Source organism: Oceanospirillum sp. (assembly GCF_048265165.1).
Taxonomy (GTDB): domain Bacteria; phylum Pseudomonadota; class Gammaproteobacteria; order Pseudomonadales; family Halomonadaceae; genus Oceanospirillum.
In genome coordinates, this window is record NZ_JBLXCD010000001.1 from 228,830 (window position 1) to 690,202 (window position 461,373).

General features: G+C 49.1%; 392 protein-coding genes, 11 tRNA genes and 2 pseudogenes (2 of these 405 only partly in view). 174 read left to right on the forward strand and 231 right to left on the reverse strand.

Annotated features, from left to right (window positions below):
* Together ACN0R8_RS00980 and ACN0R8_RS00985 are read right to left on the reverse strand one after the other, a co-directional pair.
* Window positions 1-50: the start of an HDOD domain-containing protein gene (locus tag ACN0R8_RS00980; RefSeq protein ID WP_417594168.1), read on the reverse strand. It extends 1,441 nt beyond the left edge of the window; the window shows 50 of its 1,491 coding nt (coding positions 1-50); its start codon is at window positions 48-50; the stop codon falls past the left edge of the window.
* A 156-nt stretch (window positions 51-206) separates the two neighbouring features.
* Window positions 207-1,136 carry a histone deacetylase family protein gene (locus ACN0R8_RS00985; RefSeq protein WP_078319955.1) on the reverse strand — a complete coding sequence of 310 codons (930 nt, stop codon included), beginning with the start codon at window positions 1,134-1,136 and terminating at the stop codon, window positions 207-209.
* A 107-nt stretch (window positions 1,137-1,243) separates the two neighbouring features.
* Here ACN0R8_RS00985 and ACN0R8_RS00990 point away from each other — a divergent pair, with 107 nt between their 5' ends.
* Complete coding sequence (locus ACN0R8_RS00990) at window positions 1,244-4,006, forward strand: bifunctional acetate--CoA ligase family protein/GNAT family N-acetyltransferase (RefSeq protein WP_417594170.1); 2,763 nt, start codon at window positions 1,244-1,246, stop codon at window positions 4,004-4,006.
* A 103-nt stretch (window positions 4,007-4,109) separates the two neighbouring features.
* Here the strand turns inward: ACN0R8_RS00990 and pdxH are convergent, their stop codons facing one another.
* Together pdxH and ACN0R8_RS01000 are read right to left on the reverse strand one after the other, a co-directional pair.
* Window positions 4,110-4,754: a pyridoxamine 5'-phosphate oxidase gene (gene pdxH, locus ACN0R8_RS00995; protein ID WP_078319957.1), complete on the reverse strand. Its 645-nt coding sequence runs from the start codon at window positions 4,752-4,754 to the stop codon at window positions 4,110-4,112.
* A 108-nt stretch (window positions 4,755-4,862) separates the two neighbouring features.
* Window positions 4,863-5,468 (reverse strand): MarC family protein, encoded by a 606-nt coding sequence (locus tag ACN0R8_RS01000; RefSeq protein ID WP_417594172.1) that lies wholly within the window; start codon window positions 5,466-5,468, stop codon window positions 4,863-4,865.
* Window positions 5,469-5,771: 303 nt separating this feature from the next.
* Here ACN0R8_RS01000 and ACN0R8_RS01005 point away from each other — a divergent pair, with 303 nt between their 5' ends.
* Together ACN0R8_RS01005 and ACN0R8_RS01010 are read left to right on the forward strand one after the other, a co-directional pair.
* On the forward strand, window positions 5,772-6,545 hold the full coding sequence (locus ACN0R8_RS01005) for a motility protein A (protein ID WP_417594174.1): 774 nt from the start codon (window positions 5,772-5,774) through the stop codon (window positions 6,543-6,545).
* A 42-nt stretch (window positions 6,546-6,587) separates the two neighbouring features.
* Window positions 6,588-7,391, forward strand: coding sequence for a flagellar motor protein MotB (locus tag ACN0R8_RS01010; protein WP_417594176.1), 804 nt, complete (start codon window positions 6,588-6,590; stop codon window positions 7,389-7,391).
* A 118-nt stretch (window positions 7,392-7,509) separates the two neighbouring features.
* On the opposite strand, the gene ACN0R8_RS01015 is transcribed toward ACN0R8_RS01010, so the two are convergent.
* The 4 genes from ACN0R8_RS01015 to metH form a co-directional block, all read right to left on the reverse strand.
* Window positions 7,510-7,998, reverse strand: a complete 489-nt coding sequence (locus ACN0R8_RS01015) for a DUF934 domain-containing protein (RefSeq protein WP_417594178.1) — start codon at window positions 7,996-7,998, stop codon at window positions 7,510-7,512.
* Window positions 7,991-9,637, reverse strand: coding sequence for a nitrite/sulfite reductase (locus ACN0R8_RS01020; RefSeq protein WP_417594180.1), 1,647 nt, complete (start codon window positions 9,635-9,637; stop codon window positions 7,991-7,993). Before ACN0R8_RS01020 ends, ACN0R8_RS01015 begins: the two co-directional genes overlap by 8 nt.
* Before the next feature lie 310 nt (window positions 9,638-9,947).
* Window positions 9,948-11,285, reverse strand: coding sequence for an MATE family efflux transporter (locus ACN0R8_RS01025; protein WP_417594182.1), 1,338 nt, complete (start codon window positions 11,283-11,285; stop codon window positions 9,948-9,950).
* A 31-nt stretch (window positions 11,286-11,316) separates the two neighbouring features.
* Window positions 11,317-15,015 carry a methionine synthase gene (metH, locus tag ACN0R8_RS01030; RefSeq protein WP_417594184.1) on the reverse strand — a complete coding sequence of 1,233 codons (3,699 nt, stop codon included), beginning with the start codon at window positions 15,013-15,015 and terminating at the stop codon, window positions 11,317-11,319.
* Window positions 15,016-15,494: 479 nt separating this feature from the next.
* On the opposite strand from metH, the gene nfuA reads away from it, so the two are divergent.
* The 5 genes from nfuA to ACN0R8_RS01055 all read left to right on the forward strand — a co-directional run bounded on the left by nfuA (window position 15,495) and on the right by ACN0R8_RS01055 (window position 20,475).
* On the forward strand, window positions 15,495-16,085 hold the full coding sequence (gene nfuA / locus ACN0R8_RS01035) for a Fe-S biogenesis protein NfuA (RefSeq protein ID WP_417594186.1): 591 nt from the start codon (window positions 15,495-15,497) through the stop codon (window positions 16,083-16,085).
* Window positions 16,086-16,253: 168 nt separating this feature from the next.
* Entirely contained in the window at window positions 16,254-16,985 is a 732-nt protein-coding gene (locus tag ACN0R8_RS01040) for a TAXI family TRAP transporter solute-binding subunit (protein ID WP_417594188.1), read from the forward strand.
* 46 nt (window positions 16,986-17,031) lie between these two features.
* A complete protein-coding gene (locus tag ACN0R8_RS01045) occupies window positions 17,032-17,214 on the forward strand; it encodes a hypothetical protein (protein ID WP_417594190.1) in 183 nt (60 codons plus the stop codon).
* A 450-nt stretch (window positions 17,215-17,664) separates the two neighbouring features.
* Window positions 17,665-18,615, forward strand: coding sequence for a hypothetical protein (locus ACN0R8_RS01050; protein WP_417594192.1), 951 nt, complete (start codon window positions 17,665-17,667; stop codon window positions 18,613-18,615).
* A gap of 513 nt (window positions 18,616-19,128) precedes the next feature.
* Window positions 19,129-20,475, forward strand: coding sequence for an OmpP1/FadL family transporter (locus tag ACN0R8_RS01055; RefSeq protein WP_417594194.1), 1,347 nt, complete (start codon window positions 19,129-19,131; stop codon window positions 20,473-20,475).
* A 72-nt stretch (window positions 20,476-20,547) separates the two neighbouring features.
* Here the strand turns inward: ACN0R8_RS01055 and ACN0R8_RS01060 are convergent, their stop codons facing one another.
* Window positions 20,548-21,588, reverse strand: coding sequence for a DNA-binding protein (locus ACN0R8_RS01060; RefSeq protein WP_417594196.1), 1,041 nt, complete (start codon window positions 21,586-21,588; stop codon window positions 20,548-20,550).
* A 229-nt stretch (window positions 21,589-21,817) separates the two neighbouring features.
* Between ACN0R8_RS01060 and ACN0R8_RS01065 the strand changes: the two genes are divergently transcribed.
* Both ACN0R8_RS01065 and ACN0R8_RS01070 read left to right on the forward strand, forming a co-directional pair.
* A complete protein-coding gene (locus ACN0R8_RS01065) occupies window positions 21,818-23,056 on the forward strand; it encodes a tyrosine-type recombinase/integrase (RefSeq protein WP_417594198.1) in 1,239 nt (412 codons plus the stop codon).
* Between the two features lie 165 nt (window positions 23,057-23,221).
* Window positions 23,222-23,635: a SufE family protein gene (locus ACN0R8_RS01070; protein WP_417594200.1), complete on the forward strand. Its 414-nt coding sequence runs from the start codon at window positions 23,222-23,224 to the stop codon at window positions 23,633-23,635.
* Window positions 23,636-23,699: 64 nt separating this feature from the next.
* On the opposite strand, the gene ACN0R8_RS01075 is transcribed toward ACN0R8_RS01070, so the two are convergent.
* The 7 genes from ACN0R8_RS01075 to ACN0R8_RS01105 all read right to left on the reverse strand — a co-directional run bounded on the left by ACN0R8_RS01075 (window position 23,700) and on the right by ACN0R8_RS01105 (window position 28,340).
* A complete protein-coding gene (locus ACN0R8_RS01075; RefSeq protein WP_417594202.1) occupies window positions 23,700-24,329 on the reverse strand; it encodes a tRNA-(ms[2]io[6]A)-hydroxylase in 630 nt (209 codons plus the stop codon).
* Window positions 24,316-24,783: a DUF1289 domain-containing protein gene (locus ACN0R8_RS01080; protein ID WP_417594204.1), complete on the reverse strand. Its 468-nt coding sequence runs from the start codon at window positions 24,781-24,783 to the stop codon at window positions 24,316-24,318. The genes ACN0R8_RS01075 and ACN0R8_RS01080 overlap by 14 nt, the downstream gene beginning before the upstream one ends.
* A complete protein-coding gene (gene yidD / locus ACN0R8_RS01085) occupies window positions 24,770-25,189 on the reverse strand; it encodes a membrane protein insertion efficiency factor YidD (protein ID WP_417594206.1) in 420 nt (139 codons plus the stop codon). Before yidD ends, ACN0R8_RS01080 begins: the two co-directional genes overlap by 14 nt.
* Window positions 25,190-25,222: 33 nt before the next feature.
* On the reverse strand, window positions 25,223-25,669 hold the full coding sequence (gene hisI / locus ACN0R8_RS01090) for a phosphoribosyl-AMP cyclohydrolase (RefSeq protein ID WP_417594208.1): 447 nt from the start codon (window positions 25,667-25,669) through the stop codon (window positions 25,223-25,225).
* Window positions 25,670-25,752: 83 nt separating this feature from the next.
* Entirely contained in the window at window positions 25,753-26,589 is an 837-nt protein-coding gene (locus tag ACN0R8_RS01095; protein WP_417594210.1) for a metal ABC transporter permease, read from the reverse strand.
* A 36-nt stretch (window positions 26,590-26,625) separates the two neighbouring features.
* Complete coding sequence (locus tag ACN0R8_RS01100) at window positions 26,626-27,372, reverse strand: metal ABC transporter ATP-binding protein (RefSeq protein ID WP_417594212.1); 747 nt, start codon at window positions 27,370-27,372, stop codon at window positions 26,626-26,628.
* Window positions 27,372-28,340, reverse strand: a complete 969-nt coding sequence (locus ACN0R8_RS01105) for a metal ABC transporter solute-binding protein, Zn/Mn family (protein ID WP_417594214.1) — start codon at window positions 28,338-28,340, stop codon at window positions 27,372-27,374. Before ACN0R8_RS01105 ends, ACN0R8_RS01100 begins: the two co-directional genes overlap by 1 nt.
* Before the next feature lie 326 nt (window positions 28,341-28,666).
* Here ACN0R8_RS01105 and ACN0R8_RS01110 point away from each other — a divergent pair, with 326 nt between their 5' ends.
* From ACN0R8_RS01110 to ACN0R8_RS01145, 8 genes are all read left to right on the forward strand, one after another.
* Window positions 28,667-30,274 carry a diguanylate cyclase domain-containing protein gene (locus ACN0R8_RS01110; RefSeq protein WP_417594216.1) on the forward strand — a complete coding sequence of 536 codons (1,608 nt, stop codon included), beginning with the start codon at window positions 28,667-28,669 and terminating at the stop codon, window positions 30,272-30,274.
* A gap of 219 nt (window positions 30,275-30,493) precedes the next feature.
* A complete protein-coding gene (locus ACN0R8_RS01115; RefSeq protein ID WP_417594218.1) occupies window positions 30,494-31,873 on the forward strand; it encodes a V-type ATP synthase subunit B in 1,380 nt (459 codons plus the stop codon).
* A 13-nt stretch (window positions 31,874-31,886) separates the two neighbouring features.
* Complete coding sequence (locus ACN0R8_RS01120; RefSeq protein ID WP_417594220.1) at window positions 31,887-32,492, forward strand: V-type ATP synthase subunit D; 606 nt, start codon at window positions 31,887-31,889, stop codon at window positions 32,490-32,492.
* On the forward strand, window positions 32,489-34,270 hold the full coding sequence (locus tag ACN0R8_RS01125) for a V-type ATP synthase subunit I (protein ID WP_417594222.1): 1,782 nt from the start codon (window positions 32,489-32,491) through the stop codon (window positions 34,268-34,270). The genes ACN0R8_RS01120 and ACN0R8_RS01125 overlap by 4 nt, the downstream gene beginning before the upstream one ends.
* The gene (locus ACN0R8_RS01130; RefSeq protein WP_417594224.1) at window positions 34,258-34,704 is read left to right on the forward strand and encodes an ATP synthase subunit C; all 447 of its coding nucleotides are present in this window, start codon (window positions 34,258-34,260) and stop codon (window positions 34,702-34,704) included. Before ACN0R8_RS01125 ends, ACN0R8_RS01130 begins: the two co-directional genes overlap by 13 nt.
* Window positions 34,705-34,734: 30 nt before the next feature.
* Window positions 34,735-35,418, forward strand: a complete 684-nt coding sequence (locus tag ACN0R8_RS01135) for an ATPase (protein ID WP_417594226.1) — start codon at window positions 34,735-34,737, stop codon at window positions 35,416-35,418.
* The gene (locus tag ACN0R8_RS01140; protein ID WP_417594228.1) at window positions 35,418-36,113 is read left to right on the forward strand and encodes a hypothetical protein; all 696 of its coding nucleotides are present in this window, start codon (window positions 35,418-35,420) and stop codon (window positions 36,111-36,113) included. Before ACN0R8_RS01135 ends, ACN0R8_RS01140 begins: the two co-directional genes overlap by 1 nt.
* On the forward strand, window positions 36,113-37,954 hold the full coding sequence (locus tag ACN0R8_RS01145) for a V-type ATP synthase subunit A (RefSeq protein WP_417594230.1): 1,842 nt from the start codon (window positions 36,113-36,115) through the stop codon (window positions 37,952-37,954). The genes ACN0R8_RS01140 and ACN0R8_RS01145 overlap by 1 nt, the downstream gene beginning before the upstream one ends.
* A 109-nt stretch (window positions 37,955-38,063) precedes the next feature.
* Here ACN0R8_RS01145 and fhuB read toward each other — a convergent pair whose 3' ends face one another.
* The 5 genes from fhuB to ACN0R8_RS01170 all read right to left on the reverse strand — a co-directional run bounded on the left by fhuB (window position 38,064) and on the right by ACN0R8_RS01170 (window position 43,810).
* Window positions 38,064-40,142 carry a Fe(3+)-hydroxamate ABC transporter permease FhuB gene (gene fhuB / locus ACN0R8_RS01150; protein WP_417594232.1) on the reverse strand — a complete coding sequence of 693 codons (2,079 nt, stop codon included), beginning with the start codon at window positions 40,140-40,142 and terminating at the stop codon, window positions 38,064-38,066.
* On the reverse strand, window positions 40,142-41,107 hold the full coding sequence (locus ACN0R8_RS01155) for an iron-siderophore ABC transporter substrate-binding protein (protein ID WP_417594234.1): 966 nt from the start codon (window positions 41,105-41,107) through the stop codon (window positions 40,142-40,144). Before ACN0R8_RS01155 ends, fhuB begins: the two co-directional genes overlap by 1 nt.
* Window positions 41,108-41,140: 33 nt before the next feature.
* On the reverse strand, window positions 41,141-41,905 hold the full coding sequence (locus tag ACN0R8_RS01160; RefSeq protein ID WP_417594236.1) for an ABC transporter ATP-binding protein: 765 nt from the start codon (window positions 41,903-41,905) through the stop codon (window positions 41,141-41,143).
* Between the two features lie 71 nt (window positions 41,906-41,976).
* Window positions 41,977-42,843 (reverse strand): siderophore ferric iron reductase, encoded by an 867-nt coding sequence (locus ACN0R8_RS01165; RefSeq protein ID WP_417594238.1) that lies wholly within the window; start codon window positions 42,841-42,843, stop codon window positions 41,977-41,979.
* 148 nt (window positions 42,844-42,991) lie between these two features.
* The gene (locus ACN0R8_RS01170) at window positions 42,992-43,810 is read right to left on the reverse strand and encodes a helix-turn-helix domain-containing protein (protein WP_417594240.1); all 819 of its coding nucleotides are present in this window, start codon (window positions 43,808-43,810) and stop codon (window positions 42,992-42,994) included.
* A 148-nt stretch (window positions 43,811-43,958) separates the two neighbouring features.
* Between ACN0R8_RS01170 and ACN0R8_RS01175 the strand changes: the two genes are divergently transcribed.
* A complete protein-coding gene (locus tag ACN0R8_RS01175; protein ID WP_417594242.1) occupies window positions 43,959-44,900 on the forward strand; it encodes a DMT family transporter in 942 nt (313 codons plus the stop codon).
* 10 nt (window positions 44,901-44,910) lie between these two features.
* On the opposite strand, the gene ACN0R8_RS01180 is transcribed toward ACN0R8_RS01175, so the two are convergent.
* Window positions 44,911-46,413, reverse strand: a complete 1,503-nt coding sequence (locus ACN0R8_RS01180) for a PLP-dependent aminotransferase family protein (RefSeq protein ID WP_417594243.1) — start codon at window positions 46,411-46,413, stop codon at window positions 44,911-44,913.
* A gap of 128 nt (window positions 46,414-46,541) precedes the next feature.
* Between ACN0R8_RS01180 and ACN0R8_RS01185 the strand changes: the two genes are divergently transcribed.
* Window positions 46,542-47,237, forward strand: a complete 696-nt coding sequence (locus ACN0R8_RS01185; protein WP_417594245.1) for a pyridoxamine 5'-phosphate oxidase family protein — start codon at window positions 46,542-46,544, stop codon at window positions 47,235-47,237.
* A gap of 69 nt (window positions 47,238-47,306) precedes the next feature.
* Here the strand turns inward: ACN0R8_RS01185 and ACN0R8_RS01190 are convergent, their stop codons facing one another.
* The 5 genes from ACN0R8_RS01190 to ACN0R8_RS01210 form a co-directional block, all read right to left on the reverse strand.
* Window positions 47,307-48,002, reverse strand: a complete 696-nt coding sequence (locus ACN0R8_RS01190) for a hypothetical protein (RefSeq protein ID WP_417594247.1) — start codon at window positions 48,000-48,002, stop codon at window positions 47,307-47,309.
* A 287-nt stretch (window positions 48,003-48,289) separates the two neighbouring features.
* Window positions 48,290-49,321 (reverse strand): CLCA_X family protein, encoded by a 1,032-nt coding sequence (locus tag ACN0R8_RS01195; RefSeq protein WP_417594249.1) that lies wholly within the window; start codon window positions 49,319-49,321, stop codon window positions 48,290-48,292.
* 15 nt (window positions 49,322-49,336) lie between these two features.
* Complete coding sequence (locus tag ACN0R8_RS01200) at window positions 49,337-51,067, reverse strand: BCCT family transporter (protein ID WP_417594251.1); 1,731 nt, start codon at window positions 51,065-51,067, stop codon at window positions 49,337-49,339.
* A 277-nt stretch (window positions 51,068-51,344) separates the two neighbouring features.
* Window positions 51,345-52,289, reverse strand: coding sequence for a 5'-nucleotidase (locus tag ACN0R8_RS01205; RefSeq protein ID WP_417594253.1), 945 nt, complete (start codon window positions 52,287-52,289; stop codon window positions 51,345-51,347).
* 24 nt (window positions 52,290-52,313) lie between these two features.
* Window positions 52,314-53,648 carry a cobyrinate a,c-diamide synthase gene (locus ACN0R8_RS01210; protein ID WP_417594255.1) on the reverse strand — a complete coding sequence of 445 codons (1,335 nt, stop codon included), beginning with the start codon at window positions 53,646-53,648 and terminating at the stop codon, window positions 52,314-52,316.
* A 195-nt stretch (window positions 53,649-53,843) separates the two neighbouring features.
* On the opposite strand from ACN0R8_RS01210, the gene ACN0R8_RS01215 reads away from it, so the two are divergent.
* Together ACN0R8_RS01215 and ACN0R8_RS01220 are read left to right on the forward strand one after the other, a co-directional pair.
* Entirely contained in the window at window positions 53,844-55,280 is a 1,437-nt protein-coding gene (locus tag ACN0R8_RS01215; protein WP_417594257.1) for a PLP-dependent aminotransferase family protein, read from the forward strand.
* A gap of 173 nt (window positions 55,281-55,453) precedes the next feature.
* Window positions 55,454-55,759, forward strand: a complete 306-nt coding sequence (locus ACN0R8_RS01220) for a DUF6482 family protein (protein WP_417594259.1) — start codon at window positions 55,454-55,456, stop codon at window positions 55,757-55,759.
* Between the two features lie 303 nt (window positions 55,760-56,062).
* Here ACN0R8_RS01220 and ACN0R8_RS01225 read toward each other — a convergent pair whose 3' ends face one another.
* Both ACN0R8_RS01225 and ACN0R8_RS01230 read right to left on the reverse strand, forming a co-directional pair.
* Complete coding sequence (locus ACN0R8_RS01225; protein WP_417594261.1) at window positions 56,063-57,088, reverse strand: YcjF family protein; 1,026 nt, start codon at window positions 57,086-57,088, stop codon at window positions 56,063-56,065.
* Window positions 57,085-58,533, reverse strand: coding sequence for a YcjX family protein (locus tag ACN0R8_RS01230; RefSeq protein ID WP_417594262.1), 1,449 nt, complete (start codon window positions 58,531-58,533; stop codon window positions 57,085-57,087). The genes ACN0R8_RS01225 and ACN0R8_RS01230 overlap by 4 nt, the downstream gene beginning before the upstream one ends.
* Before the next feature lie 268 nt (window positions 58,534-58,801).
* Here ACN0R8_RS01230 and ACN0R8_RS01235 point away from each other — a divergent pair, with 268 nt between their 5' ends.
* Together ACN0R8_RS01235 and ggt are read left to right on the forward strand one after the other, a co-directional pair.
* Window positions 58,802-59,899 (forward strand): polysaccharide deacetylase family protein, encoded by a 1,098-nt coding sequence (locus ACN0R8_RS01235; protein ID WP_417594264.1) that lies wholly within the window; start codon window positions 58,802-58,804, stop codon window positions 59,897-59,899.
* A gap of 52 nt (window positions 59,900-59,951) precedes the next feature.
* Window positions 59,952-61,748 carry a gamma-glutamyltransferase gene (gene ggt, locus ACN0R8_RS01240; protein WP_417594266.1) on the forward strand — a complete coding sequence of 599 codons (1,797 nt, stop codon included), beginning with the start codon at window positions 59,952-59,954 and terminating at the stop codon, window positions 61,746-61,748.
* A 30-nt stretch (window positions 61,749-61,778) separates the two neighbouring features.
* Here the strand turns inward: ggt and recD are convergent, their stop codons facing one another.
* The 9 genes from recD to ACN0R8_RS01285 form a co-directional block, all read right to left on the reverse strand.
* Window positions 61,779-64,028, reverse strand: a complete 2,250-nt coding sequence (gene recD / locus ACN0R8_RS01245) for an exodeoxyribonuclease V subunit alpha (RefSeq protein WP_417594268.1) — start codon at window positions 64,026-64,028, stop codon at window positions 61,779-61,781.
* The gene (gene recB / locus ACN0R8_RS01250) at window positions 64,025-67,906 is read right to left on the reverse strand and encodes an exodeoxyribonuclease V subunit beta (protein ID WP_417594270.1); all 3,882 of its coding nucleotides are present in this window, start codon (window positions 67,904-67,906) and stop codon (window positions 64,025-64,027) included. The genes recD and recB overlap by 4 nt, the downstream gene beginning before the upstream one ends.
* Window positions 67,903-71,529: an exodeoxyribonuclease V subunit gamma gene (gene recC, locus ACN0R8_RS01255; RefSeq protein ID WP_417594272.1), complete on the reverse strand. Its 3,627-nt coding sequence runs from the start codon at window positions 71,527-71,529 to the stop codon at window positions 67,903-67,905. Before recC ends, recB begins: the two co-directional genes overlap by 4 nt.
* A gap of 261 nt (window positions 71,530-71,790) precedes the next feature.
* Window positions 71,791-72,456 carry an HAD family hydrolase gene (locus tag ACN0R8_RS01260; RefSeq protein WP_417594274.1) on the reverse strand — a complete coding sequence of 222 codons (666 nt, stop codon included), beginning with the start codon at window positions 72,454-72,456 and terminating at the stop codon, window positions 71,791-71,793.
* Window positions 72,453-73,490 carry an ABC transporter ATP-binding protein gene (locus tag ACN0R8_RS01265; protein ID WP_417594276.1) on the reverse strand — a complete coding sequence of 346 codons (1,038 nt, stop codon included), beginning with the start codon at window positions 73,488-73,490 and terminating at the stop codon, window positions 72,453-72,455. The genes ACN0R8_RS01260 and ACN0R8_RS01265 overlap by 4 nt, the downstream gene beginning before the upstream one ends.
* Complete coding sequence (locus tag ACN0R8_RS01270) at window positions 73,487-74,275, reverse strand: ABC transporter permease (RefSeq protein ID WP_417594278.1); 789 nt, start codon at window positions 74,273-74,275, stop codon at window positions 73,487-73,489. The genes ACN0R8_RS01265 and ACN0R8_RS01270 overlap by 4 nt, the downstream gene beginning before the upstream one ends.
* A complete protein-coding gene (locus ACN0R8_RS01275; RefSeq protein ID WP_417594280.1) occupies window positions 74,262-75,176 on the reverse strand; it encodes an ABC transporter permease in 915 nt (304 codons plus the stop codon). Before ACN0R8_RS01275 ends, ACN0R8_RS01270 begins: the two co-directional genes overlap by 14 nt.
* Complete coding sequence (locus tag ACN0R8_RS01280; RefSeq protein WP_417595174.1) at window positions 75,176-75,976, reverse strand: alkaline phosphatase family protein; 801 nt, start codon at window positions 75,974-75,976, stop codon at window positions 75,176-75,178. The genes ACN0R8_RS01275 and ACN0R8_RS01280 overlap by 1 nt, the downstream gene beginning before the upstream one ends.
* A gap of 10 nt (window positions 75,977-75,986) precedes the next feature.
* Entirely contained in the window at window positions 75,987-77,048 is a 1,062-nt protein-coding gene (locus ACN0R8_RS01285) for an ABC transporter substrate-binding protein (RefSeq protein WP_417594282.1), read from the reverse strand.
* A 198-nt stretch (window positions 77,049-77,246) separates the two neighbouring features.
* On the opposite strand from ACN0R8_RS01285, the gene ACN0R8_RS01290 reads away from it, so the two are divergent.
* On the forward strand, window positions 77,247-77,978 hold the full coding sequence (locus ACN0R8_RS01290; RefSeq protein ID WP_417594284.1) for a UTRA domain-containing protein: 732 nt from the start codon (window positions 77,247-77,249) through the stop codon (window positions 77,976-77,978).
* Window positions 77,979-78,234: 256 nt separating this feature from the next.
* Window positions 78,235-78,495 (forward strand): hypothetical protein, encoded by a 261-nt coding sequence (locus ACN0R8_RS01295; protein WP_417594286.1) that lies wholly within the window; start codon window positions 78,235-78,237, stop codon window positions 78,493-78,495.
* A 280-nt stretch (window positions 78,496-78,775) separates the two neighbouring features.
* On the opposite strand, the gene ACN0R8_RS01300 is transcribed toward ACN0R8_RS01295, so the two are convergent.
* The 3 genes from ACN0R8_RS01300 to ACN0R8_RS01310 form a co-directional block, all read right to left on the reverse strand.
* Entirely contained in the window at window positions 78,776-79,057 is a 282-nt protein-coding gene (locus ACN0R8_RS01300) for a HepT-like ribonuclease domain-containing protein (protein WP_417594288.1), read from the reverse strand.
* 210 nt (window positions 79,058-79,267) lie between these two features.
* A tRNA-Val gene (locus ACN0R8_RS01305) sits at window positions 79,268-79,344 on the reverse strand.
* Between the two features lie 67 nt (window positions 79,345-79,411).
* Window positions 79,412-79,888, reverse strand: a complete 477-nt coding sequence (locus ACN0R8_RS01310; RefSeq protein WP_417594290.1) for a peroxiredoxin — start codon at window positions 79,886-79,888, stop codon at window positions 79,412-79,414.
* Window positions 79,889-80,191: 303 nt separating this feature from the next.
* Here ACN0R8_RS01310 and ACN0R8_RS01315 point away from each other — a divergent pair, with 303 nt between their 5' ends.
* Window positions 80,192-82,597: a diguanylate cyclase domain-containing protein gene (locus ACN0R8_RS01315; RefSeq protein WP_417594292.1), complete on the forward strand. Its 2,406-nt coding sequence runs from the start codon at window positions 80,192-80,194 to the stop codon at window positions 82,595-82,597.
* Window positions 82,598-82,642: 45 nt separating this feature from the next.
* The gene (locus ACN0R8_RS01320; protein ID WP_417594294.1) at window positions 82,643-85,186 is read left to right on the forward strand and encodes a sensor histidine kinase; all 2,544 of its coding nucleotides are present in this window, start codon (window positions 82,643-82,645) and stop codon (window positions 85,184-85,186) included.
* Between the two features lie 47 nt (window positions 85,187-85,233).
* Here ACN0R8_RS01320 and ACN0R8_RS01325 read toward each other — a convergent pair whose 3' ends face one another.
* Complete coding sequence (locus ACN0R8_RS01325) at window positions 85,234-86,073, reverse strand: substrate-binding periplasmic protein (protein ID WP_417594296.1); 840 nt, start codon at window positions 86,071-86,073, stop codon at window positions 85,234-85,236.
* A gap of 28 nt (window positions 86,074-86,101) precedes the next feature.
* Entirely contained in the window at window positions 86,102-87,247 is a 1,146-nt protein-coding gene (locus ACN0R8_RS01330; RefSeq protein ID WP_417594298.1) for a glycerate kinase, read from the reverse strand.
* Between the two features lie 191 nt (window positions 87,248-87,438).
* Between ACN0R8_RS01330 and ACN0R8_RS01335 the strand changes: the two genes are divergently transcribed.
* Window positions 87,439-87,780: a hypothetical protein gene (locus tag ACN0R8_RS01335; protein WP_417594300.1), complete on the forward strand. Its 342-nt coding sequence runs from the start codon at window positions 87,439-87,441 to the stop codon at window positions 87,778-87,780.
* A 76-nt stretch (window positions 87,781-87,856) separates the two neighbouring features.
* Here ACN0R8_RS01335 and ACN0R8_RS01340 read toward each other — a convergent pair whose 3' ends face one another.
* The 9 genes from ACN0R8_RS01340 to ACN0R8_RS01380 form a co-directional block, all read right to left on the reverse strand.
* Window positions 87,857-90,928, reverse strand: a complete 3,072-nt coding sequence (locus tag ACN0R8_RS01340; RefSeq protein ID WP_417594302.1) for an efflux RND transporter permease subunit — start codon at window positions 90,926-90,928, stop codon at window positions 87,857-87,859.
* A gap of 3 nt (window positions 90,929-90,931) precedes the next feature.
* Window positions 90,932-92,035, reverse strand: a complete 1,104-nt coding sequence (locus ACN0R8_RS01345; RefSeq protein WP_417594304.1) for an efflux RND transporter periplasmic adaptor subunit — start codon at window positions 92,033-92,035, stop codon at window positions 90,932-90,934.
* A gap of 348 nt (window positions 92,036-92,383) precedes the next feature.
* Window positions 92,384-93,463, reverse strand: coding sequence for a hypothetical protein (locus ACN0R8_RS01350; RefSeq protein ID WP_417594306.1), 1,080 nt, complete (start codon window positions 93,461-93,463; stop codon window positions 92,384-92,386).
* A 152-nt stretch (window positions 93,464-93,615) separates the two neighbouring features.
* The gene (locus ACN0R8_RS01355) at window positions 93,616-97,470 is read right to left on the reverse strand and encodes an SbcC/MukB-like Walker B domain-containing protein (RefSeq protein WP_417594308.1); all 3,855 of its coding nucleotides are present in this window, start codon (window positions 97,468-97,470) and stop codon (window positions 93,616-93,618) included.
* Window positions 97,467-98,711: an exonuclease subunit SbcD gene (sbcD, locus tag ACN0R8_RS01360; RefSeq protein ID WP_417594310.1), complete on the reverse strand. Its 1,245-nt coding sequence runs from the start codon at window positions 98,709-98,711 to the stop codon at window positions 97,467-97,469. Before sbcD ends, ACN0R8_RS01355 begins: the two co-directional genes overlap by 4 nt.
* Window positions 98,712-98,757: 46 nt before the next feature.
* Window positions 98,758-99,231 (reverse strand): DUF2947 domain-containing protein, encoded by a 474-nt coding sequence (locus tag ACN0R8_RS01365; protein WP_417594312.1) that lies wholly within the window; start codon window positions 99,229-99,231, stop codon window positions 98,758-98,760.
* 149 nt (window positions 99,232-99,380) lie between these two features.
* Entirely contained in the window at window positions 99,381-99,746 is a 366-nt protein-coding gene (locus tag ACN0R8_RS01370; protein WP_417594314.1) for a c-type cytochrome, read from the reverse strand.
* Between the two features lie 212 nt (window positions 99,747-99,958).
* Window positions 99,959-101,527 (reverse strand): methyl-accepting chemotaxis protein, encoded by a 1,569-nt coding sequence (locus ACN0R8_RS01375; protein ID WP_417594316.1) that lies wholly within the window; start codon window positions 101,525-101,527, stop codon window positions 99,959-99,961.
* A gap of 12 nt (window positions 101,528-101,539) precedes the next feature.
* Window positions 101,540-103,621, reverse strand: a complete 2,082-nt coding sequence (locus tag ACN0R8_RS01380; RefSeq protein ID WP_417594318.1) for an EAL and GGDEF domain-containing protein — start codon at window positions 103,619-103,621, stop codon at window positions 101,540-101,542.
* Between the two features lie 508 nt (window positions 103,622-104,129).
* Between ACN0R8_RS01380 and ACN0R8_RS01385 the strand changes: the two genes are divergently transcribed.
* A complete protein-coding gene (locus ACN0R8_RS01385) occupies window positions 104,130-104,468 on the forward strand; it encodes a HopJ type III effector protein (RefSeq protein ID WP_417594320.1) in 339 nt (112 codons plus the stop codon).
* 76 nt (window positions 104,469-104,544) lie between these two features.
* Here the strand turns inward: ACN0R8_RS01385 and ACN0R8_RS01390 are convergent, their stop codons facing one another.
* The 3 genes from ACN0R8_RS01390 to ACN0R8_RS01400 all read right to left on the reverse strand — a co-directional run bounded on the left by ACN0R8_RS01390 (window position 104,545) and on the right by ACN0R8_RS01400 (window position 106,656).
* Entirely contained in the window at window positions 104,545-105,543 is a 999-nt protein-coding gene (locus ACN0R8_RS01390) for a c-type cytochrome (protein WP_417594322.1), read from the reverse strand.
* Between the two features lie 12 nt (window positions 105,544-105,555).
* Window positions 105,556-106,203 carry a c-type cytochrome gene (locus tag ACN0R8_RS01395; RefSeq protein WP_417594324.1) on the reverse strand — a complete coding sequence of 216 codons (648 nt, stop codon included), beginning with the start codon at window positions 106,201-106,203 and terminating at the stop codon, window positions 105,556-105,558.
* 174 nt (window positions 106,204-106,377) lie between these two features.
* Complete coding sequence (locus ACN0R8_RS01400) at window positions 106,378-106,656, reverse strand: peptidylprolyl isomerase (protein WP_417594326.1); 279 nt, start codon at window positions 106,654-106,656, stop codon at window positions 106,378-106,380.
* A 206-nt stretch (window positions 106,657-106,862) separates the two neighbouring features.
* On the opposite strand from ACN0R8_RS01400, the gene ACN0R8_RS01405 reads away from it, so the two are divergent.
* Complete coding sequence (locus tag ACN0R8_RS01405; RefSeq protein WP_417594328.1) at window positions 106,863-107,117, forward strand: YkgJ family cysteine cluster protein; 255 nt, start codon at window positions 106,863-106,865, stop codon at window positions 107,115-107,117.
* A 10-nt stretch (window positions 107,118-107,127) separates the two neighbouring features.
* Here ACN0R8_RS01405 and ACN0R8_RS01410 read toward each other — a convergent pair whose 3' ends face one another.
* The 7 genes from ACN0R8_RS01410 to rraA form a co-directional block, all read right to left on the reverse strand.
* Window positions 107,128-109,056 carry a B12-binding domain-containing radical SAM protein gene (locus ACN0R8_RS01410; RefSeq protein ID WP_417594330.1) on the reverse strand — a complete coding sequence of 643 codons (1,929 nt, stop codon included), beginning with the start codon at window positions 109,054-109,056 and terminating at the stop codon, window positions 107,128-107,130.
* Window positions 109,057-109,184: 128 nt separating this feature from the next.
* Window positions 109,185-110,447 (reverse strand): SLC13 family permease, encoded by a 1,263-nt coding sequence (locus ACN0R8_RS01415; protein ID WP_417594332.1) that lies wholly within the window; start codon window positions 110,445-110,447, stop codon window positions 109,185-109,187.
* 235 nt (window positions 110,448-110,682) lie between these two features.
* The gene (locus ACN0R8_RS01420) at window positions 110,683-111,594 is read right to left on the reverse strand and encodes a 2-hydroxyacid dehydrogenase (protein WP_417594334.1); all 912 of its coding nucleotides are present in this window, start codon (window positions 111,592-111,594) and stop codon (window positions 110,683-110,685) included.
* A gap of 162 nt (window positions 111,595-111,756) precedes the next feature.
* On the reverse strand, window positions 111,757-114,870 hold the full coding sequence (locus ACN0R8_RS01425; protein ID WP_417594336.1) for an efflux RND transporter permease subunit: 3,114 nt from the start codon (window positions 114,868-114,870) through the stop codon (window positions 111,757-111,759).
* Window positions 114,867-116,006 (reverse strand): efflux RND transporter periplasmic adaptor subunit, encoded by a 1,140-nt coding sequence (locus ACN0R8_RS01430; protein WP_417594338.1) that lies wholly within the window; start codon window positions 116,004-116,006, stop codon window positions 114,867-114,869. The genes ACN0R8_RS01425 and ACN0R8_RS01430 overlap by 4 nt, the downstream gene beginning before the upstream one ends.
* Window positions 116,007-116,091: 85 nt before the next feature.
* Window positions 116,092-117,600 carry a TolC family protein gene (locus tag ACN0R8_RS01435; RefSeq protein WP_417594340.1) on the reverse strand — a complete coding sequence of 503 codons (1,509 nt, stop codon included), beginning with the start codon at window positions 117,598-117,600 and terminating at the stop codon, window positions 116,092-116,094.
* Window positions 117,601-117,986: 386 nt separating this feature from the next.
* Window positions 117,987-118,472 carry a ribonuclease E activity regulator RraA gene (gene rraA, locus ACN0R8_RS01440; protein WP_417594342.1) on the reverse strand — a complete coding sequence of 162 codons (486 nt, stop codon included), beginning with the start codon at window positions 118,470-118,472 and terminating at the stop codon, window positions 117,987-117,989.
* Window positions 118,473-118,848: 376 nt separating this feature from the next.
* Here rraA and ACN0R8_RS01445 point away from each other — a divergent pair, with 376 nt between their 5' ends.
* Together ACN0R8_RS01445 and ACN0R8_RS01450 are read left to right on the forward strand one after the other, a co-directional pair.
* Window positions 118,849-120,813 (forward strand): exoribonuclease II, encoded by a 1,965-nt coding sequence (locus tag ACN0R8_RS01445; RefSeq protein ID WP_417594344.1) that lies wholly within the window; start codon window positions 118,849-118,851, stop codon window positions 120,811-120,813.
* Between the two features lie 213 nt (window positions 120,814-121,026).
* On the forward strand, window positions 121,027-121,287 hold the full coding sequence (locus ACN0R8_RS01450; protein ID WP_417594346.1) for a DUF2798 domain-containing protein: 261 nt from the start codon (window positions 121,027-121,029) through the stop codon (window positions 121,285-121,287).
* Window positions 121,288-121,339: 52 nt separating this feature from the next.
* On the opposite strand, the gene ACN0R8_RS01455 is transcribed toward ACN0R8_RS01450, so the two are convergent.
* From ACN0R8_RS01455 to nudC, 3 genes are all read right to left on the reverse strand, one after another.
* Window positions 121,340-122,221 (reverse strand): metallophosphoesterase family protein, encoded by an 882-nt coding sequence (locus ACN0R8_RS01455; protein WP_417594348.1) that lies wholly within the window; start codon window positions 122,219-122,221, stop codon window positions 121,340-121,342.
* Window positions 122,221-123,621, reverse strand: coding sequence for a sodium:solute symporter family transporter (locus ACN0R8_RS01460; protein ID WP_417594350.1), 1,401 nt, complete (start codon window positions 123,619-123,621; stop codon window positions 122,221-122,223). The genes ACN0R8_RS01455 and ACN0R8_RS01460 overlap by 1 nt, the downstream gene beginning before the upstream one ends.
* Before the next feature lie 161 nt (window positions 123,622-123,782).
* Window positions 123,783-124,622: an NAD(+) diphosphatase gene (gene nudC, locus ACN0R8_RS01465; protein WP_417594352.1), complete on the reverse strand. Its 840-nt coding sequence runs from the start codon at window positions 124,620-124,622 to the stop codon at window positions 123,783-123,785.
* 103 nt (window positions 124,623-124,725) lie between these two features.
* On the opposite strand from nudC, the gene ACN0R8_RS01470 reads away from it, so the two are divergent.
* Window positions 124,726-125,265: a DUF3010 family protein gene (locus ACN0R8_RS01470; protein WP_417594354.1), complete on the forward strand. Its 540-nt coding sequence runs from the start codon at window positions 124,726-124,728 to the stop codon at window positions 125,263-125,265.
* Window positions 125,266-125,396: 131 nt separating this feature from the next.
* Here the strand turns inward: ACN0R8_RS01470 and ACN0R8_RS01475 are convergent, their stop codons facing one another.
* From ACN0R8_RS01475 to ppsA, 5 genes are all read right to left on the reverse strand, one after another.
* Entirely contained in the window at window positions 125,397-125,753 is a 357-nt protein-coding gene (locus ACN0R8_RS01475; RefSeq protein WP_417594356.1) for a RidA family protein, read from the reverse strand.
* Window positions 125,754-125,866: 113 nt separating this feature from the next.
* Window positions 125,867-126,679 (reverse strand): alpha/beta hydrolase, encoded by an 813-nt coding sequence (locus tag ACN0R8_RS01480; protein WP_417594358.1) that lies wholly within the window; start codon window positions 126,677-126,679, stop codon window positions 125,867-125,869.
* Between the two features lie 138 nt (window positions 126,680-126,817).
* A complete protein-coding gene (locus ACN0R8_RS01485) occupies window positions 126,818-128,707 on the reverse strand; it encodes a DUF4105 domain-containing protein (RefSeq protein ID WP_417594360.1) in 1,890 nt (629 codons plus the stop codon).
* 94 nt (window positions 128,708-128,801) lie between these two features.
* Window positions 128,802-129,281, reverse strand: a complete 480-nt coding sequence (locus tag ACN0R8_RS01490; protein ID WP_417594362.1) for a DUF3015 family protein — start codon at window positions 129,279-129,281, stop codon at window positions 128,802-128,804.
* 252 nt (window positions 129,282-129,533) lie between these two features.
* Window positions 129,534-131,903, reverse strand: coding sequence for a phosphoenolpyruvate synthase (ppsA, locus tag ACN0R8_RS01495; RefSeq protein ID WP_417594364.1), 2,370 nt, complete (start codon window positions 131,901-131,903; stop codon window positions 129,534-129,536).
* Window positions 131,904-131,997: 94 nt separating this feature from the next.
* Here ppsA and ACN0R8_RS01500 point away from each other — a divergent pair, with 94 nt between their 5' ends.
* Window positions 131,998-132,825: a pyruvate, water dikinase regulatory protein gene (locus tag ACN0R8_RS01500; RefSeq protein WP_417594366.1), complete on the forward strand. Its 828-nt coding sequence runs from the start codon at window positions 131,998-132,000 to the stop codon at window positions 132,823-132,825.
* A gap of 37 nt (window positions 132,826-132,862) precedes the next feature.
* Here ACN0R8_RS01500 and ACN0R8_RS01505 read toward each other — a convergent pair whose 3' ends face one another.
* The 17 genes from ACN0R8_RS01505 to ACN0R8_RS01585 all read right to left on the reverse strand — a co-directional run bounded on the left by ACN0R8_RS01505 (window position 132,863) and on the right by ACN0R8_RS01585 (window position 152,983).
* Entirely contained in the window at window positions 132,863-133,966 is a 1,104-nt protein-coding gene (locus tag ACN0R8_RS01505; RefSeq protein WP_417594368.1) for a transglycosylase SLT domain-containing protein, read from the reverse strand.
* 110 nt (window positions 133,967-134,076) lie between these two features.
* Window positions 134,077-134,358, reverse strand: a complete 282-nt coding sequence (locus ACN0R8_RS01510; protein ID WP_417594370.1) for a pyrimidine/purine nucleoside phosphorylase — start codon at window positions 134,356-134,358, stop codon at window positions 134,077-134,079.
* Between the two features lie 115 nt (window positions 134,359-134,473).
* Entirely contained in the window at window positions 134,474-135,277 is an 804-nt protein-coding gene (gene ppk2, locus ACN0R8_RS01515) for a polyphosphate kinase 2 (protein ID WP_417594372.1), read from the reverse strand.
* 132 nt (window positions 135,278-135,409) lie between these two features.
* A complete protein-coding gene (locus ACN0R8_RS01520; protein WP_417594374.1) occupies window positions 135,410-136,750 on the reverse strand; it encodes an MATE family efflux transporter in 1,341 nt (446 codons plus the stop codon).
* Entirely contained in the window at window positions 136,740-138,395 is a 1,656-nt protein-coding gene (locus tag ACN0R8_RS01525) for a diguanylate cyclase domain-containing protein (protein WP_417594376.1), read from the reverse strand. Before ACN0R8_RS01525 ends, ACN0R8_RS01520 begins: the two co-directional genes overlap by 11 nt.
* A 155-nt stretch (window positions 138,396-138,550) precedes the next feature.
* Complete coding sequence (locus ACN0R8_RS01530; RefSeq protein ID WP_417594378.1) at window positions 138,551-139,351, reverse strand: crotonase/enoyl-CoA hydratase family protein; 801 nt, start codon at window positions 139,349-139,351, stop codon at window positions 138,551-138,553.
* A 113-nt stretch (window positions 139,352-139,464) separates the two neighbouring features.
* Window positions 139,465-140,433 carry a branched-chain amino acid ABC transporter permease gene (locus ACN0R8_RS01535; protein ID WP_417594380.1) on the reverse strand — a complete coding sequence of 323 codons (969 nt, stop codon included), beginning with the start codon at window positions 140,431-140,433 and terminating at the stop codon, window positions 139,465-139,467.
* 3 nt (window positions 140,434-140,436) lie between these two features.
* Window positions 140,437-141,324, reverse strand: a complete 888-nt coding sequence (locus ACN0R8_RS01540) for a branched-chain amino acid ABC transporter permease (RefSeq protein ID WP_417594382.1) — start codon at window positions 141,322-141,324, stop codon at window positions 140,437-140,439.
* 174 nt (window positions 141,325-141,498) lie between these two features.
* The gene (locus ACN0R8_RS01545; protein ID WP_417594384.1) at window positions 141,499-142,716 is read right to left on the reverse strand and encodes an ABC transporter substrate-binding protein; all 1,218 of its coding nucleotides are present in this window, start codon (window positions 142,714-142,716) and stop codon (window positions 141,499-141,501) included.
* Between the two features lie 137 nt (window positions 142,717-142,853).
* Window positions 142,854-143,576, reverse strand: coding sequence for an ABC transporter ATP-binding protein (locus ACN0R8_RS01550; protein ID WP_417594386.1), 723 nt, complete (start codon window positions 143,574-143,576; stop codon window positions 142,854-142,856).
* Window positions 143,573-144,328 (reverse strand): ABC transporter ATP-binding protein, encoded by a 756-nt coding sequence (locus ACN0R8_RS01555; RefSeq protein ID WP_417594388.1) that lies wholly within the window; start codon window positions 144,326-144,328, stop codon window positions 143,573-143,575. The genes ACN0R8_RS01550 and ACN0R8_RS01555 overlap by 4 nt, the downstream gene beginning before the upstream one ends.
* A 448-nt stretch (window positions 144,329-144,776) precedes the next feature.
* Window positions 144,777-146,675 carry a propionyl-CoA synthetase gene (locus ACN0R8_RS01560; protein WP_417594390.1) on the reverse strand — a complete coding sequence of 633 codons (1,899 nt, stop codon included), beginning with the start codon at window positions 146,673-146,675 and terminating at the stop codon, window positions 144,777-144,779.
* 353 nt (window positions 146,676-147,028) lie between these two features.
* Complete coding sequence (gene mmsB, locus ACN0R8_RS01565; protein WP_417594392.1) at window positions 147,029-147,919, reverse strand: 3-hydroxyisobutyrate dehydrogenase; 891 nt, start codon at window positions 147,917-147,919, stop codon at window positions 147,029-147,031.
* Between the two features lie 119 nt (window positions 147,920-148,038).
* Entirely contained in the window at window positions 148,039-149,151 is a 1,113-nt protein-coding gene (locus ACN0R8_RS01570) for an enoyl-CoA hydratase/isomerase family protein (RefSeq protein WP_417594394.1), read from the reverse strand.
* A 72-nt stretch (window positions 149,152-149,223) separates the two neighbouring features.
* Window positions 149,224-150,027: an enoyl-CoA hydratase gene (locus ACN0R8_RS01575; protein WP_417594396.1), complete on the reverse strand. Its 804-nt coding sequence runs from the start codon at window positions 150,025-150,027 to the stop codon at window positions 149,224-149,226.
* On the reverse strand, window positions 150,024-151,190 hold the full coding sequence (locus ACN0R8_RS01580) for an acyl-CoA dehydrogenase family protein (RefSeq protein WP_417594398.1): 1,167 nt from the start codon (window positions 151,188-151,190) through the stop codon (window positions 150,024-150,026). Before ACN0R8_RS01580 ends, ACN0R8_RS01575 begins: the two co-directional genes overlap by 4 nt.
* 293 nt (window positions 151,191-151,483) lie before the next feature.
* Window positions 151,484-152,983: a CoA-acylating methylmalonate-semialdehyde dehydrogenase gene (locus ACN0R8_RS01585; protein WP_417594400.1), complete on the reverse strand. Its 1,500-nt coding sequence runs from the start codon at window positions 152,981-152,983 to the stop codon at window positions 151,484-151,486.
* Window positions 152,984-153,258: 275 nt separating this feature from the next.
* On the opposite strand from ACN0R8_RS01585, the gene ACN0R8_RS01590 reads away from it, so the two are divergent.
* From ACN0R8_RS01590 to ACN0R8_RS01610, 5 genes are all read left to right on the forward strand, one after another.
* Complete coding sequence (locus ACN0R8_RS01590) at window positions 153,259-154,140, forward strand: AraC family transcriptional regulator (RefSeq protein WP_417594402.1); 882 nt, start codon at window positions 153,259-153,261, stop codon at window positions 154,138-154,140.
* Between the two features lie 300 nt (window positions 154,141-154,440).
* Window positions 154,441-154,860, forward strand: coding sequence for a MerR family transcriptional regulator (locus ACN0R8_RS01595; protein WP_417594404.1), 420 nt, complete (start codon window positions 154,441-154,443; stop codon window positions 154,858-154,860).
* Window positions 154,861-155,083: 223 nt separating this feature from the next.
* Entirely contained in the window at window positions 155,084-156,769 is a 1,686-nt protein-coding gene (locus ACN0R8_RS01600; protein WP_417594406.1) for an AMP-binding protein, read from the forward strand.
* Window positions 156,770-156,929: 160 nt separating this feature from the next.
* Window positions 156,930-157,775, forward strand: coding sequence for a class I SAM-dependent methyltransferase (locus ACN0R8_RS01605; RefSeq protein WP_417594408.1), 846 nt, complete (start codon window positions 156,930-156,932; stop codon window positions 157,773-157,775).
* A gap of 293 nt (window positions 157,776-158,068) precedes the next feature.
* Window positions 158,069-160,018, forward strand: coding sequence for a methyl-accepting chemotaxis protein (locus tag ACN0R8_RS01610; protein ID WP_417594410.1), 1,950 nt, complete (start codon window positions 158,069-158,071; stop codon window positions 160,016-160,018).
* A gap of 155 nt (window positions 160,019-160,173) precedes the next feature.
* On the opposite strand, the gene ACN0R8_RS01615 is transcribed toward ACN0R8_RS01610, so the two are convergent.
* The 3 genes from ACN0R8_RS01615 to ACN0R8_RS01625 form a co-directional block, all read right to left on the reverse strand.
* A complete protein-coding gene (locus tag ACN0R8_RS01615; protein WP_417594412.1) occupies window positions 160,174-160,920 on the reverse strand; it encodes a carbon-nitrogen hydrolase family protein in 747 nt (248 codons plus the stop codon).
* 62 nt (window positions 160,921-160,982) lie between these two features.
* The gene (locus ACN0R8_RS01620) at window positions 160,983-161,201 is read right to left on the reverse strand and encodes a DUF6500 family protein (RefSeq protein WP_417594414.1); all 219 of its coding nucleotides are present in this window, start codon (window positions 161,199-161,201) and stop codon (window positions 160,983-160,985) included.
* Window positions 161,202-161,311: 110 nt separating this feature from the next.
* Window positions 161,312-162,046, reverse strand: a complete 735-nt coding sequence (locus tag ACN0R8_RS01625; RefSeq protein WP_417594416.1) for an adenosylcobinamide amidohydrolase — start codon at window positions 162,044-162,046, stop codon at window positions 161,312-161,314.
* A 210-nt stretch (window positions 162,047-162,256) separates the two neighbouring features.
* Here ACN0R8_RS01625 and ACN0R8_RS01630 point away from each other — a divergent pair, with 210 nt between their 5' ends.
* Window positions 162,257-162,592, forward strand: coding sequence for a zinc ribbon domain-containing protein YjdM (locus ACN0R8_RS01630; RefSeq protein ID WP_078318861.1), 336 nt, complete (start codon window positions 162,257-162,259; stop codon window positions 162,590-162,592).
* 4 nt (window positions 162,593-162,596) lie between these two features.
* Here the strand turns inward: ACN0R8_RS01630 and ACN0R8_RS01635 are convergent, their stop codons facing one another.
* The 6 genes from ACN0R8_RS01635 to ACN0R8_RS01660 form a co-directional block, all read right to left on the reverse strand.
* Window positions 162,597-163,331, reverse strand: a complete 735-nt coding sequence (locus ACN0R8_RS01635; RefSeq protein ID WP_417594419.1) for a pseudouridine synthase — start codon at window positions 163,329-163,331, stop codon at window positions 162,597-162,599.
* A gap of 376 nt (window positions 163,332-163,707) precedes the next feature.
* Window positions 163,708-164,295: a dTMP kinase gene (locus ACN0R8_RS01640; protein ID WP_417594421.1), complete on the reverse strand. Its 588-nt coding sequence runs from the start codon at window positions 164,293-164,295 to the stop codon at window positions 163,708-163,710.
* A 236-nt stretch (window positions 164,296-164,531) separates the two neighbouring features.
* A complete protein-coding gene (locus ACN0R8_RS01645) occupies window positions 164,532-165,410 on the reverse strand; it encodes a viperin family antiviral radical SAM protein (RefSeq protein WP_417594425.1) in 879 nt (292 codons plus the stop codon).
* Between the two features lie 62 nt (window positions 165,411-165,472).
* A complete protein-coding gene (locus ACN0R8_RS01650) occupies window positions 165,473-166,153 on the reverse strand; it encodes a hypothetical protein (RefSeq protein ID WP_417594427.1) in 681 nt (226 codons plus the stop codon).
* Window positions 166,143-166,496 (reverse strand): hypothetical protein, encoded by a 354-nt coding sequence (locus ACN0R8_RS01655; protein WP_417594429.1) that lies wholly within the window; start codon window positions 166,494-166,496, stop codon window positions 166,143-166,145. Before ACN0R8_RS01655 ends, ACN0R8_RS01650 begins: the two co-directional genes overlap by 11 nt.
* Window positions 166,493-166,990: a hypothetical protein gene (locus tag ACN0R8_RS01660; RefSeq protein ID WP_417594431.1), complete on the reverse strand. Its 498-nt coding sequence runs from the start codon at window positions 166,988-166,990 to the stop codon at window positions 166,493-166,495. The genes ACN0R8_RS01655 and ACN0R8_RS01660 overlap by 4 nt, the downstream gene beginning before the upstream one ends.
* Before the next feature lie 368 nt (window positions 166,991-167,358).
* Between ACN0R8_RS01660 and ACN0R8_RS01665 the strand changes: the two genes are divergently transcribed.
* From ACN0R8_RS01665 to ACN0R8_RS01690, 6 genes are all read left to right on the forward strand, one after another.
* Window positions 167,359-168,528 carry an isovaleryl-CoA dehydrogenase gene (locus tag ACN0R8_RS01665; RefSeq protein ID WP_417594433.1) on the forward strand — a complete coding sequence of 390 codons (1,170 nt, stop codon included), beginning with the start codon at window positions 167,359-167,361 and terminating at the stop codon, window positions 168,526-168,528.
* Between the two features lie 241 nt (window positions 168,529-168,769).
* Window positions 168,770-170,377, forward strand: a complete 1,608-nt coding sequence (locus tag ACN0R8_RS01670) for a carboxyl transferase domain-containing protein (RefSeq protein ID WP_417594435.1) — start codon at window positions 168,770-168,772, stop codon at window positions 170,375-170,377.
* Window positions 170,378-170,391: 14 nt separating this feature from the next.
* Window positions 170,392-171,204, forward strand: coding sequence for an enoyl-CoA hydratase/isomerase family protein (locus tag ACN0R8_RS01675; RefSeq protein WP_417594437.1), 813 nt, complete (start codon window positions 170,392-170,394; stop codon window positions 171,202-171,204).
* A gap of 40 nt (window positions 171,205-171,244) precedes the next feature.
* Complete coding sequence (gene accC, locus ACN0R8_RS01680) at window positions 171,245-173,275, forward strand: acetyl-CoA carboxylase biotin carboxylase subunit (RefSeq protein ID WP_417594439.1); 2,031 nt, start codon at window positions 171,245-171,247, stop codon at window positions 173,273-173,275.
* Window position 173,276: 1 nt separating this feature from the next.
* Window positions 173,277-174,182, forward strand: coding sequence for a hydroxymethylglutaryl-CoA lyase (locus ACN0R8_RS01685; RefSeq protein ID WP_417594441.1), 906 nt, complete (start codon window positions 173,277-173,279; stop codon window positions 174,180-174,182).
* 236 nt (window positions 174,183-174,418) lie between these two features.
* A complete protein-coding gene (locus ACN0R8_RS01690; RefSeq protein WP_417594443.1) occupies window positions 174,419-176,806 on the forward strand; it encodes a putative bifunctional diguanylate cyclase/phosphodiesterase in 2,388 nt (795 codons plus the stop codon).
* Window positions 176,807-176,883: 77 nt separating this feature from the next.
* Here ACN0R8_RS01690 and ACN0R8_RS01695 read toward each other — a convergent pair whose 3' ends face one another.
* Complete coding sequence (locus ACN0R8_RS01695) at window positions 176,884-177,783, reverse strand: DMT family transporter (protein WP_417594445.1); 900 nt, start codon at window positions 177,781-177,783, stop codon at window positions 176,884-176,886.
* Between the two features lie 286 nt (window positions 177,784-178,069).
* Entirely contained in the window at window positions 178,070-178,774 is a 705-nt protein-coding gene (locus tag ACN0R8_RS01700) for a glycerophosphodiester phosphodiesterase (protein ID WP_417594447.1), read from the reverse strand.
* 200 nt (window positions 178,775-178,974) lie between these two features.
* Here ACN0R8_RS01700 and ACN0R8_RS01705 point away from each other — a divergent pair, with 200 nt between their 5' ends.
* On the forward strand, window positions 178,975-180,939 hold the full coding sequence (locus tag ACN0R8_RS01705) for an acetoacetate--CoA ligase (protein WP_417594449.1): 1,965 nt from the start codon (window positions 178,975-178,977) through the stop codon (window positions 180,937-180,939).
* Between the two features lie 130 nt (window positions 180,940-181,069).
* Here the strand turns inward: ACN0R8_RS01705 and ACN0R8_RS01710 are convergent, their stop codons facing one another.
* From ACN0R8_RS01710 to paaN, 6 genes are all read right to left on the reverse strand, one after another.
* Window positions 181,070-182,113 (reverse strand): HD domain-containing phosphohydrolase, encoded by a 1,044-nt coding sequence (locus ACN0R8_RS01710; RefSeq protein WP_417594451.1) that lies wholly within the window; start codon window positions 182,111-182,113, stop codon window positions 181,070-181,072.
* A gap of 113 nt (window positions 182,114-182,226) precedes the next feature.
* Window positions 182,227-185,778: a response regulator gene (locus ACN0R8_RS01715; protein WP_417594453.1), complete on the reverse strand. Its 3,552-nt coding sequence runs from the start codon at window positions 185,776-185,778 to the stop codon at window positions 182,227-182,229.
* Window positions 185,762-186,694: a cytochrome-c peroxidase gene (locus ACN0R8_RS01720; protein ID WP_417594455.1), complete on the reverse strand. Its 933-nt coding sequence runs from the start codon at window positions 186,692-186,694 to the stop codon at window positions 185,762-185,764. The genes ACN0R8_RS01715 and ACN0R8_RS01720 overlap by 17 nt, the downstream gene beginning before the upstream one ends.
* A gap of 306 nt (window positions 186,695-187,000) precedes the next feature.
* Window positions 187,001-187,786, reverse strand: a complete 786-nt coding sequence (locus ACN0R8_RS01725) for an enoyl-CoA hydratase (RefSeq protein ID WP_417594457.1) — start codon at window positions 187,784-187,786, stop codon at window positions 187,001-187,003.
* An 87-nt stretch (window positions 187,787-187,873) separates the two neighbouring features.
* Entirely contained in the window at window positions 187,874-188,503 is a 630-nt protein-coding gene (gene paaY, locus ACN0R8_RS01730) for a phenylacetic acid degradation protein PaaY (protein WP_417594459.1), read from the reverse strand.
* A gap of 169 nt (window positions 188,504-188,672) precedes the next feature.
* A complete protein-coding gene (paaN, locus tag ACN0R8_RS01735; RefSeq protein ID WP_417594461.1) occupies window positions 188,673-190,340 on the reverse strand; it encodes a phenylacetic acid degradation protein PaaN in 1,668 nt (555 codons plus the stop codon).
* Window positions 190,341-191,017: 677 nt separating this feature from the next.
* On the opposite strand from paaN, the gene paaF reads away from it, so the two are divergent.
* The 18 genes and pseudogenes from paaF (at window position 191,018) to ACN0R8_RS01825 (ending at window position 209,666) form a co-directional block, all read left to right on the forward strand.
* Window positions 191,018-191,791: a 2,3-dehydroadipyl-CoA hydratase PaaF gene (paaF, locus tag ACN0R8_RS01740; protein WP_417594463.1), complete on the forward strand. Its 774-nt coding sequence runs from the start codon at window positions 191,018-191,020 to the stop codon at window positions 191,789-191,791.
* 3 nt (window positions 191,792-191,794) lie between these two features.
* Window positions 191,795-192,598: a 2-(1,2-epoxy-1,2-dihydrophenyl)acetyl-CoA isomerase PaaG gene (gene paaG, locus ACN0R8_RS01745; RefSeq protein WP_417594465.1), complete on the forward strand. Its 804-nt coding sequence runs from the start codon at window positions 191,795-191,797 to the stop codon at window positions 192,596-192,598.
* A gap of 9 nt (window positions 192,599-192,607) precedes the next feature.
* Window positions 192,608-194,149: a 3-hydroxyacyl-CoA dehydrogenase PaaH gene (gene paaH / locus ACN0R8_RS01750; protein ID WP_417594467.1), complete on the forward strand. Its 1,542-nt coding sequence runs from the start codon at window positions 192,608-192,610 to the stop codon at window positions 194,147-194,149.
* On the forward strand, window positions 194,142-194,633 hold the full coding sequence (paaI, locus tag ACN0R8_RS01755) for a hydroxyphenylacetyl-CoA thioesterase PaaI (RefSeq protein WP_417594469.1): 492 nt from the start codon (window positions 194,142-194,144) through the stop codon (window positions 194,631-194,633). The genes paaH and paaI overlap by 8 nt, the downstream gene beginning before the upstream one ends.
* 14 nt (window positions 194,634-194,647) lie before the next feature.
* Entirely contained in the window at window positions 194,648-195,856 is a 1,209-nt protein-coding gene (gene pcaF, locus ACN0R8_RS01760) for a 3-oxoadipyl-CoA thiolase (protein ID WP_417594471.1), read from the forward strand.
* A gap of 128 nt (window positions 195,857-195,984) precedes the next feature.
* A complete protein-coding gene (gene paaK / locus ACN0R8_RS01765; protein ID WP_417594473.1) occupies window positions 195,985-197,283 on the forward strand; it encodes a phenylacetate--CoA ligase PaaK in 1,299 nt (432 codons plus the stop codon).
* Between the two features lie 241 nt (window positions 197,284-197,524).
* Complete coding sequence (locus tag ACN0R8_RS01770; RefSeq protein ID WP_417594475.1) at window positions 197,525-199,414, forward strand: methyl-accepting chemotaxis protein; 1,890 nt, start codon at window positions 197,525-197,527, stop codon at window positions 199,412-199,414.
* 164 nt (window positions 199,415-199,578) lie between these two features.
* Window positions 199,579-199,782, forward strand: coding sequence for a hypothetical protein (locus tag ACN0R8_RS01775; RefSeq protein ID WP_417594477.1), 204 nt, complete (start codon window positions 199,579-199,581; stop codon window positions 199,780-199,782).
* A 269-nt stretch (window positions 199,783-200,051) separates the two neighbouring features.
* A pseudogene (locus tag ACN0R8_RS01780) lies at window positions 200,052-200,327 on the forward strand (PAS domain S-box protein); the annotation flags it as partial.
* Window positions 200,328-201,227: 900 nt separating this feature from the next.
* Window positions 201,228-201,554: pseudogene (locus tag ACN0R8_RS01785) on the forward strand (methyl-accepting chemotaxis protein); the annotation flags it as partial.
* Window positions 201,555-201,689: 135 nt separating this feature from the next.
* The gene (locus tag ACN0R8_RS01790) at window positions 201,690-202,046 is read left to right on the forward strand and encodes a CZB domain-containing protein (protein ID WP_417595176.1); all 357 of its coding nucleotides are present in this window, start codon (window positions 201,690-201,692) and stop codon (window positions 202,044-202,046) included.
* A gap of 113 nt (window positions 202,047-202,159) precedes the next feature.
* A complete protein-coding gene (paaX, locus tag ACN0R8_RS01795; protein WP_417594479.1) occupies window positions 202,160-203,086 on the forward strand; it encodes a phenylacetic acid degradation operon negative regulatory protein PaaX in 927 nt (308 codons plus the stop codon).
* A gap of 21 nt (window positions 203,087-203,107) precedes the next feature.
* A complete protein-coding gene (locus ACN0R8_RS01800; RefSeq protein WP_417594481.1) occupies window positions 203,108-204,415 on the forward strand; it encodes an FAD-dependent oxidoreductase in 1,308 nt (435 codons plus the stop codon).
* 208 nt (window positions 204,416-204,623) lie between these two features.
* Window positions 204,624-205,205: a DUF2889 domain-containing protein gene (locus tag ACN0R8_RS01805; protein WP_417594483.1), complete on the forward strand. Its 582-nt coding sequence runs from the start codon at window positions 204,624-204,626 to the stop codon at window positions 205,203-205,205.
* Window positions 205,206-205,305: 100 nt separating this feature from the next.
* Window positions 205,306-206,334 carry a hypothetical protein gene (locus ACN0R8_RS01810; protein WP_417594485.1) on the forward strand — a complete coding sequence of 343 codons (1,029 nt, stop codon included), beginning with the start codon at window positions 205,306-205,308 and terminating at the stop codon, window positions 206,332-206,334.
* 272 nt (window positions 206,335-206,606) lie between these two features.
* Window positions 206,607-207,149, forward strand: a complete 543-nt coding sequence (locus ACN0R8_RS01815; protein ID WP_417594487.1) for a cytochrome c3 family protein — start codon at window positions 206,607-206,609, stop codon at window positions 207,147-207,149.
* A gap of 61 nt (window positions 207,150-207,210) precedes the next feature.
* Window positions 207,211-208,548 (forward strand): multiheme c-type cytochrome, encoded by a 1,338-nt coding sequence (locus tag ACN0R8_RS01820; protein ID WP_417594489.1) that lies wholly within the window; start codon window positions 207,211-207,213, stop codon window positions 208,546-208,548.
* Window positions 208,549-208,742: 194 nt separating this feature from the next.
* Window positions 208,743-209,666: a DMT family transporter gene (locus ACN0R8_RS01825; protein WP_417594490.1), complete on the forward strand. Its 924-nt coding sequence runs from the start codon at window positions 208,743-208,745 to the stop codon at window positions 209,664-209,666.
* Here ACN0R8_RS01825 and ACN0R8_RS01830 read toward each other — a convergent pair.
* A complete protein-coding gene (locus tag ACN0R8_RS01830) occupies window positions 209,629-210,348 on the reverse strand; it encodes an LrgB family protein (RefSeq protein WP_417594492.1) in 720 nt (239 codons plus the stop codon). The genes ACN0R8_RS01825 and ACN0R8_RS01830 overlap by 38 nt on opposite strands.
* Window positions 210,341-210,721, reverse strand: coding sequence for a CidA/LrgA family protein (locus ACN0R8_RS01835; protein WP_417594494.1), 381 nt, complete (start codon window positions 210,719-210,721; stop codon window positions 210,341-210,343). The genes ACN0R8_RS01830 and ACN0R8_RS01835 overlap by 8 nt, the downstream gene beginning before the upstream one ends.
* Window positions 210,722-211,301: 580 nt before the next feature.
* Between ACN0R8_RS01835 and fabV the strand changes: the two genes are divergently transcribed.
* Window positions 211,302-212,504, forward strand: coding sequence for an enoyl-ACP reductase FabV (gene fabV / locus ACN0R8_RS01840; RefSeq protein ID WP_417594496.1), 1,203 nt, complete (start codon window positions 211,302-211,304; stop codon window positions 212,502-212,504).
* A gap of 156 nt (window positions 212,505-212,660) precedes the next feature.
* On the opposite strand, the gene ACN0R8_RS01845 is transcribed toward fabV, so the two are convergent.
* A tRNA-Asn gene (locus ACN0R8_RS01845) sits at window positions 212,661-212,736 on the reverse strand.
* Window positions 212,737-212,884: 148 nt separating this feature from the next.
* On the opposite strand from ACN0R8_RS01845, the gene ACN0R8_RS01850 reads away from it, so the two are divergent.
* Together ACN0R8_RS01850 and ACN0R8_RS01855 are read left to right on the forward strand one after the other, a co-directional pair.
* A complete protein-coding gene (locus tag ACN0R8_RS01850) occupies window positions 212,885-214,099 on the forward strand; it encodes an EAL and HDOD domain-containing protein (RefSeq protein WP_417594497.1) in 1,215 nt (404 codons plus the stop codon).
* A 14-nt stretch (window positions 214,100-214,113) separates the two neighbouring features.
* The gene (locus ACN0R8_RS01855; RefSeq protein WP_417594499.1) at window positions 214,114-215,070 is read left to right on the forward strand and encodes a chemotaxis protein CheV; all 957 of its coding nucleotides are present in this window, start codon (window positions 214,114-214,116) and stop codon (window positions 215,068-215,070) included.
* 77 nt (window positions 215,071-215,147) lie between these two features.
* Here ACN0R8_RS01855 and mtnA read toward each other — a convergent pair whose 3' ends face one another.
* Window positions 215,148-216,224, reverse strand: coding sequence for an S-methyl-5-thioribose-1-phosphate isomerase (mtnA, locus tag ACN0R8_RS01860; RefSeq protein ID WP_417594501.1), 1,077 nt, complete (start codon window positions 216,222-216,224; stop codon window positions 215,148-215,150).
* 172 nt (window positions 216,225-216,396) lie between these two features.
* Between mtnA and ACN0R8_RS01865 the strand changes: the two genes are divergently transcribed.
* The 3 genes from ACN0R8_RS01865 to ACN0R8_RS01875 are packed head-to-tail and all read left to right on the forward strand — an operon-like array spanning window position 216,397 to window position 219,141.
* A complete protein-coding gene (locus ACN0R8_RS01865; RefSeq protein WP_417594503.1) occupies window positions 216,397-217,725 on the forward strand; it encodes a TRZ/ATZ family hydrolase in 1,329 nt (442 codons plus the stop codon).
* Window positions 217,718-218,446 (forward strand): bifunctional 2-polyprenyl-6-hydroxyphenol methylase/3-demethylubiquinol 3-O-methyltransferase UbiG, encoded by a 729-nt coding sequence (ubiG, locus tag ACN0R8_RS01870; RefSeq protein ID WP_417594505.1) that lies wholly within the window; start codon window positions 217,718-217,720, stop codon window positions 218,444-218,446. Before ACN0R8_RS01865 ends, ubiG begins: the two co-directional genes overlap by 8 nt.
* 35 nt (window positions 218,447-218,481) lie before the next feature.
* On the forward strand, window positions 218,482-219,141 hold the full coding sequence (locus ACN0R8_RS01875) for an HAD family hydrolase (protein ID WP_417594507.1): 660 nt from the start codon (window positions 218,482-218,484) through the stop codon (window positions 219,139-219,141).
* A gap of 66 nt (window positions 219,142-219,207) precedes the next feature.
* On the opposite strand, the gene ACN0R8_RS01880 is transcribed toward ACN0R8_RS01875, so the two are convergent.
* The 16 genes from ACN0R8_RS01880 to ACN0R8_RS01955 all read right to left on the reverse strand — a co-directional run bounded on the left by ACN0R8_RS01880 (window position 219,208) and on the right by ACN0R8_RS01955 (window position 233,091).
* A complete protein-coding gene (locus tag ACN0R8_RS01880; protein WP_417594509.1) occupies window positions 219,208-219,981 on the reverse strand; it encodes a YciK family oxidoreductase in 774 nt (257 codons plus the stop codon).
* A gap of 389 nt (window positions 219,982-220,370) precedes the next feature.
* Window positions 220,371-221,120, reverse strand: coding sequence for a tol-pal system protein YbgF (gene ybgF / locus ACN0R8_RS01885; RefSeq protein WP_417594511.1), 750 nt, complete (start codon window positions 221,118-221,120; stop codon window positions 220,371-220,373).
* Between the two features lie 17 nt (window positions 221,121-221,137).
* The gene (pal, locus tag ACN0R8_RS01890) at window positions 221,138-221,701 is read right to left on the reverse strand and encodes a peptidoglycan-associated lipoprotein Pal (RefSeq protein ID WP_417594513.1); all 564 of its coding nucleotides are present in this window, start codon (window positions 221,699-221,701) and stop codon (window positions 221,138-221,140) included.
* A 49-nt stretch (window positions 221,702-221,750) separates the two neighbouring features.
* On the reverse strand, window positions 221,751-223,058 hold the full coding sequence (gene tolB, locus ACN0R8_RS01895) for a Tol-Pal system beta propeller repeat protein TolB (RefSeq protein WP_417594515.1): 1,308 nt from the start codon (window positions 223,056-223,058) through the stop codon (window positions 221,751-221,753).
* Complete coding sequence (tolA, locus tag ACN0R8_RS01900; protein WP_417594517.1) at window positions 223,058-224,017, reverse strand: cell envelope integrity protein TolA; 960 nt, start codon at window positions 224,015-224,017, stop codon at window positions 223,058-223,060. The genes tolB and tolA overlap by 1 nt, the downstream gene beginning before the upstream one ends.
* On the reverse strand, window positions 224,014-224,448 hold the full coding sequence (gene tolR / locus ACN0R8_RS01905; protein WP_417594519.1) for a protein TolR: 435 nt from the start codon (window positions 224,446-224,448) through the stop codon (window positions 224,014-224,016). Before tolR ends, tolA begins: the two co-directional genes overlap by 4 nt.
* Before the next feature lie 2 nt (window positions 224,449-224,450).
* The gene (tolQ, locus tag ACN0R8_RS01910; RefSeq protein ID WP_417594521.1) at window positions 224,451-225,134 is read right to left on the reverse strand and encodes a protein TolQ; all 684 of its coding nucleotides are present in this window, start codon (window positions 225,132-225,134) and stop codon (window positions 224,451-224,453) included.
* Window positions 225,135-225,302: 168 nt separating this feature from the next.
* A complete protein-coding gene (gene ybgC / locus ACN0R8_RS01915; RefSeq protein ID WP_417594523.1) occupies window positions 225,303-225,755 on the reverse strand; it encodes a tol-pal system-associated acyl-CoA thioesterase in 453 nt (150 codons plus the stop codon).
* A gap of 32 nt (window positions 225,756-225,787) precedes the next feature.
* Window positions 225,788-226,795, reverse strand: a complete 1,008-nt coding sequence (gene ruvB, locus ACN0R8_RS01920) for a Holliday junction branch migration DNA helicase RuvB (protein WP_417594525.1) — start codon at window positions 226,793-226,795, stop codon at window positions 225,788-225,790.
* Between the two features lie 45 nt (window positions 226,796-226,840).
* A complete protein-coding gene (gene ruvA, locus ACN0R8_RS01925) occupies window positions 226,841-227,458 on the reverse strand; it encodes a Holliday junction branch migration protein RuvA (protein ID WP_417594527.1) in 618 nt (205 codons plus the stop codon).
* Between the two features lie 23 nt (window positions 227,459-227,481).
* Window positions 227,482-228,177: a trimeric intracellular cation channel family protein gene (locus tag ACN0R8_RS01930; protein WP_417594529.1), complete on the reverse strand. Its 696-nt coding sequence runs from the start codon at window positions 228,175-228,177 to the stop codon at window positions 227,482-227,484.
* 6 nt (window positions 228,178-228,183) lie between these two features.
* Window positions 228,184-228,720, reverse strand: coding sequence for a crossover junction endodeoxyribonuclease RuvC (gene ruvC / locus ACN0R8_RS01935; RefSeq protein ID WP_417594531.1), 537 nt, complete (start codon window positions 228,718-228,720; stop codon window positions 228,184-228,186).
* Window positions 228,721-228,794: 74 nt separating this feature from the next.
* Complete coding sequence (locus ACN0R8_RS01940; protein WP_417594533.1) at window positions 228,795-229,541, reverse strand: YebC/PmpR family DNA-binding transcriptional regulator; 747 nt, start codon at window positions 229,539-229,541, stop codon at window positions 228,795-228,797.
* A gap of 182 nt (window positions 229,542-229,723) precedes the next feature.
* The gene (gene aspS / locus ACN0R8_RS01945; RefSeq protein ID WP_417594535.1) at window positions 229,724-231,499 is read right to left on the reverse strand and encodes an aspartate--tRNA ligase; all 1,776 of its coding nucleotides are present in this window, start codon (window positions 231,497-231,499) and stop codon (window positions 229,724-229,726) included.
* A 339-nt stretch (window positions 231,500-231,838) separates the two neighbouring features.
* A complete protein-coding gene (locus ACN0R8_RS01950) occupies window positions 231,839-232,750 on the reverse strand; it encodes a LysR family transcriptional regulator (RefSeq protein WP_417594537.1) in 912 nt (303 codons plus the stop codon).
* 137 nt (window positions 232,751-232,887) lie between these two features.
* Window positions 232,888-233,091: a hypothetical protein gene (locus ACN0R8_RS01955; RefSeq protein WP_417594539.1), complete on the reverse strand. Its 204-nt coding sequence runs from the start codon at window positions 233,089-233,091 to the stop codon at window positions 232,888-232,890.
* A 98-nt stretch (window positions 233,092-233,189) separates the two neighbouring features.
* Between ACN0R8_RS01955 and ACN0R8_RS01960 the strand changes: the two genes are divergently transcribed.
* Window positions 233,190-233,606: a hemerythrin domain-containing protein gene (locus ACN0R8_RS01960; protein ID WP_417594541.1), complete on the forward strand. Its 417-nt coding sequence runs from the start codon at window positions 233,190-233,192 to the stop codon at window positions 233,604-233,606.
* Between the two features lie 95 nt (window positions 233,607-233,701).
* Entirely contained in the window at window positions 233,702-234,154 is a 453-nt protein-coding gene (locus ACN0R8_RS01965; protein WP_417594543.1) for an Rrf2 family transcriptional regulator, read from the forward strand.
* A 3-nt stretch (window positions 234,155-234,157) separates the two neighbouring features.
* On the opposite strand, the gene gcvT is transcribed toward ACN0R8_RS01965, so the two are convergent.
* Window positions 234,158-235,285 carry a glycine cleavage system aminomethyltransferase GcvT gene (gene gcvT, locus ACN0R8_RS01970; RefSeq protein WP_417594545.1) on the reverse strand — a complete coding sequence of 376 codons (1,128 nt, stop codon included), beginning with the start codon at window positions 235,283-235,285 and terminating at the stop codon, window positions 234,158-234,160.
* Window positions 235,286-235,469: 184 nt separating this feature from the next.
* Entirely contained in the window at window positions 235,470-236,117 is a 648-nt protein-coding gene (locus tag ACN0R8_RS01975; RefSeq protein WP_417594547.1) for a helix-turn-helix domain-containing protein, read from the reverse strand.
* 416 nt (window positions 236,118-236,533) lie between these two features.
* On the opposite strand from ACN0R8_RS01975, the gene ACN0R8_RS01980 reads away from it, so the two are divergent.
* From ACN0R8_RS01980 to gcvP, 3 genes are all read left to right on the forward strand, one after another.
* Complete coding sequence (locus ACN0R8_RS01980) at window positions 236,534-237,988, forward strand: L-serine ammonia-lyase (protein WP_417594549.1); 1,455 nt, start codon at window positions 236,534-236,536, stop codon at window positions 237,986-237,988.
* 177 nt (window positions 237,989-238,165) lie between these two features.
* Window positions 238,166-238,558 (forward strand): glycine cleavage system protein GcvH, encoded by a 393-nt coding sequence (gene gcvH, locus ACN0R8_RS01985; protein WP_417594551.1) that lies wholly within the window; start codon window positions 238,166-238,168, stop codon window positions 238,556-238,558.
* A 134-nt stretch (window positions 238,559-238,692) separates the two neighbouring features.
* The gene (gene gcvP, locus ACN0R8_RS01990) at window positions 238,693-241,575 is read left to right on the forward strand and encodes an aminomethyl-transferring glycine dehydrogenase (protein ID WP_417594553.1); all 2,883 of its coding nucleotides are present in this window, start codon (window positions 238,693-238,695) and stop codon (window positions 241,573-241,575) included.
* A 190-nt stretch (window positions 241,576-241,765) separates the two neighbouring features.
* Here gcvP and ACN0R8_RS01995 read toward each other — a convergent pair whose 3' ends face one another.
* Together ACN0R8_RS01995 and ACN0R8_RS02000 are read right to left on the reverse strand one after the other, a co-directional pair.
* Window positions 241,766-242,524 (reverse strand): RES family NAD+ phosphorylase, encoded by a 759-nt coding sequence (locus ACN0R8_RS01995; RefSeq protein ID WP_417594555.1) that lies wholly within the window; start codon window positions 242,522-242,524, stop codon window positions 241,766-241,768.
* Between the two features lie 176 nt (window positions 242,525-242,700).
* Window positions 242,701-243,231 carry an REP-associated tyrosine transposase gene (locus ACN0R8_RS02000; protein WP_417594557.1) on the reverse strand — a complete coding sequence of 177 codons (531 nt, stop codon included), beginning with the start codon at window positions 243,229-243,231 and terminating at the stop codon, window positions 242,701-242,703.
* Between the two features lie 411 nt (window positions 243,232-243,642).
* Here ACN0R8_RS02000 and metN point away from each other — a divergent pair, with 411 nt between their 5' ends.
* From metN to ACN0R8_RS02020, 4 genes are all read left to right on the forward strand, one after another.
* A complete protein-coding gene (gene metN, locus ACN0R8_RS02005) occupies window positions 243,643-244,677 on the forward strand; it encodes a methionine ABC transporter ATP-binding protein MetN (RefSeq protein WP_417594559.1) in 1,035 nt (344 codons plus the stop codon).
* Window positions 244,667-245,353: a methionine ABC transporter permease gene (locus ACN0R8_RS02010; RefSeq protein ID WP_417594561.1), complete on the forward strand. Its 687-nt coding sequence runs from the start codon at window positions 244,667-244,669 to the stop codon at window positions 245,351-245,353. The genes metN and ACN0R8_RS02010 overlap by 11 nt, the downstream gene beginning before the upstream one ends.
* A gap of 96 nt (window positions 245,354-245,449) precedes the next feature.
* Window positions 245,450-246,265, forward strand: a complete 816-nt coding sequence (gene metQ, locus ACN0R8_RS02015) for a methionine ABC transporter substrate-binding lipoprotein MetQ (RefSeq protein ID WP_417594563.1) — start codon at window positions 245,450-245,452, stop codon at window positions 246,263-246,265.
* Window positions 246,266-246,349: 84 nt separating this feature from the next.
* Window positions 246,350-247,150 (forward strand): MetQ/NlpA family ABC transporter substrate-binding protein, encoded by an 801-nt coding sequence (locus ACN0R8_RS02020; RefSeq protein ID WP_417594565.1) that lies wholly within the window; start codon window positions 246,350-246,352, stop codon window positions 247,148-247,150.
* Between the two features lie 163 nt (window positions 247,151-247,313).
* Here ACN0R8_RS02020 and ACN0R8_RS02025 read toward each other — a convergent pair whose 3' ends face one another.
* From ACN0R8_RS02025 to ACN0R8_RS02045, 5 genes are all read right to left on the reverse strand, one after another.
* Window positions 247,314-248,234 carry an AEC family transporter gene (locus ACN0R8_RS02025; RefSeq protein WP_417594567.1) on the reverse strand — a complete coding sequence of 307 codons (921 nt, stop codon included), beginning with the start codon at window positions 248,232-248,234 and terminating at the stop codon, window positions 247,314-247,316.
* A 27-nt stretch (window positions 248,235-248,261) separates the two neighbouring features.
* Window positions 248,262-248,735, reverse strand: a complete 474-nt coding sequence (locus ACN0R8_RS02030) for a methyltransferase family protein (RefSeq protein ID WP_417594569.1) — start codon at window positions 248,733-248,735, stop codon at window positions 248,262-248,264.
* Between the two features lie 59 nt (window positions 248,736-248,794).
* Window positions 248,795-249,256, reverse strand: a complete 462-nt coding sequence (locus ACN0R8_RS02035) for a methyltransferase family protein (protein WP_417594571.1) — start codon at window positions 249,254-249,256, stop codon at window positions 248,795-248,797.
* A gap of 49 nt (window positions 249,257-249,305) precedes the next feature.
* On the reverse strand, window positions 249,306-250,094 hold the full coding sequence (locus tag ACN0R8_RS02040) for an ABC transporter ATP-binding protein (RefSeq protein WP_417594573.1): 789 nt from the start codon (window positions 250,092-250,094) through the stop codon (window positions 249,306-249,308).
* A 165-nt stretch (window positions 250,095-250,259) separates the two neighbouring features.
* A complete protein-coding gene (locus tag ACN0R8_RS02045) occupies window positions 250,260-250,781 on the reverse strand; it encodes a MarR family winged helix-turn-helix transcriptional regulator (protein WP_417594575.1) in 522 nt (173 codons plus the stop codon).
* A 144-nt stretch (window positions 250,782-250,925) separates the two neighbouring features.
* Here ACN0R8_RS02045 and ACN0R8_RS02050 point away from each other — a divergent pair, with 144 nt between their 5' ends.
* Window positions 250,926-251,945, forward strand: coding sequence for an EamA family transporter (locus tag ACN0R8_RS02050; RefSeq protein WP_417594577.1), 1,020 nt, complete (start codon window positions 250,926-250,928; stop codon window positions 251,943-251,945).
* 32 nt (window positions 251,946-251,977) lie between these two features.
* Window positions 251,978-252,592 carry a nitroreductase family protein gene (locus ACN0R8_RS02055; protein WP_417594579.1) on the forward strand — a complete coding sequence of 205 codons (615 nt, stop codon included), beginning with the start codon at window positions 251,978-251,980 and terminating at the stop codon, window positions 252,590-252,592.
* Between the two features lie 5 nt (window positions 252,593-252,597).
* Here ACN0R8_RS02055 and ACN0R8_RS02060 read toward each other — a convergent pair whose 3' ends face one another.
* Window positions 252,598-253,782 carry a PQQ-dependent sugar dehydrogenase gene (locus ACN0R8_RS02060; protein WP_417594581.1) on the reverse strand — a complete coding sequence of 395 codons (1,185 nt, stop codon included), beginning with the start codon at window positions 253,780-253,782 and terminating at the stop codon, window positions 252,598-252,600.
* Window positions 253,783-254,135: 353 nt separating this feature from the next.
* On the opposite strand from ACN0R8_RS02060, the gene ACN0R8_RS02065 reads away from it, so the two are divergent.
* Window positions 254,136-254,777: a YitT family protein gene (locus ACN0R8_RS02065; RefSeq protein ID WP_417594583.1), complete on the forward strand. Its 642-nt coding sequence runs from the start codon at window positions 254,136-254,138 to the stop codon at window positions 254,775-254,777.
* Between the two features lie 34 nt (window positions 254,778-254,811).
* Here ACN0R8_RS02065 and ACN0R8_RS02070 read toward each other — a convergent pair whose 3' ends face one another.
* The 3 genes from ACN0R8_RS02070 to leuA form a co-directional block, all read right to left on the reverse strand.
* Window positions 254,812-258,282, reverse strand: coding sequence for a response regulator (locus ACN0R8_RS02070; RefSeq protein ID WP_417594585.1), 3,471 nt, complete (start codon window positions 258,280-258,282; stop codon window positions 254,812-254,814).
* On the reverse strand, window positions 258,279-259,223 hold the full coding sequence (locus tag ACN0R8_RS02075) for a PhnD/SsuA/transferrin family substrate-binding protein (RefSeq protein WP_417594587.1): 945 nt from the start codon (window positions 259,221-259,223) through the stop codon (window positions 258,279-258,281). The genes ACN0R8_RS02070 and ACN0R8_RS02075 overlap by 4 nt, the downstream gene beginning before the upstream one ends.
* Window positions 259,224-259,409: 186 nt before the next feature.
* Window positions 259,410-261,080: a 2-isopropylmalate synthase gene (gene leuA, locus ACN0R8_RS02080; RefSeq protein WP_417594589.1), complete on the reverse strand. Its 1,671-nt coding sequence runs from the start codon at window positions 261,078-261,080 to the stop codon at window positions 259,410-259,412.
* Between the two features lie 473 nt (window positions 261,081-261,553).
* Between leuA and ACN0R8_RS02085 the strand changes: the two genes are divergently transcribed.
* The 5 genes from ACN0R8_RS02085 (at window position 261,554) to ACN0R8_RS02105 (ending at window position 265,720) form a co-directional block, all read left to right on the forward strand.
* Window positions 261,554-262,030: an Lrp/AsnC family transcriptional regulator gene (locus ACN0R8_RS02085; RefSeq protein WP_417594591.1), complete on the forward strand. Its 477-nt coding sequence runs from the start codon at window positions 261,554-261,556 to the stop codon at window positions 262,028-262,030.
* Window positions 262,031-262,086: 56 nt separating this feature from the next.
* Window positions 262,087-263,286, forward strand: coding sequence for a 23S rRNA (adenine(1618)-N(6))-methyltransferase RlmF (rlmF, locus tag ACN0R8_RS02090; protein WP_417594593.1), 1,200 nt, complete (start codon window positions 262,087-262,089; stop codon window positions 263,284-263,286).
* Window positions 263,287-263,425: 139 nt separating this feature from the next.
* Window positions 263,426-263,884 carry a DUF3429 domain-containing protein gene (locus ACN0R8_RS02095; RefSeq protein ID WP_417594595.1) on the forward strand — a complete coding sequence of 153 codons (459 nt, stop codon included), beginning with the start codon at window positions 263,426-263,428 and terminating at the stop codon, window positions 263,882-263,884.
* A 62-nt stretch (window positions 263,885-263,946) separates the two neighbouring features.
* Complete coding sequence (locus ACN0R8_RS02100) at window positions 263,947-264,825, forward strand: LysR family transcriptional regulator (protein WP_417594597.1); 879 nt, start codon at window positions 263,947-263,949, stop codon at window positions 264,823-264,825.
* A gap of 136 nt (window positions 264,826-264,961) precedes the next feature.
* On the forward strand, window positions 264,962-265,720 hold the full coding sequence (locus ACN0R8_RS02105) for a sulfite exporter TauE/SafE family protein (protein ID WP_417594599.1): 759 nt from the start codon (window positions 264,962-264,964) through the stop codon (window positions 265,718-265,720).
* Window positions 265,721-265,748: 28 nt separating this feature from the next.
* Here ACN0R8_RS02105 and ACN0R8_RS02110 read toward each other — a convergent pair whose 3' ends face one another.
* A complete protein-coding gene (locus ACN0R8_RS02110; protein ID WP_417594601.1) occupies window positions 265,749-266,981 on the reverse strand; it encodes a nitrate- and nitrite sensing domain-containing protein in 1,233 nt (410 codons plus the stop codon).
* Window positions 266,982-267,508: 527 nt separating this feature from the next.
* Here ACN0R8_RS02110 and ACN0R8_RS02115 point away from each other — a divergent pair.
* From ACN0R8_RS02115 to ACN0R8_RS02135, 5 genes are all read left to right on the forward strand, one after another.
* Entirely contained in the window at window positions 267,509-268,969 is a 1,461-nt protein-coding gene (locus ACN0R8_RS02115) for a CmpA/NrtA family ABC transporter substrate-binding protein (RefSeq protein ID WP_417594603.1), read from the forward strand.
* An 84-nt stretch (window positions 268,970-269,053) separates the two neighbouring features.
* Window positions 269,054-270,058 (forward strand): ABC transporter permease, encoded by a 1,005-nt coding sequence (locus ACN0R8_RS02120; protein ID WP_417594605.1) that lies wholly within the window; start codon window positions 269,054-269,056, stop codon window positions 270,056-270,058.
* Window positions 270,059-270,131: 73 nt separating this feature from the next.
* On the forward strand, window positions 270,132-270,989 hold the full coding sequence (locus ACN0R8_RS02125) for an ABC transporter ATP-binding protein (RefSeq protein WP_417594607.1): 858 nt from the start codon (window positions 270,132-270,134) through the stop codon (window positions 270,987-270,989).
* A gap of 351 nt (window positions 270,990-271,340) precedes the next feature.
* Window positions 271,341-272,594 (forward strand): NAD(P)/FAD-dependent oxidoreductase, encoded by a 1,254-nt coding sequence (locus ACN0R8_RS02130; protein ID WP_417594609.1) that lies wholly within the window; start codon window positions 271,341-271,343, stop codon window positions 272,592-272,594.
* Window positions 272,595-272,723: 129 nt separating this feature from the next.
* Window positions 272,724-275,468, forward strand: a complete 2,745-nt coding sequence (locus tag ACN0R8_RS02135) for a molybdopterin-dependent oxidoreductase (protein ID WP_417594611.1) — start codon at window positions 272,724-272,726, stop codon at window positions 275,466-275,468.
* Window positions 275,469-275,470: 2 nt separating this feature from the next.
* On the opposite strand, the gene modC is transcribed toward ACN0R8_RS02135, so the two are convergent.
* The 8 genes from modC to ACN0R8_RS02175 all read right to left on the reverse strand — a co-directional run bounded on the left by modC (window position 275,471) and on the right by ACN0R8_RS02175 (window position 287,150).
* A complete protein-coding gene (gene modC, locus ACN0R8_RS02140) occupies window positions 275,471-276,730 on the reverse strand; it encodes a molybdenum ABC transporter ATP-binding protein (protein ID WP_417594613.1) in 1,260 nt (419 codons plus the stop codon).
* Window positions 276,731-276,736: 6 nt separating this feature from the next.
* On the reverse strand, window positions 276,737-277,438 hold the full coding sequence (gene modB / locus ACN0R8_RS02145) for a molybdate ABC transporter permease subunit (RefSeq protein ID WP_417594615.1): 702 nt from the start codon (window positions 277,436-277,438) through the stop codon (window positions 276,737-276,739).
* Between the two features lie 46 nt (window positions 277,439-277,484).
* A complete protein-coding gene (gene modA, locus ACN0R8_RS02150; RefSeq protein ID WP_417594617.1) occupies window positions 277,485-278,345 on the reverse strand; it encodes a molybdate ABC transporter substrate-binding protein in 861 nt (286 codons plus the stop codon).
* A gap of 126 nt (window positions 278,346-278,471) precedes the next feature.
* Complete coding sequence (nirD, locus tag ACN0R8_RS02155; protein ID WP_417594619.1) at window positions 278,472-278,834, reverse strand: nitrite reductase small subunit NirD; 363 nt, start codon at window positions 278,832-278,834, stop codon at window positions 278,472-278,474.
* Window positions 278,831-281,452: a nitrite reductase large subunit NirB gene (gene nirB, locus ACN0R8_RS02160; protein WP_417594621.1), complete on the reverse strand. Its 2,622-nt coding sequence runs from the start codon at window positions 281,450-281,452 to the stop codon at window positions 278,831-278,833. Before nirB ends, nirD begins: the two co-directional genes overlap by 4 nt.
* A 327-nt stretch (window positions 281,453-281,779) precedes the next feature.
* Window positions 281,780-282,637, reverse strand: coding sequence for a Rossmann-like fold-containing protein (locus tag ACN0R8_RS02165; RefSeq protein ID WP_417594623.1), 858 nt, complete (start codon window positions 282,635-282,637; stop codon window positions 281,780-281,782).
* A gap of 213 nt (window positions 282,638-282,850) precedes the next feature.
* On the reverse strand, window positions 282,851-286,009 hold the full coding sequence (locus ACN0R8_RS02170) for an efflux RND transporter permease subunit (RefSeq protein ID WP_417594625.1): 3,159 nt from the start codon (window positions 286,007-286,009) through the stop codon (window positions 282,851-282,853).
* A gap of 1 nt (window position 286,010) precedes the next feature.
* Window positions 286,011-287,150, reverse strand: a complete 1,140-nt coding sequence (locus tag ACN0R8_RS02175; RefSeq protein ID WP_417594627.1) for an efflux RND transporter periplasmic adaptor subunit — start codon at window positions 287,148-287,150, stop codon at window positions 286,011-286,013.
* A gap of 351 nt (window positions 287,151-287,501) precedes the next feature.
* Here ACN0R8_RS02175 and ACN0R8_RS02180 point away from each other — a divergent pair, with 351 nt between their 5' ends.
* Window positions 287,502-288,506 (forward strand): YeiH family protein, encoded by a 1,005-nt coding sequence (locus ACN0R8_RS02180; protein ID WP_417594629.1) that lies wholly within the window; start codon window positions 287,502-287,504, stop codon window positions 288,504-288,506.
* A gap of 5 nt (window positions 288,507-288,511) precedes the next feature.
* On the opposite strand, the gene ACN0R8_RS02185 is transcribed toward ACN0R8_RS02180, so the two are convergent.
* A complete protein-coding gene (locus ACN0R8_RS02185) occupies window positions 288,512-289,426 on the reverse strand; it encodes a bestrophin family protein (protein ID WP_417594631.1) in 915 nt (304 codons plus the stop codon).
* A 158-nt stretch (window positions 289,427-289,584) separates the two neighbouring features.
* Here ACN0R8_RS02185 and ACN0R8_RS02190 point away from each other — a divergent pair, with 158 nt between their 5' ends.
* Window positions 289,585-290,070, forward strand: a complete 486-nt coding sequence (locus tag ACN0R8_RS02190) for an NYN domain-containing protein (protein WP_417594633.1) — start codon at window positions 289,585-289,587, stop codon at window positions 290,068-290,070.
* Window positions 290,071-290,166: 96 nt separating this feature from the next.
* Here the strand turns inward: ACN0R8_RS02190 and ACN0R8_RS02195 are convergent, their stop codons facing one another.
* From ACN0R8_RS02195 to ACN0R8_RS02205, 3 genes are all read right to left on the reverse strand, one after another.
* Complete coding sequence (locus ACN0R8_RS02195) at window positions 290,167-291,468, reverse strand: methyl-accepting chemotaxis protein (protein ID WP_417594635.1); 1,302 nt, start codon at window positions 291,466-291,468, stop codon at window positions 290,167-290,169.
* Window positions 291,443-291,964, reverse strand: a complete 522-nt coding sequence (locus tag ACN0R8_RS02200; RefSeq protein ID WP_417594637.1) for a PAS domain-containing protein — start codon at window positions 291,962-291,964, stop codon at window positions 291,443-291,445. The genes ACN0R8_RS02195 and ACN0R8_RS02200 overlap by 26 nt, the downstream gene beginning before the upstream one ends.
* A gap of 369 nt (window positions 291,965-292,333) precedes the next feature.
* Complete coding sequence (locus tag ACN0R8_RS02205) at window positions 292,334-292,906, reverse strand: hypothetical protein (RefSeq protein ID WP_417594639.1); 573 nt, start codon at window positions 292,904-292,906, stop codon at window positions 292,334-292,336.
* Between the two features lie 346 nt (window positions 292,907-293,252).
* Between ACN0R8_RS02205 and ACN0R8_RS02210 the strand changes: the two genes are divergently transcribed.
* Window positions 293,253-293,651: a DUF6172 family protein gene (locus ACN0R8_RS02210; RefSeq protein ID WP_417594641.1), complete on the forward strand. Its 399-nt coding sequence runs from the start codon at window positions 293,253-293,255 to the stop codon at window positions 293,649-293,651.
* Window positions 293,652-293,785: 134 nt separating this feature from the next.
* Here ACN0R8_RS02210 and ACN0R8_RS02215 read toward each other — a convergent pair whose 3' ends face one another.
* The 15 genes from ACN0R8_RS02215 to ACN0R8_RS02285 form a co-directional block, all read right to left on the reverse strand.
* Window positions 293,786-294,535, reverse strand: a complete 750-nt coding sequence (locus tag ACN0R8_RS02215; protein ID WP_417594643.1) for a type II secretion system protein GspL — start codon at window positions 294,533-294,535, stop codon at window positions 293,786-293,788.
* A gap of 46 nt (window positions 294,536-294,581) precedes the next feature.
* Complete coding sequence (gspK, locus tag ACN0R8_RS02220; RefSeq protein WP_417594645.1) at window positions 294,582-295,610, reverse strand: type II secretion system minor pseudopilin GspK; 1,029 nt, start codon at window positions 295,608-295,610, stop codon at window positions 294,582-294,584.
* Entirely contained in the window at window positions 295,610-296,299 is a 690-nt protein-coding gene (gene gspJ, locus ACN0R8_RS02225) for a type II secretion system minor pseudopilin GspJ (RefSeq protein ID WP_417594647.1), read from the reverse strand. The genes gspK and gspJ overlap by 1 nt, the downstream gene beginning before the upstream one ends.
* Window positions 296,300-296,302: 3 nt before the next feature.
* Complete coding sequence (gene gspI, locus ACN0R8_RS02230) at window positions 296,303-296,740, reverse strand: type II secretion system minor pseudopilin GspI (protein WP_417594649.1); 438 nt, start codon at window positions 296,738-296,740, stop codon at window positions 296,303-296,305.
* A gap of 6 nt (window positions 296,741-296,746) precedes the next feature.
* Window positions 296,747-297,316, reverse strand: coding sequence for a type II secretion system protein GspM (gene gspM, locus ACN0R8_RS02235; protein ID WP_417594651.1), 570 nt, complete (start codon window positions 297,314-297,316; stop codon window positions 296,747-296,749).
* 91 nt (window positions 297,317-297,407) lie between these two features.
* Entirely contained in the window at window positions 297,408-297,992 is a 585-nt protein-coding gene (locus ACN0R8_RS02240; RefSeq protein ID WP_417594653.1) for a prepilin-type N-terminal cleavage/methylation domain-containing protein, read from the reverse strand.
* Window positions 297,993-297,998: 6 nt separating this feature from the next.
* Entirely contained in the window at window positions 297,999-298,484 is a 486-nt protein-coding gene (gene gspG / locus ACN0R8_RS02245; RefSeq protein ID WP_417594655.1) for a type II secretion system major pseudopilin GspG, read from the reverse strand.
* Between the two features lie 41 nt (window positions 298,485-298,525).
* Window positions 298,526-299,737 carry a type II secretion system inner membrane protein GspF gene (gene gspF / locus ACN0R8_RS02250; RefSeq protein WP_417594657.1) on the reverse strand — a complete coding sequence of 404 codons (1,212 nt, stop codon included), beginning with the start codon at window positions 299,735-299,737 and terminating at the stop codon, window positions 298,526-298,528.
* Between the two features lie 2 nt (window positions 299,738-299,739).
* Window positions 299,740-301,335, reverse strand: a complete 1,596-nt coding sequence (gspE, locus tag ACN0R8_RS02255) for a type II secretion system ATPase GspE (RefSeq protein ID WP_417594659.1) — start codon at window positions 301,333-301,335, stop codon at window positions 299,740-299,742.
* A gap of 1 nt (window position 301,336) precedes the next feature.
* Window positions 301,337-303,238, reverse strand: a complete 1,902-nt coding sequence (gspD, locus tag ACN0R8_RS02260) for a type II secretion system secretin GspD (RefSeq protein ID WP_417594661.1) — start codon at window positions 303,236-303,238, stop codon at window positions 301,337-301,339.
* Between the two features lie 136 nt (window positions 303,239-303,374).
* Window positions 303,375-304,301, reverse strand: coding sequence for a type II secretion system protein N (locus tag ACN0R8_RS02265; RefSeq protein ID WP_417594663.1), 927 nt, complete (start codon window positions 304,299-304,301; stop codon window positions 303,375-303,377).
* Window positions 304,301-305,053 (reverse strand): hypothetical protein, encoded by a 753-nt coding sequence (locus ACN0R8_RS02270; RefSeq protein WP_417594665.1) that lies wholly within the window; start codon window positions 305,051-305,053, stop codon window positions 304,301-304,303. The genes ACN0R8_RS02265 and ACN0R8_RS02270 overlap by 1 nt, the downstream gene beginning before the upstream one ends.
* 47 nt (window positions 305,054-305,100) lie before the next feature.
* A complete protein-coding gene (gene dnaQ, locus ACN0R8_RS02275; RefSeq protein ID WP_417594667.1) occupies window positions 305,101-305,814 on the reverse strand; it encodes a DNA polymerase III subunit epsilon in 714 nt (237 codons plus the stop codon).
* A 125-nt stretch (window positions 305,815-305,939) separates the two neighbouring features.
* A complete protein-coding gene (gene rnhA, locus ACN0R8_RS02280) occupies window positions 305,940-306,389 on the reverse strand; it encodes a ribonuclease HI (protein ID WP_417594669.1) in 450 nt (149 codons plus the stop codon).
* 179 nt (window positions 306,390-306,568) lie between these two features.
* Window positions 306,569-307,366: a class I SAM-dependent methyltransferase gene (locus ACN0R8_RS02285; RefSeq protein WP_417594671.1), complete on the reverse strand. Its 798-nt coding sequence runs from the start codon at window positions 307,364-307,366 to the stop codon at window positions 306,569-306,571.
* Window positions 307,367-307,696: 330 nt separating this feature from the next.
* On the opposite strand from ACN0R8_RS02285, the gene gloB reads away from it, so the two are divergent.
* The 6 genes from gloB to ACN0R8_RS02315 all read left to right on the forward strand — a co-directional run bounded on the left by gloB (window position 307,697) and on the right by ACN0R8_RS02315 (window position 315,987).
* Complete coding sequence (gloB, locus tag ACN0R8_RS02290; RefSeq protein ID WP_417594673.1) at window positions 307,697-308,458, forward strand: hydroxyacylglutathione hydrolase; 762 nt, start codon at window positions 307,697-307,699, stop codon at window positions 308,456-308,458.
* Window positions 308,459-308,488: 30 nt separating this feature from the next.
* The gene (locus tag ACN0R8_RS02295) at window positions 308,489-310,168 is read left to right on the forward strand and encodes a LysM peptidoglycan-binding domain-containing protein (protein WP_417594675.1); all 1,680 of its coding nucleotides are present in this window, start codon (window positions 308,489-308,491) and stop codon (window positions 310,166-310,168) included.
* Window positions 310,169-310,355: 187 nt separating this feature from the next.
* Window positions 310,356-312,188 (forward strand): extracellular solute-binding protein, encoded by a 1,833-nt coding sequence (locus tag ACN0R8_RS02300; protein WP_417594677.1) that lies wholly within the window; start codon window positions 310,356-310,358, stop codon window positions 312,186-312,188.
* Window positions 312,189-312,282: 94 nt separating this feature from the next.
* A complete protein-coding gene (locus ACN0R8_RS02305) occupies window positions 312,283-313,368 on the forward strand; it encodes a microcin C ABC transporter permease YejB (RefSeq protein ID WP_417594679.1) in 1,086 nt (361 codons plus the stop codon).
* A 1-nt stretch (window position 313,369) separates the two neighbouring features.
* Entirely contained in the window at window positions 313,370-314,437 is a 1,068-nt protein-coding gene (locus ACN0R8_RS02310; protein WP_417594681.1) for an ABC transporter permease, read from the forward strand.
* Window positions 314,437-315,987 carry an ABC transporter ATP-binding protein gene (locus tag ACN0R8_RS02315; protein ID WP_417594683.1) on the forward strand — a complete coding sequence of 517 codons (1,551 nt, stop codon included), beginning with the start codon at window positions 314,437-314,439 and terminating at the stop codon, window positions 315,985-315,987. The genes ACN0R8_RS02310 and ACN0R8_RS02315 overlap by 1 nt, the downstream gene beginning before the upstream one ends.
* 189 nt (window positions 315,988-316,176) lie before the next feature.
* Here ACN0R8_RS02315 and ACN0R8_RS02320 read toward each other — a convergent pair whose 3' ends face one another.
* The 13 genes from ACN0R8_RS02320 to ACN0R8_RS02380 all read right to left on the reverse strand — a co-directional run bounded on the left by ACN0R8_RS02320 (window position 316,177) and on the right by ACN0R8_RS02380 (window position 325,602).
* Window positions 316,177-318,036 carry a SurA N-terminal domain-containing protein gene (locus ACN0R8_RS02320; protein ID WP_417594685.1) on the reverse strand — a complete coding sequence of 620 codons (1,860 nt, stop codon included), beginning with the start codon at window positions 318,034-318,036 and terminating at the stop codon, window positions 316,177-316,179.
* 192 nt (window positions 318,037-318,228) lie between these two features.
* Window positions 318,229-318,305 (reverse strand) — tRNA-Asp (locus ACN0R8_RS02325).
* Window positions 318,306-318,329: 24 nt separating this feature from the next.
* Window positions 318,330-318,602: an HU family DNA-binding protein gene (locus ACN0R8_RS02330; RefSeq protein WP_078318984.1), complete on the reverse strand. Its 273-nt coding sequence runs from the start codon at window positions 318,600-318,602 to the stop codon at window positions 318,330-318,332.
* A gap of 117 nt (window positions 318,603-318,719) precedes the next feature.
* Window positions 318,720-321,143: an endopeptidase La gene (lon, locus tag ACN0R8_RS02335; protein ID WP_417594687.1), complete on the reverse strand. Its 2,424-nt coding sequence runs from the start codon at window positions 321,141-321,143 to the stop codon at window positions 318,720-318,722.
* Between the two features lie 220 nt (window positions 321,144-321,363).
* Window positions 321,364-322,647 carry an ATP-dependent Clp protease ATP-binding subunit ClpX gene (gene clpX, locus ACN0R8_RS02340; protein WP_417594689.1) on the reverse strand — a complete coding sequence of 428 codons (1,284 nt, stop codon included), beginning with the start codon at window positions 322,645-322,647 and terminating at the stop codon, window positions 321,364-321,366.
* A gap of 65 nt (window positions 322,648-322,712) precedes the next feature.
* Window positions 322,713-323,330 carry an ATP-dependent Clp endopeptidase proteolytic subunit ClpP gene (gene clpP / locus ACN0R8_RS02345; RefSeq protein WP_417594691.1) on the reverse strand — a complete coding sequence of 206 codons (618 nt, stop codon included), beginning with the start codon at window positions 323,328-323,330 and terminating at the stop codon, window positions 322,713-322,715.
* Window positions 323,331-323,409: 79 nt separating this feature from the next.
* Window positions 323,410-324,729: a trigger factor gene (gene tig / locus ACN0R8_RS02350; protein ID WP_417594693.1), complete on the reverse strand. Its 1,320-nt coding sequence runs from the start codon at window positions 324,727-324,729 to the stop codon at window positions 323,410-323,412.
* A 239-nt stretch (window positions 324,730-324,968) separates the two neighbouring features.
* Window positions 324,969-325,045: transfer RNA gene (locus tag ACN0R8_RS02355), tRNA-Pro, on the reverse strand.
* A gap of 29 nt (window positions 325,046-325,074) precedes the next feature.
* Window positions 325,075-325,150: transfer RNA gene (locus tag ACN0R8_RS02360), tRNA-His, on the reverse strand.
* Between the two features lie 25 nt (window positions 325,151-325,175).
* Window positions 325,176-325,252 (reverse strand) — tRNA-Pro (locus ACN0R8_RS02365).
* Between the two features lie 57 nt (window positions 325,253-325,309).
* Window positions 325,310-325,385, reverse strand: a tRNA-His gene (locus tag ACN0R8_RS02370).
* A 47-nt stretch (window positions 325,386-325,432) separates the two neighbouring features.
* Window positions 325,433-325,509 (reverse strand) — tRNA-Arg (locus ACN0R8_RS02375).
* A 16-nt stretch (window positions 325,510-325,525) separates the two neighbouring features.
* A tRNA-Pro gene (locus tag ACN0R8_RS02380) sits at window positions 325,526-325,602 on the reverse strand.
* A gap of 222 nt (window positions 325,603-325,824) precedes the next feature.
* Between ACN0R8_RS02380 and folD the strand changes: the two genes are divergently transcribed.
* Window positions 325,825-326,682, forward strand: coding sequence for a bifunctional methylenetetrahydrofolate dehydrogenase/methenyltetrahydrofolate cyclohydrolase FolD (gene folD / locus ACN0R8_RS02385; protein ID WP_417594695.1), 858 nt, complete (start codon window positions 325,825-325,827; stop codon window positions 326,680-326,682).
* A 105-nt stretch (window positions 326,683-326,787) separates the two neighbouring features.
* Here folD and cysS read toward each other — a convergent pair whose 3' ends face one another.
* Complete coding sequence (cysS, locus tag ACN0R8_RS02390; RefSeq protein ID WP_417594697.1) at window positions 326,788-328,173, reverse strand: cysteine--tRNA ligase; 1,386 nt, start codon at window positions 328,171-328,173, stop codon at window positions 326,788-326,790.
* Between the two features lie 5 nt (window positions 328,174-328,178).
* Window positions 328,179-329,861, reverse strand: coding sequence for a glutamine--tRNA ligase/YqeY domain fusion protein (locus ACN0R8_RS02395; RefSeq protein ID WP_417594699.1), 1,683 nt, complete (start codon window positions 329,859-329,861; stop codon window positions 328,179-328,181).
* A 319-nt stretch (window positions 329,862-330,180) separates the two neighbouring features.
* Between ACN0R8_RS02395 and ACN0R8_RS02400 the strand changes: the two genes are divergently transcribed.
* From ACN0R8_RS02400 to ACN0R8_RS02420, 5 genes are all read left to right on the forward strand, one after another.
* Window positions 330,181-330,678 (forward strand): peptidylprolyl isomerase, encoded by a 498-nt coding sequence (locus ACN0R8_RS02400; RefSeq protein WP_417594701.1) that lies wholly within the window; start codon window positions 330,181-330,183, stop codon window positions 330,676-330,678.
* 179 nt (window positions 330,679-330,857) lie between these two features.
* Window positions 330,858-331,574, forward strand: a complete 717-nt coding sequence (locus tag ACN0R8_RS02405; RefSeq protein ID WP_417594703.1) for a UDP-2,3-diacylglucosamine diphosphatase — start codon at window positions 330,858-330,860, stop codon at window positions 331,572-331,574.
* 197 nt (window positions 331,575-331,771) lie between these two features.
* On the forward strand, window positions 331,772-334,375 hold the full coding sequence (gene acnB / locus ACN0R8_RS02410; protein ID WP_417594705.1) for a bifunctional aconitate hydratase 2/2-methylisocitrate dehydratase: 2,604 nt from the start codon (window positions 331,772-331,774) through the stop codon (window positions 334,373-334,375).
* A gap of 203 nt (window positions 334,376-334,578) precedes the next feature.
* Complete coding sequence (locus tag ACN0R8_RS02415) at window positions 334,579-335,523, forward strand: SPFH domain-containing protein (protein WP_417594707.1); 945 nt, start codon at window positions 334,579-334,581, stop codon at window positions 335,521-335,523.
* Window positions 335,524-335,525: 2 nt separating this feature from the next.
* Window positions 335,526-335,984, forward strand: a complete 459-nt coding sequence (locus tag ACN0R8_RS02420) for an NfeD family protein (RefSeq protein ID WP_417594709.1) — start codon at window positions 335,526-335,528, stop codon at window positions 335,982-335,984.
* Between the two features lie 159 nt (window positions 335,985-336,143).
* Here the strand turns inward: ACN0R8_RS02420 and ACN0R8_RS02425 are convergent, their stop codons facing one another.
* Window positions 336,144-336,617, reverse strand: a complete 474-nt coding sequence (locus tag ACN0R8_RS02425; protein WP_417594711.1) for a hypothetical protein — start codon at window positions 336,615-336,617, stop codon at window positions 336,144-336,146.
* A gap of 33 nt (window positions 336,618-336,650) precedes the next feature.
* Window positions 336,651-338,873 (reverse strand): OsmC domain/YcaO domain-containing protein, encoded by a 2,223-nt coding sequence (locus tag ACN0R8_RS02430; RefSeq protein ID WP_417594713.1) that lies wholly within the window; start codon window positions 338,871-338,873, stop codon window positions 336,651-336,653.
* A gap of 260 nt (window positions 338,874-339,133) precedes the next feature.
* Between ACN0R8_RS02430 and ACN0R8_RS02435 the strand changes: the two genes are divergently transcribed.
* Entirely contained in the window at window positions 339,134-340,408 is a 1,275-nt protein-coding gene (locus ACN0R8_RS02435; protein ID WP_417594715.1) for an HD-GYP domain-containing protein, read from the forward strand.
* 2 nt (window positions 340,409-340,410) lie between these two features.
* Here ACN0R8_RS02435 and ACN0R8_RS02440 read toward each other — a convergent pair whose 3' ends face one another.
* The gene (locus ACN0R8_RS02440; RefSeq protein ID WP_417594717.1) at window positions 340,411-340,689 is read right to left on the reverse strand and encodes a cysteine-rich CWC family protein; all 279 of its coding nucleotides are present in this window, start codon (window positions 340,687-340,689) and stop codon (window positions 340,411-340,413) included.
* 168 nt (window positions 340,690-340,857) lie between these two features.
* Here ACN0R8_RS02440 and ACN0R8_RS02445 point away from each other — a divergent pair, with 168 nt between their 5' ends.
* Together ACN0R8_RS02445 and ACN0R8_RS02450 are read left to right on the forward strand one after the other, a co-directional pair.
* Window positions 340,858-341,523 (forward strand): acyltransferase, encoded by a 666-nt coding sequence (locus ACN0R8_RS02445; protein ID WP_417594719.1) that lies wholly within the window; start codon window positions 340,858-340,860, stop codon window positions 341,521-341,523.
* A gap of 59 nt (window positions 341,524-341,582) precedes the next feature.
* Entirely contained in the window at window positions 341,583-342,116 is a 534-nt protein-coding gene (locus tag ACN0R8_RS02450) for a YqiA/YcfP family alpha/beta fold hydrolase (protein WP_417594721.1), read from the forward strand.
* A gap of 120 nt (window positions 342,117-342,236) precedes the next feature.
* On the opposite strand, the gene ACN0R8_RS02455 is transcribed toward ACN0R8_RS02450, so the two are convergent.
* Window positions 342,237-342,821, reverse strand: a complete 585-nt coding sequence (locus ACN0R8_RS02455) for a diguanylate cyclase domain-containing protein (RefSeq protein WP_417594723.1) — start codon at window positions 342,819-342,821, stop codon at window positions 342,237-342,239.
* A gap of 234 nt (window positions 342,822-343,055) precedes the next feature.
* On the opposite strand from ACN0R8_RS02455, the gene ACN0R8_RS02460 reads away from it, so the two are divergent.
* The 4 genes from ACN0R8_RS02460 to ACN0R8_RS02475 all read left to right on the forward strand — a co-directional run bounded on the left by ACN0R8_RS02460 (window position 343,056) and on the right by ACN0R8_RS02475 (window position 348,891).
* A complete protein-coding gene (locus ACN0R8_RS02460; protein ID WP_417594725.1) occupies window positions 343,056-344,939 on the forward strand; it encodes a sensor histidine kinase in 1,884 nt (627 codons plus the stop codon).
* A gap of 58 nt (window positions 344,940-344,997) precedes the next feature.
* Complete coding sequence (locus ACN0R8_RS02465; RefSeq protein WP_417594727.1) at window positions 344,998-345,621, forward strand: response regulator transcription factor; 624 nt, start codon at window positions 344,998-345,000, stop codon at window positions 345,619-345,621.
* 26 nt (window positions 345,622-345,647) lie between these two features.
* Window positions 345,648-346,868, forward strand: a complete 1,221-nt coding sequence (locus ACN0R8_RS02470; protein WP_417594729.1) for an ABC transporter substrate-binding protein — start codon at window positions 345,648-345,650, stop codon at window positions 346,866-346,868.
* Window positions 346,869-346,950: 82 nt separating this feature from the next.
* Window positions 346,951-348,891 carry a hypothetical protein gene (locus tag ACN0R8_RS02475; RefSeq protein WP_417594731.1) on the forward strand — a complete coding sequence of 647 codons (1,941 nt, stop codon included), beginning with the start codon at window positions 346,951-346,953 and terminating at the stop codon, window positions 348,889-348,891.
* 6 nt (window positions 348,892-348,897) lie between these two features.
* On the opposite strand, the gene moaA is transcribed toward ACN0R8_RS02475, so the two are convergent.
* The 9 genes from moaA to ACN0R8_RS02520 form a co-directional block, all read right to left on the reverse strand.
* Window positions 348,898-349,908: a GTP 3',8-cyclase MoaA gene (gene moaA, locus ACN0R8_RS02480; RefSeq protein WP_417594733.1), complete on the reverse strand. Its 1,011-nt coding sequence runs from the start codon at window positions 349,906-349,908 to the stop codon at window positions 348,898-348,900.
* Window positions 349,905-350,378: a molybdopterin synthase catalytic subunit MoaE gene (moaE, locus tag ACN0R8_RS02485; RefSeq protein ID WP_417594735.1), complete on the reverse strand. Its 474-nt coding sequence runs from the start codon at window positions 350,376-350,378 to the stop codon at window positions 349,905-349,907. Before moaE ends, moaA begins: the two co-directional genes overlap by 4 nt.
* Window positions 350,379-350,382: 4 nt before the next feature.
* Window positions 350,383-351,222, reverse strand: coding sequence for a cyclic pyranopterin monophosphate synthase MoaC (gene moaC, locus ACN0R8_RS02490; RefSeq protein ID WP_417594737.1), 840 nt, complete (start codon window positions 351,220-351,222; stop codon window positions 350,383-350,385).
* Window positions 351,223-351,379: 157 nt separating this feature from the next.
* On the reverse strand, window positions 351,380-352,690 hold the full coding sequence (locus tag ACN0R8_RS02495; protein ID WP_417594739.1) for a bifunctional molybdopterin-guanine dinucleotide biosynthesis adaptor protein MobB/molybdopterin molybdotransferase MoeA: 1,311 nt from the start codon (window positions 352,688-352,690) through the stop codon (window positions 351,380-351,382).
* Window positions 352,690-353,313: a molybdopterin-guanine dinucleotide biosynthesis protein B gene (gene mobB / locus ACN0R8_RS02500; RefSeq protein ID WP_417594741.1), complete on the reverse strand. Its 624-nt coding sequence runs from the start codon at window positions 353,311-353,313 to the stop codon at window positions 352,690-352,692. The genes ACN0R8_RS02495 and mobB overlap by 1 nt, the downstream gene beginning before the upstream one ends.
* Before the next feature lie 314 nt (window positions 353,314-353,627).
* Window positions 353,628-354,236: a molybdenum cofactor guanylyltransferase MobA gene (gene mobA, locus ACN0R8_RS02505; protein ID WP_417594743.1), complete on the reverse strand. Its 609-nt coding sequence runs from the start codon at window positions 354,234-354,236 to the stop codon at window positions 353,628-353,630.
* A 197-nt stretch (window positions 354,237-354,433) separates the two neighbouring features.
* Window positions 354,434-355,144, reverse strand: coding sequence for an ATP-binding cassette domain-containing protein (locus ACN0R8_RS02510; RefSeq protein ID WP_417594745.1), 711 nt, complete (start codon window positions 355,142-355,144; stop codon window positions 354,434-354,436).
* Between the two features lie 52 nt (window positions 355,145-355,196).
* A complete protein-coding gene (locus ACN0R8_RS02515; RefSeq protein ID WP_417594747.1) occupies window positions 355,197-355,901 on the reverse strand; it encodes an ABC transporter permease in 705 nt (234 codons plus the stop codon).
* 210 nt (window positions 355,902-356,111) lie between these two features.
* On the reverse strand, window positions 356,112-356,948 hold the full coding sequence (locus tag ACN0R8_RS02520) for a substrate-binding domain-containing protein (RefSeq protein WP_417594749.1): 837 nt from the start codon (window positions 356,946-356,948) through the stop codon (window positions 356,112-356,114).
* A gap of 341 nt (window positions 356,949-357,289) precedes the next feature.
* Between ACN0R8_RS02520 and ACN0R8_RS02525 the strand changes: the two genes are divergently transcribed.
* The 6 genes from ACN0R8_RS02525 to ACN0R8_RS02550 all read left to right on the forward strand — a co-directional run bounded on the left by ACN0R8_RS02525 (window position 357,290) and on the right by ACN0R8_RS02550 (window position 363,098).
* Window positions 357,290-358,726, forward strand: coding sequence for a sigma-54-dependent transcriptional regulator (locus ACN0R8_RS02525; RefSeq protein ID WP_417594751.1), 1,437 nt, complete (start codon window positions 357,290-357,292; stop codon window positions 358,724-358,726).
* A complete protein-coding gene (locus tag ACN0R8_RS02530; protein WP_417594753.1) occupies window positions 358,726-360,867 on the forward strand; it encodes a cache domain-containing protein in 2,142 nt (713 codons plus the stop codon). The genes ACN0R8_RS02525 and ACN0R8_RS02530 overlap by 1 nt, the downstream gene beginning before the upstream one ends.
* A gap of 202 nt (window positions 360,868-361,069) precedes the next feature.
* Window positions 361,070-361,819: an AzlC family ABC transporter permease gene (locus ACN0R8_RS02535; protein ID WP_417594755.1), complete on the forward strand. Its 750-nt coding sequence runs from the start codon at window positions 361,070-361,072 to the stop codon at window positions 361,817-361,819.
* Entirely contained in the window at window positions 361,780-362,106 is a 327-nt protein-coding gene (locus ACN0R8_RS02540; protein WP_417594757.1) for a branched-chain amino acid transporter permease, read from the forward strand. The genes ACN0R8_RS02535 and ACN0R8_RS02540 overlap by 40 nt, the downstream gene beginning before the upstream one ends.
* Before the next feature lie 463 nt (window positions 362,107-362,569).
* The gene (locus ACN0R8_RS02545; RefSeq protein ID WP_005377003.1) at window positions 362,570-362,818 is read left to right on the forward strand and encodes a type II toxin-antitoxin system Phd/YefM family antitoxin; all 249 of its coding nucleotides are present in this window, start codon (window positions 362,570-362,572) and stop codon (window positions 362,816-362,818) included.
* Window positions 362,808-363,098, forward strand: coding sequence for a type II toxin-antitoxin system RelE family toxin (locus ACN0R8_RS02550; RefSeq protein WP_417594760.1), 291 nt, complete (start codon window positions 362,808-362,810; stop codon window positions 363,096-363,098). Before ACN0R8_RS02545 ends, ACN0R8_RS02550 begins: the two co-directional genes overlap by 11 nt.
* 288 nt (window positions 363,099-363,386) lie before the next feature.
* On the opposite strand, the gene ACN0R8_RS02555 is transcribed toward ACN0R8_RS02550, so the two are convergent.
* The 7 genes from ACN0R8_RS02555 to ACN0R8_RS02585 all read right to left on the reverse strand — a co-directional run bounded on the left by ACN0R8_RS02555 (window position 363,387) and on the right by ACN0R8_RS02585 (window position 370,407).
* Entirely contained in the window at window positions 363,387-364,361 is a 975-nt protein-coding gene (locus ACN0R8_RS02555) for a hypothetical protein (RefSeq protein WP_417594762.1), read from the reverse strand.
* 118 nt (window positions 364,362-364,479) lie between these two features.
* Window positions 364,480-365,136, reverse strand: a complete 657-nt coding sequence (locus ACN0R8_RS02560) for an FRG domain-containing protein (RefSeq protein ID WP_417594764.1) — start codon at window positions 365,134-365,136, stop codon at window positions 364,480-364,482.
* A gap of 520 nt (window positions 365,137-365,656) precedes the next feature.
* Window positions 365,657-365,989, reverse strand: coding sequence for a YnfA family protein (locus tag ACN0R8_RS02565; RefSeq protein ID WP_417594766.1), 333 nt, complete (start codon window positions 365,987-365,989; stop codon window positions 365,657-365,659).
* A gap of 166 nt (window positions 365,990-366,155) precedes the next feature.
* Complete coding sequence (locus ACN0R8_RS02570) at window positions 366,156-367,409, reverse strand: YeeE/YedE family protein (protein ID WP_417594768.1); 1,254 nt, start codon at window positions 367,407-367,409, stop codon at window positions 366,156-366,158.
* A gap of 196 nt (window positions 367,410-367,605) precedes the next feature.
* Window positions 367,606-368,514, reverse strand: coding sequence for a substrate-binding domain-containing protein (locus tag ACN0R8_RS02575; protein ID WP_417594770.1), 909 nt, complete (start codon window positions 368,512-368,514; stop codon window positions 367,606-367,608).
* Between the two features lie 62 nt (window positions 368,515-368,576).
* Window positions 368,577-369,590: a formate dehydrogenase accessory sulfurtransferase FdhD gene (locus tag ACN0R8_RS02580; protein ID WP_417594772.1), complete on the reverse strand. Its 1,014-nt coding sequence runs from the start codon at window positions 369,588-369,590 to the stop codon at window positions 368,577-368,579.
* A 280-nt stretch (window positions 369,591-369,870) separates the two neighbouring features.
* Entirely contained in the window at window positions 369,871-370,407 is a 537-nt protein-coding gene (locus ACN0R8_RS02585) for a peroxiredoxin-like family protein (RefSeq protein WP_417594774.1), read from the reverse strand.
* 153 nt (window positions 370,408-370,560) lie between these two features.
* On the opposite strand from ACN0R8_RS02585, the gene ACN0R8_RS02590 reads away from it, so the two are divergent.
* The 10 genes from ACN0R8_RS02590 (at window position 370,561) to ACN0R8_RS02635 (ending at window position 380,986) form a co-directional block, all read left to right on the forward strand.
* Window positions 370,561-371,463, forward strand: a complete 903-nt coding sequence (locus ACN0R8_RS02590) for a cupin domain-containing protein (protein ID WP_417594776.1) — start codon at window positions 370,561-370,563, stop codon at window positions 371,461-371,463.
* A gap of 776 nt (window positions 371,464-372,239) precedes the next feature.
* Window positions 372,240-373,040: a transporter substrate-binding domain-containing protein gene (locus tag ACN0R8_RS02595; RefSeq protein WP_417594778.1), complete on the forward strand. Its 801-nt coding sequence runs from the start codon at window positions 372,240-372,242 to the stop codon at window positions 373,038-373,040.
* Between the two features lie 77 nt (window positions 373,041-373,117).
* Window positions 373,118-373,780 (forward strand): amino acid ABC transporter permease, encoded by a 663-nt coding sequence (locus ACN0R8_RS02600; RefSeq protein ID WP_417594780.1) that lies wholly within the window; start codon window positions 373,118-373,120, stop codon window positions 373,778-373,780.
* Between the two features lie 13 nt (window positions 373,781-373,793).
* A complete protein-coding gene (locus ACN0R8_RS02605; RefSeq protein WP_417594782.1) occupies window positions 373,794-374,456 on the forward strand; it encodes an amino acid ABC transporter permease in 663 nt (220 codons plus the stop codon).
* Window positions 374,453-375,175 carry an amino acid ABC transporter ATP-binding protein gene (locus ACN0R8_RS02610; protein ID WP_417594784.1) on the forward strand — a complete coding sequence of 241 codons (723 nt, stop codon included), beginning with the start codon at window positions 374,453-374,455 and terminating at the stop codon, window positions 375,173-375,175. The genes ACN0R8_RS02605 and ACN0R8_RS02610 overlap by 4 nt, the downstream gene beginning before the upstream one ends.
* A 127-nt stretch (window positions 375,176-375,302) precedes the next feature.
* Entirely contained in the window at window positions 375,303-376,265 is a 963-nt protein-coding gene (locus ACN0R8_RS02615) for a dihydrodipicolinate synthase family protein (protein ID WP_417594786.1), read from the forward strand.
* Window positions 376,253-377,209: a proline racemase family protein gene (locus ACN0R8_RS02620; protein ID WP_417594788.1), complete on the forward strand. Its 957-nt coding sequence runs from the start codon at window positions 376,253-376,255 to the stop codon at window positions 377,207-377,209. Before ACN0R8_RS02615 ends, ACN0R8_RS02620 begins: the two co-directional genes overlap by 13 nt.
* 64 nt (window positions 377,210-377,273) lie before the next feature.
* Window positions 377,274-378,551 (forward strand): NAD(P)/FAD-dependent oxidoreductase, encoded by a 1,278-nt coding sequence (locus ACN0R8_RS02625; protein WP_417594790.1) that lies wholly within the window; start codon window positions 377,274-377,276, stop codon window positions 378,549-378,551.
* Between the two features lie 3 nt (window positions 378,552-378,554).
* Window positions 378,555-379,583, forward strand: a complete 1,029-nt coding sequence (locus ACN0R8_RS02630) for a trans-3-hydroxy-L-proline dehydratase (RefSeq protein WP_417594792.1) — start codon at window positions 378,555-378,557, stop codon at window positions 379,581-379,583.
* Window positions 379,584-379,969: 386 nt separating this feature from the next.
* Window positions 379,970-380,986, forward strand: coding sequence for an Ldh family oxidoreductase (locus tag ACN0R8_RS02635; RefSeq protein ID WP_417594794.1), 1,017 nt, complete (start codon window positions 379,970-379,972; stop codon window positions 380,984-380,986).
* A 150-nt stretch (window positions 380,987-381,136) separates the two neighbouring features.
* Here the strand turns inward: ACN0R8_RS02635 and ACN0R8_RS02640 are convergent, their stop codons facing one another.
* Window positions 381,137-382,654, reverse strand: a complete 1,518-nt coding sequence (locus ACN0R8_RS02640) for an aldehyde dehydrogenase (NADP(+)) (RefSeq protein ID WP_417594796.1) — start codon at window positions 382,652-382,654, stop codon at window positions 381,137-381,139.
* 344 nt (window positions 382,655-382,998) lie between these two features.
* Window positions 382,999-383,685 carry a GntR family transcriptional regulator gene (locus tag ACN0R8_RS02645; RefSeq protein ID WP_417594798.1) on the reverse strand — a complete coding sequence of 229 codons (687 nt, stop codon included), beginning with the start codon at window positions 383,683-383,685 and terminating at the stop codon, window positions 382,999-383,001.
* 520 nt (window positions 383,686-384,205) lie between these two features.
* Here ACN0R8_RS02645 and ACN0R8_RS02650 point away from each other — a divergent pair.
* From ACN0R8_RS02650 to ACN0R8_RS02685, 8 genes are all read left to right on the forward strand, one after another.
* Window positions 384,206-384,733, forward strand: coding sequence for a DUF3305 domain-containing protein (locus tag ACN0R8_RS02650; RefSeq protein WP_417594800.1), 528 nt, complete (start codon window positions 384,206-384,208; stop codon window positions 384,731-384,733).
* Window positions 384,730-385,446 (forward strand): DUF3306 domain-containing protein, encoded by a 717-nt coding sequence (locus tag ACN0R8_RS02655; protein ID WP_417594802.1) that lies wholly within the window; start codon window positions 384,730-384,732, stop codon window positions 385,444-385,446. The genes ACN0R8_RS02650 and ACN0R8_RS02655 overlap by 4 nt, the downstream gene beginning before the upstream one ends.
* A 469-nt stretch (window positions 385,447-385,915) precedes the next feature.
* Complete coding sequence (locus ACN0R8_RS02660; RefSeq protein ID WP_417594804.1) at window positions 385,916-387,742, forward strand: 4Fe-4S binding protein; 1,827 nt, start codon at window positions 385,916-385,918, stop codon at window positions 387,740-387,742.
* 12 nt (window positions 387,743-387,754) lie between these two features.
* Complete coding sequence (locus ACN0R8_RS02665) at window positions 387,755-388,405, forward strand: TorD/DmsD family molecular chaperone (RefSeq protein WP_417594806.1); 651 nt, start codon at window positions 387,755-387,757, stop codon at window positions 388,403-388,405.
* A gap of 213 nt (window positions 388,406-388,618) precedes the next feature.
* On the forward strand, window positions 388,619-388,864 hold the full coding sequence (locus ACN0R8_RS02670; RefSeq protein WP_417594808.1) for a twin-arginine translocation signal domain-containing protein: 246 nt from the start codon (window positions 388,619-388,621) through the stop codon (window positions 388,862-388,864).
* 18 nt (window positions 388,865-388,882) lie between these two features.
* Window positions 388,883-391,747 carry a formate dehydrogenase subunit alpha gene (locus ACN0R8_RS02675; protein ID WP_417594810.1) on the forward strand — a complete coding sequence of 955 codons (2,865 nt, stop codon included), beginning with the start codon at window positions 388,883-388,885 and terminating at the stop codon, window positions 391,745-391,747.
* A gap of 80 nt (window positions 391,748-391,827) precedes the next feature.
* Window positions 391,828-392,511 (forward strand): formate dehydrogenase FDH3 subunit beta, encoded by a 684-nt coding sequence (gene fdh3B / locus ACN0R8_RS02680; RefSeq protein ID WP_417594812.1) that lies wholly within the window; start codon window positions 391,828-391,830, stop codon window positions 392,509-392,511.
* Between the two features lie 74 nt (window positions 392,512-392,585).
* Window positions 392,586-393,638 carry a formate dehydrogenase subunit gamma gene (locus tag ACN0R8_RS02685; protein WP_417594814.1) on the forward strand — a complete coding sequence of 351 codons (1,053 nt, stop codon included), beginning with the start codon at window positions 392,586-392,588 and terminating at the stop codon, window positions 393,636-393,638.
* A gap of 119 nt (window positions 393,639-393,757) precedes the next feature.
* Here ACN0R8_RS02685 and ACN0R8_RS02690 read toward each other — a convergent pair whose 3' ends face one another.
* Window positions 393,758-394,324: a GNAT family N-acetyltransferase gene (locus tag ACN0R8_RS02690; RefSeq protein ID WP_417594816.1), complete on the reverse strand. Its 567-nt coding sequence runs from the start codon at window positions 394,322-394,324 to the stop codon at window positions 393,758-393,760.
* 253 nt (window positions 394,325-394,577) lie between these two features.
* Between ACN0R8_RS02690 and ACN0R8_RS02695 the strand changes: the two genes are divergently transcribed.
* Window positions 394,578-396,461, forward strand: a complete 1,884-nt coding sequence (locus ACN0R8_RS02695) for a methyl-accepting chemotaxis protein (RefSeq protein ID WP_417594818.1) — start codon at window positions 394,578-394,580, stop codon at window positions 396,459-396,461.
* Between the two features lie 139 nt (window positions 396,462-396,600).
* The gene (locus ACN0R8_RS02700; protein WP_417594820.1) at window positions 396,601-397,704 is read left to right on the forward strand and encodes a PLP-dependent aminotransferase family protein; all 1,104 of its coding nucleotides are present in this window, start codon (window positions 396,601-396,603) and stop codon (window positions 397,702-397,704) included.
* Window positions 397,705-397,893: 189 nt separating this feature from the next.
* Here the strand turns inward: ACN0R8_RS02700 and ACN0R8_RS02705 are convergent, their stop codons facing one another.
* Both ACN0R8_RS02705 and ACN0R8_RS02710 read right to left on the reverse strand, forming a co-directional pair.
* Window positions 397,894-398,364: a Dps family protein gene (locus ACN0R8_RS02705; protein WP_417595178.1), complete on the reverse strand. Its 471-nt coding sequence runs from the start codon at window positions 398,362-398,364 to the stop codon at window positions 397,894-397,896.
* Window positions 398,365-398,517: 153 nt separating this feature from the next.
* A complete protein-coding gene (locus tag ACN0R8_RS02710; RefSeq protein ID WP_417594822.1) occupies window positions 398,518-398,979 on the reverse strand; it encodes a hypothetical protein in 462 nt (153 codons plus the stop codon).
* Window positions 398,980-399,346: 367 nt separating this feature from the next.
* Between ACN0R8_RS02710 and ACN0R8_RS02715 the strand changes: the two genes are divergently transcribed.
* Together ACN0R8_RS02715 and ACN0R8_RS02720 are read left to right on the forward strand one after the other, a co-directional pair.
* The gene (locus tag ACN0R8_RS02715) at window positions 399,347-400,735 is read left to right on the forward strand and encodes a c-type cytochrome (protein ID WP_417594824.1); all 1,389 of its coding nucleotides are present in this window, start codon (window positions 399,347-399,349) and stop codon (window positions 400,733-400,735) included.
* The gene (locus tag ACN0R8_RS02720) at window positions 400,728-401,642 is read left to right on the forward strand and encodes a c-type cytochrome (protein ID WP_417594826.1); all 915 of its coding nucleotides are present in this window, start codon (window positions 400,728-400,730) and stop codon (window positions 401,640-401,642) included. Before ACN0R8_RS02715 ends, ACN0R8_RS02720 begins: the two co-directional genes overlap by 8 nt.
* Before the next feature lie 228 nt (window positions 401,643-401,870).
* Here ACN0R8_RS02720 and ACN0R8_RS02725 read toward each other — a convergent pair whose 3' ends face one another.
* The 3 genes from ACN0R8_RS02725 to ACN0R8_RS02735 form a co-directional block, all read right to left on the reverse strand.
* A complete protein-coding gene (locus ACN0R8_RS02725; RefSeq protein ID WP_417594828.1) occupies window positions 401,871-402,656 on the reverse strand; it encodes a 2OG-Fe(II) oxygenase in 786 nt (261 codons plus the stop codon).
* A 556-nt stretch (window positions 402,657-403,212) separates the two neighbouring features.
* Entirely contained in the window at window positions 403,213-403,494 is a 282-nt protein-coding gene (locus tag ACN0R8_RS02730) for a type II toxin-antitoxin system RelE/ParE family toxin (RefSeq protein ID WP_417594829.1), read from the reverse strand.
* On the reverse strand, window positions 403,491-403,763 hold the full coding sequence (locus ACN0R8_RS02735) for a CopG family ribbon-helix-helix protein (protein ID WP_417594831.1): 273 nt from the start codon (window positions 403,761-403,763) through the stop codon (window positions 403,491-403,493). The genes ACN0R8_RS02730 and ACN0R8_RS02735 overlap by 4 nt, the downstream gene beginning before the upstream one ends.
* 129 nt (window positions 403,764-403,892) lie before the next feature.
* Between ACN0R8_RS02735 and ACN0R8_RS02740 the strand changes: the two genes are divergently transcribed.
* Window positions 403,893-404,171, forward strand: coding sequence for a transposase (locus ACN0R8_RS02740; RefSeq protein ID WP_417595180.1), 279 nt, complete (start codon window positions 403,893-403,895; stop codon window positions 404,169-404,171).
* Window positions 404,172-404,245: 74 nt separating this feature from the next.
* On the opposite strand, the gene ACN0R8_RS02745 is transcribed toward ACN0R8_RS02740, so the two are convergent.
* From ACN0R8_RS02745 to ACN0R8_RS02755, 3 genes are all read right to left on the reverse strand, one after another.
* Window positions 404,246-405,340 (reverse strand): hypothetical protein, encoded by a 1,095-nt coding sequence (locus ACN0R8_RS02745; protein WP_417594833.1) that lies wholly within the window; start codon window positions 405,338-405,340, stop codon window positions 404,246-404,248.
* Complete coding sequence (locus tag ACN0R8_RS02750; protein ID WP_417594835.1) at window positions 405,340-405,936, reverse strand: pancortin-3; 597 nt, start codon at window positions 405,934-405,936, stop codon at window positions 405,340-405,342. The genes ACN0R8_RS02745 and ACN0R8_RS02750 overlap by 1 nt, the downstream gene beginning before the upstream one ends.
* Before the next feature lie 97 nt (window positions 405,937-406,033).
* A complete protein-coding gene (locus ACN0R8_RS02755; RefSeq protein WP_417594837.1) occupies window positions 406,034-406,894 on the reverse strand; it encodes a hypothetical protein in 861 nt (286 codons plus the stop codon).
* Window positions 406,895-407,332: 438 nt separating this feature from the next.
* On the opposite strand from ACN0R8_RS02755, the gene ACN0R8_RS02760 reads away from it, so the two are divergent.
* The 5 genes from ACN0R8_RS02760 (at window position 407,333) to glp (ending at window position 415,233) form a co-directional block, all read left to right on the forward strand.
* Complete coding sequence (locus ACN0R8_RS02760; RefSeq protein ID WP_417594839.1) at window positions 407,333-408,679, forward strand: DEAD/DEAH box helicase; 1,347 nt, start codon at window positions 407,333-407,335, stop codon at window positions 408,677-408,679.
* Window positions 408,680-409,046: 367 nt separating this feature from the next.
* On the forward strand, window positions 409,047-410,129 hold the full coding sequence (locus ACN0R8_RS02765) for a hypothetical protein (RefSeq protein ID WP_417594841.1): 1,083 nt from the start codon (window positions 409,047-409,049) through the stop codon (window positions 410,127-410,129).
* A 306-nt stretch (window positions 410,130-410,435) separates the two neighbouring features.
* Window positions 410,436-413,225, forward strand: coding sequence for a DUF2339 domain-containing protein (locus ACN0R8_RS02770; RefSeq protein ID WP_417594843.1), 2,790 nt, complete (start codon window positions 410,436-410,438; stop codon window positions 413,223-413,225).
* A 127-nt stretch (window positions 413,226-413,352) separates the two neighbouring features.
* Window positions 413,353-413,901: a molybdenum cofactor biosynthesis protein B gene (gene moaB, locus ACN0R8_RS02775; RefSeq protein WP_417594845.1), complete on the forward strand. Its 549-nt coding sequence runs from the start codon at window positions 413,353-413,355 to the stop codon at window positions 413,899-413,901.
* Window positions 413,902-413,952: 51 nt separating this feature from the next.
* Window positions 413,953-415,233 (forward strand): gephyrin-like molybdotransferase Glp, encoded by a 1,281-nt coding sequence (glp, locus tag ACN0R8_RS02780; RefSeq protein WP_417594847.1) that lies wholly within the window; start codon window positions 413,953-413,955, stop codon window positions 415,231-415,233.
* Window positions 415,234-415,261: 28 nt separating this feature from the next.
* On the opposite strand, the gene ACN0R8_RS02785 is transcribed toward glp, so the two are convergent.
* Window positions 415,262-416,656: a PLP-dependent aminotransferase family protein gene (locus ACN0R8_RS02785; RefSeq protein ID WP_417594849.1), complete on the reverse strand. Its 1,395-nt coding sequence runs from the start codon at window positions 416,654-416,656 to the stop codon at window positions 415,262-415,264.
* A gap of 165 nt (window positions 416,657-416,821) precedes the next feature.
* Between ACN0R8_RS02785 and ACN0R8_RS02790 the strand changes: the two genes are divergently transcribed.
* Window positions 416,822-417,709 carry an EamA family transporter gene (locus tag ACN0R8_RS02790; RefSeq protein WP_417594851.1) on the forward strand — a complete coding sequence of 296 codons (888 nt, stop codon included), beginning with the start codon at window positions 416,822-416,824 and terminating at the stop codon, window positions 417,707-417,709.
* 11 nt (window positions 417,710-417,720) lie between these two features.
* Here the strand turns inward: ACN0R8_RS02790 and ACN0R8_RS02795 are convergent, their stop codons facing one another.
* The 9 genes from ACN0R8_RS02795 to ACN0R8_RS02835 form a co-directional block, all read right to left on the reverse strand.
* Window positions 417,721-418,539 (reverse strand): DUF2059 domain-containing protein, encoded by an 819-nt coding sequence (locus ACN0R8_RS02795; protein WP_417594853.1) that lies wholly within the window; start codon window positions 418,537-418,539, stop codon window positions 417,721-417,723.
* Window positions 418,540-418,729: 190 nt separating this feature from the next.
* Window positions 418,730-420,040: a Xaa-Pro dipeptidase gene (gene pepQ, locus ACN0R8_RS02800; protein ID WP_417594855.1), complete on the reverse strand. Its 1,311-nt coding sequence runs from the start codon at window positions 420,038-420,040 to the stop codon at window positions 418,730-418,732.
* Between the two features lie 98 nt (window positions 420,041-420,138).
* Window positions 420,139-421,077: a LysR family transcriptional regulator gene (locus tag ACN0R8_RS02805; RefSeq protein WP_417594857.1), complete on the reverse strand. Its 939-nt coding sequence runs from the start codon at window positions 421,075-421,077 to the stop codon at window positions 420,139-420,141.
* 34 nt (window positions 421,078-421,111) lie between these two features.
* Complete coding sequence (locus ACN0R8_RS02810; protein WP_417594859.1) at window positions 421,112-422,278, reverse strand: M14-type cytosolic carboxypeptidase; 1,167 nt, start codon at window positions 422,276-422,278, stop codon at window positions 421,112-421,114.
* A gap of 101 nt (window positions 422,279-422,379) precedes the next feature.
* Entirely contained in the window at window positions 422,380-423,438 is a 1,059-nt protein-coding gene (locus ACN0R8_RS02815; protein WP_417594861.1) for an ABC transporter ATP-binding protein, read from the reverse strand.
* Window positions 423,439-423,440: 2 nt separating this feature from the next.
* Window positions 423,441-424,433, reverse strand: coding sequence for an ABC transporter ATP-binding protein (locus tag ACN0R8_RS02820; RefSeq protein WP_417594863.1), 993 nt, complete (start codon window positions 424,431-424,433; stop codon window positions 423,441-423,443).
* A 4-nt stretch (window positions 424,434-424,437) separates the two neighbouring features.
* Window positions 424,438-425,418, reverse strand: coding sequence for an ABC transporter permease (locus ACN0R8_RS02825; RefSeq protein ID WP_417594865.1), 981 nt, complete (start codon window positions 425,416-425,418; stop codon window positions 424,438-424,440).
* Between the two features lie 6 nt (window positions 425,419-425,424).
* Window positions 425,425-426,402, reverse strand: a complete 978-nt coding sequence (locus ACN0R8_RS02830; protein WP_417594867.1) for an ABC transporter permease — start codon at window positions 426,400-426,402, stop codon at window positions 425,425-425,427.
* Window positions 426,403-426,556: 154 nt separating this feature from the next.
* Window positions 426,557-428,113, reverse strand: a complete 1,557-nt coding sequence (locus tag ACN0R8_RS02835) for an ABC transporter substrate-binding protein (protein WP_417594869.1) — start codon at window positions 428,111-428,113, stop codon at window positions 426,557-426,559.
* Between the two features lie 433 nt (window positions 428,114-428,546).
* Between ACN0R8_RS02835 and ACN0R8_RS02840 the strand changes: the two genes are divergently transcribed.
* The 11 genes from ACN0R8_RS02840 to ACN0R8_RS02890 all read left to right on the forward strand — a co-directional run bounded on the left by ACN0R8_RS02840 (window position 428,547) and on the right by ACN0R8_RS02890 (window position 442,356).
* Entirely contained in the window at window positions 428,547-428,960 is a 414-nt protein-coding gene (locus ACN0R8_RS02840; RefSeq protein ID WP_417594871.1) for a YacL family protein, read from the forward strand.
* Window positions 428,961-429,066: 106 nt separating this feature from the next.
* A complete protein-coding gene (locus ACN0R8_RS02845) occupies window positions 429,067-429,303 on the forward strand; it encodes a hypothetical protein (RefSeq protein ID WP_417594873.1) in 237 nt (78 codons plus the stop codon).
* 107 nt (window positions 429,304-429,410) lie between these two features.
* Window positions 429,411-429,839 (forward strand): HIT domain-containing protein, encoded by a 429-nt coding sequence (locus ACN0R8_RS02850; RefSeq protein WP_417594875.1) that lies wholly within the window; start codon window positions 429,411-429,413, stop codon window positions 429,837-429,839.
* 59 nt (window positions 429,840-429,898) lie between these two features.
* On the forward strand, window positions 429,899-430,414 hold the full coding sequence (locus tag ACN0R8_RS02855; protein WP_417594877.1) for an HAD family hydrolase: 516 nt from the start codon (window positions 429,899-429,901) through the stop codon (window positions 430,412-430,414).
* Window positions 430,415-430,453: 39 nt separating this feature from the next.
* Entirely contained in the window at window positions 430,454-431,593 is a 1,140-nt protein-coding gene (locus ACN0R8_RS02860; protein WP_417594879.1) for a GNAT family N-acetyltransferase, read from the forward strand.
* Window positions 431,594-432,077: 484 nt separating this feature from the next.
* Window positions 432,078-433,094: an HlyD family secretion protein gene (locus ACN0R8_RS02865; RefSeq protein WP_417594881.1), complete on the forward strand. Its 1,017-nt coding sequence runs from the start codon at window positions 432,078-432,080 to the stop codon at window positions 433,092-433,094.
* Between the two features lie 86 nt (window positions 433,095-433,180).
* Window positions 433,181-435,973, forward strand: coding sequence for a ribosome-associated ATPase/putative transporter RbbA (rbbA, locus tag ACN0R8_RS02870; RefSeq protein WP_417594883.1), 2,793 nt, complete (start codon window positions 433,181-433,183; stop codon window positions 435,971-435,973).
* 3 nt (window positions 435,974-435,976) lie between these two features.
* The gene (locus tag ACN0R8_RS02875) at window positions 435,977-437,101 is read left to right on the forward strand and encodes an ABC transporter permease (RefSeq protein WP_417594885.1); all 1,125 of its coding nucleotides are present in this window, start codon (window positions 435,977-435,979) and stop codon (window positions 437,099-437,101) included.
* Window positions 437,102-437,419: 318 nt separating this feature from the next.
* A complete protein-coding gene (locus ACN0R8_RS02880; RefSeq protein ID WP_417594887.1) occupies window positions 437,420-438,139 on the forward strand; it encodes a DUF481 domain-containing protein in 720 nt (239 codons plus the stop codon).
* 119 nt (window positions 438,140-438,258) lie between these two features.
* Entirely contained in the window at window positions 438,259-439,980 is a 1,722-nt protein-coding gene (locus ACN0R8_RS02885; protein ID WP_417594889.1) for a proline--tRNA ligase, read from the forward strand.
* Between the two features lie 303 nt (window positions 439,981-440,283).
* On the forward strand, window positions 440,284-442,356 hold the full coding sequence (locus tag ACN0R8_RS02890) for an ATP-binding protein (RefSeq protein ID WP_417594891.1): 2,073 nt from the start codon (window positions 440,284-440,286) through the stop codon (window positions 442,354-442,356).
* A gap of 137 nt (window positions 442,357-442,493) precedes the next feature.
* On the opposite strand, the gene ACN0R8_RS02895 is transcribed toward ACN0R8_RS02890, so the two are convergent.
* Window positions 442,494-443,345, reverse strand: a complete 852-nt coding sequence (locus ACN0R8_RS02895) for a pirin family protein (protein WP_417594893.1) — start codon at window positions 443,343-443,345, stop codon at window positions 442,494-442,496.
* A gap of 117 nt (window positions 443,346-443,462) precedes the next feature.
* Window positions 443,463-444,368: a DMT family transporter gene (locus ACN0R8_RS02900; RefSeq protein ID WP_417594895.1), complete on the reverse strand. Its 906-nt coding sequence runs from the start codon at window positions 444,366-444,368 to the stop codon at window positions 443,463-443,465.
* Between the two features lie 148 nt (window positions 444,369-444,516).
* Here ACN0R8_RS02900 and ACN0R8_RS02905 point away from each other — a divergent pair, with 148 nt between their 5' ends.
* Entirely contained in the window at window positions 444,517-446,004 is a 1,488-nt protein-coding gene (locus ACN0R8_RS02905) for a PLP-dependent aminotransferase family protein (RefSeq protein WP_417594897.1), read from the forward strand.
* Between the two features lie 5 nt (window positions 446,005-446,009).
* On the opposite strand, the gene ACN0R8_RS02910 is transcribed toward ACN0R8_RS02905, so the two are convergent.
* The 3 genes from ACN0R8_RS02910 to ACN0R8_RS02920 form a co-directional block, all read right to left on the reverse strand.
* On the reverse strand, window positions 446,010-447,206 hold the full coding sequence (locus tag ACN0R8_RS02910) for an NnrS family protein (protein WP_417594899.1): 1,197 nt from the start codon (window positions 447,204-447,206) through the stop codon (window positions 446,010-446,012).
* A 149-nt stretch (window positions 447,207-447,355) separates the two neighbouring features.
* Window positions 447,356-447,664 (reverse strand): acylphosphatase, encoded by a 309-nt coding sequence (locus ACN0R8_RS02915; RefSeq protein WP_417594901.1) that lies wholly within the window; start codon window positions 447,662-447,664, stop codon window positions 447,356-447,358.
* 82 nt (window positions 447,665-447,746) lie between these two features.
* Window positions 447,747-449,027: a YihY family inner membrane protein gene (locus tag ACN0R8_RS02920; protein ID WP_417594903.1), complete on the reverse strand. Its 1,281-nt coding sequence runs from the start codon at window positions 449,025-449,027 to the stop codon at window positions 447,747-447,749.
* Window positions 449,028-449,110: 83 nt separating this feature from the next.
* On the opposite strand from ACN0R8_RS02920, the gene arsC reads away from it, so the two are divergent.
* Genes arsC through ACN0R8_RS02935 form a run of 3 tightly spaced genes read left to right on the forward strand, consistent with a single transcriptional unit; the run spans window position 449,111 to window position 450,530 of the window.
* On the forward strand, window positions 449,111-449,461 hold the full coding sequence (gene arsC / locus ACN0R8_RS02925; protein WP_417594905.1) for an arsenate reductase (glutaredoxin): 351 nt from the start codon (window positions 449,111-449,113) through the stop codon (window positions 449,459-449,461).
* Window positions 449,458-450,060, forward strand: coding sequence for an NAD(P)H:quinone oxidoreductase (gene wrbA, locus ACN0R8_RS02930; RefSeq protein ID WP_417594907.1), 603 nt, complete (start codon window positions 449,458-449,460; stop codon window positions 450,058-450,060). The genes arsC and wrbA overlap by 4 nt, the downstream gene beginning before the upstream one ends.
* Before the next feature lie 35 nt (window positions 450,061-450,095).
* On the forward strand, window positions 450,096-450,530 hold the full coding sequence (locus ACN0R8_RS02935; RefSeq protein WP_417595182.1) for a DUF2069 domain-containing protein: 435 nt from the start codon (window positions 450,096-450,098) through the stop codon (window positions 450,528-450,530).
* A 171-nt stretch (window positions 450,531-450,701) separates the two neighbouring features.
* Here the strand turns inward: ACN0R8_RS02935 and ACN0R8_RS02940 are convergent, their stop codons facing one another.
* Window positions 450,702-452,309 (reverse strand): diguanylate cyclase domain-containing protein, encoded by a 1,608-nt coding sequence (locus tag ACN0R8_RS02940; protein WP_417594909.1) that lies wholly within the window; start codon window positions 452,307-452,309, stop codon window positions 450,702-450,704.
* 527 nt (window positions 452,310-452,836) lie between these two features.
* Between ACN0R8_RS02940 and ACN0R8_RS02945 the strand changes: the two genes are divergently transcribed.
* A complete protein-coding gene (locus tag ACN0R8_RS02945; RefSeq protein WP_417594911.1) occupies window positions 452,837-453,916 on the forward strand; it encodes a Glu/Leu/Phe/Val dehydrogenase dimerization domain-containing protein in 1,080 nt (359 codons plus the stop codon).
* An 85-nt stretch (window positions 453,917-454,001) separates the two neighbouring features.
* Window positions 454,002-455,393 carry a sodium-dependent transporter gene (locus tag ACN0R8_RS02950; RefSeq protein WP_417594913.1) on the forward strand — a complete coding sequence of 464 codons (1,392 nt, stop codon included), beginning with the start codon at window positions 454,002-454,004 and terminating at the stop codon, window positions 455,391-455,393.
* Window positions 455,394-455,515: 122 nt separating this feature from the next.
* On the opposite strand, the gene ACN0R8_RS02955 is transcribed toward ACN0R8_RS02950, so the two are convergent.
* The 4 genes from ACN0R8_RS02955 to ACN0R8_RS02970 all read right to left on the reverse strand — a co-directional run bounded on the left by ACN0R8_RS02955 (window position 455,516) and on the right by ACN0R8_RS02970 (window position 458,114).
* Window positions 455,516-456,430, reverse strand: a complete 915-nt coding sequence (locus ACN0R8_RS02955) for a GGDEF domain-containing protein (protein ID WP_417594915.1) — start codon at window positions 456,428-456,430, stop codon at window positions 455,516-455,518.
* A 149-nt stretch (window positions 456,431-456,579) separates the two neighbouring features.
* Window positions 456,580-457,284 (reverse strand): DnaA regulatory inactivator Hda, encoded by a 705-nt coding sequence (gene hda, locus ACN0R8_RS02960; protein WP_417594917.1) that lies wholly within the window; start codon window positions 457,282-457,284, stop codon window positions 456,580-456,582.
* Window positions 457,285-457,701: 417 nt separating this feature from the next.
* Window positions 457,702-457,792: transfer RNA gene (locus ACN0R8_RS02965), tRNA-Ser, on the reverse strand.
* A gap of 231 nt (window positions 457,793-458,023) precedes the next feature.
* A tRNA-Ser gene (locus ACN0R8_RS02970) sits at window positions 458,024-458,114 on the reverse strand.
* Between the two features lie 144 nt (window positions 458,115-458,258).
* On the opposite strand from ACN0R8_RS02970, the gene ACN0R8_RS02975 reads away from it, so the two are divergent.
* The 6 genes from ACN0R8_RS02975 to ACN0R8_RS03000 form a co-directional block, all read left to right on the forward strand.
* A complete protein-coding gene (locus ACN0R8_RS02975; protein WP_417594919.1) occupies window positions 458,259-458,924 on the forward strand; it encodes a Bax inhibitor-1/YccA family protein in 666 nt (221 codons plus the stop codon).
* A gap of 190 nt (window positions 458,925-459,114) precedes the next feature.
* Window positions 459,115-459,507: a sulfurtransferase complex subunit TusD gene (gene tusD, locus ACN0R8_RS02980; protein ID WP_417594921.1), complete on the forward strand. Its 393-nt coding sequence runs from the start codon at window positions 459,115-459,117 to the stop codon at window positions 459,505-459,507.
* Window positions 459,508-459,509: 2 nt separating this feature from the next.
* Window positions 459,510-459,866 (forward strand): sulfurtransferase complex subunit TusC, encoded by a 357-nt coding sequence (gene tusC / locus ACN0R8_RS02985; RefSeq protein WP_417594923.1) that lies wholly within the window; start codon window positions 459,510-459,512, stop codon window positions 459,864-459,866.
* Between the two features lie 35 nt (window positions 459,867-459,901).
* Window positions 459,902-460,192 (forward strand): sulfurtransferase complex subunit TusB, encoded by a 291-nt coding sequence (tusB, locus tag ACN0R8_RS02990; protein WP_417594925.1) that lies wholly within the window; start codon window positions 459,902-459,904, stop codon window positions 460,190-460,192.
* 4 nt (window positions 460,193-460,196) lie between these two features.
* A complete protein-coding gene (locus tag ACN0R8_RS02995; protein ID WP_417594927.1) occupies window positions 460,197-460,526 on the forward strand; it encodes a TusE/DsrC/DsvC family sulfur relay protein in 330 nt (109 codons plus the stop codon).
* Window positions 460,527-460,706: 180 nt separating this feature from the next.
* Window positions 460,707-461,373, forward strand: partial view of a 3-deoxy-7-phosphoheptulonate synthase gene (locus ACN0R8_RS03000; protein ID WP_417594929.1) — the 5' portion only. 404 nt of this gene lie beyond the right edge of the window; the window shows 667 of its 1,071 coding nt (coding positions 1-667); it begins with the start codon at window positions 460,707-460,709; the stop codon falls past the right edge of the window.

Sequence of the window (461,373 nt, forward strand, 5' to 3'; positions counted from 1 at the left end):
GAGGGAAGTGACTGACAGTTCTCTAATTTTTCTAGTATAACCGGATCCATCAGGCGCCCCCCTCCAAGCTTAAACTAATTCACTCTATAGACTAGTAGGAAAAGTCATGAGGGTAAATCAGAATATAAAACAACAAACTACCCTTTCCCTTTTGAATCATTATGTTAGTTAATCTGTCGGCCTGAATAGGTTTGGCCTGACGCAGATCAGAGACCTTTGAGAGCTTCTATGTGTTTGTGGGTTGCTGAACCCAAAGCGCTAAGGCTATAACCGCCCTCAAGAACTGAAACAATTCTTCCGTCTGAGTATGTTCTTGCGACATCCATAATCATTTTTGTCACCCAGAAAAAATCATCATCCACAAGGTTGATTTCACCGATAGGATCATCCTTATGGGCATCAAAGCCTGCTGAGATAAAAATCATTTCTGGACGGTGTATCTGCAGTGCAGGCAACCAACTTGCTTCAACTAACTTACGGAATTCCGGGCCATTGCAGCCAGCATTAAGGGGCGTGTTAATAATGTTATCCCACTCAGAATCCACAAATCGCCATGGAAAAAACGGGTGCTGGAAGCTTGAACAAACAAGGACATCAGGATCATTTTTGTAGATGTCCACTGTGCCATTCCCATGGTGGACATCAAAATCGATAACAGCAATTCGCTTGATGCCAAAATTCTGGCGGGCGTGTTCCACACCGATGGCGACATTGTTAAGAAAACAAAAACCCATACTTTCAACCCGTTCAGCATGATGACCGGGTGGGCGGACAGCACAAAAAACATTGTCGGCCTGATTTTTAAGTACCTGCTCTGTACCGCGGACAACAGCACCTGCAGCCATGGTGGCAGCATGCATTGTCTGATGATTCATGAGAGTGTCATCATCAATCTGAACCAAAGGTGCATTTTCTTCAGGTTGACTCAACTCAAGGGATAGCACATGAGCTTTAGGATGCACACGTATAATCTGTTCTTCTGTTGCAGGTCGGGCATTATAATGCTGCAATTCTTGGGCAAGTGCGCTACGTTCGAGTTGCTGATTGATCGATGAAATACGATGCGGACTTTCCGGATGCCATGGCCCCATATCGTGAAGCATGCATTCTGAGTGACTGATGTATGATGTGATCATTTAAACTCTCCCTAATTTTGCCAGTTTAATAAAGCTCGCGTATGGGAGATACTGGCATATAGTCGATAGTGCAACGCAGCATCCAGTACAAGAGCGGAGTGATTTTTGTGGGTACTCGTTTTTTAAAATACTTTTTTGAGCCAAAATCCATAGCTGTATTCGGAGCATCTGAAAAAGAGTTCAGTATGGGAGGTCAGGTTATCCGGAATCTTCAGGATGGACAGTTTCCGGGTAAAATTTTTGCTGTTAATACCAAGGGGTATGACCAGGTTTTTGGAGAGACGTGTTACCCCTGTGCTGAAGCACTGGAGGAGATTCCTGAATTAGCTGTTATCTGCTCCCCACCGAATGTTGTCCCCGATCTGGTTGGAAGGTTGGGGCACCTTGGGGTTAAAGCCGCTCTGGTCCTGACCGGAGGGCTTTCCAGAACAAACAGTGCCCAAGGTCTTGTCGATCCCAGTCACCTGTCACTAAAGGATGACATGTTAGCCGCTGCCCGGGAGTCCAGAATCAGAATTATGGGCCCTGAGTGCTTGGGTGTTCTGGTTCCTGGCAGAAAGCTGAACGCGAGCTATTCATCCGGTAATGTTAAACCCGGAAAAGTTGCATATATTGGTCAGTCCGGGATGCTGGGTAATGCCATGATTGACTGGGCTAATGGCAGAGGCATCGGTTTTTCCCATGTGGTAACGCTGGGGGATAGTGCTGATGTGATGATTGCTGATGTTATCGACTATATCAATCGTTATAGCCATGCTCAGGCCATTCTGCTGCATCTGGAATATATCAGTGATTCCCGCCATCTTATGACGGCAATTCGTGAAGCATCCCGTAACAAGCTGGTGCTGGCAATCAAAAGCGGACGTATTGTGTCTTCGTACGGCGGCCCTGTTCTGAATACACCGGGTTTGGTGAATCGTGATCAGATATATACTGCGGCCCTTAACCGAGCCGGTGTGGTTCGCGTCAATGATGTGGAAGAACTTTTTGATGCCCTGGAGTCTCTTTCCCGGATTAAGCCTGTTCTGGGGGATCGGCTGGCAATTGTCAGTAATGGCATTGGCCCAAGTATTTTGGCGGCTGATAAATTGCTGCTATCGGGTGGCAAGCTCGTTAAGCTTACAGAAGAAACCCGCTCTAAATTAGATGAATGTCTCCCGTCAGGTTGGTCTGATGCCAATCCGATTGATATCGGCGGTGATGCGATGCCTGAGCGCTTTGTTAAGGCGCTGGAGGTGTTGTCAAATGCCCCTGAGGTTGATGCAGTATTGGCGATTCATGCCCCAACACGGCTTGCCCCGAGTGCTGAAACTGCAAATGCTGTAATCAATAGTCGTGGGAAATTCCGAAAGAGTGTTTTAACCTGCTGGATGGGCATGGAGGAAGCAAGGCCTGCACGGAAAGAGTTTAATCTGGCTGGTGTGCCGACCTATAGCTCGCCTGAACATGCGGTTCAGGCCTTTATGCATATGGTTAACTACCGTCGCAGTCAGGCTTTGTTGCAGGAGGCTCCTCCGAGTATTCCCCATGAAACACCTTACGAAGTGCGCAGAAGCGCCCGGAAGCTGATTTCCAGAGCTCGCAAAGAAGGGCGGATGGCTCTGACGCATCAGGAAAGTACTCAGGTTTTAGCGGCTTATAATATCCCGGTGACGCAAAGCTGGTATGCCAAGGATGAAAATGCAGCTGCGATCATCGCCAGCCAGCAGAATCAGCCACTGGCAGTGAAAATTATCCACGAAACCAATTGCAAACCTTTCGTCTACCGGAAGCACCCGCATAAGGTATCTGCAGGACTGATGCAGGATATACAAACGCCGGATGCGATGCGCAAGGCTGTTATCGGCCTCAGAGATAAGGTTAATGAAAAATTTCCGGATAGCACGATCTACGAGTACTGCATTCAACCGATGCATCGTGGTAAACATTCGATGTTGTTGAATATGGGTATTACGCGGGACCCTGTCTTTGGCCCCGTCATCCTGTTTGGCATTGGGGGTTACAAAGAAAACGTGCTGGCAGACCGTCATGTGGCTTTACCGCCATTGAATATGACGCTGGCGAATGAACTGATCAAACGTTCCCATGCTTACCGGCTCATTAAAGAACACAGTGATAACCCTGCAGAGGATATTGAGTCTATTTCTGAAGTCCTGGTGAAGCTCAGTCAACTGGCGGCAGATATCCCGGAGCTTCAGGGGCTGGAGATTAACCCCTTGATTATCAATCGTGATGAAATGCTGGTGGTCGATGTAAAAATTGATCTTGGAGAGCCCAGCTACCATGCCATCATGCCTTATCCCGAAGAGCTACGTGAAACGGTGACACTTAAAACCGGAAGGGTTGTTGAGGTCAGACCGATCAGGGGAGAGGATGCAGCCGCATTGTCTCAGTTCCATAGTCAGTTAAGCGAGCAGAGTATCCGGTTCCGTTATTTCCACAATAAAGCAGAACTCAGTAAGCGGGATCTGGCTAATCTGACAATTATTAATTACGACCGGCAGATGGCTTTTATTGCGGAAGAAATCAAAGAGAATGATGAGCGTGAGATTCTTGGTGTTGTTAGGGTCTGGACCGATCCCGACAATATTCGCACTGAATTCTCAGTCCTGATTCGGGATGATCTTCAGGGGGAAGGCCTGGGAGCTTTGCTGATGCATAAAATGATTAAGTACTCCCGAAGTGTCGGTACATTGGAAATGATCGGAAAAATCCTGGTTGAAAATCACCCGATGCGTGGCCTGATGAAATACCTTGGCTTCCAGTGCCAGTATAATGTCGATGAGCAGGTGATTGATGCTGTTATGCCGTTGAATGAGCCTCAGAGTGAGTGGCAGCGCCACCGACTGGAAAACAACAGCGGAATATAACTATCGCGCTTTTGGGCTGCTTTTTGGGCAGCTATTGCGTAACCAAAAAGAGGTAGCGACTGGATTGCTACCTCTTTTTGCGTTTATCTTTCGTTATCTAGATCTAGGGTGATAACCGCTCTATATTCCATTTGCCGCCGCCAATAACATAGCGGAAGCGGTCGTGAAGCCTGCTGGGTTGCCCTTGCCAAAACTCAAAAAGGTCGGGAACGATACGATAGCCTCCCCAATGAGGTGGGCGTGGGATAGGTTCATCACCGGCGAACTGTTCACTGAATTGGTCGCACCGCTGTGATAGCCAGTCCCGGTCTGGAATCACCGCGCTTTGCTTGGATACCCAGGCACCGATCTGGCTTTCCCTTGGACGACTATGAAAATAATCTTCAGATTGCTTTGGAGAAACGCGCTCAACCACGCCGTCAATACGAACCTGCCGTTGCTTTTCACCCCACCAGAAAACAACTGATGCAAACGGGTTGCCAGCAAGATGCATTCCTTTTTCACTTTGGTAGTTGGTGTAAAAGGTCAGGCCGCGGGAGTCCAGGCCTTTAAGTAAGACAATTCTGGAGGCAGGACGGTTTTCCGGAGAAATGGTGGATAATGTCATAGCATTGGGGTCAAAGGGCTCGCTTTCCACGGCCTGATCAAACCACTGCCTGAATTGATCGAAAGGGTTTTCAGCCAAGGCTGTTTCAGTCAGAGCCTCCTGATCGAAAACCCGGCGCAGAGAGGAAATGTCCTGATTCATAAGGTAAATATCTCTTTGTCTCAAGGTGTGCTGTTCATCATAAACGCAGTTCGCAGACCCGCCAACCAGTAGTGGTACAGAAGGCTAAAAAATTCTTAAAATACTGATCTAAAGCTGTAAAAAGTTTTTTATTCCTGAGAATACAATCTGGGCAGCCATGGCACTGAGGATCAGGCCTGTCATCTTACTGAGAATATTCAAACCTGTTTTACCCAAAATGCGCTCAATCTGGCTGGACAGATAGAGTAGTCCGCCAAGGGAGAAAAGTGCCACCATAAGCGCGCTAACGCCAATCAGCGTTTCTGTGGTGGTTTTGAGCTCGGCACCATAGACTAAAATCGCACCGATAGTGGCAGGGCCAACAATGGTTGGTATCGCCAGAGGGACGACAGATATATCATCACTATTTTGCTCTGGTACGCCTGTTGCGTGGTTGCGCACACCATCTTTAACAAGGCTGACAGCTGAAAGAAACAGTAGACAGCCGGCACCAATACGAAACGAGTCCAGCGTTATCCCAAGAACCTGAAATAAAGTTGTGCCAAAAAAGAACAGTGTCAGGCTAATCAGAGCTGCAGACAGAACCGCCCGATTAATGGTGGTTCTTTTTTCCTGTTGACTGTTGCCTCTGGTTAAAGCCAGAAACATAGAGACCACGAAAAAAGGCGCAAAGAGGAAGAAAAATTGAATGAAGGTAGAAATAAATAGAGCCATGCGGTAGGCAGCCTTATTGAAAGTGGTTGCGACTGGGATTGTGCTTTAGGTTATTATAAATCCACTTTCCTGATCTTGTTGGATAGTTTTGATTTTTACTTCGGAAATCAGGTATAAAATTTGTAAATAAAGGGACGTGCAGTGCTTTTTAGCAATAATTGCCACTGGGCGGTAAAGTATTTTTTTACGTTGCCGATATGGCATAAGCTACTGAAAAGTCAGTTGTATGGGCTACTAATCAAACATTCACTGAGTTATGCTTTCGTTTAACTTTGTTGAAATGTCACAAATAGGGTTGGGTCAATGGATTTCGCCACGCTTCTCGGGCTAGTTACAGGTGTTGCATTTGTTGGTTTAGGTATTGCTCAGGGCGACGACCCCAGCATCTTTATCAACATCCCTGGTATTTTTATTGTAGTGGGTGGCACTATCTCGGTCACTTTAGTTAAGTACCGAATTGCCAGTTTCTTTTCAGGCCTCAAAGAAGGCTTCTCAGTTGCTTTTCTGGAAAGTAACGATAATCCGCGAGAGATTATTCAGCTTGCTAATCACTTGGCAAAAATTGCCCGTCGCAACGGACTCTTAGGCTTGGAGGATGAGCCTATTGAGAATCCTTTCTTTGCGAAAGGCATTCAGCTTTGTGTGGATGGACATCCGCCTGAATTTATTCAGAAAGTTCTTATAAATGAGATGAGCATGTCCATCGATCGTAAGCAGTTGGGCGAGAAAATTTTCCGTAACATGGCAAGTTCTGCCCCAGGTTTCGGCATGATAGGTACGCTGGTTGGTTTGGTACAGATGCTAAACAATCTGGATGACCCGTCTAAACTGGGGCCGGGTATGGCTGTTGCACTGTTAACAACCCTGTATGGCTCTCTGATTGCTCAATTGGTTATGTTGCCTCTGGCTGACAAGTTGGCTCTTAAAGGTGCTGAACTTGAGTCCAATATGTCTCTGATTACTGAGTCTGTATTGGGGATTCAGGAAGGGCTTAACCCAACAGTTATGGACGAGCTTCTGGAAACTTATCTGCCTGAATATCTGCGTTCTGGCATGTCAATGTCTGAAGAAATTTAGAACAGGGTATCCGCAGCCTAGACGCGAGGGATATTTGAGGTGATGCATATCAATACTAAAAAGCGCAGGAAGGCAAAGAACGAAGAAGTCCCTGAATGGATGGTGACTTTTGCCGATATGATGACGCTTCTGCTGACCTTTTTTGTTTTAATTCTGTCGTTTTCTACGACAGATGTTGAACGCTATAAGAGCATTGCAGAGGCTATGCAAAGCTCCTTTGGGCTTCAGGAGCTTAATCCGCTCAGTATCATTCCAGCTGATAATCCGCCAAAGAATGAGAATATTATTGAGCCGCTTAAGCCTCAGCCTTCGACCGAGGCTGAAGATGCCGATATAGAGAATCAGTTGGAAAGCATCGGAAACCGGCTAGAAACGAATTTTACTGATGAGATTGAGAAAGGTGTGGTCATTGTCGAGCGCGATGAGGATCATATTATTATTCGTTTCCCGGACGAGTCTGCATTTACATCCGGCAGTGACTATCTGGAGCCTGCCGTTGTCCCTGTCCTTCAGAAAGTTGGACAGTTGATCTCTGAGTATGACATGTTCACTATCGTGGGTGGTCATACTGATGATCAGCCGATCAATACAGACCGTTTCCGTTCAAATTGGGATCTTTCAGCTGCCCGTGCAGTCTCTGTTGCCCATGAGCTGACATGGTTGACGGACCTTGAAGAGAAATTTCTCTATGTGGTAGGTAATGCAGATGCACGCCCTCTGGTTCCTAATACTAGTCAGGAAAATCGCATCAAAAACCGCCGTGTTGAAATTTTGCTTATTGAACGTCCGGATAATACTGAGCGTGATGTTTATCAGGGGATTCAGCAGAGTCCACTTTTAAGATAAGCGGTTTATCTACTGCTGAGTTAAACCAAAAAGGGTGCCCGGAAAGGGCACCTTTTTTATTGTCTGCGAAATGACTAAAAAAAACCTCGCCGAAGCGAGGTTTTTAAAGTTAACTGGCTTAACTCCAGCGTTCTGCAAACAGAGGCTGGGGTTTATCCAGTGCTGCCTGATAGGCACCAGAGAAAGGCTTAAGACTCTGCATTGCCTCTTCAATAGATTTATCTTCCCGGACAGCAAAACTGTTAAAACCACAACGGGTCATATAGAAGAGCTGATCCTGTAGCACATCACCTATAGCACGCAGTTCACCATCATAGTTAAACCGTTCACGTAGTTGTCGAGCTAACGTGTAACCACGGCCATCAGTAAAAGCAGGAAAGTCGATCGCAACGACAGGTAGCTCTGTCAGCTTTTCAGCCTGCTCATCAAGCACAGTATCATTAGGAATCCAGACAGCTACAGCTTCGAATGCTCCGGCATCAAAATCACCTGATAGCCAAAGCGGATAAGGGAGCAAAACCTTGCCTGAAGCGGGTAGTTCTGCTTCAAGATCAACTTTAAACCAGCTATCCTCAACGATGGCCTGATTCAGAATAATCTTAGGCATAAACACGCTCCTTAAATTTCGCTTGGCCAAGACGGTGATAAGCCTCTACAAAGGACTCACCTTCGATACGGTTCTCGACATAAACCCCCATGATAGCCTCAATGGCATCCGGGATTCGGTCCTGCTTCACTGCTGGCCCAAGGATCTTGCCAATGTTGGCATCACTGCCTGATCGACCACCCAGAGAAACCTGGTAGAACTCTTCACCTTTACGATCAACACCCAAGAGACCAATATTGCCAATGTGGTGGTGGCCACAGGCGTTCATGCAGCCAGAAAAATTGAATTCGATATCGCCCAGATCATAGAGGTGATCCAGGTCGTCAAAGCGACGCTGAATCGCTTCAGCAACTGGAATGGACTTTGCGTTTGCTAGACCACAAAAGTCACCACCCGGGCAGCAGATCATATCGGTGAGCTTGCCGATATTAGGTGTTGCAAGGTTGTTTTCTTCCAGAATTTGCCACAATTCAAATAGGTCCGATTGCTTTACATCAGAAAGAATCAGGTTCTGATGATGACTCACGCGCAGCTCTCCGAAGCTATACTTGTCCGCGAGATCAGCCACCAGGTCCATCTGGCTATCGGTTACATCACCGGGGGCGATACCTGTTTTCTTCAGGGATACGGTAACGGCAATATAGCCATCTTTCTTGTGGGCTTGCGTATTATTGGTGACAAAGCGTGAGAAGGCTTTGTTATCGGCCCGTTGCTGCACAAAGCAGCCTTTGTCCGGTGCATTCTCATAAGCCGGGTCGATAAAGAAACTGGCAGCTTTAGCTATGGCATTTTCTGTTAGGGTTGATGGGCCATCAACCAAGTGTGTCCACTCAGATTCAACCTTTTGAGCGAACCCTTCCACACCTAACGCTTTAACCAAAATTTTAATGCGGGCTTTGTACTTGTTATCACGACGTCCAAACTGGTTGTAAACGCGAAGCACGGCTTCTAAATACGTCAGCAAGTGCTTAGCGGGCAGGTTTTTACGCACCAGATTGCCGATCATTGGAGTTCGGCCCAGGCCGCCGCCAACGTAAACATCAAAAGCAAGAGAGCCATCTGCATTTTTTACCAGCTGCAGGCCAACATCATGGACTTTGATGGCGGCACGGTCTTCCTCTGTACCACTGATTGCAATTTTGAATTTGCGGGGCAGAAAAGCAAACTCAGGATGAAAGGTCGACCACTGACGCACAATTTCGCACCACGGACGGGGATCTGTAATCTCATCCTGGGCTATACCAGCAAATTGGTCTGTGGTGGTGTTACGGATACAGTTGCCACTGGTCTGGATCGCATGCATTTCAACTTTAGCCAGCTCCTGCAGAATATCCGGACAGTTTTCCAGTGCCGGCCAGTTGAACTGTACATTTTGACGGGTTGTAAAGTGCGCGTAGCCTTTGTCATAAGTACGAGCTATGTACGCCAATTTACGCAGCTGATTTGAGTTCAGCATGCCATACGGAATTGCCACGCGCAGCATAGGCGCATGACGTTGCACGTAGATGCCGTTTTGCAGGCGCAGAGGCAGATATTCAGCCTCTTCCAGCTTGCCATCAAGATAACGTTGGGTCTGATCCCGGAACTGAATCACCCGCTCATCAACTAATTTCTGATCGTAATCGTCGTACTTATACATTTAATTTCCTACGACAGGGTTTCTGTATCAAATGTGCCAAAAGTCACGGTAAAGCGGAGTGCTTTTCTAATTAAAAACAGACACTACCCGCATGATTTGCTGCACAATAGCAGTCTTCTCTTATTCTTAAAATGAATTTATATCTATATATTTATTTCTTTATGGAATATAAATGGCGAAGTCGTAAGATGACAATATAAGCCTTCAACAGAAGATAAATAGTGACCAATCATCATATTTAGCGCCACAGAACCCAGAAGGGATAGGGGGCAGCAAACAGCTTAACTAAAATTGCGTGCACGGCACTAAATCAACGCAGTGACCAAGCTTTTACTTTCCAGAGCCAGATAAAGCCCGCCGCATTAAGGCACCGGTAAACCAGCTGTACCCACCAGATCGCCATAAGGCCAAAACCCAGGTAGATTCCGAAGATAAAGGCAAGGGGGAGGAAGACGCCCCACTGCAAGGTAACAGAAACCTGCATCACCGTTTTGCTGGCTCCTGCGCCGAGCATCGCCTGGGTTAACACGATGGCAGATGCATCAATAACCATCATGATCGCCGTGAGCTGCAGTAATTCAGCACCTAAAGCAACAGCTTGAGGCTCTATAAGGAACAGCCCGATGATCTGTTGGGCAAAAAGGTTAAGGGGTAACGCGATGATCATTAAAAATAAGACTGCCACTTTTGCGACATCAAAGCCCCAGTGTTGAGCGGCTTGCTCATCGGCTTGCCCTAACGACCGGCCCACAAGGCTGGTGGCGGCCATGCCGAGTCCTACGGCCGGAAGAATCATCAGTAGAGAGAGGTTCACCAGAACATGCCCTACTGCGACAGACAAGGGGTTGATCTGGCCAATGATCCAGAACAAAACCAGATAACCGGAGGCAAAGAGCGTTTGCTGCAGGGAATTTGGTAGGGTGCGGTTAACCAGTTTACGCAGTATTTGCCTGTCTAAAGGATTCTTCTGGAAAATTCCGAGATCCAATTGCTGAAGAGTGTAGATGAACCAGATGATCGTGCCAATCAACAGGGAGATGCAGGTGCCTAAACCTGCGCCTTCCACTCCCATGGCTGGCAGACCAAATTTTCCGTAAATCAGGACATAACTGATGGCAATGTTGCTCAAATGAATGAGCACAATTGTCTGGAAATAGATTTTTGAATGATGGCGACCATTCCAGTAACCCCGGAAAACGAGATTAAGGGCAACAGCGATTAAACCTATTACACGCCAATCAAGGTATGGCTCAGCCAGTTCAACGACAGCACCATCATAGTTTATATAGGAAAGCAGAAGACCGGTGATAGGGTAAAAGAAAGCGATCAGGGGAAAACAAAGCAGAAGGGCGAGAGCAAGGCCTGCTTTCAGAGTTTTGTCCTGAGAGTCTTTGCACTTAGCACCATAGAAGTATGCAGTGGTGGACTGCACAGCAGACGATATGCCAAGAATCAGAGCGGTAATAACAAAGGCTGTGTAACCTGCAATACCGGCTGCAGCCAAAGCAGTACTGCCCAGAGCTCCAACCATGGCGGAATCCACAAGGTTAATCAGGCTTTGGGATAGCATGCCACCAATCAGCGGCAGCGCAAGTTTCAAGATCTCACGCTGTCGCTCAAAGGAGGGAAGGCTTAATAGAGAACGCAAAGGTGTTACTTAAGCTAGTTGCGTCAAGGGATTAAGCTGGATCATAAGACAGAACCGGCATCAGCCATCGCTCCATCTCTTTCGTTGTTTTACCCTTACGTTCTGCGATCTGCTCTACCTGGTCCAGGTCAATCTTTCCGGTACCGAAGTATTTCGCGTCGGGGTGGGCAAAATACCAGCCGCTAACAGCTGCTGCAGGGGTCATGGCGAAGCTTTCTGTCAGTTCCAGGCCGCTGTGCTCTGTTGCGTTCAGCAGGTTAAACAGGGTCTCTTTTTCGGTATGATCCGGACATGCGGGGTAGCCGGGAGCTGGGCGAATCCCCTGATATTGCTCCTTAATCAGTGCATCATTATCAAGGCTTTCATCTTGGGCATAGCCCCAGAACTCTTTACGCACCCGCTCATGCAGGTGCTCTGCAAAGGCCTCTGCAAGGCGGTCTGCCAGTGCTTTCACCATAATAGAGTTGTAGTCATCGCCCGCTGCCTCATACTCCTTTGCCAGCTCTTCTGCACCAATACCGGCATTGACTGCAAAACCACCAATATAGTCCTCAAGGCCCGTTTCTTTCGGTGCAATATAGTCCGCTAGACTCAGATTTGGCTTGCCTTCAGGTTTTGGTGTTTGCTGGCGTATGTGCTGCAGCAAGGCTTTAACATCACTGCGATTTTCATCGGCATAGACTTCAATCTGATCCGCCTGGGTCGTGTTCGCGGGCCAGAAGCCGATCACTCCACGGGCCTTGATCAGTTTCTCATCGATGATTTTCTTTAGCATGACTTTTGCATCATCAAACAGGCTTGTTGCGGCTTCACCAACCACATCATCGGTTAGAATCTGCGGATATTTACCGGCAAGATCCCAGGACATAAAGAAAGGCGTCCAGTCGATGCGCTGAGCTATCGTTGCTAGGTCGTAGTCATCAAAAGCTTTTATGCCGGTAAAGGCTGGCTTCACTGGGCTGAAACTGTTCCAATCCAGTGCCAGCTTGTTATCGCAGGCTTTTTCATAACTGATACGATCGGCCTTGGCCCGACGATTAGCATTCCGGATACGGGTTTCTTCGTACTCTTTACGACGACCAGCGACAAACTCATCCCGCAGTTCATCACTCAGCAGATTACTGGCAACACCAACAGCGCGGGAGGCATCGGTGACATAGATGACCGGGCCTCGTTTATATTGCGGCTCAATTTTAACTGCGGTATGGGCTTTAGAAGTGGTTGCACCACCGATCAGCAGCGGCAAATCAAAACCCTGGCGCTCCATCTCTTTGGCGATATGCACCATTTCATCAAGGGATGGAGTAATGAGGCCTGATAGCCCAATAATATCAGCATTGTGCTCTTTGGCGGCCTGCAGGATTTTCTCCGCAGGAACCATGACCCCCAGATCGACTACTTCGTAGTTGTTACACTGCAGCACAACGCCGACGATGTTTTTGCCAATATCGTGTACGTCACCCTTCACCGTGGCCATAATGATTTTGCCTTTGGCCTCCACTTCACCGGACTTTTCAGCCTCGATAAACGGGATCAGATGGGCAACCGCCTGTTTCATGACACGGGCGGATTTTACCACCTGAGGCAGGAACATTTTGCCGGCACCAAACAGGTCGCCGACCACGTTCATGCCGTCCATCAGTGGGCCTTCAATCACCTGAATCGGGCGGGCAGCTTCGATACGGGCCGTTTCCGTGTCTTCAAGGATAAAGTTGGTAATACCTTTTACCAGTGCATGCTCGATTCGCTTAGTAACTGGCCAGGAACGCCATTCGAGATCCTCTTTCTTTTCCTCTACGCCGTTACCACGGTATTTTTCAGCAACATCAAGAAGGCGATCCGTGCTGTCATCTCTTCGGTTCAGAATGACATCTTCCACTAAATCACGCAGCTCTGTTGGCAGATCGTCGTAAACAGCCAGTTGGCTGGCGTTTACGATGCCCATGGTCATACCTTCTTTAATGGCGTGATAGAGGAAAACGGAATGAATCGCTTCCCGCACAGGATTATTACCCCGGAAAGAGAAGGATACATTGGAAACACCACCGGAGATCATAGCGTGGGGAAGGTTCTGTTTGATCCAACGGGTGGCATCAATAAAGTCTACGGCATAGTTGTTGTGCTCTTCGATACCTGTCGCTACGGCAAAGATATTGGGGTCAAAGATAATGTCTTCTGCCGGAAAGCCGATCTCGTTCACCAGCATATCGTAAGAACGCTTACAGATCTCGCGCTTGCGCTCAAACGTGTCAGCCTGGCCATTCTCATCAAAAGCCATCACGATGATTGCGGCACCGTAGCGCATGCAAAGTTTAGCGTGGTGACGAAATGCCTCTTCACCCTCCTTAAGAGAGATGGAGTTCACTACTGGCTTGCCTTGTACGCATTTCAGACCGGCTTCAATAATCTCCCATTTGGAGGAGTCGATCATGATTGGTACTTTTGCAATTTCTGGCTCAGCTGCTACCAGATTGAGAAATGTGACCATGGCGGTCTGGGATTCCAGCATCCCTTCATCCATGTTGATATCGATCACCTGGGCGCCGTTTTCAACCTGCTCCTGTGCAACCTCCAGGGCGGTGTCGTAGTCTTCTTCCACAATCAGGCGCTTAAAGCGGGCTGAACCTGTTACGTTTGTACGTTCACCAACATTCACAAACAAGCTGTCAGAACCGATATTAAAGGGCTCAAGACCACTCAGGCGGCAAGCCTTTGGGATATCGGGTATTTGGCGGGGAGAGTGCTTGGCAACAGCTTCTGCAATAGCCCTGATGTGCTCTGGCGCGGTACCACAACAGCCACCAATAATGTTAAGAAAACCACTGGCGGCAAACTCTTCTACAATAACCGCCATCTCTTTGCCTGTTTGGTCGTACTCACCAAATTCATTGGGCAGGCCGGCATTAGGGTGGGCTGAAACGTGGGTTTGAGCTTTATTCGATAACTCTTCCAGATAAGGACGTAACTCTGTGGCTCCAAGAGCGCAGTTTAAACCAACAGATATCGGCTTGGCATGGCGGACTGAGTTCCAGAAAGCCTCTGTTGTCTGGCCGGACAGTGTACGGCCCGACGCATCAGTAATGGTACCGGAGATCATAATTGGCAGTTCAAAGCCAACCTCATTAAAGACGTCCTGTACGGCGAAAATAGCAGCTTTGGCATTGAGCGTATCAAAGATGGTTTCGATCAGAATCAGATCGGCTCCCCCTTCAATCAAGGCGCGGGTAGCTTCACGGTAATTAACGGCCAGAGTGTCGAAATCAACATTACGGAAACCGGGGTCGTTTACATCAGGGGATAGTGATGCCGTACGACTTGTGGGGCCCAGAACACCGGCAACAAAGCGCGGCTTTTCGGGTGTTTCTGCCGTTTTCTCATCGGCGGCGGCCCGGGCGATTTTGGCGGCTTCAAGGTTTAGCTCATAGGCCAGATCTTCCATGCCGTAGTCAGACTGGGAAAGGCGGGTTGAGTTAAACGTGTTGGTTTCCAGAATATCGGCACCGGCGCTCAGATAATCCAGGTGCAGGCGTTTAATCAGATCACCCTGGGTCAGAACCAGCAGATCGTTATTGCCCTGAACATCAGATGGCCAGTTCTTGAAACGTTCAGACCGGAAGTCGGCTTCAGTGAGTTTCTCCCCCTGAATCATGGTACCCATACCACCGTCCAGAATGAGGATGCGCTCTTTAAGGGCGGATTTTAAGGTTTGAATACGTGTTGCAAGACTCATTTCTTAGGGTACTCCGAACGGGTGAAAACCGATGTGCCGATATTCAGCAGGCCATTATCCAGCAAGCAATGTAGATTTTATTATAAGGGCAGCTACATATTTTTTTGTACAGATTAACATCGCTGGTCGCTGAACTTTTCTCAATGACGTAAGATTGCGGCATTCTATCAAATAAAAAGCTATTTTAAGAGATTACTGTCAGATCAGGCACTTATAACGCTTATCCACTTAGTTATAAGTGTAATTGCTGATCAGGCCCACTAGAGGTGCTGGTGACAAAAATCGCAGTGAGACATTACCAAAGTCAGTCGCTTCTGACCCTGAAAAAAATTGGCTCTGTCTTGCAGAATACTCATAATGGCCTGAACAGGTCATTGGCAAGGGTTAAAGACCTATAAAAATAGTAGGGTATTTCCAATGCGTTGATTTTACCTTAAAATAGATCTCAATCATTCATTGTTGAATTTAGGTGACGCTTGATGTCTGCCATTATTGAAATTACTGAAAGTGCTCAGAACTATCTGGGCGATCTGTTAAGCAAACAGGATGCGGATGGTATCGGTGTCCGGGTATTTGTGACACAACCTGGGACGCCTTATGCGGAAACGTGTCTGGCATATTGCCGCCCTGGAGAAGAAGAGGAAGAAGACCTACGTCAAGATGGTGCTGTATTTCCTATTTATATTGATAAAACCAGCGCTGCTTATCTGGAAGAGGCCGTGGTTGACTACAACCCAGACCGCATGGGTGGACAGCTGACGATTAAAGCACCCAATGCAAAAATGCCCAAAGTGAGTGCTGATAGCCCTCTTGCTGAGCAAATTACTTACGTGCTGTATTCTGATATTAATCCTGGCCTGGCAGCTCACGGCGGTGAGATTAAGCTGGTGGAACTAACCGATGATGATATCGCTATTCTTCAGTTCGGCGGTGGGTGCCAGGGATGCTCAGCGGTGGATCTGACATTAAAAGATGGTGTTGAAAAAACCTTACTTGAGAAAATTCCTCAGCTGAAGGGTATTCGGGACGTAACGGACCATACGGTTACGGATAACGCTTATTTCAAGTAGTTCGTGCTTCTGATCGTTAGATACACCGTAAAAGCCAGCTAATGCTGGCTTTTGCGTGCATGCCCTCTTTTTCCTGTGCGGAATCAATAGAGTTAACGTTTATTCTCCCAATTTTTGCCATATCCACCTAAGATTGATGCATCTGTAAAGCTCTATAAAGGCATTTTAATGCGGCGATTTCTCTCTAAATGTTTGGCCGGTATCCTGCTGGTTATAACTCCGGTTACTGTCATAGCTGATGAGCCCTCTTTTATCACCGTGGGTACGGGAGATATTACTGGAGTCTATTATCCAGTTGGGGGGGCAATCTGTCGGTTACTGAACAAAGAACTTGATCGTCATGGCATTCGCTGTGTCGTGGAAAGCACCCCAGGCTCTGCTTATAACCTGAAGGCATTGCGTAGAGGAAGCCTGGATCTCGCAATTGTGCAGTCTGATTGGCTGTTTCATGCAACCCGTGGCTCCTCTATTTATACGGCGACAGGTGCTGATACTGACTTAAGGTCATTGTTAACGCTGCACACGGAAGATTTTACCATTGTTGTCCGCTCGGATAGTGGCATTGAGTCTTTAGAGGATTTGAGAGGTAAGCGAGTAAACCTTGGCGATCCGGGGTCGGGTCAGCGAAATACGATGGATTTTGTACTGAGTGAACTGGGTTGGTCGTACAAGGATCTGGAAAACGTTAGTGAACTACAGGCTTCTGAGATGCCCCTTGCACTCTGTTCAGGGCAAATCGATGCTTTTATCTATTATGTCGGTCATCCGAATACGTCTGTAGGGGAAGCGACGACCTTTTGTGATAGTCGCCTGATTCCATTGCCGCAAACACTCATTAAACGATTCTCTGAAAAATACCCCTTTTATAGGGCAGGGAAGATAAAGGGGGGGGCTCTATAGAGGAAGTCCTTCTGATATTGACACCTTTCAATTGTCAGCAGTGCTAGTGGCAAATAAAAATCTACCTAATGACATAGTTATAGAGCTTATCAAGGTAATTGATGAAAACTTTGAGCAGTTTCGTAATATGCATCCGGCACTTAGCGTTCTTAATAAGAGATCAGTGTTTACCAGGGTAGGGCATTTTGCTCCTGTTCACCCTGCAGTAAAACAATACCCAGACGAGTAGATCTGGGCTGGCTGCCGCCAGAAAACCTCGTAAAACCAATACTTTAGTCTATCCATCCTATTGCCATTAGCCCCGTAAAAACGGGGTTTTTTTATATCTGAAAAGTGAGAGATACTATTTTTCATATTAAAATATTATTATTTGTGACCAGCTAGTCGCTATATTCAAACGGCTGTAAGGTAGTTTCATATGCTATGTTTTTATTACAAAAAAATTAATTGGCAGTGCTTTTTTGAACTATTTCTGTGCGTGAAATAACCGCTGGTGAGATGATTTGGTGCATTTGCACCAGTTGACAGTAATGAGGTTTTTTCAGAGTCTGACAACCGACGAGAAGCCAAGCCACACTCTCGATAACAAAAATAAATTCCTATTGAGTGAGGCAAAGTTCAGGACAAATTTCGTCTGTTTGCCTCACTAATAACAACAAACCTAAAGGTAAGGAAAAACATGAAACTTCAGCACAAAATTGCAGGTACTATCCTTCTTCCACTGGCCGCGGCCGCTATGTCCACCGCTGCACACGCAGAGTTTTCTATGGGTGGCTACGTTGCTGCTGAATTCTCTCTTGATACAGTAAGCGATGGTGATTCAACTGACGTGAATGGCTCAGCGGTGAAGAGTCGTTTTAATCTGAAACAAACAAACCTGGGTTCATCAAACGCAACTATCCTTTTTGAAGGTGATTACTACGGAAATGGCAACCAGGGCAACCTGCGTATGCGTCATGCCTTAGTTATGGTTGACGGTTGGAAAATCGGTCAGACCTGGTCTTCTGCTGCTAACCTGAATGGTATTCTGCCAACAGTTGACTTCGTTGCTTTGACCGGTGGTTCCGCATATGCCAATCGCCACCCAATGATCGCTAAAGAAGTTGATATGGGCGGTTCAAAGTTAAGCTTCGGTGTTGAGGATTGGGGGAAAAGTACAGCAGGTGAAGATGGTCCTGTGATTCCGGATCTGGCTGCTGGCTTTACAACCAAAATGGGCGATGTAAGCCTGTTTGCTGGTGGTGCCTTGGTTAATGAAAATGACAGCAAAGGCGAGAATGCAAACTGGGTACATATCTCCGCATCAGCGAAAATGGCAATGTCTGACAGCATGAAGGCTGTTTTATCTGTTACGAAAACAGGTAATGACGATATTGATGCTGACTGGACCGCTGTATCAGGAGGCATGGGCATGGGATTTGGTGGTGGTTTGAGCGCCAATGCTATGGCTGAGGTTAAGTCTTTTGGTGCCTCTGGAGCAGAAGACCAGGCTACCGTATTTGTTAATGCTTTCTACAAAATGCCTAGCGGTCTGGAGTTTGGTGCTGAAATCCAGAACATTACCGACGCTGCCGGTATGGAAGGTGATGACAGAACCAACTTTAATGTTCAGGGTAAATACGCGTTCTAATCGCTATTACTGCTGATAATCAGGTACAGCCTCTGGGCTGTACCCTTTGACACCGCAGGCAGGTAAAGGCTTTCTTTCTCTACTCAATCGCACCCCAAGAGTTGCTCTCTTTCCCTACCAACTCCTGGCTGAGTCCTGCCGCGGTGACCCAGTTCTTCTTTTTATATCCTTTATATTTTCCTCCTATCTTACGTTTTTATAAAACCCCTCTGCCATCAAACCTGTGATGATACGATTAGCTGATGCTATTGCTTACAGGTGCTTATTTTAATTTCTACGCATGTGACTAGATAGTCATAATGCTGCGTTTCAAAAAAATGCTATCCTGATGTTTATTAAGCCTTTTTTCTTAGCGGGATGTTTGAAAAGAATTTCCCAAACAAAGGTTTGGTTTTAAACATGTTTTTCTTGTTCTCTAGGTTTGACAAAGGCGCCTTTGAATGTGAATCTAGTCAAACGTATGTTTTAAAGCACCGCGTGACAATAAAAACAACATCGTTTGGAAGGCATATTATGATGAAGTTAAAAGCAGTACTCCCAACTAAATTATCAATTGCTGTGGCAGCAGCGCTCTTCAGCGGGCAGGCGATGTCTGCGGGTTTTGCGCTGAATGACCATAGTGCAACTGCATCCGGTAATGCATTAGCCGGCGCGGCAGCTGGTCGTTCTGATATCTCATTCAGTTTCTGGAATCCAGCCCTTTTTACTAATGCCAAGGGTATTGAATTATATGGCTCTGGGGCATGGGTTATGCCAGAGATGGATGTGACGGTGAACTCAGCATCGGCGCCTGCTTCATTTGGTGGTTTTCCCGTCTCGGGTTCAAACCCCTCAGGAGTGGTTGATGATTCCCTGGTTCCATCTATCTATTTTGCGTACCCTTTGAGTGAGAAGACCGTTTTGGGTACATCGCTTAACGTACCTTTTGGTTTATCCGGTAAGTATGGTACGGACTGGCCTGGACGTTTTCATTCCGCAAAGACAGGGGTGGAAGACATTTCTCTCTCGGCAACCTTGGCGCATCAGTTAAATCAAAAGTGGGCTATAGGTGCCAGTGTTCAGGTTCATAGTGGCGAGGTTCAGCTGGACTCGGTTATTCCTGATTCCCCTCTACTGTCTACGGACAAAGAAGGCTATGGAGATCTGGATGCCGATGATGTTACTTACGGTTTTGCACTGGGTGCAATGTTTGAGCCGGTTAAAGGTACGCGTTTAGGTTTGGGTTACCGAAGTGAAGTAGACTTCGACTTTGAAGGGGATGCTAAGTTTACAGATGTAAGTCCGGCGCTTGGTTCTATGGGGGCCAATCTTGGCATTGATGATGCTGCAATTTCAGACAGTTTGTCTTTCCCTTCAGTGCTGACATTGAGTGCTGAGCATGAGCTGAATGATAAGCTTATGTTGGGTGTTACCGCGATGCGAACGGGGTGGAGCTCGCTGGATGAGATGCGAATCAAATATGAAGAAGGCGCAGACGGTAAGGCTCAAAACGATACCGTGTTAACCTTCGATTTTGAGGATCAGTGGTTCTATTCGGCAGGTCTGACTTACCAGATGTCTGAGGCGCTGACCTTGCGTTCAGGCTTGGCGGTTGATAACTCACCGGCTAAAGATGAGTACCGCTCACCAAGAACACCTGATGGTGATCGTAAGTGGTTCTCTGTGGGTGCAAGCTATCGCTTGGGTAGTGCCGGAGAAATCACAGCCGCTTATACCCATGTTGCGGTTGATGACGTGAGTGTTGTTCGGGATGGCTCATTTCCAAATGGCTCAACGGAAGATGGTGCAAGAGGCGAGTTAGATGCTGATTACGAGACCAGTGCTGATGTGATTTCTATAGCTTACAACATGTCCTTCTGATCTAGCTTGTTCCAGTAGTAAAAAGAGCCGGTTTCCGGCTCTTTTTTTTGCATGAATTTAGCGATTATTCTTTTATTTTTCGTGTATAGCTTGTGTTGCTATAAGCTGTTGCTTGAGCTTATCCATGCTTTTGAAAAATGCATCTTCCAGGCTTTTTAGCTTTTTATCTGTATTGTCTATGCTAGCACTATTTGTTGTTTTGAGATTGCCTAGCTCAGTACTGAGCTGGTTTATGGCTCTGTTGTTGGTCGCTGCTTCGTTAGTTTGCTCTGAGATATGTTGCTGAATCTGCTTAAGCGTCAACAGGGCTTCTTTATTGTTTTCCAGATTTGATTTGTTGAGTTCCAGCTGTTTCTTTTCCTGTTGCTCTGCTCGTTGATCGCGCTCTTTGAGTTGCTGTCTCAGATCGTCGATTTGTCTGATCCAGTATTGCTCTGAATCGGTGCTGCGTTTTCGTTCTTCATTAAGCTGTACCTCAAACTGTGAAAGAGCACTGCAGAGATCGGAGTACAGCTGCTCATTCTTACTCGTCAGAGTTTGTGTGAGGGTGCTTATTTTTTTCTCATAGCTCTGACTCAGGGCTTGAAGCTTGTCTTGTTGCGTGTTGAGTTCTTCCTGTGTGTTCTCAAGTCTCTGGTTTAGGACCTCTTTCTCATCGAGAGACGCTTCCAGTTTTATCTCGGCTATTCCGGCCTGCTTCTCCAGTAAGCGGATCTCTCTGAGAAGTGCTTCATTTTTATCCTCCAGCCACTTGTTGCGTTTCTCCGTGGCGAGACTTTGTTCTATAGCGTTCTGCTTTTCAGATTCGGCTTTATCCAGTGTTTTCTGGATCTCCTGTTTGTAGCTTTCAAGCTCTTTGGTGGCATCCTCCCTTGCTTGCTGCCATACCGCCTGGACCATGCTGTTCAGATTGTCTGGTGCTGCTGTTCCACCGGCAATCATGGGTTTTTGCTGCCTCTCAACTCTCCAGCGCTTCAGATGCTCCGATATGGTGGTGAAACTACCGGTTCCGAGTCGTTCCCGTAAACCTGCAATAGTCGGGTTCAGTCCCTCTGATTGCATCTCATCGATAGCTTGCTTTACATCGTTATAGCTAATGCCATTTCTCGCCATTTTCCGCTAATTCCTGATCTGGTAACGCACACATAGGTCATTAATAAATGATATTACGTATTATGTATTACGTATAAAATATAATCAAATCTACCTTTAATTCACGGTAACTCTAATAACCGTGAATTTTAATGATTACACTGCTAAAATAAGATGGTGCTGAAGCCATGGCACTCGCTGGGGCTTATAGGGCAAGCAAAGGGTCAAAATAACGGGTAGCTGGCAGAAAATGACTGACTTAATAAAGAGAGAAGGCGCAGCTGATGAGGGGGCGGGAACGGGTCGAGCTAAACCGGTTCAGGCCCACCGGCTTGTACCTTTAGAAAGACTGCTGGTTGATCGGGTGCAGATACCCGAGTCTTTAAATGGGCGATTTGGCGCTAACAGAAATGAGATGGCCCCTCAGATTGCTGCAAACACCGACCTTGAAGCTGTTCAGAGCTGGCTGCTTGAATACCAGGACTCTCCTGAGACCTTCCGTAGTTATCGTCGAGAGGCAGAGCGTCTCATCCTCTGGTGTTGGTATCAGCAAGGAAAAGCGTTATCTGATCTTAACCGGCAGGATATTGCGGACTATCAGGCTTTTATAAAAAAACCTGAGCCTGAAGGTCAGTGGTGCGGAGAGCCTTGCGCCAGAACATCTCCAGACTGGAAGCCTTTTAAGAGAGGGCTGAGTGCTAACAGTCAGAAGCAGACCATCACAATTTTAAAAGGCCTTTTTAGCTATCTGCGTGATGCCGACTATCTCAGGGGTAACCCTTTTGCGCTGATTCGACAGAAACAAGGACAGAGTTTGGCCCTGCAGCAATCGAAAAAGGTTGAACGCTATCTTGAACAGACCGATATTCAGCTTATGTTTAAGCGTTATGAGGCTCACGGAGCTGAGATTGAGGCATCGTCAGGTAAGTCTGAACGTGAGTTTATGCGGGAAAAAACACTGCTTTATTTTCTTTACTATCTTGCCCCAAGGGTAAGTGAAGTTGCCAGCTGTAGAATGGGAGATTTTTTTCTGCGGCGTGGGCGTTGGTGGTGGCGGGTTCTGGGTAAAGGTAAAAAGTATGCTGAAATTCCCGTGCCGGAGCCGTTGATGGCTCAGGTTCGGCGGTATCGAGCATTCCTTGGTTTGTCGCCAGAGCCCGAGGTGGGTGAGGAGGGTGCTTTCATTCGCTCCACCCGCGGAACAAATTCAATTAGCGCGAATATGATTTACCGGTTGAGCAAAAAAATCCTCAAAGATACCGCAGATAGTATTGAGGAGCACTTCCCTGAGTCCGCAGCCCGAATGCGCGCTGCTTCGACACACTGGTTCCGGCATACAGCGATTACTCATCTGGCGGACAGAGGCATTGATTTGCGCCTGGTCAGCAAAACGGCCCGGCACAGTCAGTTGGAAACCACAGCGGTCTACTTTCATACTGAAGAGGAAGCTTGGCACGATGCCATTAACCCTGCGGATAAGGTTGAATAAAGTATTGCCGGGGTTCTCTCTGCCTCGGGACTGACGAAACTTTTAACGGCTGCTATACTCGCGTCTTTCGTTAGACAGCGATCTGTTGGGCCGGTTGGCCTTCTATGCAGAGGCTATCCTTTATCGCTTTTTACCTAAATACAAATATTGGAAGGCAGCGTTATTATGTCCGAAATCAATCAGGCGCAGTTAGATCTTGTTGATGAGTTTGAGTTTTTTGACGATTGGATGGACAAGTATCAGTACATCATTGATATGGGAAAGAAGTTGCCTGAATTTCCGGATGAGTGGAGAACGGATCTTAATAAAATTGATGGTTGCCAGTCTCAGGTCTGGATCCACCATGAATTTGCTGATGGCAAAATTAAACTATATGCGATTAGTGATGCTGCAATTGTTTCAGGCCTGATAGCGATGTTGTTACGCATCTATGATAACCGCAAGCCTGCTGATATTTTGGCGACCACACCTGAATTTTTAGCGAAGCTGGGGCTGGATAAACACCTGAGTCCGACACGTAGCAATGGCCTGCACGCTATGCTGCAGAGAATCGGTGAGCTGGCGACCCATTACGCCTGATTAAGGTTTGGCTGAGCAAAAAGGCTGCGGGATTGCCCGTCAGCCTTTTTTAGTGGCATTGCGCTCACTGAAGAGGCGCTGCCTGGGGTACTACCGGCCCGCTATGAAAACGGAAGGTATCATCGTCAGCTTCAATCAGCTCTTTTTCAATCTGAGCAAAGAAAGCGATGCGCTCATCAATAGAATCTGTTGCATACTGCTGAGCTAATTCAAGATAATCACGGTAGTGCCGTCCTTCTGATCGAACCAAAGAGCGGTAATATTTTGCCAGCGGTGCATCCAAATGAGGAATCAGGGCCATAAAGCGTTCGCAGGATCTGGCCTCGATAAATGCACCAATAATCAGCACATCAATAAGCTCATAAATACCTTTACGCATATGCTGGCGTAGACCTGATGCATAGCGGGCGGCACTGATATGTTCATACTTGATGCCGCGCTCCTCCAGAATGCCAACAACCTGCTCAAAGTGGAGTAATTCTTCGCGGGCCAATTGTGACATTTTTTTCAGAAGATCAGGCCGGTCGACATAGCGATACATCAGGTTCATCGCATTAGACGCTGCTTTTTTCTCGCACTGGGCGTGGTCGATAAGCAGGATATCAAGGTTTTCCAGTGCCTGTTCTACCCATAAATCAGGTGTTGGGCAGGGTAGGAATTGATAGATTTCTTCAAGCAAATCAGGGTTTTTCACAAATTAACCTGTCTGTTTCTTCTAAGATGGTTCGGTTTATCTTCTGGTAGATGATTTCCAGAAGGCGCGATGAGGTATGGTGTCGCCCTGTGTCAGGTGAGAGACCTCTGGCGTAATCGGTCAAAGTAAGGCCATAGGCTTCAATGTCCTGAATTCTGCTGGCACCCACTCTCAGGAGATCAACAATCCAGCACTCAGGGGCAAAGCGCTTAGTATAGCGAATCCGGTGCAGTTCAAGTTGTTGATGCAGTTGATCTTTATCAAGTAACTGGAAATATAGAGACACTGCATCGATCGTCAGTTGCTCAATGCGTTGCATAACCGATTCACGTGCCTGGGCTTCAGACCGACCCCAGTTGAGAATTTCATCTGAATGACGTTTGCAGCCTCGGCAAATCTGATCACCCAACGTTGTGCTGCAGATACCGATGCAAGGGGATTCAATTCGTGCCATGAGACTTAGATGTATCCGTATTTTTTGGATCTGAGCTACAGCTGATGTCATCTGTATCGGTGCATGAATGATCGGCACCAGGGTTGATAGACTTTATCCCGCTGTGTTTTGCGTGACTTTCCATAGGTTTTTTTGATTTCGGGTTGTCATCAGCGCAGCTATTGCAAGGGTGAGTTCCATTATGCCAGTAGCCTTTTTCAGGCACCGGATCGTAACCTCCTTTGGCCAGAGGGTTACAGCTCACAATACGTTTAACAGCCAGAATTGTTCCCTTAATCGCACCATGCGTTTCCAGTGCTTCCAGTGCATAGCTGGAGCAGGTTGGGTAATAGATACAACGATTGGGCAGCAACGGACTGATCATATAGCGATAGATATGAACGAAGAGTTTCAGCAGATATTTCATAAACCCTTCCGATGAATTGGCCTCGCTTTATTGCTACTTGCCATAAAGCGCTTCTGGGCTGATCAGTGGTTCCGAATTAACCCGTAATTCATCCTGATCAGCAACGGCATAAAAACAGCTGCGACGTCCGGTGTGGCAGGCAGGGCCAATCTGATCAACTAGCAGGAGCAGGGTGTCACCATCACAATCTATACGAAGTTCCTTGAGATGCTGAATTTGACCGGATGATTCACCTTTCCGCCAATAAGCCTGACGGGAGCGCGACCAGTAGCAAACACGCTGTGTTTTTAAGGTTTCTTTAATAGCGTCGAGATTCATCCACGCCATCATCACAACTTCATGGGTATCGTACTGTTGAGCAATAGCAGGGATCAAACCATCAGCGTTAAATTTCAGGTGGTTAAGTGCTGTCTCCAGATCAAAGCTTTGATTGAGCTCCGCCTTTTCGAGCAGTTTCCAGTTGAATGGGACGCTTGTCATAATAAAGCCTTAATTCCGGTTAATCGTGATGGTTTTAATCTCGGTCTGGTAAACTAGGTTTTGATTTTATCTAATACCCTGCTTCAGGCCTGCGTTTTGCTGTCCAAAGGTTTTTTTCGGGCAGCCACTATAGCAGAAACAGTAAAAGTTGCAGCCGCCAGCAAAATGATACAGGCACCGGCGGGCAGGTCCGGTTGGTAAGAGATAGCCAAACCTCCAGAGGTAAACAGCAAGCCAAGTAACGATGCCAATCCCATCATGCTGGCGAGTGTTCTGGTGTAGTGTCCTGCAATAGCTGCCGGAAGCGTAAGCAAGGCGATCACAAGAATCAGCCCTACGACCTGAATCATCAGAACGACAGTTAAGGCAACAATGCATAAAAGTAATAAATAAAGCACGTTGACAGGGAGTCCGCGCAACTTGGCAAACTGAGGGTCAAAAGCGACGGCCTGAAAAGGGCGATAGAGCAGGGCAATGGCGACTACAATGACGGCATCCATGCCGGCCATTAACCAGAGGTCATTCTGGGCAACCAGGAGGATATTGCCAAAAAGATAGCTCATCAGATCAACCTGATACCCAGGTGTTTGACTGATAAAAATGATACCAATCGCCATGCCGGCAGCCCACAGGGCACCTATCAGCGTGTCTTCACGCTCTTGCCAGTATAGTTTGACCATGCCGATGATGAGTGCGGAAATAACTGCTGCAATCAGAGCGCCAATAAAAGGCGAGCCACCGAGGTAGTAGGCGACACCCATACCGCCCATGACGGAGTGTGCAATGCCTCCGGCCAGATAACTGATCCGCATGACTACAACATAGCTACCGATCAGCCCGCAGGCAATACTGGTCAGAACACCCGCTAGCAGTGCATTCTGCAGAAAGGTTTGTTCAGTTACTGCGGAAAAAAATTCCATATATGTATACCGTGAATGATCAACAGAGGGCTATCTTCAGATAGAGTGGGTGTGATGGTGAATCATATGAATATGATCGCCATACATCTGCTCAATCACGTCTGGAGTAATGGCATGGGTTTCGTGACATAGCAGTTCTTTATTGAGACAGGCAACCCGGTCAACGTAATTCGTGATAAAACCGATATCATGGGAGATCACAATAATCGACATGCGTTTGTTGAGCTCTTTAAATAGCTCGAAAACGCCTTTTTCCTGATGAGAATCAACACTGGCGGTAGGCTCGTCCAGCAAAAGGAGTTCAGGTTCTGTTGCTAAAGCCCTAGCGATCAGAACGCGCTGCAGCTGACCTCCGGAGAGTTGATCCAGAGTGCGTTGAGCAAATTCCGCTATGCCTGTTTCCTGCATAACTCTCAGGGCGATAGCCTTATCTTCTTTGTTGTAACGTAGCCACAGCTTACCAGGTCGAATCCGGCCCATCAGAACGGTTTCTTCAACGGTAATCGGGAAGTCACTGGGAAATCTGGCAAACTGAGGAACATAACCGAGTTTACGGCAAACCTTTTGCGGGTTGGAACCAAAAATACGTACGTCGCCATGATCCGGTTTTATCAGACCCATAATAAGCTTGAGCAAGGTGCTTTTACCGCCACCATTAGGGCCAACAAGCCCTAAAAACTCACCTTCGCGCATAGCAAATGTGATCTCCTTCAGAACAGGAGAGGTCTGGTAGCGAAAGCTTACATTATCAAACTCGACAATGTTTTTTGCAAAGCGGCCCATTAGTGCCAGGACTCCAGTAATTGCTCGCTCAGTTTTCGAATGGCCTTAGGTAAGTTTTCCGGCAGAGGGTCTGCTTTAACAACCCGTGCTCCAATGTTCTCTGCTATCCGTTCAGCGGGTTTTTGATTGAACTGCTCCTGAACCAGAATTACCCTAATATTTTCAGCTTTGGCTGTTTCTGACAGTCTTACCAGTTGACGGGCAGACGGTGATTTACCCTGATATTCGATTGCAATCTGCTTAAGATGGTAGCGAGCGGCAAAATGTCCCCAAGCCGGATGAAATACCATAAAGGTTCGGCCTTCATAGGGTTCCAGTAATTCATGTACTTCATGGTCAAGTGTTTTAAGTTCGCTAGCTAATGATAAATAACCTTGCTCAAATATTTCTGCAGCCTCAGGGCGCAGTTCTTTCAGGGCATCCGTCATAATCCGGGCTTGAGAGAGAGCCTTCATAGGGTCCATCCAGATATGAGGATCCAAGCCTTCATGATTATGACTTTCATGGTCATGTGAGTGCTCATCATGACTGCTGTGCACTTCATGATCATGGGGTTGGTCTTCATGATGGTCATGACGAGAGATATAAGCTGCTTTTGCAGATGCAGAACCGGCTAAAGTATCAACCAGACGCATTTCTGAATTAAGCCGGCTGATTCTCGGCAGCCAAACCTGTTCAAAGGGGACACCGGTCGTCATAAGCATCTGAGCTTTAGCCAATCGCGCCATTTGTCGCGCAGAGGGATCGTAACTATGCGGATTATGTCCAGGCTGAACTAGTACTTCGATATTGACCTGATCTCCGGCAATTTTCTGAAGCAGATATTTCTGAGGTGACACACTGACAAACACTAAAGGTTTGTCAGCCGCTAAACTGACCGGAGAGACAAGCAGCATCAGAAAAGCGATAAAACACAGGGCTGATGATAAGAGGGCTTGTTGTTGGTATGTTGAAAATCTGACGCTCATTTAGCGTTCATGCTCCTGCATACAGAGGGCCAAAGAGGTGAAAGGCTGGCCAAAATTAGAGAGGTGTTGTTAGATACCCTAATGTTACAACATAACGTGCCGGACGTCAGGGGCGAATCTTACAAGATTAAAAGAAACTGTCCAGTCCAGTCTTTTGTAACCTTACAAGAAACCAGCTCTTATTTAACATAATATGCATTATGCAAATATTTGGTTTGCCCGTAACACATCCTACCTGTCAATATTAACCCGATGTCATTATCCTTACCTTATGCTCAATATATTTGTTCATCTTCATCATCATCCAAAAGAGCTTGTTGAACACTATGAAAAAACTGTTGCTGATTGAGGATAGCAACCTCTTTGCTAAGGCTATCTTCCGTGAACTGGCTATTAATAACTACTATGAAGTCCATCATGCAGCATCGATGACTGAGATGATGGCGCTTTTGGCTAAGCATGATTATTACGTTGCTATTGCCGATCTGGTGCTACCGGATGCCAGCAGCGGCGAAGTTATCTATAAACTGATTGGGCTGAATATTCCGGTTGTATCATTAACGGGGTCGTTTGCTGACGGTTTGCAATCCTCTATTTCATCCCTCCCCATTGTGGATTATGTCATTAAAGAAAGTCGGAATGATATCGCTTACGCGGTTCGTTTAGCTGAGCTAATGCTGTTCACCCGAAGTATGAAAGTCTTGCTTGCCTACGGGGACGATAACGAGATGACAGTTGTTGCAAATCACCTTCTCCCGTATCGCTTTGAGCTGATCTGTGTGTCCAGCATCGTGGAGGCAAAGAATAAGCTGTCGATGCATAAAGATATCGACTTAGTCGTAAGTGATGAGTCTCTTTTGGATGGGACGGGCTTAGAGCTGGTTCGGATGGTGCGCCGAGAATGTGATGAGCTGGGCCTTCCAATTATATTTACTCTGGAAGAGCAAGGCCCTGCATTTGATGCGAAATTACTAAAGTCAGGGGTTAATGACTTTGTTGTGAAGCCTTTCTCACGAGAAGAACTCTGCAGTCGCCTAGTGAATCAGATCAATAACCGCAGCCGTTACAAGCAGGTTCAGAACTATGCTGATGCGGTTGACCGCTACATTATCACATCCAGCACGGATGAACTGGGTACTATCCGGTCGGTAAGTCAGGCTTTTTGCGATATATCCGGTTATAGCCGGGAAGAATTGATTGGTCGTAATCATAATATTGTGCGCCACCCTGACATGAAAGATGAGATTTACAGAGAGCTTTGGCAGACAATTAATTCAGGCCGAAGCTGGCAAGGTGAACTCAAAAATCGCAAAAAAGATGGTTCCTTTTACTGGGTTGATGTTCATATTGATCCAATATTTGATGCTGGCGGGGCTATCATTGGCTTTACTGCAATTCGCCAGGATATTACGGATAAAAAATATATCGAAGAGCTTTCGGTAACGGACCCGATGACGGGCCTGTATAACCGCCGCCACTTTAACAAGGCTTTTTCGGAGGTTGCGAAAGAAGCTGTGGAGCGAAAACATAAACTGGCATTTCTGATTTTCGATGTTGATCACTTTAAAGCTTATAACGATCACTATGGCCATCAGGCGGGTGATGATGTTCTGACAAAAATGGGTCAAACGATTTCAGACTTTGCCAGCCAGCATGATGCCTATGCATATCGTTTAGGTGGTGAGGAGTTTGCCCTGCTCTTTCAGGCAATCTCAGATAATGAGGCTGTCACCCAGGCTGAGTCTCTGCGTACAGCGATTGAGAATCTGGCCATTGAGCATAACTATAACTCAGCAGCTGATGTCGTCACGGCCTCATTTGGGTTGTATCTGCAGTTCGGACCAGCTGATGTGGCCGAAACCTACAAACTTGGGGACAAGGCACTATATGACGCCAAAGAAACAGGGCGTAATAAAGTTGTAACATATATTTAAGCTTCTTTGTTTGAGGTTTAAATGCCCTCTGATCTGATTTTTGTGCAACTGGGAGTGCGATTCTTGGTATAGATCAAAGTTGTAGGCAAATGTTAACGGTAATCTTAAGCCTATGTTCATATTTTAAGGTATGCTTAAACTATGCTGCGGTTGCGTTGTTATAATGTTTTTTTGCCCAGGCAGCTGTTTTAAGCCGTATTACATGACATGGAGGTAGTTGTGTCCCAGCTATTGATTCGCTATTCCCGAATTCTTGAAATCGTTGGCGATATCGTCAAAGTTCACGTACCTACCTCTGACAGTGGTAACTCTCAGATCTCTTTTGGTGACCTGGCTCTGATTGAAAGTCAGGACGACGGCGCCGATATCTTACCTAGGACAGCCCAGGTTATTCTTCTGGATGGTGAAGATGTATCGCTTCAGGTTTTTACCGGAACGAAAGGGCTGTCTACACATTCAGTTGTTCGTTTTCTGGGCCGCCCGATGGAAGTAACCTTCTCCCCCAATATTCTTGGGCGTACCTTCTCCGGTACTGGGGCGCCGATTGACGGTGGCCCTGCCCTAACCGATGAACCTCGTATTGAGATTGACGGGCCTACGGTCAACCCGGCCCGGCGTATTCTCGCTTCTCACATGATCAGAACAGATGTCCCTATGATCGATGTGTTTAACTGTCTGGTCGAGAGTCAAAAAATTCCGATTTTCTCTGTTGCCGGTGAGCCCTATAACCAGTTGCTTGCCCGTATAGGTGCTCAGGCTGATGCGGATATTATCGTCTTTGGTGGTATCGGCCTGATCTTTGATGATTACTATTTCTTTAAACGCACCTTTGAAGAGGCCGGAGCGTCGGCTCGTACCGTTATGTTTGTGCATCAGGGCTCAGACCCTACCGTTGAGGCCCTGCTTGTACCAGATATGGCCCTTGCTGTAGCAGAGCGCTATGCGGTTAACGAAGGTAAAAGAGTTCTTGTCCTGCTGACCGATATGACCGCCTATGCTGACGCTCTGAAAGAAGTTGGTATTTCCATGGAGCATGTGCCGTCTAACCGGGGTTATATCGGTGACCTATACTCTCAGCTGGCCCGCCGCTATGAGAAAGCCTGTGATTATAAAGGTGCTGGCTCCGTTACTATTCTGTCAGTGACGACTATGCCGGGTGACGATGTTACCCACCCAGTGCCGGATAACACCGGCTATATCACTGAAGGGCAGTTCTATCTCCATAACGGTGTGATTGACCCTTTTGGCTCACTCTCCCGCCTTAAACAGCATGTGATCGGTAAAGTGACCCGAGAGGATCACAGCCAGATTATGAATACCCTGATCCGTTTTTATGCAGCATCACAGGATGCTGAACAGAAGCAGGCGATGTCATTTGAGCTGAGTGAATTTGATGAGCGGGTTCTGAAGTTTGGTCGACTGTTTCAGGCAACCTTCATGGACATTGATGTCAGTATGCCACTTGAAGATGCTCTCGATGCGGGCTGGTCCATTCTGGCACAGTGCTTTAAGGAAGAAGAACTGCTGATGAAACAGAATCTGGTGGATAAATATTTCCCTAAGACAAGCGAAAAAGATCCCTCCCCGGAAAACGCCTGACAGGAGTTAAAGCGTGGGTAAGCTGGCACTGAATAAAAGCACCCTTAACAAGGAAGGCCGAAAGGTTAAGGCTTATCGGAAGTTTGTTCCGGCCCTTGATCTTAAGCGCAAACAGCTTCTTGCTGAGCGGGCCAGTTCACGTAAAGCGATGACAGAAGTTGAGCATAAGCTGGAAACTTTACGTTGTCAGGTTCGTGAACAACTTCCAATGCTGCCTACCTATAAAGGCAGCGTTGATCAACTGGTTGAGATTAAAGATTTTTCCCTCCGCCAAGTCAATTTAGTTGGAATTCGCCTGCCGGAATTAGACTCAGTTTCTTTGCAGGTCCGCCCCTACTCGTCACTGGCCACAGAGCACTGGCTTGATCCTCTTGTTTCACTTTTGAAACAAAATGTGGAGTTACAGCTCAGGCAACAGATACTTAATAAGCGTATGGAGTTGCTGGAAGCCGGCCTGAGAAAGACAACTCAGCGCCTTAACCTGTTTGATAAGGTTCTGATTCCACAGGCTGAGAAAAACATCCGGAAAATTCGTATCGCACTGTCTGATAGTGAGCGAGCAGGTGTTGTGACGTCAAAAATTGCTAAAAATAAGCGGCTTAAGGCGGGTATAGCATGAGTATTCTTCAGCTTAAAAAAGCCACTGTCATTGGAATGAGTCAGGACAGAACAAGCATCCTTGATGCTATTCAGGCTTTAGGCGTTATGCACATCATTCCTTTGGCTGGCTCCAGTGTAAAGCAGACTGCCGAACCGGAAGATACAAATCCTGAGTTACTAAAGCGCTCTCTGCAATATTTGCTGAACTGTCCTCAGAAAAGACGACAGGTGACCCGATACCACCAGTTAGACCTGAATAAAATCCTCCATCAGGTCGATCTGAACCGCCAGAAACGGATCAGGCTGAGTGAAAAAAGGGATTTCCTCGAACAGCGTATTAAAGACCTTGAACCCTGGGGAGAGTTTACACTTCCGAATCTGGCCGATCTTAATCATGAGAAGCTTTGGTTCTATCTGGTTCCTAATTACAAAATCAAGGATGTGGAAGAATCGCATCTTCCCTGGGTAGAAGTATATCGCGATAACCGCCATACCTATATTGTCGTTATTGCTCAGGAAGAACCCAATCCTAGTCTTATGCCCGTTGCCAGGACACATACCGGATACATTCCCCTCAGCCAATTAAGGGAGCAACTGGAAGAAGCAGAGATCCAGCTGGAAACAGCAGATGGCGAACGTGAGGCCCTGACCCGCTGGATCTATCTTCTGCAGCATAGTGTAGCCAGTACAGAGAACCAGGCGCGGCTGGAAGACGTTTCCAGTCAGACCCGGGACTATGATGAAGTATTCGCTTTACAGGGGTGGATTGCGGTGCGTGATCTACCCCTTCTGGAAGATTTCGTTGAGGCGCAAGGGCTTGTTCTGACGGCAGAAGATCCGGCGGATGATGAGAACCCTCCCACCTTTCTGGACAACCCCGATGTTTATGGCGGTGGGCAGGAAGTTGTCAGCTTTTTTCAGACACCAAACTACCGCAGTTGGGATCCTTCCCGTGTGGTGTTTTTTTCCTTTGTCAGTTTTTTTGCCATCATCATGTCAGATGTCGGCTATTCCCTATTGTTTGGCGGCATTATTGCCTGGAAATGGAACACGATGGGCGAAAGTGAGACTGGGCGTCGCCTCAGAGCGATGGGGCTTGCCCTCACCGGTGCCGGTGTCCTTTGGGGGGTATTGGTTGGCAGTTATTTCGGTGCGGCAGCCCCGTTTGCCTTGTTAGGCGATCTTAAACTGCTCGACCTGAATGATTTTGACAGCATGATGGCGCTTTCCATCACGATTGGTGCTTTGCACCTGGTTCTGGCAAACCTTCTGATGGCCTGGGTTCGTCGGAGGAGTTACCAGGCCTTGTCATCTGTGGGCTGGGCCGTTTCGGTTTCTATTGCACTTACTGGATGGTTAACAGGTTTTAGCACCCTGCACTGGGTTGTGTTTGGTGCGGGGTTAATGCTGGTGCTTCTTTTTTCCACAGAGGATCAGGGGTTTAGCCTCAGTCGATTGATATCCGGGCTTTTGGCACTGACCAATGTCACTAAGATTTTTGGTGATGTTCTGAGCTATCTGCGCCTTTTTGCGCTGGGGCTGGCCAGCGCATCCCTTGCCATTACGTTTAACCAGTTGGCCGCTGATGTGGGTAATGCGCTGCCGGGCATTGGTTTTTTACTTCATATCCTGATTTTACTGGCCGGCCACTTGCTGAACTTCGTTTTAACCGTCGTCAGCGGTGTTATTCATGGCCTGCGCCTTAATCTGATCGAGTTTTATAACTGGAGTCTGGCTGATGAAGGCTACCCCTTCCAGCCGTTTTCAAAACAGGAGGTAACACCTTGGATAACCTGATCTTAGCCCTGGGATGGGCAGGTTTGTACGGCCCGATGGCAATGGGAGCAATTGGTAGCATGATTGGCTGCTCTCTGGCAGGACAAGCTGCAGCAGGGGCGCTACTGGAAACTGAAACGGGTCATGGGCGCTACATTGGTATCTCGGCGATGCCCTCCTCTCAGTCAATTTACGGCATCGTTGTGATGTTTGCATTAAATCGTGAATTGACCCTTGGTAATGCTCCGGGTTTAGCCGCAATTGGACTGCTTTGTGGTCTGGCCCTAATGTTTAGTGCGATCTATCAGGGTCGTAGCTGTGCATCCGCGATCAATGTATCGAAAATTCGTCCTGAGATTTTTGGTATGTCACTGGCACCGGCCGCAATTGTAGAAGGCTTCGCAGTTTTTGCCTTTATCTTCGCCCTGGTTATCAGTGCTGGTATTCCGGCCTGACCTGCCCAACCTGAAGAGAGACGCGTAATTATGACGGATATTGAAAAAAACCACGCCTCTTCCGGTATTGATGCTCTGGTCGAGAGACTCCGCCAGGAGGGAGTCGATAAAGGGCGTACCGAGGCAAACCAGATATTACGGGATGCTGAGAAAGAAGCGGATCTTCTGCTGAAGCAGGCCCGGGAAGAAGCCGATACTATGCTCGCAAAAGCAAAGCGTGAAGTGGCTCAGAAGCGTCAGGCCGGTGAGGATGCCCTCAAAATGGCAGCCAGAGATCTTTTGCTTGATGTAAAAGAGAGCCTGGCCAGAAGCTTTACTGATCAGGTTGAGCGCCTGATTGAACAACAGATGGATAACCGTGAATTTGTTCAACGAATGGTGCTTGAGCTCGTTGGACGGACCGCTGCAGATGCGGGCCTTGATGAAGCAGACAATATTGAAGTGCTATTGCCGGAAAATGTGATTGGGTTGGATGAACTCCGGCGCAATGCTGATGAGTACAAAACAGGGCGCCTCAGTCAGTTTGTCCAATCTCTATCCGTTGAGTTACTCAGGGATGGTGTGAGTTTCAGTACTCATAGTGGTTCTGGCATTCGTGTCCGGTTGGTGGGTAAGGAAGTTGAAGTGGATCTGACCGACAGCGCAGTGTCGCAGTTACTGCTACGACACTTGCAGCCTCGCTTCCGGGCTTTACTTGAGGGAGTTATTCGCTAGTGAGCTACTACACTCTGGTCGCTGCTCTGCCGGACCTGCCCCCACTGTCAAAGTGTAAACAGATGCCGATCTCCCGGATTGCCCTGAATCGTCGTCTTTCTATGCTAAGCCATGAAGATCAGCAGCAGTTAAAATTGGCTGAGGATCTCTATTATTTTGATTCGGAACAGCTGGAAAAGCGCTCGGATCAGGCATTAGTTTACCAATGGCAGAACCAGTTAAGTCAGATTGAATCAGGTGTGGTACGTCAGTGTATCCAAAACCGTCTCGAGTGGCAGAGTTTACTGGCTGCAATGCGCCAACGGCAGCAGAGTGATCAGGGCCCCGAGGAATTTTATGGGCTGGGTCGCTGGACCAACCGCATTCGCCAGCACTGGTCAGAGCCAGCATTTGGTCTGGAAGGCGCATTGCCTTTAATGACTGAGCTTCAGCCCTTGGTGCAAAAAGGTGCGGCCGGGGAGATAGAGCGCCAGATCAATAACTGGCTCTGGCATGATCTTTTGCGTGCTGAACGCCGCCACCATTTTACATTAGAAACGGTGATTTGCTTTGTATTACGCTGGGAGCTAGCTGAAAAGCAGATACGAAATGACGGAGATCAGGCCATTAATACCTTTGAGTCTATGGCTGAGGTGCTACTTTCTGCGCCCGTCATCAGGGAACACATAGAATCAGCCTTTGAGGAACTTTCCTAATGAAGGATGTAAAGATTACAGCACGGGTGACCGGCGTGCGTGACGACATTGTCACCTTGCGGCTGGAAAAGGATGAAAAGGGTAATTTCTATCCTCTGATCAAAAATGAAGTGGTTTATATTTGCCCATCTCGTGTACCACAGGATAACCGTCAGGAATATCTGCAGGCAGAAGTCTTGCGGGTGCGTCATGGTGAGGCGGATGTCCAGGTGTTTGAAAATACCCGAGGAGTTGCCGTTGGTGACCCTATACGTCAATCGGGCCAGATGCTCTCTGTTACTTTAGGCCCGGGTCTGTTGGGTCAGGTTTATGATGGTCTGCAGAATCCCCTTGAAATTATTGCCGGGCAGCATGGTTTCTTCCTGCCCCGGGGGCTGCAGGTTGATGGTATCGATACACAAAAACAATGGGCTTTCCAGCCGACGGTTAAAGCAGGTACCCGTCTGAAGGCTGGTGATCCGGTGGGGCATGTGCAGGAAGGTCGTTTTAAGCACAAAATTATGGTGCCCTTTAATCAGGTTGGTGAAGTTGAAGTGACCTGGATTCAGGAAGGCACTTTTACGACCACCACGCCGATTGCTCGCTTTAAAGATTCGAAAGGTAAAGAACATGAGCTGACCATGCAGCAGAAATGGCCCGTGCGTATTCCGGTTTGCCAGCCGCTGTTAGCACAACGCTATAGTCAGCGTGAGTACCCGGAGCAGCCACTGTTAACGTCAATCCGCCTGATCGACACTTTTTTTCCTATTGCCAAAGGTGGAACAGCCTGTATTCCTGGCCCATTTGGGGCGGGGAAAACAGTTCTTCAGGGGCTGATATCCCGTTTTTCTGATGTGGATATCGTGATTATTGTTGCCTGCGGTGAGCGTGCCGGTGAAGTGGTTGAAACCATTACCGAATTCCCTGCTCTACCAGATCCTAAAGGTGGCACCTTAATGGATCGTACGATCATTATCTGTAATACCTCATCAATGCCGGTTGCTGCCCGCGAAGCATCTATTTATACCGGTATCACATTGAGTGAATATTATCGTCAGATGGGTTACAACGCTTTGCTGATTGCCGATTCAACCTCCCGTTGGGCACAGGCGATGCGCGAAACTTCCGGGCGTCTGGAAGAGATTCCGGGTGAAGAGGCGTTCCCCGCCTACCTCGACTCCTCTGTTAAAAGTCTCTATGAACGTGCTGGCCTGATCCGGAATAACGAAGGTGAACAAGGTAGTCTGACGCTTATTGGTACGGTTTCTCCTGCGGGGGGTAACTTCGAAGAACCGGTGACACAATCTACTTTGCGTACCGTGAAAACCTTCCTGGGCCTGAGTGCAGACCGAGCCTATAAACGTGCCTACCCCGCTGTTGATCCTCTGATCTCCTGGTCCCGCTATCTTGAGCAGCTCAGTGGTTGGTATAACGAGCACCTGGATGCTCAATGGGTTGATGATGTGAAGCAGATGCAGGGACTGCTGACCCAAGGCGAAGATATTCAGCAGATGATGCAGGTGACAGGGGAAGAAGGTGTCACCTTACAGGATTTTCTGACTTATAACCGGGCGCAATGTCTGGATCAGGTTTATCTGCAGCAGGATGCTTTTGATGATGTTGATGCATCCACAGATATGTCGCGCCAGATGCGGATTTTCCGTCTATTAAAACGCTGCCTTTTTGAACACCCGAACATGGATGACAAGGATACCATCAGGGAGCATTTTACTAAGCTGGCAGGTTTTTTCCGTAATCTTAATTACAGTCATGAAGATGGGCCGGACTTTCGGCGCTACTGGAAGGAGATCCATAATTTGAATCACTTCCAACTGCTCGACGGAACTTTTGCTGAAGAATAATAGGTTGCGCTTGCAGCCGCGCAAAGCGAAACGGGAGCCCTGGTGGCTCCCGTTTTATTGACAGCAGAGTAATGTATGGACAGGCAAAAAATGAATGACAGCTTGTAAACTATAGTCGCTGCCGGGTCAGTAAATAGATGAAGTAACTGCCCCCAATCAGGGATGCCACGATACCGGCTGAAAGTTGAACCGGATAGAGCGCTACCCTGCCAATCCAGTCAGACAGAACCAAAAGCGACCCACCAACAATAGATGCCAGTACAATCTGAGGCAGTATTTTTTTTGCCCCCAGCAGGTAGGCCATATGTGGTGAAAGCAGCCCAACAAAAGAAACAGGCCCGATAATCGCCGTAATCATTGCACAAATACCTGCGATTAAGGTCAACAGCCAGGCTCGGGTCTTACCGATCTGAACCCCCCGCGATTGAGCGACATCATCACTGATTGCAATTAATGTTAATGCCCTATGCCATATAAGGGCTATGGCTGAGAGTATCAGTACGCCTGCTGCTAATATTACAGCCTGCTGAGCGGAAACCTTATAAGTTGATCCTGACATCCACAACAGCAGAGAAAAAACCTCATCAGTTCCGCTGGCGAGGGTGAACTGCAGTATTGCATCCAGTAAGGCGGTAAGCGCTATACCCGTCAACACCATAATACCGGGCGAGAACGACTGTCGTTTCCCCAGAAAAAGTAACAGAGCAAGTACAGCAAGACTACCCGCAAAAGCGATAACCGGGCTGAAAACTAACCACTGTGCGCCGAATATCAGGATGAATAACACAATACTAAGTGTTGCGCCGGCAGATAAACCCAGAATATCCGGGCTGGCCAGAGGGTTACGGATCAGGCGCTGCAGTACCGTGCCGGCAACGGCCAGACCAAAACCGGCAGCAAGTGCTGCCAGAACTCGGGGCCAACGTAATTGCCAGAGATACCCTTCCGGCCAGAACCAGCCCCAGCGTACCTGTGCACCTGAATCAACCAGAACCGTCTTAGGAAAAACAAAAAAAGCCAGGCAAAGGATTAGCAGACCTGTACCGGTGGCTAGTGCCCAGCCATAAGCCGGAGATTGTGTTAATACACTGACCTGAACAGAGTTCGGACTATCATTCCGTGTAGGGGGCTGTGCAGAGGCCTCAGAAGATTTAGCTCGATTAAGGGACAAAAGAATCAGAGCCGGTGCACCGATAAGCGCTGCAGCGGCTCCACTGGGCACTACCTGTCCAAAGAAACCTGTTGCCCGAAGAGCGATAATATCGGTAAGAGTTAACAGCAGGGCGCCCAGAAGAGCGCTGACGATCATTTCCTGACGAGATGAGTGGCCACAGAACTTCCGGGCGATCTGTGGGGTCAGCAAACCTATAAACCCGATAAGTCCAACCGCTGCAATAACGCTGGCGGTTAACCAGAGCGCTAATAACAATAACCCAATAATGACGGGGACGACTGCCAACCCTCTGCTTTGAGCACCCTGATCACCCAAGCGCATCAGCATCAGGGGGCGATGCGCAATGGCTACTAAAATCAAAAATGGGACGAGTCTGGGTAAAAGCCATTGAACTTTACTCCAGTCTCCCTGAGCAAGATCCCCTGCTCCCCAGATAAACAGGTTGCGTACATATTGATCATTCAATAGCACAACCGCTGACGCCAGAGCGCCAAATAGTAAGGATACTGCCATACCAGCAAGAACAATGGGCAATCCGCGAAACCCTGAATTACGGGCAACCAAAAGACTAAGGCCTGTCGCCAGAATTGCACCTGATAAAGCCCACCACTCTCGGTAATCGATAACTAAAGCCGGGAACAGTACAGAGCCGGCAACAATACCAAGCCAGGCACCCGATGATGCCCCCAGCGTCATCGGTGATACCAGAGGGTTCTGCAGGAGTTGTTGCACCAAGCTGCCAACCAGCCCGAGGGTTGCCCCGGCCAAAACAGCCATGATCACCCTTGGCATATGACTGTATACATACTCAAAGGCCGGGAAATCTTTGGGAGGCGTGCTGATCCAAAGTTGCCACTGTTGCAGAAGACCGAGATCTGTTCGGGTCTGGAGGTGCCAGATCACTACGGCTGCCAATGCTAACCCGCTAAAAATCCAGACAGGGTTAACACAGGAGATGACCCATTGCTTTAGTACACCTCCTCTGCGCTCTGATTCAAGATCAACAGTGGACATCAGTGCTGATCTCCTGAAGACGCAGCGTTTAGCTCAGTGGGTAGTTTCGTGAGTGACTCAACAAAATGCTCGGCCAGATAGCCTATCGATAATGCACCGCCATAAGTCCAGGTAGGCTTAACCGGTGCGATTCGACCCTCTGCAACCACGGGCATCATACGAAACAACGGCTGGCTGAAAAGCTGCTCTTCATGAGGAAGTGGCCGGATATACAGCAAAATTCCATCCATATATGCCAGCTCCCGGATTGGCTTCTGCACCTGCCCCCAGGTTGAGCTTGGGATTTCAATCGCAGCATCAATACCTAAAGCTTTAAGAGCGGCCAGCGGCATTGAGTTACTACCGTAGGCTCGCACATGATTAGCATCAGAGAAACGGATGACACTGACGTTAGGTACGGCACCATTAAAATGCTGGTTAACCTCCTCTTTGAGACGTGCCAATTTTTCCTGACGCTCCATAAGCCGTTTTTCTGCTACATCCTGCTTACCTAATGCAATGGCCAGTTGTCTGAATGAGTGCTCAATGGCATCGATATTGCTATGATCAGCACGGTAATTATCAAAAAACAGCACCGGAGCTATTGGGCTTAGGCGTGCGACCATATCCTGCTGCATACTGCCAACAACAATAAGATCCGGTTTTAGCTCAGCCAGACGTTCTATACTGGGTTCAGCTCGGGTGCCTACATCAACAACCTCGGTCGGAATTTCGGGGCGGGCAACCCAGGTTTTATAGCCATTAATATCTGCAACGCCTACAGGGGTTACCCCTAACTCAAGAACTTCTTCGGTTGAGCCCCAGTTCAGGGTGACGACACGGGTCGCCGGTTGCAGAAATTCGTGGGAGCCCAGGCTATCTTTGACCGTTGCGGCTTGGGTGATTTGAGGAAGAAGAGACACGATTACAAGTACAAGGGCGATCAAAAGCCGATAAAAAATAAGGTGTGTGTTACTAAAAGACATATCTGCCAATCTCTGTCATCAGATGGAACGAGGTTAGGCCACAACAGCAATATCATGGCCATGGGGGTGTTGAAGCGTCTGAATGGGCATATCATAAAGGGCTGTCAGGCTTTCGTTATTCATAAGAGCCTGGGGTTTATCATCAAAAATGATGACGCCTTGTTTTAATGCCAGAATCCGATCGGCAAACCTTGCTGCCAGATTAATATCATGCAATATGATCACAACACCGCGCCCTGTTGCTCGGTTAAGACGATGTAAAAGGCTCATCAGGGCATATTGATGTGAAAGATCCAGGGCTGAGGTCGGCTCATCCAGCAGCATATAGGGTGTTTGTTGGGCAAGAAGCATCGCGATCCATGCCCGCTGGCGTTCACCACCGGACATACGGTCTACGCTGCTTTGTGCATACTCATCCAGGTTTGTGTCTGAAATGGCCTGTTCAATAATTCTCTCATCATCCTGTTGCCAGCGGCCCAGAAGCCCTCGCCATGGGAAACGACCTAAGCGAACCAGTTCACGCACATTAAGGCCGTCAGCTGCAGGAAGGTGTTGTGGCAAATATGCAATATTGCGGGCCAGTGTTTTCTGATTCATCGTTGACAATGACTGGCCATCAAAAAGAATATCCCCCTGATCCGGTACGATTTGGCGCGCTAATAGCTTCATTAACGTCGATTTACCTGAGCCGTTATGGCCCAGAATAACGGTTATCTCTTTTTCATTAAGAGCGAGGTCATCAATAGCAAGAATCGTTCGTCCCTGCCGCTCGACCTGAATACTACTGAGGTGCAACATCTGAATGCCTGCGTGAAGTTTATGAATAAATAAATCTGAGGGTGCCGGAGATTAATGAATAGCCAAACCAGCTAAGCCTGGCTCCAACTTTCCTGAATAAGCCTGATTCGTTCTGGTATCTTATTTTTAGGGCAACTAGCGCATACCTCACCATCTGCTTTTCGGAAATGCTGGCAGCAGCCCTTGCGGTTAAGTGCCAGTCTTTCTCCTTCCGGGAATGCATCGCTCTGAAAAGGTATGCGCATCAGGCTACTTGCTCCTTCAAGTTCCAGCGCCTGAAGCCAGTATTCGGCTAAGGCTTCAGTCTGGGTATTCAGCAGCCGTGCATACGGTTGTGTTGCCGTCGCGACAGACTGGCTGCTAAGGCTTTGCAATAGCAGAAGCGTACTTAGAACACGGTCAGCAAAGAGGCGTCGGGCAAGGTTCCTGTTGATGGGGTAATAGACACTGATATCGTTGAGGCTCTGCTCAAGAAAAGTCTTAAGATGATGAGCTGGGTCGCAGAAAATATCAGTGCTCCCTACTTGAGCCCTGACGCCTGAATAATCACTGAACGCATTTTCCCCTAGAGATAACCCGGCGGCCATCTCCCCTTGCAGCCGGATACCGATACGAGAAAAATCGGGTGCTAGGTTAAATAAAGAAACCGAAGCTAACGTTAGTATGATGGGTTGCCAGGTCAGCATATTCCAACTCTGGGCTGCCCAATAGAAGCGCCCCGCTTCCGGGGAGGCATATTCAATAGCCTGATAAAGGCTTGTTATAAAGCTTTGATTATCTGCCCCCAGTATGTACTCATCTGCGTCAGGTTGACGAATCACAGGAGCCATGGCCGGCATATGATGTTCTATCAGGTGACACAACTCCCTGATCGCAGCCTGCGGATCGATTAGAAAGCGATCGTCACCCTCGCTCTGTAGTGTAGCTCTGCAGTTCATACATTTGCTCAATCAGTTCATGGCTTGCTTTGAATTGCTCAACAAATGGAATGATAATCCATATCAATACTATTTAAAAGTAGTTAGGAATCGGTCTCATTTACACTGGAGAGGTAAGGCATGCTCGATGCAGACAAGTCTCGCTGCACTATTCTTTTCCGCTGAGTCTGTGAGCTGTATCTCCGGAAGCGCCTTTGCGATATTCATCGGGAGTGATATTCATATGTTTTTTAAACATAGCTATAAAAGCAGACGATGTGCTGTATCCCAGCTCCAGAGAGATGGTTTCAACTTTTTCACCATTTTCCAGCATAGGCATAGCTCTGACCACCCGCAGCCGTTGTCGCCATTCTGTCAGAGCGATTCCCAGATCTCGCTGGGCTTTTCTTGCCAGCGTCCTCTCTGTGGTGCCCAGCTCTTTTGCCAGTTGTTTTAAAGGCTGCTGACAGGCCGGGTTTTGTTCAAAATAATTAAGCAGCCTCATCAGCAGTGGATCTGTCGAGTGAGGCAGGTAACTGCCTGTGCTGGATACTTCCCTTAGGCGGTCAAAAATAACATCAGTGAATCGCCGTTCCTCCGGTGTGTAGGGTGTCGTTGGGGGCGATAAGCTCAGATGGCTTAGCATTTCGCGAATTAAAGGGGTCATAATCAGCGCGCAGGGCTGTTCTGGTAACTGCCTGGCCAGGTCCGAGTCAATATAAAGCGAACAGTGCAGGGATTCATGGCGATTAAAACCATAATGTGAGGTATTCGGGGGAAGCCAAAGAGCATAACTCGATGGCACCCGAAACAAGCTTCCCTCTGCTATTAGCTCCAGTACTCCACTGAAGGAGTAGATAAACTCTCCCCATGGGTGCTGATGTGGCGGGTAGCGCGTATCTGAGGGCATGGAGCGCTCCAGATAATAAATAGGCTCCGGTAACTGCTGAAAAACCAATGGTTTATGGATAAAGGGCTGTTTCGTCATAAGGGTGACTGTTCCGCATTACTGAATGTCTGTTTTGAGCTATATGAATTCTATCAGACACAAGATAATGCAGACCCGCTTTGAGGATCTACTCTTTATTATCCGAAGGTTCCGAGCTTTTGTTTCCCTTTTTAACTGAGAGAATAGTATGGGTACACGTAAGACGATGGATCTGTTTGCCTTTATTCTTATGACTGTCTTTTGCCTGGTAATGGCATTTCAGCAGGTATTACTTAAATCGGTATCATCGGATCTGGCACCTGTGTTTCAAATTGCTCTCAGGTCAGGTATTGGTGCGATTCTGATCGGTATGGTGATGATTTATCAGCGGCAAGGTTTCAGTCTTGCACCTGAGAATCGTATACCGGCCCTTGCAATTGGTGCTCTTTTCGCCTTTGAGTACCTTTTCCTGGGGGAAGCGTTGAACTACACATCGGCAGGTCACGCGGCAGTATTCCTGTACACCTCCCCTATCTTTGCGGCCATTGGTTTGCACTGGAAAGTGGCGGGTGAGCATATGACACCCCTGCAGTGGTTGGGGATTTTTATGGCATTTGTTGGCATCGTGATCTCTTTCCTGGGCCAGGAAGACAACCTTGAGGTCAGCCAGTCAGTACTGTTTGGTGACTTTTTAGCGCTTTGCGGTGGTGCTGCATGGGGGGCAACAACGGTGGTGGTCCGTGCAACGGGCTTATCTCATCTCCCAGCAAAAGAAACTCTGCTTTATCAGCTTGTGGGGGCCTTCGTTATTTTGCTTGTTTGGGCCATTTATGCCGATCAGGCGTACTTCAACCCAACAACCGAGGCGCTTTTCAGTCTTGCCTTTCATGGCATTATTGTTGCCTTCTTTAGTTTTCTGCTTTGGTTCTGGTTACTGACCCAGTACAAGGCTTCTCAGTTAGGTACCTTTTCTTTTCTGACACCCTTATTTGGTGTTTTGCTGGGGGCCTGGCTGCTGGACGAAACCATTGAAGCCAGCTTTATAATTGGGGCTGTACTGATTATTGCCGGTATTTTGTTGGTCAATGCATCGGGGTTGCTGGCCCGATTGACCCGGCGAAAGGATCAGCCTGCCCGGCTCAGTGACTGAATAAGTGACTTCAGACCGTTACAGGTGCTGCGGGGACTGCCCGCATCATCTCTGCCAAAGCTTTTACCAGAGCAGTCATCGTCTGTTCATCCGGGCCGGTAAAACCCAGTACAAATCCCTGAGGTACTTTAGCTGAACCTGAGTTTTCAGCGATCTTAAAATGCGCTGATAATGGAAACATTCTGATCCCCTGCTGATGTAGACGGGCTGTAATATGCTGATCCAAAAGTACGGATTGCTCTTTCATCCCAGGTATCTCTGCGGTTTTTTTGAAGAGAATCAGTAGATGCATTCCTCCCTGGGGTTGTTGCCAGTGAAACCACTGAGTTAAATACCGCTCACAAAGCCTGAGCAGATAGTCTCTCTTTTGTCGATAATGGCGTCGCATCCGGTTAATATGACGGGCAAATCCACCGTTACGCATAAACTCCGCCACCACAGGCTGCATCGGCAGTGCCGCAGACCCTCCCAGTTCATTACGACTTTGCAGCAACAGCGGGCAGAGGGGTATTGGCGCAACGATAAACCCCAGACGTAAACCCCTGAACAGCACCTTAGAAAAGCTGCCAACGAAAATAACCCGCCCTGAAGGATCGGCCTGCATTAGAGGAATACCGCTTTTACCGCTGTAATGAAACTCGTTGTCGTAGTCATCTTCTATCAGCCACCCTTTTCCCCGCTGAAGATAGTCAAGCCACTGCTGGCGTCTCGATTTACTCATGACAGTGCCGGTAGGGTACTGGCGATTAGGTGTAAGAACCGAAGCCGTTGTTTCTGCCGGTTTCGTCTCATTTTTATCGGGTGTAAGGCAGCCTTCATGATCAAGAGAAAGTTGGCTGTATGGCTGGAGAGGTAATTGCCAGCTGTTTATCAGCTCACGGATAGGCGGGTAAGTTGGGTTTTCACATAGCCAATGAACACCCGGGCTGATTTTTTCCAGCGTATGGCGTATCAATGTCAGAGCATCACGGCTTCCGGCAGTCATCAGTATCTGTTCTGGTTGACAGCGTAACCCCCTCAGTTGATAGAGGTAGTCAGCAATCGTCTCTTTCAGGGAGGGTAAACCCGTGGGACAGTTATCCTGTAGCACCATAGGATCAGGTGTTCGCCAGCTTGCGCGCATACTCTTAAGCCAGGCTTGCTGCGGAAATGCCTGAGCATCAATTCCGGAGTTAAATGTCATTAAAGCAGGTGTCTCTGCAACCTCCTCCCTTTTGATGGGGCGATCTTGCTCCAACAATAAACAGGCATCACCGGAGACATAGATCCCGCTTTTACTGCGGCTGATTAAGACCCCTTCAGCAATAAGCAGTTCATAGCCATTAACCACGGTACTGCGGGAGACACCAAGGCTATCGGCCAGGACACGGCTACCCGGCAGGCGGTCTCCTGCATTTAGTTTTCCCTGTTTAATGTGACTGATTACCTGATGGTAAAGCTGTTTGTAAAGCGGGATGCCGCCCTGGCTGAGGGTAAACTGTAAGCTACTGATGATATTGCGTTGAGCTGTCATACACTTAGGAGGCCAACCGGTTGATTATAATAATCTGGACTGAAAAAAAAGATAAAAACTGGACGTTTTTTATCATACCTTCACGGCATAAGCTTGTCTCAGGTTTAAATAACAACAGGGAAAAGACAATGTCCGAGAACAGATCATCAACACAGCCTTCTTTAAGCAGTAGCCCTCTGACACAGGTCAAGCGCGGCCCTAAACGGGCGTTAACCGATCGTGAAGCCATGCTGGCATTTATCGACCAGTCGCTGCTTTGCTATGTGGGGTTTCAGGTTAACAATCAGGTTCGGGTTATTCCCACTTGTCACTGGAGAGAGGGCGATTACCTGTACTGGCACGGCCACAGTAAGGCGGCAAATATTGCAGATAGTGATCAGGGGAATCAAAAAGTCTGTATTACTATCGCAAGTCTTGATGGTCTGGTTATGGCTCGCTCGGCTTTCCATCACTCGGTCAATTATCGCTCCGTCATGATTTACGGCCTTCCTGAGCCCGTCACCGACCCGGATGAGAAGTTACGACACTTTGAGCTTTTTGTTGACAAAATCAGCCCTCAGCGCTGGGATCAGTTGCGGCCTGTCACCGAGCAGGAAGTCAGAGCAACTGGAGTTATGCGTGTGAAACTGGATGAGGTTTCAATGAAAGCACGTGCGGAAGGTGCTATTGATGATGAAGACGATCTCAATTGGCCGGTTTGGGCCGGAGTGTTACCCATCAGTCAACACTGGTCAGCGCCTGAGCAGGATCAGCTACAGATTGATAATACTGAAATCACCACACCCTTGAGCTCTCCAACTCTGCCGGAATGCGGTATCAATTAATATCGGTATCTGTTCAAATTTGCACTGAAACGTTAAGAGGGCTTCAAGCCCTCTCATAACAACTGCAGATCAACGTCCGCGAATTGCTTTCAGCTCTTTCTGGAGTTGTGCATTCTGTTTCTTTACGTCGTTATAAAGACTGTTAACCCGCACATACTCCTGCTCGGCGGTATCCAGCTTACGACTGAGCTCAGTAATCTCTTTTGCCTGTTCATCGGACAATTCCAGTGCCCGGGCCAGGCTCTCCTGTTCCTTACGCAGAGCTTCCGGATCATAAGACACTTGTGCCTCGGATGCTTTTACCTGGTCTTTCAGTTGTGCAATCTCATCTTTGTAGTCACTTATCTGACGGTTGAGCTGCTTTACCTCCTTGATATGAGACGCTGAATCCTGTTGCTGTGTTTTGGGGGGCACTGGGCTGCTATTTTTCTGAAGCTTACGAAGGCTGGATTCTTTCTCTGACAGATTCTGCTCCAGTGTCTTAATCATCTCAAGACGCTCATCGGCAGTTTGCACAAGCTGCTTTTTCTCATGGCTAAAACCCTGAGTCAGCGTATCGATTTCTGCCTTATGCTCATGCCAGAAAGCTTGCCAGAGCTGCCGCTGATTTTGCTGAAAAACTTTTTTCAGTGCTTCTGAAGGTGGTGGGATGTCAGCGGGAGTTTTTGTGGTCTTAGCGGGGGTGAAATTTTGCAGAATCTCGACACACTGAGTATAGGGTGCACTTGTTTTCTGGTGGAGCTGAGCGGCCGAGATTGAGCTCAAGGTATATCCTTCATCAAGCCAGCGTTGTATCTGTTGTTTACAGACATCCTGCAAATTAGCATCCTGATTCATTGTCCAGCCTTACTGTGAAAAAATTATTAGAACATCATTTTGGTCGTAGCCGGTCACCTGTCACCTACCACTTATGCCTCGGAATATAAGTAAGAAGGCAATAGGGCTTCCGGCACCGATCATGAAACATGCTATTAAAGCTGATTTCAAGCCCCTGCCTCTCTTTTGAGAAAATCAGGTGTAGGTATTACGGAGTGAAGGTGACGGATTACCGCTTAGTTTGCCCGAATCGGGTTTGTTCTATCGGTTGATCGGTTTGTTTTGCATCCTTCCATCTGCTTGCGCACTGCCCGACCCAGCATTGCAAAATAGTCGGCAAAATGAGCATTAATGCGATTTCGTTCTGCGCCTCGGGGATATAGCCCATACTGAGCCTCGGTTGAAGCTTTAGTTCCTTTTACCAGAAAATTGTTTTTAATCGATGCATCCTGAATAAAAGCCTCAAAAGCCCTGGCACAGAGCTCTTCAGGTTGACTGTAATAGTTCAGCCCCGCCGCCTTATCAGCCAGAAGTGACATCCTGAACAGCTCACTGGGTTCTTCACCATTCTCGCTAAGCATCACAGCTGCAAAACAGTTACTTAACTTATGATTTAACGGATGGGCTATCAGATCCTGCCCGCCATTTCCCTGCTGTAACCAGAGATCTGATGCAAATCGGATACCCTCTGCAGTTTTGAAAGACTTACTGGCAAGATAGTGATCCAGTGCATGGAACCACTCATGGGCGATGCTGCCCGGACCAGCATTTTTTGCCAAGGCAAAGGCCCTCTGATTGGGTGCATAATGGGCTGCAATACCGGGACGACCTCCGGTGCCGTAATGTAATGCCAGAGTTCCCTTTAAAGAGATAACACTCTCAGGAACTTGCAAAATAACCATCAGATCGCAAAGAGCATCATAAAACCGACCCGCAGCACTCAGCTTTTCTTGCTGAGTAACCCAGCGACCTATCTCAATGGAACGAAAGTTAAAGCGTTGCCGAAGCTGAAGAAAGTCACAATGATCTTCCTGACGATGGCGTGGGCCATTTCGGTAAAATCGCTGTTCTTTATCGCTGGAAGCCTTGTACTGAGGGAATAACTGACGCATGAGGGCATGGGAGTCTACTGTAGGTTTATGTGATTTTTCAGATGAGGTTGCACCGGCCGCTCCCCCGATACTGTTCGTAAAAACAGTATCGGATGGTAGCGTATTTAATCGCTTTCGGGAATGCCGCATAGTAGGGTGTTCATCGTTCTGAGGCATTGATGCCGGAAGCGGTTAACGGCGCAACAGAGCATCTTCGCCCTCTTCTTCTTTATGCTTTTGAGCTTCAAGCTCTTTAAGATGGGCTTTTTCTTTTTCTTTCTCTTTTGCTTCTTTCTGTGCCTTCTCTTCTGCTTTAACTTCAGCCTCTGCTGTAACCTTTTCAATATCATCAGTAACGGCCCAAGGCTCTGCAGGAGATGGACTCAACTCACCGTGACGCGGTGCAAACCGCTCTTCTGACAGTGCTTTTAACAGACCAAACACCATACAGATTACCACGACAGAAAAAGGCATAGCCGCCGTGATCACTGCTGATTGCAGAGTATCCAGTCCCCCTGCGATCAGCAAGACCGCAGTCAGCAGTGCCAGAAAGACACCCCACAAAATACGGTGTACAGAAGGTGGATCAGCATCCCCACCGGACAGAATAGTATTAATGACCAGAGTACCGGCGTTGGCCGAGGTAATTAGGTAAGTGCCGATCAGAACAATCAGCAGTGTTGATATCACAGGGGTAAACATACCCAGCCCCATGCCCTCAATGGTGACAAACAGTGCGGTTGATACATCATTTTGTACGGCAGCAACCACAGCACCATTACTGAACAGCTCCTGATATAAGGCGGTACCGCCAAACAAGCCGATCCAGACAATGGTGATAATGGTCGGTACCAGCAGGACGCCCATCACAAACTCACCAAAGCTACGTCCCCTTGAGATACGGGCGATAAACATACCGACAAAAGGTGACCATGCTAGCCACCAACCCCAGAAAAATACCGTCCATTCTGACTGCCAACTGTCGCCATGGGTAACATTGGTATGGAAGGTCATACGGATCAGCGACTGAATATAGTCCCCAGTGGCCTCAATAGTTACTCCAATCAGGTACTGAGTCGGCCCCAGTAGTAGCATAAAGAGCACCGCTGCAATACTCAGCCAGAAGTTCATCTCCGATAGCAGGCGCACCCCCTTGGATACACCGGAAACAACCGAAGCGGTGGCGATAAGCATAATAACGCCAATAACTGTGAGCTGGAGTGTCGTGGAGTTTTCCAGATCAAACACCTGATGCAGGCCGGCGTTCATCTGTTGAACACCTAGCCCCAGTGTGGTGGCAATACCAAAAACCGTACCGAATACCGCCAGCAGATCCACCAGATCTCCTAGAGGCCCCCTCACCCGCTCACCCAGAATCGGGTAAAGCACAGATCGTACGGTAAGAGGTAGATCGTGGCGGTAGGAAAAATAAGCCATGGTCAGCGCCACAAAGGAGAAAATCGCCCAGCCATTAACGCCCCAGTGAAAGAAAGACAGACGCATTGCAACAACCGCCGCATCGCCTTCAGATGTACCCGGCAGAAGAAAAGGATTACTGTTTAGCTGCATAATCGGTTGAGCCACCGACCAAAAAAGAATCCCAACCCCGGTGCCAGCTGCAAACAACATACTGATCCAGGCAAAGTAAGTAAATTCCGGTCGCTCCCAGTCACGACCAAGGCGAACTTTCTTATAGCGGCCTGTTCCCAGCCAAACCATAAAAAACAGCAGGAAAGCAACTAAGAGTACGTAATACCATTCCAGAAAAGGGTCTAGCCAGCTGCGCGCAGCAGCAATCCCTTGCGCACTGATTTCGGTAAACAAACTACCCATAATCAGTGTGGCGATAACCATAATAATTGAAACCTGTGTCATCAGGGGATTCATCCCCTTGAACAAGCCTTTCTGGGCCTGATTGTACATCGGATATCCTTAATGTCGGTTCAAGGGCGTTATATTGCTTTAACGTGACCACGCTATGGTTTAAAAAAATTATGCCGGGTAAGCACCCGGCATAATTTGCGTATAACCCTAAACAAAATAATGGGATATTCAAGAGGGAATCAGACTTTATTCCTACCGGCCAAGCCTGTACTGAGTTTCTGTTCCACATGAGTGGGCAAAAAACTCATCGTGGGAGATCAATGCAAAACCAGCAAAATAGTTGTTACCGAAGCTGTTTTCCCATGGGAAATTAGTTTTACCCCTCGGTGCCGGGGTCGTTCCCGGTGGCATTTGCGACACCAAAGGGGACGTGTACCATGGCAAGATTTTGGGCATTTAAATGGCTGACCTGGTCATCGAAAAACAGATGTGGCCGGAAAATATCCAGAATGCGGCTTTTATCCATTCCCCCCAGAAAAAAGGTTTCGTTTGGGGAAACGCCCCAGCTTTCCAGCGTGGTGATCACCCTCTCATGACTGGGGGCACTGCGGGCCGTGATGATGGCCGTTCTCAGTACCCGCTCATAGGCTGAGTTTTTAGCCAGCTCAGTATCTTCCAAGCCCTGCAGTGCGGATAATTTACGGAACAGATCCGCTAAAAGCCCCGGATTATGAACCCGGTTCTGATGCTGTTGCTCATATTCCTGAAACTTTTCCAACCCGCGGGCTTTAAAAACAGCTTCCGATTCATCATCCGCCAGTACACCGTCAAAATCGAACGCGATGCGCAGCTCGGCATCTGAACTATCATCCTCTACCCTGGACGGTAGCACCAAGCCCGCCGGATAGCCCGCGATCACGGCGGCCCGAACATCGGTTTCATTACCGGAGAGAAAAAGGGAGGCATTAAACGCCGGAATATAGGAGAAGGGTGACGCCCCGCTGACAAAAGCGGCCCGGGATATGCCCAGACCGTAGTGTTCGATGGAGCGGAAAACGCGCTTGCCGGTGGCTGGAGAGTTACGGGACAGCAGAACCACTTCCACCGGTTGTTCACCGGGAAAGCGCTGATTAAAACTCAGAAAGCGGCGAATAAAAGGAAAGGCCACCCCCGGTTTCAGAATCCTGTCCAGGTTTTGCTCCTGAAAGGTTTTATAGGCGATGGCACCCCGGTCACGAAACACCTGGTCGGATTCCGTAAGATCAAACAGTGCGCTGGAGGAAACCGCAATCACCAGCTTATCTTCAATGGGAAATGGCATCTGAACCTCCTTTCAGCGATCCGGTTAGGTATGTTGCGAAAACAGGGTGGCAACCGCGTCGGGGTTTGACCCGAAAAAAAGGTGCAGATAGGTGGCCGTCAGTCCCTTATCCCGATAGATAGGCTCCCCCGGTGCCGGGTGGCGCTGGCGGCGGCCATGGGCGATCGGCTTCGGGGTGTTTTGGCTGAGGGATTTGTGATGGGCATGGCCACGAATATCCCCTTCCGGAAGGGGCGCTGTTTGCATCCCCTGACAACCCCGTTTACCCCGCATAGAGCCATCGCCGGCAACAAGACCGAGCATCGGATAGGTGTTTTCCTTTAGCTCTGTCAGGGTATCCAGACAATAGAGAAAGCCGCCACACTCCGCCAGAATCGGTTTGCCGGATTGGTGGAAATGCCTGATTTGAGAGATCAGTCTGGTGTTCCCCGACAGGGTTTCAGCATGCAGCTCTGGATAACCACCCGGCAGCCACAAAGCATCCGCTTCCGGCAGTTCTGAGTCTTTCAATGGTGAGAAGAAGCTGTAATCTGCCCCTAACTGCTGTAGCAGTCGTAGATTGGAATCATAGATAAAGCTGAAAGCGGCATCCTTAGCCACAGCGATCGTTTTGCCTTTAAGCGGCTTTTCAGAAAGTGCCGCCGATGTGCTCAGGCTTTCAGTCGGATAGAAATCCACCGCTTCAGGCAGCTCCAAAATGGGCTGTCCCTTAAGCAAGGCCGCGCCTGCGTTGATACGGCTTTCCAGCTCTGCGGTAATCTCTCCTGCCTGCACCAGACCAAGGTGACGTTCAGGCAGCGCGATCTGTTCATCCTGCGCCAAGGTCGCTAGAATTGGGAAGTTTTCCGGCAACGCCTCTTCAATCAGCTCACGATGGCGCTCACTGGCGCAACCATTCGCAATCAGTCCGGCAAACTGCAACGCAGGACGATAGTTTGCCAGTCCCACAGCCATCGCACCTGCGGTTTGTGCCATACCTTTAACATCCATCACCAGTGCTAAAGGAATGGCAAAGCGTTCCGCCAGATCAGCACTGGAAGGGGTGCCATCGAATAAACCCATCACCCCCTCAATCAGTATCAGATCTGCTTCCTGTGCTGCCTTAAACAGCATTTGCTGGCAGTACTCTTCCCCCGCCATCCACATATCCAGCTGTTCAACCGGTTCACCGGAGGCCTGTCTCAGAATCTGGGGATCAAGATAATCCGGGCCTGTTTTAAAAACCCGAACGACCTTACCCTGCTGGCGATAAGCCCGGGCGATGGCTGCCGTAATGGTGGTTTTGCCACAACCGGAATGGGGTGCAGCAATAAAAAGTGCCGGGCATTGGACGGCATTAGGTGAACGGGTAGATGGCATAAAACAGATGACCCCGGTAAAGAAAAGCCTAAAAAAAGAGGCTGTTAAGCCCTGGTCACCTAGTTTGCGGTGATGTGGGATAAGGATCAAGCACTGCCGATAATCACAGTGATTAAAAATAGCTTATTTATAGGTACAATATCAGGTGTTCTCTGAACCGGCGCTAACCCGCTCTCTTTTATCTAAGGTGTTGCTATGCCCCGCTATCGGTATGAGTATCTTGAACTGGAGCTGAAACAACAGATCCGCTCAGGCTATCTGCAGACCGGCGACCGACTGCCTTCTATCCGGTCGTTATGCCGTGATTATCAGGTCTCTAAAGCCACGGTACTGCATGCACTTCATCGCCTGGAGTCTGAGCAACTGGTTCAGGCCAGGCCAAAATCGGGCTATTTTGTCCGAACACCAGAGTACGAAAGCCCATTACCCACACGTGTGCAAACACCTAAAACACCCGCACCGGTCTCTGTGTCAGCGATTTTCAGGGATATTATGTCACAGGGTGCCGCATTTGATATTTTACCCGCCGCCAGTCAGCAGGACTCGCTGCCACAACTGACGCAGCTTAATCGGCTGATTGGTCGCCAGATGCGGCTTCACCCTGAGCAAAAAGCCGGTTATTACGATGAATCCGCCGGTAAATACAGTCTTAGAACAGCACTTTCCACCCATTTAAGGCAAAGGAAGCTCCGGGTTGCCCCGGAAAATATCTGCATCACCAGCGGCTGCCAGCACAGCCTTTTTATCGCCCTGATGATCACCTGCCAGCCCGGTGATACAGTTGCCGTGGAGTCACCAGCCTTTTACGGTGTGCTACAGATCATGGAACAACTCGGGCTCAATATTATTGAAATCTCCGGTGACCCGGTCAGTGGTATCGATATTCAGGAGCTGCAGGAACAACTGACGCGCTGGCCGATAAAAGCCTGTGTTGTTACTCCAAATTTTGGCACCCCAGCGGGCTCCTGTATCCCACCAGAGCAGTATGCCTCACTGGTTGATCTGGCATGCCGAAATGACTTCTGGCTGATTGAAGATGATATTTATGGCGATCTTGCATTTTCATCAGCCGCCACCGCGCCGCTCAAAAGCCAGGATAACCTGCAGAATGAAAAAGTTATTCTCTGTGGCTCGGTTTCTAAGAGCCTGTCCAGAGACCTTCGTGTCGGCTGGATTATTGCGGGCAAACTGCACAATAAAGCACTTCAGATGAAACTGATTACGCAACTGGCCAGCCCCCAGGCGATTCAAGAAGGTTTAGCGCAATTTATTGCTGAAGGACACTACCGACGCCATCTCAGTCAGTTGCGGCAGAAACTGCAGCAGCAAAGAGACCAGCTATTGGCTTATCTGAGCCAGAATTGGGGTAAAGAGATCCGTTACAGTCAGCCCGATGGCGGACTTTGCATTTGGGTTCAGCTACCGGATACCTGCGACAGCCAGGCGGCGTACCGTTCCCTCAGAGCAGAGGGTATTTTATTAACACCCGGAACATTATTTTCAGCCCATGGCTTGTACCGTCATTATCTGAGATTAAGCTTTTCCCAGCCTTTATCCGCCAAAAGAAAAGCGGCGTTAGACCGCTTGTTTATCTGTGTATTGGAACTTTCTGATGAAACCAGTTGTCAATAGTGATCGGAAAAATGAAAAAAGCCGTAAGCTTCATCAGTCCATGAAGCAAAAAAACAACCTGAATAACTTTTAATAAAAAGCGTAGCCATCACAGAAACGTAAACACGTAACTAAAACTAACGAAACACGTCTTATGGAGGCTATCAGACTGCAGAAAATAAAGAAGGAGTCTGATGATGAAATTTAAAGAACTGAAAAAACTGATTCGTAACGGTGCTGAACCGGAAGCAGAGATTGTAACCCATGCGACCCATAGCCAATATGCTATCCGTATCCTCACTGGCGAAGAAAGCCATCGCCTGATGAACTGGCGAAACCGCCCCCTGATCTTCCGTAGTCTTGATCAGGCAAGGCAAACACTGGCTCAGGCAGGAATAAAACATGCGACCCTGATTCAGCATGTGGCCCATGATGAGATCATTGGCCGGGTTGCCACCTATGATGAGCCCTATCTGGCACGAATCCCGATGTCGGCTTAACCGCTAGGTATAAGCCTCTAATAGAATCCCTCCGCCTTGGAGGGATTTTTGTTTCGGCACGGGTTATCGTTACACCCGCATTAATATCAATAAATGCCCCAGCCGTAGATCGAAAAAGTGCCGTGGGTGCCTTCCGACACACAATACATACGTTTACCGGCAAAGCCCCCCCTGCCCCCTGTAGATCGCCCTTCAGGGCGTCTGTATCTTACATAAACGGAAGCAGCTGACGGGCTAAAGCCCGACCCACAAAAACAAGAAGCCTTGTAGATACCATCTCTCCGAGATGTATTCAATCAGGCGTTAACGATCAACCCCATACGGTCTGCAGGCGAGCTGTATCATGCGGCCCAGTTTGTAGGTTCTGCGGGCGGTGATCAGGGATTGGGAGACGCCGCCGAGAATGCGGTTCATCAGTTCGTCGCTGCCTTCACTGAGCAGTTTCTCCTGCGCTAGTGCTTCTACTCCAGCTACGACCATAACGGTGACCAGCGCCTGCCGGAACAAACGGATGGCACTCAGGCTGGTGGTTTGCAGACCGTAAACGGAGGCTATCTCACGGGTCATGGTACGGGAGCGCCAGAGCACCACTAAGGTATCCAGCCCGGCATGGGGAATAACCATAACGGCGGTGCCTGTGGTCAGGGTGTAATGGCGGATGATCTTTTCGGCTTGCTGATCCAGTTCTCTCAGTACCATCAGTTGATACAGCTGCCAGTACTCTTCGGTGGTGGTGCGCTCTACCGCGGCGTCTTTAAAGCGCTGAATCAGCTGGGGTGCAGCTTTGCTCTGCCGCTCCAGCCAGGGTGTTAAGGTGGCTTTTAAAGCGGGCAAATCTTTGTTTTTAAGAGTTTGCTGAACTGCATCTTGTTCCGCTTTCAGTCGTTTAATCTCCTCCGTGGAGCGGCGCTCCTGTCGCCAGACATTGATCACCCCCAGCAGTACAACGACCAGCACACCACTACCCAGAGCGCCCAGCAGCCAATGGCTCTGCCAGAGAGAGACCAGCTCGTTGGTCAGTATCAGCAGAAGCAGAACAGCCACAACGGCGATCACACTTTTACCGATGCCACTGCCCCCTTGAATCAGAGAGGTGCCAGCTTGTACCTCTGAGTCTACCGCCTCCCCTTGCCGGGTGTGCGCTTCGTGACTGTTTATCGCGTCTTCGGGCTGATCTTTAAGAGTCCCGGTGGCGGCTTCCGGTGCGTAGCCGGGGTTGCGCGGAGATTCATGTGCCGTGCCCTCGTCTTTGTCCGTTGGGCTGCTGTTTGTGGTCGGGTCATCTTTTTCGGGGTTTGCGGGTTCGATATAACCGGGTTTCTGGCTCATGACAGGTCATCCTTCAGCAGATCATTAAGCACACGGCCCAGCTGATAGGCGGGCAGCAACTGATTAACATTGGCGATGCGGGTTGGTGGTGACCAGCGTTTAAGCTGTAGCTGATCCGGTAAGGTGCGCCAGTCGATGGGCAGGGCTTCCGGTACACGGCCGGAGTAATAAGGCTGCTGTCGGCCATCGGTTTCCCGCCCCAGCAGATACTCCTGTCCGTTGTCATCCACCAGACTGCGGGTGGCTTCCAGTGCAGCGATGGCGCGATAGCGCACATCGGCCCGTGCGCGCACATCATTACCGGGGTCGATCTCATTCAGCAGAGCACCAAGCAGCTTTTCCAGCCGGATACGCTCGGACAAAACCAGCTGATCCGCTTTGGTGGCGGCAAAGACAACACGGCCAATCTTACGGTTCAACCACTGGAACATGCCCTTTTGGTTGCCGTAACGGAAAAAGCGCAGAGCGGCCTGCATCGCCTGTTGAAGCTCATTCAGGGCGGCTTCCCCTTGTTCCAGCGCTGTTAGCAGGTCCACCAGAATCACCTGACTGTCCAGATGGTGGAAATGACGGCCCAGATGGCTTTCGATCTCCTGTTTATAGGCATCAAACAGGCGAGCCATGCTTTTCTGCAGTTTTGGCAGCTGCAGGTGATCCGGTACCGGAAAAAAGCCCAGCATGGAGTAGTTTTGCATCTGCCCCGGCACCAGTACCCGGCTGGGTTGATTCAATACGTAACCTTCGGCTCGGGCGGCTATCAGGTAATCTTTCCAGGCGTCGGCCAGTTTGCGTTGCAGGGCGTCGGTTACTTGCGGTTGTCCGGCGGCTTCTGCGAGCAGGTGGCGAAAGGGTTCACTGAGCTTTTGACGGTGGGGCTGTTGGGACAGCTCCCATGCGGATTCTGACCATTGGCTGAAGGAGGGTTCCAGCAGTGCCAGGTCCGCCAACCATTCACCGGGGTAATCCATGATTTCCAGTTGCAGGGTATCCGCTGAGATCAATTGCTGAAGCGCTTGCTGCTTTTGCGGCCGCTTGATCTCCAGATCCAGCCAGGTCAGGTCTCGGGTTGGCTCCGGCCACTGGCCCTGCCCCATCAGGCTGTCTCTGTGACGGAAGAAATCAAACTGACTACGCCGGGCCAGTTGATCCTCTTTTAACAGTGCAGGTTTGAGCAGCCCGGCATCAAACAGATCTAAACCGGTGAGCGGATGTCGGCTGACACCCTCTGGCAGAGGCTCATCAACCCGCAGCAGGCTATGGGTCAGTTGGGTAATCAGCACGGTTTTACCGGCACGGGAAAAACCGGTTACCCCCATACGGTGACGCTTCTGCAGGGTCAGGTTCTCGGCCTGGCGGATCAGCTTTTCGCTGACTTTTTTACCGAGCTGTTTGCCAATTTTACTGCCGAGCTGTTTACCGGCGCTTTTCAGATAGCGTTTAACCACAAAAGAACTCCTTAAGCTGCCGCTTTCCTGTTTGGGGCGTGCGGCCTTCATTATATGCCGTAAGACCACTCAGCTTCTTCTTTAAACTGCGGGCTAATCGCACATTTACAACCAAAGCCAGCATAAAATTGCGTTTCTGGCCGAGTGAATAACACCGTTTACTCAAATACCACAGGGCTGTATTTGATCCTGTTACAGATTCCCTCATAATTTCCGGCCATTAACGAACGACTAAAAAACGAACGATAGAAAAACGAAAGAGAGGGTTATGCGTTTATCACTGTTGGGTTCAACTGTTCTGGGTTTGTCCTTAATCGGCAGTCAGGTTCAGGCAAAGGAGGTTGCTGAGCGGCATCATGCGTCGGTTCTGATGTATCACCATATCAGTGCTGAAACACCGCGCTCCACCAGTACGGATGCGGAGACCTTTACCCGGCATCTTGACCTGTTGGATCAACTGGGCTTTCAGGTCTGGCCCCTGCCTCGGGTTGCTGAGCATCTGAAAGCCAACAAACCGCTGCCGGATAAGATTGCAGTACTAACCTTTGATGATGCCTATATCAGCGTTTATGACACAGCGCTGCCGATTATGTCAGCCCGTAAGCTGCCCTTTACCATTTTTGTTAATGCCACACCTATCAATCAGGGCAATAAGCTGTATATGAGCTGGGATCAGCTGCGGGAGGCGAAAGCCAAGGGCGCAACCATCGGCAACCACTCCCTGTACCATGAACATATGATCCGAAAACGGGCAGATGAAGATGACGTCCAGTGGCTGGTTCGTATGCGCGCGGAGATTACCGAAAACCAGCGGCAACTGGAGAAGCATCTGGGCGTTTTATCGGAAACGAAGCTGTTCGCCTACCCTTACGGTGAGTTTAATCCTGCACTGGAAAGTTTGCTGGCCGATCTGGGCTATATCGCCTTTGGTCAGCAATCCGGTGCAGCCAGTCCCTTTACCTCTTTACAGGGCGCTCCCCGTTATGCGGCCAACGGCATCTATTCAAACCCGGACAGCCTTAAGACCAAGCTGCTAGCCCTGCCCTTTCCTGTACGCTCTGAAACACCGCGCTCCGGTGTGTTAGCGCCGGATAAGCGCAGTCCGGTTCTGACCCTGACATTGGAGAAGGGCGATTATCGTCTGGATCAGCTACGCTGTTATGGGCCCGCTGGCGAGGTGTTGCAGGTCACGAGTGAAGATCAGGCCGATGGTGCAGTTAAACTGCAGATAGCGACAGAGAAAACGCTGCCAGCAGGACGTCATCGCTATAACTGCACCGCGCCCCATCGCTCTGAATCCCGTTGGTTCTGGTTTTCCCGTCAGTGGATGTTGCCGGAACCGGATGGCCGCTGGTATAAGGGTTAACTGCTGAGCCGATGGGTGTCAGTGTGGTATCAAGCAAACAGGGAAAGCACCGATGAAGCCTTCTTACAGATATTTGACAGAAAAAACCGGCCTGACGCCAACGACCAAAGCGGTTTTATGCGTTGCTGCGGGATTAAGCGCCCTTGCCAGTAGCGGGCTACAGGCACAACAGGTGGCAGATCAGGTCGCCCCGGAAGCCGCCAGTGAGCGGGTGGAACATCGCGCCCATCAGGCAAAGGATTTTATGGTTGCTGCAGCCAACCCCTACGCGGTTGAAGCGGGTTATCAGGTGTTAAAAGAAGGCGGCAGTGCCATTGATGCCATGGTGACGGTGCAAACCGTTCTCGGCCTGACGGAACCGCAATCTTCCGGGCTGGGTGGTGGCGCTTTTATGCTCTATTACGATGCCCAAAAACAGCAGTTAACCACCTTTGATGGTCGGGAAACCGCTCCGATGGCGGCCACGCCTGAGCTGTTTCAGGATGGTCAGGGCAAACCGCTGACGTTTTTCGATGCGGTGGTGGGCGGTCGGTCAGTGGGAACACCGGGTACGGTGAAGCTGATGGCTGAGACTCACCGGCGTTTCGGTAAGCTGGACTGGGCCCGTTTGCTGCAACCGGCGAAACAATTGGCGGAGAAAGGTTTTACGGTCTCCCCGCGTCTGGCCGGTGCCATCGCCAATGATCAGCAGCGCCTGAGTCGCTACCCGGATACCCGCAACTACTTTTTCACACCGGATGGCCAGCCCCTGCCTGAGGGGTATCGCCTGACCAATAAGGCCTATGGGGAAACCCTGGGGCTATTAGCGGAGAAAGGGGCAGATGCATTTTACCATGGGAAAATCGGCAAGGCGCTGGTGAGAAAGGTTCAGGGTATTCAGGATAACCCCGGTGTGCTGACGGAAACGGATCTGCAGATCTATCAGATTAAAGAGCGTCCGGCGGTTTGTGCGCCCTATCGCAGTTACGATGTTTGTGGCATGGGGCCACCCAGCTCCGGTGCGCTGACGGTTGGTCAGATTTTAGGCATGGTGGAAGCCTTTGATCTGAAATCCCTTGGGGCAGATAACCCGAAAAGCTGGCAGATTATCGGTGATGCCTCCCGTCTGGCCTTTGCGGATCGTGGCCGCTATATGGCGGATACCGATTTTGTACCTATGCCGGAAGGCTTGCTGGATGGTGAGTATCTGAAGCAGCGGGCCGCTTTGATTCAACCCGGTAAAGCCTTGGCAACGGTCAACGCGGGTGAACCCGAATGGCAGCAACCGGTCACCCTTGCGGACGATATTTCTCTGGAGCTACCCTCCACCAGTCATCTGGTGATTGTGGATCGTGAAGGCAATATCGTCTCTATGACCACCACCATTGAAAACGGTTTTGGTTCACGGGTGATGACGGGTGGTTTTCTGCTCAATAACGAACTGACCGATTTTTCCTTTGCCAGCCACAAAGGCGGCTACCCCATTGCCAATCGACTGGAACCGGGCAAGCGCCCTCGTTCTTCTATGGCGCCTACACTGGTCATGAAAGCGGGTAAACCTTATCTGGCGATTGGCTCCCCCGGTGGTTCCCGGATTATCGGCTATGTGGCTTCCGCACTCATTGCCCATCTTGATTGGGGTATGCCGCTGCAACAGGCGATCAGCCAACCCCACCGGATCAATCGTTTTGGAACCTACGATCTTGAAGCCGGAACGGCCGCCGAAACCCTTAAAGCACCGCTGGAAGCGATGGGCTACAGGGTTTCGGTCAGAGATCTGAACTCCGGTCTGCACGGGGTTTTGCTTAAAGAGGGCAAACTGATTGGCGCTGCGGACCCCCGACGGGAAGGGGCCGTGATGGGGGATTAACCCTATATTATATCGCCCGCCCCCCATGGGTTACTGGCTTGTTGGTTCACTCAGCAGGCCGCTGAGTCGGCTGATCTTCTGCTGCAGGGCGGTTTCCAGTACTTTATGTTCCGGTGCAATCAGGGTAAAGCGTGTTTTAGAACGGGTAATGCCCGTATAAAGTAGCTCTTTGGTTAGCACCGCGTTCACCTTATCGGGCAGAATCAGTGCCGTGTGATCAAACTCAGAGCCTTGGGATTTGTGAACGGTCATGGCGAAAACCGTTTCAACCCCCTGCAGACGGCTGGGCAACACCCAGCGGATGCCTCCCTTGCCGTCCGGAAAAGCGACGCGGAAAGGACGAATACCTGTCTGGGCCTGATTATCTTCAGGCAGCTGCATACAGATGCCTATATCGCCGTTCATCAGTTTCAGGCTGTAATCGTTTTGGGTAATCAGCACCGGACGTCCCGGATACCACTGCTGTTCGCCGCTTGGGATAAGTCGGCGGTTGGCCAGAAGTTGTCGAATTCGCAGATTCAGTCCTTCAACACCAAAATCACCCTGTCGTACGGCACAGAGCAATTGGAATTGTTTATGTAAACCGAAGATCTCGAAAACCCGCTGTTCCAGTATTTCTGCGGCTCCGTTTTCCAGCGTCTCCAGTTCAGCCAGCTTTTTCAGATATGGCTGATAGCCTGCTACTATCAGCTGATTAAAATCACTCCAGTCCCTTTGTCCCTCAGAGCGCACCGGCAGATCCAGGTAACTTAACTCCTTTGAAGCGGGCTCAAAATAGCGCTGTAAACCGGCCATACCAAAATCGAGAACCCCCTGCTGGTTAACCCAGGCGGCAAAATCCAGAAGGTTCTGTCCTTCTGAGCGATAACAGTGACGTAACATAGTTGTCGTCTGGCTAATCATACGGGCAAGTTTAGGTAGCTTGAGCGTGGATGGTGAAGCCTGGTAGTCATGACTGATAAGTTGCCCGGTGGTATCTCGGACATAAGAGCAGCTCTTCTGGCTGTAATGCCCCCTCTCCGCCTGCTGACAGAGATCACCCAGTACAGAACCAGCCTCAACCGAGGCCAGCTGATCCTTGTCTCCCAGTAATATCAGGCGTGCATCGGGCCTGAGGGCATCCATCAGCTTTGCCATCATCTCAATATCAACCATAGATGCTTCATCAACAACAACGATATCAGCCGGTAATGGGTTCGCCTGATTGTGTCTGAAATGCCGGGTGTTGGGTTGACTGCCTAACAGGCGGTGCAGTGTACTGACCTCAGTGGGTATAGAGTCCTGCCACTGATCCAGCGCATCCCGTCCCGGAAAGAGGGATTTTTGCTCCAGTGATAGCTGGTCAGCCGTTATATTCAGGCGATGTACACTGCCTGCAATTGATTCATTCAGTCTGGCGGCAGCTTTACCTGTTGGTGCCGCAAGCCGAATGACCTTGGCTGAATTTCCTTCCGCCAGTTCAAGCCCCTGAAGCAAGGCCAGCAGACGCACGACAGTGGTGGTTTTACCTGTCCCCGGCCCCCCTGTGATAATGCTGAATCCACTGCGAGCTGATAAGCCGCAGGCAACCTTCTGCCAGTTTGGTTGGATCGGATCGCTTTCAGGGCCAAATACGATTTCCAGAATAGCGCGAAGCTTGTCAGAAACCGGTAAAGGTCTCAGGCGCTGCTCTATACCCTGTCGAACCTCCTGTTCGTACTGCCAGTAACGTCGCAGGTATAAAAGCGGTTTCTCTGGGGTGCCTGTAAGGACAAGTGGCCGCTGATGGCGGTCTATATCATGCAGCTGAGGGCTCTTAATATCCTGTAGCTGAGGGCTCTCGATGTCATGCAGCTGAGGGCTCTCGATGTCATGCAGCTGAGGGCTCTCGATGTCATGCAGCTGAGGGCTCTTAACACTTTGCTGACTGAGGTCGTCAACCGCAGAGCATTGACTCAGTTCAGCCTGCCACTGGGCAACAGAGTATGCACTCAATTGTGAGCGCAGCTGTTGGCCCACAAGATCACGCAGGCGCTCATCCCCTATGGGAGATAACAACCCGGAAGGGTCTTTTTGTGCCTGGGCAAGATCAAGACAGACATTACCATGGGCGGTGCGTTCGCTGACCAGGGTTATTGCCAGCAGCACGGCATCAGTACACTCAGTCTTCGGGATCTGCTGGGCAATAAAGCGGGTAAGGGCCAGATCCAGAGCCCGGATCGCACCGGATTCCTGCCAAAGCTCCAGTTGTTGTAAGAAGGATGTGTCAATAGGCTGCTCTGTCGCTGACTGGCTTTTCATAGCAATACCCCTTGTTCCCCGGATTCGTGACTGTTAAAACCTATGGCGATGGCCTCTCCCCGGAATAGCTGATCCAGTGACTCAATCAGTGCTTTGGGTGGCCGCTCAAAAAACAGGCCGGATGACTCCGATTGCCAGCCCCTAAGGAATACATAGATGGCACCTCCGATATGGCGGTCATAGTCATAATCCGGGAGCCTGACTTTCAGTTGCCGGTGCAATGCCAGCAGGTATAAGCTGTACTGCAGGTCATAACGCTTTTTAAGAATCGCTTCAGCCATCGCTTTTTGTGTATAGGCGCTATCATCATCCCCGAGCTTATTGGACTTCCAGTCCACAACGAAATACCGGCCATTATGCTCCACAACAAGGTCGATAAACCCTTTCAGCATACCGTTTAACTGGTTCGGTAAGGCGGCAGGTCTGGGTTGCTGATTTAAGGTATAGCCACTGACCAGCTGATCCAGTTGCAACGTACTGACAGAATCACTTGCCAGCATAAATTCAAGCTCCGTCGAGCAGCTTTTAGGGGCCAGGCTTGCCAGTGAAAAGTCTTTCGATATGCCCGCGCTCTGAAGTACAGACCAGGGAGCCTCTAAAAAAGCTTTCAGCCATTGACTAAGGGGTTCCGCCAGGTGTGCGATATCCCGGAATTCACATTGACGACGGATATACTCAAGGCGGGCTTCATCGTCAGATGCTGCGGCCTGAAAGCCTTTGACAAAGATGTTGTTCTCACTGCGCTGCCGGTGTTCTGCTGCCCATTCAAACAGACTATGCAAAAAAGTACCCCAGCTGGCACCGGCCGGAAACTGATGCATACTAAGCTCTGCTTCCAGCTCATCGGGAAGTGGTGCCCGTTGATAGGGCTCGTCGCGGGTTTCCGAGGCGGTGGCTTCAATGGCAAGTTCCGGGTCGACAACAGCACTGTTATCCGTATGCTCGGGAGTGCTGCCATAGCCTATGGCCGAATAGCTGGCAATCCACCAACTTTTCAGCGCCTTAAGCTTTGATGCTTGCCGGGCTGGGTTTAGGCAGACCGATTCAGATGGTTTGAGAGCATTCTGCAGAATATCCGGTGCCTGAGGTAGCAAGCGAATACTGTCACAGCCGGATACCAGATTCTGATAAGCCTCCATCACCGCTTCAGGTGTTTTTAGCTGTGTCGGATCATCGCCAGCCAGCAGATATCCCATGGCTGAACGTTCTGTCTGAGGTTTTTTTGCATTACCGGATTTCAGCGGGCCGATACCGAGCCAAAGCGCGTGACTGGCCCGTGTCAGTGCAACATAAAGTAAGCGCATATCTTCACTGATACGATCATCATTGGCACGCTCCCAGGCTTCTCCAAAACGTGATTTTCCAGCGATTTCAGCATAGGTTCGCTGGCTTTCACCTAGGCCGGTACGCCAGTTAACCTGGGGCACTTTGCCATCAATCTCTTTCCAGCTCCCAATAAAAGGCAGCAGTACTAAAGGATACTCAAGGCCTTTGGATTTATGAATCGTAATCACCTGTACCAGGTCGGCATCACTTTCCAGGCGAAGAATGTTTTGTTCATCACCGGACTCAATCTGCTCTGACAGATGCCGAATCAACGCCTGTTCACCCTTTATCTCTACTGCAGCCTGTTGAAGCCATTCCGCAAGATGCAGCAGATTTGTCAGACAGCGCTCCCCTTCTGTCTGATTCAGCAGCCGGGCAGGTAAACGGTACTGCTCCATAAGTTGCCGTACCATGGCCAGAACACCTTGCTGCTGCCAGATACGATGCAAACGGGTAAAGAAAAGCATCTGATTCTCCAAGGCCAGCTCATCTTCACGCCAGGCCGCCAGCTGCTCCAGAGGCAACTCAAGTGTGTTACTGCCAAGAGCCGCCCGTATCAGGCTTTCATTTGTGGGTTCAGCAACGGCTCTTAACCAGTGCAGAAGATCCTGCGCTTCATTGCTGGCAAAGACAGATTCACGATCAGAAAGATAAACACTGGCAACATTGCGCTTGGCCAGTTGTTCCCGGACTAATCGGGCTTCACTTCCTGTACGTACCAGAATAGCGATATCTTTGGGTTTAAGGCGTGCTCGAACCCTGTTATCACCAGCAGGTATAAAACCGGCCTGTTGCTCCTGTGCCATATTAAGCCAGAGTGTGATCTGGCTGGCGGCTACCTCGGCTGCCTGTTGGCGGTATGCACCCATTCCCAGCGCTTCCCCCTCGGCATGCTCAAATGGCCAAAGGGTCATAGCCGGAACAGGCTGCCCGGCAAAACAGAGTTGCTCACTACGCCCGTTCGCTTCAACCGTGACATAAGGCACCTGGTTTTTGCCTTCGTTGGCAAAGCGGAACGCTCCACGAGCGTGCTGCTCCGCATGGTTGAACAGATGATTACAGGCGGCAACAACGCCTTTACTGGAACGAAAGTTTCGTTTTAGTGTGTAGTGCCGCCCCTCTGTCGCCTGCCGCGCCTGCAGGTATGTATAGATATCCGCTCCCCGGAAGCTATAGATCGCCTGTTTGGGGTCTCCGATCATCACTAACAACTGGCCAGGATGATTACTTTCCAGCTGATAAATACGATTAAAAATCTGGTACTGGACGGGATCTGTATCCTGAAACTCATCAATCATGGCTGCAGGAAATGCTTTGGCTAATGCTCCGGCCAGGTGCGGGCCATGGCTGGGGTCTTCCAGAGCCTCTGCTAACTGCGTTAAAAGGTCATCAAATCCCATTTCGGCCCGTTGCTGCATACGACTGTTAAATGTCTTTGCGACCCAGTCCAGCGCATGGGCAGTAAGAGCTGAAGACAGGTCTATCTCAGGCTCGTCACCCTGAGAACCGATAGCAGCCAATGTTTCTGGAGGGGTAAAAAAGGACTTCAGTGCTGTAAATGCAGGGAAATTCTGTACAGGCTGTTCTTTGCCTTTCTTAAAACTGAACGCGCCTTCGGCGAAATATTTCAGCTTGGTTGGTGCTTTTGCACCCTCATGGGCCCAGCGGGCGATACCCTCCAGCAATGAGGTAAATTTTTCCGGTTTTGTGCTGTCATGCTGGGTGCCGGATAATGCAGGTTGTAGCTGCCAAAGATGAGCCTCAATAGCCTCCTGCTGCTCAGCCCATTGCTGACGGGCTGCCAGTTCCAGTTCTGCTTTTCTGGCCTGCTCCGCCTCCTCTGCCTGCTGGTAAGCGATATGGGCCTTAAGTGATGCCTGTAAATCAGGCACAGCCAGAGGATTCCCCTGATAGCTAAGCCCTTCCTGATGTTGGTTCAGCAAATTTCTGAGGCGCTGTTGCAGTGCCTCCGGTGAGGAGAAACAATCCAGTACCAGTGAAACCTGCCCGGCTGGTAATGGATAAAAGTGTTTTCGCCAGTAATCCCGCACAACTTCGGCCAACAGGTCACTGTGGTCTGTCACTAACTCCCGGCTAAACAGGCCCCGTGTATCAAAGGCATGTTCAACCAGTACCCGGTTACACCAGCTGTGGATCGTGGAAATACTGGCTTCATCCATCGACTCTGCCGCCAGTTTCAGGCGCCAGGCACAGCCCGGCCATTGCGCTTCCGGCAGGCTATTACGAAGCCGGTAAAGTGGATTATCGATATCATCCTCTTCGCTGTTGCCCCCCTGAAAAAAAGCAGCGGCTTCGACCAGTCGGGCTCTGATACGGTCTTTTAGTTCTTCAGCGGCAGCATCGGTAAAGGTCACCACCAGGATCTCCCGGGGGGTTAACGGACGAGAGAAACCTTGCTCTTCAGCACCATGTCCCAATACAAGTCGGGTGTAGAGTAGTGCCAGACTGAATGTTTTCCCGGTACCGGCACTGGCTTCAATCAGCTGGCTGCCTCTGAGTGGAAAACTCAGAAAATCAAAATCCTGACTCATACCTGATCTCCTGCAATCGGTTTAAGGCTGGCAAGCATGGGGGCGTAGAGGCGTTCTGCCAGATTCTCAAAACGACCATCCGCCATCAGAGACTGAAAATCAGGCCAAAAACGGGAATAGGCGGGATGCTCTCCACACTCCCCGGTATGCCTGAAGCCTCCCATGTACTGCCCTTCCGGGTCACTATCCGTAAGATGACTGAAACCTGTTTTACAGGCTAAGGGCCAGAGCTGATTGATATTTTCCAGCCAGGCTTGTGCCAGATCCAGCAACATAGCCTCAGCCTGCTCTGGAGGTATGGGCTGCATCTGGATTGTTTTCTCGCTATCGGCACCCAGCAGATGGGTTACAACCGGCTGCTCCAGTTGAGCAAATAAATGATAGGGCCAGTGCCGGATGAGATGTTCGTATTTAAGGTCATCTCCACGGAACAAACGGCTTGGCTGCAGAACCAGCCGTATTGTTTCGCCGTTAGCGTTACGCCTCAGGTCACTGAGCTGAGCTTCCAACCGATCTCCTGTTGTTAGTTCAAAGACCCTGACCGCGCTGCTGTAAGAATCCTGATATTGCTGTTGCAGTGTCTGGTAGAGACTCAGGGGTTCATACAGTGCCTCTTGTAAGCGGATCTGTTCAGCATCGGCAAAGGCGGCCATTGGCAGTTCACCGGCAGCCCGTAAGCTGCTAAGGGACTGCTCCAGTAACTCGTCTGCGGGGCTGTCCGGAAACTTAGCCTGCTGCTGCACAACACGGTCGATCAGTATTTTTTGCAGTGTCCAGCGCTCCAGGCCATCAAGGGCAAAGCGCTCTTCATCTTCGGCGACTTCTCCCCCATCAAACCAGCTGACTCCAAGTCGTCGGCTGAAAAACGTTTTTACCGGATGCCGCAAGAAACCGGCCAGGTCTGCCAGTGTTAAGGGGGCATCCAGTTTCAGCGGTGGCAAGGTTTCTTCCCCGCGGATCAGCGCCTGATCAGAGTGTGAAGCCTGAGTGTCGCCCAGGGGTATCTGCTCGTGAACATCCCGCCACTCTTTCGCATAAGTAAACAGGCTGTTATCAGCAGCCGGAGAGTCTTCGGCTTTATCATCAGACATAAAGTACTGTTTACTGAAAGGTTGCAGGGGATGCTCTGTGGTTATGGCATTAAGCAATGACCCCATTTCTTTTCCATCAGGCTGCTCTGCCAGCGACCAGCCAGCGTCGAGATAATCTCTTAACTGACCAACAAGTACCGAAGGTGGTTTTTCGCTGTTGTCCCGGATATTCCGGCCCACCCAGGATATAACCAGTCGCTCCCGGGCCGATAGCAGGGCTTCAAGAAAGAGATAACGATCATCTTCACGGCGGGAACGGTCGCCGGGGCGGTAATCATTTGCCATCAGGTCAAAGTCGGCAGCCTGTTGGCTTCTTGGGTAATCTGCATCGTTCATGCCCAACAGCCATACCTGTTTAAACGGAATCGCCCGCATCGGCATCAGAGTTGCGAAATTCACAGACCCACCGAGAAATTTCTGAGTCAGTGTCGGCTGATCAATGCGGCTTAACAGCTCTTCCCGTACAACCTCCAGGGGCAGAGGTTCGTGCAGTAACTGGCCCAGCTCACACTCCTCGCACCAGCTTTCCATGCCCTTACTGATGGTGCTGATGGCCCGCTCATCAGATGGGGAGTCTGTAGTAAAGAAACGATGGCAGAGCCCGTTGATCATACGTTCCCATTCACGGGGTTCCCAGGGTGTCATCATCTCCCGGCGGGTAAGCTGGAGCGCATCAATCAGGAGTACCAGAGGGCCGATCAGGGCTGCTTCAAGGCCAGCAATTTCATCATAGGGCTCAATCTCCTGCCAGCGCACTCCCTGACCTACGGCGTAACCCAGAAGCATGCGCTTGAGGCCAAACAGCCAGCTGTTCTGCTCACCGGTTTCCGGCAAGTCGAGTTCAGATCGATGTTGCTGATCTAACCCCCAGCGAATGTTGGCACCTTTGATCCACTGATGCAGTTTTGGCAAATGCTCCTCTGAGAAACCAAAACGGTTCTGTAACGCCGGGGTATCCAACAGATCCAGCAGTTCACTCACAGCAAAGCGGGCATCCCTGAGTTGCAGAAGACGTTCAAAAGCTGTGAGTAAGCTATTGACGCCCCTTTGTCCCTGATCAGAAATATAATAAGGGATAAAGCGACTATCACGGACAAGGTACTCACCGATGCCCCCGGCCTCTGCCGTTTGCTGGTAGCGCCCAAAAACAGCCTGAACATGGGGGGCATAAACTGAGACATCAGGCACCATGACCAGAATATCCCTCGGTTGCAGCAGCTCTCCCCGTTTCTGGGCCTGCTCAAAAGCATCTAAAAGCTGATCATGGAGAATTTCAACTTCACGCTGAGGACTGTGGCCCACGATAAACTGCAGACTATTATCATGGGAGGGGTCAATCTGATATTCCGCAGACCGACTCTGCGCCCTGCGCTCATCCAGGCTGCGAAGCTGATAAATATCATCCTGAACCTGACGAAGCAGAGACATTTTGCCCTGGTCATCTGGATGAGGTGGCTCAAAAAGATCAATACGATTGAAGTGCTCCCGGTAAGACTCGGGCTGATCGTTCTCATCCAGCAGATGAAGATAATCCCGCCCCTGTTTACCCCAGGATGCCAGCAGAGGATTGCCTTGCAGGTGCAGGTTCTCCAGAGGGATGCCCTCAGGGATTTTACGCTCCCTGGTGCGGGTATATTGCTTTAACAGGGCACGACCTTCGATCAGGTCTCCCCAGTAATGAGGGCTCGGATTATGAACGAAAAGTAGCACCTGACAGAAATGTGACAAACTTTGCAGCAGTTCAAGGTTCTGCTGAGGCAAGGCTGAGATGCCAAATACGATAACGCGTTTTGGCAGGTCGTCTGGTGCTGATCTCTGTTGCCGGGCCTGTTCGACGATAATACGATGAATCTCAGACCGGCTTTTCTTAGCCCAGAAGCCTTCCTGCTCACTCAGTGTTGTCTTCAGGGGCTGCTGGCGGATAGTCTCACAGATTAAACGCCATAAGGCTGGTTGCCAGAGCTGTTCTTCGGAAAGTGGTTCTTCAGATTCCTGCCCTGTCCGAATCAGGACATCACGGGATGCCTCCCAGGCTTCCAGCCAGTCGGCGCGATAGACCTGATACTGATCATAGATATCTGACAATTTAGCTGCCAGTTGATAGACCCGCCTTGGGTCCGCATCTTTTTGCAGAAAGCCCAGTAAAGGGCTTAAACAATCCGGGTTGGGAATACGGGCCTGCAGGGTCACCTGATCCGATAGCAGCTGATAAAGCGTCCAGGTCAGAGGGCCTTTATCAAAAGGAGATGCACTGGGAATATCAGGTTCAAAACAGCGATAAGCCTGCCAGATAAAGCGCCCAGGCAGCTGAACCTTCATGGCGGCAGCAATCCCGCAGCCCCCTTTATCTTCATTTTCTGCCAGTGCCATTTTTAGCCACTGGGCGATGCCGTTACTCTGAACAAGGATTTGCTCATCTGCTAAGGGAGGCAGTGGGTAGCGCTGAATCCAGCCGGTCATCACATCCCTGAGTTCTTCCAGATGGTTGCCCTGAATCACCATCATTCCAGTGGGCCAGTTAACGTCAGCCATATCGATCCTTTTAAGCATACTCAGCAGAAAGCAAACATCAGGTTGCTGGGAACCTGGGTCATCGCGCTATAAACATAGACTAAGTTTGCCGGAATGACGCTTTTGAGGCCACAGGAAGGTCATTGAAATATAATAAAAAAATACGATTAAGCCGGTTACCCGCACCAGAAGAAGCATCCGGTTCGGCTGACATTAGCCGATGCGGGTTTGTAGGGCTGCCTGATGTTCAGAGAGCCCCACTCCCCGGGGAACAGGACGCTTCTAATGTGTCCAGTGATGGGCGTGCCAGTGCGTCTGGGCGGCTTCAGTCAATTGCGGGCAAGGGTTCACCAGATGGACCTGATCTGCGTAAAGGCATAACGGCAGGTCATTAATAGAATCGGTATAAAAGTGTATTTTCAGTCGATTACGGTCGAGGCTTAATTGTTCCAGCCACTGCTCCAGTCGCTTGACCTTGCCTTCCCGATAGCTGGCCGTACCTTCAATCTGAGCCGTTAATCTGCCATATTCTTCTTTCAGATCGATGCCCAATGCCTGATGAATCCCCATCGCCTTGGCCAAAGGCTGGACAATCAGACTAGCCGTTGCAGAGATCACCAGTATCTCCTGCTGCTGGCTTTGCAGCTGCTCAAGCAGTACTTTGGCCTGAGGATAGATACGGGGCATGATCTTCTCGGATACACACTCATCCACCCACTGCTCAAGTTGTGACAAAGGGATGTTTTCCAGGGGCTGCAGAGTAAAGGACAGATAGTCCTCCATACTCATTTTTCCCTGACGGTAAAGCTGCATCAGGGCATCATCCTGCTTGAGAAAGGAAGGATCGGTTACAATGCCTTTCTCGACCAGAAAGTGATTCCAGATAGTGGAACTGTCCCCATCGATCAGGGTGTCATCCATATCAAAAATAAAAAGTTCATTGTTCATACCGGATTACTCACAGATTGACTCACAGGTTGAAACTCCTGTCGGTCAAATAACAGCTCAACGGAGCTGCCAACAGGTATTAAATGGTCGGCAGAACGATTCAGAGCATCCAGGGTGATCTCCTGCGACCCTATCATCGCCTTATAGCGAATTACATTGCCCAATAACTGATGATCTTTGATGATGGCGCTGGCTGGCTGTGTCATATGCTCGCTGTATTCTCTGCCCGGCTCCTGAATATAGATAGCCTCCGGGCGAATGGCGATTGACTGACTACCATTAAGGCCAAAAAGCGCTGCCGCCGAATGCTTATCCAGAATATTGTAATGCCCCATAAAACCGGCCACAAAAGCATTGGCGGGTTGGGTATAGATGGCTTCCGGTGTACCACTTTGCACGATTTGTCCATCATGCATCAGGAAAATACGATCGGACAGCAGCATCGCCTCCTCCTGGTCATGGGTGACAAAGATGGTGGTCAGATTTAACTCTTTCTGGATCTCCCTGATCTGAATCCGCAGGTTTTTGCGAATCTTGGCATCAAGGGCTGACAGGGGTTCATCCAGCAGCAGAATCCTTGGTTCAACCACTAGTGCCCGGGCCAGAGCGACCCGCTGACACTGGCCTCCGGATAGCTGATGGGGGTAGCAATCTTCTTTGCCCTTTAGCTCCACCAGCTCGATAATACGGCGGACTTTACGGGCAATCTCTTCGGATGGCACAGATTTCATCTTCAGGCCAAAGGCGATATTGTCTGCCACGCTCATATTGGGAAACAGGGCATAGGATTGAAAGACCATGCCGATCTCCCGTTTTTGTGGGGCCAGATGCGTAATCTCCTGGCCGGCAACCGTCAAGGAACCGCTGTCCACCGGGTTGAGTCCAGCGATACTGCGTAACAGGGTTGATTTACCGCAGCCACTGGGGCCTAACAGGGTAATAAACTCCCCCTGCTCAATGGTGAACCCGATATCGGAAAAAACCTGATTCTGACCAAATGCTTTGCTAAGACCTTCTACGCTGACATAACTCATAGTGCATTACTCTTGCTGATACGACTGCCCAACCAGGTACAGATAAAGATAAAAAAGAAATAGGTCATCACCAGTGCTGAGGTGAAATGCCCACTGGTCTGGCGCATGTTATAGAGATAAACCTGCAGGGTTTCATAGCGGGTTCCCACCAGAATATTGGCAAAAACAAACTCCCCTAGCAGGAAAGAGAAGGAGAGAAACATCGAGGCCAACACCCCTTTTTTCAGATTTGGCAGAATGATGTGAAAAAAAGCTTTCGGGGTGGATGCACCTAGCAGGTGTGCTGCATCCACCAGATCCTTCAGATTGATCGCCATAAAGTTATTGGCGATGGCCCGATAGATAAAAGGCAATGCGATGGTGAAATAGGTGCCAATCAGAATCCAGGGTGTGCCCAGCATCGGAAAGGGCGCATCGGCATAGAACTGCAGCAAGCCGACGGATGATACAACCGGCGGTACGGCAAAAGGCAGCAGAATCAGAATATTCATCAGGCGGTCATAGCCGGGATAGTAGTAAAACACCACAAAGGCCAAGGGGATCACCAACACTAAAGCCAGCAAGAGCGCGGTAATACAGACAAATAACGAACGGCCAAAGGCCTCCAGAAAGCGGATATCTGAAAATAGCTGCCCGTACCACTTCAGAGTAAAACCATCCGGTAGTATGGTCGCCCCCCACCGGCTGGAAAAAGAGTAGATCATGGTGGCTACAATGGGCAGAGCCAACAGGCTGATGATGCTGTAAACGACAGTTTTATGATAAAGCAGATTAGCGTTTTGCATGATAACTCCGGCTTACCAGCCACTGATTAATGGCCGTGATCACACCTAAAACGGTAATAAGAACCACTGAGATGGCAGCTGCCAGATTGGGCTCCAGAAACAGATCACCGGATACCAGACTGGCAATGCGCACAGTAACCACATTGAAGTTACCGGCGGTTAAAGCGTAGACACTGGCATAAGCGCCAATGGCATTGGCAAACAGAATGATAAAGGTGCCCAGTAAGGCCGGAGAGAGTACCGGCAGACCCACCCGCCACCAGTAAACTCCTTGTGATGCGCCCAGCAGCACCGCCGCTTCCTGCCATTCCTGTTTTAAGGCATCGAATGCGGGATACAGCAGCAGCGCCGCCAATGGAATCTGAAAATAGATATACAGTGCCAACAGGCCATGACTGCCATAGAGATTAAAATCGTCAATCACGCCCCACTGTTTAAGCAGCAGGGTAACGGCGCCGTTGGTGCCCAGAATAATGATAAAAGCAAAAGCCAGGGGCACACCGGCAAAGTTACTGCTCATATTGGTGAAGGCAATAAAGAAGTCCCGAAGACGGCTATTGAGATGGCGCAGTGACGCCACCAGTAACGCGGCCACGATCAAGCCGACCAGGCTTGACCAGAAGGCTAACCAAAGGCTGTTACTGAACCCTTGCCGAATAAAGGCCGAGCCCAGTAGCTCCGCATAGTGTTCCAGAGACCATTCGCCGTCATATTTAAAGCTATTGATTGCAACCCAGATCAATGGGGTTAGCTGAAACAGATAGAAAAAGATCACAAAGGGGATAACCACCGCAATCGCTTTGACTTTCCCCTGCTTTAACCGGAGTTTAAGGCGTTTTGAAACGGACATTTGCTTGATCGGGTGAGTGGCTTTAAGGCGGACAGGCATCTGATAACTCATTACAGGCACTCTCCCGGAAAAGATTTCCCATGGGAAATATTTAATAGCTGGCACACAAGACCACAGATATCGGTCTGCCCAATTGCTACCGGGGCATGACTAAAACACTCGCCCAGTACAAACAAGGGAACCTCCCTCTCTTCAGCAAGCGTACCGCCATGGGAAAGATCGTTGTTCATACCGTGATCACTGGTGATCAGCACCTGATAGCCCTCACTTAACCAATCCGGCAGAAACTCCGACAAAATAATATCTGCACGACGGGCACTGTTGCGGTACTGACGGGAATCCAGTCCGAATTTATGCCCGGTATCATCAATATTCATGGGATGAATCAGCAGAAAGTCCGGGTTATGGCGCTTAAGCAGATGATCCGCATCCTGAAACAGTGCCTCGTCCGGGTAATGATCCCACTGATAAAACATCCCGTATTGAATATTCAGCGAGGCATCGGCGGTAAACCGGTCTCGCCTGGGTTCATAGGGTGCGCGATTATAGAGCTCGCTAACCCAATGATAAGCTGCTGCTGCGGTGCAGAGTCCGGCTTCTCGCGCAAGGCTGAAGATAGAATCCTCTTTCGACAACCGGCACACCTGGTTATGTGTAATGCCACTGTTAACCGGCTTAACGCCGGTCAGAATGCATTCATAGAGCGGCCGGGACAGCGATGGCAACTCGCTTTGGAGCTTGTAGACGGAGGCTTTTTGCTCTTCGATCAGGCCATTAACGTAGCCCATGCAATCACGGGCTACGCTGTAATTAAGGCCATCGAGAACAACAAGAATCACCTTATTGTTCATCATGAACCTCTTACTGCTGGTGTATCAGTACATTTTCCTGCCATTGGCGCGGCAGCTTACGGGCAGATTTTTCCCAGGCATTAAAGTCTTTAATGGGCTGAACGTTCTTATATTGGCTGTTAGGCAGGAGCTTAGCCTGAACATCATCCGGCATTTCAATACTGCTACGGATTGGGCGTGCGTAGCCATTGGCTAGATTGATCTGTCCCTGATCGCTGAAGATATATTCACGGGCTAATTTGGCTGCATTAGGGTTTTTAGCAAACTTATTGATGATGGTGGTGTAACCGGAGATGACGGAGCCGTCCTGAGGGATCGATACGGTAAAACGGTCACGATCAATTCTGTCACGGTAGCTGAGGGCGTTAAAGTCCCACAGAATCGCCACTTCTACTTCACCTTTTTCCAGGTTTGCGATGCTTGGATTATTGAAAGACAGGCGGTTTTGTTTCGCCAGTTTGGCATAGTATTCAATAGCAGGTTTCAGATTGCTCTCATCACCACCATTAGCAAAGGCGGCCGCGAGCACAGCGTTATTAGCCTGGGAAGCAACACCAACATCGCCAACGGTCACTTTATAATCACCTTTCAGCAGGTCAGCCCAACTTTTTGGTGCATGCTTAACCAGTTTGTTGTTGGAGATAAACGCGATAGAACCGGTATAAGCTAGTGCCCAATGCCCTTTATCGTCTTTGGCCCAACCAGGAATCTCATTCCAGGTACTCGGTTTATAAGGCTGAGTGACACCTTTACGGACCGCAACCCGTGCAAAAGCAAAGCCCACATCACCGATATCCGCCGTGGCGTTATTCCGCTCAGCCTCAAACTTAGCGATCTCCTGGGCAGAACTCATGTCTGTATCCTGGTGTTCCAGACCATACAGGTTATTCAGATCCCGCCAGGTATCTTTCCAGTTAGCCCAGCTATCAGGCATACCCACACTGTAAACCACACCTTCTTTTTTTGCGGCACTGATAAGCGTATCAATATCGGTATTCTCTGAAGCAGATGCACTCCAGGACAGCGATACCGCTAAGGCACATGAAGCCGCTTTAAGCATAAATTTCATCATCAATATCCTTTCTGGACTAGGTCAGTTTTGATGAAGTGGATGCTAGAGCAGCTTTGTGACAGCTAGATTAAGACTTTATGACGCTTTTATGCCTCAATTCAGGTAAGTTTTTTGATTGTTTGCAATAAAAATAGGAGCTGATAGGATGCTGCGCATTATTTTCTGGACTAATCCAGTTGAAATGTGACATTAAAACCTATGAAAACACAGCTCAGAACGATCAAAGGGATACTTAAGGAACAGATCGCGGGAGGCATTTACACCAGCCAAAAAAAACTGCCCTCAGAACGGGAGTTAAGTGAGTTGTTCAAGACCACGCGTATTACCCTGAAAGAGGCTCTGATCGCCCTTGAGACCGAAGGACTGATCTACCGTGAAGAGCGTCGCGGTTGGTTTGTTTCTCCTCCTCGGCTGCGCTATAACCCACTTTCCCGGAGCCACTTCCACCGCATGGTGGAGGAACAGCAGCGCCAGGCCACCACAGAGGTACTGACGGTTAAAACGGAATTGGCCAGCAGCGACATCAGCAAGGTACTCCAGCTCAACACCTTACAGCTCATCCATCGTATTCAGCGCCTGCGCTCCGTGGATAATCGCGTTGTATTATTTGTTGAGAACTGCCTGATCAGTGCGCTATTTCCGGATCTTTTAGAGCATGATCTGTCCCAGTCACTGACAGCGCTTTATAAAAAGCACTACGGGTTTGAAACAACCCGCTCCCGCTTTGATGTGATTCCAACTGCAGCACCGGAACATGTGGCCAAAGCCTTAAATCTGGCGGAAGGACAGCAGGTGTTAAAGATTTGCCGGATAAACTACAACCAGCAAGGCGTACTGATGGATTGTGAATATGAATACTGGCGACCCGATGCCATGATGATCGAGATCGAAAGTATTTCGCCACATTCCAATGCCGCTTACGAACCCTAAACTATTTTGCGCCTAACCCCTCATCTAGGCTAAAAATCGACCATAAAACCAACATCGATCAATAAACGAAGCTAAACAGTAATTTTTTATTAGATTTTACCGCTTGTTTTTATACTATGCTTGGTATGTTGAGAATTGTTAACTTTTAATTCAATCTGAGACGGGCGGTTTTGTTACGCAACGCTGCGTAAATCTACGTAGCATTTATAGCACCCTGTGAATGCCAGTCGCTTAATATTGATGAGGAACACAAATAATGGGCACTTTGATTCGGACTGATGTAGGCATAGGGTTGCTGCAAGAGTTTAAAACCATATTAGGCATTAACACTGTCTGTGATGCTGATACAGGCACGTATTATCTTGAAATCAAAACGAAGACAATTGAAATGGTTCTGCTTGACTGCATAAGCAACAGTTGGGATTTAGTCGCCATTCTGGATGGTGACAGTGAAAGCATTTTTTTAACCCATACTTGCCCTGTTGGCATGGAAAAATCTCCGGGGCGATTTGCTTAGTCGCTATAGGCACCGCGCGCCCCTAAAAAGCCACACTGGCCGCAGCATCACATCAATGTGTCCACTCTGAGATGCCTTTCTCATAACACCTATCCCGAGAGGCTGCCTGACGGGAGTCTAAAATCCTGATACAGACCAGGTTAAGTCGGTGACCTGTCAAGGGTTGCGGTATATACGTTCGCTTACGGTTGATTATTTGAATAATTTTTCGATAAATGAGAAGTAGACTTAGCGAAGTCTCATTATTGATGGATACTAAGAAGTGCCTGGGTAACCTTTTCTATGCACAGGTATACATAATGGTATTTTTTTCCCGAACAACCGGCTCTAATTTCTTCCAGTCTAAGTTCAGGTAATCATGGATGATAGCGTTTCGCATACCCACAGCTACGCGAATATCATTAATATCGGGTTCTGTCAGAGCTAAATGCTCATAAACGCGCTCAATACTTGCTCGGGCTTCCGAAGGGACGGGTTTTCCATGGGCTTTCAGATAGTGCTTGGAGCAACCAATAGCGGATTCAACAAGTGCCTTTAGCTCGAGAGTCGTATAGCCAAACAACTTCGATGCTAGAATCTGATTCAGCCATTTTTTTTAGTGTTTTAAGGGTATGCTTCTGATTCAAAATCCAACTCCTGGCAGCTCAGCTCCATTCTATCGTTAATACGATATTCGTGTCACAAAACAGCGTCTGATTCTAACAGCAGTTGGCCTAAGCATATTCTCTAACGAAAAAAACCCGTAACTCTATGAGTTACGGGTTTTTAAATTTGGTAGACGTGATCGGATTCGAACCAACGACCCCCACCATGTCAAGGTGGTGCTCTAACCAACTGAGCTACACGTCTTTGATGGGGCGTATTATACGGATAACTTTTTGTTAAGCAAGACTTTTTAAAAAATTATCCGAAAATTTTAAAGCTGAGCCAGAACAGTCTCTGCACTGCTTTTTTCAACGCCTTTATCATCAACCCCCAGATACTCAACCACGCCGTCATTGAGAATCATAGCGTAGCGTTGGGAGCGAACACCAAACTGGGCTCCTGTCAGGTCTTTTTCCAGACCAACAGCCTCAGCAAAATTGCCAATACCGTCTGCCAGCATGATGATTTCTTCAGCGTTCTGGCTCTTACCCCAGGCATCCATTACGAAGGCATCGTTAACGGAGGTGCAGATAATAGAGTCAACGCCCTTGGCTTTAATCGCATCAGCCTGAACCACAAACCCTGGTAAATGAGTGACCGAACAACCCGGGGTAAAGGCTCCGGGGACAGCAAAAAGAACCACTCTTTTACCGGCCATAAGATCATCTGTCTGAACAGATTCAGGCCCTTGATCACCCATTACTTTAAGCTCAACGTTAGGTAATTTTTCGCCTACCTGAATGGACATAGTTACACCTCTGAAGACTGAAGAATAAGATTTATTACTGGTAAATGGTGTCGGTGACTAACAAAACCAACCTGTTAACCCTGTTTGATAATGCATAGTACCGTATATTTTCTCAATATCCGAGTATTGGACTCGGACTTTTTAAGTTTAACCGCTGACCTCGATTAAGATGATAAGTCAGTCAAAATTAACCATGGATATGAATGGAATAATTAGCTCTATACTAAATCGTTTGCTACGTTAAACCCTGTAGGGGCTTAGACTTTTGGTGAAATTTACCGCCGATCTGTGAGGGAGTACTGCATGAAACGATTATTTATCGTGGAGGATGAGGCCATTATCGCCATGGACTTAACCGAAGAGCTTGAAGGGTTTGGCTTTGAAGTGGTTGGCGTGGCCTATGATGGTGAATCGGCACTGGAGCAGCTAAAGGATCTCGATCCGAATCTGATTTTGATGGATATTGTGCTGGGCAATGGCATGGACGGTATTCAAACTGCTGAACAGATTCTTAAAACACGATCTATCCCCATTATTTTCCTGACGGCATTCAGCGATACAGACACTGTAGCCCGTGCGGCTAAAACAGCTCCATACGGCTATATCACAAAACCTTATAACGCACAGTCTCTCTGCGCCAGCATTAATGTGGCGTTAACAAAGCAGCAACTGGAACATAAGCTGATCTATAAAGAACGCTGGTTCTCCAATATTTTGCACGCGGTGCACGATGCGATTATAGCCGTGGGCATTGATGGCCTGATTCATTTTGCCAATAGTGAGGCTTGTCGTATTCTGGAGGTATCCGGTGTTGATGAGCTGATGGGCAAAGATATTGCGGAGCTGATTAAACTTTATGACCATAACGGTGACCGGGTCATCTCCTCCCCTGTTGCCAGTGCGATGCAAAGAAATACGGTGATGCCTATTGTCTTTAATGGCTCGGTAAGAAACCAGCATACAGGTAAACGAACGTTTATCGACTATTCTGCAGCACCGGTTCGTGGCCAGTCTAACGTTGTGATCGGTGGACTACTGGCGCTGCGGGACGCATCACAGAGGCTTCGTATCGAAACAGAAATCCGAAAAAGTGACGGCCGCTTTGAAACCGCTTTTGACAACTCATCTGTCGGCGTTGTCCTGGTTGCTCTTGACGGTAGCTTAATCGACTACAATGCTGCATTTGCGAGGCTGTTCAAGCTATCTCATACCAGTAAAATCAACACCCTGGAAGACCTGCCATTTTCCTACACCAATAAAGTCAACATTCAGGAAGGGCTACTGGAATTGCTTTCCGGGCAGCAAGCTAACTTTCAATATGAAATACAGCAACAGGATGAAGATGGCTGCCTGCGTTGGCTAATGCTAAATATATCGCTGCTGCACGACCATGACGCTTACCCAAGTTACTATTTCTATCAGGTCTATGACTTAACAGACCGTAAAAAAGCAGAACTGAAGCTACACCATCTGGCCAGTTATGATGCCTTGACTGGCTTGCTGAACGCCCCTCAGATTAAGCTTGAAATAGAGAATTTAGTTGAGCTTAACCAGTTTGAAAGAACTTTTGTGGCTGTTGTGACTATTGATATTGATGACTTCAATATTGTAAATGATGCCTTCAGCCTGAATATGGGAGACAAGATTCTGGCTGAGCTGGCTATGCGGTTGAGAGATATAGATCGCTATAATCTTTTGATCGGCAGACCTGGCGGTGATCGCTTTATACTGATACTTCACTCGCTTGAAAGTGTTAATCAGGCGATGTTTATCACCCATCACGCCCTGGATGAGCTCAGGGAACCATGCTTTATCGAAAGTGATGAGATTTTGCTGACCGCTTGCGCTGGCATAGCGATCAGCCCCACGGACGGAACTTCCAGTGATACGCTGTTGGCCGCCAGTGCAGAAGCTCTTCAAATAGCTAAAGTGAATGGCACAAATCAGATTCATTTCTATAATGAGCAAATTTCCGATCACGTCAAAGGTCGTATTCTGAACGAAACCAGAATACTCCACGCCCTGGATAATGGGGGTTTAGAGTGTTGGCTATTTCCGATTACATCAATTGAAGGCTCGTCAGACACTGCATTTTATAAAATCCGGATTTTCTGGCGGGAAGCGGACTACTACCTTACCCCCGAGAGCTTTATTGATATTGCAAATGTCAGTGGACTGTCCGAGAGGCTTCTTAACTCAGTACTTGATCAACTCATCATCGACTTTAAACAAAAAGCAGCCCAGAACCACCATCCAACAGTTATTGTGCCATTTTATCCCTCTGTTCTGCCTTCAAAAGCTTTAATTTCAGCTTTTGCTGAAAAAAGCAAAAGTAACAACCTTAAACCAGAACAGTTTGTTTTTGGGCTATCCAGTAAGATTCTTAAAGAAAGTAAAACCGCGATCCAAAAAATTAATGATGTTAGAGAAAATGGATTTAAGCTCTGCCTTAATCTGTTTACAGGCAAATCTGCATCGGTTGATTTGCTTCATACCACAGCCCCTGAATACTGTGAGTTTTCCATTCCCCCGGATTGCCAAACGGATACCCGCTATCAGACTGCAATTCTAAGCATGACGAACGCTCTTAATATTCCGGTTATTTTGAATGCACGCCAAAACAGCAAAGTTCCCGAAGCAATCTCGGAGTTGGCATCCTATACCATTGATGGTACAGACCAGGCACTGAGCATCGGATATCTGCGATAGCCTAAGCAGTAGGTCATAAACCTTATTGACGAAAAGGAAATCGGCATGCTTTCAAATATTCGTGAGATTAACCAGAGCAAATGGGCCTTGGTAGCAGGAGGTGGCATAACGCTGCTACTCAGCCTGATGATTTTAATTGGCTGGTATTTTGAGCTGTACTTTCTGGTAAGCCCTTTTGAATCCGGGATAAGCCGCTTTAATACTGGACTGATGTTTATACTCCTAGCTTTATCTCTGATCAGTTTTCCCGCAATAACCTTCTGGCAGAAAGGCCTTATCTGGCTCGCACCTTTAATGTTATTGATTTTCTCAGGAGCGACCTTCTATCAGTACATTTCCGATCATTCCTTTGGGATTGACGAGTACTTTATGATAGACAGAATGCCAGCTGAGCAAGGCCGTTATCCGGGAAGGCCATCTCCGGCAACCTTACTTTGCTTTATTGCTCTGACGACCTCAATGATGATTCGGAATATTGTCCGCTATTCACACACAAACTTGTCTGAGCAGGCTCTTTTTAACCACCGTCATCTCCAGATAGCTCTGGCAGCTTATTCCTCTCTGATCATGGCCACCGCCGGTACCGTTTCAATTGCGGCTATTGTTTGGATAACGGGCAGCCAGGATACTATTTTTGGAAAGCTATCATCCGGGCAATCCCTGTTAACATCTGTTGTATTTCTAATTGCCTGCCTGTCACTTATTCTTCATTTAGTGCTGTTTAATCCATTCGAAATACGTATTTATTGGCTGCCACACTCCGTTTTTATCGCTTTTTTGGTTGCTGGATTAGTCATTGCCAATAATACCCATGATAATAAAAAACATTATTTCGAGATGGAAAAAGTAAACCACCTCGCTTTAGTAAGGCAGATGGTTTTTTCTTCTTTGGATGACGCTGTTATCGATCTGACAGAGCTGTCCTGGTACAAGGGAGACCCCTTAATTCAGCCCCGCGCACTGGAAAAAGAGCATAAGCCGAGCTTAGTTGGCCTGGTCTTTGAGAAGCAAGGTAAACAATTTGAGCAATACGGCACACCTATTCAGGTGCCACTGCCGGATTGCTCGACACACCCTTATAAGCTTCGCTGGGTCGGCAAGCACTTGCTGATAACGGTTAAAGCGGCAATTTCAAACCCCGGAAAAGACCTCTGTATACACGGCCTATTCAGTGAAGACTACTTTCTTAAAGTACTCCGGATAAACCCCAGTCTGAAATTCCACACCTGGTTGACACCCGCATTCGATACATTACCGACGATTACAGCAGAGAACATCGATAAAGTGTCGGTGACTATTGGTGGACGTCAGTTTGTTATTCATCTGAGGCCTACCCAGAACACACTTAGAATGTTTGGCCAGGATTCCAGAGCATTTATTATTATTCTATCCGCAATTTTTGGCCTTACCGCAGCGATGGCAATACGTATGTTACTGAAGTCGCGAAGGCACTACTTGCAGATTGCAGCGGCTAATGAACAGCTTGTTAAACTTGAAGAGCGCAATAGTAAGGTACTGGAAATGGCCCCGGAAGCTGTCATTCTGGTAAACAAAGCCGGTTCAATTATTTATTCAAACTACAGAAGTTTTGAGATCTTTGGTTACAAGCCACAGCAGCTTGAGGGAGAGCCCCTTGAAACCCTACTTCCGGAAGCCCTGAGAGAGGCACATAAAGGGCATAGAACACGCTATATCGAAAAACCTGTTAACCGTGAGATGGGGCAAAATTTGTCACTTAAAGCGCTGCATGCCAATGGACATACTTTCCCTGTTGATATTGTGCTTAGTCCGATTGAGTATGGTGAGCAAACGGTCATCATGGCCATTATCCGCGATATTTCGGATAAAATTGCTGAAAGAAAACGCATACAGCAGGACCTTGAAGAGAAAGTCGTTCTGCTAAAAGAGGTTTATCACCGCGTAAAAAACAACATGCAGGTGATCGCCAGCTTGTTGAAAATGCAGTCACGGGTCGCAGAACATCAGCAAACCAAAAACAGTCTGAACGAAGCCTCTTTACGTATCTCAGCACTGGCATTGGTTCACGAGAAGCTATATCAGTCCGACAATCTTTCGCAGGCCAGCATCCGCTCTTACATTGACAGCCTTACAGATACTCTACGGCAGAGCTATCTCGGCACCATGCCACTCAAGATTGACATTGAAGCCTGTGATGGTGAATTTGAGCCTGAGGTTATCGTACCTATTGGCCTGATTCTTAACGAACTAATCTCAAATGCCATGAAACATGCCTTTAAAAATCAGGATGAAAAAGCCTTATCAGCCATCACAATTAGTTTTTTACCTGATGACTCTGACGATCAGTATATACTGCGTGTGGCAGATAACGGTTCCGGAATTAAAGATATTCCTGCGTTAAATCAGAGCAAAAGTCTGGGACTTAAACTGATAAAAAACCTTACAGCACAGTTAAAGGCGAAACTTGAAATTGACTCAGATGACGCGGGAACTATCTTCAGCATACGTATCCCTTCCCAGTCGCTGACACCTTCTGCTTCCCCCTTGGTTGCCAGTGGCATAGCAACTAAGTATCAGCGAAAAAAACGCACCGATGGCTCCCGTTTTTGATGGTATGTCCCCCTGAGTATCTGCGCCTTAGTCAAACACAGCACAGGTTAATAGCGGGCAGGTTCCTCATAACGCGCCTTCATTAAATCGGCTTTAAGCTGACTACCATCTGAACTCAGCGCGCCCCGGGCCTTCAGGCTTTGATACCCCTCATCAAGGGCCTGTCGAATATCAGGCCGACGCTTATCAACCCAGATAGCCAAAGGTGCCTGGATCAGGGGTGTATAGTGAAACACATCTCCTAACCCCTTTTTCTCAAAATACCAACTGAAATGCTTGCCTCCCCAGAGGTATTCTGCCCTACCATGTTGCAGCATTCGAACGGCACTATGGTTATCTTTAGCCATCGCAAGCTTGATTGCTCCGGATTCAGATAGTGCTGCCAAATCTTTGAAATAGCGATAAGGAGACTCCCAACCTCGAATGACGATCATGCGATGTCCTTTAAGCTCACTTTCACTGATGGTCATGTGCTCTGGTGGTAAGCGAGAGTAGATACCGGCTGACCAAGGAAATTGCCAGTCACTGGTGGTACAGCAGTCACCGAAACTTGGATGTCTCCCAGTAATAATAGCCGAAGCCGTGTGGTCAGAAACACTGCGGTAAACGCGGGCAACCGGTAATATTTTAAACTCACAGTTTAGCCCGGCTTCAGAGCAGATCTCTCTGACGGTTTCGATAACAGTCCCGGACAGACGGCCCGATGGTGCAATATGAGCCAGAGGTGGATAAGAAAAAAAAGCGATGATGGTACTCTCATCATCGGGAATACGACTGCTTTGTAATATTGCGCTGCCCTTAGCGGTACGGTTTACATCACTGGCTTCAGATGACAGGAATGAAAAAAGCGGGATTAACCCTACCAGTAATACCAGGATTGATTTCATGACACTCCCTGAAATAAAAAAATATGCGCTAGTCTAACGGCTCAGAGTTCTCAGAAAAAAGAAGTTGTAACAGCACCTGTGTCGCATTGAAGAGGTTTTCTTGAGCTAGCGCCAAAGCCTGCTCTAATGATTGGTTTTCCGGTGTAATCGAAAGTGCAAGACTGATACCTTCTTTATATACAGCCTCGTAGCCATCACCTAGTTTTCCTGTTAATGCGACAACAGGTTTGGATAGCCTCTGAGCTCTTCGGGCCACCCCGACAGGTGTTTTACCTGCAAGAGACTGGCCGTCCAGGCAGCCTTCTCCGGTTATAACCCAGTCTGCCTCTGTGCAATAACGATCAAAAGCGACAATCTCCAATACTTGTTCAATACCCGGTTGCAGACTGGTATTAAAAGCAGCAAGAAAAGCGGCGGCAAGGCCGCCGGCAGCCCCTGAGCCGGGAATATCGGCCACTGAACGGCCAAAAGTTTTATATAAGACCTCTGACCAGTTGATTAGCCCCTGATCCAGAGAAAGAACCTGATCCGTTGTTGCGCCTTTCTGCGGACCGAAAACTGTGCTGGCACCCGCCTCCCCCGTTAAAGGGTTACTCACATCACAGGCCAGCAAAAATTCACTCTCGCCCAACCTCGGGTCCAGCTGCTCCAGATTAAGAGAACTGACCTGGTTAAGCATTTCACCCGTGGGTAATATCGCCTGGCCTTCAGGGCTTAAAGGCTGAGCCCCTAGCGCCGCTAGCATGCCGATGCCACCATCATTCGTAGCACTCCCACCCAGTGCGATCAAAAAACGCCGTATCCCTTTGTCCAGCATCGCTAATATCAGCTGACCAACCCCCAGAGTGGTGGTTACCTCCGGGTTGCGGCGATCCACAGGCACAAGATGAAGGCCCGCTGCCTCGGCTATTTCAATAATAGCGGTATCGCCATTCACGACACCGGCCTTTGCCTGAACCGGATGAAAGAGTGGCCCGGTTACAGTAAAAAGCTCTGACTGACCATCAAGAGCAGAAATGAGTACATCCAGCGTACCCTCGCCTCCGTCAGCCAAGGGTAACGTGGTGATATCCGCATCAGGCAGGCAGTGTTTTATCGCCAGTGCAATGGAACAACAGACCTGGTCTGCGGTCATACTTTCTTTAAATGAATCTGGGGCAATCAGAAATTTCACAGTGCACTCTCTTATTTCTTATTTTATTTATTTGGCTTTGTTTTCTGCACTTTTCCATAAACGTCAATCATCGCGTTTTGTGACAAAGGTCGACAAATCACTTTCTGTGACAAGGCTCCACAATACTTAACTTGAGGCCTTCGGTTCAAGCCATTATTCTTAACCGTATTGCCCCCTAATAGGTTTTAGCCATGATCTGCCGATACAGTCAACTTACTCCATCACGCCATCGGCCGAAGCGCTTAGGGTCAGCCTTGGTTGCGACTCTGCTTTCTTTATCTTTCAGTGCCAATGCCTTAGCTGAATGCCCGGATTACGAGGCCAAGAGCGCAGCGGATAAGCTTTCAAAAGTTTTCCTGGGAAAGAACAGTTCTGTTTTTCAGCCTGCGGTTGTTCTTAAGCGTCACCATCCCAGTCGCCAGAAAGAGGTCGCCAGTTACATTAAAGCAGGTAAGCAGTATTACACCATGTTTTCCATTGTGAACGGCAACTGCAAGGCCTTCTTTATCAAGCGGGCTGGCCCTCGCTATTAAATCCATCCACCTTTTTATTTCAATAAAAAAAGCCGCTTCACAATTTTGAAGCGGCTTTTTTAGTGCTGCCGTTTAGTTACACCACATTCATTTTAGGGTGGGGTTTATAGGGTATACGGAAGAACATGGCATAAAACACAGGTACTGCAATCAAAGTCAGCAAGGTGGCAAAGCCAAGTCCAAAGGCGATCACGACCGCCATACCTTCAAAAAAAGCATCAAACAACAGAGGCACCATCCCAAGAATAGTCGTAATGGCAGCCATACAGACCGGACGTACACGGCTGACCGCCGAATGAAAGACCGCTTCATAGGGGTCAACACCCTTGGAAAGCTCATAGTTGATCTGATCAAGCAGTACAATACCGTTCTTAACGATCATACCGGAAAGACTCAGGAAGCCTAAAAGCGCCATGAAACTGAAGGCGGCATCCATAATCAAAAGCCCCTGGGATACACCGATCAGCGCCAGTGGCACACAGAGCCAAATAACAATGGAGGCTTTAAACGAGTTAAATAACAGCACCGTGATAATGAACATAAACAGGTAGCCCATAGGTAATGAGCTGAAAATGTTTTGTTGTGCATCACGGGAGTTCTCGTACTCTCCCCCCCATTCCAGGCTATATCCCCGTGGCAGCTCAATCGCTTCAACCTGAGGCCGAATGCGGCGGAAAACAGAGTCTGTGGTTTCATTCCCCATAATCAGCGGATCACCCATTACTGTGATGGAACGCTTACGGTTTCTGCGCTCAATAATAGGGTCTTCCCAAATGACTTTAAAGTCGGAAACCAGGCTGCTCAAAGGTACATAGTTTTTAGTTGCCTGACTATAAACCTGAAGGTCATGCATCTGATCGATCGTCAGGCGCTCCTGGGCTGGCGGCTGCATAATAATCGGGATTTGGCGTGTCCCTTCACGATAAACACCAACCTGAGCTCCCGAGAAGTTCATCAGTAGAACACGGTCAATATCTTTCTTGGTAATCCCTAAACGTCGGGCATGGGACTCATCAAATACCGGGCGCAGTACTTTAACCCGTTGACGCCAGTTATCTTTTATACCCTCAATGCCACCATCTTCAGCAAAAATCGTTTTTGCTTTTACAGAAAGCTGGCGAAGCACTTCCGGGTCCGGGCCAATAAAGCGCGCTTCCAGTTTAGAGCCACTTGCGGGGCCTAACATTAGCCGCTCCAGCTTGAAATCCAGATCACTGTGGTTGGCTTTCAGGTACTCGTGCACACTGGCAATCATATCGGGAATATCGCCGCCATTTTTTGCACGAACCACAATCTGGCTATAACTGGTATTCGCTTGCGCCACGGAATACGTCAGCATAAAGCGCAACATGCCTTGCCCTGTTGTAGAGGACGCGTAGAGAACACGGTCGTCTTTCAGGATAAAGTTCTGCACATCCTGAACCCGATCATAGGTATCACTGATATGGCTTCCTTCCGGCATCTCCATCGTGACAAAGAACAAGGGTGTCGTTGATGGTGGGAAAAATGCCTGCTTAACAAACTGGAATGCCCAGCCAGCTGTAATCAGTGACGCCACAAGAATCAGAACCGTTGTTTTACGGTAGTGAAGTGCCCGGGACAGCAGCCATTTATAACCTGTAAACAAAATACCCTTGTATGGGTCTTCCAGTTCATGATCTTCTTTTACCTCTTCTTTGAAGAAAAGATCACAGAAGAACGGCGTTAAAGTAATGGCCGTAATCCAGCTCAGGAACAATGAAATCAACAAGACCTGAAACAGAGAACCAACAAACTCACCAACTGAATCCGGTGATAAACCAATCGGAGCAAAAGCCACAATAGCAATAACCGTGGCACCGAGAAGAGGCCACTTAGTTTGCTTGACCACATCTTCGGCAGCTTTGAGCTTGGTATGCCCACGTTTCAGGCCGATCAGAACGCCCTCGGTGACAACAATGGCATTATCAACCAGCATGCCCAAAGCGATAATAAGTCCGCCCAATGAGATACGCTGGAGATTAATCCCCAAATACTGCATCACGATGAAGGTTCCCAGGATGGTCAGTAAGAGAATCAAACCAATCAGAATACCCGAGCGAACCCCCATAAAGACCAGTAGCACCAGGATCACAATCCCGACAGCCTCAAATAGATTGAGCAGGAAAGAACTGACCGACTTATCCACCTCATGGGACTGGAAATAGATAGTATTCAGCTCAATACCGGCAGGCTGCTGATATTTAAGCTCTTCAATCCGTGCCTCAAGGTTTTTACCAATATCAACTACGTTGACACCGGAGGCAAAAGATACGCCCAATAAGAGAGCGCGCTGACCATTAAAGTCAACTTTATGGCTGGCCGGATCTTTATAGCCACGGCGAACTTCTGCCACATCACTCAGATAGACGGTGTCGCCGGTTGCTGAAGGTAACAGTAGGTTTTCCAGGGCAGAAATATCTTCAAACTCACCGGTCGTACTGATCCGGATATATTCACTACCCACTTTTACCCGGCCAGCATTAGAAACCGTATTCTGGCTGCTAAGCAGCTGGTCAAGCTGAGCAACAGTAATACCCAATGCCGATAAGCGAGCCCTGGATATCTCAATAAAAATTTGCTCCTGCTGCTGGCCAGCGATGGCAACTTTACTGACACCATCAACCAACACCAGATCACGACGAAGAAAATCAACATAGGATTTCAGGTCATTGTATCGGTAACCCTCTCCGGTAACCGCCAATAAAACGCCATATACATCCCCAAAATCATCCACGACATTAGGCCCAGACGTTCCCTTGGGCAGAGATGGAGAAAGATCCCGCATTTTCTTGCGCAGTTCATCCCAAATCTGATTCAGCTCTTTACCGCGATAGGTATCCTTAACGGTCAGCTGAACTTTGGAATAACCTGCTTTACTGGTTGATACCAGCTTATCAACATAGGGAAGATTCTGGATCGCCTGTTCAATAGGGTATGTCACCTCCTCTTCCACCTGCTCCGGTGTCGCCCCGGGATAATAGGTGATGATAAGAGCATCCTTAATGGTGAACTCAGGGTCTTCCAGCTGACCCAACTGAGCAAAAGAGATGACACCTCCAATCAGAAGTATCAGAGTAATCATCCAGCTTGAAACTTTTTTCTCGATAAAATATTTAGCGATACTCACAGCTTACAGCCCCCGCTCTTTAACCCAGGGGCGCACTTCCATCCCGTCTTTAATGGCATGGGCTCCGGCAGCAACAATCTGCTCACCTTCGCTAAGCCCTGAAGTCACCTGAATCATATTGCCCTGTAGCTCACCGATGGTAACAGCACGTTTGTTGATCAGATGATTTTCCGGGTTATAGACCCAAACAGAACGCTCTTCACTTTCTGCTGGCTTCGACTCATCCATAAAAACGGCTTCTACAGGAACAAGCCAGAAAGCAGGGTCCCCCAGCATCTCATTAACATTCACCTGAACCTCAGCAGTCATGCCCGGTAAAAGAGTCACTGAAGCAGGGTCCGGACGCGGCATGGTCAGAATAACATCATACCCTTTAGTACTCGGGTCAGGGTTGGTGCTATGTTCTTTATAGCGTGCTTCAAAAACCTTACCCGGCACACTTTCAACCACTACTTTGGGCAGATAGCTGGTATTGTCTTTACGGATACGGGCAACAAGGTCTTCAGGCACCTGAAAGCGCACATCAATTGTTTCCGCATTTTCCAGTTTAACAATAGGAGCCGTCGCGCTGACAAACTCATAGTTATCCGCGTAAACCCTGGCAATTACACCATCATACGGTGCTTTGATTTTACTGTATGCCAGCTGATTCTGCGCCTGCTCCAGGGCAGTTTCAGCCTGATCCATAGAGGTTTTTACCTCATCAAGCTGCGCTTGGGTTGCAGCCTTTTGCACCACCATGGCCCGTATCCGTTCATACTGCAGCTTGGCCAGATCATAAGCTGTCTGGCGCTGCTTAACGTTGAGCAGAAAGTCCTGATCATCCAGTGCGGCCAGTACCTGGCCCTTAACAACCGTTTCCCCTTCTGTCACCGGAAGCTGTTCCAGCTCGCCTGAGACACGAAAAGCCAAATCAGTTTCCTGACTGGCCACAAATTCTGCCGGGAAATAACGCACCGAAACGCTTTGGTGGCCTATCGAAGCCAGCTTAACAGGCCGGATAACATCCTGAACCGCCGCGTTAGTCTCCTCCTCCTGACAGCCTGTAAGCAATAGGGTTGATGTGAGTGCACAAGCGATCACAAATAAACGTGATTGAGCAGGCATCAGTTTAATTCCTCGGGTTTGGGGTCAAAAAAGTTAGGCCGGTTTATAGGCAGTTATCTATTCACCAGACAGATGCTGGAACAAGGATCTTAATATGCATCCACAAGATAGATATTGGGCTGAGAATACTAGAGTAAATATGTCTGGTATGACATGTTAATTATTCATCAAATTAAAACAAGTGATTAACAATCTGACCGTTGCGATAAAAAACCGGAAAACAAGGCGTTACAGCTCAAAAACTGAAGAGGTCAATGCTTCTGATCTGGATATGGATCAGTAATATGAAAAAAGGCTGCCAACGATATATGGCAGTCCTTTTATAAGTTCGGGTTGATTAAGGGGATATCAGAAGCCTTCAACCAACTGAGGGCATGTCAGCTGAGGACATAACATATCGCCATCCGGGCGATCTGTTTTAGCCAGAATATCCTGTAAACTCTGCTGAATACTGAGATCATCCGGTGATAAGGTAATGGCGCACTGAACCGCCTGAAAAGCACTGCTATAGCATTGTCTCGCTTGCTGAATATAAGCAATTCTGTTCCAGAGTTCACCTGACCGGCTCAGCGATGGGCTGTCTAATAAAATCTCCGAAGCCGAATCAAGCAAGCCAGACTGAAAATAAACATTGGAGAGTGCCTGGCGCATAGCTTCTGACTCCGGCCACAGTACTACACCCTTCTCCAGTGCTTTTTGTGCCGAAACACTTAACCCAATATCTGCAAGGTCGAGACTGGCGGCCAGATAGTCTTTAGGGGCTGCTTCAACCGGAGCCTGACCTGGCTTCAGAAAGAGATAAGCCCAACTACCGGAGCGATCCCATGAGGTTAAAAAAGTTTGTATATCAATAGACTCAGTCCCTGCTATATCAGAGCTTAACGTCAGTTCCTGACGGTCAAGGTTATAGCCTGTCAGGACAGAAAAATACTCCCGAGATTCTGAGCTTGCCATTGGATGGCTTAATACAAGAACAGGGAATCCTGCCTCCACCTGAAGCAGAAGATGGGCCAGATCAGGCTTAAGCTTGTAGGCTAACAGCCCGAGGCCACGACCGGCATTTACTACAGCAACAGATGATGTCACCTTCTGTCCTGAATAGCAGTCTAGCCCCGGCAGATCTGATGGTTGAACCAAATAGCGCTTATCATTAATCATTGCAGCTAATGCCGCGAAGCCGCAGGAATGTTTACCTTGAGGAGAAATCTGAACGCCCTTCAGCTCGGCCTTACGTGCCAGGGGGCGTGAAAATTCCTGATCAACAGTGGCTTCCCTGTCAATATCCCTCATGTTGCGCGCTTCATTGCTAATAATTTTAGGCTGACTGCAACCTGCAATGGCCACCAGAAGAACAAGCAAACCTCTGAAGGCCAGGGTGCGCCGCCTTAACAGGAAAGCAGCTAACGATGTTACAACTGGAATAAACATAACAAAGATTCTTTATTAAGCGTCATGGGTATGACCTTCAAGAGCGCAGGCATTGCAAACAGCGCAGGCAAGACGACTGTTTTAACGCATATATAAAAACCACAACAGATCTCTTAAAGGCCAGCATTTTCGGTGTACTCAGAGTGATCTAATCAAGCACCATGACGGAAACACTCATCCAACACACTAATACCAAGGCCAGCTTTTTTATTAACACGAATCTGAACCGGAATACGTTCCTTCATCGCACTAATATGACTGATCACACCAATCATCTTGCCGCTGGCATTTAAATTATCCAACGCATTCAGCGCCATCTCCAGGGTATCGCTGTCGAGTGTACCAAAGCCTTCATCAAGAAAAAGTGAATCAATACGCACTTTATGACTGACAAGATCCGACAAGGCCAGGGCAAGTGCCAGACTAACCAGAAAACTCTCTCCACCGGAAAGAGTACGTGTGTCGCGCACTGCATCAGCCTGCCAGGTGTCAAGAATTTCTATTTCAAGTTCAGAATTGACTTTGCGTCTCAGCTGGTAGCGGTCATGCAGTTGCAATAGCTGCCGATTAGCCAGTTCAATCAGATACTCAAGCGTTAGCCCTTGAGCAAAACGGCGGAACTTATCGCCATTGGCGGAACCAAGCATCTGATTCATCTGGGCCCACAGGTCAGCTTGCTGCTGCTGGCTGTCGATCTCCTCAGCGAGAGATCTCACGCCTTCCCGGCGCTGCTTGTCCTGCTTCAGGACCTGCTTTTGCTCCGTGAGTTCTGTTTTGAGTGTTTCGATTTTCTGCTCATACTCTGTAAGCCTGAGCTCTAAAGCCGGTATCTTTCTGAGTGCCATATTGACTGATTTAGACGATACGGTCTCCTGAAGACTCAGCCAGACGGAGTCATCTGATGACACGCGCCCCGCATCCTGATGCTCTGAAGCGACCGAGGTTATAAATTGCTCCAGAGATTCTTTGTTAACTTTCAGAGTAACTTCGGCCTCACGAAGTGCTTCATCCAGCTCTTTTTTCAGAACCTGCCAGCGCTCATACTCCGCAGCATCCGGTACAGCCTGTTCAAAGGCCTTTTGTGTTTTGAAGGGGCTGGTCTCTAACGTGTTCTGCCAGTTTTCATCCGCCGCCTTTAGCTTATCAGCTGCCTCCTGACAGTAGGACGTTTGCTGACTCAGTCGGGCTTTCAGTTCGTCTGATTTCTCTTTCTGCTGGGCAAACTGAATGCGCATCTGTTCAAGATGCTTTTCAGAATGCTCCAACTGCGCCCTCAAACGCATGCGTTCCTCATCAAGGCTGGCACTACCGAATGACAGGTGGCGTTCCTCTTTCAGCAATTGCCAGCTCTTTTTCAGCTCTTCGAGCTGGCTTTTTATCAGATGGCAGCGTTTTTCCTGTTCCTCAGCCTGCGTCTGCTGGTTATTCAGTTGCAACTGTAATTCACGCTGTTTCTGATCCGCTTGCCGCTGATTTTCCGTCGCTTGCTGCCATTCGCTAAGCTGCATACGAAGCTGACTCAGCAAGGTATGCTGCTGCTCTAACTCCGGCAACGCTGCATTTAGGTCTATCTGACGCAAGCTTTGAACCAGTACCTGCTCAAGGGTAGTGACCTGCTGCTGAAGCTTGAGACGGTCTGCTTTACACTGCTCTTTTTGGGCAAGAAAACGCTCAAGCTGCTTTTGTAACTCATGGATCTGTTTCTGAGCATCCTGATTGACGGTTTCCCGCTCATGGAGCTTTTGCTGAATCTGCCAGATATTCTGTTTCAGAGACTCTCGCTCATCGATACAGGTCTGAACAGACTGACTTGCGGTCTTGAGGATATGAACTCCCTGAGCGGCGAATTCAGCCTGGAGCCCCGGTAGCGCTGCTGGCTGCCTGAAATACTGAACCAGCTTATCAATAAGCTCATTTAGATTGCCAATCGACTGATTTAAAATAAGTTTTTCTATTTCAGACACCGTGCTACAAACATTCTGGCAGATCTGTTGCCACTCAGTTTCGGTTTGTTGCAGGTTTTGCTGCTTCTGTCGCTGATCCTGCTGCAGTGATTCAATCCGCACCTTCAGCTGGTCGATCTGGTTGCTCAGCTGCTCCCCTTTTTTCCGCGTCTGCTCCAACTGAGCTCGCATGTTGTGCAGCCGAGTCTCGGTCTGGCTTAACTCAATGGCCCGATATTCATGAATTCCAGGATGATCATGGGAACCGCACAGAGGACAGGCTTCATCAGGTTGTAAACGATTACGAGCATCTTCCAGGGCAGCAATCTGACGCTCACGTTCGTGCAATTGTTCAAGATCCTGAAGATGGGCATTCAACTTTTTGTACTCATCCCGAAGTGGCGTGCGTTCTTTATCTAAAGAGTCGACCTGCTCTTTGTAACGGTTGATCTCCTGCTCTTGTTGATGCACCTGTTCGGTGAGTTTCAGGTATTCCTGCTGATAATAGGACAGCTGCTGAACAGGCTCCGGGAGTTGGTAAAGCTCATTCAGAAGTGATCGGGCTAACGCATCATTTTGCAGAGGATGTTGCAGAAGCTGTTGTTCAAGAGGGGATAATTGTTGAGTAAGGGCCATGCGTTCGGCGTCAAAACCCTTGGTTTGCTGCTCCAGGGGCTGGAGATGATGACGAATCTCTTGCAGTTGCTGATCCGCATTTTTTTCCTGACCAGCGAGATGTACCAGCTCCTGGTGATGTTCCAATCGGCGTTTAAACTGCTCTGTTATTGTCGGCAAGCTCTCAGGCAGTAAGCCACAATGGGCATTATTCTGCAGCCACTGCTGGTTTTGCAGTAAATAGTCTTGCTGCTGATTAAGGTCTGAAGCCAACTGCTGTTTCTTGTCCTTCAAGGATAGAAGCTGGTGCTCTTCAGGCTCAAGCAGGCGCTGCTGCTCTGCTATCTGAGACTCAAGCTGACGAATCTTTTCATCCAGTGGCGCGAGCTCTTCGTTCAGGCGCTTTTCAGCTTCCGCTTTGTTAACTTTATCTGCTTTGAGGGCCGTATCGGCGGTATTGAGTCGGTGTTCAGCCTTTTGACGCTCAGCATCCTGACGCTGATGTGCCTCGTAAAGCTCTGTCTTGCGTTGTTCGGCCTCTGCTCTAACTTGATCCAGCTCCTGGACTTTCTGATACTGCGTCAGAATTTTTTGTGCAGGGCCTGCTTTATCGAGGGCATTAATAACCTCTTTGTGAGTTTTAAAAGCAGCCTGAGCAACTTTCAGCTCAGATTCCGCTTGTTCGTTTTTTTGCCAGAGGGCTTCCAGCTGTTTAAAAGCGCTCAGCTCTTCGTTAAGACGTTTCCGTCCTGGTAAAGCATCCTGAAGAGCCGTTTCCTTAGCAGCCAGAACCGTTTCACATTCAGTGATCTGGTCCGAGGTGAGTAGCTCAACACCTTCCAGTCGATATTTGAGTTGCGTAACCACATCCTGTTCTTCTCTATGGCGCTGAAAAACCCGTTCAGATATCTGCCCGTAGACTTCTGTACCTGTCAGCTTTTCCAGTAATCCAGCTCGTTCGCTTCCACTGGCATTGAGAAAAGCGGCAAACTGCCCCTGTGATAGCAGCATAGATTTAGTGAAACGATTAAAATCAAGGCCGGTCAGCGTTTCGATAAGACGTTTTTTATCGGTGCTTTTGCTGGCCAGAATACGGCCCTCACCATCAGTAAGCTCCACTGTCGGCGCCTGCAGACGCTGAGTTCTGGCTGCTTTGCGCTGAGCCCAAAACGCCCGATACCGCTCACCATTGATGGCAAATTCAACTTCTGCCAAACAGTCCTGAGTATGATGGGTCATTAACTGATTATCAGAGCCGGAAACCTGCAAACGTGGGGTTTCATGGTAAAGCGCCAGACAGATAGCATCCAATAGTGTTGTTTTACCGGCTCCGGTCGCACCGACAATGGCAAAAATAGCACTACTGTCGAAGGGCTCCTGTGTGAAATCAATTTTCCACTCCCCTTTCAGGGCATTCAGATTCTTTAACCGGACGGTCAGAATTTTCACGCTTTGATCTCTCCCTGAATCTGTCGGAAGCAATCTATCAGTTCATGCCTACGCTCTTCTTCCAACGATTCCTGTTCCAGGCGTTTCAGAAACACATCTTCAGGTGTCAGCTCATCCAGCTGAGCTCCATGGTGATAATCCGCTAAGCTGGATTGACGTCGGCTATCCCGACGTAAACGAAGCAGGTCCACAGGCAGGTCACCGATCATAGCTTCAATACGGGGTTGCAGATCCGACAAGTAATCATCTGTCTTAACATTAATTTCAAGCCATAGACGCTGACCATCAGTCCATGACTCAAACTGAGCAGGCAGTCGCTCTATCTCAACTTCAATTTCCGATAAGCTGCCTGTAATGCGCTGCATCGGTTGAAAAACCGGAACAGGAATACCCTCTGTACCCATAAACCCGTTGTCAGAATCCAGTTCAGCAATTAATACCTGCTTTTCCTTAGCCTTCTCATCAAAGCTTAGTGCCAGAGGTGAGCCGCAATAGCGGATATGTTCGGTTTTTGCGACTTTTTGGGGCCGGTGAATATGACCAAGAGCAATATAGTCCGCCGGAGGAAACCCAGATGCCGGAAAAGCATCCAGTGTACCGATATAGATATCCTTAACCGATTCGGATGTGGATGCTCCAACAGTGGTGAGGTGTCCCGTCATAACGACAGGTTGCTGCGGGTATTGCTGCTTAGCCAGCTGGTACAGCTGCTGATAATAATCACTGATCTGTTGTTGCAACTGCTGCTTTCTCTCATCCGCTGACAGACCGGCCTTTGAGCGCATCAGATCACTGGGGCGAAGGAAGGGGACCGCACAGAGTATGGCGTCTGTCTCACCGAGTTTATTCGTTAAAGGGATCAGAACATCATCATGAGTATGGCAGGTATCCATGGAGATACCTTCAGGATCAGCGCCTGCGATCACCCGGGTATTCAGTGCCTGGAGTAGCGCTTTCGATTCATTAAGTACAGCAACAGAATCATGATTACCCGCCAGTAAGATTAGCTGACAGTCCGGGCTTTCCTGGTGCAAGCGAACAATAAAGCGATTGTAGAGCGCTCTGGCATAACTGGGAGGCGTTCCGGTATCAAACAGGTCACCAGCAACAATCACAGCATCAATAGACTTTTGCTTTACCTGATCTAAAAGCCAGTCCAGAAAAGCGCTTTGTTCCTGCTCCCGGCTTTTACCGTAAAACAACTGACCTAAATGCCAGTCGGAGGTGTGCAGAATTCTCATATAACATCCCTGAAACGGAAAGCAGACAGTAAAGCGAATACATCAGCTATGGACGAAGGCCAATACGCATATCACCATTGTCAAAGAATTGTGCAACCTGCTTACGCTTCCGGCCAATGAGTAGCGTCCCATCATCCAGAAAGAGGAAGTTTTTCCACGCCCGGCAAAAAACAGCCCATGTGGTTTCAATAACATGCTCGCTGTCATAACAAACATAAACCGTTGTATTACCTTCACAGTCAAAGTGCTGTTGCATTAATTCAGGAAGATCATTGCTGCTGCTATCCCAGGCCTGTTGCCAGGGACCGATTTCTAACCAGGTTTTACTGTTACCCGCCCAGTCATCTTTTTGAAAAAAACTATGATCTGAGCTTTTCTGGCTAATCTGCGACTGCCACAGCTGTGCCGAACGCTCTGTTGTCATTGGCTTAATCGCAGCCAGATCCTCAGCGGTAATGGGCAGGTCTTTATGGCGAAAAATCCAGCGCTTTGAGTACGTGTCTAAATCGATATAACTCATTAAAATTCAAAAACCTCTACGATGCGGAAGCTCGGTGACGTGAACGTGACAACACCGGGCTAATGGGGCGCATTATATCAGTTTCTGATTCTGGTTTCAGGGCTTGCCTGATTACCACAACCCACTTTAGGAGTGCTGAAACGCAGTGGCTATTGCTGTTCTTTCAACTCAGTCAAGTAATGGGCAATTTTATCTGCTTGACTGAACTTAATTTGCGGAAAAACAGGCATTCTGGGATAGCGTGGATCGCCTTCGCGGATCAGCTTTATAACTTCAGCACGGCTGAGGCGATGGGCCGCATTGGCGGGAATACCCATTAGAAACTTACCAAGACCATTGGCCTTATGACAACTCGCGCAATACTCCGTATACATCTGCTTGCCCGTGGCACTGGTTGGGGGCGGATCATCATTATAGAAGCACCCAGATAACAGCAGTGATGCGAGCAAAAGCAATATCCCGAAAATCTTTCGGTTAGACTCTAACAAGTAAGGTGATAATCTGACACCAGCCATGGGCAACTCCTTTTTCGACTTGGATCTCAGCTCTGCAAAGCTTTTTATCCTAAATCTGATAGGCATTCTTAACTATTACCTGAACATAGCTCATTTGATGATAACAAGCATTGCTACAGGGCAAGCATAACCAACCCCGCCATCAGAAAGGTCTGAGACCGGAAAGATACTCTCTCCGACGGGGCACGACATCAGAACAGATGACTTTAGGCTCAGCCGAAACGCTGAATCAGGCTGGACAGGTCATTAGCTTCATCCACTAGGTGAAGACTGGACTGTCGGGTAGCACGACTGGCATCAGCCGTTGCCTGCGCCGATTGATGTATCAGTGAAATACGCTCTTTCATCTCGTTAGCTGCGGCAGATTGCTCCTCAGCGGCAGAGGCGATCTGGATATTCATCTGACCCAGCTGACTGATGATCGCCTGAAGTTCAGCCAATACCTGTTCGGCCTGCTTAATCTCATCAACCGTAGAAACGGCCAATGATTCAGAGGTTTGCATTTGGCTAACCACTTCACGTGTCTGATCACGAAACTGAGATAAAATAGTCTGAATATCTAACGTTGACTGTTGAGAGCGATGAGCCAAACCCCGAACCTCATCCGCAACAACAGCAAAGCCACGTCCTGCCTCCCCTGCACGGGCAGCTTCAATGGCCGCATTTAGCGCCAGAAGGTTTGTCTGCTCAGCTATGCCGCCAATCACATCCAGAATCTGATCAATATTCTCACTCTGTTCCTGTAACGCTTCTAATTGAGCCGTTGAACTACGCACTGAGTCGCATAACGACTGTATCGCCTGCTCGCTTCTTCGTACAATATCTTGACCCGAGTAACTCACTTCATCCGTTTTTCGGGAAACGCCGGCGGCCGCATCACAGTTGCGGGCGACCTCTTCAGTCACAATACTAATTTGTTCCATAGCAGTAGCGGTCTGTGCCAGCTCATCAAGCTGAGTCTCTGTCTGAGAACTCACTTGAGCAGCCTGCTCAGAAACCCCTTCAATATGGCGGTGAAAATGGGCTGATGCATTATCAAGACGGTTCACGACCGTTCTCATTGTGCGATCCAGATAGTGCAGGGCAATATCAACTTCACCCACTTCATCATGATAGTTACTGTAGACTTTCTGTCCCAGTGGATCGCTGTAAATCTTACGACACTTAGCCGCCAGCCTGCGATATTGTTTCGATTGCTGAAAAGCGGCAAAACCTATACCGAGAACAGAAAAGATAACGATCAGGCTGCTTTTATCCAGGGAGATATCAGCCATCCAAAGTGCCAACACCAACAGAGGTAAGGTAAACAACATGCCCTGAGCAAACGTAATAAAAGTACGACTCTTACTTTTAAACCAGTGAGATAGAAGTGCCCCCCCATTTCTAATAGTGCTATAAAGCTCATCCGCACGATCAACATCTGGCTGGTCCGGGCAGTGACGAACGGATTGATACCCTGTAATTTCCGAACCTTCAAAAATCGGCGTCACAAAAGCATCAACCCAGTAATGATCGCCATTAGCAGTACGGTTTTTAACCAAACCGATCCAGTTCTCACCTTTGGATATCCGTTTCCAAAGGTCGGAAAAGGCTTCTTTCGGCATATCCGGATGCCGGATAATATTATGGGGAGCACCGATCAACTGACTTTCATCGTAACCAGATAAGCTAACAAAGTAGTCATTACAATCCTGAATGATCCCTTTTTTATCGGTTGTCGAAATAATGCAGCGATCAGGATCGACCTTTATTGCCCTTTGGGTGACAGAGGGTTGTGACATCGAATTGAATCCTTAAATGATACTTTCAACTGCCTCTGGTAGAGATGCAAAGCACTCAACCAAGCCGGCTCGGGTCAGGTTTGTAACAAACAAATCGAATTCATTAGCAGGCAACGGTTTGCTGATGAGATATCCCTGAAGATAATCACATTCAAGGGCTTTTAATGCAGACCTTTGCTCCTGAGTTTCAACACCTTCAGCAACAATCTGCATGCCGAGACTTTTAGCTAGCTGAACAATAGCCTTGGTCACCAGCCGCTCCTGGGGTTGCTCCGTCATTTTCTGCACAAAGCAACGATCGACTTTTAATTTATCAAGCTGAAAACGTGTCAGGTAACTCAGACTGGAGTAACCGGTGCCAAAGTCATCAATAGATAACATAAAGCCTGCTTCTTTGAGGTCCGCGACCACAGAAACTGCCGAGTTAGCGTCCTGAATCATCGCCGTTTCTGTAATCTCAAGAGAAACCCTCTCAACAGGAACCTGATACTTATTCAAAACAGACATTAACTGTTCCGCCAACCCGGCATACTGTAATTGATGTGCGGATAAATTGACGGCGACACTTCCCGTAAAGCTTTCACCCCAACGGTTTATCTGCTGGCAGACCTCTTCAATAACCCAATGCCCAAGCTCATAGATCAGCCCGGAATGTTCCGCGATGGGTATAAAACGATCTGGAGGCACAAAACCAAATTGCTCTGAATTCCAGCGTAACAGAGCCTCAGAACCTACCAACTGACCGGTTTTCGTATCAACAATTGGCTGATAGTGCAGAGAGAACTCGTTGCGCTCTAACGCCAAATGAAGCGCCTGTTCCAGCAATACACTCTCTTTAGCGATTTTCTGCAGTTCGCTATTAAAAAAGTGACTGCTATTCCCTCCCTGCTCTTTTGCATGATGCATCGCGATATGAGACTGCTCAATCGCTTCACGGGGGCGCTGGCTCTGTTCCAGCAGGCTAATACCAATACTGACTGTCGAGCGCCATTCAATGCCCTGATATTCGATGCTACTTTGTAATGTATCCAGCAACCCCTGAGCGACGGACTCTGCCTGGGAAGGCGATGTTATATAAGGCGTTGCAATAATAAATTCATCACCAACAGAGCGCGCCACATAACCATCCGGCAAAAAAGTCTCTGACAACCGCTGCAGAGTGGTTCGGATGATGTGATCCCCCAGTGCCATACCACCATGGCGGTTCAGGCGCCCCATATTGTCGATCCCGATGTAAAAAACAGTAATCGGCTGTTGATGGTTTTGCAGCTTACGGCTCAGCGCTTCCGTCAACCCTTGCTGCCCCATAATGCTGTTACTTTGGCCTGGCGCTAATGAACTGACCAGAGATGGAGCATCGTTGTGCAATACAACTTCTCCTGACGAGAAGTAATTCGTAATCTGACCGGCTTCATTCAACACGGTATAAATCGTTTTCTGCTCAGGGTATTCCTGCCCATCTTTTCGGCGATTCCAGATAAGCCCGGACCAATAGCCGTCATTGATGAGACTCTGCCATAGGTTTCGGTAAAAGGCTTTGTCCTGACGACCTGAACTAAAGAAGCCAGGATTGAACCCCAGCACCTCAGCAGAGGGGTAACCAGAGATCTCCTCAAAGCGTTTATTAGCCAATACAATTCTGTTACTGGCATCAGTTACAACAACCGATGCCCGACTGGAATTGAAAATACGCTCAAAGAGTGTCCACTGGTCCTGATATTTCTGCCGCCAGCGAATATCACGCACAAAGCAAAGCGCTGTCGAATCTGATAGCCGCTTAAGGGACCATTGAAAGTGAAAGCTTTTACCATCACTCGCATGTCCTCTCCCTTCTGCCGTAAGGGCAGATGTTTTATTCAATTGTGATAATAATTCTTCCCGGGTCTGAAAGAGACTTCCTTTCAACCAACTAATTAAAACCGCCTCTGGCAAGTGATACTGCCTTGCCATCTGTTTAAACTGAGTATTAGACGAGAGAACCGTCAACTGCTGATCTAAACTGATATGGGCAAATGCCGTATCAATCAGTTCCATACCTTGCGAAACACCTTCTAACAGGTGTGACGCATCAGCAGACATTACGAAACGGTTCAAAGTAAAACTCCATCAGTTAAAACAGAATAAATAAAGAAATGCTTATATTGAAGCTACGGCCGCGGCAATTTAGCACCTAGTCCAACGGATGAAAAGATGTTTCAGGCATATGTAAAGTTTGGTTTTAATCCGACACCAGTCAAAAAAATTAGCATCAAGATTTGACCTACCTCAAAACACCACGAAAAATCAGGGCATTAGGTTACATTGCAGGACTCAAAAACATATATTCAATAAGCATTGAACTGGCCATGTGTTACAAAAAAGCTACAACAAAGTCGTCACAGCGTCTTATATTAACAAGCCTAAATCGTGTTAAACATAAAGAATACTGGCCGACCCGAGCCCATAAAATAAAACCTGCCCACCATCCCAATAAAAACCAAAAGGGCGGAATTCTTTTTTATATAAGCCAGAAGCCTTACAGACTGTCTTTTTATAAAATAATCAGTCAGTATCCACTGGGATATTTGCCACAATTTACCTATATACCACGCAAGGCGATCTGATGAACTTAAATGACTTCCTGAATAAACTTGCAACAGATACAGGCCCGGAGTTTGAAGAAACCCAACAGGTCATTGCCAATCTCTACCACTACACTCCAACCGCCTTCAGTAACGGCGATATAAGAAATGAAGCGGGTCAAAATGAAGGCAGCTGTAAAATCTTTGCATTTGCAAAAGATCAGCAGCTGAGTCAAGAGAGCACCCTTCGTTGCTTCGGGCGCTTTTATCAGGATGTGTTGAATACGCCGGAGGGCACAGACCATGGAAATATTCGTAATTTTATGCGCCATGGCTGGGACGGCATCCACTTTGAATCTCAGACACTGACACCCAGATAGACCGATAAAATTTTAGCTAAGTCAAAAAAGCCTGATGCAATTGCATCAGGCTTTGTTCTATCTGATGACGTTACGGCTACCAGCTGTCGGAGCCCTGCTCAAAGGTGCGGGGCCTCAGATTATCGGGTTTAAGGAAAGGCTTCTCACCGGTATTCGTATGCGCACCCAGTACTCGGCCATTAACCTTAGTTCCGTATAGCGTATGCTTATGGAAGTTCAGGAATTTCTCGCGGGTAGCCTCAGCGCTACCAACAAAACGAGGATCCTGAGGACGCTCCTGAGCGTTAATAAAATAGGCCACATCCCAGGCTTCCTGATCAGTTAACTTACCAGGTTGCCCTAATGGCATGTTGTGCTTAATAAATGCGGCGGCGGTAAAGATACGGGTCATACCCGCTCCCCAGTTGTATGCTCCATCTCCCCATAGAGGTGGAAAAACAACCGTTCCTTGAGCATTTTTCTGGCCCTGGCCTTTGTCGCCATGGCAAATCGCACAGTTCTCGGAGAAGACCGCTTCACCACGGCCATAATCCGACTCAAGTTTTGGCTTTTCTAATTTGCCAAAACCCCGGCCTGCAATATTGGTTTCATAAACAGGGGCTCCTTTGGCCATCCATTGCTGATAGGCCACAAGAGAAAGCATGGTATCACTACCGTAGGCGGGAGGCTTTCCGTTCATCGAGAATGCAAAACAGCCTGCGATCCGCTCTTCAACTGAGTTAACATGTTGATTCTTACCCCGAAAATCAGGCAATGTCGTACTGGCAGGCCAAACTGGGGCAGCCCACATTTTACGCCCTTCACCCATATGGCAGGTTCGGCAGTTCATATCGTTAAAGACATTCTTACCACGAAGCTGTTGTGTATTCATAAACAGATCGTAGCCTTTTCGGATGACAGCCTTTAACTGCGGCTTTAAACTTTCATCTTTTTCCAGATCCTCAAGAGCCGGTGCCTGATGAACATACTGCCCCTCTTTCGGTTCCGGCAGTTTCACTGAAGTATCAGCGACGGTTATGCCACAACCCATTATCCCAAACAGCAATAGCACGCCCCGTTTCTTTGCAATATCCATGATCAATCTCCCTTATTTGATCGGCTGTTTAGCAAGCCATAAAGCGACGGCATCAATATCCTGCGCTGTCATCCGTTTGGCTACCGCCAGCATCAGGTTGTTTGGATCATTACTGCGGCTTCCGTTTTTCCAAGCGTGCAGTTGCTGGCGAATATAATCTGAGTGTTGCCCCGCCAGTTCCGGAAAGCTTTTCCCAACTCCGGCTGCATCTGGCCCGTGACAACTGTTGCAGGCGGGAATATACCGATCCCAATCACCCCTGACAGCAAGACGCTTGCCCAGAGCCTGCTGCTCAGTAGTCAGCGATACCGTTTCAGTATGCTTAGGAGGGAGTTGTGCATAATAGGCTGAAACATTCTTAATTTGCTGTTCCGTGAGCATATTAGCGAAGGGCATCATGGTGGCGCTCTGCCTGAGCCCTCCACGGAAATCCTGCAGTTGTTTTTCGATATATTCCGCATTCAGGCCAGCGAGTCGTGGCCAGGACTCAGCGCCAGCGTTACTTTTGCCATTACCGTCCGCCTGATGGCAGGCGGTACACATCGCCGATGTTTGTTGTCCTTTTATCGGGTCCGCATCAGCTAATGCCAACCCGGATGCACTACCACTACTTAGGGCTATTACTAAGCTGGCAATACAGGGCTTCAGTTGCTTTTTCATAAGCATACCTCATCAATCAAGCAGTCCATTTTTATAAGCATTCGCTTATCAGGATGTCTTTTTATTATTTTCTATCATCCAGATAGAATTAAAGCCTGGTGATGAACCCATCAGCAGGCTTTCGGACACCCTAAAATAGATAATACTAAATTAAGAGATATATGCTATGTCAAATTAGTTACGACTAGTTACTTCCAGCAGGTGGTAGCCAAATTGAGTCTTAACCGGCCCCAGTACCGTATTGAGTTCACCGGAGAAAACAGCTTTATCAAACTCCGGTACCATCTCACCGGGGCGGAAACTGCCAAGATCGCCACCTTCAGCACCGGATGGACAAAGTGAGTGCTCCTGAGCTACAGCAGCAAAATCTTTACCGGATTCAATTTCCGCCTTCAGGCTCAGGCATTGCTGTTCATCAGCCACCAAAATGTGACGTGCGCTTGCAACGGGCATAATCCGTCTCCTCTGTTGAGTTGAGTCTAACAACTCATTTAATCGTGATGTGGGTATAGCGGGTTAACAAAAGGCCGCCTAAGTAAGGCATAATACGGGAAATCAGGGATACCGGCGTATATTGCCAACTCTTCTGGAATTAATTAATAGACTAAGATCATAGAAAAGCATTCAGGTTCCCTGAATTTCGCATATTTGGAGTATAAATGGCGCTAACATGCCGTATAGGCTGCGCAGCTTGCTGCATCGCCCCCAGTATCAGCAGCCCACTGCCAAAAATGCCTACGGGCAAACCGGCAGGCGTACCTTGCGCTCACCTGCTACCCGATCTGAAGTGCGAGCTTTTTGGACAGCCTGAACGACCAAAAGTCTGCGGCGATTTCCAGCCGGCGGACTATGTCTGCGGGGACTCCCGGGAACAGGCACTTATTCTACTGACAGAACTGGAACGCTGTACCTGATACAGTCAGCTTAGCGGCTGATAATCAAATCATTGACGGCCCTGGGGATGAGGTCATTTTTCACCCCCGTAGTCGCGACGGGTTGCTCAAACCAGAATGCTATCGGCTGATCAAAACCGATACCGTGCATATAATTGTATAAGGCTTTGCGCAGCCCTGCTCCAAGCAGGTCGTGATCTGTCCCTGTAGGATCAGTAAACTCGACATCATTCTCAGCAAACAAGGTTTCAGGCCGCGGCTCAAGGCGAATACCATATTCATCCGGATTAACGCCAATGGGGCTATGTATGGTGGCTGCAAACCGATGCCAATATGCGGACTGAAAGCATCCCTCCTGCATCATCTGGCGGACCATTTCAAGAGCATCAATGGTTTCCTGCTCAGTTTGCGTTGGAAAGCCATACATCAGATACGCATGAACTAAAATGCCGCTATCACTAAAAGCTTTCGTTACCCTGGCAACCTGCTCAACACTGACCCCCTTTTTCATCAACTTCAGTAATCGATCGGACGCAACTTCCAGGCCACCACTGACGGCGATACAACCGGAATCAGCTAACAGCTGGCAACGCTCAGGCGTAAAGGTCTTCTCAAAGCGGATATTGCCCCACCAACTTATCACCACACCCCGCTCTATCAAACGACGAGCCATGGCAAAAAGTGCCTTTGGTGGTGCCGCTTCATCCACAAAATGAAAGCCCGTCTGACCGGTTTCTTCGATCAGCTGTTCAATGCGATCAACCAATATATCGGCGCCAGCTTCGTCATAGCGATCGATATAGTCCAGAGTGACATCACAGAAACTGCACTTTCTCCAGTAACAGCCGTGGGCGATCGTTAGCTTGTTCCAACGACCATCACTCCAGATGCGATGCATTGGATTCAGCATCTCGCATAAAGAGAGATAATCATTCAGTGGCAAGCCGTCATAAACCGGTGTGCCTACATCCGTCTGCGGAATATCATGCAGCACAGGGTTTTCATTTAAATGTACGTATTGTCGTCCTGACTCATCCTCTGCCAGAAAGTACGTACGTACCAGATCATCGGCCTGACGTTGCCCAGAAAAGTATTCCAGCAGGGTCAATAATGGCCGCTCGCCATCATCCAGGCAGATAAAATCGACAAACTCGAAAATTCGCGGATCTTTCAGGGCCCTGAGTTCAGTATTAACAAAGCCCCCACCCATGACGACAGGCAGGTCAGGGTTGATCTCTTTGCAGGTCTGTGCAATCCGTAAAGCGCCCAACATGTTACCGGGAAAAGGCACCGTTAACGCAACAACACTAGGCTGGGCTTCTTCCACATAGAGTTCCACCAGCTGTTCCAGAATCTCTGAGCTGAAGCTGGGCTCTGCCATTAACGTATCATAGAGGGCATCAAAGCTGGGGTTCGCCGCCGCAAGGCGCTCTCCATAGCGACTAACCTCAAAATAAGGGTCTACACCCTGGGTAATGACAGCGGAAAGGTCGTTGATAAACAGGGTTGCCAGATACTTTGCTTTATCCTGTACCCCCAAATCACCAAAAGCCGCTTTTAGTACATCGCCGGAAACGGTTTCCATTTGAGCAATAGCATCAAAAGCCGGGCCTTCAGGCAGAAAGGTGCGGGAGATAATTCGTAGGGCAAGGCTTGGATCTTTACCTTGCAGAAAGCGGATCGTGGGCTCTACGCAAAGCCGGTAACGGTCAAATTTTCTGAGAAAACAACCAACAACTGGTGGTAGCTGGTCCTCATCAAATTGTTCAAAGTTTTCTTCGACGTGCTGACGAATAATATCCAGCCCCTGGGCGGTCATCATCTCAAGGAAAAGCTCAATGGCCGGATCTCTTTGCACCGCGTCATAGCCCCTGGAGCGTAAAAAGCCAGTCAGGTAAGCTGTTGCCGGATACGGTGTATTCAGCTGTGTCATCGGTGGAGTCATCAGAAGAACGGTCATAGCCTGCCTTAATCGTAAAACCGAGTATTAAATAGGGCGCGCATTCTAACAAATGACCTCAGTAAAAGCCCTAAGGCTTTTACCAAATGGTGCCATCACAGTTGCCTGGGTTGCCAAATAAGGAGATATTAGCTCAGGCCAACGCCCACCAAAATCGGAAGCACAACAAGACTGAGTAACGAACCTACCCTGAGCATCTCTTTTTGCGGTACAAGGCCACTGCCAAATACAATGGCATTTGGCGGTGTTGCCACAGGCAGAGTAAATGCACAGGAAGCACCAATGGCAATCAATACCGCAAGAGCCGTTTGCCCCAGACCCACACCTTCCGCCAGCGGCAGAAAGATCGGCAACAGCAGTGCAGCACTGGCGGTATTACTGGCCACTGCCGTTAACACCATAACAAAAATGATCAGACAGATAATAAAAACCATCAGAGGTGTGTGCTCAATCATCACAATAATATGATTCGCGATAAATGCACTGGCCCCTGATGCCGACAACAGAGCACTCAGCGTTAAGCCGCCACCAAACAGCAGTAAAATCCCCCAATCGGTTTGTTCGTTCAGCTCATTAAAATCCAGTAGCCGTAATGCCGCTAGTAACAAAATAGCACTAACCGCAACAACGGCATCAATACCACTGGTAATACCCAGAAATGCCGCAAGAGGCTTACTGAAAATCCAGCCCGAAACCGTCAGGCCAAACACAAGCAGAGTCATAAGCTGAGCATGATTGAGAGGCGGTAATTTTTCCGCTTCAAAGGCAACTGGCTGGCTCAATTCCGGCTTGCAGGTGAATTTTAATGTAAAGATCATTACCGGCATCAGGACAAACACCACAGGCAGTGCAACCAGCATCCACCCCGTAAAACTCAGCCCAACCGCTGCAGCGGCAATGGCATTGGGTGGGCTCCCCACCAAGGTTCCGATACCACCGATATTTGCCGAGAAAGCGATACCCAGCAGAAAGAACAGATAGGTACGCCGGTGTTTCGATGAGTCCAGCGCAGATAGCACACCGAGAGTCAAAGGCAGCATCATGGCTGCCGTAGCCGTGTTTGAAATCCACATCGACAGAACGGCAGTGGCCATAAAAATCAGATTAGCCGCTTTACTCAACTTGCCTGCAGCAATACTCAGAATAGTCTGAGCGATTCTTTGGTCAAGCTTTTGCTTATGCAAAGCAGCAGATAGGGCAAAGCCACCCAAAAAAATAAAAATAATCGGGTTAGCAAAAGCGCTGAAAGCCTCTTTCACATCAAAAATCCCGGAGACTACCGCTAATACCGGAACCAGTAGGGCTGTCATACTGACATGAATCCATTCGGTCACCCACAATGCAGCGATCACCAGCAGAATCAAACACCCCATCAAAACAGGGTCAAACATAAAGAAGCATCCTCAAACCAGAAAACGAAATGTCCACTGCACTGCTGTGGAATTGCGCCGGAATTTTAGTGGAAGATGCTTTACAGATCAGTGATAAAGCTCAGAAAACCCAGTAAACATAGTAAAGATTTGTAATCTACAGAGGGAGTTACATCAGTTACCTGCCGGGGAAAATAAGCCACCCTCTCATTTATGAAAGGGCCTGGGATAAGCGATACCCGCAGAGAGCCGGGTATCAGATTAGGTTATGTCCGTTACCCAGCTCAATATCCAGAATATCAGCCAATATCTGCTTAATGGCTTCTTCATGCTGAGTCGGAGCTGCCATATGCGGTGTAATCAGGAGGTTTTCCTGTTGCCAGAAAGGGTGCTCTTTTGCCAGGGGTTCATGTTCAAAAACATCCAGCAATGCACCTCGCAGATGCTGAGTCTGTAACTGAACCAACAAAGCGTGCTCATCAATCACACTGCCGCGGCCTACACTAATCACGACCGCCCCACGGGGTAGCTGCATCAGACGATGCTCATTTAATAAATGATAGGTTTCATCCTTTGCAGGCAAAAGATTAACCAGAAACTGACAGCGGGAAAGAAAAGCATCAAGGTCGTCATAGCCATTGACCTGCTCAAAACCAAGGTCTGGTTTCGGGCTTCGGCTCCAGCCTAAAACGCTATAACCCAGTTGGGTTAATTGCTGACCAACAAATACACCCAGAGGGCCAAGGCCGAGGATACCGACTTTTCGGGTTTGTAAGCAGTGCGTCAGCTCTGGCTGCCAAATTTGACGTTTCTGATGATTCTGATAGCGATCAAAGTGCCTGCCAAAGTGAACCATGCCGTAAAGCACATACTCCAGCATCCACTGCCCCATCCCGGCATCCCGTAATTTATAGAGTGGGATATCCAGCGGCAGATCAGGTAGCGTCTCCAATGCATCAATACCAGCACCAAGATTGAAGATCGCACGCAACTGGGTTTGATGAAGAAACAGTTGGTTTTCGGGCTTCCAGACAAGAGCATACTCTGCCTGCCAATCACTCTCTTTTATATCTTCCCATAAGCGGATATCAGCGTAGGGACAAAATTTATGCAAAGCATCAAGATAGAAACCCTGATCTGTCAGTGGGGATGACAATAGGATACGCATCGTAAATCCTTAGCAGGTAGAGCAACATAGTGCCAACCCTGCAGATTCAGCAGCCGGTATCCGTTTCGGCTGCTGCATGAAGTATGTCTTCCAGGTTTCCCATACCCCTGAAAATGAAAGCTGTTTCCTTCCCCTATTGGATCAGCCTAAAACAGCCTGTGGTTAATGGTCAGGATCATAAGTGCTTTTTTTGCTTCGATGCATAAAAGACTTAATATCTTCAAGAATCATATAGTTAACAGGGATCAGAAACAGTGTAATCAGTGTAGCAAACAAAATCCCAAAACCTAAGGAAACCGCCATAGGAATCAGAAATTGCGCTTGCGTTGATTTTTCAAATAACAGCGGGAATAAACCGATAAAGGTTGTCATCGAAGTCAGCATTACAGGGCGGAACCGTTTAGGCGCCGCGCTCATAATCGCCTTATGAAGCCGATCTCCCTGAGCACGCTTCTGATTGACGAAGTCCACCAATACCAGACTGTCATTCACAACAACACCCACCAGGGCAAGAAGCCCCATCAGGCTCATAATAGTCAGAGGCATACCCATGATGGCGTGTCCCAATACCGCACCAATAGCGCCAAAGGGGATCACCGACATCACAATCAATGGCTGGCTGTAGCTACCAAAAGGGATTGCCAGTAACGCATAAATCACAAAAAGAACTAACAGCAAACCAATCTGAAGGGATCCGAATGACTCAGCTTGCTCTTCCGCCTCACCGCGAAGCGTATAAGCAACAGAAGGATACTGCTGCGTTAACTGATCGAGATACTGCTTAAGATCCTGATTCATTACGGTCGTATTGGCCGTCTTTTTGTTCATATCCGCAGTGACATTGATTGTTCGGTAACCATCAATGCGATAGATGGCGGAAGGGCTCTTACCTGGCTTCAGTTCTACCAGATGCGATAGCGGAATACGGGTTCCCGAACTATTTACAACCTCAAGGTCCAGCAGGTCTGCTATAGAGTTACGTGCTTGCTGGGGCAGTCTCAACATAACGACCACTTCTTCCCTGCCCCGCTGAATACTCTGAACCTCCGTACCCAGATAAGCTTTCTGAATCTGCTGCATAATCGTTGAGCGATCCAGTCCAAGCATATACGCCTGAGACTTGAGTTCGACCTGCAACTCCTGCTTACCATCTGCCAGAGAATCGGTGATATCGAACAAACTTGGATAGGTGGCAAGACGCTCTTTGACCTGTTCAGCCACTTCAGACAACACACTAAGATCTGAACCGGAAAGCTCTATATCCACCGGATCACCAACCCTGCCGAACTCCGCCCTGAAAGCAACCGACTCTGCGCCAGGTATTGGGCCGATAAGGTCACGCCACTCATTAACTAACTGTAGGCTGGTAATCTCAGAATCGCGCTCTTCTGCCGGAGTAATTTCAAACCTCACCTGCCCCACATGAGCGTCACCACGAGAGCCCGTCGTTGAAAATATATTCTGAATAACGCTAACACCGGATACAGGGTCACGGTGTTTTTCCTGAAGCACTCGTGCCTGATCGGTCATATTAATAACAAACCGGTCTGTAACGTCAAAAGCGGTCCCTGTGGGCATGGTAAGCGTTACCCGAGCCGTTTCACTGGGCACTTTTGGGAAAAAGGTAAAGCGCATCCATCCTGAGCTGACCGTGGCAAACAGAAGAATGAGTGCTCCGACAGAGAATGCCAGAGCAGTATACCGATAGCGCAACACGCGCTTAAGCGCCGGCCGGTAATAACGCAGAATGAAGCGTTCAAAACCATCCGCAAAACCCTGTTGCCAGCGTTCAAGCCGTGATTGTTTTTCACTGCCCTGACGCAACCGGATATATTTCAGATGCGCAGGAAGGACAAATTTAGACTCAATCAGCGAGAACAACAGTACAGGAATAACAACAGCAGGTATCTGGGAAAAAATAGCGCCCCTGTGCCCACCAATAAAAGCCAGAGGCAAAAAGGCTGCTACCGTCGTTAATACGCCAAAAGTAACAGGTACGGCTACTTCTTTCGTGCCCGCAATCGCAGCATCGAGACCACTATCGGATTTTCTGAGATGACTGTATACATTTTCACCGGTAACAATAGCATCATCCACCACAATCCCCAGCACAAGAATAAAGCCAAATAAACTGGCGATATTCAGGCTGACGCCAAGCAGAGGCAGCAGGATAAAAGCACCCATAAAGCTGATCGGGATACCGATAAAAACCCAGAATGCGATAGCAGGTCTCAGAAAAAGTGTCAGTAGTGCCAGTACCAGTAAGCCCCCTTGCATCGCATTACTCAATAGAGTATTCAGGCGCTTCTTAACAACCTCGGAGTCATCATCCCAATAACTGATTTCGAGACCATCCGGCAAACTATCCTGACGGGAAGCAATATACTCTTTCACCGCATCCGCAACAGCGATAGCACTTTCCTGCCCGGTACGGTAGACATCAACCATGGCTGCAGGCTTACCATTAAAGCGGGTTCTCAGGGGGGACTCTTCAAAACCATCACGAACGGTCGCAATATCACCAAGGCGGATTAAGCCACCATTCCCATCCGCTTTGACAACAATATTCTCAAACTCCCGTTGGGTATAGCGCTGCCCCTTTGAGCTGATCAGCACTTCATTGCCCAGGGTTTTCATATTACCCGCTGAAAGATCCGTTGATTCAGACTCGATGCTCTGCTCAATATCCCCTAAGGTCAGACCATGCTCTTTAAGGTTTCGTGGTGACACTTCAATTGAAACTTCATAGTCACGCACCCCGGCCAGCTCCACCTGAGTCACCCCTGACGCGCGAATAAGATCATCACGCACCTGCTCCGCTGATTGGCGAATTTCACGCTCTGACAGATCACCGGATATTGCAACAGAGATCACTTCACGAATACGTTCAGCCAGGGCCACTGTCGGGCGATCAGCATCAGATGGAAGATTATTGATCGCATCAACCCGTGACTTAATATCAGTTAACAATTCCTTAGGGTCATAGCCATCGGCAATCTCGATACTAACTTGGGTACTACCTTCCGCCGATCGACTGACAATCTCCTCAATACCTTCCAGATCCTGAATACTTTGCTCGATCAGAATCGCAACGCCTTGCTCCATATCCTCCGGGCTGGCACCACGTAAGCTGACGGATACGTTAACCTGGTCAAACTCGATCGATGGAAAAACCTCCAAAGGAACTTTCTTAACCAGAAAGAAAATACCCGCCAATAAGATAGAGATCATCATCAGATTAGCAGCAACATGGTTGCGGGCAAACCAGGCGATCATGGCTGCTGGCCCTCATTTTTTTCAGTAACAGCAACACGGGTACCACTGGTCACCTGACCAAGAGGCGTCAGCACAAGCTGCTCACCGGGCTGCAGGCCACTGCTGACAACAGAATAAACATCATCATGCCAGCTAATGGAAACTTCACGCCTTTTCAGACGTTTCTTCTCAACCACGTAGACATAGCGGCTTTGATAAACAGAGGTATTAGGAATCACAATCACATTTTTAAGCTCTGTTCCGTCGATGGCAACCTCAACCAGGCGACCGACCTGCGGCCAACTCTGTGCTGATTCTTTATTGCCGTCAGAAGATATGCGACCGTCCAGAGTCACCGTCGCCATCAGCTGCTGACTGGCGCTATCCAGCTCAGCAGCAGTCCGCAGAAGCGACCCCTGATATTGCTTTTCCTCATCCTGAACTAAAGCCGGTGGCTCAGTTTCCGGTGACAGATAATCAAGATCACGCTGGTGCAAAGCCACTTCAATTTCTGGTGCTCTATCCGCTATCAGAGTTGCAATTTCACTGCCGGAGCTAATGGCCTGTCCCTCTTCAACGTCAACACTGGCCACCTTGGCTGAGAAAGGAGCTGTAAGGCGTGTGTCCTGCAAAGCGATCTTAGCTAATCGAACGGAGCTGCGGGCACTGGCAACTTTAGCCCGGGCTGCTTTCAGCTGGGGCACTCGTAAAACCCGCTCGTTGGGTTCACCAGGCTGACCGGACAAACTCCAGGCTTGTTTAGCCTGTATCGCCTGAGTCTCTTCATCCGCCAAATTCTGCAGGCTTTCCGTCAAGGAAGCTTCCGCGATTGTCAGCTCCGCCCGGTAACGGGAATCATCAAGCTTGAGCAGCAATTGCCCCTTGTTCAGCTGCCCACCGGTTCTTAATTCAGGCGCGATATAGGTAATCTTACCCGCAGCCTCCGCCACCAAACTGGTACGCTGCCGGGCTAAAACACGTCCGTAGCGTCTAACAATCAGCTGATAATCCTGTGGCTTAATCTTATCAATCTGAACCGCCATTGCGGCAGCCCGCGCTCTTGGTGAACGATCCACTGCCGGAGGGTTAGAGAAAATAAACCAAGCGGCACCTATCATGGCGAATATAACAATGAGAGGTAATAATTTTCTAAGCATCGGAGAACCTGTGCCGGAGCGTCTTTTTAAATATGGTATGTGTTAAAAGGCGTTATGCCCTGATTTTTTTTGATCGCATTCAGCCCTAAAGCGCATCTGAAGACGGAGCCCTATCGGCTAAAAATGCTTGTTCAGATCGGGTATCACCACCTAAAAGCTGGTACAACCGGATACGATTGGAGAGTCTCTGATTATGTAATGTCAGTAACTGAGCCTCAGAATCAAGCATACTTTTCTGTACCGCAAGCAGGCTATCCAGATCCGTTAATCCCAGCTGATACTGGCTCAAGGCCAGCGTTGTGGTATTACGGGCGGTCTCCAGGTCCTCTGACGCCAGCTGATAACGGTGCGCCAGGGTTGTCTCCTGCATCAATACATTTTCAACATCGGCGAACGTCGAAAAAACAGTTTGCAGATATAGCTTTTCCTGCTGTTCAACATTCGCAGCGGCCTGATCCTCGGCGGCAGCAAGTTTACCGGCATTGAAAAGTGGTTGTGTCAGACTGGCCATCAGGTTCCAGTCAATGCTCTGATCGACAGAGGCAGACAGTGACAAACTGGGGAAGCGCTCACGGTTTGCAGCAGCAAGCCCGGCATCGGCTGCCAATAATGTCAGCCAGTATGACTGCAGTGCCGGTGAACGGGTAATAAGCTCTGAGGGCAGAATTTCAGTCTTTAATGCGGGCAATTCAGGTAACTCTAACCCTTCTTCGTTCAATAGCCTGCCATCGGGGTAACGACCAAGAAAAACCTGCAGAGCCCGAACCTGCTCCGTCACAATCTGCTCCTGGGATGTCATATTATCTCTTTCATCCTGCAGACTTTGCCTTGCACTATAAAGCTCATCAATCTCTTTCAGACCATTCTGATAACCTTGCTCAACAACTTTAAGGGCATTGATCAGCGTATCTTCCCGGCGTTTGTAGAGCTTAAGGAGTTTTTTCTGAGTAATAAGATTGTACCAACCCTCTGCAACATCAGCGCTCAGATCGAGGGCTGCGCCTGAGAAGCTGGCTCTTGCCGCTGCATAGTTAAGGCTGGCTTCTTGCTCACGGGCGCTGAGCTTACCCCATAGATCCAATTCAAAACCTGCGTTCAGTTTGACACTCTCACTACTGGATCGGTTATCACCGGTCTGGCTCTCACTGATACTGCCTGTCAGGTCCAGGGTTGGATACAGAGCAGATTCGGACTGAATCTGTCCGGCTCCGGCACTCGCTACCTTAGCAGCCTCTGCTGCGAGAGAAGCATTACTGGAAAGTACACGTTCCACCAATAAAGCCAGGGAAGGATCATTAAAATTTTTGACCCAACGTGTTTGAGCGGTTGTCGCCAACAATGGTGAATAGAGCTGATTCTGTGTGTTTTTGTCGGCAAGAAACAGGCTCTCCGGCGAAGAGCCCGCTTCATCTATAACAGATTGCCACTGGGCGGGAATACCCAGTGCCTGAGGATCAGGCGTGCTCCGCCCTTCATAAGCACTACATCCAGACAGAGCTAACAGAAAAACAAAAGCAGAGGTTTTTATATTAAAGTCTGGGGCAGCGTCTGCTGTATTCTGTGTATCGTTAATATTTACGTTGGAATCGGACACCACAATGCTCTTTTTAAACCGTTCTGTTTGTATGACGTATGTCAGCCAGCATAGACCGCCGGACAACTTAATAAGTTCATCAAGATTAAATCAATACGCTTTTTCTGGATACGTCTAAGGCACTGAAATGGTTTAAAGTTATGTAAAGTGTGGGCATAAAAGAGGAGAAATAGCTCGGAGTATGACACCCAAGTCAGCAAGCTGAGCCAGCGCAATAATCCAACACAGAGATGGTAACCCGGCTTACGAAATATCGTCCCTACCCCACAAATCCCTCAGGGGCTGGGTTGTCTGACTCAGCTTATGTTGAGCCCTCAGACTCAGCTTACCTTTGTAGCGCTCAAATAGTGCTCAAAGTATCGCTGGGTTTGAGGGTATCACTGGTTTTATGGCATCTTAAGCGCTTCAGGGGAAACAATAATGCCGTTGTTGTCAGCATAAACGTATTCACCCGAACGGAAAGTAACGCCGCCAAATGTAACGTCAAGGCCTTCTTCGCCTATGCCTTTTTTCAGGCTCTTCATCGGGTGAGAACCCAGCGCCTGAACGCCCAGTTCCAACTCAGCCAGAACATCCACATCACGAACGCAGCCATACATGATGATACCCGACCAACCGTTTTTGACAGCTTTCTCAGCCAGCATATCGCCTAACATAGCGCAACGAAATGAACCACCAGCATCAACCACCATGACCTTACCTTCACCGGGTTGATCCACCAGCTCTTTCACTTTTGAATTATCTTCGAAGCACTTAACGGTCACTATCTGACCAAAAAAAGATGCAACACCACCGTAATTAGCAAAACCCGGATCAACAGCCTGTACAAGGTCCGGGTTTTCATCACACAGATCAGGGGTAACCCAATTCATTTTTTATACTCCATTCTGGATATGACAGTTGGTCCGCCATCGGATGTGGTCAGACCATGAGTGCCATCACACTGTCTTGATATAACCGCCTGCCATCTCTGAGGTGGTGGATTCCTGTGCCGGGAACCCATCAGCCAGACCAGAGAACAGTGGTCATTTTCAGGGGCAAGCCCCACCGCACTATTGTCACACAGGGTGAATACAAGATCACTGAGCAAAAAGTTCTAGCAGAACCACTGTAATTTTTACCGGTGAATCAAGAGGTTATTAATCGGTGATAGAAGGGTTCGACCAGGCTTATTTTGCTAAACATATTGGTTTTGTCATCCAAGGGCACTATCATTCGTAGCTTATTTACCAGCCCAGATATGATTCCATGCTACAGAACCTAGAACTGCTGAAACAACTTAAAAACGATCTTCAGGAGTCTGCTCCCCGCATTGAGGGGCAGATTAAAGCCACAGAAAAGAGCTATGGCTTTTTGGAGACAGATAAGGGCAAGAGTTACTTTGTTCCGCCACCAGAAATGCGTAAAGTGCTGCACGGCGACCGCGTACAGGCCCGCTTGGTCAGCAACGATGGCAAGGAATCCGCCGAACTGGAAAGCCTTTCAGAAAGCGCTCTGATTCGCTTTATTGGCCGAGTTTGCTTCTTTAAGAATAAACTTCAGGTTATGCCTGAGCACCACTTACTGAACCGTGCACTCAATGCCAACATCCAGCCCCCCCTGACGAAAGATCAGTTCAGCGAAGGTGATTGGGTTGTCGCTTTACTGGAAAAGCATGCCCTTCGGGACGGTAAATTCCAAACCGAGATTATTCAGCGCATCGCATCATCCGATGATAAAAATTTGCCCTGGCTGATAAGTCTTGCGCGGCATAAGCTGTCAGCCGATGCGCCTGTTACCGAAGCGCCCTTTGAGCTTCAGCCCGAAGCCCTGCCCCGCACTGACCTGACAGACCTACCTCTGGTGACCATCGACAGTCCAAGCACCCGAGATATGGATGATGCCATTCATGCTGAGACCAATTCTAATGGCTGGCGGCTTACTGTCGCCATAGCTGATCCATCAGCTTATGTTGCTGCAGATTCAGATGTTGACCAGGTCGCGAAAGAGCGCGGTTATACGACTTATCTTCCGGGCCGCAACATCCCAATGCTACCCAGAACTCTCAGTGACGAACTTTGTTCACTGCAACCGAATGAAAAGCGCCCGGCACTTTGCTGCCAAATTCAGATCAATCAGGCTGGCACACCTGAAGGTGAACCAGAATTCTTCACCGCCTGGATCAGTTCAAAAGCGAAATTAAGTTACGATGAGGTTTCGAACTGGCTGGAACTGGCTGAAGAACTCCAGCAGTCGCCGGAAGTTAATGCGCTGATAACCCCATCATTGAAAGCTCTGAGCGAAGTTGCAGAAGCCAGTGTTAAATGGCGTGCTGAAAATGCTGTTGTTTTCAAAGATCGCCCGGATTATCGCTTTAAACTGGATAACGAAGGTCAGGTGACCGCTATTATTGCCGAACAGCGTCGTTCAGCCCATAAAGTGGTTGAAGAGACGATGATACTGGCCAATATCAGTGCTGCACGTTTTCTCTCTACCCATAACACCGGCATCTACAACACCCATATAGGCTTTGAGCCTGAGAAAATTGCAGACGTGGTCGCTATTGCTAACGAACAAGGCTACGAGGCTGATGCCGAAACCCTGGGGTCACTCGGTGGTTATGCAGCATTTCGCCGCACCCTGATCAGTGAAGGCAATGACTGGCTTGATGCTCGTCTGCGACGCTTCCAGGGCTATGTGCACACCCACAATCAGCCAGCCCCACATTATGGAATGGGACTGGAAGGTTATGCCACCTGGACCTCTCCCATCCGCAAATACAGTGATATGGTCAACCACCGCCTGATCAAGCAGATTCTGGCCGGAGAAGCACCACAACAACTGGATGAATCCCTCGGTGAGCTGATGGATCAGCAGCGTCAATCCAGCCGCCTGGCCGAGCGAGATACCTGCCATTGGCTCTATACACGCTTTCTGAAACCTGCTGTTGAGGAGCAGACCGTGTTTGAAGGTGAGATCTTTGATATCAGCCGCGGCGGTATGCGGGTTCGCCTGCTGGAAAATGGTGCGGCACCTTTTATACCGGGCAGCATGATCCATAAAGATCGCAAGGCGATGACAATGGATAACAATTCGGGGCAGGTGATTATCGAAGGTGTAACCCGCTATCGCTTAGGCGACCAGGTCAAAGTCCAGTTAATTAAAGTGGACGAGGAACGACGCAGCCTGATCGCCAAACCGATTCAGGAAGAAACCGCAAAGCCAAAAGACTAACAACACCCTCAGAACGGATACTGCAGAGGACCTAGAATCCTATCAGGTCTTCTGCAGGCCAGCATTAGCGACACCCGAACCATGAGCTGGGTCTTGTATTTCGCCAAAAAGCCTTCAATAACCAAGTACAATACTCAGAATTGACCTCCGTCTTAAATATCAATAAAATCTAATATTAAAGATATCCAACTAAGTCATAAAAGAGAACTGACTATGTTACCAAAAAAATACTTACCTTTTGTTGCGCCTTTTATGATGTCCATTCTGATGGTTTTCATCATGACAGCTGTGATTACGGCCTTTAACACCGGCATAGACCAAGGCTTCCCATCACGCTGGGGCCAGGCTTTTGTTGTTGCCTGGCCGATTGCCTTCAGCATCATTTTTATCATGGGTAAGCGGGTACAAGCCCTTGCTGCTAAAATCTGCAATAAAGAACCTATGCAGAAAATAACCGCGACAGAAGATATCTGAAGTAACGCAATAACAGGTTATCAACTGATATGGGTTGCTCCCGCTTTCGACTTCAGATCATGTAGTCTGCCAGCTCCAGGCGCTGCCCGGTGCTAGCCTTCTGACTTTCCGGCAAGAGATCTATGCTGGGCCATAGTCCGCTGGTCAGGGCCTCCCGGTAGGGTGTATTCAGTCCCGCATCCGTCATAGCCTGCTGGCTGGTCTCTGCCGGATATGAAAGCCGGTGCCAGCTAACCTTAATGGCATCCGGCCCCGGTGTTATCAACATATACCAGCTGTTAGCTGTACCATCATTTGCAGGCATGCCTATCACACCGGCATTTAACCAGTGCCGGTCACCAGTACGCCGGGCAAAAGGAATTCCGCAGTGACCACCAATCACGACATCGGCATCCGTCATCGCCATCTCTTCTTCCAACAACGAGGCATCACTGTCAGCAAAGATAAAGCGGTTAATCTGTTCAATGCCGCCATGTATCACATGAAAACTTCGACCCTGCAATGTAAAACGGATATTACGGGGTAGTTGCCCCATCCACCGACGGGCATCGTCATTGACCTGCTTAAGCGCATAGTTATACCAGCTGATAGAAAGTAACGAACAGGTGCTACCCTCATCAAAACCGCAACCACAGTCCAGTGCCCCTTCCGCTATGGATTCTTCACAGTTTCCCATGACCACCGGAATTCCCCAACGCTGAATACGGTCTGTCGTTTCTGCCGCATCAGCACAGTAAGCGATGATATCACCGGTACATATGACCTGTTGCGGCGGAATATTTTGCTGTTGTGCCACCTGCTCTATCGCCTCGGTGGCGGCTAAATTACTGTAAGGGCCGCCAAAAATAAGTATCGGAGAGGCCTCTGATGCCATCTCATCCAGGCAACCCAGATCTAAAGAGTTTACCGTCCCCAGGAAGTTTTTTATTGTCATTATCCTACCTCTTCCGTTGTCTGCAGGTTATGTTTCGGCAGTGTGGAGCCAGACAATTTATCGCCTAACCAAAAGAACCCACAGCCACCGATTAATACTGTTAAGGAGATCCAAAGCAACTTGGTATACTTATGGGACTCACCCAGCAGGTTAGTGTAGCCAGAGGATTCCGTAAAGTAGAGTCCTGCTCCCACCAACGCCAGAACAAAGCTCCCCAGATAACTGGCCACCGGTATCGACTGTCGGTTTCCCCACAAACTAAAGAAAATAACCGGGGCAAGGTACATAGATGCCGTACCACTAACGGCTACAGCACTGAACAGATCTTTATTACCGAGAAAAACCAAGGCGACGCCCAACAGCATAAAAATTGCCATGGCAGCCCGCCCATTCTTCAAGCTGGCACCGGTTAGCTTCATATCCACGATAGCAAGCTTGGCAGAACTTGACAGGGCACTATCCAGGGTAGACATCGCAGAGATAATCAAAGAAGCACTGAAGAGCAACATCGGCAACTCGCCCAGAATCCGGCTCAGGGCCTGATGCAGGTTTTCACCAGAGATAGCGTGGGCTCCGGCCATCACCCCCAACAAACCAAATAGAAGAATACAGACAATGCTGATCCAGCCGGCATGAACAAAGCTGCGACGGGTGGTATCGCGGTCGGCGAGAAAGCCACGATCCATCATCACCGGATCATGCATCGGGTAGCTCCAGACCTGTAGTAAGGCCACCACAAGCAGAACAGGGCCTGGTTCCGATAGCTCAAACGGCTTAAAGGTAAAAAGCTCAGCGTTCAGGTTACCGCTACTGAAAGCACTGACCATTAACAAGGCTAATACCACCAGAAAAATAAGCATCTGTAACAAATCGGTCTTAAGCGAAGCGTGTAGCCCACCCATCATGGAGTAAGTCAGTGTCAGCAAAGCGATGGCAATAATGCCTATGGTATACGCCTGACTTCCGGCGACACCAAACAACAGACCAATCACCAGCAAGTTAGCAAAAACCTCACTGACCAGGCGCACTCCAATGACGGTGTTGTAACAACGAGTACCAGCTTTGCCAAAACGATCCGCCAAAAAAGCCTGAACGCTATGATAGCCACGCTCAAATCTCAGGTGATCAATAATTCTGCCACCGGTAAAGAAGGAAAGGTAATAAGCGCCATAAGCCAACGTCCCCCAAATCCCATAATAGAATCCGAGAATAGCAGCGTTCATGAGAGAACGTGCAAAAATCCAGGTGGTAACCTGGGAAAAGATTAACGTTATCAGCCCCGGGGCACGACCATCAGCAGAGAGCCCCTGAAAAAAGCCCTCCACCGTTTTGGCTTTGGGAGACAAGAGAACGGAAAACACAGCAACAATTAAAACAATGGCGATTAATGGATTATCCATTAGGGGTTCCTTTTTGTTATCAGACGGGAAGCTTAAGCTCATCGCTGATAACTTATACGCATCTCATTAGATTCAGGATTCATCCGCCCCTTTGCCGGGCAGCTCAGGGGCAGCAGACAGTCTGACACTGTCAGCGCATCCTAGAGACGTAAAAAGTAAGATTATTTGCTCTGCAAACCATCGTCAAAAGCCTGCATCAGCTGACCAGATATGGCAAAACTGCCCGGTTTTAATGGAAATTCATCAAGCCTGCCCCATCTGGCTTCAACAATCTCATGGCCATCTACTTTGATATCACCGCTATCATAATCACAGATAAAGCCCAGCATCAGCGAATGGGGAAAAGGCCAACTTTGGCTTGAGTGATAACGGATATTTTTTACGGCAACGCCCACCTCTTCAAAAATTTCACGGGATACAGCCTGCTCCACACTCTCACCGGGCTCAATAAAGCCAGCGATACAGCTGAAATAGTCAGCCTTAAAGCTAGCGTTCCGGGCCAGCAGCACCTCATCACCCCGGGTGATTAATGCAATAATACAGGGGTTGATACGTGGGTATTGCCGATAACCGCAACTGTCGCAGCACATAGCATTTTCAGATGGATGCATACGGGCTTTGGAGCCACAGCGGCTGCAATAGTTATGATCCTGCTCCCAGGTCAATAACTGGCTCCCTGAAGCGATCAATTCAAAGTCACTCTGATCCAATTGGGGTAGCAATGCCCGAAAGCTGAATCGCTTGAATTCTCCATTAAATTGCTCCGACCAGAATTGCCACTCAGAACTGCGGGCACAATAAACAGGAAGACCATGCCGATGTGCAATATAACGCCACTGGACATCCGGCAGCAGGCTTTCGCGCTGCCAAAAAGGCAGTAACGATGCAATAGTGTGTAATGGCTCAGCGGCTGCATCCGTAACCAGATCATTACCGGTAAAGAGAATCAGATAACTCTCTGCAGGTAGTTCCAGGGTGCTACAAAAACGTTCTACTTGCATAAAGACTCCGGTTTGAGAGAGGAATAGCTTATCTGACCTTAAGCCATGGGTTTATGGTAACAATGGGTTTATAATGCCGCGACATTTCGTTTATAGGTGCATTATGAAAGTTTGTGGTGTTGAACTAAAGGGCAGCGAAGCACTTATTTGTCTGCTCTCCAAATCCGGTGACTTGTTTGATATTCCTGACTGCCGCCAAATTCGTTTTACGCTGAAAGACAGTGATGATCAGCAACAAATGCGTTATTTCCAGCAGTCTTTTGCTAAGTTGCTGGAAGATTATAAAATTGAGCGTGTTGTTATCCGGCAACGTCCCCACAAAGGCAAATTTGCCGGTGGTGCCGTTGGCTTTAAAATAGAAGGTGCACTTCAGGCATTGCCCCAGGTTGATGTTCAGATTATGACGCCGAGCCAGATCAAAGAACAGTTAAAGAAAACGCCAATGCCTGTGGATTTCCGCGAAACCGGCCTGAAGCAGTTTCAGGAACCCGCCTTTACCACGGCATTTGCCTATTTAAGCAACCCACTCGTCCATAAGAGTGCGGCAGTATCAGACGTTAAGTATGATGTCGCTGAGGAATCAGAAGCCGTTGCACCTGATACGGAAGAAAAGTCTGTGGCACCGAATCCCTGGAACCGTTAAACAAGCGGCACCAATGAGATAAAAAGTCTGGTTGAGACAAAAAAGCCCGGTGTCATCCGACACCGGGCTTTCTGATATTGCCGCTGACAACAGATCAAAATTTAATTGATCAAAGGCCAGAAACTCTTCCCTTAACCTGCAATTTCAGCTGCAACAACAGACATTTCCACCAACAGCTCAGGGCGAGCCATACGAGCCTCAACACAAGCACGAGCCGGAGCAGCACCTTCAGGAACCCAGGCATCCCAAACGTCATTCATCGCGGCAAAATCTTTCATATCACGCACATAGATAGTAACCGATAGCATGTGCTGTTTATCAGAGCCAGCCTGAATCAGCAGCTTTTCAATTTTCTCCAGTGTTGTGCGGGTTTGCTCTTTGATATCGGCATTTGCATCAGCAGCAACCTGACCACACAGATAGACAGTACCGTTATGCTTAACGATACGACTCATACGCTGACCTACTTCCAGACGTTCAATCGTCATTGAAAACCTCATAAATACAGTTCGATAGTGAATCTGAGCATTTTAACAGAAGAGGTGGCAATAATTTATTTAAAAGTTGATCTTCTAAAGAAATAAACACTGCAGGATCAACCCTATTCAGTGCATTTACCCTCAATCATAAATCTCAGGGTTTCTGAGCGAATCGAGTCGTAATTAAAAGATGCAATATGCCCTCCCCGGCTTTCTAGCCAGCAGACAGCACCTTTTTTTCCAGCAGCTAAAGCTTTAAATACTGAGCGACCATGAGAATAAGGGATTACCTGATCGTCCTTGCTATGCATTACAAGAGTTGGAACCGAGATAGACTCAGCCAAATCGACCGGGTCCCACCTTCCGGGCACAAAGATGGTAAAGGGATAGATAAACCAAGCCATAAAGTTTTTACGGGTAACCTCGCGCGCAATCTTCCCAAAGCCTTCAAACGGCGCATCAAGTACCAGCCCATCAATCTCATAAAAACCTTCCGCTTTAGCAACAAAGTTAACCGCCAGACTGGCACCAATGCTCTGTCCGAGGATAAAAAAGCGTTTTTCAGGGTAGTGATGCTTAACCCAACGGGTTGCGGCTTCAATGTCCTGAAAAACATCCGGCAAAGAAGTCTCACCCTGTGATGCACCAAAACCACGATAGTCCAGCGCTAAGACATCCACACCTTCCTGAGTAAGCCAGTAGATGCTGTGACTGTGGGTACTGATATTTTGTGCGTTACCGTGCAGATACAGTACAACTATATTGGCTGATGAATTTTGAGCCGGCAGCCACCAACTGTGTAAGCGGGTGCCATCAGCTGCCGTAAGGATAATATTTTTATAGGGTTGCTCTACATCTTCCGGAGTGGAGAGCCAAATACTTTGCGGGTAAAAAAAATAGGATGTGGTTCCCGAACACCCAGTCATCAGTACCATCAAAACTGTACACAGTAAAAACCGCCTAAATAAAGAACCCCATTGGCACCTCTTTAATACTTCCGTAAGCGTTTTATTAACAGAGACCACTGCAGCTCCTTAGCTAAAACATCAGCATCACAGGTCTATGGAGTCTATCTAATAGTACCAGTTGATACCTGCTGAAACTTCAGACTGATCAAGGCGAATATTATTCTGTTCAGATTGAGAGCCCTTTGCACTTACTCTAAGCTGCCAATCAGACGCAACCTTATAGCCCAGATCCGCAGTCAAAGAGCGCCGCCTGGTTTGATCACCAAAGCTAAGCTCCTGAAAATTAGCTTCAATCTGTGCCTGATACTTACCCTGCTGCAAAAGCCAGCCGAATCTTGGGCCAATACTCAACTGATGGTCTTTTTCAAACTGGTTATCTGCCAGAAGCTGAACCTCAGCCAAACCGTAAAAGCGACCTATATCGGTAAGATAAGCCCGACCAAAAGCAACTTTCAGATAGCCATAAAGATCACCCAACCCTCCATCAGGTCTTTCAAATCCGGTCGTCACAGCCCAGGCAACCGGGCTTTGAAAATAGGTCTGGTGACTGAGAGACAGAACATCGATCAAAATGAATTGGTTTAATTCAATATCTCCATCATCCTGTGCCCGCATATTGAGCAGGCCCATTTGTATCTGCGAACCCGGAACATAACCTTCGGGAAGATCCATAATATTGTGATAGGCCAGTCTAAGACGAAGATCAATAAACTCAGCATCGCCCTGATCTCCTGATGTATTCCCGCCCCATAGGGCAAGCCTTGAACTCAGGTGCCCTTCATCATCACGAATCGCCGGTGCCGGAGGTTCTGCATAGCCGGCATCAACCGCTCTTTTAGCCCGGGCAGATAACAGCTTAATTGTTCGTTTGCGAAGTTCAGGATTATCTTTTTTCTTTTTGATCGCCAGATAGCGGGCGTAAGCATGGGCAAGTTCCAACGCCCGAACCTGCTCCTGCTTATTAAGTCCTGTCAGTAAAAGCTCGACCTCAGTATCAGTATCAACAAGATCCCGGGCAACCTTAAGAACCTTATCACCGGTTTGATTGCTCTTATATTCAAGCGCGGAAGCCGCAGATGCCCGATAGTGGGTCTCTTCAACCAGGTTTGCTTCCTGTAAAACACGGATCGTATCCACCGGGATAGCAGTGAACGTAAAATATTGCGTTAAATCGATCCGCTCTGAACTGGCATCCAAAAGAGCCAGAAGGCGATAAGAACAGTTTTCATCAAAAAAATAGTAATCAAAGTAGGTATCTTTAGTTTCCCATACGTGTCGAACAAACTGATCCACTTCAGGCTTCGTCAGATTCAGCCGGTACTCCCAGATATCCCGATACTCCATGTGTTGGTATTCATTGGTTTTTTCATAATACGGCATAACAGACACAACGCCGGGATAACCACCCGTCAAACCTTTATAGCTGAAAACCAGTTCGTTATCGCTCGGATCTGCATTAGCGGCAAAGTTGACACTATAAGAGAGTAATTTACTACGGGACTCATCCTTCCTGTCCATCCGAATCAAAGTGTGTCCATACATTGATGAAGGTGAGTTGATATGGGAGGCGGGAAATATCAGTGTAAGCTTATGGGCATCAATTTTATTCTTCCACAGCTCAAATTCAGAACATGATTGATCCTTGAACTCAATACCAGGCAGCTGCTGCTTAACCCAGGCATACCTGGCTGGGAAGCGACACTGGGCAGACATATTATCCGGCATATTGTCTTTCAGAAACGCAGCAACATCAGCCTTTAACTCAGCATGAAGGCTCTTCTTTCCGTTTTTAGCCAGAAAAAAAGCATCCGTGTCATTTTGACTAAGATGACGAAAAGTATAGGGGTGACGGCGATGGTGCAGCAGGTGTGCCCATTGCTTTTTTTCAGCAACTGCGGCCAATGTCCTGTTATCGGGCATATCTGCAGCCCTGACCTGAAAGCTCAGTGACAGGACGACAAATGCCAGAAGGCTAAAAAAACCTGACCGACGCATAAAGAACAACACTCCTTACCCAATCACAAGAATATTCAGACAATAAAAAAGCGCGCCTAAGCGCGCTTTATATAGATCAACTGCGAGCAGTCAATTAACCCAGATACTTCTGCAGAGAAGCATCTTTTGCCATGGCTGCTTTCATTGCTTCGAAAGCAGAACCAGACGTGCCTTCAGCGGCAAAGATGTTGTCAAAGTTAGACTGTACGGCACTGTTAAAGGCTACGGTGTCCTGAGCCTGAATACCCATAACCTCAGCCAGAGCAGCCAGAGACTCACCCTGACCTTTAGCTGCGTCAGCAGCTAATTGATCCATATTGTTATCAATAAAAGCCAGACTCAGCTGAAGTGGGCCATTAGCATCCTGACAACCCAAAGTGCCGGATGTCATACCAAATGTCTGGTTACCGGAAGTAGCGTTCGTAGTCGCAGCCAATACATGCTCATGCCACTTGGAAGCATCCGGGAAAAGAACTTCAGAACCCAAACCACAACCCGCAGGGCCATGATTACCGGCAGCAAATGCCATGGAGGAAGAAGTCAGAAGAATCGCGCCTGCAATAAGCTTTTTCATGGACAAGTCCTTGTATCTTTGTTGTACGTTTAAAATAAACTCCAGCAGCCAATATTTGACTGAGCAGTTACAAATTACTTTTTTAAGCGAGGCATGTCCAGAAGATAAACCGGTTAATGCCTGTGAAATTTCAGCCTATCTTTCTGATAGTTATAGTAAAAATAGATGACTTACAGATACATATAACCCGACATAAGAATAAAATCTTATGCCGGGCACTGTAATGCTGTACTTATAATTCACGAACGCAGATTAACTCTCTTTATCCGCCAACATAAACCAGGTTTCCAGCACGGCATCCGGGTTAAGGGAAACACTGTCGATTCCCTCTTCCATCAGCCACTTGGCCAGATCTGGGTGATCCGATGGACCTTGCCCACAGATGCCAACATATTTCCCAGCTTTTCGGCAGGCGCTGATCGCCATATGCAGTAAGGCTTTCACCGCTGGATTACGCTCATCAAACAAGTGAGCAACAATCCCAGAGTCACGATCCAGCCCCAAGGTTAACTGAGTCAGGTCATTAGAACCGATGGAGAAACCGTCAAAGTAATCCAGGAACTGATCCGCCAGAATCGCATTGGCTGGCAGCTCACACATCATGATCACCCGCAGATCGTTCTCACCACGTTTCAAACCATTTTCAGCCAGCAGATCAATCACCTCGCGGGCTTCACCCAGGGTGCGAACAAAGGGCACCATGATCTCAACATTGGTCAACCCCATCTCATCACGCACTTTTTTTAGCGCCCGGCACTCAAGCTCGAAACAGCTGCGGAATGATTCAGAGATATAGCGGGATGCGCCACGGAAACCCAGCATCGGATTTTCTTCGGCAGGTTCATACAGCTTACCGCCAATCAGATTGCCGTATTCATTAGACTTGAAGTCCGACAGACGCACGATAACTTTCTTAGGATAGAAAGCGGCGGCCAGCGTGGAAATACCTTCAACCAACTTATCAACGTAGAAGTCCACCGGTGAAGCATAACCCGCAATACGCTTGGAGATACTGCGCTGCAGCTCAGGGGATAGGGTGTCAAAGTCCATCAGGGCTTTCGGGTGCACGCCAATCATACGGTTGATAATAAACTCAAGGCGTGCCAAACCTATCCCCTCATTCGGCAGAGAGGCAAAGCTGAACGCTCGATCCGGGTTGCCGACATTCATCATGATTTTGAACGGAATATCCGGCATGGAATCAACATTGTTGGTCATCCGCTCGAAGTCCAGCTCACCTTCATAGATAAACCCGGTGTCACCCTCAGCACAGGATACCGTTACCGACTGTCCCTCTTTAAGTTGCTCAGTGGCATCACCACAACCAACAACAGCAGGGATCCCCAGTTCACGGGCGATGATCGCCGCATGACAGGTACGGCCACCACGATTCGTTACAATCGCAGATGCACGCTTCATGACAGGCTCCCAGTCCGGGTCTGTCATATCGGTTACCAAAATATCGCCGGGCTGAACTTTGTCCATCTCATCCGGGCTCATAATAATGCGAACTGCACCGGAACCGATCCGCTGACCGATGGAACGGCCTTCCACCAGAACTTCACCACGCTCTTTCAGCAGGTAGCGTTCCATCACATTCGCATCGGAGCGACTCTTAACGGTTTCAGGCCGAGCCTGAACAATATACAGCTGACCATCATCACCATCTTTTGCCCACTCGATATCCATTGGGCGGCCATAGTGCTGCTCAATAATCATCGCCTGACGGGCCAGCGCCATCACCTCTTCATCATTGATACAAAATTGGCGACGCTCTTCCGGACTGACCTCAACGGTTTCAACCGACTTTCCGGTTTCTGCCGCTTCGCCATACACCATTTTGATCATTTTGCTGCCAAGATTACGGCGTAAAACGGCAAAACGGCCAGCCTCCAGTGTCGGCTTGTGGACATAGAATTCATCGGGATTAACGGCACCCTGAACCACGGTTTCACCTAAACCGTATGAGGCGGTAATAAAGGCTGCATCGCGGAAACCGGACTCTGTATCCAGTGTAAACATTACACCACTGGCACCCGTTTCACTGCGTACCATTTTCTGGATACCGGCAGACAGTGCTACCAATGAGTGATCAAACCCCTGATGCACCCGGTAAGAGATGGCACGGTCATTAAACAAGGAGGCAAAGACTTCTTTCACAGCGGTCTTAATATGCTCAAGCCCCTGAATATTCAGGAAGGTTTCCTGCTGACCGGCAAAGGATGCATCCGGTAAATCTTCAGCCGTTGCAGAAGAGCGCACAGCAACCTTCAGATTTTCATTGCCGTTTTGCAGTTTGGAATAAGCGTCTTCCAGGGATGCCTCAAGAGCTGGCGGGAAAGGTGTCTCTATAATCCAGCTGCGGATCTCAGCACCGGTTTTGGTAAGGGCATTAACATCATCAACATCCAGCTTATCCAGCTCGGCATTGATGCGGTTAGCCAGGCCTTCATAGTTCAGAAATTCACGATACGCCTGTGCCGTCGTAGCAAAGCCACCCGGTACTGACACACCGGCACCAGCCAGATTACTGATCATCTCACCCAGAGATGCGTTTTTACCACCTACATGCTCAACATCATTCATGCCAAGCTGATCAAACCACGCGATGTATGCGTCCAACTTAAATCTCCCCCTGAGCTTGCTTTTCAGATGAATTCTTCGACAATGGAACGATAGTTTTCCAATGATACCATGAAGTTGCAGGCGAATAATTATGAAACGCACCGCCTTTTTTGTTTCCGACGGCACCGGGATTACCGTTGAGGCCCTAGGCCGAAGTCTGTTAGCCCAATTTGAACACACAGAATTTACCTATGTGATTAAGCCCTTTATTGACTCCACAGACAAAGCCGCCCGCTTAGTGGAGTTTATCAATAATGTCCATAAAGAAGAGGGCATCCGCCCTGTGGTCGTTGATACCATAGTTAATGATGATGTCCGGTCTGTACTGGAAACCGCTGAAGCCTTCACACTGGATATTTTTTCAACGTTTCTTGCACCTTTGGAGCAGGAGCTGGGTTCAGCATCCTCCTACAGTGTAGGCAAGTCTCACTCTATACGCGAAGATGACAAAGTGTATAAGGACCGCATCGATTCAGTGCATTTTGCCATTGATAACGATGATGGCGGTCGTACGCGACACTACGATAAAGCCGATATTATTCTTTTAGGCCCATCCCGCTGCGGCAAAACACCAACCTGCCTGTATATGGCGCTGCAGTTTGGTATCCGGGCGGCAAATTACCCTCTCACCGATGATGATTTTGAATACGGCGAGCTACCCAAAGCGGTACGTCACTACAAACACAAGCTGTTTGGCCTCACCATTGACCCGGTTCGTCTGGCGAATATCCGCAATGAGCGTAAGCCAGACAGCCGCTATGCATCACTGCGCCAGTGTGAGATGGAGGTAGATGAAGCAGAACTGCTCTATCAGCGCTTTGGTATCCCCTACATCAATTCCACCCACTTCTCCGTGGAAGAGATCTCCACACGTATGATGGATGAAGCCGGAATCGAACGCCGTGCCGCACCTAAATAAGTGCTTCGGCTGGCAGAAGTATCACTCAATATATCGGTCAGGCCCGATAAAGGGCCATTTTTGACGTGACTTTTTCCAGATACTCACGGGTTTCGTTATAGGGAAGATTATGCCTCAGGTGCTGATACACCTGTTCTGACTGTAGACCATTGATACTGGCGGCAGCCTGATTCACGTTGGTCGAACCGCCAAAACTTCTGGCCAGATTGCCAGCTCCGGTATTGTACGCGGCTATAGTGCAATACAGTCGACTGGCAGGATCCGCAATCTGCTTAAGATACCGAAAATAAAGCAGATGCAAGTAAGCAGAACCCGACTGAATATTAATAGCTGGCTGATACAACTCAGCGGCGGTCATCATGCGCTGCTTGCCTGTCAGGTACTCGGTGGTATCCAGGCCTGCGCTTTTCGGCACAATCTGCATCAGACCAAACGCCGGAATATGGCTTCGGGCCATGGGATTAAAGTAGCTCTCTGCATGCATTACCGCCATCACCAAAGCTGCCGACACTCTCTGCTCGGCGGCATACTTTTCTGCAAGAGGCTGATAACGTTTAGCTTTACTGGCTGTTGTTCCTTCCGGCAGCTGAATAACAACCTTAGCAACCGGCTGCCGGTCTTCAACCATACTTTTCCCAGAGGGCTGAAGAATTTCCTCAACCTGCTGACCTTCATAAAGATCACCCAGTAAAGGCTCAGAAACCAGACTATCTGCATTCTGGTTAACCTGCTCCTGGTCCACCAACTGCAAAATCACATCATCCCGGTAAGCCTTACGACTATCCATCTGCAATAACTGAGTTAGTTCTTCTTTAATCTTTTTACCCGCCGCTGCGGGTGTCAGAGCCTGAGCTTCAAGCGTAATGGTACCAGCCCGGTAATCAATTTCAGACCGCACACTAAGATCCTTGGAATAGTGTACAAAGCGGTTCTGATGCGTCAGTTTTGCCTGCTGCCAACGCTGAAGCACCCTTTGCTGGAAAACCTGTTGAGCTGCCCTGAACCGAGCCTGATAATCATCAAAAGCGGCGGCCTGCTGTTTTTTGTATGACTCAAATGTTAGTGCGTAAGCGGTGGGAGCCGCCAGAAAACCACCCACCCCGACCGACAGACAACCCTGAATAAATCGACGACGTAACATCATCCCCCCTTATCGCGCTCTAATAAATCATTGCCCATTGAATACCCGGCAAGAAAAAGCCCGCAAAATGCGGGCCCCAGCGTTAATACCTAAAAATACAGCAAAGCTGATTAACGGTATTGACAGAGATAAGCAGTCTGCTCCTCAACCTTAACATCAAAACTGTTATTCGCCGCAACCTCAAAACGCTCACCAGAAGCATATGTAATCCACTCGTCACTACCCGGCAGCTTAACCGTCAAAGCTCCGGAAACAACTGTCATGGTCTCATGCTGTCCTGTACTAAAGGTATAATCACCGACATCCATCACACCCACCGTCAATTGCCCCTGCTGGTTCACCAGAGCGATAGACTTAACCTGATCATCAAAATACGAATTTACATCTAACATAGCATCTCTCAAATAAAAGGCTGCAACCTGACACCAGGTATCAGAGGACATCGGCCCGGTGCTGCCTGTGTCGTTTTATTAATTTGTCGTTTTATTAAGTAATCGTACCCGGAAGCTAGTATTTGTCCGGGACAAAATTGATAGAGTCCAGAGGAGGGCGAACATAACCGGTATCAGCCTGACGCTCAGGAAGCTCAATGGGCTCTGGCGTTAAATCTTCATATTCAACCAGGCTCAACAAATGACTGATAACATTCAGGCGGGCTCGTTTTTTAACTTCACCATCGACCACATACCAGGGAGCCTCAGGAATATCCGTATGAACGAACATCGCATCTTTCGCTTTTGAATATTCAACCCAGCGTGTACGGGATTGCAGATCCATGGGGCTGAGCTTCCAACGCTTATGGGGACGGTTAATGCGATCTTTAAAGCGCCGCTCCTGTTCATCGTCGGAAACAGAAAACCAATATTTAATCAAAGTAATCCCTGAACGAACCAGCATGCGCTCAAACTCAGGACAGGAGCGCAGAAACTCCTGATACTCCTCATCAGAGCAAAAACCCATAACTCGCTCAACACCAGCACGGTTGTACCAGCTTCTGTCAAACAGCACAATCTCACCGGCACTGGGCAAATGCTCAACATAGCGCTGGAAATACCACTGTGTTTTTTCACGTTCTGTCGGGGCCGGAAGTGCTGCAACCCGACAAACGCGAGGGTTTAGCGCTTCAGTAATACGCTTAATACTACCACCCTTCCCTGCTGCATCACGGCCTTCAAAAATAACCACCACCTTCATTCCGGTGTGCCGAACCCATTCCTGTAACTTAACCAGTTCAATCTGCAATCGTTCCAGCTCTTTCTCGTAGAACTTTTTATCCAGTTTTTTAGTGTTACCGACCTTTTCTTCTGCCATGACTCCCTCCTGATTTGGCTAAAACGCATCTAAACTACTACTTAGGCTCTTTCCTTACTATCTATCACAGATTCTGAAATCTCAATGCTGGTGATCACTTTGTTGCACTGATCCATATTTTATTGATCCAGTTCAGGATATTGACCGGATTGCCCTGCGAACAGTCCACCAGGACACAACAGCCATTAAAGCATTAGCCACAACAGCCCCGCCGAAAATCCCTAACAAACCAAAAATCCAGGCACCTGATGCACAGATAGGAATATAAAATATAAAAAGTCTTAAAATACTGAGTCGAAGCGCTATCATCGGCCGGTGCAGAGCATTCATAGTTGAGTTGGCTAAAATAATTACCCCCTGAAGCCCAAGCCCCATCGGTACCAGCCAGATAAACCAATGCAAATTCCGGGCTAGATCACTTTCTGATTCAGCAAACGCTGACACCAGAGGATCTTGTATTATCAGGAGAGCACCCCAAACCATGCCTTGCCAGATCAGCGCAAAGACAAAGCAACCCATCACTCCCCGGTAAACTCGCTCTATTTTTTCAGCCCCTAAATTCTGGCTAACAAAAGGTGGTAGTGTCATTGATAAAGCGAAAACGACAATCAGGGATATCGCCTCAATACGACTACCGACCCCAAAACTGGCAACAGCATCATTTCCATACTGAGCGACAATCCGGGTAAGGATAGCCGTACTGACAGGTGTCAGAATGCTGGAAACAATTGCAGGCAAAGCAATTTTCCCAATCACAGACCAACTTTCAATAACCTGAGCGGGTGATGGTCGTTCAAAACTGAGCAACTGCTTTCGCACCTGCGGTAACAGAAAGATACATACCGTCAGAACCATCCATGAGATCAACGTTGCCAGAGCAGCGCCCTTAACACCCATAGCCGGTACCGGCCCCCAACCAAAAATAAGCAAAGGGTCCAGTATGCCGTTAAGCAGTGCCGAGCCAATCATAACCAGACCCGGAATCAAGGTGTTTCCTGATGCTCTCAGTGCACTGCTGATCGCCCGGGGTAAAACCACAAATAAAGTGCCCAGATACCAGATATGCATATAATCCCTGATATAGGGCATCAGATCAGGCGTCACACCCAGGAGTAAAAAAAGAGGCTCAAGCGTCAGCCAGCCGATAATGGTCAGCAACAGCGATAAAATGATCGCTAAAAGTGCAGCATCAGTCGTACGACGCTTAACCAGTTCAAGGGAGTTAGCCCCCAGAAGCCGGCCAACCACAGCAGAAGTACCTATCCCCAAACCAATGGACAAAGAAATCAGAGTAAAAGTGACGGGGAAAGTAAAGGTAACAGCCGCCAATGCATCCGTCCCCAGCATACCGATAAAATAGGCATCAACCAGATTAAACAGCATTAACGAAACGATCCCGCCCATGACAGGGAAGGTCATTCTGAAAAGCAGAGGCGCTATAGGATCACTAACAAGACTTGGTTTAACGCTCACGGTTTTGAAAGCCTTGTTGAGTCGAAGGGTTTTGCTCCAGAAGCTGGGGAGAATCGGTATGCTCTACCTCAAATTCAGCTCTGACAACCTGATTCCGACCATTGGCTTTGGCGCTATATAAAGCACGATCAGCATGGCGAATCAGCTCAGATACATCAAGAGTTTGGGTAGCATTCACAGTGGCGACGCCCATGCTAACCGTAACGTAAGGTGAAACCTTAGAAGCCGCATGAGCAATGCGGTGCTGCTCAATCATTTTACGGCACTGCTCAGCCAGAATAACTGCATTCTCATTAGTATCCGGCAGAAGAATCGCAAACTCTTCGCCGCCATAACGGGCCACCAGATCCATAGGCCGCGACATCATATCTCTTAATGTTTGCGCTACGATATGGATACACTCGTCACCCTCAAGGTGGCCATAGTAGTCGTTATAGAGTTTGAAACAGTCGATATCGACCATAATAAGTGTCAAAGGTGTTTTATTGCGTAAAGACCGTTTCCACTCTTTATCCAACACCTCATCAAAATAACGCCGATTCGCCACTGCCGTCAGAGCATCTGTACGGGATATTTCCTCAAGCTCCTGATTCGATGTCAGCAGTTGATGGGTTTCGTGTCGAATTTTAGCATTCCTTCTGGCGATGCGTACGAAGCTAAAACAGATCAGCCCCGTCAGGCTCATGCCCAGTACAAAAACCAGATGAGGCAACCAGGTCGCTTTATTATTGAAATAATAGAAGGTCGGTAAAGCTTCCATAAACCATTGGCGATTACCATTAACATGCATAGGGACTAGGGTCGACCGACTCTTATCAATTTCGAGCCTGGTTCGATTGACATGGTGGTGCAACAGCATAGGCTCTTGTACACCAGTTTGATCCCAGAGTTTCATATCGATCCCTGCGACACGGATCTGACTCAGAGCTTTAGCAAAAGATTCTCTTAAATCAATAACCGTCACGATATATCCGGCCACTTTCCCCGGATAACCACGCAGAGGAATCGACAAGGCAACCTTCATCATCGATGAGTGGTAATCACCTTGCTTAAGCAAAGAGTCTTTGAGTGCGATACGGCCCGGTGAAAGTGTCAGCCCTCCGCTCAGTTTTGACTGCGTTAAAAGGCTGTTAACGGGATAGTTATCCGTCAAATCAATTCCCAACGGTATTTTTTGGGAAAGCTCGCCCTGAAAATACACAACAGGACGATGCACGCCTGAAGCCTTATCGGATCGCACAACCCGGCCGTCAGGCAGCTGTCTTAGTATTTTGAATGAGGTGAGGCTATTGGTCGTTGCGATATCGCGTTCGAAAACACCCCGCAACCCCGCGCTGATTTCAGGTACCCAATAAATAGCCACAATATCTTTATGCCGGGCACGGGTGTTACTGGCAACAAACTCAAAGTCTTCAAGACGAGGAATTGCCTGACCAATAAAGAGTGTTCGCAGGGTATAAAGTGTTTCAAGGGATGTGTTCAACTCTCGGCTAAAAACCGCACTCCGATCAGAAACATCTTTAACAAATCGGTTCCGCAGCTGATCCTGCTCAGAAAAGTGCAGTAGCCAAGCGGCAGCCAACGAGAGCATCAGACCTAAAGTCAAAACTAATAGAGCCCAGTTACGGGTAACAGTATCTTTCATTTAACGACCAGTGACAGATGTCAATCACCCGAAGGATCGGGGCTCGATCAAAAAGCGTGAATTATCACAAATCCACGCTATAAAAAGAATCTCTATTTTGTTTTTGTATCCAAAAAAGCCGAATTAAATTCTCAAAACAGCTGACTTATTCAAATCTATTGACCGCTAAAGCTTGGTGCCCGCTTCTCTAGCATAGCCGCGACAGCTTCACTATGGTCAGACGTATGATGTGCCAGTGACTGCATCGATGCCGACAACTCCAGTAAAGTTTCAAGAGACACCTTCTGTCCCTCTTTCAGCAGTTTCTTCGTCATACGTAATGATCTCGGCGGGTTAACAGCAATTCGGGCGGCCAGTGCTTCTGCTGCCGGAATTAGCGCCTCGGGCTCAGTTACCTCAGAGACCATCCCCCAGCTCAGGGCCGTTTCTGCATCAACAGCCTCTCCAGTAAACGCCATTTCACAGGCACGGGACATACCGATGGCACGAGGAAGGAACCAGGCGCCACCATCACCCGGAATAATGCCAATTTTGGCAAAGCTCTCTGCAAACTTTGCCTTAGTTGAAGCGATACGCATATCGCACATCATTGCCAGATCACAACCGGCACCGATGGCAGGGCCATTTACCGCAGCGATTAACGGCACCTCTAAATTATGCATCGCCAGTGGAATGCGCTGAATCCCACGGCGATACCCTTCTCGCAATTCCACAGGACTGCCACCGAACATACCTTGTTTCTCGTGCATATCCTTAACATTACCACCAGAGGAAAAAGCTTTACCGGCCCCGGTCAGAATCACCACAGAAACGCTGTCATCACGATTAATTTTAAGCGCTGCCTGCTCAAAAGCATCAATCATTTCATCGGATGAGATAGCATTTCTCGTTGCATCCTGGTTCATGGTCAGAGTAACAATCGCACCCACTTGGGTGTACAGCAAGGCTTCACTCATAAACAACACTCCTCAAATAGCAAAACAGCCATAGTGCCAACAAAAAAAGCCTGTACAAAGGGTACAGGCTTACAGGCACATTAGTTGTTGTGCAATACGAAAAACAATGGGACTTAGTTAAAATTCTTTTTCATAAATTTCTGAATCTCGCCGACAATACCACTACGGAACAAGAGCACACAGATCACAAAAATCAGACCCAGAATAACCGGCACCCAAGATGCCAGAGGGCCTTGAGACAGATAGTTCTGCAGCGTTACAACTGTCGCAGCACCTACAATAGGGCCAAAAATGGTACCCACACCACCCAGCAAAGTCATCAGAATCACTTCACCAGACATATGCCAGTGCGCGTCAGTCAAAGAGGCCAACTGGAAAACCAGACTCTTCGTAGAGCCCGCCAGACCAGCCAGAGCAGCTGAGATCACAAAAGCAACCAATTTGAATTTGTCGACATCATAGCCCAAGGAAACAGCACGGGGCTCATTCTCACGAATCGCTTTCAGGATCTGACCAAAAGGAGAGTGAATTGTCCGATAGATCACGGCAAAACCAATCACAAAGACCGCCAGTACAAAGTAGTACATAGGCAGATTGCCTTCCAGGCTAAACAGGCCAAATAAATGACCCCGCGGAATACCCTGCAAGCCGTTTTCGCCACCGGTAAAAGGAGCCTGAACGTAAAGGAAAAAGACCAGCTGCGACAAAGCCAGCGTAATCATCGCAAAGTAAATCCCCTGACGACGGATCGCTAGTTTACCAAAGATAAAGCCCATTCCTGCAGAACAAAGCGTACCGACCAGAACACCTAACTCCGGCGTTAGCCCCCACTGCATAATGGTATGACCGGTAATATAACCCCCGGTTGCCAGGAAGGCCGCATGGCCAAACGAAAGTAATCCCCCGTAACCCAGCATCAGATTGAAGGCGCAGGCAAAAAGTGCAAAGCACAGCAGCTTCATCAGGAAAACCGGGTAAATAGCAAAGGGCGCTACCAGACCCACCAGCAGAAGAATCAGAAAAGCAATTTTAGTTTTATTCATGGTTTTGTTCACCGTGCTGTTCAGTACCTGAGTCGTCATAATTTATGCCTCCTTACCAAACAGTCCCGCCGGACGAATAAGCAGTACAATGATCATGACCAGGAAAATCACAGTCGTTGATGCTTCCGGATAGAAAACCTTAGTCAGACCTTCAATTAACCCCATCAAAAGGCCTGTCACAATGGCACCAAAGATAGAGCCCATGCCGCCAATCACTACCACAGCAAATACGACGATCAGAAGATTTGAACCCATAACCGGACTGACCGAGTAAATAGGCGCAGCCAGCACACCGGCAAAAGCAGCCAGAGCTACACCGTAGCCATAAGTCAGTGTAATCAGCAGTGGCACATTGATACCAAAGGCCTGCAGTAGTTGAGGGTTCTCAGTACCAGCCCGCAGATATGCACCCAGTTTAGTACGTTCGATCATGTACCAGGTGCCAAAACAGATAATCAGGGATGCGACAATAATCCAGGCACGGTACGTTGGCAGGAACATAAAGCCCAGATTGTTACCACCCTGCAAAAGTTCCGGTGCTGAGAACGGCTGGCCGGATACTCCGAAGAAATGAATAAATGAACCTTCAATAATCAATGCAAGGCCAAAGGTGAGCAGTAAACCGTACAGATGATCCTCTTTGTAGAGGCGGCGCAACATGGTTTTTTCAATCGCAATACCGATAGCAGCAACCACCAGAGGCGCGAGAATCAGTGAGACCCAATAGTTAACACCCAGAAACTTAAGACCCAACCACGCGACAAATGCACCCAGCATATACTGTGCGCCATGTGCGAAGTTAATGATATTTAACAAACCGAAAATAATAGCCAGACCCAGGCTCAGCAGCGCATAAAACGACCCGTTAATCAGACCGATCAGTAACTGTCCAAATAAAACCTGTGGCGGAAAACCCAGTAACTCTGCCATAACAAAACCCTTTAACGCTCTTGAAAAGGCGCCACCTTAAAACACAGGTGTCGTTATTCTTATTGTTCAATAAAACCGGAAAACAGATAACCCGGTGAAGCTTTTAATACCCAAACAGATGAACGTTTGAGCATACCGGGCTGAAGCAGCCCGGCATCCGGATGTCAGACAGAATTAACGGCCGGCAACCAGTTTGCATTTAGATTCTGACAGTGGACGGAAAGCCTTGTCAGCAGGGATAGTCCGGAGAATTTTATACAGATCCCATTCACCAGTAGACTCAGAAGGTTTTTTAACTTCAGCCAGATACATATCATGAATCATGCGGCCATCTTCACGAATGCGACCATTCTGAGCGAAGAAGTCATTGATCGGAGTTTCACGCATCTGAGCCATCACATCGCTGGCCTTATCGCTATTATTAGCTTTGACCGCATCAAGATAATGCGTTACAGATGAGTAAATACCCGCCTGAACCATCGTCGGCATCTTACCGGTACGGTCAAAGTAGCGTTTAGACCATGCACGAGTTTCTGCAGTACGATCCCAGTAATAACCTGTGGTCAACTGAAGGCCCTGAGTCGTTTCCAAACCCAGACTGTGGACATCATTCAGGAAGATCAGCAAACCAGCAATTTTCTGGCCGGCCTGAACCATGCCGAACTCTTTGGCTGTTTTCAGAGAGTTCGTTGTATCTGCCCCAGCGTTTGCCAGACCAACAATTTTGGCCCCGGAAGCCTGTGCCTGAAGAATAAAGGAAGAGAAATCATTAGTAGCCAGAGGGTGACGAACACCACCAACAATCTTACCACCACTTTCTTTAACCACCTCTGTCACATCAGCTTCCATCGCATGACCAAATGCATAGTCAGCCGTCAGGAAGAACCAGCTATCACCGCCTTCTTTTACAACCGCTTCACCCGTACCATGAGCCAGGGCATAAGTGTCATAGACATAGTGGACAGAGTTCGGAGTACAGAACTGATTGGTAATGGAAGATGATGCAGAACCGGATACTAGGGATACCTTATCTTTCGATTCTACAACTTTGTTCACTGCGATGGTTACAGCAGATGACACCATACCAGCAACCATATCGACATTATTGACATCGATCCACTGGCGAACTTTGTTAGCGCCAATATCAGGTTTATTCTGATCATCGGCACTGACGATAGTAATCTTTTTACCGTTTACTTTACCGCCAAAATCCTCAATCGCCATTTTCGCCGCTTCCAGACCACCTGGGCCAGCAAGCGCCGAATAGGTACCGGACATATCTGCCAGGTAACCGATACGGACTTCGTTATCGGAGATATCTGCATGGGCTGCTGTAGAAGCTGCCATTGCCGATACAATTGCGCTGCACATCAGTTTTTTCAGCATTTTCATAGTCCACTCCATCGCTTTCGCGTTGTTATTTTTGTTGTGGTTTTAGGGTCGGTTATTGCGTTTTTTACTGCAAAACCTGGTTAGGCACTTGTTATTCTTATTTGCCAGCTGTCCGGTATTGATACCCGGATCAGTTGTTAAACACCCAAATAGGTGTTCAGCAAATCCATTTTCTCTTCTAATTCGTTACTGGCAATCTCTTCAACGATGGAGCCATGCTCCATCAGATAGTGACGATCCGCCAGGGGTGCTGCAAAACGGAAGTTTTGCTCAACCAATACGATCGTTAAACCCTTGTCTTTCAGTTTAAGCAGCACTTCACCCAAGGTCTGAACAATAACGGGTGCCAGACCTTCAGTTATTTCATCCAATAACAATAAATTAGCACCGGTACGCAGAATACGAGCCATGGCCAACATCTGCTGTTCACCACCAGACAGGCGCGTTCCCTGACTCATACGGCGCTCGTAGAGATTAGGGAACATCTCATAGATATCATCCAGAGACATTCCGCCACTACGTACCGTCGGTGGCAGCATCAGATTCTCTTCAACGTTAAGGCTGGCAAAAATACCGCGCTCCTCAGGGCAGAAACCAACCCCTAAGTGAGGGATCTGATGCGCTGGCATACCAACGGTTTCATTACCGTTGACCATAATCGACCCCGTACGCTTACCGACCATATTCATAATCGATTTCAGCGTGGTGGAGCGCCCTGAGCCATTACGCCCAAGCAAGGTCACCAATTCTCCGCGATTCACCTTCATATCGATGCCGTGAAGAATATGAGACTCACCATAAAAGGCGTGCAGATCAGCAATACGCAGCTGCTCAATATCTTTTTTCGTATCTGAACTCATGCGGCTTCACTCCCCATGTAGGCTTCACGCACCTGAGGGTTTCGGGAAACTTCGTCATAAGGGCCCTCTGTCAGCACAGCACCGCGCTGCAAAACAGTAATACGATCAGACAGACTTGATACAACATGCAGATTGTGTTCAACCATCAGGATGGTACGACCAACAGATACTTTCTTGATCAAAGCCATGACACGCTCAACATCTTCATGGCCCATCCCCTGCGTTGGTTCATCCAGCAACATAAGCTCAGGCTCCAGTGCCAGAGTCGTTGCCAGCTCCAGGGCACGTTTACGCCCATAAGGCATCTCAACCGTAATGGTGTCAGCCCATTGTGCCAGATCAACCTCCTCAAGCAGCGCCATGGCGCGATCATTCAGCACATCCAGAGAACGTTCAGACTTCCAGAAATGAAATGACGTGCCTAATTTACGCTGAAGCGCGATACGGACATTATCCAACACAGACAGATGGGGAAATACTGCAGAGATCTGAAAGGAGCGAACCATACCCATTTTAGCGATATCTGTTGGGGACTGATGGGTAATGTCCGTACCATTAAAAAGAATCTTGCCACGGGTTGGCGTCAGAAACTTCGTCAAAAGGTTAAAGCAGGTGGTCTTACCTGCACCATTAGGTCCGATCAGAGCATGAATATGACCGCGTTGCACCTGAAGATTAACATCATCAACAGCGGTAAAACCTTTAAACTCTTTGATCAAGCCCTGGGTTTCCAGTACAAAATCTTGGCTCATTCCAAAGTCCTCGTAGCCGAAATGTGACAAATCTATTGCTGTATAACAGCAGTATCAGACACACTCCGTAAATTGTATTGTTCTTGTTTTATGCTGACCTGAACGCTTACCGACACTTTTATTTTTGTTGGCTGGGATTTTTCATTCCCACCTGTCGGCCAGATCAACTGAAGGCCTAATAAGTAACCTTTACGTAAACGTAACATATAGGGTTTGAAAAGCCCGTACAATCCCTTTTTTAAACTATTAGACCAATGATTGAGACTGTTTGAAAAACGTGACTATTCACGGCTATTCGTCGCGAAAAACAGACTAGACAGTCACCTGAAAAACACTGAATACACCCTTTAAAAACAGGTAGTTATAAAAACAGGTGCCGATAGATAAGAATCACAGGCACTTTCATACTCAGAAAGCGCCTGCAGTCTGTTGACGTTTGAAAAGGCCGCTACACAGCCTCTGGCGCCAGCCCCTCTGTTACCATTTTCTCGGTAATTTCAGGCAGAATCGATTCATCATCAATGGTAGAAGGCATCGCATAAGACTCTCCATTGGCAATCTTGCGCAGAACCGCACGCAAAATCTTACCGGAACGGGTCTTAGGCAGACGGTCTACCACAAGCGCACGCTGGAAGCAGGCGATGGCACCGATCTGCTCACGAATCATCGCCACTAGCTCTTTCTCCAGCTCTTCCTCGGTGATATCAACACCATCTTTCAGCAGGATAAGTCCCACGGGAACCTGACCCTTCAGAGACTCCTGAACACCGATCACAGCACACTCTGCTACAGCAGGATGTTTGGCAACCAACTCCTCCATTTCACCGGTCGAAAGACGGTGACCAGAGACATTAATGACATCATCGGTACGACCCATAATATAAACAAAGCCGTTCTCATCAATATAACCGCCATCACCGGTATGATAATAGCCAGGATAGTCAGCCAGATAAGAGCTTAGGTAGCGATCATGGTCATTCCAGAGTGTTTGCGCGCAACCTGGAGGAAGTGGCAACTTAATCGCAATACCGCCGTTTTCATTGGCACCCAGCTGATGCCCCATAGGGTCAAGCACCTGAACATCATAGCCCGCGACAGGCTTATTGGTTGAACCAACACGGATATCAGTGGAACCTAACGCCGTTGCCGGTGCAGTAACCGGCCAGCCGGTTTCCGTCTGCCACCAGTGGTCGTAAATCGGTTTTTGCGAGATTTCGTGTAACCAGTGATAGGTCGGAGAATCCAGCTTTTCACCCGCAACAAAAATATGCTTAAGAGAAGACACATCATACTGACGGAACAGCTTACCGTCCGGATCTTCTTTTCGGATCGCACGAAACGCGGTCGGCGCGGCAAACATGCCGTTCACCTTGTACTCTTCCACAACCCGCCAGAAAGTACCGGCATCGGGTGTACGAACCGGCTTACCTTCGAAAAAGACAGTCGTACAGCCGCCCATAAGCGGGCCATACATAATAAAGGAGTGACCCACTACCCAGCCGACATCAGAGCAGCCCATCCAGACATCACCAGCCTGCATATTGTAGATATTGCGCAGTGCATAATAGAGCGCGACTGCGTGGCCACCGTTGTCACGAACAATGCCCTTTGGTTTACCTGTGGTGCCCGACGTGTACATGATATAGAGCGGATCACTACTCTTCATCGGCGTGCAACCTACCGGTGAGGACTGTTCAAACAGCTCATACCAGTCCAGATCACGACCCGCCTGCATTTCGGCCTTCGCCTGAGGGCGCTGCAACACCACAACCCGCTCCGGCTTATGCTCCGCCTGATCCATAGCGGCATCAACCAGAGGCTTATACTCAATCACTTTTGTGAATTCGATACCGCAGGATGCGGTCAGAACGACTTTTGGCTTAGCATCATTGATACGGATTGCCAGCTCATGGGGTGCAAAACCTCCAAACACCACAGAGTGCACGGCACCGATGCGGGCACAAGCCAGCATCGCAATACCGGCCTCAGGCACCATGGGCATATAGATGATGACGCCATCGCCTTTACCCACACCCAGACTGGTCAGGGCACCAGCAAACTGAGCCACCTGATCTCTGAGTTCATTATAGGTAAATTGCTTTTTGGAATTTGTTGCAGGAGAGTCATAAATAAGCGCGGTTTGCTCACCCCGCCCCTGCTCAATCTGATAATCAAGCGCCAGATAGCTGCTGTTCAGCTCACCATCGGCAAACCAACGGTGGGTTCCGTCGTCGAGGGATTGCAAAATATTTTCCGGTTTTTTGAACCAGGCGATATTATCGGCCTGTTCTTTCCAGAAAGATTCGGGTTCTTTCAGCGAACGCTGATATTCACTTGCATAACTCATATCGGCCATCCATTTGTTATTGTTTTGCTACGGGTCTTAAGCCCCTAGAAAACTTAATTGCGGCAAACATGACTGAAAATTTGAATCACAGTATCCGATGCTCAAAGTCTCTTAAAACCTCAGATTCTGGATCTGTTCTCAGTACTTATTGTTTTTATTACTGAATCTTCTCTTATTACTGAATCGGTTTTCGATAACGTCCGAATAAAGCCGCTACCCCTGAATCAGAGAGATAATTGGCCCAAACGCCAGCTCGGGCCTCCTGACAAAGGTATCAGGCATAAACACAATACAAAAGCCCCACCCTCCGCAGTATTCATCAGATAACAGACGCAGGTGACGGAGCAGGATAATTAATCCAGATCGGCGAACATCTTCTGAATACTGGAGAAGTCCAGAGAACCGTTACCGTTTGCCGCATGCATGGCAAACAGATTTCTCGCCATGGAACCCATAGGGATGCTGCAACGGGATTTAACTGCGGAATCAAACGCCAGACCCAGATCTTTCGCCATCAGGTCCACCATAAAGCCGCCCTGATAACCGTTAGAGGCCGGAGCATTCTCCATCACACCCGGGTAAGGGTTGTAAACCTGCAGTGCCCAGTTATTACCAGAGCTTTTTGACATGATGTCAGACAGTACAGCAGGGTCCAGACCATTCTTAACTCCCATACCGATCGCTTCAGTCGTACCGGCCATCAGAATCGCCAGCAGCATATTATTACAGACTTTAGCCACCTGACCGGCACCGGAATCACCCGCATGGAAGATATTCTTACCCATCGCTTCCAGAATCGGCTTAACCTGCTCAAACGCCTCTGCCGAACCACCTACGATAAAGGACAGAGTACCAGCCTTCGCTCCACCTACACCGCCGGAAACCGGGGCATCGACCATTTTGATACCACGCTTGTCAGCTTCTGCGGCAACACGTTGAGCAGATTCTGCAGCGATGGTGCTTGAGTCGATAATAACGGTATTTTTATCAACAATATCCAGCAAACCAGCCTGATCGATGTAAAGACCTTCTACGTGCTGCTGGGCCGGCAACATAGAGATAACAAAGTCCTTACTAGTTGCCGCTGCCTCAGCGGAATCTGCGGACTGAGCACCTTCAGCAACCGCAGCCTGAACTGCAGCAGGAACCAGATCAAATACCGTCACCTCGTGACCGGCTTTAACCAGATTCACAGCCATAGGGCCACCCATGTTGCCTAAACCGATAAATGCGATCTTAGCCATCTGTTAATCTCCATTTGTTCTTGTTTTGATTGTTAGATTTCTTAATCTGTTAGCTCGGTATTACAGGCAGAACAGTGAATCAGCACCGCCCCGCCAACGAAACTTATAACGGGTGCTGATTAAAGATCATTCAGCGGGTGCTGCCCCTTATGCCACAGAGGTTCAAAGAAGCTATCCAGCCACTCTGCCTCCACCGCAGCCACATCAGAACTGTGCCACTTTGGCTCACGATCTTTATCGATCAGCAGGGCACGAATTCCTTCAGCAAACTCACCTTTACAGGCCGCTTGTACCGACAGATTCAGCTCGGAACGAAACACCTCAGCCAGGGACATCTGGCAGGTTTCCTGCAACTGACGCACAATCAGCTGCATCGCCGTTGGTGAGCCCGCTGCCAAAGTAGCCGCTGCACGGGACAACCACTTGTCTTCCGTCTTCATCGAAGTGATCTGCTTAACCAGCCCTGCCATATCATCGGCATCGGTCAGCTGCTGAATCAGATCAAAATGATCACGAACCGGTGACGCAGGCAGAGCCTCAAGACTTTGTGATTCCTGCTGACGCAATATCTGATTAACCACCGTTTCCGCATCTGCAGACCAATCAGCGGCTTTCAAAGCGTTAAAGGTTGCTTCGCGACGATCATGGGTGACAAAGCGATCACCCAGCCCGACAAACAGGGCATCAGCTGCATTGATGTTGGCACCGGTCAGCCCAAGAAACAGACCAGTACGACCCGGCATACGGTTCAGAAAATAACTGCCGCCCACATCCGGGTATAAACCAATGGTAATTTCCGGCATCGCAATACGAGCCGATTCGGTCACCACACGATGACTGGCACCCGCCATCAGACCTAAACCACCTCCCATCACAATACCATTACCCCACAGGATAAACGGCTTGTTGTAGGTGTGAATCAGGTGATCCAGACGGTATTCATCGGTAAAGAATTTTTCCGCATAAGGGTTAGGGCCACCGGGATGCTCAACCATGGAGTTATATAGCTGAACAATATCACCGCCGGCACAAAACGCTTTATCACCGGAACCCTGCAGCCAAACGGCTTTTACCTGATCGTTCTGCTGCCAGGCAAGAAACTGCGGATACATCGCCTCGATCATCTCAAGACTTAAGGCATTGAGTGCTTTCGGGGCGTTAAGCGTAGCTACACCAATCAGATGACCGTCCTGCGTGGCCAGCTCTTCAAAAATTACAGGTGCATCAGACATTAAAAATCCCTCAGATACTGTGACCGCTAAGAAAGCGAAGGCTGTTAAATAAAATCACGCCAACAAGGATAATCAGGCGTTTTTCCATTCGGGTTTACGCTTCTCAAGAAACGCATTCACACCCTCTTTCTGATCCTGAGTGTGGAACAGATCGACAAACAACTCCCGCTCCTGCATACAACCCACGGCCAAAGAGTTATTGCCACGGGCGTTGTGTACCAGGTTCTTACAGGCGGTCACCGCAACAGGGCTTTGTTTCGCCACTTTATCGGCCAGAGCAATAGCGGTTGCCAGTGCCTCACCCTTGCCAACTACTTCTTCGACCAGACCGATCTTCTCAGCCTTCTCAGCGGTTACGCGCTCACCGCACAGAATCATGCGTTTCGCCCAACCTTCACCCACCAGCCAGGACAGATTCTGAGTACCACCGGCACAAGGCAGCAGCCCAACAGCCGCTTCCGGCAGCGCCATCTGCGCCTGTTCTTCTGCGATACGGATGTCACAGGCCAGTGCGCATTCCAGACCACCACCCATGGCATAACCATTGATCGCCGCGATAGAAACGCCCCGGAATGCCTGCAGTGTTTCAAAGGCTTCACCAAAGATACGAGCCATATGACGGGCAACGGCTTTATCGCCATCGGCAAACTTGTTCAGATCCGCACCGGCAGAGAAGAACTTCTCGCCCTGACCGGTAACGACCAGCGCATAGATATTCAGATCAGCATTCAGGTCTTCGATCAGTTTTTTCAGCGCAGGCAGAGACTCATCATCCCAGGTGTTCGCCGGAGGGTTATTAATGGTCAGAATGGCCGTATTGCCCTGCACTTCTAACAGGAGTTTTTCAGTTGTGGACTTAACAGTTGAATTGCTCATCGAATGACCTCCAGAACGCCGTCCATCATGACGCGGCGAGAAATAATTAAACGCATAATTTCATTAGTCCCTTCCAGAATCTGATGCACACGGGCATCACGCATGTAGCGTTCCAGAGGGTATTCCTTGATATAACCGTAACCACCGTGCAGCTGAATCGCATCATTGGTCACATCAAAACAGGCATCGGTAGCAAAGCGTTTTGCCATGGCACAGTAGAGTGTCGCCTCGCCGTCTTTTTCATCCAGCTTGGATGCTGCCAGACGCACCATCTGACGGGATGCCACCAGCTGAGTGACCATATCTGCCAGCTTAAACTGCAGCGCCTGAAAACTTGCCAACGGTTTGCCAAACTGTTCACGTTCCTGCATATAGCGCTGGGTGTCATTGACAGCAGCCTGAGCAGCCCCCAATGAACAGGTGGCGATATTGATACGGCCGCCATCCAGCCCCTTCATGGCGATTTTGAAACCATCGCCCTCTTGACCCAGAATATTACGGGCAGGTACGCGCACATCTTCAAAGGTGATCAGGCGGGTTGGCTGACTGTTCCAGCCCATTTTTTCTTCCGCTTTACCGTAATGAACTCCATCAGCATCCGCAGGCACAACAAAGGCTGAAATGCCTTTAGCGCCATCTTCCTGAGTACCGGTACGGGCCATCACCACCAGTACATCGGTACTACCTGCGCCGGAGATAAACATCTTGCTGCCATTGAGGATATAGTCATCGCCATCACGGCGGGCAGACGTGCGTAGTGCACCCGCGTCAGAACCGGCACCCGGCTCCGTCAGGCAGTAAGAACCCAGTTTTTCACCCATCGCCATGGCCGGGGCAAACTCATCACGCAGATCATCCGCCGCAAAGCTTGCGATCATCCAGGTAGCCATATTGTGAATGGTGATATAAGCCGTGGTTGACGTGCAGCCCATCGCCAGCTCTTCGACAATAACGCTGGCATCCAGGCGACTTAAGCCCATACCACCCGCTTCTTCCGGCACATAAATACCGCAAAAGCCCATTTCACCGGCTTTTTTAATCACATCAACGGGAAAAATATGCTCAGCATCCCACTGAGCTGCATGGGGAGCCAACTCATTCTGAGCAAAAGATCGCGCGGCATCCCGAAAGGCGATCTGATCTTCTGAAAGATTAAAATCCATAATTCATACCATTGGCTGTCTTTGTTGTTTTATTAAACTGTCTTTGCTTATTCTTACTGGAGAGCCTGTATCATTTTTCTAAAACCTGCTTATATCTCAACGGTTTTCGTGCAAATACATCTCAAGAAACACCGGCGACATAATCAGCCTTTAAAAAAGTGACGTTAACGTCAACTTCACAACAATATAGAGAATCCACCCTGTAATGCAATAGGGCTAAAACCCTGTTTTAAGACATAGACAGAAGCAGAAAACAGAGGAAAGGGCAGTTCCCTCTGTTTCCCGATACCGGTTTACTTCAGATTAATCGAGAAGTTAGGGCCGGATTCAATATCTTCGTTGAACCAGCGCGCAGTAACAGTTTTAGTTTCGGTATAGAAACGTACTGCCTGCTTACCATAAGCATGCTGATCGCCGTAGAAAGAACCTTTCCAACCGGTGAAGGAGAAGAATGGCAGCGGCACAGGGATAGGAATATTAATACCCACCTGACCCACTTCGATTTCATGCTGGAATTTACGCGCAGCAGCACCGGAAGCAGTAAACATTGAAGTACCGTTACCGTATGGCGAGTTATTGATCAACTCAATCGCTTCATCCAGAGTATCAACCTCCACCAGGCACAGTACCGGGCCAAAGATCTCATCCTGATAGATGGTCATTTCAGGCTTAACACCGGCAAACAGCGTTGGGCCAACCCAGTTACCATCCGGATAACCGTCTACTACACAGTCACGACCATCCAATAGCAGCTCTGCACCTTCATCAACACCCTTCTGGATCAGGCCGTTGATACGCTCTTTAGCCTGAGGGCTGATTACCGGGCCATAGCTGGCAGCCGGATCATTCCAGGCACCCGGACGCGCCTGCATCAGGGCTTCTTTAATTTCATGTTTCCATTCACGGGCTTCACCCACCAGAACCGTTACTGAGATTGCCATGCAGCGTTGACCGGCAGCACCCACAGAGGCACCGGCAATATTGTTAATCACACGCTGTTTAGCTGCATCTGGCATCACAACCATGTGGTTTTTAGCACCGGCGAAGCTTTGTACACGCTTCATATTGTCAGTACCGGTTTTGTAGATGTACTGGCCAACCGGCACAGAACCTACAAAAGAGATCGCACGAATATCCGGATGATGCAGCAGGAAGTCCACCTGCTCTTTACCACCATGAATCACCTGCAGAACACCTTTAGGCGCACCCGCTTCCACAAACAGTTCCGCAAGACGTGTTGGCGTTAGCGGATCCTGTTCAGACGGCTTCAGAATAAAGGTATTACCGGAAGCGATCGCCATCGGGTACATCCACAGCGGAATCATCGCCGGGAAGTTAAACGGCGTAATACCGGCACACACGCCCAGAGGCTGAATGTAGCTGTAAGTATCGATTTCACGGGCAACGTTTTCTACCGTTTCACCCATCATCAGGCTTGGGATGTTTGCGGCATGCTCAACCACTTCGATACCGCGCCACAGGTCACCCTTAGCATCTTCGAACGTTTTACCGGTTTCAGAACTCAGGATCTCAGCGATCTCATCATGATGCTCTTTCAACAGCGCCTGATAGCGCATCATGACGCGGGCACGCTCAGAAATAGGTGTCTCTTTCCAGGTCTCGAAAGCAGCTCGTGCACTTTCGTATGCCGCTTCCATTTCGCCTTGAGTAGCAAACGGTACTTCACACAGCACTTCCTGCGTTGCAGGATTCGTTACCGGCATGAAGTTATCAGATTTACTCTGAACAAATTCGCCATCAATAAACAGCGGGACTCGTTTAGTTGAACTCATACTTATCACCTTATTCCGTCCGGTTAACCGGTTTTATTGTTGTTAGCCGCCTGACAGCGATCATCACTATCAGACTCTTGTCAGATCTTGTCCACTTTCATCTGATCCCTTCAGGACAAACCGTCCGGAACCTCTTCTAAGCCTTAGGACAAACCTAGCGGTTGCTTGGATATAACTAAACTAGCACAGGCCATAGCAGCCAAGGATTGACTAAGTTGCCCACTTAATGGACTATATTGCTGTTTACAAAACCTTATGCGCCCGGAGTCCGACTAATGTCGCAAACCTCAGATTGGCCACTCCCCTCTGGTAGCATTCGCTATCTTGTTCCTCAGTTTCTTCGTGATAAGTTGCGCCAACACCCATTAAGCTGTGGGCTCTACCCAATTTCCTTCGGTAACTATAAAGAGGCACTAGGGCACCAGATGCAGCGGCAGGATCATGATGACTTCCTGCTTATCTACTGTATCAAGGGTAGCGCCAACCTTCGGCTCAAAGATCAGTATTATGAGGTTTCCGCGGGAGATATACTGCTTCTTCCGCCGGGCACAGACCATGAATACAAAACGAAAGACGACGATCCCTGGAGTATTTACTGGCTACACCTCAAAGGGGAAGATTGCCATCTTGCGGCAGATCATGCAGGTTTTATAAAAGGCAATTACCTGCAGAAATTTGGCACACACCCCAAACTTATCCAGGATTTTGATCACCTTATTGATTGTCGTACCGGCGGCTACAACGTCAACACATTCGTCTATGCCGCCAATTTGATTCGACAGATCCTGTCTTATATTGCGCTTCTACAGCCAGCAACAGCCAGTGCTCGCAGCAGCCAACTTAACCTGGACACTGTTCACGCCCTGATGCAGGAAAACCTGCATACCCGGCTCGACCTCGACACCATCGCCAAGGCTGTCAATCTGTCAAAATTCCATTTTGTGAATAAATACAAAGAGCTGACCGGGATGACACCGATTCAGCACTTTCTGCACCTAAAAATAGAGCGCGCCTGTTACTTGCTGGATATCACTCAGCAAAGTATTTCAGAGATCAGCTACAGTCTTGGTTATGAAGATAGCTATTATTTTTCCCGTCTGTTTAAGAAGGTGATGGGTATCGCACCAACTCAGTATCGACGCAAACAGCGTCACTGATTCATTTAAAGTACAGCTAAATTTTAAGAAGACCTGCACCACCCGCAAAGCCAGACGCATCTTATCTTTATAGAGGCAACATATTGTGCTGGTGGCTTTTTTGTTAAAATAACCCACAGTTTCAGATAGTTAATTTGCAGGGTTCATCGCAATGCATCGTCTGCGAAACAGCGTTTTTACTCCGCCTGGCAGCGTTAAAATCAATTTCTGCGATGACCGCTTGTTTTCACCTTTACGTAAACGTAAACTTTGGATAGAGTTAGCCTGAGAGACAGGCGGACACACTGACGGCCCATAGATATGACCTTACAAAGCAGAATTAATAAAAAAACATACGGCATTAGCGAGCTGTCAAAAGAGTTCGACATCACCACTCGCACCATTCGTTTTTATGAACAGCAGGGACTGATCTCGCCAACCCGTAACGGTCAGACCCGAATTTACAGTGAAAAAGACCGGGTTCGGCTGATGCTGACACTCAGAGGCAAACGTCTGGGTTTCAGCCTTGCTGAAACCAAAGAGCTATTTGACCTGTACGACACCACACTGGAAGGCGATGAGAAACAGCTTAACCTGATACTGGGTATTCTCGGCGAAAAGAAAGCGGAGCTTGATCAGCAATTACAGGATATTCAGCGCGTACAGACTGAGCTGAATCTGGTTCAGGATCGCTGCCAGAAAGCGCTGGATGAGGTGTTAAGTAAGAAAACTCAATCCTAATACCCCGCACTGAGTAGTGCCAAGATGCTCAAGAAAAGATTCACCGGAGTAAGTCGGTGCCAGGTAATACCGTACTGTGATCAATAAACATTAAGTCAGTCAGCCTTATACATTTTTTCAGTGACTGCCGGTTAATAAAAATAAATCTCCGGCAGGTACTTAAGACTTTGGAGCAGAAATGTTCCCGTTAAAACAACAATAAAATCAACCTAAAAGGTGGGTTATGACTACAAAAGCAATGAGCTACGTTAGCGGCATCAGCGATATGCCTCTGATTGGAAAAACCATTGGTGACCTTTTCGATGAAACCGTTGCCAAATACCCCAATAATGATGCCCTGATCTCCCGTCACCAGGGAGTGCGCTACAACTACACAGAACTTCAGACTGAAGTTGATCGCTGCGCCAAAGCACTGCTGCACATGGGTGTTGAAAAAGGTGAGCGGGTCGGTATCTGGGCGCCCAACTGTGCAGAATGGTGTATCACCCAGTTTGCCACAGCTAAAATTGGTGCCATTCTGGTCAACATTAACCCCAGCTATCGCACCCACGAACTGGAATACGCACTGAAGCAATCCGGTGCCAGCACTCTGATTCTTCAGGGTGAATTTAAAGTATCTCATTACGTTAATATGATCTGTGAACTTGCCCCTGAGCTGCGTGACAGTGTGGCGTCTCAATTCAGATCAGAAAAACTCCCTCAGCTTAAGCGTGTTGTTTGCCTGGATGAAGATCTGGCTACCGAAGGTATGTGGACCTGGTCTGACCTGATGTCCATGCACGACAAAACCACCGATGCCGAACTCCGCGAGCTACAGGCCACACTGCAGTTCGACGATCCTATCAATATTCAGTACACCTCCGGCACCACAGGTGCTCCAAAAGGCGCAACCCTTAGCCATCACAATATTCTGAATAACGGCTACTTTGTGGCCCGCGGCATGGATTTGACCGATCAGGATCGCATGGTTATTCCGGTTCCTCTTTATCACTGCTTTGGTATGGTGATGGGCAACCTAGGTTGTATCACCCATGGCGCAACCATGATCTACCCGGCAGAAGGTTTTGATCCGGTAACAACCCTGCAGGCCGTCGCTGAAGAGAAAGCAACAGCGCTGTACGGCGTACCCACCATGTTTATTGCTGAGCTTGAGCACCCGGAATTTGACTCATTCGATCTGAGCACGCTGCGTACCGGTATTATGGCCGGCTCCATCTGCCCCATCGAAGTGATGAAGAAAGTGATCGCCAAGATGCACATGAAAGATGTGACCATCTGCTACGGCATGACCGAAACCAGCCCGGTGAGCTTCCAGACCAAGATGGATGCCCCCATTGAAAAACGCGTTTCCACCGTAGGTACGATCCATCCGCACCTTGAAGTAAAGCTGGTGGACCCGGAAACCGGCAACGTGGTTGAGCACGGTGAAAAAGGCGAACTTTGTACCCGTGGTTACAGTGTCATGCTGGGCTACTGGAACAACGAAGAAGCCACCGCTAAATCCATCGAAAACGGCTGGATGCACACCGGTGATCTGGCAGAAATGGATGAAGAAGGCTATGTCGCTATCACAGGACGGATCAAAGATATGATCATCCGTGGCGGCGAAAACATCTACCCCCGTGAAATTGAAGAGTTTCTTTACACTCACCCTGATGTCAGCGATGTTCAGGTGATCGGTGTACCGGACCAGAAGTACGGTGAAGAGGTTATGGCCTGGGTTTCCCTTCATGAAGGTAAAGACCTGTCTGAAGAAGAGATCCGCGAGTTCTGTAAAGGTAAAATCGCTCACTTTAAAGTACCTCGCTACTTCAAAATCACACGGGACTTCCCGATGACAGTGACCGGTAAAATCCAGAAGTTCAAAATGCGCGAAATCAGTACAGAAGAGCTGGGTCTGGAAGACTAATCTGTTTTCTGTCCGACAAGGACACCCCTGCTAAAGGAGAAGCTTGTAACTGAAGCTTTTCGGCTCAAAGGCGGCTCTTAAATACAAGAGCCGCTTTTCTTTTACTTGTTCAGAAATAAAGCAGATATCTGCCGGTTCAGATCGTTACAGGAGCATCCTCATGAGCAGTATTACGCAACATTACCAACCCAATGAAACGCTCTGGCAGAAGATTGAAGAAACCCTGACTCAATCAGATATAAACCCTGATACTCAGCTCAACAGCAACCTGCTGGCCCCCATTGATCAACTGCATATCGGTGGTCGCCAGGCGACTCAGGCTTTGCTCCACCAAGTCGATCTGAAAGCGGGCTGCCACATACTGGAGATCGGCTCCGGACTGGGAGGAACCGCACGGCTTATCGCAGAAACCCTCCCCTGCCACATAACCGCCATCGATATAACCCCTGATTTTTGTGAAGCCCATCAGGCGATCAACCAGCGGATGTCCCTTAATAATATTCAGGTAATCTGCGCTGATGCCTGTGATACCCAGGTTCAGACAGGCAGTCAGGATATCATTATCAGCCAACACACACTGATCAATATCCCTGACAAAACGATGCTTCTGAAAACACTTGCAGAGAGCCTGAAACCCGGCGGCAGCTTCCTGCTGCACGAAGTTATTGCCGGCAGCAATAAAGAGCCTATAAAGCTACCTGTACCCTGGGCATCTGACATCAGCCATAGCCATCTTCCGGATAAAGATGAGTTAATTGCCCTCTTTGAAAGTGCCGGTTTTAGACTAGAGCGTTTCACAGATGTCACCGAAACAGCACTGGCATGGCGAAAAAAGCATACCCAACGGGAGGCGGGCAGCAACCAACAGGGCACAACTCAGGCTGGCTCGCCTTTAAATCCCGGCATTATATTTGGTGAGCGTTTTTTAACCATGGGCAAAAACGTGATGGCCAACCTGACGGATAACAAAGTCTGTGTCGTGGAAGCTGTTTTTAAACGTAGTTAATATAACGAAACAGACACTTGCCCACTACTCACGCACCAGGTCAAAGCGATGTTTTTGGCCTGAGTACTGATAAAGCACTCCCTCTTAGCTTAAGACTCCTCAACATAAGATTACCTAAAGGCCAAAACTCATAACAAAACTCTGGTTTTAAGGCCTCTACTCCAATATTATTACCCAATGTTACAAAGGATCATGAAGCATTTTGCCTGCGTATATAAAGAGGTCGTTTGTACGCAAAAAAGGAACTGCACCACAACAATAATTCCAAGCAACTGCCAAGGAGATAAGCCGCTATGAGCGCTCAAGGAATACCAACCGCCTCAGGAACCCCTTTACTGACGCAAATGTTACTGACCGTTATGTTGCCGATCATTATATTGATGTGCGGCCTCACCTTCTGGATCTATAGCGAAATCAAGTCTGAGACCTCAGATATTATGCTGCATTCCGGTGAACAGGTGGCTGAAGGGCATGCCGCAGAGGTCAGTGCTATCCTGGCTGGCTTACAGGAAGAAGTTTCCATGCTGGCATCAACCCCTATGCTCTCATCTGAACGGCGGGAACAAGCGATACAGAAGTGGTTCTCCGGCAACCTGAAAGAGATCAAACTGGCAGAAATGATTTTTTTCGTTGATACCCAAGCTCAGGCAACCTATCTGGCCAGAAATGGTAAAACCGGACAAGCAAAACTGAGTGAACGTCAATATGTAAAAGACCTTCTGAGTGGCAAATCAGAATTGATCCTCACCAATCCAATTGTCTCCAAGGCCACACAAAAACCTGTCTCAGTCATTGCAAAATCCGTCAGGGACGACAATGGCAAGATCGCAGGGATTCTGGCAATCACTGTCACCTTAGAAATGCTGAGCCAGATCACTGAGAATATCGATCTCACAGATGGCAGCTATGCCTGGATTGCTGATGGCACAGGCTTACTTGTTGCTCATCCTTCAGAAAAGGCTCGTATGAGCATCAATGTGACCGACGCGGATAAAAAAGGTTTTACAGGCCTGAATCAGCATGGCAAACGTATGGTAGCCGGAGAAAAGGGTACGGGTGAAATTCTGAATATTCAGGGTAAGCCGGTCACCATGATCTTCTCTCCCATTAAAAATACGCCGGGGTGGACATTTGGTGTATCGGTTCCTACGGCGGAGTTATATGCCACAGCAAACCGTCTGTCGACCCTGCTTGTGATTATCATGCTGGCCGTTTTGGTAATTATTATTGGCTTAGTCGTTATGGCAAGTTTTTCTCTTGCCAAGCCTATTCAGCGCCTGGTTAACGCTATGGAAGTCGTCACCAGTGATGACAGCGGTATCAATGCCCGCCTTAAAGCGTCAGGCCCCCGCGAAATTCAGGCAGTTACGGTTAGCTTCAACCAATTTATGGAAAAACTCGGACAATCGGTAGACCGGATTATCGGCATTGCCGGAGACCTGACCCAGTCCTCCCATACACTGGAAAAAACAGGATCAACACTAAACCAGCAGGTAGCAGCCCAGGCTCAGGAGATGGATCAGGTGGCGTCAGCCGCTAACCAGCTGACCAGCACCTTTGAAGGGGTTGCTCAAAGTGCGCAACAGGCCTCAGACGAGAGTATCCGGGTAAAAGAACAAGCAGGCAAAGGCCACAAAGCCCTGATGCATAATCAGAAACAGATCGCCTCTCTTTCAGATCGCATTAGTGCTGCCGCACAGGAGCTGCAACAACTTCACCACTCCAGCGAACAGATTGGAGAGGTACTGGATAGCATCACCGGCATTGCCGAGCAAACCAACCTGCTGGCCCTGAATGCCGCCATTGAAGCAGCCCGCGCAGGTGAGCATGGACGAGGCTTTGCGGTTGTTGCCGATGAAGTACGTACGCTGTCGGAGCAGACCCGAAAATCGACAGAGAAAACCCAGAGTGTCATTCAGGAACTGCGTGGGCTGATTGTTCATGCCATCGGCACGATGGATGCCGGAGCCAAAGAAGCGGTAGAAACTGTTGAACGCTCAAAAGAGGCTGAACAGGCGCTAACTGACATACAGCAGGCCGTATCTCAGCTGGAGCAAATGAACCTGCAGATCGCCAGTGCAACGGAGGAGCAGCAAGCGACCATGGTCGAAGTTAACGACAACATGGGGCATCTTGCGGAAGCCGTTGTCATACTCCGGGATGAAACCCAGCAGATCAGCCAGCAAAGTGCCTCCATGGCCAACGCAGGCCAACAGATGGAGCAGATTGCCCGCGCGATCTAAACACTTTCGTTGTAATGACAAAAGCCCGGTAAACAGATTTTTTTACCGGGCTTTTTCTTGGAGACTCGTTGCTTACAATTTAACTGTTGGACTGAACACACAACCCTACCTTACGCTGAAAACATAAGCGACAAGAGACACTCTTAAGTCCTCTGTTATACCTTGGATGCCGCAGCTTTACTGCCCGAAAGGGTACAGAGTATCAGGCCACTATCCGCAGAATCAGAATTGATAACCCGTTCACCATAAGAGTCCCAAACTGAACTGTTGCCACACGTTTCCCAACCGCCTGTCTCGGAAATATGGTTGCTTAAAAGTACCGCGAAACCATGCTTCAGAGCTATTGCCGATAAAATCTCCGAGTCAGGCGCAAAACCCTTACCAGAAATCAGAGCACTTACAACATAGATATCAGCACCGGATTCTCGGGCTCTTCGGGAATGCTCTGGCTCTGCAAAATCAGCGCAAATAGCCAATGCCAGCCGATGACCTTTGACCTTAAAAAAGTAATCAGCAGGCCCGAATAAGCAATATTGTTCCTCACCTGGATGAAGATATTGTTTCGAGTAAAACTCAACAGAGCCATCTGGAAAGCAAATAACAGCGCCTATGAAAGGCTTAGAAGAGCAGTCAGAACTCAATGGACAGCCAGCGATAACAATGATCTGGTTTTCAACTGAGGCACGGGATAATTCCTGAAAGCTCGATGCTTCTGGCGAGAAAGCTAACCTCGCTGCCAAATCCAACTCATAACCCGTCAATGATAACTCAGGAAAGATAACAACATCTGCATTGTGACGAGAAGACCTAGAGATCATTTCAAGATGATGCCTTAGGTTGCTCTTTAAATCACCTCTGACAACTGGAATTTGGGCCAAACTTATCGTTACATCTGTTTTCAAGCTCTCTCTCCTTAAAACATAATGCTCGCCTATCGGCACTTGGTTGTCGTAAGTAACAGAGCTTAAACCCCATCCAGCACCATCTGCCGGATCTTTACGGCTTTCTCGAAATGATCCAGCCGGTGGGTCTGAATCCACCAGCTTGCAACTTCCATCAGGGTTTCGGGGTCGTCATTTTTGTTGGCGAAGAAAGCGTAGAAGGAAACACCCACCGCCTCGCCTTTCTGCTGAATCTTCTTATCACACACCTGAATAATATTACGTCTTAGCGTTTGTCTCATGGGTTTCTCGGTTTTATCTGTTCTAATTTCATCAAATTTGACGAGCTGTAAGCCTAAAACAAACACCACTGTATTGATATACAGTCATGGTAAAAACACGTCTTCAGCCGTTATAACTGACCGCCATAGGTGGCTCTTTCCCAGCTAATCGCACCGAATACCGCTTCAATCACTGCCTGGGCCATCAGCTCACCAAAGAGCACGTGTTTGCCACAGAACTTAACCTCGGGACCAAAGCCATTCACAAATACCACAGAATCCGTACCCGTGCCGGTTGCGATCAGTCCGGATACAGGACTTAGCACCTTTGCATTCTGTAAGGCGGCGGCCTTAGCTTCGGTCACCATCATAACTGCCTCCACCAGAGCCGCCTGAGTCAGACAGGCGTTGGTCAGCAGAATAATGTTGATGGTGCCTATTTCTTCCGGCTCAGAAACCATACGACGGTATTCCGCCTTGTCACCCGCCCTACGGGCATTAGAAAAACCAGCTGTCGCCAGAACGAATATCTCAACCCCATCGGCTACCCGCTTGGCTAAATGATAAGAACCCATAGACGCAGCGGTCATCATACCAACAAGGTTACCCGTTACCCCGAGGATCTCACCGTAATGGGCAAGGGTCGTTTCTGCAGGCTCATGCTGCTCGGTGTGTTTGGGTACGCGCAAATTCAAAACCCCATCCACCCACTGCAGACCACCATTTAACACTCCAGAGCTTAAGACCTGATGAGGCTTTTGCAGATAAACCATCAGATGATCACTGGTGTGTTCTACAGCGGCAAACTCTCCCAGCGACTGAAGTGAACGCTGGCAGTTAGATTTGTGAGAAAATTGGAAAGTCATATCGTCGGATACCGGATGGAATGAATGCTGGCTTTATCAGTGATGCTAATATTGCGTTCAGAGTACACAGTTTACCCGATAAGCTTACTTTCAATCACGAATCGCCTGATAGCGACATACCGAAATACCAGCAACTTGCCAAGCTTCTGCCGCCTTATTAATATGCCCCGCCTTGTTATTTAATTCGTTATCCGGAAGAAGAAGTCGCTTATGTCCCTGCCTCCATGCCCGAAATGTAACTCTGAATTTGTCTATCAGGATCAGGAACTTCTGATCTGCCCGGAATGCGCCCATGAGTGGAATCCCTCAGAACAGCCGGAAGATGATTCGCCAACAGCAAAAGACGCTAACGGCACTCAGCTAAACGCCGGCGACAAGATCACCCTGATCAAAGACCTTAAGGTTAAAGGCAGCTCTATGGTGCTGAAAATCGGCACCAAGGGCCTGATCAAGCGCATTGTTGATGGCAAAGATCACGAGCTGGACTGCCGTTTGGATGGTGCCGGTGACATGATGGTTACCGCTAAATTTGTGAAACGGGCGTAATGTTTTAAACGGCTGAAAAAGCGGGCACATCGGTACCCGAGCCATTGCTCCGATCACAGAAAGACTGTATCTCATCGGGGGTCAGATTACGCCATTGGCCCTCGCAGATATCTAACCGGACAGCACCAATCTGCTCACGGTGCAAAGACCTTACCCGGTTACCCACCGCTGCAAACATGCGTTTTACCTGATGGTAACGCCCCTCAGTAATCGTCAAAAGAACCTCTCTAGAATTAACAACCTCAAGCTTTGCGGGTTGAGTTGGCTTTGCCTCGCCCTGCAACAGAATGCCTGCAGCAAAACGTTCCGCCACATGCTCACTTATCGGTCGCGACAAGCCCACACGATAGACTTTTTCACACAGCCGATCCGGGCGAATAATCTCAAACGACCAACGGCCATCATCGGTAATCAGTACCAAGCCTGTTGTGTCGGCATCCAGACGGCCCGCCACATGCAACTCCTCGGTATGATCAATACCGCTGCCATTAAAAAGTGACGGGTAAGCTTCATCCACGTTAGAGCAGACAGTACCTGCAGGCTTATGCAGCAGCAGGTAGCGAAAAGAACGGGCTGTGAGCACGGAACCATCCCATGTGATGCAGTTATTCTCATGCACTTGTGCCCGCTCACTTAACACCACACGGCCATTAACCTGAATACGCCCCTGCTGTATCTGTTCGCGCGCTAGCTCACGCGTCAAGGTGGTACTTTTACAAACAAACTTATCCAGCCGCATTGTCCATCCTAAGCAGGGGTAATGTAAGGTGATTTTCTTTCAGATCAAGATTTCTAGGTAATGAAACATCAAAACTGACGTAACACGGTGTGATCTCTCAGACAAACTGCTGGTTGATCCGGTTGGAAAAAAGCTCTAAGCCCAGCTTATGTCTGAGCAGTAATCAGGTCACTATATCCACCATACTTGCCTGAAAACTCAGGCTAAACGCAACTGACTGTGTTCTGAAATCATGCAGTTCATATTGTTTGAGCAATATTGATTACAGGTACGAATTACTCAGCAAAGAACTATATTGATATAGTAAAAGAGAGAGTAGCTATACTCTCTCCTTCTGCAATATCCAAGTAAAGTAGTAAATAATCAAATTAAACAGCTAAGCAGTATTTACCACTCCTAGTAAAGAGAGAACACTAGATACTATATCTTCAGTTGGCAAAGAAGCATCCATCTCAACCCAGCGACGTGAAAATGGGTGATCCGCGTATGCGCGATAGAGTTCATTCAGAGTCTTATCCGCTTTAATTGCCATAGTCTGACGGTCTTCGTCTGTATTGCCATCTCGACCAGCAAGCCTTTCTTTCCGAGCGACCAAGGGTAAACCCAGATACACAGTCAGATCAGGCTTTACAAGCTGATCTTCAACTTCCTGGAGTTGAAAGTGCTGACCGCTTGTTCTCCAGCTATGATAAACCTGCGTGGAGTACCAATAGCGATCAATAACAACACACTTGGCCTCTTTCAATGCCTGTGAAACACGATTGGATGAACAAATTGCTGTAGAAGCATAAAATAACTGCCTAGCTAATGACTCATCTCCATAAATATCTTCCATTGCTGGCCGTACAATCTTAAACTTATCCAATGGGGTATTTAAAAAGATACCATTCAATGCACTAGCTAATGCCTTAGCGGTTGTTGACTTTCCAGTACCATCTAAACCTTCAACAACAATAAACATCATAGACCTCCTTTCACTGAAAATATTACAACTTTGCTTGCTTTTAAAATATCCCACCGCAAATGCTTGGCAGCGTTACAACTTCTCGGTGTTAGAGAAACCGTAGTACTCCAACGACCGCAAGGCGCAACTAATCTTGCATGTTTTCGCAAACGTTTATATCGCCAGCCATTTTGGACTAACTTGCGGATCATCTGGTTCAGCTCTTTACTGCTACTGAATTTGTACATAGCAGCTCCTTAAGCGTATCTACTCAAAAACGTAGCAATATTAAATTTAATTTCTGAGAATGCGGCTTCAACTCCCACATCAAGCAGTGGTTCACTTACAATGTATCCCTCCTGCTCGGCTCCATTTTGATAAAAACGGCCTTCAGGATTAATCATTAGATAAGATGCGGTCATGTCTGAATTGTCTTCGACGACCGTCACATCTGAAAATGGAGAGTGCCGTTCAACGTAGTTCTGAAATTCATCATCATCTACGGGCCGAATATCTTCATAAACTGGCAGCACTCTAAGTAACTTCCACTTATCAGGTTTAACAAGCTCTATCGTTTGTCCAAGGGATTCGTATAAATTGTGTTGATTAACAACAGTATTAACTTTAAATATTCCTAGAGGGTTCAGCTCACGGTACATAGAAGCAATATGAGCAAGCTTATCAGATGAAATCCAACTGCCGTTACGATCCATTCTGCCAATATTTTTGGCTATAAGCTCGTCAGCACTATCAAAACTGACACCTAAGACATCAAGCTGTGGAGCGACAGAAAGCAAAGTTTCATCATCGAGAAATGCTGCATTAGTGATAATAGAGGTGCGAAAACCTTTCTTTTTTGCGTAAAAAAGAGCATCAGAGAAACGCTTCCCCAGTAGCATAGGCTCACCACCGGCAATATTTAGGCGGACAGTTTTATAGCCCATAGCATCCATAAGCGGATTAGAGTTAAAAAAATACTCCGAAAGCTTATCGATCAATGATTGGACCGCACCTTCTTGCCGGTGCAGTTCTTTGGAATGGCAATCCGCATTCCAGGTTGCGTAACAGTACTCACAACGGTAGTTGCAATGTTCTGTCATATGGAAGTTGATAACTAACTCGTTTGATTGGGACATGAATCTATCTCCGTTTGTTGATAACGGAGATAGATTCACTTAGTGGAATCCACTAAAAAGCACTAATCCAAAAAACTTTTTAAAAGTGCGCTGAAATCTTCAGCTTCAAGATATTCATGGTCGATCCACTGCTTAATTTTCAGAGCGCTACCTCCTTCAGGGTTGAGTGTTTCAGATATATTTCGTGCCGAATCCAAGTCTCCAGAAAGATAGAGGATGATCATTTTGTCAACTTTGGACGCTTGAGCAATATCAGGCGTAAACAACTCAAGAACTGATGGGTATTTGCCTAATCCGTTATCTGTTACTTGGGGTAACTGTATAAATGGATTTGGCAGCCGACGCTCATCTAAAGAAACACTATCTTTTAATGCTGCGAAAAAATCTAATAGCTTCTCAGGTTCAAAACTGATCATCCCAACACGATCCAGCCCTAACAAAAGATTCTCTAACATTTCTGCTTTTTGTTTTCGTCCTGAATAATCATTAACTATATCAAGAATAATACTTGGTTCAGAATAAAACGCTGATATTAGAACAACATTATAAAGTCGGTTAAAATGACAACTCTGATAATAACGTCTCCCTCTACTCCCTATGGCTCCAGTTGGAGCTTTTTTGATTATAATTAGCGCCCCGTTGTCCTCTAGAGTAGTCAATTTATCCTTAAATTTAGGATATCTAGAGAGTTTTATATCAAAGAGCGCTTTGATTGCCCAAGAACGCGTGTACTCACCGGACATAACAAACCTTGCCCAAAGCTGACCTGAGGCCCAGAGACTTCATATCAGGCCGCCATTCATTTGCAAGATCTTCAGCTAAACGATACCAACCTCGCCCTCTACAATTATAATCTTTTGATTGAGTTATAGCCTTTAATACACCAAGACAATAACCTGCAAGCAGCGTATCTTTTTGTGCATAAGATATGGAAGTTAGCATCCCTTCCTCTCCAATTTTGTTATACATTCCAATTAATTCTGAGCATCCTTTTATCAACCTTTCACCATCGCTAATATTTTCAATATCATCAGAAATAACATAAGGACTAATAGCAAAACATAAAAAAAATAAAAAAGTTCTCACAAATTATCTCCATCAGCATGACTAGCATCATTATTATAACCTACACTAGCAACTAAAGCCGCCAAACCAAATCCCATCCCAATCAAAAAAATAATAAAAAACTCTAGAGTATTAGAGTAAAGAAAACTTACACTAGGTATTCCGCCAAACCATATCCAGTAAAATAAGGCAGAAAAAAATGTAAGCCACCCTGTAAAAGAGAAAAGACTTACGTATTGTAAAAAACCATTCCAACCACTTTGACCTGAATAAATAACTAACCGAACACAGTAAAAAACCCATACTATCAAGGCGATTTCAACCCAAGAAAGGTCAGCCAGAAAAGCCCCATTTCTAAAAATAGAAAATACACATATGATAGCCACTAATACCCCCAACCCCCCCATAAAAAGATATGAAAATAATGCATATATCACATGGAAAATAATTTTCAAAAACCCTTTAAATGTAGGTAGGGAAAATACTACCTCCCCTGATCTTTCATTCGCTTTCATTTTAAATTCCATTAAAAAACAACAGTTAAACCAGATCAACTATGGAAGCTTTTAAAATAAGGAAAAAGAATAAATTCGAAAAATTTTACTAGCATCCATACTGACAACTGATAATTTTACAGAGCATACTAATATTAATAGCACTCCATACGCCCAAATTTTAACGATATCCACATCACGGGTAAATACGCAGATCGCCACGCTCCTATGACAGGTTTACAACAACCATTAAAATTTCCCTTTACGTTAACGTCAACTTAGATTAAATTTACTGCATCTGATTATTAGAGCCGGTGCATCAGACCATCCACCAAGGGTCAGCACAGGCCAAGAGACAACAACAAATAAAGCTAGAAAGAGGCAACGCCATGAAATCCATCTATAAAGAGTTTAACTTCGATCTGGGCGATACTTACGACATGCTGCGCGAGCAGGTTAATCGTTTCGCCACGGAAGAAATTGCTCCACGCGCTGAGCAGATCGATCAGGACAATGAGTTCCCCGCTGATCTGTGGCGTAAATTTGGTGATATGGGTCTGTTGGGTATTACCGTTCCTGAAGAGTTCGGCGGCTCTGACATGGGCTATCTGGCCCACGTTATCGCCATGGAAGAGATCTCCCGTGCCTCTGCTTCTGTTGGTCTTTCCTACGGCGCACACTCCAATCTTTGTGTTAACCAGATCAAGTTGAACGGTAATCAGGCGCAGAAAGAAAAGTACCTGCCTAAACTGGTTTCCGGTGAACATATTGGCGCACTGGCGATGTCCGAGCCAGGTGCGGGCTCTGATGTGGTCAGCATGAAGCTGCGCGCCGAGAAAAAAGGTGACCGTTACATCCTGAACGGTAACAAAATGTGGATCACTAACGGCCCTGATGCCAACACCTACGTGATCTACGCCAAAACCGACACTTCGGCGGGCTCCAAAGGTATTACTGCCTTTATCGTTGAGCGCGATTATCCGGGGTTCACTCGTCACCAGAAGCTGGACAAGCTGGGTATGCGCGGTTCTAACACCTGTGAGCTGGTATTCCAGGATTGTGAAGTACCGGAAGAGAATATACTGGGCGAATTAGGTAAAGGGGTTCGCGTTCTGATGAGCGGCCTGGACTATGAACGTACCGTTCTGACCGGCGGCCCAACCGGCATTATGCAGGCAGCAATGGATATTGTTGTGCCTTACCTGCATGACCGTCAGCAGTTTGGTCAATCCATCGGCGAGTTCCAGTTAGTTCAGGGTAAAGTGGCCGACATGTACACCACCATGAACGCCTGTAAGTCTTATCTCTATGCGGTTGCCCGTGCCTGTGATCGCGGCGAAACCAGCCGTAAAGATGCCGCAGGCGTGATTCTGTACTGTGCAGAAAAAGCGACTCAGGTTGCACTGGACTCTATCCAGTTGCTCGGTGGTAACGGTTACATCAATGAATTCCCTACCGGTCGCCTGCTGCGTGATGCAAAACTGTATGAGATCGGTGCCGGTACTTCGGAAGTACGCCGTATGCTGATCGGCCGTGAAATCTTCTCCGAGTCAAAATAAAAGCCTGGCAGAGATAGGTCTTACACTATCTGTCCGGCGAGTCGTTAAGGGAGGCAAAACCTCTTAACGACTCCTCCAAACCCGAATATCCAATCCCTTTTTTTATTCCTGCTGAAATCAATTTTACGCTACAGATGTGGCAACGGCAGGAGTGAACTCAGGTCTGGTAAGGCAGGCTGGCTTTCCCCCCTGCACGACGACAGCTGGTCTGTCTTACCAACTTAGTTATCAGGAGCTAGCAATGGCGGTTATCAAAAGCAAAATCAATACCCGCTCTGAAGAGTTCCAGACCAACATGGGCAACATGAAGCGTCTGGTACAGGATCTGCGCGAGCAACTGGCAGAGATCAAGAAAGGCGGCGGTGAAGCAGCCCAGAAGAAACACCTTGACCGGGGCAAGCTACTCCCCCGAGACCGTATCAACGGCCTGCTGGATGAAGGCGCACCTTTTATGGAGCTTTCCCAGCTGGCAGGTCTGAACGTTTATAAAGACTATGTGCCTTCAGCCGGTATCATCACGGGTATCGGTCGCGTCAGTGGTCAGGAATGCATGATCATCGCCAATGATGCCACCACCAAGGGCGGCACCTACTACCCCCTAACGGTTAAAAAGCATCTGCGGGCGCAGGAGATCGCTGAGAAAAACCACCTGCCTTGCGTATACCTGGTCGATTCCGGCGGTGCCAACCTGCCAAACCAGGATGAAGTGTTCCCGGATCGCGATCACTTTGGACGTATTTTCTACAATCAGGCGAATATGTCCGCCAAAGGGATTCCCCAGATCGCGGTCGTCATGGGCTCCTGTACAGCAGGTGGCGCTTATGTACCGGCCATGGCGGATGAATCTATTATTGTGCGCCAGCAGGGCACCATCTTTCTGGCAGGCCCACCGCTGGTTAAAGCTGCAACGGGTGAAGTGATCTCTGCGGAAGATCTGGGTGGTGCCGATGTACACTGTAAAACATCCGGTGTTGCCGATCACTACGCGATGAATGATCAGCACGCCCTGCAGATCGCCCGTCAATGTATCTCCCGCCTGAATCCATCCAAAAAAGCGGAACTGGATATCCAGCCTTCCCGTCCGCCGCTGTACGATCCGGAAGAGATCTACGGCATCGTCTCAGAAGACCTGCGCAAGCCCTACGATGTGCGTGAAGTGATTGCCCGTACCGTTGATGGTTCTGAGTTTGACGAGTTTAAACAGATGTACGGCACCACACTGGTCACAGGTTTTGCCCGTATCCATGGTTATCCCGTAGGTATCGTGGCGAATAACGGCGTACTCTTCTCCGAAGCCGCCCTCAAAGGCGCGCACTTTATCGAGCTCTGTGCCCAACGCAATATTCCACTGGTCTTTCTGCAAAATATCACTGGCTTTATGGTGGGTGGCAAGTACGAATCCGAAGGTATCGCCAAAAACGGTGCCAAGATGGTAACGGCAGTGGCCTGCGCTAAAGTACCTAAGTTCACCATGCTGATCGGTGGCAGTTTCGGTGCCGGTAACTATGGTATGTGTGGCCGCGCCTATGATCCGAACCTGATGTGGATGTGGCCAAATTCAAGAATCTCAGTGATGGGTGGTGAACAGGCCGCCGGTGTACTGTCCCAGGTGAAACGCGACAATATGGAGCGTAAGGGCGAAACATGGGCCGCCGATGATGAAGCTGCATTCAAAAAGCCGATTGTTGACCAGTACGAACACCAGGGTCACCCCTACTACGCCAGCGCCCGCCTGTGGGATGATGGTGTGATCGATCCGGCACAAACCCGCGACATACTTGGGCTTGCCATCTCTGCTGCTCTGAATGCACCCACCCGCGAGACACGCTTTGGCGTGTTCCGCATGTAATCGGAGCATCTGATATGACGACTGATAAACCGTCCTCTAGTCAACGACAGGTTCTTTGCGAAATCTCCGATCAGGGTGTCGCGTCCGTTATTCTGAACCGGCCTGAAGTGCACAACGCCTTTGATGACAAGCTGATCGCTGACATTCTCGCGATACTGGATGATCTGAACGCTAACGATGCGGTTCGCGTGGTGGTACTGCGCTCTAACGGAAAGTCTTTCTCTGCCGGCGCTGACCTGGGCTGGATGAAGCGCATGGCGCAGTACAGCCTTGAGGATAATTTCAACGATGCCGGTGAGCTGGCGCGTCTGATGCACACCCTGAACAATCTGAACAAACCTACCATCGCTCTGGTACAGGGCGCGGCCTATGGCGGTGCCGTGGGCTTAGCCGCCTGCTGCGATATCTGTATCGCCACGGAAAAAGCCCGTTTCTGCCTGAGCGAAGTAAAAATCGGCCTCTCCCCTGCGGTGATCAGTCCTTTTGTGGTCTCCGCCATGGGTGAACGTGCTGCCCGGCGTTATTTCCTGACCGCTGAAGTATTTAACAGTGAACAGGCTGTTGCGATGGGCCTGGCCCACCTGAACGTGCCTCAGGATGAGATGGAAACAGCTCTGGAGGGTATGACGCAGAAACTACTGGCTAACAGCCCGCAGAGCGTCCGTCGTACCAAAGAACTGATCGCCCTGGTCGCTAAAGGCCCGATCGATCAGGAGATGATCGAATACACCCAACGCCTGATCGCTGAAATCCGCGTCTCTGAGGAAGGTCAGGAAGGTCTGAGTGCGTTCTTTGAAAAACGTGCTCCGGGTTGGCAGCAGTCCTGATATCAGGCTGCTCCAACGGGAACAATGTGGGAGATAACCGATGTTTAACAAGATTCTGATTGCAAACCGTGGCGAGATCGCTTGCCGCGTAATTCGTACCGCACACCAAATGGGTATTCGCTGCGTTGCTGTTTACTCCGAAGCTGATGCCAACGCCATGCATGTGGCGATGGCCGATGAAGCGGTTTGTGTAGGCCCGGCCGCCAGCAAAGACAGCTACCTGAAAATGGACACCATTCTGCAGGTGGCAAAAGACACCGGTGCTCAGGCAATCCACCCCGGCTACGGTTTCCTGTCGGAAAACGCCCCATTTGTACAGAAATGCCAGGATGCTGGCGTGGTCTTTATCGGCCCTCCGGCGGATGCGATTAAAGCCATGGGCTCCAAGAGCGCCGCTAAGCGTATTATGGAAGAAGCCAAAGTACCCTTGGTTCCCGGCTACCATGGCGAAGACCAGGATCCGGCCCTGCTGAAAAAGCACTCGGATGAGATGGGTTATCCGGTACTGCTGAAGGCCACCGCCGGTGGTGGCGGTAAAGGCATGCGCGTAGTCTGGTCTGCCGACGAGTTTACCAGTGCACTGGATGCCGCAAAACGCGAAGCGATGAACGGCTTTGCCGATGACACCATGCTGGTTGAGAAATATCTGACCAAACCCCGCCATGTTGAAATTCAGGTGTTCTGTGATCAGCATGGCAACAGTGTGTATCTGGCAGAGCGTGATTGCTCCGTTCAGCGCCGACACCAGAAAGTGGTTGAGGAAGCCCCTGCACCGGGCATGTCCGACGAACTGCGTAAAGCGATGGGTGAGGCCGCCGTGCGAGCCGCTGAGGCGATCGGCTATGTGGGAGCCGGCACCGTTGAGTTCCTGCTGGATGAAGACGGCTCCTTCTACTTTATGGAGATGAATACCCGCCTGCAGGTTGAGCACCCGGTGACCGAACTGATCACTGGTCAGGATCTGGTGGAATGGCAGCTGGCAGTCGCCTACGGTCAAACTCTGCCCATCAGCCAGGACGATGTACAGATCAACGGCCACGCGGTTGAAGTACGTATCTACGCGGAAGATCCCGATAACGACTTCCTGCCCGCCACCGGTAAGCTGGAATATCTGCGCACCCCGGAAGAAAACCGCTATGTTCGGGTTGATACCGGTGTTCGTGAAGGCGACGAGGTCAGTATCTACTATGACCCTATGATCGCCAAACTGATTGTCTGGGACGAAAACCGTGACCGTGCCATGCAGCGCATGAGCCAGGCGTTGACGGAATACCGTATCGCCGGTATGAAGACCAACACCCACTTCCTGAAACGCCTGATTGATAACACGGCGTTCCGTGATGCAGAGCTGGATACCGGCTTTATTGAGAAGCACGAAGCCGACCTGTTCCAATCCCACGGCGGCTCTCAGGGCGCTAACCCGCTGGCGATGGCAACCCTGTACACCCTGCTGAAACAAAAACAGCAACGTAAAGCAGAAGCGATTCACAGCCACGATGAAACTTCGCCCTGGCATCAGTTCTCCGGCTGGCGTCTGAACGAAGACCCGACCCATGTGGTACGTTTTACTCAGACACTGGCACAAAAAGAGGGCGACGACCAACAGGTCGAGCATGAGATTACCGTTAACTGGCTGAAGCAGGGTTACCGCCTGACACTGGATGGCCACATCATGATCGCCGATGGCACACTGAATGATGACCGCTTACAGGCCAGTCTGAATGGTCATAGCCGTAACGCTTTTGTCGCCGAACTGAACGGTCATGTCACCGTATTTACGGATCAGGGTGCCTTTGAATACCAGTGGCAACGCCCGGATCTGGATAGCCATGATTTTGAAGATGATAGCCCAAGCCTGACCGCACCGATGAACGGCAGCATTGTTGCGGTTCTGGTTGAGCCAGGCCAACAGGTCACGAAAGGCACCGCCATGGTGATTATGGAAGCGATGAAGATGGAGCACACCATCACTGCATCCGTTGATGGCACGGTTACTGAGATCTTCTTCCAGCCAGGTGATCTGGTGGAAGGTGGTGCCGATCTGGTGGCCTTTGAGGCTGAGGAGGCCTGATATGTCCTATCCCACTCTACCCAAATCCGTGCGTATTGTTGAGGTTGGCCCCCGTGATGGTCTGCAGAACGAGAAAGGCGTCATCAGTACAGAGATCAAACTACAGCTGATTGATAAACTGGCGGATGCCGGTGTGCGCTATATCGAGTCTGCCAGCTTTGTATCACCGAAATGGGTTCCTCAGATGGGAGATGCCACTGAGGTAGTCACCGGCCTAAACCGTAAAAGCGGTGTCACCTATGCGGCTCTTACGCCAAACCTGAAAGGCCTGGAATCAGCCATTGCAGCAGGGGTCGATGAAGTGGCTGTTTTTGGTGCTGCTTCTGAGGCTTTTTCTCAGAAGAATATTAACTGCTCCATCGCAGAAAGCCTCGAACGCTTTGCCCCAGTGATGAAACTGGCTAAAGAGAACCACTTAAAAGTACGAGGCTATGTTTCCTGCGTACTGGGCTGCCCTTACGATGGCGAGATCGCGCCGGAAAAAGTCGCAGAAGTGGCAAAAGCACTCTATGACATGGGCTGCTATGAGATCTCTCTCGGCGACACTATAGGTGTCGGTACGCCACTGAAAGCCAAAGCGATGATCCGGGCCGTGGCAAATGTGGTGCCAATTGAAAAACTCGCCGCTCACTTCCATGACACCTACGGTCAAGCCCTGGCTAATATTTATGCGGTACTGGAAGAAGGTGTTGCGGTTGTCGATAGCTCCGTCGGAGGCTTGGGCGGCTGCCCTTACGCCAAGGGCGCATCCGGCAACGTGGCCACAGAAGATGTGGTTTATATGCTGCAGGGATTGGGTATCGAAACCGGTATCGACCTGAACAAGCTGGTGGCTACCGGCAATTTTATTACCGAAGCCATCGGCAGTACGAATCGTTCCAGGGTGGGTTTAGCAATGTCATCCTAACGATAAGCCCGTGGCACCTGCACGCCAACGGGCTTGTTTTCTGAGTGTCATTGGGGAGGCTTGGCCTCCCTTTTTTATCCCGGCTTAATAACGGGTTTAGTAGGGTTTATCGGACATCTATGCGTTTACAAACTTTTCTTACCTAAAGTTACACAATCTTTTTAAGATGGTACACTCTGCTATACTTAAAGCCTATCCTTCACCGTTTTCTCCTTTTACTCTGCCAGAGCTTTTTAATGGACTCAATTTCCCTGATCAACAACCTATCTGATCTTCCGACGCCCGTCGCTCTGATCGCAAAAACAGGGGAATGCCTTACCTCCAATCAGGCATCAAAAGATCTGATACATAAGCTCGGCCTCGAGGACTGCAGTAACCTGCTTCCTGGTGATTTACTGCACAGGCTTCTGGGAAATCATCCGATAGAAACTGGTGTCTATGAGGATGTCCTTTACTCCAATGCCGAAAGCTATCGCTGGCAAGTGATAGCTGCAGAGTCTGATTGTTACCTGGTACAGGGTTTCAATCAGACGGACCGGGAACAATATCGGGCCATCCTTGAGAGCTCGGTTGACGGGGTTTACAAGACAAACCGTGCTGGCCAGCTGATTTATGCCAATCAGGCCCTCGCCGATACCTTCGGCTACAGCAATGCCTCTCATATGATTGATGCGGTTCAGCACCTGGCCTGGGATATGTATACCAGCGACGCTGACAGAAACGAGTTTCTTCACCGACTGGATCAATCAGGTGAAGTTCGTGATATGGAGCTTCAAATGAGGCGCATTGACGGCTCTCTGATCTGGATACGTCTTAATGGCCGTGCCCTGAAGAATGAAGAAAATCTTACCGAATTTATCGTTGGGGCCGTTCACGATATAACTGCCCATAAAGCCGCAGAATCAGCACTGATAACGGCGGAAGACAAATACCGCGGTATTTTTGAAAACGCCATGACCGGCCTGCACCAAAGTACTTTGGATGGCCGCTATATGAATGTAAATCCATCCTTGGCACACATCCTCGGCTACAATTCGCCGGAAGAGTGTATTGAATTAATTCAGCATATTGGTAAGCAGGTTTATGTGCGCCCCCATGAGTGGTTAAAGTCGATGAAGCGGCTGCGTAAAGAAGGTTTTTTTACGCACAATGAGGTCGAAATCTATACACGAACGGGAATAAAACGCTGGGTCACCGTCAGTAATCACCTAGTCCCTGCCACGGATGCTATGCCAGAGCATATCGAAGGCTCAGTGGTGGATGTCACCGACCAGAAGCGTTCACAGGAACGTATCCAGCACCTGGCGCATTTCGACAACCTGACAACACTCCCTAACCGGGTCAGCTTTCATAATGAGCTGGGAAACCTGGTCGCCGATGTCGATGAAGGTGATCTTAGTTCCATTGCACTGATCGTACTGGATCTTGACAATTTCAAAGATATTAACGACACCCAGGGGCATATCACCGGTGATATGCTGTTGATTAAAACAGCCCACCGGCTTCAGGACTTTTTTGGCCACAGGGCACAGATTTTCCGCCTCGGTGGTGATGAGTTTGCCATCACACTCAGTAATATAGCTGACCGTGGAGTGATCGGGTCGCAGTTAAGAGAACTCATCGCTTTACTGTCAGAGCCCGTTGAATTCGGCAACAGTGAAATACGCTGTACCGTCAGTGCTGGCATAGCTCTCTATCCAGAAGCCAAAGATGTTATTCAGGAAGGCGATGTTCAGCAACAGCTGTTCCGTTATGCTGACCTAGCTTTATATCGCTCCAAAGGAGCAGGCCGGGATCGCTATACTTTCTTCGCTATTGAGATGCAGCTGGAGGTTCTCAAAGAGCAGGAAGTTGAAAAAGAACTCAATACAGCTTTGCTTAGTAATGAGCTTTGTCTTTACTATCAGCCATTACTTAAATCAGATACAAAGGCGCTTATTGGGGCTGAAGTTCTGATCCGCTGGCAGCACCCTGAACGTGGACTTGTACCCCCTTTCGAGTTTATCCCCATTGCTGAAAAAACAGGCTTAATCAGCCGTGTCGACGATTGGGTGTTACTTCAGGCAGCTCAGCAGCTTCGCACCTGGTTAGACAAGGGCATCAGCATACCTTCCCTCTCAGTTAATATCTCAGCGCATCGCCTGAACCAGAGGGACTTTGCTGAGTACGTACACAAAGTTATTGGACAAACCGGTATACCACCACAGACTCTATGCATTGAGATCACTGAAGAAAACATGATCACCAATCTGGAAAATGTGCGTAACACGCTTAACTTACTTCGCCAGTACGGCGTCAAGGTTGCACTTGATGACTTCGGAACCGGCTATTCCTCTCTGAGTTACCTGAAAGAGCTGCCTGTCGACAAGCTTAAAATCGACCGCAGCTTTGTAATGGATATGCATCAGGACCCCCAGGACAGGGCTATTATCCGTACCATTATTGAATTGGGTCATGGTCTTGGGTTGTGGGTCAATGCAGAAGGTGTGGAAAATGAGGTCCAGATCAGAATGCTTCGGGAGCTTGGTGTTGATGAGTTTCAGGGCTTCTTCTTCAGTCGGCCTCTGCCGCTAGCAGAGTTCGCAGAACACTACCTTATAAGCCACGAGCCATCACTCGCGTAAAATCAATAGCTTTTGAAGGCCAGGCCTGAGTTTCAAAGCCTGACCTCCCTTTACGCACGAATTCTTATGAAGCGTGCCTAGCTTCGCTTCGCTCGCCGTTCCTGCCAAAGGCGAATAAAGTTATCACTGAGAAACAGCAACAGGCTCAACAAAATCACCCCTGCCCCCAACAACATTTCAGGTGTTACCGGTTCATTGTGTAACTGACTGCCCAGAAATAATGCAATCACAGGTGTAATCAGCGTAATAAGTGCCACATAAGCAGGTGGCAAATTCGCGATCAGATGAAAATACGCCATAAAGCCAACCAGGGAACCTAGCGTAGCCAGATAGACAACAGAGAAAGCACTCAGCAGGCTAACCTCTCCCCAGGTTACTTCTGTGCCGGCAACAAACCACGCAACCGTATAGAAAGGTAACGAGCACCACAAAGCACCAACGGTTTGCTGCAACGGATGCAAACCAGCACCGTTACGCTTCATAAGCACATTGCTGCTGCTGAAAAAAAACACCGCCAACAGCGCCAGCAAAACCCCAACAACACCCTGCCCGGTGACCACCAGATTATCACTAAAAACAATAGCAAGACCGATAATCCCCATGCCGCAGGCGATCCACTGCTTATGGGACATCGGACTATCCGGAAAAATAAAGTGGCTCAACACGCCGGTCATAATCGTGGTAAAACCAAAGAGCACCGAAATCAGGCCCGATGGAATCCATTGGGCAGCCACATAGGTCACACCCATCGCCCCAAAAATTCCGATCACAGCTGTCAGATAAGATTTAAACGCCCGTCGGCTTAAAGGCAGATTCAAACCCAGCAGTTTCAACATGGGCAAACCCACTAGCGCCGCCAGAGCCATGCGGGAAGCTGCCGCTGCCATCGGCGGCAAAGAGTCACCACTGGTGACAATGGCTAAAGGTGTTGTTGACCAGATTAAGACCGCAAGACCATATGCGACAGGTATCGACATAACAAATTTCCTTTTACGCGTAGCTGATTCAATACCTGTGAATCAGACTTAAAGATAACTACCAGACATAAAAAAAGGCCGCTGACGAAGCGACCTTTTTCGAAATGAAACCAGGATCAATATCGTCGAAGAGCAGCTACCGTCACAGGGCGAAGGACAAGCACAGAGCAAAATGCAGAACATGCGCTGTATTTCACTTGCCACATCATGGCAAACAGACTGACTCGAAGACGGAAAAAACTCATGACCAGATCCTTTAACTTTGAAGATTAACTATCACGGAAAATCATGCCATAGGCAAGTAGTTTATCTCTTGCCAGTCCTGCCATAAAGCCGAACAGTCGGTAAAAACACCATCAACGCCAATTTCCTGCAGCGCTTTCAGCTGAGAAACCTGGTTGATCGTATAGATATAAACCTCCAGCCCCTGCTGTTTAGCCTCAGTAATCAGGCCATAATCAATAAACTCATCACTCAGGTGTAAAGAGGTCAGCTTCAGAGGCCCTGTAATGGCCGATAACGACAGCACAGTGCCATAAAGTAAGAGACCAAGCGCTACATCAGGGCAGCTTTGCTGAAATCTCAGCAGCTCAACATGATCAAATGATGAGACCAAAATTCCACTTTTCAGAGGCTGGTAAGCTTTTTGCTGCAGCAAAACGGCCAGCAGTCCGGCTGTCCCCTTGCTTTTAAGCTCTATATTAATTATTGCCCGGTGCCCAACCAACAGCAGTACCTCTTCAAGAAAGGGAATCCGCTGCCCCAGTCCCGCATCCAGTCGGCGTAACTCTCTGACGCTATGCGCTGCCAGTAAGCCTTCACCATTTGTCGTTCGCTCCAGGCTTAAGTCGTGATGCACAAGCAGCCGCCCCTGATGCGCAATGACATCAATTTCTATTGCATCAGCGCCTGCAGCCAGCGCCATATCAATGGCCATCAGAGTATTTTCCGGCCCATCTTTCAAAGCTCCCCTGTGAGCAAAGAATTTCATGCCCAACTTCCCCTTTAATTGAGGTGAAAATTATGACCTTTACGTTAACGTAAACTTAAAGTACATTATGACTATCAAAATATCCACGGCGACCTGCCTGTGGCTTGAAGTATAACAACAATACAGATCAGTCTCTTATTCCTGAGTGCTCCAGATACCCGAAGCGTCTCAGAATCAGACAAAGTAAGGAGCAAACACCCATGAGTGCGCCCCTATGGCAACCCGATTCTCACCGTATCGAAAGCAGCAATCTGCACCAGTTTATCCGGCAGGTCAATGATGCCCATAAACTCTCTCTGAATGATTACTCCGACCTGTTTGAATGGAGTATTGATAAGACAGAGACGTTCTGGTCTGAACTATGGGACTTTGCTGGCGTTATCGCCGATAAGAAAAGTGAGATCGTACTGGAAAGCCCGGATAAGATGCCTGGTGCACGCTGGTTCCCCACCAGTCAGCTAAACTTTGCCGAAAACCTGCTTAAATACCGTGACGATCGTATTGCCATTGTATTTCGTGGTGAGAAAGGGCAGCGCAAAGCGCTAACCTATCATGAGCTTTATCAGCAGGTTGCACAGTATGCTGCCGGCCTGAAAAAAATGGGCGTTGTAAAAGGTGATCGTGTCGCAGGTTTTGTTCCTAACTGTGCTGAGACCCTGATTGCCATGCTTGCCACCACGTCCATCGGTGCGGTCTGGTCCTCATGTTCACCTGACTTTGGTATCAACGGTGTATATGACCGTTTCGGCCAGATCAAACCCAAAGTACTCTTTACTACTGATGGCTATTTCTACGCCAAGAAAACACTGGATTCTCTTGAGAAAGTCTCGGGCATTCTGGAACGTCTGCCGGAGATCGAACACGTAGTTGTTATCCCATTTGTGAGTGAAGCACCTGATCTGTCCACCCTGACAGAACCGGCAAAAAGTAAAGCAACACTATTGTCTGATTTTGCCGACAGTTCCGCGACGACCATCGACTTTGAACCTGTCGCTTTCGATCACCCTCTATATATTATGTACTCCTCCGGCACCACAGGTGTTCCCAAATGTATCGTCCACTCGGTTGGCGGCACTTTGATTCAGCACCTGAAAGAGCATCTGCTGCATACTGATGTGAAGCGTGATGATGTGCTGTTTTACTACACCACCTGCGGCTGGATGATGTGGAACTGGCTGGTATCTGGTCTGGCAACAGGGTGCACCGTACTGCTCTACGATGGCTCCCCCTTCCACCCACGCCCCAATGTATTGTGGAATATTGCCGAAGAGGAAGGTATCAGCATCTTTGGCACGTCAGCCAAATATATCGCAGCGCTGGAGAAAGTGGGTGAGAAACCGAGGGAAACTCACAATCTTGAGCGACTGAAAGCTGTACTCTCAACCGGCTCACCACTGGCTCATGAAAGCTTTGATTATGTTTATCGCGATATCAAAGCCGACCTTTGCCTGTCATCCATTTCTGGCGGCACTGATATCGTCTCCTGCTTTGCTCTGGGCTGCCCGACCCGTCCGGTTTACGCAGGTGAGCTACAATGCCGGGGGCTCGGTATGGCCGTTGATATTTTTGATGATAGCGGCAAAGCTATTCGTGGTGATAAAGGCGAGCTGGTTTGTACCAAGCCATTCCCATCCATGCCCATTGGTTTCTGGAATGACTCGAAAGGTGAAAAGTATCATGACGCTTACTTCGCCTCATTTGATAATGTCTGGGCCCACGGTGACTATGCTGAGATTACTGAACATGACGGCCTGATCATTCACGGACGCTCTGATGCGGTTCTTAACCCCGGCGGTGTACGTATTGGTACTGCAGAAATCTACCGTCAGGTGGAAAAAGTAGACCAGATAATGGAAAGTCTCTGCATTGGTCAGGACTGGGAAGATGATGTGCGTGTTGTACTTTTTGTTCGCATGAAGGAAGGCTTCAGCCTGAACGCGGACATCGAAAAAGAGATTAAAAGTACGATCCGGGCAAATACCACACCGCGTCATGTACCGGCAAAAATCATTGAAGTCAGCGATATTCCCCGAACCATCAGCGGCAAAATTGTGGAGCTGGCTGTGCGCCACGTTATCCACCATCGCCCCGTTAAAAATACCGATGCACTGGCAAACCCAGAAGCCCTAGAGCTCTATAAAGATCTGCCACAACTGCAGAGCTGACATAATGCAGTACCAACCAGAAAACTAAATCCAAACAACACCGCCTCTGATTGCTCTCTGGTGCTGTTTTTTCAACCACCCTTCCGGGGTGGTTTTTTTATATCCGGCTCACCATTATATTGAGCCGATATCAGTATTCCTTCATTCGCTCCTTTACCTCAAGCACCTTAGGAAGGGCACGTTTGAAAGCATTCACAACATTAGGATCAAAATGTTTGGATTTTTGCTCTTCAAACAGGGATATCGCTTCAGGAACCGTCCAGGCTTGCTTGTAAGGCCGCTCTGATACCAGGGCATCAAAGACATCGGCCAAAGATGCAATCCGTGCTGAAAGTGGGATATCTTCTCCGGAAAGACCCGAGGGGTAACCTGTACCATCCCACTTTTCATGATGATAAAGAGCTATTTCACGAGCAACACGCAATAACTCAGAATCAGGATTGTCCAGAATCCGGGCACCAATGCCCGGATGATCTTTAATCCTTTCAAACTCTTCTTCTGTCAGGCGACCAGGCTTGCAGAGAATTGCATCAGGAATACCCAGTTTTCCAATATCATGCATGGGCGCTGCAGCTGCCAGAGTATCTGCGTCTGTTTCCGACACCCCCATTTCAAGGGCTATCAAACGAGTATATTCAGCCATTCGCTGAACATGAAGACCTGTTTCATTGTCTTTATACTCCGCAGCCAACCCAAGCCGCCTTATCAGGTCCTTGCGTGAACGGTCCAACTCCTCAGTACGGCGCAATACTTCTCTTTCAAGCTCACGATTTTGCGATGCTAAAGCAAGATGAGTCTTAATTCGGGCCAGAATAAGAGGAGGGCTGAAAGGTTTGCAAATATAATCAACCGCACCCAACGCTAACCCCTTTTCCTCATCGACTACCTGACTCATAGCACTAACAAAGATGACGGGGATATGTTTCGAACGCGGATCCTGCTTAAGTTGACGGCAAACCTCATAACCATCAACGCCAGGCATCATAATATCCAGCAAAATCAGATCAGGCGGCTGTTCGCCAAAAACCCGGTAGAACGCCTGTTGTCCATCTTTTGCAATCAGCGTTTTATAATCCGACTTTAATAAACCCAACAACACACTGATATTAAGATGTGAGTCATCGACAATCAGAATACGTGGGCGTTGATCATGGTCGTTAAGCATATCTTGCATCAAGTGTGCATTCCTAAATTCTGTCTCAGCCTGAAAGCAGACCATCAGCTATTGGATAGCGCATTGTTATAAAGAACCATTGCTAATATTCTTTCTACGGACATAATGCCAATTCAGAGTTCCAGCTTACCCAGAATATTTCTGGCTTCTTCAAACTCATAAATTTCTGCATGCTCCATAACTCGGACAATCTGTGCCATGTACTCGGGGTCGATCTGAGCAGCCTCAAGCAACTCCGGTAGCTGCTCAAGAACATCAGGATCACCTTCCTCCAGCTTCTTAAGAGCAGAAGGTATCAGCTCTTTAAGCCTGTCATGACCATCAAACTGAGCTGCTGAGGGCTGCAAGCTGGCGGCAAACAACTGGTCAGCATCATAACCAGCGGATGGGAATCTACTGATCACGGCCTTACTTCTGAGGCACTCAGAGACTGAAGAAATCACACGAATCAAGGCTTCATGCAGCGGCTGCAGACCATTGTCATCAAGACGTAAGTGATCAAACCCTTTTTGCTCAAGGTTTTCTGCCTCTTGCGCAACATCCTCCATACCCAAAGTAGCAGATGTGCCTTTTAAAGTATGAACCCACCGGTTGAGCGTATCCCAGTCACCAGACGCCACCATCTGTGTTGCCGGTGCCACTCCTTTCTGGTAGTCACTGCAGAATCGCTCCATCAATTTCATAAGTAACTTTATGTTACCACCTAATGAGTAGAGTGCTTTATTTATATTTACACCAGGCAAGTAGCATGGAATCTCTATCCCATCCTCTCCTTTTAACGTATCAGGAGAGAAGCCGGATATCACACGCGGTTCAATCCACTGAACAAGCTTTTCCCTGAGAACTTCAGGGTCGAGGGGTTTTGCAATATGATCCACCATACCCGCAGCCAGGCAACGCTCAACATCTTCACTCTGGGCGTGAGCTGTCATAGCAATAATCGGTGGCTTTTTATGAAGTTGCAGCTGCAAAATCTGAGCTGTAGCCTGGAACCCATCAACTTCCGGCATCTGGATATCCATAAAGACCAGGTCAAATTCACTCTGATTTATGGCGCTGACCGCCTCTCTGCCGTTTCCAACAAGCGTCAACTCAAGACCAAAAGGTTCTAATAAACCGGAAATCACTTCCTGATTTATCAGATTATCCTCTGCAATTAACACTTTAGCTCCCAGCAGAGCATTAATCTCATCCCCTTCCCTGAATAGAGTACGGATACTGGGCCCCTGATGAACATCTGAGCGTTTCGTCACAGCCTGCCGGATAGTATCCAGCAGATGCGAATCCGTCACAGGCTTGAGCAAGACCCCATCAATAAGATTATGATTGATACGTCGCTGCAGGTCTTCTCCTCCGTGAGCTGTGAGCATAATGATCGCAGGTTGCAGTGGCAGAGCAGAGTTATTACGCACCGCTTTTGCGATTTCAAAACCATCCATTACAGGCATGAGCCAGTCTATCAAGAGTACATTGAAAGGTGATTCACCAACCGCAGAAGCGTTCACCAACCGATTCAGTGCCGCAGGGGCGTCAGACTCTGTTTCCACAGGTATGCCCTGAAACTCAAGCAACTCACGAACGCTCTGCAGAGTTGTTGTATTGTCGTCCACTGCCAATACACGAGTTCTGGCTAGGTCAACCTCAACAGGCTGATTATCATTTTTCAGATGCTTAAACGTGATGGTAAAGAAGAACTCACTGCCCTCACCTTCAACAGAGTGCACCCCTACCTCACCCTGCATAAGCTCTACCAGCTGCTTGCTGATCGCAAGCCCCAGACCCGTTCCACCATATTGGCGCGTGATGGATGTATCCGCCTGAGAAAAAGACTGAAACAAACGATCTATCTGTCGCTGCGAAAGACCAATACCTGTATCCCGCACCGAAAAACGAATCTGAACAGTTTCTTCATCCTTATCAAGCATGCGGGCTGAAACAGCCACTTCGCCATTATCGGTGAACTTAATCGCATTATTCACCAAATTCAGCAACACCTGGCCTAAACGGAGAGGGTCACCCTGAAGGTTTTCGGGAATAGCCCCATCTACGTCAAACAAAAGCGGCAGGTGCTTTTCATCTGCTTTTACAGAAGCGATGTCTGCCAGATGATGAATGACGTTGTCCAGACGGAATGGGATTTTCTCAACATCCAGACGCCCAGCCTCGATTTTGGAGAAGTCGAGAATATCATTAATAATGGACAAGAGGTTTTGGGCAGAGTACTGAATTTTATCAATATAGCCGACAACTTGATCGTCCTGAGAGGCTTGCCGAGCAAGGTGACTCATACCAATTACGGCATTCATAGGCGTTCGGATCTCATGACTCATATTGGCCAGAAAATCACTTTTTGCCTGATTAGCAACTTCGGCATGTTCTTTTGCAGCCGTAAGTGCGCGTTCTACTTTCTTAATACCGGTAATATCAGTTCTGACAGAAATCATAGAGGTCACACACCCCTCTTCATCCATCATAGGAACCACAGTGGCGTTAACCCAATAGAGACGACCATCTTTTCTCCGGTTACAGACCTCATGGTGCCAACTCTCGCCGCTGTGCACCTTATCCCAAAGGGATTTAAAAAAACCTTTAGGGTGTACGCCAGAGTTAATCAGCTTGTGGCTGCGTCCAATCAACTCATTTTCACTGAACCCGGAAACCTCAATAAACTTAGCGTTTACGTACTCTATCTTTCCATGGGCGTCGGTAATACTGACAATAGCATGCTCATCCATCGCTTTTTTATAAGCTGATAGGCGGCTGAGTGTTTTCAACAAGCGCTCCTGAGTATGCTTTAACCGGAATAGAACTGCTGCAACAACACTGACCAACAGAACAACCGTGATCAGCAGTGCCCATCGACTTTGTCGCTGCTGCTTCTGTACCTGGTTTACCCATGTTTCAAAACGAATATCGAAGCTATCCAAATGATAATAACTGGGCAGCACCGACAACCGAACAGCATTATCCCTGATCTGCTGCGTTGAGGACACTAGGTTATCGACATAACGCACAACCTCACCAAATGCCTGCTGAGCCTCTACAGAAGGTATCGAGTTCGCATCAATACGAACCGATTCCAGCTCAGACTCAAGCTTCATGGCTGCCGTATCTGAGGGTAAAGAAGCATAACCCAATGCCATAAGCATCAACTTAACCATCTTCAGGTCATAATACTGTATCATCTCCTCGGGAAGATCTGATCGATACAGTATCTGTTCGGCTCTTGAAAACACACTTTCCAGTTGAGTAACAGACAATCCATAAAGAGCCGATGCAGAAGAAATATTAAGAATAATTTCCTGCAGTTCGCCCAACCTTCTGGCATAGCGCTCCCAGCTGCGCCGAATATTCTCTATATCCCCATCAATCTGATTAAGGCTCTGGTCCACCGCCCAAACACTGCTGTAGAGCTGATCAAGCAGATAGAGAATCTCATCACGGGGCTTAGCTCTGTGCCCTGACGTCAGCAATGCAGTCTCTGCCCGGAGCTGGGACAGGATATTTTTCTGCTGATGAATCTGTTCCCTCAGATTGCTTTGCTCCGCATCTGAAGCTGGCTGCAGAAGAAACACCATAACCGGAAAAAGGAGTATCAGGCCCGCAATGCAGTACCAGAGAAAAGCTATCGAAAATTTTTGCCGAAACTTAGCGTTCATTTTCATAGCGTACCGGTCCTTCAAAATCGCTGATCGAACTTTCATTGCTCAGCAGAAACAAGCGGATTTTCTCCAGATCGTTTTGAGAAATAGGAGTCGCACTGTAACGCTTACTCATACGATAAATCGCCTCCGAAAGCGTCCGGGCTGAACCATCACTAAAGTAAGGTGCTGTCAGAGAGAGGTTGCGCAACCGAAGCGCCTGAACATCTCGATCGACACTGGTATCAATACTATCTGAATAGACCATCCCACCCATCTCCTTGCCGCCGTGGCAATAAATACAACCCTTTTGCTCAAACAGTACCATTCCAGACTGCTCCGAATAGGTCAAAGCACTTAGTTCTCCCTGCCTATAGCGGTCATATCGGCTATTCGATGTTTGAATCGTCTTCAGGTAAGCGGCAACAGACTGGTAGACGGCATCTGAACTGACTCGGCCAAAATTGTGAATAACAAACCGGCTTAAGCCTGCATCACCTTCCAGCACGGCATAGATATCCATCCCATCTGAGCTCTGGTTGCGCTTAAAGCAACGCTCGACGGCAGCTTTAAGAGAAAAAACAGGCTGCAGAGAAAAAAAGCCTATCTTTTGCTTCATATTAAAAAGAGCCGGTGTGGAAAGCTCCGTCTCCGTCCCATCGTCCTTTATCGATACCGCCCGTTGATCCGAGAAGGCAAATTCAGGCTTATGGCAAGAGCGACATGACGTCTGGCCCGAAGCCGAAAAGCGACGATCTGAGAAAATCTGCTTCCCAAACTTCTCCAAGCTTAAGCCCCGTGTTATTGAGGGTTCAGCGTAAACCGGCGATATAAGGACACAAGCCATAATACTTAAAAGCCAGATAAAGGTCGCTCTCACTTTTGGCGCGGCGTCATTCAGGGGAGATACAATCAACTTCCAGTCTATCCGACTCTGCATTATTTTTTAGCTCGTTGAGGCAAAATCCGGTTACGGATCATCGGTATATAAGGAGCATATTCAATATAATTCATTTTAAATACCCCTTATTTATATTCAAGCCGACTTTGTGAGTACAATGCCTCTTTATGAGATGCATCATAAAGTAAAAAGAAAAAAACAAAGGCTTTTGTTAAAGATAGATTGCTGAGGCACAATCAGACAGGAATAAATTTGAAAATAGAGTAAATAGAGTAATAGGCGATAAGCCCCCAGCGGACGAGTACTCGCCCTGACTACCAGAGGCTGTTATCAAACAGGGAAAACCTATCGGTTTTTAAATTCAGGTTTGCGTTTCTCAACAAACGCTGACATCCCCTCTTTCTGATCCTCCGCCGCAAAGGTTGAGGCAAAAGCACGGCGCTCGAAACGCAACCCTTCCTGCAGTGTGCTCTCGAAAGCGACATTGACGGCTTCTTTCGTCATATAGACCACAGGGCGAGATAAGCGGGCGATTTTACCTGCAACCTTAAGCGCCTCTGCTTCAAGATCGTTCACCGGGAGAATACGGCTCACCAACCCTGCCCGCTCTGCTTCATCAGCATCCATCATGCGCCCCGTCAGGCACATCTCCATTGCTTTGGCCTTACCCACCGCACGAGTCAGACGCTGGGTACCACCCGCTCCAGGGATAGTACCGATAGTAATCTCAGGCTGACCAAATTTGGCGGTTTCAGAGGCCAGAATAAAGTCGCAGGCCATCGCCATTTCACAACCACCACCCAAAGCGAAACCGGATACAGCCGCAATAATCGGCTTACGGGCAGTGTTAAGGCTATCCCAACCATCACGACGATTGTAAGGAAAGTCACTCAGGAACAGATCAATAAAGGACTGATCCTCCAGGTCTTTAATATCAGCACCAGCTGCAAAGGCTTTTTCATTACCGGTAATCACCATGGCACCGATCTCATCATCAGCCTGAAATGCTTCAATTGCCTGACCCACTTCAGTAATCAATGCCATTGACAGTGCATTCATCGCCTGTGGTCGATTCAATTGAATCCAACCAACAGCTCCACGAGCTTCCACAAGAATATTTTGATAGGACACTTGGTTTTCCTTAGCTTCTCAAGCTTTTTTTAACGCCCGCTAAGTTTTCGCGAACGCTCTCAATTTAGGCTGGCCGATAGAAACGGCTTAGTCTTCTGACTGCTTAACTTCATAAAGCGGTTTGACATCGGGAATATCAACTCGCTTCCTGTCTGATTCCGGGGTTGTCAGTGGCTCTACCCGCTCCATGGTTTGCAGACATCGCTGGGTCAAATTCTGATACTCCGCTGTGCCCTTGCCTTTCCAGGCGATCTCTTTATCGGACAGTTCACGAATCACTTTTGCCGGGGTACCTGCCATCAACGTCCGGGGGGGACATTCAAAATCAGCCTTAACAAAGGCGCAGGCCGCAATAATAGAGGACTCTCCAATGCGCGCGTTATCCATAATCACAGCATTCATGCCCACCAGGGCGTTCTTTCCAATATGGCAACCGTGCAGAACCGCACCATGACCGATATGGCCATTCTCTTCAATGATGGTATCTGTGCCGGGAAAGCCATGCATCACACAAGTATCCTGCACATTGGCACCCGACTTAATCACCAGACGACCAAAGTCACCACGCAGACAGGCATTCGGCCCGATGTAGCAGTTGGGCCCGATAATGACATCACCGATAAGAACAGCCGTGGGGTGAACAAAAGCAGTGGGATCAACAACCGGCACAATGCCGTCAATACTGTATACCTGACCTTCAAAAATTTTTTTGTGCATGGTTATTATCCTTCTTATTTGAGGTTTTTATTGTTAACGGGCAAACAGCAGGCTGGCAGATCAGATGCAAGCCAACTGGCACAAAAGCAGCATCAGAATAACAATAAAAGACAACCTCCAGACAGAAAAACGCCCTCAGAAGAGGGCGCTCTGCTATCCGCAAGATCACTTATACGTGGCGACGGCTCTGCACCACAACAAAACGGCGGGCAACAAACGCGGTATCGGTTAACGATGCATTGGCAGCTGGGTTACCACCGGTCGCATGAAAGTCACTATAAGCAGCAGACTGGTTAACGAATACGCCGCCGTCCAGATTTACAGACAGGGCAACTTTAGCATCCATTGCCAGCTCTTCAGCCTGATCCAGTACGTCTTCATCTGTGGAATAAACACCCAGAGTGATCGCACCTTTCTCAGAGATCACCTGGTTTGCCAGCGCCATGCTGTGAGCGGTACTGTCGGTGGCAATCAGAAAAGAAACCGGGCCGAAACGCTCTTCGCTATAGGTTTCAATATCAGAAGCATCGACTTTCAGTATCAGTGGCGTGTGAACTTCAGCATTCGGGAACTGAGCATGCTCACGTTTTTCGCTGGCCAGAACCACTTCACCCAGTGACTCACACTCTTTAATGCGCGCCACCGTTGCTGGAGCCTGAATTGCACCCAGAACCATGCAGGCGCGGTCGTTATCACCCAGGAACTTAGATGTCGCAACAGACAGTGCCTGTGCAACTTCGTCAAAGCTCATCTGGCTGTCGCCTGCTTTGATACCATCGCGGGGAATATAGATCGCCTGAGTCGTGGTACACATCTGGCCGGAGTAGAGACTCAGGGTGAAAGCCAGGTTACGGGCAACCGCTTTGATATCGGCAACGCTGTCGATAATGACCGTGTTGACACCGGCTTTCTCGGTGAAAACCTGAGCTTGTGTCGCGTTCTGTTCCAGCCAGTTACCAAAGAAGCTGGAACCGGTGAAGTCGATCACTTTCACATCTTTATGGGTTGCCAGCTCTTTCGTCACAGGAGCATCCAGTGTGTCGGCAACCATAGACACGATATGCGGGGCAAAGCCTGCCTCTTTCAGTACCTCCTGAGCAACCTTCACAGAGATCGCAGCTGGCAGAATAGACGCAGGGTGCGGCTTAACGATAACCGGGTTACCAGTCACCAGGGACGCAAACATGCCCGGATAGGTGTTCCAGGTCGGGAAGGTTGAACAACCCACAACGACGGCAACACCACGGGGCACAATATGGAATTTCTTATTCATTACCAGAGGGTCATGCTTACCCTGAGGTTTAGTCCAGGTCGCTTCCGCCGGAACTTCTTTCATCGCACGGTAACCATAGGCAACTGCTTCCAGACCACGATCCTGAGCGTGAGGGCCACCCGCCTGGAAGGCCATCATAAAACCCTGGCCTGATGTGTGCATAACCGCGTGACCAATTTCAAAGCTGCGCTTGTTCAGACGTTCCAGAATCTCAAGACAGATACCAGCGCGAACATCAGGGCCCGCATCCCGCCAAGCTTTCACTTCCTGCTTCATCGCAGGGATTAATTGGTCAAAATCAACTTTTGGGTAACTCACTCCCATTTCGATGCCGTATGGCGAAACCTCACCGGCAATCTCACCTGTGGTACCCGGCATTTCCAGCTGAAATGCTTTACCCAAATGAGCATTAAAAGCCGCCTCACCATCAGCAGCAGCTGTTTCACCGTAGGCTCGTGGGCTTGGGTTTTCCGGATAAGCCGCCCAGTAATCACGGGATTTAATGGCGCTTACCGCATGTTCCAGAGTTTCCTGATGACGCTGAAAAAACTGTTCTTGACTCATTTTATCGATCTCTCCAAGTTATTCCGTATCACATTATTATTGTGTAAACCCTGTGACACGCATCTGATGCCAGAGCACCTGCAGCTTGATTGCTTTTGATACTGAAATGATCACCCCAGAGCAGCAAAAGCGTTATTTTAAGCTTTATTGCGTACTCAAAATTGCCTTTATGCCTGTTAACCGGTTCAACCAAAACTCAGCTCATTTTTTATGAAACGCGTAGAGACAAACTTCCGACAAAACCAGCAACCAATCTAGCTAAAACAGCCGTTAAAACCAGCAGTGGACTGAGACTTTGTCTATTCTTAGTAAACCTTCGAAAGATGCAGTCATACTAAGAACAGAAGCGTTTTGCCCTGTTTAATCAATGATTTCAAGATACACCATAATTTGCGATACCGAAACCCTGCCCTTCAATTTAACTCTTGTATCCCTTTATGCCTTTACGGTAGTCTTTAGTACAGAACAAAAAGAATTCTGTCCGCTTACTCTCTGCAATAACGGGCAAATAATGACATCCGTGTCATGCTGTCTGCGGATATATTCAGCCTGATAGACAACAGCCAAAGAGCTGTGGACTCAGACATGAAGTGCCGATTTCAGATGCAGAGAAAAAATCAGCCGGAATTCCAATAACAAGCTTTTTCTAAGCAACACTGCAACCGGATACTGCCTGAATGACATATCAGACTATTACCACTCAATCTCTTGAGGGTGTTCTGACGATCACTCTTAACCGACCTGAGGCTTACAACGCACTAAATACACAGCTACTCAGCGAAGTGGCAGATGTGCTTGATCTGGCCGATCAGGATGAATCCATTCGCGTCGCCGTTATCACCGGAGGCCCTAAGGTCTTCGCTGCCGGTGCGGACATCAAAGAGATGGCGGTTCTGGATGCTGTTGGTGTGATGAACGACCCTCGCCCAAAGCACTGGAAACGTATCTACCAGTTCAGTAAACCTCTGATCGGGGCAGTTAATGGCTACGCTTTAGGCGGAGGTTGTGAGCTGGTGATGCACTGCGACATTGTCATCGCCGGCGACAACGCTCTTTTCGGCCAGCCTGAGATCAACCTCGGTATTATTCCTGGTGCCGGTGGCACACAGCGCCTTATCCGAACCGTTGGTAAGCCTCTGGCCATGAAAATGGTTCTGAGCGGCGAGATGATCGACGCGCAAACAGCCCTGCAAGCTAATCTGATCGCTGAAGTGGTTATTCCTGAAAGAACCATCGAACGTGCCCACCAGTTAGCCAATACCATCGCGAAAAAGCCACCTATTGCCGTTCGTCTCGCGAAAGAAGCCCTGCTGAAAGCATTTGAAACCGACCTTGAGTCCGGCCTGAATATTGAACGCAAGTCATTCACTATGCTGGCCGCTACCGAGGATCGCCGTGAAGGCATCGCCGCCTTTATGGAAAAACGTAAACCTGAATTTAAAGGACGCTGAGTCATGTCATTCAACGCAACCTATAACAACATCGAATTTGTGCTGGAGGATGGCACGGCCATTCTGACGTTTAATCGCCCGGACAGCCTGAATAGCTTTAACGCAGAAATGCATGCTGAAGTCCGCGAAGCACTGAAAGAAGTAAAGAAAAACCCGGACGTTCGTGCGCTGGTGATCACAGGTAATGGCCGTGGCTTCTGTGCGGGTCAGGACCTGAGTGATCGTAACGTTGCACCGGGTACAGAAGCCCCTAACCTAGGTGAGTCCATTGAAAAAAACTACAACCCTATGATCCGCAGCATACGGGCCTTGGAAATGCCGGTAATTTGTGCGGTTAACGGTGTAGCTGCTGGCGCTGGCGCTAACATCGCGCTGGCTTGCGATATTGTGTTTGCCGCTAAATCCGCCAAATTCATTCAGGCATTCTGCAAAATTGGCCTGATCCCAGACTCTGGTGGCACCTGGACGCTGCCTCACTCGGTTGGTCAGGCCCGCGCCATGGCGCTATCTATGCTGGGTGACCGTGTAACTGCAGAAGATGCCGAAAAGATGGGCATGATCTGGAAAGCCGTTGATGACGAAGCGATAAAAGAAACCGCTATCGCAACGGCTAAAGAGCTGGCTACCCAGCCAACAAAAGGCCTGGCGCTAATCAAGCGCGCCATTCAGGCATCAGCCAGCAACACACTGGATCAGCAACTGGACCTTGAACGCGACCTGCAAACTATCGCGGGCCGTACCGACGATTACCGTGAAGGCGTTGCAGCCTTTATGGCAAAACGTCAGCCATCATTCAAAGGTCAGTGAGGGCTTGTTATGACTGCAAACACTCTTAATCCCATAACCGCTAATGATATCGTTGCCGTGATCGGTGCCGGTACTATGGGAGCAGGTATTGCTCAGGTGGCCGCTAAGTTTGGCCATACGGTACTGCTTTACGACAAAATGGAAGGTGCGGCTCAGGCAGGTCTTGACCGAACGGCTAAAGGCCTTGAGAAGCTGGTTGCTCGCGGCAAAATGACGGAAGCCGACAAAGACGCTTTGGTTGGCCGCATTCAGGCGACTGAGACGCTCGACGATCTGGCGCCTGCAAAACTGGTGGTTGAAGCGATTGTTGAAAACCTGACGGTTAAACAGTCAGTTTTCTCTGAACTGGAAGCACTTTGCTCAGAAGATACCATTCTGGCGACCAACACCTCCTCTATTTCAGTGACGGCTATCGGCTCAGCTCTGAAACGCCCGGAGAATCTGGTGGGTATGCACTTCTTCAATCCGGCTCCGATTATGAAGTTGGTGGAAGTGATCAAGGGCCTGGCAACCTCTGATTCTGTGGCTCAACTGGTTTACGACCTGTCCATTGCTTGGGGCAAACATGCGGTTATGGCGAAGTCGACACCCGGCTTTATTGTTAATCGTGTAGCCCGTCCTTTCTATGCTGAAGGCATGCGCGTGCTTCAGGAAGGAGCCGCAGACGAGGCGACAATCGACGCCATCGCCCGTGAATCAGGTCAGTTCCGCATGGGGCCATTCGAGCTGATGGACCTGATCGGCCACGACGTAAACTATGCAGTAACCTCCTCTGTATTTGATGCCTACTATGGTGACCAGCGTTTTCTGCCATCTCTGATACAGAAAGATTTGGTGGAAGCGGGCTTCCATGGCCGCAAAACCGGCCGTGGCTTCTACAATTACTCTGACGGTGCCGAAAAGCCTGAAGCTAAAACACTGGCCATGCAGAATGCACCAACCAGTATCACCGTTGAAGGTGAGATGGGCTGCGCTGAACCCCTGATCGCACGTATTGCAGCAGCGGGCATTAAGGTGCACCGCTCCACAGAACACGATCACAATGGTCGTATCTCTATCGGTGATCTGGTTATCGCTTTAACGGATGGCCGTATGGCAACCGAAAGAGCCTCTGTTGCGCAACGCCGTCAACTGGTGCTGTTTGATCTGGCGCTGGATTACAACCAAGCCACCCGTATCGCCCTGACGAAAGCCGATCAGACCTCAGAAGAAAGCCTGAACCAGGCTGCAGGTCTATTCCAGGCAATCGGTATGCAGGTTTCTGTAATCGATGATATTGCTGGCATGGTTCTGATGCGCACGGTTGCTATGCTGGCAAATGAAGGCGCAGATGCCGTAAACCAACAGGTTTGTTCAGCTAAAGATGTCGATATCGCCATGCAAAGCGGTGTCAACTACCCACAGGGCCCTCTGGCCTGGGCCGACAGTATTGGCCTTGAACAGATCCACACCGTTCTGACCCATCTGGTCAATAGCTATGGAGAAGATCGTTATCGCCCTTCTCCACTGCTACGTCGTAAAGTATTTGGAGCACAGACCTTCCATGGCTAACGAAAACACCATATTAGAAAACCTGACACCGGACGAACTCGCCAGTCGCTGTGCTGAAACTATGTACGAAAGCGACTGGGCCGCTCAGGCTCTGGGTATGAAGATCCTGGAAGTCCGGGAAGGCTACGCCAAGCTTAGTATGCTGGTGCGTAAAGATATGTCCAACGGCCATGCAATCTGCCACGGTGGCATGATCTTCACTCTGGCAGATACCGCTTTTGCCTACAGCTGTAACAGCTACAACAAGGTCACGGTAGCGGCAGGCTGCAATATCGAGTTTGTTGCACCGGGCAAGCTGGGTGACACCCTGATTGCTGAAGCGAAAAAAGTAAGCCTGACCGGGCGTAGCGGTATCTATGATGTCACCATTAGCGACTCCAGCGGCCAGACTATCGCTCATTTCCGTGGAAAATCCCGCCAGATTAAAGGCGAGATCATTACCACTGAAACAGACTCCGACACACGTACAACATCAGAGCAATAAGAGGAAACTTAAGCATGAAAGACGCTTATATCTGCGATGCAATTCGCACCCCTTTTGGCCGCTATGCCGGTAGCCTGTCCTCGGTTCGCGCTGATGATCTTGGCGCAATCCCCATTAAAGCCCTGATGGAGCGCAACCCTCAGGTTGATTGGTCTTTAATTGACGATGTGATCTACGGTAACGCTAATCAGGCCGGTGAAGATAACCGCAATGTTGCCCGCATGTCCTCACTGCTGGCAGGCATGCCAACCAGCGTTCCCGGCACCACAATTAACCGTCTTTGTGGTTCAGGTATGGATGCCATCGGCATGGCAGCCCGTGCCATCAAAGCTGGCGAAACTGACCTGATGCTTGCTGGCGGCTGTGAATCCATGTCACGGGCTCCTTTTGTGATGGGCAAAGCAGAGTCTGCGTTCAGCCGCAATCCTAATGGCCTGCATGACACCACCATCGGCTGGCGCTTTATCAATAAGCAGATGAAAGCTGAGTACGGTGTGGACTCCATGCCAGAAACTGCTGAGAACGTGGCGGAAGATTTCAACATCTCCCGTGAAGATCAGGATCTATTTGCTTTCCGCAGCCAGCAAAAAACTGCTGAAGCAATGGAGAAAGGCCTGTTCAAAGAAGAGATCTGCCCGGTAACCATTCCACAGCGTAAAGGCGATCCTGTGATCGTGGATACCGATGAGCACCCTCGCGCCGGAACAACCCTTGAGGCTCTGAACAAGCTGAAAGCGCCTTTCCGTAACGGTGGTTCGGTAACAGCAGGCAACGCTTCCGGCGTAAACGATGGTGCCTGCGCTCTGCTGATCGCCTCTAAGAAAGCGGCTGAAAAACACGGTCTGACGCCGAAAGCCCGCGTTGTAGCCATGGCCACTGCAGGTCTTGAGCCGCGAATCATGGGTTTTGGCCCTGCACCAGCATCCCGCAAAGTACTGGAAAAAGCAGGTCTGACACTGGATCAGATGGATGTGATCGAACTGAACGAAGCCTTTGCCTCCCAAGGTTTGGCTGTGATGCGTGACCTGGGTCTCCCGGATGATGCCGAGCACGTTAATCCAAACGGTGGTGCTATTTCCCTGGGCCACCCGCTGGGTGCGTCCGGAGCACGTTTGGTAACCACAGCCATGTATCAGCTACACCGTACCGGTGGCCGCTATGCCCTATGCACCATGTGTATCGGTGTTGGTCAGGGTATCGCTCTGATCATTGAGCGCGTCTGAGTCTCAGCAACCCTACAGGGCTGCCCCTATGGTGACCCTGTATACATGAATACCCATAGCCCATAAATAGATGCGTAACACCAAGCTGCAGAACAAGAAAAACAAGAGTTTTTAACAGGACAATAATTATGATGAACGTTAAAGTCGATCCTAACGCCCTCGATCCAATTGAAACTGCAAGTATTGATGAGATCCGTGCCCTTCAGCTCAGCCGAATGAAATTCAGCATCAAGCATGCTTATAACAACGTTCTGGCATATCGTAAGCTGTGCGATGAAAAAGGTGTACACCCTTCAGACCTGAAAACCCTGGACGACCTGAAGCTATTCCCGTTTACCACCAAACAATACCTACGGGATGCCTACCCTTTTAACTCATTTGCAGTTCCCATGAGTGAAGTCGTGCGTGTCCATGCATCATCAGGTACAACCGGCCAGCCGACGGTTGTCGGCTATACCCAGCACGATATCAATGTCTGGGCTGACGTTGTGGCGCGCTCTATTCGTGCAGCCGGAGGCCGCAACACCGATAAAGTGCATGTATCCTACGGTTACGGCCTATTCACCGGCGGTCTGGGGGCTCACTATGGTGCGGAGCGCCTGGGTTGTGCAGTTATTCCAATGTCCGGCGGCCAGACGGAGAAACAGGTACAGTTAATGCGCGATTTCGATCCGGATATCATCATGGTGACACCGTCATACATGCTGAACCTGATCGATGAGATGGAGCGCCAGGGAGTAGACCCTCAGGAAATGGCTCTTCGCATCGGTATCTTTGGGGCCGAGCCCTGGACCGACGAAATGCGCAACAACATTGAGAATCGACTGGGTATTGATGCCGTTGATATTTATGGGCTGTCCGAGGTAATGGGCCCGGGTGTTGCCATGGAATGTGCTGATACTAAAGATGGTCCTACTATTTGGGAAGATCACTTCTATCCGGAAATTATCGACCCGAATACAGGGGAAGTTCTGCCGGATGGTGAATACGGCGAACTGGTATTTACTTCGCTAACCAAAGAAGCCCTGCCCGTTATCCGTTACAGGACTCGCGATCTGACCCGTTTATTACCGGGTACAGCACGCCCAATGCGTCGTATTGACAAGATTACCGGCCGTTCCGATGACATGCTGATCATTCGGGGTGTGAATGTATTCCCGACTCAGATTGAAGAGCAGATCCTAAAGCTTCCGGAGTTGACTCCTCACTATGAGATCATTGTAGCCAAACAGGGCAACCTGGATATCGTCAACGTCAGAGTTGAGCTGACACCTGAAGCTCTTAATGCGGATCATGGTATTATCACTAAAGAGCTACAACACCATATCAAGTCAGTTGTGGGTATAAGCACCAAAATTGATATAGCGCCTGCCGGAACACTGGCCCGCTCAGAGGGTAAAGCAAAACGGGTTACTGATCTGAGATAACCTCTCTACAACAGCACATCCCCTATCCCCGGATAAAGCCGGGGATTTTTTTATCTTCTTATTGCCCTGGATCTATTCCCTTATTTGCCATTCCCTATACATTGGTCTGTACCGACAGTATTAATCTCTACAAAAATATCATTAATAAATATCCTGCCAGGTTCGAGGATGAACAGACCCTTGTGCTGTACCCTGCCTTGATGCTTCGTATCTCCAGGAGAATTATAAAAAGGACTCTCTAATGAAAGAGCTCTCTCTTCGGATGAAGATTATTGTGATGGCTACTCTAGCTGTCTTTATCACGGCGCTCGCACTGACCGGGTTCTCTGCTTTTCGGTTATCAGATATGACACAGTCCAATGTTTCCCAGCGGGTTGATGGTGTCTCAAATGCTGTAGGTAAAGGCATAGAGCATTGGCTTACAGCCAAGTACCAGCTTTTGAACACCCTTGCCGAGCGCCCTGCAGATCAGGATGCTTTTATTGGTCAGTTGAATCTGACCCAGGAGTCCGGTGAATTTATTGCAATTTTCGCAGGCCTGACCGATGGCACGCGCATAGGCAGCAATGGTCGTACTTTCTTTGTCAATGGTTATGACCCACGTACTCGCCCTTGGTATAAGCAAGCGATGCAAGAAAAAGAGATGGTGCTGATAGGTCCCTACGAAGACAGAACCACCAAAGAGATGACATTCACAATCGCGCGCCCTCTCGTTCAGAATGGACAGATAACCGGAGTTATAGGTGCTGACCTGCAGCTCAAACAGCTCTTTGCAGAAATCACATCATTCGAGTCAGGTGATAACAGCCAGCTGTTTCTTTTAAACAATGAAGGGCTCATTATTGCACATCAGAATCAGGCCTTTCAGCTGCAACCCATCTCCCACCTGTACCCTAATCTCAGCGAACAGGTCAATCAGAGCCTGACCAGTAACCAACCACTGACAGAAGTGGAAACTGCAGGCGGTAAAAAGTTGGTGCGGATTGTAGGCATTCCTGACTCATCATGGCTATTGGGTGTTGAAGTTGATAATGCCACAGAAATGCGCCCCTTCACTGAAACACTGAGCATTCAAATCATCATAAGCCTATCAATTTTCCTATTGGTGATGTTGTCCGTTGCCTTCATGGTAAAAATACTGCTAAAAGACCTCCACCGTGTTGGCGCGGCCCTTGGCAATATCGCCAAAGGCGAAGGTGATTTAACGCAGCGTATTCGTAGCCACAGCCATGATGAAGTGGGAAAACTTGCTGATGATTTCAACCATTTCGTTAAGAGCCTGCATATGACCGTGGGCAAACTGGAAGAGACAGCCTGCGACCTCACTAATCAATCCGATATTATTGCGGAAAAAACCAGGCAGAATGGCCAGAAAATCTACCAGCAACGCACAGAAACCAGTGCTGTCGCTGAGGCTATCAACCAGCTGGCTCAGTCGACACAGGATATTATTCAACACGTTCATAACGCTAATACCCAGGTCAGCCAAACACTCACCCTGGGTCAGGATGGTATCCGACAGGTGCTTAAAAGCCAGGATTCGGTTGATGCTCTGGCATCAAAACTCGATAGTGCGGGTGATGTTGTCACAAAGCTTAACGAACATGCCCAGGGTATCACCGGCATCCTGAATACCATTGAAGAAATTGCCGAGCAAACTAACCTTCTGGCTCTTAATGCTGCCATTGAAGCGGCCCGTGCCGGTGAAGCTGGCAGAGGGTTTGCTGTTGTTGCCGATGAAGTCCGTAACCTGTCCCAGAGAACCAGCAGTTCAACCAGTGAAATCCAGCAAGTAATGGAGTCTGTTCAACAATCCGCTGTAGAAGCGACCCGGCTCATGCAGGATAGCAGCGTTCTGGCTAAGAAAAGCGTGGATGACGCAGGCCTGGCCAAGGAAATGCTCACCAGGATACTTGAGGCTGTTGAGGAGATCAGTCACGTGGCTTCCCATATCAGCAGCGCAACAGAACAACAAGCAGCGCTCAGTGAAGAGATTCACAGCAACACGGATGTCATTCGAAGTGTAGCAGATGACCTTGCGCTGGATGCAGATGAAAGTGAGCGGCAAGTAAAAGAGCTATCAAGCCTGGCGTCCGACCTGAAAAAAGAGTCCAGTCGTTTCGTAGTCTGACACTTTAATTTACGTTAAGCTGAGTTAAGCTATCGCAAGCCAGTTCAGGGCACTGTACTTTACTATAAACATTAAGTTACAAAAAAATCTGAAGATCGCTTCAGGTTTTCCCTGAATGGCCGCTATTATAAAGACATACATGTAAATCCAGAGGGATTATTTAGATGGATATTTCAAGCAGTACAGCAGCCTTTGCAAGCAACGCAGCAAAACAGGATACCCTTTTAAGTGCACAGGTTTCACTGGCAGGCATGGCTAAAGACCAGGGCAAGGTCATCATGGACACCCTACTGAGTTCCATCAGTACTGTTCAGCCTGCAGCATCTGTGGAGCCTCATCTTGGCAACAAAGTTGATGTCAGCGCGTAGAGCATCTACTTCGAACGTTTTTATTAAAAGGAAGTGAAAGCTTCCTTTTTTTACGCCTGCTATTAACAGATCTGCTAATTAATGGTTTTATTAATTTCAAACAAACTGCATAAGCATAACTTAATGAATTGCCTTCTTTAAGGTTGAGAGGATATGATCTGTCTGAACGTACAAACGGCTTATTTATCAGGCCAGTATTTGTTTAGCTAGGAGGCGTTATGTCAGAGTTTGATTCAGGGCCGATTAACACACCGGATACCGGTGATACCATGGTATCCATCACCGATCTGGAAGGAAAAATCACTTATGTGAACCGGGTGTTTATGCGTGTGTCCGGGTATCATGAAAAGCAACTCATTGGATTCAACCATAGCCTTGTACGTCATCATACAATGCCGCGTTGCGTATGGCATCGCGTCTGGAAGCGCCTTGAAAAAGATGATGAAGCCTTTATTCTAGTCAAAAACTCCAGTGCTGCTGGCAAAGAATACTGGAGTTTTTCAGCCCTGTATCCAAACTATGATGCCCAAGGGAAAAAAGTTGGCTATTGCGCAGTTCACTACCCTGCATCCGAATCCATGATACGACTTATTGAACCTATTTATGCCGAGGTTCTTGAAGCTGAAAGCAGAGACTTCAATAACGGACTTGATTGCCTTGAGCAACTCTTACAGGAAGCTGGCCATGATAGTTACAGTGATTACCTGCTGGAAGCGCACTATAAAGAAGCTCCTGCGGAGCCTTCCGGAAAATCTGGTTACCAGTCAACCTATGCCCGCCAAACATCAAGCAACAGCGCTGCCTTGCCTTTTCTCAATACACAGATCAATATTGCTCAGGGAGTTCACCTTGGACTGGCGACCTTGGTTACTGCTGCCGGCCAGTATTTCTACTCTGCCAGTCTATGGTTTCTTCTTTATCCTCTGATCGTATTCGCTGTAATCATATATATTCGCCGTATTGTGCTTCGGGCTCTTAAAGTTTTGCATAGAGTGCATCACACAATTAAACGCAGCAAAATGGGCGAATTTCACCATAGAGTCAATGATATTTCCGGGCTTGGTGAGGTCGGCCAGGTTGCCTGGGAGATGAATGAACTTCTGGATCAGATGCAGAGTTTCTATCTCGAAGCAGACAGTGCTTTTCAGGATGTATCCGAAGGTCAGGAACACAGATATGCTATCAGCACAGCTGTTTCTGGTGCACCATACCGCTCACTTGAACAGTTAAATACCGGTCTAGACGCCATCCGTCAGGTGCGCACGATACGCTCCCGTAATGAACTGATGTCAAAACTTAATGAAGTCAATGTGAATTGCCTGGTACCAAACCTGTCAACGATCCAAACCGACTTGTCAGCCGTTATTGAGGAGATTCGCGTTGCACTCAATACCTCCACTGAAAATCGCCAGGATGTTGAAGCCTCTGAGCGTGTGATTGAGACTATGCTTCATCAGCTTTCAAATATAACAGGTGTATTGAGCAATATTCAGGACTTAGTGATTCAGCTGGACCAGGATGGTAGCCGCGTGGTTGAAGCACTGACATTGATCTCTGATATTTCCGAGCAAACGAACCTGCTGGCACTGAACGCATCTATTGAAGCGGCCCGGGCCGGAGAACATGGCAGAGGCTTTGCTGTCGTTGCAGATGAAGTGCGAACCCTCGCAGGTCGCTCGAAGGACGCTGCAGAAAATATCAGCCGGATTATCGATACGTTCTCAGAGCGCTCTAAACAGATGCGCACCGCATCGGAGCAAGCAGGTGGAGAAGCCGAAGCTCTGAACCGGGACATTGGAGGTTTTCATGAAACCTTCACCCGACTGGCAACTTCTGCCATAGATACTAACAAACGCTTAGCCCACGCCAGTGATAAAAACTTCACCATTCTGGCAAAAGTCGATCATATCGTTTACAAGCAGCGAACCTATCTTGGAATCCAGGATACTCAGGAGCATACAGAAGCAATCAATGCGGTTAGCGTTGATCATCATAACTGCCGTCTCGGCAAATGGTATGATGAGGGTATAGGTTACGAACAGTTCCGACACCTGAGCAGCTTCAAAAGGCTTCAGGAACCTCATGAAGCGGTTCATAAGTGCGCCCAATTCGCGGTCGAACTCGCATCCAATAACTGGATGAGCAATCAGGATATCCGTGATGAAATTGTTGCTGCAGTTAATCGTGCAGAAAGTGCCAGCAACGAGGTTATGTCTCTGCTTGATGCTATGGTTGAAGAGAAGCACCACAGTATTTACAGTTAACGAATAAGCCTGATGGACTGAGCAGAGATAAGAGGCCACACCTTGCCTGGCTGCATTCGCCTCCGTACAATCTGGGTACATCTCAACTTAAAAGCGATATAAAACAGAACATTATGTCCAAAAACCGTGCAGTCAGTCAGCTTGTCGAAGAGTTCTGCCAGCAACGTCCAATCCGCGCAGGATCCCTGATCATTACCGTTTATGGCGACTCTATAGCGCCAAGAGGAGGCACCGTCTGGCTTGGTAGCCTGATTAACAGCCTTGAACCCCTGGGGTTGAATCAACGCCTGGTCAGAACCTCCGTATTCCGCCTGGCTAAAGAGGAGTGGCTTACCGCTGAGCAGATTGGCCGCCGAAGTTACTATAGCCTGACGGCATCAGGTCGCCGCCGTTTTGAGAAAGCCTTCAAGCGTGTTTATGCTCCGGTCCTACCAGATTGGGATGGCCAGTGGTGCCTGGTGATTACCAGTCAGCTTGATCAGGATTTACGAAAAAATGTCAAAGAGGAATTGGGCTGGCTTGGCTTTGGCCCAATTGCACCGGGCATTATGGCACATCCCATGGCGGATATGTCCGAACTGCAATCAAGTCTGAAAGATCTGGGCGCACTGGATGATGCCATTATTTTTCAGACCCATAAGCAGGATGTGATCAATGGTCGCCCTCTTCGCCTGCTTGTGCGTGATTGCTGGAATCTTGACGAGTTGTCTGAAAGCTACCGGCAGTTTCTGAATAAATTCCGCCCGATCTGGAATGAGTTAAAAAATGAGGACAAGCTTGATCCCGAAGATTGCTTCCTTATCCGCACACTGCTTATCCATGAATACCGCAGGGTTCTGCTGCGCGACCCCCAACTTCCGGAAGAGCTTCTGCCGAACGACTGGGAGGGAACTGCCGCTCGCCTTCTCTGTCGCAATCTCTATCGTTTAGTTACTGAAAAAACCGAGCACCACCTTAGTCAGATACTGGAGACCGCAGAAGGTCCTCTGCCTGATGCCTCCCCGGCTTTCTATAAACGCTTTGGTGGCCTGAGTATCTGAGCTCTCAGTCCAAGGATTTTTATGTCATTACAGATTGCTATTGTTGGTAGCGGACCCGCTGGTTGCTTCATGGCTGAGCTGCTCAGTCGTAAAATAGATGACTGTCAGATCGACATCATCGAACGCCTTCCATCACTGTTTGGCCTTGTTCGAGCAGGTGTTGCACCGGACCATCAGGGTACAAAAAATGTCACTCGCCAGTTCGAGCGCACTCTGGAAAAGCCAAATATCCGGGTTCTGGCAAACCTCACCGTTGGTAAGGATATAAGCTACGAAACACTTAAACAGTTTTACGATCTGATTATTTTTGCGACCGGAGCATCCCGGGACAGGACATTGGATATTGCCGGAGAAGAACTATCAGGGATCTATGGTTCCAGCCATTTTGTGGGTTGGTACAACGGCCATCCAGATAGCCACCAGCCCCCCCCAACACTATTAGGGCCATCAGTTGCGATTATCGGACACGGTAATGTTGCCCTTGATATTGCAAGGCTTTTAGCAAAAACACCTGAAGAGAAAGTAAATACAGACATCTGCCAATCCGCAATGGAAGCGATAAATCAAAGTGATATTCGGGATATCTTCCTGATTGGCCGAGGCTCGCCTGAACAGGCAAAATTCACACCGCCGGAACTTGCTGAACTTAAAGATCTGTCAAATGCAATCCCTCTGATCGAAAGCTGTGACATACCTGAATCACCCTCGGCCGACCTGGAACAGAGGGAGGCCCGTGCCAAACAGATGAACCTTGATCTGTTCAGGGAGTTTACCCAAAATGTAACACCTGACTTATCGGAAAAAACCAGAATTCACTTTCTGTTTAATCTGAGTCCATTAAGCATTCAGGGTGTAGGCGGCAAGGTGTCTTGTCTCAATCTAAAACAGACGTCCCCAGGTAAGTCGGAGAAAAACCTGTCTGTTCCAGTCAACACTTTGATCAGTGCCATCGGCTATCGCAGCGACCCGATCACAGGCGTTCCTTTTGATGACAGCAACGGCCGCCTGATTCACGAGTCTGGACTGGTTGAAAACGGTGTTTATGTCACGGGCTGGTGCCGCCGGGGACCAACAGGTGTTATTCCGACGAATCGCGCTGACGCCCTTGAGATCAGCAAGCGCATCCTCAATGATCTGGATAATGGCGTTATTCCGTCAGGCAAGCCAGGACGAAAAGCGATGGATCAGTTTATTAAGGATCATCAGCTTCAGGTACTGAGTTATGCTGACTGGAAAATAATCGACAATGCCGAGCAGTCAGCAGCACAGGGTGAAAAGCCACGCGAGAAATTCATCTCAACCGCAGACATGATTAGTCTTGTCCGCTAGACCGGCTTATTATCCAGCCAGGACTAAAGAGGAGCAGCCTCACTACTGCAGCTAGTATGCTCTTCAGTCAACACCGTCTTCTGGCCTGATGATTTGTCCATCTTAAAGACGACCTCTTGTTTTGAGCAACTTTTAATTACGGATAACAGGCTACAGGCATTGCAGCCGGATAATATAAAATCACTTCACATTCATCAGGTTACTCTTCATGCCTCTCTCAACTGCTACTCGCCGCCAACTGATCCATACCCGAACCGTAACCTGTAATGCTTTTAAGCGTGATGATGGTCTCTGGGATATCGAAGGCCATATGACAGATATCAAAACGCTGCCGATCCCTAACGAAGACCGAGGGGGCAGCATCCCTCCGGGAGAGCCCCTACATGAGATGTGGCTACGCCTGACGCTGGACACTCAACTCACCATCCATAATGCTGAAGCCAGCACGGAACATGCCCCCTTTTTAATCTGCCCCAACATAACCGGAGCTTATAACGCACTGAAAGGCTTGAATATCGGCCCAGGCTGGACTAAGAAAGTCAGAGCCTTACTGGGCAAAGCCGGTGGCTGTACCCATCACACGGAACTATTGGGCCCTATGGCCACAACCGCATTTCAGGCACTCTATGAAGAGCTGAAAAAACAGGAACAGCAAAGCAATCAACCACCAGCCATCATCAATACCTGCCACGCTCTGGCACAGAACAGCCCGGTAACGCAGCGCCTTTGGCCTGACCACTATCAGGCAGATAACGACCAGCCTGAGTCAGATGAAGAAACCAGTGTCTAAATTATTCTCACAATACTAAGCCACGGCACAGGTATTCTCAGGCAAAGCAGAATAGACTGTCTGCCAGTAGCTATCTATAACAAAAACAACGGAGTTCACTATGGCCGACAGTATTATTATTGCAGCTGCCCGCTCATTGAATCAGCAAGGCGACCTGCAAGCCGTAACCCGATTGATTCAGGATGCCAAATCCCTGGGCAAACGCTGCATAACGCTTACCATTGATAGTCTTAAAATACCCTGGAACAGCCCCGTTGAGCATCATCATTTCCGGAGTGGTTGCGGCCCTCTGGAGGCTTTATCTGTCGCCAATCGACTCATTCAGGACGGAGATGCAGACCTGGTCGCAATCCACGGTAAAGACTTTATCAAAAGCGATTACTCCCAGGCAGAGCGCCATGAAAAAATGTCGATCTATTCTGAGCTTTCGATGCCAGAAGCCTACACCCTGCTTGCCCGGCACTTTTGTGAGCAACAAGGGCTCACGCAAGCAGGGTTTATCCGGCTCAGAAATGCTATTTTTGAGAACCTGAAGCAAACGGGAGAACAGCAAAAGCTAAAGCTTCCTGCTGAGTCCTGGTATCAGCCTCTGACAGAATTATTTCGGGGTGTTGATTGCGCCAATCCCGTGGTCGACTTCGAAGGACTATTGGTCGTCAGCCATCAGGGTTCAGACCTGCTCCCTCAAATAGAGCCTGTTGCTATTAAGGGTGTTGGTATCGGTATTGCTGAACATGATGGCCCGGAGTATGCCCGTGAGCTGGCCCATTATCATGCCCTTGAAAAAGCCGTGCATTATGCGGAAATTCAATCCGGCATGAATGTATCGAAACTGTTAAAAAATCCAGAAACGCTAACGGAAGCCTATACCTGCTACCCAGTTGTCCCTCTGGCTCTGCTAATGGTTGCCGGTTCTATCCAGTCTGAAGATGCACTCATGCAATGGCTGAACCAGAAGCCACTGACCTGTACAGGAGGCATGAATCTGGCACGAGCGCCATGGAACAACCCAGCTCTGAATGGCCTGATTGCTGTCTGCGAATCACTTCAGAACACCAAACAGGATGCCTTGGTGCATGGTAACGGTGGCCTAGGCTACAAACAGGGCATCGCCCTACTTGGCCGTTAATATATTTTATTACCCACTCCCCTAGTATTATTAATTTTTACTTATATAAAGCCTCTTCCCTGAAGCAACAAACCCACATTATAAATGTGCGTTTGTTGTTTCTGTACAAAATATCAATCAGTATATTAGACGTTACTATTTGCTAACAAAAAAGGCATGAGTTAATCCATACTTATAGTGTGCATATAACAATAAGTTAGGCTACCCTTGCAATAAATATCCACACAGGGAGTAGAGAATTGATACAACGGAAATCAAGAATAAAAAAAGGATTGCTCACTGTCATTTTAATCGGTTCAGCTTTAGGGCTTTTCTCAGTTATCAGCTGGATAGGTACCGACTACGCGCTGCACGCCACATCCGATCAGGCTTTCTGCGGTAGTTGCCACAGCATGAAGCCGATGCAGGCCTCCTTTCTTGATGACGTCCACGGCGGGGCATCCACAAAAGGTATTCAGGCACTTTGTTCCGATTGTCATCTGCCTCAGGACAACTACATCTCCTATCTTTATGTCAAAGCCAAAAGTGGCGCTTGGGATGTCTGGAAAGAGTTTGTATTGGGTGCTGATGATGTGGACTGGTATGCCAAACGGAGCCGGGCGAATGAATATGTCTATGACTCCGGCTGTCTGAAGTGCCACAACAATCTAAAAAGCGGCTCTGAACGCATGAATAAACAGTTTGTTGCCCATAAGCCTTATTTTCTGGGTGCCACTGAAAAAAGCTGTATTGATTGCCATTCTGTTGGCCATAAAAACCTGGAGCACAGGCTCAAAGCGCATTTTAGCCCATATGAAGCAGCCATAAAAAAATAATAAATAACACAATTAATAACCGTCTTACGATAAGCAGACCCAAAGGATGATGAGGTTTACCATGACCATAAGAGAGATCTATCGCCCAATACTGTTGTTGCTGGCACTATGCCTGCTGACATTCAGTCACACAGGAGTAGCGGCTGAGTCAAACAAGAGTATCGATATGAGCCAGGTGCAAACCATCAGCTTTAAGCGTGGCCTGAGCGAAGTCGATAAAAGCTGCGTCAGTTGTCACCAAAAAGAACAGCCCGGTATTGTTGCCGATTGGAAAGACAGCCGCCATAGCCATGTCAGTGTCGGCTGCTATGATTGCCACGCGGCTAGGGAGGGGCAGCCTGATGCCCAACTGCATAACAAAGGCGAATTGAAAAACGTCTACATTACCCCTTTGGTTTCCCCCGCTACCTGCGGTCGCTGTCACCCGAAAGAGCAGGAGCAGTTTAATCAAAGCGGCCACTTCCGCGCTCACCATCAGATCATCCCGAAAGACAGCTTGCATGCACTGGTAAGGGTTCACGAGGGGCGAAGTAACGAAGAGCTGGGTAACGCACCTAATGAAACAGGTTGTATCCAATGTCACGGAACCGAAATCAAACTGGATAAGGACGGCCATCCGGACCCAACAACCTGGCCAAACGCCGGCATGGGCAACATCTATCCTGACGGTGCCACCGGCAACTGCGCGGCCTGTCATACCCGTCATAAATTCTCTATTGCCGAAGCGCGTAAACCCGCAGCCTGTGCATCATGTCACCTTGGCCCGGACCATCCGGATATTGAAGTTTTCAATAACAGTAAGCATGGCCATATCTTCAACGCTGATGGCAACAACTGGAAGTGGGACTCGCCACCGGATGGATGGGAACCAGGAGACTACCGTGCACCAACCTGCGCAACCTGCCATATGAGTGGTATCGGTGAACTCAGCACGACTCACAATATCACCGAACGGCTGTACTGGAACCTATGGGCAAAAAAATCCGAGGTTCGTAACTCCGATGATGTGTTGAGTCCTTTGCTGGGTAACGGCGTTGAAGGCCGTAAAAAGATGGAGCAGGTCTGCAGCTCCTGCCACAGTTCACGTCATACTGAAGGCTTCTTTAAACAGGGCGACAAAGCCGTCAAGCTTTACAATGTCGAATACTTTGCCCCTGCTAAAAAAATGCTGGATGAGCTGAAGGCCAAGGGTTTATTGAAAGAAAATCAATGGACGGACGAGTTCCAGATCACCTTCTATCATCTGTGGCATCACGAAGGTCGTCGCGCACGTCATGGTGCTATGATGGGAGCACCTGATTATGCCCACTGGCACGGTTTCTTTGAGCTGCAACAGGACCTCTATAAGCTAGAGGCAATTTATAAAAAGCGTCTTGAAACAGGTAAAATTGAAGACTAAATGAATACTTAATGCTTCAGACCTGCGCAATACCGGAAGCCTCTGCACTTGCAGGGGCTTCTTTACATTCTGAATTTTAATTCTCAGACATTCTATTCAGCTGATCATTTTCTCACTGGACAGCAATATCAACCAGGCCTAATCTTACCGCCGACCCTATCTTTCTTTACTTTCTGTTTGCAGCGAGAAAAATAATGGCTCCACGCTATATGGCAACCCTCGCCCTCCTGTTAGCAATGCTACTCTGGGCCAGCTCTTTTATTGCTCTTAAATACGCCTTTCAGTGGTATCCGCCAGAATGGGTGATCTTTGGCCGTATGCTGGTCGCCGCAATCTGCTTTTTACCTTTCTGGAAGCTACTCAAACCTAAACATATTCCCCATAAAGATAAACTTTGGTTACTGGCATTGGCTTTTGCAGAACCTGGCCTGTATTTCATTTTTGAGAGCCTCGCCCTTGAAAATACCAGTGCGTCTCAGGCGGGTATGATCACGGCCCTCCTGCCTATGCTTGTGGCCATTGGAGCGGCGTTCTGGCTGAAGGAAAACGTTAATCGTTGGATGATGCTGGGATTTGCTCTCGCCATTGCGGGAGCAATTCTTTTAAGTACCAGTAGTCAGGCCGACGTCAGTGCACCACGCCCTGTCTTCGGTAATCTGATGGAGTTAATGGCGATGATCTGTGCTGCGGTTTATACGCTCATCCTTAAGAAACTCTCTGATCGCTATAGCGCTTGGTTTATTACCGCATTCCAATCCTTTTTTGGCACAGTATTTTTCCTGCCTATGGCATTATCCGTTGAGGGTGAGCTGGTATTTCATCAGGAAGGCATCCTCTCTATTCTTTATCTGGGAGCCCTGATTACTCTCGGTGCTTACGGACTCTATAACTGGTCGGTTCAACAGATACAGGCCACACATGCCAGCGCTTACACCAACCTGATTCCGGTTTTTACTGTCATTATGGCGTTTCTGATTCTGGATGAGCGTTTTACTCAAGGACAAATCATTGCAAGTTTTCTGGTAATTGCAGGGCTTGCCCTCAGTCAAATGCCCGACAAAAAAATAGCATCTACGCGATCTACACCCCAAGAAAACGTACCACCAGAGGTAGGATGAAAGCACTTAACATGCCGGTCAGCCCCATCGCGAGTCCGGCAAAAGCGCCTGCAACAGAACTGACGGCAAAGCTTTGAGCTGTACCAAAACCATGGGCTGCAAGCCCCATGGTAAAGCCCTGTACACTGTGATCATTAATCTTCAGAGCTTTAAATAACAAAGGCCCTATCACACAGCCAATGGCGCCGGTTACCAGCACAAGTCCAGCTGTTAAAGAGGGATAACCTCCAATTTTTTCAGCAATCCCCATCGCGATAGGTGATGTTACCGATTTCGGTGTCAAAGACAGCACGGTCTCCCGGCTCCCTCCCATCCCAACAACAATAGCGATAGTAGAAACCGCCGCTGTAATAATCCCGGAAATACAGGCGATGATCAACGGCCAGAACATCTGCTTTACCCGCTCGAGATGATCATAAAGCGGTACAGCCAAAGCCACTGTCGCAGGCCCCAGCAGAAAATGGATAAACTGAGCACCTTCAAAGTACTGTTGATAGTTCATATCAATCAGTGTCAGGAAGGCCACAATAATCGCGATGGCAACAATCACAGGGTGCAAAAATGCACTGCCTCCAGCCAAGCGATTAATCTGGCTTGCGACAAGAAAAGCTGCCAGAGTCACCATAATACTCATGATAGGGCTGGCAGAAAGGTAAACCCATAGTGTACTCAGATCATCCATGCTGCCCCCCTTTCTTTTCCGGATCAGATGAATCGATATAGCGGGCAGCAAGCTTATTCAGCAGAACGCCGGTAACTAACAAAGTCACCGCCGTACTTAACACCAGAGCCGTCGCAATCACCAAACCGTCAGCAGCAATCAGGCGGTAGTGCACCATAAGCCCAACGCCCGCCGGAACAAACAACAGCGCCAGATAGGTCAAAAGGCCTTCACTGGCCTGGCGCACCCCTTGCGGCACACCACCATTAATAATGAGACCAATCAGTAAGAGCACCATCCCCACCACAGGCCCGGGAAAAGGCCAGTCCAAATAGCGAACCGTCAGTTCACCAAGGAACTGACAAAAAAGTAAAACCAGAAAGCCGAATAGCATAGCAACCATACATCCGTTTGAAATTACGTTTTGGCATAATGCCTTCACAACCTGCCAAATGATATAGATCAAAGGTAAAAATCACCCAAATGCAAAGCTTAATACCAGCGTCATAAAGAAGTTCAACAATAGAGCTTAAATTCAGTTTCAAACTCATGTTTCAGACCAGATACATTAAGGCCAAAACAGCGTTTAAAACGCACAGCGCTTTTTTAGGGTCTCCAGAATTTTTTCAACTTCGGCCTGAAACTCCTCATCTGCTTGCACAGGAGGAAATAATGAAACAGCAGTCCTACTACAATGGTCATTTTTCGGGCTATACCTGCAAAGCTTGCTTCAGGCGTTTACCAAGGTCCGTGTTTTACCTGCCGCTTGAGGGGCGCTACCTTGAGTTCTGCCGATCCTGTACACAAATTCAACAGAAGAAAAGAAACGTTGCAAAGGCTGCCTAATCAAACAGTTAATTCACCTCCGCAGCACAAGACCTTCGAATAAGAGTAAGGTATCATTGCCTCAACTGGGCATCGGTGCACTTACCGTCGCCTGCTCCACCCGAAGAGATTAACAACGCAGACGAATTATGATTATTAAGCCAAAAATTCGCGGTTTTATTTGTACAACAACCCACCCGACAGGATGTGAAGCTAATGTGCGTGAACAGATCGAGTTCACAAAAGCACAAGGCTCAATCAAAAACGGACCTAAGCGCGTTCTGGTGATCGGTTCTTCAAGTGGTTACGGCCTGTCTTCCCGTATTGCAGCAGCTTTTGGCTCCAATGCATCTACCATCGGTGTTTTCTTTGAAAAGCCACCAACAGAGAAGAAAACAGGCACAGCAGGCTGGTACAACGCTGCAGCATTTGACAAAGCAGCTAATGAAGCGGGTTTGTATGCCAAAAGCATCAACGGTGATGCCTTCTCTCACGAGGCTCGCGCTAAAGTTATCGAGCTGATCAAAGAAGATCTGGGTGATATCGATATGGTTGTTTACTCACTGGCATCGCCAGTTCGTAAACTGCCTGATACCGGTGAAGTGATCCGCTCCAGCTTGAAACCCATTGGCCAGCCATACCGCTCAACGGCGATCGACACCAACAAAGATGTGATCACCGAAGCAGAGATCGGGCCAGCAACTGAGCAGGAAGTTGCTGATACCATAACGGTAATGGGCGGCGAAGACTGGGAACTGTGGATCAACGCTCTGAACGATGCCGGTGTTCTGGCTGAAGGCTGTAGAACCGTTGCGTATTCCTACATCGGCACAGATATTACCTGGCCGATCTACTGGCACGGCGCACTGGGTAAAGCAAAAGAAGATCTGGATCGTGCCGCGACAGAGCTGAATAGCAAACTAGGCAAGAAAGGCGGCAGTGCAAATGTTGCGGTTCTCAAGTCCGTTGTAACTCAGGCTTCTTCGGCTATTCCAGTTATGCCTCTGTATCTGGCGATGGTGTTCCGCATTATGCGCGAACAGGGTCTGCACGAAGGCTGCATGCAACAGATTTATCGCATGTTCAGCACCCAGCTGTTCAAAGAAGGGAACTCAGCACCGGCAACGGACGACACCAACCGCCTACGCCTGGATGACTGGGAACTGAAAGAAGAAGTTCAGGAAGAGTGCCGCAAACTATGGCCTCAAGTAACCACTGAGAACCTGTTTGATGTGACGGACTACCAGCTGTACAAGGACGAGTTCCTAAAGCTGTTTGGTTTTGGTCTCGACGGCGTTGACTATGAAGCAGATGTAAGCCCTCTGGTAGACTTCCAACCTATCGAGCTGTAACTGCATGCAATAACAGAACGGTTCCCGATAAGCCTCTCTGGTATCCTCCATTTTTGGCACGACCAGAGAGGCTTTTTATTTTTCGGAACCTCAACTGACTTCGTTAAATAGCAGGCATAAAAAAACCCGCTTTCGTAAAAGCGGGTTTTTCAAATTTGGCTCCCCGAGCAGGACTCGAACCTGCGACCAATAGATTAACAGTCTACTGCTCTACCAACTGAGCTATCAGGGATCTCTCGAAGAGATGGCGCATATTATAGACGCTATATTTCCTCAGTCAACACTATTTCTTGATTTTTTTTGTACTCAGATCATATTGTTTACACAGCTACCATAGTAATAGAGCGCAATCCTAGTAAGATGATACCAAAGTGGACTTAATGGCAGATTTTAGCGTGAAAATAAGATCAGAAACTCCCTTCGCACGTATTCCCGTATGCGACTCAGAATTTAATGTTATCGCATATGAGCTTATGGTTGGGGGCACAGGACAATATCAACCTGCCTTACCAGAAATTATCTCAGCCACCCTCACAGATCCCAGAATTCACGATCTTCTGAATCATCGGCCGGCACTATTACTTGCGGATGCCGAAGCAGTAAGACTTATATACAGTGAGCTGCGCTTTCCCATGAATCAGTTCTGGCTCATGCTGGAGTCCCGCCAGGCAATACGCGTTGATCCATTTCTGATCAAGGGCCTGAAAAAAAGAGGTGCGCACTTTGGCCTATCGATTAACCATGGTGATCTGCCAGACCTTTCTGATGAATTACTCAGTAGCATCAGCTTTATCCGGGCTCCCAGCGAACACTATCTGAGACGCAACCTGAATCTCCAGGTTGACGGAAGCTGGCGCTGTATAGCCTCTGAAGTAGATAGCGAGAAGCTCTATACCCAGCTCCGGGAGCAGGGGATCAACAGTATCCAGGGGCGTTATCTGCCGAAACCGGAAACCACGGATATAAAGCAATTTCCAAGTAACAAGCTTATCGCCCTGGAAATCCTAAATCTCCTGGGTGATGTCAATGTTTCACTGGAAGACCTTGAGAATCTTATTGTTCAGGACTTACAGCTTTATTATAAACTGTTAAGATTCATTAATTCTGCGTATTATAACTTTAATCGTAAAATCAGTAATATTAAAGAGGCTCTTATCTACTTAGGGCTAAACTCTCTACGTAGTATCAGTCTGGTTATCGCGCTGTCTGAATCGACAACCCGCTCACCAGATCTCTTTTATCTGGCCCTGACCCGGGCCAGAATGTGTGAACTTCTGGCTAAGTCGCATGGCTGGCCCAATGAGTCTATCTTTTTCAATGCAGGATTGATTTCCCTACTGGATGTTCTGCTGGATATTCCGATGGATACTATTCTGCCGGAGCTTCCTCTCAGTGCTGCCATTAAAGATGCCGTGCTAAATTTTGAAGGAAGAACAGGTGCAGCCCTGCAATGTGCCATCTATTATGAACATGTGGACTGGCAGAAAATCGAGGATAGCCAGTTCGATAAGGATCTCGCACATTCGGCCTACCTGGAAGCAAGCCGATGGGCAACCACTCTGCAGGAGGGACTCACCTCTACAGCAGAGTCATAGGAGTTTTTAAAATTATGAGTAAACTTCTGAACACGGTAAATCAAAGGACCCAGCTGGCCGGAGAAAACCGTCTGGAACTTCTGCTGTTCCGTCTGGAAGACAAACAACTTTACGGCATTAATGTGTTCAAGGTGAAAAAGATCATCACCTGCCCCGCATTAAATGAGATGCCTCATCGCCATCCTATAGCTCTAGGCGTTGCCAATACAATGGATGGCCCTCTGCCTATTCTGGATCTCAAGCTGGCGATAGGCCATGGCTCATCCGTTAAAGTCCGCGGAAATAGTGTCATTGTTGCGGAATACAATCGCAAGATGCAGGGCTTTCTGGTACATAAAGTTGAACACATTATTAATATTGAGTGGAGTGAGATTCACCCACCACCAAGAAGCGTTGGCAAAGAGCATTATCTGACAGCTATTTCCAAATATGGTGACGAAATTATCGAAATCATAGATGTTGAGAAAATTATCGCTGAGATCATGCCTTTCAATGAAACAGTGAACAACCCTTTAACAGAAGCACTGGACTCTGCTTATGAAAAGCAGAGCGAAGAAGGCACAGCACCGAATAAAAATGTTTTGGTTGTTGATGACTCTGTCGTCGCCCGCAATCAGATAAAACGCTGCCTGGAGGCTGTAGGCTTTACCTGCACACTGCTGAAAAATGGCCTGGAAGCATATCAGCATCTCGAAGAAATCACAGTTTCAGGCAGACATCCCAATGATGAATACCTGATGATGATTTCCGATATCGAGATGCCGGAAATGGACGGCTATACACTGACCCGCCGGGTTAAAGAAAATCCGGACATGAAAGACCTCTACACACTACTCCATACTTCTCTCAGCGGTGTTTTCAATAAAGCCATGGTAGAAAAAGTTGGAGCCGATGATTTTATTGCTAAATTTGATGCCAATGAATTAGCCAATGCCGTGCTGGAGCGCCTAAAGCCGTCCAGCGCTGCCTGATTAAAATTTCCAGACCATCAAACAAAAACCTGTTCATCTGAGCAGGTTTTTTGCCTTCACCAAGGATAGCGCTGACATTAATGCAGGCGATCATTACTCATAAGTAACTTCATTTTTTCAACGGTAGGCCTCTCAACGACCCCTCTCTCCGTCACGATTACATCGATAAGATCGGCAGGTGTTACGTCAAAGACAGGATTAAACGCCTCTACATTTTCAGGTGCAATTTGGTGTCCCTTTACATTTACAATTTCTTCGCGCCCTCGCTCTTCGATAGGAATATCATCACCATGTTCCAGGCTCATATCGATAGTGCTTGTGGGTGCTACAACCATAAAGCGAACACCATGATGCAGCGCTAATACTGCGAGATTATAAGTTCCTATCTTATTAGCAACATCACCGTTAGCTGTAATACGATCCGCACCAACGATGACCCAGGATACATCCTGGGTTTTCATAATATGAGCCGCAGCACCTTCAACATTAAGTGATACAGGGATTTCTTCCCGCATGAGCTCCCATGCTGTTAAACGAGCACCCTGAAACCAAGGCCGGGTCTCATCCGCATGTACATGATCAATCAAACCTTTCTCAAAAGCAGTACGGATAACACCTAATGCCGTTCCAAAACCACCCGTTGCAAGCGCCCCAGTATTACAGTGCGTCATCACAGAGCGCCCTGCATCATGAGTCTCTGCAATCAGGTCAGCACCAAACTCCCCCATTGTGCGGTTAGCGGCCACATCTGACTCATGAATCTCAATAGCGACTTTCAGCAATGCACCCTGAGGCGATGTTTCCGGGTCAAGCCCATCAATAACACCTTTCATTTTGTCGAGAGCCCAAAACAGGTTCACTGCCGTCGGTCTTGAGTCAGCCAATACCTGAATATGTTCTTCCAAGGCATCCTTCCAACTTTCAGGGCTTACCTCAAAGGACTCTCTGGCTGCCAACACAACACCATAAGCTGCAGCCACACCAATAGCAGGGGCGCCACGGACAACCATATCAGTAATTGCTGAGGCCACAGCAGCTGAATCATGGTACGAAAGATATACCTCCTCCTCAGGGAGAGCTCTTTGGTCCAATAACAGTAAGTGGTCATCCTGCCAAATAATCGCCTCTACACCCTTCTCTTCGGTACTACTCATTCAAAACTCCGGTGTCAGTGCCGCCCATGGCGAAAGCTTTTCGCAAAAGTTTGGCAACGCAATAAAAGCAAGGCGGCTATTATAACGATGAGCAAAAAAATCGACAGTGTCAGCGCATTAAAAAGTGCATATACTGTGTGGAAGTTTTTGTTATCTATCAGGATTTTCTCTTATGACGAGCCAAGTTGATTCTCTGTTACATGCTCGCTGGATCGTACCGGTTGACGAAGCCCAGTCCGTACTGGAATACCACAGTATCGCCATCGATCAGGGTAAAATTCTGGATATCCTACCCACGGACCAAGCCAGAGAAAGATACTCGGCAAAACATGAGCAGACGCTTGACGACCAGCTTCTGATGCCGGGCTTAATTAATGCTCATGGTCATGCAGCCATGAGTCTCTTTCGCGGTCTCGCAGATGACCTGGCACTTATGACCTGGCTACAAGAACACATCTGGCCGGCTGAAGGTGCTTTTGTCAGCCCTGAATTCGTGCGTGACGGTACCCAGCTGGCAATTGCCGAAATGCTTAAATCCGGCACCACTTGCTTTAGCGATATGTATTTTTATCCCGATGTTGCCGCAGAGACTGCCAGCGACCTGGGCATGCGAGCTCAAATTTGCTGCCCGATTCTTGATTTCCCAACGCCCTGGGCAAAAGATGCCGACGAGGGTATCCACAAAGCGATCGAAGTCCATGCAACTCAGCGTCATAATGCACTGATATCCATCGCCTTTGGCCCCCACGCACCCTATACAGTCTCCGATGAGCCGTTAAAGAAAATAGCGTCAATCCAGGAAGAACTGCAAATACCGGTTCAAATGCATGTCCATGAAACTGCATTTGAAGTAGCTGAAGCCGAAGAAAACGGCCAACGGCCAATAGCCCGCCTCTCCAAATTGGGACTGCTGGGGCCTAACTTTCAAGCCGTACACGTCACTCAGCTAAATGATGAAGACCTTTCCCTTCTGGTCCAGCACAATGTCAAAGTCATTCACTGTCCGGAATCAAACCTGAAGCTTGCCAGCGGCTTCTGCCCCGTTGATAAACTTATCAGATCCGGGATCACTGTCGCGCTAGGTACTGACGGCGCAGCCAGTAACAATGATTTGGATATGTTCGGCGAGATGCAAACCGCAGCCCAGCTTGCCAAAGCCGTTTCCGGTGATGCCTCATCAGTCCCTGCGTATGAAGCCATTAAAATGGCGAGTCTCAAGGGCGCTGAAGCCTTAGGCCTGGAAAAAATCACCGGCAGTCTGGAGATCGGCAAAGCTGCAGATATCATTGCTATTGATATGAGCCAGCCAGAAACTCAGCCCGTTTATCACCCTACCTCACAGCTGGTCTATACCCGCATGGCGGATAAGGTAAAACACGTATGGGTTAACGGCAAAATGTTGGTTCGGGATGGTATACTTACCCAGATAGATATCGAAAAACTGAAACAAAAAGCCCGTCAGTGGGGAGAAAAAATTCGTGCAGGAGACAGCCATGACTGAGTCAAATACTACTCAAAATGTTGACTACAGTGAAGTCGCAAAGTTTGAGGCTTTGGCCTCACGTTGGTGGGATCGTGAAAGTGAGTTTAAACCTCTGCATGACATTAACCCATTACGTCTGAATTTCATTGATGAGCGCGCTGACCTCGCCGGCAAAAAAGTACTGGATGTTGGCTGTGGTGGCGGTATTCTCAGCGAAAGCATGGCCCAGCGCGGCGCAGATGTTTCCGGGATAGATATGGGTGAAGCTCCGCTCTCAGTTGCCAAATTACACCAGCTGGAGAGCGGCCTGAAAATCAATTATCGCCGTATCACCGCTGAAGAGCTGGCAGAACAGGAACCGGAACAGTATGACGTAGTAACCTGTTTGGAGATGCTGGAGCATGTCCCTGAACCAGCAAAGGTTATTGCCGCATGTGCACGCCTGGTTAAGCCCGGTGGGCAGGTTTTCTTCTCAACAATTAACCGTAACCCTAAAGCCTATCTGTTTGCCATTGTTGGCGCTGAATATCTGCTTCGTATGCTCCCCAAAGGCACCCACGACTTCAGTAAGTTTATTCGCCCGTCTGAACTGGGTAACTGGACCCGGGCTGCAGGTCTTAAAAATGGCGACCTGACCGGCATGGTCTACAACCCATTGACCAAGCACTACAAACTGAATTCAAATGATGTATCAGTCAATTATCTGCTCCAGTGCTTTAAGCCCTCAGACACAATTTAAGGACATCCAGGCCGCACCAGCGGCCTGTTTTCATTATGATCAAATCCCCTTCAGCCGTACTTTTCGACCTTGATGGCACCTTGCTCGATACAGCCAACGACCTTGCCTACTGCCTGAACTTGTTACTTAGCGAAGAAAAAAAACAAGCACTTCCTTTGGAAGCCATAAGGCTTCATGTCTCCAACGGTGCCAATGCTATGCTCGATTATGGTTTTGGTTCCGTCCCGGATGATGAGAAACGGCACCTGCGGGAGCGCCTTCTTCAGCTCTATGAGGTCAATATAGCCATCCATACCGTTTGGTTTGAAGGACTTGAGGAATTTACCGCCCTACTCAGAGCAAAAGCTGTGCCTTGGGGAATCGTTACAAACAAGCCACGCCTTTATACCGATCTTCTTCTGGATGCCATGCAGATCAACTCGATCATTGATGTTGTCGTATGCCCTGATGACCTGAATATCGCTAAACCTGACCCCCGTCCCATGCTACATGCCTGTCAGAAAATAGGTGTCAGACCTGCTCAGTGTGTTTACGTAGGCGACCATGTTCGGGATATAGAGGCAGGCAAAGCAGCCGGAATGAAAACCATAGCAGCCGCTTATGGCTACCTGGAGGAGCCGGAGCGTGTTTCCGAATGGCAGGCTGACTATATTATCCAAAAAAGTTCAGATATCACTCAGCTGTTTGAGTTCTGAGTTTCATAGAAAGGATCGCAAACAAAAAAACGACCCGAAAGCCGCTTTTTTAGAGATATTAACGAATCAGACTTCCGCATCAACCTTTGGAGGCTGAGCGTCATACTTCTGACCATTAACGCCCTTGCTATCCGGCCCCATAAGATAAAGATATGTCCCCATAATCTCTTCAGGTGTCCGCAGCGTTGCCGGATTCTCACCTGGGTATGCTAATTGGCGCATGCCTGTTCGGGTAGCACCAGGATTAAGACTATTAACACGTATACCGGATATATTCTCAAGCTCATCAGCCAAGGTTTCCATCAGGCCCTCCGTCGCGAACTTGGAAACGCCATAGGCACCCCAAAATGCACGTCCTTTACGACCAACACTTGAAGACGTAAAAATCAGGCTGGCATCTTCTGACTCATACATCAGAGAAAGCAAAGACTGAGTCATCAGAAGGGCAGAATTAAAATTAACCTGCATTACCTGCTCCCACATTTGAGGATTATAAGCCTCAACAGGAGTCAGTGAGCCAAGAATACTCGCGTTGTGCAGAACGCCATCAATCCGACCAAACTCTTTCTGCAGCAACTCCGCCATTTCACCATAATCTTTATAGGTCGCGGTCTCAAAGTTAAGCGGAAAAATAGCAGGCTGGGAGCCACCCGCTTCTTCAATTTCATCATAAACTTCTTCAAGTTTTTTGATCGTACGTCCCACGAGAATAACGGTAGCACCGTGGGCTGCATAACTTTTAGCTGCCGCACGACCAATACCATCACTGGCACCAGTAACTAAAATAATACGATCTTTTAACAGGTTCTCAGGCGCTTTATAGCCAAACTCACACAACATAGAAATTCTCAACCTCACGTTAAATACTACCCTGCTCCACAGAACAAAGCTGACTCATATCCTTAAACAGCATCAACAACAGTGCAGGGTCTGAAGCACTTCATCAGCAAAGCTCATAGAACTTGCATGACAGCGGTAAAAGCCTGAGCCCCGCCTGATATCAGCCTGGAACAGAAGTCGCCAGACTGAAAAACCAACAGCAAGGTTGGAACAAATAATATCGGCCTGAAAAGGACAGAGTAAAGGGGATAACGACAACACTCCCCTAAAGAATACACAAATTTAGACAAACCAAATAAAACATCACGTCTAAAAACAAGCGGCGCATTGTATCCCAAAGCGCCGCCTATCTGTACAGACTGTATTTAAACTATCACTCAATCAGAGCATTACTTCTGGGTATCCAAAAACTGATCAGCAAGCTTAGATGCAGTCGTCTTAGGAAACTTACTTTTTACTTCATTCATTTGAGCTTTAGCTTTATCTATCTGCCCGTAGCGAGAAAAAACAAGCCCCAGCTTATAGCTGGCATCCGGCACCTTGCGGCTTTCTGGATAAGTCTCAACAACCGTTCTGAAAACACGTTCAGCTTCCTGGGTCAGGTTCTTGACCATATAGAGCTCACCTAACCAGTAATAAGCATTAGGCAATAAGCTGGAATCAGGGTAGTTCTTGATAAATCCCTGATAAGCTGTAATAGCCTGATCAAATTTTTGCTGTTTAACCAGCGCATAAGCCGCCTGATAGGCTTCTTTTGCTGTACCACTGACAACGGGCAACTCACTACCCTGATCAGAAGAGCTGGCAGGTGCTTTCTGGGTTTTTACATCAGACAACTGCTGCGAAAGGTCCGTCAAACGGCGGTCAGCATCAAGATAACGATCACGCCCATCTTTCTGCAGCTGAACAATTGCTTTTTGCTGCCGTTCAACAACATTCCTCAGCATCTGCATCTCTTGCTGCAACTGCTGAATCTGAAGTAAAAGCTGGGCATTAGCAGCATGCTGACCCGATGTTGCTGATGAAACTTCAGCCCCGAGGACAGGTGTTGAAGCATCAGTCAGAGTCGCTGCCTGAAGAGAGTGTGATGCTGCCAAAATTGGCAGCATCCTTAAAGCATTACGGAAAGGAATATGCATCCAGAATCCGCCTTAGCTTAGTATTTAATTTCTACACGACGGTTTTTAGACCAAGCAGCGTTGTTATGACCGATAACTGCTGGCTTCTCTTCACCGTAGCTGATGACTTCAATACGGTCAGCGCTAACACCCTGAACCATGAAGTAGCTTTTTACAGCATTGCCACGACGTTCGCCCAGTGCATTATTATACTCACGAGTACCGCGCTCATCAGCATGACCTTCCAGAACAACGTTCTGCATAGGGTTTGCATTCAGGTAAGCTACGTGCAGATCCAGAACTTCACGTGAATCATCACGAATTGCTGACGTATCAAAACCAAAGTAAACCGTCTCAACCTCAGGCATTGCTGCCATGGCATCTGCAGCCTGGTCTTGCATGCCCTGAGTGTCTTGGCCCATTTGCTCGCCATTTACAGAAGAATCTGTATTTGAGCCGTCACTGGTAACAACCGGTTGAACCTGGCCATCGGACGCAGAGTCAGAACCTTGCTCCTGAGTTGCAGCGTTACCACCACAACCAGCCAGCACGGCCAGAGTTGCACCAAAAAACAAAGTCTTGCTGTATTTTTTAAATTCCATATCAGGCTCCTGAAGAGATCGGACTTATTTTATAGTTAAAATCGAAAAGTTAATTCGTTAAAAAAGGCGACCACGTGGGTTCACGAACATCGGCTCGTTGGGACGGAAGACGATAACGAATCTGACCATTAACAGATACAGCCCCCAGATACCCCCTAGATCCTTCCTGCGTCGCATAAATTAACATACTTCCATTAGGAGAAACACTGGGAGACTCATCTAATGGCGTCTGAGTTAATATTCTCAAACGGTTATTTGCCAACTCTTGTGCAGCAATATGAAATATTCCTTCCTTTTGATGCACAAAGTAGATTTCAGTACCATCCGGTGCATAACGCGCCCTGGCATTATAATTCCCTTCAAATGTCAGTCGTTCAGTCTCACCTGATACCAAATCAAGCTGGTAAATCTGTGGCCCACCACTGCGGGAAGAGGTAAACAGAAGCTTACTCCCATCAGGAGACCATTCCGGCTCCGTATCAATCCCATAGTGGTTTGTAATACGTTTCATTTTATAGTTAGTCAGGTCAATCTGGTAAAGCTCAGGGTTGCCATCTTTTGATAAAACAACTGCCAACTTATTACCATCAGGAGACCATGCAGGAGCACCGTTCAATCCTTTAAAGGCCGTTAACTGGCGACGCTTCCCAGAATAAACATTTTGAATAAAAACAGCTGGGCGCCCGGTTTCATAAGACACATAAGCCAGGTGCTGGGCATCCGGTGACCATGACGGCGACAATATAGGTTTGTACGTTGTCAGGATAGACTTTTCCCGCCGGCCATCGGCATCTGAAACTTTAAGCTCATACTTGTTCTGTCCGCTTGCGTCTTTGCGAACTGTGACATACGCCAGTCGCGTAGAAAACGCTCCGGCAATACCCGTAAGGTGCTCAAAAACCTTATCACTGATGTAGTGTGCTCGGGAGCGGAGTTCACTGGGCTTACCAGAAATCACTTCGCCTAATACCCTGGTCTGACGAACAACATCGTAAAGCTCAAACTGAATTGTCAGCACCCCAGGGGATACAGAAGGCTTAACCTGGCCAACTAATAAATAGTCCTGCTTCAACAAAGACCAGTCACGGAAGTAGATGTCACTTTTCTGGCTGGGAAGACTAAGCATATCTGATCGGGATAAGGGCTTAATAAGACCGCTACGCTCAAGATCATCAGAAATAATCTGAGCTACATCTTCAGTCAACGCGCTTTGCCCAAGCCACGCGAAGGGCACAACAGCCACAGGGGTCGCTCTATCATTCCCCTGTGTAATCTCAATCGTCAGGTCAGCAACTGCCTGCTGGGTGACGCATAGCAAAGTAAAAGCAACAGCTTTAAGCCATTTATTCAAATGCATTACTGAATATCCTCAGGTTTAAACACCAGATTGAACGACCTGAATGTATCTTTTTGATGCGGTTTAAGATCCTGTAACTCTCTGAACGGGCCAGCACGGTAGACAGCTTGCTCAGCAGACCGATCAAAAGCACTATCACCACTGGCTTCAATTACATTAACCGACTTTACTTCGCCCGTAGGTAGGAGCTCAATGGTCAAAATTGCCTGCATCCCCTTTCGTGCTGTTGGCGGCCGTGACCAACTCTGCTCAACATAGTTTTTAATCAGCATCTGCATCGACGCCAGTTGCTCCTGATCCTCAAGCTGAGAAAGGAATGCTTCTTCCTGATCAAGGGCTGACTGCAATGATTGCTTCTCCACGTCAATTGACTCCTGACGCTTACGCTCAGCTTCCGCCGCTTCCAGAGCCTCTTTACGCGCCTGAGCAGCAAGAAGCTGTGCCTCCCGCTCCCGAAGCTCCTTCTGCTTTCGTATTTCTTCCGCTTTACGAGCCTCTTCCGCTTTACGAGCCTCTTCAGCCTGAAGCTTCTGCCGCTTGAGCTCAGCCTCACGCTTCGCTTTTTCAGCGGCGATACGTTCAGCTTCACGCTTGGCTATAGCCTTCTGGCGCTCACGCTCTTTTTGCTCGGCTTCTTTCTCACGCTGTCGGATCAATGCCTGCTTACGAGCTTCAGCTTTACGCTGAGCCTCTTTCTGCTTCTGACGTTCACGGTTTGCCCGAGCTTTAGCTGCCGCCTCTGCCTGCTGCTTCTGACGAAGCGCTTCAATAGGGTCCTGCTGAACAGCTACAGCAGAAATAACAGCATCCGGGCGAATCTTCGGCATTCGCTGCTCTGATATTATGCTGGCCTGATGCCAGCCAAACCACAACAACCAGCCCCCCAGAAGATGACAGCCAACAGCGATCAAAAAAGGAAACAGCAGGCCACCGCCTTGTACTTTAGTATCAGGTCTCATTTCTCTGGCGGCTGTGATAATAAACCAATATTTCGTGCACCGGCCTGCTGCAATACGCTCATTAATTGAACAACAGCCCCGTATTCCACGTTTTTATCGCCACGAACCAACACCTGAACATCAGGGTTTTGCCGTGTGATTTTGCCAACCTTAAGTGAAAGATCTGCAGGCTTAATCGCCTGCTCTTTATCCGGCCCAAGCTCTAGGACATACTCACCTGACTTCTTTACGGCAACAATCAAAGGCAGATCATCTTCACTAACATCCAGAGGTGCCGAAACGGCTTCCGGCAACTCCACCTTTACGCCCTGAGTCAGAACGGGAGCGGTCACCATAAAAATCACCAGTAACACTAACATCACATCGATATAGGGAACGACATTGATTTCAGCAACCAGCTTTTTAGGTTTACGGTAGCGATATCCTGACATAATCAGCCTGCATTCTGATTGTGAACATTACGATGAAGAATACTGGAGAACTCATCAGCAAAAGTTTCGTAACGCACCATCAACAACTCAGTTTTTGTCGAGTAACGGTTGTAGGCAATTACAGCCGGAATCGCTGCAAACAAACCCATAGCCGTTGCAATCAGAGCTTCAGAGATCGATGGCGCGACAACGGCAAGAGTAGCCTGCTGAACATGAGCTAAGTCACGGAAAGAGTTCATAATCCCCCATACAGTTCCAAACAGACCGATATAAGGGCTGGTTGAGCCTACCGTTGCAAGAAAGGGTAAATTCTCACTGAGGCGCTCCTCTTCACGGGCCAGAGCAACGCGCATCGCGCGCTGAACACCTTCGAGTAACGCATCTGAGTCAACAGGCCCTTTCTGACTTAACCGGGAAAACTCTTTAAAACCAGCCCGAAAGATATTCTCAGCCCCAGAGCCATTTGACTCCTGCGAAACCTCAAGATAAAGCTGGGAAAGATCCATGCCAGACCAAAAGCGATCCTCGAACTCCTCCATGCTTTTCTTCGCATTTCCTATGACGGCCGCACGTTGCAGGATAAACATCCAGGAAAGAACAGAAGCCAAAACCAAACTGGCCATTACTAACTGAACAACCACACTGGCATTAATTATTAATCCCAGCAGAGAAAGCTTATCGTCCACATGCGCCCCTTTTAATCTAAAAACAAGAATCGGATACTAAATGGCCAAGATATTGTTATAAATAAAAAAATACTTTTTTTTCAATCTGTTCAGACAAGTGTGACAGAAAAAGTTCCTATCTGAAAAGCTGTCATTTCCAATCAACATTCACAGTGCCCTACTTTATTGTTAAGGTCTATGGCCAGCCAAAGATCCCAAACGGCTCAGAACTGCTTCAGGTAAAGCTTTTGGCCGGTAGCTGTCGCCCTGAACACAAGCAACTTTTACAGTTGCAGTATTCAGTACAATTTCATTTTCATCCATCTTTTTAACAATTTTTTGCTCAAAAACCAAATAGCTACGAGCAATTTTGTCAATTCTGACCAAGACCATCAGCTCATCATCCAGCACAGCTGGGCGCTTATAATCCACCTGGACACCGGCAACAACAAACAGAAGATTCTCATCATTTTTCAATGCTTCCTGCTGAAACCCGATAGAACGTAGCGCTTCTGTACGTGCCCGCTCATAAAACTTCAGGTAGTTGGCATAATAAACAACACCTCCCGTATCAGTATCTTCATAATAAATACGGATTGGCCAATTAAACGGAAAATCATTCCTTTGGTATGTTTCTGACATTAAAGTAACCCTAACATCTAATCGTTACGACATTAATTCTCAGGACGTGAGATGCCAAAGTGAAGATAAGCTTGAGGTGTTACCATACGACCTCTTGGTGTGCGCATCATAAAGCCCTGCTGAATCAGAAAAGGTTCAAGCACATCCTCAATTGTGTCTCGCTCCTCGCCGATGGCAGCTGACAGGTTATCCACTCCTACCGGCCCGCCTCCGAACTTCTCAATCATGGTCAACAGCAAGCGACGGTCCATATGGTCGAAGCCATGAGTATCAACATTGAGCATATTCAAGGCCTGATCCGCTATATCACCACTGATCACACCATCAGCCTTCACCTGAGCAAAATCCCGAACCCGTCGTAACAAACGGTTAGCGATGCGGGGCGTACCTCTCGACCTTTTGGCAACTTCCAAAGCACCGTGTGGCTCAATATCGATCTGCATCAACTCCCCTGAGCGCTTGACGATAGAACTGAGATCCTCAACACTATAAAACTCAAGCCGCTGAACGATACCAAAACGATCCCTCAGAGGCGAAGTCAATAGCCCAGCTCTTGTGGTTGCGCCTACCAGAGTAAACGCTGGCAGGTCAATTTTAATGGATCGGGCTGCGGGGCCCTCACCAATCATAATATCCAGCTGATAATCCTCCATTGCCGGATAAAGTACTTCTTCTACGGCCGGGCTCAGCCGATGGATCTCATCAATAAAGAGCACATCCCCTTCTTCCAGATTGGTCAGTAATGCGGCAATATCACCCGCCTTTTCTAGAACCGGTCCGGAAGTACTCTTGATCGCAACCCCCATCTCACTGGCAATAATATTAGCCAGTGTCGTCTTGCCTAAACCCGGTGGGCCAAAGACCAGAGTATGATCCAGCGCATCTTCACGATTTCGGGCAGCGGAGATAAAGATCTCCATCTGTTCCCGAACCACAGGCTGCCCAACATAATCCTGCAGATACTGAGGCCGCATCGCCCGATCATGGTGCTCGTCAGGTTCTCGGTTTATGGCGGAAACTAACCGGTCTGCTTCTATCATCAGGATGCCTATCGCTGCTCAATAAAAATAATCAGATACTGTATATTAAATCATACCTTTTAAAGCAGCCCGAATCAGCGCTTCAGTACCCATTCCTGGTGTAAAGACACCATTAACCGCCTTACTGGCTTGAGCAGGTTTATAGCCCAATGCAATTAAGGCCTGCTCTGCCTCCTCACGACCATCCACCACCTCAGGCTGTGTTGATGATTCACCGGAATCCGGAGCGGTCAGTTCAAACACATCAGGATCAACAGCCCAGTCCTTCAGGCGGTCTTTCATCTCAATCAGCAAACGTTCAGCGGTTTTCTTACCAACACCCGGTAACTTCACCAGCGCATTGGTATCGCCCTCATTAACGCAACGCACAAACTGAGACGCCTCAATCCCGGAAAGAATAGTCAGGGCAAGTTTAGGCCCTACACCATTTACTTTGATCAGATCCCGGAATAAGCGCCGTTCATTGCGATCAGAAAAGCCATAAAGCAGCTGGGCATCTTCCCGGACAACAAAATGGGTAAACAACGTAACAGGTTCACCCAAAGCAGGCAGCCGATAGAAGGTGCTCATAGGTGCTTCCACCTCATAGCCAACACCATTCACATCGATCAACAGCTGCGGCGGTCTTTTTTCGGCCAGAAGCCCTTTTAATCGTCCGATCATCACTCAGTCCTGAAAAAATTAGCTTAATGCCCACCGGAGGCTCTTGATTTACGCTGCTCTCGTTGCCGCCGCTTCTCAGCTGCAGTTTTATAAGACAGCAGAAATACAGGCAACTGCAGATTCCAGTAAATTGCAGCAAGGCGTAGGCCAATAACAATTGTCATTGCAATCAATGCACTGATCGACTCCATGCCCGAAGGCAGATACCAGCGCATATTGACAAACACAACCGCCCCAACCATAGCCGCAGTGGCATAGATCTCTTTCTGAAAAATCATAGGAATTTCATCAGTTAGCACATCCCGGATAACGCCACCAAAAACCCCGGTCATCACCCCCATCATCACAGCAATAACAGGCGGATGACCAATATTCAACGCCACCTGAGCCCCGATAACAGTGAACACACCGAGACCGATGGCATCCGAGACCTGCAGTGTACGATGGGGAAAAGGATGGAATCTTGCTGCAATAAAGGTAGCAACCGTTGTACCTACAATGATCCAAATATAAAGCGTCTCAATTACCCAGAATACAGGGGTGCGCCCAAGAACCAGATCCCGGATAGTTCCACCACCAATGGCCGTGACCATACCCACAACAACAACACCAAAAAGATCCAGTCGTTTTTCACTGGCGGCCAGTACGCCCGTTATGGCGAACACAATGGTGCCAAAAATATCGAGATAAAAAATAAAAGGGATATTAAACAGCATCATGCTGCATTACTCCGCGTGAAACTGACGCCAGCTACTGCTACGACGGCCACCGCGTTTTCCGGCACCTGCAACCAAACCGAGATTTGAATTGGCGTGACAGATCGCGATAGCCAGTGCGTCGGCGGCATCGGATTGAGGAAGATCGGAAAGTTTCAGTATTGCCGCAACCATCTGCTGTACCTGCTCTTTGGTTGCCGCTCCTGTTCCGGCCACTGCCTGCTTCACCAGACGGGCCGCATATTCGCTCACGGGTAAACCAACGTTAGCAGCGGCGACAATAGCAACACCACGTGCCTGCCCCAACTTGAGTGCTGAGTCGGCATTTTTTGCCATAAACACCTGCTCAATAGCAAACTGGGTTGGTTGATACTGAGCAATAACCTCTGATACACCGGCATACACCTGCTGGAGTTTATCCGCCAGTGTATCGCCTGTGATTCTGATAAAACCACTGCCGATATAGTGCATGCGATGTCCCTGCATACGGATAATCCCATAACCGGTCTTACGACTACCAGGATCAATACCCAGGATGATGGCCATAACTGTCCTTAAAATAAACCCGCCTGAATAAGATCAGACGGGGAAACACCGCTGACAACAGCAGTCGATAGATCCTAGCTTAGCTGTTCCATGACATCAGCCGGAATATCTGCATTGCTGTAGACGTTCTGAACATCATCAAGATCTTCCAGGTGCTCGATCAGCGCCAGAATTTTCTCAGCCCCGTCCTTGTCCATCGGTGCCGTAGTTGAGGGCACCATGGTCACTTCGCCGCCAGCAGCTTCAAGACCAGCCTCAGCCAGCGCTTCTTTAACGACGTTGAACTCTGTCCAGTCCGTTGTAACCTCAATAGACCCGTCATCATGAGTCACAACATCTTCTGCTCCTGCTTCAAGAGCAGCCTCCATAATGGCGTCCTCATCAGCATCAGCTTCAAAATAGATCTGTCCTTTTTTCTCAAACAAATAAGCAACAGAGCCATCTGTACCCAAGTTACCGCCACGCTTGGAAAATGCGTGGCGCACCTCAGCTACAGTCCGGTTTTTATTATCGGACATACACTCAACCAAGAGAGCAACACCACCCGGCCCATAGCCTTCGTAGGTCATCTCTTCTACATTATCGCTATCGGCATCCCCTGCACCACGAGCAACAGCGCGATCAATGGTGTCACGGGTCATATTGGCACTCAATGCCTTATCCATTGCGGCACGCAAACGTGGATTATCTTCCGGCAAAGGACCGCCCTGACGAGCAGCAACCGTCAGCTCCCGGATCAGTTTAGTGAAAATTTTGCCGCGCTTCGCATCCTGTGCAGCTTTCCGGTGTTTAATGTTTGCCCATTTACTGTGGCCAGCCATTCCAAACTCCCGTTTATATCTGAGTTATTTCAAAGTCCTTTCTTTATTTAATCGCAGCTGTATTGCTATTAAATAAAGACACTAAAACTAAAATGGGCATCAGAGAAAATCTGATGCCCATCACAATTGAGCAACTCAGCACTAAAAGTGCTGATGCTCAACATTACTACAAACGATAGATATTACTCTTCCGTCGGTACAATTTTCTGACGTAGGCGGATATTCAGTTCTTTCAACTGCTCCGCGCTAACTTCACCCGGAGCTGCCGTCATCACACAACCTGCACTCTGAGTTTTAGGGAAGGCGATCACTTCACGGATCGACTGAGTTCCTGTCATCAGCATCACCAGACGATCCAGGCCAAAGGCCAGACCACCATGTGGTGGCGCACCGAATTTCAGTGCATCCAGCAGGAAGCCAAATTTCTCCTGCTGCTCTTCTTCACTGATACCCAACACATCAAATACCGCTTCCTGCATTTTCTGATCATGGATACGAATGGAACCACCACCCAGTTCAGTACCATTCAGAACCATATCATAGGCCACAGACAGAGCGTCAGCTGGGTTCGCTGCCAACTCTTCAGCGGAGCATGCCGGAGAGGTGAACGGGTGGTGCAGTGCAGACAGAGAACCATCGCTGTTCTCTTCGAACATAGGGAAGTCAACAACCCACAACGGTGCCCACTGGCAAGTGTAAAGATCAAGATCTTCACCCAGCTTACAGCGCAGCGCACCGATCGCTTCATTAACAACTTTAGCAGTGTCCGCGCCAAAGAAGATGATATCGCCATCCTGTGCATCAACACGATCCAGCACATCATCGATCACATTTTCCATAAACTTAACGATCGGAGACTGCAGACCTTCCAGACCCGCCTTGCGATCATTAACCTTGATCCACGCCAGACCACGGGCACCATAAATACCCACGAACTTAGTGTATTCATCAATCTGCTTGCGAGACAGAGACGCACCACCGGGAACACGCAGAGCAGCCACACGGCCTTTAGGATCAGTTGCCGGACCAGAGAATACTTTGAAGTCAACCTGCGCCATCAAATCGCCCATATCCACCATTTCCAGTGGAATACGCAGATCTGGCTTGTCGCTACCAAAGCGGTGCATCGCTTCTGAAAACGGCATACGCGGGAATTCACCCAGATCAACATCCAGGACTTCTTTGAACAGTTTCTGAGTCATGCCTTCAGCCAGACCCATGATCTCTTCATCGGTTACAAAAGAGGCTTCGATATCAATCTGAGTAAACTCAGGCTGACGGTCTGCACGCAGATCTTCGTCACGGAAGCATTTAGCAATCTGGTAGTAGCGATCCATGCCGGATACCATCAGCAGCTGTTTGAACAGCTGAGGCGACTGAGGCAAAGCAAAGAAGCTGCCGGCGTGGGTACGGCTTGGCACAAGATAATCACGAGCGCCTTCAGGGGTAGCACGGGTCAGGATCGGTGTTTCAATGTCCAGGAAGCCCTTCTCATCCAGATAATTGCGGATGGTGTGCGTCATGCGGGAACGGAAACGCAGTTTTTCCAGCATCTCCGGGCGACGCAGGTCAACATAGCGGTATTTCAGACGTACGTCCTCACCCACTTTAACGTGCTCATCCAAAGGGAATGGCGGGGTTTCAGATGTGTTAAGCACTTCAACATCTTTACCCAGTACTTCGATCATACCGGTTGGCATATTCGCATTGGTCGTGCCTTCAGGACGTGCACGCACCAGACCTTCAATTTTCAATACATACTCACTGCGGCTCTTATCCGCAGCAGCAAAAGCATCTACTGTATCAGGGTCAACAACCACCTGAGTCAAACCATCACGATCACGCAGATCTAAGAAAATAACCCCACCGTGGTCACGACGACGGTGAACCCAACCACAAAGTGTGACTGTTTCGCCGATATGGGATTCATTCAGTTCGCCGCAATAATGGCTGCGCATAATTATGTCCTGTTTTCCGGTTGTACTCTTTTATAGCTGCGAACTCAGAGTAAAAGCCGAGTCCGCAACCATGATTCATTAGCGGCAGAACGCCGAATGCGCCCGCAACACATATTGTAGGTTGCCAGCGCCAACTTAATTCTTTATCAGCCCAGTATAAATTTCTGTCGGCCATATAAGGCGAAGTATTATATACCCGACCCCGCACCAACTCCACCGCCCATCAGAAACAATTAAACTAAATTGGCAGGAAAAAGTACGTGAAAACAGAAATATAGCGGATTCATGGGCACAATATCAGCAGAGACTTACACCCAAGGCACCTATCTCCGATGCAGATCAGACCGCACCGTAACGCTCACCAATCAACTGCCATAAACGATCCACCATGGGTTTTTCATCACTGACTGAACGATACAGGCAGATCGCCAACGGAATAACCCATTGCTCAGCGCCACAAGGCACAATGGCGCCCGACTCAAGCTCCTGCTGTATGGCGACCTCCGGTAGCCAGGCAACCCCCTCTCCGGCCAGAACCATCTGTTTCAACCCCTGAGCCATTGCCGTTTCGTATACCTTTTTCAGGCTCAAGTCACCCAATTGAGAGCGCAGACGTTCCCGGACAGCCTGACCCAACATCGCTTCCGAAGTATAAGCCAGATAAGGCACATCCTGATCCACCCCTAACCGATAGATCGCCTGACCATGCCGTGTTGCCTTACACACCGGCATAAGGCGCGTCCATCCCAGCTGACAATGAGGAAAAAGCGTTTCATCAAGACGAATCCAAGACTGAGGGTCATGAAATGCCAATAAAAAATCACACTCGCCTTTGCGCAGAGCATTCAGACCAACATCGACATTGGCCGCCTCTGTCCGCACCATAAAGCCACTTTCCTGCTGACGAATCCAGCGCACCAACTCCGGCATCAGAGTAAAGGTGAGCGCATGGGCGGCGCAGAAGTTAATTCGGGGAAGATAGCCGCCGGAAGGGGATAGCTGGCGCACCGCAGCCTGCAATTGAGCCAGAACCTTACGCGCAGTAGGCAGAAACTGCTGCCCTGCATCACTCAGCCGAACCGGTTGAACATCACGTTCGAAAAGCTGCGCCCCAACAGACTGCTCCAAGGTCTTAATACGGCGACTGAAGGCGGGCTGGGTAACATGGCGCAAACGGGCAGCCTGGGAAAAACTCTGGGTTTTCGCCAACGCCAGAAAGTCTTCCAGCCACTTTGTTTCTATATTGTGCATGTTTTAACGCTAAGGCCTCCGATCAGGGAGAGCTATTGGATTCAATTTCGACCTACAATTCAACCGTTACCGAAGTTTATTATCAAAAAAATAACAAATACCGGCAAATAACCCTTCATCCCCCGTAAAGCAGACCATTAAAGCGCCATCATACTACCGATATAAACCTTAGCGCCGATACCGAATAACGCCAGCCCACCGATTAAACCCAGAAAAATCATTTTTCCCTCTCGGTTTGCTTTAGCCTTAATCGACACATGCCATACTGTCCATAGTTTTAACACGATCATTAAGCCCACTGCAGAAAACACCGCTATTTCACCAGGACTCCAGACAATCATGATACACCCCTGTCTTAATTTGCATTTGATATGCAAATTAAAGCACATATAATAGGTAAATCAAATGCAAATTATAAACATCAAACGGAGCCAATGCGATGAAACGCCACCCAGCTTTAATTAACTTAAGCCAAGAACATCACGGTGCTTTAGTGATCGGTAAAAAGTTAAAAACAGCCGCCCAAGCCGATAGTCAGTCGACCATCACTCTTTGGCAAAATAATCGACATCTTTTTCTACAGGAGCTGCTGCCGCACTTTACGGAAGAGGAGGAGCGTTTTGGCGCTTTGCTTGAAGGAGAGCTAAAACAAGAATTTGAGTCAGACCATGCTTTTCTTCTACATTGTTTGCAATCCGACGCACAACTTATCAATATCGACGTTAGCTCAGCGCAAGAAGCCACACGGCGGATTACTGCTTTTGCGGATCGGCTTATTCAGCATGTAAGATTTGAAGAGCGAACACTTTTTCCATGGCTAGAGCAACATCACGCCCAAGCACTGAAGCGCTTATAAAACGCACTGAAATACCCATAAATAACCAAACTTATTAAAGTATAAAGAAACTTATAAAGTATAAAGACCCGACATAGAGACGTAGGATATCCTCAATGCGCATCACCACCTTTACCGACTTCGGCTTACGCACACTGATCTACCTGGCCAGTTTACCGCCGGAGACACTAACAAACGTGCAGGAAGTCTCTAAGGTTTATAATGTATCGCAAAACCATTTGGTAAAAGTTGTCGGCCAACTACGAAAGCTCGGCTATATCCATGCGTTACGCGGGAAAAATGGCGGCATTCATCTAGCAAAGCCGCCGGAAGAGATCAATATTGGAGAAGTGATAGAGCAGCTAGAAAACCATTTAGACGGTGTTGACTGCGCCTCTCCAGCCTGCCAGCTAACCCCTTGCTGCAAGCTGCGCCACGCCTTAAAAGACGCCATGCAAGCCTTTATCGCCAGCATGAAGCAGTTCACCCTTGCCGATATGATGATCAACCAGAATGAACTTGCTCCCTTACTTTTTATAGATCGCCCAGATTCTAATCTTGGCGCTTAATCCCTAACCCCTATAATAACGCTGTTCGACCAATGGCATTTTCACAACCGTCATGGGTAACTTTTTACCACGCACGCTGGCAAAAACCTGAGTATCCAGTGCAGAGAACTCAGTGGCCACATATCCCATAGCCACCGGTTTCTCAGCGGTCGGGCCAAAGGTGCCACTGGTCACAACACCTATCTTGTTGTCATCAGCATCAAACAGCTCCGCACCCTCTCGAACCGGCGCACGCCCCTCTGCAACCAGCCCCACACGCTTACGGGTCCAATCTTTGTTCGCAATCTGACCCAAAATAATATCAGCGCCGGGGAAACCACCGGCACGCTCACCATCTGCGCGACGAATTTTAGAGATCGCCCAGATCAGACTTGCCTCCAGAGGCGTGGTCGTGGTGTCGATATCGTGGCCGTACAAACAGAGACCTGCCTCCAGGCGCAGAGAGTCGCGAGCACCCAGACCAATCGCTTCCACCTCCGACTCATTCAACAGCAGACGGCAGATACGCTCAGCTTCTGCTGACGGGATAGAGATTTCAAAACCGTCTTCACCGGTGTAACCGGAGCGGGACACCAGACACTCAACACCATCGACGTTAACGGCACGGGCATCCATAAACACCATATCCGTAGTATCCGGTGCAAAACGCGCCATAACAGCTGCCGCCGTAGGGCCCTGCAGAGCCACCAGCGCCGCATTCTCCATCACTTCCAGTTCAACATCATCGCCCAGGTTGGCACGCATATGGGCAATATCCTGCTCTTTACAGGCGGCATTAACCACAACGTAGATATAATCGCCATGATTGGTCACCATGAGATCATCCATAACACCGCCCTGCTCGTTGGTGAACAGCGCATAACGCTGCTTGCCCACGGGCAGATCGATAATATCCACAGGAACCAGGGTCTCCAGCGCTTTAGCTGCATTTGCACCAAAAAGCTTCACCTGTCCCATATGAGACACATCAAACAGACCTGCCTTCTCACGGGTATGGATGTGCTCTTTTTTAACACCCAGTGGATACTGAACCGGCATCTCGAAGCCCGCAAAAGGCACCATACGAGCACCCAATTCATTATGAAGACCAAATAAAGGAGTTTTTTTCAGAGCACCCTGCGCGTCCGTCATCGTAAACCTCGTTTCAAAGACAAAAACCTCTGAACAGATCAAACTATTTTCAAGCTGCAGTCCAAAGGGAAGTTGTGGGCAGCTGATTATAACAACCAACCCAATCATTGTTTCCTATTGGAAACAAAGCTAACGAAATAGAAAACCTGATGCAAGAAAAGATTATGCCCTATCAAAGCAGCGATCAGGCTGTCACCCAAAGCACAACCGCATCATCAGCGCTGGTGGAAACCAAAGAGTGCCCCATAGCGCAATCGTAGTAGGCAGAATCCCCCTCCATCAACTCAATCGGCTCGTAAAACTCTGTATAGAGCAACACAGAACCCGACAAAACGTAAAGCAGCTCCTCCCCCTCATGCCGCACCCACTCAGGATACTCATCAATCGATCTGGCACGCACCACCGTACGGTAGGGAATCATCTTCTTATTGGTCAGTTGAGTACTGAGCAACTCATGCTCATAAGTCGGCGTTGGGTGTGGTTTACCCTCACCCAAACGGGTAATATCCCGACGCCCTGTGGCAGCCACAGCTTCTTTCGGTCGGGTAAAGAGCTGCGGCATATCGATCCCCAGCCCTTTGGCGAGTTTTGTCACTACAGAAAAGGTCGGCGAGATCTGGTCATTTTCTATCTTTGATAGCGTAGAACGGGCCAACCCGGTCAATTTACTGGCCTCCTCAAGGGTCAGGCTCTGACTTAACCGAATCTCACGCACCCGCTTGCCTAACTCCAAAGGCTCAACATAAGACTCCGCATTGGCTTCAGCGCGGGCAACCCGGATCTTTTCTTCACGCTGTTTTTCTTCGATCAGAAAATGCGGTTCTTCTGGCATTGTAATTCCCTATATGGTTTTCCTGCAGTCACAACCGGCAGCAACAGCTCAGTCATAACAGCACAACAGATAAAGCATGTTACACAAGGGCTTTGCCCTTTTAAAGCAAGCAGAGAGCAATTCCCCCATGAAGAAACCCTTGTTTCCAATTGGAAATTTTTATTGCACTGCCTTAAGCCAATTTGATAATCTGACGCCCGCCAGACTAGGTTAACTAAAGGCTTTAGGTATGTAACTCTTGGGACAGAATCAGCCTAAGAGTTCAGGAGAACATTTTTTGCTCCAGACATCTGAACAAAAACAAGAACAACAAAAAAAGACCACCAAACAGGCTAAGCTGCTTTTATATCACACAGCTTAAACAGCTCAGATACGAAACATCGACCTGATTTTGGATGGAAGACGAGGAGAAGGCTATGTCACTGAGCATCTTTGATCTTTTTAAAATAGGCATAGGCCCTTCAAGTTCTCATACTGTCGGCCCTATGATTGCCGCAAACCGGTTTATCGCTCAGCTGAAAAGCCAGACGGAAGATAACAACAGCCTGGACCGGATCAGCCGGGTAAAAACTGAGCTTTTTGGCTCCCTGGCACTCACCGGCAAAGGGCATGCGACCGATACGGCCGTGTTGCTGGGGTTATTGGGAGAACAGCCAGATACAGTTGACACCTCCCGCGTCGACCAGGTGATTGACACAATTCGCCATCACAAGCAATTTTTATTGGCTGGCGAACACAATATTGAATTTAACGAAGTGCAGGATCTGGTGTTCCATTTTCAGGATTCACTGCCGGAGCACCCGAACGGTATGCGCTTCAGTGCTTTTGATCAGGCAGGCATGGTTTACTGCAGAGGTATCTACTACTCCGTAGGCGGTGGCTTTGTTCTCAGTGAAGAAGAGATAAAAGCCAAGCCGGAACTCAGCACCGCATCACAACTACCTAAAGAAGTGCAGCAAGATACCGCCGAACTGCGTCCCTACCCGTTCAAAAGCGGCAAAGAGTTACTGGCCCGAGGTAAAACCTCCGGTAAGACCATCGCCCGGATGATGTTGGATAATGAGATCGCACTGCGAGCACCGGTATTAACGGATGAAAGCCAATGCGAAGCCTCGATACGACAGCAGCTGATGAATATCTGGCACGTAATGGATAACTGTGTTCGCAAAGGCTGTAAAGAGACCGGTGAGTTACCGGGTGGGCTGAATATTAAACGCCGGGCACCAGAGCTTTATAAAGAACTGACGGAAAAACCTGAAAACGCCCTGAAAGATCAACTGACAGTGATGGACTGGGTCAACCTGTTTGCCATGGCTGTTAATGAAGAGAACGCTGCGGGTGGTCGTGTTGTTACCGCTCCGACCAACGGTGCTGCTGGTGTTATACCGGCAGTTCTGAGCTATTACGTGCGCTTTCTGCCCAACGCCAGTGAAGCCGGCATTATTGAGTTTTTAGCCACCGCCAGCGCCATCGGTATGCTCTATAAAGAGAACGCCTCTATCTCAGCGGCGGAAGTGGGCTGCCAGGGTGAGATCGGCGTCGCCTGCTCCATGGCCGCCGGAGCCTTATGCGCAGTAATGGGCGGCACAAACGAACAGATCGAGAATGCCGCCGAGATCGGCATGGAACACAATTTAGGCTTAACCTGCGACCCCATTGGAGGATTAGTTCAGGTGCCCTGCATCGAACGCAATACCATGGGTGCGGTCAAGGCGATCAACGCCGCCCGTTTAGCGATACGTGGTGATGGTCATCATCAGGTCTCACTGGACAGCGTGATAGAGACGATGCGTCAGACCGGCCACGATATGCAGGACAAGTATAAAGAAACCTCAAGAGGTGGCCTTGCAGTTAATGTGGTCAACTGCTAATCCTTCTTTAGGCGAAAAAAACCTTAAATAGAACAAAATAAACGGGAAATATCGCTTCCGGGCTTTGTTTCCCGTACGCATTTAAAGATAATCACGGCCAGCGCCGGATAACCGTTCCGGTTGCTGCCATTTAGTCATTTAATTAGATCTAATCAGACAAAGATTGAGGAATCGAACATGAGCAATATTCCGGGCAACCTGAAGTACACCGCTTCTCACGAGTGGGTTCTGGACAACGGTGACGGTACGGTTACTGTTGGTATCACCGATCACGCACAGGACCAACTGGGCGACGTAGTCTTCGTTGAGCTGCCTGAAGTTGGCCGTGAAGTGGATGCTGGTGAAGAGTTCTCTCTGGTTGAATCTGTAAAAGCTGCATCTGATATCTACGCACCGGTTACCGGTGAGATCGTAGAAGTTAACGAAGAGCTGGAAGGCGCACCTGAAACCATCAATGAGCACGCCTTTGAAGATGGCTGGATCGCAAAAATCAAACTGGCAGACGCTTCTGACCTTGAGGGCCTGTTAGACGCAGAAGCATACGCAGAGCGCGTAGCAGAAGACGACTAACTCTACGCCTGATCAATAAAACCGGCCTTTGCCGGTTTTATTGGCTCTGAACACCTCTGGTCTCCCCGACCGGATCCCCTTTTGATCGCCTCCCACCTGAGCCGATTAACTATTTTGACTATAGGTTGATAAAAATGGCAGTTGATACGCGCACATTGAGCGAACTTCAACAACATAATGAGTTCACTCATCGTCACGTAGGTCCTGACGCAGCTGAGCAAAACGCTATGCTGTCTGCGCTGGGTTCCTCCTCCCTGGATAACCTGATCACGGATACCGTACCGGGTACTATCCTGCAGAAAGACGCGCTGGCAATGGATACCGGCATCAGCGAAGTAGCAGCTTTAGCTGAGCTGAAAACACTGGCCGACCAGAACCAAGTCAACAAGTCTTATATTGGTATGGGTTACCACGGAACCCACGTACCCAATGTTATTCTGCGCAATGTGCTGCAGAATCCGGGCTGGTACACTGCCTATACGCCTTATCAACCTGAAATATCCCAAGGTCGCCTGGAATCCCTGCTGAACTACCAGCAGATGGTTATGGATCTGACCGGTATGGATCTGGCGAATGCCTCCCTGCTGGATGAAGCGACTGCTGCTGCAGAGGCGATGACCCTGTGCAAACGTTCTAACCGCAAGAAAAGCGACCAGTTCTTTGTTGCTTCTGATGTACACCCGCAGACTCTGGATGTGATCAACACCCGTGCGGAATACTTCGGCTTTGACGTTGTCGTGGATGATGCCGAAAACTTAAGCAACTACGACGTATTTGGCGCTCTGATCCAGTACCCCGGCACCTACGGCGACATTACTGACATCAAAGCCGTCATCGATGCCGCTAAAGCACAGAAAGCGATGGTAGCAGTTGCTGCTGACCTGCTCTCGCTGGTGGTTCTGAAATCCCCTGGCGAGCTGGGCGCTGATGTTGTTCTGGGGTCTACCCAGCGCTTCGGCGTACCTATGGGCTTTGGTGGTCCTCACGCGGCGTATTTTGCAGCCAGTGAGAAACTGAAGCGCTCTGTTCCGGGTCGTATCATCGGTGTATCGGTCGACGTTAAGGGCAATCAGGCCCTGCGTATGGCGATGCAGACCCGTGAGCAACATATCCGTCGTGAGAAAGCGACCTCTAACATCTGTACCGCACAGGCACTGCTGGCCAATATGGCCGCCTTCTACGCGGTATATCACGGCCCTGAGGGCCTGAAGCGCATTGCTGAACGCACCCATCGGCTGACCGCGATTCTGGCCAACGGCCTGAATGCCAAAGGCGTTGAAACCAACAGCACCTACTTTGACACCCTAACCTTTGACGCTGACGAAGCGGTTTACCAGCGCGCGCTGGATAACGGCTGTAACTTCCGCAACGTAGAGGGTGGCAAACTGGGTGTGAGCCTGGATGAAACCACAACGCCTGCTGATGTTGCTCAACTGTTTGACATCATTCTGGGTGAAGGTCACGGTCTGGATGTGGCTGAACTGGATGCCGCTATCGTGAACGGTGCTGCCACCGGTATCACCGCTGAGATGCGTCGTGACGATGCTATCCTGTCGCACCCGGTATTCAACACGCACCACTCAGAAACTGAGATGCTGCGCTACATGAAGTCTCTGGAAAACAAAGACTACTCACTGGTTCATGGCATGATCCCTCTGGGCTCCTGCACCATGAAGCTGAACGCAACAGCCGAGATGATTCCCGTCACCTGGCCTGAGTTTGCTGATATCCACCCGTTTGCGCCGAAGGACCAGGTAACGGGTTACTTCGAAATGATCCGTCAGCTGGAAGAGCAGCTGGAAGAGATCACCGGCTACGATAAAATCTCCATGCAACCAAACTCAGGTGCATCCGGTGAATATGCGGGTATCCTTGCGATCCGCAAATACCAGGAGTCTATCGGTGAAGGCCATCGCGATATCTGTCTGATCCCTTCCTCTGCCCATGGTACTAACCCGGCAACCGCCGCCATGATGGGTATGAAGATCATCGTGACCAAATGTGATGACAACGGTAACGTTGATATCGCAGATCTGGCAGCGAAAGCAGAAGAGCATGCCGATCGCTTATCTGCCCTGATGGTAACCTACCCGTCGACTCATGGTGTTTATGAGGAAGATATCGTCGAGATCTGCGACATTATCCATAAGTTTGGCGGTCAGGTTTACATGGATGGCGCCAATATGAACGCACAGGTGGGTATCGCCAAGCCGGGCCATATCGGTTCTGACGTATCTCACCTGAACCTGCACAAAACCTTCGCTATTCCACACGGTGGCGGCGGTCCGGGTATGGGCCCTATCGGTGTTAAAGCGCATCTGGCACCTTTCCTGTCCAACCATACCGTCAGCAGTGTTGAAGGTATCGAAGGCGAAGGCATTGGTGCAGTTTCCGCAGCACCTTACGGCTCTGCAGCAATTCTGCCGATCACCTGGATGTACAACCGCATGCTGGGTAAAGATGGCCTGAAACGCTCCACCGAAGTTGCGATTCTGAATGCTAACTACGTGGCAGAGAAGCTGTCTGCGCACTATCCGGTTCTGTTCCGTGGTCGCAACGACAAAGTAGCTCACGAGTGCATTATCGATATTCGCCCTCTGAAAGCAGAATCCGGTATCTCGGAAGAAGATATCGCCAAGCGCCTGATGGACTACGGTTTCCACGCACCGACCATGTCCTTCCCGGTAGCCGGTACACTGATGATCGAACCGACTGAATCTGAGTCTCAGGTTGAACTGGATCGTTTTATCGAAGCCATGATTAAAATCAAGGCGGAAGTGGTTAAGGTTCAGAGCGGCGAATGGCCACTGGAGAACAACCCACTGGTAAATGCACCGCACTCACAGGTTGACCTAATCAGCGACTGGGATCGCCCCTACAGCCGCGAAGAAGCGGTGTTCCCAAGCGCCCACACCCGTGCCAGCAAGTTCTGGCCGGCTGTGAACCGCGTCGATAACGTTTACGGCGACCGTAACTTTATCTGCTCCTGCCCAGGCATCGAAAACTACGAAGACTAATCGTCTGGGTGGGTTTTAAACCTGATTTAGCCCAGAGCTAAAAACAAAAGCGAGCCGACTGGCTCGCTTTTTTTGTGCCTGCTTACCGAGTTTTCTCACTCTACCCGCACTTTCTACTACCATCCAACTCGTTCCCACGCTCCGCGTGGGAATGCACACAGGATTCAAGCTACCACGCAGAGCGTGGGAGCTAGCGGTAACGTTGTAGACCAGATATAAGCTTTGTAGCAATTATTTGTTTTTCTATTTTCCAAACACTACAGTTCACGGGATCAGCAGAATCAAGATCGAATAACACATAATTTACCCCACTTTTATAGTCTGAACCATCATGTGACAAAAACTGAGACTGATAGCACAAACCATCAAATCCGATAGACTTTATATACTCTGCTATAACCTGTGTAGGTAGATACTCTCGTCTCTGGTCTCGCTGCGAATACGGTTTGGAAAACTGCTGACTTATATATCTCAGTAGGTATAGGTTATCTTCTTTACCCACTCCTAATTCAGAATCTTGATTAAATAGCTCAACCATCACATGTGTGCCATCCTGATAAGATAAACGGGCAAAATCAAAAATTCTTAAGTCTTGTTTTATATTAAACTCCGCTACAGTTACAGGTTCAGATAGGCTTGGCCTGACTTCTGCTATAGCAGTATCGACTGTACTTGCAAGATAAAGCATATTGATATTGTATGCGTTCGCGCGCCCTTCAGAACCAAGATTTTTAATCGGCTTCATACCCTCTTTTTCAATTGGCTCTAAACTCTTTTCACACACCCTAGCTCGATAAACCTGAGACCCTTTATCAAGAATATGCTCTGCACTTCGGGAAATAAACTCAATCCATTTTAAAAAATTATTTGACCTATCAGATAAAAACAACCGATTACAACTCTTTATCTCATCAGAAAAATAAACAAAGTCTTCTTTTGTCATATCCATAACTGTCCCTCGGGCTTCCACGCGGAGCATGGGAGCCAGTTGTGTTTATGTGTTAATCGTTACCCCGTTTCCATCAGCAAAGAACGTGGTAAAGTGATGGTTATTATCTGTACATTTTACGCACTCAAGAAGAACCTCGACTCGTTCCCACGCTCCGCGTGGGAATGCATACCGGTCTACCAATACCGTTCAATCTTTAACAGCCCCTCAATACCCTGATAATCCCGTGCGCTGGAATAGCGCCAGTGTTCCGCACAATCCACAAAACCGCGCTCAACAGGATTCTGATGCACATACTGAATCTTCTGCACCATCATCGCCTCACCCTGAATAAACTCAGGATGCACGCCTTCCTGCCAGAACTGAAAATCCCGATCTTCTTTATGCGCCTTTTTATAAAATGCTAACTGATCAAGAATCGTTTTAACCCGCTTCTCCTGTAGATAGTTAATAAGCTGACGAGCGGTATAAGATTTAAAACGCGCAATATCTTTATCCAGTTGCGGACTTTGAGCGACAAGATGCAGGTGATTCTCCAAAATCACATAGGCATAGACTGTTAAGCCATCTCCCTGAAGAAACCGAAGCGAGTCTAAGAGAATATTGACCGTATCCGGTCTGGTAAAAACCGGAATCCAATGCAGAACCGTCAGAGTCAGAAAATGAGGTTCAGTAGGAGACAAAAACTGATAACGGCTTCTGCCCATAGTGAAATCCTTTTCGGGGCGAATGAGAGCCCATTAGATTACCACGCAGAGCGTGGGAACCAGATTTATTCCTGAGTTTGTACAGAATTCAGCTACTAACACAGGGCGTGGCAGTCAGTTGAACTGCCCCCATAATTAATCCTACCAAAATCAGCCACCTGATCCAGACTCAAAGCGCTCGTAAAGTCATGAAGGATCACACCATGACCCATTCCTAGCGCCTATCCGTATTGACTCAGCAGACAAGACGACTTACTGTACGCTCTTTTTTGTAGCGGGCCAGAGACAAACAAGCTTAACATGCCTGATTCATAGATATTTACCCCTCTGTTGCGAAGAAAAGCAGTGCATTTTTTCGCCAATCTCAGCAAAGCTAGGCCACTTAAGAGTATATTATTTTCAGGAATCTCAATGATTGAAATTAGAAGTTTAAATAAGGTGTTTCATCAGAGAAAGCGCGCTATAAAAGCCCTTGATGATATCAACCTTAGCGTCTCTGAAGGGGCGATTTACGGTGTCATTGGGTCTTCGGGGGCAGGAAAAAGTACGCTTATTCGCTGCGTCAATCTCTTGGAGCACCCTACAGAAGGCAGCGTTGTGGTTGACGGCGTTGATCTCAACACGCTTTCCAATAACCAGCTGACCTTAACACGTCGTAAAATAGGCATGATCTTTCAGCACTTTAACCTGCTGGCCTCGCGCAATGTCTTTGATAACATCGGCCTGCCGCTAGAGTTAGCCGGTGTTAATAAGCAAGCCATTAAAACCAAAGTAGACAGCCTGCTGGAGCTCGTCGGTTTAAGCGATAAAAAAGAGAGCTACCCTGCCAATTTAAGTGGTGGGCAAAAGCAGCGTGTAGCGATTGCTCGTGCCCTGGCCTCAGATCCTAAAGTTCTGCTGTGTGATGAAGCAACAAGCGCTCTGGATCCAGCCACGACCCAATCTATTCTTGAGTTGTTACGCAAGATCAATAAAGAGTTCAATCTGACAATCTTGCTTATCACCCATGAGATGGCCGTTGTTAAAAGCATCTGCTCCCATGTAGCAATCATTGGCGATGGTAAACTTGTCGAGCAAGGTGCCGTGGGCGATATTTTTGCCCACCCTAAGACGGAGCTTGCCCGTCAGTTTATTCGCTCCACATTAGACCTTTCGATTCCTGCAGATTATTCAGCCCGCTTGTCAGACACCAAGACTGAAAACAGCTACCCTCTGGTGCGCCTAGAGTTTACTGGTGCGTCGGTTGATGCGCCTATTATCAGTCAGGTCGCCAGAGAGTTTAATCTCGATATCAGCATTCTTAGCTCCAATATGGATTATGTCGGTGGTATTAAGTTTGGCCTAATGCTGGCAGAGTTTTTTGGCACGCCGGAGTCCACAGAGCAAGCGATCAGCTTTCTGAAAGAGAACAAAATTGAAGTAGAGGTGCTCGGCTATGTCGCTTGATATGCTGCTTGAATGGTGGGTTAACAACGACCGTCTCATCGATCTGCTTATAACCGCACTGGGACAAACACTTGCGATGGTTGCTATCGCCGGTTTGATCGGTTTTATTTTTGGTATCCCCTTAGGTGTCTTGCTCCATCTGACAAAAGAAACGGGGTTATTAGCGAATAAAGCGACCAACAAAGTTTTAGGAACCCTGATTAATATTGGTCGTTCGATTCCATTTATTATTTTACTGGTCGCTATAATTCCCTTTACACGCATCATTGTAGGTAGCTCCATCGGTACTGCAGCCGCTATTGTTCCACTGACCATAGCCGCGATTCCTTTTGTCGCCCGACTTGTGGAAGGTGCTTTATTAGAGGTTCCTGCAGGATTAGTTGAAGCCGCTCAAGCGATGGGTGCTAAACCCAAACAGATCATATTAAAAGTGCTGCTGCCAGAAGCGTTACCCGGCATTATAAACTCAGCAACCATTACACTTGTCACCCTGGTGGGTTATTCCGCCATGGCAGGTACTGTTGGCGGCGGCGGTTTAGGTGATGTGGGCATTCGCTATGGCTATCAGCGTTTTGATGCTGTCGTTATGATGATCACCATCGTTATTCTGGTTGTACTGGTACAAGCTATTCAATCATTAGGCGATTATTTAGTGAAACGTGTTGATCATCGCTAATATTATATATAACTAAATAATCAAAGCATATTTGTCAGCAACTATATTCCCAATTCCCAACAGTTCTTGGCAGATATCTTTGATATAGGAGTAAATATGCTGAGTAAAATTAAAAGTCTTCTTACTGTCACAGGTCTAACCTTAACCGTACTGCTTGCCGGTTGTAATGACAAAGATACTGAAGTGGATATGAGCAAGGTTAAAGTTGGGGTAATAGCGGGCTCTGAAGCCCAAGTGGCAGAAGCTGCAGCTAAAGTTGCCAAAGAGAAGTACAACTTAGATGTTGAACTGATCATCTTTTCTGATTACGTAACACCCAATGCAGCATTAGAAGAAGGCTCTATTGATGCTAACGCCTTCCAGCATAAGCCTTATCTTGACCAGCAAATAAAAGACCGGGGCTACCAGTTTGCCATCGCAGGCAACTCCTTTGTTTACCCTATTGCAGGTTATTCCAATAAAGTGACATCTATCGATGAGCTTAGTGAAGGTGACCAGATCGCTGTCCCTAACGACCCAACAAACCTAGCTCGCTCTCTATTGCTACTTGAGCAGCAAGGGCTGATTCAGCTAAAAGAAGGTGCTGGTCTAACAGCAACAGTATTGGATATTGTCAGCAGCCCTAAAAACTTAGAAATTGTTGAGCTTGAAGCACCTCAGCTGGTTCGCTCTTTAGATGATGTGACACTTGCGATTATCAATACAACCTATGCAAGCAACATCAATCTGTCGCCAGAGAAAGATGGTGTCTTTGTAGAAGATAAGAATTCACCTTATGTGAACTTAATTGTCGCACGCAAAGACAATGTTAATGCAGAGAATGTACAAAAATTCGTTCAGGCATATCAGTCTGAAGAAGTGTACCAAGTGGCGATGGACGAGTTTAAAGATGGTGTTGTTAAAGGCTGGTAATCAATAACCTAGCTAATAAGCATACTCTTATTTAGGCAACATCACCCTTATTCATATAGCGCCACCATTGACCAGGAAACAGATATGCTAAGTAAAAAAATTGTAAAACTATTATGCACACTTCCCTTATTATTAGGGTTAGCGGCATGCAATAATGATGAAGCTAAAACGATAAAAATTGGTGCCACCGTTGGCCCCCATGCTGAAGTAGTAGAAGCTGTTGCGGTAGAAGCAGAAAAGCAGGGATTGAATGTTGAAGTTGTTATCTTTTCTGACTACATCACACCCAATGCGGCATTAGCCGATGGCAGTCTGGATATGAACAGCTATCAGCACCAGCCGTTCCTCGATAACTTCAATACCAATAGCGAACAGAAGCTGGTATCAGTGGGTCAGTCTATCCTGATGCGCATGGGTATTTATTCATCTAAATACCAGTCCATTGCAGACCTACCTGATCAGGCACGTATCTCTATTCCGAATGATCCAACCAATGGTAGCCGGGCATTAATTCTACTCGCTGATGCAGGATTGATTGCCCTCAACGAAAATACTGCGGCTAAAGCGACACCTTATGATATCGCTGAAAACCCAAAACAGTTTGAGTTTGTAGAAGTTGAAGCGGCACAGTTACCGCGTACTTTAGATGACGTTGACGCATCGGTTATCACCATGAATTACGTGATGTCTTCCGGCTTAAACCCTGCTGAACAGGGCATCTACCTGGAGTCAGAAGATGCTGAGTTCGCTGTTATGCAGATTGCGGCTCGCGCGGAAGACAAAGAAAATGAAACCTACAAAAAAGTTGTCGAGATTTTCCAATCACAAGCGGTTCAGGACTTTGTAAGCAAAACCTACAACGGCACCATCGAAGTAGCGCGCTAATCAATATCACGTCAAGCCGGATCATTCGATGCGGTTGATGTAAAAATCACTGATTGAACATAAGTGATACAAAAAATGCCCAGCCTATAACCTTTATAGACTGGGCATTTTTATTGCCATAAGAAGCGATCTTTAGCCTGTTATGTTAAATGCCCCCACATTCTCACCGGAGAAAACTCAATAAGAGGGTCAATGTAAAGAAAGAGGTTAACGTCGTAATCAGCAGAGTCGCAGCACACTGGCGACGAAAACCATAGTTACCACCAATAATCGGATAGATACTGAACATAGGCACGGCACAGAGCAACAGAATCGTAATACGGGATACATCATCCAGTCCCGGCACACACATCAGAACAAGAAAGGCCAGTGCCGGCTGCAGAATAAGTTTGCCACCAGAAACCAGCAGTGTATCAGTGCCCACCTCCCTTACCGTCATACCCACCAGTGACCCTCCGATAACAAACAGAGCCAATGCTCCTGCGGCTTGTGCCAGCATGGCAAGCATCTTGTCTAAAATAACCGGAACCGTCACGCCTGATAAGGCAACCACAACACCGGCCAGAATTGACAGTATAAGTGGACTTTTAATCACCCGCCCCCCTACAGCCCGCCAGTTGACGCCTGACGTTCCATCGTTGGCAGCCCGCTCCATCAGAATTAAAGCGGTTGGAACCACCAGCAGATTTTCTACCATCACCGCCATCGTGAATACCGTCGGGACCTCACCAAAAACCTGCACCAAAACCGGCAAACCGATAAACAAACTGTTGGGCGTAGCAATACCGACCGCTAACACGGCGCTGTGTAAGCTTTTACGTTTCATCCCCCAGTGTGCCAGCCCAAACCCCAGAAAAAGGCTTCCCAATGTGGCGGAGGCATAAACACCGATAAAGCGGGGATCAAACAGAGTTGTAAAATCCATTCTGACAACATTGCTGAAGATTACCGCAGGAATAGCAAAATAAAGTACAAAGGAGGCCATGCCAGGGATGGCCTCAGAGGGCGTAAAGCCTTGTCTGACAGCGAAAAAACCAAGCCCGATCAATAAAAAGATCGGCGCTGTAATTATAAGAACGTCCAAGGAACCTCCTCGGTCAGAGATTAAGTATCAGATCCAGCGGCGTACCTGCTGACAATAGGCCGGAAAGCTTTCAGGAAAAAGTGCATACAGCGCCAGCTCTTCGGGTTTAATCTGAAACATCGTCAGATAAGCGATAAAAACCGGCATCAGTAAAATAGCCAAAACCGACTGCAGGAAAAATGCCCACGCCAATAACAAAAGCGCAAAGCCCACATACATTGGGTTACGGCTAATACGGTAAACACCACTTTGCACCAGCGTCGAAACTTTTTGCGGGTCTAGCGGGTTTGAGGTGGTTTTCGCCAACCGGAAACTCACTACACCAGACAGAGAAAAAGCAGCCCCCAGCAACAAACAGCCCCCAGTCAGAGCCATCGCCGCCTTAGGTGAGATAGGCAGAATAAGCAGCGTACCCTTTACCGGATAAGTGACCACCCACATCAGTAAACCAAACAGTAAGGTGACAACAACCGGTGGGGTTTTCAGTTCCAGCCATTTCATTCCTGAATCCTTCTTTCTTTAATTTTTGTTTGGGAGCAACAACATCTGCTGGGTAACCATCAGATCCAGCGGCGGACTTTCTGACAATAGGCCGGAAACTGATCCGGAAATTTCTCAAGCAAAACCCGCTCTTCCGGCTTAATCTGAAACAAGGTGATATAAACGATAAACAGCGGCAGATCGATCAATACTGCAGAAGATGCCCAATAACAGCTCCAGGCCAGCAGCAGAAATGCCAGTCCAAGGTACATAGGGTTGCGGGTAAACCGATAGATACCCCGGGTCACCAGTACCGATGACTTTTTCGGTGCTAACGGGTTGATGGTGGTATGAGCTTTACGGAAGCTGTACAGCCCCGCCAGATCACAACTGAACCCGACGCCCGCAAAGAGCCCTGCCAGAATCAGCCGCCAGTCATCATTCAGTGGTAACGCCGGGAAAACAGGCGCTGCGTAATAGATAGCCGCTGCCAGCAACAAAGCAACGATTGGCGGTGGAATTTTTAACTCTAACACTTTCATGATGCGCCCCTAAGCAGCGTGCGACAACCGTGACAGTAAAAACAGACCATCACGCCGGATAGGCATGATAAAAACCATCCTGAACCATCAGCTTTAAATTTACACCGTACAGGTCACTCAGGTTATTTGCGGTTAACAATGACTCTTTATCACCATCGGCAATAATCTGGCCTGCCTTCATAAAGATAATACGTTCAATCTCAGGCACCACTTCCTGTACATGGTGGGTGGCAATCAGCAGGTTTGTCCCCGCCTGAACCAGTTCACGCATTGTTGCGATCAGCTCAAACGATGCCTGAAGATCCAGGCTGTTGGTGGGCTCATCAAAAATCACGGTAGAGGGGTTATGAATAAGGGCACGAGCCAACAGCAAGCGGCGCTGCTGGCCGGTGGAAAGCCTTTGAAACATAGTATCATTCAAGTAAGCAAGCCCTAACTTATCAATCACCTCATCTACCCGCTCCTGCTGGGCATCTGTCAATTGCAGATGCGTATGCACGCCAATGGCCCCTAAAAGACCGGAAGCCACTACATCACGTCCCAAGGTATAAGGTGTATAGAGCTCCTGCAGATCCTGAGAAACAACCCCCAGCCATTCCCGCAGTTGCATCAGATTAATATGCTCCTGGCCTTTTATCAGAAGGCTGCTGTCGGGTCTCTGGACATGGTAGATCTCTCGGGTGAGCAGCTTTAGCAGCGTCGACTTGCCGCAGCCATTAGGCCCAAGAATAGCAACACTCTCCCCATCATGCAGGGTGAGATTAAAGCTTTCGAGAACCTTGCGCTCCCCACGAAAGGCCGTGATATTCTTCAGTTCTGCCAAGGGCATTGAGAGCATAGGTACACCGCCTCTTTCTGTGACCTGCATTCAGGTCAATTTGGTTTGATTATAATGATCTAAGGGCCTGATATTTATACCGTATTTACGCAGAGAAATCTCTCAGACCGCCATCTCTTAATCCTATTGATTCGTCAGAAATCCTATTTTCCACCGCTTTCTGATCTATTCAGACTCTGATCTCCCCAATGCTGTTAACAGATCCTTCAGGCTCTGATTCAAAACAGAAAGAGCTTCCGCATCCAGTCCGGCAATCAGGTTCAGGCCATTCTGCACATGATGGGGCAAAACCTGTTCGATCAGCTCAAAACCTTTTGGGCTCAGTTTCACCAGCTTGCTACGGGCATCATCGGGATTGGGCATCCGCTCAATAAGGCCTTTTTTTTCCAGCTGTGCCATACGATTGGTCATAGTGCCGGACGTTACCATCAGAGTAGAAAAAAGCTCCGTTGGCGCCAGGCAATAAGGCGCACCGGAACGCCGTAACGTTGCTAAAACATCAAACTCCGACTGATTTAAACCGTACTCCAGAAATACCTTCTCTATTTTGGGCGAAAGCATCGCGGAAGCCCGTTTCAGTCGCCCCAAAACCTCCATCGCAGTCAGATCAAACTCGGGCTTTTCACGCTGCCACTGGGCCATGATGGCATCAACCGCATCTGTTTCGTTTTTCACTTTTTCACTCATAGGTCAGCTCACTGGCTTTAAATTTATCTTGACCTCAAGATAAATCAGGTTCAATCTAAATATATCTCGACATCAAGGTAAATTGTTTTCCTGTGGATGTCGACACTTACCAGACAAATACTGGGATTTACAATGAGGTATTCCATGAATCCAATTGTACTGCTGTTACTCACAGCACTCGGCCCCGCCAGCTGGGGCAGCACCTATCTGGTGACCTCGGAGTTTCTGCCCGAGGGTATGCCCTTTACCGCCGCTGTGATCCGTTGTTTACCGGCAGGGATTTTGCTGATCGCGTTAAGCCATCTGCTCAGCAGGTCGTCCTTTTCAGGCAAGCTCTTCACTAAGGTGTTACCAACCAGACAACAATGGCCAGGACTATTGCTACTGTCTGCGCTGAATATCGGCTGTTTTCAGGCGATGCTGTTTGTTGCCGCTTACCGTCTGCCGGGTGGTTTAGCGGCCGTGATCGGTGCGGTTCAACCCCTGATTCTGCTACTGATGATCTGGGCACTACAGAAACAGCCGCCGGGCAGAATTGCTTTTACCGCCTGCATAACAGCCATCATCGGTATGGGACTACTGATTCTGTCTCCGGTAGAGGGTGAAGTAAGTGGAGAACAAGTCAGCTGGGATCTGATCGGTATCGGTGCAGCCACCTTGGGGGCTTTAAGTATGGCACTCGGAGTTTATCTCTCCCGCTATGGCCGGACGAACAAAACAGGGCCAGAGCAAGGCAAACCAACCCGGAATAACAGTGCAGAACTTCCACTGATCACGCTTACCGGCTGGCAACTGACCTTAGGTGGTCTGATGCTGCTGCCACTGGCTCTGATTCTGGAACCGGCTCTGCCAACACTGAGCACAGAGAATCTTCTGGGTTATGGCTATCTGTCACTGTTTGGCACCCTGATCGCTTATCTGCTCTGGTTTCAGGGCGTCCGTAAATTGCCTGCGGTGATGATTTCCACACTGGGACTGTTAAGCCCGCTTACTGCCGTAGCACTGGGTTGGGTCTTCCTGGATCAGGCGCTTGAAGGTTGGGCGATGACAGGGCTGATTTTAGTCATCGTCAGTATTCTGGCGGTTCAGCTCGCTCCTTGGGTACCAGAAACCTTCAAACGCTTAAGGCCTGATCTCAAACACAACAAACACACTCGCATTTAATGACATTTATTCAGCACAAAAAGGTAACGACCATGACATCCGTAGAAAATGTAATTTTACAACGCCGCTCCACCAGCAAATACCAGCCGGATTATGTTATAGATCAGGGTACACTGGAGCAACTGGTGAGTCTGGCCGGGTATTCCCCCTCAGCCTATAACCTGCAGAACTGGCGTTTTATCGCGGTAACTACACCGGAGGCGAAAACACGATTAAAAGAGGCGGCCTATGGACAACCCCAGGTTGAAGCTGCTTCGGCAACCTTTATCGTTTGCGGTCAGCTGGCAGCTCATAAAGCATTGGAACAGCGCCTTAACAAGTCTGTAGACACGGGTATTATTCCGCAATCCATTGCAGACAGCTGGGTTGGTGCTGCCCGTCAGAGCCATGAAGGTAATGATCAACTGCAGCGGGATGAAGCCATTCGCTCTGCGTCACTGGCTGCAATGACCCTGATGCTTGCGGCCGAAGAGATGGGGCTGGCCACAGGGGCGATGGGGGGATTTGATGGCGAGCAGCTCAAACGCCATTTCCCACTTAATGAGGATGATCTGCCGGTCATGCTCATTACCATCGGCAAGGCGGCCAAAGGCAACTGGGCTCAAAAAGCCCGCCGCCCGCTGAAGGATATTCTGACTGTCATCTGAGCAAGTTATGACTTTTCGTCAGGTGAACCCGGCAATGGAGAGATCCGGTACAATTTTCCACTATCTGTTGCCAGGTACAGCAGCCCTTCGGGGCTTTGGTTGACATCCCGGATGCGCTCATTCAGAGAGTCCAGCATTCGGGTTTCTCCCACAATCGCTCCCTCCTCATTCAGGTGAATATGATTGAGATGCTGCTTTACCAGAGCTCCGGCAAACAGGTCACCCTGCCACTGGGGAAAGGCCTCTCCGCTGTAGAGCAGCAAACTTGAAGGTGCAATAGAAGGGATATACACACGTACCGGGTCAACCATACCCTCTTTATGCTCAACCCCAACAGAAATCGGCCCCCAATACTCTTTACCCTGGGATACTTCCGGCCAACCATAGTTGTTACCCGGCTCAATCACGTTCAGCTCATCTCCACCTCTCGGGCCATGCTCAATCGCCCAAAGGCGTTTACGGCCCGGATCATAGGCCAGTCCCTGAGGATTTCGGTGCCCGAAACTCCAAATCTCCGGCAGCGCATCGTCACGTTCATTAAAAAAAGGATTATGGCGGGAAGGTTTGCCTGTAAAGGTCACCCTGAGAATACTCCCGGCATGGGTCTTGCGGTTCTGGCCATTTGGCCGCTCACCACGATCTCCTATTGAGAAGTAAATATATCGCCCCGGATCAAAAGCGATTCGGCTGCCAAAATGATAATCTTTAGAGGTCCCCGAGCGGGTTTCAACCAGCACCTGCCAATCTTCAATACGGTAGTGATCATAAGAGTTACCCGCTAACTTAAAGCGCGCTAATACAGTAACGGGCTTGTCATCATTTTGCTTCACCTCCTGCACTGGCAGCGCACTGTAAGTGACATAAACCCAGGGTTCCTGTTTAAATTCCGGGCTTGGTTTAATATCCAGTAAGCCTCCTTGCCCATCAAAATATACCTCAGGTACACCGGCCAGATAACGAACATCACTCTGGCTTCGGGAATAAAGCCCGATACGCCCTGCTCTTTCAGTAAAAATCATCGTCTCTGAATCAACAAACTCAAACGCCCAGGGTAGTTTCAACCCTTCATGGACCAAGGTTGCTTGATAGTCTTTATTCCGGCTACTGCCTGTTATCTCATTTGCAAAAGCACTGCTCACTGAAAACAGCAGCAACAGCGAAATAACAGATGGACTGAGTTTTAAATGCATAGCTGAACTCCTCTTATCAATCTACCCGTCAATATCATTTGACCGGCAATGTCTTCGCTCACCATAGCAGAAGTCCTGCTCTTTTTTCACAGTGACCTGTACAAGGTTTTTGAGCTACCACGACACCCTACCCACCAGCTGCTATCGCACCAAAAAAATGCACACATAAGCCAAAAGACACCAAAATAGACCATAAAATCCATAATGCTCAGCATAAAACCCTAAAAAAACAGGCATAACTCTTGCATTTTACTACTTACAACGTGACTATCGTTGCTCCTTATTACCCACCCCGGCGATCCCGGTGGTGGGGCTTTTTACGAGGCGGGTAATCCCTGCTAAGTGAGGTCATCATGTTATCTGCTTTAATCCGCCCCATTCGACGGACAGACACTCTGTCGGTTGCAAAACGCTATTACAGTTTATTCGAGGGCTGTTTTCTGGTCGCTCTGGGTATTTGGTTTCTGAAATCCGCAGGACTCCTGGTCAGCGGAACCGCTGGTTTATCCCTATTACTTATGCGCTGGATACCGGAACTCAGTTTTGGCACGCTATTCTTTATCATCAATCTGCCTTTCTTTGCTCTGGCACTTAAAACCAAACCTCTTGCGTTTGCTTTCAGAACCCTGCTTGCGATGCTGATGGTATCAACACTAACCGATTTGATGATTTTGCATATACAGCTGGAAACGCTGCCTAAGGTCATCGCGGCTCTTGCTGCAGGCGGACTTGTGGGTGTAGGGCTGTTAGTTGTCTTTCGGGAAGAGAGCTCGCTGGGAGGAATTAATATTCTCTCACTCTGGCTGGAAGATAAGTTTCAGATACATACCGGAAAGTCTCTGATGTGGTTTGATATCACACTGCTAATGGTTGCTGCCGTCACAATTACGCTGGAGCAGTTCGGTTACTCTCTGCTTTGTTTTGTCGTCATGAGCTCTGTGTTGCGCCGTTACCATCAGATGAACCATACCGTACCGGAATCTGAAAAAAAGTAATCAGCCTGAGAAGCAGAGCCAATGCTAAGGCCTGTTATTCAGCAAGGGTTTCTCTCAGAGCGGAAACCATAAGTTCACTTTCCTGAGCCAACGGAATGGCCAGCGACTTAGCTATATCATATTGGCCCGCATCAAGATGCTGCTCCATACATCCGGCATAAGCAACCAAACGATCAGCGCCAAAGTTACCTGCAATACCTTTTAACGCATGAATTGCCATCGCCAGTTCCTCCCACTGCTCGGAGCGAACTGCCTGAAGAAGTTCACTGATCAGCTTCGGAATTCGCTCAAAAAAGTGATCGGATATCGGCGTAATATCCCCATCAAACAATTCGTTAAGCGCGGCCAGAGGCACAGGGTTAATCACTGGAAAGTCCGAGAAGTCAATTTCCGGCAGCAGAGGGCCTAGCTGACCGGGTATACCCTGTGCCTTTTGCTGCGCCTGCTCCGCTCCGTCTCCCGAAGGTACCGTTAACGGTTCAAAATACCTGCGCAACAATAACCCAAGCTGTCCGGGTTCGAATGGTTTAGGCAGATGAGCATCCATTCCCGCCTCAAGGCAACGATCTATTTCCGGTCTGGTAACGTATGCGGTCATGGCAATAATCGGCAAGCGGTCCAGCTCGCTTTTTTTCTCGTGGGCACGGAAAAGCTGAGTGGCAGCCAGGCCATCCATTACCGGCATCTGGCAGTCCATAAGAACGAGGTCAAAGCTGTTCTTTGTTTTAAGCAACTCCAGCGCTTCCTGGCCATTGGTCGCTGTCGTCAGCTGACAGTTAAACTGCTGGAGATTAGCCGCTGCAACGATACGATTCACCTCATTGTCATCCACCAGAAGGATATGTTTATCTGACAGATCCAGTGGTTGATATTTATCGGGCTGAACAGCCTTAACCAAAGGAAGGGGTTCGGGTTTCAGCAGGGCTTTTTCTAAGGCCCGGTGCAGCTCATTGCGGCTGAAAGGCTTAGGAATCAGGCTGACAAATTCAACACCTTCAGCCTGCTGAGTCAGGGCTCGACCTGTATAAGAGGTCAACAAAATCATCCGGGTATCACACAGAACCGGATGACGGCGTATCTCTTTGGCCATCTGCACACCATCCATTCCGGGCATCATCATATCTGTCAGCACGATATCAAAAGGGCGTCCTTTATCTGCATGCTGCAGAAGAATGTCCAGTGCGTCCTGCCCCTGATCTGTACTCAGGTAAAAAATACCCCAACTGGCGCAGTACTGCTCCAGAATCAACCTGTTTGTGGCATTATCATCAACAATGAGAGCTCTTAAACCTCTAAGATCTTCGTTGGCAGTAAATCTTTCCAGCGCCACCGATGAGGGTTTAAGCGGAATGGTAAAATGAAAACAACTACCCTCTCCCTGTTCAGACTTAAGCCAAATCTCCCCTCCCATACTGGCAATAATTTCACGACTCAGTGTTAAACCTAATCCGGTCCCACCATAGTTACGTGTCGTGGAGCCATCTGCCTGACTGAAGCTATCAAAAATTTTATCCTGAGCAGCAGCTGAAATACCTATCCCTGTATCTTTTACAGTAACATGCAGCTTTATCGTCCCATCATCGTCTAAAGCCTCAAGGTCTGTACTCAGGGTAATTTCTCCCTGTTCGGTAAATTTAATCGCATTGCCCAGCAAATTAGCCAGCACCTGGCGAAGCCGGGTAGGATCTCCCTGAACGGAGGCTGGCAGCTGATCGCTGATCATAGCTGAAATTTCCAGTCCCTTGCTCTGCGCCTGAGGTGCAAACAGTTTAGCGGTCTCTTCGAGACTCTCCCGAAGGTCAAAATCAATTTGCTCCAAATCGACCTTGCCCGCTTCATACTTCGCCAAATCAAGAATACTGTTCAGCAGGGATAGCAATGTTTTACTGGAATTCTGCGCAATGCTAAGGAAATCTCTTTGTTCATCATCGACCCGTGTCTGAGCCAACAGATCCAGCATTCCCAAAATGCCATTCATTGGAGTACGGATTTCATGGCTCATATTGGCAAGGAACTCAGATTTTGCCTGGGCACTTTTCAGTGCATCCTGACGGGCGCACTCCAGCTCATGATCATGTTTCTTGCGCTGGGTAATATCCCGAAAAATGGTAATTGAGCCTGAAACCTCATCCTGACTCTGAAACCGGGCGCTGGTCACCTGTACAGGCACAAGGGTGTTATCGGAGAAGCGACGAAAGAACTCATCCTCACTTTCATAAATTTTCCCTGCCGCTGTCACAAGCCGGATAGGGCAATGATCAATATCGACTGGCTTTCCACCGCTATCGTAATGGACATGAAAAAGATCGTGGGCCCGCTGTCCTAGTGCCTCGTCAGAACGTATGCCCAGAATTCGCTCGGCGGCCTCATTAATAAAGGTCACATAGCCATCTTTATCCTGAACAAAAAGCCCCTCCGCCATACGCTCTGTGATTGCTTTCAGGGTCTCTCGCTCTTTAGCCACAGCTATATTCGCTGTTTTGTGGCGATAATAGCCTGCAGCAAGGCTTGCAATAAATGCCAGATAAATCAGCTGAATAATAAGACCGGTTCGGTAAATCCCTTCCAGTTCATCAGCCCGGGTAAAACTAATAATATAAGCCCCGGTTTTACCATCCAGGTTATCGACTGGAGTAAAAAGCGCAGCATAACGCTGCCCCTCTAGCTTGTGGCTCACACCAAACGCACTTCCGGCGTTCATCATCTTTCGGATGTGAGGCGTATCTTCCTGCATCACAGATTCAATACTTTTCTGCAGCGGTGGTATTTCCCGGGGAGAACCGAATTTGGCTCCCACATCTTCGACCAGAAAATGATCGTTAAGAGCATAGTCTTTATAGATAGAGCGTTCACTGGGATAAAGCAGCGAGAACACCTGTTCTTTATTAAGTACAAAGCCAAAAAGCTCATTGGGAACTAAGGTCTTTAACTGTTGCTCAACAGTATCAAAAGGAACACTACTCTCAACACTACCGATATGCTGACCTTCGTGAAACAGAGGAAATACAAAGCGGAAACCATGAAATAAACGCCCTGTTTCAAACCCTTTAACTGCTTTATGTTCTGTATTTACCCGGTAGACAGAAGGGCGGATATCAAACAGTGGATCACCATATTTCAGGGGTCGGTGAAAGCGTAACAGGCTTAACCCATTGGCATGATGGAAATGTAACTGGCGTACACCCCGCTTTTTCAGGCGTAAGTATGAGGGATATAGCTTGCGTAGCAACATTCCCCGTGCAAAGTCCTGGGCATCACCCTCTGTTACGGCGATTTCATGAATCAGGGCGGTAATTTCCGGGGTATTGATCGTTTCATCAAACAGTGTCTGAGCAACTTCAGACAGCCCATTAACCACGGACCGGTAGGCAACCTGCTCTTGCATCAACCGGGCCTGGATCTGATTGTCTGCTTCGTAACGGATAATAAGCTGCAAACCCAGCAAGCCAAGCAGTGACAGCAGCATAAAGCCTGAAAGAGATCTTAGCAGGGCACTCTGAATCATTTCGCCGCCCCTAACAGGTTGATCTTAAGCTGATACCACTGTTGACGAATAGCATCATAGGCCGAGTCGGCAACGGGTTTTGCGCCATATCGCAGGTTACGGCTCCAGCTCTGCATCATCTTCTGATGCGCTTTATTATCCTGAGGTGCAAGGCGAAGCATGGCATCTCGAACCTGCTCAATAAACTCGGGTGCCAATGTACTGCTATTTGCAACCAGTACAAAACCCGGGACGGGCTGGGTTTCATCGATAATTCGTAGTCCCAGATGATGATAGCGTCGGGCAATCTGGGTTTTCATACCACCAAACTGATATTTACCCAGAATCACATCAAGCGCCACACGTTCATGACTGCCAGTGTAATCATAGCTGAAAGTATTATCTTCCAGACTCATCCCCTGCCGTTGCAGGTAATCTTCTGTTGCCAGATAACCACAGGTTGATAGTGGCTGAGTCAGCGCCACATCATAATGTTGATTAGGATTAAGAGAAGCACCACTGTCAGCAAAGTGCACAATAGCACAGGTATAGTCTGAACGACCTTTACTGTCCAGCAGCTGTACAACGGGTATAATATGCTGACTTTTCTGAGTGACCGCAACATAGGGCAAAGGCCCAAGATAAGCCATATCCACCTGGCCCGAAGCGATAGATTCAATCAGAGCTTCATAATTCTCATGCCAGGCCAGCTCAAAGTTATAGCCGGTTTCTTTTTCAAGAAAATCAATAAAAGGAAGGTATTCCAGGGTAACTTGCTCAAGGCTTGCCATGGGCAAAGGAGCAAAGCGAATCACAGGGCTGTCTTTCGCGACTGGAGTTAAGCGGTCGTGATTCTGTGTGTAAGCCAGAGATTCATTTGCGGTGGCCGGTAAGGTACTCCATATCATGCACACAAGGCATAAAACAGCTCCATAAACACGACAAGGCAAATACTTCAGCAAGATATGACTCCCTTATGAATAATGCACAGCTTAACCATCCCAATATCTTATTAAAACATACAAAGCAAAGCTATTTTTATTCAACGTTCACGTTGCCATCTATATTAAACAAATAAAGCCCATTACAGATTTATGCAATGGGCTTTAAAGTACGGACGATTCAAAACAGCTAACAGGAATAAATACCTAAGCGGCTATCAGGTCTTTGTCCTGAATCAGGGCACTTGCCGCAGCCAGTACTGCATTCAGGTTCGCCGCGACCGTATCTTCGCTGATGGCAACACCGGTATTGACCGCATCCCCCAGCTTCACCTGTACATAAGTCACCGCTTTTGCATCACTTCCGGCAGACAGAGCATGTTCAGAGTATTCTGCAATCTGCACGGGCTGCTCAATATAGGCAGACAGGGCCTCGGTCAGAGCGTGAATAGCGCCGTTACCATCACCACTCAGTTCAATAATCTGATCGCCACAGCGAATGGTCGCATTTAAAAAGTCATTATCACTACGTTCCAGTTTATAGGTCACCAGCTCAAACTGCTGCTCGGTGTTCAGGTAGTGCTGCTGAAACAGATCAATAATTTCCTGCTGCTTCAATTCGCGCGCCTGCTCTTCGGTGTACTTCTGTACTTTTCCGGCAAACTCGATCTGCAACCAACGTGGTAATTTAAGACCCAGTTCAGCCTCCAGAATATAGGCAACACCGCCTTTACCGGACTGACTGTTGATACGAATAACGGCCTCGTAGCTGCGGCCCAGATCTTTCGGGTCAATCGGCAAATAGGCCACTTCCCACGGCTTGGATGCATCGTACTTGCTCAGACACTTCTTAATCGCATCCTGGTGGCTACCGGAGAATGCGGTATAAACCAGTTCACCAATGTATGGATGACGCGGGTGTACTTCCAGATTGGTGCAGGCTTCATAAACCTGAATAATCTCAGTCACATCCGCCAGGTCCAGCTCAGGATCAACGCCCTGACTGTACAGGTTCATCGCCATAGTGATCACGTCCATGTTACCGGTACGCTCACCATTGCCCATCAGAGTGCCTTCAACACGGTCTGCACCTGCCATTACACCCAGCTCTGCGGCGGCAACAGCACAACCCCGGTCATTGTGGGTGTGCATACTGATTTCCAGGCACTCGCGGTGTTTGATGTTGCGGCAGAACCACTCGATCTGATCTGCAAATATATTGGGGGTGGACATCTCCACCGTTGCCGGCAGGTTCAGAATGATCTTCTGTTCAGGATTCGGCCCCCACTCTTCAACAACGGCATCACAGATCTCTACCGCGAAATCCAGCTCGGTGCCGGTGAAACTTTCAGGTGAGTACTCTAAGCGCCATTCTGTATCGGTGTGTTTCTGAACACGCTCTTTTACCATACGCACGCCATTTACAGCGATATCAATAATCTGGTTACGCTCTAAGCAGAAAACCTGCTCACGCTGTACGGTTGAGGTGGAGTTATAAACGTGAACGATCGCTTTCTTAGCACCTTTCAGTGCCTCAATGGTGCGGTCAATCAGCGCTTCCCGTGCTTGAGTCAGAACCTGAACCGTCACATCATCGGGAATCATATTGTCTTCAATCAAAGCCCGTACAAAATCAAAGTCTGGCTGAGAGGCTGCCGGAAAACCTACTTCGATCTCTTTAAAGCCGAGTTTAACCAGTAGCTGAAACAGTCGTTTTTTCTGGGCAACGGTCATCGGGTCGATCAGTGCCTGGTTACCATCACGCAGATCAACACTGCACCAGGTCGGCGCTTTGTCGAGCACCTGATTTGGCCACTGGCGATCAGGCAGATTGATGGTTGGAAAAGGACGATATTTCTTATGGTCAAAACCGCTCACGGTGAGCTCCTTACATGTGTTTGCCCTGAACACTTATGGGTTGAGGCGTCAGGCCAGTCTTATTCAGTTATCACGCTGCTTATTTGTAATCACTTTTTTTTATCGCTATTCCGGGTAAAGAAAGCGTTGGCAGGTGCAATACGCTGCCCTTAATCAGCTGGCTCTTGTGAAGCGCTGCATTGCACAAGATGGTATCCCTTTTGAGGTAAGCTCCTGATACGCCGAGCAATAAATGCACAACGATAACAGAACGAGGCCCAGTGCTGCCAACGGAAACCAGTATATAAAATTTGCACTGCATCAGGATTGCTAAAATGCGCCAAAAAAATAAAATTTAGCAATATTATTTCAATTAATAATGGATTTGAGCAATTTTATTTTTATGTAATACTTTATAGCAAGCCTGAGCATTAATATTAGGTGTAATCCCGCAATTTAAAATCTTCCATCCGATATTCCCTGGGAGCTATCTTATGATCAAGCTTGACCGTACCGACCGCCGAATCCTCGAAGCCCTGCAGCAGGATAGCCGGATCAGTAATCAGGATCTGGCGGAAAAAGTCGGCCTGTCACCCTCCCCATGTTCACGGCGCGTAAAACAGCTTGAAGAAGCCGGTTTTATTGATCGTTATGTGGCGCAGTTGAACCGCTCAAAACTGGGCCTGAAGCTAACCGCCTATATACAGATCGCACTGGATCGTCATACACCTGATCGCTTTGAAGCCTTTGATAAAGTTGTCAGCCGTTGCCCGGAAGTGGTGGAGTGTTATCTGGTGACCGGCCAGAGTGCTGACTACACCGTTAAAGTTGTTGTACCGGATATGGAATACTTTCAGGCATTTCTTCTGAACACCATCACCCAGATTCCCGGTGTAACCGGTGTTCATTCAAGCTTTGTCATGAAACGGGTCGTAGATACAACTGCAGTTTCTTTACAGCATCTGGGGTAAAATACCTTTCAACAGAATCACCATCCATTTTTCAGTGCTGTAACGGAACACTTTTTATGCCTGCATCCCAAAAGAACACCTCGTCATCAAAAGCAAACCCCTGGCAGCAGGCTAAAGCCGCTAAAGAAAAAGCCATCAAAAAACACCAGGCCAAAGCCAATGGCCTGCACCCCCGTAACCCCCACCGGGGTACAGAAGGAAAAAGCGACAAATATGACTTTGATCGACTCTGCCAACTGATGCCAGGACTGAAAGAAAAGCTAACCACTACGCCCCGTGGCGATACGTCAATCGACTTCAGCGATCCCGACGCGGTCAAAATGCTTAACGCGGGTTTGCTCTACCAGTTTTATGGTATTCAGTTCTGGGATATTCCCCCTGGCTACCTCTGTCCTGCCGTACCGGGCCGGGCCGACTATATTCACAACGTCGCAGACCTTCTGATGGCCTCCGGCCAGCGCAATGAACCACCTAAAGGCAAAAAAATTACGGTGCTGGATATTGGTACCGGAGCCAACTGTATCTATCCGATCATCGGAAGTCAGGCCTATGGCTGGTCATTTGTGGCATCCGATAGCAGCGATATCGCCTTTAACACCTCGAAACAATTGGTGAAGATGAACCGTAATCTGTCCGGCCGTGTGCGCTGCCGCAAACAGCAGGATGAATCACATATCTTTCACGGCGTGATCAAAAAGAAAGAGGTATTTGACCTCACCATCTGCAACCCGCCTTTTCACGCCTCTGCGGAAGATGCTCAGGCCGCCAGCCAGCGTAAAGTCGACAATCTGGCCAAGGACGATGCAGAGCTGAACGAAATCGGTAAAGCCCCGCTGAACTTTGGCGGCCAACAGCCGGAGTTGTGGTGCAACGGCGGCGAAGTGGGCTTCCTGAAGACCATGATCGAAGAGAGCAAAGATTTTGCCGGTCAGTGCCTCTGGTTTACCAGTCTGGTATCCCGTAAAGAGAATCTACCGGAGCTGCAGCAGATGTTAGCCGATGCTGGCGTGGCCCAATCCAAGGTACTGGAGATGGCCCACGGTAATAAGGTGAGCCGTATTCTGGCCTGGAGCTTTATGATCCCTGAAGAACATCTGGAATGGTCAGAGATCAGCTGGGATGTTCCGGCAGATCAGGCGCAGCTGCCTCGCACAGAATTTGAACCTGATGAGGACGCTGAAGATCCTGAAGTACTCGGTGACACTTTGGCCGACAATCTTGATGATGACCTGAATGCAGAAAAACGGACGAACTAGCCGATAAAGGTCAGGATAAAGAGCAAGAGTAGAAGCAAGAGTAGCCCTCGTATCCAAGCGCTTTAATCATCCTCCGGTTGATCCATTCCTCGCCTGCTCCGTAAGCAGCTGAAATGGATCAATCGGAGCGACACCTACCATGCAGGATACACCTTCAACTTCCCGCACCACCGAATCTTCAGAATCATCGTCTGTCACCCTCAGTTTCTGGCATCGCTGGGGCGGTTATACCGGCCTGATCCCCTTTATCAGCCTGAGTCTTCTAACTGTTGCAGACTTAAACTTTGCCCTTGCAGCACTGATCAGCTATGCCGCGCTGATCTTCAGCTTTCTTTGCGGTGTCGTCTGGTTTGTCAGTCTGAAACGCCCGCAAAATGGCCATATCGCTTTAGTGGCCCTGGGCGGAATGCTCTGGAGCTGGTGCTGGATACTCTTCTCCGGCATTGATTGGTCAGGTATCGCTGGCTTATCCTTCGTCCTGCTCTGGCTTTATGAACGCCGGGTACTCAGTAGCGATTATGGCGATCAGTTTATACAGTTACGCCTATGGCTCTCCTCTGGTGCAGCCATCAGCCTGCTGGCAGCCTTTGTCTTTTAACCACTAACAGGCTTAACCGCTTAAAACCTCAACCTTAACCGTCACAGCGAAAAGGAGTTCTGATGTCTGACCTGCAACTGCGTTATTTCCTGGTCTGTGCCGAAGAAGGCAGTTTTACCGGTGCCGCAGATCGGCTGGGCCTATCTCAACCGGCACTGAGTCAGCAGATCCGCAAGCTGGAGCAGGAAATGGGTATCGCCCTCTTCACCCGTATTGGCCGGGGCATTCAGCTGACCGCAGCCGGTCGCCAGCTGTGGGGTAAAGTGCAGCCTCTGTTCAGTGATGTGGATCAGGCGATCCGTGAGCTGCAGTTTCAGGAAGGCGTTATTGAAGGCACCATCGCTATTGCCGGCCCCCATACCGCACTGTCCTATCTATTAACGCCGCTTATCAGTCAGCACGCCACTGAAAACCCCGATGTGCGCTTTCAGCTGCACGCCCGCAGCAGCCAGGAAGTGATTCAGCTAACCTACAACCGCACAGTGGATTTCGGGCTGGTACACAGCACCATGGTATTGCCGCCTGAACTGGATGGAGAGCTGATTCATGATGAAAAACTGGTGGCGATCTTTGCAGAGGATCACCCTGCTGCCTCTAAGCTGCAGAGTGCTGGTGAACTGCCCGCCAACACACCAACACTGCTTTTCCCGAAAGGCTACGCCCTGCGACGAGCCGTCGATAGCGCCTTTGCCAATCAGCCACTAAATGTCGCCATCGAAGTGGAAACCGTGGATGCCATGCTCAATCTGGTACGTCGAGGCTCGGGAATCTGCTTCGCGCCACGTTACGTTGCCGAACAACAAGCAGGCCTGGCCTTCGCCGAAGTGAACAATCTGGATATAACCCTATCTCTGATGCTGGTCACCCGCTACGGCAAAGCGATACAGCCGATCACCCAGTGTTTTATTGATCAGCTCAAGAGCTACTGTAATCGCGGGTAAAGCCACCTTTGGTTTCTCATCATTCATAAGCACTACTTATAGCTTATATAGTTTACTCCGCCTATCTCTCCTCAACTCTACTCTCTAAACTGATCACCAATTCAACCCCACCCACATTCACCATCAAGGACGCTTTATGATTGATGACCCTCTGTTTTATCTCGTGGCAATTCCTGCGGTACTTATCGTGGGCATCTCAAAAGGGGGGATGGGAGGCGGTCTTGGGATGGTGGCGGTACCAATTATGTCCCTGGCGATCCCCCCCTTTCAGGCGGCAGCGATCATGCTGCCAATTCTCTGTGTAATGGATCTGATCGGGCTTTGGGGCTTTCGGGGCAAGTACGATAAGACCAATCTCAGAATTCTGCTGCCCGCTGCGGTACTGGGTATCCTGCTGGGGGCACTAAGTTTCAGCTATCTGACGGAACAGCATATCAAGCTGATGATCGGCCTGATCGCAACCTTGTTTACTCTGAACTATGCCTGGCAGAAGCTGCACCGTAAGCCGGAGAAGGTCACCCAGGCTGATGCGGTAAAAGGCTCTTTCTGGGGCGCGTTGGCAGGATTTACCAGCTTCAGTGTTCATGCCGGTGGCCCGCCAATGAATATCTATATGCTGCCGCAAAAGCTGGATAAAACTCTGTTTGTCGGTACAACGGTTATCTTCTTTGCCGTCGTCAATTTCACCAAACTGATACCCTACGCATGGTTAGGCTTATTCGACAGCGCCAACCTGATGACGTCACTGGCATTGCTGATATTTGCACCAATAGGCGTTTATTTTGGTATGTACCTGCACAAACGGGTCAGTGATTTCTGGTTTTACATGGCTTGCTATGGACTACTGTTTGTGACCGGAGTGAAGTTGATATCGGAAAGCCTATTCTCCGCATAAGACGGTATCAGGGCCTTAAACAGCAGTCTCAATCAGAGAGCGATGCGACGGTTTGCTCAGCGATCTGTATCAGGCTGGTATTTTTATTCATCGCCACCCGTCTCAGGCTCTGATACGCCTTATCCTCTGACACACCATGTTTCTGCATTAACAGGCCTTTTGCCTGTTCAATCACTTTCCGATCTCCCAGCGACTGGCGCACTTCATTTAATTCAGTGTTCAATTGCTGTAAACGGCTGGCCTGCTGCTGAATCAGCTCGAACAAGCTTCCTAGGGCTCCGGGGTCATTCAGAGCCCGTTTTTCCGTATCTGAAGCCAGGCCATCTTCAGGCTCGCGTTCAGCTTTACAGTGGATCAGGGCTTCAAGGTTGTCATGATTCGCTTCAAACTCCTCTTCAGCTTTCTGCACCTGCTGCTGAGTTAAACCAATAAGATCCGATAACAGCAGATGCTCCAGCTCCTGCATTCTGTTGATTCGGGCCGTGGCCACTTCAAACCAAATTTCAGTTAAAGACCCCGGAATACCCGCCTCTCCAGCGGTCTGGCAGAGCTGACGCAGTTTAATAAGTTCATGGCTGCAATCCAAAGCCTCAATCTCACGCCACCGGGCAACATGAGACCGGTCACTATGACTGAGAAAAAGATCAAAGCAACTTGCCTGGGCATCCCTTAAAAGATCCAGTTGCTCCAACCGCTCGGGGTCAAATTCACCCGCGGCAAAACCTATGGCACCACAGGCACGCTCCTGTCCTGCGTACTCTTTTCCCTGCAGCAGATTAAACAGCGCGATTAACGCCCGGGCTGTTTCGGGGCAGGTGGAACGGTCCGCAATCTCAAAAACCACCTGTAATAGTTTAGAGATCACCTGACTAAAGTGGCCCGACGCCTCCAGAGCTTTGATCCGATACTGAGTCACAACCGGTCGAATCAGTCGCAACTGGTCAAGACCATTCAAAGCAAATGCCACCCGGCTGTAAAAAGAAGCTTTATGGTGTAAACCAAAGGAGAAGTTCTTCAGCAAACGTCTTAACGTCCCTTCGGCCTGAACCGACTCATGCAGCTGCTGCTCTCTTTCCTGTGCAAAACGCTGCCCTTCTGTAACCAGATAGATATTGCTCAGCCCCCGCTCTTTCTGCAGTTCATGGACAAGTTCAGTTAGTACAGTTACCAGATGACAGCTCTCACTTAACTCATTTAACTGCTTAAGTTCGCTTTGGTGGGCTGCAAGAAAGTAATCAATCGCCAGGGTGTCAGCTGTCATAGAGAAGTCCGCTCCTAAACCAATAACATACAGAAACCGATAACATGCAATGGCCAAAAAAGTAAAACGACCGCCTCTGTACATCGCACTCTGTTCAAGAACAAAACAGCAAGAAGCGGACCAAAGGCACTCCCTTCCCTCTTTTCAACCCATGACCAGGCTCATAAAAGGCTTGCCTGACACCACTGGACGCCTGAGAGACAACATTGTTATACCCTCTATCCTAAAATTATCGACTACCCCACTAAAATACGCACCAAATACCCTCACCCAGACTCAGATCTGCACCATAGCGGCCCAACCTTGATTGGGCCCACAAAAGACCGGCCAAGCAATCAGGATATAACACCATGATTTATAAAGATTTTCAAACCATGGCACGTCTAATGCAGATGTAAAGACATATTGGCTCAGGCAAATACAGATTATTTGCGTGCGATTGAGACAAGCAAAGGCGCTTGTACCTCCCCTTTTTTAAAGGCCGGAGTGTACAAGCGCCTTTTTTTATTTTAGCGATTGGAGAACAGATGATGATCCGAAAAAATAAGCCTTTATCTACCGCTGAGCGCTCAACCGGAACCGCTGGCAAACATTCCGGTGCTATCAGCAAACACCCCAGCGTTAACAGGAAACTCTGGGTACGGACCGCCGTTGCGGTTCTTGGCTCTCTGCTGAGTCTGAGCGCCAGCCAGGCCAGCTCTCTGGATTACCCTGAAAAGGAAGAGCTGAAATTCGGTTTTATCAAGCTAACGGATATGGCACCTCTGGCAATCGCCTATGAAAAAGGCTACTTCGAAGATGAGGGTCTGTACGTCACTCTGGAGGCTCAGGCCAACTGGAAAGTGCTACTTGACCGGGTTATTGATGGTCAGCTTGATGGTGCTCATATGCTGGCTGGCCAGCCTCTGGGTGCCACCATTGGCTATGGCACCAAGGCAGATATCATAACCGCCTTCAGCATGGACCTTAACGGCAACGCGATTACGGTTTCCAACGATGTATGGGCCGATATGAAAAAGAATATCCCCCATGAAAACGGTAAGCCAGTACACCCCATCAAAGCCGATGCCCTCAAGCCTGTTATTGAGCAATATCGCGACGAGGGTAAGGCATTTAATATGGGGATGGTATTTCCGGTCTCTACTCACAACTACGAATTGCGCTACTGGCTGGCAGCCGGGGGCATACATCCGGGCTACTACGCTCCCCACAAAGGAGATACTTCCGGCCAGCTGGATGCAGAAGCACTCTTATCGGTAACTCCTCCGCCTCAAATGCCTGCCACCATGGAAGCCGGAACAATTTATGGCTACTGTGTGGGCGAGCCGTGGAATCAGCAGGCTGTATTCAAGGGAATAGGTGTCCCCGTGGTCACCGACTACGAGATCTGGAAGAACAACCCGGAAAAAGTCTTTGGCGTTTCCCGTCAGTGGGCTGAAAAGAACCCGAACACTCATATCCGCGTGGTGAAAGCCATGATCCGGGCAGCACACTGGCTGGATGCCAACAACAATGCCAACCGACAGGAAGCCGTGAAAATTCTGGCAAAATCATCCTACGTCGGTGCCGACTATGATGTTATTGCCAACTCCATGACAGGCACCTTTGAGTATGAAAAGGGTGATAAACGGGAGGTACCGGATTTCAACGTCTTCTTCCGCTACAACGCCACTTATCCCTACTACTCTGATGCGATCTGGTATCTGACTCAGATGCGTCGCTGGGGCCAGATTTCCGATGCCAAACCGGACAGCTGGTACAAAGAGATCGCTAAAAAAGTCTATCGCCCGGATATCTACCAACAGGCGGTAGCCGCCCTGATCGATGAAGGTCAGATGAAAGCCTCCGACTTCCCGGATCTGAGTCAGGAAAGCGGCTTCCGCGCACCACAGAAGCACTTTATCGACAATATCGTCTATGACGGCCAGCAACCGAACGCCTATCTGGAAAAATTCACCATCGGCCTGAAAGGTCAGGACAAGCTGTAACAGAACCCATAAACAGATCCAGCACTTAAAAGCGAGCATTGCTTCCGGGGGCGCGTTCCTCCCCCCGGACAGGAGGATAGCAAGATGGCCCTATCGATAAATCAAAACAAACCAACCGGATGGCTTAGAAAAGTCACTCAGGATCGCTCACTGGCTGACCTGCTCAGCCAGAGCGCCAAAGATATCATCCTGCCCACCATTGGTATGCTGGTCTTTCTGATGATCTGGTCTATATCGGCCCCAAGGGTCATCACCTCACTGGGAGAATTTCCTGGGCCAGCACAGGTCTGGAGTCAATTTGAGGGGTTGGTTGAAGAGCATCAGGCATCCCGTATTAAAGAAGATGCCTTCTATGAACGTCAGGAGAAGCGTAATGCTGATCGCGTTGCTAAAGACCCGACTTACGAGCCTAAAATCCGCAGCTATACAGGAAAGCCCACTTTTTTCGATCAGATTATCACCAGCCTGATCACGGTTCTGGCGGGGTTTGCCGTTGCCACACTGATCGCTGTCCCAGTGGGTATTATTATCGGTCTCAGCAGCCCGCTATATACAGCGGCCAATCCGTTAATCCAGCTCTTTAAACCCGTATCGCCATTGGCATGGCTCCCCTTGGTGACCATGGTGGTAAGTGCTGTTTATGTCAGTGATGACCCTCTGGTTTCCAAATCATTCCTGACCTCCATGATCACCGTGACCCTGTGCAGTCTCTGGCCAACATTGATCAACACCGCCGTTGGTGTCGCCGCTATTCCGCAGGATCTGAAAAATGTCAGCCATGTGCTGCGGCTCAACTGGCTGACCCACGTCATCAAGATCGTACTGCCCTCTTCCATCCCTATGGTATTTACCGGACTTCGCCTTTCCCTGGGCATCGCCTGGATGGTACTGATCGCGGCAGAGATGCTGGCTCAGAATCCAGGGCTGGGTAAATTCGTCTGGGATGAGTTCCAAAACGGCAGCTCAAGTTCATTAGGGCGCATTATGGTGGCCGTTATTGTAATCGGCCTAATCGGTTATCTGCTGGACCGCACGATGCTGCTGATTCAACGCTGGGCCAGCTGGGACAAAACAGCGGTCATGCGCTGATCCACCCGAACCGACAGATAAGAAACAGATAAGAAACAGATAAGAAACAGATAAGAATACGGAGAATACTATTATGAACCGCACACATCTTGAGCTGACCGGCGTCGGTATCGAATTTCCAACCCCTAAAGGCAGCTTCAGGGCTCTGCAGGGTGTTAATTTAAAAATAGAACGGGGTGAGTTTGTCTCTTTGATCGGGCATTCCGGCTGCGGTAAATCCACGGTACTGAATATTGTCGCTGGCCTGCATCAGGCCACTGAAGGGGGCGTATTGCTTAACGGACGCGAAGTGAACGAACCCGGGCCAGAGCGAGCCGTGGTGTTCCAGAATCACTCACTACTGCCGTGGCTGACCGCTTATCAGAATGTTGAGCTGGCGGTTAAGCAGGTGTTTAAAGGCCAGAAAAGCAAATCGGAAATAAAAGCCTGGATCGAACATAACCTTGAGTTGGTCCATATGACCCACGCCATGCACAAGCGCCCGGATGAGATATCAGGGGGCATGAAGCAGCGTGTCGGTATCGCCCGAGCCCTGGCAATGGAGCCAACCGTTCTGCTGATGGACGAGCCCTTCGGTGCATTGGATGCTCTCACCCGGGCCCATCTGCAGGACTCTCTGATGGAGATTCAAAATGATCTCAACAATACCGTGATTATGATCACCCACGATGTGGATGAAGCGGTATTGCTCTCTGATCGGATTGTGATGATGACCAACGGCCCCGCCGCCACCGTCGGTGAGATCCTTAAGGTAGAGCTTGAACGGCCCCGTGACCGCCTGACGCTGGCAGACGATGCGCAATACAACCACTACCGCAGTCAGGTACTGAGTTTCCTATATGAAAAACAGCGCAAAATAGAGCCGATGGATCAGAAGAAGAATAGTGATGGCAGCACAAAAACCACCCGGAAAGGTGTCGAGGTCGCTTAGCCGTTAAGTATCAACTTTGTTATTGCATACGTTATGCCGGTACACAAGGCTGCCCTTTTTTGAACCCATATCAGTGCACGCTGCACCAGCAAGGAACTCCAGTGTCAGCATCAGGAGATCAACATTAAGGTAAGGTGCTGCCATAATAAAATAACACACTGTTATTAATAGACTTTTTATAACTGGCATAACATATGCAAAAACATGATTAACAAAAAGTGATCCCTAACGATCACGATCTACAAAAAATTATTTTGAGCAATGGCGTTCATTTACGGGTTTAACACCGGTTAATGAACGCCTTTTTTTATGCCTGAAGAAAAACCCTCAGGGTGAGAAAGGGTGACACAGATGAAACAGAAACTTGTGGTCGTCGGCAACGGCATGGCAGGTATCAAGGCGATAGAATCTTTGATCGCTCATCAGGGGGCTGAATTTTTCCAGATCACTGTGATCGGTGAAGAAGCCCACCCCAACTACAACCGTATCATGCTGTCACCTTTGCTGGCGGACGAAACCCATTTCAAAGACATCGTACTTAATCCCCTTAACTGGTATCGGGAACACCACATAGATCTGCACCTGTCCGATCCGGCAATCGCCATCGACCGCGAGCAGAAAAGGGTGATCTGCTATTCCGGCCAGCACTTTGAATACGATCAGCTGATTCTGGCCACCGGCTCCAAACCGGCATCATTACGTCTGCCCAACGAGAGCCTTGACGGCATTATGGGGTTTCGGACACTGGATGATGTCCACCGAATGCAAGACACCGCTAAAACCTACCATCATGCAGTGATTGTTGGTGGCGGTCTGCTGGGCCTTGAGGCTGCGGCGGGCCTTGCTAAAAAAGGGATGCAAACCACCCTACTGCACCGGAGCGGCTGGATTCTCAACCGACAGCTGGACAAGGTATCCGCCGGTTATCTGCAGCAGGAACTGGAGAAACGGGACATCCACTTTCGTCTCAACCGTCAGATAAAAGATGTTTATGAGTCAGAAGGGCGTGTGCATCAGCTGCGGCTGGATGATGACAGCCTTCTGCCCTGCGATCTTCTGATCACCGCAGCCGGTATCACGCCGGAGATCACGCTGGCTAAAACAGCAGGTCTGGATTATGAGCGAGGCATTCTGGTCAATGATCAGCTGCAAACCACCGACCGACATATTTTTGCTTTGGGAGAATGCTGTCAGCACAGAGGCGAATGCTACGGGCTGGTTGCTCCGGTTTGGGAGCAGGCTGAAATTCTGGGGCAGAATCTAGCAAACCAGCAGCGCCAGCCGGATACGCCTCAATCCATTTATTCCGGCACCCGGAGTGCTACCCGCCTGAAAATATCCGGCATTGACCTTTTCTCTGCCGGTGAAGTCATCCCACAGGAAGGGGCTGAAGTGCTCTGCTGGAACGACCCGGCTCAACAACACTATCGCCGCCTGATCATGCGCGACAACCGCATCTCAGGGATTTTACTTTACGGTGATATTCGTGAAGGCAACACCCTGTTCGATCTGATGCAGAACAACACCGATACCTCGGACATTCGTCAGCAACTCCTGTTTGGCACCCTGGATCATCACTTACCACAACCCACGGTGGCGGCCTGAATTGAAACCTTTTACACCAGACAGATCAAACCGCTACACCCGCAATAACGCATCTGTCCGGCTTTTTATTGATCCCCTTATTGATGACCGGAACCCTGACGATATCCGGGAAAAACATGGAGAACGGCTATGAGTAAATCGATTCCATCCGTGGATATTACCCCTTCAGCGATAGCGGAAGCCGGAGCCGGCCCGTGGCAAACCAGTACCACCTGCCCATACTGCGGTGTCGGCTGCGGTGTTGACCTGTCCGGTACAGACGAAAGCATCAACCCTGTTAAGGGGACACAGGGCCATCCGGCCAATCATGGCCGTCTCTGCGTTAAAGGCTCAGCCCTGCATGAAACACTGGGCATGGAGGGCCGGCTGCAAAGGGCGCTGATCGATCAGCAGCCCGTGGCACTGGCGAAGGCACTGGACCGGGTTGCCGATGGCTTCAGACAAACGATAGATGAGTATGGCCCGGACGCCGTGGCCTTTTATGTCTCCGGCCAGTTACTGACCGAAGACTACTATGCAGCCAACAAGCTGATGAAAGGGTTTATCGGCAGTGGCAATATCGACACCAACTCCCGGCTTTGCATGTCCTCTGCCGTTGCGGCCTATAAACGCGCCTTTGGCAGCGACAGTGTGCCCTGCAGTTATGAAGATATTGAGCTGGCAGATCTGGTGATTCTGGTCGGCTCCAACGCCGCATGGACACATCCGGTTGCCTATCAACGCCTGAGCCGGGCCAAACGGCAGCGTTCTGGCCTCCTGACCGTTGTTATCGACCCGCGACAGACCGCCACCTGTGATGAAGCAGACCTTTATCTGGATATCGATCCCGGAACCGATGCCTTTCTGTTTAATGGTTTACTGGCTTATCTAGCCCAGAACAAGGGGCTGGACAAGGATTTTATCCGTCATCATACCGAAAACGCAGAACAAACCTTGGCACAGGTCTGCCTTGAGTTCCCCAATCCTGTTAAGGACACCGCACGGACAACCGGTGTTGCCGAAGCAAAAATTGCCCGCTTCTTTGAGCTATACGCCCAGCATCGGCGCACCGTAACCCTCTACTCCCAGGGAGTCAACCAGTCCACCACAGGCGTCGATAAGTGCAACAGTATTATCAACTGCCATCTGGCAACAGGGCGTATCGGCGCACCGGGTATGGGCCCCTTCTCTCTGACCGGCCAGCCTAACGCCATGGGTGGCCGTGAAGTCGGCGGCCTGTCCAACCAGCTGGCGGCGCATATGGATTTCACCCCGGAAAGTATCGACCGGGTCGGACGGTTCTGGAACAGCAGGAAAATGGCAACCCAACCGGGTATGAAAGCCGTTGACCTGTTTAAAGCGGTTGAGTCCGGCAGCATTAAGGCGATCTGGATTATGGCTACCAACCCTGTTGTGAGCCTGCCGGATACCGAGCAGATTGAGCGGGCGCTGAAAGCCTGTCCACTGGTGGTGGTATCTGAGTGCTTTGAAGATGCCGAGACGCTGGATTATGCCGATGTCGTACTTCCCGCTGCAGGCTGGAGTGAAAAAGACGGCACCGTAACCAATTCAGAACGGTGCATCTCCCGCCAGCGGGCTTTTACAAAACCTGAAGGTGATATTCAGCCAGACTGGTGGCTGATCGCCCAGGTGGCCCAGAGAATGGGGTATCAGGACGCCTTTAATTATACTTCCCCAGCGGATATTTTTCGGGAACATGCAGCCTTGTCCGGCTTCGAGAATGTTCAGGGGCAACCGGGGGCACGGGATTTTGATATCAGCCTACTGGCGTCTCTTAATGATGACGCGTACAACACACTGAAGCCGGTGCAATGGCCGGTTAATCACGCCTATCCAATGGGTACGCCTCGACTGTTCACCGACCAACGCTTTTTTACACCATCGGGCAAGGCTCGCTTTGTCCGTATCAGCCCCCAAAAACCGGCTATCGCGCCGGATAAAGATTATCCTTTTATTCTCAATACCGGCCGAGTACGGGATCAATGGCATACCATGACCCGAACCGCCCGTAGCCCGCGATTGATGGCCCATATCAGCGAGCCCTTTGTCGAAGTCGAAACAGGGGACGCCCATCGTCTGGGGCTGGAACAGAACCAGCTTATCCGCTTGCAGGGCCATCAAGGTGAATTTCTTGGGCGTGTAAAAATCAGCAGCCAGCTGAAACCGGGCTCTCTGTTTGCCCCCATACACTGGAATAACCGCTATACCAAAGCGGGCAAAATTGACAGTCTGGTTAATGCGTTAACGGACCCGATCTCCGGCCAGCCAGAGTCGAAACATGCACCCGTGCAAGTTGAGAAAACCCGGATGCATAGCTTTGGCTTTATCGCTCTGCAGAGCGGTACCCTTCCCCATGAGCTGGACTACTGGAGCAGAACCCCCCTCGATCGGGGCAACTGCTTTGAGGTGGCTCATACCACAGCGTTACAGAAAACCTCACACTGGCAGCAGCTGCTTCAGACAGAAGGTGACTGGCTGCACTACGAAGACCCGAGTCAGGGTATCTATCGTGCCGCCTGCTTTGACGGTGACACCCTGATACAGGTGCTGATCTGTGCCCATCGGATGGAGCATCTGCCGGATCGGGAATGGATCAATAGCCTGATCGGGCAAGCGGTCACCCCCTCCCAGCGGCTGGCTTTGCTTTCAGGCCGCCAGAGTGAAGGCCAGGCTCAGGGGGCTACGGTGTGCGCCTGTTTTCAGGTGGGTGAACACAAAATCCGTGAAGCGATTATAGCCGGTTGTGACAGTGCAGAGTCACTGGGAAAACGGTTAAAATGCGGCACCAACTGCGGTTCCTGTATCCCAGAGCTGAAAGCGATCATCGCCGGGCAAGCAGTGTTATCGCAGGAGAAAGAAGCCAGCACCGCCTGAGATCAGAGCAAGGTCAGCTTATTGACCAACACCCACGCCGTCTGTCCCTCTTTAAGTGCCATTTTCTGAATCTGCTGCCGTGTCAGACGCAGCAGCAGGTTCTGGGCAGGAAACAAGCCACCACGGGGCAATATACTTGCGGTAAAAACACCTGCCGACTCCGTCTCCGATTCTGAAGAGAGATCAAATGCTGAAGCCTGCAGACTCACAAGAATACGATAGAAGCATCCCGTCTGATTGCCACTGGTTTGTTCCGCTTCAATACGATCAATCCGCACCGCCAACTGATTGTCACAGCTGACAGCGTCAAGGCGACGGTGTGACAACATCAGATCACGGGCATCGATACGAACCCGCAGCTCAGTTCCAGCTTGGATACCATCTTGTTCCAGCGACTGAACCTGACCACAAACAGCAGAATCACAAGCTTTATCATCAGGGACCACATAAAGCTGTTGAGAGCTTCCCTTCAGCCTCAGGGCAAACAGGGACCGGTCGCTGCAGCAATCAACCGCAAGGGAACCGGTATCAGGGGTAACAATCCCGTCCAGCAAGTTGGGGATCATTTCTCCCGTCATACCCGGCAACTCAGTACGGCGCAACAGCTCTGTAATGCCTCCTCTCGCCACGATTCTCCCCGCCTCCATTAGCAACATCTGATCACCTAAGGCGATCGCTTCCTCAACCGAGTGGGTCACATAGATCACGGGAATAGCAAACCGGCTGCGAAGTCGATTCAGGTAGAATAAAACCTCCCCCTTAGCCGTACTATCCAGCGCAGCCAAAGGTTCATCCATTAAAAGCAGATCAGGACTGGTCAGCAAGGCCGCCGCAATAGCAACCCGCTGGCGCTCGCCCCCGGAGAGTTCAGCCGGATAGCGTCCAAGCAGAGATTCCAGTTGCAGCAGTTCAATCAGTTCATCAGGTGATATCTGCCGCTGACCTGCCGGGACCCGCTGATAACCAAACAGAAGATTGGCGCGAACATTCAAGTGAGGGAAAAGGCTTGCTTCCTGAAACACATAGCCAAGAGACCTTTGATGCACCGGTCGGGTATCCCGGCCATTCAGCCAGGACTGACCGTTGACACAAACCTGCCCGACCGCATCAGGCTCCAGTCCGGCTATCGCCCTGAGCAGGCTTGTTTTTCCACAGCCGGAGCGGCCAAATAAAATAGTTACGCCACCGCCACCGGGCAGTTCAAAATCGGCACTCAGGCTGAACTCCGCCCGTTGAAGATGGATTCTGCAGAATATCGTCATGCTAAGTTATCCTGCCGCCAAAGGAGGCGCGCGACGATTCAGCGCAAAGATGGCCAGTAACAGCAGTAGCGATAGCAGAATCAGTACCAGGGACAGAGTGTGAGCAGCCGCATAATTCATCGACTCCACATGATCATAAATGACAATAGAAGCGACCTGGGTGCTGCCGGGAATATTGCCCCCAATCATCAGAATCATGCCAAACTCACCCAGCGTATGCGCAAAAGAGAGCACACCAGCGGTTAGAATCCCACGGCGAGACAGAGGCAGCGCCACATGCCGGAAACGATCCATCCGGCTGGCCCCCAGGGTTGCCGCCAGTTCAAGCAGACGACCTCCGGCACTGGCAAAGGCATTCTGCATTGGCTGCACCACAAAGGGTAGTGAGAAGATCATTGATGCCAGTACCATACCGCTAAAGCTGAACGCCAGGTGCCCAATTCCCCATTGCTCCAGAACCCGCCCCAACCAACCCTCCGGCCCTAAAAACATCAGCAGATAAAAGCCCATCACCGTCGGTGGTAAAACCATCGGCAACGTGACAAGGGCTTCAACCAGAACCTTAAGCGGCGAACGGCTGTGGGCCAGCCACCAGGCCAAAGGTGCCGATAACACCAATAACAGCCCGGTACTGATCACCGCAAGCTTAATGGTTAGCCATAGCGCATTCAGATCCTGTGGACTCAACACCATAGCGTTCAGCCCCATGGCAAACACCTCCTCTTGGCACGGCGCGTTTCAGCAAAAAGCAGCATTACCATACGGCCTTAGGAAAACCGCCCGCCAGCAACAGATCTTTCTGACCAACCTGATAGCCCGAAGCTGCGATTAGCGTCCGGGCCTGCTGGCTTTGCAGCCAACGCATAAAACGGAGTGCCGCTTGCGGCTGTCGACTTCGCGCCAGCACAACCCCCTGCTGAATAATCGGCGGGTAAAGCGAAGGATCGGGGACCCAAAGAGAGCCCTTACCCGAGATGAAAGGATGACGTGCCTGAGACAGGGCAATAAAACCCAGAGGTGCCGCCCCGGAGACCACCTGAAACAGTGTCTGACGGACGTTACCGGTACGAATAAGCCGCTTTTGATCATCCAGCGTCCGCCAGAGACCCTGCTTACTCAGCAGTTGCTGAGCCGCCAGGCCATAAGGGGCATTAACCGGATTGGGTAGCGACAGGTGCTGAAACGTCCCTGAGTGCAGCACAGCACCTTCGCGGTCCACCTGTAAAGGATCATCAGACCAGAGCGCCAGTAGCCCTCTGGCATAGGTAAAACGGGAACCAGGAAGAATAAAACCCTCCTCCTCCAGACGTTCGGGACGACTCTGATCCGCCGATAAAAACAGATCGTAAGGGGCACCATGACGGATCTGAGCATAAAGGCCACCACTGGAACCACTGATAATCATCAGGCGGTCACTCTGCTGATTGTGATAAACCGCCGCCAGCTGCTGAAGCGTACTGAGAAAATTCGCCGCAACCGCAACCCGAACCTCTTCGGCTTTGACCGGTGGGCTAAAAATCAGCAACAGGGTTATCAGAATATAAAAGAGGTAACCGAGGCCATGAACACGATATTGCAGAGATCGAATACCTTGTTGAGCCAAAATACTGATCATGATGGACCTCTCTCAATGGAACAGGGTTGATCTTGTTACCGATGATCAGAAAAGCCGGATCTTTGATCGATACCGGCTCTTGCGGATTATTGCGGGTTATTCTGTTACTAGCAGATGTTATCCCATCTAAACCTTAAGCCGGACCTCACCTTGCTCAATCTTTGCGACCCAAGTTTTCAGACTGATATTATTATCCTCCAGGCAAACACCATCACTTAAACGGTAATGATGCTTATAAAGCGGTGTCGCCAAAAAAGGCTCGCCATGGCGGTCTCCAATTAGCCCTCTGGCGTTGAGAAAGGTATCACTGAGGGGGTCATAGTTTTCTACCGCATAAACTCTATTCATGGCCGGCAACCAAAACAGAGCAACCTGTATCGCATTGGTGCCACAGGGTGATGGCAGCAAAGCAGCCACTCCGGAGTTAGCGACCAGGTCGCCCGTCTTACAAAGCGTTTGCCAAAGAGCACTATTATGAACCTTGATCATGATGCTACCTCCTCAACAGGAATTAACCGGGTTACTTTTTCTTCAGGACGGGCGGGGCGGATCTGCTGACGCTCCTCAACAAACTGAATATGAGGGTCCGCCACACCACTGTTCACAAACGGGCGGAAGCGTTTCAGTTTTTCCGGATTCTCCAGTGTGCTCTTCCATTCACACTGATAGCGATCCACCACGCGCTGCATATCAGCTTCTAGTGTCTCTGCAATGCCCAGGCTATCCTTCAGAACCACACTCTGCAGATAATCCAGGCCACCCTCCATGTTTTCCATCCAGCGCGCCGTACGCTGCAAACGATCCGCAGTATGCACATAGAACATCATCAAACGATCAATAATACGAATCAGCTCATCATCGCTCAGATCAGTGGCAAACAGGTCTCCATGGCGAGGCTTCATCCCACCGTTACCGCAGGTATAAAGATTCCAGCCATTTTCCGTCGCGATAACACCAAAGTCTTTACTCTGGGCCTCTGCACACTCCCGTGTACAGCCGGAGACCGCTAATTTGATTTTATGGGGCGCGCGCAGGCCTTTGTAGCGATCCTCCAGTAAAATCGCCATACCGACACTGTCCTGCACGCCATAACGGCACCAGGTACTACCAACACAGGATTTTACGGTGCGCAGGGACTTCCCGTAGGCATGACCGGTTTCAAAGCCTGCGTCCACCAGACGTTTCCAGATCGGGGGTAGCTGTTCCAGGCGGGCACCAAACAGATCCACCCGCTGACCACCGGTAATCTTGGTGTATAGATTAAAGTCACGGGCGACTTCGCCAATCACAATCAGTTTGTCCGGTGTGATCTCACCACCAGCAATACGGGGAACCACAGAATAAGTACCATCTTTCTGCATGTTGGCCATAAAGGCGTCGTTGGTGTCCTGCAGACTGACGTGGGGGGATTCAAGAACATGCTCGTTCCAGACCGAAGCCAAGATGGAGCCCGCAGTCGGCTTACAGATCTCACATCCTAAACCTTTACCGTATTTTTCCAGCAACTCATCAAAGGTTTTGATACCGCCTACGCGGATCAGATGAAACAGTTCCTGACGGGTATAAGCGAAGTGTTCACAAAGATCGGTATTCACCTCGATGCCCTGGTTAGCAAGCTCGGCGTTTACCACATCTTTCAGCAAGGCCGCACAACCGCCACAACCGGTACTGGCTTTGGTAGCGTCTTTGACTTCCGCTACCGAGCAGCAGCCGGAAGCCACGGCATCGGTAATCTGACCTTTGGTCACATTGAGGCAGGAGCAGATGCTGGCGCTATCCGGCAAAGCATCTACACCCAACATCGGGGCAGCACCGGAGGATTCCGGCAGAATCAGCCCAGCGGGTTCCGCGGGTAGTTCGATACCGTTCAGGGCGTACTGCAGCAGGGTGTCATAACGGCTGTTGTCCCCGACGAGCACCGCACCAAGCAGTTCTTTCTTATTCTCAGAAACCACAATTTTACGGTATACCTGAGCATCTTCATCCTGATAACGGTAGGTTTTCGCCCCTGACGTGCGGGCATGGGCATCACCAATGGAGCCCACATCCACCCCCAGAAGCTTCAGCTTGGTGCTCATATCTGCACCGGTAAAGGTTGGCGCTTCCGGCGTCAACGTACCCGCAGGTACAACCTGATCCAACAGATGGTGAGCGGCGACCTTTGCCATCTGGTAGCCCGGTGCCACCAAACCGAAAATCTGGCCGCCCCAGAGCGCACACTCCCCAATTGCCAGAATCGAAGGGTCGGAGGTCAGGCACTCTGAATTAATCTCGATACCGCCGCGCTCCCCCACCGTCAGACCGGAGCTTCGGGCCAGCTCATCCTGGGGACGAATACCGGCAGAGAAAACGATCAGATCCGTTTCCAGATGGGAGCCATCGGCAAAGTTCATGCGGTGGCGACACCCTTCACCAGCAACAATCTCTTGGGTCTGCATGCTGGTATGCACCTGAACCCCCAGATCGGTAATGCGCTGTTTCAGAGCGGCACCACCTTCATCATCCAGCTGAACCGGCATCAGACGAGGCGCAAACTCCACCACATGGGTTTCAAGGTCAAGTTCACGCAGGGCATTAGCCGCTTCAAGGCCCAACAGACCGCCGCCAATGACCACCCCTTTACGCCCGTCTCTGGCGTAATCCCGAATCTGATCCAGATCTTCCAGTGTCCGATAAACAAGGCAGGCATCACGATCTTTACCGGGAATGGGCGGTACAAACGGATAAGAACCCGTTGCCAGCACCAGAGCATCGTATGCGTAGTTACGGCCCTTATCTGTAGTCACTTTTTTGCCCGCCCGGTCGATGGTCATCACCTTCTCACCGGGATAAAAGTGAACGCCCTGCTCCTGATAGAATCCCGGCTCACACAGCGCCAGTGACTCGGCATCTTTACCGGTAAAATACTCGGAGAGATGAACACGGTCATAAGCACGATGGGGCTCTTCACCGAAAACACTGACGTCAAGGTTCTTAACGGCTAACGCCTGAGTCTGCTCCAGCAGAGACTCAACAAAATGGTGGCCCACCATGCCGTTACCCACCACAAGAACCTTAAAAGCCGCTTTCTTTGTCTGATCTGTCGTTGTATGCACTGTGTTAATCATCACGTCTCGCCTTTTTTCGTGCTGCCAGGTCTGAAAAGCCAAACAGCAGGCAAAAAAAAAGCGCTCATCGACCACATGAAATCATGTGTGATGAACGCCTTTGTTCAATAAGGTAGATCCAGTTTTTATGCAGCCTGTTTCTGTTCAGCGAACTGCACAGAAGATCGGTTGCTTTGTCCTACCTATTGCACGGCTTATACCAGATTTTTAAAAAAGCTTTAAAATCAGATGACTAGATCGTATTTTGAGGGTTTCAGCACCCCTCTGAGCCAGCGAAACCGCCCCAGACTGGTGCACAAGCGCACTATTCTGTCCCTATTATACGTCTTAGACTTTGTAACGCCCCAGCAAAAACGCCCGCCAGTCATCATCCAGCGCCTGCATATTGCGGTGACGGCGGGATTCAAGGTGTCCCTGACGGTCTTCCGGTGAGGCAAAAGGGCCGGTTTTGCACCAGTTGCAGTAGTGCTCAGATACCGGTTCTCCCACGGGATGCGTTGGCGGCGTGAGCTGTTCCATCAGCTGCTGATCCGGGTGGGAAGCCACAGGCTTTACACTCCAGTAGTAAGTGGTTCCTTTCGTGCCTCGAATCTGTTTATCACGATCCACGTTACGAATCCGGTAACCCTCAAAAGCACTTTGCTGAAACGGGCACATGCCCAGCAGCTCAACCGGCTTGCCCTGATGCTCCAGCCCAAGATGAATACCGCATTCCAGATCCCACTGGCTGTAGGGTTTCAGGTCTTTGGAGCTGATCAGCGCCAGCTGTGCTCCATCAGGGTCAAGAAAGAAGCTGAAGGCGTGTTGCAGATAGAGGCGCAGCAGACGGCGATTCAGCAGATTGGTGGTCAGGCCACCGGCCTGTTCAAACTCTGCTTTACTGGTAAAGGAAGGAATCAGGGGAAACTGAAAAATCAGCGCATCAAAGCGGCCTTTCAAACTCTCCGGCCAGGTATCACGGTTGATGATATCCAGACCAGTGGCCACCTCACTACCCTGCTGTTTCAGCTCAAAAAAAGCACAATCCTGATATTTGGCGAGCAGTTCTGCCTGCTGATCCAATACACTGGCGGTGACTAAGCCCAGACAACCAGCCGTCTGTGACTGCATCTGATTCAGTGACAATGAAAAAGAGAGATCGCCATCACCTACGGTGAGAATACGCCAGTTTGGATCGAGATACATGAAAAGCCCTTGCAGAACAGCCAAGGCATCCGGTAAAAATTGACAGCCGGACACCTGAAAAGAGCGGGATTCTATCAGTTATCAGGCAGCGATGGGATAAAAGCAGATATCACTGAGAGAAATATCCCTCTGCCAGTCGAACCAAAGTCATTAAAGGCAGGTTTTTAAGCCTGCCTTTAGGTAGAAAGAACACCAGACCAGTCCTGTAAAGGGCTAGTGCGATGAGGTTAGCGTTTTTGTGGTTTTCCGTGAAAAAAGCCTGCGAAACAGCCGGAAAACACGGTTATCCGCAAAACCATCACCTAACACCAGCATACAAGGGGTCAGTAACAGAGTCAGAACCGTGGCAAAGGTCAAGCCACCAGCAATGGCGCTGGACAGCTGTGTCCACCACTGGGTCGATGGCGCCCCCCAACCCAGGCTATGCTCCACCAGGTTAACATTCACACCTAACACCATCGGCATCAGACCAAGCACCGTCGTCAGAGCAGTAAGTAGTACCGGCCGCAAACGCATACATCCGGTTTCCAGAGCCGCTTCAAACGCTCCCAGACCTCCGGCACGAATACGGTTATAGGTATCGATCAATACGATATTGTTATTCACCACAATGCCAGCCAGGGCGATAATGCCCATACCTACCATCACAACACCGAAAGCCTGACCGTTAATCAAAAGTCCGAGCAGAACACCTGCCGTTGAAAAAATAATGGCAGACAGCACCAGCAGGGTCTGATAAATGCTGTTGAACTGAATAATCAGAATCAGCATCATCAGCAGGATGGCCACTAAAAAGGCCCCCATCAGAAAGACCATAGATTCTTTCTGATCCGCATCTTCACCGCCAAAGGTCACGGATACGGTATCCGATAGCTCACCCAGACGTCCCTTTAGCGCAGTCAGGCGCTCATTCACTTGTTCACCTTCCGCTACATCACCGGAGATGGTAATCGTACGTTTGCCATCCAGGCGGCGCAGAATTCCGGTTTTGGGAGCCGGAGTCAGGGTGACAAAATTGCTCAGAGGTACCTGACCATAGGGGGTATTAAGACTCTGTCGATTCAACTGATCCAGGGTACGGGCATACTCCGGCAGACGAATACGTATATCCACTTCATCACTGGCATCCTCAGGTCGGTAACTTGCCAGTTTCAGGCCATTACTGACCAGCTGAACCGCATTACCCACACTGGATATGGTTGCACCGTATTGAGCTGCTTTAGCCCGGTCAACTTCGAAAAGCCACTCAATACCCGGTAGTGCCCGGTCATCGTTCACATCGGCAAAACCACCTAACTCATCCATTATCCGACGGATTTGGGCCACCGCTGAATTAATCTCTTCAGGGGCATTGCCACTGATACGCAGCTCAACCGGCTTACCGGATGGCGGCCCCCCTTCTTGCTTACGGAACTCCAGAATCACTCCCGGAATATCCTGGGTACGCTCGCGCATCTCATCCAATATCAGGTTCGCCGGTCGTCGTGTTTCCCAGTCGGTAAAGCGGAACTGAATCACACCGATCACATCTTCTGCCAGTTGACCACCAGCCGCAGCAAAGGAGCGGGCATACATCGCCTCGACCTCTGGCATACCATACAAACGGTTTTCAATTCGCTGCAGCAGTGCATCTTTCTCATAAACAGAAAAATCCCCCAGAGTACGCACCTGAAGCTGGGCGGATTCAGGCTCAACATCAGGGAAAAATTCCATACCGTGGTTAAACTTACCGTAGGCGGCATAAATACCTCCCATAAGAACCAGCATCAAAACCAGAGTAGATGCGGGAAAATTCAGGCAAAGATTCAGAATGCGGCGATAAGCCTTACCACCAGCGGATTGATTCTGTACATGATTCATATCGATATCACTAACCGCAGGACGCTTATCCCTATCCAGCGGTTCCCGTTTACCGAAGACCTTACCCATTACCGGCAAAAAGATCAGCGCCATCGCCAATGAAGCAAACAGACAGATCATGACGGTTGCAGGCAGGTATTGCATAAACTCTCCCATCACTCCCGGCCAGAAAAGTAAGGGCAGAAAGACCATAATGGTGGTGAGCGTCGAGGCGATAATCGGCCATGCCATGCGACTGGCGGCATGGGCCCAGGCATCGTTACGTGAAAAACCTTCTTTTTGATGACGGTCTGCCAGTTCTGATACCACAATGGCTCCGTCCACCAGCATCCCCGCCACCAGGATCAGAGAGAAAAGAACAATAATATTCATGGTGAAACCCAAAGATGACACCACCAGAATCCCGGTCAGGAAGGCTCCGGGAATCGTCAGGCCCACCAGAAAAGCAGCACGGGCTCCCATTGCCGCCAGCATAATAATCAGAACCAGAATGACAGCGGTCATCACATTATTGAGCAGATCCGACAACATGCTCTTCACTTCTGAGGACTGGTCCATCAGGTAGCGTACCTGCAAATCTTTCGGTAATTGAGGTTCTGCAGCTTTAAAGAGAGCCCGCACCTTATCAACGGTATTGATAATATTAGCTCCGGCGCGCTTCTTAATCTCCAGCACCACCCCCGGCTGACCATTGATTCGGGCAAACCCTTCCGGATCGGTAAAGGTGCGACGGATCGTCGCCACCTCTTTAAAGGTCACCACCGTCTGACCGGAAACCTTGATCGGCATATTCATCACATCTTCAAGATTCTCGATCACACCGGGGATCTTCAGAGTCATACGGCCAGCACCGGTGTCCAGACTTCCGGCAGCAACCAGCTTGTTGTTATTGCTCACCAGAGAATACAGATCGGCGTAGTCCAGGTTGTAGCTGTCCATCGCCTGAGGGTCTACTACGATCTCCAGCAGGTCTTCCCGATCTCCGGCGATATCAACCTCAAGTACTTCAGGAATACCCTCCAGCTCCAGTTGCAGGCGACGAGCAATATATATCAGCTGTTTCTGATTAACCGGCCCGGACAGGCCGACAGACATCACCGGAAAGAGCGCCACATTGATCTCATGGACTGTCGCTTCATCCGCTTCCGCAGGAAGTTTTGATTGCGCACTGTCAACTTTCTCCCGAACATCCTGCAGTGCGGTCTTAGGATCGAAACCTGCATCAAACTCCAGGGTGACAGAGGCATGGCCCTCTCCTGCGATGGAAGTCATCTTCTTAATCCCTTCCAGTGAGCGTAGTTCCTGCTCCATGGGGCGGGCTAAAAGACGCTCAGAATCAGCCGGACTAATGCCGCTAAGGGTCATGGAAATATAGATAATGGGAATAGTAACGTCAGGGTTGGCTTCCTTGGGAATCGTCTGATAGGACGCGATACCACCTACAACCAACATCATCAAAACAAAAAGCGTGGCCCGGCTTCGATTCATCGCCGCCCGAATCAGGGTTTCCATATCAGTTTGCTCCGTGTGCAGTCACTAGCGCAGAATCGCCAGGATTATAGTCAGTGACCGGGCTATCAGTACCGGAAATACTGACCACAGAAACCGTCTGGCCCGGATGAACAAATCCACCACCTAAGCTGATCACAGCTACATTGTCAGGCAGACCGGTGATCCAGGCTCCGTCCGTACCGGTACTCAGGAGATTAACCGGGGAAAACATCACTTTATTCTGTGCATCGATCCACTTAACCCCCAAAACACCTTTTTCATTCAGGCTCAGTAATGCCGGCGATAGTTTATGGGCAGGTATGCTTCCCAGATGAATTTTCAATGTTGCGCTGGCACCCGCTATCCGAAGCTGCTCCGGGTTTTCCAGTGCCACTTCAATAGGAAACCCCCGGGTTAAAGGGTCTGCAGCACTTGCCACAAAACTGACGTAGCCCGCAAGCTCACGCCCATCTAACAGTGCGACTTCAACAGGCTGACCTACAGCCACATGGATCACATCCTGCTGCGGCACCTGAGCGGTAACCTTCAGGCGGTCAATATTAACCAGCAATCCCCACTCTTCACCTGGCGTCATATATTGACCCAGCTCTGCATCCAGCTGATCCACAACACCATCAAAAGGCGCTTTTGGAACAACATGATCTAATTGCTGCTGTGCCAGAACCAGGCCTGAACGCGCACTTTCCAGTTCACTTTCAAGGCTCAGAACGGCAGTCTCAGTTTGCAGGTTAGTTTTATAGAGCTTACGGGCAGCTTTTAATTCAGCTTCTTTCAGGCGTACACTGGCCTTAGCGCTATTTAACTGGGCCTGATATTCACTCTGGGACAAATGAATAAGCGGCTGGCCCCGGGAGACACGGGCACCCTGCTCCACTAGCAGCGACTCTACTGTTCCGGCAACCTGTGTACGCAGCCGGACACTTCGCCAGGGCTCAATCTGCCCCTGCAAAACCGTTTGGCGGTCATAGAGACTTGCTTTCGAGTACTTAACCTCAACCTGAGGCACATTAATCGAAGGCTTAGAGTCCTCGGCTGCATCAGGGGCCTCTGCCAGCGCCGTATCGATCCGAGCTGTCAATACCCAACCTACAAAGCCCACAACAGCAACTGCCGCAGCGACTTGCGAGAATTTAATTTTCACAGAGAGCCTCTATAGTCCATAAATCGCAGTGTTATACCCCCAAAGCGGGGTATGAAAAAAAGATAATGCAGATTAACAAAAGCCAGAGATTTGCGTAACCGGGCCAAACAGATTTATAAAGCAGCTCATCCGGCAGTATGTGGAATATCTTTCAGGCAAATCATGACAAATATTACATGACCTGCCTGACCGACATTGCTTTTATACGCTTATCTGTCGCCCAGTAAGGTAATAACTAACAATCAGCACTATATATCGATAAAACCGATAATTAATATAAATTTAATTCACTTTCCAGATTTAATTGCAGCGCCATAATAGCCACACATTTTTGTGACTCAGGGCTTACCTATGCTCCATCTGCTGATCATCACCCTACTTGCGATTGTTATTGCTAAACAACCTTTGTTTAACGAACTTGGCCTTGGCAGCCTCCCGCTGGCGATTGTGCTAGGTATGCTATCAGGTGCTTTCTTTCGAGGGTTGGGTTTTGCATCCACAGATAGCACACCATCGACCAGCAGCCTGTTCTGCCAACAGAAACTGTTACGCCTTGGTATTATTCTGCTTGGATTTGGTCTGACATTCCAACAAGTTGCCCAGCTGGGCTGGCAAGCTCTGGTAATCGATCTGGCCATTATCACACTGGTTCTTCTGATCGGTATTAGCGTAGGCATTCATTGTCTGGGTATGAGCCGTGAGCTGGCGGTGTTGACCAGTGTCGGCAGCGCCGTCTGTGGTGCAGCAGCAATTATGGCAACAGAGCCTGTGGTAAAAGGCGGCCATCGTCAGGTCTCTGTGGCCGTTGCAACCGTCGTGCTTTTTGGCAGTTTGTCTCTGCTACTCTACCCGGTACTCTTTACTATTCTGCACATCCCTTCAGAGCAGTACGGTATTTTTATCGGCAGCACCGTGCATGAGGTGGCTCAGGCCGTCGCGGCGGGCCAGACCATAGGTCCCGAAGCGCTGCAAACGGCCATCATGACCAAGTTGATCCGGGTATTGTGTCTTGCCCCTGTGGTGATTGCATTGGGCCTACTACTGTTCAGAGATAAGCAAGCCTGCAATGAAAGCAAAGACCGGAGCCGAAAACTACCAGTAACCTTCCCCCGCTTTATCGGCTTCTTCGTTTTGGCAGTGCTGGTAAACAGTCTTTTCCAACTACCGGAAGCAGTCCACGGAGTGATCAGCCTTATCAGCCAGTTCAGTCTTACCATCGCCATGGCCGCTATGGGTTACAACACACGCTGGAGCACCTTACGGGAGGCAGGTTTGAAGCCTATCCTACTTGCGGCGCTACTGTTTGTACTCTTAATAAGTACAGGTTTAAGTCTGAATCTACTGCTTTATGCATAAATGGGTTAACTCAAAATATGCTTAACCGGCTGAAGAGGCTTTGGCGGTTTGTCACCTAAGGCTTCTGCCACTGAGATCTCATTCACCCGACACATCGCCTCCAAGGGCAGGTGATTTGCCCCTTCTTTAGTAAACGGGTATTCAAGTTCTTCTGACAAAGCATCCAGACCAAAGAAGCAATACGCCACCAGAGTTGTAAAAAATGGCGTCAACCAAAGCGCATTTCCCACCAAACCCAGGGGTAATAAAAAGCAGTAAATATAAGCGGTACGATGCGCCAATAATGTAAAGGCAAACGGCATGGGTGTGTTTGCCAAACGCTCTAACCCGGCCTGAACTCCAGCCAGTGTTGTCAGATGCTGGTCCAGCATATTAACGGCCATTGTATCCAACCGATTTAATTCATGCTCTTTAGCGATGATCCGGGCCATCTCCCGTAAAATGGCATCGGCGGGGTTTGCCGACTGCAACAGCCTTGATGTGGTTTTAGCATCCAGCAAACTTGCGATAGCCGGGCCGGTATCCGACTCAGGACGAAGACTTTGGCGCATACTGTGAGAAAAGGCAGCGGTCAGTTTAAGCAAAGGACGCCGGGCACTATCAGGCATCAGAAGCAACTCTGTAGCCCGACCAATTGCCCGGGTTTCATAGACAAGGCTCCCCCAGAGCTTGCGCCCTTCCCACCAGCGATCATAGGCTGCATTGTTGCGAAATCCCAAAAAAAGCGACAGGGCAATCCCCAGCAATGTAAACGGTGTCAGGCTAAATTCCGGTAGTTCAATGGTGTGATACTGGTAAATAAAAACGATACCACTTGAGAAAAGAGCCAGCAGGGTCATTTGCGGCAAAACACGGGGAACAACAGAGCCGCGCACGGTGAATAAGAGAGTGAGAAACCCAACCCTTTTATGAATAATCACAATACATCCTCAATAGAGCCAATATAGATAGCAGCGTAAAATGCCCGTATTTTAGCACTAAATCAGAGGTGTCCCTACACAGGTAAGACCGCAAGGTTTAATCCGCAAGAAAGATCCTGTACCTTGGTTCCCCTCACTATAAAACCCTAAGGTTGACCATGCCCCGGATCGCAATTTTTGTCGACATTCAGAACATTTACTACACGACCCGTCAGGTGTACGGACGCTCGTTCGATTATCGTCAATTTTGGCAGCAGGTAACCCGGGAAGGAGATATTGTCAGCGCCACAGCTTATGCCATCAACAGCCAGGACCTGGGACAACAGAAGTTCCAGCAAGCCCTGAAGCATATCGGCTTTACGGTAAAGCTAAAGCCGTTTATCCAAAGAAGGGATGGTTCTGCCAAAGGTGACTGGGATGTTGGGATCACACTGGATCTCTATGAGCAGGCACCTGATGTGGACAAGGTGATCCTACTATCTGGAGATGGGGATTTTGATCAGTTACTGGAGCGGGTAAAAAACAGATTTGGCACACAAACTGAGGTTTATGGTGTTGCTTCTCTGACGGCCAATAGCCTGATTCAAAGCTGTGATCGTTTTAATGAGATTAGCAGCGAAATGCTGGTAGCAACATCACTCTGAGCAAACAGGCGGAGGAGCAGATAGATAGACCAAGCCATACGGCCAACTCACTCCTATCTGATCTCCTCCGACCTACCTGATCTCCTACGAAAAACGTTAGCGAAGACCATTCAACTGACGTTCAATATCAGTAAATACCTGATCGTAAATACTCACCAGAGCTTCCCGGTCATTACTGTCTTTTGACCAACGCCCTTCTTCAGCCATATCAATCGCTTTCTGTTCAATATCAGACAGATTACCGATCTCTATTGGCTTCCCATTCAGAATTGAGTTCACATCAGCCCGGGCTTTCTGAGCACTGCGCAGAAGTCTCATGGAGCCCTCCATTACGTCAGCAAGCTTACTGATTTGACCTGCCTGCTGATCGACAGTGCAGGCAGATTCAGCAGACTCTTTTAGTGTTTTACCAAAAATCCCGGAAGTCTCACGAGCTTCGTCAACCGCCTCACGCAGTACTTCAAACCGGGATACCATGGAAGATAGCGTATCCATCATAACCCTGATGGATGATGAGATCTGCTGCGCCGTTCCCTGAGACTGATCCGCCAGGCTTCGCACCTCATCCGCAACAACAGCAAAGCCTCGGCCCACTTCTCCGGCCCGGGCCGCTTCAATGGCTGCATTAAGAGCCAAAAGGTTTGTCTGTGAAGCCAGCTCATCAATTTGAGAGCTGCGATTCCGGATATCCGTTGCGGCATCAGTCAGTGCCTGTAGCGCAGAAAAGCTGGATTCCGCAGATTGACCAGCATCCATCAGAGCCGCAGACATCTTCTCTGCAGCCTGAACCATGTCACTCGCCGTTTCAGAAAAACTGTGTGAGAAATCGGCAATATAACCTGCTTGCTCATTTACATTTTCCAGTGTCGCATTTGTTGTGTCCATTGCCGAAGACATACCGCGCTCTGATCGCAGAAAGATCCGGGACAGCAGAGACTCACGATCAACAATCTCCTGAGTGCGATGGACCTCATCAAGTACCTGCTGAATCTCTTCAAGCACGCCTCGAAACGTCCCATGTAGTCCGGTTACCTGTAGTTTTCGAAAATACTGACCATTACCGGACGCCCGAATCGCTCCCAGAATTTCACGAAAAGCCGTCTCAGTCTGATCAAGAGCGGAATTGATACTGATTCGCAGCTGATCAAGCTCCGGGTCATTCAGCGTGTTCGGTAATCGTTGTTCCAATCGGCCATCCGCAACCTTCTGAAACAGAGACCGGATCTGAGCCACCTCAGGATTCTGACGAGGTTTCATCGATAAGCCTAACAGCCAAATGGCAGCCAGAACACTGCCAGCAACCGCTGCCTGCGGCTGCCAGACAGAAGCTACCACACCCAACAGTAACAACAGTACAGGAAGCAAATACTGATTAGATTGTGAGAACCAGCTCTTCATAAGTCTTACCCTCCTGCTCTAATATTTTATCGAGAACCTGAAAGCCCGCATCCAAAGCATCACGAGCCCCAGCCCCTTTCTCTGCTGACAGTAACTGGTCATAAATGGGGGTTATCGCGTCTAGAGCTTCAGGCCGTGGGCAACGCCGTACGGAGGTATAGCCTATCGGCTGTCCATTGCTTCCGGTATCAGGTGTCATATGAGCCAGTACCCAGTAAAAACTACCGTCTTTACTCATATTCTTCACATAAGCAAAAAATTCTTTACCGGACTGAATCGTATCCCAAGCCAGCTTAAAAGCCGTTCTTGGCATATCCGGGTGCCGGATAATATTATGCTGGACTCCCAGGAGTTCTTGTTCTGTATAACCGGAAAACTCAAGAAAAATCGGGTTGCAGTATGTTATCCGCCCTTTAGCATCAGTCTTGGAAACAATAAAGTCTTCCGGGCGCATTTTTCGCTCGATCTGTGTCGGCTTGATCGATTTAGGTTTCAAAGTAACCTCACTTTTTTCAACACAGTCACAGGACTGAGTTCTGGTTAGCCCTGATAAAATCAAAGGCCATATAACGAGTCAGGGAAAGAGCAGATCTTCAAACAACTCTTTGTCTGAAAAAGTCTGGGCCTGGCTCGTCAGGAAAATCATTGGGGGCTGCAACCTTGAAGATCATAAATAAGGATAAGAAAACTGCATTCTTGTCACTCAGAGATTAGTGGCGGCATGCGACAATCACATGCCCCAAAATCAGGTTAACACCCCTCATGCAGCCCAGTATTAAACTATTCAGATCGTCAAGAAGCAACCTAATGTCATATTCCTTAAGTAACTGCAAGTAACTGCCGACAAAAATTAGCGCAGATTCAGCTAAGACGCCGCTTTTTTAGCATCCGGCGCAAAACTGGCGGCATGAAGCTCGCCTGTCTCCTGTCCGGTGGCGGAAGCGCTTTCCAGCAGTTTTGACTGAGACTCAACTGAAAGAGCGCGGGTGGATTTGTCACTCAGAAAAATAAACACGCCCAGTGCAATCAGTAAAAAGGCTGTACTGCTGATAATAGCGACCGGGTAGTAGAGGTTTCCGGCCAGATCAAACTGACTGTATTTGATCACCATGATCAATCCCTCCAGTGACAACGCAACGCATACGGTTCCGATAAAGCGGGGAATCGTCCTTCTTAAAGCCGCTACCGGGTCTTCATCCTCTGCTTCTTCGCCAGAGTATTCTTTATGAATAACCAGGGCTAATTCGAAAACAGCCAGCGCGATAATGCCCGTGTTAATACTCCCCAAAAAGATCTGCATAAACCCGACACCATCAACCAAGTCGTTAAAAATGTCGAAAATCAGAGAAAAAACAATTGCAAGGGCCAAAACCAGAAAAATAATTGAGAAGAGTTTTGCAAAAGATGTACGTATCAGAAGATTAGTTTTTGAGTTCATAAGAACGCCTTTTATTAAACTTAAATCTAAAGCACCTTACTATACGCACCGTATGAATGAATTAAAAACCTCTTTTATTGAAATGTTTTGCAGGAAAATAATCTAACCCACTGATTTAAAAGAAGGCTAAAGAAAAAACCTATCGCCTAAACTAACGATAAACCTAAGCCCTGACAAAAATAAAGCCGCGCCACGAACCTCTGCTTTCTGAAAAAACAAACGTACCCTCCATTGAAGTTCTGATAGCTGCTCAGGAGCAAATCCGTTATGATGCCCGCGCATTTCAGGGGATAAGCCCAATACTGCGTGTATCGCTTATCACCTCATATCAAGTATCAGGATTCCAATGAAAAAAACATTTAAGCTTTCCCACCCGAAGATCAAATATCCGCGCATGATCGAGTCGGCCAAAAACGAAGCAAAAAAATATCTTAAGCGAGAACGCAACAAAGTTTTACCTAAAGGCTTCGATTTTTGGGACTTTTCCTGCAAATTCGGAGCAGATGCCGAAAGCGCACAAGAGATCCATGTTACACAAATCAATGAGAAACTCAGCTATGCCGAAACAGAGCAGTGGCAGAGTTTTTATCTCGAAATTATCGCCGTACCTGCAAACCGGGTTTTTGTTGAGCGTGAAGAAGAACCTGAGCCAATAAACGATGGCATCGAGAGTACCCCTGGCAGCGTCCGGCAGCATGAAGCAGCAGACCCGTTTGAAGACGATCAGTATCCGGAAGATAACTAACCTTATTCTCGATTTATGAATCTGGTCTGCGTATTTCTCAGTACGCGGGCCAAAGCATGCTGACAATCTGATTCCAGGGTAGATTTATCATTGATAGCCAAGGTCCTGAGACGTATACGCACTGGCTGTTTTGGCTAAAAAACCGATAGCCATTGATTTAACAGATACAATCCCGCCGCCAACATGCCCACAGCAAAAACCCCCAGCATAGGATTCACCTCACTGTGTTCCGGTGTTATTAAGTTCCATTGATGGGTTTCCAGTTGCAATGCTACGTTATCAGTCCTGCCGGTAATCTGAAGCTGATAAGCAGGAGGTAACCGGGGAATTATCTGCCAGAAATCCGGCCGGGGTTGAGCCCGAATGGCTTCATCCAATAGCGGACAAACAGAGCACGGCAAGCACGCTTTCAGCCGGATAGTAGGGGCATTGTTGTTTTCTTTATCAGGCTGCCCTGGCGCTTTCAGCCTCGTCATGAGGGCTTCAAGACTTTGTCGATCCCAAACGGCCGTATTACACATGATCGTTTCCGATACGGAATCATCATACTGGGCATCCACGTAATGCACCCCAATTTGCTCGATATCCTGAGCCAGTTGCTCCTCCAGTAAAACCGGCAGCAGTTTCTGTAAACTCCGCTTTACCCCTTGAGGCACATCGACCCGATGAAAGCTCAGTAACTCATCCGCCAAAAAGAGATACAAGTTAGCCGCGGGACTTTCTGCAGCTAAAGTCTCATGAAAATCTGAGAAATTCCCCTGCATAGCACTCTGAGCAGGCTCATCTCCGTTACCTGATAATTCCAACTGATCCAATGGAAACCAAACCAGAGGGTTTTCAGGGTCCCGATACGGCTGGTAAATTACAACCAGGTTACACGGCATAGCTCAAACTCCTTGCCTGAACGTTGATTATTCATTGTTGCGGTCATCACTTTTCAGCCTGTCGTATAAAGCGCTGCTGAGAAACCGGTTGAAAGCGACGCTGTAAAACAGATACATGGCCGGTATCCAGATCCCGTTCCAGCAAGGTGGTCAAAGCTAAGCGTTGCGCCTGCCAGTCAACTTGGGTGGTAATCATAAAAAACCGGCTGCGGATTGAAAAAAGCTCCGCTAATTCCAAAGGTATAGAGCGTTCCGTCAGAAACTTTGTCACAGATTGGATTGGCACATATTCAGTCCCCACCAATAAGGACCTGGCCTGATCCTTTGTTTGTCCAAGCAAGGCTGCAAGGGCATCGGGGTTGGCAGCGTTAAGGTTGATGCGGGTATGTGACGGAAGCCCCACCAGCATTTCACTCATCCGAAGGCGGTCTTCCGAAGATCCCGCTGCCAGCAACATCAGCTCATCGGTATCCAGAAGATTCTGGTCTGAGGTCCGGTACGCAGGCGTCTGTAACAGGTAGTCATTATCTTCAGCACCTGTCAGGCCTGTTGGTATATTATTACGGTCGATCCAGTCCAGAGCCTGATCCGCCAGAACCTCTGGAACACCATTGCCATTCAGCAGTTGCCGCAAGCTGGTAAGATAACGAACATCGGAATGCCCACCGTCCTCTTTCAGCAAGTTGTTGATATTCAGGAAACCATCCATTGGCAAAATACGGATGCGCAGACTGCCCTCGTCAGGCGTATCATGGCCGGTATTCAACGCGAAACGGTCGAGCTGTCCCCAAGGTTCCGAAGGGTGATCGTAGGCCTGCTCTCCTGCAGCCTGATCCTGCCGCCAGTCTTCTTTTAACAGCGCAATCGCATAAGTTTCACCACCACGTGCATAGGCCTCAAGCTGCTGTTGCAGTTGGTAGGCTCCGGTTTGCTCTGCCCGGATACTCCCCTGGCTCATCATACGCGCAGCCAGAATCGCCGCGATAGCAAAAATCAGCAAAACGCTGATCAAAGCAACGCCAGACTGCCTGTGACCTGCCTGGGCAGATGAATTACGGATCACAGATGATTTCATCAGATCCCCGTCCAGGCAAAAACACGCCGAATCGTGCCATAAGTTTTATGGTTAAATTGGATTTCAATACCGTCAGGCAGACGAAATAAATCCGTCATACCCTGCTGGCTTTCTACTGGCCAAAACATCTGCCAAGTGCCGTCAGCCACCACACGCACATTGAAATGAGTTACGTTGGTCAATAGTACCTGTACATAGGGCTCCGTATCCTGTGCTCTGTCCAGTACAGGCCAGAGTAGCCGCTGAAGCTCGCCATCTAACAAACGATAACTAACACGCTCCTTTACACCTGTTAAAGGAGCAGCACCAGATGCTATAGCGCTATCCCCGGATGAAACCACTGTTAACCAGCCCGCACTACGGGTGAACTCCAGAGGCAGTCCTCCCTGATAATTCACAGCAAAAGCAGGGAAAGGATCGCCTAATTCATCTCGAATGGGGCGACGGGATAACTGCTTCAGGTCTTGGTCAATAACGGAAACAGCCTTTTGCAACTGACTGAAGCTATCGGAATGCTCACGGGTGTGTTCATAAGTGCGGATGACACTATTGAGTAACTTATAACCCGCAAGCCCAATCAGCGCAAAAATAGCAACAGCAATTAGCAGCTCCAGTAAAGTAAAGCCCGACTGCAGACTTTTTCCACCTCTTTTCAAATCAGAGGCAGGCTGATCTGTTATAAAACCCACGACCTATAGCTCCGTTCGCAAAAAACTGGTGAGCTGGGCTAAAGCAAAGTTTTTCGTGCTGGCATCATCACCTTTTTCATGGCGATATACCTCCAGCTCAACCCGCACTAAAAATGGCGATTCCGTGGAAAATATCTGGGTTTTCAGAAGAAAGTGCCGCCCAGCCAGCTCTGTCTCACTCCTGCTTTCACCTATTCCAGGTGGTGAGCCAGCCAAGCGCAGTTCATTTATTTTGTTTTGGGCAACCCAGTTTGCGATCACCCGCTGCTCCAATTGACTACTCTGACGCACGTAGCCGCTACTGGCAGTAAGCAACCCCGCCGAAGCAACAGCCAGAATCGCCAATGCGATCATCACCTCAAGCAGTGTAAAGCCCTGCTGGGACAGTGATCGGCACGGCAAATGTTGCGGTTTCTTAGCATAAGGGGAGATGTTGTACATAGGTGGCTATTGCACCATATTCACGTACCGGGGATCAGCGCGGTAGCGTAATGTGATCGTTCGCCGGGGCTGATCAACCTTGATCTGACTGAGTTCAGCAAAACGACTCATCGCAATAAGGAAGTGCTGCGCGTTTCTGCTATCACTGTAACGAAACTGAAGTTGTCCCGATTGCTTAGAGTCTGCACCCGCCTTGTGTTGAATCAAGCTCAGACGATAACCTGGTAGCGCCTGCTTTAACCAGATATCCAGCGGTAACAGATCGATCATACCAAACTGATTTAACCGGTTATATGCCGCCAACTGGGCCTGCTCCAGTCGTACTGACTGCTTTTGTTGCCAGCTCTTACGCTGCTCAACTTTTTGCATCACCGGTTGCCAAACCAGCAAATAGAGTAGCGTCAGCAACAGCACGGCGAACAGTAACTTTAATGCACTGCGATCACGTTCAGGCAATTTATTCCAGCCGGACTTCACAGAGCCGGGCAGATACGCAGAAATCAAAACCGGCGCCTGTGCCATCAGAAAAGTGACTTTGCGGCCAAAATCTGCAGCTATATTCCGATTTAACACCATCAAATGCCTCTTTCCTTTGCTCTACATTAACCGACTTTATCTAGCCATGTTTTTTCTGACACCAGCCCTGCGGTGTCACAACCCAAGCCCATTACCCCTTATCACGCGCCTGCACTGAGTACAGCTGATAATCCGGTAGCCCGACACCATCACCAGATAGGGTAAGGACCTGATCCGGGTTATCAGGGAAGTAAAGTGCCACTGAAAATGGCTGCGTCAGGCCTGACGACGGAAGCAGCAGTTCAGTGGCAGACTTACCTGATACCCGCAACGAAACATGTATTGCTCGTTCCGGCTGATACTCACCCAGAGAGCGAAGCTGCGGCTCAGACCATTGCCCGACAGGCTGACGTTTCAATACCATCAGTTCAATGCCCGCAGAAGGAACAAGCCCTTCTGAAACGGTAATCGGATCTTCACCATATTCTGGCTGAAATACCTTGAAACCATAACCGTCAGTCGCTGCTACAAAATTCAAAGGCAGACCACTACGAATCGCTTCTTCTTGTGCGGAGATAAAAACAGCACGCAGACGTTCACCTTCAGCGATCAGCGCCCTCTGGCCGGAGTGGTCACCCCTGAGGGCAACCGCCGCTGTCAGTAAAACACCGATAATGACAACAACGACCAGAATTTCAATTAGGGTAAAACCCTGTTGATGGTTACCGGGTTTCACAGGGAATTACTTGTCCCAATTGCCAATATCCGCATCGGTACCTTCACCGCCTACCTGACCATCAGCCCCCAGCGAATAGAGGTCAAAATGGCGGCTTTTTTCACCGGGGCGCTTATAAATATAAGCACTGCCCCAGGGATCTTCCGGCATCTGAGGCAGATAACCATCCGGGTTCCAGTTTTTCGCGGTAGTCGGTTTTTCAACCAAAGCTCTCAGGCCTTCCTCATTGGTCGGGTAACGGAGGTTATCCAGCTTGTACATATCCAGGGCATTACTGATAGAACGAATATCATTCTTAGCAACCGTTACCCGCGCTTCATCCGGGCGCCCCAGAATCGAAGGCGCAACCAAAGCCCCCAGAATTCCCAGAATAACCACCACCACCATAATTTCGATAAGGGTAAAGCCCTGTTGTTTATGACGGTTACGCTGCGCCGAAGCGATGTTTTTTGAGCAGATCTCGTCTTGAATCTGTATGTCCTGAGCGTTCATAAAAGTTCCTTCAATATTCGCTATATATTATCTAAACAGAATCAGCCAATCAGCTGATTCATATTCAAAATCGGTAACAGGATCGCCAGTACAATGGTCAATACAACCCCGCCCATCGCAATAAGGACAACGGGTTCAAAAAGACCAACAACGGTGGCTACCAGTGCTTCCAGTGTTTGCTGCTGCTGTTTCGCCGCACGATCCAGCATACTCTCCAGCTCCCCACTGCGCTCCCCACTGGCGATCATGTAGAGCATCATGGGAGGAAAGCGCCCACTTTGCTCTAACGCTTTAAACAGCGAGGTTCCCTCCTTCACTTTACCGGCGATCTCACTGACCTGCTGACGCATAAAATGATTCGGCATTACGGCAGCGGCGATACTAAGCCCCTCGACCAGAGGGACGCCGCTACGGGATAAGATACTCAGGGTTCCCGCAAACCGGGAAGCATTAATACCGCGACTGATTCTGCGAGTCAGACGAAAATCCGTCAGCCAGCGGTCAACCTGTAAACGAAATCCCGGCTTGCGGTAAGCAGAAGAAAAGCCAAGAAACCCCAGGCAAAGCAGCAAAAGAAGATGCAGGCCAAACTGGTTCAGAAAATCACTCACTGCAATCAGCCCGGCCGTTAGTGGCGGCAGGTCATTCCCGGTACGGGTAAACACCTTCACAACATCCGGCACAACCACCGCCAGAAGAAAGCTGACAATAGCGATAGAAGTGACGGTTAACAGTCCGGGATAAAGCAGCGCCAGCTGGATTTTCTGACGCGCCTGTTCCCGCTGTTCGGTATAATCCGCCAGCTCATTCAGCACCAGATCCAGATGTCCCGCATGCTCACCTGCTGCAACGGTTGACCGATACATTTCAGGGAAGGCATTCGGAAAGCCTGCCATGCCATCAGCAAGGGTGTGACCTTCCAGTACTCGTGACCGGACACCCAGTAACAAACTTTTCACCTTTGGCCGCTCAGACTGTGCAGCGACCGCCTGAAGCACCTCTTCCAACGGCATTGCCGCCTGTACCAACGTCGCCATTTGACGGGTGCAGAGCGCTAGCTCTTTAACCGACATGCCAGGTCCGGAAAGAAATCGGCTGGGCTTATTTCCGGCATTAACAACGGGCTCAACAGATACCGCAATCAACCCCTGATCACGAAGCAGCTGGCGAATATGGCGAGGGCTTTCGCCCTCCATAACACCTTTCTTTTTCGCCCCTGAGGTGGTGACAGCCTGATAATTAAAAGCAGCCATGATCAATCATCCCGGGTCACACGCAGCACCTCTTCAACGGTGGTAACACCAGCCCGCACCAGGCGCAGGCCATCTTGCCGGATCGTCTGATAAGACTCACCATTCAGGGCTGTTGCCTGCTTCAGATAATGCTCAATTTCCTGCTCACCTGCTTGTTGATGAATCAGGCGTCGGACATCTTCATCTATCGCTAACAGCTCATAAATACCGGTTCGCCCCCGATAACCCTGTTGGTTACAGTGTGGACACCCCTGCGCATGATAGAGAGTTACCGCGTCTGAATCCGTCAGCCCCATCAATCTGCGCTCGGTATCATCCGGCTCGTAGGGTGAACGGCACTCGGTGCAGAGCACACGAACCAGGCGCTGTGCCAGGACGCCTAACAAGCTTGAGGCCAGCAGAAAGGGCTCAACTCCCATGTCCTGCAAACGGGTCACCGCGCCAGCGGCAGTATTAGTGTGCAGGGTAGACAAAACAAGGTGGCCGGTAAGACTGGCCTGCACAGCTATCTCAGCGGTTTCAATATCCCGAATTTCACCCACCATCACCACGTCAGGATCCTGTCGCAACATGGCACGAAGACCCCGGGCAAAAGTCATATCAACCTTGGGGTTGACCTGTGTCTGACCCACACCTTCCAGGTTGTACTCAATAGGATCTTCCACCGTCATAATATTACGGCTGGAATCATTCAAAGCGGTCAGGGATGCATAGAGCGTGGTGGTTTTACCTGAGCCGGTTGGCCCTGTCACCAGGAAAATACCATGGGGCTTAGCCAACAGGGTTTTCAGCCCAGCGTGGACCTGTTTCGACATACCCAGCTGCGCCAGATCCATACGTCCGGCGTTCTTATCCAGAATACGCAGCACCACTCGCTCACCATTACTGGAGGGTAACGTTGAAACGCGAACATCCACTTCACGGCCACCCAAGCGCAGTGATATACGCCCATCCTGCGGCACCCGTTTTTCGGCAATATCCAGTTTGGCCATCACCTTAATACGTGAGATAAGTAGCGGGGCCAGTGCTCGCTTTGGCTCGACGACAGGTCGCAAAATACCATCCACACGAAAACGGACGACAAGGCGCTTTTCAAACGTCTCAATATGAATATCAGAGACGCCATCGCGAATGGCTTCCTGTAACAGGCCGTTAATCAGGCGAATAATAGGAGCATCATCCTGCTGATCCAGCAGGTCTTCTGTTTCAGAAACGGAGTCCGCAAGACTGGCCAGATCCATTTGGTCGCCGATACCCTGCACCATCTGCAGTGTTTCAGAAGAGTCTGACTGGTAACTTTGGGTGAGCTGCTGCTCAAATATCTCTGGAGTCAACATCTCAAGCGCATCCGGCGTACCGCAGACGCGAATCGCTTCACCTAAAGCCGTCGTATTCAAAGGTTCACGGGCATAGCAAATCAAACCGCGTTCAGTGGGAGTAATCAAAACCCCCTGTTTCTTGGCAAAGGTAAAAGGAAGCGCTGTAAAAGCCGTCAGACCGGATAAAAAAGGCAGTGCCTTTGCACTTTCTGAGAGGGTCGGTACCCCCTCTACAGAGGTATCCGGTGATACTTGAGTTGCAGGAAAATCCGGGCACATATCAATCCTTCCCACCCTCAAATAACTGCTCAACACTCCCTTGATTCCGCTTCACTGGGCCAACACTTTGCCTGTCATGCAGCTCGCCGTTATAGGCATCAACACGGTATATCCCTTGATATTTTGCATCAGCAATGGCTTTCAGGCGGTTGCTGTCGCGAATAATTTTAGGGCGCAGAAATACCAGCAGATTGCGCTTTGTTTTTGTGATCTGGGTGCTGCGAAAAAGCGCACCGATAAGAGGAATATCACCTAAAAGCGGAACTTTACTGACGGATTCCTGAATATCATCCTGAATCAAACCGCCTAACACAATCGTTTCACCGTCAGAGACCAGAATCGTAGTATCAATGGAGCGTTTATTCGTAATACGGTCGGCTGCCCCTGTGGCCAATGGATTGTCAGAAGGCACTAATGACGAAACCTCCTGCAAAACCTCGAGACGCACACTATCATCATCATTGATTTGAGGTTTAACTTTAAGAGTTACCCCCACATCTTCCCGACTGATAGTGGTAAAAGGGTTTGTAGTGGTTGAACTGGTCGTTGTACCGGTCAGAAAAGGAACATTCTGACCAACAACAAACTCTGCTTCTTCATTATCCAGAGTCATAACACTCGGCGTTGAAAGTAGGTTCGCATTCGACGTTGTCGCCAGAGCCTGAACCAGAAGCCCTAAATCCTGCCCATCAACAGAACCACTGCCACCTAAAAAAGCACCCTTGATTTTGCCTATTGTCGCCGCACCCCCGGTTGTTACCGCATCAGAGATTAAGCTGGCGCCGGAAACCCCCGCAGTACCAAAGCTGGTTCCGCCAACGGGCCCGTTCTCAAAATCACCCACAAGCCACTGGACGCCCAGTTGCTCACCATTACTGCCACTAACCTCCACAATAACCGCCTCAATTAACACCTGCGACCGGCGGATATCCAGCTGAGAAACCAGGCTTTTTACTTCAGACATCACTATAGGTTCGGCTCGAATCACAAGGGCATTTAAAGATTCATCAGCCTGAAACTGAGCTTTTGTTACCGTCATAGGGGCTTTCTCAGAGGCTGGTGATGTATCATTAATCACCTTATCCAATAACTCAGCCACTTTGACGGCCTCAGCATAATTCAACTGGATAACCTGAGTAACACCCTTGCTTTCAAAGGGCTTATCCAGTTTAGCTATCAGGTTCTTTATGCGCTGACGGTCAGGGTCACTCCCCTTAAGTATCAGTCGGTTGGAGCGTTCATCTGCCACAATAGTAAAGCGACCATCCTGGTTTTTAGCTTTACTGCCAGACTGCGCAGATTCTAACTCTTCAATCAGGGTTGCCAAATCACCAACCCAGGCATGCTGCAGACTGATCACTTCAATCTGCTCATCTTTGCCCGCATCTATCCTTGAGATAATCCTCTTCAGACGTTCAATGTTAGCCCCATGATCAGAGATAATCAGTGCATTAGACGACTGAACCCCTGCCAGATGACCATACTGAGGAACCAACGGCCGCAGTACGGGAACAACTTCCGATACTGTTGCAGACTTTAATTGAATGACCTCAGTAAGGAAGCTATCACCGGTACGAATTGCAGAACGGTTACCTTCCTGCTTACTCGTTGCATTTGGAATAATTTTGATCGCCCCGTCATCCGTCTCAACAGCAACAAAGCCATGAACATTCAGGACAGAAAGAAAGAGTTGATATACAGCCTCATCATCCATTGATGCCTTGGAAATAACCGTGACCCGCCCTTTAACTCTGGGGTCCACAATAAAGCTTTTACCGGTGAAATCGGCGATCTGACTGATAAAAGCATCAATTTCGGCATCTTTAATATTCACTTTCCACTGCCCGGCAAATACCGGCAGTGAAAAAATCAGAACGCTAATGAGTATTATTTTTTTAAACACCGAAACTCCATTTTTATCTGTGAGCCTGTCTGTTGCCAATGTTTGATTTCAGGATGTCCAGCCAGTGGCAAGAATACCTTAAAACACAAACAATAACGATTCTCAGAAACCTTATTTAAGGAAAAATTTAATACTTTTAACGTGTTACAGGAAAAGTAACAGCAAACTGCCGGGAGCCGCGCTGAATCATCACTTCCACCTCCTGCTTTTGAGAAAGCGTTCCCAGCAGCTGCGCATCAGATTGAGGATCACCCAGGGATGTTCCGTTAACCGATAAGATTACATCCCCCATCTCCAGCCCTGCGGAAGTCAACAGGGAGGCATACGGACTATCCCCTACCTGATAGCCACCATTAGCCGCAGGTGTTATTCCTGCTTCACTCAGAAGCCTCACAGGATCTTCCTGCATCTTCTTCTGGTATTTGCGCATAAAGGCCGCTGCATTCAGTCTACGTATATCGCTGCCCAATTCTGTTTGAGGAAGGTTCTGAACAACACCGGGCGCAGGGCGTGAAGGGGGTGAAGAGGTAATAGTCCGCTGAGCGACAGATACCTTTGGTTCCGGTAAGCGCTGAACAGATGATAATATCGTAGAACTACCTGATTTACGGAAGTACAGCACCTCTGAGTGACCTTTACGGTTCAATAGCACGCGGTCATCGTATACCGTTTTCAGGTAAATACCGGATTCAACCTCGTCACCAGTCTTGTAATAACGGGCTTTTTTATTCAACGTCGCAATGATAGCGCCAGAGTCAGCATTATCCGGGGCAACAAAAACAGCTCTCAGTACCATTTTCAGAGGTGTAGACGGAGCCTTCACCGGCTCCTGCACCATATCTTCCTGATCAAAAAGGCGCTGATATGCTAATTCAGAAGGAACAAGATCTGGCCGCTGACCTGCAATTAGCCAGGACTCAACAACCTGATTAGAAAGCACCACACTGTCTGCGTCAGAAAACTGCAGAGCAGCAAATGCTCCCAATTGCCATCCCACAACACAGGTCAGAAAAGCACCTGTCAGAGGTGCCAGAGCTGCCTGAAGCCTATGCCATAGCATCATCAGAACACCTTCTCTTTGTATTTAATCAAAGCTTGGTCTGCTGGTTTTCTGGGGACAGGTAAATCAGGTACCGCCTCTTTCAGGCGACCGTTCACCCGAACAGCCAACCAGCCATCCTGACTCAATGCTCCCGAAACAAGAGCACCATCTTCACCCAATCGGGTAACAGTGGCATGAATATCACCGGTTTGACTCTGGGTTGATACCCGAATCGCTAATTGAGGGTAACGAATGAGCTGAGGAGAGCGCCCTCCGGGTGGTAAGAAATAGGTATCACCACCTTGCCAGACGATAGCACCGGATAAAGCTTCAGGTTTACCATCAACAAAACTGAAATCCAACCGGTTCACTGAAGCCGTACCGGATATCCAGGCTTTATTTTGTTTCAGAAAAGGGTTCAGTAGCAGAGGGTGAATATGCCCCGCCACCTGACCTTTAAAACCTGTCAGCCTCCAGTTTGGGGTCGCTGTAAGCTCTAGCTTTGTACCAGGGTGACTCAATGACACTGAAAAGAAACGGCCATGTCTCCACAAAGCAGGCAAACCAAGCTGCCAATCAACCTTAAACTGAAGCAGCTGATCTTTATTGGAAATGGACAGTACAGAGTGGCCGTCCCAGGCCGTTCCCCCAATGGATACCAGGGACAGCTTCTCAGGAAGCTTTAAGGATTTCTCGACATAGCCCCAAGCCACTTTCGCCGGAAAGTTTGCCATTAGCCCTAAAAAGAAAGCTATGGGCAAAATAAATTTCACCCATTTTCTGGAAAAAAAAACGCCGCGTTGACTCATACAACCCTTTTCTAGCTCAGTCGATCCCACAGGCCATCGATATTGGATATTTTCTCCTGGTGAGCCAACAACTCATCGTCAGAAGCAGTGATAACGGGAAGTGGATTACGATTGGAGTTTAGGCGGTGAATCGCCGTCACATCAGAATGATCGTTACCATTTTCTTCGCTTTCAGCCACCAGCTTCAGGTCGGTCTGACCACCGGTCATTCTCAGATAAACATCGGCAAGAATTTCAGCATCAAGCAATGCGCCGTGCAGCTCACGATGGGAGTTATCGATATCGTACTTTTTACAAAGCGCATCCAAAGAATGGCGGGAGCCGGGATGCATCTGACGGGACATAACAAGGGTATCAAGGATCTGACAATGATCCTCCGTTTTACCAAAGGTCGAGCCGGTCGCCTCATCCAACCATTTAAACTCGTGATCCATAAAGCCTACATCGAAAGGCGCATTATGAATAACCAGTTGACTGCCACGGATAAAGTCGAAAAATTCCTGGGCAATTTTGGCAAATACCGGCTTGTCGCTCAGGAAGTCGAGAGAGATACCATGTACTTCTTCCGCTTCTGCATCAATTTCCCGCTCAGGATGAATGTATTGATGGTAAGTGCGGCCGGTAAACTTACGGTTAATCAGCTCTACGCAACCAATTTCGATAATTCTATGGCCACGGGAAGCCTCAAGGCCTGTCGTTTCCGTATCCAGTACAACTTGTCTCATGGAACTGTCTTCTCACGATGTATAAAAACAAAAACGCAGAATCATAGCAGGACGAAAGCATAATGGAACGGGGACGGCAATCAAATCCCGGCTGGCTATTCATCAAACCATGGCTGACCATCCATTTACTGCCCTGTTAGCAACTCAGATATCGCTTCATTAGCCAGCTCATCCGCGCGTTCATTATCCGGATGACCGGCATGCCCTTTCACCCAGGACCATGTCACTTTATGCTGCCCGACAGCCGCATCAAGCCGTTGCCAAAGATCCTGATTCTTAACCGGCTTCTTATCAGCTGTTTTCCAGCCTCGCTTTTTCCAGTTGTGGATCCACTGCGTGATGCCCTGCCGCAGATATTGGGAGTCGGTTGTCAGCTCAATTTCACAAGGACGCTTCAGTAGCTCTAAAGCCTGAATAGCCGCCATCAACTCCATACGGTTATTTGTTGTTTCTTTTTCAGAACCTTTAATCTCTTTTTTTGCATCGCCATAGTAGAGTATCGCACCCCAACCGCCCGGGCCGGGGTTTCCTTTACAACCACCATCGGTAAATATGCGCACCAACTGGTTACTCAAAACAACCTCTCATAAATCCATAATCCCTTTACCAGGGAGCATGTAAATCATCCGAAACACCCTGATGCTTCGGCCAAAGCGGTGAATTCTAGCAGAAAGTAAACGACCAAAGCGGATAAAATCTCAGCTTAGCCGGATGAAACAGGCCGATCAGCCAGCACTACCAATCAATGGAGTTCTCAATTCTTGTTGTCCGGACGACGCAATCTCATTCGCCCCATCCCTTTATTCGATGCCGGCGACACAACCCCTGGAATAAACTGTTTTTGCTGCCAGGGCTTACGAACCGGCGTTGAACAACCGACTTCTTTTTTAGCCCAAACGATATAAGCCGCCCCAAAACGATCCAGCATACCAGCAGACTCAAGCCAACGGCTTTTTTCCAGCCAGCTGCGACTATTAACCGCAGGGCGACACATAACAGTTTCAACATCCTCAATACGATAATCAAGCAATGTCAGCCAATCGTTCAACCGGCTCAGACCGATAAATCGCCCTCCCCAGGGAACTCTCCGTCGGGAGTGTACAAAACGGCAGGCCCCCCAGCTACTTAACGGGTTAAAGCCCACGATCACCAGATGGCCCTTATGCTGAGTTACCCGGGCTGCTTCCCGCAAAACCAGGTGCGGCGTTTCGACAAAATCAAGCAGATGATGCAGCAAAACCACATCAATACTGTCATCAGGGAGTGGCAAAGCATCGGGCTGAGAGACCAAAACAGAGTCCCCGGCGTCGGTCACCAACTTGGGACTCCAGACCATCGGATGCTTAATAGGGCTCAAATGCTCGAGGCTGACATGAGGAGACACACCCAAGTTAAGGAAATGATAGCCAAATGTTTTTGCCAAAAAAGGCTCCAGCTGCGCAGACTCCGCCTCGAAAAGCTCACGCCCCAGCGGCTGTCGCCACCAAAGCTCCAGTGCCTCTGAAAAATCTGAAAGAGCTCTTTTGTCTTGTCTAAAACCAGCAAATTTCACATCAACTCCCGTATTGCTAACTTACCTTCTGTGTAATACCACTGTAAAATCTGATCATCGCTTTTAAATCAACAACATCCGTCAATTTCCTTCCTCGACGTGATGAAGCCTTAGCGGAGCAGAACTCATTTAATACTGGCAGGCCAAACAGATACCCGCGTATTGAAATAACAGCTTTTTCTGGGTCATTATGTTAGAAAATAGCGGACTGGCTTCTATATTTGGGCACTGTACGCTCCACTTACCTGTCAGCACATGACCGATAAGGCAGGCACTGACCACATAACAATCACGTGTCACTGGGCAAAATAATTATCAGGAAAGCGCATTATGCTAAAGATTAAACCGATTCCGGCATTCAACGATAACTATATTTGGTTGCTGACCAACAATAAATCTGAAGCCTGGGTCGTTGATCCTGGCGACGCCCTTCCGGTAATAGACCACCTAAACGATGAAAAGCTCCAGTTACGAGGAATTCTGATAACCCACCACCACATGGATCACACCGGCGGTGTTGACCAACTGAAACAGATCTATGATGTACAGGCGTACGGCGCTGATGTGGCGCGCTGCACCGACAATGTGCTAACTGAAGGTGAAACGGTCGATGTGCTGGGAAGCTGTTTCAGGACTCTTTCTATACCCGGACACACACTGGATCATGTTGGTTTTTATTCAGAAGAAGAGCAAGTGCTGTTCTGTGGTGACACACTGTTTTTCGCCGGTTGTGGCAGAATTTTTGAAGGCACACCGGAACAGATGTACACATCACTTATGAAGCTTGCAGCACTCCCTGATGAAACCCGGGTTTACCCTACCCATGAGTACACCCAAGCTAACCTGAAATTTGCCGCAGCGGTGGAGCCGGACAGCCCCTATGTACTCAAAGCCAGCCGTGAAGCAGATCGGGTCCGTAACAGTAATTTACCGACGTTACCCACGACAATTGGCGATGAAAAATGTCATAATCCGTTCCTCAGAAGTCACCAGCCCCCGGTTATCGCTGCTGCTACAGAGCAATCGGGCACATTAGTTGTTGATCCTGTTAAAGTTTTTACGGCTATCCGCCAGTGGAAAAACTGTTTTTAATCAGGACCGAACTTAGTACCCATAAAATCTATGATAGTCACCAAAATCAAAAAAGCCGGTATTTGCCTCTTACCCTTCACCTTTTCATTGGCATTAACCGGCTGCATCAATACAAAGCCAACATCCGAACAATCTGCCACCCGTTCTGCAGTGGCCCCGGCAGATGAACATTTTATTTCACTGAATACCTATCGTGCCCAGAGTGAGCAGACAATTCAGGATCTCCGTCTCTCCCATACCGACATCGAGAGCCCTGGAACTGAATGGCGCTCATGGGACAACCCTTCTCTTCCTGAGTTTAACCTTTGGGATCGTCTGCTGCAGAGCTTCAAGCTTGATCTTGAGATCGACAACCCGCGTATCGCAGCACAACTAAACTGGTATAAGCGCCACCCTCATTATCTTGAGCGTGTATTTACCCGTGCTGAACGTTACATGTTCCACGTTGTTAAAGAGGTAGAAGCCCGCAACCTGCCCGGTGAATTAGCGTTACTACCGATTGTTGAGAGTGCTTACGACCCCTTCGCATACTCCCATGGGCGCGCATCCGGCATGTGGCAGTTTATCCCGTCAACGGCTCGCTATTTCGGCATCAAGAATGACTGGTGGTATGACGGGCGTCGTGATGTGCTGGACTCTACCGATGCAGCTCTGACCTATCTTGATCGTCTGGCAAGACGTTTCGATGGTGATTGGATGCATGCACTGGCAGCCTACAACTCAGGTGGCGGCACAGTAAATAAAGCCATTCGAAAGAACCGTGAAGCCGGCAAACCGACACACTATTGGGCATTGAGGCTTCCTGCTGAAACGAAAGCATATGTTCCCAAGCTGATCGCATTGGCTAAGCTCGTGAAACATGCTGAAGAGTACGGTATCAAGCTGCGCCATATACCTAATGAGCCCTACTTTTCTGCCGTAAATACTGAAGCTCAGATCGATCTGGCCCAGGCGGCAAAAATGGCCGATATTACCATCAATGAACTGTACCTTCTCAACCCCGGTTACAGCCAATGGGCAACCTCACCAAATGGCCCTCACCGCCTGCTGGTGCCCGTTGAGAATACAGACACATTCAAAGAGAACCTGTCCAAAGTCCCTCCGCAAAAACGGATCGCCTGGCAACGTTACAAGGTTGAGTCCGGTGACAGCCTGATCAGTATCGCCAAACGCTTCCGCACAACACCGGCTCTGATTCGTGATGCCAATCAGATACGCGGCAACTCTATTCGGGCAGGCAGCCGCTTGCTGATTCCCATTCCAAAAGCCAATGCCAGCCATTATGCGCTGAGTTCGAGCCAGCGGCTAAAGCGCAAACAGAGTTATGACCGCAGCAATACCGGCGGCAATAAAATCGTCCACTATGTCCAGTCCGGTGATAGTTTTTGGCTATTATCCCGCAAGCATAAGGTCAGTATTCGTGAACTCGCGCGCTGGAACGGTATGGCGCCTAATGACCCCCTGATGCCCGGAAAGAAACTGGTGATCTGGTCAAAGGCAGACCAGGCGGTGAGTACGGGTACAAAGAATCGTAAAATTATCCGCCGTGTAGGCTACAAAGTACGCCGCGGTGACTCTCTGGCAAGGATCGCCGGTAAGTTTAACGTCAGCGTAAATCAGATTGTCAGCTGGAATAAGATTGATAAGCGTAAATATCTACAACCAGGTCAGAGCCTGACCTTGTATGTCGATGTAACCCGTAGCCATTGATTGAACTCGTCATACATCTTTCGGTCTTAATTATCAGAACGGATCACTGATGATTCTGAAGACAAAAAAGGGGTGCAACGCACCCCTTTTTTGTTGCCTATCCCGATAAGATCCGTATTCTCTGACATAAACAATTTATTCGTAGCCTATTGAAGAATATAAGAAAATTTGGCAGGAGCCCTCTATTATGCTGAACGCCCTTAAGCAGACGACCTTCATCAGCCGCCGAACGCCAATCAGGCAACTCACCTGTACCGCTTTCACCTGGCTTGCACTGACCACTTCAGCGCTCTCTTTTGCCGCATCGCCACAGCATGGTATCGCGATGCACGGCGATCTTAAGTATCCATCGGACTTTAGCCACTTTGATTACGTCAACCCATCAGCCCCCAAAGGCGGTGCATTCAGACAAGCGGCAGTAGGTACCTTTGACTCCCTGAACCCTTTTATTATCAAAGGGGTACCAGCATCTGGTATAGGGCTTATCTACGATACCCTGATGGAGTCTTCCGCTGATGAGCCTTTCTCCCAATACGGCCTACTGGCTGAAAGCGTCACCAGGGCAGAGGATAATAGCTGGGTAGAGTTTACATTACGGCCCAGCGCTCGTTTTCATGACGGCAAACCCGTAACGCCAGAAGATGTTATTTTCACCTTCAATACGCTGAGAGAAAAAGGCCGCCCTTTTTATCGGGCTTATTACGCTGACATCAGTAATATCGTAAAAACAGGGGAGCACTCCGTTCGCTTCAACTTTAAGTCCACTGAGAACCGTGAGTTACCTCTGATTATTGGTCAGGTTCCTGTGCTGCCAAAACATTACTGGCAGGATAAAGACTTCACTAAAACAACCTTAACGCCACCTGTAGGTTCCGGCCCCTATAAAATATCCAAAGTCGATAGCGGACGCTCGATCCATTATCAGCGGGATAGCAATTACTGGGGGAGAAATCTGCCAATCAACCAAGGACGCCATAACTTCGATCTGATGGCATTTGAATATTATCGTGACAGTACGGTTGCCCTTGAAGCATTTAAGTCAGGCGATCTTAATTTCCGCCGTGAAAACAGTTCCAAGTTCTGGGCCACATCTTACGACTCCCCTGCCCTCAGCGAAGGCCGTATTATCAAAGAGAGTATCGCCCACAAAAACCCAACAGGCATGCAGGCATTCATTTTCAATCTGCGCCGGAATAAGTTTCAGGATATCAGGGTTCGAAAAGCACTCAACCTCGCTTTTGACTTTGAATGGACAAATCAGAATCTTTTCTACGGAGCCTATAGCCGGACTGAGAGCTATTTCTCAAACTCCGAGCTGGCGGCCAAAGGCTTACCATCAGAGCATGAAAAACAGTTACTGGAACCCTATCGGGCACAACTGCCAGTGGAAGTGTTTACAAAAACCTTTAGCCTGAACAAAACACAGGGAGATGGCAATATTCGAAATGAACTACGCCAGGCCTCACGTCTACTGAAACAGGCTGGCTGGACGGTAAAGGATGGTAAACGGGTCGATCAGAACGGTGACCCCGTCGTCATAGAGATGCTGCTCTATGATTCAACCTTCGAGCGTGTCGTGCACCCTTACAAGAAAAATCTTGAGCGCTTAGGTATTACATTGAACACCCGGATTGTTGATACGACCCAGTATATCAATCGGGTCCGAGGTTTCGATTTTGATATGATCGTCTATAGCATCGGACAATCGAACTCTCCGGGTAATGAGCAAAGGGAGTTCTGGCATTCAGAGTATGCGGACAAGCAAAATGCCAGTAATGTCATCGGTATCAAAAGCCCGGTGGTTGACGCATTAGTTGAGGCTGTCATCACAGCAAAAGATCGTCCGGCACTGGTCACAGCAACCCGGGCACTGGATAGAGTTCTTCTGTGGGGACACTATGTTGTTCCTCACTGGGGAATTACTCAGTATCGCGTCGCTTACGATCATAAGATTATGCACCCTACCGTGACACCGCCCTACCAACTGGCAACGGATACCTGGTGGCACCAGAAGAAGTAATCCGGTAATCAGAGCGCCTTGCCGTCAGCTAATGACAAGTATCCGGCAAGGTGCAACCCTATTGATCCATAACAGCACCTGATTAGGAAATCCCATGTGGAGCTATATTACCCGTCGCCTGCTGCTAATGATTCCAACACTTTTTGGTATTATGCTGCTCAATTTTATTATTGTTCAGGCAGCACCAGGTGGGCCTGTAGAGCAGGTTCTGGCCCAACTGGACGGCATGGATAGTCAGTCCAGTACGCGTATCGGCTCTGGAGAGCAGACTGAACTCCAGTCTCAAGGCTCAAACTCAGACTACAGAGGGGCCCAGGGGGTTGATCCTGCTCTGATCAAAGAAATAGAACAGCAGTTTGGTTTCGACAAGCCTGCCCACGAACGCTTTTTTCAGATGATAACTCAATACCTGACCTTTGATTTTGGTGATAGTTTTTTTCGGGATAAGCCTGTTCTGGATCTGATACTGGAAAAAATGCCGGTTTCCATCTCTTTAGGCCTTTGGACAACACTGATTGTATACGGGGTATCCATTCCACTGGGTATCCGCAAGGCTTTACAGCACGGCTCACCTTTCGATGTCTGGTCTTCAAGCATCATCATTGTGGGGTATGCGATTCCTAACTTTCTGTTTGCCATTCTATTAATTGTGGTATTTGCCGGTGGCAGCTACCTCGACTGGTTCCCTCTTCGGGGCCTGACCTCGGAAAATTTTGATCAGCTTCCCTGGTACAGTCAGATCACCGATTATCTATGGCATATCACCCTGCCGGTTCTGGCCTCTGTTATCTCAAGCTTCGCAACTCTGACCATGCTGACCAAAAACAGCTTCCTCGATGAGATTAACAAGCAGTACGTGATGACAGCCAGAGCCAAAGGAGCTTCTGAGAAACGCGTCCTGTACGGCCATATCTTCCGCAATGCCATGTTGCTGATTATAGCCGGTATGCCTGCTGCTCTTATTGGCATCTTTTTCTCCAGCTCCCTGCTGATTGAAGTTATCTTTTCCCTGGATGGTCTTGGACTGCTTGGGTTCGAGGCTGTTATGCAGCGGGATTATCCGGTTATCTTCGGCACGCTCTACATTTTTACCCTGATCGGCCTCCTGCTGAAACTGATCAGTGACATCACCTACATTATGGTAGACCCAAGAATCAGCTTTGAAGGACAGAATCGCTGATATGAGCCTGACAAATACGACATCACAAAGAAAGCAGCTCTGGCAGCCCTCACCCATTGCCCAGCGGCGTATTAGAAGCTTCCGGCAAAACCGACGCAGCTACTGGGCTCTGATCATATTCAGTCTATTGTTTGTACTGACCCTGTTTGCTGAAGTGGTTGCCAATGACAAGCCTCTTCTGATCCGCTATCAGGGTGAATGGTTTGTACCCGTGCTGGAGGTTTACCCTGAGACACGTTTTGGTGGTGACTTCACCACCGAAGCGGAATACACAGACCCCTATATTCAGGAGCTGATAGAAGAAAAAGGCTGGATACTCTGGCCACTGATCCCTTTCAGTTACGACACCATCAATTATCAGCTGGACCAGCCAGCTCCAAGTCCGCCAACAACTGTAAACTGGCTGGGCACTGACGACCAGGGACGTGATGTACTGGCAAGGGTTATTTATGGTTTCCGTATCTCTCTGCTGTTTGCCATTACCCTGACGATTGGCAGTACTTTAGTTGGTGTATTTATCGGTGCTGTTCAGGGTTTTTTTGGTGGCAAAACGGATCTGCTTGGCCAACGTTTTATCGAGATCTGGTCAGGACTACCAACGCTGTTTATCCTGATTATTCTCTCCAGCATTGTTGAGCCCAACTTCTGGTGGCTACTGGGCATTATGCTGCTATTTAGTTGGATGGCTCTAGTAGATGTTGTTCGGGCCGAATTTCTACGCTGTCGTAACCTTGAATACATTACGGCCGCTAAAGCACTGGGTGTACCCAATCGGCTGATTATGTGGCGGCATATGCTACCCAATGCCATGGTCGCCACAATGACCTTTATGCCCTTCATATTTACCGGTGGTGTAACCACCCTGACAGCTCTGGACTTTCTTGGCTTTGGGCTTCCTCCAGGCTCACCATCTCTGGGCGAGCTGGTCGCTCAGGGCAAATCTAATCTGCACGCTCCCTGGCTAGGCATCACCGCTTTTGTCGTGCTTTCCGGCATGCTGACACTACTGGTATTTATCGGTGAGGGCGTGCGGGATGCCTTCGACCCACGCCATACAGGAGGCCTGTAATGAGCTGTTCCGAACAACAAACAGCGACAACGGATAGAGCTGAAGCCCCATTACTACAGGTTGAGCAACTGACATTAGCTTTTGACCGCAGGAATCCTGTGGTCGACCGGGTCTCATTTTACGTACAACGAGGCGAAACTCTTGGTATCGTCGGAGAAAGTGGTTCAGGTAAATCCTTGTCAGCTCTCAGTATTCCACGCCTGCTACCCTCTGCAGCCCAGCAGCTCAATGGACAAGTCTGGTTTGACGGCGAAGATATGAGCCAGCTTAATGAAAAACAGCTGATGGCCTTGCGGGGCAACCGTATTTCAGTGATTTTTCAGGAGCCAATGTCATCTCTGAACCCCCTGCATAGTATCGGCAAGCAGATTTCAGAAATCATCAGGCTGCACCGCCCTCTTAACAAGCATGAGCTGTTTGACGAAACTGTCAAACGATTGAATGAAGTCGGTATCGAACATCCAGAACAGCGCTACCATGCCCTACCTCACCAACTCTCTGGCGGACAGCGCCAACGGGTGATGATCGCCATGGCAATCGCTAACGAACCGGATCTCCTGATTGCCGACGAACCAACAACAGCATTAGATCAGCAGATCCAGAAGCAGATTCTGGACCTGATTCAAACGCTACAGAAGAAGTATCAGATGGCAGTTCTTCTTATCACCCACGATCTGAATATCGTTCGCGACTACGCAGACCGGGTGTGCGTCATGCAACAGGGTAAAGTTATTGAAACGGCCGATACCGGATCTGTTTTTTCTGATCCGAAACAAGAGTATACCCGAATGCTCCTCGCAGCCGACCCTGATGGAAAACCGGTCCCTCTTGAGAGCGATGCGTACAACCTGCTCACCGTCAAGCAACTCAATGTCTGGTACCCAATTCGTACAGGCCTTATGAAGCGAGTAACCGGTCACATCAAAGCAGTAACCGGTGCCGAATTTGACCTCTGCCAGGGAGAATGTATCGGTTTTTTGGGAGCCAGCGGCTCAGGAAAAACTTCACTTGGAATGGCGATTCTCCGTTTGATAGACAGTCAGGGAGAAATCCGCTTTGATGGGCAGGATCTTAATCAGCTTTCACCTGAAGCACTCAGAAAAATCCGGAAGAAAATCCAGGTCGTTCTACAGGATCCTTTTGGCAGCCTTAGTCCACGTATGGCCATAGGTGAGATTATTGCTGAGGGATTAAAAGTACACTATCCGGCTTCAGATTCTGAAATTAAAACGTCAGTCATAAACGTTATGCAAGAGGTTGGCCTTGATCCGGATACCCGACATCGCTACCCTCATGAATTTTCAGGAGGACAACGCCAAAGGGTGGCTATCGCCCGGGCACTTATCCTTCGTCCCAAGCTGATCATTCTGGATGAACCTACATCAGCTCTGGATAAAAGCGTACAAAAACAGGTGGTAGAACTCCTGAAATCACTTCAGGTCAGGCATCGCATCAGCTATATATTGATTACTCATGATCCAGCTATCACTCAATCCATGTGTCATAAGGTGATTCATCTTGATGGGGAAAGCACTCACATACCAGTCTGAGGCGTGATACGGCCGCTTTTAGCATCCGTAACACGCCACCCTCACCTGCTACCTTAACACGGGTCAAGCAGAGACCTCTCAAGGCTGAGAAACAAAAAAGGAAGCCACTTCGGCTTCCTTTTTTATACTCATCAAAGCGGAGCCAGCTGAAGCCTGACCCCGGCATTTGTCACGCTGTTATTCAGATTATTACAGGTACGTCACTTCAGCTTTGCCAGTAATGGCAGCCCGAAGTTGCTGGGTCGTGTTACGGGCCTGGGATAACTGAATAGCTTGCTGATAGAAAGCAACAATCTCTTCTGACATCTCCGGCTGCTCAATACCTGTTACCTGAACCAGATAAACCGTATCCCCTGCAACCACTTTCTCAACACGGCCTTCAGGCTGTGCAAAAGCCTGCTGAACTACTGCCCGAGGGACTTCCTGCGATACTCGCGATACAGCCTCAGCAGAGGTAACTGCATGGTTCGAGGCTTTAGCAGCTTCAGCCAGATCAGATACTTCAGCTTTCTCGATCAGCTCAGTCGCCACTTTTTCTACAGCGGCAACCTGCTTCTCAACCATCAGGGTCTGACGAATCTGCTCAGAGACTTCTACCAGAGGACGAATAGAAGGCTCTTTGACATCAACAGCCCGAATTACCACAGCATTGTGATCATCAAGCTCAATAAGGTCACTGTTTGAGCCTTCTTCTTTCACCAGACCAGAAAAAGCAGCGCGAACTACCGCAGGATGAGAAGCAACACCTTCGCCACCCTGAACAGAGAAAAAGTCCGTAGATTTAACGGTCAGATTCAGTTCAGAGGCCGGTTCCTGAAGATCCTGAGAAGCAAAACTTGCATTTGCCAGCTCTTCGGTCATCAACAGGTATTTATCTGCCGCTTCTTTCGCCTCCAGATCCGCCAATAAGGTAGGCCGCATCTCTTCGTAGGATGCCTGTTTAACTGTCTCTTTTTTGTCAAGATAAACGAGGTGAACACCAAATTCAGTAACCACAGGCTCTGAAACACCACCCTCTTCGAGTGCAAAAAGAGCATTCTCAAAGTCAGCATCAAAGCTATCGGGTTCAACAAGTCCCAACTTACCGCCATCTGCGGAAGAGCCCACATCCTCAGAAAATTCTTTTGCCAATGCGGCAAAGGATTCCCCTTGCTCTACACGTGTTTTAATACTCTCAAGCTCGGCGACGGCTTCTTCTTCTGAACGACTATCGGTATCCAATAAAATATGGGACGCATAATAACTTGCCTGGGTCGCATTACGCTGCTGGTAACTGGCATACGCACTCTGCAGAGCCTCTTCCGATATCTCAGTATCAGAGATAAAATCATCCTGACTGATTTGGATATAATCCAGTTTCACCCGTTCTGGCAGAGCAAAAGACGATTGATTATTCTGGTAGTAGGTTTCTATTTCAGTCTCAGAGACCGAAACGCCTTTCTGCTGGTCTGCCTTCAAAGCGATATAACGCAGATCACGGGTCTGACTGTCCAGAGCAATGACCTGACGAATATATTTCTCAGGCATAAATTCACTCAGGCTAACGCCACCCTGTAACTGATTAATCAGTACATCTTTACGAAGCTCTTCGCGGAACTGACGGGGAGCAAGCCCCACATTTCGCAACATCACCTGGAACTGATCAGCGCTGAACTGGCCATCGGGGCCCCGGAATTCAGGCGTAGCCAGAATCAAACGGTCAATCTGCAATTCACTCACTGTCAGACCACCATCTTCTGCAGCCTGAAGTGCTGCTTCGCGATTCACTAATGTCTGCAGAGCTCGCTGACGAATCAGATTTTCATTTAACTCAGAAGGATCCGCATCCGGTCCCATTTGAGATAAAACCTGGCGAACCTGACGCTGAGTGGAGATCTCCAGCTCATAGCGGCTTATTTTACTGTCATTAACCGTAGCAACTTCATCGCCCCCTCCGGTGAATGCGCCAACAATGGCGTCAAGACCAAACATTGCAAAGGTCAAAATGATAAAACCTACGATGACTTTTACCACCCAGCTGGATGACTTGTCCCTGATGTTCTGAAGCATTTAAATGTCTCTTGTGGGTTTTAATGTGAATTCTTAAGCTGAAATTAGCTTAATTATAACTGCCTGAGCAGCAATACAAAATGCTGAGACAATAATTAGCCGAACAAATTCATAGGATTAAAAAGTTACAGGTCTGATGATTCAGTTTTCAGACAAAAAAAAAGCACATCCGAAGATGTGCTTTTTTCGATTTGGCGGATCGGACGGGACTCGAACCCGCGACCCCCGGCGTGACAGGCCGGTATTCTAACCAACTGAACTACCGATCCAAATCTCTTAAACTAAAGTGAACCTTAGTTTACAGCATCTTTTAAAGCTTTGCCTGGCTTAAAGCTAGGCACTTTCGCTGCTTTAATTTCGATTGGATCACCTGTTTGAGGGTTACGACCCGTACGGGCTGCACGCTCTTTTACAGAGAAAGTACCAAAGCCAACCAATACTACTGAATCACCCTTTTGCAGAGATTCAGAAACAGTTTCGATCATTGCGTCCAGTGCACGACCGGCAGCAGCTTTAGGAATATCAGCAGACGCTGCAATCGCATCAATCAGTTCAGACTTATTCACTCTTCACCCCTTAACAATACGGCCAATGCGGCCAAAAACAAATGCGCAGATTATTGGTGGCTTACGCAAAAAAACAGGCGCAATTTATACCAATACACCTTCGTAGCGTCAAGTAATCTAATGAGTACTTGCCTGAGAACCTTTATCTTTTCCCTTTGCGGCCTCTTCCGGAACCAAAGGGGCGACAAAAGGCACCGGTTCTTCTGCCAAAGCAACCTCCAACACCTCATCGATCCATTTCACAGGACGAATGTCAAGCTCCCCTTTAATAGAATCGGGAACTTCTTTCAGGTCCTTACGGTTCTCTTCAGGAATAACTACCGTTTTTATACCACCACGACGGGCAGCCAGCAATTTTTCTTTCAGGCCACCAATAGGGAGGACTTCACCACGAAGTGTAATCTCACCCGTCATCGCCACAGTACTTTTAACCGGAATTCCCGAAAGAACAGAAATCAGTGCGGTGCACATGCCAATACCAGCGCTTGGGCCATCTTTTGGGGTAGCCCCTTCTGGCACGTGAACATGAATATCACGTTTCTCATAAAACTGCGGGTCGATACCCCAGCCCTGAGCACGGCCACGGACAACCGTCATCGCCGCCTGGATAGACTCTTTCATCACGTCTCCCAGGGAACCGGTATGAATCGTGCGACCTTTACCCGGAACTGAAGCCGCTTCAAGGTTCAGCAGCTCACCACCAACCTGTGTCCAGGCAAGTCCTGTCACACGACCAACCTGATTATCTTCATCAGCCAGTCCGTAACTGAATTTGCGAACCCCACAATATTCTTCAATTTTTTCCTGAGTCAGTACAATCGGGTCACTGAAGCCTTCAGAGCCACGCTTGATAATTTCACGCACAGCTTTACGGCAAACCTTAGCGATCTCGCGCTCAAGGGCACGCACGCCTGCTTCACGGGTGTAATAGCGAATTAACTCAAGCAGGGCATCTTTGTCAAAAGAAAGCTCTTTTTCTGTCAGACCGTTCTGCTCAAACTGCTTCTTGACCAAATAACGCTCTGAAATTGCCAGTTTTTCATCTTCGGTATAACCCGGCAGACGAATCACTTCCATACGATCCAGCAAAGGGCCCGGAATATTCATTGAGTTAGACGTACAAACAAACATCACATCAGACAGGTCGTAATCAACCTCCAGGTAGTGATCATTAAATTTGCTGTTCTGCTCAGGATCCAAAACTTCAAGCAGAGCCGAGGCCGGATCACCACGGTGATCCATACCCATTTTATCAATCTCATCCAACAGGAAGAGCGGGTTTTTTACGCCAACTTTGGACATTTTCTGCAACAGCTTACCGGGCATAGAACCGATATAGGTACGTCGGTGGCCGCGAATCTCAGATTCATCACGCACCCCACCCAGAGCCATGCGGACATATTTGCGGTTGGTGGCTTTGGCGATAGACTGCCCCAGAGAGGTCTTACCTACACCTGGAGGTCCCACTAAACAAAGAACAGGCCCTTTCAGCTTCTTAACACGCTTCTGTACCGCCAGGTAATCCAGAATTCGCTCTTTCACTTCTTCCAGACCATAGTGATCCGCTTCAAGAACTTCTTCCGCCTTCTCCATATCATGGGAAACTTTCGAGCGTTTCTTCCATGGCAGGCTTACCATCCAATCAATATAACTACGCACCACAGTTGCTTCTGCAGACATAGTCGACATCATCTTCAGTTTTTTAAGCTCAGCAGACGCCTTATCTTTTGCGTCTTTTGGCATCCCGGCTTTCTCAATCCGGTCAGCTAGCTCATCAACTTCAGATGCGCCATTTTCCAGGTCACCCATCTCTTTCTGAATTGCTTTCATCTGCTCATTCAGATAGTACTCGCGCTGATTTTTCTCCATCTGCTGCTTAACACGGCCACGAACACGCTTCTCAACCTCAAGCAGATCTATTTCAGTCTCGATATAGGTCATCAGCTGCTCAATGCGATCCCGCACACTTTCAGATTCGAGCAACTTCTGTTTTTCAGCGACATTCAGAGAAAGGTGTGCCGACATCGTATCGACCAGCCGACTTGGGTCTGTAATGTTTTTCAGTGATGTCAGAACTTCTGCCGGAACCTTTTTGCTGAGCTTAGTGTACTGCTCAAACTGGTTCATCAGTACATGGCACAAGCTCTCGGCTTCCCGCTCGCTTAGCGCATCCAGCGCATGCAAAGAGACTTCAGCCTCAAGAAACTCCCCAGTATCGTTAATCTGGTTAAGCTCAGCGCGGGCTTCACCTTCAATCAATACCTTAACTGTACCGTCAGGAAGTTTAAGCAGCTGCAGTACTGATGCCACTGTACCTACACGGTATAGATCGCCGGAGGAAGGCTCGTCAACACCCGCTTCTTTCTGTGCCGCCAGAAAGACTTTCTTACCATCAGCCATAGCGGCTTCAAGCGCCTGAATTGAGCGCTCACGACCCACAAATAAAGGCAGAACCATCTGCGGAAAAACCACCACATCCCGCAAAGGTAAAAGCGGTAGGGTCTGCGTATCTAATACTTCGTTTGCTTGTTTCTGCTCCATAGCAGAACCACCTCTAAACCGGAACGTACCGGCCAATCCAATACGTTAAAAACTTATCTTTTGCAGATGGGGTCGTAAATAAATAATACAACCCTTTGATCTGACTTAGAAAATAATGCACAGCTTCACTGTAATACGATAGCAACTATTTGTCCTACGCAAGCGGTGCAACATGAAATCAAAAAAAAAGGGCCCAGAGGGCCCCTTTAGAATACGGAATCTAGCCCTTATCACCAGAAGCCAGATCAGTATCATCATTGCTGTAAATCAGCAGAGGTTCTGATTCACCTTTAATGACATTATCATCAACAACAACTTTGCTGACGCCTTGCGCAGAAGGGATATCATACATGGTTGGCAAAAGCACAGACTCTAGGATAGAACGCAGGCCTCGAGCGCCTGTTTTCCGCTCCATCGCTTTCTGAGCCACAGCTTTGAGAGCTTCACTACGAAACTCTAGCTCAACATCTTCCATTTCGAATAGTTTAGCATACTGCTTGGTCAGCGCATTCTTGGGTTCACTCAGAATTTTGACCAGTGCTTCTTCGTCTAATTCCTGTAATGTAGCAACAACAGGCAGACGCCCCACAAACTCGGGGATTAAACCAAAACGAACAAGATCTTCCGGCTCGACATCCTGAAGCATAGCACCAACTGATTTATCAATTTCTTTGCTTTGTACCTCAGCTGAGAAACCGATACCCCCTTTGGATGAACGCTCTTGGATCACTTTTTCAAGCCCAGCAAAAGCACCGCCACAGATGAACAGAATGTTTGAGGTATCAACCTGCAAAAACTCCTGTTGCGGATGCTTGCGACCACCTTGAGGCGGGACAGAAGCAACCGTGCCTTCAATCAGCTTCAGCAATGCCTGCTGAACACCCTCACCGGAAACATCACGGGTGATCGACGGGTTATCGGATTTACGGGAGATCTTATCGATCTCATCGATATAAACGATACCCCGTTGAGCTTTCTCTACGTCGTAATCGCACTTCTGGAGCAATTTCTGAATGATGTTCTCAACATCTTCACCAACATAACCCGCTTCCGTGAGTGTCGTAGCATCAGCAATGGTAAAAGGAACATTTAACTGCCGTGCCAAGGTCTCAGCCAGCAAGGTTTTACCACTACCGGTAGGACCAATCAGCAGAATGTTACTTTTGCCGAGTTCAACATCACTCTTAGCCCGACCACCATGACGCAGGCGCTTATAATGATTATAAACAGCAACAGACAGCGTCATCTTAGCTTTTGGCTGGCCAATAACGTAATCATCGAGAGTTGAGCGAATCTCTTGCGGTACAGGAAGGCGCTCAGATTCAGTCTCTGGGGTATCTTCAGCGATCTCTTCACGAATAATATCATTGCACAGGTCAACGCATTCATCGCAGATATAAACAGAAGGGCCGGCAATCAGCTTGCGAACTTCATTCTGATTTTTTCCGCAGAATGAGCAGTACAACAGCTTGCCGCCATCATTACCGGAATCATTTTGGCCCATTCGTTACCTCGGTTTACTTAATCATGGCAACCCTCGGGCCACCACTAAAATTCAACAGCGCTTAATCAGCCCTGCACTCGCTGATCCAGAACTTTATCGATCAGCCCGTATTCTACTGCCGTCTCACCATCCATAAAGTTATCACGGTCAGTATCTTTAGCGATCTCATCGATCGGTTTGCCCGTGTGATGAGAAAGGACTTTATTCAGTTTCTCGCGAATTGTCAGAATCTCACGAGTATGAATTTCAATATCTGTTGCCTGTCCCTGGAAGCCACCCAGCGGCTGATGAATCATCATTCGGGAGTGAGGCAGACAGTAACGTTTACCTTCCGCGCCACCGGTTAAAAGAAGGGCTCCCATGCTGGCAGCCTGGCCGATACACATCGTACTGACATCCGGCTTGATAAACTGCATGGTGTCATAAATAGACATACCAGCCGTCACAGATCCACCTGGGGAGTTGATATACAGGTGAATATCTTTATCCGGGTTTTCTGACTCTAAAAACAGCAATTGAGCGACGACTAAATTGGCCATGTGATCTTCAACAGGGCCCACAAGAAAAATAACACGCTCTTTTAAAAGACGTGAATAGATATCGTATGCACGTTCGCCCCGTGATGATTGCTCAACAACCATTGGCACTAGGCCAGAATTCATAATCTCGTGCGGATTGCTCATATGCATATACCCTTCGTAAAAATGCCTGACCCCCATAATAGAGGCCAGGCTATGAAGTCGTCAAAACGATCTTTGCGGATTAAGCGGCTTCAGCATTCTGCTCAGCTGGCTTAATAGCATCATCGTAGGACATTGCTACTTCATTTACAGTTGCTTCATTCAGCAGGTTTTCAACAACCTGCTCTTCCAGAACTGCCGATTCCAGTTGCTGACGCATCTGCTCATTGTTCATGTAGTAATCGACAACCTGCTGAGGATCCTGGTAAGACTCAGCCAGCTTCTCAACGTACGCACGAAGCGCAGTATCATCAGCTTTCAGCTCTTTCGCTTCAACAACAGCAGCCATCAGCAGACCCAGTTTAACACGCTTTTCAGCTTGCTCCTGGAACAGCTCTGCTGGCAACGCAGAAGCATCAAAGTTTGATGGGCCACCGAATTGTTGTACCGCCTGTTGGCGCAGAGCATCAATCTCATTGCTGACAAGAGCTTTAGGCACATCGAACTCGTTACGTTCAACCAGAGCGGTAACAACCTGCTCTTTGACTTTGCTCTTAACAGTCTGCTCCAGTTCACGCTCCATGTTTTTCTTAACATCAGCACGGAACGCTTCCAGACCACCTTCCTCTACGCCATAAAGCTTGAAGAAGTCATCATCCAGCTCAGGCTTCTGCTGCTCAGATACTTTATTCACTTTAACTTTGAATACTGCATCTTTACCTTTCAGCTGTTCAGCCTGGTAATCTTCAGGGAAGGTAACGTTTACATCTTTCTCATCACCGGCTTTAGCACCCACCAACTGCGCTTCAAAACCAGGGATAAACGTACCGGAGGACAGACCCAGGTCATGACCTTCCGCTTTACCACCTTCGAATGCTTCACCATCGATAAAGCCTTCAAAATCGATATTCACCTGATCCTGCTCAGTAGCGGCACGATCAACTTCGCTCCACTTAGCTTGTTGCTCACGCAGAACTTCAATCATTTTGTCCAGATCTTCGTCAGAAACTGAAGCAACAGGCTTCTCAACTGACAGATCCGCAACAGAACCAACTTCAACTTCCGGGTAAACTTCCAGAGTTGCAACAAATTCCAGGTCTTTGCCTGCTTCATTTACAGAAGCATCAATTTCAGGGTAACCGGCTGGGTTCAGTTTTTCCTGTGTGATTGCTTCAACGTACTGGGTACGCATAACTTCAGAAACAACCTCAGCACGTACTTCGCTGCCATACTGACGACGCAGGTGGCTCATTGGCACCTTGCCACGACGAAAGCCGTTGATACGTGCGCTTTTAGCAGTCTGTTTAAGACGCTCCTCAACTGCTTCATCAATTTGCGCTGCTGGCACCTGAATTGTGACGCGACGCTCAAGACCAGAAGTCGTTTCAACGGAAACTTGCATGAAAAATCCTCGCAATACTTTAATGCTTCTTTATAGATAAGCTGAAAGAATGAGATTTTAAGAGCAGAAACACTCGCAAGCAAGCGGTTATCGCTCTTACAGGTCATAAGATGACAAAAGAAATACAAAAAATGTTAACTCTAGACATTCTAGCAACACTATTCACTAAAAAGTAAATAAAAACAATAAAATTCAAAGAGTTACACTAGGAGAAAACCAAAAGAGAAGAGAAAGAGAAATGGTCGGGATAGAGGGATTCGAACCCCCGACATCCTGCTCCCAAAGCAGGCGCGCTACCAGACTGCGCTATATCCCGACATACAAAAACCAGATCCCGAAGAGAACTGGGGTGAACGATGGGGCTCGAACCCACGACAACCGGAATCACAATCCGGGGCTCTACCAACTGAGCTACGCTCACCACAAACCATACAAAAGCATGATAATGGTCGGGATAGAGGGATTCGAACCCCCGACATCCTGCTCCCAAAGCAGGCGCGCTACCAGACTGCGCTATATCCCGACTTAAAACACCTCTAATTGACAGAGGCTTTGATACTTTAAAGTATCCAATCAAAAATGGGGTGAACGATGGGGCTCGAACCCACGACAACCGGAATCACAATCCGGGGCTCTACCAACTGAGCTACGCTCACCACATACACTAAATGCTCACACATCCAGCGACTGCCGAACTGAACACTGGCGCGCCCAGCAGGACTCGAACCTGCAACCTACGGCTTAGAAGGCCGTTGCTCTATCCGGTTGAGCTATAGGCGCGTTACAAGTTCAAAAATGGTCGGGATAGAGGGATTCGAACCCCCGACATCCTGCTCCCAAAGCAGGCGCGCTACCAGACTGCGCTATATCCCGACTTACTTTCGACTAACTTATGCTTCGATGACTTCCATGAGTGGCCGCCTCAACATGCGGCGCATTCTATACACCTTAGAATTTTACGTCAACTAAAATATTAAAAAAATTTAAGATTTTCATTTAGATACAAGACATTAGCCTTGGATATTCCCCCGCAGTGATGAACATGCGAAAATAGCTATATCAGTCACACAGTATGGGCAGGAGCACCTCCAAACGATGAACGCCAAAATTATCGATGGCAAACAGATTGCGCAAAATATTCGGGATTCTATCTCTGAAAAAGTACAGAAACGTGTAGATAATGGAAAACGCCTACCGGGCTTAGCCGTTGTATTGGTTGGTGAAGATCCAGCCTCGGAAGTCTATGTACGCAACAAGAAAGCTGACTGCGAAAAAGCGGGCTTTAAATCATTTTCTTATGACCTGCCTGCAAACACTTCGCAAGATGAGCTACTGAAGCTAGTTGACGATCTGAACAGCAATCCTGAAGTTGATGGAATTCTGGTGCAACTGCCTTTACCCGCACACCTCAAATCTGACCTGATCCTTGAACGGATTCAACCCAATAAGGATGTGGATGGATTCCATCCCTACAACCTGGGTCGATTAGCACAACGCCTGCCTGTTCTGCGCCCATGTACGCCAAAAGGAATTATCACACTCCTAAACAGCACTGGTCGCGATATGCACGGCCTGAAAGCGACCATTGTTGGCGCATCCAATATTGTTGGCAGACCCATGGCTCTAGAGCTACTGCTGGCAGGCTGCACCGTTACAGTGACCCATCGTTTCACCAAAGACCTGCAAAAAGAAGTCTCTGAAGCCGATGTACTGGTTGTTGCTGTTGGCAAACCCGGGCTTGTTAAAGGCGAGTGGGTTAAAGAAGGAGCCATTGTTATCGATGTTGGCATTAACCGCCAGGATGACGGCAAACTGATTGGCGACGTTGAATTTGAACCTGCAGCCGCACGGGCAGGCTGGATCACTCCGGTTCCAGGCGGAGTGGGCCCGATGACCCGGGCCGCGCTGCTTGAAAACACACTTCAGGCCGCCGAGATGCATGATACTGAATAAGCCTTCAGTCTCACAAAAAAGGGATGCCAGCCCGGCATCCCTTTTTTCATTACAACCCAACCCCAGCACTCAGTACTGAGTTCAGAAAAAAACAAACCAGTAAGATTACTCTCTCACCCAGGCTGTACCTTCACGGGAGTCTTTCAGAATAACCCCTTGCTCAGCCAGCGCATCACGAATGCGATCCGACTCGGCAAAGTCTTTATTCTTACGCGCCTGCTTACGAGCCTCAATCTGAGCTTCGATATACTCTTCCGTTAAGCCTCCGCTTTGCGGCTCACCCTTCAGGAAAGCATCCGCATCCTGCCAAAAAAGCCCCAGCACATCACCAAATAAGCGAAGCGTACCAGCCAGCTGAGCAGCCGCCGCCATATCACCCTCTTTTTTGGCAATATTCAGATGCTTAGCCAGATCAAATAACACAGCAAAGGCTTCCGCCGTATTAAAGTCATCGTCCATTGCCGTTTTAAAGCGTTCAACCCACTCGCTTTCAGGTTTAATATCTGCCGCTTCAACCCCCTGCAGCGCTGTATAAAAACGCTCCAAAGATTGGCGAGCAGACTTCAAACCATCTTCCGAGTAATTGATCGGACTGCGGTAATGGCTGGATAACAGGAAGTAACGCACCACCTCAGGATTGTACTTTTCCAGTACATCCCGAATGGTGAAAAAGTTACCCAAAGACTTGGACATTTTCTCCTGATCAACACGTACGGCACCGGCATGCATCCAGGTATTCGCATAGGTTTCACCGGTAGCCGCTTCCGATTGGGCGATCTCATTCTCATGATGCGGGAACGGGAGATCCGGACCGCCGCCATGAATATCAAAATGATTACCCAAACAGCAAGTGGACATCGCTGAGCACTCAATATGCCAACCCGGACGCCCATTCCCCCAAGGTGATTCCCAACTGACCTCACCCTCTTTGGCAGCTTTCCAGAGCACAAAATCCATCGGATTCTCTTTGGCATCCTGCACATCAACACGGGCACCGGCCTGCATATCATCCAGATTACGATTGGTCAGCTTACCGTAACCATCGAATTTATTAACCCGATAATAGACATCACCGTTATCTGCCGCATAAGCAAAACCTTTTTCAATCAGGGTCTGCACCATATTCAGAATATCCTGCATATGATGAGTAGCACGTGGTTCATGATCTGGGCGCAGTACATTCAGGCGATCCTCGTCATCATGCATCGCCTGAATCATGCGTTCAGTCAGGGCCTCAACGGGCTCACCATTTTCACCAGCACGACGGATAATTTTGTCATCCACATCGGTGATGTTACGCACATAGTTTACATCGTAACCACGATGACGCAGATAGCGGGTAATCATATCGAACCCCACCATCACCCGCGCATGACCAATATGGCACAGGTCATAAACCGTAATGCCACAGACATACATGCGTACCTTATTCGCATCAATCGGTTTAAAAACCTCTTTCTTGCGCGTCATGGTGTTGTAGATCTGTAACATTCCAATTATCCCTTCTTCTGAATTTTTGCCCAGCTGTCTTTAAGACCAACTGTCTTGTTAAATACCAGTTTGTCATCTTTGCCATGGTCAAAACGATCTGCACAGAAGTAACCGACACGCTCAAACTGGAAACGGTCTTCAGGCGCAGCGGTCAGCAAGCCAGGCTCACAATACCCCGTTGTCACTGCCAAAGACTCAGGATTAACATACTCCAGAAAGTCCACCTCTTTATTGCCGTCCGGGTTCGGGTCAGTAAAAAGGTTTTCATAAAGACGCACTTCTGCAGGCACAGCATGGGGCTCAGAAACCCAATGAATAACACCTTTCACCTTACGGCCTTCCGGGTTTTTACCTAAGGTCTCAGGGTCGTATGTACACAGAAGCTCAACCACTTCGCCCTGCTCATCCTTAATCACATCCTCACACTTAATAACGTATGAGTTGCGCAGGCGCACTTCTTTACCCTGAGTCAGGCGGAAGAATTTCTTCGGCGCATCTTCCATAAAATCCTCTGCATCGATCAGCAAAGTGCGACTGAACGGCAGTGTACGCTCGCCCATCGCTTCATTCGCAGGATGAGAAGGAACCGTAAACTCTTCCACCTGATCTTCTGGGTAGTTGGTGATGGTCACTTTAATCGGATTTAACACACACATCGCACGGGGTGCATTTTCTTCAAGATCAGCACGTAAAGCGTGATACAGCATAGCCACATCCACGACACCATCACTCCGGGTTACACCCGCCATATCGCAGAACTTACGCAGGGATCCAGGGGTATAGCCACGACGACGCAGCCCAGCCAAAGTCGGCATACGAGGATCATCCCAGCTTGCCACATGGCCTTCATCCACCAGCTGCTTCAGTTTGCGCTTACTGGTAACGGTGTAGTTCAGATTCAAGCGGGAAAACTCAATCTGTTTTGGCTGAGACGGTACCGGCAGGTTTTCAATAAACCAGTTATACAAAGGGCGATGGTCTTCAAATTCCAGCGTACAGATAGAGTGCGTCACCCCTTCAATTGCATCAGACTGGCCATGGGCAAAATCATAACTAGGGTAGATACACCACTTGTCGCCAGTCTGGTGGTGATGGGCGCGTCGGATGCGATACAGAATCGGATCACGAAGATTGATATTCGGTGCCGACATATCGATCTTAGCGCGAAGCACTTTCGCACCATCATCAAATTCACCGGTACGCATACGCTCAAACAGATCCAGATTTTCCTCAACAGAGCGATCACGGAACGGACTGTCCTTACCCGCTTCGGTCAGTGACCCACGGTATTCACGCATCTGCTCAGCGTTAAGCTCGCATACATAAGCTTTTCCGGATTTGATCAGCTCAACAGCATAACTATACAGCTGATCAAAATAATCAGATGTAAAATGAATATTGCCGGCCCACTGAAACCCCAACCACTCAACATCAGCTTTAATGGAGTCAATATATTCCTGACTCTCTTTCTCAGGGTTTGTGTCATCGAAACGTAGATTACACCCTCCGTCAAACTGCTCGGCCAAACCAAAGTTGAGACAGATGGATTTTGCATGGCCAATATGGAGGTAGCCGTTTGGCTCTGGCGGAAAACGGGTCACGATCTGCTCATACTGACCAGCAGCCAGCTCTTCCTGAATCAGTGTACGAATAAAATTTGGAGCAGGAGTGTTTTCAGTGTTGCTCATAATCTTTAGCAAATCTCTGGGTAATCGCGTGAATTTCTCAGGGCTTGCGCCCGTTCTTTTATTTGGGCTGTTAATTCAGACCCAAGCCTAAAATGGCTGTTCAGCGGTCAGGTGATTCAGGCAGATTTTGTCAATTAAAGCGCAGAGATAAAGTAAAACCGCTTCTGATTCGCTAACCAACAGCCTGATTCTTTTGCCAAACACGCAAAAGCGTTATTATAGCGTGACGGGGAGCCATTAAGCCATCCTGTTTAACGTATCAATGATGCGAGCTACTTTGAATTGGCTTGCTGATTAAACAACAAGATAAGGTCATACCATGATTGTTCTGCATACTAATTTCGGTGACATCACAATTGAGCTGAATTATGAGAAAGCGCCGGCAACTGCAAAAAACTTTGAAGAGTATGTAACCAGCGGCCACTACAATGGCACCATTTTCCACCGCGTCATTAATGGGTTTATGGTTCAAGGTGGCGGTTTTGACACTGACATGCAGCAAAAAGAAGCTAACGACCCTATTGAGAATGAAGCTGACAACGGCCTATCCAACGAAACAGGTACTCTGGCCATGGCCCGCACTATGGACCCTCACTCTGCTTCTGCCCAATTCTTTATCAACGTTGCGGACAACACCTTCCTGAACCATACCAGCAAAGATATGCAGGGCTGGGGTTACTGTGTATTCGGAAAAGTCGTGGAAGGCATGGAAGTAGTCAATCAGATTAAAGAAGTCAAAACGACCTCTAAAGCTGGCCACCAGGATGTTCCGGCTGAGGCTGTTGTTATCGAGTCTGCGGAGCTCATCGAAGCGTAACCCCGCCTCACCTGTCAGACCAGCCTCTTTAATTACTTTCCAGGTAAATAAAGAAAGCCAAAAAAAGAGCCGCTCTCGGCTCTTTTTTTTACCTGAGAATTAGAAGCCGCAGAGTATCAGTAATAAACTGAACAACAGCACCCTTTTAATACAACACCAGGCCAAAGTGACAGAACGCCATGAAACAACTTTTTATCTCTGACTTACATTTGAAAGATCTCAACACCCTCACCACTCAGGCGTTTTTCGCTTTTCTGGATCAAAAGGCAGCCCTGGCTGACGAGCTCTATATCCTCGGTGACTTCTTCGAGTACTGGATCGGGGATGATGCGATCAGCGAGCTATCGCACAACGTCGCAACTCACCTGAAAAATCTTAAAGAGAAGCACAAAACCGATCTCTACTTTATGGTTGGCAACCGGGACTTTCTTGTGGGAAAAAGTTACTGCGAACAGGCAGGAATGCGACTTATCGAAGAGCCCTACAAACTCCCGGGCACCAGTATTCTTCTCTGTCACGGGGATGCCGAATGCACCACGGATACGGAATACCAAAAAGTCAGGCAAGTACTGCGCAGCCCGCAATGGCAGCAAGACTTTCTCAATAAGACTCTTGAAGAGCGCACGGCCTTTGCCGAACAGGCACGGGCGCAAAGCAAAGAGCATCAAGCAGGCTATGAACTGACGGACCTTAATGATGACGCCGTTAATGCTTTGCTTGAGGCTAACCAGGCCGATGTACTGATCCATGGCCATACCCATAAACCCGGTATTCGAGCTGTAGCAGAGCAGGGCCATAAACGGGTGACACTCTCGGACTGGGATCATGAGATCTGGTATGCAGAAATCAAGGATAGCGGCACGCCTGAACTATGCCAGTTCACGCATATTACTTGAATTTCAGCCATAGTGACCGGGATCAACGACCAAAGTTGAACTCTATACCCTTGTCACCCAACTTAACATTGTCGACATTTTAATTTAGAATCGTGCCACCGAATAAGAAGGTCGATGAATACATCGAACGCTTTGATTTCACGTAATAAACTGTCTTTTTACTGTGGGTCGGGGCATAAACTGATGAGGGTCTTACCGTGCTTGAAGCATATCGCAAACACGTAGAAGAGCGCGCCGCTGAAGGTGTTGTACCTAAGCCGCTTAACGCTGAACAAACCGCGGAACTGATTGAACTGCTGAAAACACCACCAGCAGGTGAAGAAGAATTTATCCTGGACCTGATCACCAATCGCGTACCGCCTGGTGTAGACGAAGCTGCATACGTTAAAGCGGGCTTCCTGTCGGCCATTGCCAAGGGTGAAGCATCCTCTCCACTGATCGACAAGAAACATGCGATTAAACTGCTGGGCACTATGCAGGGTGGTTATAACATCGAAACACTGGTGAGCCTGCTAGATGATGCAGATCTGGGTGAAGCAGCGGCTGAAGAGCTGAAGCACACTCTACTGATGTTTGATGCGTTCCATGATGTTGCTGACAAAGCAAAAGAAGGCAACGAGATCGCTAAAGGCGTCATCGAGTCCTGGGCTGAAGGCGAATGGTTCACCTCCAAACCAGAGCTGGCTGAAAAGATCACTCTGAGCGTATTTAAAGTAACCGGCGAGACAAACACCGACGACCTGTCTCCTGCACCGGATGCGTTCACCCGCCCTGATATTCCTAAGCACGCTATGGCGATGCTAAAAATGGAACGTGATGGCATCAACCCTGACGAGCAAGGTGTTCAAGGCCCAATCAAACAGATCCGTGAACTGCTGGATCAGGGCCACCCTGTTGCTTATGTTGGTGATGTTGTGGGTACCGGTTCTTCCCGTAAGTCCGCGACTAACTCTGTTCTGTGGTTCTTCGGTGACGAAATCCCGAATGTTCCTAACAAGCGCGCGGGTGGCTTCTGCTTCGGTGGCAAGATCGCTCCTATCTTCTATAACACGATGGAAGATGCAGGCGCACTACCGATCGAAATGGACGTAGAAAACCTGAACATGGGCGACGTAATCGACGTTTACCCATATGAAGGTAAAGTGTGCAAGCATGGCACTGACGAAGTTGTTTCTACTTTCAAACTGAAAACTCAGGTTCTGCTGGACGAAGTTCGTGCCGGCGGCCGTATCCCACTGATCATTGGTCGTGGCCTAACGGAAAGAGCCCGTGAATTCCTGGCGCAAGGTCCTACCGACCTGTTCAAACGCCCTGAGCAACCAAAAGATACCGGTAAAGGTTACTCTCTGGCTCAGAAGATGGTAGGTAAAGCGTGTGGTGTTGAAGGCGTTCGCCCTGGCACATACGTAGAACCTAAGATGACCACTGTTGGCTCTCAGGATACCACTGGTCCTATGACCCGTGACGAACTGAAAGATCTGGCATGCCTGGGCTTCTCTGCAGACCTGACCATGCAGTCTTTCTGCCACACAGCGGCTTATCCTAAACCAGTTGACGTGAATACGCACCACACTCTGCCAGACTTCATCATGAACCGTGGCGGTGTATCCCTGCGCCCTGGTGACGGTGTTATCCACTCCTGGCTGAACCGCATGCTACTGCCTGATACTGTAGGTACAGGTGGTGACTCTCACACCCGCTTCCCAATCGGTATCTCTTTCCCAGCAGGTTCTGGTCTGGTTGCATTCGCAGCAGCAACAGGTGTTATGCCTCTGGATATGCCTGAGTCTGTACTGGTTCGCTTCAAAGGCGAAAAAATGCAGCCGGGTGTTACTCTGCGTGATCTGGTTAACGCGATTCCTTACTTCGCGATCAAGCAAGGTCTGCTGACCGTTGCTAAAGCGGGTAAGAAAAACATCTTCTCTGGCCGTATTCTGGAAATTGAAGGTCTGCCTAACCTGAAAGTTGAGCAGGCGTTCGAACTGTCTGATTCTGCAGCAGAGCGTTCTGCAGCTGCTTGCTCTATCAAGCTGAACGAAGAGCCAATCGCTGAATACCTGCGTTCTAACATCACCATGCTTAAGTGGATGATTGCAGAAGGCTACGGCGATGTACGTACCATTGAGCGTCGTATCAAAGGCATGGAAGACTGGCTGGCAAACCCTCAGTTGATGGAAGGCGATGCGGATGCGGACTACGCAGCTGTTATTGAAATCGATCTGGATGACGTTAAAGAGCCTATTCTGGCTTGCCCGAATGATCCGGATGACGTGAAGCTGCTATCTGAGCTGGCTGGCGAGAAAATCGACGAAGTCTTCATCGGCTCCTGCATGACCAATATCGGCCACTTCCGTGCCGCTGGTAAACTGCTGGATGCAGCAGGTCAGCAGCTGCCTACCCGTATGTGGATCGCACCTCCAACTAAGATGGACCAGGCTCAACTGACTGAAGAAGGTTACTACAACATCTTCGGCAAAGCTGGTGCACGTATGGAGATGCCGGGTTGTTCTCTGTGTATGGGTAACCAGGCACGTGTTGGCGACAACACCACTGTCGTATCGACCTCTACCCGTAACTTCCCGAACCGCCTGGGTACTGGCGCTAACGTTTACCTGTCTTCTGCAGAGCTTGCTGCTGTAGCGGCCCTAACCGGTAAACTGCCTACAGTTGAAGAGTACATGGAGTATACTGCGAAGCTGGATACTATGGCTGAAGACGTATACCGCTACCTGAACTTTGATCAGATCGCCACTTATCAGGCGGCTGCATCTAAGTTCATCCCACTGGCGCAGGAAGCTTAATTCTGACCTGTCAGAAAAGACACTGAACCAGAAAACCCCGGCATTGCCGGGGTTTTTTTTGCCATAAAAAACAGGCTGTTTATTTGCTCTTTATAAAAACGAATGATATTGCATCTCTATCCGCTTTCAGGTGTTAGAATCTGTAATTGTCATGCTAAAACCGTAGCAGACTTAACTTTCTTAACTGCAGGAGTTATTGCTAAATGGAACTTTTACTTGAAACCCTTCTCTCCTTTGAAGTTATTTTACTCATACTGGTGTTGCTACTGATCAAAAGCAGCATTAAATTTGTCCCCCAAAACCAAGCATGGTTGGTTGAGCGCTTCGGTAAATATCAGTCCACCAAGGAAGCCGGGCTGAACTTTATTATCCCTTTCATCGACCGTATAGCAGCTGAGCGCAGCCTGAAAGAACAAGCCGTTGATGTTCCCTCGCAAAGCGCAATCACCAAAGACAACATATCCCTGGTGGTTGACGGTGTGCTTTACTTCCGGGTTCTTGACCCTTACAAGGCAACCTATGGCGTCGACGACTACGTATTTGCAGTAACTCAGCTGGCCCAGACCACCATGCGCTCGGAGCTTGGTAAAATGGAGCTGGATAAAACCTTTGAGGAACGGGATCTTCTGAATGCCAATATCGTATCTTCCATCAACCAGGCGGCAGAGCCTTGGGGAATTCAGGTTTTGCGCTACGAAATCAAGGATATCGTGCCACCTAATTCGGTAATGGAAGCGATGGAAGCCCAGATGAAAGCTGAGCGTGTTAAGCGCGCCCAGATTCTGGAGTCTGAAGGTGACCGACAGGCCGCTATTAATGTTGCTGAAGGTAAAAAGCAGGCTCAAGTGCTGGCTGCAGAAGCTGATAAAACCGAGCAAATTTTGCAAGCTCATGGTGAGGCTGAAGCCATTCTCGCAGTAGCAGATGCTCAGGCTGAAGCGCTGCGCAAAGTCGGTGAAGCGGCAAATACTGAGCAGGGTCAGAAAGCGATTCAGCTGGATCTGGCAACCAAAGCGATCGAGGCTAAGCAAGCCATTGCCAAAGAAAGCTCTGTGGTTCTTCTGCCCGATGGTGGAACCGATGCCAGCGCTCTTGTTGCCTCGTCTATGTCTATCATTAACTCACTGAACAGCAAGCAACAGGGGTAACTATGGAGTTTCTGTTGCAGAATCTGGCTGAGTCCCTGATGGTTCTCGGTGCCATCGCACTGATTATTGAAGTTGCTGTACTGGGTTTCTCAACTTTTGTACTTTTCTTCTTTGGCTTGTCTTTGCTCATCACTGGTGGCCTGATGACTGCAGGCATACTCCCTGACAATGGCAGTGCAGCCTTCTGGTCAAATGCTGTTCTGACCGCATTACTGAGCCTTGCACTCTGGAAACCACTGAAAGCCGCTCAGTCAAAGACCGATGAGAAACAGGTTAAAACCGACTTTGCTGATCACAGCTTCGTTCTGGAGTCTGATGTCGATATTAAAGGTGAGACCCTATACCAATATTCAGGTATTAGTTGGAAGCTGAAAAGCCTGCAACCCTTAGAAAAAGGCACCCATGTCTATATTTCCAAGATAGAGGTAGGTGTACTTTGGGTCGATGCTGTAGCAGGATAGCCCTATAATTTGGGTTATTTGCAAACCCGAAGCACCAGTTCAGCCGTAGCCCGTTACTCAGTCGACTCATCATCACCTGATGGCTGGGCAGAGCATCAACCGTTGCTCTCCCAGCCCCCCCTATCAACGGGTGACGCCCATGACATGTTGAATGTAAAGCTAATTCCACTCACAATAATTCGGACTGTCATCCAGATCAGCGTTTAAGATCTGGAAGGTAAAATCATCCGCCAGATTTAGGCCAGACAGCGCCTGTTTTAACCTGGGTGATTGGCACGCCTTAGCAAAGTCATGCAAAAACGGGGGCAGCTCCGGGTTGTCGCTATCATTCCAGATACCAGCCAGATCAGCGGCCAGAGCCTCTGCTTCCGGCCAGCGACCTTCGTTAATGCCGGATAAATCATAAAAAGGCCAGTCGGCGATCTCATCATCTGCCGCGATGTCATCCATACCGATGATCTTGTCACCCTCAAACAGAAAGGAGATCTCGATGGTCTGAAACCATGGGAAAACACCCAGATCAACAATTCTCAGCCCACGGCCAGCAACAGCATCATTTACGCTGAGTTCTTCGGCCAGTTGTTTTAACTTTGCCTCTAAAACCAACTCAATATTTTCGATCGTGTATTTCACAAAATATCTCCCTCTATTAAGCTTTTGCACCAATTAAGCTTTTGCGGCAATAGCAGCCCGCGCAGCATGCAGCTTCTGATAGCTGGCGATCAGGCGCTGATGTTTGTCGAGGCCTTCCAGCTGCATATTGGTTTCGGTCAGACCATAGAAACGCACCGTCCCTTCAATAGATCCCTCCACAGCATCCATACGCTCTTGTCCGAACATACGTTGGAAACTGTTCCGGAAATCTTCGTACTCCAACTCATCATCCAACACAACGTCCAATGCAGCTCCCATAGCCTGATAGTACAGGCCTCGCTCCAGGGTGTTGTCGTTGTACTGCAGGAACATATCCACCAGTTCTTTAGCATCTTCAAGTGCACCCAGAGCCAGACAGATCATCAGCTTCAGTTCCAGAATCGTCAGCTGACCCCAGACCGTATTCTCGTCAAATTCAATGCCGATGAAGGTGATGATATCGGTGTAATCATCCTCTTCACTCTCTTCCAGACGTTCAAACAGAGCTTCCAGCTGCTCATCATCCAGACGGTGCAGATTGAGAATATCCTCACGGAATCTCAGTGCCTTGTTGGTGTTATCCCAGATCAGATCTTCCACCGGATAGATCTCAGAATAATCCGGCACCAGAATACGGCAGGTCGGTACACCCAGTTCCGTACGCACAGACTGGTAAACTTCTTTGCCCATCTGCTCAAGAATAGCGAACAGCGTTTTTGCCTCTTCCTCGCTGGAGCTTCTACCCTGTCGACCAGCGTCTTCCAACAGGTGTGAAAAGTCCCATTCGCAAAACTCATAATCTGCCCTATCACTGAAAAAACGCCATGAAACTACGCCGGTTGAGTCGATAAAATGCTCAACGTAGTTGTTAGGCTCACGAACGGCATTACTTTCAAAGGTTGGCTTTGGTACATCATTAAGGCTTTCAAAGCTCCGCCCCTGCATCAGTTCTGTCAGGCAGCGCTCAAAGGCCACCTCAAAACGCGGGTGACCGCCAAAAGAGGTCAGCACGCCACCGGTACGCGGGTTCATCAGCGTGATACAGGCCACCGGAAACTGACCACCCAGAGAGGCATCTTTAACCAGAACAGGGTAGCCCTGTTCTTCCAGCCCTTTAATACCTTCAACAATCTGAGGGTATTTCGCCAGAACCGCTTCAGGTACATCCGGCAGCGCCAGCTCCTGCTCCAGAATTTCCCGCTTCACCGCACGCTCAAAGATTTCTGATAAACACTGAACCTGCGCTTCTTCCAGTGTATTACCGGCGCTCATACCGTTACTGAGATAGAGGTTCTCAATCAGGTTAGAAGGAAAATAAACGGTTTCACCATCAGATACCCGCTCAAACGGCAGGGAACAGATACCACGATCCATGCGGCCAGAGTTGGTATCAAACAGATTTGAGCCACGCAACTCACCCTCCGGGTCATAGATTTCCCGGGTATATTCATCAAGAATTTCTTCCGGCAGACTGTCACCCTCACCGGGCTGGAACCACTGCTCATCCGGATAGTGCACAAAATCACTGTGGGCGATCTCTTCACCAAAATATTGATCGTTATAAAAGAAGTTAAAATTCAGACGCTCCAGAAACTCACCCAGAGCGGAGGCCAGCGCTGCTTCTTTGGTGGCACCTTTACCGTTGGTGAAGCACATCTGAGATGCTGCATCCCGGATATTAAGCGACCAGGCGTTCGGTACAATATTTCGCCATGAAGTGATCTCGATCTTCATGCCCATATCGGCCAGCAGCCGGGTCATGGTGGCAATGGTTTTTTCCAGCGGCAGATCTTTTCCCGGAATACAGGTATTAGCGTTTTCATCCAGATCCGCCATCAGAAGTGCCTGCGCATCTTCATCCAGGTTTTCCACTACTTCAATGACAAACTCCGGGCCAGTCTGTACCACTTTCTTCACTGTGCAACGGTCGATCGAGCGAATAATGCCCTGGCGGTCTTTTTCAGAAATATCTTCCGGCAGCTCCACCTGTATCTTAAATATCTGGTTATAACGATTATTGGGGTCAACAATATTGTTCTGCGACAACCGAATATTATCAGTGGGAATATCCCGCGCCAGGCAGTAAACTTTAACGAAATAAGCCGCGCACATAGCAGACGATGCCAGAAAGTAATCAAACGGCCCTGGTGCCGAACCATCGCCCTTATAGCGGATCGGCTGGTCTGCGATGACTGTAAAGTCATCGAACTTGGCTTCTAAGCGGAGATTATCCAGAAAGTTAACATTAATTTGCATGCAAAGAATACTCTGTGAAAGCAGGTTTAGCACAAGTGCTGGTTGCCCGCTATTATCCATTTTTTAGAGGCTGCGTCTTGGGCTTTACACCCTTGTTTACCCTATGGAATATCATCAATGAAGTTTGCGGCAAACCCTGTATTCGTGTAAATTTATTGCAACTATAAAAACATGTCACAGATCAATGCATAAAATTGCATTTAATCCCCAGCACATACTTGAAGTTAAGTGGCAAATAAGGATTGTTGAGTGCAGTTATCATGAAAAAGACTATTGCTACAGAGCATGTAAGAATTGGCATGCGGATCGTTGAGCTGGATGTAAACTGGCTTGAGTCCCCTTTTTGGCGTCGCGCTTTTACTGTTAAAACTGAAGAAGAACTGATCAAACTCAATCGGGCCTGCAAGCAAGTGGTCATTGATGTTGAAGCATCTGCACGTCACTCTTTGACGCACTTCAGAAGCACTCCCGTAGAACCGGCAAAAGCTCGTAAAAAAGCCGATCAAACCGATAAACAGACGTCAGGAAAAGCTCAGCAAAACGAAAAAGATGCTCTCAAAAACCGCAAGGGTCTGATTGCAGCTCCGGAACTGCTCAACCGCAAAGAACTTCAGATTATCGAAAGCAATATCGCTGTTTGTGTCAGGGAAGTAAAAGACCTGTTTACCCGGGTCAATGACCGCAACCGAGTATCGTTCAAGAAGCTGACAGATGCGGTTCACTGCCTGATGGATGATGCGCTCAACGATGCTGCCTCTCTGTTACTTCTATCCCGACTAAAAGAAAAAGAACAATCTTTGGCGGAAAAATCTGTCAATGTCTGTATCCTGACGATCGCTTTTGCGCAGTATTTGGATCTGGATCAGCACACCATCTACCTGCTTGGCATGGCAGCATTACTGCATGATATCGGTATGCTGAAAGTACCAAGCTACCTGCTCAGCTATGAAGGCAAGCTCAACAGAGCGCAGCGACAGGCTATTGAGTACCACGTTATTGAAGGCATGAGCTTTGTTGGTTTGCACAACGAGCTATCCACGCTCCCTCAGCTAAAAGAGATCATCGGCAACCATCATGAACGTTATGACGGTTCAGGCTACCCCAGGGGTATCAAAGGCGAAAACATTCCTTATCTGGCTCAGGTTCTCGGTATCACCAGCACCTATGAGGCCATGACACGGGAACGTTTCTATAGCGATGCCGCTAACCCAACCCAGGCACTATCCCGTATCTACAGCTGGCGAGCTAAGCTTTTTGATAGCCGTCTGGTCACCCGTTTTATCAAAGCATTAGGGGTTTACCCGCCGGGTTGCATGGTCGAACTGATGAATGGCCGGATGGCCGTGGTTACAATGATCAACCCTGAAAATCGTACACGCCCTGTTATTCGGGTTCTGAAAAGCAGCGACCAGCTTTCTGCTGATGGCAGTATTGAACTGGATCTGATGGCCCCAGAATATGCGCACATTAGTATCACGCGCACACTGGACGAAACTAACCTACAGGATCTTGAAAAATTAGCCAACAGTACATAATTTTATGGCTCAAGCACCACCTTCTTTTCCAGATACCCTACCGCGCAGTCACGGCAAACACATGCCTTTGAACGTTGTTCAGGAGAGATACGGGTGAGTAGGGATTCCGGAAATGAGATTCCGGGGTCATAGCACCAGCAACCCTGTCTGGAGTCCTGGGCATTATGATGAGCGCAATTATTCAGTCGATGGCAAAGCGGGCATCTTGCAGGATCAATTTTACTATCATTATTTTTAACGGCCTGCAGCGGATCAAAAACAACAACGGCAGTTTTACTCAAAATATACTCCATACCTGACTCACTATAACCATCATTTTTAATATTCAGTCCGTGCAGCATATCTTCTGACGTCCAAAAATAACACGGCTGATCAAACTGATTTTCTGATCCCCTCTGATCTGGCAAAATAGTACGCTTTATTATCAATAAGATAACAACAGGCGGATCATGACCGGAGGAAAACCACCAGAGTTTTATCAGACTCAGCATAAAAAGCGCCTCAGCTGGATGCCTTGGCTCTATTACCGCCTGAAACCCAAAAACCTGCAATGGGCTAAACCGTGGCAGGATGATCTTCAGCAAGCCCTAATGCAGCTTGAAACCATTGAGATCGCTGAGCAGGTATTTATCGCTCCGGAAGCTGCACTTTTTGCTGAGCCAGGGCGAGCCATCACCTTAGGTGAAGAGACCTTTGTTGCCGCAAACTGCTTCTTACACGGCCCTCTGGTAATCGGCCGCGAAGTTGCTATCAATCACAGCTGCTCTTTTGATGGTGGCAAAGCAGGCATTACAATCGGTGACCAGACCCGTATTGCCAACCAAGTAAAGCTTTATGCCTTTGATCACGGAATGGCGCCTGACATGCCAATCTATCAGCAAGGTAACGGTTCAAAGGGGATCTCGATTGGCCGGGATGTTTGGATCGGGGCCGGGGCAGGTGTACGGGACGGCGTCACAATCGGAGATCACGCCGTGATCGCAATGAATGCCATGGTGACCAAAGATGTCCCGGAGTTTGCTATTGTGGCAGGCAATCCGGCTAAATTGATTGGTGATCGCCGTGAGAAGCCGATAGGTTACAGAGAGAAGGCCACCGGAATTTCAGACAAATAATGTCAATCCGTTAGTCTGTCGTATTATTCTTACCGCTAAAATTTACAAACGGAGCCGTTATGCCGTTACATATCTGCTTTATTCATGGCAAAGAGAGTGGCCCCTGGGGTAACAAAGGCCAACTTTTCTCCCGTATTGCCAACGAACGCGGTCACGAGTTCAGTGCCTTAAATTACCTAAGCGCAGAAAACCCTGACGATCCGGAAAGCCGGGTCAAAATGCTAAATGCCTATCTGGCAGAAACCAAAATACCCGGTAATGAACTCATTTTAGTCGGCTCCAGCATGGGGGGATATGTTGCAGCCCGTGCCAGCCAAAGATACAGAGCTGCCGGCATGTTTCTGATGGCTCCGGCAATTGGACTGGAGCACTACCCTGTTCAATGGCCTGAAATCAAAGCGGGCTCAATATATCTGGTACACGGCTTATTTGATCGCACAATCCCCTGGATGAACACCAATATGTTAAGTCAAAAGCTTGACTGTAAGATTCACCTTCTGGCAGACGATCATCGCCTTAGCGACAGCCTAGATCTGATTGAAGAGGACTTTCTGATCTTTCTGACTGAACTGGAAATCGCCCTGAACACATAAAACAGATTAATCTAGGTCTGGTGCGAAATAACAGCGTTATGAAAACAAAAAAAGAGGACAATCCATGTCCTCTAAGAGCAATAGCCTATTCGGCCGGTATGAGCTCTACACTGAAAAAAACTATCCGCAAGCCTTCAACTCTCTGTCAAAGTTAAGGATATGAAGCTGCTCCACCCCTTGGCATTTCATATCACTACTGTAGCGCTGTGCCTCAGTCAGCACATGATCCAATGGGGCACCTCCCATCGTAATAGCGGCTGTAACTGTACAGGTTAGCTCAATTAATTGATCCGCCAGATGAATACCAGGCTTAAGGGCCTGCTGAATATCCAGGGCGAGGGACTTTAGCTGCTCGCTATCAACAGGGGAGTCGGTCCATAATAACTGCACAAAGCAATCACCATCATAGCGATAGCATCGACTATCCCAGCCGTGACGGATACTGGTCAGGCGGTTTGCTGTCATCGCCAGAACAAAGTCACCAATAGCCCGCCCATGCTCTCGGTTAAAACGCGAAAACTGATCAAGTTCAACCATCACAACGGCCAACTCATGGCTGGACAACGCCTCCGCCCTGCTGTCGCTGTCCAATACAGAACGACAAAGTAAACCTGTTAGCGCGTCATAATGGCCTGATACACCCGGCAAAGCCCATTTCGTTGAATCCATTGGAGTAAGAACCGGAGCACGGGTTTCAATTGTCATAACCAGACCTCTTTAATAGCGCATCACATTGTTCTTTTAGTTGTGATGGAAGTAAGAACGAATGTCATGAAAGAATAGTATTTGGAATCAGACCAAACATATTGTTTTGTAATAATGAGTTAAACTTTGTAACAAGACTACTGGGTTCACTACTGTTCTCTTTAAGGGTTTTCCCTAGGGCATAATACGGCTGTCAAAGGTATACTAAAATCATACTGTGAACTGGATATAAGAATGGAAGAGCCAAAAAAAATATCTTTTACAAATCAGTTAGTTAGGTCGATCGTCCTGCCAGCCTTACTTGTTGTCGCTCTTCTTTCAGCTCTGCAGCTATACCTTTACTATCAACTGAGTGCAACCAGCATGCAGGCCCATGCAGACAAACAAATAAAGTTGGTTGTACCGATTCTCTCCAAAGCACTTTATGATGCTGATGAAGAAACCATCAATCTGATTGGCGACAGTCTTTTCCAGGAAGCCAATGTCGATTATCTGATGATTTCAGACCAGTTCTCACGAGTTTATCTGCGAAGCAGAAACAGTGAAAATATGCAGCTCCCTTCTATAGCGGTATCCAGGTCGTTGAGCTACACAAACAATAGCGGGCAGAGCCTGCTACTGGGCAACATTAATATTCAATATAACCCTCAGATACTGCTGGAAGGCCGAACCGAAGCCCTCGCCACCATTGTCGCACTTGGCATTCTCAAATTTGTTTTCCCTTTACTGGCACTAACTTTATTCCTGCATCAGAAAGTTCAGCGCCGACTGAGCTATCTTATCAGGAAAATATCTGATTCCCGGCCGGACAATCTCCGCCAGATAGCCCCAAGGCGCAGTGATCCGGGGGAGATTAAAGCACTGATCGGTGCCTATAATCAGCTCCAGGAAAATAACTTCCGCTACCACAACCGACAGCAGGAAGCACACGCAAAGCTTATTGAACGTACGAATGAGGTCGCTGAGAGCCGGGAATCCGCCCGTATGCTGACCAATATGCTTCAGAATAGCCAAAAACGATATCGGGCACTCTTCCACCGGAATGTAGACGCGCTTCTTATTGTCGAGAGCTTCCGCCTGGAAGAGGAAGAACGCTTTCGCATCATCGATGCAAATCTTGCAGCCATGAGTATTCTGGACCGGGCACTTGATCAGCTTATTAAGCAGGATTTCGAAGCAATGTTCGGGTCAAAACCTCTGGAGCATGGCCGTTATCTGCTTAATAACAACACGCTTCCGCCCTCATTACAGAAAGCGAACCTTCAGATAGAACTGCATTTCAATGTGGTCATGTTTGAGAAACAAGGGATCTATTACGTCACCCTAAGAGATGTCAGTGATAAAATACGGGCTGAAAAACTGGAAAAAGAAGCCAATGAATTGATGAACTTCCGTCAGAATCAGATGGCTATTGCTGAAATGGCAACAACCATTGCCCACGAGGTCAATCAACCACTTGCCGCTATTCAGAACTATGCCCTGTCTGCGATCAACTTCAGCAAGTCTGGCCAGATCAATCAGGACAAGCTTCACCAAAGCCTTGAACAATTAATGCAACAAGCCAATATTGCATCCCAGATTGTACAACAGGCCAGGGCCCAGCTTGGCCGCAATGACTATCCACAACAACCGCTGAACCTTATCCAGGCACTCGAAGAGAGTCAGGCTCTGTGTCAGCATAGGGCAGATAAGCATAACATTACCCTTAGTTTCCACTCTGAACTGGAAAAAGCGATCGCTGTTGCTAACGAAGTTCAGTTCAAACAGATTATGATTAATACGCTTTCAAATGCTATAGAAGCACTTGCTGAAAGCACCGCAGATCCGAGGGAAATCAAAATTTCTCTGTATCGTGAAGATCACAACTATGTGATTAAGATCAGAGATAACGGGCCTGGTATCGAAAATATAGAGCGGGTGTTCACCGCCCATTTCAGTACCAAAGAAAAGGGTTTGGGTATGGGGCTTGCCATTTGCCGCAGTATTGCAGAGATGCATCATGGTTCAATAACAGCCCGCAATCTCACCCCCTGTGGCGCTGAGTTTACTTTACGCCTTCCTGATCATATCGATATAACAGATAAAAAGGCCGCAACACTGAAAACTGAACCCTCATAATCTGAAGCTTATCGCTGAACCTATTATAAGCACCAGCTACTTTCAGGGAGATATCCACTTGCAGGCACTACCACAAAAAATCCATATTATTGATGATACTGAGTCTGTCGCCGCTTCACTTCAGATGTTGCTGGAATCCTATGGCTATGATGCCGTTACCCACTCATCCGGCGAAAATTTTTTACACAGCATGGCAGCCAAAACCTCTGAACCGTGCTGTATCCTTCTCGATGTCAGGATGCAGGGGATGAGCGGCATAGAGCTCTTCCAACAACTGGAATCACTGGATGTGATTGCACCGGTTATTTTTATTACCGGTCACGCAACTGTTCCTATGGCGGTGCGGGCTATTCAACTGGGTGCGTTTGATTTTCTGGAAAAACCCATCGATCACAGCCAGTTAATCTTTAAAGTAGAGGCTGCTTTAAAGAAATTCCGTGAAACAAAGAGCGCTTTACAGATTGAACAGGAGAGCCATAAAGCTCTAGAGTCACTGACAAAACGCGAATACCAGATCCTGGAGCTACTGGTCAAAGGGTGTGCAAACAAGGAGGTCGCCCGCGAACTGAATATTACCGTCAAAACCGTTGAGTATCATCGCAGTAATATTATGCGTAAAACGGCAGTTAATTCACTTCCCGAGCTGGTCAGACTTCACCTGACCTATCAGAAGTCCTGTTAAATATAGAACCAGTGGCCCGGAAAAATATGCCCCTAATAAACAATATCTACCGGATACAGGTGCTTTTTTTAAATACCTGCAGGAGCCTTACCTATTGCCTGATATTGCTGTCACTGCCTATCAGTAGTCTGGCCTCCGCCTTGGAATTAACACCGGCAGACAGAACTAATTCCGCCGATATTCCAGCACAAGAACATCACCACAACACCTACCGGATTGTTGTGCTGGTGAATAAAACAGAGAACCCCTTCTGGTCACAGGTCAAAACATCAGCTAAAAAAGCAGCCCACGACCTTAATCTGGAACTGCAGGTTATCGCTATCAACAACAACCCGTTGAGACCCGTTCGTGTTCTTTCTGCTCTGGTGAATTCCAGCCATAAACCCAATGCGGTGCTTTTCCCCAATATCAAAAATACAGGGAAAGCTATTCTGGAACTGCTCGAACAGCACCAGGTTTATAGCATTGTTTACGACAACGGCTTTGCCCCAAAAGATAACATAGGGCTTCCGGGTCAGTTTTATCGGTACTGGGTAGGCCAAATCGATGCGGGTAACTATGAAGCCAGTCGCCAGTTAACCCAGGAGCTACTCAATCAGGCCCTGACAATGTTCCCGGAGCAACGCCCACTGCCAATAATCGTTCTGGAGGGCCGGACAGCATCAAGAGCCAACGCTCAACGGCTGCTGGGAATGTTTGATGCATTAATGACCTACAGCAAACAGGTAGAGATCCGGCAAATTTTCCGCACACGCTATGACACCCGGCATGCGCGTCATGCAATCCTCACAGCCCACAGGCGTTACCCTGGTGTACGGGTTATCTGGGCAGCCAATGATGCCATGGCACTCAGCGCGGCAGAGGCTGTAAAAGAAACCGGATTAATTCCCGGAAAGGATATCCTGATTGCTGGCTTTGACCTCCTGCCGGAAGCTCAGGCAAAAATCAAAACAGGGGAGCTGTTTAACAGCTATGGCGGGCATGCACTGTCAGCGGCCTGGGGATTAGTTTACCTGCACGATATTTTGCACGATAGTTCCCATAAATACCGTCGCTTAGCAATACCATTACAGTCTGGCAGACACCCCTTCAAAGTCCCTCAGCCCGGTCCAGGCGGTACCCTCTGGGTAAAACCAGACGCTGACTTTTCCAATATCGATTTCTCTGCTTTAAGTCTGACCTCTGACCAATCGCAGCAAAGCGATCAAAAAAATCGTTATCTGTTTGAACAACGCCACATGCCATAGCCTAAAAGCATGCACACAGGTTTGCGTTTGTGGCACCCCATCCTTAGACTGTTGTTTTTACGGTAAAAACTGGAATATGGTTATGGGTTTCTTCAGCCGGAAAAAGTCAGATAGCACGACCACCAAAGTCTCTATTCAACGTGAAGGCTTCGCTCATATCCGTCAGATCAGCGAAGCCGTAACGACCATGCCCTGGGGGTTATCGCTTCTCTCTCTGGCCTGGACGGCAGGGCCTGTTACTCTCCTGGCTGCACAACTTAGCTATGTGCTCGGTTATAACAAAGCCCCTACCCAGGAAAACCTGATGTTCTTTATCATCTACACCATTATCACAGGTGTAGCAGGTATTGTTGCTCAGGTTGTTTATCGTTTAACCCGTGTACCGAAACTGGAAGAAGAAAAGCGCAGAGTATCTCTGGTATTAGAGCAGCTACCGGAACTCCGCTGGCAGGTTCTGGATCTTCACACCCATCAACATGACCCGGAGCAGCGCCAGCGCTACGTTGCCAAGCTTTTACTGCAGAAAGCTGACCTCGACCCGGAATCACTGAAACAAGCGACTTACGACCTCACGCAGAATAAGGCATTTGCCCGTCTGATCAGTCAGATCGAAATTTACCGTCAGGTTGGCATGGATCGCCGAATTGATGATCTGGTAGAAAGCCAGCGTTTCCTGATTCGTCACGTACTGGTTCAGTTAGAATCCGTTGAACCCGACGCAATCCCCTACCTTCGGACCCGTTTACAGGGCGACAGCCCAGACCAGAAAGTGGGTATGCCCCGTCAGGAAAACTTTATTGAGCGTATTTTTGCCGCCATTGAAGAAGAGAACGACCTTCTTATGTCAGACGAAGATGTCGAAGAGATGATCGTACTGGCCTTTGAACTATTGTGTGGCCGGAAAATCCCTATGCTCACATTTACCTTCCGCGGGCGCTGGGAGCTGGCAACTGCACTGGATAAGATGGAACGCAATCGCAGTGAGTACCGTATTGCACAGGCTACCGGCTTAAGCCGTATCAGGGCTTTGGCCAGTTTTATTAATCAGCAATACCTGCTTCAGCGCACCAGTGAAGAAGAAGAGATCGAACAGCTGCAGATCAACCAATCCGCTGACATTCTGGTGGAAAATGCCGAACGCTATATGGATGAATGCGCCAGCCATTTGTCAGAATACTGCAGACAAGCTAAAAGAAAGCGCGCCGATGCTGATAAAGAGTGGATTCGCGAACAAGCACGACAACTGGGTGAAGCACTTAACCTCTGGAAAGAAATTCGCCGGGCTTATGAACATATTGGACGCATGCACGTCCAACTGCTGAAAGCATCCCAACGCTGGGAAAAGTTCGTTGATACGTTCTCTGTCAGCGATACCAATCTCCAGATCGGCTCAGGCCATCGAGGTCTCACCGTCACTGAAAAGTCCATCTACCTGGATGAGGAAGCCATCAGTGAAGTCTGTGCCCGATTAAATAACTTTCTGGTTAAACATAAGCTCACCCCAGAAGACCAGAATCTTGCCCGTAACAAAACCCTCCGGGGTCGTGTAGAGCGCTCTCTGCTGCCTGAAGACCACATTACTCCCGAGATAGCTAAGCAACTGGCTATCGAAATTGCGCTAGCTCTGGAGCCACATATTTTATTGAGCCGACCAGAGATACAGCGCGCGATTTATAGTACAAATGCTATCTACATGAACGATATTGAGCCAGGAATGAGTGCTGCAACCAAAACCGCCATGGGGCGCGCTATGGCTAATGAGAAAAGGCATGATCTCTCGGTTGCCGCTGAGCGTCTCGCTCTGGCACTGGTGAAACATTACCAGGTTGAACTTGGCGAAGATGCCATCGCGTTCCTGCGTGATACCTACCATGCCCGTGAAAGCAGACTGAATATGTTAAGCCAGTTCACAACATCACGGGAACGTAAGGTCAGTTATCTGAATCTACGACCACCGGTGGTAGCCGCACCCAAACGGGACTGGTATAAAGCCCTGATTGAGGCTCGGCGACTACGGGATTAACGCAGCTTAACCACCGGTCATGTTCATAAAGCGCACCACCTGAACATCACCATCTGTTGTAAAATGATGTCGCTCCGGCTTAATCGCCATACTGTCACAGATCGCCTGTTTCAGCGGCTCAATATCGCCCGGATTTGCCCGGATAATCGCCCTGAGATCAACCGAATGTTCATTACCCAAACAGAGTAGAAGTCGCCCTTCCGCAGTGACACGAACGCGGTTGCAGCTACTGCAGAAGTTATGGCTATGGGGCGAGATAAAACCTACCTTGGTTTTAATACCGGGAATACGGAAATAGCGGGACGGTCCATCCGTTTTCTCTGTGGTCGGCAAGAGCTCATAACGCTGACAGATCATCTCACGCACCTCATCACTGGAGCAGTAGGTCTCCTCTCTGTGATGTTCCGAGATCGTTCCCAAGGGCATCTCTTCGATATAGCTGATATCGATACCGCGGGCTATTGCAAACTCCAGAAGATCCAGAATTTCATGGTCATTGCGGCCTTTCAGAATCACAGCATTCAGTTTAATGCCCTTAAAACCTGCTGCCACAGCCGCATCAATACCGGCAACAACCTGATTCAGATCCCCTTTACGGGTCAACTGACGGAAACGTACCTCATCCAGAGAATCCAGGGATATATTCAGCCGCTTAAGGCCTGCAGCTTTAAGGTCATCGGCCATTCGACTCAGCTGAGAGCCGTTCGAGGTCATGGCAAAATCGGTGATCTGCTCAAGGCCTCCAATATGACGGATCAACTCCATCACATTCCGCCGCACCAGAGGCTCACCACCGGTCAGTCGGATTTTATTCACCCCAAGTTGCGCAAAAGCTTCTGCGACTAAAGCGATCTCTTCCAGTGTCAGCACTTTTTCACGGGGCAGAAAGGTCATATCCTCCTCCATGCAGTACACACAACGGAAGTCACAACGGTCCGTTACCGACAATCGGACATAGGTCACCTGACGACCAAAACCATCAATCAGAGGAGTAACCGGAGTCTCAACAGTGCTCATATATCACCCTCCTGCCAACGCCCGGCAGCAACGGCATCAGATGAACGGGCCGAGACCCAATAATCACCTTGCCGTGTATTCTCTTTTTTCCAGAAAGGGGCACGGGTTTTCAGAAAGTCCATAATAAAACTACAGCCATCAAAGGCCGCCTGACGGTGTGCTGATGCCACGGCGACCAGCACAATCGAATCTCCCGGTGTCAATCGGCCAACTCGATGGATCACATGCACCGCCTGCAAAGGCCAACGATCAACCGCGTCCTGTGCAATCTCCTGCAGCGCCTGCTCTGTCATGCCCGGATAATGCTCCAGAGTCAGTGCCAGAACATCTGGTTTTTCATTAAAGTCCCGCACCAGACCACTAAAGGTCACAATAGCCCCAATATCGGTACGGTCAGCAGATATCGCCCGGCTCACCGCTCCAAGGTCAAACTCCGCTTCCTGAACACGGATCTCGATCTGACAGCTCATCCGCTTACCCCCCTGTCACCGGTGGGAAAAAGGCTACTTCATCACCCACTGTTACCAGAGCCGATGCTTTGGCCATCTGCTGGTTTACCGACATCAGAAGATTCTTAGCGGACAAAGCTTCCGCCCAATCGGGGTGGGACGTGATCAGCAACGCTTTAACCTCAGCAAGGGTTATGGTCTCAGCATTCAGTGACAGCGGGACCTGTTCACAACCCAGTGTCTCACGTAATCCCGCAAAAAAGCGTACCTTAACAACGCCCTCGTCTGCAGCAGACGGCGATGCAGCTTGCGAATCGGATACAGCTACCGTCTGAGCATCGGAGGAATCACTGACCATCTGCCAATGCCCGGACTTACCGCCCTTCTTCTCCAGCACCTTGGTGCCGGATATCACCATGGTTTTATCCACGGCTTTACACATATCGTAAAGCGTTAATGCTGCTACAGAAGCCGCCGTCAGAGCCTCCATCTCGACACCGGTTTGTCCGGCAAGCTTACAGAGGCTTTCGATACGGATACGGTTATTCTCAGGTTCCGGTATCAACTCAACCTTAACCTTGGTCAGCATCAGTGGGTGGCAAAGCGGTATCAGATCCGCCGTCTTCTTTGCTGCCTGAATTCCGGCTATACGGGCAACAGCCAGCACATCACCTTTTTTGTGCTCACCGGAAACGATCATACGCAGGGTTTCCGGCTGCATTTCAACATAGGCCTCCGCAACCGCCTCCCGGGCAGTAACCGCTTTTTCGGTCACATCCACCATACTGGCCTCGCCCTTAGCATCGATATGGGTAAACCCTTCCGGGTGCTGGCCTGAGACTGGGTTATTTGCTTGCTGAGTCATAGTACTCTCTCTGCTTCCCACCTTTTTATATCCGCTTGCTTACGGCTGAACGGTTAAGGTGGTGATACTTTTTATTTTTGATCGGCTTGTTATTCCTGATACGCGTACTTGTTTCGTGACGCGTGCTTCTTAATACTGAACAACAGGTTGTCTCGGCTCAAAGAAGATCAGCAAAGGGGTAAATTGTCACAGAATCCCCCGCCGCGATAGCCCCATGCTCATCGCCAATCTCGATCAGACAGTTGGCTTCTGTCATAGAACGCAGAATGCCGGAACCCTGAGTACCTGTCGTCTGCACCTGCAGCTGACCTTCGGTACCGAGACTGAAAATACCCCGGTGAAAATCGGTACGACCTTCACGGCTACGCATCTTCTCGCTGGCAGTAGCCGGAATGGCCTGCAGCTGCCAGCCCGTCTCGCCCTGAAGCTGTCGCAAAGCCGGTTGCGCCAGCTGCATAAAGGTCACCATGACCGCAACCGGGTTACCGGGAAGACCAAAGAACCAAGCGGAATCAGCATTATCCTGAGCCAAATCCGCACCAATACAGCCAAAGGCAAAAGGGCGACCGGGGCGGATATTCATCCGCCAGAAACCGATCTCACCGACCCTTGCCAGGGCGGTTTTGATGTAATCTGCCACACCAACCGAAACGCCACCAGATGAGATCACCACATCCGCTTTAACCGCCGCATCCGCCAAGGCTTTAGCAAGTACCGCTTCCTGATCCGGCAAAATCCCCAGATCAATCACCTCACAATGCAGTTTTTTCAACAGCGCAATCAGAGAATAACGGTTGGTATCGTAAATACTGTGGGGAGGTAACGGCTGCCCCTGAGCCACCACTTCATCACCAGTGGAAAACACCGCCACCACCAGAGGTTTAAATACCGCAACATCGGTCAGGCCGAGGGATGCAATCAGCCCCTGATGCGCTGGCGTGAGGCGGGTACCGGCTTTCACTGCAATCTGACCGGTTGCCAGATCCTCACCGGCCTGACGAATATTATCGTTCAGACGCAGGGATTCCGGCTTTTCAATCAAAACCGCACCCTCACCGGACTGGCAGATCTCCCGCATTACAACGCTGTTGGCACCAGCAGGAACCGGAGCACCTGTGGTGATAGTGACTGCCTGACCGGTTTTCAATTGACCGTCAAAACCATGACCCGCCAGAGCCTTGCCCACCAACTGATACTCCGATGGGAAGCTATCACAACCATCTTCGGGCAAAGCCAGGGCAAAACCATCCATGGCAGCATTGGTTTGAGCGGGTACATTGATCGGCGAGATCACATTCTCCGCCAGAACAGAGCCGACCAACTCAGCAATCGGTTGTTTGATCGCGTCAGGATGCTTTGCCGATACAAGGGCATCAAGCAGAGCTTGCCGACCCTGCTGAACACTTAATTGCCCGGGCTGGTCAAAGCAGCTTACCGCTGCCGGAGTAGGATTCAGTTCTGATACCATCACAACGCTCCTGGTTTGTTTTCAGTGCCGGATTTAGTCTGCAGTGTCAGACGCTGCTGCCGTACCTGTTCAACCACAAAATCTACAATAGCGTCCGGGTCGTTAAGATCTAACAGCGGTAACAGGTTAACCCGTTCACCACTATCCCGCAGACTCTCTTTCAGCTTAGCGGCATCATTGGTAGCAATCGCAATAATGTTACTGTCATCCAGAGCGATCAGCGGTTTACCCGTAGCAGGACGGTGTATCTCAATTTTAGGAAAGGGAACAGCCTTAAAGCCTTCAACCAAAACACAGTCCAGTCGGTGCAACGGGAGGTAATCGATCATCTCAAGCAGATCAGGGTCCTGAGCCTCGCCGTTTTCCGGGTCAGAAAAATCCAGCATCATCGCCATACGCTGACTTGAAGCCACCAGCATGGGCGCAGCCCCCGCTTTACGTAGCTCGAAGCTGTCTTTACCGGGGTGATCAACTTCAAACGCATGGTGCGCATGTTTAACAACCGCAGTCCTGAGTTCCCGTTTAACCAATAGAGGTAATAATTTTTTTAACAGCGTGGTTTTCCCGGAGCCACTAAACGCAGCGAAACCCAGCACAGGTAGGGGGAAATTCAGCATAAGCATTCCTATTTCCTGAACACAGCCCGGACTGAGCTGGCAGCATATTTTTTCAGGTCTTGATGGTTAATAAGGTATAGAGCAGCAAGGAGTATTCCACGCCTAGTCTGAACCAGATCAAAAAAGCTCCAATAAGATCCATTTAGGCCGAGTATTCCATCATAAAGCCAGATCACTGATATAAGAAGCATCGTCATAACGTCAGAAAGCGACCCATAAAAAAACCCCGGTTAAAAATAACTGGGGTTACCGTGCATATGACGCTTGCAGGCATTACGTGATCAGAGGGCAAGGACTTAGCCGCTTATCAAAACACCCAATCAGAGACGCTGCTCCAGCGCCTGAACATCCTGCAGGGTATTCAGATTGATAAAATCATCAGAGGAACCATCAAAGCGGACAACAACCATACGATGTTGCATATACCAACGATCAATTTTTCGTTTACCGGCTGCCAGCCACTCCTGCAAGCTCGGTAGCAAGCTACGATGCATAAGAGAGATCACCGGCTGCAGACGTTCACCATCATGAACTACAGCAATATCAGCACCCTGATCAACAATCGCAGCCGCCAGTTTCTGAACAATATCTTCCGGCAACAGAGGGATATCGCAGGGAACGAATAAGATCCAATCAGTTTTGGCTGAGACCAGTCCGGTTAGCATTCCCATCAAAGGGCCGTGATACCCCTGTTCAATATCTTCAACAACCTCACAACCCAGGGACTGATACTCTTTTTGACTGCGGTTCGCATTGATCAGTACATGACTTACCTGAGGCGACACCTGGCTAAGTACATGGTGTATCATGGGCCGACCATTGAAACTGACCCACCCTTTATCCTGCCCTCCCATGCGCTGCCCCTGACCGCCAGCGAGAATGACAGCGGTAACCTCCGAAGGCCTGATGGTGTTTAATTGCTTAGACATCTATTGGATCACTCCTGACGAAATCCCTGTATTAAGATCTGACATAGCGATTCCTGCGCACATCAATAAAGATATATTTAAAAAGCATTATATATTGCCAACGAAAACATGAATACTACTTTTGCCATTTCATGCCCGAAAAATGCGCGGTAGCTATAGCCAAAAACATAGACAAAAAGAAGAACAGCTCTGCAGATTCAGGCCTGACGACGCCGGAACCTAGCCTCCTCCTCCAAAGAAGAAGCAGTTAATGTGCCAGAAGCAATCAGCCAGCGAGTATTACATAGCTTTGTCAGTAGATTCTTCTGGTGAGAACTCACCATAATTGATGCGCCTTTATCAACAAGATCAGTGACTAAGCGGTGCATTAACACCACAGAGTCATCATCCAGATTGGCAGCCGGTTCATCCAACAACAAAATATCCGGTTGCAGCAGCCAGGCACGCAACAGGGCCAGACGCTGCCGCTCACCACCGGATAAAGTAACCGCATCCTGGTGACGCAAGCCCTCCAGACCGGCAAGTTCCAAACCAAGGCCAAGGGCCACACGCGCCGCCGGGCGCTGAGCCGATGCCAGGGAGCGAATAACAAACTGAAGATTACGTTCAACACTACCGGCAAAAAGATAAGGGGTCTGGTGCAAATAGCAGATTCTCGGTTCTTCTGACCCGGATTGCTTTTTAAAAAGATCAATACGGCCCTGCTGAACAGGCTCAAGCCCGGATAGCAAACGCATAAATGTCGTCTTCCCGGAACCATTCGCCCCCTGCAGCCATATATGCTGCCCTTCAGACCAGATCACATGTTCAATATCAAAGAGAGACTCAGCCTGATCCGGCCAGCTTTGGTGAAGCCGCTCAATGCTGAGCAAGTCTCTTATATCTGCCGACGAATCGTGTTTATCCATGGGAGGCATTTCCGCCAGGTAAGAAGATTTATCAAGCACAACAACACCTTAATCAGCGACTTGCCAGCTGCCCTTTGCCACGAAGCAAACCCATTCCAACATTCAGAACCATTGCTAATATAAAAAGAACCAAGCCCAAAGCAACACCCTGGGCATACTCCCCTTTCAGGGTTTCCAGGGCAATGGCGGTCGTAATACTTCGGGTATAATTAAGTATATTGCCACCCACCATCATGGCGCAGCCAACTTCGGCAATAATACGGGCGAAGGCCGCAATAAAGCAGGCATACAAAGCATATCGCACCTCCAGCATTAAAACCCAGAGACAACGAAACGGGCCGGCTCCGAGCATTTTTGCTGTTTCCCAGGCACGTTTATCAGCCCCCTGAAAAGCACTGTGACTCATCGATACCAGCAGCGGCATACATAGCAGAAACTGTCCGATAATCATCGCATCCTGAGTGAACAACAAACGCCAATCACCCAAAGGGCCAGCCCTGGAAAGCAGCATAAACAGAATCAGGCCGACCACAACGGTAGGTACGGCCATTAGCGTATGGGTCAGCGACAACAGCAACCAGCGGCCGGGAAAACGCCAATAGGCCAGGGCGAAGCCGATCAGCGTCGCGGGAACAATAGCCAGAACCAGTGCGGAAAAAGAGACCCGAAAAGAGACACCAATAATAGCCCACAAGGCATTATCACCGGATAGCAGAAGTTCAACCGCAGCAACAAAAGTATCAGTCAGTGAAGCCATTAACGGTAGCGCCTTATATTTATTTTTCTTTCAAACATAGAATAAAGGGTGCAGCAAAAGGGTTATTCACAAACCCAATGGAATTAATCCGGCCCGAAAAAACAGAAAACCCGTGGATCGCATAAATCGCTACCCACAGGTATCGTTTCTCAGACAAGAGAAGCCGCACCAACCGCTAAGTCAGCACGGCTGAACACGCCCGACAGCGGCTTATTTAGCGTTTGCGATAAACAGACGCTCACCATGCAGACGGAAATCATTAATACGCTTTTGCGTCTCATCAGAGATCAGCCAATCGCTCAGCGCCTGAGCACCTTTCGTGTTCAGACCATCGTATTTGGCTGGGTTTACCAGAATAACCTGGTATGGGTTGAACAGACGCTTATCACCTTCAGACGTGATAGCCAGATCAACTTTAGATTTGTACGCCAGCCAGGTACCACGGTCTGTCAGTGTGTAAGCCTGCAGTTCTGAGCTGATCTGCAGTACCTTGCCCATGCCCTGACCGACTTCACGGTATCCTTCAAATGGCAGAGAGGTGCCCGCTTCTTTCCAAAGGCCCAGTTCTTTCTTGTGGGTACCGGAGTCATCACCACGGGAGATAAACAGCGCATGGTTATTGGCTATTTTAGCCAGGGCATCTTCAATACTGCCAGCAGACTTAACACCCGCCGGATCATTCTTAGGGCCCACCAGAACAAAATCGTTGTACATAATGCCGCGCGGCTGAACGCCATGGCCTTCATCAACAAATTTAGCTTCTGCTTTAGGTGCGTGGGTCATAACCAGATCCACATCCCCATCACGACCCATACGCAGCGCCTTACCTGTACCGACAGCGATAACCTGAATGGTCGCACCGTTTTTCTTTTCAAACTCCGGCAACAGGTAATCCAGCAGACCCGAGTTATAAGTACTTGTTGTCGTCGCCAAACGAACAATTCCCAGGTCTTCAGCATATGACTGAATAGAAACTGTCGCGGCAAGAACAGCCAACGCAGCAGAACGGATAAAGGTTTTTAGCTTGCTCATTTTAGGTGTACTCATGCTCGTCCTTTAAATGCTTCAAAGTGCAATGTTTGTTATGATCAGACCGCTTATTCAGCAAGATAGATGCCAAAAAGCACCAACCTTACCAGACCTGACCTGCAAGTCAGATATAATCATTATATCTGACGACAAACTGCTGACAGAGATCAAAAACGGGCCATATTGACCCACAAAAAACACGCAATAGACAAAATGACGCACCCAGGTATTCTGATCATATTTTCAATAACACAACATCCTTGGTGGTCGGTTTTTTAAAGCAAAAGCAAAAAAATCGATAAAGACAATAAAAAACGTAATTTACACTACCGAGCACAAGAAACGACACAAGGTTATCCATGGATAAAAAACCTCGCTTTGCTGCATTAGATGCTTCCCATGCCCCCTTCGTCTCCGGCAGTTTATCTCCTGCAATTTCCGTTCTGATTGTTGATGATGAGCCCGGCATGCGCAATTTTCTGATTAAGGCTCTGAGCAAGCGCTTCGCCTTGGTTGAATCTGCCGATAGCATTGAAACCGCTGAAGAGATTCGGAAACGCTGTCACTTTGATCTTATCGTGTGTGATATCAAGCTTCCCGGCCGCTCCGGCATAGAATGGCATGAAGCCACAACGGATAATGAGCGCCGAAGCGATATTATCTTTATGACAGCTTATGCCGACCTGGAAACCGCCATTGAAGCACTTCGTGCCGGTGCCAGTGACTTTATTCTGAAACCTTTTCGGCTTGAGCAGATGATGGCCGCCATCGACCGGTGTGTTGAGCGCCGCCTGATGGCCCGGGAAAACTTCGTGCTAAAACGTGAGCTGAACACGGTTTACAGCTCCGGCAGCGCCATGCTCGGGGAAAGTCAGGTGATCCGCGATGTCGACAGCATCATTCGCAGAGTGGCCCCAACACCGTCAGCGGTTCTGATCGAGGGCGAGTCCGGTACAGGTAAAGAGCTGGCTGCACGGGCCCTGCATGAGAACAGTGGCCGAACCGGTGCTTTTGTCCCGGTGAACTGTGGTGCCATCGCCGCTGATATTCTTGAAAGCGAGTTATTTGGCCACACCAAAGGTGCCTTTACCGGCGCACAGAAAGCCCGTGAAGGTCTCTTCTCCTTTGCCAGTGGCGGCACACTGTTTCTGGATGAGATCGGTGAAATGCCCTTAGCCATGCAGGCCAAACTGCTTCGGGTACTGGAACTCAAAGCCGTTCGGCCCGTTGGCAGCGAACAGGAGGTCAGCATCGACGTTCGTATCGTCGCCGCCACAAACCGAAATCTGCAGGAGGAAGTTAAAGAAGGGCGCTTCCGTGAAGACCTGTACTACCGCCTGAATGTACTGACATTAACCCTGCCACCGCTGAGAGATCGCCCGGAAGATATTCCGACACTGGTACATAGTTTTTCCCGCAGACTCTCCAAAGAACTGGGCCTGCCCCCTGTGCCTCTGACCCATGAAGATATCACTGCAATTTCAGGCTATAGCTGGCCAGGTAATATTCGCGAACTGAAAAACTTTGTTGAGCGCTGCATCCTTTTGGGACGCCTGCCCATCGAAACCTTTGTCAGTGGGGACACTCTGTCCCAGAACCGGGAAACGGCTCAGGCTGAAGGCCGTGGTTATCCCTCAAGCTGGGCGATGGATGAAGTGGAGAAACATCACATCCTGCAGGTACTGAGCGAGTTCCAGGGTAATAAATCTGCCGCTGCACGCCAGCTGGGTATTTCACGCAAAACTCTGGATCGAAAATTGCAAGCGTGGGATGAAGCTCAGGGTTCTGAATCCTGATGTCACCCACATTGAAACAGGCAAAACGACGCTGGTTCATGCGCTCATCAATCCGAATTAAAATTTTAGGGCTAAGCCTTGCTCCTTTAGCCCTTACACTTGCCACCCTGATTGGCATGACCAGTTACTGGGTTAACAGCTACTCTACTGATTTACTGGATCGGAAAGTAAGGGCCGACCTGTCGGTAGCGGAGGGTTTTCTCAACATCCTGCAACAGCAGGATCTGATTAACCTGAAGCAACTGAGCCTGAACCAGCAGCTTCAGGAAAGTGTCGAGCTCCAGAAACCCGCCCGTATCAGCCAACAGCTTTATAACTTCAAAATGCTGCACCGGCTGGATTTTGTGCGCATCATTCCCGCCACCAAACTCAGTGAGCGTGTGCTGAAAGAACCCAGCCTTGGGCAGATCGCCTCTCAGGTACTGGCAGGCAATGCGGATGCCGGGTTACAGCTTATCAGCCCGGATGAGCTGGCTTTTATCGATCCGCTGCTGATTGAACAAGTACGCATAAGACTTCTGCAAACTCCAATGGCAGAATCAACAGAGCGCCATTTTGAGAAGCGCGGCATGTTTATTCGGGCACTGCACCCGATCAACAACGCAAAGGGAGAGATGATCGCACTGCTGGACAGCGGCCGTCTGCTGAATCGTAACAACAATTTTGTCGATGAAATTCGCGACCTTGTCTACCGACCGGGCACTCTGCCTGATGGCGGCCTGGGCACCGTCACCCTGTTTCTGGATGATGTCCGTATCAGTACCAATGTGCCAAATAACAATCTGCCCTCACCTTCCGGCATAGAGAGCACTCCTACACCCGCATCCCGGGCGGTAGGAACCAGGGTTTCTAAAGATGTTTATCAAAAGGTTCTGCTCAGGGGTGAAAGCTGGGTAGACCGCGCCTTTGTCGTTAACGACTGGTATATCTCAGCCTACAACCCGGTGGAAGATCTGGCGGGCAAACGTATCGGCATGCTCTATTCCGGTTTTCTGGAAAAGCCCTACAGGGAAATTCACAATCAGACACTACTGAACCTGATACTGGCGTTTGTTCTGGTGGCGGTTATTTCGGTATTTCTGGTATTGCGCAGCACCGGACTGATCACCCATCCGATCCGTCGCATCCACAGTGTGGTTCAGGCGGTCAAAGCCGGTAAACGTCAGCGTATCGGCATGATGGACACCCAGGACGAATTCAGCGAACTGGCAGAACAGTTCGATACCATGCTCGACCTGCTGGAAGAGCGTAACCGGCAGATTCAGCAGGCCGCCGACGTACTGGAACATAAGGTAGAGTCCCGCACCCAGTCCCTGCAGAATAAAACTCGTGAGCTGGAAGAGCATATCCGGCTACTTCAGGCCACCCGTGCCCAGCTGATTACCAAAGAGAAACTGGCCGCCCTCGGTGAACTGACCGCAGGTATCGCCCATGAGATCAACAACCCCGCAGCGGTGATTCTGGGCAATATGGATCTGCTGCAGGTCACTCTTGGGGAGCACGCTGCAGATGTTGAAGAAGAGATCGACCTGATCGTTCAGCAGGTTTACCGGATACGGGCACTGGTCAATAACCTCCTGCAATACAGCCGACCCGGTGAATACACACAATCCATGTCACCGCTGGATATCAACCAGGTGGTGCAGGATACCCTGCTACTGGTGCGCCACACCCTTGAAAAGCAGAATCTTGAGGTAAAACTCAGCCTGCATGCTAAGTGCTCGACAGAAGCCAATGTGCAGCAACTGCAACAGGTACTTGTCAATCTGGTGATGAATGCCGCGAATGCCTCCCAAAGCTTCAAAAGCATCCATATCCGCAGCCACGACTGGTATGAAGATAAAGTTCTGAAAGGCGTTGTGGTCGAGGTGGAAGACTCCGGCATGGGTATCGCCGATGAGATCCTACCCCATATCTTTGACCCTTTCTTTACCACACGGGATAACGGCACCGGCCTTGGGCTTTCAGTCAGCTACGGTATTATCCGCCGCTACGGGGGTGATATTCGGGTCCATAGTGAACAGGGACGCGGCAGCACCTTCAGTGTCTATCTGCTGCAGCAGGCGCGCTATAACAACAGCGATCAGGCCACCACAGAACAGCTGCTGGCAACCTTATCAGAAGCACAGAGAAAGCGCTGATCCGGCGCTTTATCTGTTTAACGCCCTCCTACTCGCTCCCACACTCAACCAAACTCACGCAATCACTCTAAACTTTGGTCTATCCAGACCATAATTCACCGCGAATCATTTGGTTTTTCCAAAAAAGACTTCTAATATAGCCGATCGCGCTGGTTCACCCTTTTTATTCAGGCTATTCACCGCTTCATTTAAGAAAATCACTATGTCTTCAGAAGAATCAACACAGGCCAACACTTCAACCAAGACCTCGGCTAACCGCTTTGTCTTTCAGGCATCGCTACCGGTGATGTTTGGCTATATTCCGCTGGGCATGGCCTTTGGTGTGCTGTTCAGCGATCTGGGCTATCACTGGTTTTTTGCCACCCTGATGGGTGTCTTTATCTTCGCCGGGGCCGGACAATTTCTGGCGGTGGGATTACTGGCCAACAGCGCCGGTCTTACGGAGATGTTTATCACCATCTTTCTGCTCAACTCCCGGCACATGTTTTACGGTATCTCTCTGGTGGGCAAAATTCCCAACAAGGGCGCAAAGCGGGTGTATCAGATCTTTGGTCTGACCGATGAAACTTACTCCTTGCTGACCTCAACCCGCCTACCCAAGTGGGTCGACCCGGCGGAATTTCAGTTTAAAGTCACCCTGTTTAATCAGGTTTACTGGGTAATCGGTTGCACGCTGGGCGCCTGGCTCGGTGGCCAGATCACCTTCTCCACCGCCGGTATCGAATTTGTCCTGCCAGCACTCTTTATGGTGCTGGCTATCGAGCAATACAAAAACCTGAACAAACCCGCGCCCTTTATTCTCGCGCTGGCCATTGGCGTGCTGACCCTGCTGTTTATCAGCCGTGATCAGATGCTGTTAATCTCTATTCTGCTCAGTATGAGCGTTCTGTTAATGATACACGCAGGTAAACGATGGAATCCGCAGGCTACCTCTTCACCGTCATCGCAGTAATGACCGCCGCCACCTTTCTGACCAGGGTGCTGCCTTTTGTACTGCTCTATAAAGTAGCTGATCACCATATTCTGGTATTTTTGGGGAAATACCTGCCACCGGTGATGATGGTCTTACTGGTGGTATACACCTTTAAGAATGAAGATCTGGCCAGTACAGGTTTTCTGCCGGAACTAGGGTGTTTAGCCCTGACCGCAGCGCTGCACCTACTGTTTAAGCATCCGCTGGTAAGTATTCTGGGGGGAACCGGAGCGTATATGGCACTGGTGCAGATGGGGGTGAGTTGAGGCTGCAGAGCTACAGCTTGTTATGTACCAATCGTAGGTTAGATAATCGCCCCACACCGCACCAGCCAATAACCTGAAGCCCGATTGGCGCGCCATCCGACATTTTTTTATACACCAGATATCAAACGCCCAGCCGCTGCTTTAAAACAGATATCAGCTAACAGTGAACTGATGGGGGCCCTGTATTCTGTGGCGCTTCGTCCGATGACAAACGGGAATTCAACGCAGGCAGGTGATAAATTCTCAATAACCAGCACCTGTTCAACTGGCTCCCACGCTCCGCGTGGTAGCCTTAGCCACGAATCATACTCAGAAATTTGAAGCGACAGATGGCGCATATCCCCGCACAAAGCTCCGCTTGTCGGCGAACTAAACGTCTTACGAATTACTCTTAAGCAACTTGTTATACCGCTTGGCCGAGACTAAAATGACCAGCTTAAAGACCGCTTAAGAGACCTACAAAATGACCACTAGAATTCTAGCCGATGTTGCTGCGAGCATTACTGAGTTGAAAGCCAACCCCATGAAAGTTGCAACCAGTGCTTACGGTGAACCTGTTGCTGTACTGAACCGAAATGAGCCAGCATTTTATTGCGTACCTGCCGAAGCGTATGAAATGATGATGGACAGACTCGAAGATCTTGAGCTGCTGGCTATTGCTAAAGAGCGTGAATCTGAAGAGAGTATTTCGGTAAATATTGATGACCTATAAGCTCGACTTTAAAAAGAGCGCACTCAAAGAGTGGAAAAAGCTTGGTTCAACGCTACAACAACAATTTAAGAAAAAGCTAATCGAACGCTTAGGAAACCCGCATGTTCCGGCTTCAAAACTTTCTGGAGCTGACAACATGTATAAGATTAAGTTGCAGCAATCAGGCTACCGTCTCGTCTACAAAGTGGAAGACGATGTCATTATTGTAACCGTCTTAGCAGTCGGAAAACGCGAACGTAGTGACGTTTATCGTAACTCTATGAAAAGGTTAAATGGTTGATTGTCGGTTTATATCGATCACCATTTGTTCATTCTGTGTTTCCGGTTTTTTTCTAGCTTTAGCTGTCGACAAGCTAGATACCCTGTCACTTTCAGTGCCTGCTCTAAGGTTATAAAGTGCGGAACAGTATCCAGAGCAGGGCTTTAAAGATAAGACTGGTGAAACGCGGACAGATCATAGTTCGGGAGGTTTTTCTACAGCCTGAACGCCTGGGTTTAGCGGCGCCCCGACAGGGGCGTCCGGTGGAGGCCGCAGGCCGGAACGAACTACAACCCTTTGTTAAAAATTTTACTGTAAACCCCACATTTGAGGTTTCGGTAACTTATCTACCCTCGCTGCAAGTTCTTCAAGCGACCGGCCCTCGTGCAGAATTCCATTTAGTACAGATCTGAGCTCTGAGTCGAAATCAGTATTATTTATGGGAGAGAGGTGCGGAGCGATAACTAGGTTAAAACTCGTGATATACCGCTCTCTGAGCTCGACGTCATCACCCAGCTGAAATACTTTCCCCTTTATTGTCGCCGCTCCATCATCATATTCGGAGCGGCTGACACAGAATTTCTTACGGTATAAACCATATTCTTCATGTGCATAGCCAAAAAGTTCAACCGCCTCTGCTTTCCGGGCTTCATTCCACTCCTTTGGGAAAACAGGGGGCTCTGGATGCGCGTCAACATAAACAAAGCTTCTGTAGTAATCACTTCCTGGAACGGCTGCTATGCTTTTAATTCTGAGCTCCATCCGATCTAGTAGAACTCGCTTCCTTGAGAGAACCTTAAACTCAGATATCTGTAAGTTTCCGTTCCTCCACCACCATATGGGTGTGGTGTATCCATTTTGGCTTCTAAAATTCAACGGATGCCTGAGCAATATGCTTAACCGATCGATCGCCTCCTTTCCGGAATACCATGTGATGGTCCTTATGCCGGGAAAGGCCGATGAGAATCTCTTTGCGAAAAAAGCTGCGCTTTGATCTGCCGGTAAAAACTCTAGTTCAGTACCACTCACATAATTACTATCGTTTTCCGAACCAGTTTGCTTAGCGATGAATTTTAAATCAGAGACCCAAGACAATAAAAAGGGAGTCCAGGATTTAACCAGCAAGAAAGAAAAACAAAAAATGGCTAAAGGGACGCCCAAGACGATGAGAATCCAAAAAAGCTTGTCAGGAACCTGAGTTGAGACGAAGATAGCTATAAGTGATGAAACCAGACCGATCAACGCGTCTTTTTCCGTTTTTATTACCTTGAAGTACTTATCCACTTATACTCCGATCATTTTTTAACGCCGCCTTAAGCGGTGAGTAATAGTTGGCTAAAATGTGAAGCAAAGCGGAACCGAGCCAACTGTTACGAATCCGACTTCAAGGTCTTGTTAGATTTTATGTTGGAAAATCATTACTCCACTTAATATCTTCACAAAGACCATCTAGATCAGGAAATATTGATGCTCTGTGAACCCCATATTTCCTTAGTTCAGTAATTAATTGAGATTTTTTATCGTACTTGATGATTATTTTTTCAATACTTTCAGAGCTGTATTCCTCGCCTGGGTTTGGGTGGGATGTAAATAGACCAGACTGCCCCGTAATTCTACTTGTAATGTGACTTGGATAATAAACACCAACATCTTTCATTTCGTAAGGGCTAACGTCAGTATCGACGATATCCATTACATCTTTGAGTACATATACAGCCCCGTTTATTCGATGGGAGATTGTTGAAAAAAATAAGGCTACTAAAGGATTTCTGCTCCAATCCAAAAGACGTGTTGGTAACCCGTGGTGTTGTGCCAGTGCCAACCATTCCCATTCATTGGATGGTTTTGAGCTTATATGCGCAGTTGAGTGAGCTTTGAACAACCGCATCATTTTAGATTCAAGAGCATAAATATCTTTTGTTTCTATATTACGCTTTCTACCCAAAGATGGTGTTAGCATATATTTGTGATCACATACACCACGATAAATAGTAGAAGATGAAAATGAAGTAATAAGTTCGTGGAACTCTTCAAACGTCCCTATTTCAGTTTTCTTCATTGGTAGATATATACTCCGAAAAAATCTAACATTTCAACCATAGGCATGCTTATTCCGCCGGTTTCAATAGCCCAGCAAAAATTGAGGGAAGAGTTTGATTAGAAAGGAGAAATCCATTTTCTGATCTGACTGCTTCCCTGCTAAACGCGCATGCGCTTTATCTCAAATAAGCAGGCGCCTGTTATCTAACATCTGCTTTCCATAATGTATTGTTTTTGCAGCTTATCCAATTTTCCGGCACCGGTAAACCGAGCATTAAGTCGGAGAAAACGAGCACAGTTTGCGGGAAAACAGCAAATAATCATCCAGCCAACTCAGTGTGGAGCCAGATGCTGGTTGGGGTATGCATTACAACGCGGAGCGTTGGAACGAGTTGACTATGTTGTCTGGCATCTCAAACTGAAGCGATATACCACATGCTGGTTGGGGTATGCATTCGAGTTGGCGGAGTGACGTTCAGCATGGGAGGCATTGCCACAGGGAGCATGGCAACGAGAGAAGCGGGTTTTGAGTGAGCCGTTTACGAGCTGCGCGGGGCAAACATAATAATCGCCATACCCAGCAGGGCAACGGCGGTGCCGACCAGATCCCAGACCGTTGGGCGGATGCCGTCTACAGCCCAGAGCCAGAGTATGGCCATAAAAATATATACGCCGCCATAGGCGGCATAAACCCTGCCCGATGCGGTTGGGTGCAGGGTTAGCAGCCATGCAAAAACAGCAAGGCTCAGTGCTGCGGGCACCAGTAGCCAGATCGATTTGCCCTCTCTCAGCCAAAGGTAGGGCAAATAACAACCCACAATTTCGGCTAAAGCGGTCACAAGAAATAAACCAACGGTTTTCAACTCAGTCAAAAGAATCTGCTCCTTTCTGTAACAGATAGAGTCTCATATCATTCTGCCCGTAATAAATAGGATTTGTAGTCTGGTGGATGCTTAGTATGGCGCCTTACGGCCAGACAGCAAAACGCCCCGATGCTTTTCAGCGACGGGGCGTTTAGCAGAGCGATTCAAACACCAATCAGGCGTTTTTCATCTTCTTACCCAACCAGTTACCGAAAATACCACCGGCAACCATCACCACCAGGAAGATCCAGCCAGACAGTGAGAAGTTGGCGATTGGGGTGTAAAGCGCGCCAACGTTACAGCCATTGGCGAAGCGTGTACCAAGCCCCATGGCAAGACCTGCGACAACCAACATGGCAGCTTCTTGCTTGCCTAAGCGAAGTTTGCTCATGCCACTTAAGAAGCGTCCGGCCAATAGCATGGAGATCACAGCGCCGAGCATAATACCGATATTCTGAACATTCACCGGATGATCGAAAAACGGCATGGTAAACAGATGTTCAGGACGTTGAGTGAACTCTGCAATCGCGGCTGGATCAGTACCAATGGCGATCAGTATACGACCGAACCAGAAACCAAACGGAGAAGACGCCCCCCAGCCGGAACCCGTTACACCCATCAACAGCGTAAAGAGTACAACGATAACGGCAACACCGGTTGTCATCGTCCAGCGTTTTACAAACAGTGCATGATAAGTCTCAGCGCTGAAAAAAGGATGCTGCGAGAGATCTGATGGCGTGCTTTCTAGCTGCTCTTTTTCGGCGGCTACACCAATAAAGGTGTCGTTTTGTTTGCGATTGCGCTCATAGCGATGGGACAACCAGATCACGATGCCAGCAAATATAGCCGTCAACAGAATCGCGCCAAAGTAGCCATCTAGCGGGCCTCCAGCAAACAGATCCGGCAGGAAAACACCCTTCCCTTCGTAGGTCGCCGTTGAGATCAAGCTTTCACGAATCCAGCCTTCCTGCGCCTGCAGCGGGAAACCCAGAAAAACCCCCATGCCAAAGCTGAACAGTACCAACGCTGGGCGAGCTAGGCTGTTTGAGAAATACGTTAGTACACCAGACGCACAGCACCCGGCAAAGGTCATACCAAAACCAAACATCAGGCCGCCAAGGATCAAGCCCAGGTTAATAGGGTTTACCCACAAGCCCATATCCGTTGGATCTTTCTGATAAAGAAAGGCGGTTGAAGCTATCGCCGTTGCCACAAACATCAGCATCAGGGCGCGCATCAGACGGGTGGAACCGGCACGATAGGCTCGGTTCACACTACCGGCAAAGCCGAGGGAAGCACGGGTCAGGGCGTAGCCTAAACCAAGGCCAATCAATAACCGAAAAAAGATAGCTGAATCAAGAGCCACGGCTCCTAACGTCAGTACAAGACCTAGCAGCGCAAAGCCGCCCAGATGCTCTTTAATATTCATAAGGTATTTCCAACACGATAAAACAAAGAAGCGCCTTAAACGAGGCGCTATGAATAAAGCCAGAATTCTAATTCACTAAAGTTATAGTTCAATCTTTGTTTAAGACCAATCAGCTATAAGCTAATAGCGGGAAAAGTATTTGGCTCTACTCATCCTTTGCCGTGTTATCCACGCCTTAAGAGGAAGATGGTGCAGGCTAACTCTCTGCACCATTCCAGACCATCTTGCCGCACTCGCTCAGATCATAGCCGCCAAGGCTGTCTGCCAGCGCCCGCCCCTCTTTGCTTTGCATGTAGGTAAACAGCTGCTGGAATAACCCTCGGAAATAGACACTACGGGGCACCACCAGATCAAAGGCTTCCTCACAGACAGGAATAAAGCTAAGACCATATTCACGGGCCGCACTCATACTGCCCGGCCCGACATCGGCATCACCGCGACAGATCATGGACGCCATTTCACGCTCACTGAACGCCTGGGCTGAAATATTCAGATCGGACTCCTGCATCTGCCGGGCTGATAACCATTCCTGCAGAAACCGCTGAGATCCAGCTCCTTCCTGACGAATCGCCCAGCGCATACGATGTACCGGCAAACGATCAGCATCATCGGTGTCAAATTCAGCATTAACGATAAGCCCTTGGGTTCGCTTAAAAGCATGGATCAGCACCCATTGGCGATAGTGAGAGAACTGACGCACCAGGCCCGGATGGCGCAGGTGGCTCTCCTCTGCTCGCCCCCAGTGAATCGCCGCTACATCGGCATGGCCTTGAGACAACAGGCTTAATCCCATGCGCGTTCCGGTGACGCTATAACTGTAAAGTGCTTTATTTCCCACCACAGAGGGCAAACGTAACATCATCGCCTGCAGGTAAGGATCATCACTCCCCGTTAACAATAAACGGTCCGCCATCAGGCCACTATGGCAGGATTCCAGTAACCAACGATCCACCAGTTTTTTCGGAAATAACCACTTACCGGTTACCTTGGTCGCCGGGATTTGCCCTTCACTGGCCAGGGCGTAAACTTTTTTCTCGTTCAGGTGCAGATATTCAGCCACCTGCTTTACATTCATAAAAAGTGTATCAGCGATCACTTCAGACATGCGGTTCTCTCAGACTTAAAATATAGGGTACGCAACACTTAAATCTAACACTTGATTCTGATTCAGCGCTTGTTTCTGGCAGGTGATTTAGGCCGCACCGGAGGTGGTGCATCCCACTCAAAACGCTCTCGCCCTTGGTAAAGCATAAAATGCTGCCCTTTTGCACGGGCGATCAACATAATGCCCAACTGTTTTGCCAGCGCCAAGCCCATGGCCGTGACACCAGACCGAGACAAGAGTACCGAAATCCCCATTCGGGCAACCTTGATCACCATCTCAGAGGTGAGACGACCTGTGGTGTAAAACACCATCTGTTCACGTACCATCGGATCGGAAGAAAGCCACTGCTTACCCGCCAGGGTATCCACCGCATTATGACGCCCCACATCCTCTGAAAAAGCCAACACTTCAGCCCGGTGCGGGTCAGTATCGGCGGACGGAGTCAAAGCACAAAGCGCGCAGCCGTGCACCGCACCGGCGGAACGGTAGGTTTCATTGTACTCATTCAGGGCTTTTAACAGCCGGTAGATATCGCTTTGGGCTACCGTAAAGTCCGGCAGCTGTATTTTATCGACATCGTCCATTAATGCACCGTACTGGGTTCCCTGCCCGCAACCTGTGGTGACGGTTTTGTGGGCCAACTTCTCTTCCAGTTCGTCGCCAATCTCATCGGCAACCACTACCGCAGCCTCGACATCCCAGTCGACCTGAACGGCACGTATTTGTTCAAAGCGTTTCACCATGCCCTGATTGCGCAGATAGCCCAACACCAACGCCTCGGGCTCAGCCCCCAGGGTCATCAGGGTGACAATCTCACGTTTATTGAGGTAAAGAGTAAGCGGTCGCTCACCTGCAATGGCAACATCACGGGGCTCGCCATACTCGTCATAGACTTGAGTCGTTTGTGTCAGCTCAGCACGGGCCTGACTAACAGTGGGATGTTCAGAACGGAGGTTATCCTGCAGATTATCGTTTAGCTCTGTCATAGCGGAGTACATATCTTTGTCATGGTGAGGCATGGGTATCAGGGTTACGGCATCAGAAAAAAGTCCAATGGACAAAGTATATTCGGTCACTACGTCATTACCAGAACAATCCGACAAAGTTTAAAACATCAATCCAGATAGCGGGCTACATTTATGCTGCCAGGCTATGCGAAAGAAAAAGCAAGAAGCGCCAAGGACATAAAGGAGATGTGAGGACACAGGGAGTAAAAAGGTATGAGGACACAAAAGAGGTATGGAAGTACAAAAGAGGTATGGAAGTCGGTTGCACAAAAAAACCGCAGACCTGTGTATCACAGACCAGCGGTTCCTTCTCGGGGTGTTGCAGCGTACTCTCAGACTAACTCGCGGCTTAAGCTAACTCACCACGGGCCGGGTAGTCATTCTTGATAACAAAATCCAGCGCACCCAGCAGCTCTTTAAAGTGCGGACGGGCAAACGGCATAGTGCTGACATTACCCCAGTACAGAGTGCCATCCGGACGCAACAGATAAACCGCTGGTTCACTGAAGACCTCAGGCTCTTCCACACCGATAGAGGTTACGCCCCGGCCTGCTGATGTGTACAGACCCCAGTCTTTAGCCTGCTGCAGCGTCAGATCATAACCGATAGTAATGTTGGGCAGTTCCCATTCATTTTTAACGGCTGTCGCGCGCTCTTCGTTATCGCTGGACAGCGCCAGAACAGAAACACCTTTTGCCGCAAAGTCATCCGCCAGGCGGTTCAACTCTGCCAGGTAGTTTTTGCAGATTGGGCAGTGATAACCGCGATAAAAAACCACCAGTGTAAAGTTTTCCGGTTGCTGATCCTGCAGGCGCCAGTTGTCGCCACCTACGGTAGGAACAACAAGACCAGGTACAGGCTGACGGGGCATTAATGGCTTAACCATGATGATTCTCTCCAAAATTGAGTCACCTTATGTGTGACGATGAAGAGATAGTAGCGCAGAAAACTGTACGATCAGTACGCAGTTTTGCTATCTTTAATAGCAGTTCGTACAAAACAAACATTTATCCGCTCCTTTATAAGCAGGCTTCAGACTATGGACCGACTCAGCGCCCTACTCAATTTATTTCAGCCGGAAGCACGTCATGTCAGTCAGACCAACCTGTACCAGGCTCCCATAGCGGTCGAAAAAAATGAGAGCAGTCATCTGTATCTGGTTAAATCCGGCCGACTGCAACTGAGTATCGAACAGGAAACCCGGCAGTGCCAGTGCGGAGATCTGATCTGGCTGCCCAAAGGGGATGCACATCAACTCACAGAGCAACGGCCGCCGGATACCGATCTGAACCAACAACCGGCGGCTCTGGTAACGCAAATTGAGATTCTGTTCCTGCACAGAGAACCTAATCAGGAATTGAATCTCCTGCAAAGCACCCTGCCACATTCACTCTTCCTGCCTGCCAGCGAGAACCAGGTGTCCAGCCTGAAACCTCTGGTGGAACTTATGTTTCAGGAGGCCGGGCAGCAGCGCTGTGGCCACACCACGGTGGTTAACCGACTGGCGGAGGTGTTGCTGGTAAACCTATTGCGACACCTGATGGCCAATCAGAAAGTGTCAACCGGAGTACTGGGCGGCTTAAGTGATCTGCGCCTGGCCCGTGCCATGACCGGCATTCACGATAACCCCGGCGAAAACTGGACGTTAGAGGAACTCGCCAATACTGCAGGAATGTCCCGCACCGCCTTCAGTAAACGCTTTCGGGAAGTGGTGGGCTTTACCCCGGCAGATTATCTGGCGCAGTGGCGAATGAGTATCGCCTGCAAGAAGATCAGCTCAGGATCAGAAAGTGTGGCCACCCTGGCGGATGAACTGGGCTATCAGAGTGAAACCGCCTTCCGGCGGGCATTCCGGAAAGTAACCGGTCATCCACCAGGGTTTTATAAAAAAGGCGTCGCTTTTAGCGAGATTAAAGAAGAAATGGCAGAAGCGGCTACATAACCGCTTTCAGCCAGTGATGGTCTTTCTTCATAGAAAAACAGTCATTAAGAAGCAATGGGGCATCGCTATTGTCCCAACTTGTCCCAACCAACAAATAACCCCTTCTTTTTATAGGTATTTTTTGCGACTAAGGTAGCTTCCCGTCCTCTATAAAACTGGCACCACGCTTGCAATAACAGAAGCGTTATCCGGCTTTAACGGGGTCACCCTGCACAGTTCGTAAGCCGATCCCGTTAGCTGCCATGTACCGGATAATTTTTTGGGGTTGTTCTGCGTCGGCCCGACGAACACTGTTCGGCGGGTTACCCGGAGTTCCGGGGCGGCGCTTTTTTGTCTGGTCTTATGATATGCGGGATCAGATTCCCTCCCCCAATCGCGGTAACCTTCTTACACCTCCGAAAGGCCTTTCATCGTCAGGCCGGTTACATCGGAATACCAGAACACTTCTGGAGCCCGCAGCCCACTGGATACAAATCCTAATGGGCTGCGGGATTTTTTTTGCCCGGAAAACCCTCCCCAAAACAGATCTACCCTCTTCAAACCAGGCCAGAATAAAACACACAACCCATTGAAATATAACGACTTTATAATCATACAGCATCAGAAAAAAGAACCACGTTTAACTCAAAGACCTCACCTGGTACGCATGACGTCACTCTAAAGCTGCACTAAAAAATCAAACTTTCCTTGACGGCTTCACCATCAGTTTGTATTTTGGATACAAAATACAAATAGAAGATTCATAAAAAAGAACACTCATAAAAGAGGTCGATACCATGAAAAAAACAATAACTTGTTTACTTTCCGCCGCTCTGCTGGCAACTACGCCAGTTAAAGCAGACACACTTGATAATGTTGTAGACCGGGGTGAACTCCGCTGCGGTGTTGTTCTGGATTTCCCGCCAATCGGCTACAGAGATGCCAGTAACAACCCTGCCGGGTTTGATGTGGACTATTGCAAAGATCTGGCCAAAGCACTGGAGGTAGAGGCCAAAATCATCCCGGTAACCTGGTCAGAGCGTTTGCCGATTATTGCAACCGGTCGTGCTGATGTGGTGTTCGGTGCAACGTCAGATAGCCTGGCACGAGCGCGTACCGTGGGTTTCAGCATTCCTTATGCGATCTACTTTGCTCAAGGCGTGGTTAACACAGATGTAGAAATCAACAGCTTTGAAGATATGCGCGGTAAACGTGTTGCTGCAGCTTTAGGCACCGTTCCGGAACAGGAATGGCTGAAGATTGCTAAAGAATGGGGCGAAGAAGATCTCTACCAGAGCTACCAGTCTGAAAATGAAGTCTTCTTAGCCGTGTCACAAGGTAAAGCTGATATTGGTATCACAACCAATACCGCAGTTAAGCCTATTACAGGCCAGTTCAAAACCTTGAAAGAAGGCCCCCGCATGCCTTGGACTGCCGATTACACCTCCATTGTCGGTAAACGCATGGATGTAACTTGGCTCAACTACCTAAATCTCTTCGTTACCCATCAGGTTCGTTCAGGTCGTTATGACGAGCTTTGGGGCAAATATGTTGGTGAGAATGTACCTGAGCTGCGCATCCCTGGTGTGATGTATTAATCCGGTCACCATGGGATAACCGTTTTTTTACAAAAGCCTCTCCCTGTTAAGGGGGAGGCTTAAGAGGTAAATGCTCTATGTTCGAGTACAACTTTCACTGGCGTCCCGTGTTAAAAAGCCTGCCAGATTTATTGCAGGCAGGCTTGTTAACACTGGAAGTTGCTTTGATCTCGATGGTGATCGGTATCACGATAGGTCTTTGTCTTGCGCTGATGCGGATGAAGCTTAACGGCCCTTTAAAATGGTTTGCCGTCAGCTGGATTGAAGTAGCCCGTAATACACCTGTCCTATTCCAACTATTTTTCTTTGGCTTTGGTCTGGGGGCTGCCGGTATCAACCTTCCCCCCTATGTCATTATCGTCACCGGATTGAGTTTTAACTGCGCAGGCTATTTAGCTGAAAACTTTAGGGGTGGTTTCAAAGCCGTACCCGATACTCAGATTAACGCAGCGCGCTGTCTGGGCATGAACGGTTGGCAAACTTACACCCGAATTATCATCCCTCAGGTATTCCGTATCGTTTATCACCCGATTACTAACCAGATGGTTTGGGCTGTGCTGATGTCATCACTCGGCATGATGATCGGTTTCCGCGAACTCAGTGGTGAGACTCAATTCTTTGCCAGTCGGACGTTCCGCATCTTTGAATATTTTGCTGTAACGGCAGTGATTTACTACGTGATCGTCAAGCTGATTCTTGGCCTGTCGCGTCTGCTATCTGCCCGTCTGTTCCGGTATTAACGAGACTGCAACTATGCAAGAAACAATAACTTTTTTCAGTGGCTTCGGCATACAAGATCTGTGGTTTCTGGCAGATGCTGCCTTAAAAACACTGTGGATCTCAGTTTTGTCAATCAGTGTAGGCACTGTGCTGGGGGTCATTTTTGGCTGGATGTTGCATGAGGGCAAATGGTTAGCCGCCCTGACCATAGGCTCGATACTGGATATTTTCCGGTCAATCCCCCTGATTATTCAACTGGTACTGTTTTATAACTTTGCACCCATGATCGGTCTGAATCTGGACCCTTTTGGTTCAGGTGTTGTAATCCTGACCATCTATACCGCGGCCCTCGTTTCAAACGTAGCCCGTGGCGGTATTGAAGCCGTTCCCACACCAATGCGCAAAGCATCGCGCACGCTGGGCATGAGCTACTGGCAGGATCTGTTCTATATCGTACTTCCTATTGGTGGCAGAGCGGTCTTCCCTGCATGGATCGGCGTTGTTCTGGGTGTCATGAAAGACAGCGCCCTGGTATCGGTACTCGGCTATGTAGAGCTGCTGAAAGCCAGCCAGATTCTGATCACCCGAACCCAGGAGCCTTTCCTTATTCTGGCTCTGGCAGGCGCGTTCTACTTTGCACTGTCTTACCCTATTTCACGCTACGCGGCCAAATTTGAACAACGGTGGGCACAATGATTGAGATTCGCAATCTTCACAAAAACTTCGGCGACCTGCATGTCCTTAAAGGCATCGATCTGGAGGTCAAAAAAGGCGAAGTACTCTCTGTTATCGGTTCTTCAGGCTCCGGTAAATCAACCCTGCTTTATTGCATCAACAGCCTGGAAAAAATTCAGCAAGGTACCGTCAAAATTGATGGTATTGATGTGCACGCCAAAAGCACCGATGTAAACAAGCTCCGGCAGAAGCTGGGTATGGTGTTCCAACAGTGGAATAGCTTTCCCCATCTGACCGCCATGGAAAACGTGGCACTGGCACCCCGGATCGTCAAAGGCAAGTCAAAAGCAGAAGCCCTGCATATTGCTGAGACCCAGCTGAAACACGTGGGCCTTGGCGACAAACTGAAAAGCTACCCGTCAGCAATGTCCGGCGGACAACAGCAGCGTCTGGCTATCGCACGGGCACTGGCCATGGAACCGGAATACATGCTGTTTGACGAAGCCACTTCAGCGCTTGATCCCGAGAAAGTCGGCGAAGTTTTGGACACCATGCGACTGCTGGCTGAGGAAGGCATGACTATGATCTGCGTGACCCATGAAATGGGGTTCGCCCGGGATGTCTCTGACCGTGTGGCGTATTTCCACCATGGTGTGATGGAAGAGATCGGCCCCCCTGAACAGATCTTTGACAACCCTGTGTCAGCGCACACTCAAAAGTTCCTGGCCAACGTTCGCTGATAAGTCGATGTATCAGAAAACCGGAATCTGTACTGCCATCAATCTGAGCAGCTCAGGTTTGAACATTTCAATTTAGACCCGAACAACTAGACCCGAATAACAACTGACAAAACATAAGGTAAGAAAAATGAATAATAATATTTTCACCGGAACCATGCCTGCACTTATGACACCCTGCAAAGCAGACCGTACACCTGACTTTGATGCGCTGGTAAAGAAAGGCCACGAAATGATCGAATCCGGCATGTCTGCAGTTGTGTACTGCGGATCAATGGGCGACTGGCCACTGCTGAGCGATGAACAGCGTATGGAAGGTGTTGAACGCCTTGTCAACGCAGGTATTCCCGTTGTTGTTGGCACCGGTGCAATCAACACTAAATCAGCCGTTGCCCATGCCGCTCATGCTGAAAAAGTCGGCGCAGCGGGCTTAATGGTTATTCCCCGCGTACTCTCCCGCGGACCGGTTATTGCTGCGCAAAAAGAACACTTTAAAGCGATTCTGGCAGCATCACCCAGTATCCCGGCTATTATCTATAACAGCCCGGTTTACGGTTTCTCAACCCGGGCCGATCTTTTCTTCTCGCTGCGTGCCGAGCACTCCAACCTGGTCGGCTTTAAAGAGTTCGGCGGTGATGAAGCGATGCGCTACGCAGCGGAAAACATCACCTCTCAGGATGAAAACGTCACTCTGATGGTGGGCGTAGATACAGCGGTTTTCCATGGTTTTGTGAACTGTGGTGCAACCGGTGCAATCACCGGGATAGGTACAGCGCTGCCGAAAGAGGTTCTGCTGCTGTGTGCTCTGTCGAAAAAAGCGGCTGAAGGCGATGCCGAAGCCCGTGAACGCGCCCTTGAACTGGAAGCCGCCTTTAATGTACTGGCCAGCTTTGATGAAGGCCCGGAACTGGTTCTTTTCTTTAAATACCTGCTGGTTCTGAACGGTGAAGAAGAGTACAACCTGCACTTCAACGAGACAGACGAACTGAATGCAGCCCAGCGCCACTACTGCGAAAACCAATACAACCTGTTCAAATCATGGTTTGCTGACTGGAGCAAACAAGGTGGAGTGATCGCAGAATGCATGTCGTAGACAGCCATACCGAAGGGGAACCAACCCGCGTGATTCTGTCAGGAGGCCCCGATCTTGGATCGGGCTCTCTGGCGGAGCGAGCTCAACGGCTGGCCACAGAACACCGGGAGCTTTACCGTTCGCTGGTGAAGGAGCCCTATGGTCAGGAAGCCATGGTGGGTGCCTTGCTGGTTGAGCCAGTCAATACCGAATGCGTAGCGGGTATCATCTTCTTTGATGCCGCAGCGGTCATCGGCATGTGTGGCCATGGCACTATAGGCGTTGCTGCAACTCTGGCGCATCTTGGGAAAATAGGTATCGGCAGCCATAAGCTTGAAACACCGGTTGGGGTGGTTGAGATCACACTGCAGGACAGCAATACCGTATCGGTGACGAATGTTGACAGCTATCGCCTTGAGAAAGACAGGGTTATTCAGGTCGATGGTATCGGCCCTGACGGTGCCCCTGTTGACGTAAAAGGCGATATCGCCTGGGGCGGTAACTGGTTCTTTATGGTTGACGAAAGCCCTACCGCGGTCAGGCCGGATAATATTATGGCGTTAACGCAAACAGCTATCGCCATCCGAACAGCCCTTGAGCGGGAAAATATCACCGGTGGTGAAGGCGGTATTATCGATCATATTGTTCTGTTTGGTGATGCACTGACCCCTGAAGGCCATAGCCGGAACTTTGTGCTGTGCCCTGATAACGCTTATGACCGCTCCCCCTGCGGCACCGGTTGTTCGGCGCGGCTGGCCTGCCTTGCTGCAGACGATCTGCTGCCACCGGGTCAGGAGATTCTGCAGGAAAGTGTGATCGGCAGTAGCTACCATATTCGTTACCAGCCAGCACCTGAGGGCAAAATCAGCCCGACGATTACCGGTCAGGCTTTTGTGACCCGGGATGCCACCCTGATCTTTAATGAACAGGACCGGCTGAGAAACGGAATCGATCTGGGCGTTTAAACCTTAACCGTTAACGCCCCAAAGCAGGCCTTTAATAAGAATAACTTCAGGGATCACCGCTTCCATGAATCAAAGCGAAACCTCTTACGATGTGATTGTGATCGGTGCCGGTATTATAGGCATCAGCAGCGCGCTGAAACTCCAGTCCGAGGGCCACAGAGTTCTGGTGCTGGATCGTAATGGCGTGGCAAAGGAAACCTCTTCCGGCAATGCAGGTGCTTTTGCTTTTGCTGATATCGTCCCACTGGCAACCCCCGGCATTATTCGCAAAGCACCAAAATGGTTACTGGACCCTCTGGGGCCTTTAAGCATTAAACCTGCATACGCACTGAAAATTATTCCCTGGATGCTTAAATTCTGGCGCGCCAGCTGGCAGGACAAATACGAAAATGCCATAAGCGCCCAGTCCAGTTTAATGGATCTTTCTAAAGAAGCCCTTGAGCGCCAGATCCGGGCCGTTAACGGTGAAGCTCTGATGCGCCGTGAAGGTCAGCTGCAGCTTTATGAGGGAGAAGCGGAGTTTAAAGCCAGTCTGCCAGGCTGGAAAACCCGTATGGAGTACGGTGTAACCTGCGAACTGCTGGAGTCACCGGCAGAAATTGCCAAAATTCAGCCCGGAATCGACCCACGCTTCACTCATGCGGGCTACACACCGGAATGGATGAACACAACCGACCCGGAGGCGTGGACTCACCACCTTTATCAGCACTTTATCGATCAGGGCGGGTGCTATGAGAACGCCAGTATTCACCAGCTGACGGCAGAAGGTGACAGCGTTAATCTTCTGATTGAAAGCGATAACGCCACTTCCGGCAAACAATATCAGGCCCGCCGTGTCGTTGTGGCCGCCGGAGCCTGGTCAAAAACACTGGCAGCAAGTCTTGGCGATAATATCCCTCTGGAGACGGAGCGCGGTTACAACACCACGCTGCCCAGCGGCGGTTTTGAGCTGAACACCCATGTCACCTTCAGCAACCACGGCTTTGTGGTCAGTAAGATCGGTGATCGGATTCGGGTAGGGGGTGCCGTAGAACTGGGAGGCCTTCAGCTGAAACCTAACTATCAGCGCGCTCAGGTACTGCTTGATAAAGCCGCCCGTTTTATCCCGGGCCTGGGTACAGAGGGTGGCAAACAATGGATGGGGTTTCGCCCTTCAATGCCGGACAGTCTACCCGTGGTCAGTTATGCCAGTGCAACAGACAAAGTCATCTATGCCTTTGGCCACGGCCATCTGGGTTTAACTCAGTCCGCAGGCACCGCTGAGCTGGTCTGCGCCCTGGTCAATGGCGATAAACCGGCTATTCCGGTGGCCCCATTCTCAGCTAAGCGTTTCGGGAGTTAAACGATGCGAAGCAAGAAGACACTGCATATCATCTCAGCCCACGCTGAAGGCGAAGTCGGCGATGTTATTGTAGGCGGCGTACTTCCACCTCCAGGAGATACGCTCTGGGAACAGCGTGCTTTTATCGCACAGGATGAGACCCTGAGAAACTTTGTGCTCAATGAGCCCAGAGGTGGCGTTTTCCGCCATGTGAATCTGCTGGTGCCTCCTAAGCACCCGGAAGCCGATGCTGCTTTTATTATTATGGAGCCGGAAGACACCCCGCCCATGTCAGGCTCTAACTCTATCTGTGTCTCCACCGTTCTGCTCGATGGCGGCCTGATTCCGATGCAGGAGCCCTACACCGACCTGACACTGGAAGCTCCCGGTGGCCTGGTCAAGGTACGCGCCGCCTGCCGAAATGGTAAAGCCGAACGTATCTTCGTACAGAATGTTGCCAGTTTCGCGGATAAAATCGGCGTTGCACTGCATGTGGAAGGGCTGGGTACACTGACCGTCGATACCGCCTATGGAGGAGACAGCTTTGTCGTTGTGGATACCGGACAGCTGGATATAGAGATCACCGAAGCCAACGCTAAGCAACTGGCACAATTGGGGATTCAGATCACAAACGCCGCTAATCAGCAGCTGGGATTCAGCCATCCTGATAACCCAGACTGGGATCATATCTCCTTCTGTGCTTTCTGCGGCCCTCTGACCAAAACGGAAAACGGCTATAAAGGCCGCTCAGCGGTTGCCATTCAGCCCGGCAAGATCGACCGCTCCCCCACAGGAACAGCCGTATCCGCCCGTATGGCACTCATGGTGGCTAAAGGCCAGATGAAAGAAGGCGATGAGTTTGAAGCGGAATCCATCATAGGCTCAACCTTTAACGGCAAAGTGCTGGAACGAACGCAACTGGAGTGTGGTCATCCCGCCATTACCCCTCAAATTAGTGGTCGGGGTTGGATCACAGGTACTCATCAGCATATGCTAGACCCTGATGACCCCTGGCCGGATGGCTATCGGTTAAGTGATACCTGGGGTGCCTGATAACGCAACCGTGTCAGCCCCTGAGCATAAGAGAACAGCGGCTCCAGAGAACAACGGCTCCTGAGCATAAAAACAGAACAGTGAGAAGATCGTCATACCGTTAAGACTCTCTACGCGCGCGAAGGGGTATCCACGTGCCCCTCTTCAGTCGTGTAGCTTTGCTAAAGAGCCCTGCTTAGGCGGGTTCTTTAGCTTTTTTTGCTTTCAGGGTCTGGTAAAGCGATCCACAAAATCTCTGGTAAAACAATCTACAGAACGCCTGAGAAAACAATCTACAGAACGCCTGAGAAAACAATCTACAGAACGCCTGAGAAAACAATCTACAGAAACCCTGATAAAACAACATACAAAACCCACGTTCCAAGGGACAAATTTGAGAGTTAGCTATGTCACAAAACATCACATTGTCATTGCAGGATATCAAAGATCTTAGTCTTTCCGTACTGACTCAAAACGGCTACAGCCCACAACATGCTCAGGCGATCACAGACGTTATCTATGCCTGCCAGCTGGATGACTGTCACTCCCACGGTCTGTTCCGTCTCTTTATGTGTGTTGAAACAATGCGCAGCGGCCAGGTTGATGGCCATGCGACGCCAACACTCACTGAACCCGGCCCCGCTGTGGTTAAGGCCGATGCCCATAAAGGGATCTCTTTACTGGCTCTGAATGAAGCCATGCCTAAGCTGATAGAAAAAGCCAAAACCCAGGGTATCGCAGCACTGGCTGTTAACAACTGCTTCCACTTCTCTGCTCTTTGGCCCGAAGTTGAGATGCTTTCCGCTCAGGGTCTGGCGGGTATCGCCATGGTGCCGAGCCATGCATGGGTTGCCCCTGCGGGCGGAACACGGGGCACACTGGGCACCAACCCTCTGGCCTTCAGCTGGCCCCGGCTTGGTAAAGATCCTTTCACCTTTGACTTCGCCACCAGCCAGTTTGCCCGCGGTGAGATTGAGCTTTACCGGCGTGCGGGTAAACAGCTCCCGGAGGGTGTGGCGATTGATAAAAACGGCAATCCAACCACCGACCCGACCGCAGCAATGGAAGGTGCAATGCTGACCTTTGGCGGCTATAAAGGCTCGGCCCTGTCGATTATGATCGAACTGATGGCTGGCCCACTGATCGATGACCTCACCAGTATTGAAAGCATGGCCGCAGCCAATGGAAATACCGGTGCGCCCTATCACGGTGAAATCATTATCGCCATGAACCCTGAAATGCTCAGTGGCGGTCAGGTTGCGGTCAACAATGATCGCGCCGAACGCCTGTTTGCCGATATTATTGATCAGGGTGCCCGCCTGCCATCACAGCGTCGCTATCAGGCCCGCTCACAAAACCTGAAGCGTAATGCCGTAGAAATTCCGGCACAGCTCTATCAGGATATTCTCAAACTGAAAGACTGATTTCATCGTTCAGAAAACAGCAGCAGTAACAGAAACACCCCCTTGCAAAGTCATTCGCAACAAGGGGGTGTTTCTTTGCCGGCTTTCTTTCTCTACCGGTCGCACAACCCGGTATAAAAAAGCCGTTCACAACACCTGTCAATAAAACGGTTACAGGTTCAGATCATCAGGCAATAACGCCGCCGGAAGATCCTGATAACAGACCGGACGCAGGAAGCGACGGATCGACAAAGTACCCACCGAGGTCGCACCAAAATTGGTAGACGCCGGATAAGGGCCGCCATGAACCATGCTATCGCAGACTTCAACGCCCGTCGGGAAACCGTTTGCCAATACACGGCCCGCTTTGCGTTCCAGAACCGGCATCAGCTCCCGTCCCAGCTGAGTATCCGCCTCATCAAGGTGTAACGTACATGTTAGCTGTCCCTGCAGGTTCTTCGCAATTTCAAGCATCTGTGCATCCGAGTCAACCGTCACCACAACACCTAAAGGCCCGAAGACCTCTTCTGCCAGAGCCTCATTCGCCAGCCAATGACTGCCTGTGGTGGCAAACAGATACGGCGTGGCATCGCGCTGATCACATTGTGTCATCAGAACTTCCTGCACTCCTGTCGTCGCCGAAATACGCTTCTGCCCGGCTCGATAAGCCTCAGCAATACCATCCGTCAGCATCGTCTGAGCCGGTACTTTTTCCAGTGCCGAACGGGCGGTTTCCAGAAAACGATCCGCTGCATCGCCTTTTTTCAGAACAGCAATACCAGGGTTAGTACAGAACTGGCCCGCCCCCATGGTCAGAGACTGAACCCAGCCATTTGCCAAGGCATCACCACGGGCAGTAACCGCCTCAGGCAGAAGAAACATTGGATTTACCGAACCCAGCTCACCAAAGAAAGGAATAGGCTCAGGACGGGCGGCACACAGGTCAAACAGTGCACGACCACCGGTAAGCGAACCTGTAAAACCAACAGCTTTAATCAATGGATGCTGAACCAGTGCTGAACCCACAGCCCGGTCACCCCCTTGAATCAGACTGAAAACACCCGGATGAATCCCACATTGTTCAACGGCAGCTGCAACAGCTTCAGCAACAATTTCTCCGGTTCCGGGGTGCGCACTGTGACCTTTAACGACTACAGGGCAGCCTGCCGCCAGAGCTGCAGCCGTATCACCACCCGCAGTGGAGAAAGCCAATGGAAAGTTTGAAGCACCAAAAACCGCTACAGGGCCGATAGGGCGCTGCATCATCTTCAGGTCGGAACGAGGCAGAGGTTCACGCTGAGGCATAGCCTGGTCATGGCGTTTATCCAGATAAGCCCCCTGCAGAATATGCTGAGCAAACAGCCGTAGCTGGCCCACAGTACGGCCCCGCTCTCCGATCAGGCGCGCCCCCGGCAGACCGGTTTCAGAGCAACCAATCTCGGTAATGGCATCCGCACGGGCATCAATCTCATCGGCAATGACGTTCAGAAAATGAGCACGGGTTTCACGACTGGTATATCCGTACTCAACAAAAGCCGCCTCTGCAGCTTCTGCGGCAGCGTTCACCAAATCGATTGATCCTGTACTAAAGCTATATGCTGGGCCCGATGCCGGCGACGAAAGAAACTGATCTTCTGACGCCAGCCACTGCCCGGCGATCAGGTGTTTACCATGGGGCTGAAAAGACATGGATTCACGCTCCTGTATATTGAGTTTTTGTTTTCATTCGCATTATAAATAATGAACACTTAATGGATATTGTATCCAATATCCTGAGCATAACAAGAACTACCTCTAATCCACAGAGATTCTTCCCGGGGATCAGTAACCATGCACGGAAAAATCAGAAACAAAGAATAAGAGAAAAAATAAAGAAAAGAGGAGTAAGAAGGAAAAGAGGTGAAAGAAGAAAGGGAGAAAACCTGATGTCCCGGTACTTACAAGACATCAGGTAAGCCTGCACTGTCGCTGGTTTTATAATCGCGCGAGGCAGTCAACAACCGAAAAAGACATGGCGCTGGATTGTGGGGTTACTACGAAGGCGCGTCTTCCACTGCCCGTTTAGCGGCTATTAATTCCAGCATCTGCAGCTTGGTATTTTCGATATGGGAGCGTAGCTTTTCAGCCGCTTCATCCACCAGCCCCTTTCGGGCCAGATCCAGTAATGCCTGGTGATCTTTCTCTGCATTGTCGGATTTGTTCAGCTCATCAATATGCATACCGACATAGCGGTTTGATTGCAGACTGACCCGCTCAAGCAGGGCTTTCGTCAATTCTCGGCCAGAAGCTTCGTACAGTTTGTTGTGGTACTCCTCATTCAGAGGCCCCCACTCAGCAACCTGCCCCGAAGCATAAGATGTATGCATGGCATTGAGGATTTCTTCACATTCTACAAAGTCCTGCTCGGTCATATTCGGAATAGAGCGACGGAACAGATCGACTTCAAGCAGTATACGGACATCAAAAATCTCAGCGATCTCCTCCAGGGTGTGCTTAGTGACCGTAGCGCCCCGGTTGTTCTGAAATACCACCAACCCTTCTGCATCCAACCGCTTCAAAGCCTCACGGATCGGCATACGGGATACATCGTATTCGTCAGCGAGCAACTCCTGTCGGATCAGCTCTCCTTCAACCAAATTACCGGAAAGAATCCGCTTGCGCAGATCGGCCACAATAACATCTGGTAAACTTTGACGAACAACAGCCCTCTTTTGAGCCACGTGACTCCCCTTAATTCATCCTGTGTACGCCGGAGATCAGAACCGTACCACTCCTAGCGAACAACAACCCAACATACATGTACATGGGATACAATATCCAAAATACAATTCCAATTTGCGGACATTATACCTACCTTAAGGCCGGATCGGTGAATTTTTAGGGTAAACTTCAGTCTAACATTAGGCCCTGCTGATCATCAGGAGATGTGATCAGGCATTTTGTTCAGAATTATCCTCCCTTTTCTCCCCCTCCTTTCCCGTTCTCTATGGCTCACTCCTTGCGTTAACAGATAGTCAGAAGCAAACTTTGTTTTTTCAAACCCGAATTTGCGATGAATACCGGATCAGCGTCTACCCTGAATAAACAGGGCCAAGACACATAACGGTGCCGGTAATACGGGTCAAACATACACAATCAATACTAATCAAACATACAATTAATACAGGCCAAACATACAATTAACTCTGGCTAAACATACAACCAATACTGATCAAATATACAGTAGAAAAGGATTTTCCTATGAAAGAGCAGAAGCAAAACAATGTACGCCTTTTAGGCATAGAACTGTCGCCACTTGAGCTGAGATCCGGTCGCTGGGTGCTGCATGAATGGCAGATCGACAACCTCTGGCCAGCCCCTGATCCGGAACCAGAGGAAGGACGACAAGAGTTGAGCAAAGATGGCAACCCTCTGACCTGGTTACCACTGGAACTGCATCGCGATGAGCGCAGCGCCTACAGATTTAATCTGAACTCCGTTGTTCCACACATCTTTGTCCTGTGTGATGACACCGAAGACGGAGAGTGGCTGCCGATGCAGATTACCGCCTGCCAGGATCTGGCCGCCTCCTGGCTGGATGGAGAGCAAAAGGTGCTGGAATACCCCATGCCTGAAGCCCTTCAATGCTGGATTGAAGCCTTCATTACCGAACATGGCGAGCTGATCGAAGTGAAGAAAAAGAAACGCTATGCCGGTGATAAAGCAGATAAGCGAACAGATAACAGAGAAAAACCAGCCGCATCAGAAAAAACAGGAGACCCACTGTGAGCGACAAAGGCCTATTCTCCCGCTGGGCAGCGCGCAAACAACAGGTACAACAGGAACAGGAGACCCTGAAAAAACAAGCATCAGAGCACTCTTTGGCCGACAGCACTGAGGCAACCACTGACGTTAATGCCGTACAGCCAACACCGGATTTATCCACCTCCGCCTCTAATGCACCTGCAGCCACAGAGCCAGCAGAAGCAGAGCCGCAGCTGACCGATGACGATATGCCCGATGTGGAAGCCATTGACGGCAACAGCAATGTCAGTGCCTTTTTCAGTGAAGGGGTGAGTGAAAAACTACGTAAGCAAGCATTGAAAGCGATGTTTCTGAAACCTGAGTTTAATATCCGTGATGGTATGGACGATTACGACCTGGATTATACCGATGCACCGGAATTAACCGCAGATGTCGTAGCAGGGCTACGCCAGTGGTTTAACAATAAAGATCCGCTTGAATCTGAAAACGCTGCCGTGCAGAACGAAGAACAGGAAACCCAAGCCAGTACCGGCGTTGACGAAAACGTGAACACTCCGAACACTCAGGAAGAAGCAGGCACAAAAGAGATGCCACAAAATGCCACGGCAGAATCAGCCACCGAAAATGCCGAAGACAAGATAGCAAAAGAAAAACCTGAGCCAGATCAAAATCAAACAGACCTTGCGTCAGATAAGGCGACATCAGCGGATTCTGCTCCTGAGAACCCTTTAGCATAAAGGTTGAAAAAAGCCGGGACAGCTTGACCTAGACGTCAACCCAGCCACAAACAAGTTAGACTAAAGTATAAAAACCATTATAAAACAGCGTGATAGCGGGCCAAAAGGGGCTCAAAACCTGTATCAGCGCTGCAATATCCAGAATAAAAAAAGGGACAAAATGGGGCAATTTCCAAAAACACCCACCCATAAAGGACAAAATGTCCCAGCAGAGCACGAAACAACTTAACCAAACAGAGCAAAGCAGAACCAAGCGCTTTTTGTTTTCGGGATTCCGGGTCTGGCACTTGCTGTAGCAAGAGATGATAAACCTGAAAAAAGAATGCTGACCCCGTCATTCCAACAATAAGAAAACATGGCCAAGATAGGTCTCCGCTTTGCTCAGCTCTTCTGTAGCGCCTGAAACCGAACGTGATACGGATTCAGACTAAAAACCGCCAGAAGATAAAACAGCGGATGAGGATAGATAATGACAGCTCCGTTCACTGAACAGCAGCGCCAACAACACCGACAGAACCACCAAGCACGCATTAGCGCACTTGGGGCCTTGTCACGACCACAGAATCTTGCGGCCCCCTCCGTTAGCTACGAGGCGGGAGGCCACCTGTTGATCATAGGTGCCGATGATCTGACCCGTTTGGCTGCCTGTGAACTTTTGACTCAGTCAGAAACCGGAGTCATCAGCATCAAAGCAGACTCAGGTGTACAGTCCATCAGTCTGTTGATCACAGATGCCGTACAAAATCCCGGTAATGAAGCCCTTGAACAAGCCTTAACCAAAACAGAAATGCTGCCGGTCGCCTATGGCAAGCTGAACGAATTGAACGGCTATCTGGGCGAGTTTCAGGCATGGATCAAACCAACTTCTACTGACTCAGCCAATACACTTAACCGTGCCAGTACAGACAGCATTGACGCGATGGATCTGGCTCCGGCACTGATCCACCGCAGTCACTTTGATCTGGTTCTGGATCTGGGCCGTGAGCCGGCCCTGAGTCAGGAACTCTCCCCTCCGGGCTATTTTACCGTAGGCAACGATAGCCACCTCAGTCTGTCAGCGGTTCTGGCAGAACTGCCGAATTATGACGGTGAGTTTGAGAAGCCGCTGTACTTCCGTATCAACAATGATATTTGCGCTCACGCCGGTCGCGGCAAAACCGGCTGCACCCGCTGCCTGGATGTTTGCCCGGCGGATGCGATCTCCAGCATCAACAGCCAGATCGAAGTGGACTCTTACCTTTGCCACGGTGCAGGCAGCTGCTCTACCGCCTGCCCCACTGGTGCCATCAGTTACGGTATGCCAAAAGCGGAGATGATGGCGGACTACCTGACCCGCCTGCTTGCCCACTACCGCGAACAGGGCGGTGAGCAACCGGTTATTATGTTCCATGCGGATGAACAGGAAGTGACCACTGATCAGCTGGCCTCAAACATTATTCCGGTTGCGTTAGAAGAGATCGCCACCGTGGGTATGGAGCTTTGGATGCACGCCTTTAATGAAGGCGTATCCCGCATCATCTTCCTGACATCAGACAGTGATGAACATCGCACGCCTATCAGCCTGATTCAGCTGCTGGAACGTGAAACTAAGCTGGGCAATCAGATTCTGGCAGCGATGGGTTATGGCAATAACAGCCTAAGCCTGTGCGGCGAGATCACCGGGTTAACCGAAGAAAAACAGGCAGCCACTGAAGCAAACGGCATTCAGGTGGCGTCAGCTCCGGCAACAGCTTATCAGACAGAAACTTTCGCTGAAGCACCGTCAAAACGTCAGCGCCTGATCCATAATATTAACCGTCTGCAGCAGATGGCTCCCGCTGGCAGTGAAAAAGCAGAACAGATCCTAATGCCAGCCAGCGCACCGTTTGGCCAGGTCAGTATCGACAGTGATGCCTGTACCCTCTGCTTCTCCTGCGCCAACATCTGCCCGACCAACGCACTGCAAACCGGTAAAGAAGCGCCTGCTATTCTGCTTACCGAGATGGACTGTGTTCAGTGCGGCCTGTGTGAAAGTGCCTGTCCTGAAAATGCCATCAGCCGTGAGCAGCGCTTTATCTTTAACACCGACCTGCGGGACAACCCGCGCACACTGCACAAAGATGAAGCCTTCTGCTGTCTGGATTGCGGCAAGCCATTCGCCCCAACCAGCACGGTCAACAAGATGAAAGAGAAACTGAAAGGCCACGCCATGTTCGCTGGAGAGGCATTACGCCGACTGGAGCTTTGCGAAGATTGCCGTGTAAAAGATATCTACCGCGGTTTAGCGGCTGATCCACAAGCTCAGCTGAATCTATAAGGGAGAGATATCATGACGACTGAACAGAATCAGGCCATCGCACAGACAAACATCAGTGAACCTGCAATTGGGGAACATGACCTGATGCGGGCCGACATCTACAACCTGCTCGCCGCCCTGCTACGCAGCGTGCCCAGCCCGGAGATGGTCCAGTGGCTGAAAGAGCTGGAAACCGACCAGCATGACGGCTCTGATATGGGTAAAGCCTGGAGTGGCCTGCAGTTAGCGGCCCGCCATGCTCAGACTGAACAACTGGAAGACGAGTACCAGCAGCTCTTTATCGGCCTGGGCCGTGGTGAGCTGGTGCCATACGGTTCCTGGTATCTGACCGGCTCTCTGATGGAAACGCCGCTGGCGATTCTGCGACAGGACTTGAAACTCCTGGGGTTTGAGCGGGAAGAGCGCGTTAAAGAGCCGGAAGATCATGCTGCAGCTCTGTTTGAAGTGATGGCTTTTCTGATTATGAGCGGCAGTGGCAGCACGACCCAGAAAAGCTTTTACGAACGCCATCTGGCGGAATGGATCGGGCGCTTCTTCCGGGATCTTCAGCAAGCAGAGTCTGCCGTGTTTTACAGCAGCATCGGCACCCTGGGCCGGGCTTTTACCGATTTTGAAACCGACAGCATGGCCGCCATTAAAGAACAGGCGATTGAGCTGCAATAGTAGCGCTTTACCAGAAAATCAGAAACTGCACGAATCTATAGAAGGTGCCGGTTTCAGAATTGCACCAAATTCCGGCTGCAGGAATTCAGTCCTTCAGCCCGATTGAAATACAGACAGGGCCAACGGCCCGGCAACCGTGAAAAATAAGTTCCTTTAAAGGAACAGCAGGTCAGCATCAGCCTGATCCTGTGATAAGGCAACGAGGAGAACACAATGAGTGAAAATAATAATAAGGTCACGTCACCACCGGATCAGACCGATGGCCTGCAACATGCAGGCCGCCGTCAGTTTTTAAAGACTCTGGCCACAGGTAGTGCCGTAGCCGGTGTTGCAGCTGTGACCGCTTCTCAGGCCATCGCTGCAGCCTCCCCTGACACCGATCAGCAGCCTGCCACAGAAGAGCAAAACGGCTATCGTGAAACGGATCATATCCGCACTTTCTACGACACTCTGCGCTAACGGACCGGAGAACAGCATATGAAACTGACCAAGAAAAACGCCAATGGCGCAGGCAAGGCAGACAGTAAAGGTCTCGGCCTGAGCCGTCGTACCTTCCTGAAAAACACAGGTATTACTACCGGTGGTCTGGCTGCAGCAGGTTTTATGGGCAACGGCATGATTCGCCAGGCTGAAGCCAAAACCGAAGCTATTTCACCGGATGTACCCAAAGAAGTTAAGCGCACGATCTGCTCTCACTGCTCTGTGGGTTGTGGTGTTTATGCGGAAGTACAGAACGGCGTCTGGACCTATCAGGAACCGGCTTTTGATCACCCGTTCAACCGCGGTGCCCACTGCGCTAAAGGCGCTTCTTTGCGTGAGCACGGCCATGGTGAACGTCGTCTGAAATACCCGATGAAACTGGTCAATGGCAAGTGGCAGAAAGTCAGTTGGGAAACAGCCATTGATGAGATCGGTGACAAAGTTCAGCAGATCCGCCAGGAATCCGGCCCTGACTCTGTTTATTGGCTGGGCTCGGCAAAACACAGCAATGAACAGGCATACCTGTTCCGCAAGTTTGCCTCACTCTGGGGAACCAACAACGTAGATCACCAGGCACGTATCTGTCACTCCACAACCGTATCCGGTGTCGCCAACACCTGGGGCTACGGTGCGATGACCAACTCTTTCAACGATATGCATAACTGCAAATCGGTGATCCTGATCGGTTCTAACCCCTCTGAAGCACACCCGGTTGCCATGCAGCATGTCTTGCTGGCTAAAGAGCGCAACAACGCCAAAATTATCGTGGTTGATCCCCGCTTTACCCGTACTGCAGCCAAAGCCAACGAATACGTCCGTATTCGCCCGGGCTCAGATGTGGCTTATGTTTGGGGTCTGTTGTGGCATATCTTTGAAAATGGCTGGGAAGATAAAGAGTTTATCCGCCAGCGTGTTTACGGTATGGACGAAGTGCGCCAGGAAGTTGCCAACTGGACACCGGCTGAAGTTGAGAATGTTACCGGTGTTGGCGAAGAGCAGATGCGCAAAGTTGCCAAAATGCTGGCCACCAACCGCCCCGGCTCTATTGTCTGGTGTATGGGCGGAACCCAGCACACCACCGGCAGTAACAATACCCGCGCCTACTGCATTCTGATGCTGGCCTTGGGTAACATGGGTGTTAGCGGCGGCGGTGCCAATATTTTCCGTGGTCACGATAACGTGCAAGGTGCAACAGACCTTGGCGTACTGTCTCACACACTGCCAGGCTACTACGGTCTTGCAGCCGGAGCCTGGAAGCACTGGGCCGGCGTCTGGGACCTTGATCTGGAGTGGATCAAAAGTCGTTTTGATCAGGGTAAGTACCGCGGCAAACAGCCGATGCACAACTCCGGTATTCCGGTATCACGCTGGGTAGACGGCGTACTGGAAAACAAAGACCAGATCGAACAAAAAGATAACATCCGCGCCATGTTCTACTGGGGTCACGCCGTAAACTCCCAGACCCGTGGCGTTGAGATGAAAAAAGCGATGGAGAAGCTGGATATGATGGTCATCGTTGACCCTTATCCAACCCACGCGGCGGTCATGCATGACCGTAAAGATGGTGTTTATCTGTTACCGGCCTGTACTCAGTTTGAGACCTATGGTTCTGTAACGGCATCAAACCGCTCTATTCAATGGCGGGATCAGGTGATTGAACCTCTGTTTGAGTCAAAAACAGACCATGAAATCATGTATCGCTTTGCTAAGAAGCTTGGTTTTGCTGATCAGCTGTTCAAGAAGATTCGGGTTGAAAACAATATTCCGGTGATTGAAGACATCACCCGTGAGTTTAACAGCGGCATGTGGACCATTGGTTACAGCGCCCAGAGCCCTGAACGTCTGAAAGACCACCAGAAAAACTGGCACACATTCGACTTTGAAACACTCAAAGCAGACGGTGGCGCAGCAGATGGTGACTTCTACGGAATGCCTTGGCCGTGCTGGGGTACTCCTGAGATGAGGCACCCAGGTACGCCATTACTCTACGACACAAGCAAGCCTGTTGCGGAAGGTGGTCTGAATTTCCGCGCCCGCTTTGGTGTGGAGCGTGATGGTGTCAGTCTTCTGGCAGAGGACTCCTACCCTGTTGGTGCAGATATCAAAGATGGCCACCCGGAGTTCAGCGATAAGCTGCTAAAACAGCTGGGCTGGTGGGATGAACTGACCCCGGAAGAGAAAAAAGCAGCCGAGGGCAAAAACTGGAAAACCGACCTTTCCGGCGGTATTCAGCGTGTTGCCATTAAACACGGTTGCGCACCCTTTGGTAACGCTAAAGCCCGTGCTGTGGTCTGGACCTTCCCGGATAAAGTACCTCTGCACCGTGAACCTCTGTACACACCACGCCGCGACCTGCTCAGCAAGTACGCTACCTGGAAAGATGTGCAGTCTCACTACCGCCTGCCGACCCTGTATGAGTCCATTCAGAAACAGGATTTCTCCAAGGAGTATCCGATTATCCTGACCTCCGGCCGTCTGGTGGAATATGAAGGGGGTGGTGAAGAGACCCGCTCTAACCCATGGCTGGCAGAACTGCAGCAGGAGATGTTTGCTGAGATCAACCCATACGACGCCAACAATCTTAACGTGCGCGATGGCGCAGATGTTTGGGTAGAAGGTGCTGAAGGTGGTCGTATCAAGGTGAAAGCTATGGTAACCCGCCGTGTCGATCGCGGGGTGGTCTTTATTCCATTCCACTTCGGCGGCAAGTTCCAGGGCAAAGACCTGACCGACAAATACCCTCAGGGTTCCGCACCGTATGTTGTGGGTGAAGCGGCCAATACCGCCACCACATACGGTTACGATAGCGTGACACAGATGCAGGAAACTAAAGTAACCCTGTGTAAAGTGACGCCCGCTTAAACCCTGTAGCGCAGCGGAATCGCCCATAGGCATTCCGCTGGAACCACCTGAGAGGCAACGCCTCCGTAAGGAAAAGAATCATGGCTAAAATGAAGTTCCTATGTGACTCCGAGCGCTGCATTGAGTGCAACGGCTGTGTCACCGCCTGTAAAAATGCAAATGAAACCGAATGGGGCATCCAGCGCCGCCGGGTAGTAACACTTGACGATGGCGAGCCTTCAGAAACCTCCATCTCTGTGGCCTGTATGCACTGTACTGACGCGCCTTGTATGGCGGTCTGCCCAACGGACTGTTTCTATCAGACCGATGATGGCATCGTCCTGCACGACAAAGACCTGTGTATCGGATGTGGCTACTGCCTGTTTGCCTGCCCCTTTGGTGCGCCTCAGTTCCCTCAAGAGGAAGCATTCGGTGAGCGTGGCAAGATGGATAAATGCACCTTCTGTGCCGGCGGCCCTGAAGATGACCCCATTGTTGAGAAAGAAAAGTACGGCGCTAACCGTATCGCCCAGGGCAAACTACCCCTGTGTGCCGAGATGTGTTCAACCAAAGCGTTGTTAGCCGGTGACGCTCAGGTTGTTTCCGATATCTTCCGTGAGCGTGTGGTCTACCGTGGCCATAAAGATGGTGCCTGGTCTTCTCTGGAAGGTAGCAGCGCCCCCGGCGAAATGAGCCCGGAAGAGATGGCGGTTCGTGCCGAAGCGTTCGCAACGGATGCCACCTTTGCCAGCAACAACACCAGCGATATCATCGCTAAAGCCTGACCGGTTTAACCCTTAGCTGTCGGATGTTCGGCAGCTGAGGGTTAGTTCAGGTGTTTGACTATGAGTTGGATCTTATGAACATAAATACGACACACACAGGCTTCACCGTTAACGGTGAACACTCAGAGGGATCAACCCCCGTGCAGCGCCTGAAGATGGTCGCCCTCAGCCTACTGACGCTGCTCTGCCTGACCCTGAGCAGCGGCCTCTGGGCTGCAGAAGAGCCCTCTGATGCGGAAAACCGCGTTAAAGGAAACTTCGCCGGGGCCGGATACTGGCGGGAAGTCTCTGATGGCACCGAAGGCTACACCACCTCAAAGGGGCGTGAGCACGGCCAGCTGATCAATGTTAGCGGTGAAACCTGGCGCCAATGGCGCAACCGCTGGGTCAGTCCCGGTGGTCTGATTGCCATTGGTGGCAGTATTTCGGCACTGCTTCTGGCCTATCTTATTCTGGGCCCTATGCGCTTGGATAAGCCACGTACCGGCAGAAAGATTGAGCGCTGGAATCCCACGGACCGTGCTTTGCATTGGTTTGTTGCCATTACTTTTCTGGCACTGGCGTTCAGCGGCATCCTGATTATGTACGGTAAGCACTTTATTCCCGATCTGTTCGGTTACAGTTTCTGGAAAGGCACCATCGCCTTCTGCAAACTGGTGCATAATTATATCGGCCCGATTTTCTCTGTCGGCCTGATTGTAATGTTGCTCCGTTGGCTGAAAAACAACTTTTTCACTAAAACTGATATCATCTGGTTTCTGCAGGGTGGCGGCCTGATCGGCAATAAGCACCCCAGCGCGGGCTTTATGAATGGTGGTGAAAAAGGTTGGTACTGGGCGCTATTCTTTATCGGCTCAGCCGTTGTTGCCAGCGGTTTTGTGCTTGATTTCCCGATCTTTGGTCAGGTGCGGGACACCATGCAATGGGCTAACCTGATTCACGGTGGTGCCTCGTTGCTTCTGTTTGCTATCTCTCTGGGGCATATCTATATCGGCACCGTTGGTGCGGAGGGTGCACTGGAAGGTATGAAAACCGGTTACGTTGATGAAACATGGGCCAAGCAGCACCATGATCTCTGGTATGAAGATGTAAAAGATCAGATCGTGGATGAGAAAGACGTGCGCTAACCCACTCTTTTTCAAAGCAGCGTTGCCACAGCATAAATCCCTGTGGTTAAAACATAAAAAGAGGAGCCTTGGCTCCTCTTTTTATCGGTTTATCGGTAGTTTATACGCAGCAATACCTGTTAGTGATGTCCACCGGAGCCCACCTCTGAAACCTGACTCAGATTAAGCTTCATTGGCTGATAGACCAGGCCACCGGATTCATCCACATCACCATTGAGTTCAAAACCGAAACGCTGATAAGCGGCCACCGATGTTAAAGAAGCGTTCACCGTAACGATCTCACCCTGCAGATGGACAAACACAGCCTCCAGTAACTTCCGCCCCACACCCTGCCTCTGAAATTCAGGCGCAATAAAAAAAACAGCGATATGCCGGTGTTCTTTCAGTTCAATAAAACCCACCGGACAGCGGCCAGCCAAAGCCACAAACATCAGATGCCCTTTTCTCATGCGCTCTTTAAAAGCCTTGGGCGTAATCACCCCCGCAAAGGTTTTCGCGCCTTCCGCTGACAAATCTTTCGCAACAGAATGCTGAAATGAGCGCCAGCATACGCGGCGAATTGCCCTCAGATCCCGTCTAAGCACAGGCCGAACCTTAATACCGGACGTTACCTCTGCCGGTTCACGCTGCCCTCTCAAAATTCGGGGCAGATTTGCCATAACCCCAGATAAATACTTGATCACCATCTGCACTCTCCCTGCTGGTGGTTCGGTCATAAAGCAAGTGACGGATCAATCCGGTGACAACGCTGAACGGCCTCTCTACCTGCGATAAAAAAAGCCCTAGGTTCGGGCATAAAACAGTCAATTGCACCAATTTATTGCACCTGAAAGCAAATATTTATCTGATGCATTTTGTAACCTTAAGTTAGGTGCTTTTTCCTGTGGTAAAGGGTAGTTTACTTTTTAATACTTTTTACTTACATGTAAGGATTCTTAAATGACATCGCTGTCCTTTAAAAGCAAGATGCTCCTCTCAACAATAAGTCTTTTACTGGTAAGCTGTGTGGTTCTTGCCCTTCTCTCGCTCACCCGACTGGTCACAGAGACCAGTGTTCAGATCGATGACCAACTGGGTATGACCTTGAACCAGGCTGAGTCTATGGTAGACGGCTGGCTGGACAGTAAAGCCGCCATTGTCAGCGCTGCATCACAGGCGCTACCTGCTGAAAAAGAAAAAGTCGGTGAATTTTTAACGCTCAGTCGTTCATCCGGTAATTTCGATCTGTTTTATCTGGGTACCGAGCAAGGGGATATGCTGCAATCTTATCCACCAGTTAACTTATCGCCGGACTACGACCCCAGAAAAAGACCCTGGTATCAGCAGGTAAAAAGAGAGGGCCGTGCCGTTGTAACGCCACCTTATCCCAGGGCCAGTACCGGTGAGTTAGTTGTCACATTGGCCGCTCCCATGAAAAACTCTTTAGGTGGCGTTGTTGCCGGCGACATCACCTTAACCAACCTGATTCAATCCCTTCTGAACCTCGATACCCGATGGCCTTCAGAGCTATGGCTTGTCGGTCAGGACAATCAACTTTTAGCGCACCCCAACTCTGATCTTATCATCCAGAAACAAAGCTACGATGATCTGTTAACCCAAACTGAATCCGGCATGGCAGGCCTGCAGCGGGTTGATTACCAGGGGGAGCAGTTCTTTATCAAAGAAGTCGAGTTGAAAAAAACCGGCTGGCGACTGATTCTTCTGGTAGAACGGGATGCAGCCCTTGCGCCTCTGTATAAACTGGCATGGCAGCTGACCATCAGCAGTATTCTAATTCTTCTGGTTGCAAGCGGCCTGGTCTATCTGATGGCACGCTATTTCAGTCAACCGCTCGTGCTTACAACCTCCGCACTGCACCGGCTTGCGGATGGTCATATAGACCAGCGGCTGGATATTACCAGCAAAGATGAGTTTGGCGAGATCAGTAGTGCATTCAACCAGTTGGCAGAAAAACTCCACGGCAGCATAGGCAATATATTCCGCTTAAGTCATCAATTACTGCAGGTTTCTGACTCTACAGCCCAACGGGCAGATAACGCTTTAAAAGATACTGTGGCGCAGCAGGAAGCGCTGTCGCAATTAACAGAAGCCATTGCTCAAATGTCCATGGCCAGTGGTGAAATTGCCAGAAATGCGGAGCAAACCGCAAGCTCCGCTGAACAGGCAGCCCAGGCCAGCGGATCAGGTCTTGCACTGGTAACCTCCAGTCAGTCAGCTATTAAAGCTCTCTCAGATCAAATACATGAGAACTCCGGCCAGCTCAGCACATTGGCTAAAACCGTTGCCGCTATTCGCAGCATTCTCTCGAAAATTAATGAGATCGCTGAACAAACCAACCTGTTAGCACTGAACGCAGCCATTGAAGCCGCACGGGCCGGTGAGCATGGTCGTGGCTTTGCCGTGGTTGCCGATGAGGTTCGCTCCCTGTCCCATAACACCCAATCAGCAACCCAGGAGATCCATACCCTAACCCAGGAGCTGGAGGTAGCAACCCAGAAAGCACTGGAAGATATGAACGCCAGTGAAGAAACCGCACAGGAAAGCACAGACCAGGCAGACAAAGCCAGTCAGCAGCTGGCGGTCATTACCGACGCGAACAACTACATCTGTGATATGACGGTTCAGACCGCAAGTGCTGTTGAAGAGCAACACGTGATGTCAAATGAGGTTAACCAGCACAGCCAGCACATCGCACAGTTAATTGATAACTCTGCCAAAGTGACGGAAGAGAACCACAAACAGGCCCTGCAACTGAAAAAAGAAAGCATCTCTTTACAGGAACAGCTGTCAGGCGCATTTAAGCTGGATTCAAAACTACTGTAACCGCAAGCCTATTCTGGCGGAACAAAACAGACCTTCTGGACGTATCACGGTTCAGAAGGTTTTTTTGCCAAATACCGGCGTTTGCTGTTGATAAATCGATAAGCTAAATTAGAGTCAGGTTTTTCGATGCGAGCGAATAATGACTGTTCAGGTTACACAGCCCAGCCACTTAATTGATTTAGCCGTGGGCCATCCCGCCCCCGACCTTTTACCCACTGATTTGATCCGCCCCCTCGTCGTTGAGCAGGAATATCTGGCTTATGGACAACAGGCTGGGGCAGATGCATTTCGGCAAAAGCTTTCAGCCTGGTTAACAGAGGATTACAGCCAGCCGGTCAGTGCGGAGGAGCTGCTGGTTACCAACGGCTCATCCAATGCACTGGATATGATTTGTTCACATCTGAGTCAGCCCGGCGCAACTATTCTGGTGGAAGACCCCAGCTACTTTATCGCCCTGAAACTGTTTAAAGCCCGAGGCTTTGAGGTGATCGCCCTGCCAATGGATGAAGAAGGTATCCAACCAGCGGCACTGGAGCAGGCAATTAAGGCGCATAATCCGGCATTTATCTACACCATTCCGGCCTTCCATAACCCCACCGGTATTACCCAATCGCACCAACGCCGGCAGGCACTGGTTAAACTCGCCAAAGACCATCATTGCCCACTGATCGCCGATGAGGTGTATCAGTCACTCTATTTTGGCGATAAACCACCAGCGCCCCTGGCCTGCTACGACAAATCAGCGCCCGTGATCTCTATCGGTTCATTTTCCAAGATTCTTGCCCCCGGATTACGCCTTGGCTGGATACAGGGCACCGGTGAAATATTCGACCAGCTAACAAACTCAGCACTACTGCAAAGTGGCGGCGGGTTGGCTCCGGTCACCTCTGCCCTTGTCGGCAGCTTACTGGCCAATGGTGAGTTTCAGAAGAACCTGACGTACCTGAGGCAAACCTATGCGGCCCGCTCAGAGGTTCTGTGTGAAGAGCTGGCATCCGTGTTTGGTGAGCAACTGCAATTTCATCAGCCCGACGGCGGCTACTTTCTATGGGCCAGCTTTATCGATGGCCGGGATCTCGCTACCAGCAGACAACAGGCTCAGGAAGCGGGCGTGAACTTCCTGCCGGGTAATTTCTGTTCCGCCAATGACAGGTTTCATTCCAGTATGCGTTTGTGTTTTGCCTGGTATGGGCAAGAAGCATTGAAAACCGCCTGTAAGCGACTGGGAAAAGTGTTTGCTTAGAAGCTCAGGCACGGCTCTAATCGGGAGGAGAACACAGAGCGTCGTTATATCCCCGCAAAGCTAAAACAGGGAAAGGGAAAGGGAAAAAGGGAAAAAGGGGAAAAGGGGAAAAGAGGAAAGAAAAAGCCTGCGGAGCAAGAGCACCGCAAGCTTTCGCAGAGATAACAGATCAGGTTCCGAAAAAACCCTTTATTTTCTGATAGCTCTCAGCATCCATGAGGTTTTTTCGTGGATGCGCATACGGTCAGAGACCAGTGCCGCCGTTGACTCATCATCCGCAGACTGTGCCAGTTTAAGAACCTCTCTTGACGTTCTCACGACCTGCTCATGACCCTTAGTTAACAGATCCACCATCTCTTGTGAGCTTGGGACGCCTTCAACCTCTTCAATAGAGCTCAGTTTTGAAAACTCTTTGTAGGTTCCCGGAGCGGCAACATCCAAAGTACGGATACGTTCCGCAATATCATCAACCGCAACAGCCAGCTCAGTGTAGTGCTCCTCGAACATTAAATGCAGTTCGCGAAACTGAGGGCCACTTACATTCCAGTGGAAATTATGCGTTTGCAAATAGAGCGTATATGAATCCGCTAAAAGGCGCTTCAGGCCTTCAGCAATCTTGAGCCTGTCTTCTGCATTAATGCCGATATCGATATCCGTCATACTTCTACCCTCATACATGGGTTGATTCAATGCCAGACCAAAAGTTTGATCATCCTGGCTCTCACCTACAACTTTACGTGAATTTGAAGGTATTTTTAAGCATTGACCGGAAATATAAAACAGCATCCTTTTAAGGCCGCCTGACAGCCTACCTTATGCCTCAGCGGTCTGATCTTTTCTGAACCGATAATGAAAAAACAGCGCAATAATCAATGACATACCAACATGTGATACAAAGGAAGACTGAGTATAAGCACCAAAGCCCATCATAAACTCACGGCCCATGGCCGGAGCCAGCATGCCCTGTGCAATAAACCACAAAATCAGCCCCGCAATAAAGCCCGACAAAATCGCCCGACCACGGAAAGCCTTATAGAACATTAAGGTAAACAGACCAAATCCCACGACTCCAATAAGCGCATGCAGACCGAAAGCCACAGCGTAAGAAGGCGTGACCCCGGCGAATTGTTTGAACAAACCGATAACAAGAAAGGCAGGCTGCAGCTTTGGGCCAAACAGAAAAGGTGAGATGAGCCAGGCATAGGCCTCAAAGGCAATTTGTGCGATCAGACCGCCCAGGATAGCGACTTTTATTTCACTTATAGTTAACTTCATCTAAAACATTCTCATAATAGGCAAACGTTCACCTTGGTGAACTTCACGGGGCTGTCAGAAAAATCTTAATTTGTAAGACTGACTCTTAGTTACGCCGGAAGTTATGCTAAAGATTCAGATTTTTTAATATTTTAAGTGTGCCGTAGGGGAAAGAGAGCAAAACGACGTATCGTATCGTTACGCTCTCGTATATTTTTACGAGCAAAAGTAAACACCTCACCCTTTTAAGTTGCAGAGATCAACGAATGTCACCTCACTACCCTCATATACATTAGGCCAGCTTGATATATGTGTTATAGCACCTAAGATACGGGATGCAAGACCACACAGAGGGTCGCAAACTGATTACTTGATGGAGCGGGTGTTTATGAGAACAAAACGATGGATGTCAACGATCATTACCGCTGGCATAGCAGCTTTAATATTAGCCTTTGCATTAGCTCAATTTTTACCAACGCTACGCACAACAGAAAGCCGTATCGAGGTTGATATTAACGACCCGGAGCTCGTTAATAAGGGGAAATATATTGCCCGAACAGCAGACTGTGTCGCTTGCCACACCACGTTAGAAGGTGAAGCCTACGCTGGCGGCTTACCGATGCTAACGCCTCTGGGCGCAATCTATTCGACAAATATTACACCAGACAAAGAGACAGGGATCGGCAACTATACGTTTGATGACTTTAACAACGCCATCAAACATGGTGTGCGTAAAGATAACAGTGCGCTATACCCTGCGATGCCCTACCCCTCCTATCAGATTATGCCCGATGAAGATGTCGCGGCGATGTACGCCTACTTTATGACCGACGTTGAAGCAGTACATCAGCCAAATCGGGACAGTGAGCTTCCCCCTATCCTTAATTGGCGCTGGCCCTTAGCCTACTGGCAGGCAATTTTTGCACCCGAACGTGAATTTATACCCGAGACAAACACAGCTGCTTTAACCCGCGGTCAATATCTGGTTGAAGGCCCCGGTCATTGCGGCTCTTGTCATACAGAGCGCGGTATCGGTTTTCAAGAGTTAGCCCTATCCAATGCAGAGTCTAATGCTTTTCTGGGTGGCGCTGTGATTGATGGCTGGCGTGCCAAAAGTCTGCGCGGCGAATACGAAGGGTTAGGCATCTGGAGCACAGAGGAACTTGTCGATTTCTTTAAAACAGGCCGAACCGATCTAACATCAGCCTTCGGGGCAATGGCAGAAGTCGTTGAGCACAGCACTCAATACATGACAGAAGAAGACCTCTACGCCATGTCGGCATATTTAAAAACCCTGAGTCCTACCGAGGGCAGGCCTGTTAACCCACCAAACAAAATAGATACAACCACTCAGAAGCTATTAGATGGTGTCTACGATTCCCGTGGCGCTATTTTATATGCTGAGTATTGCCAGATTTGTCACCGTGCCGACGGCAAAGGGGTTCCACGAATATTCCCTGCACTTGCTGGCAATAGTGCGGTTTTCTCAAAAGAAGCAGACTCTGTTTTACAGATCACGCTAAGTGGCGGCCGTATGCCCAAAACACCCCACGACCGCATGGCCTTTACGATGCCCGAGTTTAACCATCTCAGTGATGCGGATATAGCCGAGGTAGTCAACTACATTCGTAATAGCTGGACCAACCAAGCCTCTGAAGTTGATGTTGGTGATGTGGTAAAAATGCGGCACTTTCTCACACAAAAACCAACAACAGGTACCGATATAGCACCAGATTTGAGTATTGATGCGGCATCACAAGGAGCGAGCCATGACTAATTTTTTTACTAAACAAGCTACTGCTGCATTCATCTTAGCGCTTATGGCACTGAGCATAAGCGGCTGCTCTGACCCAGATTCTGCGGAACATAACCCCGCACAATATGACCTTGTACTTACAGAGGATGCTAACACCGATATTGGTCAATATAAGCTGCCGCAGGATACTTCTATCCTGAAAGAGCCGAATGCGGAGCAAATTTTTTACGGTAAGCGGTTATTGAACGAAACCAAGCGCCTTTTGCCGGATCATGTCGGTGCCGAAATGAACTGCAACAGCTGTCATATTAGCCAAGGTAAAGTTCCTCTGGGCGACCCCTACATTAATAGCTATAACACCTATCCTCGGGTGATGCCTCGTTCGGGCACTGAAGTGGATTTAGAAGCCCGCATTAACGGCTGCTTCCAGCGGTCGATGAATGGCACCCCGCTGGACCGTGAATCACCGGAGATGCTGGCTATGATGGCGTATATGAAATGGCTGGGACAGAACACACCTAAAGACCAAAAAGTTGCCATCAATAATGCAGGCAAGATTGATACTTCTCTGGTAGCCGACACAGTACGAGGTGAAAAAATCTATTACGCCCAGTGCGCCGCTTGTCATGGAGATAACGGTGAAGGCTTAAAAGATAGCCGAGGTGATATTGTTTTCCCGCCGCTTTGGGGTGATGAATCGTTCAATATCGGAGCGGGGATGGCCCGTACTTATAAGGCGGCAGCCTTTATTAAATACAATATGCCGATGGGTATTCAGAAAAAAGGCCTATGGGGCCATGGCAATGTACTGAGTGACCAGGATGCTGTGGATGTTGCAGAGTTCTTTGCACATAAGCCTCGACCTGATTTCCCTGGCAAGGTGAATGACTGGCCAAGTGGCAAAAAGCCAAAAGACGCACGTTACTGAGGGTTAAAAACCAGGTATTAAGCAGGTCTTAGAGTAAATCCTCCGACATTTAAACCTCCAGCTACTGTGTTCGTGTGCTGGAGGTTTTCGCCATCGGAGGGCATGACAACCAGCCCTAACACTAGGTTAGCCGTGCACAAAATTGTTAGCTAAAATTGTGAACAGAGCGAAGCTGCCAACTGTTTTTTGTCCGTTTAAACACCTTGTTAGATTTCTTTCGCTGCGCGCTTACCCTAAACGTCCGAAAAACGTCATGCGTGCTGGCTCAGAAAGCGATATACCGGGCTCGGTGTTGTATGCAAGCACCACCAGCATACGGGTACGGTTGCCTACTACCGGAGTAACACGATGCATCGAATTGCGCCCTCGAAACATTACCAGCGCACCGGCATCCATCGATAAGGTTTCCGTAGGTACTTCACCCGCAAGAATTTCTCCAGAAAGCTTGTAGTTCATATCGCCACTATCGGCATCGCGTACGTCCTTCACATATTCAAATTCGCCTCCGCTTTCGGGGCTCTGAATCATTAAGGTGATGGCGAAGGAAGAGTTATCATAATGCCAACCTAACTCCTGCCCTTCACTCGCATAGTGAAGGTTTATCGATGACAGGGCATCAGCGTATTCGTGCAGCTCTTCTTCACCCAGCACGGTGCACAAAAACTCACGAAACTCAGGGGCGTCATAGAGGGTGTGTAGCGCAGATCCCGTTGGAATCTGATCCGTTGTGATACAACCTTTTGATGAGGACACTTCCTGGTTGCGAGGATGGTCTGCTGGATATTCTGGATCAGGTGTTGTCAGGTAAATGTTGTGATTATTGACGGTGTAATAGGCAAGATGTTTGTTTTCTTCACCTTCGCGTTGAATAGACGCAATTGCCGATGGCTTTAGAAAGTTGGGGATGACCAGCGCCCCATTTTCGTTCAGCGTGCGCTTACACTTGATACGAAAATCATCGTTATGTAAGGGATGTTGTTCTAGATTGATTACGTCTGCTAATGTTTTATGCATCTAAAATCTGCCTCGTAATTAAATTTACTAAAGTTTCCCTACAAAAGCCTGCCTCAATAAATTTGGGACACCCATAATTTTATACACTCATATTAGCACGTAAAATCTGCTTTCTGACTTATCTGAAAATAGCCTGCAGCGGCTGGCCGGATGAGAGCCATGCCAGCCCTTTATCCTGGGCAAGCTACTGCTTGCTAAAAACCCTGTAAACAGGCCAAAAGTAGGTCAGCAGAAGCGCCGGAACCAGCACTCAAAAACTGCACGGGACGCTATTGGCGCGCCATCCGACACGGGGACAAGATTGTATGACTTGAAACCTGTACCCACGCTCCGCGTGGTTACAATCGTGCCTTGTTATGCTTACTCTTTGTACTCAGGGTCATGGCAACTTCAGACACTACAGCACCATCAATCCGATACCTGTCCGTGACCTCCCCAGCCACTTTAAACCCGCATTTTAAATACAAACTCAGTGCAGGTTTATTGCTTGATACCGGTAACTTTGAAGCAGCAAAGCGCTGGCAAAGGCATTCGAGTGCCGCGCCGGGTTAAATTGCTATCGTTCACCCTCAAGGCCATGCCATACCCGGAGAATAATGATGACACTGGCATGAACCGAATATCGAACGACGTATTTTCCGAACACTATATCTCGAACAGAATCAGGCACCGGCGCCATTTCAACCGGTGTGCCCATTTTTGGGAAGTCTGGAGGCAGTTCAATTTTGCCAACCAGTTCGGTAGCGATCCGGGTTGCCGCCGACGGGTTATGAACGGCAATGAACTCCCTGAGGCGCTTCAAGTCTTCAATGGCTTCGTCCGTGTAAACCAGTTTCACTTACCTGACCTCGGTGCATCCTGCTCCTTTTCGGTTCCCCAACTATTAAGCCAACTATGAACCTCGCTGGAATCAACCACCTTGCCTTGGGCGGCGGACTCCATTGCTTCCAAAGTTTGCATCCACCGCTCTTGCTCAAGCTGCTGCTTTTCTATGTATTCCGACAAAGCCTGATTGATTACCCAGCCTTTACTCCGGTGGAGCCTGCTGGCGATTGCTTCCAGGTGCTGCTCAACTTCTGCCTGAAGGCGAACTGTGGTGACACTCATAGCTATACCCTCACATTTGATAACTACAATGTATTACAGCATAGTCAATGAGGGTGCGGCAAAAAATTTAACGCTGAAGCACAGCGGCGGCCTTGGAGTGGCGACGAAGGAGCCACGAAAATGATGGCCATCGGCCGCGAACTGCTCTCGGTTTACTTCAAGCACCCAGAGCAAGTGCGCAAAGCGATTTACACAACCAATGCGGTTGAGGCGGTGCACCGCCAGTTCCGAAAACTGACCAAGACTAAAGGCGGCTTCGCCAATGAAAACGCGTTGCTCAAGCTGCTGTACGCAGGTATGTTGAAAGCGTCAGAGCGCTGGACGCATCCGGTGCAAAACCGGAACCTGACGTTGTCGCAGCTGAGCATCCACTTCGAAGGGCGGATCGACGGTTACGTGGATCTGTAAGTAATGGGTGACACAGAACTATGAACACCCTCCAGAACTATGAACACCCTCACACCCTCGAGTGGCCTGACACATTATATGACCTTAGATTTAATTACACTTCCATCGTAAACCTGTGATAGAGGACGTAACTCTCTGAAAATCGAATAAGCCAAATCCTCAACCTCTTTAGTTATAATTTCTAGAGCTTCTGTTTTTGATTCATCATCAAAAATCTTTCTTGTGTCGTCTGGAACCATAAGAGTATTCCGGTAGGTTTCAGAAGCATTTAGTAAACTAAGAAAGTCTCTTGTTTGCTCTACAAGTGCCAGTGACATATAGCTGGGAACATTCAGTTTCTGGTCCATATGATAAGCAATCCCCGCTAGATCATAGCTCGTCAGCTTCTTTGCTTTCCCTTTTTTATAATCGGGCATGTCAGCCACCAAGTTTTTCAGCAACCTAATTACTTTTTTTAGATTGCCCGAGTACTGAGTATCTTTATCGTTCACCCTGGCAATGTGTTTGAATGGAAAGTTTCCTAATAAACGATGCTCTTTCTTGTGATATATCTTTATGCCAATATCTCGTTCTTGGCGGCTCCTTTGATAGTCATGCGTGTGATACCAACAACTTGGCACTACATCCACTTTACGCTTTAAACTTCCACCCACAAGGGAAATTGACTTGCTGTTTGTACAATCAACATCTGCCTCATAATATCTGGTTGTTAATTTCTGTTCTGATTTATTCCTCAGCTCTGCAATTATCTCAACCATGGGACGGTTGCCTGCAGCGTAGCAAGTAGACCCATCAAGTTTTGGTGTTTGCACCAGAATAGTGTCTTCACAAATTATAAGCATATCCACATCAGAATGACCTTCAATATGAATGTCTAGCGCTACCGATCCCTGAATTCTTTTGGTAGCGCCAATTCCTTCTGTTTTTAACATGCTTATCAATGTATCTGAAACGCGATTCCCTTCATTGATGGAAACTTTTGTGGATTCAGGGTTTACAGCGGACATTGACCCAATGGCATAACGAACTCCTGGACTCTCCGAAAGCCCCTCATAGGACTCTCTAATCCGGTAGTCTCCTGTATCCCAAGAATGAAAACCTTTCTCTAAAAGAACTAACTCTCTTGTACCTTGGCGTCTGTCTTTAAGCCTCGCATCGAAATTGATCATTATTGTCCTCTTTCAAGACTCATCAAACCGTAGGTTTTTCTTCCGCCACTATTAAAATATGTACCTTTCGCAGACTTTAAGGCCTTATCAAATTCAATTTCGCAAAAGCCTTTGTGGGAGCTTAATTCATGCGACTGATCTAGATTAGGCTCATTCTTGTAGCTATAACTCAAAACCCAACCACCACGAACTCCGCTTCTTTTGAAAAGAGTTGCAGTGTAACTTTCACTTTGGCTCTTACTAGTTTTTATATTTATAGAAATTTGCTTCCAGTTTTGTTCTATATCTAACTCAGCTGGCCACTCGTATTTATTGTTTCCTTCCTCATCCAGAGTGCGGCCATCAACTTTCCACACGCCGTTCAAGTCAGGAATATTGAAAAACTGAACTTTCCAAATCCATTTATTAAAGAGCCAATGCAATCCAAAATATACTACGCCGACAGTAACTGAACCTTTCGTAAAAGCTTCCCATCCAGTCATGCTAGACAACAGGCTGGCAAGTTGAGCCCCACCGCCTGCAACAAGTATGGCTATCAATCCGAGCCAACGACCTATACCAGCGCGATCATGGCCAAATATCGCATAATCATGCATTAACCATTCTCCTTTTGTAATCACTTACTCTGCTTACAAGTACTCATAACGCCCGCATAAAGCGTGCGAGGTACGAGTGTCGCATTTGATACGTTTGTTAGGGGTTGTACTGATACTCATTTTGCAGGTCATTCAGTGTTGTGATGTGAATTTTGACTTTTACTTTGTAGCGTTTAGCAAAACTTTCTAAGTTATGTCTAAGCATAGCCATCTCTACTTCAGGTGTATCCATTACTGCAAATATATGAAGAGTAAAATTTCTTGGGTCTATTCCTCTAAAACTCTGTGCCGCTAATTCAGACTGCTCAAGAACCCTAGCTAATCTAGAAGGATCTACATGCCTTGCTTTAAATAGTTTAACTTCAACGGCATGAACCTCATCATCATCAACAGCTAAAGCATCGTAAACTGCGCGGACATTACTGTCGGGAAACTCAAGCCGGACATCTGTTTTGAAATTTAGACCAAGCTCTTTAGTCAGTTTGTTTACAGCTAGCTTTTCGGCCAGAGTTACATCAGCCATCAATTGGCGATTTCTAATTGAATTAATTTTTGCTGTACTCATGAATTTGTCATGAGCCGAATCAGCATCTTTTTTACTATTATCGGCATTTTCGGTAGCGCTAGATTTTTCAGAGGTATCTTCCGCTTCGATTTCCTCCACTTCCTCGCGCAGTTTATTTCCTTGCTCTTCAGGTGAAGCTTTACCATAGGGATTTACAAAATTCTTTTCATCTTTGTAATCAGATGGAGCATACAGCACTCGGTGATTGAAATTGAGAGTCAAAAAGAAGATACCTACCAGAAATATGGGAAAGAACATTAAAAACCAAATATAGATATTCTGATTATCTGCCTCTATAAATGGCAATACAGTTGTGCCACTTATTTCGGCAATTGCGGCGAAAGAGGCAATCACTGTCAGTGGATTTTTAATGTGTCCTATTTTTTCGACCAATGTAGATCTCCTAGACCTCTCAAATTTATGCTGGGCCTACTGAAACCCCTAACATTTTGATATCAGGCACGCGTATTTCGCCGATTTCAATAGTCCGACAGACAACGAGGAAAGACTTTGATTAGAAAGGAAAAATCCATTTTCTGGCCTGACTGCTTTCCTACTAAACGCGCATGCGCATATATACCGCAGCCGTGCGCCTGTTATCCAATATCTGCTTTCCATAATGTATTGATTTTGCAGCTTATCCAATTTCACCGTACTGGTAAACTGAGCATTAAGTCGAAGACAACGAGCCTCATTCTGAGCAAAACCCTAAATATTCTGTATATACCAACAAGTTCTGCTTAATCAAATCCCCAAGCGCCATGGGGCGCAAAACCTGCTAGAATCGCCCCTTTTATTTCTCTCGGCTATCTCACGGGTACTCTGCACTCTATGTCTTTTATCTCCCTTGGCCTGTCAGGCTTTTTCCAACGCGCTTTAGATGAACTGGGTTACGACACCCCCACTGCCATTCAGGCCCAGGCGATCCCTGCGGTGTTGGAGGGTCGTGATCTGTTGGCGGCGGCGGAAACCGGTTCCGGTAAGACGGCGGCGTTTGTACTGCCCCTGCTGGAAAAGCTGCTGGACCACGAGGGATTGCGCAGCAATCAGGTGGCGACTCTGATACTGGTGCCAACCCGTGAGCTGGCGGTACAGGTAGAAGAAGCGGTTAAGGCGTACACCACCTATTACCCGCGCCGGATAAAATCCCTGGCGGTGTACGGCGGTGTTTCTATTAACGCCCAGATGCAGGCGATGAAAGGCGGTTGCGATCTGATGGTGGCGACCCCTGGTCGTCTGCTGGATCTGATGGAGAAAAACGCCATTACGCTGGATAAGGTGCAGCATCTGGTGCTGGATGAAGCCGACCGTATGCTGGATCTGGGTTTTGCCGATGAGCTGCAACAGGTACTGAGCAAACTGCCGGTGCAGCGTCAGAATCTTCTCTTCTCAGCCACCTTCCCGGAGGAAGTGGACGCCCTGATCAACCGCCTGCTGTTCAATCCGGTCAATATTGAGATTGAGCGGGAAAACAAACTGCCGGACACCCTGATTCAGCGCCCCATCGAGGTAGATAAAGAACAGCGTACTGCGCTGCTGCGTCACCTCCTGGGTGAGATGAACGGTGCTCAGTTTCTGGTCTTTGTTGCCAGTAAACGCACCGCTGACAATGTTGCCGGTAAGCTGAACAAGTATGGGTTCACAACGGAAACCCTGCACGGTGACCGGTCACAGAAAGAGCGTAACCACTCACTTGCAACATTTAAACGCGGTGAAATTCAGGTATTAATAGCAACAGACCTTGCGGCTCGTGGTCTGGATATTCCACTGCTGCCCTTTGTGGTGAACTACGACCTGCCACGCTCTCCTGCGGATTATATTCACCGCATTGGCCGTACTGCCCGTGCCGGTGAAGTGGGTACGGCGTTTAGTTTTATCGACCATGAAAGCGACGCTCACTTTAAGCTGATCGCTAAACGCAACCATCTGAATGTACCCCGTGAGCAGATTGCAGGCTTTGAGCGTAGTACGACACCACCGGATGATATTGCTGCGCCAAGCAAAGGTCAGCCTCCGGTCAAAGGTAAGCGTAAAAGTAAGAAAGACAAACTGCGGGAAGCCGCGGCCCGTGAACAGGCCGCCCACAATAACCGCGCATCCGGTAAGCAAGCGAGTGCAGCCAGCGCTCCTTCTGAGGCGGCTTCCATCTGGCAGAAAGCAACCCTTAAGCGCCGCTGATCCGATCACAGCCCGCTAAAGCCAGTTCAGATCTGCCTCTGAACGAACAGGGGCGTCAGTGACCTGCTGATGCCCTTGCTCTGCCCTCTAGCCTTTGTCTCTGCCTTCTAAACGTTGCCTCTGCCCTTAAACCCCTGCTTCTACCCTCTGCCGCGGCACTCTTAAACACCCGCTATACGTTTTTAGCAATATTATCCTCTGACAAAAAGCCTGAACACAGCACTTTTCCATACGACCAAGGTGTAATACTGCAACGGAATCAGCTCTGCTAGTTTCGCCTCCTCTCCATAGAAGGCAAAATATTATGCTGCCCTTCTAATTATCAACACTGTTTATTTACGACAAAAACAAGAGTTACCAGACGATCATGTGGAACATTATCAAAATTGCCAGTGCTTTTATCGGTATTATTGTGGGCGCAGGTTTTGCCTCCGGTCAGGAAGTGCTGCAGTACTTCACCAGCTTTGGCTATATGGGCACCGTAGCAGCGGTGGTGGCAACAGCACTGTTTGCCTATCTGGGTATGATGCTGACCTGGTTGGGCAGCCGAACAGGTACTCGCTCCCATAAAAGCGTGATCTACCAGATCAGCGGTCGCCAAATCGGCCGGATCGTCGATGGTATTATTTTTTTTACCCTGTTCGGTGTCGGCGTGGTGATGATCGCCGGTGCAGGCTCAACCCTGAATCAGCAGTTTGGGCTACCTGCTTATATAGGCAGTATTGTGATGACGCTGATGATGGGCGCTACCCTTATGCTGGATGTGCGCCGGGTGGTGGGATTGATCGGTAGTATCACGCCGTTTCTGGTACTGGCCCTGGCTCTGATCTGTGCCTACAGCCTGTCAACCATGGAAAGAAGCTTTGCAGAGCTGGCCCCCATTGCGGAAGGTATCGACTCAACACTGCCTCACTGGTTGGTGTCTGCGGTTAACTATGTCTCCTTTAATATTGCTGTTGGCGCTGCCATGGCGCTGGTGATAGGGGGTGCCGAGCCCAATGCAAACATCGCGCGCTGGGGTGGCCTTTTGGGTGGTGTCGGTGTGGGTGTACTGATTATGATCAGCCATCTTGCCATGTTCTCTCAGGTCGATCAGGTTGCAGGTTATGCCCTGCCCCTGCTGAAAATTATCGATGGCATCTCTCCTTTGCTGGCAAAAGCAATGGCGTTTGTATTGTTCGGTATGATCTTCAGCACCGGTGCCAGTATGTTTTATGCCTTTGTCGCCCGGTTTACACGAATGCAAACCAGCGCTGCGAATCGCTTCAGTATCGTGACTCTTCTGGTGGCCTTTATCGCCAGCTTTGCCGGCTTCACTCAGCTGGTGGCTCTCTTTTACCCTTTAATCGGTTATTTAGGACTCTTTTTGGTACTGGCGCTGATCTATGCCCCTTTCCGATTAAAGAGATCATCCGCGATACAAACATTACATCCGATAACGGATAACTGATCACATCCCACCAACCAGTCCCGCGCCGTTAAAACGACCCGATCTAGCTGCAACCTGCCTCTTTGCAGGTGCAGCTTTGGTTGTTCACTCCGGTGTAACTCAGACTAAAAACCGGTCTTATTCCGACGCTGATTGCAAACAGCTTCCGACCGGAACCCGGCTCAGGCATTTATCTCGCCTCGGTTGTAGCCACTCAGTTGTAATCTGCTAGTATGCAGTCTGTTTTTGGCCAATAACCCCCAACGGTATTTGCCGCTACCGGTTCTCCCCGGCAGACGGGAATGTGCACTTTAGGATCTCCACGCCATGGATGAAGCTTTATTAATCGCCCTACTTTTTATTGTCCCGATTGCAGGGCTGGTAATGGCAGCGCTGGGCATGGTGGCCTTTTTCCGCACTCAGCATCAACGGGATGAACTAAAACGCCTGCGGGATGAGCTGGGCGAGTACCGTCAGGTTCTGAAGCACTTTGATACCGTACTGAAAGACCAGAACCTGAATCAGCAACAACTGAGCGAACAGCTGGATCAGGCCGTGGGGCAAATGCCAGAGCAACCGACTGCTCCTCCTGTATCTCAGCAAGCTATAGCTGATACTGAAATAGTGCCCGCCCAAAACCATGCGGTAGATCAGACCCTGCAACCCAGTGCCCCCGGAACAGAGGCTTCCCCGCCTCCAATACCGGATCAGGGGTCGGAAGAAGCCGATGTCCCTTGGTTTGACCGCCTGAAGAAAAGTGTGCAGCAACACTGGATGATCTGGCTCGGCGGCATCTGCGTAGGTCTGGCCGGTGTCTTTATGGTGGGTTACTCCATCGAGCAGGGCATTCTGGGGCCCATGGCCCGGATTGTCCTTTCTCTACTGGTAGGCCTTGCTCTGCATGGTCTGGCGGAATACCTGCATCGCACCAGAGGCCAGAACACTATCTTTGCCTCACTGGCGGGTGGCGCAAGTATCATTCTCTACTCGGCACTGTTTGCCACCTTCAGACTCTTCCCGGACGTCTCCCCCTTATTAGTCTTTGCCGGTATGGCCTTGACCTCTTTCGCAACCATGGCACTGGCCCTGCGGCAGGGGCCGGTTCTGGCAGCACTGGGCATGCTGGGTGGCTATATTGTTCCTTTACTGATTAACACAGGTTCCGGTGAGATCGAACTGGCGCTGGTCTATAGCACCATCCTGACATTTTTCAGCCTCTGGCTGATCTCGTACGTTGAACGCCGCTGGCTCTGGATCGGGGTTATCGTCGGCAGCCTACTGTGGTGGCTCGCATCCCTGGCGGCTACGCCAATGGAAGGGGCCAGATCACTGTATCTGCTGGTCATCGCTTATCTCTTTCTTGCGGTACCGCGCTTTGACTGGACACTAAAACAGATCGATTGGCCGGAAGATCATCAGAGCACCGTAAAAGACCTGTGGCAGTGGCTGAAAAACCTGAAAGATGCTGAATTTCGCCGGTCGCAGCTAAACAAGCTACGCCAAAGCACAGCCTGGTTCCAGGGGATTTTGTTATTGCTGGCAACCCTGGCTCAGGCCTGGAGCCTTTGGATTGAAGGGGTCGCTGATGCCAGCCCGATCAGCCTGTTACTGCTTCCGGCGTTGTTGATTCTGGTGGCGGCCCAACGCCCGCTGTTTACTCTGTTACCGGTTATCGCCCTGGTAACCACCATCCTTGCGGCACTGCTGCCACTACTGACGGAACTGCATGATCAGGCGGTATTGGAAACCGTTTCTTATGGCGTCCAATACGGTCTGATCGTGCGTTTTATACTGCTGAGTCTGCTGTTCAGCGGCACGGCGATCTGGCTGCTCCGGCAGCGTTACCCATTACCGGCCTACTGGGCTGGCATGGGCGCGTTAACACCGATTGCCTTGCTGTCTACGGCGTATTACGCACTGAATAGCTTTACCGATGAGTGGGTTTGGGGTTCTGTTGCCGTTGCCGTCAGCATCGCTTATCTGCTGCTGATGCGCTGGGCGGTTAACCGAAACCAGCCCTACTACAGTGATGCCTTTAAGGTTGTGATAACGGCGTCGGCTCACCTGAGCCTGGCTCTGCTGGCGGTCATCTGGCTGGCAGATGCGACCCTGACGGTCGCTCTGGCGGCACAGCTGGTGAGTTTGTCCTGGCTGCAGCGTCGTTATCAGCTGACCTATATGCCCTGGGTGATCCGTGTCGTACTGTCGGTTGTTGTGCTGCGCCTGACACTGAACCCGTGGCTATTAACCTACAGCAACGACAGCCACTGGTCACTCTGGACCTACGGTGGCTCAACTCTGTTTGCGGCTCTTGCGGCATGGCTGATGCAATCGGATATTAAAATGCGCGCCTGGCTGCAGGGTGCAACGGCGCATCTGCTGATTCTGACCATCGCTGCCGAGCTAAGATACTGGCTTTACGATGGCGATATTTTTATCTCCGAATACAGTTTTCTGGAAGCCAGCCTGAATACCCTGATCTGGGGTGGTGCGGCAGCGGTTTATCTTTATCGGGCCCGCACCGGTCAGCACCTGACCCGCCTCTATGAAGTGCTGGCAGGGGTACACCTGACCGCAGCCATCGTGAACTATGGCGTTTTTGTGCTGCTGGCGGGTAATCCACTCTGGAGCGACGCAGCTGATATCAGTACCGATCCCATCTTCAATTTATTGCTGCTGAGCTACGGGGTGCCAACACTGGTCGGTCTTGCCCTGTGGCGTCTGCTACCGGTGCGTTTCGCCCGCTTTGCAATCCTGTTTGCCGGAGCCAACCTGTTACTGTTTGTCTCGATGGAGGTTCGCCATCTTTGGCAGACTGGTGAGATGCATCTGTATCGCGACACCTCAAACGGTGAGCTATATACCTACTCTGTGGTCTGGCTGCTGATGGCCTCCGCAGCACTCCTTATAGGGAGCTGGCGACAGCAACTGTCGCTCTATAAAGCAGGTATGGGCTTGTTATTGGTTGTGGTGGCTAAGCTATTTTTAGTTGATATGTCTGACCTGACCGGCCTCTGGCGTGTCGCGTCCTTTATGGGACTGGGGCTTGCGCTACTGGCTCTGGCCTGGTTGCACCAAAGACTCAATCACAGGATGATCACTGATCAGCAGCCCTAACCGGAATATTTCAGATGATAACAGAGAATTTCCGGCTTTTTTCCCGATCACAATGGCATAAGCTGTGCTATGAGTTAAACATTGACAGCTTTTCGCCAACGTTAATTATTCAGAACAAGGTAACCCCATGACACAAATGATGGACAACCAACCCGCAGAACCTGTTGAAGTACCACTGAATATCGCAGTGCTTACCGTATCCGATACCCGCACCCCGGAAACAGACAAAAGCGGCGATACTCTGGTTAAATGCCTGGAAGAAGCCGGTCACAAACTGGGTGATCGCGCTATCGTACCGGATGATGTTTACAAGCTACGGGCCACCATTTCTAACTGGATTGCTGACGAGAACATCAACTGTATTATCAGCACGGGCGGAACCGGTTTCTCAGGCCGGGACAGCACACCGGAAGCGGTAACCCCCTTACTGGACAAAGTGATTGATGGCTTTGGTGAGATCTTTCGCATGGTTTCCTATGACGAGATCAAAACCTCTACCATTCAATCCCGTGCCATTGGCGGACTGGCGAACAGCACTCTGGTTTTCTGTTTACCAGGCTCCACTGGTGCCTGCCGTACCGGCTGGTATAAAGTCATTCAGGATCAGCTGGATAGTCGCCACCGCCCCTGCAACTATGTGGCATTACTGACCAAGGGTAATGCTCAGCACGTTTAATATTGATAACACCCGCTGCGCCAATACAACCGATAACGGAAACCGGAAGTTATGCTGCTTAAAACGAGAAAAGACGCCTGTGATCAACCGGGACTGATGCCTGTAGACGAAGCGATCAGCTGTATCTGTAATGCGATCAGACCCGTTGCAACAGAGGTAAAGCCTCTTTCTCAGGCGCTGGGCTGTGTGCTGGCAGAGCCCATTGTCTCCCAGATTAATGTGCCTGGCATGGACAACAGCGCCATGGACGGCTACGCGCTGAACATTAAAGACCTGAAGAAAAGTCCACTGGCCATCAGCCAACGCATTCCCGCCGGACAGCAGCCCGAAGCTCTGCAGCCCGGCACCTGCGCCCGGATTTTTACCGGAGCCCCCCTGCCCGATGGTGCTGATACCATCGTTATGCAGGAGAAGGTAAAGGTGGATGGCGACCAGGTCAGCTTTCATACCCATATTGATACCCCTAACCAGGGGGATTTTGTCCGCAAAGCCGGGCAGGATATTCAGCAGGGCCGGGTGCTGTTAAATACCGGTAGCCGCCTGGATGCCGTGGCGCTGGGGCTGGTTGCATCGGTAGGCCAGGCAGAGGTTATTGTTCACAAGAAACCTAAAGTCGCACTGCTCAGTACCGGTGATGAGCTGGTTGAACCTGGTGCGCCCCTTCAGGCAGGACAGATTTTTAACTCTAACCGTTACATGCTGCTCTCCTTGTTAGCGAATCTGGGCTGCGAGGTCATTGATAGCGGAATCATCCCGGATGACCGTGAAGCGACGGTAAAAGCACTGCAAAAAGCAGCCTGTCAGGCGGATCTGGTGATCAGTAGCGGCGGTGTCTCTGTAGGTGAAGAGGATCACGTTAAGCCTGCCATCGAACAGCAGGGAACCCTTAACCTGTGGCGTATGGCGATGAAACCCGGTAAGCCTCTGGCCTTCGGTCAGATTAAAACCCCAGAGGGAGAAACCCCCTTTATCGGTCTGCCCGGTAATCCGGTGTCATCTTTACTGACCTGTCTGGTGGTGGTTCGTCCGGCTCTTGGCGTCCTGCAGGGGCGGGGTGAGGTTCCGGCTCCGGTTTACCGGTATGCAGAAGCAGAGTTTAATATTGATGCCGGTGAACGCCGGGAATATCTGCGGGTGCGCCGTGTCCGCCTGCGCCCCGGCGACCTGCCCAGCCAGCCGATGCGTATTGAGTTGGCACCATCGCAGAACTCCGGTGTGCTCACCTCCTGCCAGTGGGCCGATGCCCTGGCGATTGTAGAACCTGGACAAAAGGTTCGAGAAGGCGACTGGGTGAAATACCTGCCGATGGATTATCTGATGCTGGCCCCTTAACAGGGGCGCGTCATCGGGAAAGTGTGGTTCACCGCGACCGGTGAATCAGCCCGACAAACCGTGCTAATAAGGCCTCAATCTGCTCATCCAATGGCCAACCTGCGTTGATACGCACATAATCCTGATAATAATCCAGCGTGGTAAAGGCAGGGCCGATTCTAAGATCCAGCCCTTCTTTTATCGCCTGTTGCCAGAGCGACTGACTGTTCAGCCCAGGTATCTGTAGCCAGAGCACCATGCCGCCGGTGGGCTGGCTGACCGCACTTCCCTCCGGCAGATGTGCCAAAAGATACTCCCGGTAATCCTTCAGGTTTTTTTGTAGCTGGATTCGTGCCCGATTAAGGTGACGTCGGTACTGGCCGGTATTGATAAAATCTGCCAACCCGGCCTGTACCGGTGTGCTGATGCCAAAATGGTTCACCCCGTGCCGCCGCTCATAGCCGGTGAAAAACTGTCCCGGCAGACACCAACCCACCCTGAACCCCGCACTCAGGGTTTTTGAGACCGAGCCACACCAGAGCAGAAAACCGCCTTTATCCCAGTATTTCGCCGGTAACGGCAGGGTTTTACTCTGACCCAGTTCGATATAGATATCATCTTCAATCACGGGAATCTGATACTGATTCGCCAGCTCTGCCAGTCGCTGTTTTTGGGCTGCCGACATACTGATCCCCTGTGGGTTCATATGGGATGTGCTGAACAGCCCCGCTTTGACGGTTTTGTTCTTTAGCAGCACCTCAAACTGATCCAGATCGATCCCCTCCTCTGTTGAAGGAATTTCCACCACGTTGCGATTCAGTCCCGCCAACAGCTCCAGCAGACCGCTGAAACAAGGCGAACTGATGGCGATAGCATCACCGGGATCAGATACGGTTTCCAGAGCGATGCGCACCCCATCGATACAGCCTCCGGTAATCACCAGATCTTTGGCAGAGAAAGGAAAACCGTAGGTGCAGAAATGCTCTTCCAGTGCCAGACGTAAGGCCGGATCACCCTGACGATCCGGGTAGTTATGCAGCTGTCGGGCAAGGCGCGAAATACCCCGCTTAAGACTTCTTTGCAGGGCTTCTGTCGGCATAAGATCCGGTGCTAACTGGGAGATACCCAGAGGCCCGGGTTCATAAATTCCCGGCTGATAGTTGATGCCGGATTCCTGAAAAGAGATGCTTTTCAGCTGACTGCGAAACTGAGGTAGTTCAGGGGTTTTGCTGGCCAGCAGAGGACGGGAAACATAAAAACCGGACTGAGGTTTAGCGATAATCCAGCCCAACTCTTCCAGATAGTGATAGGTGTTGATGGCGGTGGTCATACTGATATTAAACTGCTGCGCCAGTTTGCGAAGCGAGGGCATACGGCTGCCATGGGGGAGCTTCTCCGCCTGAATATCGGTAATAATCTGTTCTGCAATCCCCTGATAACGCACGCCTCACCTCTTAATCCAGCTGATCTGTTACTTCAGATTAACGCCGCACCAACAAACTGTATACTTTTTATTTTTAAAAACTGACTCTGTTATCTTTTCTAGCAAAACCTGACACTAGCCCCTTAACAGAACAACACTTTTCAGCGTTTTAGGGAGAACAAAACGATGCGCCTGAAAGACCTGCTACTGGGTTTAAGCATTATGTGTTTATGGGGATTTAATTTCTCTGTCATTAAACTGGGGGCAGATCAGATCAACCCGATTCTGCTGACCACCCTGCGCTTTACGTTTGCGGTACTGCCGGTGATCTTTTTTATCAAGCGCCCTAAGGTGAAACTACGCTATCTGGTAGGTTATGGTGTGACCTTTGGTGTCGGAGTCTGGGGCATGATGACCTCAGCGATCACTCTGGGGGTCAGTGCCGGTATGGCGGGCGTGCTGATGGATCTGAGTCTGATCGCCAGTCTTCTGATCGGCTGGCTGGTACTCAAAGAGAAAATCAGCCCACGTCAGACCGTAGGAGCGGGCCTGATTTTACTGGGCGCTGTGGTCAGCCTGAGTCTTGAGGATGGCTCTGTGCCTTTGGCAGGCTTACTACTGGTTCTGATCGGTGCTTTAAGCTGGGCGGTTATCGGCCTGATCGTAAAGCTTGCGAATACCCAGCAGATCTTCGCCTTCAGTGTCTGGGGTATGCTGTTCGCACCTCTGCCGCTGGCGGCTCTGGCACTGATCAGCTACGGGCCGGAAGTGTTTATCGCCCTGCCGGAACAGATGAACAGCAGTGTCTGGTTCTCGGTGCTGTTTCAGGCCTACCCGACCACTTTGCTCGGCTACTGGCTGTGGAATCGCCTGATGACTCAGTACCCACTATCAACGGTAGCACCGTTAACCATGCTGACGCCGGTATTCGGCCTGCTGGGCAGTATGATCTTTCATGGAGAAACCATCAGCGACACTAAGCTATTGGCCTGCGCGCTGATTCTGGTCGGTTTTCTGGTCGGACAATGGCAAAAAAGCTGGTTCAGAAGCCTGAGAGTACAGGCTAACAGATAGATATCATCAACCTATCGGGCTGCAACACTCAAATTAGCAGCCCACTGACGCACCACCTGTTCGATGCTGTTATTAATACTCTGCTGCACCGTCCGGTTAAACTTTTGCGTTGTCGGTTGGGAGAGGAACCCGATATATGACTGGAGGGTATTCTGATCAAGATTACGATAAGTAAACGCAAGAGCGATGGTGACCATCTGATCAACCTGCTGACGCGTATCTGACTCAGACATCATCAGCTGGCGATGAAAGCCGTCCAGATCAATATCACCACCCTCGCCCGATGAGCGCTGCAGAACAACGAAGATCGCAGAAGCAACCTGCTTTTGCATCTCAAGGGTAATTTCGGTGACACCTGCCTCTTTATTGATTTGAGCGGCCTGTGCCATCCGGCTCTGATCCTGCATCAGTGACTGGACATGGGCCATCATCAGTGCCTGACTGTCCGCGTCTGAAGCCTTTGCTTCTTCAGAGGTCACACGGCGGCCAAGCTCCGAGTCAAACCAGGTCAGAAGCTCATCCACTTCCGTTGCAGACATCTCTGTTTTAAGGGACTGGGAAATATCCGAAAGAATAACCGCTTCATTAAGGCTCAGATCAATCTGCTGCTGTACTTTAAAGGCACTATCCGAAGAAATTCTTCCTGCATCAACCGCGTCGGCAATACCTTCTTTAATCGCCAGAGGAAATTCAGAAATCTGAGCAGAAACACCCGAAATATCCAATAATTGCGTAATATCCCTATCGGAAGGCGCGGCCTGTACTGTAGATATTAACCCCAGTGCCAGTACCAGCACTGCCATAAAAATACGGTTCATCTGTTTTATCATGATCAATCCTGAGTCAAAGTGGATAACAGTCCGTGCTAAGGCGCATTTTGCCAATAACCATACCCAGATTCCACGCCGTTATGTAACGCCCGGATACCGTCCTTGTATCCATCGCACCGTCCCTGTAACACCATGATACTAGGTTTCTAACACCACAATACTAGGCTTCGCCTGATATGGGCTGGTAAATTCAGAGGTCACTTAACCGTGCAAAACCATCACGGGTGTAATTTTCACTGCCATCTGGCTTCACGCACAGGTTATCTTCAATGCGAATACCACCATAAGGCAGTAGTTTTTCCACCATCGCCCAGTTGATCTGCTCTGAAGCCTTAGAGGCTTTCAGCTCTGCTAACAGCTGCGGGATAAAGTACACCCCCGGCTCCACGGTAATAACATAACCTGTATCAAGTGTACGGGTCAGGCGCAGGAAGAGATGCTCAGCCGGTGGCTCCTGTATAGCGCCCGTTGCATCCTGCTGCCAACCACCCACATCATGAACCTGAAGCCCCAGCAAGTGGCCCAGACCGTGAGGATAGAAAGTACGGGTAATCCCTTGTTCCAACTGATCTTCAGGGTTGGCATGCACAATACCAAAACGGTTGAGAAGATCGGCGATCATCAGATGCATCTGCTCATGCAGCGCCACAAAATTACTGCCGGCACTGATCTGCTGACACAGCTGAAGCTGCAGATCATCCAGCCCTTTCACCAGATCAGAGAAGAGAGTACCTTCCTGAGTAAAGGTACGGGTAATATCTGCTGCATAGCCATTAAAACTGGCACCAGCGTCAATCAGCAAGGTGCGGTGCTCACCGGGTGCGGAACGCTGCTGGAACTGATAATGCAGTACAGCGGCGTGTTCATTCAGGCCGACAATATTGTCGTAGGGCATATCACGTTCATTATGGGAGATCGCACTCAGGTAAGTCTGATGAATAGCGTATTCACTGAGTCCGGACTCAAAACCGCGCTGCGCCGCACGATGCCCTTTAACCGCCAGGTAGTTAGATTCACGCAGGCAGTGTTGCTCCCATTCGGTCTTGATCGCCCGACCAAAGTTAATACTATGGATCAGAGCCTCAGGATTGTGGCTCAGATGCGCTCCCTCAAGACCCTGTTCACTGATCAGAGCCGTACGCGCCTGCCCTACGGTTGCCAGCATAGCCGCCGGATCATCATAAGCGATCCACTCGAAACCCAACGCCCAGTCTGCACAAGGCAGATCCGGTGTCAGGTGCCAGAAGTCTTTCGGCGTGTAATAAAACATTAAAGGCTTCTGACCGGGGCGAACCAGCAGCCAGCAATCCGGGTGCTGAGTCAGGAACGGCGACCAGTAAACAAAGTGAGGGTTTGGTCGAAACGGATAACGGGTGTCATCCAAAAAATGCTTGTGCAAATGACCGGAACCGATCAGAAGCTGATCAAACGAATGCTCTTGCAGGAGTGCTTCAAACCGGGATTGCAGTTGGGACAGGTGTGCAAAATAAAGTGCAGACATAAAAAACCTTTTTAATCGAACCCACCCTCAGGCAGGTTGAAACATTGAAACCAGAAACCCGGCGCATCACAGAAGACACCCGAATCATCTGATACAGATCAGACGTTCAGAGACCGATTGGCAAGAGCCTCTTCCAGTAGTGCCCAGAGTTGTTTAATGTTTGGCTGAACATTTTGGCGGTTCCGGTACAGGCGAACCTCTAGGGGTACATGCCACTCTTCACCCCCTGCAAGACTCAAGCTGCCATGTTCCAAACTACTGTTGACCAGACGCTTAGGCACCCAGCCAAAGCCAAAGCCTTCTTTGATCATCGCTTTAACACTGATCGAGTGAACATTTTCATTCATGGTCACCAGCTGAGGCGGCTCTGGTTGCTGCTGAACAAAGTGATCCAGCACTGAGCGCATAAAAGAGTTTTCGTAGTAGCCAATGTAAGGCAGCGGCTGACTTTTCTGTCCCGGCAGATAGTACAGTGGCCGCCCATCTTCATCGTTGGCCGTTACCGGCACCAGTTTTTCCCGCGCAACGGTGAGGCTTTCAAAACGCTCATCATCCAGATCCCGGGCCACCTTCATGGTCGGGTGCCAGAAGCAGAGCACCAGATCACACTCCCCCTGGGACAAAGCATTAACAAAGTCCGCACCCACCCAGGAAGTGGATTTCAGATTCAGGTCAATGGGCAGGTTATTCTGGGCTGAAAACGGCATCAGTACCGAGTGATAGAGTGTCAGGTAAAGCGTCTGTGTTGTGGCAAATGTGAGCCGGTTACTCTGCTGCTCACGTATCTCATTGCAACGCACCTTGGTCTCCCGTGCGATGCGGGTCATCTGTTCCGCACCGGCCAGAAACACCTCGCCGGCAGCGGTCAGAGACAACGGAAGACTGTTGCGGTCGATCAGCGTTGTGCCCATCTCTTCCTCCAGTAACCTTATACGGCGACTGAGGGTAGGCTGGGTGACATTGCGCTCATCCGCCGCCCGGGAGAAATGCCTTGCCCGGGCCAGAGCGATAAAATCATCGAGCCATCTAACTTCCATAGCGTACCTTAAAAGAACAAACAACTACCGGGGCTTATAAACCAGCCTTCAACCATTGATGTACCGGGTAAAGTAAGGATTCCCCCAGTTTAACAGAGCGCTCCGGCGACCAACCAAAATCCGCATCCGGACGGTTATCATAGTCCTTAAATGGCATTTCCAGTGTCATGGATGGGCAGTTGAACTCTCTGCCAACCCAGAAGGCTGCAATAGTATAGGTCTCAGGGCCAAATTTGCCAGGTGGATAACCCCGTGCCGTCTGAAAATCAGGGTTGATCTGCTCAAGGTCTTGTTTAAAGCGTTTTTCCTGCGTAAGCACATCCAGGCTCAGGTGAGGTGCCCCCTCCTGACCGGCGATAAAGTTGCACGGCAGGGCTTCATCACCATGCAGATCGAGAAACAGATCAACACCACTTTGCTGCATCAGAGTACGTACCGCCAGAACTTCAGGGCTACGCTCTGGAGTGGGTGTTTCCCACTCCCGGTTAAGGTTAGCGCCACAAGCATTCGTGCGCAGATGCCCTCGAACGGAGCCATCGGGATTCATATTCGGCACAACATAGAAATCAGCCTGATCCAGAATAGACTGACCCAGGGCGTCATCCTCATCCAGTAGTCGGGCGATAAAGCCTTCAGCGCACCACTCCGCCATAGTTTCACCAGGGTGCTGGCGGGCTGTTACCCAGATCTGTTTTTTTGCTGCCGGATTACCTGATGCTTTACTGATTTTCAGCAGGTTCAGATCATAGCCATCCAGGGTGGTGCCGATATCATGCACCTCACATAGCGCAGACTGCTGCGCTTGACCGACCAGATCCAGATGCTGCTCCCAGCTGTAGGGAGCAAAATAAGCAAAGTAGATGCTGTTCTGAGCCGGAGTATGCTGAATCACCAACTCTCCGGTGTCGGCTTCATAGGCGGTATCCACACGAAACCAGGTTTCACGGTCGTAGGATGCAACGGCCCGATAGTCCGGCCAGCCATCCACATAGGCGGCCTGTCCGGCATTCACAATACGCAGGCTTAGCGGTTGAGTCGCCGCACCCTGCACCCGAAAGTGGAACCATTGAAAGAAATCCGACTGGTTATCCTGACGGATACTCAGTTGAATATCCTTGGGATTGGTCAGATCCAACACCTCAATATTACCGGCGTCGAACTGACTGCTGATCTTGATCTTGGACGGGATTGTTAAGCTCATATCCATTCCCTGATTAAGCCGCTCAGTTAAGCGGCTTTTAATAAGAAGAAAGTCTTGGGTGACAACGCAACGTCTTGGGTGACCAAGCAGGTACAGGCCGCTTAAACGCGGCCTTCTGCAACACCATGACAAGCCACCTGACCACCTTCATCAGTGGTGATCAACTGCGGAATCTCTTGACTGCAGCGCTCGTTCGCGTAGGGACAACGGCCATGGAAAACACAACCACTGGGCAGGTTCACCGGGGTAGGCACCTCACCCTGCAGCTTAATATGCTGCGGACGATCATCTTCCAGACGCGGAATTGCAGACATCAACGCCTGAGTGTACGGGTGACGAGGTTTAGCGAACAGTGTTTTGGTCGGTGCCAGCTCGCAGAGAGAGCCAAGGTACATCACCGCCACACGGGTGCCAAAGTGCTCCACCACCGAAAGGTCGTGGGTGATAAACAGATAGGTCAGGTTACGCTTTTCCTGAGCATCCATCAGCAGGTTCAGCACCTGAGCCTGAATCGATACATCCAGTGCAGAGATAGGTTCATCGGCGACAATAAACTCGGGATCAACCGCTAAGGCACGGGCGATACTGATCCGCTGACGCTGCCCACCAGAAAACTCATGGGCAAAGCGCTCACCCCAGCTCGGATCGATACCGACGGAGAACATCACTTCATGTACTTTATCCCGTACCTGCTGAGCTGACCAGTCAGGGTTGTGAAGCCGTACCGGCTCTTCCAGCGTTTGCGCAATAGTCATACGCGGATTGAGGGAAGCATAGGGATTCTGGAAGATCATCTGCATCTTTTTGCGATACGATAGCAGCTGCTTATCATCCAAGTCATCAATACGTTCGCCCCGGTAACTGATGGTTCCCGCCGATGGCGTCAGCAGTCCCATCACGGTGCGGGCAACAGTGGACTTACCACAACCGGACTCTCCAACCACGCAGAGAGCTTCACCCTTTTTAATGTCCAGATCCACGCCATTAATGGCATGAACAAACTCCTGCTCACGAACAAGCTTGCCGCCTTTAAACTTCAGCTGATCAAGAAAGTCGCCGGAGATATTGAATTTTTTATACAGACCACGGATCTGAACCAGAGACTCGCTAACCTGTACCTGATCCGTTTCAGTTGTCTTCATTGTATTCTGATCGGTCATGATTATGCCTCGTGGGATGCCTGTTCCGCTTGTTTCAACTCGGCCACCATATGGCAGGCCACCTTACAATTACCGGATACGGTGTATCCCGGTAGCTGTTTGGTACAGGCATCACGCAGGTAATCACAGCGGGGATTAAATGCACAACCCGTCGGAATTTTCTGCAGAGAGGGCATAGAGCCACGAATCTGATTCAGACGCTGTCCGGGAATTGCCATCTGAGGCAGAGCATTCATCAACCCCTGAGTATAAGGATGCTGGGCATCGTTGATAATCTCACGGGTTGGCCCCTGTTCAATAATGCGGCCCGCGTACATCACAATCGCTTTCTGTGTAACCTGAGACACCACACCCAGATCGTGGGTGATCAGAATCAGAGCAACGTTATTACGCTCACACAGCTCAACCATCAGTTCCATAATTTCAGCCTGAATGGTCACATCCAGTGCCGTTGTCGGTTCATCCGCAATGATAATGTCCGGGTCCATCAGCAGACCGATGGCGATCACCACTCGCTGACGCATACCGCCTGACAGTTCATGGGGATATTGATCGATACGGGTTTCAGGAGATGGAATCTGCACCTGCTGCAGTTTTTGAACCGCAATGGTACGGGCGTTCTCGTTGCTGATCTTCCGGTGCGCCTGCAGACACTCCACCATCTGCTGACCGATGGTCAGCACAGGGTTCAGGGTCATCATCGGATCCTGGAAGATCATGGAGATGCGGTTCCCCCGGATATTGCGCAGCTCTTCAGGGGACATATCCGCCAGATCTTTGCCTTCAAACAGGATCTGACCATCTGAGATGCGACCCGGTTTGGAGATCAGATTCAGAATGGAGAAACCCAATACCGACTTACCAGCACCCGACTCTCCCACCAGACCGAGGCGTTCACCACGATCCAGTGTGAAATTAATGTTGCGCAGCGCTTTAACTTCACCACTACGCAGGCCAAAACTGACTTCAAGGTTTCTTACTTCTAATAACGGCATGGTTTTACCCCTTGTACAGTTTCGGGTTGAGAACATCACGCAGCCAGTCACCTAACAGGTTCATCACCAGTACCAGCACAACCAACACAACACCCGGAATCACGGTAATCCACCAAGCACCGGAGAAAATATACTCAAAACCGCTGGAGATCAAAGAACCCAGGGAAGGCTGAGATACCGGCATGCCGAGGCCCAGAAAGGAGAGGGACGCTTCAGAGATAATAGCGTTGGCTACCTGAACCGTAGAGATCACCAGAATCGGGCTTAGCGTATTGGGCAGAATATGACGGAACATAATGCGTATCTGCCCCAGCCCCATCACGCGGGCGGCATCAATGTACTCTTTCTTTTTCTCAGCCAACACAGACGCTCGAATGGTACGGGCATATTGCGGCCATTCGGCGATACCGATCACAAGAATCAGCATCACCATGGCCAGATCCTGATACAGCTCAGTACCAAAGCTGGCCTGAAAAATTGCCAGCACCACAATCGCCACCATCATGGTAGAAAACGACAGCTGAACATCCGCAAAGCGCATTAGGATACTGTCCACACGGCCACCACGGTAACCGGCGATCAAACCAACGATAATACCGATAGTTGCCTGCAGCAGTACCGCACAGATGCCGATGGTCAGGGAGATACGGGTGCCGTACAGAATCGTCGACCAGAGGTCACGCCCCTGGGCATCGGTACCTAGCCAGAACTGCTCCTCGCCCATCTCTTCATCCCAGCTGGGTGGCAGCTCGGAGTTCATAATGTCCATCTGAGTCGGATCGTAAGGGTCAAAGGGTGCAATGACTGGCGCAAACAGCGCCATAATCACATAACCCATAAAAATGGTCAGACTGACCTGGGCGACACGATCTTTGATAAAGCTGTTCCAGATATGCGTATCTTTAAAGCGCTGCCAGGCCGTCGGAACAGTCTCTACTTCAGGCATTTTGCTGGCCGGTGTTTGATTTTGATTTGTCATGGTCATTCCGCCTTATTTCTTACCCGCCAGATTTACCGTTGGATTAACCAAACCATAAATCAGGTCAACAATAGTGTTGGTAATCACAAAAATCGCACCCACAACAATCAGATAAGCCACAATCAGTGGAGTATCCACACGGTTAATGGCTTCCAGAAACAAAAAACCCATACCTGGCCACTGAAAGACGGTCTCGGTCAGAATGGTGTACGCCACCATGGTGCCAATCTGAACACCACCCACGGTAATCACCGGCAGCATGGTATTTTTCAAAGCATGCAAGAAGTAGATACGACGTGGGTTAAGCCCCTTCGCCCAGGCAAATTTCACGTATTCAGACTGCAGTACTTCCATCATCTCCGCACGGATCAGTCGGATAAACAGCGGCAGCATAATAGAAGCCAGAGAGATACACGGCAGCACCAGGTGTGCTAAGCCATCCCAGGTGAAGAAACCGGACTCCCAGCCCCAGAACATCGACTGGGTTTCACCACGGCCAAAGGAAGGCATCCAGCCCAACTCAATGGAGAATAAGTAGATCAGGCCGATAGCTGTCAGGAAAACCGGCACCGAAATACCAATAATACTGAAGCCCATCACCGCCCTGGAAAACCAGCTCTGAGGATTAATGGCAGAGTAGACACCCAGAGGCACCGAGAGAAAAACAATAATAAGGGCTGAACCAAACACTAACTCTAATGTGGCAGGCAGCTTGCCCAGAATCACATCCAGTGCCGGTTCTTTAAAAAAGTAGGACGTACCTAAATCACCCTGCAGCGCATTTTTTACAAAGCGGCCGTACTGTACTAAAAAGGGATCGTTCAGGCCGAGTTCATTACGCAGTTCCTGCCGTTCGGCTTCTGATACCGATTGACCGACCATCTCACGTAATGGGTCACCTAAATTATCCTGAATGGAGAAGCTGATAATACTGATGACAAACATCACCACTATCGCCTGAGCCAGTCGTTTTATAAAAAAAGCAATCATGGTTGTTCTGCCTTTATGACGTCGCGGGTCCGTGCGTCGTTTTATTCTTTATGTCTTGAGGGAGTATTCACAGAGGAACACAGAGCCGGCCGGACATCACGGGGAAGGAGTGAGATGCCTGACCGGCGGAACTTCGTTTTATACGAGGCGGGGATTATTCTTCAATAACCAGATCACCCAGGTAAGGGAAGTTCATTACGTTCAGAACAGGCTCAATGTTCACACCCTTACGAGCGGCCCAAGCCAGATTCTGCCAGTGCAGAGGAACAAAAGCGGCATCGTCGTACAGCATCTGTTCGATTTTCTGCATGATTTGCGCACGCTTCTTAGGACTGGTTTCAGTATTCGCCTGCACCATCAGCTTGTCAGCTTCAGGGTTGCAGTAGTTACCACTGTTGTACTGTCCTAGGCCGGAATCAGTATCAGGGCAAGCGGTCAGAAACTCGAAGAAGTTGTTGGAATCTTCGGTATCTGCGTGCCAGCCGATCATCATCATGTCTGCAGCGCGAGCGTCGAACTCACCCCAGTACTGTGCTTTTGGCAGGGTTTTCAGATCGACTTTGATCTTGATCTTAGCCAGCATAGACGCAACCGCCTGAGCGATTTTCTCATCGTTCACATAACGGTTGTTAGGCGCCATCATGGTAACAGTGAAGCCATCTTCATAGCCCGCTTCTTTCATCAGCTGCTTAGCTTTTTTCAGATCATAGCGAGGCTTCAGAGCATCGTTGTGACCCAGGTAACCCCAAGGGCTCATCTGCGCAGCAGGTGTTGCGAAACCACGCATGATTTTCTTCACAATACCCTGCTGGTTAATAGCATAGTTAACCGCCTGACGAACACGGGCGTCTTTAAAGGCTTCAACACGTTCCTGGTTCATCTGGAATGTGATAATACGGGTGCCGCCCATAGCCACCAGATCCACTTTATCGTTGGACTTGATGCGCTTGTGATCGGTTGGTGGTACAGGTGCGATAAAGTCAACATCACCGGACAGCAGAGCTGCAACACGGGTTGGTGCTTCTTTAATCGGTGTCAGAACGATCTTATCAACGTTGCCAGGAGACTTGGTATCCCAGTAGTTGTCATTGCGGTCGAACTCAACTTTTACACCTTGCTGGCGATAGCCAACTGTGTATGGGCCGGTACCGGATAGCTGACGGGATGCAAAAGAGTTACCGTGTTTAACCAGTTTGTCTTTTGGCTCGCCGTTCGCATCAGTACCTGAATAAAACTTGCTGTCCATAGGGAACAGGTAAGTCAGGTTATTCAGAATCAGTGGGAAAGGTTTTTCAGTTTTCAGCTCGACGGTGTAATCGTCGATCACGTTCAATCCGGAGAAAGGAGCAAATACGCCTTTAAAGTCAGCAGATTCGCGCAGACGGTTAAAGGTGAACTCAACATCTTTAGCGGTAAAGGTATTACCGGAGTGGAACTTTACACCCTTACGCAGATGGATGCGCATGGTCAAATCATCAACACGCTCCCATTTTTCCGCCAGGCGAGGTTCAAAACCCAGCTTTTTATCCCAGCGTACTAGGGGATCGAACGTCATATGCGATAACTGAAGTGTGCCTCCGGAAAGCTGCTCGTGCGGATCAAGTGATACAGGGTCAGCATCGTATGCCATCTTCAAAGTTGCTGCATTAGCGCCAGTCATGAGCCCCAGGCTCAGAATCGCGCCAGCTAGCAGGGATACGGATTTTTTCATCTTGGATTCCCGTTAGTTATTATCTTTTTTTACGATTTGGTTCAGTCGGAAAGTGCTTCTGAACACAGATGGTGTGTCATCACACACTACTGTCATCGGAAAAAAGTCTAATGGAAGGCTCAGGGTCTACCAATTTGAATAACGAAAGATGCCATACAAGATCCGTATAGCACTTTAACTTCTCCCTAAAAACGGGCATTAAAACAGCTTATATTTCTGGTTTTGCCCATTTGAAGTGCGAAAAAACTACTATTTCGCCGTTTCAGCGCCTCCGCTGAAACGTAAAAAAACACCTACATTACTTTTGGGCATACCGCTTTTCTGCTTTAAATGTCTGTTTATAGGCCGTTATCTGCTTGCCCAAAGAGTCTGGCTTGCCTAATATCCCGAGCGATTTAGTTTTTGTATCAGCCCCTAACCCTGAGAACCTATAATGGAATTTGATCTTATCCGCGACCGTGATGGTCAGTGCAGCCTTGAACTGAACGGCGAACAAACAGCACTTGAGCGCTGGTTCAATGCCAAAGAGCGCCAGTCTATCTGCGCACTGGACGACCTTCTGGAAATCATTGCGGATATAAAGCGGGGGAACAAACGGGAATATATAGGCAGCGACCCTGAGTTTCAGATCACTCTGACACCAGACGAGTGCGCAATTATTGCGAACTGGCTGCTGTTTGATGAAAGCCTTGAGCATGAGGTGCGTGAAGGCGGTTACGACCGTACCATCCTTGAAGAGGAGGATCTTCAGGCCGATGAAGGCGACGCCAAGGCAGAATGCGGACTGGATGACTTTGCTTATCTGTTGGAAGAGTGGCGAGAGTTTCTGCGGGAAAACCAACGTTAACCGATACAGGTATTACCACCACTGGGATGCAGCCGAGAAATCAATTAGGATAGTTAAAATTAGCATATATTAATTTAATCTGTTCATAAAATTATAAGGTTTCTCTATGGCTACGTTACTAAACTGGCTGGACGCCCTGCCCTGGTCACTACTGATCATTGGTTCTCTTACATTAGGACTCGCCCCCTTTTTTCCGGAACCTCACCTGATAGAAAAGCTGCGCATGCTGGGTAATGGCGAACTGAAAGCGCCGCTGGACTGGTTTGATCTCTTTATGCATGGCGCACTTCCCTTTCTGCTTATCGTAAAACTTGCTGCAACCGGGTTCCGGCAGATGGCATAAACCGCTGCTCTGACAATTACCCCACACTCTCATCTCTGCTATGCTTCTGAAATCACTGGTCTTTTCATCCAATATTCATAACGGCCAACTGTTTTCAGGAGTATCCTATGTTTACGCTACATTCCCGTCTTGAGCAGGATACTATTCCTGTTGCCGATCTCCCCCTGAGCCGTTTGGTGATGATGAATGATGCTCGTTTCCCTTGGTTTATTCTGATCCCCCGTATTGGCGGAATCACCGAGATCCACCAGCTGGACAAAGCCAACCGCCAGCAACTGATGGATGAGTCCTGTATTCTGGCAGAGGCTCTGATGAGTGCATTCCGGGGTTATAAAATGAATGTGGCTGCCCTGGGCAATATGGTACCGCAGCTGCATATGCACCATGTGGTGCGTCAGGAAGATGATGCCGCCTGGCCTGCTCCGGTCTGGGGTGTTGGCACACCGGAAGCCATGAACGAAGAAGAAGCTCAACTCCGTATTCAACAGCTGGTTCCTCTATTGGAAAAATTGATACCAGAACTTCTGCTGTCTTAATAAACATTTCAACTGGCTTAACAACAAGCTCAGAGAGCCTGGGAAAGGAGTAGCCAACCATGTCGGCAAACCGTGCAACGAATAACGCCATCTTTCTGTTCGACTGGGGCGACACTCTGATGGTGGATTTCCCCGAAATGACAGGCAAAATGAAAGACTGGCCCAAGGTTCAGATGATGCCAGAGGCCGACAGAGTCTTAGCAGAATTAAGCCAAAGCGCCCGACTCTTTGTCGCAACAGGGGCTGCTGATTCGGCTGAATCCGATATCCGCGCAGCCTTTGAACGGGTGGGTTTATGTACCTATATCGAGGGTTACTTCTGCCAGAACAACCTGGGCATCGGTAAAGGCACACCAGATTTCTACCGGGCAATTATCAAGCAGCTGGGCGTTACTCCGGATCAATGCACCATGGTGGGTGACAACTTTGATAAAGATATCGCGCCAGCACTGGAGGCTGGACTCAGGGCGGTCTGGCTAACCGGTCAGAGTGAAACCCGCGAGCACAATGCACAAACATTCGACAGGATTAAAAGACTGGATGAGCTGCTCTTACTCACCACTCAAAGCGTATAATCCGGCTAAGAAAAGACCATTACAGGAAAATCCAAACCGATGAAGATACGTTTTATCGATCAGATCAGCCAAATCAGCGAAGCTCATTGGCAACAACTGAACAACCACGATAACAACCCCTTTATCGGCAAAGCCTTTCTGCAGGCATTAGAAACGTCAGGTGCCGCCAGCGAAAAAAGCGGCTGGAAACCTCACCACCTGATAGCGGAATCCGGTGATAACCTGATCGCCTTTATGCCGCTGTATATCAAAACCCACTCCTATGGTGAGTATGTCTTCGACTGGTCATGGGCGGAAGCCTACCAGCGTTACGGACTGGCTTATTACCCCAAGCTTGTTACGGCCATCCCCTACACACCCAGCCAGGGCGAGCGGCTGTTAGTAGCAGATGATGTACAAAAGTCCGACCTGCTCCCTCTGATCGCGGGTGCGCTAAAAGCGGAAGCAACACGACTGGGGGCCTCGAGCTGGCACCTGCTCTTCCCTCAGGAAGATGAACATCAACTGCTGGCTGATCAACAACTGCATGCTCGCCTTACCTGTCAGTTCCACTGGTTTAATACCGATAACTGGCAGAACTTCGACCAGTTTCTGGCGAGTTTCAGTTCAAAGAAACGCAAAAATGTTAAGCAGGAAAGGCGCAAAGTAGTGCAACAGGGGCTGACACTGGAGCGCCTTGAAGGTGCAGATATCACATCGGAACAGCTGGAGCATTTCTATCACTGCTACCAAATAACCTATCTGCAACGTGGGCAAAAGGGCTATCTGAACCGAACGTTTTTCCAGCAGCTAGTGGAAACGATGCCGGAACAGATCATGCTGGTCATCGCCCGTCATACGGCAGACACCCCTGTCGCTGCGGCTCTCTTTTTCCATGACAACACCCGTCTTTACGGACGCTACTGGGGCAGCAAAGTTGAAGCCGACAGCCTGCATTTTGAAGCCTGTTACTACCAGGGTATCGAATATTGCTTAGAAAAAGGTCTTGATCATTTTGACCCCGGCACCCAGGGAGAGCATAAAATCAGTCGCGGCTTTCGCCCTATTATCACAGCGTCACATCACTGGCTGGCGGAGCCGGAGTTTGATGCCGCGATACGGGATTTTGTGCAGGAAGAAGCCGAGCATGTCCAGCAGTACGCTGAGCAAGCTCGGGAGATGCTCCCTTTTAAAGAATAACGGTAGAGCCTTGAAGCAATTTTGGAACCTAACCGATGCCTGTTTAGAATCCCGTCACTAGAACTTGGTTTTGGTGATCCTATCGCTGGCTTATACGACGCACCCACGGGAAAGCCCAATAAATCGATCATTCATCTGCTTTATGTATAAATATAAATAAGAAATTAGCGCAGATACTTCTTTCTGCAGATGAAATACTTAGTCATTCATTTATACTAAATTAGTTCTAAAGAACAACGGCTTGAGGCTACTAAGCCATCGTTCGAAGAAAGGCAATACAACCCAAGTCTTTCAGCCCTCCAGGGAGTGCTTTCAGCCTTTCAGAGAATAGAAGAAGTAGCTGGTGTCTTTCTCGACTATGCGACACAGATCACCACCATATATACGATGGCGGGCTGCCGACAGACCAATCCGCCTCTCTTAATAATGAAATATCCAGGCTAAAAACGTCATCCGTTGACAAATATTCAACAGGGAGAAAAACGTGAAACGATCAATAACAGGTGTGATTCTAATATTGGTTGCCGCCGGTGGCTGGATGCTATGGCAATCCCTGCAGAAGCCGGAGTTACCGGTCAGTATCGCTTCAGGTAACGGGCGAATTGAAGCGGTGCAGGTCGATGTTTCAACAAAGATAGCCGGACGGGTTGATTCTGTTTTAGTACAGGAAGGCGATCTTGTTAAGCCAGGTCAGGTAGTGGCAACCATAGACACAACCCAGTTAATGGCAGAACGACTTCGAGCTGAAGCTGAAATAGCCGGAGCAAAAAGTCAGATTGCCGCCGCCGAAGCCTCCATTGCGCAGGCTAAGGCTAAGTTGATTCTGACACAGCAGGAATTACGTCGGACACAGGAGCTGCTCAAAAAAGGTCATGCCAGCAAAGAAACCTATGATATTCGTGTCAGTGAGGTTGCCGTAGCCAAAGCCAACCTGAAGGCCTCGGAAGCGATGCTGGTTGCCCGTCAGCGCAGTGTTGATGCAGCCCAAGCTGTTGCCCAGGGTATTCAATCCCAGATCGATGATGCCACCTTAGTTGCGCCAAGCCTGGGACGCGTCTTGTACCGCCTGGCGGAGTCAGGAGAGGTTCTCGGTAACGGCGGCAAAGTGCTAACGTTGGTTAATCTCACCGATATCTATATGGAAACCTTTCTGCCTTCCTCTCAAGCCCACCGTATTGCTATCGGTGCCGAGGCCCGGGTCAAGCTGGATATTCTGGATGTCGCCATTCCCGCTACTGTTAGTTTTGTGTCCCCTGAATCCCAATTCACCCCGAAAGAGGTTGAAACAGCCAGCGAGCGTGAAAAACTGATGTTCCGCGTTAAAGTACGTATACCGGAAGAGCTGGTCATGGCCTACATTGATCGCGTTAAAACAGGGATACGGGGTGTCGCTTATATTCGCCTAGCACCCTTATCCGGTGAAACGCCTGCTCCATGGCCGGATTTCTTACAGAAACTACCTTCAGGGATTCATTCAGCCCCTCAGATCAACAGCCAATAAAAGCCAGCCGACAACGCTTTAACGGCAACTTTGCGCGAACGGTATTTGACTGATAACCACAGAATTTATGGCTGAGGATACGAACTATGGCTGAACAAGACCGCCTGATCGCACGTATTCAGGGTGTAACCCATACCTATAAAAAGTCACCCGCAGTTGATGATATCACGCTGGATATCCCCTCAGGTCTGATGGTTGGCTTGTTAGGGCCAGATGGTGTTGGTAAGTCAACACTGATGGGGCTTATTTCCGGTGCACGCAAACTGCAACAGGGGCATCTTGAGGTGCTGGGTGGCGATATGGCCTCTGCGGCGCACCGTAACGCGATCGGTCCCAGTATCGCCTATATGCCCCAGGGGCTTGGCAAAAACCTTTACGCAGAACTCAGTGTTGAGGAAAACCTGGACTTTTTTGGTAAGTTATTTGGCCAAAACTCTGCCGAGCGCCGTGCCCGCATCAACCGACTAACAAAAGCGACAGGGCTGCATGGCTTTCTGTCACGGCAAGCCGGTAAATTATCCGGCGGTATGAAACAGAAGCTAGGGCTTTGCTGTTCTCTTATTCATGATCCCGATCTGCTGATTCTGGATGAGCCAACCACTGGCGTTGATCCGCTTTCACGGCGTCAGTTTTGGCAGTTAATCGCCACGATCCGCCAGGAACGGCCCAGCATGAGTGTGTTAGTCTCCACCGCCTATATGGATGAGGCGGAGGGCTTTGACTGGTTGGTTGCTATGGATGCCGGGCGTGTGCTGGATACGGGCACCCCGGAAGCCCTTAAGACCCGAACCGGTGCTGACGATCTGGAAACCGCCTTTGTGCGTCTGTTACCGAAAGAGAAGCGCGGCGATCTCACCGAGCTGGTAATCCCACCTTTAGAGCAAAGTGAGGCAACCCCCGCCATTGTCGCCGAAGGGCTGACCCGTCGTTTTGGCAGCTTTACCGCCGTCGATAATGTGAGTTTTGAGATTCAGGCAGGTGAGATCTTTGGTTTTCTTGGCTCCAATGGCTGCGGGAAAACTACCACCATGAAGATGCTCACCGGCCTGCTGCCGGTCTCTGAAGGTGAGGCATATTTATTCGGTAAGCCCGTGGATGCAGGTGATTTAGAAACCCGTAAACGGGTGGGTTTTATGACCCAGGCCTTCTCCCTTTACGGCGAACTAACCGTAGCACAAAACCTCAAACTACACGCCCGCCTGTTCCATTTAACGCCGGAGAAAACCTTAGAACGTATCAACACCCTGGTTGAGCGTTTTAGTCTGGCAGAGCACCTGGATACTCTGGCCTCATCGCTGCCCTTGGGGATGCGCCAGCGTCTTTCTTTAGCGGTTGCCGTGATCCATGAGCCGGAGATGCTGATCCTTGATGAGCCTACTTCGGGTGTTGACCCCGTTGCTCGGGATGGGTTCTGGCAGCTATTGGTGGAGCTATCCCGACAGGACAAGGTGACCATTTTTATCTCTACCCACTTTATGAATGAGGCTCTGCGTTGTGATCGTATCTCACTGATGCACGCAGGTCAGGTGCTGGTCTACGATAAACCTCAGCATCTTGTTGCAGCGAAAGGCGCAGATTCCTTAGAAGAGGCTTTTATTGGTTATCTGGAAGATGCCATCAGCGAGCAGGAGCAGAAAAAAGAGACACAGAAACAAGGCGCACAAAAAAAAGAAAAACAGGCCACCCCTGACCAAAGCCCTCTTTCAGTAGTCACGGAATCTACAGAAGAACCCAAAAAAGCTAAGCTGCACGGTTTCAGCGTGAGTCGACTGCTGGCCTATAGTTATCGTGAAATCATGGAGGTGATCCGCGATCCCGTGCGTATGGGCTTTGCTTTTCTCGGTAGTGCCCTGCTGCTAATTGTTGTCGCCTACGGAATATCTCTGGATGTTGAAAACCTCAACTATGCAGCCCTTGATCATGATCAAACCCCTGCAAGTCGCAACTATCTCAGCAACTTCGAGGGCTCCCGCTATTTTAATAAGCAGCCGGATCTGCACAGCAAAGAGGCACTCGACCAAGGGCTGAAATCAGGCGATATCACTCTGGCAGTAGAGATTCCGCCGGGTTTTGGCAGAAGCCTGAAAAAAGGGGAAACCGCTGAAATTTCAGCGTGGATTGATGGCGCGAACACCACCCGCGCGAACACCATTTCCGGCTATGTCAGTGGTGCCCATATTAACTACCTGTCAGAACTGGCCGCCAATGCCGGCGTAGATGCCAGCGCCCTATCCAAAGTAAACCTGGAGCCGCGCTACCGTTACAACCCAACCTTTGAGACCATTTATTCCATCGGGCCAAAAGCACCTGCTGTGCTTCTGCTGCTGTTTCCGGCTATTCTGATGGCGGTCAGTATGGCCCGGGAAAAAGAGATCGGTACCATTACCAATTTTTATGTTACCCCAACCAAGCGGCTGGAGTTTCTTATCGGCAAGCAACTGCCCTATATCGGTATCGGCATGGTTAACTTTGTTATTTTAACCTTGCTGGTGGTCTTTCTGCTCGATGTTCCTTTAAAGGGCAGCTTTTGGGGGTTGGCATTAGGGGCCCTGCTCTATGTGTTCACGTCTACCAGCTTTGGCTTGTTAGTGTCCACATTAACAAAATCACAAGTCGCTGCGGTATTTGCTACCGCTATTTTGCTGATTATGCCGACGATCAATTTTTCAGGCCTCGTACAGCCAACCTCAACCATGGAAGGGGGTGGTCATATTATCGGCCTGTTATGGCCTGCAAGCTACTATATGCACCTCAGTGTTGCCGCTTTTACTAAGGGGCTTGGATTTACCGATCTGACCGGAGATATCCTTGTGCTCTCATGTTTCGGGCCAATACTAATTGTCATGACGGCAGCTTTTCTGAAAAAGCAGGAGGCCTGAATAATGAAAGCCTGGATTAATATTTTCTGGCTGGGCAGGAAAGAACTGCGCAGCGTTTTCAGTGATGTCGTGATGGTTATACTGATTCTTTATTCATTCAGTCTCGCCATATACTCCCAGGCAACAGCAACCAGCGAGTCGGTCAATAATGCTTCCGTTGCCATCGTGGATGAGGATGACTCGACGCTATCACGGGCCATAGCTAATGCCCTGTACCCACCCTACTTTAAAACACCGGAGCTGATCTCTGCCTCCGAGGTCGATCCATCCATGGACCTGGATCACTTTATGTTTGTCATTGAGATCCCACCACAATTTGAAGAGGATGTCCGTAAAGGCCGTCAACCCAGCGTAAAGATTAATATTGATGCCACCGCCGTCACCCAGGCGGCCCTTGGTAATCAGTATATTCAGAATATCATCGTGGGTGAGGTTAACCACTTTATCAATCGTTCAGATAAAACAACGCCCTACCCTGTGACACAGGTGCAGCGACGGGCCTTTAATCCCAATGGTACCGGCATGTGGTTTGGAGCGATGAACGCCCTGATCAACCAGATCTCACTGATTACCATCATTCTGACGGGGGCAGCACTACTAAGGGAACGGGAGCACGGCACCATCGAGCATTTACTGGTCATGCCACTCAATTCATTTCAGATTGTTATGTCTAAAGTTTGGGCTAACGGTTTAATTATTCTGGTGGCCTTCACCCTATCTATGCTGCTTGTGGTGGAAACCATCCTGGATGTGCCCATTAGTGGCTCTCGCATGTTATTGCTCAGTGGCACAACCCTCTATCTGTTGGCCGCTGCCGCCATCGGAATTTTTTTGGGTACGATCGCCCGTACCATGGCGCAATTTGCCCTGCTGATGATTATGGTGATTGTACCCATTACCATGCTTTCCGGCGGCTTAACACCTGTAGAAAGCCAACCGGAAATCATACAGCCGATAACATGGCTGTTACCTTCGCGTCACTATATGTCCTTTGCCCAAGCCGTTGTTTTCCGTGGTGCAGACCTGAGTATTATCTGGCCTCAGCTGTTGATTATTACAGGTTTGGGTGCCATATTCTTCAGCGCCAGTCTGGCACTGTTCCGTCGCTCGATTGCCACCAGTCATTAAAGTTCAGAGCAGGGCGAAAAATCGCTCTGCTCCATCTGCTTTTTAAATCACTATAACGGCTTAAACTTCTGCAACTTTGAATACATCCGCTTAAAGACACCTGCTTAAAGACAATCACTTCATATGCAATATCATGAGTTCCATACCCACAGACCTTCAGCCACAAAAACTTGTGTAGCACTCCTATTTCCTGCGTTTAGCCAAAAATGACCTTACGTCACCCGGTGAGCAAGATCCAATAATCCTTATTTCCCATTCAGGAGAGGAACTCACCCACAACATAACGCTGCGACATTTACACCAATAGAGACCGTTAACATGTTACGACACGCTATCTTAATATCGACACTTATCGCGACCGGAAGCCTATATGCTGCAGACACCAAGCCATCGTTTCCCAAATGGAAAGGCGCAGCTGAACTGGGATCGATCAGAACCACGGGCAACACAAACACATCAAGTATTAATGCCACGCTAAATCTGAAACGCAAAGCCAGGGTATGGGACCTGGATCTGAATCTGGATGCATTGACCAGCAAAGAAGACGATGTCACCTCGAAAGAGCGCTACAAAGGGACATTAGACCTTAACCGGAAATTTACCCGACACCATTATCTGGCAACCACTCTGTCTTATGAGTTTGATCGCTTCAGCGGCTATGACTACCAAACACTCTATTCTATCGGTTACGGCTACCGCCTTATTAATAACCGCAGGCATTATCTGGATGCCGAAATCGGTCCGGGTTATCGCTATGACCAGAGAGAAGATAACAGTGGCGCTGAAGAGGAAACGGTTCTGCGCCTGGCAGGGAAGTATTTCTGGAAAATTCAGAAGGGCGTTGAATTTGATCAGATGTTATCCGTCAATACTGGTTCACAGAAAACCACCTGGCGCTCAGAGTCCAGCCTGAAAAGCCGGATCAACGGCAGCCTTGCAACCAAGATAAGCTATCATTGGGATTATACCGATACCGTGCCCATTGATTCCAAACATACCAACTCAGAATTTGGTGTGACTTTAGTCTACAATTTCTGAACAGATGAAATGTAAGCCTTTTACAGAGGGAAAGGCAGACGCTCCCTCTGTACGCTGGCTTGCTGAACGCATACAATTACCCGCATTTACAAACATGTACTAAGCCAGAGACCGTTTTTATGCGCGCCAGTCAAATTCTAATTTCTACATTAAAAGAAACCCCAGCTGATGCTGAAGTGATCAGCCACCAGCTGATGTTACGTGCCGGTATGATCCGGCGTCTGGCTTCAGGCCTGTATACCTGGTTACCCTTGGGCCTGCGTACTCTACGCAAAGTTGAGCGAATTGTGCGTGAAGAGATGGACAAGGTTTCTCAGGAAGTTCTTATGCCGGCAGCACAACCTGCAGAACTATGGCAGGAGTCCGGTCGCTGGGAAGAGTATGGCCCCGAGCTACTGCGCTTTAAAGACCGTCATCAGCGTGAATTCTGTGTGGGCCCGACCCATGAAGAAGTGATCACGGATATGGCCCGTAAAGAGATTAAAAGCTATAAGCAACTACCGGTTAATTTCTATCAGATTCAAACCAAGTTCCGTGATGAGATCCGTCCACGTTTCGGCGTGATGCGCTCCCGTGAATTCATCATGAAGGACGCATACTCCTTCCACACCACACCGGAGTCTCTGCAGGAAACCTACGATGTGATGTACCAGACATACTGCAACATCTTTGACCGTCTGGGCCTGAACTATCGTCCGGTACTGGCAGACAATGGCTCTATCGGTGGTGAAGGCTCCCATGAGTTCCATGTTCTGGCGGATTCCGGTGAAGACGATATCGTATTCAACACCGAAGGCACCTACGCAGCGAATATCGAAAAAGCGGAAGCGGTTGCCCCTCAGTCGGAAGCCGACGCTCCAACGCAGGAGATGACCCTGGTCGATACGCCGAATGCCAAAACCATCGACCAGCTGGTTGAACAGTTTGATCTGGCTATTGAGAAAACCGTTAAGACGCTGATCGTTAAAGCGGATGAAGAAGCCGGGGCAGACTTCGTAGCCCTGATCGTACGTGGCGATCACACCCTGAATGAGATCAAAGCAGAAAACCTGCCATTGGTTGCAGCGCCATTGACCTTCGCCTCTGACGAAGAGATCAAAGCCGTTATCGGTGCAGGCCCGGGTTCTCTGGGCCCGGTTAACCTGAGCATCCCTTGTGTTGTAGACCGTGCCGTAGCGGTAGCTTCTGACTTTGGTGCCGGTGCCAACATCGACGGTAAGCACTACTTCGGTATCAACTGGGGTCGTGATTTAGAGCTGCCGCAGGTTGCAGATATCCGTAATGTGGTTGAGGGTGATGTCAGCCCCGATGGTAAGGGTACGCTATCCATTAAGCGCGGTATTGAAGTGGGTCATATCTTCCAGCTGGGCACAAAATACAGTGAAGCGATGAATGCCACAGTACTGGGTGAGAATGGCAAGCCGATTCCAATGGCCATGGGTTGTTACGGTATTGGTGTAACCCGGGTGGTGGCGTCTGCTATTGAACAAAACCATGACGAGAACGGTATCATCTGGCCGGAAGCGATTGCGCCGTTTGAGATTGCGATTGTACCGATGAACGCCCATAAATCAGAGCTGGTGCGCGATGCCAGTGAGAAACTGTACGCAGAACTAAAAGCCGCAGGCCACGATGTTCTGATGGATGATCGTGACAGCCGCCCAGGCTTCAAGTTTGCCGACCTGGAACTGGTGGGTATACCGCACCGTATCGTGATCGGTGAGCGCGGCCTTAAAGAGGGTCAACTGGAATACCGTGGCCGACGCGACAGCGAAAACACCATGATCGATCAGGCAACAGTGATTTCCTTCCTTAAGGATGCATTTGGCGCACATGCATAACAGTCTGTTCTTTTCAGGCTGATCTCTGCCGGAACCCGCCCCTGACCGGGCGGGTTTTTGTTATCTTCAGAAAATGTCACAGTTAAGTAATCCATCGGTTAAAGATGATATTCCGGCATTAGTTCAATATACTTGCAGGTGAAAGAAAGAGTGCAGGGAACAGACCACCTCATGGATTGATATTAACATCCTGAGCAGCTTAAGGCTCAAACGGTGCTGGGCAGCAAACGCCCGATTCTATATACATCGGCATAACATATACATCAGCGCAACAGGCTGAGTTTGGGCATAGCGGGGAACTTCATGAGCGCGAGCGATCAGAAACTGACAACCCTTTATGAAATGGCGCTCCTCATGGGATCTGAAATCTCTGAGCAGCCATTGGTACAAAAGTTTCTGCAGTGCCTGCTGCGCCATACAGACATCTCTTCAGGCATGTTTATCAGCCATCTTGAACGGCAGACAAACAGTTATAGTTTTAATATCTGTTATAGCATCACAGATAAACCTTTTTCACCTGACCCTTGCAAACAGATCACCCGTTGCGGTGAAATGCCCCTGAGAAGTGAATTCAGATCTGTGCAGGATGATCTTCAAAGCCTTGATCCTGCCTTTGAGTGTTACTATTCAGAGCTACTTCTGCCTGTAGGGCAAACAGATGCCTTTATTCTGTTCTCCCGTGATACAACTCTCTCTTTTTCAGAGCAGATTTTCGCGCCGGTTCTGGATAATCTCGCCACCACACTGGAGCGACACCGAAGCCATCAGCAGCTTAAAGATGAGCTACAGCAAGAAACATCAGAACGGCAGCGCACTGAACAGATGTTCAAACTGGTACTGGATCATGTACCTGCGGGTGTTTACTGGCAAAATGTTGATGGCACTATCCAAAATGCCAATCACTGGCTGATTCGCGACCTGTCTGCAGCCGGTGCTCCTGATACTAAAAGTGAGACTGGGAGCAGCCTCCCTTCCGATACAGTAAATATTCAACGCTTGCAGGACCTGATCCGTCAGGCACAACTGCAGCAGGATGATAGCCTTGTTGTCAAAGAAGGCATGGAGATCCGAAATAAAAACTACTACCTGCACCGCAGTGATGATAGCTACCTTTGGGTCGAGCTCAACAAAATCCCGATCAGAGATAACAATCAGAACATCACTGGGCTTTTAGGCACATACCGTGACATCACCGGCCGTAAACTGATGATGGAAGAGTTACTGCACGCCAAAGAAAATGCCGAGCAGGCCAACCGTGCAAAAAGTTCTTTTCTGGCCAGCATGAGCCATGAACTACGAACCCCACTTAATGCCATTCAGGGTTATACCCAATTAATGGAAATGGATAAAGCTGATCTCATCGAAGAGCACGTCGAAGGCCTTCAGGAGATTCGCAAAGCCAGTGATCATTTGCTGCAACTGATCGATGAGATTCTGGATCTATCTAAAATTGAAGCTGGCCACATTGATCTTAGAGTCGAGCCGATCAATCCGATCCCGGTCATTCAGGAAGCCCTCACTCTGAACAAACATCTGGCAGACCGCATGGGAGTATCCATTACCACCCGCTTTCCAGATAATCTCGACCTGTCGGTGATGGGTGACAGCCGCAGAGTTAAACAAATTCTGTTAAATCTGGTTAGCAATGCTATTAAATACAATCACGACAACGGAACGGTAGAACTGAGCATGGATCAGATCGGCACAGAGTTCAGAGTGCATGTATCAGATACAGGTTTTGGCCTGTCTCAGGAACAACTTGAGCAATTATTTCAGCCCTTTGAGCGATTGGGTATGGAGTCATCAACCCGACAGGGTACAGGTATCGGTCTTGTTATCAGCCAAAAGCTGGCTGAAGCGATGCGCGGCACGATTGAGGTTAGCAGCCAGCCCGGAAAAGGCAGTATTTTCACGCTAATTCTTCCCATGGCTACCGAGCATCAGCTCCCTCAACCCATGCAAAGTATTGAGCTTTCGGTCGCTGAAATAATCTCCCGTGGAGGAGAAAAAACCACAACACTCTACGTGGAAGACAATGCCGCGAACCGTATGCTGGTAAAGAAAATCTTCAGCAAGCGTGATGGTGACCGGTTACTTACCGCAACCACCCCGGAAGAGGGGCTTGAAATTCTGCGTCATGAAACACCGGATCTGGTAATACTTGATATTAACCTTCCCGGAATGTCTGGTTACGACCTTCTACGTCATATACGAACAGAAGGCCTGCATATCAACCGTAAACTAATAGCGTTATCCGCCAATTCAGGACCGGAAGATATCAGACAAGCAGAGATAGCAGGCTTTGATGCCTACCTCATCAAGCCACTTAACATCCCGGAGTTTAACCGACAGCTGAATCATTGGTTGGAGAAGTAATCCGAAGCAGACCTACCGACCGAGTACTCCGAGAAGTAAACAGTCCCGGGGAGCTTAGTCTGAACGATGGCAGAACAGAATACTGAACCCGCCACCATCTGGTGATCCAATTAACGGCGGTGAGCCCTGTTACCCTGTCAGCACCGGCGGGCCTCTTTAGCCAAAGAGCCATTCTGATAGTCTGCTATTGCCTGCTGAATCTCCTGGGCCGTATTCATCACAAAAGGGCCATGCTGCACAATCGGCTCCAGCAGCGGCTTACCGCTAACCAGAAGAACACCCGCTTTCCCCTGAGTATTCATGCGTAGCAGACTCCCGGTAAAAGCCAAAAGCTCACCTTGTTCAAGCGTTACTCCCGCATCCGGCACGTCGAGATTTCCTTCATAGACATAAATAAAGCTCTTATGCCCCGCAGGCAGGTCATGCTCAAGTGCAGTCGACTGTGAAACACGAAAATCCACCATCAGCGGCTGAGTTGCTTCCCGCTGAACCGGCCCCGGGACACCTTTAGAGACACCGGCTACTACCCGGCGCAATACCCCATTATCATCAACCACCTCCGGGATCTCCTTCGGCGCAAGATCCTGATAAGATGGCGCTTTCATCTTTTCAGACGCAGGCAGATTCAACCAGAACTGAAAGCCCCAGAGCATGCCATCTTCCTGCATCGGCATCTCTGAGTGGATAATGCCTGCGCCAGCAGTCATCCATTGGACGCCACCTCCGGACAGCACACCAACATTACCCAAGTGATCCTCATGTTTCATAGACCCTTGCAGCATATAAGTGATCGTTTCAAACCCTCTGTGCGGATGAGGCGGAAAGCCTGCAATATAATCATCTGCACGGTCAGAGCGAAACTCATCCAGCATCAGAAAAGGGTCAAGATTTTTTAGCTGTGTAGTGCCTATTACCCGGTTAAGGCGTACACCGGCGCCATCAGAGGTCGGTATTCCCCTGGCACGCTTAAGAACTTTAAAATCCGCCATATCTGGCTCCTTTCTCAGGTTATAAATATTAAAGCCACTATAACCTCAAGAAAAACGACAGAAAATTACTATTTATGACGATAATGATTCTAATAAATAGAACATTATTCTTCGGCACTATTTCTTATTTACCCAGTACACGCCAAGCACCGTCACAGCCATTCCAGCCAGGGCTACACCAGTCAACTGCTCATCAAACAGTAGCCAAGCCTGCAATGCAGTCACCGGAGGCACCAGATAGAAATAGCTGGCAGTTCGGGTCGCCTCCCCCATCTGGATCATCAGCATCAGCAGCAAGATAGCCCCAACAGAGAGAACGAGCACAGACCAGACCAGCGCTCCTATAAACTCAGGGTGCCATTGCACCTGAGTATTTTCTGTTAACAGGGCCAAAGGCAACATTACAGCCAGACCAGAAAGGTATTGAATAAAGGTCGCCGCTAAAAGAGGCTGCTGCTCGCAATATGTCTTCTGATATAGCGTACCTAATGTAATGCCCACCAGTGCTAACAAAATCCAGAGTAATTGAAGACCACTGATATCACCCTTTTGCAAAAAGTCCGCCTGACCATTACTCAGAACCAAAGCGACACCCAGTATCCCGAGGGTCAAGCCAAACCATTGTTTCAGGCTGGGCGCACTACGATAGACCATAGCCATAACCCCGGCAGTTACTAAGGGCTGTAAGCCAACAAGGAGTGCGGCAAGCCCTGCAGGCATACCCAGTTCAATAGCGGAAAAAACACCACCCAGATACGCAGTATGAACCAGCGTACCTGTGATCAACTGCTGCTTCCATAAGGCAAAACGCCGAGGTAAAGAAACGCCAAACAAGCGCATCAGTAAAAGAAACACCAGCAGGTTACCTGCCATTCTCCAGCTGAGAAAAGTATAGGGCTCACTATAAGGTAACCCATAGCGGGCACCAATAAAGCCAGTACTCCATAGCAGCACAAACACCCAGGGTAAAAGTGCAATCAATAGCGTCTTATGGCGTTCAAACTGTGCAGCTAAGGCAGTCATAAATTATTCCTGGATAAACGACGTTTCAGTCGTTGTCTCGTGACGGTAGATCTAGCAATCAGATAGCGGGGATTTAAACGTATCTGTACTATAAACTGCGATGTAAAATAAAAATATAGACAGAAAAAGCGAACAAAAAGGGGTACAGATGAGCAGCTTTTACTACAAAAAACTCGCAGACCAACTGGCCAGACAGTTAAGCGATGGTGTCTATGCCGCCGATGAGAAACTTCCTTCCATCCGGGAGTTGAGTCTTAAGCAAAACGTCAGCAAGGGAACTGTGGTGCGCTGCTACGAGTATTTGGAGGATAACAATTGGGTGGAAGCCCGGGAAAAATCAGGCTTTTTCCCAGGCCCTAAGGCGCGGACAGCTCAAAACAATCCTGATCACCAGATAAAAACTGAACCTAGTGAGGAGCAGCTAGCTGCGATCCGACCCAGAATATTGGACAACCGGTCTCTCGGGCTTGAAATTGTCCGCGCTGCAGGGAAAAAAGATCAGGTCCTCTTGGGAACAGCAAATCCTTGTGTCAATTTCCCGGGGGTTAAACGTCTCTATCAGTTATTAAAAAGAGAGGTCACCCACGAGGAAAAAGCCCTCAGCGAAGGCTATATATCCCATTACCAAACGCCGCCGGGTGCAGAAAAGCTACGGCGACAGTTGAGTAAGTTAATGACAAAACGAGAGCTCAATATCAGACCTGATGAGACAATCATAACCAATGGTGCCCAGTCGGCCGTGAGCCTAGCTCTACAAGCGGTTAGCCACGAGGGTGATATTGTTTTGGTTGAATCACCCTGCTTTTACGGCATTCTGCAATGTTTGGAGGCATTTGAACGTCAGGTCGTTGAGATCCCCCAGGCAGAAACAGGAGGCCCGGATCTTGGCCTTGTTGCTGCAGCTCTTGAGAAATGGCCGGTCAGGGCGATTCTTGTTCAACCGACTATCAACAACCCCACCGGAAGAAGCATGGAACCCGGTCACCGCCAGCAGCTCATTACTTTAGCCAACCGCTATGATATCGCTGTTATCGAGGATGATATTTCTGCCGATCTGGATTACCGGGGCAATGCCCCAAGTCCACTTAAAGCGATCGACACACAGAATAGGGTGCTTTATTGCAGTTCCATATCAAAAACCATCACACCAAAACTCAGGCTGGGTTGGCTGGTAGCCGGACGCTGGCAGGAGCGCTGCCAGCACCTGCAGTTCGTCAGTAAAATGGGCCTGCCTGCACACACTCAAAACGCACTGGGTACCTGGTTAGAAGCCGGTTATATGCAGAGACACCTGCGCCTGATCCGCAGGCGCTACCTGCAACGGCAGCAATTGTTCGAGAAAATAGTAACAATGAGCTGGCCCGAATCAGTGAGATACCAGCCCGCAGATGGTGGGTTTCTTGCCTGGATCAGACTACCGGAGTCCTGCGATGGCATGGCCTTGTATCAGCAAGCGCTTCGGGAAAAAATCAACATAACACCGGGGGCTCTCTTTGGCAGCGACCCAGCCAACAGACACCATATCCGGGTCAACTTCGGCCTTTATCAGGAGCAGCCCGAGTACCGCAGTGCCATTATACGGTTGGGGCAGTTAATTCATGAGATGATTGACGCAGAGGGGTCAGCTCCTTTGTAAAAACCCTAAGACTTACTGTCTGCCCGGGGCGATACCAGTGCAGGGAAGTAAGTATAAACAAAAAGGCCAAATGCCAGTATCCACCCGGTTGCAGATAGATCGTAGAGAAATGGTTTCTGTATGATCGCCATGGCAAAAACCCGGGCGATGACCGCAAGTAAAAGACAGTAAAATGCGACGTGCATCTGAACAGGTAATATCAGCGGTCGCCCGGTGTGCCCAAGAGAAACACGAGACATCATTCCCAGTGTCAGAAGACCAATACCGCCCAGAGTCAGCGCATGAATATAGATAAAAGGTGACCACCCCGTCCAGGGCAGTGTTGCACGTAGTATAAAGCCCAATCCTATCATCAGGTATCCCACATGCAGAATCCAAAGCAGAGGATTTGATAAAACCCGACGGTCAAACCAGCTACCAACCCTGAGTAATATCAAAAGCCCAAGCAAACCTGACAATATATATGCCCAGCTCGCCAAAGGTTGCCAGAGATCATTCAGAAAGGTCAGCACAGACATAGGAATGACCAGCTTCTCTACCCAGACAATCTGCCGGCCACGATACTCAGGTATTGCCCGTTCAGTAAAAAAGGGAATAACCCGCCCGCCGATAATCAGCATGACCAGAACAATAATATTCAGGGCCCCGTAGATTCCAAGATGCGCCATACCCGGTGCAATACCTAAACGATCAAGATGTACCAGCAGGTTCATCAGTATCAGCAGACCACAGAAAATGATGAAGACCATATTGCGCATGTTGCCACTTTTCAGTATCGGTAATGCAATCGCCAGTGTTAACAAGGGATAAAAAGCAAGATCGATTAGGGCGATGAGCAGAGGCTCAAGGGGAAGAAAGGGCGCAATTCTGCCTGCAGTCCAAAGTAAAACCAGAGCAGCAAGCCCTCTGCCGTGCAGCATCTTCTGCCCGGTCCAGTTCCCTACTGCAGTTAATAAAAAACCACTGATAATCGCTGTGGCAAAGCCAAAGATCAGTTCATGGCTGTGCCATAAAACACCGGGGTAATAGCTGTAATCTGAAGCAAAGGGGAGCAATACGCCCCGAAGCTGGAAGACCCAACCGAGCATCAGAACCACGGCAAACAAGGCTCCCAGCAGAAAAAAAGACCGGAAACCCAGCGAGAACAGAGCCCCAAAAGAGAACTTCAGGTCAGAACGGTACGAAAGTTGAGATGCAGCCATAAAGCCTCCGAAAAAAACTGGGGCTATTTTAACGAATACCCGAGTATTTTACTTGGCTTAAGTCAAACAGAGATAACATCGGAAGCAGCTAATTAAGACTGAACCGCCTGGTGGTCAAATAATAATTCACCACTACCGTCAAAGGATAATCAACGGATCTCAAAACCCTTGATCACCAGAGGCTCAGCATCGGTGATATCCAGCTCATCAACCCGGGATAAAGGTGAACCCTTCCAAAGCCAGGAGATGAGGTCTTCAACCCGACTCTTTGGCCCCTGAACATGGACCAGCACAGAGCCATCATCAAGATTCATCACCCATCCCTCAAGCTGGCGTCTCTGGGCCTGATGCAGAGTGTTTTTTCGAAACCAAACACCCTGAACCCGGCCTGTTACTGTGATCACTTTCACCCAGGCCGGCTCTGTGACTACACTCCTCGTTACGGACTCTTTCTGCATTTTAAATCACCGATCTTTAAACACCTGTTCAGGGCCCGTAATCTGAACCCCCGGCTGCGGACGAGAATTTACGCGGGTTGCACTAAGCTTGTTCGCTTTCAAAAAGCGTTTGTGCAGGCCGGGAAAGCATTGACTCTCCCTGACGAAGATAATCCTGCAAAGTATTTATAACAGATGGCGACAGCAGGGAAAATCCTCCCTTGGGTGATTTTGTATCTATCGTTTCGGTGGCTAATAATTCCGGTGGTACTCGCCAGGGCATCAATGCCAACAGCTGCCACTGAGTCATTGCAGACAGATCCCGGCCTAGCTGCCAGTATCCGGAGGGCCAACCTTTCACTGAAGCCTCATTTTTCACGAAAACTAAAAGCCCCTGATTCTGCAGCACCTGTAATAATTTCCGTTGCTGCCTGGCAGATAAGACTGAAACCATCTCCTGCAGCTCATTAATTGTTAAAGGTTTATTGCTTTTCCAGCGGTCAAACAAAACCTGAACGACTTTTAATGCAACAATTAAAGGCTCCCGGTTAGCAGAGTGCCAGTTTGGTCGATAGCGCTGCAACGCCATAACGAGAGTTGCCCCCAGCAGTAAAATATTCCAACTGATATAGATCCAAAGCAGGAACAGAGGAACTGCAGCAAATGCGCCATAAACCACCTGATAAGAGGGCGATAAGCTGACAAAATGACTGAAGCCCCATTTGGCCAATTCAAAGCACACTGCTGTAAAGATCCCGCCCAACCAGGCGTGTCTGAGGGAAACGTGGGTTTTGGGCACAAAGAAAAACAACATCATAAAGGCTACAGAAGATGTCAGTAACGGCAAAAACTGTAAAAGAATCGCTGTAATGCCCAAAGTATCTGTCGCATCGAGAAACAGCTTATGGGAAACCACAAAAGAGGTCACGGCCATACCTGAGCCCATAAGCAGCGGCCCCAGTGTCAGCACCGACCAGTACAACAGAAAGCTGCTCGCGCCTTTGCGATCCTCTGCCACTGACCAGATTCTGTTAAAGGCGCGTTCAATTGACTTCATCATCAGAATCGCGGTTATGATCAGAAAACCAACACCGACAAAGGTCAGGTTCCGGGCTTGCTGGGCAAAATCTGCAAGATAATTACTGACCACCTGACTGCTCTCCGGAAGCAGATTGCGGAAAAGCAGATCCTGAATACCCGCTCCGGCACCTTCAGTACTGGGTAGTGCCGACAAAATACTGTAAGCAACCGTCATCAGGGGCACCAAGGCAAACAGGGTTGTATACGTCATAGCTGCCGCTGTCTTTTGACACTCCTGATCAATAAAGCGCCGAATGATAAAGCGCAGGAGCCCAAACCAATCCCTTTTAAAAATGGATGTCATTCCAGTCGCTCCTTTTCGTTAGCAAGACATACCGTTAGAATATGCCTCATTCTACCCTATTTGATCAGGATCAAGGATATCTCATGCCTGCTGTAACGCTTTACCACAACCCGCGCTGTTCCAAGTCCCGTGCCACACTGTCACTTCTACAGGAAAACGGTATCGAGCCGGATATTCGCCGCTACCTGGATGAACCTCTCACGGAAGCAGAGATCCGTGCTCTGCTGAAAAAACTTAATATCTCTGCCATTGAGATGATGCGCACAAAAGAAGCAGAATTTAAAGAATTGGGACTGAGCAAAGAGAGCAGTGATGATGCGCTGATCTCAGCTATGGTAAGCACCCCGAAACTGATTGAGCGCCCCATAGCTGAAACTGAAACCGCAGCAGCCATTGGCCGACCACCGGAGAATGTTCTGGAGCTGTTGGCATGAGCCAGCCTTATGTTTTAGTACTGTATTACTCCCGCCATGGCGCAACCCGCGAAATGGCAGAAGCAATCGCCGGGGGTGTTGAGTCAGTTTCCGGTATAGAGGCACGCCTGCGGACTGTCCCGGATGTTTCTGCAGAGTGCTCTGCGGTGTCTCCTGCCATCCCTGATACTGGTGACCTGTACTGTAGCGAGGAAGATCTCCGCCAGTGCGCCGGTCTTCTGTTGGGCAGTCCAACCCGCTTTGGCACAATGGCAGCTCCAATGAAGCATTTTCTGGAAAGCACCAGTAATCTCTGGATGAACGGTGCTTTGATCGATAAACCAGGGGCTGTTTTCACCTCCACTGCCAGTCTGCATGGCGGTCAGGAGGCCACGCTGCTGTCAATGATGCTTCCGTTGCTACACCATGGCATGGTCATTGCCGGGCTGCCATACAGCCAATCCGGGCTGCTGGAGACAAGTACTGGCGGCACACCCTATGGTGCCAGCCATGTTGCCGGTAAATCCGGAGATAGCCCGATCGATAAGACTGAACTTGAACTCTGTGCGGCACAGGGCAAACGGGTTGCTGAACTGGCTCTGAGTCTGAAACAGGCCTGATTTTACATTCATTCACAGGAGCTACTGTGAGAAAGATGATGAACCGCCTGGAAGCAGGCAAAGATATTACTGGGATGGCTAACAAGGGTCGTTTTTGGGTTTTAATCAGCTACCTGTCCATTATTGGCTTTCTGATCCTGAATAGTTTCCAGTCAACAAAGGAAGGGGCACCACTTTATGTGATCGGATTACTGGCTTTACTGCCGGTTCTCCCGCTCCTGCTTTTTGTACCTGGCCTTTGGCTTCGCAATCCCCGCTCTCACGCCTGGCTTTGCTTTGTCAGCCTGCTGTACTTTATGCACGGCGTTGATCAGGCCTTTTTACCGGGCAGTAAAGTCGTCGGCCTTGGCTTATCCATATCTTCTATTATTCTTTTTATGTCCGCGATGATGTTCTCACGCTGGGAAAGCCTGCGTATTAAATCATCAGCACAGACAAACGAAAAAGCAGAAGACCAGGCTAGCGGGTAGGAAATATGTAAGAGCCGGAATGTGTAATAACCGGTGTGCCCTAACAGACCATTACGTTCTTCCCTGGAAATAAAAAAAGCAAGACGGCTGCTTTACCCGTCTTGCTTTTCCTTTAGTTGCCAGATTCCAACTCAGTAGAAGGATCAGAACCAGAACTGCAAACAGCCGATTCTACCCCCGGTTTGCTGTACGGGGCATAAAAGACTCTCTGTTGGCACTAACGACAAGATTACGGCCCCGATCCTTAGCGCAGTAAAGTGCCTGATCAGTCAAATCTAGCATGTCATGCTCTGTCATATCATCTTCCGGTATCAGGCTGCAGACACCAACACTGATCGTAACAACCTCAGCAATCGATGATTTGTGGTGTGCAATCGCCAGCGACTCAACCAACTCACGACATTGCTCTGCAATTGCCCAGGCACCAGCCTCAGGTGTGTTTGGCAGTAGCAGGATAAACTCCTCCCCGCCAAATCGGGCAAACAGATCTCCGGGCCGGTTGATAACAGAGGCAACCAACTCCGCAATGTTGCGCAAGCACTCATCACCCTGAAGGTGCCCATACTGATCGTTGTACTGCTTGAAAAAATCAAGATCAAACAAGACTAATGAAACCGGCTTGCGTTCCCGACGTGCCCGCTTCCACTCACGGGAAAAACTGTCATCAAAGAAACGACGGTTAGCGATCTGAGTTAAGCCATCCGTTTGCGATAGATGCGCCAGCTTTTTGTTGGCCTCCTGAAGAGCGCGGTTCCGTTGTTCAGCAACGGACTCAATTTCAAAACTGCGCCGGGATAACATGCGCAAATATGCCGCCACAAGACCGGTAATCAACAAGCCCGCCATCATCACAACATATGCCAGCTCACTCTTACGCTCATTCATATAGCCTTCAGAAGGCGCAACGACCAGTTGCCAGTTCCGTCCTCCCACATCGTTAATCATATAGCGCTGCTGCATATCAATCACAGGAGGCGTTACAGGTTGCCGCGCAAATAAAACCGCATGCTCACTATTTTTCTCCTGGAGAGTTTTCATATCAAACAAGGCAATATGAAGCCCTGCTGCACGCCCTCCCATCAGAGCCTCCTGCACCAGCCGGTTGAGGGTAAACTCACCAGCCACCAGGCCTTTAAGATCCCCCTGTCCACGTACAGTTCCACCTTCAAAAACCGGGAGAACGGCAAGAATGCGCTTTCCAGCCATACCATCGAACGGAGCCATAGGTTCTGTCGCAGCAAGCTCAGAACTATCTACTGCACGGTTAATAGCGTTTAAAAGAACAGGTTGGGACGACAGATCGAAACCAAGAGGAACCTCTGCCTGGCCCTTCGTTGCCTGATATAGCACAGGGTAGTGAGCCTCACGCTTCACCGCTGGCACCCAGCGCTCTCTGGCAGAACGCTCCTGAATCACATAACGGGGATCGGTTTTCTTTTGCTCATTCTCAAACACCTGCCGGTCGGCAGGAGTCACAACAGGTGACCATTGCAAGAAATGCAGCTCAGGATGCCGCGCCAATGTTCCCTCAGCCACATGGGAAAACTCTTCATGTGTTACAGAAGAGGAACCCTCAAAGAGGCCTTGTAAAACGTATAACGCTTCAAAATTCACAAACAGCTCACGGGACACCTGATAAGAGAGTTCCTTCATTTCACCTTTAAGCTGAACCCTGATGGCATCCTGGCGCAAGTCGCCAATATTCCATGCAATCAAAGCTGAAAACAGAAAACCTACGACGAGAGTGATATAACTCAATCGGTTTGAATATGCCTTCATCCGCATCTAATCCTTATAACCATCTGTATTTCCGGTCACTAAAGACCTTACTCTTTAAGTATATGCTTTTATAAACCGGCTGTACCTCAGTAATTATGCGACATCAGAGAAAGGCCATTTAAAAAATGACAAACTTTTTTTCTATAAAAACTCAGATCATCAAACCTAATAAGCAAGAGATTTAAGTTATATCCACTAAAAAAATTTAGTAACAAAGTCGTGTAATCTGGTAACACCAAAGTATAGAAATACAGTGGCATGCAAGATGCTAAAACTCATAACTCATTGTTTTAAAATAATAAAATATTGTTGGCATACAATATGTTTCTGACAGACATCGCTGTGAAAATATGGCACCGGTCAGGCACTACCCTGACCTGACCGGTCCAGCAGGTAACACAACAACCTGATTGAGTGAAATCACACAGCACAGAGCACAGGTAAAGCCATAGCTTACCCAGCTCTTCCCGGGCCAAAAGCCCAACAAAAAGAAGGCCAAAAGCCTGAAAATAAAAATGGAGTACGCCATGAACGTATTTAGCCATCCTGATTTCGACGGGCACGAACGTGTTCTGTTCGGGCACGATCCCAAATCTGGCCTGAAAGCCATTATTGCCATCCACAATAGTAACCTCGGCCCTGCACTCGGCGGCTGCCGTATGTGGCCATATGCTTCAGAAGCCGAAGCCCTGAAAGATGTTCTGCGTCTGTCCAGAGGGATGACTTATAAGTCTGCACTAGCAAACCTTCCACTGGGTGGTGGTAAAGCCGTTATCATTGGAGATCCCCGACAAAGCAAAACACCGGATTTGCTTCACGCTATGGGACGCTTCATTGAATCTGCCAGCGGTAACTATATTACGGCTGAGGACTCAGGAACCAGTGTGTCTGACCTTAAGCTTATAGCCGAAGAAACCTCATACGTTGCGGGTATCATGGAGAAACCTTGCACTGACGGTCACTTACGCAGCGGCGACCCATCCCCGTCTACAGCATATGGTGTATACCGCGGCCTGATGTCTGCTGTTGAATATCGCCTGGGCCGCACTGATCTCGCGGGTCTCAAAGTTGCAATTCAGGGCGTTGGCAATGTTGGTTTTCGACTGGCAAAGCACCTTCACCAGGCAGGGGCCAAGCTCTGGGTAACAGATATTTACAGCGATATGGTTCAGCGCTGCGTTAACGAGTTAGGCGCAACAGCCGTTGCTTCAGATGAAATCTACGGGCTGGATGTCGATGTTTTTTCTCCCTGTGCTATGGGTGGTATTTTGAACGACGAGACCATCAGCCAGCTGAAAGCCAAGGTTATTGCAGGCGCTGCAAACAACCAGCTTGAGTCTCCACACCACGGAGCCCAGCTTCGCGATAAGGGTATTCTTTACGCTCCTGATTACGCTATCAACTCCGGCGGCATCATTGATGTGGGCTATGAACGCATGGGCAACTTCGATCCCAAAGCCGTTAATGAGCACATCGAGTCCATTCATAGCACCCTGATGGAAATCTTCTCCCGGGCCGATCATGAACAACAACCGACTCATGCTATTGCAGATCAGGTTGCACGCGAGCGCTTTGCTCACCCGGACGAAAACCTTCAGAACTCTTAATTTAATCCCACAAATCAGCTTAGCCTCGCCCCTGCTTTAAGGGGCTGACCTACTGAGCTATTGCCAAAAAACCGAGGAGAAACTCGTGTCTAAAACAACGACAACAAATGCCACTGGGCACCAGGGCCTGCACTGGTCTTCACGCTGGGCATTTATTATGGCTGCAACCGGTTCTGCGGTCGGCCTTGGCAACATCTGGAAATTCCCATACATCACCGGTGAAAACGGTGGTGGAGCTTTCGTTCTGGTATACCTGGCCTGCATCGCCATTGTTGGCCTGCCGATTCTGATTGCCGAAGTACTCCTAGGCCGGAAAGGCGGAAAGAGCCCTGTCGCCAGTATGCGAGATCTGATTCGCGAACATAACGCCAAAGCAGGCTGGGTATCAATTGGTACACTGGGTACAATTGCAGCATTTCTGATTCTGTCATTCTATAGCGTTATTGGTGGCTGGGCGATCAACTACGTGGGCTACACCTTCAGCGGTGACTTTGTAGGCCAAAGCAGTGATGCCGTTGGCGGTATTTTTGGCTCCATGCTAGCGGATCCGTCAACACTACTGTTCTGGCACAGTATATTTATGGTATGCGTACTCTTTATTGTTGCCCGAGGCGTTAAAAGCGGCCTGGAAAAAGCCGTAACCTATCTGATGCCAGCCCTTTTTATACTCCTGGTCATCATGGTGGGCTACGCCATGACAACGGATGGTTTCGCCCAGGGCGTTAACTTCCTGTTCAATCCTGATTTTTCCAAGCTCAGTTCTGAGGGTGTGCTGAAAGCACTGGGACACGCGTTCTTTACTTTAAGTCTGGGCACAGGCGTCATGATGGCTTACGGCTCCTATCTGGACCAGGATGTATCCATTGCCAAGACGTCCATCACAGTTGGCCTTATGGACACCCTTGTGGCACTGGTCGCTGGCATGGCAATTTTCCCGATCGTATTTGCGAACGGCATGGAGCCAAGTGCGGGACCGGGTCTGATCTTCGTATCCCTGCCAATGGCGTTTGGTAGCATGTCCATGGGTACTCTAATCGGTACACTCTTCTTCATATTGCTGGTATTTGCAGCACTTACTTCGGCAATCTCGCTCCTGGAGCCGTCTGTTGAATGGCTGGAAGAACGCAGTGGCTTTAATCGCCTGACAGCAACACTGGCTGCTGGCGGGGCTGTGTGGTTCCTGGGGATCGCAACGGTACTCTCCCTGAATGTATGGTCTGATGTTCACCCTCTGGGTATGTTGGCCGTTTTCGAAGGCAAAACCATCTTTGATCTGCTGGACTACATCACTGCCAACATTATGCTACCTCTGGCTGGCTTGTTGGCCGCACTATACGTAGGCTGGGTTATGAAGAAAGAAGATGTGGCAGACGAACTTAATATGTCCCAGGGTGCTTTGTCTCTGTTCTGGAATGTCATCCGCTATGTAACCCCTATGGCCGTCATCCTTGTGATGTACAAATCCATCATGGGCTAGATACGGAGTCAGAAGATTCACACAGAAATAAAAAAAGCGGATCACTAAAAGTGATCCGCTTTTTTATTCCGATAAGTAACACTTAGTTCCCGAAAGCACAAAAAGCTTAATGGGCGAATATCCTAGGGATCGAGACTCGGGTTTAGCAGTGTCAGTACTTCATCGGCTTCCAGTCTGCGGTCACGATAATCTGTACCTACACGTTCAAGCAGAACCTCAGGATCGGCTGTAGGGCTGCCAAAATAGATACCCATACGTGCTTTAACCTTCAGTTCCGGCCATTCAGGGTAGTAGAGACGGGCAATGGCTCGCATCAGATGAGATACCAAATCCTGAACCGACTTCTTCGTTGCCATAGGCAATAACAGACAGATTTTTTTCCCTGAAAAACGGGCAGCATATTCAGGAACTTCCACTACCCGCTTCACAATCTGACCAATATGTAGGAAAACACGCTCACCGGCAGGCTGGCCGTACAGCTCGTTAATTTCCGGCATATTCTCAATATCCAGCAACATAAGACCAAAAGGCTTCTTGGTTTCATGTGACTTCATCATCACGTTATTCATGTAAGGCAGGAAATAAACACGTTGCATAAGCCCTGTTGCCGGGTCCAGCATAGAGTCCATCTGAGCTTCAGCCAGCATCTCGTGCACCTGATCTGTCTCAGCCATACGCTCAGTAACGTCATGACCTGAGATAAGAATTACCTCTTGCTGGTCAAGCTCTACACCCTGCAGCTGAAGATAGTAGTCACGCAGACCTACCAGCTTAGACACCAGAACAGTATTCATCACAGAGTGCTTGTTTAAATCCACGGAAAGATTATCAAGAATCGCATTGAGTTCTGGCGCAGTAAATTCCGGGAACAGATCATGGGGGGAAAGATTACAAATTTCACCACTTTCATAGCCCAAAGCTGCCTCTGCAGCAGAGTTACTGTAAATAAAACTCAGGCTTTTCGGGTCAAGTAATAACAACAACTCCCGGGACTGAGCAATAGCAGCCCCGACAAGTTGATCTGAAACAGCCATCATCGCACTCTCCTTAAACCTTTGTTCTTATCGGTAGACTAAGAAAATACCCCCAACGCCCTTCCAATAAAAGCAGCAAAAGGTAACGCTTTGTCTTAATCGGATAAAACAAGACGAATAAGCCAAAGCAAACACCTGCATCCAAGACAAAACTACCAGCGCAGAGTCTCTTTGACAAAGGGTATAGTTAACTTCCTCTGAGCCATCAGAGATGCATGATCTAATACCGACAGCATATCGAATAATTCGCGCAAACTTCTTGGACTTCGGTGCAATATATACCGTGCAACCTCATCCGTCAGCTCTAAGCCCCGCTCGTGAGCACGTAACTTAAAAGCCATTATTTTTTGTTCGTCATCAAGCTTGTGCAGCACCGAAGTAATGCCCCACGCCAAACGGGAGGAAAGGTCAGGTAGCTTCACCCCCAGCTTCGAGGGAGGTGCATCTGCAGAGATCACCAGTACTTTTCCAGCATCGCGCAAACGGTTAAAGCAGTGAAATAGTGCTGCTTCCCATTTGGCCCGACCCGCTACTAAATGAAGGTCATCAATACAAACCAGGTCCAGCGCTTCCAGGCCCTCCAGCAGCTCTGGGGACAGAAGAGCAAGTTCATCCAAAGGCAGGTACACAGAGCGGAAACCTAAAGCATCAGCCTGATGGCAAAGAGCCTGCAACAGATGGCTTTTGCCTGAATCCTGAGGCCCATAGATGTACTGAAATGTCTCACCGCCACTTTCAAGAAGCGAACACAAAGCCTCCAGAAGATAAATATTATCCCCCGGAAAAAAATTAGCAAACGTTGCATCGTCTCTTAGACCGATACTTAATGATAGCTGTGAAGCTTGAAAATCAGCCATATTTCAATGACTTACCTTTAAAAACCCATCATGAGGAATAAATTAGCTGCTTTGCAGAACAAAAGAAAGCCTCTTGTTCATTTATACAGCAATCAGCCATTAGTTGTCCCGCATGAATTGTATCAAATCCAAGTTCAGGCTGGTGCAAACATCATTCATTAAGCTTCAGAAAAGATTCAGAACCAGCCTGCAGCAACACCAAGCCGATAGAAAAGAGCCACACTGGCAATAACCCAAAGCAGCTTTACCCAGAATGGAAAGCACGCTGAAATATCTTTATCCATAGCAAGCAACTCCTTTTGAACACGCTTTTGTAGGATAGCAGATTCTAAATCAAAGAACCCCAAACCATAACTAGGATGAACCCGAGCTACAGACAAAAAAAAACCTGCTCATAAGAGCAGGTTTTTATAAAAATGGCGGAGGGACAGGGATTTGAACCCTGGAAGGGCTATTAACCCTTGCCGGTTTTCAAGACCGGTGCTTTCAGCCGCTCAGCCATCCCTCCAGCAAGACGGCATTATACGGACTGTTTTTTTCAGGTCAACAAAAAAAGGAAAAAATCTTTATATTCAACAAGATGGCCGCAAAATCCAATGCGTACCTATGCGGAGCGCTTTTCATAAAAGCTACACTTCGAAGGCAAGACCTAAAACACAACCCCGGCAGCCAAAAGAGAAAGTGAAAGTGAAAGAAAAAAAAAGGAGCAACACCTAGGTGTTGCGCCTTTTCAGAATAATGGCGGAGGGACAGGGATTTGAACCCTGGAAGGGCTATTAACCCTTGCCGGTTTTCAAGACCGGTGCTTTCAGCCGCTCAGCCATCCCTCCAGCTGGCGCATATGATACGCAAATATTTTTTTTCGTCAATAGACATTTCATGTTTTTTCTCAGGTTATACAAGGCTTTAACTTTTGAACATAAACAGACAGAATAGGTCTTAATGACGACTACGAAGAATAGAGGAGCTATTCAATGGCTATCGAAGAATACAACACCTACGGTTCGGCCTCTGCTGTCCCCGTTAATAAGGTTATCCGTAACACCTTTATGCTGCTGAGCATGACGCTGGCGTTCAGCGCATTCACCGCTTTTGTTTCGGCGGCGATGGGGTTCGGTCGCATGAATATCTTTGTTTTTCTGATCGGCGCTTATGGCCTGATGTTTTTAACTCATAAAACTCAGAACAGCATCTGGGGTCTTGTTAGTGCATTTGCCTTTACAGGCTTTATGGGCCTCACGATTGGCCCTGTTGTTTCCATGTATCTCTCTCTGCCTAACGGTGGTCAGGTTGTCACAACAGCATTAGCCAGCACCGCTGTTATTTTCCTGGCACTGTCAGGCTACGCCCTGACATCGAAAAAAGATTTCAGCTTCCTGAGCGGCTTTATGTTTGTCGGCTTCCTGGTACTGGTCGGTGCCATGATCGCAGGCTTTTTCTTCAGTATTCCCGGCTTAAGCCTGATGATCTCAGCGGGTTTCGTGCTTTTTGCTTCCGCTGCGATCCTGTATGAAACCAGCCAGCTAGTACATGATGGGCAACGTAATTATATTATGGCGACCATCGGGTTATATGTCTCCATCTATAACCTCTTTATGAGCCTACTCCACCTGACCGGGGCGCTAAGTGGAGACGACTAAAACAGGCTGAGTAAGTTATACTAAGCGCCCTGCACTGCAGGGCGTTTTTGTTTCTGCCCGTCAGGGTTACCCCAGATACAGCTGCAAGCCAAAAGACAGACATCAGAGACCAGGGTTATCCAGCTAAGACAATCCGGTGCTGCAATTTTTAGAATTGTGATGAAAAGTTGTAATGAAGAATTGTGATCAAATGAACTACAGTATTGCCATTTATGGCGGCCCCTACAGCGACCAGGCCTCCCTCAGCGCACTGCATTTTACCCGGGCGGTATTAAAGCGTGAACACCGGGTTCAGCGGGTTTTCTTTTACCATGATGGCGTATACAACAGTTCAGCGTTGGTAACGCCTCCTCAGGACGAAATTAATGTGCCAATACAATGGCAGACCTTGGCCAGCGAGCACGGAATTGAATTGGTGGTTTGTATCGCAGCGGCAGTCCGACGCGGGCTTCTGGACGAGAAAGAAGCCAAACGTTACAGCAAGTCGTCGCATAACCTGGCCGACGGATACACTCTTTCAGGTTTGGGTCAGCTTATTGATGCCAGCATTAACTGCGACAAACTGATTACCTTTGGAGCCTGAGAATGTCCGAACTACTGATTATTTTCCGTAAAGCTCCCATCGGTACATCCTGGGCAAGAGAAGCAATTGACCTGGCGCTGGTTGGTGCAGCGTTCGGCCAGCAGGCAACACTGCTTTTTATGGGGGATGGTGTTTATCAGTTATTGAGCAATCAACAGCCGGATCAGGTTGAGCAAAAAGGTACTCAGGCAATGATGAAAGCCCTGCCGATGTACGATATTGATCAGGTCTTTGTTTGTGAGAAAAGCCTGAGCGAGCGAGGGTTAACGACAAACCTGCTGGGTTTCGAATGTGAAACCATCAGCCAGCCCAGCCTACAGAAACTTCTGAACAGCCATCGTCAGATTTTTAATTTTTAAGCGTTCAATAACGCCATAGTTTTGCGAATCCAAAGATGATTTTACATACGGTTAATAAATCACCATCAACCAGTAGCGCATTGCAGGAGTGCCTGTACAGCGCCAGTAGTGGCGATAGCGTGCTCTTTATCGAGGATGGCGTCTACAGTGCAACATCAGCTTTCAAAGAGCTACTGCGCGATGATCTAAGCTACTTTGTACTCTGGAATGATACCGCTGCACGCGGCTTGAATGACGCCCTGCTGATCGAGCAGTGCCAGCCCGTAGATTACTCAGGTTTCGTTGAGCTGACTGAACAGGCAGATTCTGTCTGCAGCTGGTTTTAATTTTATGCTGACAATTGGAAATAAGCAGATCCCTGTGGACAGTGAAGGCTATCTGGAACAACTTTCAGACTGGCAACCAGAGGTAGCGGAGCAGATCGCAAAAAAGGAAGGGCTGGAGCTGACAGAGGCCCATTGGGAGATTATTAATTTGCTGCGCCGGTTTTATCAGGAATTTGAACTCTCTCCTGCCATGCGGCCTCTGGTGAAATATATTGGGCTGAACCTGGGTAAAGAAAAAGCTAAAAGTATTTATCTGATGCAGCTATTTGGTGAAAGCCCGGCCAAAATGACCAGTAAGCTGGCAGGACTTCCCAAGCCTACCAACTGTCTTTGAAACAGTTCATTCTGAAAAATGCCAGAGAAATACTAACAAACAATAGATATTCAATTTATCACCCAAAGTATAGGCTTAGCCCCTATCACTGGGCCGTTAAAAACAATATTCTATTAAGAACAATAACTTAATAATAAAACCCTAAACGATTCATAAAGCTAACATAGGATACGATTTCAGATGCCTAAAACTCGTCTGACGAATGTCAATGTGGTGTCTCAGGATGTCCTGATCACCCCAGAAGAACTGAAAAAAAAGATTCCTTTAACGGACCCGGCCCGTGGATCGGTGGTTGAAGGTCGTGAGACTATTCAAAATATTCTTGACGGTAAAGACCAGCGCTTGTTTGTTGTGGTAGGCCCCTGCTCTATCCATGATATTGATGCTGCCAAAGACTACGCAAAGCGCCTGAAAGCACTTTCCGACAAAGTCAGTGATACGCTGTATATCGTCATGCGTGTTTATTTTGAGAAGCCGCGCACCACGGTTGGCTGGAAAGGACTGATCAACGACCCTCATCTGGATGACTCTTTCCAACTGGAAGAGGGTCTGCATATTGGCCGCCAACTCCTGGTCGATCTGGCCGAAATGGGACTGCCTTTGGCAACAGAAGCTCTGGACCCGATTTCACCTCAATATCTGCAGGATGTTATCGCATGGTCTGCTATTGGTGCTCGTACCACAGAGTCCCAGACACACCGCGAAATGACCAGTGGTCTGTCGATGCCAATCGGCTTTAAAAATGGTACAGATGGCGGCCTAGAGGTAGCAACTAACGCACTGCAGTCTGCATCTCATCCCCACAGCTTCCTGGGTATTAATCAGGCTGGCCAGGTTGCCGTGATAC

Excerpts from the sequence above, each read along its gene's own strand:
- sbcD (WP_417594310.1), bottom strand. The coding sequence starts at position 98,711 with ATGAGAATTCTGCACACCTCCGACTGGCATTTAGGTCAGTTGTTTTAC.
- ACN0R8_RS01060 (WP_417594196.1), bottom strand. The coding sequence starts at position 21,588 with ATGGCGAGAAATGGCATTAGCTATAACGATGTAAAGCAAGCTATCGAT.
- ACN0R8_RS01390 (WP_417594322.1), bottom strand. The coding sequence starts at position 105,543 with ATGGATATTGCAAAGAAACGGGGCGTGCTATTGCTGTTTGGGATAATG.
- ACN0R8_RS02905 (WP_417594897.1), top strand. The coding sequence starts at position 444,517 with ATGAGCAGCTTTTACTACAAAAAACTCGCAGACCAACTGGCCAGACAG.
- ACN0R8_RS01350 (WP_417594306.1), bottom strand. The coding sequence starts at position 93,463 with ATGTTTATTCCAGTTGTAACATCGTTAGCTGCTTTCCTGTTAAGGCGG.
- ACN0R8_RS01415 (WP_417594332.1), bottom strand. The coding sequence starts at position 110,447 with ATGTTTGACCCTGTTTTGATGGGGTGTTTGATTCTGCTGGTGATCGCT.
- ACN0R8_RS01070 (WP_417594200.1), top strand. The coding sequence starts at position 23,222 with ATGTCCGAAATCAATCAGGCGCAGTTAGATCTTGTTGATGAGTTTGAG.
- ACN0R8_RS02130 (WP_417594609.1), top strand. The coding sequence starts at position 271,341 with ATGAAACAGAAACTTGTGGTCGTCGGCAACGGCATGGCAGGTATCAAG.
- mobA (WP_417594743.1), bottom strand. The coding sequence starts at position 354,236 with ATGTCTAAGCAATTAAACACCATCAGGCCTTCGGAGGTTACCGCTGTC.
- ACN0R8_RS01100 (WP_417594212.1), bottom strand. The coding sequence starts at position 27,372 with ATGGGCCGCTTTGCAAAAAACATTGTCGAGTTTGATAATGTAAGCTTT.
- ACN0R8_RS01555 (WP_417594388.1), bottom strand. The coding sequence starts at position 144,328 with ATGAGCCAAGATTTTGTACTGGAAACCCAGGGCTTGATCAAAGAGTTT.
- ACN0R8_RS01235 (WP_417594264.1), top strand. The coding sequence starts at position 58,802 with ATGCGTTTATCACTGTTGGGTTCAACTGTTCTGGGTTTGTCCTTAATC.
- ACN0R8_RS02165 (WP_417594623.1), bottom strand. The coding sequence starts at position 282,637 with ATGTATCTCGATCCAAACTGGCGTATTCTCACCGTAGGTGATGGCGAT.
- ACN0R8_RS02520 (WP_417594749.1), bottom strand. The coding sequence starts at position 356,948 with ATGAGTACACCTAAAATGAGCAAGCTAAAAACCTTTATCCGTTCTGCT.
- ACN0R8_RS02725 (WP_417594828.1), bottom strand. The coding sequence starts at position 402,656 with ATGCATAAAACATTAGCAGACGTAATCAATCTAGAACAACATCCCTTA.
- ACN0R8_RS01110 (WP_417594216.1), top strand. The coding sequence starts at position 28,667 with ATGAAAAAACTGTTGCTGATTGAGGATAGCAACCTCTTTGCTAAGGCT.
- ACN0R8_RS01560 (WP_417594390.1), bottom strand. The coding sequence starts at position 146,675 with ATGAGTTATGCAAGTGAATATCAGCGTTCGCTGAAAGAACCCGAATCT.
- recC (WP_417594272.1), bottom strand. The coding sequence starts at position 71,529 with ATGGCTGACGTTAACTGGCCCACTGGAATGATGGTGATTCAGGGCAAC.
- tolB (WP_417594515.1), bottom strand. The coding sequence starts at position 223,058 with ATGCATTTGAATAAATGGCTTAAAGCTGTTGCTTTTACTTTGCTATGC.
- ACN0R8_RS01695 (WP_417594445.1), bottom strand. The coding sequence starts at position 177,783 with ATGTCGATACCTGTCGCATATGGTCTTGCGGTCTTAATCTGGTCAACA.
- ACN0R8_RS02495 (WP_417594739.1), bottom strand. The coding sequence starts at position 352,690 with ATGGTATCAGAACTGAATCCTACTCCGGCAGCGGTAAGCTGCTTTGAC.
- ACN0R8_RS01850 (WP_417594497.1), top strand. The coding sequence starts at position 212,885 with ATGGCAGATTTTAGCGTGAAAATAAGATCAGAAACTCCCTTCGCACGT.
- ACN0R8_RS02700 (WP_417594820.1), top strand. The coding sequence starts at position 396,601 with ATGACTGTTCAGGTTACACAGCCCAGCCACTTAATTGATTTAGCCGTG.
- ACN0R8_RS02720 (WP_417594826.1), top strand. The coding sequence starts at position 400,728 with ATGACTAATTTTTTTACTAAACAAGCTACTGCTGCATTCATCTTAGCG.
- ACN0R8_RS02195 (WP_417594635.1), bottom strand. The coding sequence starts at position 291,468 with ATGAAGAGCTGGTTCTCACAATCTAATCAGTATTTGCTTCCTGTACTG.
- ACN0R8_RS02815 (WP_417594861.1), bottom strand. The coding sequence starts at position 423,438 with ATGACCGATCAGAATACAATGAAGACAACTGAAACGGATCAGGTACAG.
- tusD (WP_417594921.1), top strand. The coding sequence starts at position 459,115 with ATGAACTACAGTATTGCCATTTATGGCGGCCCCTACAGCGACCAGGCC.
- ACN0R8_RS02660 (WP_417594804.1), top strand. The coding sequence starts at position 385,916 with ATGACAGCTCCGTTCACTGAACAGCAGCGCCAACAACACCGACAGAAC.
- fhuB (WP_417594232.1), bottom strand. The coding sequence starts at position 40,142 with ATGTCCACTGTTGATCTTGAATCAGAGCGCAGAGGAGGTGTACTAAAG.
- ACN0R8_RS02790 (WP_417594851.1), top strand. The coding sequence starts at position 416,822 with ATGCGCCTGAAAGACCTGCTACTGGGTTTAAGCATTATGTGTTTATGG.
- ACN0R8_RS01875 (WP_417594507.1), top strand. The coding sequence starts at position 218,482 with ATGATCAAATCCCCTTCAGCCGTACTTTTCGACCTTGATGGCACCTTG.
- moaA (WP_417594733.1), bottom strand. The coding sequence starts at position 349,908 with ATGAGCACTGTTGAGACTCCGGTTACTCCTCTGATTGATGGTTTTGGT.
- ACN0R8_RS01385 (WP_417594320.1), top strand. The coding sequence starts at position 104,130 with ATGAACTTAAATGACTTCCTGAATAAACTTGCAACAGATACAGGCCCG.
- ACN0R8_RS01185 (WP_417594245.1), top strand. The coding sequence starts at position 46,542 with ATGTCCGAGAACAGATCATCAACACAGCCTTCTTTAAGCAGTAGCCCT.
- ACN0R8_RS01135 (WP_417594226.1), top strand. The coding sequence starts at position 34,735 with ATGACGGATATTGAAAAAAACCACGCCTCTTCCGGTATTGATGCTCTG.
- ACN0R8_RS01940 (WP_417594533.1), bottom strand. The coding sequence starts at position 229,541 with ATGGCTGGCCACAGTAAATGGGCAAACATTAAACACCGGAAAGCTGCA.
- recD (WP_417594268.1), bottom strand. The coding sequence starts at position 64,028 with ATGAAAAGCCAGTCAGCGACAGAGCAGCCTATTGACACATCCTTCTTA.
- ACN0R8_RS01965 (WP_417594543.1), top strand. The coding sequence starts at position 233,702 with ATGCGCATCACCACCTTTACCGACTTCGGCTTACGCACACTGATCTAC.
- rraA (WP_417594342.1), bottom strand. The coding sequence starts at position 118,472 with ATGAATTGGGTTACCCCTGATCTGTGTGATGAAAACCCGGACCTTGTA.
- ACN0R8_RS02560 (WP_417594764.1), bottom strand. The coding sequence starts at position 365,136 with ATGAAGAAAACTGAAATAGGGACGTTTGAAGAGTTCCACGAACTTATT.
- ACN0R8_RS01635 (WP_417594419.1), bottom strand. The coding sequence starts at position 163,331 with ATGCGGCTGGATAAGTTTGTTTGTAAAAGTACCACCTTGACGCGTGAG.
- ACN0R8_RS01040 (WP_417594188.1), top strand. The coding sequence starts at position 16,254 with ATGCGGCGATTTCTCTCTAAATGTTTGGCCGGTATCCTGCTGGTTATA.
- ACN0R8_RS01345 (WP_417594304.1), bottom strand. The coding sequence starts at position 92,035 with ATGCCTGCTCAATCACGTTTATTTGTGATCGCTTGTGCACTCACATCA.
- nirD (WP_417594619.1), bottom strand. The coding sequence starts at position 278,834 with ATGATCAAGGTTCATAATAGTGCTCTTTGGCAAACGCTTTGTAAGACG.
- ACN0R8_RS02760 (WP_417594839.1), top strand. The coding sequence starts at position 407,333 with ATGTCTTTTATCTCCCTTGGCCTGTCAGGCTTTTTCCAACGCGCTTTA.
- ACN0R8_RS01980 (WP_417594549.1), top strand. The coding sequence starts at position 236,534 with ATGTCACTGAGCATCTTTGATCTTTTTAAAATAGGCATAGGCCCTTCA.
- ACN0R8_RS01270 (WP_417594278.1), bottom strand. The coding sequence starts at position 74,275 with ATGCAAAACGCTAATCTGCTTTATCATAAAACTGTCGTTTACAGCATC.
- ACN0R8_RS02540 (WP_417594757.1), top strand. The coding sequence starts at position 361,780 with ATGGAATCCGCAGGCTACCTCTTCACCGTCATCGCAGTAATGACCGCC.
- ACN0R8_RS02430 (WP_417594713.1), bottom strand. The coding sequence starts at position 338,873 with ATGCAAATTAATGTTAACTTTCTGGATAATCTCCGCTTAGAAGCCAAG.
- ACN0R8_RS01290 (WP_417594284.1), top strand. The coding sequence starts at position 77,247 with ATGAAAACACAGCTCAGAACGATCAAAGGGATACTTAAGGAACAGATC.
- ACN0R8_RS02955 (WP_417594915.1), bottom strand. The coding sequence starts at position 456,430 with ATGATGGCTGTTTCAGATCAACTTGTCGGGGCTGCTATTGCTCAGTCC.
- ACN0R8_RS01170 (WP_417594240.1), bottom strand. The coding sequence starts at position 43,810 with ATGACGAAACAGCCCTTTATCCATAAACCATTGGTTTTTCAGCAGTTA.
- ACN0R8_RS01690 (WP_417594443.1), top strand. The coding sequence starts at position 174,419 with ATGGACTCAATTTCCCTGATCAACAACCTATCTGATCTTCCGACGCCC.
- ACN0R8_RS01145 (WP_417594230.1), top strand. The coding sequence starts at position 36,113 with ATGAAGGATGTAAAGATTACAGCACGGGTGACCGGCGTGCGTGACGAC.
- ACN0R8_RS02705 (WP_417595178.1), bottom strand. The coding sequence starts at position 398,364 with ATGACGGATATCGATATCGGCATTAATGCAGAAGACAGGCTCAAGATT.
- ACN0R8_RS02020 (WP_417594565.1), top strand. The coding sequence starts at position 246,350 with ATGCTAAGTAAAAAAATTGTAAAACTATTATGCACACTTCCCTTATTA.
- ACN0R8_RS01710 (WP_417594451.1), bottom strand. The coding sequence starts at position 182,113 with ATGCAAGATATGCTTAACGACCATGATCAACGCCCACGTATTCTGATT.
- ACN0R8_RS02715 (WP_417594824.1), top strand. The coding sequence starts at position 399,347 with ATGAGAACAAAACGATGGATGTCAACGATCATTACCGCTGGCATAGCA.
- ACN0R8_RS01880 (WP_417594509.1), bottom strand. The coding sequence starts at position 219,981 with ATGTTGTGTGAGTTTGGCTATAAAGCGCCTGAGAACCTGTTAAAAGAT.
- ACN0R8_RS01020 (WP_417594180.1), bottom strand. The coding sequence starts at position 9,637 with ATGTATAAGTACGACGATTACGATCAGAAATTAGTTGATGAGCGGGTG.
- ACN0R8_RS02745 (WP_417594833.1), bottom strand. The coding sequence starts at position 405,340 with ATGATCAATTTCGATGCGAGGCTTAAAGACAGACGCCAAGGTACAAGA.
- ACN0R8_RS01570 (WP_417594394.1), bottom strand. The coding sequence starts at position 149,151 with ATGTCTGATGCACCTGTAATTTTTGAAGAGCTGGCCACGCAGGACGGT.
- ACN0R8_RS02265 (WP_417594663.1), bottom strand. The coding sequence starts at position 304,301 with ATGATGCTATGGCATAGGCTTCAGGCAGCTCTGGCACCTCTGACAGGT.
- ACN0R8_RS02310 (WP_417594681.1), top strand. The coding sequence starts at position 313,370 with ATGAGCCTGACAAATACGACATCACAAAGAAAGCAGCTCTGGCAGCCC.
- ACN0R8_RS01535 (WP_417594380.1), bottom strand. The coding sequence starts at position 140,433 with ATGACGACTCAGGTACTGAACAGCACGGTGAACAAAACCATGAATAAA.
- ACN0R8_RS02855 (WP_417594877.1), top strand. The coding sequence starts at position 429,899 with ATGTCGGCAAACCGTGCAACGAATAACGCCATCTTTCTGTTCGACTGG.
- ACN0R8_RS01125 (WP_417594222.1), top strand. The coding sequence starts at position 32,489 with ATGAGTATTCTTCAGCTTAAAAAAGCCACTGTCATTGGAATGAGTCAG.
- moaB (WP_417594845.1), top strand. The coding sequence starts at position 413,353 with ATGACACAAATGATGGACAACCAACCCGCAGAACCTGTTGAAGTACCA.
- recB (WP_417594270.1), bottom strand. The coding sequence starts at position 67,906 with ATGAGTCAGGATTTTGATTTTCTGAGTTTTCCACTCAGAGGCAGCCAG.
- ACN0R8_RS01285 (WP_417594282.1), bottom strand. The coding sequence starts at position 77,048 with ATGATGAAATTTATGCTTAAAGCGGCTTCATGTGCCTTAGCGGTATCG.
- ACN0R8_RS02600 (WP_417594780.1), top strand. The coding sequence starts at position 373,118 with ATGTTCGAGTACAACTTTCACTGGCGTCCCGTGTTAAAAAGCCTGCCA.
- ACN0R8_RS02830 (WP_417594867.1), bottom strand. The coding sequence starts at position 426,402 with ATGATTGCTTTTTTTATAAAACGACTGGCTCAGGCGATAGTGGTGATG.
- ACN0R8_RS01400 (WP_417594326.1), bottom strand. The coding sequence starts at position 106,656 with ATGCCCGTTGCAAGCGCACGTCACATTTTGGTGGCTGATGAACAGCAA.
- ACN0R8_RS01810 (WP_417594485.1), top strand. The coding sequence starts at position 205,306 with ATGGCCGACAGTATTATTATTGCAGCTGCCCGCTCATTGAATCAGCAA.
- ACN0R8_RS02880 (WP_417594887.1), top strand. The coding sequence starts at position 437,420 with ATGTTACGACACGCTATCTTAATATCGACACTTATCGCGACCGGAAGC.
- ACN0R8_RS02695 (WP_417594818.1), top strand. The coding sequence starts at position 394,578 with ATGACATCGCTGTCCTTTAAAAGCAAGATGCTCCTCTCAACAATAAGT.
- ppk2 (WP_417594372.1), bottom strand. The coding sequence starts at position 135,277 with ATGGCAGAAGAAAAGGTCGGTAACACTAAAAAACTGGATAAAAAGTTC.
- ACN0R8_RS02030 (WP_417594569.1), bottom strand. The coding sequence starts at position 248,735 with ATGAAATGGCTGGAACTGAAAACCCCACCGGTTGTTGTCACCTTACTG.
- ACN0R8_RS02420 (WP_417594709.1), top strand. The coding sequence starts at position 335,526 with ATGGAGTTTCTGTTGCAGAATCTGGCTGAGTCCCTGATGGTTCTCGGT.
- ACN0R8_RS01545 (WP_417594384.1), bottom strand. The coding sequence starts at position 142,716 with ATGAAAATGCTGAAAAAACTGATGTGCAGCGCAATTGTATCGGCAATG.
- modB (WP_417594615.1), bottom strand. The coding sequence starts at position 277,438 with ATGGGGCTGAACGCTATGGTGTTGAGTCCACAGGATCTGAATGCGCTA.
- ACN0R8_RS01865 (WP_417594503.1), top strand. The coding sequence starts at position 216,397 with ATGACGAGCCAAGTTGATTCTCTGTTACATGCTCGCTGGATCGTACCG.
- ACN0R8_RS00985 (WP_078319955.1), bottom strand. The coding sequence starts at position 1,136 with ATGATCACATCATACATCAGTCACTCAGAATGCATGCTTCACGATATG.
- ACN0R8_RS01995 (WP_417594555.1), bottom strand. The coding sequence starts at position 242,524 with ATGGATATGACAAAAGAAGACTTTGTTTATTTTTCTGATGAGATAAAG.
- ACN0R8_RS02085 (WP_417594591.1), top strand. The coding sequence starts at position 261,554 with ATGATCAAGCTTGACCGTACCGACCGCCGAATCCTCGAAGCCCTGCAG.
- ACN0R8_RS01500 (WP_417594366.1), top strand. The coding sequence starts at position 131,998 with ATGAAACGCACCGCCTTTTTTGTTTCCGACGGCACCGGGATTACCGTT.
- aspS (WP_417594535.1), bottom strand. The coding sequence starts at position 231,499 with ATGCGCAGCCATTATTGCGGCGAACTGAATGAATCCCATATCGGCGAA.
- ACN0R8_RS02845 (WP_417594873.1), top strand. The coding sequence starts at position 429,067 with ATGGCTACGTTACTAAACTGGCTGGACGCCCTGCCCTGGTCACTACTG.
- ACN0R8_RS01685 (WP_417594441.1), top strand. The coding sequence starts at position 173,277 with ATGTCCTATCCCACTCTACCCAAATCCGTGCGTATTGTTGAGGTTGGC.
- ACN0R8_RS02180 (WP_417594629.1), top strand. The coding sequence starts at position 287,502 with ATGCTCCATCTGCTGATCATCACCCTACTTGCGATTGTTATTGCTAAA.
- ACN0R8_RS02110 (WP_417594601.1), bottom strand. The coding sequence starts at position 266,981 with ATGACAGCTGACACCCTGGCGATTGATTACTTTCTTGCAGCCCACCAA.
- ACN0R8_RS02315 (WP_417594683.1), top strand. The coding sequence starts at position 314,437 with ATGAGCTGTTCCGAACAACAAACAGCGACAACGGATAGAGCTGAAGCC.
- ACN0R8_RS02945 (WP_417594911.1), top strand. The coding sequence starts at position 452,837 with ATGAACGTATTTAGCCATCCTGATTTCGACGGGCACGAACGTGTTCTG.
- ACN0R8_RS02050 (WP_417594577.1), top strand. The coding sequence starts at position 250,926 with ATGAATCCAATTGTACTGCTGTTACTCACAGCACTCGGCCCCGCCAGC.
- ACN0R8_RS02690 (WP_417594816.1), bottom strand. The coding sequence starts at position 394,324 with ATGGTGATCAAGTATTTATCTGGGGTTATGGCAAATCTGCCCCGAATT.
- ACN0R8_RS02610 (WP_417594784.1), top strand. The coding sequence starts at position 374,453 with ATGATTGAGATTCGCAATCTTCACAAAAACTTCGGCGACCTGCATGTC.
- ACN0R8_RS02620 (WP_417594788.1), top strand. The coding sequence starts at position 376,253 with ATGCATGTCGTAGACAGCCATACCGAAGGGGAACCAACCCGCGTGATT.
- ACN0R8_RS01670 (WP_417594435.1), top strand. The coding sequence starts at position 168,770 with ATGGCGGTTATCAAAAGCAAAATCAATACCCGCTCTGAAGAGTTCCAG.
- ACN0R8_RS02450 (WP_417594721.1), top strand. The coding sequence starts at position 341,583 with ATGCCGTTACATATCTGCTTTATTCATGGCAAAGAGAGTGGCCCCTGG.
- ACN0R8_RS02400 (WP_417594701.1), top strand. The coding sequence starts at position 330,181 with ATGATTGTTCTGCATACTAATTTCGGTGACATCACAATTGAGCTGAAT.
- ACN0R8_RS02065 (WP_417594583.1), top strand. The coding sequence starts at position 254,136 with ATGTTATCTGCTTTAATCCGCCCCATTCGACGGACAGACACTCTGTCG.
- ACN0R8_RS01220 (WP_417594259.1), top strand. The coding sequence starts at position 55,454 with ATGATGAAATTTAAAGAACTGAAAAAACTGATTCGTAACGGTGCTGAA.
- ACN0R8_RS02895 (WP_417594893.1), bottom strand. The coding sequence starts at position 443,345 with ATGGCGGATTTTAAAGTTCTTAAGCGTGCCAGGGGAATACCGACCTCT.
- mtnA (WP_417594501.1), bottom strand. The coding sequence starts at position 216,224 with ATGAGTAGTACCGAAGAGAAGGGTGTAGAGGCGATTATTTGGCAGGAT.
- arsC (WP_417594905.1), top strand. The coding sequence starts at position 449,111 with ATGCCTGCTGTAACGCTTTACCACAACCCGCGCTGTTCCAAGTCCCGT.
- ACN0R8_RS01645 (WP_417594425.1), bottom strand. The coding sequence starts at position 165,410 with ATGTCCCAATCAAACGAGTTAGTTATCAACTTCCATATGACAGAACAT.
- ACN0R8_RS02205 (WP_417594639.1), bottom strand. The coding sequence starts at position 292,906 with ATGAACTCAAAAACTAATCTTCTGATACGTACATCTTTTGCAAAACTC.
- ACN0R8_RS02710 (WP_417594822.1), bottom strand. The coding sequence starts at position 398,979 with ATGAAGTTAACTATAAGTGAAATAAAAGTCGCTATCCTGGGCGGTCTG.
- ACN0R8_RS02295 (WP_417594675.1), top strand. The coding sequence starts at position 308,489 with ATGATAGTCACCAAAATCAAAAAAGCCGGTATTTGCCTCTTACCCTTC.
- ACN0R8_RS02820 (WP_417594863.1), bottom strand. The coding sequence starts at position 424,433 with ATGCCGTTATTAGAAGTAAGAAACCTTGAAGTCAGTTTTGGCCTGCGT.
- ACN0R8_RS01510 (WP_417594370.1), bottom strand. The coding sequence starts at position 134,358 with ATGTTAGATGTAAATTCGTATTTTGATGATCAGGTTAAGTCTATCGCT.
- ACN0R8_RS02045 (WP_417594575.1), bottom strand. The coding sequence starts at position 250,781 with ATGAGTGAAAAAGTGAAAAACGAAACAGATGCGGTTGATGCCATCATG.
- ACN0R8_RS02875 (WP_417594885.1), top strand. The coding sequence starts at position 435,977 with ATGAAAGCCTGGATTAATATTTTCTGGCTGGGCAGGAAAGAACTGCGC.
- ACN0R8_RS01050 (WP_417594192.1), top strand. The coding sequence starts at position 17,665 with ATGAAACTTCAGCACAAAATTGCAGGTACTATCCTTCTTCCACTGGCC.
- ACN0R8_RS01320 (WP_417594294.1), top strand. The coding sequence starts at position 82,643 with ATGCTTTCAAATATTCGTGAGATTAACCAGAGCAAATGGGCCTTGGTA.
- ACN0R8_RS02305 (WP_417594679.1), top strand. The coding sequence starts at position 312,283 with ATGTGGAGCTATATTACCCGTCGCCTGCTGCTAATGATTCCAACACTT.
- ACN0R8_RS02900 (WP_417594895.1), bottom strand. The coding sequence starts at position 444,368 with ATGACTGCCTTAGCTGCACAGTTTGAACGCCATAAGACGCTATTGATT.
- rbbA (WP_417594883.1), top strand. The coding sequence starts at position 433,181 with ATGGCTGAACAAGACCGCCTGATCGCACGTATTCAGGGTGTAACCCAT.
- ACN0R8_RS01280 (WP_417595174.1), bottom strand. The coding sequence starts at position 75,976 with ATGAACAATAAGGTGATTCTTGTTGTTCTCGATGGCCTTAATTACAGC.
- tusB (WP_417594925.1), top strand. The coding sequence starts at position 459,902 with ATGATTTTACATACGGTTAATAAATCACCATCAACCAGTAGCGCATTG.
- nfuA (WP_417594186.1), top strand. The coding sequence starts at position 15,495 with ATGTCTGCCATTATTGAAATTACTGAAAGTGCTCAGAACTATCTGGGC.
- ACN0R8_RS01610 (WP_417594410.1), top strand. The coding sequence starts at position 158,069 with ATGAGCGCTCAAGGAATACCAACCGCCTCAGGAACCCCTTTACTGACG.
- ACN0R8_RS02010 (WP_417594561.1), top strand. The coding sequence starts at position 244,667 with ATGTCGCTTGATATGCTGCTTGAATGGTGGGTTAACAACGACCGTCTC.
- ACN0R8_RS02860 (WP_417594879.1), top strand. The coding sequence starts at position 430,454 with ATGAAGATACGTTTTATCGATCAGATCAGCCAAATCAGCGAAGCTCAT.
- ACN0R8_RS02920 (WP_417594903.1), bottom strand. The coding sequence starts at position 449,027 with ATGACATCCATTTTTAAAAGGGATTGGTTTGGGCTCCTGCGCTTTATC.
- ACN0R8_RS02605 (WP_417594782.1), top strand. The coding sequence starts at position 373,794 with ATGCAAGAAACAATAACTTTTTTCAGTGGCTTCGGCATACAAGATCTG.
- ACN0R8_RS02640 (WP_417594796.1), bottom strand. The coding sequence starts at position 382,654 with ATGTCTTTTCAGCCCCATGGTAAACACCTGATCGCCGGGCAGTGGCTG.
- ACN0R8_RS02125 (WP_417594607.1), top strand. The coding sequence starts at position 270,132 with ATGAACCGCACACATCTTGAGCTGACCGGCGTCGGTATCGAATTTCCA.
- ACN0R8_RS01425 (WP_417594336.1), bottom strand. The coding sequence starts at position 114,870 with ATGATCGCCTGGTTTGCCCGCAACCATGTTGCTGCTAATCTGATGATG.
- moaC (WP_417594737.1), bottom strand. The coding sequence starts at position 351,222 with ATGACTCAGCAAGCAAATAACCCAGTCTCAGGCCAGCACCCGGAAGGG.
- paaY (WP_417594459.1), bottom strand. The coding sequence starts at position 188,503 with ATGCACAAAAAAATTTTTGAAGGTCAGGTATACAGTATTGACGGCATT.
- gcvP (WP_417594553.1), top strand. The coding sequence starts at position 238,693 with ATGGCAGTTGATACGCGCACATTGAGCGAACTTCAACAACATAATGAG.
- accC (WP_417594439.1), top strand. The coding sequence starts at position 171,245 with ATGTTTAACAAGATTCTGATTGCAAACCGTGGCGAGATCGCTTGCCGC.
- ACN0R8_RS02795 (WP_417594853.1), bottom strand. The coding sequence starts at position 418,539 with ATGATAAAACAGATGAACCGTATTTTTATGGCAGTGCTGGTACTGGCA.
- ACN0R8_RS02615 (WP_417594786.1), top strand. The coding sequence starts at position 375,303 with ATGAATAATAATATTTTCACCGGAACCATGCCTGCACTTATGACACCC.
- ACN0R8_RS01540 (WP_417594382.1), bottom strand. The coding sequence starts at position 141,324 with ATGGCAGAGTTACTGGGTTTTCCGCCACAGGTTTTATTTGGACAGTTA.
- tolR (WP_417594519.1), bottom strand. The coding sequence starts at position 224,448 with ATGTCAGGATATCGCTACCGTAAACCTAAAAAGCTGGTTGCTGAAATC.
- ACN0R8_RS01205 (WP_417594253.1), bottom strand. The coding sequence starts at position 52,289 with ATGCCATTTCCCATTGAAGATAAGCTGGTGATTGCGGTTTCCTCCAGC.
- pal (WP_417594513.1), bottom strand. The coding sequence starts at position 221,701 with ATGGAATTTAAAAAATACAGCAAGACTTTGTTTTTTGGTGCAACTCTG.
- ACN0R8_RS01105 (WP_417594214.1), bottom strand. The coding sequence starts at position 28,340 with ATGAGCGTCAGATTTTCAACATACCAACAACAAGCCCTCTTATCATCA.
- gcvT (WP_417594545.1), bottom strand. The coding sequence starts at position 235,285 with ATGACGGACGCGCAGGGTGCTCTGAAAAAAACTCCTTTATTTGGTCTT.
- ACN0R8_RS01405 (WP_417594328.1), top strand. The coding sequence starts at position 106,863 with ATGGCGCTAACATGCCGTATAGGCTGCGCAGCTTGCTGCATCGCCCCC.
- ACN0R8_RS01000 (WP_417594172.1), bottom strand. The coding sequence starts at position 5,468 with ATGGCTCTATTTATTTCTACCTTCATTCAATTTTTCTTCCTCTTTGCG.
- gcvH (WP_417594551.1), top strand. The coding sequence starts at position 238,166 with ATGAGCAATATTCCGGGCAACCTGAAGTACACCGCTTCTCACGAGTGG.
- ACN0R8_RS02575 (WP_417594770.1), bottom strand. The coding sequence starts at position 368,514 with ATGTCTGAAGTGATCGCTGATACACTTTTTATGAATGTAAAGCAGGTG.
- ACN0R8_RS01215 (WP_417594257.1), top strand. The coding sequence starts at position 53,844 with ATGCCCCGCTATCGGTATGAGTATCTTGAACTGGAGCTGAAACAACAG.
- ACN0R8_RS02435 (WP_417594715.1), top strand. The coding sequence starts at position 339,134 with ATGAAAAAGACTATTGCTACAGAGCATGTAAGAATTGGCATGCGGATC.
- ACN0R8_RS02915 (WP_417594901.1), bottom strand. The coding sequence starts at position 447,664 with ATGCAGAAAGAGTCCGTAACGAGGAGTGTAGTCACAGAGCCGGCCTGG.
- ACN0R8_RS02910 (WP_417594899.1), bottom strand. The coding sequence starts at position 447,206 with ATGGCTGCATCTCAACTTTCGTACCGTTCTGACCTGAAGTTCTCTTTT.
- ACN0R8_RS02545 (WP_005377003.1), top strand. The coding sequence starts at position 362,570 with ATGACCACTAGAATTCTAGCCGATGTTGCTGCGAGCATTACTGAGTTG.
- ACN0R8_RS01550 (WP_417594386.1), bottom strand. The coding sequence starts at position 143,576 with ATGAGTTCAGATACGAAAAAAGATATTGAGCAGCTGCGTATTGCTGAT.
- gspG (WP_417594655.1), bottom strand. The coding sequence starts at position 298,484 with ATGAACGCTCAGGACATACAGATTCAAGACGAGATCTGCTCAAAAAAC.
- ACN0R8_RS01950 (WP_417594537.1), bottom strand. The coding sequence starts at position 232,750 with ATGCACAATATAGAAACAAAGTGGCTGGAAGACTTTCTGGCGTTGGCG.
- ACN0R8_RS01660 (WP_417594431.1), bottom strand. The coding sequence starts at position 166,990 with ATGAAAGCGAATGAAAGATCAGGGGAGGTAGTATTTTCCCTACCTACA.
- ACN0R8_RS01395 (WP_417594324.1), bottom strand. The coding sequence starts at position 106,203 with ATGAAAAAGCAACTGAAGCCCTGTATTGCCAGCTTAGTAATAGCCCTA.
- dnaQ (WP_417594667.1), bottom strand. The coding sequence starts at position 305,814 with ATGAGACAAGTTGTACTGGATACGGAAACGACAGGCCTTGAGGCTTCC.
- ACN0R8_RS01450 (WP_417594346.1), top strand. The coding sequence starts at position 121,027 with ATGTTACCAAAAAAATACTTACCTTTTGTTGCGCCTTTTATGATGTCC.
- ACN0R8_RS01770 (WP_417594475.1), top strand. The coding sequence starts at position 197,525 with ATGAAAGAGCTCTCTCTTCGGATGAAGATTATTGTGATGGCTACTCTA.
- clpX (WP_417594689.1), bottom strand. The coding sequence starts at position 322,647 with ATGGGCCAAAATGATTCCGGTAATGATGGCGGCAAGCTGTTGTACTGC.
- ACN0R8_RS02570 (WP_417594768.1), bottom strand. The coding sequence starts at position 367,409 with ATGAATATTAAAGAGCATCTGGGCGGCTTTGCGCTGCTAGGTCTTGTA.
- ggt (WP_417594266.1), top strand. The coding sequence starts at position 59,952 with ATGAAGCCTTCTTACAGATATTTGACAGAAAAAACCGGCCTGACGCCA.
- ACN0R8_RS02300 (WP_417594677.1), top strand. The coding sequence starts at position 310,356 with ATGCTGAACGCCCTTAAGCAGACGACCTTCATCAGCCGCCGAACGCCA.
- fdh3B (WP_417594812.1), top strand. The coding sequence starts at position 391,828 with ATGGCTAAAATGAAGTTCCTATGTGACTCCGAGCGCTGCATTGAGTGC.
- moaE (WP_417594735.1), bottom strand. The coding sequence starts at position 350,378 with ATGAGCTGTCAGATCGAGATCCGTGTTCAGGAAGCGGAGTTTGACCTT.
- ACN0R8_RS02115 (WP_417594603.1), top strand. The coding sequence starts at position 267,509 with ATGATGATCCGAAAAAATAAGCCTTTATCTACCGCTGAGCGCTCAACC.
- ACN0R8_RS01705 (WP_417594449.1), top strand. The coding sequence starts at position 178,975 with ATGAGTGCGCCCCTATGGCAACCCGATTCTCACCGTATCGAAAGCAGC.
- modC (WP_417594613.1), bottom strand. The coding sequence starts at position 276,730 with ATGACGATATTCTGCAGAATCCATCTTCAACGGGCGGAGTTCAGCCTG.
- ACN0R8_RS01715 (WP_417594453.1), bottom strand. The coding sequence starts at position 185,778 with ATGAAAATGAACGCTAAGTTTCGGCAAAAATTTTCGATAGCTTTTCTC.
- tolA (WP_417594517.1), bottom strand. The coding sequence starts at position 224,017 with ATGAGACCTGATACTAAAGTACAAGGCGGTGGCCTGCTGTTTCCTTTT.
- ACN0R8_RS01420 (WP_417594334.1), bottom strand. The coding sequence starts at position 111,594 with ATGCGTATCCTATTGTCATCCCCACTGACAGATCAGGGTTTCTATCTT.
- ACN0R8_RS01605 (WP_417594408.1), top strand. The coding sequence starts at position 156,930 with ATGAGCAGTATTACGCAACATTACCAACCCAATGAAACGCTCTGGCAG.
- ACN0R8_RS02995 (WP_417594927.1), top strand. The coding sequence starts at position 460,197 with ATGCTGACAATTGGAAATAAGCAGATCCCTGTGGACAGTGAAGGCTAT.
- ruvB (WP_417594525.1), bottom strand. The coding sequence starts at position 226,795 with ATGATAGAAGCAGACCGGTTAGTTTCCGCCATAAACCGAGAACCTGAC.
- ACN0R8_RS01470 (WP_417594354.1), top strand. The coding sequence starts at position 124,726 with ATGAAAGTTTGTGGTGTTGAACTAAAGGGCAGCGAAGCACTTATTTGT.
- gspK (WP_417594645.1), bottom strand. The coding sequence starts at position 295,610 with ATGAAATCATCTGTGATCCGTAATTCATCTGCCCAGGCAGGTCACAGG.
- ACN0R8_RS01665 (WP_417594433.1), top strand. The coding sequence starts at position 167,359 with ATGAAATCCATCTATAAAGAGTTTAACTTCGATCTGGGCGATACTTAC.
- ACN0R8_RS02840 (WP_417594871.1), top strand. The coding sequence starts at position 428,547 with ATGGAATTTGATCTTATCCGCGACCGTGATGGTCAGTGCAGCCTTGAA.
- ACN0R8_RS02475 (WP_417594731.1), top strand. The coding sequence starts at position 346,951 with ATGGGTTTCTTCAGCCGGAAAAAGTCAGATAGCACGACCACCAAAGTC.
- ACN0R8_RS02825 (WP_417594865.1), bottom strand. The coding sequence starts at position 425,418 with ATGACCATGACAAATCAAAATCAAACACCGGCCAGCAAAATGCCTGAA.
- ACN0R8_RS01480 (WP_417594358.1), bottom strand. The coding sequence starts at position 126,679 with ATGGTACTGATGACTGGGTGTTCGGGAACCACATCCTATTTTTTTTAC.
- tusC (WP_417594923.1), top strand. The coding sequence starts at position 459,510 with ATGTCCGAACTACTGATTATTTTCCGTAAAGCTCCCATCGGTACATCC.
- pdxH (WP_078319957.1), bottom strand. The coding sequence starts at position 4,754 with ATGAATCAGGACATTTCCTCTCTGCGCCGGGTTTTCGATCAGGAGGCT.
- ACN0R8_RS02850 (WP_417594875.1), top strand. The coding sequence starts at position 429,411 with ATGTTTACGCTACATTCCCGTCTTGAGCAGGATACTATTCCTGTTGCC.
- ACN0R8_RS01820 (WP_417594489.1), top strand. The coding sequence starts at position 207,211 with ATGACCATAAGAGAGATCTATCGCCCAATACTGTTGTTGCTGGCACTA.
- ACN0R8_RS02215 (WP_417594643.1), bottom strand. The coding sequence starts at position 294,535 with ATGCCGTGTAACCTGGTTGTAATTTACCAGCCGTATCGGGACCCTGAA.
- ybgC (WP_417594523.1), bottom strand. The coding sequence starts at position 225,755 with ATGTCAGAAACATACCAAAGGAATGATTTTCCGTTTAATTGGCCAATC.
- ACN0R8_RS02000 (WP_417594557.1), bottom strand. The coding sequence starts at position 243,231 with ATGGGCAGAAGCCGTTATCAGTTTTTGTCTCCTACTGAACCTCATTTT.
- metQ (WP_417594563.1), top strand. The coding sequence starts at position 245,450 with ATGCTGAGTAAAATTAAAAGTCTTCTTACTGTCACAGGTCTAACCTTA.
- ACN0R8_RS01005 (WP_417594174.1), top strand. The coding sequence starts at position 5,772 with ATGGATTTCGCCACGCTTCTCGGGCTAGTTACAGGTGTTGCATTTGTT.
- ACN0R8_RS01960 (WP_417594541.1), top strand. The coding sequence starts at position 233,190 with ATGAAACGCCACCCAGCTTTAATTAACTTAAGCCAAGAACATCACGGT.
- ACN0R8_RS01160 (WP_417594236.1), bottom strand. The coding sequence starts at position 41,905 with ATGTTGCACCTCAGTAGTATTCAGGTCGAGCGGCAGGGACGAACGATT.
- ACN0R8_RS01260 (WP_417594274.1), bottom strand. The coding sequence starts at position 72,456 with ATGAACAATGAACTTTTTATTTTTGATATGGATGACACCCTGATCGAT.
- ACN0R8_RS02805 (WP_417594857.1), bottom strand. The coding sequence starts at position 421,077 with ATGGAAGTTAGATGGCTCGATGATTTTATCGCTCTGGCCCGGGCAAGG.
- ACN0R8_RS01485 (WP_417594360.1), bottom strand. The coding sequence starts at position 128,707 with ATGCGTCGGTCAGGTTTTTTTAGCCTTCTGGCATTTGTCGTCCTGTCA.
- ACN0R8_RS01800 (WP_417594481.1), top strand. The coding sequence starts at position 203,108 with ATGTCATTACAGATTGCTATTGTTGGTAGCGGACCCGCTGGTTGCTTC.
- ACN0R8_RS02550 (WP_417594760.1), top strand. The coding sequence starts at position 362,808 with ATGACCTATAAGCTCGACTTTAAAAAGAGCGCACTCAAAGAGTGGAAA.
- ACN0R8_RS02470 (WP_417594729.1), top strand. The coding sequence starts at position 345,648 with ATGCCCCTAATAAACAATATCTACCGGATACAGGTGCTTTTTTTAAAT.
- ACN0R8_RS02670 (WP_417594808.1), top strand. The coding sequence starts at position 388,619 with ATGAGTGAAAATAATAATAAGGTCACGTCACCACCGGATCAGACCGAT.
- ACN0R8_RS02530 (WP_417594753.1), top strand. The coding sequence starts at position 358,726 with ATGTCACCCACATTGAAACAGGCAAAACGACGCTGGTTCATGCGCTCA.
- ACN0R8_RS01600 (WP_417594406.1), top strand. The coding sequence starts at position 155,084 with ATGACTACAAAAGCAATGAGCTACGTTAGCGGCATCAGCGATATGCCT.
- ACN0R8_RS02535 (WP_417594755.1), top strand. The coding sequence starts at position 361,070 with ATGTCTTCAGAAGAATCAACACAGGCCAACACTTCAACCAAGACCTCG.
- paaX (WP_417594479.1), top strand. The coding sequence starts at position 202,160 with ATGTCCAAAAACCGTGCAGTCAGTCAGCTTGTCGAAGAGTTCTGCCAG.
- ACN0R8_RS02685 (WP_417594814.1), top strand. The coding sequence starts at position 392,586 with ATGAACATAAATACGACACACACAGGCTTCACCGTTAACGGTGAACAC.
- ACN0R8_RS01855 (WP_417594499.1), top strand. The coding sequence starts at position 214,114 with ATGAGTAAACTTCTGAACACGGTAAATCAAAGGACCCAGCTGGCCGGA.
- metN (WP_417594559.1), top strand. The coding sequence starts at position 243,643 with ATGATTGAAATTAGAAGTTTAAATAAGGTGTTTCATCAGAGAAAGCGC.
- ACN0R8_RS01590 (WP_417594402.1), top strand. The coding sequence starts at position 153,259 with ATGTCGCAAACCTCAGATTGGCCACTCCCCTCTGGTAGCATTCGCTAT.
- ACN0R8_RS01375 (WP_417594316.1), bottom strand. The coding sequence starts at position 101,527 with ATGTCACAACCCTCTGTCACCCAAAGGGCAATAAAGGTCGATCCTGAT.
- ACN0R8_RS01445 (WP_417594344.1), top strand. The coding sequence starts at position 118,849 with ATGCTACAGAACCTAGAACTGCTGAAACAACTTAAAAACGATCTTCAG.
- ACN0R8_RS01265 (WP_417594276.1), bottom strand. The coding sequence starts at position 73,490 with ATGAGTTATGTCAGCGTAGAAGGTCTTAGCAAAGCATTTGGTCAGAAT.
- nudC (WP_417594352.1), bottom strand. The coding sequence starts at position 124,622 with ATGCAAGTAGAACGTTTTTGTAGCACCCTGGAACTACCTGCAGAGAGT.
- ACN0R8_RS02445 (WP_417594719.1), top strand. The coding sequence starts at position 340,858 with ATGACCGGAGGAAAACCACCAGAGTTTTATCAGACTCAGCATAAAAAG.
- ACN0R8_RS01325 (WP_417594296.1), bottom strand. The coding sequence starts at position 86,073 with ATGAAATCAATCCTGGTATTACTGGTAGGGTTAATCCCGCTTTTTTCA.
- ACN0R8_RS01195 (WP_417594249.1), bottom strand. The coding sequence starts at position 49,321 with ATGCCTCAGAACGATGAACACCCTACTATGCGGCATTCCCGAAAGCGA.
- ACN0R8_RS02190 (WP_417594633.1), top strand. The coding sequence starts at position 289,585 with ATGCCCCGGATCGCAATTTTTGTCGACATTCAGAACATTTACTACACG.
- modA (WP_417594617.1), bottom strand. The coding sequence starts at position 278,345 with ATGATCAGTATTTTGGCTCAACAAGGTATTCGATCTCTGCAATATCGT.
- ACN0R8_RS02525 (WP_417594751.1), top strand. The coding sequence starts at position 357,290 with ATGGATAAAAAACCTCGCTTTGCTGCATTAGATGCTTCCCATGCCCCC.
- ACN0R8_RS01095 (WP_417594210.1), bottom strand. The coding sequence starts at position 26,589 with ATGGAATTTTTTTCCGCAGTAACTGAACAAACCTTTCTGCAGAATGCA.
- ACN0R8_RS01830 (WP_417594492.1), bottom strand. The coding sequence starts at position 210,348 with ATGGATGATCTGAGTACACTATGGGTTTACCTTTCTGCCAGCCCTATC.
- ACN0R8_RS01370 (WP_417594314.1), bottom strand. The coding sequence starts at position 99,746 with ATGGCTGGTGTCAGATTATCACCTTACTTGTTAGAGTCTAACCGAAAG.
- ACN0R8_RS02665 (WP_417594806.1), top strand. The coding sequence starts at position 387,755 with ATGACGACTGAACAGAATCAGGCCATCGCACAGACAAACATCAGTGAA.
- ACN0R8_RS01475 (WP_417594356.1), bottom strand. The coding sequence starts at position 125,753 with ATGACGATTGAACGTCTGGAAGTAGGTCAGCGTATGAGTCGTATCGTT.
- ACN0R8_RS01010 (WP_417594176.1), top strand. The coding sequence starts at position 6,588 with ATGCATATCAATACTAAAAAGCGCAGGAAGGCAAAGAACGAAGAAGTC.
- wrbA (WP_417594907.1), top strand. The coding sequence starts at position 449,458 with ATGAGCCAGCCTTATGTTTTAGTACTGTATTACTCCCGCCATGGCGCA.
- paaF (WP_417594463.1), top strand. The coding sequence starts at position 191,018 with ATGACATATCAGACTATTACCACTCAATCTCTTGAGGGTGTTCTGACG.
- ACN0R8_RS02810 (WP_417594859.1), bottom strand. The coding sequence starts at position 422,278 with ATGAGCTTAACAATCCCGTCCAAGATCAAGATCAGCAGTCAGTTCGAC.
- fabV (WP_417594496.1), top strand. The coding sequence starts at position 211,302 with ATGATTATTAAGCCAAAAATTCGCGGTTTTATTTGTACAACAACCCAC.
- ACN0R8_RS02625 (WP_417594790.1), top strand. The coding sequence starts at position 377,274 with ATGAATCAAAGCGAAACCTCTTACGATGTGATTGTGATCGGTGCCGGT.
- nirB (WP_417594621.1), bottom strand. The coding sequence starts at position 281,452 with ATGATTAACACAGTGCATACAACGACAGATCAGACAAAGAAAGCGGCT.
- ACN0R8_RS02105 (WP_417594599.1), top strand. The coding sequence starts at position 264,962 with ATGATTGATGACCCTCTGTTTTATCTCGTGGCAATTCCTGCGGTACTT.
- ACN0R8_RS01310 (WP_417594290.1), bottom strand. The coding sequence starts at position 79,888 with ATGTCCATTCAGGTAGGCGAAAAATTACCTAACGTTGAGCTTAAAGTA.
- ACN0R8_RS01065 (WP_417594198.1), top strand. The coding sequence starts at position 21,818 with ATGACTGACTTAATAAAGAGAGAAGGCGCAGCTGATGAGGGGGCGGGA.
- paaN (WP_417594461.1), bottom strand. The coding sequence starts at position 190,340 with ATGAGTCAAGAACAGTTTTTTCAGCGTCATCAGGAAACTCTGGAACAT.
- ACN0R8_RS01775 (WP_417594477.1), top strand. The coding sequence starts at position 199,579 with ATGGATATTTCAAGCAGTACAGCAGCCTTTGCAAGCAACGCAGCAAAA.
- ACN0R8_RS01335 (WP_417594300.1), top strand. The coding sequence starts at position 87,439 with ATGATCTGCCGATACAGTCAACTTACTCCATCACGCCATCGGCCGAAG.
- ACN0R8_RS01055 (WP_417594194.1), top strand. The coding sequence starts at position 19,129 with ATGATGAAGTTAAAAGCAGTACTCCCAACTAAATTATCAATTGCTGTG.
- ACN0R8_RS01955 (WP_417594539.1), bottom strand. The coding sequence starts at position 233,091 with ATGATTGTCTGGAGTCCTGGTGAAATAGCGGTGTTTTCTGCAGTGGGC.
- gspI (WP_417594649.1), bottom strand. The coding sequence starts at position 296,740 with ATGTACAACATCTCCCCTTATGCTAAGAAACCGCAACATTTGCCGTGC.
- ACN0R8_RS02885 (WP_417594889.1), top strand. The coding sequence starts at position 438,259 with ATGCGCGCCAGTCAAATTCTAATTTCTACATTAAAAGAAACCCCAGCT.
- rlmF (WP_417594593.1), top strand. The coding sequence starts at position 262,087 with ATGCCTGCATCCCAAAAGAACACCTCGTCATCAAAAGCAAACCCCTGG.
- ACN0R8_RS02320 (WP_417594685.1), bottom strand. The coding sequence starts at position 318,036 with ATGCTTCAGAACATCAGGGACAAGTCATCCAGCTGGGTGGTAAAAGTC.
- ACN0R8_RS01175 (WP_417594242.1), top strand. The coding sequence starts at position 43,959 with ATGGGTACACGTAAGACGATGGATCTGTTTGCCTTTATTCTTATGACT.
- gspF (WP_417594657.1), bottom strand. The coding sequence starts at position 299,737 with ATGGCTGCTTTTAATTATCAGGCTGTCACCACCTCAGGGGCGAAAAAG.
- ACN0R8_RS01225 (WP_417594261.1), bottom strand. The coding sequence starts at position 57,088 with ATGAGCCAGAAACCCGGTTATATCGAACCCGCAAACCCCGAAAAAGAT.
- ACN0R8_RS02750 (WP_417594835.1), bottom strand. The coding sequence starts at position 405,936 with ATGCATGATTATGCGATATTTGGCCATGATCGCGCTGGTATAGGTCGT.
- ACN0R8_RS02835 (WP_417594869.1), bottom strand. The coding sequence starts at position 428,113 with ATGAAAAAATCCGTATCCCTGCTAGCTGGCGCGATTCTGAGCCTGGGG.
- ACN0R8_RS02405 (WP_417594703.1), top strand. The coding sequence starts at position 330,858 with ATGAAACAACTTTTTATCTCTGACTTACATTTGAAAGATCTCAACACC.
- ACN0R8_RS02120 (WP_417594605.1), top strand. The coding sequence starts at position 269,054 with ATGGCCCTATCGATAAATCAAAACAAACCAACCGGATGGCTTAGAAAA.
- ruvA (WP_417594527.1), bottom strand. The coding sequence starts at position 227,458 with ATGATCGGACGATTAAAAGGGCTTCTGGCCGAAAAAAGACCGCCGCAG.
- ACN0R8_RS01675 (WP_417594437.1), top strand. The coding sequence starts at position 170,392 with ATGACGACTGATAAACCGTCCTCTAGTCAACGACAGGTTCTTTGCGAA.
- ACN0R8_RS01525 (WP_417594376.1), bottom strand. The coding sequence starts at position 138,395 with ATGAAAGATACTGTTACCCGTAACTGGGCTCTATTAGTTTTGACTTTA.
- ACN0R8_RS01530 (WP_417594378.1), bottom strand. The coding sequence starts at position 139,351 with ATGAGTGAAGCCTTGCTGTACACCCAAGTGGGTGCGATTGTTACTCTG.
- gloB (WP_417594673.1), top strand. The coding sequence starts at position 307,697 with ATGCTAAAGATTAAACCGATTCCGGCATTCAACGATAACTATATTTGG.
- ACN0R8_RS02935 (WP_417595182.1), top strand. The coding sequence starts at position 450,096 with ATGATGAACCGCCTGGAAGCAGGCAAAGATATTACTGGGATGGCTAAC.
- ACN0R8_RS01835 (WP_417594494.1), bottom strand. The coding sequence starts at position 210,721 with ATGCTATTCGGCTTTCTGGTTTTACTTTTTTGTCAGTTCCTTGGTGAA.
- ACN0R8_RS02095 (WP_417594595.1), top strand. The coding sequence starts at position 263,426 with ATGCAGGATACACCTTCAACTTCCCGCACCACCGAATCTTCAGAATCA.
- ACN0R8_RS01295 (WP_417594286.1), top strand. The coding sequence starts at position 78,235 with ATGGGCACTTTGATTCGGACTGATGTAGGCATAGGGTTGCTGCAAGAG.
- lon (WP_417594687.1), bottom strand. The coding sequence starts at position 321,143 with ATGGAGCAGAAACAAGCAAACGAAGTATTAGATACGCAGACCCTACCG.
- ACN0R8_RS02510 (WP_417594745.1), bottom strand. The coding sequence starts at position 355,144 with ATGGATAAACACGATTCGTCGGCAGATATAAGAGACTTGCTCAGCATT.
- ACN0R8_RS01505 (WP_417594368.1), bottom strand. The coding sequence starts at position 133,966 with ATGTTACGTCGTCGATTTATTCAGGGTTGTCTGTCGGTCGGGGTGGGT.
- hisI (WP_417594208.1), bottom strand. The coding sequence starts at position 25,669 with ATGACAAGCGTCCCATTCAACTGGAAACTGCTCGAAAAGGCGGAGCTC.
- ACN0R8_RS01625 (WP_417594416.1), bottom strand. The coding sequence starts at position 162,046 with ATGACTTTCCAATTTTCTCACAAATCTAACTGCCAGCGTTCACTTCAG.
- ACN0R8_RS01275 (WP_417594280.1), bottom strand. The coding sequence starts at position 75,176 with ATGAGTTATCAGATGCCTGTCCGCCTTAAAGCCACTCACCCGATCAAG.
- ACN0R8_RS02635 (WP_417594794.1), top strand. The coding sequence starts at position 379,970 with ATGTCACAAAACATCACATTGTCATTGCAGGATATCAAAGATCTTAGT.
- ACN0R8_RS02210 (WP_417594641.1), top strand. The coding sequence starts at position 293,253 with ATGAAAAAAACATTTAAGCTTTCCCACCCGAAGATCAAATATCCGCGC.
- ACN0R8_RS02035 (WP_417594571.1), bottom strand. The coding sequence starts at position 249,256 with ATGAAAGTGTTAGAGTTAAAAATTCCACCGCCAATCGTTGCTTTGTTG.
- ACN0R8_RS02135 (WP_417594611.1), top strand. The coding sequence starts at position 272,724 with ATGAGTAAATCGATTCCATCCGTGGATATTACCCCTTCAGCGATAGCG.
- ACN0R8_RS01210 (WP_417594255.1), bottom strand. The coding sequence starts at position 53,648 with ATGCCATCTACCCGTTCACCTAATGCCGTCCAATGCCCGGCACTTTTT.
- mmsB (WP_417594392.1), bottom strand. The coding sequence starts at position 147,919 with ATGGCTAAGATCGCATTTATCGGTTTAGGCAACATGGGTGGCCCTATG.
- ACN0R8_RS01720 (WP_417594455.1), bottom strand. The coding sequence starts at position 186,694 with ATGCAGAGTCGGATAGACTGGAAGTTGATTGTATCTCCCCTGAATGAC.
- ACN0R8_RS01365 (WP_417594312.1), bottom strand. The coding sequence starts at position 99,231 with ATGAGTTATATCGATTTAGACACGTACTCAAAGCGCTGGATTTTTCGC.
- ACN0R8_RS02590 (WP_417594776.1), top strand. The coding sequence starts at position 370,561 with ATGGACCGACTCAGCGCCCTACTCAATTTATTTCAGCCGGAAGCACGT.
- ACN0R8_RS01180 (WP_417594243.1), bottom strand. The coding sequence starts at position 46,413 with ATGACAGCTCAACGCAATATCATCAGTAGCTTACAGTTTACCCTCAGC.
- ACN0R8_RS02585 (WP_417594774.1), bottom strand. The coding sequence starts at position 370,407 with ATGGTTAAGCCATTAATGCCCCGTCAGCCTGTACCTGGTCTTGTTGTT.
- cysS (WP_417594697.1), bottom strand. The coding sequence starts at position 328,173 with ATGTTACAGATCTACAACACCATGACGCGCAAGAAAGAGGTTTTTAAA.
- ACN0R8_RS02650 (WP_417594800.1), top strand. The coding sequence starts at position 384,206 with ATGAAAGAGCAGAAGCAAAACAATGTACGCCTTTTAGGCATAGAACTG.
- ACN0R8_RS02415 (WP_417594707.1), top strand. The coding sequence starts at position 334,579 with ATGGAACTTTTACTTGAAACCCTTCTCTCCTTTGAAGTTATTTTACTC.
- ACN0R8_RS01155 (WP_417594234.1), bottom strand. The coding sequence starts at position 41,107 with ATGTCTTTTAGTAACACACACCTTATTTTTTATCGGCTTTTGATCGCC.
- ACN0R8_RS01015 (WP_417594178.1), bottom strand. The coding sequence starts at position 7,998 with ATGCCTAAGATTATTCTGAATCAGGCCATCGTTGAGGATAGCTGGTTT.
- yidD (WP_417594206.1), bottom strand. The coding sequence starts at position 25,189 with ATGAAATATCTGCTGAAACTCTTCGTTCATATCTATCGCTATATGATC.
- ACN0R8_RS01455 (WP_417594348.1), bottom strand. The coding sequence starts at position 122,221 with ATGACAATAAAAAACTTCCTGGGGACGGTAAACTCTTTAGATCTGGGT.
- ubiG (WP_417594505.1), top strand. The coding sequence starts at position 217,718 with ATGACTGAGTCAAATACTACTCAAAATGTTGACTACAGTGAAGTCGCA.
- ACN0R8_RS02975 (WP_417594919.1), top strand. The coding sequence starts at position 458,259 with ATGGCTATCGAAGAATACAACACCTACGGTTCGGCCTCTGCTGTCCCC.
- ACN0R8_RS01585 (WP_417594400.1), bottom strand. The coding sequence starts at position 152,983 with ATGAGTTCAACTAAACGAGTCCCGCTGTTTATTGATGGCGAATTTGTT.
- ACN0R8_RS02070 (WP_417594585.1), bottom strand. The coding sequence starts at position 258,282 with ATGATTCAGAGTGCCCTGCTAAGATCTCTTTCAGGCTTTATGCTGCTG.
- pepQ (WP_417594855.1), bottom strand. The coding sequence starts at position 420,040 with ATGTCTGCACTTTATTTTGCACACCTGTCCCAACTGCAATCCCGGTTT.
- ACN0R8_RS01080 (WP_417594204.1), bottom strand. The coding sequence starts at position 24,783 with ATGGCACGAATTGAATCCCCTTGCATCGGTATCTGCAGCACAACGTTG.
- ACN0R8_RS02765 (WP_417594841.1), top strand. The coding sequence starts at position 409,047 with ATGTGGAACATTATCAAAATTGCCAGTGCTTTTATCGGTATTATTGTG.
- ACN0R8_RS02735 (WP_417594831.1), bottom strand. The coding sequence starts at position 403,763 with ATGAGTGTCACCACAGTTCGCCTTCAGGCAGAAGTTGAGCAGCACCTG.
- paaG (WP_417594465.1), top strand. The coding sequence starts at position 191,795 with ATGTCATTCAACGCAACCTATAACAACATCGAATTTGTGCTGGAGGAT.
- ACN0R8_RS01975 (WP_417594547.1), bottom strand. The coding sequence starts at position 236,117 with ATGCCAGAAGAACCGCATTTTCTGATCGAAGAAAAACAGCGTGAAGAA.
- tig (WP_417594693.1), bottom strand. The coding sequence starts at position 324,729 with ATGCAAGTTTCCGTTGAAACGACTTCTGGTCTTGAGCGTCGCGTCACA.
- ACN0R8_RS02630 (WP_417594792.1), top strand. The coding sequence starts at position 378,555 with ATGCGAAGCAAGAAGACACTGCATATCATCTCAGCCCACGCTGAAGGC.
- ACN0R8_RS01490 (WP_417594362.1), bottom strand. The coding sequence starts at position 129,281 with ATGAAAAAGCTTATTGCAGGCGCGATTCTTCTGACTTCTTCCTCCATG.
- ACN0R8_RS02100 (WP_417594597.1), top strand. The coding sequence starts at position 263,947 with ATGTCTGACCTGCAACTGCGTTATTTCCTGGTCTGTGCCGAAGAAGGC.
- ybgF (WP_417594511.1), bottom strand. The coding sequence starts at position 221,120 with ATGCATATTCCTTTCCGTAATGCTTTAAGGATGCTGCCAATTTTGGCA.
- ACN0R8_RS02055 (WP_417594579.1), top strand. The coding sequence starts at position 251,978 with ATGACATCCGTAGAAAATGTAATTTTACAACGCCGCTCCACCAGCAAA.
- ACN0R8_RS02515 (WP_417594747.1), bottom strand. The coding sequence starts at position 355,901 with ATGGCTTCACTGACTGATACTTTTGTTGCTGCGGTTGAACTTCTGCTA.
- ACN0R8_RS01630 (WP_078318861.1), top strand. The coding sequence starts at position 162,257 with ATGTCCCTGCCTCCATGCCCGAAATGTAACTCTGAATTTGTCTATCAG.
- ACN0R8_RS01805 (WP_417594483.1), top strand. The coding sequence starts at position 204,624 with ATGCCTCTCTCAACTGCTACTCGCCGCCAACTGATCCATACCCGAACC.
- ACN0R8_RS02890 (WP_417594891.1), top strand. The coding sequence starts at position 440,284 with ATGAGCGCGAGCGATCAGAAACTGACAACCCTTTATGAAATGGCGCTC.
- ACN0R8_RS01930 (WP_417594529.1), bottom strand. The coding sequence starts at position 228,177 with ATGATGCTGTTTAATATCCCTTTTATTTTTTATCTCGATATTTTTGGC.
- clpP (WP_417594691.1), bottom strand. The coding sequence starts at position 323,330 with ATGAGCAATCCGCACGAGATTATGAATTCTGGCCTAGTGCCAATGGTT.
- ACN0R8_RS02940 (WP_417594909.1), bottom strand. The coding sequence starts at position 452,309 with ATGAAGGCATATTCAAACCGATTGAGTTATATCACTCTCGTCGTAGGT.
- ACN0R8_RS01315 (WP_417594292.1), top strand. The coding sequence starts at position 80,192 with ATGAAACGATTATTTATCGTGGAGGATGAGGCCATTATCGCCATGGAC.
- ruvC (WP_417594531.1), bottom strand. The coding sequence starts at position 228,720 with ATGGCCATCATCCTGGGTATTGATCCTGGTAGTCGTAAGACCGGTTAT.
- ACN0R8_RS01200 (WP_417594251.1), bottom strand. The coding sequence starts at position 51,067 with ATGTACAATCAGGCCCAGAAAGGCTTGTTCAAGGGGATGAATCCCCTG.
- paaH (WP_417594467.1), top strand. The coding sequence starts at position 192,608 with ATGACTGCAAACACTCTTAATCCCATAACCGCTAATGATATCGTTGCC.
- glp (WP_417594847.1), top strand. The coding sequence starts at position 413,953 with ATGCTGCTTAAAACGAGAAAAGACGCCTGTGATCAACCGGGACTGATG.
- ACN0R8_RS01580 (WP_417594398.1), bottom strand. The coding sequence starts at position 151,190 with ATGGATTTTAATCTTTCAGAAGATCAGATCGCCTTTCGGGATGCCGCG.
- ACN0R8_RS01700 (WP_417594447.1), bottom strand. The coding sequence starts at position 178,774 with ATGAAATTCTTTGCTCACAGGGGAGCTTTGAAAGATGGGCCGGAAAAT.
- ACN0R8_RS01825 (WP_417594490.1), top strand. The coding sequence starts at position 208,743 with ATGGCTCCACGCTATATGGCAACCCTCGCCCTCCTGTTAGCAATGCTA.
- ACN0R8_RS02040 (WP_417594573.1), bottom strand. The coding sequence starts at position 250,094 with ATGCTCTCAATGCCCTTGGCAGAACTGAAGAATATCACGGCCTTTCGT.
- ACN0R8_RS01620 (WP_417594414.1), bottom strand. The coding sequence starts at position 161,201 with ATGAGACAAACGCTAAGACGTAATATTATTCAGGTGTGTGATAAGAAG.
- ACN0R8_RS02675 (WP_417594810.1), top strand. The coding sequence starts at position 388,883 with ATGAAACTGACCAAGAAAAACGCCAATGGCGCAGGCAAGGCAGACAGT.
- paaI (WP_417594469.1), top strand. The coding sequence starts at position 194,142 with ATGGCTAACGAAAACACCATATTAGAAAACCTGACACCGGACGAACTC.
- pcaF (WP_417594471.1), top strand. The coding sequence starts at position 194,648 with ATGAAAGACGCTTATATCTGCGATGCAATTCGCACCCCTTTTGGCCGC.
- ACN0R8_RS02770 (WP_417594843.1), top strand. The coding sequence starts at position 410,436 with ATGGATGAAGCTTTATTAATCGCCCTACTTTTTATTGTCCCGATTGCA.
- ACN0R8_RS01460 (WP_417594350.1), bottom strand. The coding sequence starts at position 123,621 with ATGGATAATCCATTAATCGCCATTGTTTTAATTGTTGCTGTGTTTTCC.
- paaK (WP_417594473.1), top strand. The coding sequence starts at position 195,985 with ATGATGAACGTTAAAGTCGATCCTAACGCCCTCGATCCAATTGAAACT.
- ACN0R8_RS01575 (WP_417594396.1), bottom strand. The coding sequence starts at position 150,027 with ATGAGCAATTCAACTGTTAAGTCCACAACTGAAAAACTCCTGTTAGAA.
- hda (WP_417594917.1), bottom strand. The coding sequence starts at position 457,284 with ATGGCTGATTTTCAAGCTTCACAGCTATCATTAAGTATCGGTCTAAGA.
- ACN0R8_RS02455 (WP_417594723.1), bottom strand. The coding sequence starts at position 342,821 with ATGACAATTGAAACCCGTGCTCCGGTTCTTACTCCAATGGATTCAACG.
- ACN0R8_RS01640 (WP_417594421.1), bottom strand. The coding sequence starts at position 164,295 with ATGATGTTTATTGTTGTTGAAGGTTTAGATGGTACTGGAAAGTCAACA.
- ACN0R8_RS02060 (WP_417594581.1), bottom strand. The coding sequence starts at position 253,782 with ATGCATTTAAAACTCAGTCCATCTGTTATTTCGCTGTTGCTGCTGTTT.
- ACN0R8_RS02460 (WP_417594725.1), top strand. The coding sequence starts at position 343,056 with ATGGAAGAGCCAAAAAAAATATCTTTTACAAATCAGTTAGTTAGGTCG.
- ACN0R8_RS01410 (WP_417594330.1), bottom strand. The coding sequence starts at position 109,056 with ATGACCGTTCTTCTGATGACTCCACCGATGACACAGCTGAATACACCG.
- ACN0R8_RS01165 (WP_417594238.1), bottom strand. The coding sequence starts at position 42,843 with ATGAACTGCAGAGCTACACTACAGAGCGAGGGTGACGATCGCTTTCTA.
- folD (WP_417594695.1), top strand. The coding sequence starts at position 325,825 with ATGAACGCCAAAATTATCGATGGCAAACAGATTGCGCAAAATATTCGG.
- ACN0R8_RS01595 (WP_417594404.1), top strand. The coding sequence starts at position 154,441 with ATGACCTTACAAAGCAGAATTAATAAAAAAACATACGGCATTAGCGAG.
- ACN0R8_RS01430 (WP_417594338.1), bottom strand. The coding sequence starts at position 116,006 with ATGCTTAGAAAATTATTACCTCTCATTGTTATATTCGCCATGATAGGT.
- mobB (WP_417594741.1), bottom strand. The coding sequence starts at position 353,313 with ATGCTTATGCTGAATTTCCCCCTACCTGTGCTGGGTTTCGCTGCGTTT.
- ACN0R8_RS02595 (WP_417594778.1), top strand. The coding sequence starts at position 372,240 with ATGAAAAAAACAATAACTTGTTTACTTTCCGCCGCTCTGCTGGCAACT.
- ACN0R8_RS02395 (WP_417594699.1), bottom strand. The coding sequence starts at position 329,861 with ATGAGCAACACTGAAAACACTCCTGCTCCAAATTTTATTCGTACACTG.
- gspE (WP_417594659.1), bottom strand. The coding sequence starts at position 301,335 with ATGTGCCCGGATTTTCCTGCAACTCAAGTATCACCGGATACCTCTGTA.
- ACN0R8_RS01650 (WP_417594427.1), bottom strand. The coding sequence starts at position 166,153 with ATGTCCGGTGAGTACACGCGTTCTTGGGCAATCAAAGCGCTCTTTGAT.
- gspM (WP_417594651.1), bottom strand. The coding sequence starts at position 297,316 with ATGGTGTTAAATCGGAATATAGCTGCAGATTTTGGCCGCAAAGTCACT.
- ACN0R8_RS02170 (WP_417594625.1), bottom strand. The coding sequence starts at position 286,009 with ATGGAAACCCTGATTCGGGCGGCGATGAATCGAAGCCGGGCCACGCTT.
- metH (WP_417594184.1), bottom strand. The coding sequence starts at position 15,015 with ATGAGTCTTGCAACACGTATTCAAACCTTAAAATCCGCCCTTAAAGAG.